This is a genomic window from Rhizobium leguminosarum bv. trifolii WSM2297 (assembly GCF_000271845.1).
Window position 1 is genome coordinate 2,442,684 of sequence record NZ_JH719395.1, and the last position, 323,424, is coordinate 2,766,107.

The 323,424-nt window shown below is 60.3% G+C and carries 288 protein-coding genes, 1 tRNA gene and 8 pseudogenes (1 of these 297 cut by a window edge); 147 read left to right on the forward strand and 150 right to left on the reverse strand.

The window, feature by feature from the left end:
• Positions 1–1,001, forward strand: the 3' end of a protein-coding gene (locus RLEG4DRAFT_RS27210; protein WP_003581634.1) for a DNA cytosine methyltransferase. 1,003 nt of this gene lie to the left of the window's left edge; the window shows 1,001 of its 2,004 coding nt (coding positions 1,004–2,004); its start codon lies beyond the left edge, outside the window; its stop codon occupies positions 999–1,001.
• Positions 1,002–1,059: 58 nt separating this feature from the next.
• Here RLEG4DRAFT_RS27210 and RLEG4DRAFT_RS27215 read toward each other — a convergent pair whose 3' ends face one another.
• Positions 1,060–1,731 (reverse strand): hypothetical protein, encoded by a 672-nt coding sequence (locus RLEG4DRAFT_RS27215; RefSeq protein ID WP_125869664.1) that lies wholly within the window; start codon positions 1,729–1,731, stop codon positions 1,060–1,062.
• Between the two features lie 866 nt (positions 1,732–2,597).
• Between RLEG4DRAFT_RS27215 and RLEG4DRAFT_RS27225 the strand changes: the two genes are divergently transcribed.
• The 6 genes from RLEG4DRAFT_RS27225 (at position 2,598) to RLEG4DRAFT_RS27255 (ending at position 9,685) form a co-directional block, all read left to right on the forward strand.
• A complete protein-coding gene (locus tag RLEG4DRAFT_RS27225; protein ID WP_003581638.1) occupies positions 2,598–2,864 on the forward strand; it encodes a hypothetical protein in 267 nt (88 codons plus the stop codon).
• Between the two features lie 70 nt (positions 2,865–2,934).
• The gene (locus RLEG4DRAFT_RS27230; RefSeq protein ID WP_037094261.1) at positions 2,935–3,378 is read left to right on the forward strand and encodes a hypothetical protein; all 444 of its coding nucleotides are present in this window, start codon (positions 2,935–2,937) and stop codon (positions 3,376–3,378) included.
• Between the two features lie 471 nt (positions 3,379–3,849).
• Positions 3,850–4,677, forward strand: a complete 828-nt coding sequence (locus RLEG4DRAFT_RS27240) for a TnsA endonuclease N-terminal domain-containing protein (protein WP_003581639.1) — start codon at positions 3,850–3,852, stop codon at positions 4,675–4,677.
• 36 nt (positions 4,678–4,713) lie between these two features.
• The gene (locus tag RLEG4DRAFT_RS27245; protein WP_003581641.1) at positions 4,714–6,849 is read left to right on the forward strand and encodes a DDE-type integrase/transposase/recombinase; all 2,136 of its coding nucleotides are present in this window, start codon (positions 4,714–4,716) and stop codon (positions 6,847–6,849) included.
• A 2-nt stretch (positions 6,850–6,851) separates the two neighbouring features.
• Complete coding sequence (locus RLEG4DRAFT_RS27250) at positions 6,852–7,820, forward strand: ATP-binding protein (RefSeq protein WP_003581642.1); 969 nt, start codon at positions 6,852–6,854, stop codon at positions 7,818–7,820.
• Positions 7,820–9,685, forward strand: coding sequence for a TniQ family protein (locus tag RLEG4DRAFT_RS27255; protein ID WP_003581644.1), 1,866 nt, complete (start codon positions 7,820–7,822; stop codon positions 9,683–9,685). The genes RLEG4DRAFT_RS27250 and RLEG4DRAFT_RS27255 overlap by 1 nt, the downstream gene beginning before the upstream one ends.
• A 293-nt stretch (positions 9,686–9,978) precedes the next feature.
• Here RLEG4DRAFT_RS27255 and RLEG4DRAFT_RS64515 read toward each other — a convergent pair.
• A pseudogene (locus RLEG4DRAFT_RS64515) lies at positions 9,979–10,122 on the reverse strand (IS481 family transposase); the annotation flags it as partial.
• 236 nt (positions 10,123–10,358) lie between these two features.
• On the opposite strand from RLEG4DRAFT_RS64515, the gene RLEG4DRAFT_RS27265 reads away from it, so the two are divergent.
• Positions 10,359–10,853: a DUF488 domain-containing protein gene (locus RLEG4DRAFT_RS27265; protein ID WP_003581646.1), complete on the forward strand. Its 495-nt coding sequence runs from the start codon at positions 10,359–10,361 to the stop codon at positions 10,851–10,853.
• A gap of 1 nt (position 10,854) precedes the next feature.
• Here RLEG4DRAFT_RS27265 and RLEG4DRAFT_RS27270 read toward each other — a convergent pair whose 3' ends face one another.
• The gene (locus tag RLEG4DRAFT_RS27270) at positions 10,855–11,664 is read right to left on the reverse strand and encodes a hypothetical protein (RefSeq protein WP_003581647.1); all 810 of its coding nucleotides are present in this window, start codon (positions 11,662–11,664) and stop codon (positions 10,855–10,857) included.
• 728 nt (positions 11,665–12,392) lie between these two features.
• Here RLEG4DRAFT_RS27270 and leuS point away from each other — a divergent pair.
• The 4 genes from leuS to RLEG4DRAFT_RS27290 all read left to right on the forward strand — a co-directional run bounded on the left by leuS (position 12,393) and on the right by RLEG4DRAFT_RS27290 (position 19,263).
• On the forward strand, positions 12,393–14,918 hold the full coding sequence (gene leuS / locus RLEG4DRAFT_RS27275) for a leucine--tRNA ligase (RefSeq protein ID WP_003581650.1): 2,526 nt from the start codon (positions 12,393–12,395) through the stop codon (positions 14,916–14,918).
• 247 nt (positions 14,919–15,165) lie between these two features.
• A complete protein-coding gene (locus RLEG4DRAFT_RS27280) occupies positions 15,166–15,492 on the forward strand; it encodes a hypothetical protein (protein ID WP_003581651.1) in 327 nt (108 codons plus the stop codon).
• Between the two features lie 368 nt (positions 15,493–15,860).
• On the forward strand, positions 15,861–17,714 hold the full coding sequence (locus RLEG4DRAFT_RS27285) for an adenylate/guanylate cyclase domain-containing protein (RefSeq protein WP_003581653.1): 1,854 nt from the start codon (positions 15,861–15,863) through the stop codon (positions 17,712–17,714).
• Positions 17,715–17,895: 181 nt separating this feature from the next.
• A complete protein-coding gene (locus tag RLEG4DRAFT_RS27290) occupies positions 17,896–19,263 on the forward strand; it encodes a DUF882 domain-containing protein (RefSeq protein WP_003581654.1) in 1,368 nt (455 codons plus the stop codon).
• A 243-nt stretch (positions 19,264–19,506) separates the two neighbouring features.
• Here the strand turns inward: RLEG4DRAFT_RS27290 and RLEG4DRAFT_RS27295 are convergent, their stop codons facing one another.
• Positions 19,507–20,445, reverse strand: coding sequence for a sialate O-acetylesterase (locus tag RLEG4DRAFT_RS27295; RefSeq protein ID WP_003581655.1), 939 nt, complete (start codon positions 20,443–20,445; stop codon positions 19,507–19,509).
• A gap of 262 nt (positions 20,446–20,707) precedes the next feature.
• On the opposite strand from RLEG4DRAFT_RS27295, the pseudogene RLEG4DRAFT_RS27300 reads away from it, so the two are divergent.
• Positions 20,708–21,037, forward strand: a pseudogene (locus RLEG4DRAFT_RS27300) (SOS response-associated peptidase); the annotation flags it as partial.
• Positions 21,038–21,617: 580 nt separating this feature from the next.
• Here the strand turns inward: RLEG4DRAFT_RS27300 and RLEG4DRAFT_RS27305 are convergent.
• Positions 21,618–21,986, reverse strand: a pseudogene (locus RLEG4DRAFT_RS27305) (sialate O-acetylesterase); the annotation flags it as partial.
• A 714-nt stretch (positions 21,987–22,700) separates the two neighbouring features.
• On the opposite strand from RLEG4DRAFT_RS27305, the gene RLEG4DRAFT_RS27310 reads away from it, so the two are divergent.
• Positions 22,701–24,983 (forward strand): PBP1A family penicillin-binding protein, encoded by a 2,283-nt coding sequence (locus RLEG4DRAFT_RS27310; protein ID WP_037094269.1) that lies wholly within the window; start codon positions 22,701–22,703, stop codon positions 24,981–24,983.
• Between the two features lie 77 nt (positions 24,984–25,060).
• On the opposite strand, the gene RLEG4DRAFT_RS27315 is transcribed toward RLEG4DRAFT_RS27310, so the two are convergent.
• The 6 genes from RLEG4DRAFT_RS27315 to RLEG4DRAFT_RS27340 are packed head-to-tail and all read right to left on the reverse strand — an operon-like array spanning position 25,061 to position 30,590.
• Positions 25,061–25,753 (reverse strand): amino acid ABC transporter permease, encoded by a 693-nt coding sequence (locus RLEG4DRAFT_RS27315; protein WP_003581658.1) that lies wholly within the window; start codon positions 25,751–25,753, stop codon positions 25,061–25,063.
• Positions 25,754–25,772: 19 nt separating this feature from the next.
• On the reverse strand, positions 25,773–26,480 hold the full coding sequence (locus RLEG4DRAFT_RS27320) for an amino acid ABC transporter permease (RefSeq protein ID WP_003581659.1): 708 nt from the start codon (positions 26,478–26,480) through the stop codon (positions 25,773–25,775).
• Positions 26,481–26,536: 56 nt separating this feature from the next.
• On the reverse strand, positions 26,537–27,364 hold the full coding sequence (locus RLEG4DRAFT_RS27325; RefSeq protein ID WP_003581660.1) for a transporter substrate-binding domain-containing protein: 828 nt from the start codon (positions 27,362–27,364) through the stop codon (positions 26,537–26,539).
• A gap of 16 nt (positions 27,365–27,380) precedes the next feature.
• A complete protein-coding gene (locus RLEG4DRAFT_RS27330; protein ID WP_003581661.1) occupies positions 27,381–28,121 on the reverse strand; it encodes an amino acid ABC transporter ATP-binding protein in 741 nt (246 codons plus the stop codon).
• A gap of 7 nt (positions 28,122–28,128) precedes the next feature.
• A complete protein-coding gene (locus RLEG4DRAFT_RS27335) occupies positions 28,129–29,604 on the reverse strand; it encodes an NAD(P)-binding domain-containing protein (protein WP_003581662.1) in 1,476 nt (491 codons plus the stop codon).
• Entirely contained in the window at positions 29,601–30,590 is a 990-nt protein-coding gene (locus RLEG4DRAFT_RS27340; RefSeq protein WP_037094868.1) for a LysR family transcriptional regulator, read from the reverse strand. Before RLEG4DRAFT_RS27340 ends, RLEG4DRAFT_RS27335 begins: the two co-directional genes overlap by 4 nt.
• A 166-nt stretch (positions 30,591–30,756) precedes the next feature.
• Between RLEG4DRAFT_RS27340 and RLEG4DRAFT_RS27345 the strand changes: the two genes are divergently transcribed.
• On the forward strand, positions 30,757–31,239 hold the full coding sequence (locus tag RLEG4DRAFT_RS27345; RefSeq protein ID WP_003581664.1) for a CMD domain-containing protein: 483 nt from the start codon (positions 30,757–30,759) through the stop codon (positions 31,237–31,239).
• Positions 31,236–31,811: a peroxidase-related enzyme gene (locus RLEG4DRAFT_RS27350; RefSeq protein WP_003581665.1), complete on the forward strand. Its 576-nt coding sequence runs from the start codon at positions 31,236–31,238 to the stop codon at positions 31,809–31,811. Before RLEG4DRAFT_RS27345 ends, RLEG4DRAFT_RS27350 begins: the two co-directional genes overlap by 4 nt.
• A gap of 166 nt (positions 31,812–31,977) precedes the next feature.
• Here RLEG4DRAFT_RS27350 and RLEG4DRAFT_RS27355 read toward each other — a convergent pair whose 3' ends face one another.
• Positions 31,978–32,460, reverse strand: coding sequence for an Lrp/AsnC family transcriptional regulator (locus RLEG4DRAFT_RS27355; protein ID WP_003581666.1), 483 nt, complete (start codon positions 32,458–32,460; stop codon positions 31,978–31,980).
• A gap of 96 nt (positions 32,461–32,556) precedes the next feature.
• Here RLEG4DRAFT_RS27355 and RLEG4DRAFT_RS27360 point away from each other — a divergent pair, with 96 nt between their 5' ends.
• The 4 genes from RLEG4DRAFT_RS27360 (at position 32,557) to RLEG4DRAFT_RS27375 (ending at position 37,093) form a co-directional block, all read left to right on the forward strand.
• Positions 32,557–34,056: an aminotransferase class V-fold PLP-dependent enzyme gene (locus RLEG4DRAFT_RS27360; RefSeq protein WP_003581667.1), complete on the forward strand. Its 1,500-nt coding sequence runs from the start codon at positions 32,557–32,559 to the stop codon at positions 34,054–34,056.
• Positions 34,049–34,927 carry an MBL fold metallo-hydrolase gene (locus RLEG4DRAFT_RS27365; RefSeq protein ID WP_003581668.1) on the forward strand — a complete coding sequence of 293 codons (879 nt, stop codon included), beginning with the start codon at positions 34,049–34,051 and terminating at the stop codon, positions 34,925–34,927. Before RLEG4DRAFT_RS27360 ends, RLEG4DRAFT_RS27365 begins: the two co-directional genes overlap by 8 nt.
• 65 nt (positions 34,928–34,992) lie before the next feature.
• Complete coding sequence (locus RLEG4DRAFT_RS27370) at positions 34,993–35,772, forward strand: sulfite exporter TauE/SafE family protein (RefSeq protein WP_003581670.1); 780 nt, start codon at positions 34,993–34,995, stop codon at positions 35,770–35,772.
• A 124-nt stretch (positions 35,773–35,896) separates the two neighbouring features.
• Entirely contained in the window at positions 35,897–37,093 is a 1,197-nt protein-coding gene (locus tag RLEG4DRAFT_RS27375) for an MFS transporter (RefSeq protein ID WP_003581672.1), read from the forward strand.
• A 273-nt stretch (positions 37,094–37,366) separates the two neighbouring features.
• Here RLEG4DRAFT_RS27375 and RLEG4DRAFT_RS27380 read toward each other — a convergent pair whose 3' ends face one another.
• Together RLEG4DRAFT_RS27380 and RLEG4DRAFT_RS27385 are read right to left on the reverse strand one after the other, a co-directional pair.
• Positions 37,367–38,365: an ABC transporter permease gene (locus tag RLEG4DRAFT_RS27380; RefSeq protein ID WP_003581674.1), complete on the reverse strand. Its 999-nt coding sequence runs from the start codon at positions 38,363–38,365 to the stop codon at positions 37,367–37,369.
• Positions 38,366–38,433: 68 nt separating this feature from the next.
• A complete protein-coding gene (locus RLEG4DRAFT_RS27385; protein ID WP_003581676.1) occupies positions 38,434–39,354 on the reverse strand; it encodes an ATP-binding cassette domain-containing protein in 921 nt (306 codons plus the stop codon).
• A gap of 79 nt (positions 39,355–39,433) precedes the next feature.
• Here RLEG4DRAFT_RS27385 and RLEG4DRAFT_RS27390 point away from each other — a divergent pair, with 79 nt between their 5' ends.
• Both RLEG4DRAFT_RS27390 and RLEG4DRAFT_RS27395 read left to right on the forward strand, forming a co-directional pair.
• Positions 39,434–40,414 carry an NAD-dependent epimerase/dehydratase family protein gene (locus tag RLEG4DRAFT_RS27390; RefSeq protein WP_003581679.1) on the forward strand — a complete coding sequence of 327 codons (981 nt, stop codon included), beginning with the start codon at positions 39,434–39,436 and terminating at the stop codon, positions 40,412–40,414.
• Between the two features lie 48 nt (positions 40,415–40,462).
• Positions 40,463–41,452, forward strand: coding sequence for a substrate-binding domain-containing protein (locus tag RLEG4DRAFT_RS27395; protein WP_003581682.1), 990 nt, complete (start codon positions 40,463–40,465; stop codon positions 41,450–41,452).
• Between the two features lie 62 nt (positions 41,453–41,514).
• Here RLEG4DRAFT_RS27395 and RLEG4DRAFT_RS27400 read toward each other — a convergent pair whose 3' ends face one another.
• On the reverse strand, positions 41,515–42,390 hold the full coding sequence (locus RLEG4DRAFT_RS27400) for a LysR family transcriptional regulator (protein ID WP_003581683.1): 876 nt from the start codon (positions 42,388–42,390) through the stop codon (positions 41,515–41,517).
• Between the two features lie 131 nt (positions 42,391–42,521).
• Here RLEG4DRAFT_RS27400 and ampC point away from each other — a divergent pair, with 131 nt between their 5' ends.
• Both ampC and RLEG4DRAFT_RS27410 read left to right on the forward strand, forming a co-directional pair.
• Positions 42,522–43,676 (forward strand): class C beta-lactamase, encoded by a 1,155-nt coding sequence (gene ampC / locus RLEG4DRAFT_RS27405; protein WP_003581684.1) that lies wholly within the window; start codon positions 42,522–42,524, stop codon positions 43,674–43,676.
• Positions 43,677–44,012: 336 nt separating this feature from the next.
• Complete coding sequence (locus tag RLEG4DRAFT_RS27410) at positions 44,013–44,969, forward strand: NAD-dependent epimerase/dehydratase family protein (RefSeq protein ID WP_003581685.1); 957 nt, start codon at positions 44,013–44,015, stop codon at positions 44,967–44,969.
• A gap of 124 nt (positions 44,970–45,093) precedes the next feature.
• Here RLEG4DRAFT_RS27410 and RLEG4DRAFT_RS27415 read toward each other — a convergent pair whose 3' ends face one another.
• From RLEG4DRAFT_RS27415 to RLEG4DRAFT_RS27430, 4 genes are read right to left on the reverse strand one after another with little or no spacing between them, the layout of a single operon-like run.
• A complete protein-coding gene (locus RLEG4DRAFT_RS27415) occupies positions 45,094–46,461 on the reverse strand; it encodes a glycosyltransferase (RefSeq protein WP_003581686.1) in 1,368 nt (455 codons plus the stop codon).
• A complete protein-coding gene (locus RLEG4DRAFT_RS27420; RefSeq protein WP_003581687.1) occupies positions 46,454–47,638 on the reverse strand; it encodes a glycosyltransferase family 2 protein in 1,185 nt (394 codons plus the stop codon). The genes RLEG4DRAFT_RS27415 and RLEG4DRAFT_RS27420 overlap by 8 nt, the downstream gene beginning before the upstream one ends.
• Complete coding sequence (locus tag RLEG4DRAFT_RS27425) at positions 47,638–48,939, reverse strand: ABC transporter ATP-binding protein (protein WP_003581688.1); 1,302 nt, start codon at positions 48,937–48,939, stop codon at positions 47,638–47,640. The genes RLEG4DRAFT_RS27420 and RLEG4DRAFT_RS27425 overlap by 1 nt, the downstream gene beginning before the upstream one ends.
• Positions 48,936–49,784 carry an ABC transporter permease gene (locus tag RLEG4DRAFT_RS27430; protein ID WP_003581689.1) on the reverse strand — a complete coding sequence of 283 codons (849 nt, stop codon included), beginning with the start codon at positions 49,782–49,784 and terminating at the stop codon, positions 48,936–48,938. Before RLEG4DRAFT_RS27430 ends, RLEG4DRAFT_RS27425 begins: the two co-directional genes overlap by 4 nt.
• 116 nt (positions 49,785–49,900) lie before the next feature.
• Here RLEG4DRAFT_RS27430 and RLEG4DRAFT_RS27435 point away from each other — a divergent pair, with 116 nt between their 5' ends.
• Positions 49,901–52,951 carry a trifunctional glycosyltransferase/class I SAM-dependent methyltransferase/polysaccharide deacetylase gene (locus RLEG4DRAFT_RS27435; RefSeq protein ID WP_003581690.1) on the forward strand — a complete coding sequence of 1,017 codons (3,051 nt, stop codon included), beginning with the start codon at positions 49,901–49,903 and terminating at the stop codon, positions 52,949–52,951.
• On the opposite strand, the gene RLEG4DRAFT_RS27440 is transcribed toward RLEG4DRAFT_RS27435, so the two are convergent.
• Entirely contained in the window at positions 52,940–53,989 is a 1,050-nt protein-coding gene (locus RLEG4DRAFT_RS27440) for a glycosyltransferase family 2 protein (RefSeq protein ID WP_003581691.1), read from the reverse strand. The two genes, RLEG4DRAFT_RS27435 and RLEG4DRAFT_RS27440, sit on opposite strands and share 12 nt — an antisense overlap.
• Before the next feature lie 1,612 nt (positions 53,990–55,601).
• Here RLEG4DRAFT_RS27440 and RLEG4DRAFT_RS27445 point away from each other — a divergent pair.
• Positions 55,602–55,808, forward strand: coding sequence for a hypothetical protein (locus RLEG4DRAFT_RS27445; RefSeq protein ID WP_003565801.1), 207 nt, complete (start codon positions 55,602–55,604; stop codon positions 55,806–55,808).
• Between the two features lie 402 nt (positions 55,809–56,210).
• On the opposite strand, the gene RLEG4DRAFT_RS27450 is transcribed toward RLEG4DRAFT_RS27445, so the two are convergent.
• The 4 genes from RLEG4DRAFT_RS27450 to RLEG4DRAFT_RS27465 form a co-directional block, all read right to left on the reverse strand.
• On the reverse strand, positions 56,211–56,459 hold the full coding sequence (locus tag RLEG4DRAFT_RS27450) for a hypothetical protein (RefSeq protein WP_003581692.1): 249 nt from the start codon (positions 56,457–56,459) through the stop codon (positions 56,211–56,213).
• A 102-nt stretch (positions 56,460–56,561) separates the two neighbouring features.
• Complete coding sequence (locus RLEG4DRAFT_RS27455; RefSeq protein ID WP_003581693.1) at positions 56,562–57,269, reverse strand: TfuA-like protein; 708 nt, start codon at positions 57,267–57,269, stop codon at positions 56,562–56,564.
• Positions 57,266–58,456 carry a YcaO-like family protein gene (locus RLEG4DRAFT_RS27460; protein ID WP_037094870.1) on the reverse strand — a complete coding sequence of 397 codons (1,191 nt, stop codon included), beginning with the start codon at positions 58,454–58,456 and terminating at the stop codon, positions 57,266–57,268. The genes RLEG4DRAFT_RS27455 and RLEG4DRAFT_RS27460 overlap by 4 nt, the downstream gene beginning before the upstream one ends.
• Before the next feature lie 214 nt (positions 58,457–58,670).
• Entirely contained in the window at positions 58,671–59,096 is a 426-nt protein-coding gene (locus RLEG4DRAFT_RS27465) for a helix-turn-helix domain-containing protein (protein WP_003581695.1), read from the reverse strand.
• 654 nt (positions 59,097–59,750) lie between these two features.
• Between RLEG4DRAFT_RS27465 and RLEG4DRAFT_RS27470 the strand changes: the two genes are divergently transcribed.
• Positions 59,751–60,638 (forward strand): DUF6030 family protein, encoded by an 888-nt coding sequence (locus tag RLEG4DRAFT_RS27470; RefSeq protein ID WP_003581696.1) that lies wholly within the window; start codon positions 59,751–59,753, stop codon positions 60,636–60,638.
• Between the two features lie 45 nt (positions 60,639–60,683).
• Here the strand turns inward: RLEG4DRAFT_RS27470 and RLEG4DRAFT_RS27475 are convergent, their stop codons facing one another.
• Complete coding sequence (locus RLEG4DRAFT_RS27475) at positions 60,684–60,992, reverse strand: hypothetical protein (RefSeq protein ID WP_245277992.1); 309 nt, start codon at positions 60,990–60,992, stop codon at positions 60,684–60,686.
• A gap of 271 nt (positions 60,993–61,263) precedes the next feature.
• Here RLEG4DRAFT_RS27475 and RLEG4DRAFT_RS27480 point away from each other — a divergent pair, with 271 nt between their 5' ends.
• The 12 genes from RLEG4DRAFT_RS27480 to RLEG4DRAFT_RS27535 all read left to right on the forward strand — a co-directional run bounded on the left by RLEG4DRAFT_RS27480 (position 61,264) and on the right by RLEG4DRAFT_RS27535 (position 72,538).
• A complete protein-coding gene (locus RLEG4DRAFT_RS27480; RefSeq protein WP_003581699.1) occupies positions 61,264–62,337 on the forward strand; it encodes an endo-1,4-beta-xylanase in 1,074 nt (357 codons plus the stop codon).
• Positions 62,338–62,368: 31 nt separating this feature from the next.
• Positions 62,369–63,520, forward strand: coding sequence for a glycosyltransferase (locus tag RLEG4DRAFT_RS27485; RefSeq protein ID WP_003581701.1), 1,152 nt, complete (start codon positions 62,369–62,371; stop codon positions 63,518–63,520).
• Positions 63,520–64,026, forward strand: coding sequence for an acyltransferase (locus tag RLEG4DRAFT_RS27490; protein WP_003581703.1), 507 nt, complete (start codon positions 63,520–63,522; stop codon positions 64,024–64,026). Before RLEG4DRAFT_RS27485 ends, RLEG4DRAFT_RS27490 begins: the two co-directional genes overlap by 1 nt.
• On the forward strand, positions 64,023–64,925 hold the full coding sequence (gene pssM, locus RLEG4DRAFT_RS27495; protein WP_003581704.1) for an exopolysaccharide glucosyl ketal-pyruvate-transferase: 903 nt from the start codon (positions 64,023–64,025) through the stop codon (positions 64,923–64,925). The genes RLEG4DRAFT_RS27490 and pssM overlap by 4 nt, the downstream gene beginning before the upstream one ends.
• Before the next feature lie 151 nt (positions 64,926–65,076).
• Positions 65,077–66,579, forward strand: coding sequence for a lipopolysaccharide biosynthesis protein (locus RLEG4DRAFT_RS27500; RefSeq protein WP_003581708.1), 1,503 nt, complete (start codon positions 65,077–65,079; stop codon positions 66,577–66,579).
• Positions 66,580–66,610: 31 nt separating this feature from the next.
• Entirely contained in the window at positions 66,611–67,642 is a 1,032-nt protein-coding gene (locus RLEG4DRAFT_RS27505; protein ID WP_003581710.1) for a polysaccharide pyruvyl transferase family protein, read from the forward strand.
• Between the two features lie 12 nt (positions 67,643–67,654).
• Positions 67,655–68,476, forward strand: a complete 822-nt coding sequence (locus RLEG4DRAFT_RS27510; protein WP_003581711.1) for a hypothetical protein — start codon at positions 67,655–67,657, stop codon at positions 68,474–68,476.
• Between the two features lie 84 nt (positions 68,477–68,560).
• Positions 68,561–69,505: a glycosyltransferase gene (locus RLEG4DRAFT_RS27515; protein WP_003581713.1), complete on the forward strand. Its 945-nt coding sequence runs from the start codon at positions 68,561–68,563 to the stop codon at positions 69,503–69,505.
• A 24-nt stretch (positions 69,506–69,529) separates the two neighbouring features.
• On the forward strand, positions 69,530–70,414 hold the full coding sequence (locus RLEG4DRAFT_RS27520) for a glycosyltransferase family 2 protein (protein ID WP_003581716.1): 885 nt from the start codon (positions 69,530–69,532) through the stop codon (positions 70,412–70,414).
• On the forward strand, positions 70,411–71,394 hold the full coding sequence (locus RLEG4DRAFT_RS27525; RefSeq protein ID WP_003581718.1) for a glycosyltransferase family A protein: 984 nt from the start codon (positions 70,411–70,413) through the stop codon (positions 71,392–71,394). The genes RLEG4DRAFT_RS27520 and RLEG4DRAFT_RS27525 overlap by 4 nt, the downstream gene beginning before the upstream one ends.
• A 212-nt stretch (positions 71,395–71,606) precedes the next feature.
• Positions 71,607–72,065, forward strand: a complete 459-nt coding sequence (locus RLEG4DRAFT_RS27530) for a glucuronosyltransferase (RefSeq protein WP_003581720.1) — start codon at positions 71,607–71,609, stop codon at positions 72,063–72,065.
• Positions 72,062–72,538: a glycosyltransferase gene (locus RLEG4DRAFT_RS27535; RefSeq protein WP_003581722.1), complete on the forward strand. Its 477-nt coding sequence runs from the start codon at positions 72,062–72,064 to the stop codon at positions 72,536–72,538. The genes RLEG4DRAFT_RS27530 and RLEG4DRAFT_RS27535 overlap by 4 nt, the downstream gene beginning before the upstream one ends.
• Positions 72,539–72,570: 32 nt before the next feature.
• Here the strand turns inward: RLEG4DRAFT_RS27535 and RLEG4DRAFT_RS27540 are convergent, their stop codons facing one another.
• The 4 genes from RLEG4DRAFT_RS27540 to RLEG4DRAFT_RS27555 all read right to left on the reverse strand — a co-directional run bounded on the left by RLEG4DRAFT_RS27540 (position 72,571) and on the right by RLEG4DRAFT_RS27555 (position 78,620).
• Positions 72,571–73,266 (reverse strand): SGNH/GDSL hydrolase family protein, encoded by a 696-nt coding sequence (locus RLEG4DRAFT_RS27540; RefSeq protein ID WP_003581724.1) that lies wholly within the window; start codon positions 73,264–73,266, stop codon positions 72,571–72,573.
• Between the two features lie 152 nt (positions 73,267–73,418).
• A complete protein-coding gene (locus tag RLEG4DRAFT_RS27545; protein WP_003581725.1) occupies positions 73,419–74,726 on the reverse strand; it encodes an HlyD family type I secretion periplasmic adaptor subunit in 1,308 nt (435 codons plus the stop codon).
• 15 nt (positions 74,727–74,741) lie between these two features.
• Positions 74,742–76,505 (reverse strand): type I secretion system permease/ATPase, encoded by a 1,764-nt coding sequence (locus RLEG4DRAFT_RS27550; protein WP_003581726.1) that lies wholly within the window; start codon positions 76,503–76,505, stop codon positions 74,742–74,744.
• Between the two features lie 489 nt (positions 76,506–76,994).
• Positions 76,995–78,620, reverse strand: coding sequence for a right-handed parallel beta-helix repeat-containing protein (locus RLEG4DRAFT_RS27555; RefSeq protein ID WP_003581727.1), 1,626 nt, complete (start codon positions 78,618–78,620; stop codon positions 76,995–76,997).
• Positions 78,621–79,308: 688 nt separating this feature from the next.
• On the opposite strand from RLEG4DRAFT_RS27555, the gene RLEG4DRAFT_RS27560 reads away from it, so the two are divergent.
• On the forward strand, positions 79,309–80,019 hold the full coding sequence (locus RLEG4DRAFT_RS27560; RefSeq protein WP_003581728.1) for an Ig-like domain-containing protein: 711 nt from the start codon (positions 79,309–79,311) through the stop codon (positions 80,017–80,019).
• A gap of 116 nt (positions 80,020–80,135) precedes the next feature.
• Here RLEG4DRAFT_RS27560 and RLEG4DRAFT_RS27565 read toward each other — a convergent pair whose 3' ends face one another.
• From RLEG4DRAFT_RS27565 to RLEG4DRAFT_RS27585, 5 genes are all read right to left on the reverse strand, one after another.
• A complete protein-coding gene (locus RLEG4DRAFT_RS27565) occupies positions 80,136–80,840 on the reverse strand; it encodes a hypothetical protein (protein WP_003581729.1) in 705 nt (234 codons plus the stop codon).
• A complete protein-coding gene (locus RLEG4DRAFT_RS27570) occupies positions 80,840–83,116 on the reverse strand; it encodes a polysaccharide biosynthesis tyrosine autokinase (RefSeq protein WP_003581730.1) in 2,277 nt (758 codons plus the stop codon). The genes RLEG4DRAFT_RS27565 and RLEG4DRAFT_RS27570 overlap by 1 nt, the downstream gene beginning before the upstream one ends.
• Positions 83,117–83,163: 47 nt before the next feature.
• The gene (locus RLEG4DRAFT_RS27575; protein ID WP_037094274.1) at positions 83,164–83,811 is read right to left on the reverse strand and encodes a hypothetical protein; all 648 of its coding nucleotides are present in this window, start codon (positions 83,809–83,811) and stop codon (positions 83,164–83,166) included.
• An 83-nt stretch (positions 83,812–83,894) separates the two neighbouring features.
• On the reverse strand, positions 83,895–85,106 hold the full coding sequence (locus RLEG4DRAFT_RS27580; RefSeq protein ID WP_037094275.1) for an SLBB domain-containing protein: 1,212 nt from the start codon (positions 85,104–85,106) through the stop codon (positions 83,895–83,897).
• 287 nt (positions 85,107–85,393) lie between these two features.
• The gene (locus RLEG4DRAFT_RS27585; RefSeq protein WP_003581734.1) at positions 85,394–86,818 is read right to left on the reverse strand and encodes an O-antigen ligase family protein; all 1,425 of its coding nucleotides are present in this window, start codon (positions 86,816–86,818) and stop codon (positions 85,394–85,396) included.
• Between the two features lie 309 nt (positions 86,819–87,127).
• Between RLEG4DRAFT_RS27585 and RLEG4DRAFT_RS27590 the strand changes: the two genes are divergently transcribed.
• The gene (locus tag RLEG4DRAFT_RS27590; protein ID WP_003581736.1) at positions 87,128–87,727 is read left to right on the forward strand and encodes a transglutaminase-like cysteine peptidase; all 600 of its coding nucleotides are present in this window, start codon (positions 87,128–87,130) and stop codon (positions 87,725–87,727) included.
• Positions 87,728–87,994: 267 nt separating this feature from the next.
• Positions 87,995–89,323 carry a UDP-glucose dehydrogenase family protein gene (locus tag RLEG4DRAFT_RS27595; protein ID WP_003581738.1) on the forward strand — a complete coding sequence of 443 codons (1,329 nt, stop codon included), beginning with the start codon at positions 87,995–87,997 and terminating at the stop codon, positions 89,321–89,323.
• Positions 89,324–89,441: 118 nt separating this feature from the next.
• On the opposite strand, the gene RLEG4DRAFT_RS27600 is transcribed toward RLEG4DRAFT_RS27595, so the two are convergent.
• Complete coding sequence (locus tag RLEG4DRAFT_RS27600; RefSeq protein ID WP_003581739.1) at positions 89,442–90,236, reverse strand: metallophosphoesterase; 795 nt, start codon at positions 90,234–90,236, stop codon at positions 89,442–89,444.
• 663 nt (positions 90,237–90,899) lie between these two features.
• On the opposite strand from RLEG4DRAFT_RS27600, the gene RLEG4DRAFT_RS27605 reads away from it, so the two are divergent.
• Positions 90,900–91,103, forward strand: coding sequence for a KTSC domain-containing protein (locus tag RLEG4DRAFT_RS27605; RefSeq protein WP_007630795.1), 204 nt, complete (start codon positions 90,900–90,902; stop codon positions 91,101–91,103).
• 81 nt (positions 91,104–91,184) lie between these two features.
• On the opposite strand, the gene RLEG4DRAFT_RS27610 is transcribed toward RLEG4DRAFT_RS27605, so the two are convergent.
• The 3 genes from RLEG4DRAFT_RS27610 to ung all read right to left on the reverse strand — a co-directional run bounded on the left by RLEG4DRAFT_RS27610 (position 91,185) and on the right by ung (position 93,570).
• A complete protein-coding gene (locus RLEG4DRAFT_RS27610; protein WP_003581741.1) occupies positions 91,185–91,790 on the reverse strand; it encodes an alpha/beta hydrolase in 606 nt (201 codons plus the stop codon).
• 9 nt (positions 91,791–91,799) lie between these two features.
• Positions 91,800–92,732 carry a VOC family protein gene (locus tag RLEG4DRAFT_RS27615; RefSeq protein ID WP_003581743.1) on the reverse strand — a complete coding sequence of 311 codons (933 nt, stop codon included), beginning with the start codon at positions 92,730–92,732 and terminating at the stop codon, positions 91,800–91,802.
• Between the two features lie 136 nt (positions 92,733–92,868).
• Positions 92,869–93,570, reverse strand: a complete 702-nt coding sequence (ung, locus tag RLEG4DRAFT_RS27620; RefSeq protein WP_003581746.1) for a uracil-DNA glycosylase — start codon at positions 93,568–93,570, stop codon at positions 92,869–92,871.
• 233 nt (positions 93,571–93,803) lie between these two features.
• Here ung and RLEG4DRAFT_RS27625 point away from each other — a divergent pair, with 233 nt between their 5' ends.
• The 3 genes from RLEG4DRAFT_RS27625 (at position 93,804) to RLEG4DRAFT_RS27635 (ending at position 97,133) form a co-directional block, all read left to right on the forward strand.
• Positions 93,804–95,228 (forward strand): phosphomannomutase, encoded by a 1,425-nt coding sequence (locus tag RLEG4DRAFT_RS27625; RefSeq protein WP_003581748.1) that lies wholly within the window; start codon positions 93,804–93,806, stop codon positions 95,226–95,228.
• A 37-nt stretch (positions 95,229–95,265) separates the two neighbouring features.
• Positions 95,266–96,693 carry a mannose-1-phosphate guanylyltransferase/mannose-6-phosphate isomerase gene (locus tag RLEG4DRAFT_RS27630; protein ID WP_003581751.1) on the forward strand — a complete coding sequence of 476 codons (1,428 nt, stop codon included), beginning with the start codon at positions 95,266–95,268 and terminating at the stop codon, positions 96,691–96,693.
• 134 nt (positions 96,694–96,827) lie between these two features.
• Positions 96,828–97,133, forward strand: a complete 306-nt coding sequence (locus RLEG4DRAFT_RS27635) for a hypothetical protein (protein ID WP_003581753.1) — start codon at positions 96,828–96,830, stop codon at positions 97,131–97,133.
• A gap of 14 nt (positions 97,134–97,147) precedes the next feature.
• Here RLEG4DRAFT_RS27635 and RLEG4DRAFT_RS27640 read toward each other — a convergent pair whose 3' ends face one another.
• Positions 97,148–98,104 carry an endonuclease/exonuclease/phosphatase family protein gene (locus RLEG4DRAFT_RS27640; RefSeq protein WP_003581754.1) on the reverse strand — a complete coding sequence of 319 codons (957 nt, stop codon included), beginning with the start codon at positions 98,102–98,104 and terminating at the stop codon, positions 97,148–97,150.
• Positions 98,105–98,375: 271 nt separating this feature from the next.
• Here RLEG4DRAFT_RS27640 and RLEG4DRAFT_RS27645 point away from each other — a divergent pair, with 271 nt between their 5' ends.
• Entirely contained in the window at positions 98,376–99,392 is a 1,017-nt protein-coding gene (locus RLEG4DRAFT_RS27645) for an NAD-dependent epimerase/dehydratase family protein (RefSeq protein WP_003581755.1), read from the forward strand.
• 30 nt (positions 99,393–99,422) lie between these two features.
• Here RLEG4DRAFT_RS27645 and RLEG4DRAFT_RS27650 read toward each other — a convergent pair whose 3' ends face one another.
• Positions 99,423–99,809, reverse strand: coding sequence for a hypothetical protein (locus RLEG4DRAFT_RS27650; protein WP_037094276.1), 387 nt, complete (start codon positions 99,807–99,809; stop codon positions 99,423–99,425).
• 191 nt (positions 99,810–100,000) lie between these two features.
• Positions 100,001–100,153: a hypothetical protein gene (locus RLEG4DRAFT_RS41030; protein ID WP_003581757.1), complete on the reverse strand. Its 153-nt coding sequence runs from the start codon at positions 100,151–100,153 to the stop codon at positions 100,001–100,003.
• Between the two features lie 393 nt (positions 100,154–100,546).
• Here RLEG4DRAFT_RS41030 and RLEG4DRAFT_RS27655 point away from each other — a divergent pair, with 393 nt between their 5' ends.
• The 6 genes from RLEG4DRAFT_RS27655 to RLEG4DRAFT_RS27680 all read left to right on the forward strand — a co-directional run bounded on the left by RLEG4DRAFT_RS27655 (position 100,547) and on the right by RLEG4DRAFT_RS27680 (position 106,778).
• On the forward strand, positions 100,547–101,254 hold the full coding sequence (locus RLEG4DRAFT_RS27655) for a CerR family C-terminal domain-containing protein (protein WP_003581758.1): 708 nt from the start codon (positions 100,547–100,549) through the stop codon (positions 101,252–101,254).
• Positions 101,251–102,264, forward strand: a complete 1,014-nt coding sequence (gene hlyD / locus RLEG4DRAFT_RS27660; RefSeq protein WP_003581759.1) for a secretion protein HlyD — start codon at positions 101,251–101,253, stop codon at positions 102,262–102,264. The genes RLEG4DRAFT_RS27655 and hlyD overlap by 4 nt, the downstream gene beginning before the upstream one ends.
• Complete coding sequence (locus RLEG4DRAFT_RS27665) at positions 102,261–104,018, forward strand: ATP-binding cassette domain-containing protein (protein ID WP_003581761.1); 1,758 nt, start codon at positions 102,261–102,263, stop codon at positions 104,016–104,018. Before hlyD ends, RLEG4DRAFT_RS27665 begins: the two co-directional genes overlap by 4 nt.
• Entirely contained in the window at positions 104,015–105,142 is a 1,128-nt protein-coding gene (locus tag RLEG4DRAFT_RS27670; RefSeq protein WP_003581763.1) for an ABC transporter permease, read from the forward strand. The genes RLEG4DRAFT_RS27665 and RLEG4DRAFT_RS27670 overlap by 4 nt, the downstream gene beginning before the upstream one ends.
• Before the next feature lies 1 nt (position 105,143).
• Positions 105,144–106,253 carry an ABC transporter permease gene (locus RLEG4DRAFT_RS27675; RefSeq protein ID WP_003581765.1) on the forward strand — a complete coding sequence of 370 codons (1,110 nt, stop codon included), beginning with the start codon at positions 105,144–105,146 and terminating at the stop codon, positions 106,251–106,253.
• A 129-nt stretch (positions 106,254–106,382) separates the two neighbouring features.
• The gene (locus RLEG4DRAFT_RS27680; RefSeq protein ID WP_003581767.1) at positions 106,383–106,778 is read left to right on the forward strand and encodes a DUF1236 domain-containing protein; all 396 of its coding nucleotides are present in this window, start codon (positions 106,383–106,385) and stop codon (positions 106,776–106,778) included.
• Here the strand turns inward: RLEG4DRAFT_RS27680 and RLEG4DRAFT_RS27685 are convergent, their stop codons facing one another.
• The 7 genes from RLEG4DRAFT_RS27685 to RLEG4DRAFT_RS27715 all read right to left on the reverse strand — a co-directional run bounded on the left by RLEG4DRAFT_RS27685 (position 106,779) and on the right by RLEG4DRAFT_RS27715 (position 112,184).
• Positions 106,779–106,991 carry a hypothetical protein gene (locus tag RLEG4DRAFT_RS27685; RefSeq protein ID WP_003581769.1) on the reverse strand — a complete coding sequence of 71 codons (213 nt, stop codon included), beginning with the start codon at positions 106,989–106,991 and terminating at the stop codon, positions 106,779–106,781.
• Between the two features lie 96 nt (positions 106,992–107,087).
• Positions 107,088–108,623, reverse strand: coding sequence for a winged helix-turn-helix domain-containing tetratricopeptide repeat protein (locus RLEG4DRAFT_RS27690; protein WP_003581770.1), 1,536 nt, complete (start codon positions 108,621–108,623; stop codon positions 107,088–107,090).
• Between the two features lie 127 nt (positions 108,624–108,750).
• A complete protein-coding gene (locus RLEG4DRAFT_RS27695; protein ID WP_003581771.1) occupies positions 108,751–109,188 on the reverse strand; it encodes an EamA family transporter in 438 nt (145 codons plus the stop codon).
• Between the two features lie 40 nt (positions 109,189–109,228).
• On the reverse strand, positions 109,229–110,272 hold the full coding sequence (locus tag RLEG4DRAFT_RS27700) for a Gfo/Idh/MocA family protein (RefSeq protein WP_003581773.1): 1,044 nt from the start codon (positions 110,270–110,272) through the stop codon (positions 109,229–109,231).
• A gap of 9 nt (positions 110,273–110,281) precedes the next feature.
• Entirely contained in the window at positions 110,282–111,067 is a 786-nt protein-coding gene (locus RLEG4DRAFT_RS27705) for a ThuA domain-containing protein (RefSeq protein ID WP_003581776.1), read from the reverse strand.
• A 194-nt stretch (positions 111,068–111,261) separates the two neighbouring features.
• Complete coding sequence (locus RLEG4DRAFT_RS27710) at positions 111,262–111,603, reverse strand: SMR family transporter (RefSeq protein WP_003581778.1); 342 nt, start codon at positions 111,601–111,603, stop codon at positions 111,262–111,264.
• A 17-nt stretch (positions 111,604–111,620) separates the two neighbouring features.
• Entirely contained in the window at positions 111,621–112,184 is a 564-nt protein-coding gene (locus RLEG4DRAFT_RS27715) for a TetR/AcrR family transcriptional regulator (RefSeq protein WP_003581779.1), read from the reverse strand.
• 178 nt (positions 112,185–112,362) lie between these two features.
• Here RLEG4DRAFT_RS27715 and RLEG4DRAFT_RS27720 point away from each other — a divergent pair, with 178 nt between their 5' ends.
• Together RLEG4DRAFT_RS27720 and RLEG4DRAFT_RS27725 are read left to right on the forward strand one after the other, a co-directional pair.
• A complete protein-coding gene (locus RLEG4DRAFT_RS27720; protein WP_003581780.1) occupies positions 112,363–112,752 on the forward strand; it encodes a group II truncated hemoglobin in 390 nt (129 codons plus the stop codon).
• A 2-nt stretch (positions 112,753–112,754) separates the two neighbouring features.
• Positions 112,755–113,126, forward strand: a complete 372-nt coding sequence (locus RLEG4DRAFT_RS27725; RefSeq protein ID WP_003581781.1) for a DUF423 domain-containing protein — start codon at positions 112,755–112,757, stop codon at positions 113,124–113,126.
• Between the two features lie 330 nt (positions 113,127–113,456).
• Here RLEG4DRAFT_RS27725 and RLEG4DRAFT_RS27730 read toward each other — a convergent pair whose 3' ends face one another.
• The 5 genes and pseudogenes from RLEG4DRAFT_RS27730 to RLEG4DRAFT_RS27750 all read right to left on the reverse strand — a co-directional run bounded on the left by RLEG4DRAFT_RS27730 (position 113,457) and on the right by RLEG4DRAFT_RS27750 (position 116,378).
• Complete coding sequence (locus RLEG4DRAFT_RS27730) at positions 113,457–113,771, reverse strand: antibiotic biosynthesis monooxygenase family protein (RefSeq protein WP_037094874.1); 315 nt, start codon at positions 113,769–113,771, stop codon at positions 113,457–113,459.
• Positions 113,772–113,789: 18 nt separating this feature from the next.
• Positions 113,790–114,050, reverse strand: a pseudogene (locus tag RLEG4DRAFT_RS27735) (hypothetical protein); the annotation flags it as partial.
• Positions 114,047–114,454: a DUF2325 domain-containing protein gene (locus RLEG4DRAFT_RS27740; RefSeq protein WP_003581783.1), complete on the reverse strand. Its 408-nt coding sequence runs from the start codon at positions 114,452–114,454 to the stop codon at positions 114,047–114,049. The gene RLEG4DRAFT_RS27740 and the pseudogene RLEG4DRAFT_RS27735, both read right to left, overlap by 4 nt.
• Before the next feature lie 109 nt (positions 114,455–114,563).
• Complete coding sequence (locus RLEG4DRAFT_RS27745; RefSeq protein WP_003581784.1) at positions 114,564–115,898, reverse strand: TonB C-terminal domain-containing protein; 1,335 nt, start codon at positions 115,896–115,898, stop codon at positions 114,564–114,566.
• A gap of 57 nt (positions 115,899–115,955) precedes the next feature.
• Positions 115,956–116,378, reverse strand: a complete 423-nt coding sequence (locus RLEG4DRAFT_RS27750) for a hypothetical protein (RefSeq protein WP_003581785.1) — start codon at positions 116,376–116,378, stop codon at positions 115,956–115,958.
• 177 nt (positions 116,379–116,555) lie between these two features.
• Between RLEG4DRAFT_RS27750 and hemP the strand changes: the two genes are divergently transcribed.
• The 7 genes from hemP to RLEG4DRAFT_RS27785 all read left to right on the forward strand — a co-directional run bounded on the left by hemP (position 116,556) and on the right by RLEG4DRAFT_RS27785 (position 121,571).
• A complete protein-coding gene (hemP, locus tag RLEG4DRAFT_RS27755) occupies positions 116,556–116,738 on the forward strand; it encodes a hemin uptake protein HemP (protein WP_037094281.1) in 183 nt (60 codons plus the stop codon).
• Between the two features lie 8 nt (positions 116,739–116,746).
• Positions 116,747–117,796, forward strand: a complete 1,050-nt coding sequence (locus RLEG4DRAFT_RS27760) for a hemin-degrading factor (protein ID WP_003581788.1) — start codon at positions 116,747–116,749, stop codon at positions 117,794–117,796.
• 11 nt (positions 117,797–117,807) lie between these two features.
• Positions 117,808–118,737: a heme/hemin ABC transporter substrate-binding protein gene (locus RLEG4DRAFT_RS27765; RefSeq protein WP_003581790.1), complete on the forward strand. Its 930-nt coding sequence runs from the start codon at positions 117,808–117,810 to the stop codon at positions 118,735–118,737.
• Between the two features lie 2 nt (positions 118,738–118,739).
• Positions 118,740–119,852 (forward strand): FecCD family ABC transporter permease, encoded by a 1,113-nt coding sequence (locus tag RLEG4DRAFT_RS27770; RefSeq protein WP_037094285.1) that lies wholly within the window; start codon positions 118,740–118,742, stop codon positions 119,850–119,852.
• A gap of 23 nt (positions 119,853–119,875) precedes the next feature.
• Positions 119,876–120,670 carry a heme ABC transporter ATP-binding protein gene (locus RLEG4DRAFT_RS27775; RefSeq protein ID WP_003581792.1) on the forward strand — a complete coding sequence of 265 codons (795 nt, stop codon included), beginning with the start codon at positions 119,876–119,878 and terminating at the stop codon, positions 120,668–120,670.
• Positions 120,671–120,818: 148 nt separating this feature from the next.
• Positions 120,819–121,163, forward strand: a complete 345-nt coding sequence (locus RLEG4DRAFT_RS27780; protein ID WP_003581793.1) for a DUF883 family protein — start codon at positions 120,819–120,821, stop codon at positions 121,161–121,163.
• Between the two features lie 9 nt (positions 121,164–121,172).
• Positions 121,173–121,571, forward strand: a complete 399-nt coding sequence (locus RLEG4DRAFT_RS27785; protein WP_003581794.1) for a hypothetical protein — start codon at positions 121,173–121,175, stop codon at positions 121,569–121,571.
• A gap of 211 nt (positions 121,572–121,782) precedes the next feature.
• Here the strand turns inward: RLEG4DRAFT_RS27785 and RLEG4DRAFT_RS27790 are convergent, their stop codons facing one another.
• Both RLEG4DRAFT_RS27790 and RLEG4DRAFT_RS27795 read right to left on the reverse strand, forming a co-directional pair.
• Complete coding sequence (locus RLEG4DRAFT_RS27790) at positions 121,783–122,340, reverse strand: RNA polymerase sigma factor (RefSeq protein WP_003565924.1); 558 nt, start codon at positions 122,338–122,340, stop codon at positions 121,783–121,785.
• 10 nt (positions 122,341–122,350) lie between these two features.
• The gene (locus RLEG4DRAFT_RS27795; RefSeq protein ID WP_037094880.1) at positions 122,351–122,557 is read right to left on the reverse strand and encodes a NepR family anti-sigma factor; all 207 of its coding nucleotides are present in this window, start codon (positions 122,555–122,557) and stop codon (positions 122,351–122,353) included.
• A gap of 254 nt (positions 122,558–122,811) precedes the next feature.
• Here RLEG4DRAFT_RS27795 and RLEG4DRAFT_RS27800 point away from each other — a divergent pair, with 254 nt between their 5' ends.
• From RLEG4DRAFT_RS27800 to preA, 4 genes are all read left to right on the forward strand, one after another.
• Positions 122,812–123,606, forward strand: coding sequence for a response regulator (locus tag RLEG4DRAFT_RS27800; RefSeq protein WP_003581798.1), 795 nt, complete (start codon positions 122,812–122,814; stop codon positions 123,604–123,606).
• Positions 123,607–123,798: 192 nt separating this feature from the next.
• Positions 123,799–124,794, forward strand: coding sequence for a sensor histidine kinase (locus tag RLEG4DRAFT_RS27805; protein ID WP_171898274.1), 996 nt, complete (start codon positions 123,799–123,801; stop codon positions 124,792–124,794).
• Positions 124,795–125,204: 410 nt separating this feature from the next.
• Entirely contained in the window at positions 125,205–126,566 is a 1,362-nt protein-coding gene (locus RLEG4DRAFT_RS27810) for an NAD(P)-dependent oxidoreductase (protein ID WP_003581801.1), read from the forward strand.
• 15 nt (positions 126,567–126,581) lie between these two features.
• Entirely contained in the window at positions 126,582–127,895 is a 1,314-nt protein-coding gene (gene preA, locus RLEG4DRAFT_RS27815; protein ID WP_003581803.1) for an NAD-dependent dihydropyrimidine dehydrogenase subunit PreA, read from the forward strand.
• Between the two features lie 390 nt (positions 127,896–128,285).
• On the opposite strand, the gene ftrA is transcribed toward preA, so the two are convergent.
• Positions 128,286–129,284 carry a transcriptional regulator FtrA gene (gene ftrA, locus RLEG4DRAFT_RS27820; RefSeq protein ID WP_003581805.1) on the reverse strand — a complete coding sequence of 333 codons (999 nt, stop codon included), beginning with the start codon at positions 129,282–129,284 and terminating at the stop codon, positions 128,286–128,288.
• Positions 129,285–129,355: 71 nt separating this feature from the next.
• Between ftrA and RLEG4DRAFT_RS27825 the strand changes: the two genes are divergently transcribed.
• Positions 129,356–129,766, forward strand: a complete 411-nt coding sequence (locus RLEG4DRAFT_RS27825) for a rhodanese-like domain-containing protein (RefSeq protein ID WP_003581806.1) — start codon at positions 129,356–129,358, stop codon at positions 129,764–129,766.
• Between the two features lie 35 nt (positions 129,767–129,801).
• Here RLEG4DRAFT_RS27825 and RLEG4DRAFT_RS27830 read toward each other — a convergent pair.
• A pseudogene (locus tag RLEG4DRAFT_RS27830) lies at positions 129,802–130,823 on the reverse strand (zinc-dependent alcohol dehydrogenase family protein).
• Between the two features lie 104 nt (positions 130,824–130,927).
• Here RLEG4DRAFT_RS27830 and RLEG4DRAFT_RS27835 point away from each other — a divergent pair.
• From RLEG4DRAFT_RS27835 to RLEG4DRAFT_RS27845, 3 genes and pseudogenes are all read left to right on the forward strand, one after another.
• A pseudogene (locus tag RLEG4DRAFT_RS27835) lies at positions 130,928–131,827 on the forward strand (LysR family transcriptional regulator).
• Positions 131,828–132,058: 231 nt separating this feature from the next.
• Positions 132,059–132,595, forward strand: a complete 537-nt coding sequence (locus RLEG4DRAFT_RS27840) for a biliverdin-producing heme oxygenase (RefSeq protein ID WP_003581812.1) — start codon at positions 132,059–132,061, stop codon at positions 132,593–132,595.
• A complete protein-coding gene (locus RLEG4DRAFT_RS27845; RefSeq protein ID WP_003581813.1) occupies positions 132,592–135,159 on the forward strand; it encodes an HWE histidine kinase domain-containing protein in 2,568 nt (855 codons plus the stop codon). Before RLEG4DRAFT_RS27840 ends, RLEG4DRAFT_RS27845 begins: the two co-directional genes overlap by 4 nt.
• Positions 135,160–135,270: 111 nt before the next feature.
• Here RLEG4DRAFT_RS27845 and RLEG4DRAFT_RS27850 read toward each other — a convergent pair whose 3' ends face one another.
• Positions 135,271–135,948 (reverse strand): TetR family transcriptional regulator C-terminal domain-containing protein, encoded by a 678-nt coding sequence (locus RLEG4DRAFT_RS27850; protein ID WP_003581814.1) that lies wholly within the window; start codon positions 135,946–135,948, stop codon positions 135,271–135,273.
• A 275-nt stretch (positions 135,949–136,223) separates the two neighbouring features.
• Here RLEG4DRAFT_RS27850 and RLEG4DRAFT_RS27855 point away from each other — a divergent pair, with 275 nt between their 5' ends.
• Genes RLEG4DRAFT_RS27855 through hydA form a run of 3 tightly spaced genes read left to right on the forward strand, consistent with a single transcriptional unit; the run spans position 136,224 to position 139,206 of the window.
• Complete coding sequence (locus RLEG4DRAFT_RS27855) at positions 136,224–137,477, forward strand: Zn-dependent hydrolase (RefSeq protein WP_003581815.1); 1,254 nt, start codon at positions 136,224–136,226, stop codon at positions 137,475–137,477.
• Positions 137,474–137,755: a hypothetical protein gene (locus RLEG4DRAFT_RS27860; RefSeq protein WP_003581816.1), complete on the forward strand. Its 282-nt coding sequence runs from the start codon at positions 137,474–137,476 to the stop codon at positions 137,753–137,755. Before RLEG4DRAFT_RS27855 ends, RLEG4DRAFT_RS27860 begins: the two co-directional genes overlap by 4 nt.
• On the forward strand, positions 137,752–139,206 hold the full coding sequence (gene hydA, locus RLEG4DRAFT_RS27865; protein ID WP_003581817.1) for a dihydropyrimidinase: 1,455 nt from the start codon (positions 137,752–137,754) through the stop codon (positions 139,204–139,206). The genes RLEG4DRAFT_RS27860 and hydA overlap by 4 nt, the downstream gene beginning before the upstream one ends.
• Positions 139,207–139,264: 58 nt before the next feature.
• Here the strand turns inward: hydA and RLEG4DRAFT_RS27870 are convergent, their stop codons facing one another.
• Positions 139,265–139,678, reverse strand: coding sequence for a cupin domain-containing protein (locus RLEG4DRAFT_RS27870; protein WP_003581819.1), 414 nt, complete (start codon positions 139,676–139,678; stop codon positions 139,265–139,267).
• 94 nt (positions 139,679–139,772) lie between these two features.
• On the opposite strand from RLEG4DRAFT_RS27870, the gene RLEG4DRAFT_RS27875 reads away from it, so the two are divergent.
• The 8 genes from RLEG4DRAFT_RS27875 to RLEG4DRAFT_RS27910 all read left to right on the forward strand — a co-directional run bounded on the left by RLEG4DRAFT_RS27875 (position 139,773) and on the right by RLEG4DRAFT_RS27910 (position 149,963).
• Positions 139,773–140,555 (forward strand): ABC transporter ATP-binding protein, encoded by a 783-nt coding sequence (locus RLEG4DRAFT_RS27875; RefSeq protein ID WP_003581821.1) that lies wholly within the window; start codon positions 139,773–139,775, stop codon positions 140,553–140,555.
• 172 nt (positions 140,556–140,727) lie between these two features.
• Positions 140,728–141,108 (forward strand): endonuclease domain-containing protein, encoded by a 381-nt coding sequence (locus tag RLEG4DRAFT_RS27880; RefSeq protein WP_003581822.1) that lies wholly within the window; start codon positions 140,728–140,730, stop codon positions 141,106–141,108.
• The gene (locus tag RLEG4DRAFT_RS27885) at positions 141,105–142,034 is read left to right on the forward strand and encodes an ABC transporter permease (RefSeq protein WP_003581823.1); all 930 of its coding nucleotides are present in this window, start codon (positions 141,105–141,107) and stop codon (positions 142,032–142,034) included. Before RLEG4DRAFT_RS27880 ends, RLEG4DRAFT_RS27885 begins: the two co-directional genes overlap by 4 nt.
• Positions 142,031–143,158 (forward strand): ABC transporter permease, encoded by a 1,128-nt coding sequence (locus tag RLEG4DRAFT_RS27890; protein WP_003581824.1) that lies wholly within the window; start codon positions 142,031–142,033, stop codon positions 143,156–143,158. Before RLEG4DRAFT_RS27885 ends, RLEG4DRAFT_RS27890 begins: the two co-directional genes overlap by 4 nt.
• Before the next feature lie 58 nt (positions 143,159–143,216).
• On the forward strand, positions 143,217–144,188 hold the full coding sequence (locus tag RLEG4DRAFT_RS27895) for an ABC transporter substrate-binding protein (protein WP_003581825.1): 972 nt from the start codon (positions 143,217–143,219) through the stop codon (positions 144,186–144,188).
• 398 nt (positions 144,189–144,586) lie between these two features.
• Entirely contained in the window at positions 144,587–145,777 is a 1,191-nt protein-coding gene (locus RLEG4DRAFT_RS27900) for an efflux RND transporter periplasmic adaptor subunit (protein WP_003581826.1), read from the forward strand.
• 12 nt (positions 145,778–145,789) lie between these two features.
• Complete coding sequence (locus tag RLEG4DRAFT_RS27905) at positions 145,790–149,116, forward strand: efflux RND transporter permease subunit (protein ID WP_003581827.1); 3,327 nt, start codon at positions 145,790–145,792, stop codon at positions 149,114–149,116.
• 145 nt (positions 149,117–149,261) lie between these two features.
• On the forward strand, positions 149,262–149,963 hold the full coding sequence (locus RLEG4DRAFT_RS27910; RefSeq protein WP_003581829.1) for a Crp/Fnr family transcriptional regulator: 702 nt from the start codon (positions 149,262–149,264) through the stop codon (positions 149,961–149,963).
• Between the two features lie 20 nt (positions 149,964–149,983).
• Here the strand turns inward: RLEG4DRAFT_RS27910 and ureG are convergent, their stop codons facing one another.
• The 19 genes from ureG to RLEG4DRAFT_RS28005 form a co-directional block, all read right to left on the reverse strand.
• Positions 149,984–150,595, reverse strand: a complete 612-nt coding sequence (gene ureG, locus RLEG4DRAFT_RS27915; protein ID WP_003581830.1) for an urease accessory protein UreG — start codon at positions 150,593–150,595, stop codon at positions 149,984–149,986.
• A gap of 85 nt (positions 150,596–150,680) precedes the next feature.
• Positions 150,681–151,352 (reverse strand): urease accessory protein UreF, encoded by a 672-nt coding sequence (locus tag RLEG4DRAFT_RS27920; RefSeq protein WP_003581832.1) that lies wholly within the window; start codon positions 151,350–151,352, stop codon positions 150,681–150,683.
• A gap of 5 nt (positions 151,353–151,357) precedes the next feature.
• Positions 151,358–151,954 (reverse strand): urease accessory protein UreE, encoded by a 597-nt coding sequence (locus tag RLEG4DRAFT_RS27925; protein ID WP_003581833.1) that lies wholly within the window; start codon positions 151,952–151,954, stop codon positions 151,358–151,360.
• A gap of 87 nt (positions 151,955–152,041) precedes the next feature.
• Positions 152,042–152,890 carry a GGDEF domain-containing protein gene (locus tag RLEG4DRAFT_RS27930; protein ID WP_003581834.1) on the reverse strand — a complete coding sequence of 283 codons (849 nt, stop codon included), beginning with the start codon at positions 152,888–152,890 and terminating at the stop codon, positions 152,042–152,044.
• A 330-nt stretch (positions 152,891–153,220) separates the two neighbouring features.
• Positions 153,221–153,892, reverse strand: a complete 672-nt coding sequence (locus RLEG4DRAFT_RS27935; RefSeq protein ID WP_003581835.1) for a TIGR02117 family protein — start codon at positions 153,890–153,892, stop codon at positions 153,221–153,223.
• A 33-nt stretch (positions 153,893–153,925) separates the two neighbouring features.
• Positions 153,926–155,638 carry an urease subunit alpha gene (gene ureC, locus RLEG4DRAFT_RS27940; protein ID WP_003561946.1) on the reverse strand — a complete coding sequence of 571 codons (1,713 nt, stop codon included), beginning with the start codon at positions 155,636–155,638 and terminating at the stop codon, positions 153,926–153,928.
• A gap of 3 nt (positions 155,639–155,641) precedes the next feature.
• Complete coding sequence (locus RLEG4DRAFT_RS27945; protein ID WP_171898275.1) at positions 155,642–156,265, reverse strand: Urease operon accessory protein; 624 nt, start codon at positions 156,263–156,265, stop codon at positions 155,642–155,644.
• Positions 156,266–156,281: 16 nt separating this feature from the next.
• Positions 156,282–156,689: a lysozyme inhibitor LprI family protein gene (locus RLEG4DRAFT_RS27950; protein ID WP_003581840.1), complete on the reverse strand. Its 408-nt coding sequence runs from the start codon at positions 156,687–156,689 to the stop codon at positions 156,282–156,284.
• 12 nt (positions 156,690–156,701) lie between these two features.
• Complete coding sequence (locus tag RLEG4DRAFT_RS27955) at positions 156,702–157,007, reverse strand: urease subunit beta (RefSeq protein WP_003542314.1); 306 nt, start codon at positions 157,005–157,007, stop codon at positions 156,702–156,704.
• A 10-nt stretch (positions 157,008–157,017) separates the two neighbouring features.
• Positions 157,018–157,269 (reverse strand): DUF1272 domain-containing protein, encoded by a 252-nt coding sequence (locus RLEG4DRAFT_RS27960; protein ID WP_003581842.1) that lies wholly within the window; start codon positions 157,267–157,269, stop codon positions 157,018–157,020.
• Between the two features lie 10 nt (positions 157,270–157,279).
• Complete coding sequence (locus RLEG4DRAFT_RS27965; RefSeq protein WP_003561955.1) at positions 157,280–157,582, reverse strand: urease subunit gamma; 303 nt, start codon at positions 157,580–157,582, stop codon at positions 157,280–157,282.
• 20 nt (positions 157,583–157,602) lie between these two features.
• On the reverse strand, positions 157,603–158,424 hold the full coding sequence (locus tag RLEG4DRAFT_RS27970; protein WP_003581843.1) for an urease accessory protein UreD: 822 nt from the start codon (positions 158,422–158,424) through the stop codon (positions 157,603–157,605).
• A gap of 151 nt (positions 158,425–158,575) precedes the next feature.
• Positions 158,576–159,271: an urea ABC transporter ATP-binding subunit UrtE gene (urtE, locus tag RLEG4DRAFT_RS27975; RefSeq protein ID WP_003581844.1), complete on the reverse strand. Its 696-nt coding sequence runs from the start codon at positions 159,269–159,271 to the stop codon at positions 158,576–158,578.
• An 18-nt stretch (positions 159,272–159,289) separates the two neighbouring features.
• Positions 159,290–159,808 (reverse strand): hypothetical protein, encoded by a 519-nt coding sequence (locus tag RLEG4DRAFT_RS27980; protein ID WP_003581845.1) that lies wholly within the window; start codon positions 159,806–159,808, stop codon positions 159,290–159,292.
• Positions 159,809–159,884: 76 nt separating this feature from the next.
• Positions 159,885–160,640, reverse strand: a complete 756-nt coding sequence (gene urtD, locus RLEG4DRAFT_RS27985; RefSeq protein WP_003581846.1) for an urea ABC transporter ATP-binding protein UrtD — start codon at positions 160,638–160,640, stop codon at positions 159,885–159,887.
• 5 nt (positions 160,641–160,645) lie between these two features.
• Complete coding sequence (urtC, locus tag RLEG4DRAFT_RS27990; RefSeq protein ID WP_003581847.1) at positions 160,646–161,809, reverse strand: urea ABC transporter permease subunit UrtC; 1,164 nt, start codon at positions 161,807–161,809, stop codon at positions 160,646–160,648.
• On the reverse strand, positions 161,806–163,443 hold the full coding sequence (gene urtB, locus RLEG4DRAFT_RS27995) for an urea ABC transporter permease subunit UrtB (protein ID WP_003581849.1): 1,638 nt from the start codon (positions 163,441–163,443) through the stop codon (positions 161,806–161,808). The genes urtC and urtB overlap by 4 nt, the downstream gene beginning before the upstream one ends.
• Positions 163,444–163,557: 114 nt before the next feature.
• Positions 163,558–164,850, reverse strand: coding sequence for an urea ABC transporter substrate-binding protein (urtA, locus tag RLEG4DRAFT_RS28000; protein ID WP_003581851.1), 1,293 nt, complete (start codon positions 164,848–164,850; stop codon positions 163,558–163,560).
• A gap of 188 nt (positions 164,851–165,038) precedes the next feature.
• Positions 165,039–166,940: an acid phosphatase gene (locus tag RLEG4DRAFT_RS28005; protein WP_003581852.1), complete on the reverse strand. Its 1,902-nt coding sequence runs from the start codon at positions 166,938–166,940 to the stop codon at positions 165,039–165,041.
• Between the two features lie 178 nt (positions 166,941–167,118).
• Here RLEG4DRAFT_RS28005 and RLEG4DRAFT_RS28010 point away from each other — a divergent pair, with 178 nt between their 5' ends.
• Entirely contained in the window at positions 167,119–170,505 is a 3,387-nt protein-coding gene (locus tag RLEG4DRAFT_RS28010; protein ID WP_003581854.1) for a hybrid sensor histidine kinase/response regulator, read from the forward strand.
• Complete coding sequence (locus tag RLEG4DRAFT_RS28015) at positions 170,498–171,415, forward strand: response regulator transcription factor (protein ID WP_003581855.1); 918 nt, start codon at positions 170,498–170,500, stop codon at positions 171,413–171,415. Before RLEG4DRAFT_RS28010 ends, RLEG4DRAFT_RS28015 begins: the two co-directional genes overlap by 8 nt.
• A gap of 183 nt (positions 171,416–171,598) precedes the next feature.
• Here RLEG4DRAFT_RS28015 and RLEG4DRAFT_RS28020 read toward each other — a convergent pair whose 3' ends face one another.
• The 6 genes from RLEG4DRAFT_RS28020 to RLEG4DRAFT_RS28045 all read right to left on the reverse strand — a co-directional run bounded on the left by RLEG4DRAFT_RS28020 (position 171,599) and on the right by RLEG4DRAFT_RS28045 (position 177,130).
• Positions 171,599–172,720, reverse strand: coding sequence for a branched-chain amino acid ABC transporter substrate-binding protein (locus RLEG4DRAFT_RS28020; protein WP_003581857.1), 1,122 nt, complete (start codon positions 172,718–172,720; stop codon positions 171,599–171,601).
• 120 nt (positions 172,721–172,840) lie between these two features.
• A complete protein-coding gene (locus RLEG4DRAFT_RS28025) occupies positions 172,841–173,194 on the reverse strand; it encodes a DUF6867 family protein (RefSeq protein WP_003581859.1) in 354 nt (117 codons plus the stop codon).
• A gap of 19 nt (positions 173,195–173,213) precedes the next feature.
• On the reverse strand, positions 173,214–173,957 hold the full coding sequence (locus tag RLEG4DRAFT_RS28030) for an ABC transporter ATP-binding protein (RefSeq protein ID WP_003581861.1): 744 nt from the start codon (positions 173,955–173,957) through the stop codon (positions 173,214–173,216).
• Positions 173,957–174,832: an ABC transporter ATP-binding protein gene (locus RLEG4DRAFT_RS28035; protein WP_003581862.1), complete on the reverse strand. Its 876-nt coding sequence runs from the start codon at positions 174,830–174,832 to the stop codon at positions 173,957–173,959. The genes RLEG4DRAFT_RS28030 and RLEG4DRAFT_RS28035 overlap by 1 nt, the downstream gene beginning before the upstream one ends.
• Complete coding sequence (gene livM / locus RLEG4DRAFT_RS28040; RefSeq protein ID WP_003581864.1) at positions 174,832–176,223, reverse strand: high-affinity branched-chain amino acid ABC transporter permease LivM; 1,392 nt, start codon at positions 176,221–176,223, stop codon at positions 174,832–174,834. Before livM ends, RLEG4DRAFT_RS28035 begins: the two co-directional genes overlap by 1 nt.
• 4 nt (positions 176,224–176,227) lie before the next feature.
• Positions 176,228–177,130, reverse strand: coding sequence for a branched-chain amino acid ABC transporter permease (locus RLEG4DRAFT_RS28045; protein ID WP_003566013.1), 903 nt, complete (start codon positions 177,128–177,130; stop codon positions 176,228–176,230).
• A 537-nt stretch (positions 177,131–177,667) separates the two neighbouring features.
• Here RLEG4DRAFT_RS28045 and cysQ point away from each other — a divergent pair.
• The 3 genes from cysQ (at position 177,668) to RLEG4DRAFT_RS28060 (ending at position 181,067) form a co-directional block, all read left to right on the forward strand.
• Positions 177,668–178,465 carry a 3'(2'),5'-bisphosphate nucleotidase CysQ gene (gene cysQ, locus RLEG4DRAFT_RS28050; protein ID WP_003581866.1) on the forward strand — a complete coding sequence of 266 codons (798 nt, stop codon included), beginning with the start codon at positions 177,668–177,670 and terminating at the stop codon, positions 178,463–178,465.
• A gap of 541 nt (positions 178,466–179,006) precedes the next feature.
• Positions 179,007–179,732 carry a sugar transferase gene (locus RLEG4DRAFT_RS28055; RefSeq protein WP_003581868.1) on the forward strand — a complete coding sequence of 242 codons (726 nt, stop codon included), beginning with the start codon at positions 179,007–179,009 and terminating at the stop codon, positions 179,730–179,732.
• 1,059 nt (positions 179,733–180,791) lie between these two features.
• Positions 180,792–181,067 carry a DUF1153 domain-containing protein gene (locus RLEG4DRAFT_RS28060; RefSeq protein WP_007533628.1) on the forward strand — a complete coding sequence of 92 codons (276 nt, stop codon included), beginning with the start codon at positions 180,792–180,794 and terminating at the stop codon, positions 181,065–181,067.
• A gap of 20 nt (positions 181,068–181,087) precedes the next feature.
• Here the strand turns inward: RLEG4DRAFT_RS28060 and RLEG4DRAFT_RS28065 are convergent, their stop codons facing one another.
• Positions 181,088–181,633, reverse strand: a complete 546-nt coding sequence (locus RLEG4DRAFT_RS28065) for a paraquat-inducible protein A (protein ID WP_171898242.1) — start codon at positions 181,631–181,633, stop codon at positions 181,088–181,090.
• 62 nt (positions 181,634–181,695) lie between these two features.
• Between RLEG4DRAFT_RS28065 and RLEG4DRAFT_RS28070 the strand changes: the two genes are divergently transcribed.
• A complete protein-coding gene (locus tag RLEG4DRAFT_RS28070; protein ID WP_003581870.1) occupies positions 181,696–181,974 on the forward strand; it encodes a GNAT family N-acetyltransferase in 279 nt (92 codons plus the stop codon).
• Between the two features lie 138 nt (positions 181,975–182,112).
• Here the strand turns inward: RLEG4DRAFT_RS28070 and RLEG4DRAFT_RS28075 are convergent, their stop codons facing one another.
• Positions 182,113–182,463, reverse strand: a complete 351-nt coding sequence (locus RLEG4DRAFT_RS28075) for a hypothetical protein (RefSeq protein WP_003566024.1) — start codon at positions 182,461–182,463, stop codon at positions 182,113–182,115.
• A gap of 436 nt (positions 182,464–182,899) precedes the next feature.
• On the opposite strand from RLEG4DRAFT_RS28075, the gene ctrA reads away from it, so the two are divergent.
• Positions 182,900–183,601 carry a response regulator transcription factor CtrA gene (gene ctrA, locus RLEG4DRAFT_RS28080; RefSeq protein ID WP_003542362.1) on the forward strand — a complete coding sequence of 234 codons (702 nt, stop codon included), beginning with the start codon at positions 182,900–182,902 and terminating at the stop codon, positions 183,599–183,601.
• 209 nt (positions 183,602–183,810) lie between these two features.
• Here the strand turns inward: ctrA and RLEG4DRAFT_RS28085 are convergent, their stop codons facing one another.
• The gene (locus RLEG4DRAFT_RS28085; protein WP_003566026.1) at positions 183,811–184,173 is read right to left on the reverse strand and encodes a response regulator; all 363 of its coding nucleotides are present in this window, start codon (positions 184,171–184,173) and stop codon (positions 183,811–183,813) included.
• 121 nt (positions 184,174–184,294) lie between these two features.
• The gene (gene chpT, locus RLEG4DRAFT_RS28090; RefSeq protein ID WP_003581873.1) at positions 184,295–184,942 is read right to left on the reverse strand and encodes a histidine phosphotransferase ChpT; all 648 of its coding nucleotides are present in this window, start codon (positions 184,940–184,942) and stop codon (positions 184,295–184,297) included.
• Positions 184,943–185,137: 195 nt separating this feature from the next.
• On the opposite strand from chpT, the gene RLEG4DRAFT_RS28095 reads away from it, so the two are divergent.
• Positions 185,138–185,725 carry a DUF1134 domain-containing protein gene (locus RLEG4DRAFT_RS28095; RefSeq protein ID WP_003581874.1) on the forward strand — a complete coding sequence of 196 codons (588 nt, stop codon included), beginning with the start codon at positions 185,138–185,140 and terminating at the stop codon, positions 185,723–185,725.
• A gap of 117 nt (positions 185,726–185,842) precedes the next feature.
• Positions 185,843–187,003: a hypothetical protein gene (locus RLEG4DRAFT_RS28100; protein ID WP_003581875.1), complete on the forward strand. Its 1,161-nt coding sequence runs from the start codon at positions 185,843–185,845 to the stop codon at positions 187,001–187,003.
• A 98-nt stretch (positions 187,004–187,101) separates the two neighbouring features.
• Here the strand turns inward: RLEG4DRAFT_RS28100 and RLEG4DRAFT_RS28105 are convergent, their stop codons facing one another.
• On the reverse strand, positions 187,102–187,926 hold the full coding sequence (locus RLEG4DRAFT_RS28105) for a TrmH family RNA methyltransferase (protein ID WP_003581876.1): 825 nt from the start codon (positions 187,924–187,926) through the stop codon (positions 187,102–187,104).
• 7 nt (positions 187,927–187,933) lie between these two features.
• A complete protein-coding gene (locus RLEG4DRAFT_RS28110) occupies positions 187,934–188,320 on the reverse strand; it encodes a hypothetical protein (RefSeq protein WP_003581877.1) in 387 nt (128 codons plus the stop codon).
• A 42-nt stretch (positions 188,321–188,362) separates the two neighbouring features.
• Here RLEG4DRAFT_RS28110 and RLEG4DRAFT_RS28115 point away from each other — a divergent pair, with 42 nt between their 5' ends.
• Together RLEG4DRAFT_RS28115 and rpoH are read left to right on the forward strand one after the other, a co-directional pair.
• On the forward strand, positions 188,363–189,388 hold the full coding sequence (locus RLEG4DRAFT_RS28115; RefSeq protein ID WP_003581878.1) for an RluA family pseudouridine synthase: 1,026 nt from the start codon (positions 188,363–188,365) through the stop codon (positions 189,386–189,388).
• 182 nt (positions 189,389–189,570) lie between these two features.
• The gene (gene rpoH, locus RLEG4DRAFT_RS28120) at positions 189,571–190,479 is read left to right on the forward strand and encodes an RNA polymerase sigma factor RpoH (RefSeq protein WP_003566040.1); all 909 of its coding nucleotides are present in this window, start codon (positions 189,571–189,573) and stop codon (positions 190,477–190,479) included.
• Between the two features lie 288 nt (positions 190,480–190,767).
• Here the strand turns inward: rpoH and RLEG4DRAFT_RS28125 are convergent, their stop codons facing one another.
• Both RLEG4DRAFT_RS28125 and RLEG4DRAFT_RS28130 read right to left on the reverse strand, forming a co-directional pair.
• Positions 190,768–193,293, reverse strand: coding sequence for a hypothetical protein (locus RLEG4DRAFT_RS28125; protein WP_003581879.1), 2,526 nt, complete (start codon positions 193,291–193,293; stop codon positions 190,768–190,770).
• A 60-nt stretch (positions 193,294–193,353) separates the two neighbouring features.
• Positions 193,354–194,652 (reverse strand): adenylosuccinate synthase, encoded by a 1,299-nt coding sequence (locus tag RLEG4DRAFT_RS28130; RefSeq protein WP_003581880.1) that lies wholly within the window; start codon positions 194,650–194,652, stop codon positions 193,354–193,356.
• 191 nt (positions 194,653–194,843) lie between these two features.
• Between RLEG4DRAFT_RS28130 and RLEG4DRAFT_RS28135 the strand changes: the two genes are divergently transcribed.
• The gene (locus RLEG4DRAFT_RS28135) at positions 194,844–195,761 is read left to right on the forward strand and encodes a DMT family transporter (protein ID WP_003581881.1); all 918 of its coding nucleotides are present in this window, start codon (positions 194,844–194,846) and stop codon (positions 195,759–195,761) included.
• 23 nt (positions 195,762–195,784) lie between these two features.
• Here RLEG4DRAFT_RS28135 and RLEG4DRAFT_RS28140 read toward each other — a convergent pair whose 3' ends face one another.
• The 7 genes from RLEG4DRAFT_RS28140 to RLEG4DRAFT_RS28170 all read right to left on the reverse strand — a co-directional run bounded on the left by RLEG4DRAFT_RS28140 (position 195,785) and on the right by RLEG4DRAFT_RS28170 (position 207,052).
• Positions 195,785–196,633, reverse strand: coding sequence for a GNAT family N-acetyltransferase (locus RLEG4DRAFT_RS28140; protein ID WP_003581882.1), 849 nt, complete (start codon positions 196,631–196,633; stop codon positions 195,785–195,787).
• Positions 196,634–196,899: 266 nt separating this feature from the next.
• The gene (locus RLEG4DRAFT_RS28145) at positions 196,900–198,723 is read right to left on the reverse strand and encodes a putative bifunctional diguanylate cyclase/phosphodiesterase (protein WP_003581883.1); all 1,824 of its coding nucleotides are present in this window, start codon (positions 198,721–198,723) and stop codon (positions 196,900–196,902) included.
• Between the two features lie 129 nt (positions 198,724–198,852).
• Entirely contained in the window at positions 198,853–200,637 is a 1,785-nt protein-coding gene (locus tag RLEG4DRAFT_RS28150) for an IlvD/Edd family dehydratase (protein ID WP_003581884.1), read from the reverse strand.
• Positions 200,634–201,545: an NAD(P)-dependent oxidoreductase gene (locus tag RLEG4DRAFT_RS28155; protein ID WP_003581885.1), complete on the reverse strand. Its 912-nt coding sequence runs from the start codon at positions 201,543–201,545 to the stop codon at positions 200,634–200,636. Before RLEG4DRAFT_RS28155 ends, RLEG4DRAFT_RS28150 begins: the two co-directional genes overlap by 4 nt.
• Before the next feature lie 144 nt (positions 201,546–201,689).
• Positions 201,690–204,890 (reverse strand): efflux RND transporter permease subunit, encoded by a 3,201-nt coding sequence (locus RLEG4DRAFT_RS28160; RefSeq protein ID WP_003581887.1) that lies wholly within the window; start codon positions 204,888–204,890, stop codon positions 201,690–201,692.
• 117 nt (positions 204,891–205,007) lie between these two features.
• Positions 205,008–206,192, reverse strand: a complete 1,185-nt coding sequence (locus tag RLEG4DRAFT_RS28165; RefSeq protein WP_003581888.1) for an efflux RND transporter periplasmic adaptor subunit — start codon at positions 206,190–206,192, stop codon at positions 205,008–205,010.
• Positions 206,193–206,239: 47 nt separating this feature from the next.
• Positions 206,240–207,052 carry an alpha/beta hydrolase gene (locus RLEG4DRAFT_RS28170; RefSeq protein ID WP_003581889.1) on the reverse strand — a complete coding sequence of 271 codons (813 nt, stop codon included), beginning with the start codon at positions 207,050–207,052 and terminating at the stop codon, positions 206,240–206,242.
• Positions 207,053–207,216: 164 nt separating this feature from the next.
• Between RLEG4DRAFT_RS28170 and RLEG4DRAFT_RS28175 the strand changes: the two genes are divergently transcribed.
• Complete coding sequence (locus RLEG4DRAFT_RS28175; protein WP_003581890.1) at positions 207,217–208,128, forward strand: LysR family transcriptional regulator; 912 nt, start codon at positions 207,217–207,219, stop codon at positions 208,126–208,128.
• Positions 208,129–208,358: 230 nt separating this feature from the next.
• On the opposite strand, the gene RLEG4DRAFT_RS28180 is transcribed toward RLEG4DRAFT_RS28175, so the two are convergent.
• Positions 208,359–209,102, reverse strand: coding sequence for an SDR family oxidoreductase (locus RLEG4DRAFT_RS28180; RefSeq protein WP_003581891.1), 744 nt, complete (start codon positions 209,100–209,102; stop codon positions 208,359–208,361).
• Between the two features lie 106 nt (positions 209,103–209,208).
• Here RLEG4DRAFT_RS28180 and RLEG4DRAFT_RS28185 point away from each other — a divergent pair, with 106 nt between their 5' ends.
• The 3 genes from RLEG4DRAFT_RS28185 to RLEG4DRAFT_RS28195 are packed head-to-tail and all read left to right on the forward strand — an operon-like array spanning position 209,209 to position 211,124.
• Complete coding sequence (locus tag RLEG4DRAFT_RS28185; protein ID WP_003581892.1) at positions 209,209–210,117, forward strand: LysR family transcriptional regulator; 909 nt, start codon at positions 209,209–209,211, stop codon at positions 210,115–210,117.
• Positions 210,118–210,140: 23 nt separating this feature from the next.
• Positions 210,141–210,455 carry a hypothetical protein gene (locus tag RLEG4DRAFT_RS28190; RefSeq protein ID WP_003566069.1) on the forward strand — a complete coding sequence of 105 codons (315 nt, stop codon included), beginning with the start codon at positions 210,141–210,143 and terminating at the stop codon, positions 210,453–210,455.
• Positions 210,456–210,506: 51 nt separating this feature from the next.
• Positions 210,507–211,124 (forward strand): DNA-3-methyladenine glycosylase, encoded by a 618-nt coding sequence (locus RLEG4DRAFT_RS28195; protein WP_085061948.1) that lies wholly within the window; start codon positions 210,507–210,509, stop codon positions 211,122–211,124.
• 60 nt (positions 211,125–211,184) lie between these two features.
• On the opposite strand, the gene RLEG4DRAFT_RS28200 is transcribed toward RLEG4DRAFT_RS28195, so the two are convergent.
• The 3 genes from RLEG4DRAFT_RS28200 to RLEG4DRAFT_RS28210 are packed head-to-tail and all read right to left on the reverse strand — an operon-like array spanning position 211,185 to position 214,399.
• Positions 211,185–212,726 (reverse strand): DHA2 family efflux MFS transporter permease subunit, encoded by a 1,542-nt coding sequence (locus tag RLEG4DRAFT_RS28200; RefSeq protein WP_003581894.1) that lies wholly within the window; start codon positions 212,724–212,726, stop codon positions 211,185–211,187.
• Positions 212,719–213,942, reverse strand: a complete 1,224-nt coding sequence (locus RLEG4DRAFT_RS28205; RefSeq protein WP_003581895.1) for an HlyD family secretion protein — start codon at positions 213,940–213,942, stop codon at positions 212,719–212,721. The genes RLEG4DRAFT_RS28200 and RLEG4DRAFT_RS28205 overlap by 8 nt, the downstream gene beginning before the upstream one ends.
• Positions 213,935–214,399 (reverse strand): MarR family winged helix-turn-helix transcriptional regulator, encoded by a 465-nt coding sequence (locus tag RLEG4DRAFT_RS28210; RefSeq protein ID WP_003581897.1) that lies wholly within the window; start codon positions 214,397–214,399, stop codon positions 213,935–213,937. The genes RLEG4DRAFT_RS28205 and RLEG4DRAFT_RS28210 overlap by 8 nt, the downstream gene beginning before the upstream one ends.
• A gap of 243 nt (positions 214,400–214,642) precedes the next feature.
• Between RLEG4DRAFT_RS28210 and RLEG4DRAFT_RS28215 the strand changes: the two genes are divergently transcribed.
• The 3 genes from RLEG4DRAFT_RS28215 to RLEG4DRAFT_RS28225 all read left to right on the forward strand — a co-directional run bounded on the left by RLEG4DRAFT_RS28215 (position 214,643) and on the right by RLEG4DRAFT_RS28225 (position 220,807).
• A complete protein-coding gene (locus tag RLEG4DRAFT_RS28215) occupies positions 214,643–216,187 on the forward strand; it encodes a cation:proton antiporter (RefSeq protein ID WP_003581899.1) in 1,545 nt (514 codons plus the stop codon).
• Between the two features lie 259 nt (positions 216,188–216,446).
• The gene (locus RLEG4DRAFT_RS28220; protein ID WP_003581902.1) at positions 216,447–217,625 is read left to right on the forward strand and encodes an efflux RND transporter periplasmic adaptor subunit; all 1,179 of its coding nucleotides are present in this window, start codon (positions 216,447–216,449) and stop codon (positions 217,623–217,625) included.
• A complete protein-coding gene (locus RLEG4DRAFT_RS28225; protein WP_003581903.1) occupies positions 217,622–220,807 on the forward strand; it encodes an efflux RND transporter permease subunit in 3,186 nt (1,061 codons plus the stop codon). Before RLEG4DRAFT_RS28220 ends, RLEG4DRAFT_RS28225 begins: the two co-directional genes overlap by 4 nt.
• Before the next feature lie 33 nt (positions 220,808–220,840).
• Here the strand turns inward: RLEG4DRAFT_RS28225 and RLEG4DRAFT_RS28230 are convergent, their stop codons facing one another.
• Entirely contained in the window at positions 220,841–221,617 is a 777-nt protein-coding gene (locus tag RLEG4DRAFT_RS28230) for a metallophosphoesterase (protein WP_171898243.1), read from the reverse strand.
• Between the two features lie 262 nt (positions 221,618–221,879).
• Here RLEG4DRAFT_RS28230 and RLEG4DRAFT_RS28235 point away from each other — a divergent pair, with 262 nt between their 5' ends.
• Positions 221,880–223,007 carry a monooxygenase gene (locus RLEG4DRAFT_RS28235; RefSeq protein WP_003581906.1) on the forward strand — a complete coding sequence of 376 codons (1,128 nt, stop codon included), beginning with the start codon at positions 221,880–221,882 and terminating at the stop codon, positions 223,005–223,007.
• Between the two features lies 1 nt (position 223,008).
• On the opposite strand, the gene RLEG4DRAFT_RS28240 is transcribed toward RLEG4DRAFT_RS28235, so the two are convergent.
• Both RLEG4DRAFT_RS28240 and RLEG4DRAFT_RS28245 read right to left on the reverse strand, forming a co-directional pair.
• Positions 223,009–223,473 (reverse strand): RrF2 family transcriptional regulator, encoded by a 465-nt coding sequence (locus tag RLEG4DRAFT_RS28240; protein ID WP_037094884.1) that lies wholly within the window; start codon positions 223,471–223,473, stop codon positions 223,009–223,011.
• A gap of 136 nt (positions 223,474–223,609) precedes the next feature.
• A complete protein-coding gene (locus RLEG4DRAFT_RS28245) occupies positions 223,610–224,398 on the reverse strand; it encodes an SDR family NAD(P)-dependent oxidoreductase (protein ID WP_003581909.1) in 789 nt (262 codons plus the stop codon).
• Positions 224,399–224,541: 143 nt separating this feature from the next.
• Between RLEG4DRAFT_RS28245 and RLEG4DRAFT_RS28250 the strand changes: the two genes are divergently transcribed.
• Positions 224,542–225,312: a TIM barrel protein gene (locus tag RLEG4DRAFT_RS28250; protein ID WP_003581910.1), complete on the forward strand. Its 771-nt coding sequence runs from the start codon at positions 224,542–224,544 to the stop codon at positions 225,310–225,312.
• On the opposite strand, the gene RLEG4DRAFT_RS28255 is transcribed toward RLEG4DRAFT_RS28250, so the two are convergent.
• The gene (locus RLEG4DRAFT_RS28255) at positions 225,309–225,845 is read right to left on the reverse strand and encodes a hypothetical protein (RefSeq protein WP_003581911.1); all 537 of its coding nucleotides are present in this window, start codon (positions 225,843–225,845) and stop codon (positions 225,309–225,311) included. The two genes, RLEG4DRAFT_RS28250 and RLEG4DRAFT_RS28255, sit on opposite strands and share 4 nt — an antisense overlap.
• A 116-nt stretch (positions 225,846–225,961) precedes the next feature.
• Between RLEG4DRAFT_RS28255 and RLEG4DRAFT_RS28260 the strand changes: the two genes are divergently transcribed.
• Complete coding sequence (locus tag RLEG4DRAFT_RS28260) at positions 225,962–226,435, forward strand: cupin domain-containing protein (RefSeq protein WP_003581913.1); 474 nt, start codon at positions 225,962–225,964, stop codon at positions 226,433–226,435.
• 17 nt (positions 226,436–226,452) lie between these two features.
• Here the strand turns inward: RLEG4DRAFT_RS28260 and RLEG4DRAFT_RS28265 are convergent, their stop codons facing one another.
• From RLEG4DRAFT_RS28265 to RLEG4DRAFT_RS28285, 5 genes are all read right to left on the reverse strand, one after another.
• Positions 226,453–227,562: a sn-glycerol-3-phosphate import ATP-binding protein UgpC gene (locus RLEG4DRAFT_RS28265; RefSeq protein WP_003581914.1), complete on the reverse strand. Its 1,110-nt coding sequence runs from the start codon at positions 227,560–227,562 to the stop codon at positions 226,453–226,455.
• A 12-nt stretch (positions 227,563–227,574) separates the two neighbouring features.
• Positions 227,575–228,489: an ABC transporter permease subunit gene (locus tag RLEG4DRAFT_RS28270; RefSeq protein WP_003581915.1), complete on the reverse strand. Its 915-nt coding sequence runs from the start codon at positions 228,487–228,489 to the stop codon at positions 227,575–227,577.
• A gap of 10 nt (positions 228,490–228,499) precedes the next feature.
• Positions 228,500–229,384, reverse strand: a complete 885-nt coding sequence (locus RLEG4DRAFT_RS28275; RefSeq protein ID WP_003581916.1) for a carbohydrate ABC transporter permease — start codon at positions 229,382–229,384, stop codon at positions 228,500–228,502.
• A 127-nt stretch (positions 229,385–229,511) separates the two neighbouring features.
• Positions 229,512–230,867, reverse strand: a complete 1,356-nt coding sequence (locus RLEG4DRAFT_RS28280) for an extracellular solute-binding protein (protein WP_003581917.1) — start codon at positions 230,865–230,867, stop codon at positions 229,512–229,514.
• 363 nt (positions 230,868–231,230) lie between these two features.
• A complete protein-coding gene (locus RLEG4DRAFT_RS28285) occupies positions 231,231–232,436 on the reverse strand; it encodes an ROK family transcriptional regulator (RefSeq protein WP_003581918.1) in 1,206 nt (401 codons plus the stop codon).
• 223 nt (positions 232,437–232,659) lie between these two features.
• On the opposite strand from RLEG4DRAFT_RS28285, the gene RLEG4DRAFT_RS28290 reads away from it, so the two are divergent.
• From RLEG4DRAFT_RS28290 to RLEG4DRAFT_RS28315, 6 genes are all read left to right on the forward strand, one after another.
• Positions 232,660–233,898: an extracellular solute-binding protein gene (locus tag RLEG4DRAFT_RS28290; RefSeq protein WP_003581919.1), complete on the forward strand. Its 1,239-nt coding sequence runs from the start codon at positions 232,660–232,662 to the stop codon at positions 233,896–233,898.
• A gap of 71 nt (positions 233,899–233,969) precedes the next feature.
• Positions 233,970–234,854, forward strand: coding sequence for a carbohydrate ABC transporter permease (locus RLEG4DRAFT_RS28295; RefSeq protein WP_003581920.1), 885 nt, complete (start codon positions 233,970–233,972; stop codon positions 234,852–234,854).
• Complete coding sequence (locus RLEG4DRAFT_RS28300; RefSeq protein WP_003581922.1) at positions 234,854–235,699, forward strand: carbohydrate ABC transporter permease; 846 nt, start codon at positions 234,854–234,856, stop codon at positions 235,697–235,699. Before RLEG4DRAFT_RS28295 ends, RLEG4DRAFT_RS28300 begins: the two co-directional genes overlap by 1 nt.
• Positions 235,696–236,718: an SIS domain-containing protein gene (locus RLEG4DRAFT_RS28305; RefSeq protein ID WP_003581924.1), complete on the forward strand. Its 1,023-nt coding sequence runs from the start codon at positions 235,696–235,698 to the stop codon at positions 236,716–236,718. The genes RLEG4DRAFT_RS28300 and RLEG4DRAFT_RS28305 overlap by 4 nt, the downstream gene beginning before the upstream one ends.
• Positions 236,719–237,648 (forward strand): PfkB family carbohydrate kinase, encoded by a 930-nt coding sequence (locus RLEG4DRAFT_RS28310; protein ID WP_003581925.1) that lies wholly within the window; start codon positions 236,719–236,721, stop codon positions 237,646–237,648. It abuts the gene before it with no gap.
• The gene (locus tag RLEG4DRAFT_RS28315) at positions 237,645–238,718 is read left to right on the forward strand and encodes an ABC transporter ATP-binding protein (protein WP_003581926.1); all 1,074 of its coding nucleotides are present in this window, start codon (positions 237,645–237,647) and stop codon (positions 238,716–238,718) included. The genes RLEG4DRAFT_RS28310 and RLEG4DRAFT_RS28315 overlap by 4 nt, the downstream gene beginning before the upstream one ends.
• 34 nt (positions 238,719–238,752) lie before the next feature.
• Here the strand turns inward: RLEG4DRAFT_RS28315 and RLEG4DRAFT_RS28320 are convergent, their stop codons facing one another.
• From RLEG4DRAFT_RS28320 to RLEG4DRAFT_RS28340, 5 genes are all read right to left on the reverse strand, one after another.
• Positions 238,753–239,580 (reverse strand): glycoside hydrolase family 16 protein, encoded by an 828-nt coding sequence (locus RLEG4DRAFT_RS28320; RefSeq protein ID WP_003581927.1) that lies wholly within the window; start codon positions 239,578–239,580, stop codon positions 238,753–238,755.
• A 50-nt stretch (positions 239,581–239,630) separates the two neighbouring features.
• Positions 239,631–241,112 carry a lipopolysaccharide biosynthesis protein gene (locus tag RLEG4DRAFT_RS28325; RefSeq protein WP_003581928.1) on the reverse strand — a complete coding sequence of 494 codons (1,482 nt, stop codon included), beginning with the start codon at positions 241,110–241,112 and terminating at the stop codon, positions 239,631–239,633.
• 80 nt (positions 241,113–241,192) lie between these two features.
• Positions 241,193–242,437, reverse strand: coding sequence for a glycosyltransferase family 4 protein (locus tag RLEG4DRAFT_RS28330; protein WP_003581929.1), 1,245 nt, complete (start codon positions 242,435–242,437; stop codon positions 241,193–241,195).
• A complete protein-coding gene (locus RLEG4DRAFT_RS28335) occupies positions 242,434–243,780 on the reverse strand; it encodes a glycosyltransferase family 4 protein (RefSeq protein WP_003581930.1) in 1,347 nt (448 codons plus the stop codon). The genes RLEG4DRAFT_RS28330 and RLEG4DRAFT_RS28335 overlap by 4 nt, the downstream gene beginning before the upstream one ends.
• A complete protein-coding gene (locus RLEG4DRAFT_RS28340) occupies positions 243,780–244,517 on the reverse strand; it encodes a Crp/Fnr family transcriptional regulator (RefSeq protein ID WP_003581931.1) in 738 nt (245 codons plus the stop codon). The genes RLEG4DRAFT_RS28335 and RLEG4DRAFT_RS28340 overlap by 1 nt, the downstream gene beginning before the upstream one ends.
• Positions 244,518–244,973: 456 nt before the next feature.
• On the opposite strand from RLEG4DRAFT_RS28340, the gene RLEG4DRAFT_RS28345 reads away from it, so the two are divergent.
• The 5 genes from RLEG4DRAFT_RS28345 (at position 244,974) to RLEG4DRAFT_RS28365 (ending at position 251,481) form a co-directional block, all read left to right on the forward strand.
• Positions 244,974–245,675 (forward strand): sugar transferase, encoded by a 702-nt coding sequence (locus tag RLEG4DRAFT_RS28345; RefSeq protein WP_003581933.1) that lies wholly within the window; start codon positions 244,974–244,976, stop codon positions 245,673–245,675.
• 118 nt (positions 245,676–245,793) lie between these two features.
• Positions 245,794–247,560: a GumC family protein gene (locus tag RLEG4DRAFT_RS28350; RefSeq protein ID WP_003581935.1), complete on the forward strand. Its 1,767-nt coding sequence runs from the start codon at positions 245,794–245,796 to the stop codon at positions 247,558–247,560.
• Positions 247,557–248,519, forward strand: a complete 963-nt coding sequence (locus RLEG4DRAFT_RS28355; protein ID WP_003581938.1) for a glycosyltransferase family 2 protein — start codon at positions 247,557–247,559, stop codon at positions 248,517–248,519. Before RLEG4DRAFT_RS28350 ends, RLEG4DRAFT_RS28355 begins: the two co-directional genes overlap by 4 nt.
• Before the next feature lie 4 nt (positions 248,520–248,523).
• On the forward strand, positions 248,524–249,903 hold the full coding sequence (locus RLEG4DRAFT_RS28360; RefSeq protein WP_003581940.1) for a polysaccharide biosynthesis/export family protein: 1,380 nt from the start codon (positions 248,524–248,526) through the stop codon (positions 249,901–249,903).
• Between the two features lie 108 nt (positions 249,904–250,011).
• Positions 250,012–251,481 carry a hypothetical protein gene (locus RLEG4DRAFT_RS28365; RefSeq protein ID WP_003581941.1) on the forward strand — a complete coding sequence of 490 codons (1,470 nt, stop codon included), beginning with the start codon at positions 250,012–250,014 and terminating at the stop codon, positions 251,479–251,481.
• Positions 251,482–251,669: 188 nt separating this feature from the next.
• Here the strand turns inward: RLEG4DRAFT_RS28365 and RLEG4DRAFT_RS28370 are convergent, their stop codons facing one another.
• A complete protein-coding gene (locus tag RLEG4DRAFT_RS28370) occupies positions 251,670–251,966 on the reverse strand; it encodes a hypothetical protein (RefSeq protein WP_003581943.1) in 297 nt (98 codons plus the stop codon).
• A 308-nt stretch (positions 251,967–252,274) separates the two neighbouring features.
• Here RLEG4DRAFT_RS28370 and RLEG4DRAFT_RS28380 point away from each other — a divergent pair, with 308 nt between their 5' ends.
• On the forward strand, positions 252,275–253,186 hold the full coding sequence (locus tag RLEG4DRAFT_RS28380; RefSeq protein ID WP_003581945.1) for a glycosyltransferase family 8 protein: 912 nt from the start codon (positions 252,275–252,277) through the stop codon (positions 253,184–253,186).
• Positions 253,187–253,317: 131 nt separating this feature from the next.
• Positions 253,318–254,340 carry a glycosyltransferase family 2 protein gene (locus tag RLEG4DRAFT_RS28385; RefSeq protein ID WP_003581947.1) on the forward strand — a complete coding sequence of 341 codons (1,023 nt, stop codon included), beginning with the start codon at positions 253,318–253,320 and terminating at the stop codon, positions 254,338–254,340.
• Positions 254,341–254,443: 103 nt separating this feature from the next.
• Here RLEG4DRAFT_RS28385 and RLEG4DRAFT_RS28390 read toward each other — a convergent pair whose 3' ends face one another.
• Entirely contained in the window at positions 254,444–255,196 is a 753-nt protein-coding gene (locus RLEG4DRAFT_RS28390) for a Crp/Fnr family transcriptional regulator (protein WP_003581948.1), read from the reverse strand.
• 451 nt (positions 255,197–255,647) lie between these two features.
• Between RLEG4DRAFT_RS28390 and RLEG4DRAFT_RS28395 the strand changes: the two are divergent.
• Positions 255,648–256,302 (forward strand): annotated as a pseudogene (locus RLEG4DRAFT_RS28395) (sugar transferase).
• Positions 256,303–256,426: 124 nt separating this feature from the next.
• Here the strand turns inward: RLEG4DRAFT_RS28395 and RLEG4DRAFT_RS28400 are convergent.
• Positions 256,427–256,726 (reverse strand): hypothetical protein, encoded by a 300-nt coding sequence (locus RLEG4DRAFT_RS28400; protein ID WP_003581950.1) that lies wholly within the window; start codon positions 256,724–256,726, stop codon positions 256,427–256,429.
• Positions 256,727–257,295: 569 nt separating this feature from the next.
• Positions 257,296–258,405 carry an acyltransferase family protein gene (locus tag RLEG4DRAFT_RS28405; RefSeq protein ID WP_003581951.1) on the reverse strand — a complete coding sequence of 370 codons (1,110 nt, stop codon included), beginning with the start codon at positions 258,403–258,405 and terminating at the stop codon, positions 257,296–257,298.
• A gap of 252 nt (positions 258,406–258,657) precedes the next feature.
• On the opposite strand from RLEG4DRAFT_RS28405, the gene RLEG4DRAFT_RS28410 reads away from it, so the two are divergent.
• Both RLEG4DRAFT_RS28410 and RLEG4DRAFT_RS28415 read left to right on the forward strand, forming a co-directional pair.
• Positions 258,658–260,976: a membrane-bound PQQ-dependent dehydrogenase, glucose/quinate/shikimate family gene (locus RLEG4DRAFT_RS28410; protein WP_003581952.1), complete on the forward strand. Its 2,319-nt coding sequence runs from the start codon at positions 258,658–258,660 to the stop codon at positions 260,974–260,976.
• Positions 260,977–261,033: 57 nt separating this feature from the next.
• Complete coding sequence (locus RLEG4DRAFT_RS28415; RefSeq protein ID WP_003581953.1) at positions 261,034–262,830, forward strand: adenylate/guanylate cyclase domain-containing protein; 1,797 nt, start codon at positions 261,034–261,036, stop codon at positions 262,828–262,830.
• A gap of 212 nt (positions 262,831–263,042) precedes the next feature.
• Here the strand turns inward: RLEG4DRAFT_RS28415 and RLEG4DRAFT_RS28420 are convergent, their stop codons facing one another.
• The gene (locus RLEG4DRAFT_RS28420) at positions 263,043–264,065 is read right to left on the reverse strand and encodes a DUF808 domain-containing protein (RefSeq protein ID WP_003581954.1); all 1,023 of its coding nucleotides are present in this window, start codon (positions 264,063–264,065) and stop codon (positions 263,043–263,045) included.
• Positions 264,066–264,449: 384 nt separating this feature from the next.
• On the reverse strand, positions 264,450–264,725 hold the full coding sequence (locus RLEG4DRAFT_RS28425) for a hypothetical protein (RefSeq protein ID WP_003581957.1): 276 nt from the start codon (positions 264,723–264,725) through the stop codon (positions 264,450–264,452).
• Positions 264,726–265,150: 425 nt separating this feature from the next.
• On the opposite strand from RLEG4DRAFT_RS28425, the gene RLEG4DRAFT_RS28430 reads away from it, so the two are divergent.
• Positions 265,151–266,365, forward strand: coding sequence for an alpha/beta hydrolase (locus RLEG4DRAFT_RS28430; protein ID WP_003581958.1), 1,215 nt, complete (start codon positions 265,151–265,153; stop codon positions 266,363–266,365).
• 192 nt (positions 266,366–266,557) lie between these two features.
• Positions 266,558–266,977, forward strand: coding sequence for a potassium channel family protein (locus RLEG4DRAFT_RS28435; RefSeq protein WP_003581959.1), 420 nt, complete (start codon positions 266,558–266,560; stop codon positions 266,975–266,977).
• Between the two features lie 12 nt (positions 266,978–266,989).
• On the opposite strand, the gene cax is transcribed toward RLEG4DRAFT_RS28435, so the two are convergent.
• The 7 genes from cax to RLEG4DRAFT_RS28475 all read right to left on the reverse strand — a co-directional run bounded on the left by cax (position 266,990) and on the right by RLEG4DRAFT_RS28475 (position 278,094).
• Positions 266,990–268,135: a calcium/proton exchanger gene (gene cax / locus RLEG4DRAFT_RS28440; RefSeq protein ID WP_003581960.1), complete on the reverse strand. Its 1,146-nt coding sequence runs from the start codon at positions 268,133–268,135 to the stop codon at positions 266,990–266,992.
• A 138-nt stretch (positions 268,136–268,273) separates the two neighbouring features.
• On the reverse strand, positions 268,274–268,906 hold the full coding sequence (locus tag RLEG4DRAFT_RS28445; RefSeq protein ID WP_003581961.1) for a response regulator transcription factor: 633 nt from the start codon (positions 268,904–268,906) through the stop codon (positions 268,274–268,276).
• Between the two features lie 124 nt (positions 268,907–269,030).
• Complete coding sequence (locus RLEG4DRAFT_RS28450; RefSeq protein WP_003581962.1) at positions 269,031–269,981, reverse strand: hypothetical protein; 951 nt, start codon at positions 269,979–269,981, stop codon at positions 269,031–269,033.
• Positions 269,982–270,061: 80 nt separating this feature from the next.
• Positions 270,062–270,988, reverse strand: coding sequence for an amino acid ABC transporter substrate-binding protein (locus tag RLEG4DRAFT_RS28455; RefSeq protein WP_003581963.1), 927 nt, complete (start codon positions 270,986–270,988; stop codon positions 270,062–270,064).
• An 18-nt stretch (positions 270,989–271,006) separates the two neighbouring features.
• Positions 271,007–274,747 (reverse strand): putrescine-ornithine antiporter, encoded by a 3,741-nt coding sequence (gene potE / locus RLEG4DRAFT_RS64520; RefSeq protein WP_003581964.1) that lies wholly within the window; start codon positions 274,745–274,747, stop codon positions 271,007–271,009.
• Positions 274,744–277,005 (reverse strand): Orn/Lys/Arg decarboxylase N-terminal domain-containing protein, encoded by a 2,262-nt coding sequence (locus tag RLEG4DRAFT_RS28470; protein ID WP_003581965.1) that lies wholly within the window; start codon positions 277,003–277,005, stop codon positions 274,744–274,746. Before RLEG4DRAFT_RS28470 ends, potE begins: the two co-directional genes overlap by 4 nt.
• Before the next feature lie 162 nt (positions 277,006–277,167).
• Positions 277,168–278,094, reverse strand: a complete 927-nt coding sequence (locus RLEG4DRAFT_RS28475) for a cation diffusion facilitator family transporter (protein WP_037094890.1) — start codon at positions 278,092–278,094, stop codon at positions 277,168–277,170.
• Positions 278,095–278,293: 199 nt separating this feature from the next.
• Between RLEG4DRAFT_RS28475 and RLEG4DRAFT_RS28480 the strand changes: the two genes are divergently transcribed.
• Positions 278,294–279,652 carry an amino acid permease gene (locus RLEG4DRAFT_RS28480; RefSeq protein ID WP_003581968.1) on the forward strand — a complete coding sequence of 453 codons (1,359 nt, stop codon included), beginning with the start codon at positions 278,294–278,296 and terminating at the stop codon, positions 279,650–279,652.
• A 16-nt stretch (positions 279,653–279,668) separates the two neighbouring features.
• Here RLEG4DRAFT_RS28480 and arcC read toward each other — a convergent pair whose 3' ends face one another.
• The 12 genes from arcC to RLEG4DRAFT_RS28540 all read right to left on the reverse strand — a co-directional run bounded on the left by arcC (position 279,669) and on the right by RLEG4DRAFT_RS28540 (position 290,847).
• The gene (arcC, locus tag RLEG4DRAFT_RS28485; RefSeq protein WP_003581970.1) at positions 279,669–280,607 is read right to left on the reverse strand and encodes a carbamate kinase; all 939 of its coding nucleotides are present in this window, start codon (positions 280,605–280,607) and stop codon (positions 279,669–279,671) included.
• A 1-nt stretch (position 280,608) separates the two neighbouring features.
• Positions 280,609–281,613 carry an ornithine carbamoyltransferase gene (locus RLEG4DRAFT_RS28490; protein ID WP_003581972.1) on the reverse strand — a complete coding sequence of 335 codons (1,005 nt, stop codon included), beginning with the start codon at positions 281,611–281,613 and terminating at the stop codon, positions 280,609–280,611.
• 39 nt (positions 281,614–281,652) lie between these two features.
• Entirely contained in the window at positions 281,653–282,882 is a 1,230-nt protein-coding gene (gene arcA, locus RLEG4DRAFT_RS28495) for an arginine deiminase (RefSeq protein WP_003581974.1), read from the reverse strand.
• Between the two features lie 164 nt (positions 282,883–283,046).
• Positions 283,047–283,268, reverse strand: a complete 222-nt coding sequence (locus RLEG4DRAFT_RS28500) for a hypothetical protein (protein WP_003581975.1) — start codon at positions 283,266–283,268, stop codon at positions 283,047–283,049.
• Between the two features lie 212 nt (positions 283,269–283,480).
• The gene (locus RLEG4DRAFT_RS28505) at positions 283,481–284,266 is read right to left on the reverse strand and encodes an HpcH/HpaI aldolase family protein (protein ID WP_003581976.1); all 786 of its coding nucleotides are present in this window, start codon (positions 284,264–284,266) and stop codon (positions 283,481–283,483) included.
• Positions 284,263–285,678: an FAD-binding oxidoreductase gene (locus tag RLEG4DRAFT_RS28510; protein WP_003581977.1), complete on the reverse strand. Its 1,416-nt coding sequence runs from the start codon at positions 285,676–285,678 to the stop codon at positions 284,263–284,265. Before RLEG4DRAFT_RS28510 ends, RLEG4DRAFT_RS28505 begins: the two co-directional genes overlap by 4 nt.
• A 69-nt stretch (positions 285,679–285,747) precedes the next feature.
• Complete coding sequence (gene dctP, locus RLEG4DRAFT_RS28515) at positions 285,748–286,761, reverse strand: TRAP transporter substrate-binding protein DctP (protein ID WP_003581978.1); 1,014 nt, start codon at positions 286,759–286,761, stop codon at positions 285,748–285,750.
• Positions 286,762–286,801: 40 nt separating this feature from the next.
• A complete protein-coding gene (locus RLEG4DRAFT_RS28520) occupies positions 286,802–288,079 on the reverse strand; it encodes a TRAP transporter large permease (RefSeq protein ID WP_003581979.1) in 1,278 nt (425 codons plus the stop codon).
• Positions 288,076–288,579 carry a TRAP transporter small permease gene (locus RLEG4DRAFT_RS28525; protein WP_003581980.1) on the reverse strand — a complete coding sequence of 168 codons (504 nt, stop codon included), beginning with the start codon at positions 288,577–288,579 and terminating at the stop codon, positions 288,076–288,078. The genes RLEG4DRAFT_RS28520 and RLEG4DRAFT_RS28525 overlap by 4 nt, the downstream gene beginning before the upstream one ends.
• A complete protein-coding gene (locus tag RLEG4DRAFT_RS28530; protein ID WP_003581982.1) occupies positions 288,576–289,298 on the reverse strand; it encodes an SDR family NAD(P)-dependent oxidoreductase in 723 nt (240 codons plus the stop codon). The genes RLEG4DRAFT_RS28525 and RLEG4DRAFT_RS28530 overlap by 4 nt, the downstream gene beginning before the upstream one ends.
• On the reverse strand, positions 289,295–290,164 hold the full coding sequence (locus RLEG4DRAFT_RS28535; RefSeq protein WP_003581983.1) for an isocitrate lyase/PEP mutase family protein: 870 nt from the start codon (positions 290,162–290,164) through the stop codon (positions 289,295–289,297). Before RLEG4DRAFT_RS28535 ends, RLEG4DRAFT_RS28530 begins: the two co-directional genes overlap by 4 nt.
• Positions 290,161–290,847 (reverse strand): GntR family transcriptional regulator, encoded by a 687-nt coding sequence (locus RLEG4DRAFT_RS28540; protein ID WP_003581985.1) that lies wholly within the window; start codon positions 290,845–290,847, stop codon positions 290,161–290,163. The genes RLEG4DRAFT_RS28535 and RLEG4DRAFT_RS28540 overlap by 4 nt, the downstream gene beginning before the upstream one ends.
• Positions 290,848–291,129: 282 nt before the next feature.
• On the opposite strand from RLEG4DRAFT_RS28540, the gene RLEG4DRAFT_RS28545 reads away from it, so the two are divergent.
• Entirely contained in the window at positions 291,130–291,720 is a 591-nt protein-coding gene (locus RLEG4DRAFT_RS28545; RefSeq protein ID WP_245278024.1) for a helix-turn-helix domain-containing protein, read from the forward strand.
• A 31-nt stretch (positions 291,721–291,751) separates the two neighbouring features.
• Here RLEG4DRAFT_RS28545 and RLEG4DRAFT_RS47305 read toward each other — a convergent pair.
• Positions 291,752–291,939: pseudogene (locus RLEG4DRAFT_RS47305) on the reverse strand (hypothetical protein); the annotation flags it as partial.
• 231 nt (positions 291,940–292,170) lie between these two features.
• Between RLEG4DRAFT_RS47305 and RLEG4DRAFT_RS28555 the strand changes: the two are divergent.
• Together RLEG4DRAFT_RS28555 and RLEG4DRAFT_RS28560 are read left to right on the forward strand one after the other, a co-directional pair.
• Positions 292,171–292,635: a hypothetical protein gene (locus RLEG4DRAFT_RS28555; protein WP_003581988.1), complete on the forward strand. Its 465-nt coding sequence runs from the start codon at positions 292,171–292,173 to the stop codon at positions 292,633–292,635.
• 6 nt (positions 292,636–292,641) lie between these two features.
• Positions 292,642–293,145, forward strand: coding sequence for a CYTH domain-containing protein (locus RLEG4DRAFT_RS28560; protein ID WP_003581989.1), 504 nt, complete (start codon positions 292,642–292,644; stop codon positions 293,143–293,145).
• A gap of 215 nt (positions 293,146–293,360) precedes the next feature.
• On the opposite strand, the gene RLEG4DRAFT_RS28565 is transcribed toward RLEG4DRAFT_RS28560, so the two are convergent.
• The 3 genes from RLEG4DRAFT_RS28565 to RLEG4DRAFT_RS28575 are packed head-to-tail and all read right to left on the reverse strand — an operon-like array spanning position 293,361 to position 296,091.
• Entirely contained in the window at positions 293,361–294,296 is a 936-nt protein-coding gene (locus tag RLEG4DRAFT_RS28565) for a DUF2950 family protein (protein ID WP_037094311.1), read from the reverse strand.
• 44 nt (positions 294,297–294,340) lie between these two features.
• Positions 294,341–295,741, reverse strand: coding sequence for a DUF3300 domain-containing protein (locus RLEG4DRAFT_RS28570; protein ID WP_037094314.1), 1,401 nt, complete (start codon positions 295,739–295,741; stop codon positions 294,341–294,343).
• A gap of 44 nt (positions 295,742–295,785) precedes the next feature.
• Positions 295,786–296,091, reverse strand: a complete 306-nt coding sequence (locus RLEG4DRAFT_RS28575) for a hypothetical protein (protein ID WP_245277994.1) — start codon at positions 296,089–296,091, stop codon at positions 295,786–295,788.
• A 122-nt stretch (positions 296,092–296,213) separates the two neighbouring features.
• On the opposite strand from RLEG4DRAFT_RS28575, the gene RLEG4DRAFT_RS28580 reads away from it, so the two are divergent.
• The 22 genes from RLEG4DRAFT_RS28580 (at position 296,214) to nuoG (ending at position 320,591) form a co-directional block, all read left to right on the forward strand.
• On the forward strand, positions 296,214–298,037 hold the full coding sequence (locus RLEG4DRAFT_RS28580) for a hypothetical protein (protein WP_003581993.1): 1,824 nt from the start codon (positions 296,214–296,216) through the stop codon (positions 298,035–298,037).
• 144 nt (positions 298,038–298,181) lie between these two features.
• Positions 298,182–298,523 (forward strand): DUF3302 domain-containing protein, encoded by a 342-nt coding sequence (locus tag RLEG4DRAFT_RS28585; RefSeq protein WP_003581995.1) that lies wholly within the window; start codon positions 298,182–298,184, stop codon positions 298,521–298,523.
• Positions 298,523–299,680: an HlyD family secretion protein gene (locus RLEG4DRAFT_RS28590; RefSeq protein ID WP_003581997.1), complete on the forward strand. Its 1,158-nt coding sequence runs from the start codon at positions 298,523–298,525 to the stop codon at positions 299,678–299,680. The genes RLEG4DRAFT_RS28585 and RLEG4DRAFT_RS28590 overlap by 1 nt, the downstream gene beginning before the upstream one ends.
• A 90-nt stretch (positions 299,681–299,770) precedes the next feature.
• Positions 299,771–301,483, forward strand: a complete 1,713-nt coding sequence (locus tag RLEG4DRAFT_RS28595; protein WP_432416830.1) for a SulP family inorganic anion transporter — start codon at positions 299,771–299,773, stop codon at positions 301,481–301,483.
• Between the two features lie 12 nt (positions 301,484–301,495).
• Positions 301,496–302,359, forward strand: coding sequence for a polyphosphate kinase 2 (gene ppk2 / locus RLEG4DRAFT_RS28600; protein ID WP_003581999.1), 864 nt, complete (start codon positions 301,496–301,498; stop codon positions 302,357–302,359).
• Between the two features lie 49 nt (positions 302,360–302,408).
• Positions 302,409–303,563, forward strand: a complete 1,155-nt coding sequence (locus RLEG4DRAFT_RS28605) for an AI-2E family transporter (RefSeq protein WP_003582001.1) — start codon at positions 302,409–302,411, stop codon at positions 303,561–303,563.
• 29 nt (positions 303,564–303,592) lie between these two features.
• Entirely contained in the window at positions 303,593–303,715 is a 123-nt protein-coding gene (locus RLEG4DRAFT_RS53005; protein WP_003582003.1) for a hypothetical protein, read from the forward strand.
• 112 nt (positions 303,716–303,827) lie between these two features.
• Positions 303,828–305,750, forward strand: a complete 1,923-nt coding sequence (locus tag RLEG4DRAFT_RS28610; protein WP_037094316.1) for a mechanosensitive ion channel family protein — start codon at positions 303,828–303,830, stop codon at positions 305,748–305,750.
• 457 nt (positions 305,751–306,207) lie between these two features.
• Entirely contained in the window at positions 306,208–306,708 is a 501-nt protein-coding gene (locus RLEG4DRAFT_RS28615) for an NADH-quinone oxidoreductase subunit J (protein ID WP_003582007.1), read from the forward strand.
• A complete protein-coding gene (gene nuoK, locus RLEG4DRAFT_RS28620; protein ID WP_037094896.1) occupies positions 306,708–307,010 on the forward strand; it encodes an NADH-quinone oxidoreductase subunit NuoK in 303 nt (100 codons plus the stop codon). The genes RLEG4DRAFT_RS28615 and nuoK overlap by 1 nt, the downstream gene beginning before the upstream one ends.
• Positions 307,011–307,015: 5 nt before the next feature.
• Complete coding sequence (locus tag RLEG4DRAFT_RS28625; protein WP_003582010.1) at positions 307,016–308,479, forward strand: monovalent cation/H+ antiporter subunit D family protein; 1,464 nt, start codon at positions 307,016–307,018, stop codon at positions 308,477–308,479.
• On the forward strand, positions 308,476–308,730 hold the full coding sequence (locus RLEG4DRAFT_RS28630) for a hypothetical protein (RefSeq protein WP_003582012.1): 255 nt from the start codon (positions 308,476–308,478) through the stop codon (positions 308,728–308,730). Before RLEG4DRAFT_RS28625 ends, RLEG4DRAFT_RS28630 begins: the two co-directional genes overlap by 4 nt.
• Complete coding sequence (locus tag RLEG4DRAFT_RS28635) at positions 308,723–310,498, forward strand: Na(+)/H(+) antiporter subunit D (protein ID WP_003582014.1); 1,776 nt, start codon at positions 308,723–308,725, stop codon at positions 310,496–310,498. The genes RLEG4DRAFT_RS28630 and RLEG4DRAFT_RS28635 overlap by 8 nt, the downstream gene beginning before the upstream one ends.
• 8 nt (positions 310,499–310,506) lie before the next feature.
• On the forward strand, positions 310,507–311,982 hold the full coding sequence (locus tag RLEG4DRAFT_RS28640) for an NADH-quinone oxidoreductase subunit M (protein WP_003582016.1): 1,476 nt from the start codon (positions 310,507–310,509) through the stop codon (positions 311,980–311,982).
• Entirely contained in the window at positions 311,979–313,418 is a 1,440-nt protein-coding gene (locus RLEG4DRAFT_RS28645) for an NADH-quinone oxidoreductase subunit N (RefSeq protein ID WP_003582018.1), read from the forward strand. The genes RLEG4DRAFT_RS28640 and RLEG4DRAFT_RS28645 overlap by 4 nt, the downstream gene beginning before the upstream one ends.
• 129 nt (positions 313,419–313,547) lie before the next feature.
• Positions 313,548–313,913: an NADH-quinone oxidoreductase subunit A gene (locus tag RLEG4DRAFT_RS28650; RefSeq protein ID WP_037094319.1), complete on the forward strand. Its 366-nt coding sequence runs from the start codon at positions 313,548–313,550 to the stop codon at positions 313,911–313,913.
• Positions 313,901–314,404 (forward strand): NuoB/complex I 20 kDa subunit family protein, encoded by a 504-nt coding sequence (locus RLEG4DRAFT_RS28655; protein WP_003582024.1) that lies wholly within the window; start codon positions 313,901–313,903, stop codon positions 314,402–314,404. Before RLEG4DRAFT_RS28650 ends, RLEG4DRAFT_RS28655 begins: the two co-directional genes overlap by 13 nt.
• Positions 314,401–314,937 (forward strand): NADH-quinone oxidoreductase subunit C, encoded by a 537-nt coding sequence (locus RLEG4DRAFT_RS28660; protein ID WP_003582026.1) that lies wholly within the window; start codon positions 314,401–314,403, stop codon positions 314,935–314,937. The genes RLEG4DRAFT_RS28655 and RLEG4DRAFT_RS28660 overlap by 4 nt, the downstream gene beginning before the upstream one ends.
• A gap of 29 nt (positions 314,938–314,966) precedes the next feature.
• Complete coding sequence (gene nuoD, locus RLEG4DRAFT_RS28665) at positions 314,967–316,181, forward strand: NADH dehydrogenase (quinone) subunit D (RefSeq protein ID WP_003582028.1); 1,215 nt, start codon at positions 314,967–314,969, stop codon at positions 316,179–316,181.
• A 16-nt stretch (positions 316,182–316,197) separates the two neighbouring features.
• Positions 316,198–316,707 (forward strand): NADH-quinone oxidoreductase subunit NuoE, encoded by a 510-nt coding sequence (nuoE, locus tag RLEG4DRAFT_RS28670; RefSeq protein ID WP_003582029.1) that lies wholly within the window; start codon positions 316,198–316,200, stop codon positions 316,705–316,707.
• Between the two features lie 4 nt (positions 316,708–316,711).
• A complete protein-coding gene (gene nuoF / locus RLEG4DRAFT_RS28675; protein WP_003582031.1) occupies positions 316,712–317,977 on the forward strand; it encodes an NADH-quinone oxidoreductase subunit NuoF in 1,266 nt (421 codons plus the stop codon).
• Between the two features lie 34 nt (positions 317,978–318,011).
• Complete coding sequence (nuoG, locus tag RLEG4DRAFT_RS28680) at positions 318,012–320,591, forward strand: NADH-quinone oxidoreductase subunit NuoG (protein ID WP_003582032.1); 2,580 nt, start codon at positions 318,012–318,014, stop codon at positions 320,589–320,591.
• 72 nt (positions 320,592–320,663) lie between these two features.
• On the opposite strand, the gene RLEG4DRAFT_RS28685 is transcribed toward nuoG, so the two are convergent.
• The 4 genes from RLEG4DRAFT_RS28685 to RLEG4DRAFT_RS28700 form a co-directional block, all read right to left on the reverse strand.
• A complete protein-coding gene (locus tag RLEG4DRAFT_RS28685) occupies positions 320,664–321,104 on the reverse strand; it encodes a CBS domain-containing protein (protein ID WP_003582033.1) in 441 nt (146 codons plus the stop codon).
• A gap of 45 nt (positions 321,105–321,149) precedes the next feature.
• Positions 321,150–321,716: an NADH-quinone oxidoreductase subunit I gene (locus RLEG4DRAFT_RS28690; protein WP_003582034.1), complete on the reverse strand. Its 567-nt coding sequence runs from the start codon at positions 321,714–321,716 to the stop codon at positions 321,150–321,152.
• Between the two features lie 10 nt (positions 321,717–321,726).
• Positions 321,727–322,728 (reverse strand): NADH-quinone oxidoreductase subunit NuoH, encoded by a 1,002-nt coding sequence (gene nuoH / locus RLEG4DRAFT_RS28695; RefSeq protein ID WP_003582035.1) that lies wholly within the window; start codon positions 322,726–322,728, stop codon positions 321,727–321,729.
• Between the two features lie 580 nt (positions 322,729–323,308).
• Positions 323,309–323,385, reverse strand: a tRNA-Met gene (locus RLEG4DRAFT_RS28700).
• Positions 323,386–323,424: the final 39 nt, after the last annotated feature.

Genomic DNA, 323,424 nt, shown 5'->3' on the forward strand with positions numbered 1-323,424 from the left:
CGTCAAAGCAAAGGGATACCCGTGCGAAAAAAACCGATTCCGACAGCCGGAAGCACAGACGCCCGACGCTCGGCAATGCTCTAGCTTCGGTAGCTTTTCCTTTCACCAGCGTCACCAGGATCACTGTGGCCCGGAGCGAAAATCAGCTGAAATATGAGAAACAGACACTTTACTGGTTGGAGACTTACGGCAAGCAAACCAAAATACCTGACTTGTCGCGCGGCCTAAACACGTTCCGAAAATCCAAAGCCACTCGGCCGCTCGCGCCCGAGATTCGAGCAGACGGGACAAAAAAAAGAGGTCGGAAACCTAAGCAGCGACCGGAGAGTGCAAAGAATAGTCCATATCTTCCCCCGGTGTTGTGGGACACTTGGCAGGGCTATGGGTTCGACATAGAAACCCGCCTTCCGCGGGTTCCTGGCCTTGGTGCCGAGAATCGGACTTTGCTGCCTATCACACCGGAAATTTTGAAGGCTCTACAGGGATACCCGAAATCTTGGCGCCTCGTCGGCGAACTCGACGAGCAGATCAACAGCTTGTGTGAGACAACACCGCCCATTTTAGCAAAGGTAATCTCTCAGGCGATTCACACCGCCCTCATTGATGGGATGATCGATTTAGGGACGCCCCAAGCCGTAGCCATCGACGCCGATCCTCCAGAAACCCATTCAATCGAAATCACCGCCCCGTCGGGTGAACTGATCAAACGTTGGATATGCCACGTTCCACCCTTGCTGCCGGACTTAACCAAGGAAAACAATCCCGGGCTGAAGCTGGGAAGCGTTTGGAATTACGGCATACGAGCCATGCGCGGAGAGCTTCCGAAGTATTCTCGGTACGATGATGTCGGCCCGGAATACGATGATGAAGACGATCATCACGATGATGGCCGCGGCGACTGCGATTTTTCGGAAGATGACTTAGACGAGCAAGACGTCAAAGTGACGGAGCCGACTTTGCCTGGCAGAGATGCCGCTAGCCTGGTCCGGCGTCTCGTGTGACAACAGCATCCAGGTCAGCGATCGGGCTCGCGTCTCGAGCAGTGAAGGACCGAGACTGCTAGATGCCAAGGGTCCTAGTGAAACGGGGATCGATGACCTCTTTCGAAACGAATTCGGCGATGTGCAAGCTTTCACTTTCATCGAATATAAAAACCTCATTGCCGTCAAAATGAACGATGGCCTCCGCTTCTACAAAGGCGATCTTCCAAGTGTGGTCACGCGGGTCTTTGAAATTGAGGCTTTCAACACCGTTGTCCCGCCGACATTCAATGGCGACTTCGAAATCAACACTAAGGAGCCGTTCCAGCCTGTCGCATGCTCTCTTAAAATATCTGTTGTCGGTCTTATTTGGATGCGTCTCGCCCATCAGATGCCGTCCCGTTGAGACCAATGCCGATTTGATTTCATCCAGAGCGGCAACGCTGTCAGCGGCAAGTGCCTTGTCCGTCAAAAGACCAAGGTCTTCACTGTACTCCCACCGATTGTGACCGAACTCGTACCTGGCCCATCGACCTGTGAGCAGACTGCACCCCTCCCACCCATCAGCCGTCGCTCCTGAAACCGCGATCCAGACCGGGCAGAAGACGCTACGGTCGCGGTTTTGAAAGTAGATGAGCAAGTGGCCGTGGTGACTATCACGTCCTAGCCGCGCTTGGATCCCCAACTCATCAAGGATTGATTTCAGGTGTTTTCTGACTGCGCTTAGACGTGAGAGGTGGGGAAATTGCACTGGAACGCTCCGAAACGAGTGTGATGATCACGATCGTTTTCCCGTTCCATGCAAGCAACAACATGCCGCCCAGCTACCGCTTCGCGACACGCGTTAACCATGTTTTAACATTCGTTAAAGGTTTATTAAATTTCGATGGACTTGCGCCCTTGACCGTGCAAGCTTTCCGCGAGCTAAATTCGGACAGATGAACATGTCTTGCCTTCGAATAGAACATCATCGGTGAAGTCGCCTCCAGGCCACCAGCGCAAAGGTGGTCGAACTTCAGTTGGTCTAGCGTCGAGAGCTAGATCCACGATGACAGGTCACCCATGTTCAAGCTCGCACCTAACTTCGAAGACAGTTGTTTCCACGCCACGCCGGCATCGTGCCCGACGGGGCGCTTTCGTGTGCGTCGGATAATTCACCGTTGAGGGAGCGCGGCAAATCTATGCCGCCAAAAGTTCTTTCTGATGTTCCCTCTATGTTCTTCAAAAACTTGCGTTTTTGAAATTATCGAACCTCGTTTGGACCATTACCCGGCGCGACGGAATTTCTCAGACCGTCCATTGATGCGTTCGTGAACAACAGCGCAAACAGCGGAGACGTGACATGAGCAGCATCAAGGACACCTTCCAATACATGGTCGATTTGGATGGCCTGAACGGTACGATACCTCGCGGCAAACAACCATCCCGCCCAACACGACATAAGCGGGAGCCGCATTTTAGCTTCGCTGGCGAGTCGGACCACAAGCGTCCCCATCGCCGGGCACCGCTGAGTAAGTGGCGTTATCCCTCCTAATCCCTGCCTGGGGCATGGCCGCCAGGCCACGCCTTTTCGACAGTGTGTTCCGCAGATTGAAGAGCTTCGCCGTAGGAGGCACCGTGACCAATCAAGTCGATAATGCGAACATCACCGAGCAGCGCTCGATCACCGATACGGTGCTCAATTACGCTGACGTCCTGGCAATGGTTTTGAAGGAGTACGACCGGCTCAATCGTAAACGCCGCCCCTTTGCACGGCCTTCGCAAGACATTGCAGAGAGCGGCGCCCGGAAAGCCTTGATTGCCTGGACCCGGATGCCAACGACTGAAAAGATCGAATTTCGTGCAGCGGCTCACATAGGCCGGAAACTCAAGTCCACGAAGTAATCACCCCCCAGCCAAGGACATGCCGCGTCGATTATGGCGACCGGCGAAGCCATGCCCAAAGGAGGGCAACATGACTATCGCACTTAAAAAACTGGTATCAAAGCCGCCGTCTAACCGCGAACTGGATCGCTTGGCAGAGCAATTTCACTCATATCCAGTGGGTGTAGCTCAGCCCATCTCTATGCGCCTCGAAGCCTTTCATCCCGTCAGCGTGGGCATCATGAAAGGTTACGTGGTGCAGTACGTGTCAATGACCCGACCGACGATCACGGGCGTTTACCGTAGCTATCAAGCAGAGATTGCTCGGATCAACAATGAGCAATCACGACGCGCGAAGCCGCTGCCGACCTTGAGCATGTACATCTTCCGTAGTGCCATCGACAGCCTCGACCCGTTCGTCGTCATGGCCGGTCGCTTCGGGTTCGATGCTGCCATGAGGCACCTCAGGAATTTCGTCCCCCGATACCCGGTCGCAAACAGCACACCGGCTCGACCATTGGCCGTGGCCTTTTAACTCTCCGCACAGCCCGTACCCATCGCACACAAGGAGCGAACACATGACTCGACCTGCTGCACTCCAGGCATTGAAAAAGAGCATCGATGACCTGCTGCGTGAACTTGATCCCGAAAGCCGCAACATCTTTCTGCGGCACGCCTCACGCTACCTCCATGCAATTCGCCCGACCATCGCGAGCCTGTATCGACAATATGAGGGCGAAGTCGCTTGGCTCAACTCCAGGCGCGAACTGGATGGCACTGTGCTCCTGCAAACGTTGTCGCGAGTGACGTTCCGCAGCACGATCCGGTGCGTGGACCCAATCTTGGTTCACGCAGCCCGATACGGGCATGAGAGCGCTGCTGCCAGGTTCCGTCGATCTTCAACGCGGAAGTAGGTCGTAGTCCCACCCGCCCAATCACCGTTGCCTTCTCGGTGGCTGGGCGCCCCACCCCATCCTCAAATCATCCACCAACGACAGGGATTCACATGTCCATTCATTCTGCACGTCTAGTCTCCGCCCGAATGAAAATGCGAAAAGCTGGGCTCGGCTTCGTTCATAACCGCAAAGCCGGGATTGCCGGTATGCAGGACTCCAGTCTACGAGCCACCGGTTCGCTGATGGCGATTGCCGCATCGGCGCCCAAACAGGCGGAGGCCTCAGAGGATGAGACTTTCTACGAGCCTACGCACGGCCTCGCCCTCCGTAGCACGCTCCGCAAGAACGCCTCAGCATCGAACGGGTTTGAGTTCTTCAACGGTATCCGCGTTTATTTCGACAGCGCGATCGAGCACCGTTGTCTCCTACGCTTCATGACTCGGCACGACATCGCCGAGATTCACTCACAGGCGTTGCTCTTCCATTACCACGACGACGACGAAAAACTTCACAAACACACGATCGACTACCTGCTGATCTATAAGGACGGCTGGAAGGATGCCATTGTCGTTAAGCCGGAGCGTAAGCGCGATGAGATGGACGACCTCATCGAGCGCATGAAAGCCCATCCGAGCTCGGCTCAAGTCAACGGCTTCCAGTTTTTGAGCGAAACCTACGGCACTATTGAGGCCGCTGAAAATGCAGATTTCATTCTCTGGTCCCGAGACTTTCAGATTGATCATGAGGTCGCGGACCTCCTGGAGATCGTCCGCACGATCGACGGCTACGTCCGCTTTGGCGATCTTATGCGCTCCTGTCACGACATTGACGAGCGCCGGGTAGCTATTTGGCGGCTGATTGATCTCGGAGTGCTGTTCTCTCCGACCGGCGAACGGATCACCGAACTCACCTACCTCGCAAGGAACCCGGCGCAATAGCGCCGGGCAACGTCCATCAGTCTTCAAGGAGTACCAATGTATCAAGACCTTGTCGCACCAAAACCGTTGAAAAACCCGATCGCTGAGATCACTCGTGAAGATCGTTTCATTGTTGAGGAGGATCCGTACCTTGTGTCTGCGCAAATCCCCGGCGGCCTTAGCTTCCGGCATGCCGATGAGCCGTGGCGAGAGCCGCTGGAGCTGAGCAACGACCAGATCTGGAACTATATCAAGTCCGGCAAGGCCTGGATCGACGAAGGAGCGCAGAACGCAAACGTCCAAGCTCTGAATCTCAGGTTTGGCGGAAGGGAATTCGACAGCTTCACCCCCGATGACCAAAACCGCGCTAACATGCGCAAAGCGATCTTCGAGATCTACGAAGAGCAATGCCTCAAGCTCGGCCACATCAGCCGCTCCGGGGACAAGTTTCAGAAGTGGATCAACGATAATTGGCACCTTGTGTCCAAGCGAGTGCGGTGTGACGTCGTCATTGCCGAGTCAGGCAAGCTGACCCGTTCCACATTTAATCGTCGCTACCGTGAATATAAGGCCAGTGGCCGCAACATGCTCTCCCTGGTGCCGAAGCACACGGGTCCTGGAAGGAAGACTGCTCCCTGGACTCCGGAGGCGCATGACTTTGCGCTCCAGTGCGCACGCGGATTCATGAGCCGCCTGAAACCAACCAAAGCTTTGATTTTCGCAGAATACAAGGCTGCGCTAAACGCAGCGAACCGGGGCCGTCCCGAGGAAGATAAGCTCTACCAGATTTCGCGGACGAAGTTCGACGATATCATCGCGTCATTCCCCGCGTTCGACGTCATGGCAGCCCGCGAAGGCGAGGAATACGCTCTCAAGCATTTTTCACCCAACCTGCGAAGCTACAATGTCGTCCTTCCGGGCAAACGCGTCGAGATTGACGAGTGGAAAGGCGATCTCTTCACATTCTTCGCGAAAGCTGGCGCCCTAGAGGGAGTTACGCCTCAACAACGCGCCAAATTGCGGAAGATTCGGCTTTGGCTTGTTTTCGCAATTGACGTGGCAACTCGGTACGTGCTGGCCGTCAAGGTCGCCCAAGCCCCGAACGCCGAAGCTGCGCTTGGGATGATCCGCCTGATCATGACCGACAAGACGTCGATCTCCCAGGTCGCCGGCGCGGAAAACCTTTGGGTCGGTGTCTGTAAACCGAGAATGCTGGTGAGCGACCACGGCTCAGCCTTAACGTCAGACGAGGTCGTCACTGCGCTCAACTCTTTGAATATCGGCGTAACGCGTCCGCCAGCGGGGCAACCCAAAAAACGCCCGTTCATTGAGAGCCTGTTTCACACTATCGGACCATTTTTGACGCGCTTTTTTGACGGCCAGACGTTCCGAAACATCTGGGAAAAAGGCGATTACGATCCCAAGGCGCACGCTTCTCTCGCGGCCAGTGAGTTCGCGGAAATCGTCGTCCAGACCGTTAACGACTTCTACCACCTCCGCCGCCATGGCTCACTTGGCGGCCAGTGCCCGCAAGATGCTTGGGTGGATGCCGTTGAGACTTATAGAGTGAAACCAGCGCCGCGAGCAATCGACATGCTTCGAGCTTTTGGCAAAGTCTATACGGCCCCCATCACATCCTACGGCATCGTCAAGAACAACGTCCCCTACATGAACGAGCGGCTGGCCGAGGAAGCGCTCAATCGCCGCACGTTCGAATACAAATATGATGAAACTTACATCAATGACATTCTCGTCAAAACCCAGGATGGCGGCTGGTACAAAGTTCCGAACACTATCGACCTCGTTGAAGACCTCGCGCTGAGTGAATGGGACGAAGCCAATAAGGAACTCCTGGCGGAAAACGCCGCTCGGACCGACAAACATAGCTCGACCGTCCATAGCTTCCTCCTCCGTAACCGTGAAAACGGCAAGGCTGCCACGCTTCGCGCGGGCCTCGATCCTGCCGTTCCGTCGGCAGCCAAACTCGCGAAGATGCGGAAGAGGATCTACACGGGCGTGGCTTCCGGCCAGACAACTGGTTTGCCAGTCGACACCAAAGCCCCGGTACAGCTGCCTCCCGACGAACTCAGGCGCGGGACCGTTGGTCGCGTGCGCCCTGCCGAGCTTCAGCCTGCACCCACCCCGCGTACTCCCACAGTTTCCAATTTCTCGCGTTCTAAATGGGATGACTAAGAATGGCCGACATCATCAGCACTGACCGCTCCCGGTTGCGGGCTCTCAAGAACCAAGTCCGCCGAAAGCGGCACAAAAACGAACGCGACGATGATCTCGCCGAGGAGATCCAGGCCATGCTGGACAACGTGGAGGATTTTCTCGAATTCGGAACTTGCGACGAACGTCGCGGATTGTTCGTTACAGGTCCCGCCGGGACAGGAAAATCCTCGGCGCTGAGGCACATCTTGTCTTCGCACCCCGAGTTGCAGCCGTACCGCGACGAGTACGGCGCCCTCATCCGTCCATGCCTCAGCATCAAACTCCCCAAGGAAAGCAAGACGAACGTTGTCGTTGAGCAAGTCATCAAGGCGCTCGACTTGCCTGACGAAGGGTCCGAGAAGCTGCTGACGCCGATCATGCACGACATGCTGAAGGCACACAAAGTGCGACTGTTGCATTTTGACGAGGCACAACACACCGTACGCTCACAAACGTCCAGCGCGTTTGAAGCGGTGCAGGACCTCGTCAAGCAGTTGATCGACCGCGAGGATTGGCCAGTTCAAGTAATCCTGTCCGGGATGCCCCGCATCGAAAAAATGCGCGAGGACGAGCAGATTGGACGCCGTTCCTACGTGTTTCCGTTTCGTCGGCTCGATTTCGAAGCAGATAAGGCAATCTTCTCTGACCTCTTGATCGAGATCGCAGGCGATTGCGGTATCACAGTCCAGCCCAAGATGCTTGAAGTGGAATCCTTGGCCCGTCTCTGCAAGGCTACCCACGGCGCTTGGGGCATCCTCATCTGCGACATTCGCAAGGCCTGCTTCCGAGCGCTTTCCAAGGGGAAAAGCGAAGTCACAATCAATAATTTCGCTCAGGAGTATGAGCGAAATACGGGAGCCCTCCAGAAGGAAAACATCTTTACCGCTGGCAATTGGCAGGAGTTGAAGGTCAAAGAAACCCTCAAGGAGATGCGCGAGGAGGAAGAATAATGGTGCTCCCCGTCCCGGTAACACATGTGAATGGCATCGAAGATCCGGTCAGCTTTGCGTCTCGCCTTAGCGCCGCGAATGGCTATCGTTCACTGAAGTCCCTCCTCGCATCAGGTGGGACAAACGTTACCGATCTGGCGAAGGGAGACCCGGAGGCTCTCGCTAAACTCGCGAGATGGTCCGGAGCAGCGCCGGACCATCTCGCGGAGCTTGCAATTGTGTCTTCTAAAGACCACAACACTTGGCGGATCGGCGAAGCTGTCTTCAACAAAGACATGCGACGCGGCAATCGTTTCCGGTACTGCCCCACCTGCATCGTAGATGACGTCAGCCACGGCAAAGAGCACCCGGCGGCACGACCATACGTTCGGGCACAATGGCTGACGAAGGCGGTGGTTAACTGCAGTCAGCACCATCGACCACTCGTAGAGGTCGATTTTCCCAATCATCACGAACACGACTTCGCTCGCTATGTCGCTAATAACTTGCCTGCCATTGAGCACGTAGCAAAGGAGGATTTCGAAGCACAGTCCATTAGCGTCGATCTGTATGCGGAAAACCGCATCAAGGGCATCTATCGAGAGCAGTACCTCGACCGCTTCCCGGCGTATGTGGCGATTGACCTCCCTACATACCTTGGCCGATTACTCAAGCGAAACGATGCAACATGGGCTTTGGTACCAGCTGAACTGCGGGATGCCTCCCTTCGCGAGATCGGTTTTCATTTCGCGAGGCAGGGCGCTGAAGTGATCAGGCAACTTGTGACCACGTTCATCCGCGCCAAACGGCCGGATGGCGGTGAAAAGTTTCTGTTCGGACATCTGGGACGGTGGTTACGCAGTAACAGTTCGAAGCCAGAATACGCGGAACTCGTCGAGCTGTTTCAGGACGTCGCGGAGCGGAATCTCCCATTCGGGCCCGGCGACTTCTGCTTCGTTCCGGTTCGCAAACGATATCTTCACTCAATCAAAACAGCTAGTGCCCAATATGGATTGGTCGAAAAACGAGTCATCCGGCTTCTCCGCGATGCAGGGTGTATCGGCGACGAAAAGCTCCATTACAGCCGTATTCATTTCGATGCCGAAAAGGCGCACGGAATTCTCATGAACGCCGCTGAGACGCTCACCAGCAGACAGGTGCGCCTCGAGTTAGCGGTGACCGAAGAATTCATGGCAGACCTGTTGGAATCGGGTCTGCTTCCGACGGTTGAAGCACGGCCTGACATTCGCAAGTTTTCGAGAATCCGCCGAGAAGACCTCACGGAGTTCAAACGGAGCATCGTTGCGGCGAGTACGTGCTCCAATGCTGACGAAGGTATGGGCACGATCTTCGAAGTCAGCCAGAAATGCGGTTGTCGTGCACACGAGGTTCTCGCGATTGTCTTGAAGGGAGGCCTCTCAAAAGTCTCGGCGCCCAAGATCGATCATTTCAAAATCCATGGCGTTGTCGTCGATATCGACGAGGCAGTCAGGCTGGTCGTTGGAAATCGTGAGTCAGCGTTCCAGCGAGATCACGCCGGGTACGTCTCGGTGGAGGACGCTCGGGTGATCCTCCGCGTGAAGCCGCTCACGATAAAGTATCTCTTACAGCACGGGTTGCTCTCGCTGTCGAAAATCTCAAGCCCAGTTTCATCCCGTAGCAAGGAGTTCATTACCCTTGCGTCTCTTGAGGCCTTCCAAAGCGAGTACGTGACCCTCGGCGAACTCTCGACCCGGTACGCAACTCACGCTATTGCCGTTACGAACGCCTTGGAAAAAATCGGGGTAAAGCCATCGCCGGAGCGAGCAGGTGCCGTCACGCGATTCTACCGCCGGGTGGAGGTGGAGAATGTGATAATCAACGCCCCGAGCCGCAAACGATCGTAGGTGACGAGGTTGAGTTCTTATCTAAGGCCCGCTTTTCGCGGGCCTTTTTTGTGCGTAGGAGCGCCCCTTCGGCCGGTTTGCCCCGTCACTGTCGGCGCCTTTCCGCCCCGGGCGCACATCCGTCGATGTGTCAGCGCAAAGCTATCGCGGGCGGCGGCGCACACCTATCGCGGCGAAGGTTACTCACCTAGCTAAACGGCAAGAAACATTTCCCATACTATATTGTAATTGCTGGATTTTTTGACATGCGAATGGTTCGCAGGCGCAAACCTACGCGGGCTAATCATTTATTCCTAAGACATAAGTAACACTTTCGCGCCGAAAGGGTTCGGCAGCGGTTCGAGCCTGCATGTCTCGTCATCGAAGTATCCCAGATCGTAATCCATGAAGCTTGCGAGCCAGATATGGTCTTCGACCTGTTTGATTCCCACGGCCTGAGCGTCAAGCGACCATACGTCCGATGCCCACGGACGGCGATCGACTAACCTGCGTTCCAAAGCGATACACTGGGAGCCGAGGCGTCCCATGCAGGCCCAATCGGCATTGGATCACATGCGCTGGAAATTTGGTACTTACCTCTGGCAGCCTGACCGTCGATGTCGTATCGAGGCGCGCTGCCTACGCAAGCGTGGAGCCAGCGACGCCATTCAACATGGCGGAGAAGGAGCACCGCATGAAGACCGTCTATACGATAGGCTACGAAGGGACCGACATCGAACGGTTCGTGAAGACGCTCACCGCCGTCGGCGTCGAAGCAGTGGCAGACGTCCGGGCCGTTCCACTATCTCGCAAGAAGGGATTTTCGAAGAACTCTCTCCGCGAGCATCTCGAAAGTGCTGGGATCAAATACCTTGCCATGCAGGAACTCGGCGATCCGAAGGAAGGACGAGAAGCTGCGAAGTCGGGAGACTACGATCGCTTCAGAACGATCTATTCGGCGCATGTAGACCAGCCGGAATCCATCACCGCCATTGAAAAGCTTGCAGCCGCTTCCGAGAAACAGGCTGTCTGCCTGCTCTGCTTCGAACGCGATCCGAAGACCTGCCACCGATACATCGTCGGCGAGCGGATGGGAGCTTTCGGCTACGAGATGATGCATCTCTTCGGCGACGATCCGACCCGCTACCTGCGTCACCGGGATAAGCTGCCAAAGCATTTGTCGGCCTAGATCAGAAGAGTTCGCCCTGAAACTGGTGGGGCGGGTAGATCAGGCTGATGATGAGCCATTGGTCCTGGAACCTATGCTGGTTTCCCATCAGCAGCATCAGATCCTTCGAAGGCAATTCCTTCTCAAGCTTCTCTCGGAAGTAGCGTTCCCAGTCCGCGCCGTACAGTCGCTCGCAGGTCAAGTAAAGAGCCCCAACCTCCCAATCGACCAGCTTGTGCCTGAAGACCTTCGCAGTCACGCCCTCGCCGCACTGATATCGATAATAGAAATCATACGGCAGCTTCCGCAGGGTCCTGATCGACGGCTTGTCGTCCTGATCGAAAAGCCCTCCCTGCGTCTGACCGCCCAGGAGCTTTGCCAAGTCGTCCTCGGTCCACTCCGGATTGGAAACTCGCTCGATATCCAAGCCCAGGATGCGGGCAGGCTTGAGCAAGGCAAGTGAAAGGCGGCCTGCTTGGCGTGCAGCTTCTATATCGTCGAAATGGTCGAAAGGCTCGATGGCAGTCAGCAAGCGACGTCGCTCGCCCCAGTCACGGCCGGGTTGGACCACGGTGCCGCCTTCGATGGTGTCCGTCTTGATCGTGAAGCTTTCCGGACGATGATCCTTTTTGGCCTTCTCGACCTTGGCCTTGATCCACTGCCATTTCTTGAATTGCTGGTCTTCTGCGATCAGTCGGAAGGGGACGGGAAACAGGCGTACGAGGCTGCCGTTCTCTTGCATTCCGGCCACGCATGTCGTCTCCGCATACTTACCGCTCGGCGAAGGATAGGTTTTGCAGAGGATGAGAATGCGGACATCAATGATCGCCATTTGGCTTGCTCCCAGACAAGTCGCGACAGAGTCGCGGCTGTCCCGATTGCGCCTATGCAATGCTGCGGAGTCAACTCAGCGTTGCCGCCTGATGAAGACAACGCACAACCATTTTCTGGATATCCTGGATTTTTGGCCGTCTGTTGAGTGGCGCTGGCCGGCCACCAGTTTTCCTATTCCGGTTTCTTGTGTGGTGCCCTTGCGATTTTCGGAATACGTGGTTTCGGTGCGGCGCGTTTCGCAGGGACTTTGGGTGCCGCTGCAGCGGAAGCAGCGAAGACGCGGGCCTGGGGATGCCTAGCATCTCTGCCAGCACGCTCCAAGCGAATGCGAGCAAGTCCAGATTGACTTGAGCACGCTTGAGCATTTCCGCATGTACCTTCGGATACCATGGGCCTTCCAGCCTGCTTCCAGAAGCGGCGCTGAACGGCGAGACTTGGCCGATCTAATTTGCGCGGTTTCATCGGGATGGCGGGAACATTCGGATTGCGCCGCTGCAACTAACCGCGCCGCCTGCGTCTGGACAGGAATGCGGTTCCGTGTCATCAAAAAAGACATGAACCCCGCGCGCACCAACTCACAGCTCCTACTCGCCATCATTCCGATGGTGGGTTAGCACGCGCTCGCGTTTCTGAGATGCAGCAACCCGCCGAAGAGGCGGGTTTTTTGTTGCCATTCCTCTTCGGTCAGAAATCGGCTCCGTTCGAGAAGACAGAAGGGAATTCGCAATGCCATATGACCCCAAGACGATCGAGCCGCGATGGCAACGATACTGGGAGGAAAACCAGACGTTCCGGACCGAGGACGAGCAAAGCCGTCCGAAGTATTATGTCCTTGATATGTTTCCCTATCCGTCCGGCGACGGCCTGCATGTCGGTCATCCGGAAGGTTATACCGCGACCGACGTCGTGGCTCGCTACAAGCGCATGATGGGCTTCAATGTCCTGCATCCCATGGGGTGGGATGCCTACGGGCTGCCGGCCGAGCGATACGCCGTGCGCACAGGCGTCCATCCAGCGATCACCACGCGGAGCAATATCGCGAATTTCAGGAAGCAGGTCCGGCGTCTCGGCTTTTCCTACGATTGGAGTCGGGAGATTTCGACCACCGATCCCGAGTTCGTTCGATGGACGCAATGGATCTTCCTGCAAATGTATAAGGCTGGCTTGGCCTATCAGGCAGAAGTTGCCGTCAACTGGTGCCCGGCACAGGGTACGGTCCTCGCCAACGAGGAAGTGAAGGATGGCCGCTACGTGGAAACCGGAGACCCGGTGGAACGTCGCACGATGCGTCAGTGGATGTTGAAAATCACCGCCTATGCCGACCGCCTGCTCGCGGATCTAGACGAGCTGGACTGGCCGGAAGGCGTCAAGGCGATGCAGCGCAACTGGATTGGCAGATCAGAAGGCGCTGAAGTGACTTTCGATGTCGAGGGTCGGGAGAGTTCCCTGACAGTTTACACCACACGTCCGGAAACGATCTTCGGCGCTACGTTCATCGTCGTTTCCCCCGAGCACCCTGCCATCGATGCCATCGCTTCCCTCGGCCAACGCACAGAGATCGACGCCTACCGCGCCCGCGCGGCGGCAATGAGCGCAATAGAGAAGTCGCAAGCCCAATGGAAAAGCGGGGTATTCACCGGAGCCTATGCGATCAACCCGGCGAATGGTTCGCGGATTCCGATATGGGTCGCTGACTACGTCCTGATGACCTACGGCACCGGAGCAATCATGGCCGTTCCAGCGCATGACGACCGCGACCGCGATTTCGCGCAGGAGTTCGGGCTGCCGATCGTCGAAGTCGTGTCGGCATCTGGCTGCCCCTCCGGCGATGTGCCGCCCGCTGCGCGGCCAGGCGAAGGCTCGATGGTCAACTCCGGGTTCATGGATGGAATGGAGACGAAATCGGCGAGAACGGCAGCAATCTCATGGATGACCGAGCAAGGTTTTGGTGTGCGGCGCATCGAGTACAAGCTGCGCGATTGGCTGTTCTCGCGGCAGCGATACTGGGGAGAACCCTTTCCCATCCTGCATGCCGCCGACGGCAGCATCGTGCCGCTGCCAGAGGACGCCCTGCCCCTGCTGCCTCCCGAACTGGATGAGTACAGGCCAACGCCAGACGGGGAGCCGCCGCTGGCACGGGCGGGCGATTGGGTTCGAACGGTCGATCCGAAGTCCGGCATGGAAGCTCTGCGGGAAACCAACACGATGCCACAATGGGCGGGATCGTGCTGGTATTACCTGCGTTTTGCCGATCCGCGGAACGTGACCGCGCCGATCGATCCCGAGAAGGAGAAATACTGGCTGCCCGTCGACCTTTACGTGGGAGGAGCCGAGCATGCGGTGCTGCATCTGCTCTACGCGCGTTTTTGGCACAAGGTCCTGTTTGACATCGGCGTCGTGACGTCCAAAGAGCCGTTCCGCAAGCTGTTCAACCAGGGAATGATCCTGGCCTTCAGCTACAAGGATGCGGCTGGGAGGTACTATCGGCCCGAAGACGCAGCCGAGCGCGACGGCCGCTGGTTTGTCGGAGAAATCGAGGTCGAGCGCCAGGTCGAGAAGATGTCGAAGTCGAGGCTCAATGTCGTCAATCCTGACGAGGTGGTCGAACGGTATGGCGCCGACGCCATGCGTCTCTATGAACTCTTCATGGGACCGTTGGACGTTGCCAAGCCGTGGCAAATGTCCGGCGTGGCCGGGGTCAGCCGCTTCCTCCATCGCGTATGGCGGATCGCAGTTGGAGAGGATGGGATGTTGTCGAGCAAAATTATCGATGCGGAGCCGTCTCCGGAGATCGCACGCGTTCTTCACAAAACGATCAAGGCTGTCGGCAACGACATCGAGGCCCTGCGTTTCAACACAGCGATCTCCAAACTGATGGAGCTGTCAAACGCATTGACGGCTCTGGACATCAAGCCACGGTCAGCAGTCGAATCCTTCGTTCTGCTGCTGGCACCCTTCGCGCCTCACATTGCCGAGGAACTCTGGCGAATGCTGGGGCATCCGCAAAGTCTGTCGCATGAACCCTGGCCGACATACGACCCCACTCTCGCCGACAATGATATCCGCGAGTTTATCGTTCAGGTGAACGGCAAGCTCCAGGGAAGGATTCAGGCCGCTCCGACGATCAGCGATGGCGAACTCCTGGTGCTGGCTGCGAGGGAACCTGACGTTGAGGCGAAGCTGATGGGGAAGACCGTGCTGAAGGAAATTGTCGTCCCCGGGCGGCTCGTGAACTTCGTGATTGCCGACTAGCGAATGAACGATCAGGAGCCGTTGCCATTGGTGTCGGCTGCGGCTTCATCGCAATTGGCCCTGCGGGAGGGCTTCGCGCGGGGCCTGGAGCAACGGAATGACTGGTGCAATTAGCTGGCGAGCCCACCCCTGCGCTCGCGGAACGGCCGGCTCCAGCAGGTTTGAATCTCGAGATAAGCCTTTTGGATACATATTCGCCGTGGTCTGACGCCGTTACAATCGTCGCTTAGGAAGAAGGGAGCGAACGATGAAAGCGATCACGGTTTCTGGCCTCATTATCCTAGCCTTCGCATCTTGTGCATATGCCGCAACCATGACGGGGGAGCAGATGAAAAGCGAGTTGGTAGGCCACCCAATTCACTGGAAGTCAAAGACGCAATCGGGCATCACAACTTATAAACCAGACGGAACGATTGAAGCGACTGTCGACGGGGACAAGGCCACCTACAAGGGCACATGGAGCATCAAAGACAACAAGATGTGCGAGAAGTTCGGTAAGGAAAAATGTGCAACGATCAATTCGCTCGGAGGTAAGAAATACTCCAAGGGGGATGGAACGCTTACGGTGGAATAGCGCCTGTTGCGGAGCCGTCTCCAGAGATCGCGCGTTCTTCACAAAACGATCAAAGCTGCCGGCAACGACATGCAGGCCCTGCGTTTCAATACAGCGATCTATAATGGAGCTGTCAAAGGCGTTGACGGGTCTGGACATCGAGCCACGGTCAGCAATCGAATCCTTCGCGGCCGAGGCTCCATCGCAATTGGCTCCCGTCTAGCCAGGATGACGCAAGCGGGCCAGTCCAACATCTTGAAAACAAAGCGTGTGTGTTCAAAGGCGGCAGCGCCGGTCGAGTGCTCTGTTGGATGTTTATTAGCTTCCATGAAACATGCGCCTAAGTCATATATAATGTCTGCGGAGAATTCCTGTCGGGGGATCAAGACATGGAGCGCAGGTTATCTGCAATTCTGGCCGCCGACGTGGTCGGATACTCCGCCCTTATGGAACAAGACGAAGCGGGCACATTTGAACGTCTTCGAGCTCGCCGTACCGAGCTTTTTGAACCCGAGATTGCGCGGCATCATGGGCGGATCTTCAAGCTCATGGGCGACGGCCTGCTCGCGGAGTTCAGCAGCGTGGTCGACGCCGTCGAATGCGCGGTGTCTCTGCAACGCGGAATGACAGAGCGCAACGCCTCTGTAGCCGAGCAGGACAGGTTCAACATCCGCATCGGCATCAACATTGGCGAAGTGATTGTAGACGGGGACGATCGCTATGGCGAAGGCGTGAACATTGCGGCCAGACTGGAGCAACTCGCGCCACCGGGCGGGATCTGCGTTTCGGGCAAGGTGGCGAAGGAGGTCGAGAATAAGCTCGCGTTTACCTTCGACTCCGCTGGGCGGCAGAAGGTCAAGAACATCGAAGAACTTGTCGATGTCTACCAAGTGCGCATCGACGCCCTGCCACGCCGACGCATCCGGCACAAGCGCAGGATCGGCCGACGATGGTGGACCATTGGAGTCCCGGCAACCATCGTCGCCGTAGTGGCCGCATGGATGGCGTTACAGAACCTGCTAACCATGACCTCTCCTGCACGTTCCGGTACGATCCCGTCTGTCGCCGTACTGCCCTTCCAGGATCTAAGTGCCGACAAGAGCCTGGGGTATATGGGAGAAGGGATGGCCAACGACGTTATCGCCATCCTCTCGCGCTTTTCTGACATTGCAGTCGTCTCGCGAACCTCGTCGTTTGCATATCAGGACAAGCAAGGCGACATCCGTCAGATCGGCAAGGAGCTGGGCGTCGGCTATGTCGTCGAGGGCAGTGTGCGCAAGGAAGGCGATAGGGTGCGCATCGTTGCACAGCTCATCAACAGCAAAACGGGGGACAATGTCTGGGCGGACCGCTTCGACAAGGCCGGAACCGACCCATGGGCGCTTCAGGATGAGTTGACCGGCAAGATCGTGGGGGCGATGACTGGCGAATTCGGAGCCATTCGCAAAGCGGACTACAGTCAGGCCTGGGGTAAGGATAGCACTAACCTCGCTGAATACGACTACTACTTGCGCGCGGAAAGCCAATTGAACCTCTACACGAAGGAAGGTCTCGAGCGATCAGGCGAGATTTCACGCCAGGGTCTGCAGGCCTTCCCTGGCTCCCCTCTTTTGACCGTCGAGTTGGGCTGGTCTCACTGGTTGAACGCTGCGCTGCTCTACAGTTCTGACTCGCAGGAGGATCTTCAGGAAGCGGAGCGACTGGTCAATCAGGTCCTCGCGGACAAGAACCCGAGCCCGCAAGTGGCGAGATTGGCACACTGGCTCAACGCTTGGCTCCTCACTCTCAAGCGAGACCATGACGGGGCCGTTGTGGAAATGAACAAGGCCATCGCGGCGGCACCCTATAACGCGTTCACCCTTACCGACGCAGGAAGTATTTTCCTACAGGCCGGTCAACCCGAAAAGGCGCTGGAGCTGACCGACGCTGCAGCCGCCCGCGATCCAGGGCTATCTTGGTTTTTCAACTATGTGCGAGGTTTTATCTATATCGTGCTTGGCAAAAACGAAGATGCAGTCGAGGTGCTGAAGACCACGGAATTTGCCGACGCGCCATTGCAACTAGCCATCGCCTATATGCGGCTGGGACGCGAGGCAGACGCCCGAGCTGCCGTCGAGAAGATGCTCAAGTCGGCTCCGACCGCGACGATCCAGTCGTGGCGGCAGACCTGGAACTTCCGAGACCCTGCCATTCTCGATCAAGCCGCGGCAGACCTTGCGCGAGCCGGCCTTCCGCCGCAATAGCCTATCCACGGTGTTCAGCCTTGAGGGGGATGTCGCCCTCGCGCTGGATCTTGCATCCTCAGTTCGCCGAGCTCTGCACCCGCTTGTTAGGAATTTGTTGACCATAAGCTGGCTTTACTAATCCTGATGGATGCGGCGTTCCCGCCCGTCGTCGAGTGTTTTAGTGTAGGACGGATTGTTGGTGTTGAAGTATTCACTGCAAGGTTTGCCGGGCGGAGCCTTGGGCGGGATTGCCACACTCCTGTCGCGGGCGGAGCGCTTAGCAGCGCAGGCCGTTATGCCGGCTTTGTTTGCGCTCCCGGCACTTGTCGGTTCCGCATCCTTTGCCTCGGCGGAAGATCGGGCCCTGAAGCTGTTCTTTACCCATACGGGCGAGAGGGCGACGATTACCTACAAGCGGGATGGAAAGTTCGATCCCAAGGGCCTTGCCCAGATCAATCGGTTTCTGCGCGACTGGCGACGGAACGAGCCGACCCGGATGGATCCTCGGCTGCTCGACCTGGTCTGGGAGGTGTATAAGCGCAGCGGCGGCAAGGATTATATCCATATCGTCTCCGCCTATCGTTCGCCGGCGACCAACAACATGCTGCGCAGCCGCTCTCGCAGCACCGGTGTCGCCAAGAAGAGCCAGCATATGCTGGGCAAGGCGATGGATTTCTACGTTCCCGGCGTGAAGCTTGCGACACTGCGGGCAACCGCCATGCAGATGCAGGTCGGCGGTGTTGGATATTATCCGACCTCGGGATCGCCCTTCGTGCATCTCGACGTCGGCAATGTCAGGGCCTGGCCGCGCATGTCGCGGCAGGAACTCGCGCGAATATTCCCGAATGGGAAGACGATGCATCTTCCGGCCGATGGCCGGCCGCTGCCGGGATATAATCAGGCGGTTGCGAACTATAAGAAGCGCGTCAGCCCCACCTCGATAGAGATCGCCAGCACCGCTGGAGAAGACGAAGACGCAGGGGCGTCGAGCACGCCTGGCGGCGACACCACCGACGGCAAACTCGTGACGGCACTTCTGCCGACGCCGAAAAGCCGGGCCTTGAATGCGCTGGCACGACAGACCGACGCGGTCGAGCGAGATGACAAAGGCTCCGCTGCGGATGTTTCATCGCTCTCGATTCCGATACCGGCGATGCGGCCGCCAGCCCTTGCGCAAGACGCTGGCGCGGACGACAAACTGGTGACGGCATCGATCGGCCCGATTGCCGCACTTCCGGAGAAACCGACGCCTGGATTGCCGGCCCACGCCCGCTTCCATCCCCTCGTTGCTGCACGGGAGACCGCCAGGCAGGGCGCCGATATGATCGCCTCCCTGCCGATGACCGCTTCCTGGGAAGAAGCGAATTTCCTCGGATCGACGTCCGAAGCGGCGCTGATGAAATGGGCGCTGCATTCTCCCGGCGAGGCGGTTGGATTGAGCGCGCCTCGTCTATCCCCCCGCACGGTTCATCGGGAGGCGAAAATCGCGACGTCACGTGGGGATGTTCCGGTCGCCGCGGCAGGTCCGTTCGATGCCAGCCGGTTTGCGTCGCTCCCGGAGGGTTGACCTCGATCATCAAGGCTTGATCCGACGGCAATCGCGGCCAAGATCCGCAAGCCCGTCCTCTGCTACCTCTTCAGGCGTATCGCGTCTGGTGGCGGATGCGTTGACGCGCTGGACGACGTCATCTTCGCCACCGTCCACCCCGGCGGAGAGCGGGATGAAATCAATGACGAGTGATAAGGTGCCGAATACCGGACAACGGCCGGAGCCGAAGCATGCGAAGGTGCGAAACTGGTTCAGGCAAGACTATCGCGAGGCTTCCAGGCGGCTATCGCCGTGCAGAAGGTTCAGCCAGGCCCGCGACACTTTCTCCGCGCCTGTGCCGCCGATATGGCAATCGTCGTAGCGGTCATCGCCATCGAGCAACACGTCAGAATTTACGCCCTCTCGGATACCGTGGCCGCTTTTTGACAGGGCCAGCTGCGCCCGCACTATTGGATTGTCTGGAATATGCTCCTTGAAGCCGCCGTTGCTCGGTTCCAGACATTTCGATGCGGTCGAAATGTAAACGGGTGCCGCGACGCCGTGCTGGCGCAATGTGTCAACCATCGACATGAAACGTTGCTGATAGGCCTCCGCAGTGGTGCCCAGAACGAGGTCCGCCTCTCCTTGGACCCAGAGGACGCTCGTTATCCGATAGTTGGAATCCTGAAGCTGTTTCATGGTGTCGACCAGCACTGGATTGATGTCGCCGCCTGCCGCCCACCGCGCGACCTCGGATCCGGAATATGCGAGAGGTGCGAGGATGACGCTGTCATACTGTCCCGATGCAATCAAATTGTTCGCAAGGAGCGTCCAGTACTCCCCCTTGGTATCGGTCGATCCAAGAAGTGGCGACGCTGCGACGAAGCACCGTTTGTCGAAGGCGTTGACGACGCGAGCGCCATAATTCGACCGGTGTCGTTGTCCACCGTCGTTGGCCGCGTTCGATTGACCAAGAAGGAGCAAAACAGCCGTTCGATCAGTTTGCGTCGGGCAGGTCACAGAGGTTTTTGATTCATCCCCGATGAGGCGCTCCTTGTCGTCGAAAGTATATCGGCTTGGTGCTGCCGGCTTCTCTCCAACAACCGTTTTCCTCAGCGCGGAAAGTTGTGGCCAAGGAAAGGTATCATGTCTGGCGCTCATGCCGCCGAGGAAGTATATGGCGATTAGGGCGGTCCCGCAGACTGCTAGCGTTTTACGCATCTCGTTACCTTTTACTCATCACACGATGACATGGAGCCTATTGGACTAATCAATGGTGGTCCAGCCATACAATAGGGGTAACCCAAACATCACTCGGTATTGACGTGATTCATCGAAGACACTTTCGAAAAGGCGATGAGTGCCGATGGAGTTCCGCATGTGCCGCCGGATCTACATCGTTCAACCGTTTGACGAGATGGCAAGAAATTTCGCTTTCGCTGAGCGAGGTGATGTCGATGAATTGGGTGATCGCCTCCCTCGTCTCGCAGGCATTTGGGAAGTTTGGCACCACCCGGTCGGCCTCGATATCCGCAGCTTCGCTGTCGTCACCTGCCCTCCAAACGAGATGATGGCGACAATCCAAAATCGGATGCCGGTCATTCTTCGTCCCGAGGATTACGAGCATTGGCTGTCCCCAGATCCCGATCCACGCGACCTGATGACGCCGTTCAATGCCGAGGCGATGACGATGTGGCCGATTGCGCGGCGCGTAAAAACCGTCAGAAACCCTGGGCCGGGGGTCATTGATCAAATTGATCCAGCGCCGAACGGGTTCTGCAATCAGATTAGTAACTTAAGGCTAATTGAATAGCTTCAGAACCATGTCATTCTTCTGCATATCGCGTCCCCCGGTCGCGAAAACCCCTGATACGAAATGCCCCGCGAACTCCGCGGGGCATTTTGATTTTCTGATCACCACAGCAGGAAATTCCGGGGCTGCAACCGCGCCTATCGCGGCAAACAGGCGCGGCCGGTCGCTCGGCCGAAAGCGTACTGGAACCAGACGGATCCTCTATCGTTATTGCGTCGAGACCGCGCGAGAGAAGTTTGCGCTCTGCAAGCCTCTCGACTTGGTTTCGCCCCCCGCGCGGTCTCGCCCCTTCCCTCTTTCTCTCAATTGCCCCGCTTCGGCGAGGCTCTTTTGGTGACGGACCGACGCCTACGGATCGGTCTTGATAAAAAATCTGCCGGCTTGGGAACAACAGGGTTCGCCGTTCGTAAGTATGATGGGCCGTGCGGAGGTGCTAACACAGCCATGCACTTCGATACTCTGTGCGGCCCACTCCCGGCATGGGATGAAGATCGAATGCTTGAACGCACCGGGTCGAGGCCAAAGCGTGCGAAGGTGCGAAACCGGTTCAGGCAAGACTATCGCGACGTTTCCAGCCGGCGGTCGATCCAAGAAGTGGCGACGCTGCGACGAAGCACCGTTTGTCAAAGGCGTTGACGACGCGAGCGCCATAATTCGACCGGTGTCGTTGTCCTCCGTCGTTGGCCGCGTTCGATTGGCCAAGAAGGAGCAAGACCGCCGTTCGATCGGTTTGAGTGGGGCAGGTCACAGAGGTTTTTGATTCATCCCCGATCAGTCGTTCCTTGTCGTCGAAACTATATCGGCTGGGGGCCGCGGCCGTCTTTCCGCCAACCATATTCCTCAGCGCGGAAAGTTGCGGCCAAGGAAAGATCTCATGTCTCGCGCTCATGCCGCCGAGAAAGTACGTGGCAATCAAGGCGGCCCCACCGACTGCTAGCGTTTTACGCATGGCGTCACCTTTTAATCATCATCCGATGACTAATCGAGGCTGGTCCAGCCACGAAGGTTCCTTTACACCAGCCATTTCTGCTTGCCCGGGCGTGATCTTAAAGCGTTCCTCGCGAAGATCGACCCCGTCGCTACTCTCAACTATAGCCCGGACCAGCGATTGCAATTATCCGATTGGGTGAGAGATCGTGCCTGCTCGTAGTGCAGCGTGCATCAACATGAAGAAAGTCCCGTTGCTCGCGGGAAGGCGATCACAGACTGGGATCAGCACTGGTTATTCCTTTGCGCCGCCCTGATCATTTGGATCGACGGCCAAAAGCGCCACTCTTGCGCGCGACCGAAGTGACGCTCTCGATATGAAGGCCCCTAGTATTGGGCGCTTTCTCGCAGTTTTTACTTTGTCCACCTAGCCCTGAGGCCGACGGGCAGGTTTGGCGGAGTCCTGGCGGAACTTTTGCGTGCCTTCTCCGATTTAGGGAGTAGTTGTTCGGAGATGTCCGCCATGAATGTGAGCGACACAAGGGTCGGCATCCTGCACACATATTGGCTGCCACGCGCATTGGAATTCCCTTGAACGCAGCTGGGACTGGCCCTTCTATTGCTAGCGCCTGTCCGGCAGCTGCCTATATATTCAGAGCCCTTTGCGGTAGAACACTCAGCGTCGCCCCATGATAAAGCTGATGCTTGTTGGGAAGGAGCCTCTTAGCGGTAACCGATGCCTAATCCTCCCAAATCCTCCAGCGAAAGCGCCAGCAACCCGAGCCAGGCTGGCGATCAGACAGCAGATTCGGCAGCGCCAGTGGACGCGCCGGATTTGCCAGACTCCAACCGACCTGGCGACCGGCAACAGCCCGACGGATCTTTCGGCCAAAGTCGACAGGCTGCGCGAAAACTGTTCCATGCGTTGCGCCAGGATCTGAAGGCAAGTTCAACCTTGCGAAAGAGCAGGACGGTCGCTTCGAATCTGAGGGCGAAGCTGGGAGGATTGACCCGGCTGGTAAGGCCGTCAGCTCTGGCGGCACTGGTCAAAACCGGGCGCGGTCTTCGCGGCCTGCGCACAAAGAGGCGTAACGCCAGCCGAAGCGCTCCGTTTGTTCGCGGCTGGTGGAAATTCATGATGGGGCTGGTCTTTCTCGTCTGCCTCCTCGTCGCAAGCGTGCTGGTGTGGGCGCTGAAGGACGTGCCCTGGAGCGAGATCCGCGACGGAACGTTGAAGCCCGTCGTGGTGCTGGAAACGGCAGACGGCGCACCGTTGGTAAGGCAGGGACCCTATCAAGGCCCCTATGCTCAATACGACCAGTTTCCGCCCGATCTGATCGATGCCGTCCTTTCCATCGAGGATCGCCGCTTCATGGATCATTTCGGTATCGATCCCCGTGGGATCGGAAGGGCGCTGCTGCGCAACCTGAAAGCCGGCTCGGTGGTAGAAGGCGGCAGCACGATTACCCAGCAACTCATCAAGCTGCAATATCTCGACAGCGATCGAACGATAAAACGGAAAATACAGGAGGTTGTCATCGCTGTTTGGCTGGAGTGGAAGCTCGGCAAGCGGGAAATCCTGACACGCTATCTCAACAGCGTCTATCTCGGTGCGGGCGCTACCGGCATGCCTGCCGCCGCGCGGATCTATTTCAACAAGGATATCGGCGACCTCAACCTGCCGGAATCGGCGATGCTGGCGGGATTGCTGCGGGCGCCGAGCCAATGGAACCCGATCGACAATTTCGAAGGCGCCCGGCAGCGCACCATCGTCGTTCTCGACGCAATGGCTGCGAATGGCAAGATTCCCGCGCCAGCGGCGGTAGAGGCCAAGGCGAGCTTTGCCAAGCTGCATCCGACGACGCCGACGCCGCGCTCGGGAAGCTGGTTTGCCGACTGGATCTCGCCGCAGGCGAGCGAAATCGCCGGCTCCTCGCCGGGGTCAACGGCGGTGCGAACGACACTGGTGCCGCGGTTGCAGCAGATCGCCGAAAGCGTGGTGAAAAGAAGCCTGGACGGGGAAGGAAGGACAGTCGGAGCATCGCAAGCCGCGCTGGTGGCGATGACGCCGGACGGCGCGGTCGTCGCCATGGTTGGCGGGCGCGATTACAAGGCCAGCCAGTTCAACCGCGCCGTCACCGCGATGCGCCAGCCGGGTTCCACCTTCAAGCTGTTCGTCTATTACGCAGCCTTGAAGGCCGGGCTCACCTTGTCCGACCAGGTTCTGGACGCACCCATCGACATCGACGGCTGGTCGCCGGAGAATTCCGGCGGCAACTATCGCGGCTGGGTCACACTTGCAGAGGCGTTCGCGCGGTCGCTCAATGCCGCCTCGGTGTCGCTTGCCCAAGAGGTCGGCCTGGACAATGTGATTGCCGCAGCGCGTGAGCTCGGTATCGATGCGCCACTTGCCAATACCCCGTCGCTGGCGCTCGGCACATCCGAAGTCAATCTGCTTAACCTCACCAGCGCCTATGCGTCCGTCCAACTCGGCAGGGCGCCTGTCACACCCTGGGGCATCATCGATTTTCAGGCGGCAGGACAGCCGAAGACGTTTCGGGTGGGCCAACAAGCAAAGCCGAATGTCGATCTTTCACCCTACCAGTCCGATCTCCTCGGTCTGCTGCAGTTGGTGGTCGAGCGCGGCACCGGGCGTGGAGCTGACCCCGGCACCTTTGCGGCCGGCAAGACCGGCACCAGCCAGAACAATCGTGATGCCTGGTTCGTCGGCTTCACGGAAACGCTCGTCGTCGGCGTCTGGGTCGGCAATGACGATGACGCGCCGATGCAAGGGGTGACGGGCGGCGCCTTGCCGGCGCATATCTGGCGGGACTTCATGCGCGCGGCGATGGCCGAACCGACGATCAATGGCGTGCGATCGACTGAGGCCGTGACCGACGGCCAAAGCGCGCCGCTGTCGTGCAACATCACCGCCTGCGCGCGAAGCTACCGGTCCTTCCGGCCATCCGATTGCACCTATCAGCCATATTCCGGCGGCCGGCGGCTCTGCGAGAAATGATGCGGCGAAGATCGAGCGCCAGAGCAGGTTGGCTGGTCGCCGGGAATGTGCGTCGCAAGCCGGTTCGCGGGCCGGTCTTAGGTCCGCACGCGAAGCGCCCGCTCGGTCCTGTCGGCGATCTGGGTGACGGCGTAGGCGATCGCCATGTAGATCACGACGGCGACGAGGAAGGCCTCGAGGTAATAGAAGTTCAGCGCGGCTGTTAGCTGCGACTGCGCGAAGATATCGACCACTTCGATGGCGAAGCCGAGCGACAGCGCCTTCATGATCACCATGAACGAGTTCGCCAGATCCGGGATCGCCGCGACGATCACCTGCGGCAGCATGACCCGGCGGAAGAGCTGGCTCTTCTTGTAGCCGAGCGAATAGGCGGCGTCGGCCTGGCCGGTGTCGAAGGAATTCAGCGCACCCTTGACCACTTCGGCCTGGAAGGCAGCGACACAGGCGGTGAGCGCCACGATGAGCGTGACCCAGTTCGGGGTCGAATGACCGTTATAGTCGACGCCGACGAGCGAGGTCAGGAACTGCAGGGTCGATGGAAGCCCATAATAGGCGAGGAAGATGACGACCACCATCGGGACGCCCTTGAAGGCGACCTTGTAGGCGACGACAAGTTGGCGGAGGACAGGGATCCGCCGATATTCGACCATGGCGAACAGGCTGCCGATGATCGTCGAGAGGACGAAGATCGCAAGCGCCATCGCAAGGGTCAGCGGCACTGCACCAAGGATTTCCCGGAGATCGGGGAGTAGAACGTCGATATCGAACATGCTGCGTTCCTTCCTTCGCTCAGACGCTTGCCATCAGCGTTGCCCGAGCCGGCGCAGCGCTCGGAGCGAACTTCGCCGAACGGAGCTCGAAGAAGCGCACGATCAGCCATGCGACCAAGCATAGCACCGAATAGAGCACCGCCAGTACCAGGTAGGTTTCGAACTGATACTGGTTGTAGTCGCGCTCCATGACGAGGTGGGCGGTCGCCATCACGTCGGCGGCGCCGATATACATGACCAGGGCAACGTTATGGATAAGGTAGATGATCGCGTTTCCGTAACCCGGCAGCGCGATATGCACGGCCTGCGGGGCCAGGACGCGCAGGAGCTTCTGCCGGAAGGAATATCCGAGACTGTCGGCGGCGTCATGCTGGCCGCGCTCGACGGCGAGATAAGCCGGCCTTAAGACTTCGGAGAGATAGCCGCCGTGATAGAGGCTGAGACCGAGCATCGCTGCGGCCGTCGGCGACACGAAATCCTCGACGCCGAAAATATCCACGAACACCGGAAGCCCGTAGAAGGCGACGAATAACTGCAGCACGACCGGAACGCTCCGGGCGTAGGATACGTAGAGATCGGCCAGGTGGCTGATCACCGGTATCCTGCGCACCCGAAACGTCGTCGTTATCAGGGCCAGCACGAAGCCGGCGACCATGGCCGTGAAGGTGATCGCAAGCGTCAGCGGCAGGGCCGCGAGCAGCTCGGGAATCATGATGGATAGGTCCACGTTGGAACGCTCCTTCTTTCAGTCTTGGGCCTGATCGCCGGTATCGCAGCCCGGCGTCACTTCATGTACGTGGTGATGTCCTCGCCGAACCATTTCTGCGAGAGCTTGGCGAGCGTGCCATCGACCTTGAGCTCCTTCAGAGCCTTGTCGATACCGTCGGCAAGCGCCTTGTTCTCCTCGGAGCGGTGGATCAGCATGAAAGTCTCGTTGATCGCCACAGGCTCGCTCGCCTGGACGTTCAGCTTCTGCTGGTCGATGACGGTCTGCTCCCCGAGGTTCGACGGCAGGACGAGCGCGTCGTATTTGCCGTTCTCGACTTCCTTCAGCCGGTCCGGGTACGGAATGCCGGCGCTCGAAGCCGTCACCTCGATCTTATAGTCAGGGTTCTTTTCCTGCCACGCCGTGGCGAACTTGTAGATGCCGCCGCCTGCCGTCACCGGCACGATCTTCTTGCCGACGAGGTCCTTCATCTCCTTGATGCCGCTGTCCTTGCGGCTGTAGATCTTGATCAGGCTGGCGCCGATCGGTGCTTCCGGAATGATGAACTGCTTCTCGCGGGCTGGCGCGCGATAGTAGCCGCCGGTCGCAATGTCGTATTTGCCGGTCGCCAGGCCCGTCTCCTGGGCGATGTCGGCAGCGCCTTCCATCACGAACTTGTATTGCGGCAGCTTGGCGTTAATCGCCTTCAGCACGTCGGGCTCGTAGCCTTGCGGCTCGACGCCGATGGCGCCCCAGGAGAGCGGCTTCGATTCCGCCGCGGTGGCGATCTTGATCGTCCGGACGGCGTCCTCGGCAAAGGCTGCGCCCGCGGTTGCAAGAGCGATGGAAACGCCGGCAACGGCCAGGCCGAAACTGCGGAGGGAAAGTGAACTCGAAGAAGTCATTTCTGGAATCCTTTCTCTATTGGATTGCACGCTCGGAATTGAGGAACTGGGCAAGGCGTGGGTTGGAAGGCGTATCGAAGATCTCTGTCGGGCTGCCGTCGGCGACAACGACACCCCGGTCCATGAAGACGATGCGGTTCGAGATGTTCTTAGCAAACTGCATCTCGTGGGTGACGAGAAGCGAGGTGATGCCGGAGGACGTCACGTCCTTGATCACCTTGAGAACCTCGTTCACCAGCTCGGGATCGAGAGAGGAGGTCGGCTCGTCGAAGAGCATGACATCGGGCTTGACCGCCAGTGCTCGGGCGATGCCGGTTCGCTGGAGCTGGCCGCCGGAAAGCTGCGATGGGTAGTTGTCGAGTTTATCGGAAAGCCCGACCCGCTCGAGTTCCCGCAGCGCGATCTTGCGGGCTTCGTCCCTGGATTTGCCCTGCACGACGACCAGCGGATCCATGACGTTCTGGATGACCGTCATGTTCTTGAAGACGTTGAACTGCTGGAACACCATGGCGGTGCGCAGCCGGATCGCCTGCACCGCAGCCTTGTCCGGGCGGGCGAAGTCCATCCTGATATCGTCGAACGCGATCGTTCCGGATGCCGGCTTCACCAGATGGTTGATGCACTTGAGAAGCGTCGTCTTGCCGGTGCCGCTCGGACCGATGATCGACACCACGTCGCCACGCTTCACCGAGAGATCGACGCCGTTCAGGATCTGCGTGCTTCCGTAGGAGAGCTTTAGGTTGTTGATGTCGAGCATTTCAGTCTCAGGTCCTTTCGGAGGAGAGTTCGGGAAGCGTTTCGGTTTCGCCGTCCGCCCACTCGTCGCCGAGCAGTTCCGGGGTGTCGTAGGTCTGGAGATTTTCGAAGTGCGTCTCCCGGTCTTCGACAAACAGCGATCGGACGATGCCGCGGGCAAGGCGATCCGCGCCTTCACTGATCGCCGGGATGTCGCCCGTGAGCTTGCCGTGGCTGAGCGTCGCCGGGAAATTGAAGCAATGGATGCTTGCAAGCGTCGGGCATGAACCCGGCTCCCTTTCAAGAAACTCGAACGCTTCCCCCAGATCGGGCGATGCCTCGAGTTCTCCGTTCGCCATTCCGATGGGCGTCGGGAAGCGGTCGCGCCAGAGGCGGATGTGCGGTTCGAAGGCCGCGAGTTCCGGCTTGTTGCTCAGGTCGATCTTGAAGCCGGTCCCCAAGATCAGATAGTCGATGGAATAGCTGGCCTTCGACGTCGTCACGACGAGCTGGTCGCCGTCCTGCTGCAAACCGGTGATCGGGCTTTGGAGATGAAGATGGGCCTGTTCGAAGGCGCTGACGCGCAGCACGCTCGGACGCGGCGGCGGCGTCTGCTGGCCCATCGCATAGTCGAGGAAGCGCCACTTCCATTCGTCCGGCAGTCCGGCGAAGCCATGGACGACGCCCTGGCTGCCGATACCGGTGAACTTGTTGATCCGCGGCAATTCCGTGCGGCGGACGAACATGTCGAGGCGGGCGGCACCGGCCTCGAGCGCGGTCGCGGCATTGTCCATCGCCGACGCACCCGCACCAATCACCCCTACCCGCTTGCCGCGCAGGGCTGCGAAGTCGATCGCATCGGCGGTGTGCGCCCACAATTTGCGATCAATATGGGCGGCGATATCGGGCACGAAGGGACCGCCAAGGCCATCACGTCCAGTTGCCAACACCACGTGGCGGGCAATGATCGTCTCCTTGCGGCCATCCCCATTGCAGATAAGGTCGAGCATGCCGTCGTCGCGCGGCAGGATCGCAGCGACCGAGATGCCGTTGCGCACCGGCAGTTCGAGCACCTTCCGATACCAGACCAGGTAGTCCATCCACGTCTCGCGCGGCGCCCGGTCGAGCGCCACCCACGCCTCGCGGCCGAAGCGGGCTTCGTAGTAAGCACGGAAGGTGAGCGCCGGCAGTCCCATTGCGGGGCCGGTGAGTTGCTTGGGCGATCGAAGGGTACGCATCCGGGCAAAAGTGACCCACGGCCCCTCCTGCCCGGCGGGTGCCTTGTCGAGGACGACATGGTTGACGACGCCAAGGCGCTTCAGCATTCCGGAAGCGACGAGGCCTGCCATGCCGCCGCCGATGATGACGACGTCGATGACGGGCTGGCCATCAATTTCGCGGGCGGGAACCCACGCCTTGGCGGGCAGTTCCAGCCAGGAGAGATCCTGACGAAGACGCGCTTCGAGGGCGTCAAGATCGTCAGGATGTGCGGAGAGGTCGCTCATGCGGGCGCTCCTTCGGAGATCGCAGCCTGCCCGTAGACGGTGTCCGCCAAGGTTTCGATGCCATTGGCCTCCAGCAGGCGGCAGCCGGGCATCTTCAACGCTTCGAGCCGCGCGGCATCGATGACGGCGGCGACGGTCGGCGCGAGCGGCAACGCCGCCGCGGAGATCGCACCGAACAGGAACGGGATGGCTTGGTCGAGCACGCGCATGAGGATGCCATCGAGAGGCACGCCGCAGACGGTCGCCGGCTCGACGATGGCAATGCCAAGGCCTGCGCGCACCAGCGAGAGCGCGGTCAGCGAGGCGTTGACGTCGATGATGCGATCCGGCGCCACCCCTGCCCGTGCCAGCGCCTCGTCGACGCGATGACGAAGCCGATAGGGGTTCGCGAGCGTGATGATGCGACGCTCCGCGAGATCGGCCAGGCGAACGACGTCGTTCGCAGCGAGAGGATCGTCGGCGCCGATTGCGATCACGCACGGTGCTTCCGCGATCCAGTGGATGTCGAGACCGGGATGTTCGAGCGGCAGGCTGGATATGCCAAGATCGGCCGACCGGGCGAGAACCGCCTGCACGACGTTTTCGGCGGCGAGCGCCTGGACGTGGAGATGACGCGGGATCAGGTCGGGCGAGACGGCCGCCAAGGCCTGCGGCAGGACTCCTGCGGCAAGAGACGGCGTTGCCGCGATGGTCAAGGTCGCGGGCTCGTCGAGACCGATCGCTTCGGCCCGTTCGCGGATGTGGGTCAGGCTGGCGAGATGACGTTCGACCTCGGCATGGAAGCGCAGACCGCGCGACGTCGCCTGGATGCGCGGACCGCTTCTGTGAAGCAGCGCAAAGCCCAGATCGGCTTCCAGGTCCTGGATCTGCCGCGTCACCGCCGGCTGCGAACGGCCGAGCAGCCGGGCTGCGCCGGTGACGCTGCCAGCCGACATCACTGCCGCGAAGGCTTCGAGCTGCCGGATGTCGATCGGGTTTTTATTCATATTCAACATGAACCACCGCCATCCATGCTTTAGAAGCATGAGCTTTCCATAATTCGAGTGGACAATAGATAATTATTCCGCATGGATTGCAAGCCTTCATGCTAATTTGACATAATGAACTTCAGACCCATCTAATGCTCTCCCGTGAGATGCAAAGGAGCCTGCCTTGACGCTGATCGAAACTCTTGCCGCCGTCAGACCCGGCTCAGCCCTTGCCGAGGCCATGGAAAAGCGCGCGGAGATCCTGCGCCTCAGCGAAGCCGCCCACGACGCAGTCCTTCTTCCGCATGATCCCGGCGGACTGTCGCATGGCCTCAGGGCGGCGCTTGCCGCCCGTATGGCCCGTCATAACCACAACGAAGAACTGGCGAAGCACTACGACGAGCTGGTAAAACATGCCGCCGAGGCATCGACGGCGCCGCTCGCCACGCCGGGTACGAGCGTAACCGATCAGCGCATCGCAGAGATCGTTCGCCATGCCGATCGACTGACCGTCGCGCCGCGGGAAGCGACGCGTGACCACATCAAGGCTTTGCGCAGCGTCGGCGTGACCGACGCCGACATCGTCCGGCTTTCGGAACTGGCGGCCTTCGTGAACTATCAGGTGCGCGTCATCGCAGGACTGGCACTGATCGGAGCAAGACAATGAGCGAAGTCGTCCACAGCTTCACCACCCAGGTTCCGCGCTGGCAGCCTTACGTCATTCCAGTCGATCTTGAAACTGCGACCGCCGAGCAGCGGGAGGCAATGCAGGTCACGCCCTCCAACAAGGGCATCTCTCCTTACGTCCTGACGCTTGCGCACGACCCGGAATCCCTCGCTGTTCGCTCACCCCTGTTCAACCTCATCATGTACGGGAAGGACGGGCTTTCATCAGGAGAACGCGAACTGGGCGCCACTGCTGCTTCCATCGTCAATCGCTGCGTCTACTGCGCCGCCGTCCATGCCTCCCGGTTCATCAGCCATACCAAGCGGACTGACGTGATCGACGCCATTTTCGCCGAAGGGCTCGACGCCGAACTCGACGAGCACCTTCAAATCATCTTCGATTTCTCCGCACATCTGTCGACGACGCCACCGGAAGCAACGCAAGCTGACGCGCAGGCGCTGGCGGACGTCGGTCTTTCCGAGCTTGAAGCCCTGGACCTCGTGCTGTCGTCGGCCATCTTCGGCTGGGCGAACCGCCTGATGCATACGCTCGGCGAACCAGTCAAGGACTAGGTGCCTCGGGAGGCAGAAGACCCGCATCGCGTGGCGGTCTGGAGTTGAGCGGTCGCGCGCCGTGCGACGGGGCATTGTGGGCGGTGGCATTCGTGCCTAACCCCGGAATTGTGCGCTCAGGTTTGAATGCCACGCCGCTCGAGGCACCGCGGATGCGGAATCGGCGTCACCGCATGCGCATCAGGTCCACTGCGCGATTGCTTATGATTGCTTCCATGGAAAAATAGCCGGTCACTGTCGCAAGATCGAAGTTCGTAATCAGCCTCTGGTAGAAAGCGTCATAGCCCGACATTCCCTTGGTGATGACCTTGATCAAGTAGTCCCAGTCGCCGCCTATTCGGTAAAAATCGACGACTTCCGGCATCCGGTCGACGTGCTTGCGAAAATCTTCCGACCATTCCTTTGAATGATGACGCGTTCGGATCATGACGATTACAGTGAGATCAAAGCCGAGCACCTCGAAATCGATGGAGGCGCGCGATCCTTTGATGATACCGGTCGCATAAAGGCGCTGAAGCCGGCGCCAGCAAGCATTCTGGGACAGCCCGACCTGCTCGGCCAAGTCACGTTGAGAAAGCGAAGAATCTCGCTGCATGCATGTCAGAATCCTCAGATCGATTTCATCAATTTTCAAACTATTGTCGATCATGTGACCCAATTAGCGCCAATTTTTTCGAAACATTGGTGAAGTTTTCGACCGTGATGCAGATTAGAATCGTTGTCAAATCCTTCGTGGAGAATGACAATGCGGGAACAGGCTTTGCGCTATCCATCAAAAGAACTCTTCACCGCTCTCGGCAAGTTCAGGAGCGACCTCGATCAAGGTGATCCAATCGCCAGGTTGAGGGCGGGGCTGATCGGCTCAAAGGCGAAGGTCGACGGCCCATTCGGCCCCATGGACCTCGTCTATGCCGACTATGTGGCTTCGGGACGCGCGCTCAGACGCATCGAAGAATTTATCCTCGAAGAAGTCCTTCCCTACTATGCAAACAGCCACACAGAGGCGTCCTATTGCGGAGGGATGATGACCCGCCTTCGGCGGGAGGCACGGTCGGTCATCGGAGAACTCTGCGGAGCCGATCGACAGCATGCCGTCATCTTTGCCGGATCCGGCGCGACGGCGGGCCTCAACCGCCTGGTGAACCTGCTGGGCGTCACCGATGCGATCGCGGCCGGTAAAAACGTCCGCGTCGTCCTTGGGCCATATGAACACCACTCGAACATCCTGCCGTGGCGGGAGAGCGGAGCGGAGGTCATCGAAATTGCCGAGGGCAAGGACGGTGGTCCCGATCCAGTCATTTTGTACAAGGCCCTTGAGAACGCCCCTGCAGATTTGACGATTTGCTCGTTCTCTGCCGCATCGAACGTCACCGGCATCCTGACAGACGTCCCGGCGCTCACGAAGATTGCAAAGGCTGCAGGCGCCAAAGTCGTCTGGGACTATGCGGGGGCCGGACCATACGTGCCGATCGCGATGACGCCCGAGCACGGCGCCGAAATTGACGCGATCGTAGTGTCTCCTCACAAGTTCCTGGGCGGCCCAGGGGCCTCCGGCATGTTGGTCGTGCGGCAGGACGCGGTGGTGACGAGCAAGCCATCCTGGCCCGGTGGCGGCACGGTTAAGTTCGTTTCGCCGACGGGTCACGATTACAGCGACAGCCTGGAGTCTCGGGAGGAAGCGGGAACGCCCAACGTCATCGGCGACATCCGCGCGGCCCTCGCCTTCCTCGTCAAGGATGCGATCGGCGTTGATGAAATCAAGCGGCTAAATGACGAGTACACGCGGCGCGCCTTCGCCGCTTGGAAGAACATTGCGGAGATCGAACTGCTGGGCTCCACCTCGATCGCACGTTTGCCGATCTTTTCGTTTCGCGTGCGCGATGGCAAGGGCGGCTACATCCACCAGCAATTGGTCACCCGCATGCTCAGCGACCGGTTTGGCATTCAGGCCCGTGGCGGCTGCGCCTGCGCTGGTCCCTATGTGCACCGGCTGCTTTCGATCGACACCCGGACGTCGCAGCGCATGCGGCAGGCGATCTTGGATGGCAACGAAATTGAGAAACCCGGATTCACGCGGCTCAACCTGAGCGTCCTGGCGTCGGACGAAACGGTTTCCTTTATTCTGGATTCGGTCGCGCAACTCGCGCGGGATGCATCGGCGTATGTCGGGCAATACACCTTCGATCCGGCGCGGGCGATTTTCTCACCGGTCGCGTCCGGTCGACAGGAGGCGGTCTGTGCGTAGACCCGACGTCGCCGCCTTCTTCGACCCGCGTACCTTCTCGATCCAGTACGTGGTCAGCGATCCGCAAACCAGGGCCTGTGCGATCATCGATCCGGTTCTCGACTTCGATGAGAAGTCAGGATCGACAACGACCCACAACGCCGAGATGCTGTTGGACCACATTCGAGACCAGGACCTGCGCCTGCACTGGATCCTCGACACTCATCCGCATGCCGATCACTTTTCGGCCGCCGCCTATTTGAGGGAGCGGACCGGCGCGCCAACGGCCATCGGGAGCCGCGTCACGGATGTTCAGAAAATCTGGTCGAAGATCTACAACTGGCCTGATTTTTCCGTCGACGGCGGCCAGTGGGATCGGCTCTTCTTCGATGGAGACACCTTCTCTATTGGAAACATCGAGGTCGGCGTCATCTATTCGCCCGGCCACACCCTTGCTTCGATCAGTTACACGGCGGGCGACGCCGTGTTCGTTCATGACACCGTGTTCATGCCGGACAGCGGCACTGCCCGCGCGGATTTTCCCGGCGGTAGCGCCAGGAGTCTCTGGTCGAGCATTCAGAACATCCTGACGTTACCCGGCGATACGCGCGTCTTCGTGGGGCACGACTATCAGCCCGGCGGCCGGCGACCGCTCTGGGAAAGCACGGTGCAACGTCAGAGGGCGGAAAACATACATATCGCGCAATGTGCCTGCGCCGACGAGTTCGTCGCCCTTCGCGAGGCACGTGATCGGACGCTGCCGATGCCGAAGCTCATACTTCACGCGCTGCAGGTCAACATCAATGGCGGCCGGCTACCGGAACCTGAAGGGAACGGCCTTCGCTATCTCAAACTCCCGATAGGCGCCTTTCAAGGCTCCGTCTGGTCCTAACCCGATTGCCGTTCTCGGCGATACGGTACCTCGTCCCGCCGACTGCTCAAGCAGGATCCTGAAAAATGGCGCTCGATCTTTTTCAATATGGCATGGGGAGCCTGAGCGGCGCTTTGGTTGGCTTTACCCTCGCCCTTCTGGGCGGTGGCGGCTCCATCCTTGCAATCCCGCTTCTTGTTCATGCCGTAGGATTGACCGACGCCCATACCGCCATTGCCACCAGCGCCGTTGCCGTTGCGGCGAATGCGTTGATCAGTCTGGTCATGCACGCGCGCCGAGGAACGGTGATATGGCGGTATGCGGGACTTTACTGCGCGACCGGGGTCTTCGGGGCGCTGCTCGGCGCATCGATCGGAAAGATGCTCGATGGGAAGCATTTACTTTTGTATTTCTCGGGGCTGATGATCGCCATCGCGATCTTGATGCTGCGTCGAATAAGCGTCGCCAGCGAAAATACGTGCGTCTTCGAACGTCGGAACACCACGAAGGTTCTTGCGATCGGTGGTGGGAGCGGCGTCGTCTCGGGCTTTTTCGGAATAGGCGGTGGCTTCCTGATCGTCCCCGGCCTGGTGTTTTCGACCGGAATGCCGACGATCAATGCGGTGTCGACCTCTTTGGTCGCGATCGTGGCGTTCGGTTCGACGACGGCTGCCACCTATTCCATCTCAGGTCTGGTCGACTGGCCGCTGGCCGCTGTCTTCATCGCGGGAGGCGCGGTCGGCGCCGTCCTCGGCTGCAACCTTGTGCACCGCCTTAGGCCCTATCAATCTGCGCTCAACAGTGTTTTTGCGGGCGCCATCCTCATCTTCGGCATCGCCATGGCGTGGAGCATCCTCCTCGGCTAGCTCGCCGTTACCGCCCGATTTGCTTATGCGAATTGAATCTTCGAAGCCCGCCTATTAGATTTTCGCGAGATGATATTGTCGCCGTTCTCAGTCCTTTCGCCAATCTGATTGATGCAGGTATGGAATGCGCAGCATTCAGCCGATCACATGGCTTTTCGCAGCCCGTTCCTTGCGCGACTTCGGCGAAGGGTTCGTCGCCATCCTGTTGCCGGTCTATCTGCTGGCTCTCGGCTTTTCGCCGCTGCAGGTCGGCCTCATCGCCACCGCATCCCTGTTCGGCTCCGCGCTCCTGACGATCATCATCGGATTTCTTGGCGCACGTCATGATCTCCGCCACCTGCTTCTGGCGGCCGCGGGTCTGATGGTCGCCACTGGTATCGCTCTACCCATGATCAACGATTATGGGTTACTGCTGGTGGTCGCCTTTGCCGGTACGATCAATCCCTCGGCCGGCAGTGTGAGCATCTTCGTACCCCTCGAGCACGCGGTCCTCGCCCGCGAAGCGACCAGCGTCGATCGGACGGGAATGTTCGCCCGCTACAGTCTGGTCGGGGCGCTCGCAAGCGCCGGCGGCGGGCTCGCCGCGGCGTTGCCCGACGTGATGACGCGGTTGGGGATGGCGCAACTGACTTCGATCAAGCTGATGTTCACTGTCTATGCGCTGGTCGGCATTCTCGGCGGCCTCGTTTATGCCCGCTTACCGCCGCGTCCGGTGCGTCACGAAGCCGACAAACCGGCAGCACTCGGACCTTCACGCGCCATCGTCCTGAAGCTCGCCGCGCTCTTTAGTCTCGACGCCTTCGCTGGAGGTTTCGTGGTCCAGTCCCTGCTCGCCCTGTGGCTGTTCGAACGTTTCGATCTTTCGCTATCCGAAGCCGGAGTGTTTTTCTTCTGGACGGGTGTGCTGTCGGCGTTCTCGTTTCCCGTCGCCGCCTGGCTGTCGAAGCGGGTGGGGCTCATCAATACCATGGTGTTCACCCACATTCCGTCCAGCATTGCCCTTGGCCTCGCCGCTTTCGCGCCCACCTTGCCCCTGACGGTCACATTGCTGCTCATTCGCGCGGCGCTCTCGCAGATGGATGTGCCGACCCGCTCTTCCTATGTGATGGCTGTTGTCACCGAGGCGGAGCGTGCCGCAGCCGCAAGCTTCACGTCGGTGCCGCGAAGCCTGGCCGCGGCGGCCAGCCCGGCACTCGCAGGTGCTCTCTTCGCTGCATCCTATCGGGCTTGGCCGCTCCTCATCTGCGCCTCGCTGAAAATCACCTATGACCTGCTGCTGCTATGGCAGTTCCGGCACCTCAAACCGCCCGAGGAAAGTTAGTGGATCGCCTACAGATCCTCGCAACTACGCGGCAAACTCCATGGGGTCCGGTACGCCTTCGGCGAGCAAGGCGCCTGACAACGTATGGCACCGGCAGCGTAGGCCGCGGCGTCGCGATCTTTCGGATCCGCCCTCACGTGTCGACGTCGCAAAATCGCTGCACAGTGTTGCACGAGATGCGAGGCCAAGCGTTCATCGATCTATTCGGGCCGGCCCCTCTCCGACGGTCAGTTTCGCTGCGGCTATGCGGCGGCCTGATCGAGGCGTCTTCGCCTACTCGCTCTGCCGCAAATTCCGGATCCGATCGAACAGCACTGCCAGCACGATCGCCCCGCCGATAAACGTGCCCTGCCAGAACGCATTGATGCCGAGCAGGCCGAGGCTGTTGCGGATCACTTCGATCAGCGCCGCCCCGACCAGGGCGCCGAAGGCGGTGCCGACGCCGCCGGCGAGGTTGGCGCCGCCGATGACGGCGGCGGCGATGACCTGGAGCTCCATGCCGGCGCCTATATTGGTGGTGACGGCGCCGAGCCAGCCGGTCTGGACGATGCCGGCAATGCCGGCCGAGAGCGCCGAGATCATATAGACAGCGACCTTGATGCGGCGGACGGGAACACCGGTCAGGGTGGCGGCGTGTTCATTGCCGCCGATCGCGAAGATATAGCGGCCGAAGCGCGTCCAGCGCAGCACGAAGCCGGTGATTAGCGCCAGGATGACCATGTAGAGCACCGGATTGGCGATGCCGAAAAACCAGGCGCCGCCGCCAAGCGCCAAGAGCTTGTCATGGTCGGGGCCGAACTGGAAGACGACAGTGTTGTTCGAGGCGACCATCGCCAGGCTCCGCGCAATCGACAGCATGCCGAGCGTCACCACGAAGGGCGGAAAATTGAGATAGGCGATCAGCACGCCGTTGAAGGCGCCGATCACCAGCGCCGTGACGACCGCCGCCGTTATGCCGACCTCGATGGAGTAACCGGCATTCATGGTCACCGCCAGTACCATGCTGCAGAGGCAGAGCACCGATCCCACCGACAGGTCGATGCCGCCGGTGATGATGACAAGCGTCATGCCGAGCGCGATAATGGCGACGAAGGTGACGTTGCGGGTGATATTGTAGAGGTTCTTCGTCGTCGCAAAGGAATCGGTGGCGAACGACAGGAAGAGGCAGGCGAGAAGCACGGCGATCAGCACCCAGAATGTCTGGCCGCCGACAAACTCCGCAAGCCGGCTGCGCTGCTTCTGTGCAATCGTCTGGTCCAGTGTCACTGCCATTTCGACCTCTCACTCCAGATAGGGCATTCCCGTCAGCGGTTTTTCTCCCGCGGGAGAAGCGGCGCGGCTCAAACCTGTTCGATGGCGCCTGTTATAAGACCCGTCACTTCCTCAGGCGAACTCGCGGCAATCGCCTTGTCGGCGACTTTCCGGCCGCGGCGCATGACAATCACCCGGTCGGCGACGGTGAAAACATCGGGCATGCGGTGGCTGATTAGCACGACCGCGATGCCGCGGTCGCGCAGTTCGCGGATCAGATTGAGGACTTCGGCCACCTGGCGGACGGAGATCGCCGCGGTCGGCTCGTCCATCAGCACGATCTTTGCCTCAGACAGCATGGTGCGCCCGATCGCCACCGCCTGCCGCTGGCCGCCCGACATCTGTTTGACCAGGTCGCGCGGGCGGGTTTCCGATTTCAGCTCCTTGAAGATCTCTCCGGCGCGCCGGTACATCGTCTTGTAATCGAGGACGCGGAACGGGCCGATGCCGCGGTGGAGTTCCCGCCCGAGGAAGACGTTGGCGGCTGCCGTCAGATTGTTGCAAAGCGCCAGATCCTGATGGACGATCTCGATGCCGTGCTGGCGCGCCTCGACCGGGCGGTGCAGGACGATCTCCCGGCCCTCCAGACGCATCGTGCCCTCGCTCGGCCGGAAGTTGCCGGCGATCATCTTGACCAGCGTGCTTTTGCCGGCGCCGTTATCGCCCATCAGGCCGACGACCTGGCCGGCTTCGAGCGCGAAGGACACGTCGTTGACCGCCTGGATGGCGCCGAAATGTTTTGAGATATTGGTGAGTTCGAGAACCGCGACCAGCCGACTACCCTCCCCGGAACCTGCAGGCCTGCCTTCGCCGCCGGTTGCCGATAGCCGGTTGCCAGTCAGGCGCCTGCGATCTCGCTCGGCCGATCTCCTCCCGGAAAAGCGATTGGGTTCATTAATGCAAAAGCACCAGGAATCGTCAATCAATTGTCCGCTAAAACGGCCCCTCATCACAAAAATCTATTTTGTACGACAAATACAGATTGACGCCGGAAACGCGTGCATATTAGCTGTTGCTGGGGAGAGAGGTATGCTGATCCTTGTCACCGGCGCTACGGGCAAGGTCGGGCGGCGCTTCATTACTGGGCTGCTTGACGAGCCGCAATTTTCCAGAGCACGCATTCGCGCGCTTTGCCATAATCGTGTGCTCGACGAGACCGACCGCATCAATGTCGTGAAGGGCTCGATCGCCGACTGCCAGGTCGTCGCGGCGGCGATGGACGGTGTCACCCATGTCGTACATCTCGCCACCTGCAAGGAAATCCCTGCCGATGTGATGGATATCACGGTCAAGGGCCTGTTCTGGCTTCTCGAGGCGTTCCGCGCCAGCCCCACGGCAAAGCAGTTCATCCTGATTGGCGGCGATGCCGGCATCGGCCATTTCTTCTATCGGCATGACGGGCCGGTGACCGAGCAGACGCCGCATCGCGCCTATCCCGGCTGCTACGCGCTCTCCAAGGTGTTGGAAGAGGTGATGCTCGAACAGTTCACCATCCAATACGGCATCAACAGCTGCTGCCTGCGGGCGCCCTGGATCATGGAGAGGGACGATTTCAGGTTCACGCTGGCCTTCGGCAACGATGTCTTCGGCGGGCCGGACTGGAAAACGCTGGTACCGGCGGCCGATGCCGAACGTTACGCGCATGATGGCACGGTGCCGCTGCTGCGCGATGCCGACGGCCGGCCGCTGAAGCGCAATTTCGTGCATGTCGACGATCTCGTCGCGGCGATCCTCGCAGCAATCGACAATCCGCGCGCCAAGGGCGAGCTTTTCAACATCTCGATGGATCGGCCCGTCGATTATGGTGAGGTCGCAGCACACCTCGCCCGCACCCGCGGGCTCGGTTCGGTCGACATCGCAAGCCAGTTTCACTCAAACTGGATGGACAACAGCAAGGCCAGATATCTGCTGGACTGGAAGCCGGTCTACGATCTGGAGAAGCTGATCAATTCGGCTTGGGACTACCAGCGTTCGAAGGAGGAGCCTCGGGTCGTCTGGTATCCAGGTTGATGACGCGGCGGGTGCACAAGCGCCCGTCTTTTTCAATGGGAGGAAGCTATGAGGAAGGCATTATTGCTTACAGCTGCAGTCCTGGCGCTGACGGCCGGTCAGTCCCTGGCCGCCAAGAAGCAGCTGGTCATCGTCGTCAAAGGCCTCGACAACCCGTTCTTCGAGGCGATCAATCAGGGTTGCCAGAAGTGGAACAAGGAAAACGCATCCGCCGAATATGAATGCTTCTACACCGGCCCGGCATCGACCTCCGATGAAGCCGGCGAGGCGCAGATCGTCCAGGATATGCTGGGGAAGGCCGATACCGCGGCCATCGCCATCTCGCCGTCAAACGCCAAGCTGATCGCTCAGACGCTGAAGACGGCCAATCCGAGCGTTCCCGTCATGACGCTCGATGCCGACCTTGCGGCTGACGATGCGGCTCTGCGCAAGACCTATCTCGGCACCGACAATTACCTGATGGGCGCCAAGATCGGCGAATATATCAAAAAGGCCAAGCCGAATGGCGGCAAGATCTGCACCATCGAAGGCAATCCCGGCGCCGACAACATTCTACGCCGCGCCCAGGGCATGCGCGATACGCTGAGCGGCCAGAAGGGGCTTGCGGCCTTGAAGGGTGAAGGCGGCTGGACGGAGGTTGCCGGCTGCCCGGTCTTTACCAATGACGACGGCGCCAAGGGCGTGCAGGCGATGACCGACATTCTCGCCGCCAACACCGACCTCGATGCCTTCGGCATCATGGGCGGCTGGCCGCTGTTCGGCGCGCCGCAGCCCTATCGCGACCTGTTCAAACCGATGGCCGACAAGATCGCCAAGAACGAATTCGTCATCGGCGCCGCCGACACGATCGGCGACGAAGTGGCGATCGCCAAGGAGGGACTGGTCACCGCGCTGGTCGGCCAGCGGCCGTTCGAAATGGGGTATAAGGCGCCGACTGTGATGATGGACCTGATCGCCGGGAAGAAGGTCGAGGATCCGGTGTTTACCGGGCTGGATGAATGCACCAAGGATACTGTCGACACCTGCATTCAGAAGTGACCTTGGCATTCGATAAATGATGCGGCTCGGAGCGTCCACACGCGTGGGCGCTCCGATGATTATCAAGCACTCAGCTGCGCACCCAGCCAATCCGAAAATGCGCACATCGCCGCCGTGACCGGCCGTGATTGCAGGCGCGTCAGCCAATAGCTGCCGAGCGATATGGTGGTGGCGAAGGGCTGGACGATCGCGCCTGAAGCGAGATGCCTTGTGAACATCAATGGCGGTGCGAGCGCGACGCCGAGCCCCTGGAGGGCAGCCTCCATCATGCCGACAGAGGAATCGAAGACGATGCCGGCGTTTACCTGCGCTGCAGGCGGCACGCCTGCCGCCTGAAACCAGGTGCTCCATTCATCCGTCCGGTAACTGCGAAGCAGCACCGCCCCGGCAAGATCTTCAGGCGATTGCAGATGCTCCGCCAGCTTGGGAATGCAGAGAGGCGAGAGCGGCGCTTCGAACAGGCGTTGCGCCTCGGTGCCGTGCCATGAACCGCTGCCGAAGCGGATGGCGAAATCCAGCCCTTCGGCGGCCGGATCGACGCGGTTGTTGTTGGTGGAAATGCGGAGATCGATGAAGGGATGCCGGCGCTGGAAATCCGAAAGCCTCGGCAACAGCCAGCCGACGGCAAATGTCCCGACAACGCCGAGAAACAGCAATTCCCGCACCTGCCCGGCTTCGATCCTGTCCAGAGTCATCGCCATCTGGTCGAAGGAGGCCGTCACCGTCGGCAGCAGCGCTTCGCCTTCCGCGGTGATCTTCAAACCGCGGGGGAGACGCTGGAACAAGGCCACCCCCAATCGCGTCTCCAGGCCCTTGACTTGCTGGCTGACGGCCGCCTGGGTGACGCAGAGTTCGATCGCGGCGCGGGTGAAGCTCAGATGCCGTGCGGAGGCTTCGAAGGCGCGCAGGCCATTCAAGGGGAGGAATTGCCGAACCATTTTAGCCCTAGATTTTCTTGTGGCTGCTGCGAGATATCATCATTTGTGATTGTAAAATAGCGCCGTTAAACGTCGTCCGCATGCGCTTTTGCGCGTGTTTTGGCTACCTGTCGATTTGGAGGATGACGGCTATGAAAAGCGTCGGGATAAGAATTTTATCGGCCGCTCTGCTCTCGGCCTGTGCTTCCGCAAGCGGCTTTGCCTCTGACGAGGCCAAGTTGAAGGCGATCACGGATGCCGCGATCAAGCCGATCATCGAGAAATACGCCATCCCCGGCGTTGCCGTCGCCATCACCGCCGACGGCCAGAACCACGTCTTCAACTATGGCGTCGAATCCGAGGACACCGGCAGGCCGGTGGCGCCGACCACGCTCTTCGAACTCGGCTCGATCAGCAAGACCTTCACGGTGACGCTGGCATCCTACGCGGAAGCAAGCGGACAGCTCTCGCTGTCGGACAAGGTTGGCAAATTTCTGCCGGCGATGAAGGGAAAGCCGTTCGGCGATGTCGCCCTGATGAGTCTGGGCACCCACACGGCAGGCGGATTTCCGCTGCAGCTTCCCGATGAGGTCAAAACCGAAAAACAGCTGCTCGGCTATTTCGAAGCCTGGCAGCCCTCCTATGCGGCTGGGACGCAGAGAAGTTATGCCAATCCCAGCATCGGCGCGCTCGGCTATGTCGTGGCGAAAGCCATGCACGGGGATTTTGCGGCGTTGATGGAGGGTAAGCTGTTTGCCGCGCTCGGTATGAAAAGTACCTATATCGATGTGCCGAAAGCGCGGCTGGCGGACTATGCTCAAGGTTATAAGCGCAGCGGCGAGCCGGCCCGGATGACGCCGGCCATGCTTTCGGCCGAAGCCTATGGCGTCAAATCCACCGCAGGCGACATGATCCGTTTCGTCGGCGCCAATATGGGCCTGATCAAGCTGGACGAAAAACTGCAGCAGGCCATCACCAACACCCATATCGGATATTTCAAAGCAGGGGCGATGACGCAGGATCTGATCTGGGAGCAATATGCCTATCCCCCGAGCTTGAACGAGTTGTTGGAGGGTAATTCGCCCGCGATGCTGAAGACCATGCCGGTTTCGGAACTGCAGCCGGCAATGCAACCCGGTGACGATGTGTGGATCAACAAGACCGGCTCGACCAATGGCTTCGGCGCCTATGTAGCCTTCATCCCCAAACAGCGGCTCGGCATCGTCATCCTGGCCAATAAGAACTATCCCAACGAGGATCGCGTCGCCGCAGCCTATCAGATATTGACCGCGCTCTCAGCCGACTGAAGCGAACCTGGCTGGCCGGCGTGAGTGCATGCCGGCCCCGAAGTCCCCGCTAAGTGTATGGCATCATTTGGATTCTGCCTCGCACCTCCGAAAATCGAGTCAGACGTTAGTCCGATGCCGAGCCGGCGCCCTCATGATACACAAACCGGTGCGATCGACGGACGCCTTCCGGCGCCGGTGACCCGATGCCGAATCGGCGGGTACTACCTTAAGTAAAACATATGAATAATTAAGATTAATAAGGGAGTATTTCCTAGAGTATTTCTAATGAATTGCCACGCCTGAAAGGTGATGCTAATAAACACTCACATTCTCAACGTCACAAGGCACAATGCAATGAAAAGCGTATTGATTTCGGGCGGGGCTGGATTTATCGGCTCGCATTTGTGCGACCGGCTTTTACTTAGAACGGATGTCCAAAAGCTGGTTGTTGTTGACAATCTCTGGACCGGACTTTTCGCCAATATTGCCCACGTCAGGGATCCCCGCTTTCACTTCGTGAAGTCGGACGTCGAGACGCTGCAGAGTTCTGAAAAATTCGATGAGATCTATCATCTTGCGTCCCCGGCATCGCCGCCGTGGTATATGAAGGAGCCGCAGAGGACGATCTCCGCCAACCTTCTCGGCGCCTTCCGGCTGCTGGACCTCTTGAAAAAGGGCGGGCGTTTCTGTTTCACCTCGACCTCCGAAGTCTATGGCGACCCTTTGGTGTCGCCGCAGCCGGAATCCTACAAGGGCCAGGTGGACTGCACCGGGCCGCGCTCGTCCTACGACGAGAGCAAGCGCTGCACGGAATCGCTGCTGTTCGAATTGCAGCGCACCCGCGGGCTCGACGTCAGGGTCGTCCGCCCCTTCAACACTTACGGTCCCCGCACACGGCCAGACGACGGCCGCGCCGTCTCCAACTTCATTACCCAGGCGCTGGCGGGCCGGCCGATCACCGTGTTCGGCGACGGCATGCAGTCCCGCAGTTGGGGTTATATCGATGACATCGTCGATGGCTTCGCCCGATATTTCTGGATCGAGGAAACCGACTACAGGGGACCTCTGAATGTCGGCAACGATCGCGAAATCTCGGTTCTCGAAGTCGCGCAATATGTTTCCCGCCTCGTCGGCGGCGCGCCAATCGTCTTCGAGCCGTCACCGCCGCAGGACCCGACCAACAGAAGGCCGGACCTGACCAATGCGAACTACGTCATGCCCGATTGGTCGTGCAAGGTCTCCTACGAACAGGGCGTGGCCATGACGCTCGACTGGTTCAGGAAAAGCATGACGGCGGGCGCGGCGGAATAAACCATAACGGCCTGAAGTCGTCTAAGCATTGAGCTATACTTTCTCCTGCTCTCAAATGCCGGCGCGTCGGCATGGGCGCGGGCGGACGTCTGAACCTGGCGCTCGGCCGCAGCAGCGCCGGCCGCTACGATTGACTCGTATTGTCATAGAGTGCTGAACGCAATTTCGCCCGCATCCACTGGACGTGCTGTTCGATTGTGTGCGCGCGGAAACTGGGATCATTGAGGGTGTTCAATGTGAAGTCGGACAAAAGCGTGGGGACGTTGGTGGGCTGACCCTGCCATTCGGCAAGCGCCACAGGAAGATATCCGCATATTGCCTGGCGGCTCAGCCACGGACGGAAGTGCCGTGCGTCCCACGGTTCGGCGCCGATCTGGTGATGCATGTCGCCGACGCGGACCGTCCCATTCACGATACGAGCAGCGAGGGGTCGGCGTTCCGCCAGCATAGCTTCGGCTGCCTCAAGGCCTTGGTCCAGATTGATCTCGAGCACCTCGATTTCGCCAGCAGAGGCGGTCGGATCCGTCGGAAGCCGCCAGTCCTCACCCAACACTTCGGCGGCGCCGCGAAGATAATGATATCCATTGAGCTGTCGCTCTATCTTCTCGTAGAGCCTGCGAAGGCCAGCCTTTTCCAACATTTGGAGGACGCGGGGGCCAGTCTTGACGAGGGGTGCAAGGACAGAACCGGCGCGGGTAGCGATGGTCCTTTGCAGACGTTTCTTCCGCCCCTTTCTTCCGGCAAACCGATGGATCTCGAGCCGTCGCTGTATGTCGGGGTGCTTGAGAGCCATCAAGGCATCGGAGCGCCCCTCTTGATGCCTGCGCACCATCTTTCCGGCGAGTGTCGTCGTCTGATGTTCAAGGTGATAGCCCAATGCGTCAGCGGCAAAACGAATTGGAACTCCCTTTTTGATCAGACGTAGACCAAATTCGAAGTCTTCTCGTGCACGAGCGAATTGAGGATCGAGCCCGCCCATTGCGTGAAATAGTTCCGCATCCAGCGAAAGGTTTCCTGTCAGCACATCGGTAAAAGCGAACCGATGTCCAGGGCGGGACACGCGCTCGAAGTGCCTCGTCCACCAAGCGCGCGCGCTGAGGCGGAAGCGGTCCTTTGCAAGGTGCGGAAGTGGTGGGTAGGGGCCTATCACGACGCCCCCAGGGTGGCGCTGATGTTCAAAGACATGCGCCCCAACGAAGTTTTCCCCGGGCTCAATGTCGTCATCAAGGAAGATCAATAAACGGCCGCTCGCGACCTGCGACCCCGCATTGCGGGCGAGTGCCGGACCGACGCCCGGCAACGACAGGGTACGAAGCGGCACGCGGGTACGAAGCGACGCGAGCATTGTCAACGTGTCGTCCTCACACCCGTCCGCCACAACCAGGACTTCGAACGCTGGGGTCCCATCTCGCTGAGCGTCGAGCCTGTCCAGAACCGATCTCAGCATGGCGGCACGATTATGCGTTGGTATGATAACGCTGATGTCAACCACGCTTGTGCCCTGCCTTCAGTGCTCGCGCGCGCGCGCGCAAATAACGAACCGGGCCGCTCGCAGCCCCTCTGAACTGGGTTAAGGCGTCGTTGTAAGGCAGGCTGAATTGGTGTGTATGTCGAGGTTGAAACAATCGCCGAAGAAGCCTGATGTACGAACGAACCATGCGAGGGAGCGCCCGCGGGTTTCCCTCGAACACGAGGGCCTTCGTCAAGATGGCGAACGATGCAGCCTCGTAGCCATACATCTGCTGCTGCAGTTCCTTGCTTGAGCGACGATGGCGGTGCCAGTTCAGAGCCTCGGGGTCGTAGATGATCCGATACCCGGCTTCGAGTACACGCCGGAACATGTCTGTGTCGCCACCAGCCAGGCTTAGCGTTCCAGCGTCGAGGGCTTCGTCAAACCACCCTACCGCGTCAACGATCGTTCGGCGCAATGCCATATTGACACCGGCACCCGCATGCCATCCGGTGAATGGGTCCAGGTTGTGGGCGTCATAGACCTGACGCCTGAAACCACGACAAAAACCGCCAAAATGTTGAAAGGCGATCTGCGAGTCCGTTTCCAGCTCTACCGCCATGGTGAGGCCGGTTACGGCCAGCACTAGGGGGTCCTCGAAATTGCGAAGCAAGGTTTTAAGCCATAGCGGGTCGGGGACCGCATCGTCGTCGATGAAGGCGACGACCTCTGCTTCTGCGTTGCGAAGGGCAGTATTGCGCGCGACGTCAAGACCAGGACGCGGTTCGCGCAAATATCTCACAGTGTTGAAGCGGCCGACTAAATCTCGCGTGGCCTCGTTCGATGGCGCATTGTCGACGACCAGAATATCGGCCTTATCGGGCATAGCCAAAAGCCCGGTGAGGCAGCGCTCCAGATCTTCGGTACGATCGCGCGTGCAGATCACGACGGTAGCTTTCGGCAGCTGACTTGGAGTCGGCGACGGGTCAGGGAGGGCCAGCCGATGCCTCAACCAAGCCTCGAACACCGACGAACCGGCCGCAGACAGAATCCGGTCCTTAATTGGCGTCTTGCCGCCATCGGTATCGAAGGCGATCACAGCTTGGCCGCACGGACGACCGGCGACCCGGATCAGCACAAGTGCACCCTGATAGTCACCCGTCGGTTCCAAATCTGGCGGAAGGTCAAGAATGTCGATGTCTCGAACCGCAAGGCGCATCAGGAGTTCGGATCCAAGCTGTGCTGACCCAATGAGCCGTGGTCCGGCGCGGTCGCGGTGGGGAGCGACTGCACCTGCTGCCACTGTGTCGGGGGATTCAACATACCCTTTCTTGGGCCGGGGCCGGTCACGACGAGAGGATAGACTTCGGCATGATAATCGTAAACCTGCTGCCAGTCTGCCGAAAAAAGGCCCACCGTAACGCGATAGTCGCCCGGCGCCAGGTCGATGCGATTGAGTGTTGTTTCGATGCGCACCGTGTCCGAGTCTACGAGAGGGGCGAATTCGGCCAACTTGCTGTCGGTCTCGAAGCAGCACGTATCGTCCGCCGCGTAGACGCCGATGACGATAACGGGGTTGCGATCTCTGCTGGCACCAACATAGGTCAGTGAAATCGACAGCCGGTCGCCCGTAACGATGGTACTTGTCGGCGTGCTTTGCTCGTTCAGCAATGCTACGGCTGTGATCTGGAGTTCGCCATTGCCGAACCGGCTGACCTGCGGCACCAGTTCGACGGGCAGTTTTGTAACGGCGAACGGCTCGTGCTGAACGCTGGCGACCTTCGCATCGACAGCCGAGGTATAAAGTGGGAGCACTTCGTCGATTGGCCCGTAGCCCACGACGCGGCCGCCTCTCAGGAACAGCACGTGATCGCAGATTTCTCTTACCTGCGACACGTCGTGTGACACGAAGAATATGGTGGCGCCGTCGTTCAGTATCTCCTTCACTCTTGCAATGCACTTCTGCTGGAAGGCTTGGTCGCCTACGGCGAGGGCCTCATCGATAAGCAAGACGTCGGGGCGCACATGGACTGCCACGGCGAATGCCAAGCGCATGCGCATCCCGGTGCTATAACTGCGAACCGGGTTTTCAACGGCCGCCTCCAGCTCGGCGAAGGCTACAATCTCGTCAAACCGCTCGGCTACCTCGATCCGCCGCATTCCCGCGATAACACCCAGCAGGAAGATATTCTCGCGCCCCGTCAAATCGTCGGTCAAGCCCGCCCCGATGTCGAGCAAGGCGCCAATTCGACCCATCACCTTGATCTGCCCTTCATCGGGACGACCAACGCCACCGATCAGACGCAGCAAAGTGGACTTCCCCGCCCCGTTTAGCCCGACCACGCCGACAGCTTGCCCTGGCGTCACCGCGAAGCTGATGTGGCGCAGGCCCCAAAAGCTTTTCGACTGTACCGCGGACCGTCCGGACAAAAGGTAACCCTTCAAGGTGGTGGAGCGCGCACCCCCTTGCGCACGGTAGCGCTTTCCGACGTCGTGGACGGTGATGGCGCCTTGTCTCATAGGTCGTCCACCAGGCGTGCGCTGCCACGCTCGACCAGCCAAATGCCGGCAAATAGCATCGGCAAAGAAATCAGCGTAGTCTTCCAATAGATAGCAACGGGAGGCCACACGTGTTCGACGAAAATGGCGCGGTAGCCCTCGAGAATCCAGGCCATCGGGTTCCAGGTGTGTATTAAAGCCATCGGCTCACTTGCCTTAAGTGGGCTGTAGAACACGGGTGTCAGGTAGAAAGCCAGCATCAAAACCACGCCTACCAAATGTTGAGTATCCCGGAAGTGGACATGCGCAACCGCAACAAGATAGGACAGACCCATCGTGAACAGCGCCTGCGCAAGGAAGACGAGTGGAAGTGCCAGGACGCTTAAAGTCAGGCCCCCGGTCTCGAGAAACGAGATGATGAAGAGCAGTGGCAGAGCGAGCAGAAGATGCACTGCCTGTGTGATGACTGTGACAACAGGAAGTATCCCGATCGGAAAGCCCGGCCGGCGCACCAATTCGCTGCTGCCGGTTATGGAAGTCGTCGCTGCCGGTACCGCAGTGCTGAACCAACCCCAGGCCAACACGCCGGAAAAGACGAAAGTGGTGTAATGGGGAATATCCAGCGGAAGGACGTGACGAAAGATCAGCGAAAAAACCAGCAGCTGGCTCAATGGCCGCATCAAGGACCAGCCGAGGCCAATTGCGGACCGTTGATATCTCATCTTCAGATCGCGTGCCAGAAGTGCTAACAGCAAATCGTTCCATTGCAGACAGATGTGGATCAAAGGCTGCCACTGATCACGACGCCAGTATTGGTCCCGTCGCTTCGCGCGATCAAGCGCACCATCCTTGAGATGTTCAGGCATTTCGGCTCACTTTTACCACCAGTTAAATACACCTTGCCTCAAAGTAGTAAAGATCATCATACTCGCGAACTGACCCGGTAACTCTAGCGTGATCTTTGTCGTAGGAAGCAACAATTATGCCCATGGTCTCCATCATTACACCGGCGCATGGAGCGGAAACAACACTTTCCTCGACGTTGGAAAGCCTGGTAGCGCAAACTCATGCTGACTGGGAATGCTTCATCATTGATGATGGTTCAACCGATCGGACCGCTGAGATCGCGGACAGTTTCGCGGCTCGGGATACGCGCTTCCGTGTGCTGCGGCAGAAGCAGAGCGGCGTTTCAGCTGCTCGCAATGCGGGGCTGGCACAGGCGAAAGGCGACTGGGTCGTCTTTCTCGACTCAGACGACGCGCTGGCACCGTTCCATCTCGAAATCATGCTGAGTCACACACGAACTTTGCCGCAGGCCGACATTCTGCATTGCGGTTGGCGCCGCCTGAAAGATGGTGCTCCTTGGTGGAGGTCCCACCCCGCAGTGAAGATGGACAATCCGTTTGCCGAAACAGCACGATATTGCCCCTTCGCGATCCACGCCGCCTTGCTTCGCCGGTCCCGGCTTGCAGAAATCGGCGGCTTCGATCCAGAGATGGCAATGTGCGAGGACTGGGACCTGTGGCAGCGGCTCGCTCGAGCTGGCGCCGAGTTTGCGCCGGTCGAAGATCTGATGGCTGACGTTAGCGTAGCGCCCGGCTCGCTGTCGTCAAACAGGGTTAAGCATCTCGATTTTGGTTTTAAGGTGATCCGGCGCGGCCACCATTCCGATCCGCGCGTCGCCCGTCCGGTGCCGACGCTCGCACAGGGAATAACACAAGCCGCGTTGGGAACAGCTTGCTGGTATCTCGCGAGCTGGCTCGTCGGCGCCTCAATAGGTCAGGGCGATAGTCCTCGCGAACTGCTTGACCGAGTGGCAGAGCCTATCCCACCTGACGCCGATGCCTACGCGCTCAGCGCAATAATGGTGGACGGGATTGTGGTCGGCGCCTTCCCGGACGAGCCGATTTGGCCCGGACTCTGGTCGAAGATCCAGAGCAAGCTTCCCGAGCTAGAGGCTTGGTTTAATCGGCATGGTCCCCAAGAAGCTTTTGGTTCCCTGCTGGTTCGTTCACTGGAGCGAAAGGTCGCTGACCAGCTGCCGACCAACGTGCCCCTCACGATCGGAACAACAAGGATACAGCCAATTGATTTGGACCAACCTATCGTCGACCTGATCTTACCCGGCATTGAGCGGTTGCGCTGTTGCATCTGGCGAGGTCCGACGCTGCTAGGCCAACTGGAGTTTGTTGTCTTCGGAGCAATCGAAGCGGATGCTTTACGAAATCGACTTAGGAAGGAGTTGGGCCCGGAGTTCGACGATCTGCAGCACCCAACGGCGGTTTTGTCGGCAGAGGATGGCCTAGTCAATCTTCCTGATCAGGAAGACGGGCGCGCCGCCGCCGCCAGCATGGCAGCGCCAAGCCACCGCGGAGTAGCTCAACGAGTGCTGACACTCATGGAGAAAATACCATACTGGGCCGGAGCTAAGACAGGAACGGCTTGGTGGAGCAAGGAAGAGCCGGCACCAACACCTGTCGACTCGATATTGGGCATGGCGCATGCCGGGCGCGCCGAATTCGATCGAATCGTTGAAGAGGAAAGCCAGCGGGCGGCTGCAGCCTCAACGCAGATGTCAAAGGCGACGCCGTCGAAAAAAACCGGCCCGGTGGGCGATGAGGTGCCGAGGTACGATACGGAGGCGTACTGGGAGGAGCTGTTTTCCCAGGTCGATCCTTGGGACTACCGAAACAACTATGAGACTGTGAAATATCTTCAAACACTCTCGTTGTTGGACGATCGGCGCTTTTCAAACGGCCTTGAGCTGGCTTGTGCGGAAGGAACCTTTACACGGATGTTGGCCTCCCGCGTCGACAACCTGCTGGCGACCGACATTTCGGCGTCGGCAGTCGCGCGAGCGGCCTCGCTTCAGGACCATGATTCCGCGGTAGCCTATCGGCAGCTGGATCTTTTAAGCGACAAGCTGGGAGGCCCTTACGATCTCATCGTCTGCAGTGAAGTTCTGTACTATTTCGAGAACAGAGAAAAACTCCGGCAGATAGTCGATAAGATTGCGGGCAGTCTCCGCACTGGTGGTTGGTTCGTTACCGCCCACGCCAACCTCCTGATTGATATGCCGAATGAGACAGGCTTTGGGTGGCCGCATGAATTTGGTGCGATCGGCATAGGTGAGATGTTTGACCAGCATCCGGATTTAACTCTCTCGGTTGAAGCCAAGAGTCCGCTCTATAGAATCCAAAGGTTCGAGAAGGTGGAGCACGGGGGCTTCCTTGAGCCGACACGCGTGGAAGTAAACACGGCGCAGCCTTTGCCTCTTCAGGTCGCCAGCCAGGTACGCTGGAGAGGGGGGCAAGTTGTGGAAGCGGCCGCAGACTGGAACGATGTCCCGATCTTGATGTATCATCAGGTTTCGGACGACGGCGCGGAACAGCTTGCTCGATACCGCCAGTCTCCGGAGGCTTTCGAAAATCAACTGGCCTTCCTGCGCGACGCCGGATGGCGCGGGATGACTTTGGATCGGCTGCTTGCTTGTTTCGATGAAGGTGCCAAACCGCCGGAAAAGACATTAGTTCTGACCTTCGACGACGCTACGCGCGATTTCATGACGCATGCCCTCCCACTGCTACATCGATACGGCTTCCCATCCTCACTCTTTGTCCCAACCGGTAGGGTCGGCGGCTCTGCAGTGTGGGATTCGGCCTATGGATCGCCGGCTCCACTGCTAACTTGGGAGGAACTTGCGGCAGTCGCGAACAGCGACGTGACATTGGGCGCCCACGGTGTCCGGCACGTGCGTTTATCTGCCCTGGCACCGGAGAGCCTATTGCGAGAGCTTGCCGGCTCCAAAGCTATGCTTGAAAAATGTTTGGGTCGAGACGTGCTGGCGCTCGCATATCCGTACGGCGACTTCGACCCCGCTATCCGGGACATAGCCGAACAGTGTGGTTATCGGATCGGGTTAAGCTGCGTCGGTGGTACGGTCCGGGCGGATGCCGATACACTCGCATTGAAAAGACAGGAGGTTTTTCGCGGGATCACCCAGTCGGAGTTCGCAAATCTGCTATTTGGCTGAGACAAGAATGGGGGGTTCCACCGTCCAACCCGCATCGTACTTTGTGCCTAGAGCAAAGCGATGATTGGGATTTGGGGAGAAATAAGGTTCCTGCTTCAGCCATGATCGGGCTTTTCTTCTGAGGCTCCTCATTGCCTTTGATCTCGCGTCGACCGCAAGCATCTTGGCGGCAATTGGCTTGTCATGTCGCGACATGGTAGCCACAAGTCCGAAGAGCGCGCGGTATTGGCCTTGTTCAACCGCCCTCTGGGCGAGCCACCGGCCACAGCGTCGTAGGCCGGCCCGGATTACAATCCCCTTTTCCGGGTGTCTCTTTAGCATTTCATCCGCGACCAAAATCCAGGACCGAAGCATTCGCGTCAGATTGGCTGACATGTTGTCGGGGGTTTGGCGATAGCCGACAAGATGATCCGGCACCACTGCAAAATGCGAGAGTTCGGCGGCCAGGCAGTAGAAGAGATAATCTTCACATCCCTGCGCTTCGAGCTGTTGAAGTGAGGAGTCAAATCCTCCCGTCGCCTCGAGGACATTCCGCCTTACGAGTGGCGAGCTTCCATTTCCGATGAAGTTTTCGGCAAGCACCTCGTCGAGCACATCTCCCTTAACGGAAATCTCATTGCTCCGGTAAATGACGTAATTCTCGTGGTCGATCATCGCATACCAAGTGTAGACCAGCCCGACTTGTGGGCCGCCTTCCTCCAATGCTACCAATTGTCGCTCAATTTTATCAGGTGACCAAAGGTCATCGGCATCCAGGAATGCCACTAGGTCGGCAGAGGTAGAGCGCCAACCCGCATTTCGAGCAGCAGCGACGCCAGAATTGCTTTGCTTCAACACTCGCACGCGCGGATCAATTTTAACGATGTCTTGCGCAATAGCCAGCGTATCGTCCTTAGAACCGTCGTCCACTACGACGATCTCGAGCGCACGATGCGTTTGATTGCGAACGCTGCTGATTGTTTCAGCCAGAGTTAGTTCCGCGTTGTAGGCCGGGATTACAACAGCAACAGTTACGTCACTTCTTGCCGATTTCTTCAAGCTCTCAACTCCGAAGTCCACACGATCGCAAAGAAGTTACACCAAGATGGACGACTGAGTGTCAATAAATGAAGTACCGGTATTTGACAAAGATATTTCTAGCCAGCCGCTGTTCGTAGTCGATAGATTGCCGGTGCAAAAACGACGCGCGCCGCCAAAAAGACGGTTACCATCTACCTGTGAGCTGATCTGTATCCATCGGTGCACAGCTGTGATGGCCAGCTTTCTTGCCGTGCGCGCCCAACGATCGCTGCAGCGCCCCTCCTCGTCGAGCACAACTGCCCCGCCATCGATGATATCGACGCCGGCCAAAGCGCTCGGGCAGCCCGCTCGTGGATGCGGTGCGGCGATCTCGTTAGCAGGCGTGACGCCTGGCGGCCAAGCATTGTTAAATATCCAAAGTTAGAATCTCCAACCTCACTCAACTGCCGCCATGTTGCTATTGTGTTCCGAAATTTGAAATGCGCCCGAATACCAGTAAGTAAAAATAGATATTAATTCGGGGAAAACGCATTCACCCCAATAATAACATGTGACAATACAGGATTTGCCTGCAATCATACCTTTGCACTGTGCAAACTTTCCTACTGGAGGACCCGCCACCACCCCGGCGGGTTCTCAACTTGCTTGACGGCAAGTCGCCGCAGAAGCACGCCCGTATCGCTGGCTCAACATCAATCTTGTTTCGGACGGTGATATTTCATTGGTGCGATCGCCTTGATGAGAAACCTCCATCGTCGGCAATTGAAGATGGAAGCGCTGTCTATCCCTGCGAATATCTTCACCGACGCTTCAACTGAAAACTGGATTCTTTTCGAGCAGGAAGCGTATCCGGTCGGCAGACAACTGTCATTAAGTCGATATTATTATCATGTAGATATCAAATAGTATAATATCCATATACAATAACAGTACATCTCATAGTAATTATCAGACGGAGCTTAATCATCCTGCAATTGATATTTAAATACAACTTTTGTCTGAAATTCGAAATTTTACCTTCTGATAAATTTCGACTTGCTACATCCAATTTCGAACTCGATTCATTGGCAATTACATTTCCGGAGATATCTGCATTACCCTTCCCACGGGAGAAGAAAATTTCCGGAAAACTGTCCCCGGGTTCTCAATGACATGGAAAGCTTTGCGGTATCGCTGATGAGCTTGTCACGGCTGAAGGACCAACAGCTGGGGATGGCCGTCCCGAATGGGTGCCGATGCAGTTCGCCGTGGCGCGATGACGACATCGGAGAAGAATTGATCTATAATATACTGATAATCAACCGATTTTATAGTTAGTTGCGCCCTACCGGACCAGGTTCGGCGGCCATGGCCGGCCTGTCGTTCCAAACCTCGGCATAGGATCTGGCGTCGCCAACTGAAATCCGCGGCATCGGATGCGACCCGTCGCTGACGCGTTTCCCGATACGAGACAATCGGAGTTCGGGCAATACGAGGCCGTCCCGTTTCGTCCACCTCAAGGTCTTATGGTATGCCAAACCTGTGTCGAAATGGTCGCACCTCGCCGGCGAATTAACCCTTCATAAAGCATTTGCTTGCTCAACTTATAATTTGTGTCATGGTCACTGTAAGTAGTGAGGGAGCCGACCTGATGAGTGATATGGCATCGCATATTCCGGAATTTGGTTACGATGAGCGCGTGATGATCTGCCGGAAGCAGATCGAAAAGGCGGTCTATCAGTTCATTGCAAACACGAAGGTTGACGGATGCGATCCGGCGGAGGTCGCCATGGCCATCGCCGACATAGCCGACGATTACATTCTCCTGCTGGCTCAGAAGCGTAATCTGACCCACTGAGATCAGAGATCGGCCATCGATCGGCCGATCTGCCGGCAGACATGTGACACGCAAAGTCGCCGCCGCTTCCCTGCCAGGAGGCAACGTCAACGAGGTCGCTTATCGCGCGCTATCAAACGCTCAAGCCGAACAGCAAAGCCGGGCGGCAAGCGGACTTCTGACAACACCGGCGAGCCCACAGGCGTTTGTCTCGGCCCCTTATCTCCCCCGCAATCGAATGACAGGCCCCGGTTCGAGAGATGCTGCGTTTCTACACAGCGCACGCAAACCGCGAAAACCGATGTTGATTTTCGCGGTCATCAACATCGGCTTGAACGGTGAACGTTCAACGGCGCGTCAAGCGACGCGCCGTTGTTTTATGCATGTCGTCCCCACACGCTTTACACTACCCGACGCCATGCATTAGTGGCTTCTCACACTCACTTGTGGAACTGGCGAACGCAATTCTGCCAGTTCCCGGGTCAACCCCTCCCCCAATTCCTGCTTCACCGCCTCGAGCGCCAGATCGAGGCAATTCGTAGCGAACGGCAGTTTGACATCTTGGGCGACCTGCCGCGCGTAGGCGATCATCCGTGCCAGCGCAATGATTTCGTTCAGACCGTCTTCCGCCCCTTGGTCTGCATTTACCTTGGCAATCGATGTCACGCCCATGACCATTTCTCCAACGAATTGAAGGAATGATACGCGCGTAGACGAGATCGAGCCCGTGAAAAAAGCGTGACACAACCCTTGGTGAGGAATGCCGCCTTCGATTTACAATGCATGACGCGTACGGAACGCAGTTGCGTGCAGTTTCCAGGGCAGATCGACGTTCGAACGGGTGTCGCGGGCTTCCTGCACGGCTTTCAGCAATTCCAGGGCATCGATGCGTTTTTGATCGACGGAATTCAAAAGGAGTGCCGCCAGCAGTTGCGGACGATCCGCTTCAGCTAGACCGGCGCATTGCTCGACGATCACGCGCCACGTCCGCTTCTTGAAAAAGATCGCCCCTGCCGCATCTTCCAGCTCCTGGCGCAGCCCAGCTGCCAGCAGTCCGCCAACCTCCATCGCATCGAGCGTGGCGCTGACATTGACGAGCGGTATCGTCAGCGGCTTGCTGCCCAGCGCGCTCGGCGCATGCAGGAGTGCGACGGCGGCATCGTCGACCAGCCGGCCGGTGCGATAGTCTTCGAAAATGCGGCCGATCCCGATCATCCAGAACGGGTGACATTCCGCCGCCCGCAAGGCGCCCATGCTTGCTGCCCCAAAAACGGCGACGCCGAGCGACAAAGCGTGGAGAATTTCCTTGTGCCAGACGGGTGCTGCATATTCGAAGCCGCCGTCGATCAGGCCGATGACATTGGCGCCCTGCTCCACCTGAGCCTGGACATCGCCTTGCATGGCAGGCGGCAGGACGCGTATCGCCTCGCCGGCAAGCGACGCCGCATCGGGAAGACTGGGACCTGCGAAAAGGATCTTCAAAACCCCATCCCCTTGGCCAGGGCCCTTGCTCCAAATCGCCGGGCGCGCTCGCCCTCCGGATTTTCGAGCTCAGGGATAACGACCTTGACGACGCTGAAGGGAAGCGTGTCGTCGCTGAGCAGAACTCGGATCACCGAAGCGATCCCTCGGCTGCGCAGAGCATCAAGCACATGTTGAAGCAGCTGCGTCAGATCCTGTTGGCGATATCCTGTCGCCCCGTCACGGCGGATGGCGGCAGGCGGTGCGGCAACCGCATAGAAGGCCCGTCGCATCAGCGGCGGGAGGGATCTCGAAAACGTTGCGGAAGAAATATCATCCCTGGCGCCGCTGATATAGGTCAGCCGGGATTGTACGGCTTCCGTCACCGCCCGAATGGCCGCGCGCACGGGGGACGGATGTGCGCCGGTGCCGCCGGTCACTTCGACGAGGCGAATGTCCCTGTCGGCGTGAAGATGCCTGGAGCCCTGAATCAGCTCCGCAGGACCCAGCATGGCGGTGAAACAGGGGATTGCGATATCGCTGGTGATATCGAACAGCCTGAGCGCCAATCCCGATGCTTCGATCTTGTCGACCAGTCCGTTAAGGGCATCGTCCTCAAAACCGCGGGGATCGACGCAGGCGGCATAGCGATCGGCTTCCCCGCCCACCTGCCACAGCACGTGAGCGTCACGCTCGATACGTTCCAGCACGCCATGAAAGATGGCCTCCTCGGCACTGTTTCCCGAAGCCAGGCCATCCGACGACATCCAGTATCGCGCGTCACGCGTCCGGTCGAGCACCACCGTTTCGAAGGGAATGTGGATCTCGCCGCCCGTAAGGATATTGATGCCGGAAACCCAGTCGGTCTCGTCATCCGGCCCGAGATCGGGTTTATGGACGGCGGTCAGGCAGCTCAACCGGTCGACCTGGCAGCCCATCGCCTGCAGGCGGGATGAGGAACCATGGATGCGCTTGACGAAGGGTTCGCCGGCAACCGCCCGTTCGAGCGCCTCCATGACAGTGGATACCTTGGCGTCCAGATCGGTCAGGCCCTTTCCCTGAGAAATGACGATCGACCGCGAATTTGGGGCATAGGCGCACCAGACAGGGATTCCGATCTCGTCCAATCCGGTATGCCGCGCGACCCTGGTGATGCCGAACCTTTCCAAAAACGGTTCGACGCGGGAAAGAGTTTCCCCCGGCGATATGATCCTGTCGGAATAGCCGGCCCGGTGTGTCAAAATGCCGCCTCAACCGGCGACGTCACTCCACAAAAGCTGAGCCAATTGATAAGGGCTGAATTCATAGCGCACCGGCATAGATGGGGTCATCAAGCCCCTTGATCGGAGATCGGAGCGGATCGCCAGTCGCCTCGATCAACCGCAGGTCGCCGAATGTCTGCAGGTGAAGCACGATCAATTCTCAACCATTTACAACCGGGTCCTGAAACTCACCGTCGATATCAGACAGCCCCGCGACCGCCAGACTTCTGGCCAAGGCCACCAGTTTTTGCCTGATATTCGGATCCTCGATGGCGATGAAAGCCTTGTTGAGCGCCAGCCCCTCCTTCGAGGACAAAAACCTGTTCAATTCGCTGGTCTCGCCTTCGATTGGTCCGGAACCGCCGTTCTCGAAGAAAAAGCCGATGGGCACCCGAAGAATCTCGGATATGCGCTGAAGGCGGCTGGCGCCTATTCGGTTCGTCCCTTTTTCGTATTTCTGGATCTGCTGGAAGGTAATCCCCAGAAGTTCGGCCAGACCGTGCTGGGTCATCCCGAGCGTCTTTCGCCGGACCCTGACGCGGTTACCAACATAGACGTCGATCGAATTCGGGGATTTAGCCTTCATGTGAATAAGTCTCCCACTTTATCAGCATGCCCAGCCATATAATGGAGAGTTTAAGCAAAAATGCAACTAAAAGTAAATATTTCGTAAGGATTTTTTTCCGCCCTGCGGACAGTAACAAAACAACCTGCGGATTATTTCAGCGGATGCCCTTGGAACGGATGCGCATCGAACTACCGCGCGCACTGCTCTTTGAAATAAGGGCCGCTCCGTCACCTTCTTCCAGACACGCTTTTGAGCCAGGGCGATCACCGACTTGGCCATAACGGGATTCTTCCGACATATTCAAAACGGACCCTGTCGAAGCGACATCCAGCAGCAGCGTGCTCAGAGTGATTTCGACCAGAAATTGATCTGCCCATGATTCATATGCGGCATGAAGTGATTATCCCCCAAGTAACAAGAACAGAAAATATATAATCTGGAGTTTTACAATCAAGACAAAACCAGCGGCGACCTAGAGCGATGTCCGACAGTGACGAGCGGTTCCCGATTGAATGTTGATGCACCTCTGCCGAATCTATCGCGCCCATCCTGATGGTGAGACACAAAGGCGCCCAATTGCCGACACGGAGCCAAAGATATTTAACGGATAAATGTATACTGCTGGATTTAGACAGCTCGATCGAAACCCTTCTCGCACCGGAGAAGACAAGCTTGCCCGATAATTCGTCGCCCGCAAATGCGAAACAGCCATTGGGAAAACCGAAGATTCCCGTGGTCTTCTGGTTGCTGCTGACGATCTCCCTCTCGCTGATCATGGGAACGGTGCTTCTTTCCAACGATATGAAACACCTGAAGACGGTGAGCCATTATTTTGGCTTCGATCTCTTTCCCCCTGACGTCAGGCCGCCTCCCCCCAAAGCCCTTCCGCGCCCCACGCCGCCTGCGACCTTCGGGCTTCCCTTGCATCTCATCGAACCGCCCTTGGCACAGACCGCCTCGACTTTTCTACGCACATGGCGAATATCCGGGCCGGCAATGTGTGCGGCGCTGCGCGACGCCGGCATCGCAACCAGCGATTGGGCAGCGGCGAGCTTTAACGCCGATACGTTCGAATGCTTTTTCGAACATGGCGGCAAGCGAGAGAAGGACCAGCTTCCGAACTCCATCTTCGTCATCGTTCGCGGCGACGCCGCCGGCGCGATCAACAATATGCGGGTGAAAATCATCAATCCCGAGACGGATCAAAACGGCCAGCTCGATCCCGGCATTCTGCGAATCTTCGAAACCATGTTGCGCCAGCCGCAATGGCTCGATTTCCATGAGACGCTGACCGCAATCAAGAATCTGAAGGACATCAAGGAAGACGGCTTCGGAGCCAGTATCAACTTCACCCGTGAGGTGCTCAATCCCGGGCGCTATAATTTCACGCTGTCGCTGGATGCGACCTCGGGACCGCAGAAAAGAACAAGAAGCTATTTTTCCGACAGAACATGGCTTCCATCGCCGGAACCCACGGTCGAAACCGACGGGCGCCCGGCACCGGTATCCACACCTGCCGATGCCGAGGGACCGGCAAAGAATGCGGACCATCCGCAATAGAGAAATTCCTGCAAAAGTGCGTAGCGGTTTTGCGTGCGGCGGCTATCAGGCCATGTAACTTGCATCGTCGTGATGCCTCGCCAGAAGCCTGTAAAGTTCTTTCAGGCTGTCCGCACTCGGACGTTCGGTGCTGTCATCGCCCGCCAGGCGCCAGACACGCTCGACATTGAGGTCCTGCGTGACCTGGGCAAGATCATCGTTCAGAGAGCGAATGGCGAGTGCCGATCGACGCAACCGCAAGGATGCTCTGATCAGCGCTGCAAACAGGATGACGATGAAGCCGACGACGCCGAGGACAAGGGCTGTGAACTGCCGGACGTCGAGAAGAGATAGATCGTTTCGGACAGTCGCCATAAAAAAAACGGCATTTTGAAATGCCATATGAAAACAGCTCATCAGATAGCTAAACCAATCTTGCATCGCGAGCGCCCCTCCAGAGCGGTATCTATCTTGGAGGATAGCTGGAAAGTCTAGCAGATACTGACAATATCCCCTGGTTCGAAACTATATTTGAGGTTGCATTACTCTACTGAATTGAACGCAAACCCCGCGATGGATCGCTGCCGGCGACCCGGCCCTTTAAACGCCGCCGCGGACATGAAAAAAGCCAACAGTGAGAGATAGAATGAATAGAAGACGTTTCCTCGCCTCGATTCCGCTTGCCCTGTTGTATGCTAATGCTGGCGACGTCCTGGCACAGGTGCCTCCCGCCAGAGGGTTACGCGCCCTTGCCGACAGCAAGGCCTTCCGATTTGGATCGGCAATCGACCTGCAGAACATCAACGACCCAATCGCGTCCGGGATCTATACCGACAACGTCAATTCGATAACGCCGCGAAACGAGCTGAAATGGAATGCGACGGAAAAGCGACCGGGTGTTTTCAGCTTCAAGAGTGCAGACCTTATGGTTGCATTTGCACGCAAAAACAACATGAGGGTTTATGGCCATACGCTGATCTGGTATCGCGTCCCGGAATGGGTCTCGGACATCGACGATGCCAAGACGATTCAGGCGGCGATGAACCGTCATATTAAACAGGTTGTCACTCGCTATAAGAACTCGATCGACGCTTGGGATGTGGTGAACGAGCCGTTGGAATATGATGCGCCGGACATGCGGGACTGTGTTTTCCGTCGCCTTCTTGGCGACGACTATATTCGTATGAGCTTCGACATGGCGCACGAGGCCAATCCCGGGGCGACGCTGGTGCTCAATGAAACGCATTTGGAGAAAAAATCCGACGTGTTCGAACAGAAGCGCGCGCGCATCTTGAAGATCGTCGAGGATCTCGTCGCCAAGAAGACGCCGATCGGCGCTGTCGGCCTGCAGTCGCATTTCCGCCCCGGCCTCGACCGGATTGATCCGGAGGGAATGGGCCGTTTCTGCGCAGCGCTGAAGGATATGGGTGTCGGCGTTTTCATCACCGAACTCGATGCGTCCTGCCACTTCCTGAAGCGCGACAAAGGCTTCACGCCGGCGTCATACGCCGATATTTTCAGCGACGTGATCGCCGTGGCGGCCGAGCGTGGCGACTTGAAAGGCGTGACGGTATGGGGCATGTCGGAAAAATACGGCGAGCCCGACGAGAAGGGGGCCGGCCCCGACGCGGCGTGCACCAAGCGCGTTAATCTTTATGACGAAAGCAATACGCCGAGAAGTGCGGTTGATGGCATCCGACGAGCAATAGAGGCGATGTGATGCACAAGACAACGGAGACATCGACAGATTCATGAGAAAAGCCGTTATTTACGTGGAAAAATTTTTGCCTGCCAGCCAGGCATTTGTTCTCAACCAGGCGGTGGCATTTCGTTCTTTCGAAGCTGAAATTCTTGCCGGTTCGCGAATTTCTTCCGCCCACACCAAAAAATCCACTGTTCCGGTTCATGACATCCGTCGGTCTCCCGTTGCCCGGGCCGGTGAGCTGCTTTTGAAAATCCCGCAGATCGGTCTGCCCTTCCTCTTTCCGGCGATCGACAAAGCCGACCTCGTTCACGCCCATTTCGGCAAGAACGGTTATGTCATCGGTCCATTGGCGCGCGCTGCCGGCAAGCCGCTGGTCACGACGTTCCACGGCTTCGACGCCACCTATCGCGGCGATCCGAAAAAGCCGGGCGGCTTCAATCAGGTGCGCTTCTTCGCCAAGGGACGCAGTGAAATGGCCGGCTGGAACAGCTGGAATATTGCCGTTTCCGATTTCATCCGTGACCGGCTGCTGGCGCTCGGCTTTCGCGCCGACCGGGTCTTTCGCCATCATATCGGCATCGATCTCGATCTCTTCAAAATGGAGCCCCGTCCCCGAAAAAAGGGATTGGTGGTTTCAATTGCACGCTTCGTCGACTACAAGGGCCATCGATTCATGATCGACGCGCTGTCCCGCGTGGCGGCGACCGGCACGCCGGTCGAATTCGTCATGGTCGGCCAGGGTCCGTTGAAAGAGGAAATCGAAGCACTGGCGCGTCGTTCCTTGCCAAGCGTCACGATCCATGAAAATCTGTCGCAGACTGAGATAAGGGATCTGCTCGCCAGTGCTGAGCTTTATCTCCACGGCAGCGTGACCCTCGACAATGGTCACGCCGAAGCTTTCGGCCTCGCCAATCTCGAGGCGGAAGCCGTCGGTACTCCGGTCGTCGCATTTCGCTCGGGAGGCGTGGGCGAAGCGATCGAAGAGGGGAAAACTGGTTATCTCGTGGAGGAGCGGGATGTCGCAGGAATGGCGGAAGCGGTCGGAAGACTGCTCAACGACCAGGCTCTGTGGACAGCCTTCAGCGCGCGGGCACCGCTTCTGGTGGCCGAGCGCTTCGACTTACGTCGTCAGACGGGGATGCTCGAGGACTATTACAGTTCCGTGCTAGACGAATTTTCCAGCCGGGGTAGGGCTTGATGGTGCAGACAGGAAAAAAACCGAAGTGGGGACTGAACGTATTTCGGCCGCTGCGGAACGGAATTGTGACGGCCAAATGGCTTTATTATACAAAATTCTGGGGAATGGACATCGATCCGACGGCCAGCTTTTCCTTAAGCGTGCGGTTCGACAAAACCAACCCGAAGGGATTGCATATCGGGGCGGAAACCTATGTCGCCTTTGAGGCGGCGATCCTGACCCACGATCTCACGCGCGGGCTCTACCTTCACACGAGAATCGGCAAACGCTGCTTCATCGGCGCCCGCAGCATCATTCTGCCCGGCGTTGAAATCGGCGACGAATGCGTCATCGGCTCCGGCTCGGTGGTGACCAAGAGCGTTCCGCCGCGCTCGCTTGTGGCGGGCAATCCGGCAAAGGTCATCCGCAGCAACATCGAGATCATTTCACGTTACGGACGCATGGCACGCGAGGACGAGACGATCTCGCAGGTCGTCACGCATTTGCCGACTGGAGAAGCACGATGAAGATGTTTGCCTACCGCGGGAAACACGAGAATTTTGGCGACGAGCTGAACCATTGGCTTTGGGAGCGCCTGCTGCCCGGCTTCTTCGACGAGGACGAAGGGCAGCTCTTTCTCGGCATCGGTTCGATCCTCTACGACAATTTCGATCCGAATATGCAGAAGATCGTCTTCGGCTCAGGTTATGGCGGCTATACCAACCCGCCGAAGGTCGACGGCAACTGGACCTTCTATTTCGTGCGCGGAAAGAAGACCGCCGAAGTCCTCGGCATCGATCCGAGCTACGCCATCGGCGATTCGGGTATTCTGACGCGCAGCTGCTGGGATGCCAAAAGCATCGAGAAGCGCTATCCCGTCTCCTTCATGCCGCACTACGAAAGTGCCATGTACGGCAGTTGGGATAAGGTCTGCGATCTCGCCGGCATCCACTATATTGATCCTCGCTGGTCGGTGGAAAAGGTTCTGACCGAAATCAGCGCGTCGCATAAGGTCGTCTCCGAGGCGATGCATGGCTGCATCATATCAGATGCGTTGCGCGTTCCATGGCGGGCGATCCGCCCGATCGCGCCGGGCAATCGCGCCAAGTGGTATGATTGGGCGAGTGCGCTCGATCTCGAGATCGATTTCGACCCGATCGGCCCATCGAACCTCGTCGAAGCAGGCGCGTCGCTGGTGCGAAAAAACACATATCTGTTGAAGAACATCACGTTCCGTCATCGCCGCATCCGGCAGCTGACCGGCAACTATGTCTTCGGCTCGACGGTCAAGACGCTGCAGCGGGTGGCTGAAAAGCCGGGACAGCTCAGCTCCGACGAGTCGATCGCAAGAGCGCACGAGAAAATGCTGGCCCAGCTGGACCGGCTGAAGCAAGATTTTTCCAAGAAGGCGGTAAGCGCCCTCTAATGCAGCAAACCTGGTTCATGACGAGGCAAGAAGGCATGATGCTTTCCGATGCTACCAACACTCTCTGCTCCAAAAAGGGCAGGAAGCACTCTGGGTGGGCCCGGGGCTCGCTTGTATGGTCGATATCGCAGACCACAGGAGCCGTTCGCCCATGAGCAGTGTTACCGACCGACTGATTCAGGGCAGCATGTGGCTGAGCCTGTCCCGCGCCATCGTCAACGGGCTCTCGGCACTCAGCACCTTCGTGCTCGCCTGGTATCTCGTGCCGGCTGATTTCGGTCTCGTCGCCATTGCAACGACGATCCAGGTCATCCTGAGTTCGGTCACCGAACTCTCGCTCAATCAGGCGCTTATCCGCCATGAATCTCCAAGCGAAACGCACTTCAGCGCTGTCTGGACGTTGAGCGTGACGAGAAGCGCGATATTGGCGCTGCTGTTTGCCGCCGCGTCCTATCCGATCGCCGAGTTCTATAACGAGCCGCGGTTGACGAGCGTCATGCTTGCTCTGAGTTTCAGCCTGCTCCTGAGTGGTCTCGCCAATCCGCGCCGCGTCATGCTGCAGCGCGACCTGATCTTCTGGCAGGAATTCGTCCTGAATGTCTCGCAAAAGCTCGTCGGCTTCATCGTGACGGTGGCTATTGCTGCGATCTACCAGAGCTATTGGGCGCTCGTTATCGGCACGCTCGCCTATCAGGTGACCAACATCATCGTGTCCTACACCGTCTTGCCGTTCTGGCCGCGCATAACCTTCCGCCATGCCCGGGAACTGTTTTCCTTCTCGGTGTGGCTGACGGCCGGACAGATCGTCAACACGCTGAACTGGCGGATCGAGTATCTGCTGATCGGCAAGATGCTCGGCGCCACGCAGCTGGGTCATTATACCGTCGGCAATACGCTTTCGACGCTGCCGACGCGCGAGGCGACGGCGCCGTTGAACCAGACGATTTATCCGGGCTTTTCCAAGGTCCGCAACGACCCGGTCAGGCTCATCGCAGCCTATCAGCGCGCCCAGGCGCTTCTGGCTGCGGTGGCGCTTCCGGCAGGTATCGGCATGGCTGTTGTGGCTGATCCGATGATGCGGCTGGCCTTGGGAGAGAAGTGGGCTCCGGCGATCTTCATCGTCCAGGCACTCGCATCCGTCTTCGCCCTGCAGACGCTCGGTTCGCTCGTCCAGCCGCTGGGCATGGCGAAGGGCCATACCAAGATGCTGTTCATCCGCGACACGCAGATGCTGGTGGTTCGCATTCCCATCATCATCGCCGGCCTGATGATGGCGGGGCTTCCGGGCGTCGTCTATGCGCGCGTGTTGACGGGTCTTATTTCCACTGTCGTCAACATGCTTCTCGTCAAGCGGCTGATCAATCTGCCGTTCCTCCAGCAGCTCGCGGCAAATTTCCGCGCGCTTGCCAGCGTCGCCCTGATGGCCGCCGGCGTCTGGGGATTGTCTCATGTCCTGAACGCCCCCACCGACAAGCCGGCGCTGGCTCTGCACCTCGCCATCCTCGTCGTCACCGGCGGCATTCTCTATATCGGCTCCAGCTTTGTCCTTTGGCTCGCAATGAAGAAGCCAAATGGCCCGGAAACCGAAGTTCAGCGTATCGCCGTCAAGTTCCTGTCAAAAGCCAAGCGTATTGCCGTTCCCAAGTCGGCGTAAAGCTAAAACGAACATTAACAAGTGAGGCAGAATGACCAGCCTATCCAGATCTGAGCTGATCGCAAAACTCAATGGCATGATCCATGATTGCCTGAAGGACTATGTCTCGCGCGACGAGCCGCTCGCCATTCTCGACTTCCCCGACATCCGCAATTGTGGCGACTCGGCGATCTGGCTGGGCGAGATGGCCTATCTCCAGGATCGTTTCGGCAAGCGCCCGGACTATGTTTCCAGACTATACGACTTCTCCGCGGAAGAGCTAAAACGGCGAGTTCCCACAGGCCCGATCTTCATTCACGGCGGCGGCAACTTCGGCGATATTTGGGTTGCCCATCAGGATTTCCGCGAAGCGATCATGGAGCGTTTCCCCGATCGGCAGATCGTCCAGTTCCCGCAGTCGATCCACTACAGTTCGCCTGAGCGCATCGAGCAGTCCAAACGGGCAATCGGGCGCCACAAGAATTTCGTGCTACTCGTGCGCGACGAAGAATCGAAGGAATTTTCCGAGAAACATTTCGACTGCACGGTGCGGTTATGCCCCGATATGGCTTTCGCCATCGGCGCGCTTCCGGAAAGGGCGACGCAAATTCCCGTCCTCGCCATGCTGCGGGAGGATGCGGAACGGGTCGGCGGCACCGATCGCCATATCCCCTCCGACATTCCTGTGGAAGACTGGATCACGGAATCAAAACGGAAGGTGGATATCGCCAAGAAGCTGGGAGTAGCTTCGGCCTATCTCGCATTGAAGCCGAGCGAAGTTGCCCTGCGCAGGCTGGACGCGGCTGCGCACAACCGCTTCGAACGCGGCATCAGCCAGATCTCGCGCGCCCGCGCCATCGTCACCGATCGCCTGCACGTCCATATCTGCTCGGTGCTGCTTGGCCGTCCACATGCCGTGCTGGACAACAGCTACGGAAAGATCCGCCGCTTCATGAATGCGTTCTCCGGCGGCACGGATCTTTCGTACAAGGCAACCTCGCTCGAAGACGGGATCGAGTGGGCGCGTCACCAGGCGGCCAATCGGCGTATCGATAACAAAGAAGCTGTGAGCTTGCGGGCTTAAGGGGGTTATTCGATGCCACTTGTCACCTTCATTATCCCGGTCCGACATCAGGACAATGCCCGCGACTGGAGCAGGCTGAAGGCAAATCTCACCCAGACCGTGGCCTCCATTTCCAATCAGACCAATGGAGATTGGCGCGGGATCATCGTGGCGAACGAAGGCGCCGACCTGCCTGATCTGCCGGAGAAGTTTTCCGCCGTGCGCGTGAATTTTCCGCCGAACGACCTGCATGAACTCGGAAAGGGCAGCAAGGAAGACTTCCTTGACGCCTTCCGGGCAGACAAGGGCCGGCGCGTCTTGAGTGGTATGTTGACCGCCGCCGATAGTCGCTTTTTCATGATTGTCGACGACGATGACTTCGTCAGCTCTCGAATCGTGCAGCACGTATCCGAAAATCGGGACGCGAACGGCTGGACGATCGACCATGGTTATATCTGGGACGATGGCGGCAATTTCCTGTTCGGCCATGATGATTTCAGCCATCTCTGCGGCACTTCGCTGATCATTCGTGCCGATCTCTACGAACTCCCCGGCCGCTTCGAGGATGCTTCGCTCGACTGGATCAAGTCGATGCTGGGCAGCCATGTCCGCATTGCGACCATCCTGTCCCAACGTGGAGCGCCGCTGACGAAACTCCCCTTTCGCGGGGCGGTCTATCGGGTTGCCCATGGCGGATCACACAGTCAGGCACCGAGCCTGCTGCGGCAGTATTTCCTGAACCGCGGCGTGCTCACCAAACCGCGGCGGTGGTTGCGCAACCTTCGCAAGCTGAGGATACTCGGCGAAAATCACAGGCGCGAATTTTTCGGCAAAACACGGTCGAACCCCGCGTAAGGCGCCGATCCCGTTCAACCATCGCACAGGCAGACAAAATATGAGGCTTTTCGCCTTCGACTTCACCAAGAGGGTTAATCACTGATGTCGGATCTATTCGTCAGCGTGCTCTTTTCATCCTACAATGGCGCCAGCCGCCGGCTGCGCCATATGTTGGAATCCTTGGTGCGCCAGGACTTTCCCCATGACCGATGGGAACTGGTCGCTGTCGACAACAACAGCAATGACGACACGTTCGATCTTTTGACGTCGTATAGCGACAAGCTTCCGATCACCATCCTGCAACAGCGCAAGCCGGGAAAGTCAGGGGCGCTGAATTTGGCTCTGGATCGGGTCAAGGGAGATCTCGTCGTCTTTACTGACGACGATATCCGCGCGGAACCGAATTGGCTGAAAGCAATCGTCGATTGCGCCGTCGCCCACCCGGGCTATGGCGTCTTCGGCGGCAGAATCGTCCCCGATTGGGAGAAAGAACCGAAAGGCCTCTTTATCAACTGGATTCCGATGGGATCGACATTTGCGATCGTCGACGAAACGCAAAGCGGGCCGTGTGACCCGACAAAGGTCTGGGGCCCGAACACGATCATTCGGCGAGAGCTGCTTGGAACAAGTGTGCGCTACCGGGAAGATATCGGACCTCTTCCGGGAAAGATGTTTGCCATGGGTGAAGATGCGGAAATCATCATTCGTCTGGCGGCAAATGGCGCCAAATCCTATCGGTGCGCCGAAGCCGTGGTTCATCACTGGATCCCTGCATCAAGCGTCACCGAGGATTGGGTGCAGAAACGCGGCGAGCGGCTTGGTTATGGCATGCCCGCACTCTTTCCCGACGAAGTGCCTGGAGGGGTAAGGCTAAGCGGAGTTCCACTTCCGACCTGGATCGAAAGCGCGCAATGGGGATTGCGGGCAGCCATGCTCTATCTCTTGCCGCAGTCGAAGAAGCGTTTTTGGGCGATCTGGAAATATTACTATATGCGTGGGTATCGCGCCGGAATTCGCCGATACGCGCCTCAGACGCTGGTGCGGTGATCGATTGGCCCAGGAGGCGGTAATTTGAAACTTTCGGTGCTCATCAACAACTTCAACTACGGGCGCTTTTTGCGCCCATGCATCGACAGCGTTCTGTCGCAGGCCTACCCCGACTTTGAAGTGATCGTTGTCGACGATGGCTCGACGGATGATTCCAGAGAGATCCTTGCTTCCTATGGCGAGCAGATCCTCTGCGTGTTGAAGGAAAATGGCGGTCAGGCCTCGAGCTTCAATGCAGGTTTTGCGGCCGCAAGCGGCGATATCCTCTTTCTCCTTGACGCTGACGATGCGTTTCTGCCGGGCAAACTGGCGCGGATTGCCGAGCTCTACGATCGCAACGAGATCGACTGGTGCTTCGATCGCATAACCACCAATGAAGGTGACCAACCTCCTGCGGAACTGCAAGTGACGCTGTTCGACAAGCGGGATACGCTCCGCAAGGGAGGCTTTCCCTCGCTTCCGGTTCCAACATCGGGCCTGAGCTTTCGCCGCAGCCTGCTGTCCCAGATATTGCCGATGACCGTCGCGACAGACGTCGTCCTCAGCGACAATTATATCAAGTTTGCCGCAGCCTTTCTCGGCCGCGGCGCCATCGTCGAAACACCGCTGACCTTCCAGCGCATTCATGCGTCGAACCGCTATACTGGCACAAGCAGGGCAAAGACGCTGCGCCCGCGGATCATGATCGCGACAGGACTGGAACTGGCACGCCGATATGATGGGCTGCAGGCGCTCGGCAAGAGCCTGGTGGCCGGCGGCATTGCCGAGACGACATCGCTGCTGAAGCTCCGGAGCGAAGCGCGCAACACGGTCGCCGGCGGTCCGTTCGGCGATACTGCCGCAACCGAGGTGGCCCTGATGGCGGCGCGCAAGCGTTTGGGAAATATGCTGCGGAGAGGACAGTCATGACCCAGCAGGAAGCTCTCCCGCACGCATCCCTCGGCACTGATCAGGCCGGTGCTGCACCATTGAAGATTGCCGTCGGCGTGCTGACCTATCGGCGCCTGGACGGGATCGCCAAGTTGCTTGACGTCATGACGCGCCAGATCAGGCACCCCGCCCGCCCCTATCATCTCACCATGGTGATCGTGGACAATGATGCGGCCGGCAGCGCAAGGGCCACGGTGGAGGGCTTTGGCCAAACTGGCGCCTACGACCTTATCTACGTCGTCGAGCAAAACCAGGGCATCCCCTTTGCGCGCAACCGCGCACTGGATTCGGCACCTCCCGGCACCGACCTCTTCTGCTTTCTCGACGACGACGAATGGCCGGTCGACGGCTGGTTGGACGCTATGCTCGAGACTCGTGAGAACAAACGCGCCGACTGCGTCTACGGCCCCGTCCAGCCGGTCTATCCCGAAAATCCGCCGCAATATTTCATCAAGGCCCGGGTATTCGAGCGCAAGAAAAACATCGACGGCCAGCGTATCGGTTATGCAGCTTCGAACAACGTCATGTTCGACTATCCGCTGATCCGCTCATGGAATCTTCGTTTTGAAGAGAAGATGCGTTTCACCGGCGGCACGGACTATCTTTTCTTCAATCAGGCCATTCGCCGCGGCATGCAGATCTTCTGGGCTGACAAGGCGCTTGTCTATGACATCGTTCCTGCCAACCGGATGACCTGGAAATGGGTGTTGCAAAGGCAGTACAGACTCGGCAATACCTTCGCAGTCAGCGAGGTTCTGCATGGCAACCTCAAACGGCGGGTCTACCGCGCGGCGTATGGCGCCACGAGAGTTGTGCTTGGACTGGCGATGCTGCCGGCAATCCTGATCTCACCCTACTGGGGCATGCGCGCCCTCACCCATGTTCTGCGCGGCGCCGGCATGGTTAACGGGATTCTCGGACATGCGTACCAGGAATACAAACCCAATGCCGCTCTCTAATATTGTTTCAGGGGAGCTTGTTTCAGACGAGTTTTAACGCATCTTATGTTCCAAACCAAAACATCATCTTTGATTGGCCCGCATGAACTCCAAGGCTTCGACCAACCTTGCCGAAAATGGTACAGTTCAACGGAACGATCGGGACACAACCGCTGTTCGAACAGAACGGTTATTCGCTCTTATCATCGGTCAAATATAGGAGATGCCTGTCTATGACTGAGAAAAAATTAAAGGTTCTCGCTGCCTCGTCAGGCGGCGGCCATTGGGAACAGCTGATGGCCATGCGCGGCGCCTTCGAGGGCTGCGATATCGTTTTTGCAACGACCATCCCCGGCTTGCTTGCCAAATATGATATTCGGGACGGGCTGGTCCTTCCCGATTGCAGCCGCGACTCGATTACAATGTCGATCCGATGCTTTTTCAGCGCCTTCGCCATCGTTATCAAGCAAAGGCCCGACGTCATCATTTCCACAGGTGCTGCGCCCGGGCTTTTTTGCCTGCTTGCCGGCAAATTGACAGGCAAGCGGACGATCTGGATCGACAGCGTCGCCAATGTCGAGAAGCTGTCCCTATCGGGAAAATTGGCTGGCCGCATTGCGACGCTGTGGCTGACGCAATGGCAACATTTGTCGCGGCCTGATGGTCCTCATTATGCAGGAGCTGTGCTTTGATCCTTGTCACCGTCGGAACACAGCTGCCATTCGATCGCCTCGTCAAGGCCGTCGACACCTTCGCAAAGGATTTGACCAGGCCGGTTCTGGCGCAGATCGGTAAGGGCAGCTACACGCCACAGAATATGAAATGGATCAAGAATATCGAGCCTGCGGACTTCGATAGCGTCTTTCGCGATGCGACGGTCATCGTCTCTCATGCGGGGATTGGCACTGTTCTGACCGCGAAGCGTTTTGGAAAACCGATCATTCTCGTTCCCCGGCAGGCGTCCCTTGGCGAGCATCGAAACGATCACCAGCTCGCAACGGTAGGCCAGCTCGCGGGCCGGCCTGGCATCTATGTCGCGCATAGCGACGAGGATCTTAAAAACTATCTTCTCGACGATCTCGACAGCCCGTCTCGCGAGGACCCGTCTGCGGCTGGACGAGCTTCGCTGGTCAACTACCTTAAAGGTTATCTCGCGACAGTCTGAACCCAAGCCCTGTCGGTAAGGCGGGAGACCTTTCATTCTTTGCAATTGCCGCCGGCAATATGTTTGACAAGTTCCGGCACGATGATTTTGGATGCAATGTCAGGCAGGGGATGGGCGCCGTCAGGAATTGCCGCGGCCAGATCCTCCGGCGTCAGACGTTGCCAGTTCGGCCGGTGGTCGACAAACTCCAGACCCCGTTTCTCTGCCTCCGCCTGATGGGCCGAGATGTAGCTGCCGACAAAGGGGCGGATCAGGCCGCGTAGTCCGGAAAACGGATTCATCGCCATGACGATGATCCGCGCTTGCGGCAGGCGCTGCCGAAGCTGGTCGAGGATGTCGCCGATATCCTTTCGGCTTTGCGCAAGCGACACGAACCGCTGTAATGCTGCATCGTTCGCGTAAAGCTCGATCAGAACGATATCCGGCTGCTCGGCCACGACGCGATCAATCTGGGTTAGAGCCCATAGCGACGTCTCGCCACTCTTTGCAACACTCCCGATTTTCACCGGCCTCTGCAGGCAGGCCGCAAGCCCCGTCTCGAGAGCGGGCTGCCACCCTCCTCGGGCCGTCAAGGATGTTCCGAAAGCGACTATTTTCAACGGCAGGGAATTCCCGGCATAACCGCGTTGGGGGGCTGAGAGCATCACCAGACACACCAGAAGCAGAAGCCATCCATAGGCCGATCGTCTCTCAATTGGCACTGCTCGCCAAAGCCGCAAACTTATCATAGAGAAATCATATCTCGGCGGAACCGATAGGTCACGCTTCAGAAATCCGGCTGGAAGGGCAGCCATGCCCTTCTTGACCCAAGCTGCAGCAAGCTTGAGACAATTTCATGACGATGATCGCTCATGCCGGTTGTGACGCGGCTCAGCCGCCATCACTCCTCACGAAATACGTGCTGCATCTGATCGGTCAACGGCTTCGTTAGATAGGAGATAACGTTTCTGTCGGCGATCTTGATGAAGACTTCGGCCGGCATGCCGGGGTAGAGCTTGATCGACTTCAACTTGGCGATGCTCGCAGCCTCGGGCTTGACGCGAACGGGATAATAGCTGATGCCCGTCCGCTCATCCTTGACGATATCGGGCGCGATCGACGTGATCTCGCCGCGCACATCCGGCGTCGTGCGCTGGTCGAAGGCGCTGAAACGCACATCGACGGACTGGCCGACGTGCAGCTGGTCGATATCGCGAGTGGCGACTTTCGCCTGAACCGTAAGATCGTCATTTTCGGGAACGACGAGCATCAGCGTCTCACCCGGATTGATGACACCATTGACCGTATGAATGGAAAGCTCGTGAATGCGCCCACTGAGCGGCGAAGTTATATCGAGACGGCGAAGCTGATCAACCGCCGTTCCTCGGCGCTCTTCATTTTCGGCGATCTTCGCCTCAACATCGGTCAGTTCCTTGGCGATCTCCGAACGACGATCCTCGTCCAGCTGGATCGACTGGCGGTCGATCTCGATCGCCTTGCCTTCGGCCTCCGCCTTTGCGGCGATTTCCTGGCCGCTATTGCCCTGGAGCTCGGCGCGGGCGCGCTTCAGCGAATTCAGCCGTTGAAGCGTGACCAGCCCCTTCTTGTAGAGCGTATCGACGCCTTCGAGCTCCTCTTCGATCAGGCCGAGCGAATCATTGGTCGCGTCGATCTGAACGACCAGTCCCTTGATCTGCTCGCCCAGCTGATCCTTGCGCGACGCCAGCTGGCTTTTCATGCCGATCAGCGCCGATCTGCGGCTGTCGAACAACTTCGTCTCGCCGTCGAGCAGATCCCGCGCCGCGGTGCTGGATGTCAGATCGCTGATGTTTTCAGTAACATTAAATGACTCGGCGTCGATCCGTTCGGCTTTCAGCCGGGCCCGGCGCGCATAAAGCTGAGCGAGCGTGCTCTCGACGATCGAGAGCTGTGCTTTTGTCGTCGTGCCATCGAGCCGTATCAGGACTTGCCCAGCCGTCACATGGTCATTTTCGGAGACCAGTAGTTTCGACACAATGCCGCCAGTCAGGTGCTGGATCTTCTTGACATCGCCGTTGACGACGACCACGCCTTCGCCGATGACGGCGCTCGAAAGCTCCGTCGTTGCCGCCCAACCGCCAATGCCGCAAACGAGAGCGATCGACAATACGCCGACGATGGCGACATGACGATTGAGGGAGCGTTTCGATTCACTGATGACTTTGCTCACAATCTTCCTTCCGGCCTATTCGGCCGCATTGCCGTCAACGACGACTTTTAGCTGAGCCACGCGCTCGGCAATCGATGTACGCGGCGGTTCCGGCCGGCTGACCCGTGCCAGAACTTCCTCCTTCGGGCCGAAGGCGATCATCCGGCCGTCCTGCATCATCAGCACGAAGTCGCAGGCCGCCAGTACGCCGGACCGATGTGCGATGACGACGACGATGCCGCCGCGTGCGCGCACGCTCATGATCGCGGCACTCAGCGCCCGCTCGCCTTCTTCATCGAGATTGGAGTTCGGTTCGTCGAGCACGACGAGGAAGGGTTCGCCGTAAAGCGCTCTCGCAAGCGCGATACGCTGTCTCTGGCCGGCCGAAAGCGCGGCACCCCCGTCGCCGATTTCGGTTTCGTAACCGTTCGGCAGACGAAGAATGAGATCGTGAACCCGCGCCGCCCGCGCCGCGGCAACCACCGCCTCAGGCGACATCTCCTTGGCGAAACGGCAGATATTCTGCGCGACGGTTCCTGAAAACAGTTCCACATCCTGCGGCAGATAACCGATGTGCCGGCCGAGCGCGTCGCCATCCCACTGGTCGAGCGCCGCGCCATCGAGGCGAATGGATCCCCTGACGGTCGGCCAGATACCCATCATCGCCCGTGCCAATGACGACTTGCCAGAAGCGCTGTAGCCGATGACCCCAAGCGCACTCCCTGCCCTCAGCCCGAAGCTGATATCGGAAATGACCAGGCGCTGACCCGCCGGCGGTCCGCTTGCCAGCCCCTCGACCGTAACCTGCTTGGAAGGCGCCGCGAGCGCCAGCGGCGTCGGAATTTCCGGGATGGTTTTCAGAAGATTCGCAAGCCGTGCCCAGCTTTGCTGAGCGGAAACGAAACCGCGCCAATTTCCGATCGCGGCTTCCACCGGCGCCAGAGCGCGGGACGTCAGAATAGAGCCCGCGATGATGATGCCCGAGGAGGCCTGCCCTTGAATGACCAGGATCGCGCCGGTCGCAAGCGTTCCCGATTGCAGGGCAATGCGGAAAATCTTCGACAAGGTCGCATATCCGTTCCCGACATCTGATGCCTGCCGGTTGATGGCCCGGAATTCACTATTCTTGCGGTCCCAGATCTCGGCCATGGTACCCGCCATGCCCATTGCGTGAATGACCTCGGAATTGCGGATCGAGGTCTGCGCAAAGGCATTGCGCATGTTGGCGGCTTCGGATTGCCGTTTTGACACCGTCCGCGTTCCCTGGTTGGTCAGGAACGTCAGGATGGCGAGAACCAGCGATCCACCGATCGCGATATATCCGATCGCCGGATGAAACAGGAAACAGATCACGATGTAGAACGGAAGCCAGGGCAGATCGAACATCGCCGTCGGGCCCATGCCGGACAGGAAGGTTCTGATCTGGTCGAAGTCGCGCAACGGCTGAAGCCCGTCCCCGCCGATCTTGACCTTCAGCGGCGCCTTGATGAGCGCCCGGAACACACGTCCATTCACCATCTCGTCGAGCGCACCGGCAACGCGCACGAGCATTCTGCTCCTGAGAACTTCGAACGCGCCCTGAAAAGCGTAAAGGGTTAACGCAAGTATTGCGAGGGCTGCCAGCGTCGGTATGCTTTTGCTCGGGATGACGCGGTCATATACCTCAAGCATAAAAAATGAACTTGTAAGATAGAGGATATTGATGAGCGCGCTGGCTATGCCAATGAAGACAAGACCTCCCTTGCACTTTCGCAAGGCTTTGGATGGCTCGCTGACGTCAGCCGCTGAACTCTGAAACACCAAGTAATCCCTCTCTTACCACATCGCACGCAGGTATACGCCAGCGCGCATTGCAGTTACAGGCCACATCAAGCCCGATCAATGACATAGTCACATTTGGATCGTCGGCACCAGTGCCGCATCTCCGCTTGCAAGTTCACAACTAATATAAGAATCCCACCGAAAGATGACCGAAAATTGGAAATTTTTAGCGCGCGATTTCAGGGACCCCGACTTAACGCTACGATAAATATACCGGCCTAAGCAAGTGAAAATCCAAAAACCGCCCAATAACGGATCAAAGCACGGGTCGCATCGCGTGCATAGACACGATATTTACTAGGGCGTTAACTATACGTTCAATCTAGTTTGCTCTGCTTGTGACGGCGGAATATTGTCACCCTTTTGCCCGATTTCGACAACCGGCAGTATTCATCAGCGAGCATCGAAATCGAGAAACGTCAGCCGGACGAAGACGGCCGACCGACGCTATCTCGTCTTGGAGTGTTTTCACACCAACAGATGCGAGGCTTGGCTGGAATGGAATGCATCGACATTGATGTATACACCCAGCGAGTCCGTGTCGATGTGCGAAGCGCCGTCAGAAATTTTGTACTGGAAGGATTCGCTGACGTTCCCACTCAGGCCGGCGAGCTTCGCCACGTCCACGGTGTAGGTGTAATCGCCATCGCTCTCGATATGGATGACACCGTATTTCCCCGTGACCGTCAGCCCATGTTTATCCACGGCACTGTCGCCAAAGCGGCGGAGCAGCACGCTGCCATTGGCGGCGCTGTCGTTTTCGAGAAGGTTTCCATGATACGCGCTGCCTGTATCGGCGGAAATCTTCAGGTTGTCATGGACTGCGACAATCTTGGGCGCGGCGACTGTCGGCGTAGACGCTATCGGCGTTTCGGTCACCGGCACTTGAGTGCTTGGCTGCGGCGGCGGCGGTATTTCCGCAGGGTGCTCGACGACCGGCGCGACAGGCGTCTGCTCCTGGCTCGGTGACGTATCGCCACCCGTGCTGCCGGCGGCGGCGTCGATTTCGGCCTGCGCTTGCTCGAATGTCTTGTTGTCGCCAACAAAGAAGGTGTTTTGCGCGGCGATTGCGGCCGGCATCGTCAGCGTCGATACATCGCTGTCGATAATATTATCGTAAAAGGAGCCCGATGCAGGCCGGTCGACCTTCAGCGCCGAGGAAGACAGATCGTCGAAGACGTTGTCATGAACATCGATATTCTCGCGGATATAGACGGGATTGCCGGCAGCGCTGACTAGGACCCCATACACCCCCCCGTGGATATAATTCCCGCTGATGTCGTAGTTCTTGGCGTCGCCCTGATCGCCAAGGCCGATGCCATAAGACCAGCTGTAGCCGCCATATCCCGAAATGTCATTGTCGTGGATGGTTATATTGGTGCCCGCCTGAGCGCTCAACCCGAAGCCGCCGCCGACGAGCGTGTTGCCCTCGACCAGAGCATCGTGAGCTCGGACCAGCACCAGAACCCCTTTGGCGCTGTTGGTTTGCGTTTGCTCCAGATGATTGTCCTTGACGAGAATGTTGCTGCTGTCGTTGAGCTGAATGGCGTCTGCAGCACTTCCCTGGCTGTTGGTGACGGTGTTATTGATCAGGGTGACGCCGTTGACCTTTTCCATCCAGATGCCGTCGGAATGGACACCGGTGAGCGTGCTGTTCTGGATGGTGATGTTCTGGCTGCTTTGGAAGCTGACGGACCCGGGCTTTCCAGCAAGTCCCGTATTCGTTACCTCGACATTCCGTACGACCCAGTTCGACACGTTCCCTGCATATATCGCGTTCGCTCCAGTATCGGCGATCTTGATATTCTCGATAACGATATTCGAGGCCTTGGAACCATGGATGCCGTCATTGCTGCTGTGAATGACCGGCGCGTCGCCAAGACCGTAGCTGCCAATGGTGATCGGAGCTGTGACGCTTCCGGAGTATTTCAAATCGAATTGTTCATTGAACACGCTTCCGGCAGCAAGCAACACGCTGTCACCAGGGTTCAGCCTCAAGGATTCGACGGCGGACAATGTCGCAAAAGCCGAGTTCTCCGTGGTTCCGCCATTATGATCGGATCCTGTCGCTGAATTCACGTAGTAGACGGTCATGCTTTGATCTCCCCAAGGTAATGGAAATCTTCTAAGCGTGGACCTCTCTCCGGCAGCTAAAATGAAACACTAAAATTCTTTCTATCTGCCGATATTCTTCATAGTCGGACGCATTTTCTTGGTCGCCGACGTATTTTCTATGGCGTTAAAGTTGTGTCATACGACAGAAATGTATCTCTACTAGAACATCAATTTGATATCAGTTCATTTTTGTATCAGTCGAATTGCTGTGGTGATTCCACCACAGCGGCGAAGGTTTCTCCCTCTGCGTATCCGACCATGAAGAAGATAGTGATGAACCTAGTATGATGTGCGGTCGCGATGTCCGGGCAACGCGCCAAAATTACCGGAGGCGATTGGTAGCCCAATGTGATTATTTGACAATATGATCTTCATGGAGGTGAATATCTGTATTCCCATTGATGATATCCGAATAAAAACCCTTACCATTTGACGAAATCAACTTAATCGTCCGTACACCCGCGTATTCACTTATTATAATGCACCAATCTCCAAGTGCTTCATCCTCTTAACTCGATTGCATGTGTGCCATTATTGCACACATTACGCCATTAATGTTCAGTCGCCATTAATCTTAGCCTTGACTCCATGTATTAATATATCCTTAATCCCACATGTCGCTAAGGTTAAAATTGGCCAGCGAAGATCAATTCATGGAGAGACAACAATGGCTATTCACGCAACCGACGATACCGCCACATTTCTAGAAACCGACGTCATCTCGGGAAATCTGCTTTCTAACGATACATCCGATAACGGTCACTTGTTCCTGCGTGCCTTCGATCAGCAGAGCGTTGGCGCCAAGCAAGGCAACAGCCAGGTCACCGAAATCCAGGGCGACTACGGCACCTTCTTCGTCAAGCCGGACGGCAGCTACACCTATGTTCTAAGCGACGCTGCCAAGGTCAACTTCACCAATGGTGAGCTGCTTCAGGAGAAGGTCTCCTACAAGATCTCCGACGGTAGCGGTCATACCGACTTTGGCCTGTTCACTCTGAATATTCAGGGCGTAACCCAGGTCAAGCCGATCGCTGTCGACGACCACTACAGCTTCAACGAAGGCAGCGCCATCAGCGGCAACGCTCTGGACAACGACATTCCCGGCGACAATGGGCATCTATTCCTTCGTCAGTTCGCTGGCACGACCGTCAACGGCAACCCGAGCGCTACGACCGACGTCGCCGGCACCTATGGCACGTTCCATGTCAAGGCGGACGGTTCATTCACCTATGATCTGGCAGCAGATATCGCTTCCGGCGATCACGTCACGGAAACGATTCAATATTACAAGATCTCCGACGGCGAAGGTCACACGGATGTCGGCGTGCTGACGCTCAATATCACAGGCACGGATTTTGTTTCGGGCGCCAGCGTCTGACCGTTCACCAGGTAATCAATAAAAGACGCCCGCCGCTCAAGCGGCGGGCGCTGTTACCTATAAAGCCTTGGTTGACGCTCTGACTCTGCAGCTGTTCTGCGTAGAACTACCGACGATTACTTGCTGCAGCGCTGCCGGAATCGCGCTGTCGCTCCGTCCCCAAGCCCTGCCCAGGTTCGATCGAAGATAGGGCGGAGTTGTGGGCCGATCTCTTTAATGCTGGCGTTGACCCTGCAACGGTCGCCAAGTTTCAGCATCGTCACCAGATCGCTGTCGAGCGCAGTCTTTGCCGCTGAAAGCGTTGTGTTGGCAAGATCGTTCCAGAAGTAAAATCGGGTCAGAATCATCGCCTCGTCGTGGGGCGCAAGAGCGACGGACCGGGCCATCATTCCCCCAACAGAAAGCGGCTCTTCCGCAATGACAGATTGGACCGCGGCGAGACGAAGCCAAAAATTGCTGTTCGTCGGCATGCACGATAACGCATGTTGCAGGTGGTGTCGGGCGCTCGATGCCGCTGCAGCCCAGGCGTCGTATTTGACGTTGACGTTCTGCCGATCGAGGTGCGCCAGGACAAGGGTCACACCGGCGGCGACAATGTCGGACCGACAATAATGTCCATCGACAATGTCGATGGTCCGCGCCGCATATTTGGCTGCAATATCATCGCTGACGGTCTCGCCGCGCTCGATCCTTTCAGCGACGATCGAGATACTGGCGGTTCTTATCGAAGCGTACAACTCCCTGCCGGCCAACGCCGCAAAGGCGGCGGTGACGACAAGGAAAACAATCCGTGTGACCGAAATGACCGGACCGCGAAGCATCAGCTTTCAGTGTAGTATCGCGAGTAACGCTTATAATAATACTCACTGGAGCCGAATGTCCGGTAAAGCTTCATCTGCGACGGATCGACCTTGGTCAATATGGCGCCGACGCATTTCGCATAGAGTTCCGGCTCGGACAGCAGCGTCGACTGCACGACCTTGCGCGATGTCTTTCCCCACTCGATAACGAAAACCACCGCATCGAGCTTCGAGTTGATAGCGCGCGCATCCACGACCGGCGCCAAGGGCGGCAGGTCAACGATGATGTAATCGAAGCTTTGGCGCGCCATTTCAAGAAGTTGGTCCATCCCGCGTGATGCAAGCAGCTCCGACGAATGCGGGACGCGATACCTTGCAACCGTCGGCAAAAATGCAAGCTTTGTTTTGGGATCGAGAAGGATCAGATCCTTGAGCGGACGGCCATCGACGATCGCCTCGAGCAAGCCGGCCTCGGCATGACGGCCGATCGCCCGGGTCGCACCAGGATTGCGCATGTCGCCGTCGATCAGCAGGCAACGCGCTCCTTGCATTGCCAGAAGCTTGGCAAAGTTGATGGAGGTTGTCGACTTCCCCTCGCCAGGCAAGCTTGACACCACGCCGATGACCTTGCAGCGCTGATCAGCCGCACTGAGGTCGATCGCAATCTTGGCGCTTCGAAGCGTCTCGGCAAACGCCGAGAGCGGGTGCTCCTCGACATAGGTCGTGGTCTTGCTTCCCCTGGCGATGCTGCGCGGATTGCTGGGATCGACGAGCGTCGGATCATCGACATTATCGTCAACCAGCGGCATCACGCCAAGCGACTCGACATCCAGTACTTCCTTGACGTCGTCACCGGTGCGGAAGAACCGATCCCGGAATTCCCGGAAAGCGCCTATGCCGCTTCCGACCGCACATCCGAGGAACATCGCAAAAGCGACGACAAGGGCTCGCTTCGGAGCACTCGGCTTAGTCGGTGTCTCCGCCATCGTGATGATGCGCGCAGCGGTAATCGGGAAGCTCTGCTGCTGAATGGCTTCCTGGTAGCGCGTCAGGAAACTCTGATAGAGATTTTTGTAAGTATCGCGCGTGCGCTCGAGTTCGCGAACCTGCACCTGCGTTTCGCCAGCTGTCGCGGCAACGCCAGTCGCCTTTGTGACACTGTCACGCAGAGAATTTTCCCGTGACTGCGCGACCTGCAGCTCGCTTTGGTAGCTCTCGGCGATGCGGTTTAGCTCATCGAACATGAGTCTCTTATATTCTTCCATCTCCGCACGAAGGCGAACCGCCTGGACGTGATCGGGACCGAGCCGCGCCTCGATTTCCGTCTCAAGCTTGGAAGCCTCGAGATATTTCTTGCGCAGGTCGTTGGAAATGGAGCTGTCGAGCACATCGGTGACGATCGCATCGGTCTGCTTTGCGTCAATGATCGATTTGACGCGCGCATATTTTGCCTCGGCCTTTGCAGTCTCGGCCTGGGCATTGATCAATTGCGTGTTTATCTCAGTGAGCTGCTGCTCGCTGATCAGCGTACCGGATCCGGCCTCGACAAGCCCATGCTCGCTGCGGAATTTCTGAACCGCAAGGTCGGTGTCCAGCGCCTGCTGCCGAAGCTCTTCGATACGCTCCTGCAGCCATTCGCCGGCCCGGCGTGTCGCCTCGTATTTCGAATTGAGTTTGTCGACCAGATAGACGTCGGCAATGGCCGCGGCGATCTGACGCGCCATATCCGGTGATTGCGAGGTATAACTGACATCGAGAACGTAGGATTTTCCGACACGTTCGACATCGATATTGCCGGCCACAGTTTCCGCAGCCCACCGCCGTTTCATTTCCAGATCGGGCGCGACTGCCGCGTCGTCGGCAAACCATGATTTGAAATTGAACAGAGACTTCAGCGTTGCAACTGAAAACAACGAATTCCGCTGTGCGTTGAACACCGGATCGTCGACCAGTTTCAGTTTATCGACGACGGCATAGGCGATCGTGTCGGACTTCAACAGCTCGACCTGGCTCAGCACAGTTCCTTCGTCATCGTCCATCTGGCCGAAAGCCGCCAGCTGGTTGATCACCTGATTGTCGCTGCGGTCGATCAGCACGCTTGTGTCGGCGGTGTAGACAGGCACCGACGTCAGGACGTACACAACGCCGAGAATGGCGAAGGCGAACGCGCACGCCGCAACCATCCGCCACTGTCGGCGGGCAATCGCGATGAGCTTGTCGAAATCGATGAAGTCAGCTTCGTTTCCGGTATCGCGGGAGGGGTCGATACGCGGCGTAAGTTTATCTGGCGATAGCAATTTCGATCTCCAACAAATCAAGCGCTAAGATCTAAGGGCAATTCCAGCTATTGTATGACCGCGACGCTCGGACTCGTCGACTGCGTCGTGTCGGAGGACAATTGGCCTCGAGATACCCTCAGCTTACCGGCAGTCGTGGCGGCGCCTTCAAACGGCGTACCGTCGTCCGAGCCCGGCCCTGTTCGGCCAATCGACCCATTGTTGCCGATACCGGATGCGGCCGCTGCTGTACTTCCACCCGGGCCGAGCGCCGCGGTTCCCCCTTCGGCGAGGACCTTCGCAAAGGCGGCAAGCAGCGGCGCAAGGTTCGGATCGGCGCTCGCCGCCTCGGCGACAGCCCTTTCGATGGCCAGCTTGGATAGCGGATCTGTTACCTGACAGCTATTTGCGGCGCGCCCGAGGCCGGCACCGATAGCGGCCATCTGTGCGGCATCGGCTTTCTTGGCCTGCTCGATCACCGGCGCAAGCGCCTCACTGCTGCTCCCGACCAACGCGCGGACGCGCGATGACAAAACTAGCGGGTCGGACACATCGAGCAGAGAGGCGGGATTGGTCGTAAATCCACTGATGTCGATGGAAGTCAGACTTGAAAGCCTCACGCAAACTGCCGCAAAAGCGCTCGAACTCATGCCGGCAAACGCTGCCACCGCGATTCCGCTATATGCAAGCCTACGATACACACTCGACCTTGCCATAACTGCGCTTTCTTCTAAAAAAATCCGTGGCGTAGACCGCCGGCCCCGATTGTTTGCAACCGGTACCAGCCTGCCCATCTCAATCAATTGCCGAGATCCTGGACCGCGTTGCGGGTATCCCTCGCGTCGTCCGTTACTCCGGAAACAGTGGACGATACCGAGTTTACGATGTCAAGGAACTTGACCAATTCAACCGAGTCCGAATTGGAAATATAGATAATATCCTTGTCTTCCATCTTGAATTGCTGAACGGCAAACAAGGTTGCCGGATCGCGCATATTCGCGCGGACGATCACCGGAACCGTCTCACCCGCAAATCTCGTCGTGTCGACGTGCATCGCCTGAACCGTCTTCTTCGGGACCAGACGATAGAGCAAGACCTGAGCCGGATCGGCGCGGTCGTCGCGCAGACCGCCCGCCTTGGCGATTGCCTCTCCGAGGGTCAGATTAGACTCTTCGAAATCGAAGCGGCCGCTGACGCCTGCGGCGCCGAGCGTCAGATAGGTGCGGCGCTCATGATCGATCGAAATCGTATCGTCAGGCGCAACATAGATATTTTCCGCCGGGTTCTTCAACAGCGTATTATAGGCGACGGTCGCAGTCTTGCCGCGACGCTGCAGCGTTACATTCGTTTCGATATTGTTGGTCGTCAAACCGCCCGCAGCGGAAATGACATCGAGAACACGCTCACCAGCCGGGCTGATCTCGACACGCTGGGGATTGTTGACATCGCCGAGCACGGCGACCTGACTGGAGCGGCTGGTCGTTGTGGTGATGACCACCTGCGGCTCGATCGCGCGGCTCGCCAGGCGATCCTCGACATCCTGCTCCACAGTCTCTTTGAGGCGACCGGCAGCCGGAACACGACCCGCATATGGAATTGTAATCGTTCCGTTTCTATCGATGGTCTGGCTTGGCAAGGAGATGTAATTGCCAGGTCGACTGCCGGCATCGGACGGAATGAACAGACCGCCGGACTGCGCTTCGAAGATGGCGACTTCAACGACATCACCGAAACCGAGCGGAATTTCGGGCGGCCCGCCGCGACCACCGCCGAACCCCTTGAAGGACGTCGGCTGGGGAGAGGTAAAGTAGGGCAGAACGTTTTTGCTGAGATCAACCAGGGCGTAGTCGATGCCGACACGACGCTCCTTCGTTGTCACTTTCACTGTCGCATCTCGATCAACATCTTTGTGATCGGGACCGGATCTTGGCAACGATGTGCAGCTTGCCAATATAGTCGTTAGCGCTACAACAATGGCGACGCGTGTACTACCGATACGAGAACAACCCATAGAATAACCTGCGTTGACGCCCCTGAAGCTACTGCCCCGCAAACTGACAAAATACAAGACAATCCCCGATCAATAACACTGAAAGCCGATTAACATTCCCCTAACTGTGGCAGGCTGGCAACGCCGAGCCCTTGAGGAAGCGAAAAAACGACCCAGTCCAACTTTTCTGGCGCCGCAAGACCCGAAGGCTAGACCCGCTATAAAATTTCTTGCGTTTCAGAGTCAACAGTTCGCAACTGCACAATCACTATTTTTCAAAAACCTTCATAAACCATCCGTTTAAATTTTTAGCGGCTGAACGGCCGCCCATATGCCGTGTCCGCCTCTCCATTGCTGCGCCCAAGGCTTATGGCGACAACCGCACTGAGGAAGGCGGAATAAAACACCGCAAATCCCGGTATTTGCAGCGAAAAATCGACTGCTGCGTGAAGGGCGACCAGAACCGTTGCGGCCAGGCCAAGGAGAACATACTGCCTGTAACGCCGCCTTTGGGCGAGCCCCTGCCAGAACACTCTGGCAAGCACCGAGAAGACAAGGATTGCCGCGATCGGGAACAATACCCCGAGGCCCAGAAATCCTTCGAGATAGAAATTATGCGCTCGGTCGAAGACGCCGAAAATTCCGCAGGCCGGATCGCGGTAGGCGGAAAAGACCGTCCGGAAGGTTCCGAGGCCGGTCCCGGTTAACCAATGATCCGAAATGGCACGCCATATGCCCGGCAGGATGCAGAACCGATCATCATCCTCGAGCCGCCGCTCTTGCGCGCGCAAAATCGCCTGACCTGCAAACACCGTCAGCAATACGACGACGAAAACGATCGCCGAAAGCAGCTTCAGCATCGAACGCCATCCCGGCGCCGACTTCAGAAAACGCCGCGAGCCGTTCCAATTCATGACCAGCCACGGAAAATAAATGAGAGCGGCAACAGTGGTCGCGAATATGCCGGCGCGCGAGCGGCTCAGCATCAGTGCGGTGAAGCATGCACACAAGAGCAGGATGTAGATCCACGATCTCAGGAGAAGAGTGTTTCGGCCCGGCTCGCCAGGCGGATGGTTCGAATAGGAACGGGTGATATCTCTGACAAGGGTCAGCATCAGCAGCGTACCAAGCCCGAGGAAGGTCGCCGCGGTATTGCGGTTGACGAAAACCGCCGTCAGGCTGTCGAGGTAGGCGTGTTTCTCCACGACGATCAGGATGTTGGGAAACAGTGAAAACTGCAGCAGGCCAAAAACAGCAATGACGCCCGCAGAAAGCCCAAGGCCGGCAAGTACTTTCCTCGCGCGCCGATCAGTATCGCATAAGAGAAGCCCCGTCAGGAACGTGACGAAGGGCAGCGCCACCCAGAGGATCGACGCGAGCGTGTCGGCCGGCTCGACGGAGATCGCCGCGTAATTGACGCCCGCCAGGTCACGCGCGGCGTCCCAAGCGGGATTTGCCAGCCACCGCGAAGGCAGTTCGATCGTCTGAATAAACGTCCACCCCGTCAGAACGATCAGCAGAAACAACGCGATGCCGAAGACCGATCTGCTCTGCCTCGGCTCTCCGAATAGCAGTCCCGAAATAAAGGCGAGAGCAAACATTCCGATCGCCGCGAAGGCGAAGGGAAAGGGCGTGACGCTCCCGAACGGAATGAGTGTCAATATAACCAGACCGATAAAGGCGAAGAGCAGAGCCTCTCGCAAGATCGCCCGGTTGATGAGGTTGGAGAACATTTGAATTCGTTTACCAGAGTAGGCAGGAGCCAAAGATATTGCAACCGAGGCGATTAATTTACACGTACTAACATAAGTTGAACATCAAACACTTGCGTGCTAAAGTGTAACAGAATTCCACATCGTTTAAAATTGTCGCGAAAGGCTTAAGCCAATCGAGACAAGGCCCGGCTATGCTCCTTCCAAGCAGCAGAAACGGGACAGAAGTTCTGCGTCCAATACTTGGCAAATCAGCAGATCGCCATGCCATTGACAGAGAAAAAAGGCAAGCCTGATCTTAATCGGTGGCCGTGAACAGGGATTTAAGAGATGAAGAAGACATTCGTTACACTTCTAGCTCTGGCCTTTACAGCAGGGAATGCCTGCTCGGCATTTGCCGCCGGTCCCGCAGGTTTCGCACGCGGCCTGAATGGCAGTCCGGAGGTCAGCTATATCTCTGAAAAAGGCAAAATCATTCCGCCCTTCGCCCAGGTATTGTTCTGCGCCCAGAACCCGTCCGAATGCCGCGACAATAACGGTCTCTCGGTCGTCGCGCTTACCGATGAGCAGATGCTGCAGCTGAAAAACGTGAACAGCACGGTCAATCGGACGATGATCGGTCGCAACGACCCCCGCAACGAATTGAATGGCGACGTCTGGAAGGTGAACGTCCGCAGCGGCGACTGCGAAGATTTCGCACTCACCAAGCGCAGCCGGCTGATCGCGATGGGCTGGTCGTCGCGCGCTTTGCGAATTGCGACGGCATATACACCCTCTGGTGAGGGACATGCAGTCCTGGTGGTCAGAACCGACAAGGGCGACCTGGTGCTCGACAACAGGAAAAGCACCATTAAAAACTGGCGGGATACCGATCTGCGCTGGGACAAGATTCAATCGGGAACAGACCCCTATGTCTGGTACCGGCTGTAGAAGTTTAGGCGGCCAGAGACCAATCTCGGCCTTTCGGAATTGAAGTCGAGCCGGCTCTGACGAACGGCTCGACTTGTCACATTACCCACACAAACCTATGATTTTTGCTGTCGAGGGGGTGGCCGGCAACGAATTGTCGTGCCCCCAGTTCGATTTTCGATGTGGGTATCAAGCGATCTTCGATATTGTCTTTTCGCCCAGATTAAGTATGACGGACGCCATGCTGCGACGCAGCATGATGTCCTACTCTAATGATTTGAGGGAATTATGCGCATCACGATGATTGGATCAGGCTATGTCGGCCTCGTTTCAGGCGTTTGCTTTGCGGATTTCGGCCACGACGTCATCTGCGTAGACAAGGATCTGAGTAAGATCGAAGCCCTTCGCGAAGGCCGCATTCCGATCTACGAGCCGGGTCTGGAACAATTGGTCGCCGAAAATACCAGCACCGGCCGCCTGTCGTTTTCGACGGATGTCGGCGAAAGCGTCCGTAACGCCGACGTCGTGTTCATCGCGGTCGGCACGCCATCCCGGCGCGGCGACGGCCACGCCGACCTCTCCTATGTCTATGCGGCTGCGCGCGAGATTGCCACCTATGTGGAAGGCTTCACCGTTATCGTCACCAAGTCGACCGTACCGGTCGGCACCGGCGACGAAGTCGAGCGCATCATGCGCGAAACCAATCCTTCGGCGGATGTCGCCGTCGTTTCCAATCCGGAATTCCTGCGCGAAGGCGCGGCGATCGAAGATTTCAAGCGTCCCGACCGAATCGTCGTCGGGCTGAACGACGACCGGGCGCGCGAAACCATGACCGAGGTCTATCGTCCCCTTTACCTCAACCAGTCCCCCCTGGTCTTCACCACCCGCCGCACGTCGGAGCTGATCAAATATGCGGCCAATGCGTTCCTCGCGATGAAGATCACCTTCATCAATGAGATCGCCGATCTCTGCGAGCGGGTCGACGCAAACGTCCAGGACGTTTCGCGCGGCATCGGTCTCGATGGCCGTATCGGCGCCAAGTTCCTGCATGCCGGCCCGGGTTACGGCGGCTCGTGCTTCCCCAAGGATACGCTTGCTCTTGCCAAGACGGCGCAGGACTACGATGCGCCGGTCCGTTTGATCGAGACGACGATCTCGATCAACGACAACCGCAAGCGGGCGATGGGACGCAAGGTCATCTCGGCCGTCGGCGGGGACATTCGCGGCAAGAAGATTGCGATTCTCGGCCTGACCTTCAAACCGAACACCGACGACATGCGCGACAGCCCGGCGATTGCCGTTATCCAGACCCTGCAGGACGCCGGTGCCCAGGTGGTCGGCTACGATCCCGAGGGCATGGAGAACGCCCGCAAGGTGATCGAGAACATCGAATATGCGAGCGGTCCCTATGAAGCGGCTGCTGATGCGGATGCGCTTGTCATCGTCACCGAATGGAACCAGTTCCGCGCGCTCGATTTCAATCGCCTGAAGCAGTCGATGCGCGCCCCGGTCCTGGTCGACCTGCGCAATATCTACCGCAGCGACGAGGTCCGCAAACATGGCTTTGCCTATACCGGCATCGGCACCAATCTCTATCAGGATTCGACAAACGCCTGATAGGTTCTGGTGAACCGTTATCATTCTGACGCCGCGGAGCAAAAACCCGCGGCGTTTTTGGTTTTTGGCGCACCGCGGCGAAAAGCCTGAACGGTTTCGGGCGGCATCACGCCTTCATCTAATTAAGAAGCCCGACCCGCGTTCCTTTTATCGTCAGCACAGTCAGCCGGCCCGTCGCCGAGACCGCCGTGTCGATGCCGATCCGTTGCGGACCGAATGTCGGGGTTCGCGCCGGGGTATGCCCGTGGATCACGAGGACGGGAAGCTGCGGCCCATCATCCAGGAAGGGTTGGCGGATCCACATCAGGTCGCTGTCCTTCTGCTTCTTGAGATCGATGCCCGGTTTGATGCCGGCATGGACAAACACCACCCTGCCCATCCGCAGCATGATCGGCAGCGATTCCAGAAATTGGATATGCCGCTCGGGGATCATGTTGCGAATGACGCGGGTAATCATTTCGCTTCCAGCCGCCGACTGCAGCAGGTGCTCGATATCGATACCGTATGAGTGCAGTGTCTCCGTCCCGGCAAAGCCGAGCCATTCAAGAATGTGCGCCGGTTTGCGATAGAGCTTCACCAGCTCCGCATCGTGATTGCCGCACAGAGCGAAACGCTGAAATCCTGGCGGCGGGCTCTTGCTCAGGAACTCCAGCACCGCGCTCGAATCGGGGCCGCGATCGACATAATCGCCGAGCATGACGATCAGTTTCGGCCCCGGAATGCGCGCGGCATCCTCCTCGATGCGGCGATGCGCCTCGATGAGCTCTTTATAACATCCGTGAACATCGCTCATCGCATAGACGGCAGCGAATTCGCCTTCGGCAAAGGTCAGCCGAGCGCGTCCCTTACGGTTGCCGGCCAGTATCGGTATCTGTTGTCGCCACGGCCCGAGATAATTAAACATGTAACCCATTTATGAGGTCCGACAGCCCGCGAGGTTGTCGGCCATTTCCTGCCCATCCTTGCATGGGTATCAGGCTCAGTGTTCAAAAAGAAATGGGCGTGATCACGGCCTCATCGAAATTGTAACGGGAACCCGGCATGAAGGGCCCGCACGGGCGTCGATCTCTGCCGGAACGGTCTCCTCCCCACGGGACACTGCAGCCTCGCGTCGAATCACCTAATCCTCACATCGTCACTTGCAGCGAATCTTCCCACAAATCCGCTTTCCGAGGCACATCGTCCTGCTCCTTACGCAACGCACTCCGACAGCGAAATTACGATTGCGAGAAACGGCAATCTGTATTCGGCCGTTTTGGAAGGGCATCACGGTTAATATTGCGCTGTATTTTGGTAGATGAGGGTTAATTCAGCGTTAAGCCGTATTATTCGTCCCAGCGGCGGCTGTGTCAGTCGCCAGTTCTCCAGGAAACAGAATTTCCGGTAATCGGATTTCCACAGGGGACACATCCGAAAAAGCTGCAAAAATCAACTATAGAGAGAGCCTGTAGAAAAAAATGAACGTTTAAGCTTATCGTGCTTGACGCTACTGCGCCAGCACATGATGATGGCGCATTGCGAGCGTGAATGACATTTCTTTACCGGAAATCCCAGATCCAAAACTGCGGGGTGCAAAGTGGAAACTGCGGTTGATTCGAAACTTATCGAGGCGATCACCTACGACGAAGACAGCCGGCATCTACGGGTCTATCTGACAAACGGTCAGAGGCGGGAATATGAAGGCGTCCCAAAGGGCGTCGTCGTCGGATTGACGATGGCGGAATCCCCGGGAAATTTTTATATGACGGCAATCAGGGGCAAATATCCTCCCCGCCCCTGATGATCTATCATTCCAGCTAGGATGCGGGACCGGCATTCACCGGCCCCGCAAATCAGCACCACCGACCGGTGGCACACTCCATCAATTGCCACTGAAGAAATCGCGAACTGCATCGATCTCGAGCGGCGCAATCTCGTGGCCGCCGGGATGCCAGACCGTTTTGACGTCCGCGCCGCGATCTTTCAAATGCTGCGACAGCGCCTCGGTCACCGGGACGGGAGCGATCGGGTCCCGCTGCCCGGCCGTGACCAGCACCTTTCTCCCCGCAAGGCTTGCCCGGGCTTCGGGCTGAAACGGAATGAGCGGGTGCATCAGAACCGCCGCATCGAAGATGCCCTTCTCGATCAGCACATTGGCAAGAATGTTTGCGCCATTCGAAAAACCCAGACCGAGAATTTGGGAAGCCTGGTGCTCGTCAGCCAATGCCTTGACATAGGCGGCAATCTTCTCCGTTGCCCGTGAGAGGTCGGCCATGTCGTAGACCCCCTCCCCGGTGCGCCGGAAGAACCGCGCCGCGCCATATTCGGAAACGTCGCCGCGTGGCGACAGAACCGTCGCTTCGGGCAGCAGGCGCCGGCCGAAATCGAAGAACTGGTTCTCGTCGCCACCGGTGCCATGCAGCACCAGCAGAATGGGTTTATTAGGTGCACCGGCATGCAGCCGGTGCACATATCCAGCTTCGGTCATATCGACTCCTTACGCTTCGAGCGGCTGCAGGTGCTGCTCGAGCAGCGCGCGAAGATGGGCGTGCTGCTGCGGCAGCTTCAGGGCTTCGCCGAGATGGGCCGTATCCTCGTCGCGGTTAAAGCCTGGCTCATTGGTCGCGACCTCGAACAGCACGCCGCCCGGCGTGCGGAAATAGATCGCCCAGAAATAATCGCGGTCGATCACCGGCGTCACCTGATAGCCGGTGTCCATCAGCGCCTTGCGCACCTCAAGCTGCTTCTCGCGGTTCTCGACGGCGAAGGCGACGTGGTGGACCGAGCCGGCGCCGGGAAGCGCGCGAGCAATGTTCGGCATGGTCTCGAGATCGATAAGATGCGCGCCGTTGCCGTCAGGCTTGATCAGCCGCTTGACGCCGTCCTTTTCTTCCCCGACCTCATAGCCCATGAACTTCAGCAGTTCGGCGGTGGCGCCCTCGTCCCTGAGCCGCATGGCGACGGAGTGGAAGCCGCGAATGGCGTGGTCCTCGCTGATGCCGCCATGAGTCCAGGGCTGGCGGGCATCATCCTTGACCTCGACCAACGCGAAGCCGTCGCCATCCGGACCGGCGAAGTTCAGGCGTTTCTCGCCGAAGCTTTCCTCGGCCTTCAGGCCGCTGACATTGAGCGCAGCAAAGCGGTCGCTCCAGAAGCCGAGCGAACCTTGCGGAACGGAAAACACCGTGGTGCCGACCTCGCCGGTGCCGGGACGGCCCTGCGCCATCTTCGGGAACGGGAAATAGGTCATGACAGAGCCGGGCGCACCGGTCTCATCACCATAATAGAGGTGATAGACATCCGGCGCGTCGAAATTCACCGTCTTCTTGACGCGGCGCAGGCCAAGCGCATGGGTGAAGAATTGGTTGTTGGTTCGGGCATCCTGCGCCATCGACGTGACGTGGTGCAAACCCTTGATCTGATCGAGCATATGAAACCCCTTTCTTGCCCGCAACTCGCGGGCTTTCGATGGGGCTAAGATGCGCGCTGAAGCTCCCCGGGAACAGACCCTCAGATCAAAACGCATTGTCTTCTTTTAGTGAACGAACACCAACCAACGTTCACACCTAGGCGTCTTCGGGATTGGCCGGCAATTGCCAGTCGATCGGCGTGCGTCCGCGTGACTGCAGGAAATCATTCGCCTTCGAAAAATGCCCGCAGCCGAAAAATCCGTTATGGGCCGAGAGCGGCGATGGATGTGGTGCCCTGAGCACGAAATGCCGCGTCGTATCGACGAAAGCGGCCTTGCGCTGGGCATAGGAGCCCCAGAGCATGAAGACGACGGATTCGCACTCGTCGTTGACCTTGCGGATGACCGCGTCGGTGAACTTCTCCCACCCCTTGCCCTGATGGGCGGCCGCTTGGCCCTCCTCGACGGTCAGCACGCTGTTCAGCAGCAGCACGCCCTGTCTTGCCCAATGTTCGAGGAAACCGTGACGCGCCGGCGCTATGCCAAGATCCGTCTGCATTTCCTTATAGATATTGACGAGGGAGGGCGGAATGCGCACGCCCGGCCGCACGCTGAAACACAGCCCGTGGGCCTGCCCCAACCCGTGATAGGGGTCCTGACCGAGAATGACGACCTTGACGCTGGAGATCGGCGTCAGGTCGAGGGCACGGAAATATTCACCGCCTCGGGGGAAAATCCGCTTGCCGACCTGCTTCTGCGCGACAAGAAAGGATCTAAGCTGCTGCATATAGGGGCTTGAGAACTCACCCGCCAAGGCGGCTTTCCAGCTCTCTTCGAGACTGACTGATGTATCGCTCATCCAGCAAACCCTTCGCATATGACGAAACAACGGACACACGGTTCTAACAAAATCGATCTACGCTGCAATGCCTGTCGGCTCGGCAATGGGTCTACACCTTCGGAATCGGCCCGAGAAGATGACAAGAGGCTGTCCGCGGCACGGTCTTCCGTTTAACTATATGACGGCTTTGGTATTTACGCCGGCAGGCGGCCTGAGTAGAACCGTTAGATAAACCGGAGACATGTCTTCAAATGAAATTCGGCACGAGCGGCCTTCGCGGGCTTTCAGTGGATCTCAAGGGACGCGCCTCTGCGCTTTATGCAACGGCGTTCGGCAAATATCTGCTGCAGACCGGCAAAGCGCAGGTCGGCGATGCCATCCTGATCGGCCGCGATTTTCGCGATTCGAGCCCTGAAATCTCCGGAAATTGTGCCGGCGCACTCGCGGCGCTCGGCTTCCGGGTATTGGACTGCGGCAATGTCCCGACACCCGCCCTTGCCCTCTATGGCCTCGAGAGCAACGCGGCGTGCCTGATGGTTACGGGCTCGCATATTCCGGCAGACCGCAACGGCATCAAGTTCTATCGCCCCGACGGGGAGATCGACAAATCGGACGAGGCGGATATCACCGGACGGGCGGCCGAGATCGAACGAACCGGCGAGGCCGTTGCAGAGGCACCGGGTAAGACCGAAGATCATGAGGCGATCTGCCGGCAGCTCTTTTTCGAACGTAATGCCGGCCTGCTGCCGCAAGGCGCGCTATCCGGCCTGAAGATCGGCGTCTACCAGCACAGCACTGTCGCCCGCGACCTGCTGGTCGACGTTCTCGCCCATTACGGCGCCGAAATCTCCGCTCTCGGGCGTTCGGAGAGTTTCATTCCCGTCGACACCGAGGCCGTTTCCGACGAGACGGTCACGTTGCTGAAGCGCTGGGCGTCCGAGCACAAGTTCGACGCGATCGTCTCGACCGATGGCGACGGCGACCGCCCGCTGGTCGCAGACGAAACCGGCATGCCGCTGCGCGGCGACCTTCTCGGCCTTGTCGCAGCCAATTTTCTCGGCGCCGGCACGGTAGTGACACCGGTGACCTCCAATTCCGGCATCGAGGCCGCAGGCTCTTTCGCCGTCAGGCGCACCCGCGTCGGCTCGCCCTTCGTCATCGCGGACATGGACGAGGCCGTAGCCGCCGGCGCGGATCATGTGATGGGCTTTGAAGCCAATGGCGGGCTGCTGACCGCAACCCCTTTCGATATCAACGGCAGATCCGTTCGCGCCTTGCCGACGCGCGATTGTTTTCTTCCGATGCTCGCGATCCTGTCGCTCGCCGCTACTCGCAGGCAATCGCTTTCGGCGGTTGCCGCCTCCTATCATCTGCCCTTTGCCGCCGCCGATCGCCTGGAGAATTTTCCGTTGGAGACGAGTGCTGCGCTGATGGAGCATCTGCGCGCCTCCAATGAAAACCTTGTCGCTTTCCTGCAGCCGGTCGGCGAGGTGGCGGCGAAATCCGACATCGACGGCCTTCGCGTGACGCTGAAAGACGGCAGGATCATTCACTTCCGCCCTTCCGGCAATGCGCCCGAAATGCGCTGCTACGTTGAAGCCGGGAGCGAAACCGACGCCCTGGATCTGCTGAAGACAGGGCTCACCCGAATTACGGACTGGGCAGACGCCCGCTAAACATGCCACGAACAAGCTTTTTTCAAGGAACCCGCCTATGACGCAGAAAATCGTTCCCGTGATCATGGCCGGCGGCAAAGGCACGCGGCTCTGGCCGCTCTCCCGTGCCACCGCACCGAAACAGTTCATCCAGTTCGTCGGCAACAAGACGCTGTTTCAGGAGACGCTCGAACGCGTTTCCAACCCGGAGCTTTATGAAGCCCCGATCGTCGTCACCAATGAGGAATTCCGCTTCCTGGTCGCCGAGCAGGCCCGCGCGCTAGCCGTCCCACTCGCCGCCGTGCTGCTTGAGCCCGTCGCCCGCAACACCGCCGCCGCGGTGGCCGCCGCCGCCACCCTTGCCACCGAGCTCTTCGGCAAGAACGCCATCATCCAGATGCTTGCCTCGGATCACGAGATCCTCGCCGACAAGAGCTATTTCGATTGCATCCGCATCGCCCGCGACGCCGCGGCTGACGGCAAGCTCGTCACCTTCGGCATTAGCCCAACCGAGCCGGCAACCGGTTACGGCTATATCGAGATCGGCGATGCGCTCAAAAACGGCGCCCACAAGGTTAGCCGCTTCGTGGAGAAGCCGGCGTTGAAAGAGGCCGAGCGCATGCTCGCCGACGGCGGCTTCTACTGGAACTCCGGCATCTTCATGTTCCCGGTGGCGGAACTCATCGACGAACTGCAGGAATATGCCCCCGATGTGCTGAAAGCGGCGAGCAAGGCTGTTTCCAAGGCAAGCCGCGACCTCGACTTTACCCGCCTCGACGCCGACCATTTCGCCAAGAGCCCCGACATCTCAATCGACTACGCGATCATGGAAAAGACCTCCAAGGCTGCCGTCGTCCCCTCGCCGTTCAAATGGTCGGACATGGGAAGCTGGGATTCCGTCTGGAAATCGGGCGTGCGTGATGACAACGGCAATGTCGCCGCTGCCAACACCACCGTCGTCAATACGCGCAACTCATTGGTCATGACCCACGGCGTGCATCTTGCCGTCCAGGGCATGGAGGATGTGGCCGTCATCGCCAGCGAAGACGCCGTCTATGTCGGACCGCTCAAAGACAGCCAGAATGTCGGGCAATTGGTCAAGATGCTGGCCTCCTCTTCCGCCACGGCGAAATTCACCGAAACCCATCCGACATCCTATCGTCCCTGGGGCGGCTACACCTCGATCTTCAACGGCGATCGTTTTCAGGTGAAGCGTATCTTCGTTACGCCGGGCAAGAAGCTTTCGCTGCAAAAACACCACCATCGCTCCGAACACTGGGTCGTCGTCAAGGGAACGGCCGAGGTGACGGTCGGAGAGACCGTGCGGATGCTGCGCGAAAACGAGAGCGTCTATATTCCGCTCGGCGAAGTCCATCGCCTCGCCAATCCCGGTAAGATCCTCCTCGAACTGATCGAGGTACAGACGGGCTCCTATCTCGGCGAGGACGATATCATCCGCATTGTCGATGAGTTCGGAAGAACGTAACATCGTAGCCGAACTGCCGGCCAGGCCCAAACAATGCGCCGACTTTTCCGGCGCGACCGCCATCGCTGTTGAATTCGCTATTGGAAGTCTCGTAGAATGCACGTACCGAAAGACATGACTGGAGATATCCCCTGATGCGCATCCTGCCCGCCCTCGCCGGATTTCTTGCAATCATGGTCCCGGGAATGGCGTTTGCCGAAACCGGAAAGATGCGAACCGCAAGCGAGGCCGAAATCCGCGAGCACCTGCCGGGCACGTCGGAACTAAAAGAAAGCAGCAACGGTTACGAATATCGCCAGGGCAATGCCAATGGCTATAAAATAAGCAATGGCCAGGTGTGCGTCCGCTTTCCCAACAAGTCGACCGACTGCGTCAACGTGAAGACCGACGGCGAGAAATTTCAGATGATCGACAAGAAGGGCGGCAGGACGAAATTTTGACTTTGACCGGCAACTTATTTTGCCGGTGAATTTTCACCGTTCCCGTCAAGAACGAATTCGGCGATCAAACCGGAATGGTTCGAGCCAAGATTGTCATCGAGACGCCTCAGCGATGTCAGATGAAGCGGCGGGCGCGCAAATATGTGATCGATGGCGATCCCCCATGAGCCGGCCGCAATCGGCCATGTCGCCGGTTCGGGCGCGATCGTCTTCAGTCCCTGTTTACGCAGGAAAGCCTGGATGCTCGGGGCGATTGACGAAGAATTGAAATCACCTGCCAGCACCACAGGGCCGTCGATCGAACCAAGCGTTTTGGCGAGATCTTCCAATTCAGCCATCTGGAAATCGTCGAAGTATGGTTTGGTCAGATGCGCCGAAACCAGATTGATGGTTTCGCCGCCGAACTCGACGCTCGATATAACCAGCCTGTTTTTCCGCAGACTGCCCATGCTTGCGACCTGCCGGCTGACGAACGGGCGTTTGGACAGCACCAGCGTATCGCACGTATCCTTCCCGGTGTCGCAGCCGATATGATAGGGATAGGCCTTGAACAATTGCTGCAAATGGAAGGTCAGCGGCTTGGCTTCCAGCAAATTGACGACATCGGCGTTCGAAGCGATCACCATGTCGGTGATTGCAGTCGAGTTTGTCCAGTTGTCGATCGCGATGTTGAACGACATCAGACGAAAAAGCGGCGGCCTGTCCGTGCCTCTCTCCTCCCCCGAAAACTCGCGCAGCATGATGACGCCGTGAGCGAGGAGCAGAAGCGAGACAAACAGCAGGACGAAGCCGTAAATCTGTCGTCTGACAGCCAGAATGATCAGGCTGGCGGCAACAAAGACCACGCCGAAGTGCATCTGAAAGCTGTAGAGAAAGGACAGCAGCCAGAAGTTCGTGACATAGCGTAAGGACACGATCGCGATGGCAACGGTCAGAAACGCACAGAGAATCCAATAAATTATCTCTCTCATCGATCCCGACCTGCTTGCAGACGACCCGCCGGCCATAACATGCAGGCGACTATGCCGCAATGCAACATAATGACCGATGCCGCGGCCGGCCTTGGACGACATCGACGGGCCGCCGTCGTCCGGCAGGCGAATATGCCGGCCACTGCAGCAATGGCGGCCGCCGCCTTCTCTTTCAAAGATCTATCGACTCGGCCTCTTCTTATCTTGTAAGTGGGGTCACGCGATACGGAATCGGCTTTTGCCATCGGCAGCGAGCCGAGAGAAGGTGGGAATGCGCTACTTTATTACGGGCACAGCCGGCTTTATCGGTTTTCATCTGGCCAGGCGCCTGCTGCAGGAGGGGCACGAGGTCACAGGTTTCGACGGCCTCACTCCCTATTACAACGTCAAGCTCAAGGAGATGCGCCATGCCGCTCTCTCCCAGTTTCCGTCCTTCAAGCCCGTCATATCAATGCTCGAGGACCGCGAAGCGCTGGAGGCAGCTGTTGTCGCGGCCAAGCCGGATATCCTGATCCACCTCGCCGCCCAGGCCGGTGTGCGCTACAGCCTGGAAAATCCCGAGGCCTATCTTCGATCGAACGTCGAAGGCTCGTGGAACATCATGGAAATCGCCCGGCGCGTCGAAATCCGCCACCTGATGCTGGCCTCGACATCGTCGATCTACGGTGCCAATGCGACCGTGCCTTTCCATGAGACCGATCGCGCCGACGAGCCACTGACCATTTATGCCGCGACGAAGAAATCGATGGAACTGATGGCGCATAGCTACGCCCATCTTCACAAGATTCCGACCACGGCCTTTCGCTTCTTCACGGTTTACGGCCCATGGGGCCGGCCCGACATGGCATTGTTCAAATTCACCAAGAACATGCTCGAAGGCCAGCCGATCGAGATCTACGGCGAAGGCAATATGAGCCGTGACTTCACCTATATCGACGATCTCGTTGAGGGGATCGTCAGGCTGTCGGCAATCGCGCCTGGCGAGGATAACCGTCTCGACAACGTGGCGGTCGAAACGCTTTCGCGCCAAGCCCCCTTCCGCGTCGTCAATATTGGCGGCGGCCAGCCGGTTAGCCTGATGGATTTCGTCGAAACGGTGGAAAAGGCGCTCGGCCGTCCTGCCATCCGCAAGATGCTGGCGATGCAGAAGGGTGACGTGCCGCGCACCTTTGCGGCCCCCGATCTGCTCGTCGCGCTGACGGGTTACAAGCCGGATACGACTTTGGACGTCGGCGTCAGGGCCTTCGTCGATTGGTATCTCGACGTGCGCGGCGAACTCGACGCCTAACTTATCTGCCGAACTGTTTCAGTTAAGACGTCAGCGCAGAAGCGTCACCGCCTCTACGACGTCAATGGCAGTCGCAAACACATAGTCGACGACAACAGTCAGGCGCTGCGAATAGGCCTTGAGCTGATAGCTTTCACCTGCGACCGTGGCGGGGCTGCGCAGGACGAAAGGCACAGCTGGGCGCACGAAACCAGCGCGTGTCGTCAACGGGACCTCGGGCGAATGGCCGATGGCGGAGGTGTACATCAGGTCGCGGCCAAGGCTGGCGGGACCGATGGCGAGCGCCGGCCCGGTCGCGGCAGTGATGGTTAGAGTCAAAGCGATGGCGGCGAGAGTTTTGTGCATGTCGAAGTCCCCGTTTGCGGATCGGCGGGCTTTCGGTTCGCCCGTCTCCAAACGATCGACGCGTCTGTCCACGCTTCGGTCGCTTTCATGGGAACACTCTACACATCAGTATTTGCAGGGCTTTTAAGCGGATCAGTCAAATTTTACGAAATTTGTTTTTCTCGGAAAAGGTCTCGGAACCATGGTAAAAAATGCATTCGGCCCGCAGGCTGAGAGCGTACATCGGCGAAATACATGCCGACGAACTGACGCTGCATCGCGGTCTAGAGGACGCGATCCAGCTTCTTGTTGATATGCAGGTTCGGCATCAATCCCGCGCTCTGCGCGGCATGATAGGATTCCCGCGCCGCATCGAACGAGATCGACCACATGATGGCGCTGAGCAGCAGCGCGATAATATAAATCTGGATACGCATTGCATCCGCGATACGGAAAGAGCAAGGCAGTTTTGTGTCAAAAAATGACCGTGGAAATAGAAAAAACCGCAAAACATTTTGTTCCCCAGCGAATGGCACCAGACACATTAGTGTCGTCAAAATTAGCGATAGTGCATTGCTACCTGTTAGCAGCCGACCCCGAGGCTTGAAGAGGTCCGTCGCCACGGACCTCTTTGCTTTTTCTGGCCCACGGCAGGCAGCTGAACCAGTTGATACGATCGACGCGGAAGGCTGAGCGCAACATCAATCATCTCATCAATCTCGGCTTTAACGCCCTCTGATTGGCTAGCGATAGACCAGGCTTAACTCGGTTTGCCATTCAAAATATATCAATCGATTGACTTATTTTGTCAGCGGCGTTATAAAACTGTCATGACCCAACAACGCGACAACCAGGTTCCGCCAGCGTCAGCCCGCGCCGACATCGCGCGTCAGAAGATGCTGTCCGCTGCTCTCGACGTCTTCGGGCGCTACGGCTTCGACGGCGCCTCGACGCGCCAGCTGACCGAAGCCGCCGGCGTCAACCTGCAGGCCATCCCCTATTATTTCGGCAGCAAGGAAGGCCTTTATATCGCCACCGCCGAATATCTGATGGCCCGCATCGACACGCATGTCGGCGACATGAGGGCGCGCATCGGCGCGCATCTCCTGGCACTGGACGCCGCGAACAAGCCGCTTGCCGAAGCTGAAGCCCGTCGCTTCCTCACCGAAATTCTACAGACGATGGTGACGCTTTTCGTCGGCAAGGAATCCGAATCCTGGGCGCGCTTCCTGATCCGCGAGCAGATGGAGCCGACCGAAGCCTTCACACGGGTCTATCAGGGCATCATGCGGCCGATGATCGAGATGGGCCGGCGGCTGATCGGCGCCATCCTCGCTGAAGACCCCGCCTCCGAGCATGTACGCCTGCGCACCTTCACCCTTATCGGCAGCATTCTTGTGTTTCGCGTCACCCATGCGGCCGTCCTTGCCCAGATGGAATGGGACGCCGTCGGCCCAAAACAGGTGGAAATCTTGCGCGGCCTCGCCGCCGAACTGGTCGATGTGCTCGGCCCGTCAAAGAACGGAGGCGCAACATGAAACGCCTCCTGCCTGTCGCCCTCCTTCTCCTCGTCGCGGCAGGCGCCGCCGCCTGGTGGTACGGCCTGCCCGAAAAGCTCGGCTGGCTGCCCGAGGCCCACCGCGAATTCGTCCTTTACGGCAATGTCGATATTCGCCAGGTCTCGCTCGGTTTCCGCGTCAGCGGCCGCCTCTCCGAACTCCGAGTCGATGAGGGCGATGTGGTCAAGAGCGGAACGGTCCTGGCCAAGCTCGATGCCGCACCCTATGAATTTACCGTCCGCTCCGGAGAAGCCAATGTCGCGGCCCTTCGGGCAACGCTCGTCAAGCTGAAGGCCGGGCCGCGGCCGACCGAGATCGCCCAGGCGCGCGCCGCCTATGACGAGAGCCTCGCCGATCTGCAGAATGCCAACCTCGCTTACGATCGCGCCCGCCAGCTGCGCCCGCAGGGCACGATTTCCGAGGCAAGCCTCGACCAGGCGACCGCGGCAAAGGCGATGGCCGCCGCCCGCTCCGCCTCCGCCAACGAGGCGCTGAAGCTGCTGCAGGAGGGTTCGCGCGTCGAGGATATCGCCGCAGCCGACGCGCAGGTGAAGGCTGCCGAGGCGAGCCTTGCCTCGGCCCGCACGTCGCTAGAAGATACCGAGCTGCGCGCCCCGAATGACGGCGTCATGCTCTCGCGTGTGCGGGAAAATGGCGCGATCGTCTCGCCGGCCGATACCGTTTTCGTACTATCGCTGACCGAGCCGGTCTGGGTGCGCAGCTATGTCGCCGAACCCGATCTCGGCCGCATCCATCCCGGCATGAAGGTTTCCGTTGCCTCTGATACTGCGCCCGACAAGCCCTATGAGGGCACGGTCGGCTTCATCTCGCCGGTCGCCGAATTCACCCCGAAATCGGTGGAGACGCCGGAACTCAGGTCCGACCTCGTCTACCGCCTGAGGATCGTCATCGACAAGCCCGGCCCTGATCTGCGCCAGGGCATGCCGGTCACGGTGCGCCTTGCCTCGCCGACGGCAGAAGGACGATGACCGCCGCCGAGACCACCCCTCAGATCGATCCGGACGACAAGCCGCTCGTCCGGATCGACGGCGTCACCAAACGCTTCGGCGATGCACCCGCCGCCCTCGATGCCATCTCCGGCGTCATCGGCGGCGGCGCGATCACCGGCTTGGTCGGCCCAGACGGCGCCGGTAAGACGACGCTGATCCGTCTGATGACCGGCCTAATGCTGCCCGATGCGGGGACAGTGGAAGTTCTCGGCTTCGACACCAGGAAGAACGCCGCCGGCATCCAGGCAGCGATCGGCTACATGCCGCAGCGCTTCGGCCTCTATGAAGACCTCTCGGTGCAGGAAAATCTCGATCTTTATGCCGATCTGCGCGGCCTGGCGAAAAGCGAACGCGCCGGCGCCTTCGATGAACTGCTCACCTTCACCGATCTCAAGCGTTTCACCGGCAGGCTGGCCGGCAAACTCTCCGGCGGCATGAAGCAAAAGCTCGGCCTGGCCTGCGCGCTTTTGAAGAAGCCTCGCCTGCTGCTGCTCGACGAACCCGGGGTCGGCGTCGACCCGATCTCGCGCCGCGACCTCTGGAAGATGGTCGAGAACCTGACGAAAGAGGGCATCGGCGTGCTCTGGTCGACCGCCTATCTGGACGAGGCGGAAGCCTGCGACCATGTGCTGCTGCTCAATCAAGGAAAGCTGCTCTTCTCGGGAAAACCGCAGGAGATGACCGAGCGTGTCAATGACCGGGTCTTCAGACTATCCAATGCTACCGGCCGCCGCCGGCAGGTGCTTGCCGAACTCTTGCAGGCCGATGGCGTCATCGACGGCGTGATGCAGGGCGACGCGATCCGCCTGGTGGCGGCCAAGGACAAAAAGCCCGATATCGGCAAGGCCGGCGACGGCGCATCGCTAGCCCCGGCCCCGCCCCGCTTCGAGGATGCGTTTGTCGACATGCTGGGCGGCGGTCCCGGCAGCCGCTCCCGGCTTGCCGAGGCTCAGGAGCCGCTGAAGGCCGAGGGCGACCGGCCGGTGATCGAGGCCAAGGGCCTGACCAAGCGCTTCGGCGATTTTACTGCGGCGAACGACATCAGCTTCGATATTAGCCGCGGCGAAATCTTCGGCCTGCTCGGCCCGAATGGCGCCGGCAAATCCACCACCTTCAAGATGCTCTGCGGCCTGTTGAAGCCGACTGCAGGCGAAGGTCGCGTCGCCGGCTTCGACCTTCGCCGCGATGCCGCCGAAGCCCGCAACCAGCTCGGCTACATGGCGCAGAAATTCTCGCTCTACGGCGACCTCACCGTCATGCAGAATCTCGAATTCTTCGCCGGCGTCTATGGCCTCCGCGGGCAGCGCAAGCGCGAGCGGATCGAGCTGATGGTCAGCATTTTCGATTTCGGTCGCCACGCCCACGAACCCGCCAAGGATCTGCCGCTCGGCCTGAAGCAGCGCCTGGCGCTCGCCTGCGCCGTCATGCACGAACCGCGCGCCCTCTTCCTCGACGAACCGACCTCCGGCGTCGATCCGATCACCCGGCGCGAATTCTGGACGCATATCAATGCGCTGGTGGAAAAGGGCGTCACCGTGCTCGTCACCACCCACTTCATGGACGAGGCGGAATATTGCGACCGCATCTCGCTGATCTATCGTGGCCGCTCGATCGCGCTTGGCTCGCCGGATGAGTTGAAGGCCCAGGTCGCGACGAAAGAGCAGCCGGATCCGACGATGGAGGACGCCTTCATCGCCCTGGTGCAACAATCGGAAGCGGAGGATGCCGCATGAGCGCGTCTTCCGGCCGGATTCGGCGTCTTTCAGCCCTGGTGCGCAAAGAAAGTTTTCAGGCGATCCGTGACCCCAGCAGCATCCTCATCGCCTTCGTGCTGCCGCTGATCCTGCTCTTCCTCTTCGGCTACGGCGTCTCGCTTGATACTACCCGCACCCGCATCGGCCTGGTGACCGAGGAGATGACGCCGCTGACACAGGATCTGTCGGCCAGTTTCCAGGCCTCGCGTTATTTCGAGGTCGCCCTCGGCCGCGACCGGCGGCTGTTCGAGGAAGACCTCGTGCTCGGCAAGGTGCGCGGCATCGTCATCATCCCGGCCGATTTCACCACGGCTTACACAGCCGGCAACCATCCCGATATTCAGGTGATCGTCGACGGCTCCGACCCGAACACGGCGAATTTCGTGCAGAATTATGCGCAGGGCGCCGTCGCCAACTGGGAGCGGCAGCGGCAGGCGGACGTCGCCTCCCGTAGTCTCGCCATCTCGGTCGAGCAGCGCTTCTGGTTCAATCCGGAGCTCACCAGCCGCAATTTCCTGGTGCCAGGCTCGATCGCCATCGTCATGACGCTTGTGGGCACGCTGCTGACCTCACTGGTCGTCGCCCGCGAATGGGAGCGCGGGACGATGGAGGCAATGATGGCGACGCCGGTAACGGCGGTCGAACTGCTCGCCGGCAAGATCCTGCCCTATTTTCTGCTCGGCCTGGCGTCGATGACGCTTTGCGTGCTGCTGGCGGTCTTTCTCTTCGGCGTGCCGTTCCGCGGCTCCGTTGCAGCCCTTTATGCCTTATCGGCCGCCTTCCTGGTCCCGGCGCTCGGCCAGGGCCTGTTGATCTCGACGGCAACGAAGAACCAGTTCCTCGCCTCGCAGCTGGCGCTGATCTCGGCCTTCCTGCCGGCTTTCCTGCTCTCGGGTTTCCTGTTCGAGATCAATTCGATGCCAACCATCATCCAATGGATCACCTTCATCGTGCCGGCGCGCTACCTGATCCCCAGCCTGCAGACGGTGTTCCTCGCCGGCGACATCTGGCCGATGTTCGGGCAAGCGATAGCGGTGATGCTGACGATCGGCGCCATCATGTTCGTGCTCGCGGCCCGCAGCACCCGAAAGAGGATCGGCTGAGATGTGGACAAGACTCTACGCCCTCATCGTCAAGGAATTGCTCGCCGTGCTGCGCGATCCCAAGGGCCGCGCCATCCTGATCGGCCCGCCGATCGTCCAGCTTCTTGTCTTTTCCTATGCCGCGACGCTCGAAGTGCGCAATGTCGACGTGATGATCCTCAACCGCGACAGCGGTCATTGGAGCCAGGAACTGATCGAGCGCATCGATGGTTCGCCGACCTTCCGCCGGATCGAGATGGCGGGAAGCCAGGCGGACATCAGAAATGCGATCGATACCCAGACGGCGATTGCGGCGATAGAGATCGGCCCGGATTTCTCGCGCAGTATCGAGGCGGGAACGCCGGCTGATCTGCAGGTGGTGCTCGACGGCCGCCGCTCCAACGCCTCGCAGATCGTCGCCGGCTACCTCCAGCAGATCGGCGGCGCCCTTGCCGCCGAAACACCGGCAGGCAGAAGCGCCGGCGCCGGCATCGTCTCATCGGTGCCGCGCAACTGGTTCAACCCGAACCTCACCTACCAGTGGTTTATGGTGCCGAACCTGATCGCCAGCATCGCGCTGTTAATCGGCCTGATCGTCACGGCTTTGTCGATCGCCCGTGAGCGCGAGCTCGGCACCTTCGACCAGTTGATGGTCTCGCCGCTGCGTATGCACGAGATCCTGATCGGCAAGCTGATCCCGCCAATGATGATCGGCCTCTTCCACATCACCGTTTATATCCTCGCCGCCGTCTTCCTGTTCGAGGTGCCGCTGCGCGGCTCGCTGTTCCTGCTTTACGGCAGCGCGATCTTCTACCTCGGCTCGGTCGCCGGCCTCGGTCTCTTCATCTCAGCACTATCGATGACCCAGCAGCAGGCAATCCTCGGCGCCTTCCTGTTCATGGTCCCGGCCATGCTGCTCTCGGGCTTCGCGACGCCGATCGAGAACATGCCGGCATGGCTGCAGCCGGTGACCCTGATCAATCCGCTGCGTTATTTCCTGGTGATCGTCAAAGGCGTTTTCCTCAAGGATATCCCCTTGAGCGAGGTGGTGAACCAGACGATCCCGCTGGCGCTGATCGCCGCCGTCACTCTCAGCGCCGCCGCCTGGCTCTTCCGCCGGCGGCTGGAATAACACACCCAGAGAATGCTTCGGCCGCCTCACAGAATGTGAACCAGCCTTCCAAAGCGTGACTCTCTCTTGCCGGAACCTCGCTTAGGCGCGGTCGTTACCCAAATGCAACCCCAGCAAAGGAGAAGCAAAATGTACAAGATCCTACTTGTCTCCAGCGCCCTTGCGCTGTCGTCGCTTGCCACCAATGCTCTGGCTGACGGTGCCGTCACCGGTGCTGCCGGTGGCGCCATCACCGGCGCAATCGTCGGTGGCCCCGTAGGTGCTGCTGTTGGCGGCATAGCCGGCGGTGTTGCCGGCGCCGTCGTCGATCCGCCGCCGCGCGAGGTCGTCACCTATGTCCAGCAGCAGCCTGCTCCGACCGCATCCGTGGTGGTCGAGCAACCGATCGTCGTCGGCAAGCCCCTTCCGGCTGATGTCGTCGTGACGCCGGTGCCTGACAATCCGAAATATGCCTATACGGTCATCAACAATCGCCATGTGATCGTCGAGCCTAGCACCCACCGCGTGGTGCAAGTGATTGAATAATCAACCTGCCGAAGCCGCCTGTTGCGGCTCGGCTACCTCCGGCCCCGCTTCGGCGGGGCCTTTTTTCGCGCGTTTGCGCCAGCGGCCGGCCAGCGTGACCAGGACGGCAAGCGGTCGCGGCAGCCCAAAACCCTGCGGCGGCACCTCAATCGAGATGCGCTCGCCGTAAAGCTTGCCCTGGTTGAGCGATAGAATATGGATACTGGAAAGCATGAGCCGATCCTCCATCCGGTTCGATGGGATCAGCCTGGCCCAAGCGGCCGATTGGGTCCTTAAAGCCACGTTAAAAGCTGCAAAACTTCCAAAAGCCTATGCGCGCGCCCGCATCCCGGCGAGCGCCAGCCCTTCCAGAACCGGCGCGAAGCGCCGCGGATTCTTGGCCGCCTGACCGGCCAGGATGCTCTCCAGCGTCACATCGGGCGCGATCGCCTCCAGAGCCTGCAGGAACTGCCGCGCCTCCGTCATATGGCCGAGATGCGCGTGCGCCGCGATCAACATCCAGTAGGTCGGGTCGAAATGGGCATTAAGCGCCAGCGAGCGCGACGCAAATGAAATTGCCGCCTGGTAATTGCCGCGGATGACTTCGGCCATCGCGATGGCGGTCAGCGAAAAACGCGCATCCGGATCGCGCGGTCCGAGCCGCAGTGCACGGTGCAGGCGCTCCAGCGCGTGATCGATATCGCCGCAATGCAAGGCTGCGGTACCGGAACAGGCCGCAACGAAAAGATCATTGGGATTGGCGGCTGCGGCGGCTTCCAGCACGGCCATGCCACCTTCATAATCCTTGCCGGCCTGCACCAGCGCCATGCCGCAATGCGCCATCAGGCGAGGATCGCCGGCGCAATGCTGAAGACCGCGACGCGCAAGACTGACGCATTCCGCCGTATCATCCTCTCCGAGCCGCGGCCAGCCCATGGCGATGCGATGTTCGAGCGCCCAGGCGGCGTGCGCCAGGATTGTCGCGTTTTCCGGCTCAATGGCGAGCGCCTCACGCAACAGTGCATAGGCGACGGCATTGTTTTCGATCGACTCGTCGATAATCGCGGCAAGCGCGCGCAGATACAGATCGTAGACAGCCGGGCTGTTCGGCCGGTCGCGCCGCGACCGTTGGATTTCGGCGATTTCGATCGTCGGCTCGACGGTCGAGGCAACCCGCTCGGTAATATGGTCCTGGAAGGCGAACATGCTGCTGATGCCGTCTTCGAAATGATCGGCCCAGAGATTGGCGGCCGTCACGCCGTCGACCAGTTGCACATTGATGCGCACCTGCGCGCCATCCCGCCGGATGCTGCCTTCGAGCACATAACGCACCCCGAGTTCGGCGGCCACCTCGCGCACATCGATGCTGCGCCCCTTGTAGACGAAGGCCGAGCGGCGCGAGACGACGGAAAAGGACCGGAAGCGCGAAAGCGCGGTGATGATCTCCGTCACCACACCATCGGCGAAATAGTCCTGGTCGGCGTCGCCGCCGAGATTGACGAAGGGAAGAACCGCCACGGTCGGCGGCTGCGGCGCCACCGTCGCCATACCGGCATCCTCCTGGCGCGGCAGACGATAACCGACCCGGGGAACGGTGACGATCCAGTCCGTGCCATTGGGTCTTGCCCCGAGAAGCTTCCGGAGGGCGGCGATCTGGACCGTGAGGTTGCCTTCCTCCACCGCGAGTCCGGGCCAGGCCCGGTCTATCAGATCCGCCTTGGTGACGACGCGCCCATCGGCCTCCAACAGCAAGCCGAGCAGGGCGGCCGGCCGCGGTCCTGTCGCCACGGACTTGCCCTCCCGCCACAGGCTTGCTGTCACGGGATCAAAAAGGAACGGACCAAAGGAAAGCGCCGAGCTGCCCATGCGAAAGCATAACGCGAAAATATTGCAGACTGAAAGCGATCCGACGCGGTGCAAAGAAAAGCCGCCGTGGAAGCCAGGCCCTACGGAATTGCCGTCGCAGAAATTAGTCGCAACTTCCGACGCTGGTTCAGGCCCTGTAGGCGACGAGCACAGCGCCGCCCGCAATCAGAATGACGCCGAGCCAGTTCGGAAGCGTTAAGCGTTCGCCGAGAAACAGCACGGCAAAGACCGATACGAAGACGACGGATAGCTTGTCGATCGGCGCGACACGAGCGGCATCGCCGAGCTTCAGGGCCCGGAAATAGCAAATCCAGGATGCGCCGGTGGCAAGGCCCGAGAGGACCAGGAACAGCCAACTCCTGCTCGACACCGAGGACGGCTCCTGCCAGTTGCCTGAGATAGAAACCATCATTGCCGCCGCCAGAAGAATGACGATGGTGCGAATGAAGGTGGCGAAGTCGGAATTCACGTTCTCGACGCCGACTTTTGCGAAAATCGCCGTAAGCGCAGCAAAGCCGGCGGAAAGAAGCGCCCAAAGCGGCCAGCTTGTCAGAAGGCTCTTCATGCGGCGTTCCTTGCCCTATTACACATCATCCTAAGGCAGATCAGACCTTCAGCTCGCGCCGCTCACGCTCGGTCACCATGGCGAGGTCGAGCACCTTCTGCAGGTTGGCGGCGTGGCGGAAGTTCGGGTCGGGCTGAATGCCAGTTGCGACGGCCTCGGCAAAACGCTCATAATTGGTTGCCACCGGTTCAACCTCGATCTCAGTCCAGGTGGCCGTTTCGACACCCTCACCGAGGCAGCCGTGCAGCTCGGAACCGCCGGGACGATGGATCACCTCGAGGCTACCCCTCTCGCCATAAATGCGCAGCTTCAGCTCGTTCAGATGGCCCGTCGCCCAGCGGCTGGCATGGATGACGCCAAGCGCGCCATTGGCGAAATCAACCGACATGGTGAAACTGTCATTGGCATCGAGCAGATATTCGCCGATCTGGCCGCCCGGCGCCTTGTTGAAGGTCTTCAGCCGCGCAAAGACGTGGTCGATGTCGGTCGCCGCACCATAGGCGGCAAAATCGAGAATATGGATGCCGACGTCGCCGAGCACGCCATTCGAGCCGTGGCCGGTAGACAACCGCCACAGCCAAGTCGATTCCGTCCGCCAATCGCCCCAGGCGCGCGACACCAGCCAGCTCTGGAGATAGGAGGCTTCCACATGCCTGATCGTGCCGAGTTCGCCTGATAGCACCATCTCGCGAGCGCGCTGCAACGGCGCGACATTGCGATAGGTCAGATTCACCATGTTGATGACGCCGGCCTTTTCGGCCGCCTCCGTCATCTCCAGCGCCTTGGCATAGTTCTCCGCCAGCGGCTTTTCGCAGAACACATGTTTGCCCGCGGCAATCAACGCCATCGTCGTCGGGTGATGGATCCGGTCGGGCGTGACGTTCGTCGCCGCATCGAATTCACCCCAGGCGATCGCCTCCTCCAGTGAAAGAAACCGCTTCTCGATGTTGAACTTGTCGGCGAATGCCGAAAGCCGCTCGGGATCGGTGTCGACGGCGCCGACCACCGTCACGCCGTCGATGAGCGGGAAGCGGGCGAGCTGGTTTTTCGCCATCACCCCCGTGCCAAGAACGAGTAGTCGCATGGATGCTCCTCAGCGGTAACCGGCTTCGCCGGCTTGGTGCAGTCTCGGGCCGCGTTCGACGATCGGCTCCAGTGCCTTTTCTACCGGCACATTTGGTGCGTCGGTAATACTCGTCAACGATCCCTCAGGGTTATAAGCCCACTTCACGCCGTTGATCAGCACCTTCTGGACATTGGCGTCGTGATAGGTCGGATAGGTCTCGTGGCCGGGGCGGAAATAGAAAATGTTGCCGGCGCCGCGCCGCCAGGTCAGGCCCGAGCGGAACACTTCGCCGCCCTGGAACCAGGAGATGAACACCGTTTCCAGCGGCTCCGGCACCGAGAATTGCTCACCATACATTTCTTCGTTTTCAAGCTCGAAATGCTCACCGATGCCTACGGCGATCGGATGTCGCTGATTGATCGTCCACAGACGCTCGCGCTCGCCCGCCTCGCGCCATTTCAGCGCGCAGGGCGTCCCCATCAGCCGCTTGAAGATCTTGGAGAAATGACCGGAATGCAACACGAGCAGGCCCATGCCTTCCCAGACGCGCTTGGCGACACGCTCGACGACGACGTCGGAGACCGCGCCATGATCCTTGTGGCCCCACCAGGTCAGCACGTCGGTTTCGGCCAGGCGGGCTTCGCTGAGACCGTGTTCCGGCTCCTGCAGCGTCGCGGTCGTCGCCGAGATACTAGGATCAGTATTCAGCGCGTTGGCAATCGTCGCATGCATGCCTTCCGGATAGATGCCCCGGACGATTTCATTGGTATTCTCGTGGATATTCTCTCCCCAGACGACGGTGCGAATGGCCATGATGTGCTCCTGTAGAACCTGGAAGTATCGATAGGCGGGAAAGCAGAAAATTCAAAGCGCTTTGGAAAACGGCGCCGGCTGCGCCTCAGTCTCCTCCACGTCCAAGCAACACATAGTCCTTTGTCAGGAATTTGACAAAGGGGAAAATCTCTCAGATGAAGTGTGAAAGAGTCCTGGAAAATATTGCAGCAATATCAATGCGAAACGGATTTCGAGAACAGGTTGACGACGACCACGCCTGATATGATCAGTCCGAGCCCGACGACTGCCGGCAGGTCGAGCCGCTGCTTGAAGAATATCAGCCCTACCGAGGAAATCAGCACGATTCCCAAAGCGCTCCAAATCGCATAGGCGATGCCGACGGGAATGCTCTTCAGCGTCAGCGACAGGCAGTAGAAGGCGGCCGCATAACAGGCGACGACAAGCGCCGTCGGCCCGATGCGGGTAAATTGCTGCGACAGCTGCGGCGCGGTCGTACCGATGACCTCGAGCACGATGGCGGCAAACAACAGCCCGTAGACGGCAGCCTGGCTCATGGCGAAATTCCTTCGGATTATTTCCCGGTCAGTTCGATAAGGCGATCGATCAGATCCCGTCTCACGACGCCGTCGATATCATGGCTTTCCAACGTATCTGCGAACCACAGCCCGTCGGCGGCGAAACGCACGACCTGTGCGTCGAGGGAGGAGTCGGTGCCGATATATTCCTCCGCCCGCGCCTGCACCCATTGGCGCCAGCGAAGACGCAGCCGGGGTTCGGCAAGAAGCGCGATCGTCACCTGCGTCCAGCTCCTGGAATCGTCGGGACGATCCTTGAGACCGGATACCGCCCTGACATAAGCGCGGGTGAAGCGGCCCTGCGGCAGCGGATCGCCGCGCATCAGCTCCTCGATGTCAGCGTCGAACTTTTCAAGCAGGCTCTCGAACAGCGCATCAAGCAGCGCATTCTTGGTCGGGAAGTGATGCAGCAGCCCACCCTTGCTGACGCTGGAGGCGGTCGAGACCGCATCGAGCGTGACCGCGGCCATGCCTTCGCTGGCAGCAAGGCGCGCGGCGACATCCAGCAATTGCTGGCGCACGAGAGCGGGCTGTTTCTTGCGATGGTGAGCGTTGGACATGGCTTACAAAGATACCGTCCGGACGGTTTTGTCAAGAAGAATCGGCTGAACGCCCTGCGATCCCGACATTATGCGCGAGATGCCGCGGCAGGTTTATGACAGTTGCGATCATTTTCCATCAGGTGCATGAAGGATCGGGGAATGGCGTGAGCAATGGGATGGCATCGGGGATGGTTTCGTGACGGAAAAGGTCACCACACTCTATGAAGCGATCGGCGGCGATCCCGTCGTGCGGGCGCTGACGCACCGCTTCTACGCGCTGATGGATACGCTGCCGGAGGCAAGCAATGTGCGCGCCGTGCACCCGCCGAGCCTTGAGGGCAGCGAAGAGAAATTTTACGAATATATGAGCGGCTATCTCGGCGGCCCGCCGCTTTATACCGACAAACGCGGCCATCCGCGCCTGCGCAGCCGCCACTTCGTCGCCGAGATCGGCCCTGTCGAGCGCGACGAGTGGCTGCTCTGCTTCCGTCGCGCCCTTGATGAAACGATATCAAGCCAGGCGTTGCGCGATCTGATCTGGGCGCCGGTCGAACGGCTCGCCTATCACATGCAGAACAAGGAATAATCATGAGCTTGAACGCCCGTCTGGAACCGGTGCTCTATCTGTTTGCCGGCCTGTTTGGCGTAGCCGGCGTGGCGCTGGCCGCTCTTGCCGCCCATGGCGGCGGCGAGGCCAATCTTGCGGCATCCGCATCCGCCATGTGTCTCGCGCACGCCCCTGCCTTGCTGGCATTGGCTCTCGGCGCCACCAGGCTCAGAACCGCCTGGCTGGCCGGTTTCCTGATGATTGTCGGAACACTGCTCTTTGCGGGTGATCTCGTTTCACTGCGTTTTGCCGGTTCCGGCCTCTTCCCCTATGCCGCCCCGACCGGCGGCTGGGCGATGATGCTCGGCTGGCTGGCCGTTGCGGCAGGTGCGGTGTTTCGGATCAAGGTTTGAGAGAGCTTCAACTTACATGGCAAGCTCACGGCCAATTCTCGCCGGCTGACGGGTAGCTACGCTCCGATATATCTTGCGCCGGCTGAGGAGTGACGCAGGGCGTTGCGGCAGGTCTCTTCTCCCTAGCGGGGAGAAGGTGCCGGCAGGCGGTTGAGGGGGGGGAGCGGCAAAGCCGCGAATGCGCTGAGCGCAAGCGAAGTGCAATGAAGGGCGTGCCGTGTGGCCCCCTCATCCGACCCTTCGGGCCACCTTCTCCCCGCTGGGGAGAAGAGGGACCCTCACGCACGCTCAACACTGACAGAAGCACCGCGAAAACCGCGTCAACCGCGATTAAATGCCATCGACCACGTTAAAACCTTCGAAAACCGGCGGCCCCTTGTACATGGCCTTGCGGTCACCGGCATTGCGGTGCGCGGCGCGAAAGCTTTCGGACTTCGTCCAGTTCTGGAAATCCGCCTCGCTTTTCCACACCGTGTGCGAGGAATAGAGCGTATATCCCTCCTCTTCGTCGACCTTGCCGCGCAGCAGGCGGAATTCGACGAAACCGGGCACCTCAGCCAGGCTGGAATCGCGATTGCGCCAGACCGTCTCGAAATCGCCTTCGCTGCCGGTTGCAACCTTGAAGCGGTTCATTGCGATATACATGGCTTCTCCTACGCTTTCCTTCCCCGCCCTTACGTTCCGCGAGGGAAAGACGAGAATATTATCGCCGTTTGCCGCCGCCGGGCCAAGCGGTCTCGTTGCGGCTTCTCCGGGCATGCGCGCTTCCCAGGTCGGGAACAGCGTCACATTCTGGTAGATCTGCTGGCGTTCGGCATGCTGCTGGAAAACTTCGTAGAGCTCGGGCACGAGGCCCTCGCCGGTCTGCGCGGCGAGCTTGTGCAGACCGATCAGAGTAAAGCCGTCGGGACGCTGGTCGTTCATCGGGAAGTGTCTCGTTCGTTCATCGTGTGCAGCGCACGTTCCAGGCTGGACTTGCTGCCGTTGCGCAGCGGGATGAAGGCCTTGCTGAACTTCTTGCAGCCGGTCTTCACCCGCAGGCAGGCATCGTGGCTGATACAGTCGATCGGGCAGAACACGCAATCAACCGAGGGAAGCAACGTATCGATGCGGGAAACCGCCTCGCGCAGGCCGCCGTCATGGTGGATGAGCTCGGCGCCGAAATTGCTGGCGATCTGGCGAAGATGCGCCACCTGGCAGTCACGGCCGCCGACATAAAGGAAACTGCGGCCATCCAGTTTGGATCGCCCCGAGGATGCCTGGCTGGCCTCCTCACCCGCATTGTCGCGGACCTCCCGGTTCGATCCCTTCTTGCCCTTGCGAGCCATATACCACCCGTTCGCTCATTGATCGTCACGCGCTTCCTGCGTGTGCGGGTGGACCTTATTAAACTTGATTTTTATAGTAAAGTATAAAGTTGATTATTTTTATCATATTTTACCGAGCCGTGACTTGCACCGGAAAACTGTACGAGCGTGAGGATCCGGTCCAGTCATCCGGCATGGCGGGCAGATTGCAGGAAGCGATCCGCGACAAAACGGCACCATCGACCTCGGCCAAGCCCGAACCTCGCACAAGGCCCGACGCGGTGATATCTCCGTTGCGGTTGATCGTGATACGAACGTTCAAGGATGCAGAATCGCGACGATATCGCGATTCAATCCGGTCAATGCAGCGGAACAGTCGCGAGACGACCTTGCCTTTGTAATTGGCTTCGGATGCACCGCCCGATCCACTCCTTCCGCCCGACGTGCGTGAATTATTGTCGGAGTTGGCGTTTGCCTGCCCGTCCGCAGCACCCCTGCGTGACTCCTGTTTGGCATCGCCTTCTGAACCCTGCGCCTTCTTCGGGGGCTGTTTTCTTTCCACCAACTTCTTTTCCGCGAGCTTTTCCAGCTTCGGTTTCGGCTGCGGCGTAGCGATTTCAGTCGGCAGTTCCGGTTCAGGCGAAATCGCGGCTGCCTCGACAGGCTTGATATCTTCCGGCTCGGATTGCATCGCGGTTGCGACCGGTAATTCGGTGGATGTTATCGGCGTCGGGGATTGCTCCGGCACCACAGCCGACGTTGGCTGCGCAACTGAAGTTTCCGCAGGGGTTTCCGATACAAGCACATCCGGTTCCGCAGTCGTTACCGTCTCCGCTGACTGGCGCGTAACTTCCTGCATAGGCTGAACGGCCTCGACCGGCTCTGCATCGGTCGGCTGGACAGTTTCCGGTCGGACGGCCTCCGGCTGCATTTCCGCTGTTTCCACGGGTTTGACCGTGTCGGGTTCGACCGCTTCCGGAATAATTTCTTGCTGGATGGTCACCTCGGTCTCACCGGCAGCGCTTTGATCGGCGTCAGAACTTCCGAGCATGACGACGCTGATGGCTTCACCCGCCTCCATCAGCATTTCATCTGAAGGCTTGGGCATGACCAGGAGCAGTGTGACGGCTAGTGCAGTATGAAAGAAAAGCGAACCGACACACGTCAGTGCCACCCGCCACCGCACCGGCTTCTGCTCGTCTTTCTGCCTCTCCACCGCCGCATCCATCGGCGGCGCGGGAGCGGGGGCAGCCGGTTCGACTTCGGGATGGTCGGGAAAAGACGGTATCTGCGAAAATCGCGTGTAGTGGATCACCGCTTCGCCGGCTGGCTGCCGCTGCGCGTTGCGCAGTTCGGGAAGCTCGTGGCCAGGGTGCATGCCGGGCGTGTTGTCGTTCAGGCTGCCGTCGGTGTCCACCTCCCCGATGAGCACCTGTCTCGATCTGGACTTCGCTGAAATCGCCATTGGTTACGCCTCGGACAGCCTGAAACATGTCCGCCGGGGATCATCCCCGGCGTTATCTTAGCCCTCGAAGGGAACCGAAATCTGTGAACGGGTGACGAGACCCTTCATGCATTCGCCGGCAGCCGGTCCGTCGCAGACCGGCGTATCGTTGATGAGGATGCGCGTCACGCTCTCGCATTTGACATTCGGCATATCGAACTGGCGCACGCGCTTCTTGCCCTGCGGCAGATCGCGGAAGTCGAGCACGGTGATACGGTCGACGGCATTCTTGTCGTTGAAGAAGGCAAGCTCGAAGGAGATCTTGTTGATCGGCGCCTGAAGATTGTTCTCGGCAACGAAGGTCATCATGCAGCCCTTTTGCGATGGCGCCAGAGCATTGAGTTCGACATCCAGCTTGGCGCTTGCCGCATCCTGTGCCTGGCATACGCTTGAAACCGCCATCACTATGCCGGCCGCAACAGCCGCAAACCTAACCGTCATAACCTTCTCCGCTATGTCGCGAACCGCCGTCAGGCAGCCTCAAATCAGCAATCTCAAAAACTTGACTGCATTAGTATCCTATTGCGTCTTTAAAAAACTATGAGTAAGAAAGTCAAGTTAATTGTCACCACAAACGGGGACCTACCGATCCCCGGCTTCACGGAATTGCCAACCGAAATGATGGTTGAGAAGCCAGATATTTTTAAGCATGCGCCGGTGCTCAGCGAGCCGGCGGCGCAACACCGGATCGTCGACAGCGCGGACCTTTTCCGCGGCACCAACGAGATCATGATCAGACACGACGGCTTGGTCTATCGCCTGAAGATCACCCGTCAGGGCAAGCTCATTCTCAATAAGTAGGGTAAGACATGACCGAGCAGACACGACCGGCGCCAGCCGAAATCCGCGCGTTTCGCGCCGAAAATCCGAAGATGCGCGAGCGCGAGATCGCCGCGCAGCTGAAGATCTCAGAGGCGGCTCTCGTCGCCGCCGAAACCGGCATCAGCGTAACCCGCATCGATGGCAGCGCGGCGAAACTTCTCGAACGCGTGGCCGGCCTCGGCGAAGTCATGGCGCTGTCGCGCAACGAAAGTGCCGTGCACGAGAAGATCGGGGTCTTCGAAAACATCAAGACCGGCGTGCAGGCTGCGATCGTGCTCGGCGAGAATATCGAACTGCGCATCTTCCCGAGCCGCTGGGAACATGGCTTCGCCGTATCCAAGAAGGATGGCGACCAGCTGCGCCTCAGCCTGCAATATTTCGACAAGGCTGGCACCGCCGTCCACAAGGTGCATCTGCGCCCGACTTCGAATGTCGAGGCCTATCACGCAATCGTCGCCGAATTGAAGCTGGAAGACCAGTCGCAGGACTTCGTCGAGGTTAAGACCTCGGATGCCGTCGATGAAACCGCCGACGTCAGCCGCGATGAGCTGCGCCACAATTGGAGCAAACTCACCGATACCCACGAGTTCTTCGGCATGCTGAAGCGCCTGAAGATCGGCCGTCAGGCGGCCGTGCGCAGCGTCGGCGACGATTATGCCTGGAAGCTCGACAACACCGCGACCGCTGAGATGATGTACGCCTCGGTGAAGTCGGGCCTGCCGATCATGTGCTTCGTCGCCAATAACGGCATCGTCCAGATCCATTCCGGCCCGATCTTCAACGTGCAGTCGATGGGCCCGTGGATCAATATCATGGACCCGACCTTCCACCTGCATCTGCGCCAGGATCACATCGCCGAGACCTGGGCCGTGCGCAAGCCGACCAAGGACGGCCATGTCACCTCGCTCGAGGCTTACAATGCCGAAGGCGAGATGATCATCCAGTTCTTCGGCAAGCGGCAGGAAGGCTCCGACGAACGCGGCGAATGGCGCGAGATCATCGAAAATCTGCCCCGCGCAGCAAACGTGGCCGCATAAGGATCATAGCGATGACGATGCGTAACAATCTGCGCCGGATCCGCCCCTGGGAACTGGCCCTGCCGGTGGCCGTCATGGCGCTGCCGCTGATCCCCACAGCGCCGACGGTCAAAGGCTTCGCCTTCGTCCGCGCCGCCCACGCCGAGGAAAGGAAGCTCGACACGTCGCGCCTGGTTTCGGTCGGCGGTGATATCACCGAGATCGTCTATGCGCTCGGCGAGGAAAACCGGCTGATCGCCCGCGACACGACAAGTCTGTATCCTGAGGTGGCGCTGAAATTGCCCAATGTCGGTTACATGCGCGCGCTTTCGCCGGAAGGCATCCTTGCCATGAACCCGACAGCGATCATCGCGGTCGAAGGTTCCGGGCCGCCGGAGGCGCTGACCGTGCTGAAGAATGCCAGCGTGCCCTTCGAGACCGTGCCGAACGCCTTTACCCGCGACGGCATCGTCGCCAAGATCGACCGGGTCGGCGCGTTGCTCGGCGTGCCCGACAAGGCGAAGGCGCTTGAAGAAAAGGTCGCCGCCGATCTCGACGCGGCGATCGCCGATGCCGAAAAGCGCCCGGAGGCCGAGCGCAAGCGCGTTCTCTTCATCCTCAGCGCCCAGAACGGCCGGATCATGGCATCGGGCACCGGCACGGCGGCCGATGGCATCGTCAAGCTCGCCGGCGCCATCAACGCCGTCGGCGTATTCCCCGGCTACAAGCCGCTGACCGACGAGGCGATCATCGAAGCCAAACCCGATATCATCCTGATGATGAACCGCGGCGATGGCGCCGGCACCAAGAACGAGGACCTGCTGGCCCAGCCGGCGATCGCGCTGACGCCGGCCGGTGAGAACAAAGCGATCATCCGCATGGATGGCGTCTACCTGCTCGGCTTCGGCCCGCGTACCGCCGCTGCCGCGCGTGAACTCAACACGGCGATCTACGGGGGCTGATCATGGCCTTGCCGCAAGCCATGCCGGAGCGAAGGCGACTATTTCCGATGGCAGATATTCGCGCAAACCGGCAGGCGGGCGACAGGACGCGGCTGGCCTTGCTGGCGATCGGCCTGCTTATCGTGGGGTCGGTCTTCTCGATGCTGTTTTCGGTGACGACTGGCGCCTCCGATGCCTCGGTCCTCGACGTCATCCGCAACATGGCTGGCTCCGAGATGGCGCTCAGCACGCGTGACCGGATCATCATCTTCGATATCCGCCTTCCCAGGGCGATCCTCGGCTTCCTGATCGGCGCCTCGCTGGCGGTCTCCGGCACGGTGATGCAGGGCCTGTTCCGCAATCCGCTGGCCGATCCCGGCCTCGTCGGCGTCTCCTCCGGCGCAAGTTTTGGCGCGGTTGCCATGATCGTGCTCGGCGGCGGCCTCGCAGCTCCGCTGTCGGCGCTTTTCGGCATCTACGCTCTGCCCGCCGCCGCCTTTGGTGGCGGCCTCGTCACCACGCTGCTGCTCTACAGGATCGCCACCCGCCACGGCCAGACCTCGGTGGCGACGATGCTGCTTGCCGGCATCGCGCTCGGCGCGCTTGCGCTCGCTTTGACCGGGCTGTTGATCTACATGGCCAACGACCAGCAACTGCGCGATCTCACCTTCTGGAGCATGGGCTCGCTTGCCGGCGCCACATGGACGAAGATCGCCGCCGCCGGCCCGATCATTCTGTTGTCTTTCATCGCCCTGCCCTTCATGGCCCGCGCCCTCAATGCCATCACCCTCGGCGAAGCCGCCGCCTTTCATATGGGGGTGCCGGTACAGCGCCTGAAGAATGTCGCGATTATCGGCGTCGCCGCGGCGACCGGCGCTTCCGTCGCCGTCAGCGGCGGCATTGGCTTCGTCGGCATCGTCGTGCCGCATATCCTGCGCATGGCAATCGGCCCGGACCACCGTTTCCTGCTGCCGGCCGCGGCGCTGCTGGGCGGCTCGCTACTGATCTTCGCGGATGTTCTGGCCCGCACCCTGGTCGCCCCGGCCGAGCTGCCGATCGGCATCATCACCGCAGCGGTCGGCGGGCCGTTCTTCCTGTGGATCCTGCTCAAGCAGCGTTCGCGCCTTGCCCTTTGAGTGACATTGCGAGTGATGCTCAGATGATCGAAGTTTCCGGCCTCTCCGTGCGCCTTTCCGGCAAGGCCATCATCAACGACATCGCCTTTACGGCGAAAGCCGGAGAACTGACGGCGATCGCTGGGCCGAACGGCTCCGGCAAGACGACGACGATGAAGGCAATATCAGGCGAACTTGCCTATGACGGCTCGGTGCGCATCGGTGGCGACGAAGTGAAAGGGCTAAAACCCTGGCAGCTTGCCGCTATTCGTGGCGTGCTGCCGCAGGCAAGCACCATTGCCTTTCCATTCACCGTGCGCGAAATCGTCCGCATGGGCCTGACATCTGGCCTCAACCCCAATCCCGACAAGGCCGAGCAGACGGCAGCCGCAGCCCTTGCTTCCGTCGACCTGACCGGCTTCGAAGGCCGTTTCTATCAGGAGCTCTCCGGCGGCGAGCAGCAGCGCGTTCAGCTTGCCCGCGTGCTCTGCCAAATCGCCGAGCCTGTCGTCGACGGCAGGCCGTGCTGGCTGCTGCTCGACGAGCCGGTCTCGAGCCTCGACATCAGCCACCAGCTGACGATCATGACGCTTGCCCGCAATTTCTGCCAACGCGGCGGCGGCGTTATCGCCGTCATGCACGACCTCAACCTCACCGCACTCTTTGCCGACCGCATCGTGCTGATGAAATCCGGCCGGCTCGCCGCCGCCGGCAGCATCGGTGACGTGCTGACCGACGAAACGATGCTGTCGGTGTTCGGCTGCGCGCTCAGGATCAACCAGGTGCCGGCCGACGGCACGCCCTTCGTACTCGCCCACAGTGCTCTCTCCTTGAGCTAACCGCCGCCCGGCGGAACTTTTGATCGTCCGGCACGTTTTTCGGCAGTGATCTGGGTCAATGCCGGGCGAGATATTTCATGCAACGGACGGTGGTGACCACAGTGCGAATTAGGCGGGCTTGCGCGCGCCCCAGCCAATGGAGACAGCCATGAGCTATTCTATCTTCCAGTCCGGCCGCAGCCGCCGCAACGGCACCTTCCACAATCTGGAATCCGGCATCGAGGAGCAGATCGAGGCGTTGCGCGACGAACTCGCGGAACTGACGCGCATCGTCGGCAAGAGTTCACGTCACCAGGGCGAGAAAATCCGCAGCCAGGCCGGCGCCGGTTATGAGGAATTGCTCGGCCGCAGCGAGGATCTGCTACGCGAATTGCAGCGCGGCTACGAGTTCGGCACGACGGAAATGCGCGACACCGTGCGCAAACATCCGCTGGCAACCATCGGCGCCGCAGCCGTTTTCGGCCTCGCCATCGCCTTCCTCGCCCGCCGCTGAGGAAGCGCGATGCTCTCGATCCTCAGCCTCGTAACGGGCGCAAGCGTGCACCGAACCATTGCACGCGCCAAGCGCAATAGCATCTTCATCGCGCTCGCAGCGCTTTTTCTCCTTACAGCCTACGCGCTGGCTGTGACCGCCGGCGCCATCTGGCTCGCTCGCATCTACGGCGCGTTCGGCGCCGTTCTCTTCCTCGCCGCCTGCGCGCTGCTGATCGCCATCATCGCGCTGATGGTGATGGCGGTCATGAATGCCCGGGAAAAGCGTCGCGCCCGCGAGCGCCGCGTGGCGCTGGAATCCTTCGCAGCGGTCGGCCTCGGCCTGATCCGCTCTCAGCCGCTGCTGACCGCCGGCGTACTGGCGGCCATCGTCGCCGCCAATCTGGTGGGGTCGAAGCGGGAGGATTGACAAGGCCATAGGCCTCCTCATGCTTGCCACGGAATGAGGAACTATAGGTTCGGACTTGGGCGCACTGGGTTCCTGTGACGAGCACAGGAATCGGGGTGGAGAGGTAGTGACCTACGGCAATCTCCCATGGAGATGCTCGTTCCCTCAACTCCGAAAACGTAGAAAGCCGGCGCCCCAACAGGCCGCCGGCTTCCTCGCAATCATAAATTTCTCAGAACGCAAACGCCTTCGACGTCAGCGGCGCCGAGGTGGCGTCGGGGCCGAAATCGGCCTCGCCTGATATCTGCAGCAATTCCTGCAGCCGCTGGCGGGCGCGGTTGACGCGGCTTTTGATGGTGCCGACGGCGCAGCCGCAGATTTCGGCCGCCTCCTCGTAGGAAAAACCCGAGGCGCCGACGAGGATGATCGCTTCGCGCTGGTCCGGCGGCAGCTGGTCGAGCGCTTTCTTGAAGTCCTGCAGATCCAGCGCACCGTATTGCGAGGGGTGCATAGCCATCGACTCCGTGAACAGCCCGTCGCTGTCCTGGATTTCGCGGCCGCTCTTGCGCATCTGGCTATAGAGCTCATTGCGCAGGATCGTGAAGAGCCAGGCTTTCATATTTGTGCCCATCTCGAAATGATCCTGTTTGGCCCAGGCCTTCATTATGGTGTCCTGAACGAGATCATCGGCACGATCGTGCCGGCCGATCAGTGAAATTGCAAAGGCGCGGAGACTTGGGAGGGCCGCCAGCAGTTCCCGCTTGAAGCTGGGTTGCGCTTTATCTTCCATGCGCACGATCCTATTCGGCCATCTTGGCAGAAGCCATCAGTTCGGCATGGTCGAGCTTTTCGAGAAGATCGAGAAAACGATCGGGGATCGCCTCCTCCTGCGCGGAGGCATAGAGCGACCGCAGCCTGACGCCGATCTGATTGTTCGGGTCCAGGATATCGCTTGCCCGCAGCTCCAGCTTGCGCTGATCAGCCGCTTCTTTCTTGCGTGTCGTCATCAAATCGTCTTCTCGCCGGTTGTCTGTTGGGGCGTGCATAGGATTGATTGCGATTTCAACCATGGACAGCGACTCTTCGAGTGTCGGTGTCGCCGGCATTTTCTGATGCTTGGGTCAAAACGCTACGCCCTTTCTTCGTCGGCTGGGATAATGCGGCGCGACAAAAAAAGTTCCTGCCGTTTCGGAACTTTTTTATCAAGGTGACGTTTACCGATCATTGAAGCCAATGACCGGCCTGCATACGGGAGCCCTTAATGACACTTTCCACTCGAATCGCGCCGCACCTTCCCTATCTGCGCCGCTATTCCCGCGCCCTTACCGGCACTCAGACCTCGGGCGACGCTTATGTCGCCGCTGTTCTCGAAGCCATCATCGCCGATCTGACCATTTTCCCGGATACGGCGAATGACCGGGTGGCACTCTACAAACTGTTTACACAATTGTTTGGTTCCACCGCCGTCCAGATTCCGGAACCGACTTCGCCTTATGCATGGGAACAGCGCGCCACCCTGAACCTTTCGAAGGTTTCGCCGGGCGCCAGACAGGCCTTCCTGCTTGCCTCCGTAGAGAATTTCCGTGTCGCCGAGATCGGCGAAATCCTGGAACTCGACGAACAGGACGTCATGCGTCTGCTCGACATGGCCTCGCAGGAGATTTCCCGTCAGGTCGCAACCGATATCATGATCATCGAGGACGAACCGCTGATCGCCATGGATATCGAGCAAATGGTCGAAAGCCTCGGTCATCGCGTCACCGGCATTGCCCGCACCCATGCCGAGGCCGTGGCGCTCTACAACAAGACCAAGCCGAGCATGGTGCTGGCCGACATCCAGTTGGCTGACGGCAGCTCCGGCATCGACGCCGTCAACGACATTCTCAAGACGTCGAGCGTGCCGGTGATCTTCATTACCGCTTTCCCGGAAAGGCTTCTGACCGGCGAACGTCCGGAACCGACTTTCCTCGTTACCAAGCCGTTCAATCCAGACATGGTCAAGGCATTGATCAGCCAAGCTCTTTTCTTCAACGAATCGACCAGAGTGGCCGCCTGAGACTCAATTTTCCGGCCTTCGGAACCAAATCGCCAAAACAGGCGTTCCGGTGCTACCGGGACGCTCCGCTGGCTTTAACGGTTTTTGCAGCGCTTTGTTCTAGAGTTGACGGGCGGCGTCCGTAAGGATGCTTCCTTCAGCGACGTTCAAGATGTCACAAGGAAAGGCGGCCGAGTGAATACGACTGAACCATTGTCCGGCATGCCTTTTACCTTCGAGGGCAAAGCCGCAATGATGGAACGCGCGCTCGGCAGCGCCGGGATTTCAATCCTCTGCCAGGACGCCCGGCTGTCAATCTTCTATGCCGAAAATCTGCCGCCGCATTTCGCAGCGCTCTTCACGCCGGGCGACGGCGATGCCGTCCTGTTCGGCGACACGCATGGCCGGTATCTGACGGCGCTGAAACACAAAGTGCTGGAAACCGGAATCCCCAACAATGCCGAGGTCGAGATCGACGTCGACGGCGAAATGCGCACCTATGAGCTGAAGATCCAGCGCACCGGCAAACGCGGCACTCATGGACTTCTGTCGGTCATGGCAGAAGTCACCGAAAGCCGGCATCGTGAAAAAGTGCTGAAGTCGCTGTTGCGCGAACTTTCGCACCGCTCCAAGAATCTTCTCGCCATCATCCAGGGCATCGCCACGCAGACGGCGCGCAACACGCTCTCTCTCGACAGTTTCCTGCTCAAATTCCGCGGGCGGCTGCAATCGCTCTCCAACTCGCAGGATCTGATCACGGATTCGAGCTGGCGCGGCGCCTATCTCTTCGACCTTGCCGAAAAGCAATTCGCTCCCTACTGGCCGGAAACGGCCGGCTCCATGCCGATTTACGGCATCAACGCCCATCTGACGCCGAATGCCGCCGTGCATCTCGGGCTCGCCCTCCACGAACTCATCGTCAACTCCGCCTCCTATGGCGCGATCTCCGGTGGAGCCGCCTCGATCACCTTGAACTGCCGCGACGCCATGATCGGCGACAGGAAGGCGATCGAAGTCACCTGGGCAGAGTTGCTGCAGAACCAGACAGAAGTCCACGAATTCAGCGACAACAGCTTCGGCCGCACCGTGCTCGAGCGTGTCGTGCCCTCATCCGTCAACGGCAAGGCGGACCTGAACCTCGTTCCCGGCCGCATTGAATATCGTCTGACTATTCCGGAAACCGAATTCGAAATCTTCAAGCGGGTGTGAAAGCTGGAAACCAGACGGCCGAACGGAAAAACAGCCGGTGCGAGGGCGGCGCACCGGCTGTCTTCACTCACCGGGAGGGGACCGTGAGTACGTCCGGATAGTGGGTTGGGGGCGCGCATGTTGGGTCGATGCGATCACCATCCGGATATCGCAATAACGACGACATCAAACATTGGTTCCCCGCCAAACGAAAAAAATATCGACTTTTTTCAATTTTTTTTTGGATGCGCTTCTCCGGCCGCACGCCCGATCATTTCACCGGCAAACGCCTCTATCAATTACCCCGACAAAACAGTTACTTACATGAATACGCTCAGCGTAAGGCCATCAAAATTTTACCGTTTGATAAATTTTTAAACCTGAGTTACCTTTTTCCTCACAGGCCGTTTACCAATAATGAGGGAACTTCAATGGAACGACTGGAAACTGGGATTCATCCCGGCCGGCTTTCGTCCGCCGAGTATGAGGCTAATTTTTCCGATCTGCATCCGCGCCTCGACAATCACGAGGCGCTGGTCGCCGCCGACCGCTGTTATTTCTGCTACGATGCGCCGTGCATGACGGCCTGTCCCACCTCGATCGATATTCCGCTGTTCATCCGCCAGATTTCGACCGGCAATCCGATTGGCTCGGCCAAGACGATCTTCGACCAGAACATCCTTGGCGGCATGTGCGCCCGCGTCTGTCCCACCGAAGAGCTCTGCGAACAGGCCTGTGTGCGCAACACGGCAGAAGAGCGCCCAGTGGAGATCGGCCGCCTGCAGCGTTATGCGACCGATGCCGCCATGCAGGCCGGCAGGCAGTTCTACGCCAGGGCCGAAGCATCAGGAAAGACAATCGCCGTCGTCGGCGCAGGCCCGGCCGGTCTTGCCGCCGCCCATCGCCTGGCCGTGAAGGGCCATTCCGTCACCATTTATGATGCCAGGGAAAAATCCGGCGGCCTCAACGAATACGGCATCGCCACCTATAAGACGGTCGATGATTTCGCCCAGAAGGAAGTCGATTACATCATGTCGATTGGCGGCATCGAGGTTCGCCACGGCGCTCTTCTCGGCCGGGATTTTTCGCTTGCCGACCTGCAAGCGCAGTATGACGCCGTCTTTCTCGGCATCGGCCTTGCCGGCGTCAACGCGCTGCGCATCGACGGCGAGAACCTCGCCGGCGTCGACGACGCCGTCGATTTCATCGCGGCACTGCGCCAAGCCGAAGACAAGAGCAACATCGCTATCGGCCGCCGCGTCGTCGTCCTTGGCGGCGGCATGACGGCGATCGACGCTGCCGTCCAGGCCAAGCTGCTCGGCGCCGAGGAGGTGACGATCTGTTACCGCCGCGGCAAGGAGCACATGAACGCCTCGGAATATGAGCAGGATCTCGCAAGCTCCAAGGGCGTCATCATCCGCCATTGGCTGACGCCGAAATCGATCCTGTCGCAGGACGGCAAGGTTGCCGCAATCGAGGTGGAATACACCAAGATCCTCGAAGGCCGCCTCATCGGCACCGGCGAGACCGGTGTGATCGCCGCCGATCAGATCTTCAAGGCGATCGGCCAGAGCTTTGACGCTGCGGGCCTCGGTTCGCTACGCATGGAATCCGGCCGTATCGCCGTCGATGCCGACGGCCACACCTCGCTCGATGGCGTCTGGGCCGGCGGCGACTGCGTCTTCGGCGGCGACGATCTCACGGTTTCCGCCGTCGCTCATGGCCGCGACGCGGCTGAATCCATCCATCGCACCCTCACCGCAGCCGCCGCTCCGGCTGTCGCGGTTGCTTGAAGGGGAGAATGAACAATGGCTGATCTCCGCAATAATTTCGTCGGCATCAAATCCCCGAACCCGTTCTGGCTGGCGTCGGCGCCGCCGACCGACAAGGCCTATAACGTCGAGCGCGCCTTCAAGGCCGGCTGGGGCGGTGTGGTCTGGAAGACGCTCGGCGAGGAAGGCCCGCCCGTCGTCAACGTCAACGGCCCGCGTTACGGCGCGATCTTTGGCGCCGATCGACGCCTGCTGGGCCTCAACAATATCGAACTGATTACCGATCGCGACCTCTACACCAATCTTCGCGAAATGAAGCAGGTGAAGATGAACTGGCCGGACCGGGCGCTGATCGCCTCGATCATGGTGCCCTGCGAGGAGGAGGCCTGGAAGGCGATCCTTCCTCTTGTCGAAGAGACCGGCGCCGACGGCATCGAGCTCAACTTCGGCTGTCCGCACGGCATGTCGGAGCGCGGCATGGGCTCGGCTGTCGGCCAGGTGCCGGAATATATCGAAATGGTCGTGCGCTGGTGCAAGCAATACACCCGCATGCCCGTCATCACCAAGCTGACGCCGAATATCACCGATGTCCGCCGTCCCGCCCGCGCCGCCAAGGCCGGCGGCACCGATGCCGTCTCGCTGATCAACACGATCAATTCGATCGTCTCCGTCGATCTCGACAACTTCGCCCCCAACCCGACAGTCGGCGGCAAGGGCAGCCATGGCGGTTATTGTGGCCCAGCGGTCAAGCCGATCGCGCTCAACATGGTGGCCGAGATCGCCCGTGATCCCGAAACCTACGGCCTGCCGATCTCCGGCATCGGCGGCATCACCACCTGGCGGGACGCCGCGGAATTCCTCGTTCTCGGCGCCGGCAACGTCCAGGTCTGCACGGCGGCGATGACCTACGGCTTCAAGATCGTGCAGGAGATGATCACCGGCCTCTCCGATTGGATGGACGAGAAGGGCCATCGCAGCCTCGAAGACATCACCGGCCACGCCGTGCCCAATGTCACCGACTGGCAGTATCTGAACCTCAACTATATCGCCAAGGCGAAGATCGACCAGGACGCCTGCATCAAATGCGGCCGCTGCCATATCGCCTGCGAGGACACCTCGCACCAGGCGATTACGAACGTCGTCAACGGCCTGCGTCATTTCGAGGTCATTGAAGAGGAATGCGTCGGCTGCAATCTCTGCGTCAATGTCTGCCCGGTCGAGAACTGCATCACCCTGGAGCAGCTCCCCGCCGGCACCCTCGACAAGCGCACCGGCCGCGTCGTCGACCCGAACTACGCCAACTGGACGACGCACCCGAACAACCCGATGGCCCGTCAGGCGGCGGAGTAATCGGTTTGCAACGCCGCGGAGAAGATCGCTCCGCGGCGTTGCGCTGAGCCGGCAATGGATTTATGCCGACCATGCTGCACGATGGCAGCGTGTCACGAAGAGGAGGCAGCCATGGCTCGCAAACACCTCACCGACTTCAGCTTTTGAGGTCACGTCGAAACGACGTAAATCCTTCCCGTCGGAAGCCCGGGTCAAAACCGGTTCGCAATTCGTCCATGGCGACGTCGAACTGATCGAAAAACTCGGCCGCAACGATCCCTGCCCCTGCGGTTCCAGGAGGCGGTGTTCAAGAACTGCTGCCTGCAATCCGGCCGTTATGACGGCATCGAGCGGGATCACTATTTTTAGAGACCGCGACTGAAAGTGGCGGCGCCCTTCAAGAAAGGGCGCCTAACCGGCGAACGATTTTCGGTAGGCGCTTGGGCTGGTGCCGAACCGCCTGCGGAAATGATGGCGCATCGTCGCCAGCGTGCCAAAGCCGCTTGATATCGCGATGTCATCGAGCGACACCGCAAGCTCCTTCTCCAGGAGATCGCGGGCGTGGCGCAACCGCTCCTTCAGCAGCCATTCGCCGACGCTGAGACCCGTCGTCGCTTCGAAGCGGCGCTGGAAGGTGCGCATGCTCATGCCCGCTCGTTCGGCAAGCAGGCTGATCGGCTGCTCCCTAGAAAGGCTTTGGCGCATCCACTCGATCAGCGGACCGAGCCGAATACCCTCGCGCTCCTCGGGAACCGGCGCGCGGATGAATTGCGCCTGCCCGCCTTCGCGGTGTGGCGGCACGACGAGACGGCGTGCGACGCTGTTTGCCGCCTCCGAACCGAAATCGCCGCGGACCACATGCAGGCAGAGATCGATGCCGGCGGCACTGCCGGCCGCCGTCAGCAGGCTGCCTTCGTCGATGTAGAGCACGCCGGCATCGAACGTGATGTCGGGGTAGCGGGCGGCGATCGAGGCGACATAGCGCCAATGCGTCGTCGCCCTGCGGTTGGCGAGCAATCCCGATCCGGCGAGAACCGCAACGCCGGAGCAGAGCGACATGATGCGCGCGCCGCGCTGATGCGCCGCCCTGAGGGCGGCGGCGAGAGGCGCCGGCACCGGCGCGTCGATCGCCCGCCAGCCGGGCACGACGATCAGATCAGCCTCGTCGAGCACCTCCAGCCCCTTGTCGACCGCGACCGTCAATCCGCCGGCGGCGCGAAGCGGTCCCGGCTCGATGCCGCAGACCGAGAATCGATACCAGCCCTCGCCCATTTCCGGGCGCGGCAGGCCGAAGACCTCGTAGGCGATGCCGAATTCGAAGGTGCAGAGCCCATCATAGGCGAGGGCTGCGACTAGCGGTCCCTTTGTCTGATGCTGTGAGTTTGGCATGATCTTTACGCTGTCAGTCATGATGGCCAATTTCACAAAGCTCTAGCATCGGCGATACCAGACGGCAATTCCAACATGGAAAGGAAAGACAGATGCCAAGTCCCGCCGCCGAAATCCCCGCTGCCGCGTCCGAAATCGCCGCCACCCATTATGCTGCCAAGCTCGGCTTCGAAACCGATTGCTCGGATGTCCACGCCGCCTTTGCCGCCGGCAAGGTCGATTTCGTTCTCCTCGACGTGCGCTCGCCGGCGCTGTTTGCACGGTCCCACCTGCCCGGTGCAACCAACCTGCCGCATGGCAAGATGACGGCGCACCGCATGTCGCAATGGGCAGGCGATACGCTATTCGTCGTCTATTGCGCCGGTCCCCACTGCAACGGCGCCGACAAGGCCGCCTTCCGTCTCGCCAAGCTCGGCCTGAAGGCCAAGCTGATGATCGGCGGTATGACCGGCTGGGCCGACGAGGGCTTTGCTTTCGAAAGTGTCGCCATCGCCGCCGAATAGGAAAACGCTCCCCAATCTGCGGGGGAGCGCTTGTCTCAAAACTCGATGACGACCTTGCCGAACGGGCCGCGATAGAGATGATCAAGCGCCTGCGGCAGTTCCTCGAAGGCATAGCGCCTGTCGATGACAGGGTTCAGCCCGGTCTGGTCGACGGCGCGCACCAGATCCTCCAGCGCCCGGCGATGGCCGACCGAAATTCCCTGAACGACCGGCGCCTTGAGCAACAGAGGTGCCGCCGGCCCCGACACTTCGAAGCCCTCGAAGACGCCGATCACGGAAATGCGGCCGTTGACCGCAACGGCCTTCAGCGCCTGGCCGAGATGCGGCCCGCCGACGATTTCGAGTATGTGGTCGGCGCCGTAGTCGCCGGTCAGTTCATAGAGCTGCTCCACCCAGTCGCGCTCCTGCCGGTTGATCAGGTGGTCGGCGCCGAACGCCAATGTCCGCTCGAGTTTTTCGGCACTGCCTGAGGTGATGAACACCTCGGCGCCATGCGCCTTGGCGATCTGCAGACCGAAAAGCGCGACACCGCCGGTTCCCTGCACCAGCACCTTGTCGCCGGCCTTGAGCTTGCCGCATTCGACGAGCGCAAACCACGCGGTCAGGCCGGCGCAGGGCAGTGTGCTTGCTTCGGCCGCATCGAGTGTATCGGGTGCAAGCGTAGACCACTCCTCGGAAAGCACCGTGTGCTCGGACAGCACACCCGGATAGAAGCCGCCGCGCGTTTGATAATGCGGTGTGCGGGCAGTGCCCGGCCCGCGTCCTTCGATCCAATCCGGTGAAAAGGTGGAGATCACCCGATCGCCCGGCTTGAACGTGTGACGCCGGGCCCGACCGCCTCGACCACGCCCGCCATATCAGAGGCCGGCACGAAGGGAAATTGCAACGGCAGGCCCATGCCGCTCTCAAGCACCAGCCTGTCGCGAAAATTCAGCGAGACGGCCTCTGTCCGCACCCGCATCATCGTGCCTGATGCCTCGGGGATACGGCCTTCGCCGATCCTCAGATTGCTCTCCGGTCCGATCGCATCGGTCTGCCATTGTCTTGTCGTCTGCATCTATGTGCTCCTGCCTGTTTTGAGGAGCAGCAGATATATCGTTGAATATTTCTCTCCAGTTGCGATATTAATTCACCAAAATGGTGCCATCAGGGAAACAAATGATGGAACAGCTCAAGGGCATTTCGATCTTCGTCGAAACCGTCGAGGCCGGCGGTTTCTCTGCCGCCGCTGAACGGCTTCACCTCACCCGCTCGGCGGTCGGCAAGACGATCGCAAAGCTGGAACAGCGCCTCGGCGTCCGGCTCTTCAATCGCACGACCCGCAACCAGAGCCTGACCGACGAAGGCCGGTTCTTCTACGAGCGTTGTCTGAGGGCCGTCCAGGAAATCCGGATCGGCGAGGCGCAGCTCGAATCGGGCAGACGCGAGGTTCGCGGCCGGCTGCGCATCTCGATGCCGGCGCTGTTCGGCCGCCATTGCGCCGCGCCGATCCTGACCCGCCTGCTCGACCGTCATCCGGATCTCGAACTCGATCTCTCGTTCAGCGACCGTGTCGTCGATCTCCTCGAGGACGGCTTCGATCTTGCCATCCGCAACAGTCCGCTGAAGGACAACCCCGACCTGATGGCGCGGACGATCGCCCGCCAGTCGATGACGGTCTGCGCCTCGCCGGCCTATCTGGAAAAATATGGTGTGCCTCGGACACTTGACGATATCGCCCACCACCAGGGCATCGTCTATCGCAGGAGTGACCAGGACAAGGCCTGGTCCTTTCCGGCGACGGCCGGTCCCACCCGCGAAATTCTGCCGAAATCGCGGCTGCGGCTCGACGATCTCGCCTCGATCGCCGATGCGGCCGTCGAGGGCCGCGGGCTGGCCTGACTGACCTGCTGGCTGGTGCGGGAGAAGGTTTCGTCGGGCGAACTCGTGCGCGTCCTGACCGGCGTGCCGGCCAGCATCTTCGAAGCCCATGCCGTCTGGCCGAGATCGCCGGTGATGCTGCCGAAGGTCCGTCTTGCCATCGATACGCTGGCGGCAAATCTGCCCCAGCTGATGGATTGAGGGACGCATTCAGCCTGCCACACAGCGGACCTGCCTGCGGCATGCCGCGATGGCGCCATACCCGGCTGCGCGCCGGAAAGCCGGCTCAATGACGGATCGCGGCCAAGACGTCGGGAAGCCCCTGTTTTTCTGCGGGTTTCTCTGGAAATAAGCTGATGTCGCAATATATCGCTAGCTTCATCTACCTGCATGAGCAGCATCATGCGCCATACCACTTAGAATTCGGTTCGCATGTCACTTCGCAACATACTTCGCGCACAAACCGCAAATTGCCACGCCGAGGTCGATAGGCTTTTTGGCGCTTTCGACCTCGCCAATACCGAACAGTATAAGACATTCCTGCGCGCGCATGCCCGCGTCGTGCCGGCCGCCGAAAATGCACTCGAGGATGCCGGAATTATCTCCTTGCTGCCCGACTGGCCAGAACGGAAACGCAGCCACCTGCTGTTTGCCGATCTCAGCCATCTCGGCGATCGATTGCCCGCTCCCCTTCCGCCACCGAATTTGCGATGCGAGGCAGCGCTCTGGGGAACCCTGTACGTGCTCGAAGGCTCCAAGCTCGGCAGTACCCTGCTTGCAAAATCCGTACCCGATCACCTGCCCTGCAGCTATCTCACGCCACGGGGTCCAAAGGGCGCCATGCGGTTCTTCATGGATCGCCTCGACACAAGCGATGTCGCCGATCCCGCGGCCGCAGTCTCCGCAGCTCACAATATCTTCGATCTTTTCCTCCAGGCCGGGCAACTCGAACTGGAAGCCGTCCCATGAACGGCACGTTTGAACCCGTCGATCTGACCAATTGCGACCGCGAGCCGATTCATCAACTCGGCGCAGTTCAGCCCTTCGGCTTTCTGCTGGCGATATCCTCAGACTGGATTGTCACCCGCGCCTCGGCAAATCTGGCGGAGTTCCTCGGAATTGCCCAGCCCGACGCGCTCGGTCGCCCTGTTACCTCGCTGATCACGCCCGAGTCGCTTCACACAATTCGCAACAAGCTGACCACGCTGCGCGGTTTCGACGTCGAGCACATTTTCGGCGTTGCCTTGACGTCGGGTCAGGACAGGTTCGATCTTGCCGTCCACATGAATGAAGGTGGTGTCATCATCGAAGGCGAGCGTTGCCAAGAAGGCCGGCGTGACGCCTCCTCCCTTTCCATGCGCAGCATGATGTCCCGTCTCGACCACACGGAAACGATGGAGGCTTTCTTTCGCGACGGGGCAAGGCAGGCGCGCGCCCTAACCGGCTTCGATCGGGTGATGGTCTATCGCTTCGACGAGAGCGGTTCGGGCGAAGTGGTGGCGGAAGCCGCCCGAGCCGGCATCGGCTCGTTCCTCGGGCTGCACTATCCGGCATCCGACATTCCGGTGCAGGCGCGGGCGCTCTATCTGCGCAACCTGTTCCGCATCATCGCCGATGTTGACGCCGTCCCGGTCGCGATCCTCCCTGAACTAGACGAGAACGGTCAGCCGCTCGATCTCTCGATGTCGGTCCTACGCTCAGTCTCGCCGATCCACATCGAATATCTGAAAAATATGGGCGTCGGCGCTTCGCTATCCATATCGATCGTCGTGGACGGCAAGCTTTGGGGTCTGTTTGCCTGCCATCATTACGGTCCGCGCCTGCCCTCGGCCCAAAGCCGCTCCACCGCCGAACTCTTCGGCCAGATGTTTGCGTCTCGCCTTGAAAGCCGCGAACGGCGGTTGGCGCTCGATTATGAGACCAAGGCCCGCCGCATCGCCGACCGCCTTCTCACCTCCGTCGCCGACAATGCGAGCCTGCTCGACGATCCGGCTTGGCTGATCGAGGCGCTTGCCGACGCTATTCCTGCCGATGGCATCGGCGTCTGGATCAATGGCCGACTGGCGCTTGCCGGCATCGGGCCGAACGAGAGAAGCTTCGCAACCCTCGTCCGCCATCTCAACCGCAATGCGGCCGGCAGCATCTATGCCGTCGACAGGCTCGCCGAGGCCTATCCGGATCTCGATCTCGACGAAGCGGTAGCAGGCATGCTCGCTATCCCGATCTCGCGCTCGCCACGCGATTACGTCGTGCTTTTCCGCCAGGAACTGGTGCGCACTGTCCGCTGGGGCGGCGACCCGCTTAAGCCGGTGGAATACGGCCCCAATGGCCCGCGGCTGACGCCGCGCAAGAGTTTCGAGGCCTGGTCGGAACTGGTGCGCGGCCGCTCCCTGCCCTTCACCGAGGCCGAGCGCCGTGTCGCCGAAACGATCCGCGTCACGCTGATCGAAGTGGTGTTGCGTCTCACCGACGAGGCCAGCATGGCGCGGCAGGCCGCTAACGAGCGCCAGGAACTGCTGATCGCCGAACTGAACCACCGTGTCCGCAACATATTGAGCCTCATCACCGGCATCATTCGGCAATCGCAGACGACGTCGATCAGTGTTGGCGACTACATCCGCCAGATCGAGGGCCGCGTCCAGTCGCTTGCCCGCGCTCATGACCAGATCACCCGCGACCACTGGGCGCCGGCTTCGCTGCGGCAATTGCTACTGGCCGAGACCGCCGCCTATCTCGGGAAAAATGCGCAGCGCATCCAGATGCGCGGCGACGATGTGCTCCTGGAACCGCAGGCCTTCTCCACCGCAGCCCTTGTTTTCCATGAGCTGATGACCAATAGCGCCAAATATGGCAGCCTTTCTTCTACCGGCAGCGGCACGGTCGAACTTGGCTGGTCCCGCGATGACGAAGGCAATCTGCATATCGGCTGGCGCGAAAGGAATGGTCCGCCCGTCGTCGAGCCCACACGCCACGGCTTCGGTTCGACAATCATCCGGCGCTCCATCCCTTATGACCTCGGCGGCAAGGCAGAGGTCCACTACCTCAAGGAAGGGCTCGAGGCGGATTTCAATATTCCGGCGCGGCATGTCGTCGATCCGACGGCGGTACGGTCAAATCCGGCTCCGGTCGGAGCGGGCCAACGCAACACGGTTCCCGAAAATCATCGGCCCCTCCTGGGCCTGAAGGTGCTGCTGGTAGAAAACAACCTGATTATCGCCATGGATGGGGAGGACATCCTGCGCCGGCTGGGCGCCGACGTGGCAACGGCGCCCAGCGTCATCGAGGCGATGCAGATCCTGGCCGGCCAGTCCTTCGATCTGGCGCTGCTCGATGTCAATCTCGGCGATGAGACCAGTTTCGGGATCGCCGACCGGCTGGCGGCCGAGGGCGTGCCCTTCGTTTTTGCCACAGGTTATGGCGAAGGCATCGCCCAGGCAAACAGCCACTCGGACGCGCCCGTGCTGCAGAAGCCCTATACGATGGAAGGTGTGACGGACACCCCTGCCCGTCTGCCACTTCCGAAAAGGCACTAAAGCGCGTCGCGATCTTTCAGATTCGCTCCTCGCGCTTTAGGCCCTTGTTTTTACGCATGTCGTTATCGCAAAACCGCCGCACACTTTTGCGCGACATGCTCTAGCTAAACGTCAGCTATCGGAGCGATCCGGCCGCAGCCCGCCGATGAAGAGCTGTTCCAGAAACCGCGCCGCATCCTCGAAACGCCCCTCGCCGGCATGCTCCTGCCCGAGTACCGCACGCACCTGAACGTCGAAATCCGCATAATGCTGCGTCGTCGACCAGATCGAGAAGATCAGGTGATAGGGATCGCATTTGACGATCTTGCCCGATTTGGCCCAGGCGCGAATGACCTCCGCCTTCTCGTCGACCAGCTCTTTCAGCGGACCCTTCAGCTCGTCCTCGATATGCGGCGCGCCTTGCAGGACTTCATTGGCGAAGAGCCGGCTCTCGCGCGGAAAATCGCGCGCCATCTCCAGCTTGCGCCTGATGTAGCTGCGGATTTCCTCCTCCGGATTGCCCTCGGCGTCGAAGGCGCGCAGCGGCTCCAGCCAGGTGTAGAGCACCCGGTCGATCAGCGCCCGGTGCATGGCTTCCTTCGTGCGGAAATAATAGAGCAGGTTGGGTTTCGACATGCCGGCGACTTCGGCGATCTGGTCGATGGTCGAGCCGCGGAAGCCGCTTGCCGAAAACACGTCGAGCGCGGCCTCCAGAATCTGCTCTTCCTTCTCTTCCTGGATTCGCGTCCGCCTCAAGGTTTTCGCTGCTCTCGGTATGGTCACAGGCTGTCGTTTCCCCTTGAAATTCAACTTCTTCGCTCAAGTTTTGACCGGAGGCATGCCTCGCCGCTTTTCTTGAGCAACTGCCCGTATTTTTATCGGCAATTTTCGTGATTTTCGTCTTGAGCCCGGCGGTGGAAGTTGTAATGTTTACCAATCGGTCAAATTATCCGTCAGATGAAAAATAAAGGCAACTGGCGATTTTCCGGCGCTCGACAAAACCAATAAGGGGGCGCAGGAGAGACCACGGGAACAGGCGGGCATGCCCTTCGCATGACTGCCGCAAACAGGTGAGGGCTTGAAGAATGGTGGCAGCACCAGGCGAGAACATGCGCGTCAATGGCGACCGTCTCTGGGACAGTCTCATGGACATGGCGAAAATCGGCCCCGGCATTGCAGGCGGCAACAATCGCCAGACGCTGACGGATTCGGATGCCGAAGGCCGCGGCCTCTTCAGGACATGGTGCGACGAAGCGGGCCTCACCATGGGCGTCGACCGCATGGGCACGATGTTTGCCACCCGCCCCGGCACCGATCCCGATGCCCTGCCGGTCTATGTCGGTTCGCATCTCGACACCCAGCCGACCGGCGGCAAATATGACGGCGTGCTCGGCGTGCTTGCCGCTCTCGAAGTCGTGCGCACCATGAACGATCTCGGCATCAAGACCAAACACCCCATCGTCGTGACCAACTGGACGAATGAGGAAGGCGCGCGTTTTGCCCCTGCCATGCTGGCCTCAGGTGTCTTTGCCGGCGTGCACAGCCTGGATTTTGCCTATAATCGCAAGGATCCCGACGGTAATCTGTTCGGCGACGAGTTGAAGCGCATCGGCTGGGTCGGCGACGAAGAGGTCGGCGCCCGCAAGATGCACGCCTATTTCGAATATCACATCGAGCAAGGCCCGATCCTCGAGGCCGAGGAAAAGCAGATCGGCGTCGTCACCCACTGTCAGGGCCTGTGGTGGCTGGAATTCACGCTGACCGGCAGGGAAGCCCATACCGGCTCGACGCCGATGAACATGCGCGTCAATGCCGGCCTTGCCATGTCGCGCATACTGGAAATGGTTCAAGGTGTGGCGATGGGCGAGCAGCCGGGCGCCGTCGGCGGTGTCGGCCAGGTGTTCTTCTCGCCGAATTCCCGTAACGTCCTGCCGGGCAAGGTGGTCTTCACCGTCGACATCCGCTCGCCCGACAAGGCCAAGCTCGATCGCATGCGGGCAAAGATCGAGGCGGAAGCCCCTGGCATCTGCGACGCGTTGGGTGTCGGCTGTTCCATCGAGGCGATCGGCCATTTCGCGCCGGTCACCTTCGACGAAAAGCTCGTCACCTCGGTTCGCTCCGCTGCCGAACGGCTCGGCTACAGCCACATGAACCTTATCTCCGGCGCCGGCCACGACGCCTGCTGGGCCGCCAAGGTCGCGCCTGCAACGATGGTCATGTGTCCCTGCGTCGGCGGCCTCTCCCACAACGAGGCGGAAGAGATTTCCAAGGAATGGGCGACGGCAGGCGCCGACGTGCTGTTCCATGCGGTGGTGGAGACGGCGGAGATTGTTCCGTGAGCACCGATCCGGATGCAGATCTGGACAGCATGAGCCACGCCGAGCTGTTGTCGGCGGCGCGCGCCCTGCGCCATGCGATCCGCGGCCACCGGGATACGTCGGGTCACGAACTCTGTTGGCATCATCCCGATCTTTGGGCACTTCTGCCGGACACGCCGGCAGGCGGACAGATCGTGCCCGATTGGCCTCAATTCATGCGCGGCTGCATCCGCTACCGCCAGTCATTGGATAACCAGCTCGCGCAGGCACCGCGCAGCGACAGGGAGTTCGGAGAATGAGCACAGTCATCAAGAACGGCACTATCGTCACGGCCGACCTCACCTACGAGGCCGACGTCAAGATCGATGGCGGCAAGATCGTCGAGATCGGTCCGAACCTCTCCGGCGACGAGACCCTCGACGCCTCCGGCTGTTATGTCATGCCGGGCGGCATCGATCCGCATACCCACCTCGAAATGCCTTTCATGGGCACCTACTCCTCCGACGATTTCGAAAGCGGCACGCGCGCGGCCCTTTCCGGCGGCACGACGATGGTCGTCGATTTCGCTCTGCCCGCCCCCGGCCAGTCACTGCTCGAGGCGCTGACCATGTGGGACAACAAATCGACCCGCGCCAATTGCGACTATTCCTTCCACATGGCGGTCACCTGGTGGAGCGAGCAGGTCTTCAAGGAAATGGAGACCATCGTCCGCGACAAGGGCATCAACACCTTCAAGCATTTCATGGCCTACAAGGGCGCGCTGATGGTCGATGATGACGAGATGTTCGCCTCCTTCCAGCGCTGCGCCGAACTCGGTGCGCTGCCGCTGGTGCATGCCGAAAACGGCGACGTCGTTGCCTCGATGTCGGCAAAACTGCTCGCCGAGGGCAATAACGGCCCCGAGGCGCATGCCTATTCCCGTCCGGCCGAAGTCGAGGGCGAGGCCACCAACCGCGCCATCATGATCGCCGACATGGCCGGCTGCCCGGTCTATATCGTCCACACCTCCTGCGAACAGGCGCACGAGGCGATCCGCCGCGCCCGCGCCAAGGGCATGCGCGTTTACGGCGAGCCGCTGATCCAGCATCTGACGCTCGACGAAAGCGAATATTCCAATCCCGACTGGGATCATGCCGCCCGCCGCGTCATGTCGCCGCCTTTCCGCAACAAGCAGCATCAAGATAGTCTCTGGGCGGGACTTGCCTCCGGCTCGCTGCAGGTGGTCGCCACCGACCATTGCGCCTTCACCACGGCGCAGAAGCGTTTCGGCGTCGGTGATTTCACCAAGATCCCGAACGGCACCGGCGGCCTCGAAGACCGCATGCCGATGCTCTGGACGCACGGCGTCAACACCGGCCGGCTGACGATGAACGAATTCGTCGCCGTCACCTCGACCAATATCGCCAAGATCCTCAACATCTACCCGAAGAAGGGGGCGATCCTCGTCGGTGCCGATGCCGATATCGTCGTCTGGGATCCGAAGCGTTCCAAGACTATCTCGTCGAAGGCCCAGCAGTCGGCGATCGACTACAACGTCTTCGAAGGCAAGGAAGTGACCGGCCTGCCGCGCTACACGCTGACGCGCGGCGTCGTCGCAATCGAGGAAAGCACCATCAAGACACGCGAGGGCCACGGCGAATTCGTCCGGCGCGAACCGGTGACGGCCGTCAGCAAGGCGCTGTCCCAGTGGAAGGAGATCACCGCCCCGCGCAAGGTGACGCGCAGCGGCATTCCGGCGACCGGCGTGTGACGATGGTGCGTGACGATACGGCCATCAACCGGAGAACGGCACCTTCATGTCCATGACCTCATGCCGGCACCAGCGCGTCCAACTCCGGCAGAAGCACGACACTTTCCTGCTCGTTCGGATCGGTGCGCGCGATGATCGCGGTGCACGGCGTGCTGCTGAGGTTTGCCGGCAGATGCGGCACACCGGCCGGGATGTAGAAAAGTTCGCCGGCATGGACGACGACGTGCTGCTCGAGCCGGTCTCCGTACCAGGTGTGGGCCTCGCCGGAGAGCATGTAGATCGCCGTCTCGTGCGCCTCGTGCAAGTGCGCCTTGGCGCGCACGCCTGGCGGGATCGTCAGCAGATGCATGCAGATGCCCTTGGCGCCGACCGTCTCGGCCGCGATCCCTTGGAAATAGCTGAGCCCCTGCTTGCCGTCATAGGCATGGTTGGGCCTAACGATGTGGCAGGTGGGTTTTGATGTCGCGTCCATTCTCGTCCTCCATGAAATGTGCCGCCGGCAAGGCCTGCGGCGATGGTAACACGCAAACCGCGGCCCCGCGGCGAAAACAAGAACGGTCGCATTGATGCAAGCACCCTCCGTCGTATCCGCCAAGGATCTCTGTCTCACCTACCAGGCGAATGATGGCCCGGTGCGGGCTCTCAGCGATGTCAATCTCGATGTCCGCAAGGGCGATTTCGTCTCTTTCATCGGCCCGTCGGGCTGCGGCAAGACGACCTTTCTGCGCGTCATCGCCGATCTCGAAAAGAGCACCTCGGGCGAAATCTCGATCAACGGTATGACGCCGGAGCAGGCCCGCAAGGCCCGTGCCTACGGTTATGTCTTCCAGGCGCCGGCGCTCTATCCGTGGCGCACCATCGAAAACAATATCGCCCTGCCGCTGGAGATCATGGGCTATTCCAGCGCCGACCGGACGAGGCGCATCGCCGAAGCGCTCGATCTCGTCAGCCTTTCCGGCTTCGAGAAGAAGTTCCCCTGGCAGCTTTCCGGCGGCATGCAGCAGCGCGCCTCGATCGCCCGCGCACTCGCCTTCGACGCCGACCTGCTGCTGATGGACGAGCCCTTCGGTGCGCTTGATGAAATCGTCCGCGACCATCTGAACGAAGAGCTGCTGAAGCTCTGGGCCCGCACCAACAAGACGATCTGCTTCGTCACCCATTCCATCCCCGAGGCGGTCTATCTCTCGACCAAGATCGTGGTGATGTCGCCGCGCCCGGGCCGCGTGACCGACGTGATCGACTCGCCCCTACCGGCCGAACGCCCGCTCGACATCCGCGACACCCCGGAATTCCTGGAAATAGCCCATCGCGTCCGCGAGGGGCTGAGGGGGCATGGTCATGAGGTTTAGGCGCGTACCGTTTTGCAAAACCCCTCCCCAACCCCTCCCCACAAGGGGGAGGGACTTTAGCGCCGAGTCTGTGGAGGACCTCTGCGCTCATTCGCAGCGTCTGATAGAAAATTCGGCGAGCGCCACGGGCTTGCCCCTCCCCCTTGTGGGGAGGGGTTGGGGAGGGGTTTAGATGCCACATTCCAACATCACCCCCAAAACTCGCGACACGGCAAAACGCCTTCGTCGCGAACTGACAAAAGCCGAGGCCGCCATGTGGGATATGCTTCGCGATCTCAGGCCCTATGGCGCCAGATTCAGGCGAGAGACGCCGATCGGTCCCTATATTGCCGACTTCGCCTGGCTGTCAGCGCGGCTCATTGTTGAAGTCGACGGCGACAGTCATGAGACGGTCGGAGGCCGCGGTCACGATCTTGTCAGAGATGCATTCCTGCGCAATGAAGGCTTCAAGGTGCTTCGCTTCGACAACGCCCAGGTGCTGGACGGTCCCGACTATGTGTTTCTGACGATCGAGAAGCATGCCGCTCCATTTTTGAAGGAGCGCGTTGCATGAAACCCGATACCCTCAAAAACAAGATCGTCCCCGTCACCACCATCCTGCTTGCCCTCATCGCCATCTGGTATGTCGCCGCCGTGCTGATGAACGCGCCCTTCCAGCGTGACATGGACAGCCGCGCCGGCGCCGCGCCGACGACCTTCGAATTCATCGGCAAGACGCTGGCGCAACCGAAGCCGATTCTGCCGGCGCCGCATCAGGTGGCGCAGAACGTCTACGAGAACACCGTGCTGCGCAGCCTTACGAGCAATCGCAGCCTCGTCTATCACAGCTGGGTGACGCTCTCCTCCACCCTGCTCGGCTTCGGCTTCGGCATGCTGCTCGGCATCCTTCTTGCTGTGCTGATCGTCCACAACCGCGCCATGGACCGCTCGCTGATGCCCTGGCTGGTGGCGAGCCAGACCATACCGATCCTCGCCATCGCGCCGATGATCGTCATCATCTCCTACAATGTGCTGACCGGCGACAATGCGATTGCGCATCTGCTGAACCTCGATTCCGATGCTTCCCGGCTCGTCTCCAAGGCGCTGATCTCCACCTACCTCTCCTTCTTCCCCGTTGCCGTCGGCATGGTGAAGGGATTGCGTTCGCCTGAGATCATGCATCTCGACCTGATGCGCACCTACAATGCCAGCCCGACGCAGACTTTCTGGAAGCTGCGCGTTCCGGCCTCGATCCCCTTCCTCTTCACCTCGATGAAAGTCGCGATTGCCGCAAGCCTCGTCGGCGCCATCGTCGGCGAGTTGCCGACGGGCGCCGTTGCCGGCATCGGCTCGAAGCTGCTTGCCGGCTCCTATTACAGCCAGACCATCGATATCTGGGCAGCCCTTGTCGCCGGATCGCTGCTGGCGGGCATCCTGGTTGCGATCGTCGGCATTGCCGCGAAGATCGTCGACCGCGCCATGGGCGGGAGGCCGGCATGAGACATCTGACCTTTTCCTGGCAGGGCCTGACCGCCCTCCTCCTCTGCCTGGCGGCGCTGATCAGCCTGCCGCTGCTGGCCGAGGGTGCTGGGCGGCCGCTCACCGACGGCACGACGAGCCTCGTCTTCATCATCGTCATCGCCGCCGCCCTGCTGTCTTTCGCGCCGCAGCCGCCGGCCTACCGCGCCACCGTGCTGTTCATCGGCGCGCATGGCGCCGCCTGGATGCTGCTTTCCGCTCTCTCCGGCAATGAGGGCATGGCGACACGGGCTTTCTTCCTGCTGCTCCTTGCCTGCTGGCTGCTGGCCTGGCGATGCGTCACGGAGCTCTCGAAACTGCAGCCCGTGACCACCTTCGGCAAATCGACACTCCAGCTGCTGATCCCGGCAATCTTCGGCGCCTGGATCCTCATCCTCTGGGAAGCGGTCACGCGCGGCGCCGGCATCCCGTTCATCATTCTACCGCCGCCGAGCGCCATCGGCACCCGCATCATGGCCTCCCTGCCGATCCTCGGTGCTGATGTCAGGCAGACGATCTTCAAGGCGGTGCTGATCGGTTACATCGTCGGCTGCCTCAGCGGCTTTGCTGTCGCGGTGCTGGCCGACCGCGTCGTCTTCCTGCGCCGCGGGCTGCTGCCGATCGGCAACATGGTGTCGGCCTTGCCGATCATCGGTGTCGCCCCGGTCATGGTCATGTGGTTCGGCTTCGACTGGCCGTCGAAGGCGGCCGTCGTCATCATCATGACCTTCTTCCCGATGCTGGTGAACACCGTCGCTGGCCTTGCCGCCTCCGGCAGCATGGAGCGCGACCTGATGCGCACCTATGCCTCGAGCGACTGGCAGACGCTGCTCAAGCTCAAGCTTCCGGCAGCCATGCCGTTCATCTTCAACGCACTGAAGATCAACTCGACGCTGGCGCTGATTGGTGCCATCGTTGCCGAATTCTTCGGAACGCCGATCGTCGGCATGGGCTTCCGTATCTCCACCGAGATCGGCCGCATGAATGTCGACATGGTCTGGGCGGAAATCGCCGTCGCGGCGCTGGCCGGCTCGATTTTTTATGGCATCATCGCCCTGACCGAACGGGCGGTGACGTTCTGGCATCCGTCTATCCGTGGTGGCTAGGCGCGCACGGGATTCGAAAATGAGCCCGGGCATAACTTCAGAGGGTAAGGATAAGAAAATGAGAAAGTTGATGGTTGCAATGATGGCAAGCGCGATGTCGCTTGCAGCAGCCCATGCGATGGCCGCCAACAAGGTCGTGCTGCAACTGAAATGGGTCACGCAGGGCCAGTTCGGCGGTTATTACGTCGCCAAGGACAAGGGTTTCTACAAGGAAGAAGGCCTCGACGTCGACATCAAGCCGGGCGGCCCTGATATCGCCCCCGAGCAGGTGATCGCCGGCGGCGGCGCCGATGTCATCGTCGACTGGATGGGCGGCGCGCTGGTTGCCCGCGAAAAGGGCGTTCCGCTCGTCAACATCGCCCAGCCCTACCAGAAGTCGGGCCTGGAAATGATTTGCCGCAAGGATGGCCCGGTCAAGACCGAAGCCGACTTCAAGGGCCACACGCTCGGCGTCTGGTTCTTCGGCAACGAATATCCTTTCTTTGCCTGGATGAACAAGCTGGGGCTGTCTACCGAGGGCGGCGCGAACGGCGTCACCGTGCTGAAGCAGAGCTTCGACGTGCAGCCGCTCGTTCAGAAGCAGGCCGACTGCATCTCGGTGATGACCTATAATGAATACTGGCAGGCGATCGATGCCGGCTTCAAGCCGGAAGAACTGACGGTCTTCAACTACACCGAGATGGGCAATGACCTTCTCGAAGACGGCCTCTATGCGATGCAAGACAAGCTGAAGGATCCGGCCTTCAAGGAGAAGATGGTCAAGTTCGTCCGCGCTTCGATGAAGGGCTGGAAATATGCGACCGAAAACCCCGACGAAGCCGCCGAGATCGTCATGGACAATGGCGGCCAGGACGAGAACCACCAGAAGCGGATGATGGGCGAAGTCGCAAAGCTGGTCGGCGACGGTTCCGGCAAGCTGGACGAAGCGCTCTATGCCCGCACGGCAAAGGCGCTGCTCGACCAAAAGATCATCAGCAAGGAGCCCTCGGGCGCCTGGACGCACGAGATTACCGACGCCGCTTCCAAGTAATCGCGGTAAACATTGCAAAGCGAAACGCGCGGGTGGTCTCGCGCGTTTCGTCTTTTTCTTGACTGGATGAAAAAAACGCCTTGCAGCTGTCGCATTTGTCGGGCGTCAAGCGTCATAGGGGAAGACACAGGATCAATCATCGTCATGTTCACATAACCCTCTGGTGATTGATTCAGGTTCCGATGGTAATTATTGTCGGCTCATGGGGAATTGTTTTCTGCCGGGCTTGCATATCGAGCAAATCGATACCAATTAGAAGCCGATTTGCCGGCGAGGGACGAAGGCGGCAATGATGTGTGGATACCCCTGAGAATGCAGGAAAGGCAGTGGCCTGGTCGCGAGCTGAGTGGCAGACGCGCGAGTTCGGCTAAGCTTGTTACAAGATTGGACGAAAACGCATGGCACGCAAGCCGATTGGAATTCTAGGCGCCGCTACCCTTTTTGCAGCAGCTCTCGCCGCATCCACCGCATTTTCGCAGGAAAAGCCGGTTGAAAAGCCGCAACAGAATCTGCCGGCGATCGTCGTCACCAAGGCTGTGAATCGGACGCTCGTCGACCGTGTCATCGGCACGGGAACGATAAAGCCTGTCGAGGAAGTCTATATTCAGCCGCAGGTCGAGGGCCTTTCGATCCGCACGCTGAAGGCCGATGTCGGCGACAAGGTTCAGGCGGAAAGCACCCTTGCGACGCTCAACGATGACGCACTGGTGCTGGAGAAGAGCCAGATGATGGCGACGAAAGCCAAGGGCGAGGCAAGCCTCGCCCAGCTGCGCGCCCAACTCATCGAAGCGCAGGCCAATGCCGAACAGGCTAGGCAGCAGCAGGCCCGCTCCCAGGAAATGGGCAAGAAGGGCACGGTGTCCACCGCCCAGGTCGAACAGGCCGATGCCACCGCCGCCGCTGCTAACGCCCGCGTCGTTTCCGCCGAACAGGCGATCGAGGTCGCCGAAGCCGATCTCAAGGTCTTCGACAGCCAGATCGCCGATGCGGATCTGAAGCTGGCGCGTACCGATGTGAAGACCCCGGTCGCCGGCACGATCTCGGCAAAGAACGCCAAGGTCGGCGCCATTGCCGCCGGCAACGGCGATCCGCTCTTTACCCTGATCCGCGACGGAGACGTCGAGCTTGTCGCCGAGGTCGCCGAAAGCGATATCGTCAAGGTCATGGCTGGCCAGAAGGCGGCGATTTCGCTCTCCGGCAGCCGCGACAAACTTTCCGGCGCGGTACGCCTGGTGTCGCCGACCGTCGATCCCACCACTCGCCTCGGTCTCGTCCATATTTCCATCGACGATGACAGCAAGGCGCGTTCGGGCATGTATGGCAGCGCCGAGATCATCGTCCGCGAGACCGAGGGCGTATCGCTTCCTCTGACCGCCGTGCTCACCGGCAACGAAGGCTCGTCGGCCCGCAAGGTTGAGGGTGGCGTGGTGAAATTCGCCAAGGTCGAGACCGGCATCCAGGACGGTGCCTATGTCGAGATCGTCAATGGATTGAAGACCGGCGACGAGGTCGTGGCCAAGGCGGGCGCGTATGTCCGTGACGGCGACCACATCACTCCGGTGCGTGAACAGCCCCCGGCTTCCAACTAAAGAGACCATCCGATGAATTTTTCAGCCTGGTCCATTCGAAATCCCATCGCGCCGCTCCTGGCCTTCTGCCTGCTGGTGTTCATCGGCATGCAGTCTTTCAATAAGCTGCCGATCACGCGCTTCCCGAACATCGACGTGCCGCTCGTTTCGATCAGTGTGACGCAGAGCGGTGCTTCGCCGGCCGAACTCGAAATGCAGGTGACCAAGGAGATCGAAGACGCGATCGCCTCGATCACCGGCATCGACGAAATCCAGTCGACCGTGACCGATGGCAGCTCGCAGACCAACGTCATGTTCCGGATGGAAGTGCCGACCGAACAGGCTGTGCAGGATGTCAAGGATGCGATCGATCGCATCCGCAGCGATCTGCCGGCAACTGCCGAAGCACCGATCGTTACCAAGGTCGACGTCGAAGGCCAGGCGATCCAGACTTTCGCCGTTTCCTCGCCAGACATGTCGCTGGAAGAGCTCTCCTGGTTCGTCGACGACACCGTCAAGCGTGCATTGCAGGGCCAGGCCGGTATCGGCCGCGTCGACCGTTACGGCGGCGCAGAGCGTGAAGTGCGTATCGAACTCACCCCCGGCAAACTCGATGCCTACGGCATCACTGCCGCAAGCGTGAACCAGCAGCTGCGCGGCACCAACATCGACCTCGGCTCCGGCCGCGGCCAGGTAGCCGGCAGCGAACAGGCGATCCGTGTTCTGGGCGACGCCCGCAATGTCGCCGAACTCGCCGACACCACGATCGCGCTGCCGAACGGCCGCTTCGTCAAGCTGTCCGATCTCGGTGTCATCAAGGACACCTATGAGGAGCCGAAATCCTTCTCGCGCTTCGACGCCACGCCGGTTGTCACTTTCGGCGTCTTCCGCTCAAAGGGCGCCAGCGAAGTCAGCGTCGCCGAAACCGTGGCTCAGAGCCTCGACAAAGTCCGGACTGAAAACCCGAACGTGAAGATCGAACTGATCGACGATTCGGTTTATTTCACCTACGGCAACTACGAAGCCGCCATCCATACGCTGCTCGAAGGCGCGTTGCTCGCCGTCATCGTCGTCTTCCTGTTCCTGAGGAATTGGCGTGCGACGCTGATTTCGGCAATCGCCCTTCCGCTGTCCGCGATCCCGACCTTCTGGATCATGGACATGATGGGCTTCTCGCTGAACCTCGTCAGCTTCCTTGCCTTGACGCTCGCGACCGGCATCCTCGTCGACGATGCGATCGTCGAAATCGAAAACATCGCCCGTCACATCAAGATGGGCAAGACACCTTATCGGGCGGCGATCGAGGCGGCTGATGAAATCGGCCTTGCCGTCATCGCCACCACCTTCACCATTATCGCCGTCTTCGTGCCGGTATCTTTCATGCCGGGCATTCCCGGCCAGTACTTCATTCAGTTCGGCCTGACCGTCGCCTTCTCGGTCTTCTTCTCGCTGATGGTCGCGCGCCTCATCACCCCGATGATGGCCGCCTATCTCATGCGTGCAGAAGACGGCGTCGACGATCATCACGACAATGATAGCCTGCTGATGCGTGGATACACACGCCTCATCCGCGGCACCACCGGCCGCTGGTACACGCGTTATGCGACTCTGCTTGTCGCGTTCGGCTTCCTGGCCGGCTCCATCATGCTGCTGATGCAGGTTCCGGGCAGCTTCCTGCCGCCCGAAGACGCTTCGCGCATCGTGCTCTCCGTCGAACTGCCGCCCAATGCACGGCTTGACGATACCGAAAAGACGACGGATGCAATCTATGACAGGGTCAAGGATATCAACGGCGTCGAGAGCGTCTTCGTGCTCGGCGGCGCATCGCCGAAGGGCGATCTCGAATTGCGCCGTGCGACCATCACGCTGGCGCTCCACAAGCTCGACCAATCGCTGATCAAGAAGATGGTCAACGACGGGCTCGGCCGCATCCCGGTCATCGGTCCGATGCTGCCGAAGGTGGAAGTCCACGGCCGTGAACGTCCGCAATGGGATATCGAAAAGGAAGTCTTCGCCAAGCTGCGCGACATTCCCGACGTCCATATCCTGAAGCTCAACGACCGCGGCGAACGCGACCTCGCCTTCAACTTCCTCTCCAAGAACGAGAAGGACCTGAACGACGCCGTCGGCATTCTGGAATCCAAGCTCCGCGCCGATCCGTTGCTGGCAAATGTCAGCGCCGATGGCGCCCTGCCCCGTCCGGAGCTGCAGGTCTATCCGCGCAAGGACGAGGCCGCACGCCTCGGCATCACGCCGCAGCAGATCTCCGAAACGATCCGTGTCGCCACCATCGGCGATGTCGATGCTGCCCTTGCGAAGATCTCGCTCGACGACCGCCAGATCCCGATCCGGGTCCAGGCGGCGGTCGACATGCGCCGGGATCTTTCAGCCATCCGCGCACTGAAGATCCAGACCGCCAGCGGTGGCACCGTTCCGCTCGCAAGCGTCGCCAACATCGACTATTCGGAAGGCGTAAGTTCGATCAAGCGCAACAACCGTTACCGAGTCGTCTCGATCGGCTCCGACCTGCCGCAGGGCGTGGCGCTCGACACGGCTTCGGCCCGCTTCCGCGAGATCGTCAAGGAGGCCAACATTCCGGCCTCGGTGCACCTTGCCGAAAGCGGCGACACCAAGGTGCAGAGCGAGATGCAGCAGAGCTTCGTCAACGCCATGCTGATGGGCCTCTTGCTGGTGCTGACGGTTCTGATCCTGCTCTTCAAGGACGTGATCCAGCCTTTCACTATCCTGTTCTCGCTGCCGCTCGCCATCGGCGGTGTTGCCGCAGCTCTGATCATCACCAGCAATCCGCTGTCGATGCCTGTCATGATCGGCATCCTGATGCTGATGGGTGTCGTCACCAAGAACGCGATCCTGCTTGTCGACTTCGCGATCGAGATGCGTCATCAGGGCATGGCCCGTGTCGAAGCCATGGTCGAAGCCGGCCGCAAGCGCGCCCGGCCGATCATCATGACCTCGATCGCCATGTCGGCGGGTATGCTGCCATCGGCGCTCGGCGTCGGCGAAGGCGGCTCGTTCCGCGCGCCGATGGCGATCGCGGTGATCGGCGGCATCATCGTCTCGACGGTGCTCTCGCTCGTCGTTGTGCCCTCCTTCTTCCTGATCATGGACGATCTGTCCCGCCTGCTCGGCTGGATGTTCGGTCGCCTTGTCGGCCGGAAGGATCAGGAGGAGCTACCGCTGTCGCGCGAGGATCTCACCCGCGTCACCCGCGAGAACCGCAGCGATATCGACTCGCTGGAGGAGCGGCTGACCGCGATCGAAAAGCCGGAAGACAAACGCAAGAAGACCAACGGCAACGACACCAACGTGCTCCGCCTGCCGCCCTTCGCAGCGGAATAAGCACAGCCCAGGAAACAAAACGGGCCGGGAGCGATCCCGGCCCGTTTCGTTTTGCCGCCGCTTTTGCATTTGACCGAAATCAATTCCACCGCCGTATTCCTCGCCTATCCTGACCGACATGCACACGAAATCGGAAAGAAGGGCCATGTCAGAAGGCGGGCGGCTGGACAGGCCTCGGATAGTCACCGGCCGCGAAATGGCGATCCTCGCGAGAGCCGATATCATGGCCGGGCTCGACCACGAGGAGGTCGAAGCGCTGCGCGCCTGCGCCACCCTTCACTTCTGCGACCCGCACGACTTTCTCTTCCAAGAGGGCGAGAAGGCCGCCTATTTCTATTGCGTGCTCAGCGGTTACATCAGGCTCCATCGCAGCAACGGCAGCAACAGGCATGCCGATATCCGCATCTGCGAGCCCGGCGACAGCTTTTCCGAATGCCTGATCCACACCGAGGAGACCTACCGCTATGGCGCCCAGGCGATGGATCATAGCGTGCTGGCGCGTTTCCACATCGCCAAAGTCCGGCTGTTGCTGGAGGAGCGGCCAAGGATCGGCAAGGCGATCATGCGCAGCCTGTCGCTGCATTTGATCTCGACGATGGAATGCCTGGCAGGCGACCGCATGCAGACCGCGCCGCAGCGCGTAGCCCGTTATCTGCTGACCCACTCTGTCGAGAATGGTGACGGCGCCGCGCTGCGGCTGCCTTTCCCGAAGAGCCTGCTTGCCCGCAAACTCGGTCTCGCGCCGGAGGCGCTCTCGCGCGCCTTCTCGACGCTGAAGACCAAAGGCGTCACGGTGCGCGGCCGGGCGATCGTCATCAGCGACGTCGACATGCTGCGGCAGGTCTGACCGTCAGAATCGTCCCGGCTTCAGAGGCCACCCTGCTCCCTGAGGAAGCTGACGATCGAACTGACGCCGTCGCCGCGTTTCATGTCGGAGAAGACGAAGGGGCGCTGAGCACGCATGCGTGTGGCATCCCGATCCATCACCTCGAGATCGGCGCCGACATAGGGTGCCAGATCCTTCTTGTTGATGACGAGCAGGTCCGAGCGCGTGATGCCCGGCCCGCCCTTGCGCGGGATTTCCTCGCCCTGGCAGACGGAGATCACGTAGATGGTGATATCGGCAAGATCAGGCGAAAAAGTCGCCGCCAGATTGTCGCCGCCGGATTCGATGAAGACGACGTCGAGATCGGGGATCCGCTGGTTGAGGCCGGCGATCGCCTGAAGGTTGATGGTCGCGTCCTCACGGATGGCGGTATGCGGGCAGCCGCCGGTCTCGACGCCGACGATACGGTCAGAAGGCAGAGCCTGCATGCGCACCAGCGCCTCGGCATCCTCGGTCGTGTAGATGTCGTTGGTGACGACGGCGACGGAATAATCATCGCGCATCGCCTTGCAGAGTTTTTCCGTCAGCGCCGTCTTACCCGAGCCGACCGGCCCGCCGATGCCGACACGCAGAGGTCCGTTTCTTGATTTCATGTTATTTACTCCAATCGAAGCCTGATGATAGCGACGCAGCCGGCGCGCGCCACCGTCAAATGACGCAGTTGCCATCGATAATTTGTCACGATCGGAACAGCCGGGTCGCCTGCGTTTCATGGCGCAGGCTGGCAATATCGGCCTGCACCGTCGCCGAGCCCAGATCGTCGAGCGTCGAGGTCGCCGCCCGCCGGGCGACCTCTAGGAGGCGCTGTTCCAGGCCGGCAAGCACGGCAACACCGTCTTTCTGGCCGGCGACGCCGAGACGGATGCCTGACGACACCGCTTGCGAGGCATAAGCATGCAGAAAGGCGGCGAGCGCCTTTTCAGGCCCTATGCCGTGCGCACCGGTCACCGCTCCGACCGCAATGGGATAGGCAACCTTGTCAGGCAGCCTCTCGAACACGCCGTCCGGCCAGGCCCGCGCGGCCGCCAGGAAGGCCTCGCCGAGCAGCAGGGTTTCCTGGTGGCGCTCGCGCGATCCGGCAAGGGCCTCGGCAAGTGCGGCAACCTCGGCAACGCGCGCGGGCTCTGCTTGGCATCTGTGACTTTCAACCAGAAACACGGCATCGTTCCAGACCGAACCATGGCTGATCAGCGTGCCGATCCAGGCGGCAAGCGAGGCCGCATCCGTCACCAGCCCGTCGGCCACCGCCCGCTCCAGCCCACCCGAATAGGCAAAGCTGCCGATCGGAAAGGCCGGCGAGAGCCATGCCGTCAGGCGCAGCAATGCCTGCAACTCAGGGTCCCCAGTCATCGAGCTCAGTCGTGCTTGTGGTCGTGATGCCCGTGGTCATGGTCATGGTTGCATCCCGGCCCATGCACATGCTCGTGGCCGTGGTCATGTTTGTGTCCATGATCGTGATCATGATCATGGTCGTGCCCGTGGTCATGAGCCGCATGTCCGTGGTCGTGCGCATGCCCGCCAGGCGAATGATAGGCTCCGCGCGCCGGCTGGAAGGGCTCGTCAATATCGAGGACGGTGGCGCCGAGCCCCTGCAGCATGGTGCGGATGACGTGATCGCGCAGGATGACGATGCGGTCTTCCTCGATCTGCGCCGCGAGATGACGGTTGCCGAGATGCCAGGCAAGCTCGACCAGATGTGTGCGGTCGCGGCCGCGAATTTCGAAGAGCTTCTCATCGGCTGCGAGGATCTCGATCAATTCGCCGTCGTCGCGCACCAGCAGGTCGCCATTGGCGAAAAGCACCGGATCCTTGAGATCGAGCATGACCATCTCGCCATTTTCCAGATGCAGCAGCTTGCGGCGCAGGTGGCGCAGGTCATGCGGCAGCTTGACCTGGGCGGTCGGATGGGAGGAAGGGGTTTCGGCGGGGAGATAGGATGTGACGCGCTGCATGATGTGTCCGTTTTGCTGAGACGACGACCATGCAAAATAGCCCTTCCCGATGCAAGCACCAATAATCTTTCGCTGAAGGCCCGGTTTTTATATTCCGTAAGCCTGCATCACATTGTCGCTCTCAGATTCCCTGCTCTTGGCGTCGAGCCCGTGCCAGGCGTGATGCAGGCCTTCCCGCTCGTGTACGACGCGATTGCGCCCGAGCGCCTTGGCGAGATAGAGCGCCCGGTCTGCCGAAGCATAAACCGCCTGCTTGTTGCGCCCGGCAGCGAGATCGGCAACACCGCCGGAAACGGTGATACGGATATGGTGACCTTCGGCAATAATGGCACCGCTTGCGATCCGGGCCTGAACCCCTTCGATGCGCTCCATCCGCGCCTCCAGCGGCTCACCGGAGACAATGACGCCGAACTCCTCCCCACCCAGCCGTGCGACGACGGACATCTCATCGAAGGCGGATGTGAGCATGGCCGAGACCGCGGTGATGACGGCATCGCCGCAGGCATGCCCGAAGCGATCGTTGATCGCTTTGAAGCGGTCGACATCGAATATGACGAGCGAGGCATTGCCCTCGGTGGTCTCGAGCGCCTCGGTGAAGGCGCGCCGGTTCAACAGGCCAGAAAGTGTGTCCGTGCGGCTGAGCTTTTCGAACTCCGCCCGCGAAAGCGTCAATTCATGCAGAGCAAAACCGGCAGCCAGCGACAGCATGCCGGAAACCGTCCCGCCGACGAGCCAGGAAAAAATGGCGCCGAAGCCGATCGCATGCGCGAGTGTTACCGGCAGCAATCCGAAAAAGCCGAGCGGCGGGATCGTCAGCGCCATGATGACGCCGGAGAGAATGACTGCAAGAAAGCTCATCTTCAACGCAAAGAGATAGACATTCCTGCGATATTGAAAATTGCCGAAATCGGCCTGCAGCGACATCCAGTTTCTCATGAGAATCGACCTTCCTGCCCGGCGTTTCAACGCATTGATAGGAGCCCAATTGCTGCGGGTGTCTTAATCGACTCGTTAAAATTCGAACGGTTTCCGACGATTCGATTGACAGATTTTTTCTAGCAGGAGATGCAGCATCCCAATCCCTGAATCGGACAGCATGCTGAGACAATTAGGTCATTGATTTAAAACAGCTTTACCAGACTGCTCGGGAGGGGTGTTCCAGAATGGTCTAGCTGTAGAAAATGCCGGCTTTTCCACTGATTTTTACAACCGGATGGAGAGTGTCGTTCACAATTCAGTGCACGAGCGGGGCGGCCCACGGCTGGTTCAATTGTAGACACTCAGAGACAATCGCAATGATTGTGGGAACGGGTTCCATAAGCCGGTTCGAAGCCCCGCCGTGCGGAGCGCAGCGGCCGTCCAGGTGTTGCAGCCGAAGAGGGCGTTGAAATATCCCCTGGCCTCGAAGAACCGGTCGATCTCGCCGTAGCCGGCATCCGGGATCGGCAGCACCACGCCCGCGTCGCGAACGAAGCTGTCCGAGATAAATTTGCGCAGCCGCGCCAATTGATCGTCGCCAATATCGAATGCCGCAACAGAGGGCTGCGGCTCGGTGATATGGCCGGCCAGATCCACATGCATCACCGAGCGGTCGATCGTCAGCGCCCGCAGCACCGGCAGCGGCTTCAGCTCCCCCCACGTAGGGGTTTCCAAATAAAAAGAACGTCCGCCCCAGCCGACGATGAGCCATTCCGCATTCGGATGGCCGAGCGGAAAATCAGGGCCTTCGAGGAAGGAAAAGGCCGCCCGCGTTTCCTCGTCGAGCGGAATGGCAATATCGGTATGGATTGGTCCCGACAACAGCAGAATTCGATGCTTCGTTATTGCAGGCGACGCCTCGACCGGGGCAATCAGCGGCCGGGGAATGAAGGTTCCGCACGTCACCGAAAGCACAAGCAGAACGAGGACCCGCAAGAGCCAGCGGATACCTGTCCTCATTGGAGCCACCAGTGACGCATGGGACGAACCGGCCTAAAACAGGAAATAGCGCTGCGCCATCGGCAGCACCGTCGCCGGCTCGCAGGTCAGCAATTCGCCGTTCGCCCTGACTTCATAGGTCTCCGGGTCGACCTCGATCTCGGGCGTCAGGTCGTTGTGGATCATCGATGCCTTGGAGATGCCGCCGCGCGTATTCTTCACCGCCACCAGTTCCTTGGCGACGCCGAGCCGGCCCTTCAGCCCGGCATCGAGCGAAGCCTGGCTGACGAAAGTCACGGAGGAATTGGTGAGGCTCTTGCCGTAGGAGGCGAACATCGGCCGGTAGTGCACCGGCTGCGGCGTCGGGATCGAGGCGTTCGGATCGCCCATCGGCGCGGCGGCGATCGAGCCGCCGAGCAGCACCATGTCGGGCTTCACGCCGAAGAAGGCCGGATTCCACAAGACGAGGTCGGCGCGTTTGCCGACTTCGACCGAGCCGATCTCACGGCTGAGGCCATGGGCAATCGCCGGATTGATCGTATATTTGGCGATATAGCGGCGGACGCGGAAATTGTCATTGTCACCCTTTTCCTCCTTCAGCCGGCCGCGCTGGCGCTTCATCTTGTCGGCCGTCTGCCAGGTGCGGATCGCCACCTCGCCGACCCGGCCCATGGCCTGGCTGTCGGAGGATATGATCGAGAAGGCGCCGATATCGTGGAGGATGTCTTCGGCGGCAATCGTCTCTTTGCGGATCCGGCTTTCGGCAAAAGCGATATCCTCGGGGATCGACGGCGACAGGTGATGGCAGACCATCAGCATGTCGAGATGCTCGGCAATGGTATTCACCGTATAGGGCCGCGTCGGATTGGTCGACGACGGAATGACGTTCGGCTGGCCGCAGATCTTGATAATATCCGGCGCGTGCCCGCCGCCCGCCCCTTCCGTATGGAAGGCATGGATGGTGCGGCCCTTGATGGCGCCGATCGTATCCTCGACAAAGCCGCTTTCGTTCAGCGTATCGGTGTGGATCATCACCTGCACGTCATATTCGTCGGCGACCGACAGGCAGCAGTCGATGGCGCCCGGCGTCGTGCCCCAATCCTCGTGCAGCTTCAGCGAGGTGGCGCCGGCGAGCACCATCTCGGTCAGCGCCCCCGGCAGCGAGGCATTGCCCTTACCGGCAAAGGCGAGGTTCATCGGGAAGGCGTCGGCTGCCTCGATCATGCGCGCGAGATGCCAGGGACCGGGCGTGCAGGTGGTGGCAAGCGTGCCGTGCGCCGGTCCGGTGCCGCCGCCGAGCATGCAGGTCATGCCCGACATCAGCGCTTCCTCGATCTGCTGCGGCGCGATGAAGTGGATATGGCTGTCCATGCCGCCGGCTGTGACGATCTTGCCTTCAGCGGCAATCGCCTCCGTGCCCGGGCCGACGATGATATTGACGCCCGGCTGCATATCGGGATTGCCCGCTTTGCCGATGGCGACGATACGCCCATCCTTGAGCCCGATATCGGCCTTGTAGATGCCGGAGTGATCGACGATCACGGCATTGGTGATGACGGTATCGACCGCACCATCCGCCCGCGTCACCTGGCTCTGACCCATGCCATCACGGATCACCTTGCCGCCGCCGAATTTCACTTCCTCGCCATAGGTGGTGAAATCCTTCTCGATCTCGATGAAGAGCTCCGTATCGGCAAGGCGCACCTTGTCGCCGGTGGTCGGTCCGAACATGCCGGCATAGGCGGCGCGAGAGATCTTATAGGGCATCCATCAGGCTCCGTAGGAGGAAGAGACTAGCGTTTTTCCGCCGAGCCGCCTAAGGCGGCCGGCGGCAATATAGCTATCGACAAGCTGTCTTTCGGCTGCAAACGGGTGCCATTCCCAGCCGGCGTGACCGAAGCCGGCAAGCGTCACCTCGGCCTCGGGATAGTTGTTCAGCACCTCGGCAATGACGATCATGCCACTGCTCGGCACAACATAAGGGGCCGGCGCAAAGGCCGAAAGCGAGGCATCGACCGCCTCGTGGATCGACTTGTCGATGACGACATGCGTCTTGCCGGCATTAGCGCAGAAGGCACTGAACGCGTCCGTGTAGTCGTCGCAGAAATCGTCCAATTCCGGATGCGAGACGGCAAGCGGCGCCCCCATCGCGGCAAATTTTTCCGGATCGCGCACGCTCCAGATTTCACCAGCCGAGACGACGCCAGGATGGGTCCGCCAATCTTGCGAACCGAGCATCGCCTTTGCCGGCCGGCCGGTATTGCAAACCGCAACCGCATGCGTACGACTGCCGCCGGCGCCATAGGAGCGGCAATCGTTGAAGCGGATGACGAAATCGGCCGCATCGATGATGCCTGCCTCTGCCTCCGCGATTTCACCATTGCCGACGATCACGATCTTTCTGATCACCTTAGTTGCTCATCGTGTCTTCGAGCTCTTTCAGCTCTTTGGTGCGTTTGTCGGTGATGTTGGCGAGGCACCCGGCGACCAGCATCGGCTCCATCGTGCCGCCGCGGGCCTGGAAGCCGAAGGCGTCGCACTCGGCGTCGCGATAATCGATCCAGGCGCGTTGCGCCTTGACCAGCGCTTGCTCCGCGCCCTTCATGTCGCCATCCAGGTCCTTGTCGACCGCCGCAAGAGCCGCACGGGTCTTCTTGTATTGCGCATTCAAAGCCTTGTCGGCGGTATCGTGGCGCGCCGCCTCGCAAGAGGTCATATCCGCTTGCGTCTTGGGATTCTGGCAATCGATATCCTGAGCGCAGGCGCCACCTGCCGTCATCAGCATGGCCGCCCCGATGAGGGAGATGTTCAAACGCATGCATCTCTCCCGTTAAAGCTTGCCCATCACCAGCTGACGGAAGCCATAAACCTCGCGCTTGCCGGAAAGCGGGATCAGCGTCACTGAGCGCGTCTGTCCGGGCTCGAAGCGTACGGCCGTTCCAGCCGGAATATCGAGCCGCTTGCCATGCGCCGCTGCGCGGTCGAAGGAAAGCCCGGCATTGGTCTCGGCGAAATGATAGTGGCTGCCGACCTGCACCGGCCGGTCGCCGGTATTGGAAACTTCCAGCGTCACCGTCGGCGCGCCGGCATTCAGTTCGATGTCGCCGCTCGCGGCAATGATTTCGCCCGGAATCATCTTGTTCTCCTTAAGCCGCCTTGGGCGCGCAGCCCTCTGCCTTCAGCACACGTTTCGTCGATGCCGGATTTTTGGCGAGCATATCAGCCGGCCGGACGGGTCTCGCGACGAGATTGCCGCCGCAGTTCGGGCAGACACCCTTCAACACGCCGTCGACGCAATCGGCGCAGAAAGTGCATTCATAGGTACAGATCCGCGCCTCGGCGCTATCCGGCGGCAAATCCCGGTCGCAGCATTCGCAATTGGGCCTGAGCTCGAGCATTCCTGTCTCCTCACCGGATCGGTTCGTGCACGGTGACGAGCTTGGTTCCATCGGGGAACGTCGCCTCCACCTGCACGTCGTGGATCATCTCGGCAATGCCTTCCATCACCTGATCGCGGCCGATCACATGGGCGCCGGCCTCCATCAGCTCGGCAACCGGGCGGCCGTCGCGGGCGCCTTCGACGACGAAATCGCTGATGAGCGCGATCGCTTCGGGATAGTTCAGCTTGACGCCGCGCTCCAGCCGCCGCCGCGCCACCATCGCCGCCATGGATATCAGAAGCTTGTCTTTTTCTCTCGGAGTGAGGTTCATCATCTACCTGCTTATTGAACTCATAGATTCCAGACTTTCGGCACGGGCGCACCATTGCGCAAGGCGGAAATGACCGGGATCAGGCTTTTTCTGAGTGAGAAGCCGTCTGCTGCCGCAAGGCGAACGACGAGTTTGCCGTCCCAGGCGCTGGCACCGCCCATCGAACCTTCGACGAGCGGCCGCACTTTGCCGAGATAGGCTTCCGAAAGCGGCCCGGCATAAAGCAGCGTTGCAAAAGCCACCTGTCCGCCAAGCACCGCCTGCCGCGCCGCCAGCGCCGCCACTCCTTCGGAAAGCCTCAGTTCCTCCGCATGGATCAGTCGACCCGAGCGGCGGATGCGCCAACGGTCGCGGAAAAGCCCCGTCTCCACCGTCTCGCCCATCGCCTTGCGGCCGAGCAGCACCGCTTCGACCGCCAGAAAGTCGGCACCCTCGTCGAGATCGACATCGAGGCGGCGAAAAAGTGAAGCGCGGTCGAAGAGGATGGTTTCCTGCGGCAGCCAGTCGACGCGCGCTCCCGCTCCGACTTCAATGCGGGTCGTCACCTCGGCGGTCCCGGCCGACGCCTTGTAGATCTTCTCGCAAGCCTGGGTGGTGACGTCGATCTTCGTGCCGGCGCCGGCAACGACGCTCCAGTCCATCCGGTCGCCGCCGGTCAGCCCGCCTGCGGTGTTGATGATCACGGCTTCCATCGACGCATCGAAAGTATCGGGCAGGCGGATCTTCGCCGCACCCTCCTGATAGAGTTCACGGAGACGCGTGCGGCCATCGAGCAGCTTTGCCGCCAGATGCCCGCGCCCCTCCGCTCTTTGCGGTCTCGTGCTCGCCGCCGCAATCGTCATATGATGCCTTTCGGTCGTGCCACCGTTTCTCCATGCAATCGCACGGATAACGGAAGGCAAGCAATTCCCATGCCGTCCAGGGATGCTCGAAGCCGACGCGCGAGACTTGCGACGTGTGACACCCCTTGCTGAAAAATGCAGCATTTGCCGGTCAGACAGTCAGATGGCGGCGGGCCTCCGGCGTATCCAGGGTTTCGGCAAGGCCCTCATGCACGATCTCGCCACGATCCATGATGTAGACGTAGTCGGCAAGCTCGCGGCAGAAATCCAGATATTGTTCGACGAGCAGGATCGCCATGCCGGTGGAATCGCGCAGATACCGGATCGCCCGGCCGATATCCTTGATGATCGACGGCTGAATACCCTCGGTCGGCTCGTCGAGCACGAGAATCCTGGGGCGCGTCACCATGGCGCGCCCGATCGCCAGCTGCTGTTGCTGCCCGCCGGAAAGATCGCCGCCGCGGCGCGACAGCATCGACTTCAGCACCGGGAAGAGACTGAAGATGTCGTCGGGTATGTTGCGGTCTCGGCGGCCAAGCGGGGCAAAGCCGGTTTCGAGATTTTCCTTGACCGTCAGCAGCGGGAAAATTTCGCGCCCCTGCGGCACATAGCCGATGCCCTGCTTGGCGCGAGCAAAGGGCGGCAGGCCATTCAGCCTGGTATCGTTGAAGGTGACGGTGCCGGCCGACAGCGGATGCTGGCCGGTCACGGCACGCAGAAGCGAACTCTTGCCGACGCCATTGCGCCCCAGCACGCAGGTGATCTTGCCCATCTCGGCTTTGATCGAGATGCCGCGCAGCGCCTGGGCGGCGCCATAATGCAGATTTGCGTTTTCGACTGTCAGCATCCGTTCACCCATTCCCCATCAGTTCATCAGTGTGCGCCTCAGCGTCTGCAAGGCGTGCTCCTGTTCTTTCGTTCTTTCGCCGCCGGCCGTGGCCACGTCCTCGGCAATGCCGATCAGTTGTTGACGCTCTTGCATGTCGAGCGCCTTTAGCCAGAGATCCCGGAACCGGCGGATCGGGTCTTCGGGACTGGTGACGTTCTTGGACGCCCACTCGCCGAAAACCAGCACCTCTTCCATGTCACCCGGCCGGATGATGCCTTTCATGCGGCTGCGCACGACCTCCTTCGCAGCGTCGACATACATCGGCTTCTCCTTGGCAAGGCAGAAGAAGAAGGCCACCGCCGCAATCGCCGGATCGGCGATCGAGGCCAGCGGCGCTACTTCCGCCTGCTTGCGAAGCTTTCCGCGCCTCAAGGCGCCCCGCATGCGCTCGACGGAATCGATGATCTCGTTCCCCGCCTCACGCACCATTTTCAAACGCCAATACCAGATGACCGCGCCGCTGATCGCCGCGACCAGAATACCGAGAAAAGCCATGATGAAACCCCACAATAAACCCCGTCCGTTTTAGAACGTTTTCTTTTGTCAGGTTCAAGCCTATAAGTTGCATTGATCACCGTCCGAGATAGTTCTCGATCACCTTGGGATCGGAACTGACAAAGTCGATCGAACCTTCCGCCAGCACCGAGCCCTCCGCAAGGCATGTGACCTTGACTCCGAGGTCGCGGATGAAGCCCATGTCGTGCTCGACGACGACAACCGACCGGGTCCTGGCGATATCCTTGAGCAGGATCGCCGTTTCCGCCGTCTCCGCATCCGTCATGCCGGCCACCGGTTCGTCGACGAGCAGAAGTTTTGGCTCCTGCGCCAGGAGCATACCGATCTCCAGCCACTGCTTCTGCCCGTGCGAGAGGTTGGCGGCGAATTCGTCGCGGCGGTGCGTCAGCCGCACTGTATCGAGGATTTCCTCGATACGGGTCTTGTCCTCGCCCGAAAGCCGATAGAACAGCGTCGAAAACACGCCGCGGCGGCGGCTCAGCGCCAGCTCCAGATTGTCCCAGACCGTATGGCTTTCGAAGACCGTGGGCTTCTGGAATTTGCGGCCGATGCCGAGCTGGGCAATGTCGGCCTCGTCCTTCTTGGTGAGGTCAACCGTGCCGTTGAAGAACACCTCGCCCTCATCGGGCCTGGTCTTGCCGGTGATGATATCCATCATCGTCGTCTTGCCGGCGCCGTTCGGGCCGATGATGGCGCGAAGCTCGCCGGGCTCGATGACGATCGACAGCGAATTCAGCGCCTTGAAGCCGTCGAAGGAAACCGAGACGCCGTTGAGATAAAGCACGCTGGTGGGTTTGACGTCGGGAATCATCGTGTTCACTCCGCTGCCTGGATTTTCGGCTCGATATCGTCTCCCAGCACGGCCGGCGGGGCAGCCTTGGAGACGGCCTTCCGCTTGCCGAGATATTGGGCGACCGTGCCGACGACGCCCTTCGGCAGGAACAGCGTGACGGCGACGAAGAGGCCGCCAAGCGCAAACAGCCAGAACTCAGGGAAGAGGCCGGTGAAAACAGTCTTGCCGCCGTTGACGAGGATCGCACCGATGATCGGCCCGATCAGCGTCGCGCGCCCGCCGACCGCCGTCCAGATGACGACTTCGATTGAGTTGGCAGGGGCGAATTCGCCGGGATTGATGATGCCGACCTGCGGCACATAAAGCGCCCCGGCAATTCCCGCCATCATCGCCGAGACGACGAAGGTGAAAAGTTTGAAATGCTCAACGCGGTAACCGAGGAAGCGCGTGCGGCTTTCGGCATCACGTACACCGACCAGCACCTTGCCGAACTTCGAGCGCACGATCGCCGAGGCAAGCAGCAGCGACAGCGCCAGCAAGATCGCGGTTGCCGCAAAGAGGGCTGCACGCGTGCCGTCGGCCTGGACGTTGAAGCCGATAATGTCCTTGAAATCGGTAAGGCCGTTATTACCGCCAAAACCCATGTCGTTGCGGAAGAAGGCGAGCAGCAGCGCGTAGGTCATCGCCTGGGTAATGATCGAGAGATAGACACCGTTGACGCGTGAGCGGAAGGCGAACCAGCCGAAAACGAAGGCAAGCAGCCCGGGCACGACGAGAACCATCAGCGCCGCAAACCAGAAGTGGTTGAAGCCGTACCAGAACCAGGGCAGATCCTTCCAGTTCAGGAACACCATGAAGTCAGGCAGGATTGGGTCGCCATAGCTGCCGCGGGTGCCGATCTGGCGCATCAGATACATGCCCATCGCATAACCGCCGAGCGCGAAGAAGGCGCCGTGGCCGAGCGAGAGGATGCCGCAGAAGCCCCAGACGAGATCGAGCGCAAGCGCCAATAGCGCATAGGTCAGATATTTGCCAAACAGCGACATGATGTAAGTCGGGATATGCAGCGGGTTGGTCGGCCCCGTCATCAGGTTCAGAACCGGCACAAGAACGGCGACCAGAAGCAAGAGGGCGATTGCAATGACGATCTTGCGATCGAGAGACCGGAGAAGGAAGGCCGTAATCATGCTTCCACTGCCCTTCCTTTGAGTGCGAAGAGCCCGCGGGGGCGCTTCTGGATGAAGAGAATGATGAGGACGAGCACCAGGATCTTGCCAAGCACGGCGCCGGCGAAGGGCTCGAGGAACTTGTTGACGACACCGAGCGACAAAGCACCGACCAGCGTGCCCCAGAGATTGCCGACACCGCCGAACACCACGACCATGAAGCTGTCGATGATGTAGTTCTGACCGAGGTTCGGCGAGACGTTGTCAATCTGGCTGAGCGCCACGCCGGCAATGCCGGCAATGCCGGAACCGAGCGCGAAGGTGAAGGCATCGACCCAGCCGGTGCGGATACCCATCGAGGAGGCCATGCGCCGGTTCTGCGTGACGGCGCGCATCTGCAGACCGAAGGCGGAGCGTTTCAAAAGCATGAGCAGCGTCAGAAACACGACCATGGAGAAGACGATGATCCAGAGCCGGTTCCAGGTGATGGCGAGACCGCCGAGATCGAAGACGCCGGACATCCAGCTCGGATTGCGCACTTCGCGGTTGGTCGGGCCGAAATAGCTGCGGATTGCCTGCTGCAGGATCAGCGATACGCCCCAGGTGGCGAGCAGGGTTTCCAGCGGCCGGCCATAGAGATAGCGGATGACGGCGCGTTCGATGACCAGACCGACGAAACCGGTAAAGACGAAGGCGGCCGGCACCGCGAAGGCCAGCGAATAATCAGCGAGCGAGGGAAAGGCCGAGGTGATGTACTCCTGCACGACATATGTCGTATAGGCTCCGATCATCACCATTTCGCCATGCGCCATGTTGATGACGCCCATGACGCCGAAGGTGATGGCAAGGCCGATCGCCGCAAGCAGCAGCACCGAGCCGAGGGACAGGCCGTACCAGACGTTCTGGGCGACGTCCCACAGCGCCAGGCTGCGATTGATGGAACTGATATCGGCCTGGATCGCCGGCTTCAAATCCTCGGGCGCGGTTTCGAGTGTCGTCGTCAGAATGGTCAGCGCATCGCGATTGCCGCGAGCCGCGATCGTATCGATTGCAGCCTTCTTGTCTTCGACGCTCGCATCCGTCTTCAAGAGCAGCACGGCTCGCGCCGCTTCCATCGTATTCTTGATCTCCGCATCCTTTTCGGCCGCAAGTGCCGAATTCAGCAGCTCGAGATTGGCGGGATCGGCGTCTTTCAGCAGCCCCTGCGCCGCGGCGAGCCGCGCGGAACGGTCCGGGCTCATCAGCGTCAACTGGCTGTTGGCGGCGCTGATGACGCCGCGAAGCGCGTTGTTGATCTTGACCTTGGTCATCAGATCCGGATCGACATCGGCAGCCGCTTCGCCGGTGATCGGATCGGAATAGGTCGGTTCGTCATCGGTACCGCCCTGGAGGAGAACCGGACCGCCATCGGAGTTGACGTAGAGAAGGCCGCCGCTCAGCTGCTGCAGGATCTGGCTGACATGCGGGTCTTTGGAGGCGACCAGCGCCTTGATGGCCGCTTCGCGTTCCGGGAAATCGCCGACGCCGAGCGCATCGATAAGGACATGGATATCGTCCTCGGCCCGAACTTCGCCCGACAATGACAGACTTGAAATTGTTAGGCCAGAAAATGCCAGGCAGAGCGTGATCAGGAAAATCTTTATGGCGCGACACATCGGCTTTCTCGCCCTTGATATCGTTGGCCTTACGGCGCAATCGCTGGGACGGAGCTTCCGCCCGGGATCAAACCCGGACGGAAGTCACTCGGCATCGATAGTTCGAAGGGTCTATCAGGAACCCTTGCCGCCGCACTTGCCGGTTGCAACGTTGAAGTTGCCGCAAGACATGGGCTTGCGCCAATCGGAGATCAGATCCTTGGAGTCCGGCAGGTAATCCGACCATTCGTCGCCGACGACGGCGGGCGTCTGCTGGACGATTTCGAACTGGCCATTGGCCTGGATTTCACCGATCAGCACCGGCTTGGTGATGTGGTGGTTCGGCATGACAGTCGCATAACCGCCGGAGAGGTTCGGAACGCTGACGCCGATGATCGAGTCGAGAACCTTGTCGGTATCGGTCGTGCCGGCAGCCTGGACGGCCTTAACCCATGCGTTGAAGCCGATATAGGCAGCTTCCATCGGGTCGTTGGTTACACGCTTGTCGTTCTTGGTGTAGGCATGCCAGTCCTTGATGAACTTCTTGTTGGCCGGGCTTTCGACAGATTCGAAGTAGTTCCAGGCAGCGAGATGGCCAACGAGCGGCTTGGTATCGAGACCGGCAAGTTCTTCTTCGCCGACCGAGAAGGCGACGACGGGGATGTCGGTTGCCTTGATGCCCTTGTTGCCCAGTTCCTTGTAGAACGGAACGTTGGCATCTCCGTTGATCGTCGAGACGACGGCGGTCTTCTTGCCGGCCGAACCGAATTCCTTGATCTTGGAAACTTCGGTCTGCCAGTCGGAGAAGCCGAACGGCGTGTAGTTGGTCATGATGTCTTCTTTCGGAATACCCTTCGAAATCAGGTATGCCTCGAGAATCTTGTTGGTCGTGCGCGGATAGACATAGTCGGTACCTTCGAGCACGAAGCGCTTGACGCCTTCTTTTTCCATCAGATAGTCGACGGCCGGAATTGCCTGCTGGTTCGGAGCCGCCCCGGTGTAGAAGATGTTGCGCGAGGATTCTTCGCCTTCATACTGCACGGGATAGAAGAGCAGCGAATTCAGCTCTTCGAATACCGGCAGGACGGATTTGCGCGAGGACGAGGTCCAGCAGCCGAATACGGCGGCGACCTTGTCCTTTTCGATCAGCTCGCGTGCCTTTTCGGCAAACAGCGGCCAGTCGGAAGCCGGATCGACGACGACGGCCTCAAGCTTCTTGCCGAGAAGGCCGCCCTTCTTGTTCTGCTCGTCGATGAGCATCAGCATGGCGTCTTTCAGCGTGGTTTCTGAAATCGCCATCGTGCCGGAGAGCGAATGCAATACGCCGACTTTGATCGTGTCGTCGGCGGCCACCGCGCCCTGAAAGGCGGCCGATGCCGCCATGACGGCGCCGAGCGCAGCGCCGGTGATCGTGGATCTGAAATTCATCTGTTTGAGCCCCTCTTCTTGTTCCGCAACAGGCCGGAAACGGAATTTAACTGTTGCCGAGGGGACTATCGGGTGCTGCAACGCAAAAACACATACGCAAAATGACGTAGGCGCAGGGGCAAACGGACCGGGGGAAGGAAAGGGCATCTCCGCAGCTCAAGATGCCCCTCCTGGTTCGGAGACGGAAATTAGCCGTCGATCGTCAAAGTGACCGCCGTCGGACCGTAGGAGAGGCTGGCCTTGTGGCCGGAAACGGTGACCTTGCCGAAGGTGCCGGAAAGGGCGCCAGCCTTCAGGATCTCGATCTTCGTTCCGGGCGCCGGGGCATAGCCATCGGCAAGCGTCACTTCGAGATCGCCGGCCAACGCCGCCTCGCCTCCGACGGACAGCGTGCCTGCACCGTTCGCGCCGATTGTCAGCTTCGCCGCGGCCTTGGCGGACTGCTGATAATCGCCGCCCACGGTCAGAGGTTTGTTGGCCGCCACAACCAGCGAACCGCCATTGATCGTTAGCCCGCCGGTGCCGAAGGCGGAGGGCGAGCCGGCCACCAGCGCGCCCTCGTCCAGCGCGGTGCCGCCGGCATAGCTGTTGGCGCCGGAAAGCCCGAGAATGCCGCTGCCGCCCTTCACGAGCCTGCCCTTGCCGCCGATGTCGTTGCGCCAACTATCGATCGCATTGAAGCCGCCCTTTGCCGCATCCATCGTCACGGTCACATCCTGATCGAAGGCACCGTAGCCGTCGGCGGCGGCAAACAGGTTGAGACGGCCGTAACCCGCATCGTCAATGAGCGGATAGCCAGAGGCGATCTCTGTCGTCTTCAACACCTCGCGGCGCTGCGCGCCGTCGAGATAGGGCAGACGCGTTTCGAGAAGCGCTTCGGCGCCCTGCGGCACGCGAGCCGGCTGGTCGGTCGCATGGATCGTCGGCAGGCCGTAGCTCAGGCGCTGCAGTACGTAAGCGCGATTGGCGTCATGATCGGCAAAGCGGTCCGCCGCGATCGGCGCCGCATGCGCAGCGACTTCGAGCGCACTCGCATCGGCAACGGCGGATTTGGCGATGAGCCATGACTGCGCCTGGGCGTAAGCATTGCTCTTCAGCGCTGAGTTGTCGGCCTTGTTCAGATTATAGACCACCGTCGCGGTGCCGAGCATGCGGCCGCCCATTACGTCGAGAGGAGAATGCATGCCGGAAAGAATACGGTCTTCGCCCAGTTCGCTGGCGCGCGTGATCATTTCCTGAAAGCGCTGCGGCACGAGGTAGGCCATGGCAAGTGCATCCCGCCAGGCTTCCGCCGTATGACCGCTCGGGAAGCCACCATCCTCGACCGGCTTGCCGCTCTTGGCAGGCTCCAGGGTCGGAACAACCGACACATCCTGGCTCCAGCGGTACGGACGGCCATATTTAAAATAACGCTTGGCTGGCTCCGTCGAGCCGTCACCGCTTGCAGCGTTGATGAAGTCGATTGCAAGACCCATGTCCGGGTTTGCTTCGGTCTTGTTTTCCGTGTCCGGCTTGCTGCCGGCGCCGCGATTGTTGCCCTTGTCGTCATATTTGACCGTCGTCGCATCGGCCGCCACCTCGGTGATCGTGGTGGTCTGTTTGGAGCCGGCCTTCCAGGTAGGCGTCAACGGACCGAGGCCGTCGACGATGCTGGCATTCTTGCCGCGCCGATCGTCGAGATAGGCGGCCACGGCCTGATCGGCGGTCCGCGCCCGCGTCGCGTTGACGACATAGGCGATGTTTGCATCGTGGACGGCCTGGTTGACGATATGGCCGTCGGTTTTGCTGGAAGGAATGCCGTCCCAATCCGTCTTGGCGACCGCCGGGCAATTGTCCTTGGCCGGGGCTTCGACGCCCGCATCGACGAAGGGCGTTCGCGGAGTCCAGACTTCGAGGAAGCCGGAAAGAAGATGAACGGCGGCGTTGGTGTCCACCGTCGAGAAGCAGGCGTCACCGCGCTTATTGGTGTTTCCGGTCTCGACATAAGGCGCCTTCGCCACTGTCACCTGCTCGGCGCCGGCAAGCGAAGGCACGATCGAAACAAGGCAGACGAGGGCGGTGCTCAGGCGGAAAAGGCTTGAAACAGACATGGGTGATACCTGAAATGATTGAACGAACGGCGGGAGAGTTAGAGGGCTTGTGTGACAGACCGGCTTCAAAAATATGGCGGTTCCGTGAATCTGCCAGTGCTCCGCCCTTGCCTTTCTCGCCCATCCCGCCAAAACTGTTTCGAGACGATGAGGCCAACCGGAATGCCGGAAGGAAGACATGGCAGCGCGCCAACGCATCATTCCGGTGAGACGCGAATATAATCGCTGGGTCGCCAACCAGACGCTGGAAGATTATGCGTTGCGCTTCACCGCAAAGAGCGCCCGCCACTTCTCCTCCCAGCGCATCTCGCAGACGGCGATCGGCGCGATCTCCTTCCTGGCGCTTGAGGCGATCGGCGGCGCGATCACCCTCTCCTACGGCACCACCAACGCCTTCTATGCCATTATAGTCGCCTCGATCGCCATGCTGGCGATCGGCCTGCCGATCAGCCGCTACGCCATCCGCCACGGCGTCGACATCGACCTTCTGACGCGCGGCGCCGGCTTCGGCTATATAGGCTCGACCATCACCTCGCTGATCTATGCGAGCTTCACCTTCATGCTGTTTGCGATCGAGGCCTCGATCATGTCCGGGGCGCTCGAGCTCACCCTCGGCATCCCGCTGTGGATCGGCTACATTCTCAGCGCCGTCATGGTGATCCCGCTGGTGACGCATGGCGTGCGGCTGATCAGCAAGTTCCAGCTGTTGACCCAGCCCTTCTGGATCGTGCTGAATATCCTGCCCTTCATATTCATCGCCTGTTTGGACTGGGAAAAATTCGATCTCTGGCGCGCCTTTGCCGGCATCCGCCATGCTTCCGGCCCGCCCGGCACCATCGCCGATTTCGATCTGGTAGAGTTCGGCGCCGCCTCTGCCGTGATCCTGGCGCTGATGTCGCAGATCGGCGAACAGGCCGACTTCCTGCGTTTCCTGCCGCCGGAGCCGCGGCGCAAGTGGCGCCATCGCCTCGCTGTCTTCCTCGCGGGACCCGGCTGGGTCGTCATCGGCGCGCCGAAGCTGCTTGCTGGTTCCTTTCTCGTCGTGCTGACCTTCACCTCTGGCGTGCCGGTGGATCGCGCCGCCGATCCGGCGCAGATGTATCTGACCGCTTTCGGCTACATGGTCCCTTGGCACGATGCGGCGCTGCTGTTGATGGCTGCTTTCGTCGTCGTTTCGCAGCTGAAGATCAACGTGATGAATGCCTATGCCGGCTCGCTCGCCTGGTCGAACTTTTTCTCGCGACTGACCCACAGCCATCCCGGCCGCGTCATCTGGCTGGTCTTCAACGTCGCGATCGCCCTACTTTTGATGGAGCTCGGCATCTACCGGCTGCTGGAGGAGACGCTCGGCATCTTCTCGATCATCGCCATGGCCTGGCTCTGCACGATCTCCGCCGATCTCTTCATCAACAAGCCGCTGGGGCTCGCTCCGCCCGGCATCGAGTTCAAGCGCGCACATCTCTACGACATCAACCCGGTCGGTCTCGGGGCCATGACGCTGTCGGCGACCGTCTCGCTGATTGCTCATTTCGGCGCCTTCGGCGAGATCGCCGCCTCGCTCGCCCCTTATATCACCCTGGTCATCGCCCTGGTCGCCTCGCCTGTCATCGCCTGGGCGACAAAAGGCAAATTCTATCTCGCCCGCAAGCCGCGCCACAGCTGGAAGAACCTGACGGACATCACTTGCTCGGTCTGTGAACACCCGTTCGAGCCGGAGGATATGGCCTGGTGCCCGGCCTATGCTGCGCCGATCTGCTCGCTCTGCTGTTCGCTCGACAGCCGTTGCCACGACATGTGCAAGCCGGCCGCCAGCTTCAATGCGCAGGTCGGCACCGTCGCCAAGGTGCTGCTGCCTGACGCCATTCTGGGGAAGCTGACGACGCGCCTTGGCCGCTATGGCATCGCCGTCGTGCTGGCCTTGACCGCCATCGGCGCGATCCTGGCGATGATCGCCCATCAGGTCGCCGCCGCCTCGCCCGAGACAGCCGAGGTCGTCAACCGCACCATTCTCATCGTCTTCTTCGTCTTCTCGGTGATTTCAGGCGTTGTCTGCTGGTTCTATGTGCTCGCCCATGACAGCCGCGTCGTGGCCGAGGAGGAATCGTCGCGCCAGAACACCCTGCTGCTGAAAGAGATCGCCGCCCACAAGAAGACCGACACCGCCTTGCAGAACGCCAAGGAGACGGCCGAGGCAGCCAATCGCGCCAAGAGCCGCTATGTCGTCGGTCTCAGCCACGAACTGCGCACGCCACTCAACGCCGTGCTCGGTTATGCCCAGATCCTTGAGCGCGACGAGACCATCCCGCCGCCGCGCCAATCCTCGATCAAGGTCATCCGCCGCAGCGCCGAACACCTCTCGGGGCTGATCGACGGCCTGCTCGATATTTCCAAGATCGAGGCCGGCCGCCTGCAGGTCTATTCCAACGAGATCAACATCCAGGATTTCCTTGACCAGATCGTCGATATGTTCCGCCCGCAGGCGCAGGCGAAGGGGCTGGCCTTCATCCATCAGCGCTCGCCGGCCTTGCCGCAATTCGTCCGCACCGACGAAAAGCGGCTGCGCCAGATCCTCGTCAACCTACTCTCCAATGCCATCAAATTCACCGACGAAGGCAGCGTCACCTTCGACGTCGGCTATCGTAGCCAGGTCGCGACCTTCACCATTGCCGATACCGGCCGCGGCATCACGGAGAAAGACCTGCCCCGGATCTATGAACCTTTCCAGCGCGGCGAGGCGGAAAGCGTGAGGCCAATGCCGGGCCTCGGTCTTGGCCTGACCATCACCCGGCTTCTGACAAACACGCTCGGCGGCGAGATTTTGGTTTCGAGCGTCAAGGACGAGGGCTCGACCTTCCGCGTCCGTCTCATGCTGTCGGCCGTCATGCGCGCCGTGGCTGCCGCACCGCAGGAGAAACGCATCGTCGGTTACGATGACCCGCGCCGCACCATCGTTGTCGTCGACGATAACGAAGACCATCGCGAGATGATGCGCGAAATCCTGGCGCCGCTCGATTTCATCGTGCTGACGGCGGCAGGTGGCGCCGAATGCCTGACGCTGATCGAGGGAATTATACCGGACCTCTTCCTTGTCGATATCCTGATGCCCGGCATGAACGGCTGGCAACTCGTCTCGCGCCTACGCGAAGCCGGGCAGACGGCGCCGGTGCTGATGCTTTCGGCCAATATCGGTGATGCAGCGGTTCTCGGCGACAGTGACGACAGCCACAATGACGCGATCGGTAAGCCGGTCGACATCCGCCAGCTCCGCGACAAGCTCGCTTTGCATCTCGGCCTGAATTGGATCTATGCCGACGCAGTAGCAGCCGTTCCTGTCAAGACCGAAGCGCCGATGCTGAGCCCAGGTGCCGCCCATGTGCAGGAATTGCTGCGGCTCGGCGAGATCGGTTATATCAGAGGCATCGAAGCCAAGCTTTCCGACCTTGCCAAGGTGGAGGCAAATAAGCCATTCACCGAGAAACTCTATACCTATGTCGCCGCCTTCGATCTTGCCGGCTTCATGACCTTCCTGCACGACTTCGACGAAAAGGTGGAATCCATTGGCTGAGTCGGCCCTCCCCCGTGACATCGTTCTGCTCGTCGACGATTCGCCCGAAGCGCTCGGCTTCCTCACAGACGCGCTCGAACAATCCGGCTTTTCCGTGCTGATCGCGACATCGGGCACGGCGGCGCTTGGTATCGTCGAGCGCATCACACCTGATCTGATCCTGCTCGACGCCGTCATGCCCGCCATGGATGGCTTCGAAACCTGCCGCAGACTGAAGGCCAATGCCGCGGTGGCACAGGTGCCTGTCATCTTCATGACCGGCCTGACCGAGACCGAGCATGTCGTGCACGCGCTGGAATCCGGCGGCGTCGATTATCTCGCCAAGCCGATCAATATCGACGAATTGCGCGCCCGCATCCGCGTCCATCTGCGCAATGCCCGCTCGGCGCAAAGCGCCCGCGTCGCGCTCGACGCTGCCGGCCGCCATCTACTGGCGGTCAAGGGCGATGGCGCCATCCACTGGTCGACGCCGCAAGCAACGCGGCTGGTCAATGCCGCCATGGGCAGCGACGACGGCATGGAAATCGTCGTCCGCCATATCGCCGGCTGGATGCGCGAGCGCGCAGCCGCAGTGCGCGACGGCATCATTTCGATCGCTCATGCCGGCCAGGCGGCGCTGCGGCTCGCTTTTCTCGGCGCGATCGGCCCGGACGAATATCTCTTTCGCCTCACCGCCGCCAATCAGCGCAGCGACGACGAGATGCTGCGCCAGCGCTTCTCGCTTACCCAGCGCGAATCCGAAGTGTTGCTCTGGATCTCCAAGGGCAAGGCCAACCGCGACATCGGCGAAATACTGGGACTGTCGGCGCGCACCGTGAACAAGCACCTGGAACAGATCTACGTCAAGCTCGGCGTCGAGAACCGGGCGTCAGCCGCGGTAAAGGCGACGCATGTGCTGCACGAGATGTGATGGCGGTCGGCACGGTATCGCCGCCGCCACCGAAGTTGCCGGGGATCCTTCGCGACGGCCGGCAACGAATCCGTCGACAGCAGATAGTTGGCACCGCCACGGACGGAAATTGTACCTCCGCAAAACAAAGAAGCCCGGTCGAAACCGGGCTTCAATCTCATGTCCCAAAAAGGGAAGTCAAACTTACATGCCCTGCGGGACGTAGGTGTACTTGCCGTCCGCGCCCTTCTTCCATTCGTACATGATGTAGCCGGGGATCTTCGGGTCGCCCTTTTCGTCGAACGAAATGTCGCCGAGAACCGTCGGGAACGGACCCTTTTCCTTCATGGCCGTAGCAACGGCTTCAGGATCCACTGAACCGGCTGCCTTGGCGGCACCGACGATCGCCTGCATCGCAGCGTAAGAATAAAGCGTGTAGGCTTCCGGGTTGAAACCAGCTGCCTTGAACTTTTCGACGAGTTCCTTGTTGGCCGGGTTCAGCGTCGGATCGGGGCCGAAGGTGTTCAGGGTCCCGGCGACAGCGTCACCGGCGATCGAGGCCAGTTCGTTCGAAACGATACCATCGCCCGAAACCAGCGTTGCCTTCAGGCCCTGGTCGGCCGCCTGGCGGATGATCAGACCAGCTTCGGTATGCAGACCGCCCCAATAGATGATCGAGACGCCGGCTTCCTTCATCTTGGCGATGAGGGCCGAGAAGTCCTTGTCGCCGACGTTGATGCCTTCATACATGACTTCCGTCAGGCCGGCGGCATTCATCGCCTTCTTGGTTTCGTCAGCAAGACCCTGACCGTAAGGGGTCTTGTCGTGAACGACGGCGATCTTGGCGTCCTTGAAGTGATCGGCAAGATACTTGCCGGCGATGGCGCCCTGCTGGTCGTCACGGCCGCAGGTACGGAACGTGTTCCAGAGGCCCCGTTCCGTAAACTTCGGGTTCGTAGCGGCCGGGGTGATTTCGAGGATGCCGTTTTCGGCATAGACTTCAGAAGCCGGGATTGAAACGCCCGAGTTGAAGTGGCCGATGACGAACTTGACGCCATCTGCAACGAACTTGTTGGCAACCGAAATGCCCTGCTTCGGGTCGGAGACGTCGTCGCCGAGCTCGAGCTTGATCTGCTCGCCATTCATGCCGCCAGCAGCGTTGATGTCGGCGGCCGCCTGCTCGGCGCCCTTCTGGAGCTGAGCGCCGAACGCGGCGTTCGGGCCAGTCAGCGGACCAGCGACAGCGATGAGGACGTCGGCCCATGCGTTGCCGCTGAAGGCGACCATCGCCGTCAGAGCCACTGCCGACAGAAGAGACTTCTTCATATTGTTACTCCCAATTTTTGGGCGGGTTCCGGTCCAAGGCCCAGCGCACTACCCACCATTGACTGCGCCAGGAAAGCTGTTCCACTCTGAAGGCAATTCATGCCTAGTTTCAACGGACTGTCAATGTTTGTCCTTCCACGAAAACGCGGAAGTTTTTTCGTACAGCCAGTAATAGTTGTTGACCATCTGGTTTGTGCGGCGAAAGCGGAAGCCGGCGGTCGAGAAGACCAGCAGCGTCACGAAATCGATCCCGTAGTAGAGGCCACTGAGCATCGGCCCATTGAACAGGGCGTGGTGCAGGAACTGCATCGCCCAGGCAAGCAGGAAGGTGTAGGCGACGGCCAGCGGATAGTTGTTCCAGCCTTCAGCCACCGCCTTGCCGGCGCGCCAGGCCGTCCAGAAGCCGATCAGCACGACGATCGCGCGAATGACAACTCGAACACCGACATCGCTTTCGAAGAAAAGTCCCTGCATGTCAAACTCTCCCTTCGAGCTAGTGTCTTCCGCCTTCGAGATAGGCGGCGCGGACTTCAGGATTGGCAAGCAGTTCCTTGCCGGAGCCGCTCATCGTCACCTTGCCATTCACCATCACGTAAGCGCGGTGCGAAAGCCTCAGCGCAGCGAATGCGTTCTGCTCGACAAGGAACACGGTCAACCCTTCCTGTTCATTGAGCTTGCGGATCGCTTCGAAGATGCCCTTGACGATCAGCGGCGCAAGGCCGAGCGAGGGTTCGTCGAGCAACAGCAGCTTGGGCCGCGCCATCAGCGCGCGGCCGATCGACAGCATCTGCTGTTCGCCGCCCGAAAGCGTGCCGCCCCGCTGAGCGTGACGTTCTTTCAGACGCGGGAAGAGCGTGAAGATCTTCTCGACGTCTTCGGCAAAGTATTTGAGATTGTCGAGGCCGGCGCCCATCTGGAGATTTTCCAGAACCGTCATGCGCGGGAAGATGCGGCGTCCCTCAGGCGACTGCGCGATGCGCAGTCGAGCGATTTCATGGGTCGGCATGTGGGTGATGTCGCGGCCCTCGAAGGTTACCGAGCCGGTGCGGGCTTGCGGGCTGCCGCAGATCGTCATCATCAGCGTCGACTTGCCGGCGCCGTTGGCGCCGATCAGGCTGACGATCTCGCCCTTATTGACGTGGACATCGATGCCGGCCAGCGCACGAATATTGCCGTAATAGGTTTCGACGCCATTCACCTGAAGGAGCGGTTGACCCGTCATTACTTCATCGCCCATCAGTTTGCGCCTCCTTCGAGCTGCTCGACGGTTGCGATCACCTCTTCCACTTCTTCATCCTCGACACCGAGATAGGCCGCGATAACCTTCGGATCGTTCTTCACGTGATCCGGCGTGCCATCGGAAATCTTCTGGCCGTATTCGAGGACGACGACGTGGTCGGAAATTTCCATGACCACCGACATGTCATGCTCGATGAGCAGGATAGACGTTCCGGTTTCGGCACGGATGCTCTGCAGCAGCGCGTTGAGCGTTGCCGATTCCCGCGGGTTCAGACCAGCGGCCGGTTCGTCGAGGCAAAGCAGCTCAGGGCCGGTACACATGGCGCGGGCGATCTCGAGACGCCGCTGAGCGCCGTAGGGCAGATCGCCTGCCGGATCGTCGGCACGGTCGATCAGATCGGCCTTCTCGAGCCAATGACGCGCCAGCTCGATCGATGCGGCCGCCTCCCGCTTGTACGGACCGATGCCGATGAGGCCGAGGATCGTGTAACCCGACGCCTTCATCAGCTTGTTGTGCTGGGCGACCAGCAGGTTTTCGAGAACCGTCAGGCCGGAGAACAGCCGGATGTTCTGGAAGGTTCGCGCCACCTTGGCTTCTTTGGTGATGCGAAAGTCCGGCAGACGCTCCAGCAGATACTGCTTGCCGCTCTTTTGGTTGAGCGTGATCATCCCCATCGTCGGCTTGTAGAAGCCGGTGATGCAGTTGAAGACGGTGGTCTTGCCGGCGCCGTTCGGCCCGATCAGCGCGGTGATGTCGCCGCGCTTGGCTTCGAAAGAGAAGTCGTTGATGGCCATCAGGCCGCCGAACTTCATCGACAGGTGCTCGACCTTGAGCAGCGTATCGCTAGACATCGTGTTGGTAACGGGGCTCATCAACCGTGGCCCTCCTTGGTAAAGCTTCCGGATATTGCCTTGCTTTCTTTAAGAAAGGCGGTCGGCTGACGTGAGCCCACGAAACCGCGCGGCTTGAACAGCATGACGACGACCATGGCGAGGCCAAACAGCAGCATGCGGTAGAGTTCCGGCGTGAAATCGGGCCCGAACACCGCCTTCAGGAAGTCCATTTCGCGCAGCGCTTCGGTACCACCGACCATGACGATCGCAGCGATCGCGATGCCGGTCAGCGAGCCCATGCCGCCGAGAACGACGATGGCGAGAACGACCGCCGATTCCAGGAAGATGAAGGATTCCGGCGAGACAAAACCTTGGCGTGCGGCGAAGAACGAGCCTGCGAAGCCGCCGAACATCGCACCCGTTGCGAAGGCCGTGAGCTTGGTCGTCACCGTGTTGATCCCCAGCGAACGGCAGGCGATCTCGTCTTCGCGCAACGCTTCCCAGGCACGCCCGATCGGCATGCGGCGCAGCCGGATGGTGACATAGGCCGTCAGCATGCATAGCATCAGGATAAGATAGAAGAGGAAGATCTTGTAGTAGGCGGAAGACATCGGCAGGTGGAAGAGCTTGGCAAAGCCGCCGGCCGACGCATCGAAGGGAATGCCGAAGAGTGTGGCCTTCGGAATACTCGATATGCCGAAGGTCCCTTTAGTGACGTCGGTCCAGTTGATGAGGACAAGGCGGATGATTTCACCGAAGGCGAGCGTCACGATGGCGAGGTAGTCGCCGCGCAGGCGCAGCACCGGGAAGCCGAGAATGACGCCCCAGAGTGCAGCGAAGATGCCGGAAAGCGGCAGCAGCACCCAGAAGGACAGGCCGAAATAGCTCGACAGCAGCGCGTAGGAATAAGCGCCGACCGCGTAGAAGGCGACATAGCCGAGATCGAGCAGGCCGGCGAGGCCGACGACGATGTTCAGTCCCCAGGCGAGCATCACGTAGATCAGGATCTGGATGCCGAAATTGTCGACCCATTTCAGCGAGCCCTGAGCACCGACAAGCGCCACGACCACAACAGGATAGAGCACCAGCGCAAGCAACGCGATCTTCAGGAAATGCCGATGGAAGAAGCTCTTTTCCGTCGAGATGTCGAGATCGCCCTGGCGCGCCTTGCTGAGCTTGCGGCGGTCGATATTCGGCCTGATGAAAACAACCATCGCGAAGCGGCCGATCGCAGCGACCGCGACGAAGATCGCAAGCAGCCCCCAGCGCTGGACGATGATCAGCTCGTTGTTGATGTTCTGGTCGGTCTTCAGGCCGACATATAGAACGAACATGCCGAACGAAAGGACGGCGGCGAAAAGGGCTTCGGTAAGGCCTTTGCGGACAAGTCCGGCATCGGGCTTGCCTGCAGAATTTTCGATGTTTGCCATGACGTTATACCTTCTCGACTTCCGGCCGTCCGAGGATACCCGTCGGCTTGAAGATCAGCACGAAAGCGAGGATGGCGAAGGTCGCGACATCCTTGTACGCGATGGTGAAATAGGCCGACCACAGCGATTCGATCAGCCCGATCATCAACCCACCGAGAACAGCACCCGGCAATGAACCGATGCCGCCGAGGACGGCTGCGGTAAAGGCCTTCACACCCGGCGTGAAGCCGTCGGCGAACGAAGCAACGCCATAATACATCAGATACATCGTGCCGGCGACGGCAGCCAGCGCCGCACCCATGACGAAGGTGATCGAAATTGTCTGGTCGACATTGACGCCGAGCAGCGCCGCCATCTTACGGTCCTGCTCCGTCGCGCGCTGGGCGCGGCCAAGTGCGGTATGATTGACGATGTACCAGAAGATCGTCAGCAGCACCGCCGTGATCACGATGATGATGATCTGCTTGAGCGACACCGAGATGTTGCCGAACTGGTAGACCGTGCTCACCATCGGCGGGATCGGCTTGTTGCGCGGACCCTGCGTCACCTGGATGAAGTTGGACAGCACGATCGACATTCCGATCGCCGTGATCAGCGGCGCCAGGCGGAAGGAACCGCGTAGCGGACGATATGCGACGCGCTCGATCGTCCAATTCCACAAGCTCGTCATCAGCATCGCAACGACAAGCATCGCCAGCAGCAGAACTGCCACCGGAAGACCTGCGAAGATGGATGTGAGAACGAGAAAGACGATAAGAGCGGCGAAGCCACCGAGCATGAAGATATCGCCATGGGCGAAATTGATCATGCCGATAATGCCGTAAACCATCGTATAGCCAATAGCCACAAGGCCATAGATGGATCCGAGCGTCAGCCCATTGAAGAGCTGCTGGACGAAATACTCCATATGTCGTTTTCCCCTGGATGCGAACCGAATAGGCTGCATCTCTTTTTGGTTCTTTGGTTCCCCGTTTCAGAGAACCTCATAGGCCGAATGCATACCGGTTTCGTTGGAAATGTGAAGACAAAAAGGATTTACTCCGACAAATTCTTGTCCGAACAGGCCTAAGTGGCGCATTTTGAACCAAAATCCACAGAAAATCAGCAAAGAAAGGCCTGTTTTTAGTCAGAAACTGCCACTGCATTAACGATTCGCAGATATCGTCGGCGAATTCCCTCTCCCGCTTGTCGCGTAAGCTATTCCATAGAATTGGAAGATGGCGCAAATTCAGACCCCAAGCCCACGACTTTTGCGAATACCATTTCACGCCCGGATGCCCCTTCTTCGTCTGACAAGGCTGAAAACTTATGGTAGCATCGTGGAACTGCGTTAGGGGATGCAGAGCGCGATGGGAAACACCATATCGAGTATGTGGTGATTGGGATGGATTGCGGGTGAGCGACAGTGGGGTGCTCGGCCCGCGTGGCGAACGGCAGAAGGACAATGCTGAGGACATTTGAAAGGGCGGCGCTTGAAGCCGGCAAGGCCATTATCACGGTCCTGCGCGAAGGCTTCCCGGTCGCCATGAAAGCGGATGCAAGTCCGGTCACGGTCGCCGACGAGGAGGCCGAACGCATCATCCTCGCTCATCTCGCCAATGATTATCCCGAAATACCCGTCGTGGCGGAAGAATCGGTCGCCGCCGGAAACGTCCCCGACATCGCCGGCCGCGGCTTCTTCCTGGTCGATCCTCTCGACGGCACCCGCGAATTCGTCGACGGACGACAGGAATTCACCGTCAACATCGCTTATATCGAAAACGGCGTCCCGGTGGCCGGCATCGTCTACGCCCCGGCGCTCGGGCTTGCCTTCTCGGGTGAACGCGGCCACGCCGAAAGGCTCGTCGTCACTGGCGATTTCACGGTCGGCGCTCGCAGTGCAATTGCCGTGCGCGAACAGCCGGACGACAGGCTGGCGCTCGCCAGCCTTCGCCACAACAGTCCCGAGACCGGAAACTTCCTCGCCCACCACGCCATCTCCAGATGCACCAATATCGGCTCTTCGCTGAAATTCTGCCTGCTGGCCGAAGGCAAGGCCGACGTCTATCCGCGCTTCACTCGCACGATGGAATGGGACACGGCGGCAGGTGACGCGGTGCTGCGTGCCGCCGGCGGTTCGACGGTAACGCTCGACGGAGCGCCGCTGACCTACGGCAAAACGGGCGCTGCCGCCGATTTCGACTTCGCCAACCCCAACTTCATCTCCTGGGGCGGCACGAGACGGGTCCTCGAACCGGCATAGTCACCCGCCGGCAATCCCTAAACCAAGCAATCCACGCGACCGAGCCTCCGCAGACAGCCAGGGGGTGATTCGCCAACGACCGGCCGGATCGGGTGATTCTCAGTTTGAGTCCCGATTTTTCCGTTTTCCCGCGCCGGATCCCTGCCGATCTCGCCTTGATTTTGTCATATTGTGACACAGTTTGGGAACGATCGAGCGACCTCACTCGAAAAATTTCGCGCTGGAATTCGTTAAAAATACCGGCTGGCGACCGGTGGTCGCGTGCCGAAACAACACGTCGCACCACCCCCGGAAGCCCTCGCCAAAGGCCTAAAAACCTTGACGAAATTCCAATTATTAACGAAATATCATGAGGTTGCCTCAACTTAACGCAGATGCGAAAGATTTATTGCAATGCGATATTTCTCTGGACACCATTACACAATTGTCGCATTTTTCCGTTTTAGTAGGGTTACCAAGACCTGAGTGCAGCCCTGGTGACAGGGTAAACCATTGATCGCCTATTGCCGCCGCACCCCTCGAAGACAACAGAGTACGATCCTTGAGCATCACGGAACTGAACAACAGCATTTCGACTGAGTCTTTCCGGCCGAGCCGCCGCCAGCAGCCGAGCCTTAAGATCCAGACCCCTGTGATCCATAGCGATGCGCCGCAGGCGCCGTGGATGGATCTTGTCCTGAAGCGGGCGTTCGACATCGTTTCGTCGTTGAGCGCCCTCCTCGTCCTTGCCCCTTTCCTTCTGTTCGTCGCCTTGCTGATCAAGCTCGACAGCCCGGGACCGGTGCTCTTCAAGCAGACCCGCTGGGGTAAGAACTGCAAGGCCATCAAGGTCTACAAGTTCCGCTCGATGCGTACCGATCTCTGCGATGTCTCCGGCGTTGCTCAGACAGTGAAGAACGACCCGCGCATCACCCGCGTCGGCGCTATCCTGCGCCGCACGAACGTCGATGAGCTGCCGCAGTTGCTGAACGTGCTGATGGGCCACATGTCCGTCGTCGGTCCGCGCTGCCATGCGATCGGCATGCGCGCCGGTGGCATGCTCTACGAAGAGCTCGTCCCGGAATACCATCAGCGCCACGCCATGCGCCCCGGCATGACGGGTCTTGCCCAGATGCGCGGCCTGCGCGGCCCGACCGATCGTCCGGCCAAGGCGCGTGCCCGCATTGTCAGCGATCTCTATTACGTCACAAATTTCTCGATCGGGATGGACATCCGCATCATTGCCGGCACCGTCGTGTCGGAACTGACCCGCGGAAAAGGCTTCTAAGCTTCTGACAGGGCCGGCAGCTTGCGAGCAGCCGGCACCCGAGCGCTCTGAGGACCGCCGCCTACGGGTGACCGAATCGAGCTTGCGCATCGCGCTCTTCCAATAACCCGACGCCATATGCGACGAGAGATCGAGAATGATCGCAATCTCGTCGCTGCTTTGCCGGCCGCAGACCGGCGCAGGAGCCGATTTCGCACCGGCGCGCCATCGCCCGCGCCCGTGTGAGCATGGGACATCCGCGTGAGAAGGCGAAGATGTATTGTTTCAGGTCAGCGTCGTGCGGGCGCGAAGGCGAAAATATTCTTCAGCACATGCATCTGAAAAAAACAGGTAGAGGTGGCTTTTTTTGCCGCCGCCCGCCTCGCCGAAGGCGATCCCGATCGTCCGCTTCCTCGCGGTCACATCTGCCGCAAGAAAAAAATCGCCTGCCCGGTAAAAAAATCGAGAAGGCTTTCCGGACAGTCAGCTGGCTTTCGGTAAAAACCGTGCGGCAGCCTCTTGGGATAGCTGAGAGCAGATAAAGATCGAAGCCCGCAAACTTCGCCATCTTGCCTCGCTGCTCATTTCCGACCTTCGGCGACATCCCATCGCGGCCTGTCTGCGAGGGCGAAAAATCCAGCATCCTCAATGCAATCGCCGCGCGCATGCTCGCCTTTATTCATCTTCATACCACGTGCGGCCTGTTTCAGCCCTGACCTCGCCACCGTCACTAAGGGACTGCGTGCCGGAGCGTCGGCAACACAGCTTTTGCCCGCATCCTGAGCACACCAAGCATCAAAAGCGCGAACTGGTCTGATACACGGGGAAGAACAGCGACGATGTCTGGCGCTCATCCCTCTGCCCGGCGCTCCCAATCCCCGTGGGAAATCAGCCCTATTTATTCGGCATGGCCCCATAGCAGGTCGCTACACGTTGACGGGCCGGCAGATGGCCGTCCCGGTTCGCCAACCGGCCGGAGGCGGCTAAATTTGTTATCAAAGTCTTACGATGGGCTTAGGCAATTTTTAAATGTGGCAGGCTAGAGTGGCGTCCGTGGTCTTGCGTTGTGTAGAGAGTCCAATGACCGAAATGATACGTCCCCGAGTGAAATATGTCATCGGCCCCGATGGCAGCCCCCTGACGATCGCGGATCTTCCGCCGCCCAATACGCGGCGCTGGGTGATCCGGCGGAAGGCAGAGGTTGTCGCGGCTGTTCGCGGTGGCCTGTTGAGCTTGGAAGAGGCCTGCGAGCGTTACACGCTCACGGTCGAAGAGTTCCTCTCCTGGCAATCGTCGATCAACAGCCATGGGCTCGCCGGCCTGCGCACCACGCGCATCCAGCAATATCGCCACTGATCGCACGCCATCACCGATATTTATTTCGGGCCGGACGCATTTCCCATAAGGGAATGAAGAAGGCCCGAAATCATTGACGAGGCCGCGTAGCACCAAAGGCCCGGCTGCGTGAAGGCATCCGCCAACCCCGTTGTCTTCGCCGCCGCAATGACGATCGCGACCAGCAGCACGTCCATCATTGACCACTTGGACAGATGCGGCACGACGCGACGATAGAATAGGCTGCCGGCCCTGCCGCCGGCACCTGCCGCTTCCGCGGAGATCCCGATCATCTTCAAAAGCGGAAGCACGATCGAGACCAATGCGACGATCGCCGCCAGCAGCCGATCGCCGCCCTGCCAGAGCGAGACGACGATTTCGATGAGCGACGGGGTCTGATCGAAGAAATACAGCGTCTCGAACCGGACCAGCGGTAGGATGAGGCCGAGTGCCAGGAGGAATGGCGCGACCACGAGCAGAACGGGGCGGATCATCGAAAGTGCGCTCATGGGCCCGAACCTCGCGCCGACCCGACATTTTTCATGAACACTCCGTCTCCTCCGGCAATTGCCTCGCCGGCTTGGCATGATCGCGTCCCCATGTCACGGTCGCCGACGACAATATCCCCACCCGCTGCGAGGAAAGACACATGGACATTCGAAACGAGGAAGGCGCTTCCGGCGGCCGTTATGCGGCCGAGGTCGAAGGGCATGAGGCTGAGATGACCTATTCGCGCACATCGGCGAAACTCGTCATCGTCGATCATACCGCGGTTCCCGATGCGCTGCGCGGCAAGGGCGTCGGCCAGGCATTGGCGCTGCACGCGGTGGAGGCGGCCCGCGCCGGCGGCTGGAAGATCATCCCGCTCTGCCCCTTTTTCAAGGCGCAGGCGCAGCGCCATCCTGAATGGAAGGATGTCGTGAATTGATTGTGTCGCTTTAAGCGGTCTGCAGTTGCCGGCGCCAAAAAGCGAAACACCAAAAGCCATGTATGACGGACAGCGCGCCCGTCATACATGGCTTCTCAGTGGCTCCCAGGGCGCCGCAGCCGGCGCCCGCCGTTTCTTTTACGCCCTTGCGCGGGCGCTGGTGTCACGTTCTTCCAGCGCCGTCGCCCTTGCATATTCCGCCTGCATCTCCTCGAGCGCCATTTCCAGCGACTCTTCCTGCATCTTCAGTTCCTTGATCGAAACCTGCAGGTTGTCGGCCCGCTGACGCGCGGCCTTGGCGAAGGTCGGATACGCGAAGTGATTCGGATCTGAGATACCGGACTTCTTTTCCTCGACGACGATCTGGCTCTCCAGATCCTTCGTCATTCGTTCGAATTCGGACATCATCATCTGCAATTGCTGCAATTGACGTCGTTTTTCGTTCACCTGAAACTCTTTCAGGCGAACGAGACTCTCTCGCGACTTCATACGCATTACTCCCGTGATGCGAGACCCCGGCTCACCTTTGAAACCGCCCTGCGCGCCGCTTTGACACGGTTTGCTAAAAAAATTCCTGCGATATTAACAAATACCTACCGCTGGTAACCTTTCGTTTACGGGCATCGTTAATGATAGGCCCGATGATTTAAGGGTCGGTAAATGCCGCGGCATTAAGTTCGAACCTTTTCATAGGCGAGTCGGATGAATCACTTAGCGCTTTTTCCTAATGTTAAAGATTAAGAGCGCCATTTGAGATTCCTATTGGAAAACAGAGAAATGGAAAAAATATTTAATAAATTCGATACTCCTTGCCAGAGTGAATTAGAATTTGTTAACCATTTCGTGGCAGCTTCCAAATCACGTAGCGTGTTCGGTATCGTGTAGGGGGCCAGACCACCTTTCGGCGGCGGTAAAGGGGATAATTATGCGGGTACTTCTCATCGAGGATGATAGCGCGACGGCGCAGAGCATCGAGTTGATGCTGAAATCAGAAAGTTTTAATGTTTATACCACCGATCTCGGTGAAGAAGGCGTCGATCTGGGCAAGCTGTATGATTATGATATCATCCTTCTCGATCTGAACCTGCCCGATATGTCCGGATATGAAGTGCTTCGCACGCTCCGGCTGTCCAAGGTCAAGACACCGATCCTCATTCTGTCCGGCATGGCCGGTATCGAAGACAAGGTTCGCGGCCTCGGCTTCGGCGCCGACGATTACATGACCAAGCCCTTCCACAAGGACGAGCTCGTCGCCCGCATCCATGCCATCGTCCGCCGCTCCAAGGGCCACGCCCAGTCGGTCATCATGACCGGCGAACTGATCGTCAACCTCGATGCTAAGACTGTCGAAGTCGGTGGTCAGCGCGTTCACCTGACGGGCAAGGAATACCAGATGCTGGAGCTGCTTTCGCTCCGCAAGGGCACGACCCTCACCAAGGAAATGTTCCTGAACCACCTTTATGGCGGCATGGACGAGCCGGAACTCAAGATCATCGACGTCTTCATCTGCAAGCTCCGCAAGAAGCTCGCAAACGCTGCCGGCGGCGCCAACTACATCGAGACCGTCTGGGGTCGTGGCTACGTTCTGCGCGAGCCGGATGGTGCCGAATACGCCGAAACCGCCTGATTTTTCCGATCCCCCTTATCGGATAACGAAGATCCCGCCCTTCCGGCGGGATTTTTCGTTTCGGCTTGGCAATGAGAAGCCGCCTTGAGAAGGAGCGATCTGAGGCTGAAGCCGTCGAACCTTCTCCGTCTCGATCAAGGAAACGGAATGCCGGCGGCCGAATGTGCTGGCACTTTCGGCATGACGCTGCATGGGGAAGAGAACTGCCGTCAGGCAGCGATCGCGCGGTTTCCGAAGACCGCGGTCAGGATCTTGCGGTCGAACGGCTTCAGCAGGAAGTCGGTGGCGCCGGCCCGTTTGCCCGCCATCAACTTCTTCAGATCCGCCTCGACGACGCAGTAATAGATCTTGACCTCTTTGCCACCGTCCATAGCGCGGATGGCGGCGATGAGGTCGAGGGCGCCTTCCATGCCGGAATCGACGATAAGATATTCCGGCAGCTCCGTCTGGCAGCGCTGCAGCGCCTCGCCGGCGTTGGAGGCCTCGCTGACGAGAAAATCGAGTTCGGAGAGAATGCGCTTGCCAACCTTGCGGACGATATCCGAATTATCGGTGATCATGAACCTTTGCATGGGCGCTCCTTTGCCCCTCGCATTCGTCGCAGCGAGAGGCCTCTTACAACCCTGGAGGATAGGTCCATCAGGCTAACGAATCGTTACCGGACGGGCGCGAACACCCACCTACGCTCCGAAATTAGGCAGCGGCGGCCACTGCCGTGAACACCAGCTCTTCGGCGCTGGCGCTGTGATCGAGCGTCATTCCGCACTCCTGCGCCAGAAGCACGGTGTAATAGGGCTGGATCGAATGAGCGTCGATCGCTTCCTCGATCGTGCCGGTCGAGATCTCGACGAATTTCGGCGGCAGGCGCATCAGTTTGCCTTTGGACGTCAGCTTGAACCTGGCATCGAATTCGGGATTCTCAAGCGTTACCTCGAGCACGCCGCCGCGCGGAATTGCCGAATAGGCGACGAGAAACAGGTTGAGCAGCAGCTTGACGCGATTTTTGGCGACGATGGCGCGCGGCCCGTTCCAGATCACCTCGGTCTTCTTCTCGGCGATGGCGAAATCCTTGGCGGCACGCTCGGCTTCGCCGGTATCGATCGAAGCGCCGACGGAACCCGATGCGCCGAAGGCGAGCCGGGCGAATTTCAGTCGGACGGAAGCGTTGAGCGCGCTGGTGCGGATGAGGTCCATCGCATCGGCGTCGGCACCGCCCTCATCCAGAAGTTCCAACCCGTTATTGATCGCGCCCACCGGTGAGATGACGTCGTGGCAAACGCGGCTGCAAAGAAGCGCGGCCAGATCAGGGCCGGACAAGGTGAGATTGGGGTTCTTGGACATCATCGTCTCCTGAGGGGCGGCAAGTTCATCGCGCCCGCGAATATGCTTCATCAAAATTGCGCGAAGTTTGCGATCGTACTCGGTGCCATAATGACACCATATTTGGTAAACCGATTGTTAAGATCATCGGCGCAAAATGCACCAATCGCCGCGAGCGCTTGCCCGCTCCCAGCCAAACGACGAACGGATGACACCATGCGCACTCGATTTCCGCACCGATTCATCGGCTTCTGCAGGTTGCTTTCGGCCCTCGTTTTTTCCTCGCTGATGGTTGCCGGACCTGCCTCCGCCCAGGACAACGGCCAGTACACGATGCAGGAAATCGTCGATGCCGGCCACTCCTTCTTCGGCTCCGCCAGCGGCGGACTTGCCAAAGTCGTCGAGAGTGCCTTCCAGAAATATGGCCTGCCGAATGGCTACATTCTCGGCCAAGAAGGCGGCGGCGCCTTCATCGCCGGCCTGACCTACGGCGAAGGCCAACTGAACACCAAGAACGCCGGCGAACATAATCTTTACTGGCAGGGCCCCTCGCTCGGCCTCGATTACGGCGGCCAAGGCTCGCGCGTGATGATGCTGGTTTACGACCTGCCCTCCGTCAACGGCATCTATGCCCGCTTCGGCGGCGTCAGCGGCTCGGCTTACGTGATCGCCGGCTTCGGCATGACGCTGCTCAAGAACAATGACGTGCTGGTCGTGCCGATCCGCACCGGCGTCGGTGCCCGCCTGGGCGTCAATGTCGGTTATCTCAAGATCACCCAGGCGCCGACCTGGAACCCCTTCTGAGGCAGCAAAGCCGCTGGAAAGCGCCGCCGTCCGCATCGGCGGCCTTGCCCATATGCGTCATGCGTGCTTAATCATCGCGGCTGACCTCTTATCAACCTTCGAATCGATGGCCGCGCCGTGATCGAATACGCTCTCTTGTTCGGATTGGGCTTCCTGACCGCGGCCTTCCTCGTCTTTCTGGTCTCGCCCGCCGTTCACCGCCGTATCGTCTGGTATACCGAGAACCGGCTGAAGGCGACCATGCCGCTGAGCCCGCAGGAGGTTCGCGCCCAGAAGGATATGGTGCGCGCGCTCTATGCCGCCGAAAATGCCCGGACCGCCCAGGATCTGCTGCGTGAACGCGAAAAATCCCTGTCGCTCCAGCTTCGCCACGACGCGCTCGCCGTCGATGCAGGCAGGCTTGCCGTCGAGATCGGTGAATTGCGGGCTCAGATCGGCGAGATGCATGTCGAGGCCGCCGAGCAGCGCTCGCATTTGCGCAAGGATGAGAATTATATCAGCCAGCTGAAGACCAACCTACATATTGCCGAACAATCCGCGGCCAACAAGGAGAACGAACTGGCGGCGATGCGGACGCGGCTGAGCAAACTCGGTGAACAGACCGATGGACTGAGGATCGACCTTGCCGCACGGGAAACCGAGGCGGAGAGCCTTAAATTCCGCGCCAACGCACTGCGCGACGAACGAGATACGTTGCGCCAGGACGTCAACCTAGTGCAGAAGCGCGCCAGGGATGCCGAACAGCAACTGACGCAGCAGCAGCACCTGGTGATCCGCCTGGAGGACAAGGCTGCGCGCGACAGCGCTTCCGCCGCCGAAAAGGAGGCCCTGGTCGCTCGCCGCCAGCAGGAGATCGCCAAGTTGAAAGAGCAGCTGAAGGCCGCCAATGCCGAAATCCGCAAGGTCAACCGCGTGCTGCGCGACGCCGGCCTCGCCGGGATGGCCGCGGAACTGCCGGCGGACCTAACGGCTGAAGACACGACAATTTCCACGCGCGACACTGCCGTTATGACGGCTGAGATCGGCGAGGATGTCCGCACGCGCAGCGCCGCTCTTGCCGAGCGCCTGGAGAAGGCAAAGACCGTGACCGGACGCGATGGCGCAATCCGTGAGGAGATCGCCTCGATCGCCGCCAATATGGTAGCGCTGACCGCACTCAACGAGGGCCCCTCCTCGCCGATCCGCGCGCTTCTGCCGGATACGGCGGAAAAGATCCCGAGTGATCGCGTCAGCCTTGCCGATAGGGCAGCCACCATCATCGCCGATTCCCAGCGCTAAGGCATGTCGCCCGGTCGTGTGCAGCAGTTCGGGGATAACGACATGCATAAAACAACGAACTGATTCAAATTCGATGCGACGCGCTTTAAGATCGTGATCTAGATCCGACCCATCGCCGACGCCATGGAAAACAGCGCGATCCCCGTTGCCGTCGCGGCGTTGAGGCTGTCGAGTTGTTCGGACTGCGGAATGCGCGCGCTCTGGAAGCGCGCCAGCAGCGCCTCCGGCAGCCCCTCCCCCTCCGTGCCGACGACAAGCGCCATGCGCGCTGAAGCCGGAATGACGCGAATATCCGTCTTGCCGTGCGGCGAAAGCGTCCAGATGGCAAAGCCGCGTTCGGCGAGCGCAAGCAGCACATCCAGCGCCTTGCCGCCGCGCCGGTGTGGAACGCTCAGCACCGAACCGACCGAGACACGCAGCGCCTTGCGGTAGAGCGGATCACAGCAGGTTTCGTCGAGCAGCACCGCATCCGCCCGGAAGGCGGCCGCGTTGCGGAACATCGAACCGGCATTGTCATGATTGGAAATGCCGCAGCCGATGAGTACCAGCGCTCGCTCCGGCAGCGCCTCGAGAAGTGCCGCCTCTCCACGATCCTCCCGCCGGCCGAGTGCCAGAACGCCGCGATGCAGATGGAATCCGACGACGCCGTCAAGCACATCGGCCTCGGCGACATAGACCGGCACATCGGCCGGCAACCGCTCCAGTATCGGCAGGACGCCGTCGACACGGTTGCGCAGCAACAAGATCTTCTCGGCAAAAAAGCCGCGGTCTTGCGCATGCGCCTCGGCCAGCATGCGCAGCACGACGGTGCCCTCGGCGATGAAGCGGTTCTCCCGGCCCGTCAGGTCGCGCTCTTTTATATCGCGGAATTCAGCGATGCGCGGATCGTCGGCGCTATCGATGGCGATCGGGATGGCGGCCATGCCGGCCTCAATTGCCCGCGACGGTGACGTCGGCGACGGTGCGGCCAGTCCTGAGGTCGAACACCAGCGCCTTGCGCTTGCCATCGACCGTTTCGCCGTAAAACAGGATCTGCCCTGCCGAAAACGAAGTGGACTGCACCTTGAAGCCGAGCGGCAGGGAAACCGTCGCCGCAAGCGGCGCATCCGAAGGCACGCCGGCGGCGGAAACGGTCGCCGCCGTCTCCTTCGGTTCACTGCGCGTCGTCTTATAGACAACCGCGCCGAAGACCGCCATAAGGCTCACGAACATGATGGCGCCGGAAACGATCTGCAGGCGGACCATCTTGCGCCGGACACTTTCCATCGCCGGATCAAGGGGCTTCTCTTCCTGGTCGTCTGGCTCGATTGCTGTCATCTGTGCGTCCCGTTCTAAAAAATGCGTCGGAGAAGAAGCGTCTTGAGCGACCCCTTTAAACAAGCAGCCGGCAATAGAAAAGTCCTGACCGCCGATGAAACAGCCGAAGGCCGTCTCGACGCCTGGTTGACGGCGCAGGTCGGCGAGGAATTTTCGCGCAGCCGCATCAAGGCGCTGATCAAGGATGGCCAGGTTTTTCTGCGCGGCGAACCCGTCACCGATCCGCAGCGCAAGGTGCGCAACGGCGATAGTTTCGAGATCACCCTGCCCGAGCCGGAAGACCCGACGCCGCAGGGCGAGGATATCCCGCTCGATATCCTCCATGAGGACGAAGACGTCATCGTCATCTCCAAGCCTTCCGGTCTCGTCGTTCATCCCGGCGCCGGCAACTGGACGGGGACGCTGGTCAACGCCCTGATCTATCATTGCGGCGACACACTTTCCGGCATTGGCGGCGTGCGCCGCCCTGGCATCGTCCACCGTCTCGACAAGGATACGACAGGGGTCATGGTCGTTGCCAAGAACGACATTGCCCATCGCCACCTCTCGCTGCAATTTGCCGACCATGGCCGCACCATGCCGCTGGAGCGAGCCTATCAGGCGGTCGTCTGGGGCCGGCCCCGCTCGCTGACGGGCACGGTCGACGCGCCGCTCGGCCGCGATACCGGTGATCGCACGCGCCGCGCCGTCAAGCGCCCCGACAGCCATGACGCCGACGAGGCGATCACCCATTACCAGGTGATCGAGCGTTTCCAAGAGAAGCCGGACGCAACCGCGCTCGCCTCGCTGGTCGAGTGTCACCTCGAAACCGGCCGCACCCACCAGATCCGTGTCCACATGGCCCATATCGGCCATCCGCTGCTCGGCGACACGGTCTACGGCGCCGGCTTCAAGACCAAGGCCAACCGCCTTCCCGAAGACATCCGCAAGGTCGTCAACGGTTTCAACCGCCAGGCGTTGCACGCCTTCATGCTGCAGTTCGAACATCCCCGCACCGGCGAAATCATGCATTTCGAAGTGCCGCTGCCGGAGGATATGGTGGAACTGGTCGAGGCATTACGGGGATAGCGGGGTCGTCTCCAACCCCTCTCACAGCTGCGTGAGCGGCACCTTGAACCGCCGTTTCGCCACACTTATCTGTATATTGACTTAGTGCGGGCTCGCAGTCAGAGCCGCATGTCCCGGTTTGCCTTTTTTAACGCGAGGACGCGTTTCCAACGGGAGCCGGAATTCACTTAGGAGGGTGCACTATGGCCCGAAATACCTTGCCGTCCATTACCGCCGGCGAAGCCGGTCTCAATCGTTACCTCGACGAAATCCGCAAATTTCCGATGCTCGAGCCGCAGCAGGAATATATGCTTGCCAAGCGTTATGCCGAGCATGGTGATCGCGACGCCGCACATAAGCTGGTCACCAGCCATCTTCGCTTGGTCGCAAAGATCGCCATGGGTTATCGCGGCTACGGCCTGCCGATCGGCGAAGTCGTCTCCGAGGGCAATGTCGGCCTGATGCAAGCCGTCAAGAAGTTCGATGCCGAGCGCGGCTTCCGCCTTGCCACCTATGCGATGTGGTGGATCAAGGCCTCGATCCAGGAATATATCCTGCGTTCGTGGTCGCTCGTGAAGATGGGCACGACCGCCAACCAGAAGCGCCTGTTCTTCAACCTGCGCCGGCTGAAAGGCCGCATCCAGGCGATCGATGACGGCGACCTGAAGCCGGAGCACGTCTCCGAAATCGCCACCAAGCTGAAAGTCTCGGAGGAGGAGGTCATTTCGATGAACCGCCGTCTGTCCGGCGACGCCTCGCTGAACGCGCCGATCAAGGCGGCCGAAGGCGACAGCGGCCAATGGCAGGATTGGCTGGTGGACGACCATGACAGCCAGGAAGACGTGCTGATCGAACAGGACGAGCTCGACACGCGCCGGCGTATGCTGGCGAAAGCGATGAGCGTGCTGAACGAGCGCGAACGCCGTATCTTCGAAGCTCGGCGCCTCGCCGAGGATCCGGTGACCCTGGAAGACCTGTCGACAGAATTCGACATCAGCCGCGAACGCGTCCGCCAGATCGAGGTCCGCGCTTTCGAAAAGGTGCAGGACGCGGTCCGCAAGGAAGCCCAGGAACGCGCCAAGGCCGTGCGCGTCGTCGAAGCGACGGCCTGATAACGGGGCTGAGCTTATAATAGAAACGCCACCTCCTCACGCGGGAGGTGGCGTTTTTGTTTCTACAGGACGACGAAGGACAGGCACGCCGTGCGGCCCCCTCAGCCGACCCTTCGGGCCACCTTCTCCCCGCTGGGGAGAAGCGGGGGCTGGCTGCTTGCCATCATTCCAAAAAAGATGCCCTGAGGTAGGGCGAGACGCTTCCACGCGCGCCATTCTCCCCAGCGGGGAGAAGGTGCCGGCAGGCGGATGAGGGGGCCGGCGCGGCATGGCGCACCGAAAGCCCGCTCACTGGCTCGTCGACACATCTCCGAGCGCGGCCCACTCCTTGATGGCGGTATTGAAGGCATCCGTTCCCGTATTGCCCTTTTCCATCGTCAGTAGTGCGCGGCGGCCGTTGCGGTAGGTGACCGGGATATCGATCCAACTGCGGGTCGACATCAGATCGAGATTGGCCTTGCGCGCATCGGGATAGTCATTGAGCGCGATCATATGGAAATCGTCGGTGATCTTGGCCGGAACCGCGATCAGCGCGTCGCCGCGGTCCTGCTCGGTGCGCTTCATCGAGATGCGCTGGACACTGTCGATGCTGCCGCCTTCGAAATTCGGCGGCAGCGAGAAGACGATCTCGACGAGATGGCTTGCCGGCAGCGACGGATCGGAATTGCGTTTGAAGGTCACGAGAGCCGAGAGATTGCGCTCCGGCACGGTGACGTTGCCCTGTACCGTCGCCTCCTGCCGGCCGTCCTGGCCGGCCTCGTGCTGCACGCTCCAGACGACCGATCCCTCGATCGCCGTCGGCGAGCTCTGGCCGATGCGCTCCTCATAGAGGAACATCTTTTGCGACGAGCCGACGGGAGCGGTCTGCTGCGGCGATGCCGCCGGGCCGTTCGGCGTCGGCGTCTCGGCTGCGACATCGCCCTGCGCGGCCGCCGGCGGCGTGTCCGCTGCCGCGACATTCTGCTCGGCGACCGATTTTCCTTCGGCGGTCAGCGTTCCCGGCACCGTCGCCGGTCCGCTATCGACCTCGGTTCCATCGGTCAGTAGCCGCTGGGTGAATTTCGAATTGGCCACGGCGCCGTCATTGTTCATCGACGCCACCTGCGGGTTCGGCTGCACCGGTGCCGCTGGTGTATTCTGCGCTCCCGGTGTGGTCGGCTGGGCCGGCGCTGTCGCGCCCGGCTCGGCAGGCGTCGCGGAACCAGCCGGCGGCGTCGCCGCCTCGTTCCTGGTCGCTTGCGACGGTGCCGAACTGACGAGCCCGTCGACCATCGCCACCAGCGCCTCTCTGTTCATCCAGCCGGCATAGGCGCCGCCGCCGATCAGGATGAGCGCGAAGATCAGCGTGATCACCGTACCGATGCCGAAGCGGCGACGCTTCGGCTCCATCCGAAAACTCTTGCCCTGCAGCTTGGAAGCGACCATCTGATCGATATCCATCGCCGGATTGGCGTCATCGTCGTCAGCCGCGACCGAGCCGCGGCGGTCATAGCCGCGCAGCGCCTTTGCCTCGCGCCACTCCTCGCTCGGCGCGCCACCGGCAGCCGCCGGCTTGCCATTGTGCACTTCCGCGAAGATATCGACATCGTCGAAATGCGAGGCGACCGTCGCCTTCTTGTTGCTGCCGGCCTCGATCGGCGGCAGATCATCGAAGGCTGCGGTCTCCCAGGAGAAACTTTCCTTGGCCGTCGGCATGACGGCCGCCGGCGCCGCTTTTTCGAGGCTCGATATCACCTCCTCGAAGGCGCGCGCCGAGGTATCCGGGGTGATCGGCGCCGTCTGCGAATACTGCCGGAGTTCCTCTTCCGCCCACTCGGTCTCGGCATCCTTCGGCGCCGGAGCCGGCGTTTCGGCGGCGGGCTCGGCCCAGACGGGATCGAAATGGCCAGCCGCGTCGGCCTGCAGCGGCTCCTCGCGGCTGTGCTCGACGAATTCCTGCGGGCGATCGAAATCGGCGACCGGCTCTACCAGCCGGTTGGATGCATGCTCTATGCCACGTGTGATCGGCTCGAGCGGCGCGGCGGGCTCGTAAGCCTCTTCGACCTCCGGCTCCCCGCTTTCCACAACCGCCGGCTCGGCCGCGGCCTCTTCCGCAGGATGCTCGTCAGCATGATATTCGTCGGCTTCTTCGCTGCGATGGCCTGCAGTCGGCCAGCCGTCATGCTCGGTTGTCGCCTCATCGGCAGCAACGTCGCGTGTCTCGCTGGCATGCCATTCCTCGGCCGGAGCCTCCTCCTCATGCGAGGGATGCCAGTATGTCTCGACCGGAGCGGATGCCTCCGGCAAAGCCGAAGTCTCGGCTGAAACAGCTGTTTCCGGTGAAACAAGTGTCTCTTCGGAGGGCGGCTCCTCGGAAAGCGGCTCCTCAGCGGCGAGCCCTTCCTCGGCGTCCTCGGGCGCGGCGGCGGCTTCCACGTGGCCGGGCTCGCCGGCGGCCTCGGCCGCCTGCGGTTCCGCATCGGTTTCGTCGACCGGCTCCTCGACCGGCGGCTCTTCGACGGCCGTCTCCGGTGCAGGCGCCGGTTCGCCTTCGTCGTGAACCGTTTGTTCTTCCAGGGCTTCCCGCGCAGTGGCGACGGCAACCGGCTCATCGAGCGGCAGCGCCTCGGAGTGCTCGCCTTCCACTTCGCGGATGGCGGCCTCGAGCTTTTCGAGCTGGCGTTGCAGCATGGCTTCCGGCGGACGCGGCTTCATGTTCTCGAGCTGCCGCTGCACTGCGCCGCGGGCACGTTCGTAGACCTTCACCCGCATCTCTGGGGTATTTTCAGCCAGGCCGTCGACGGCCCGCCGAATAACTGCAATAAAATCCGCCATCAGTACTTTCTCAAGAAGTCCGGCACCCTACCGAACCATCCTCCACAGTGACCCGTGAGCTTAATCCTCAAACGGATCGGTCACAAGTATCGTGTCGTCCCGCTCCGGGCTGGTGGAAAGGAGCGCAACAGGCGCCCCGATCAGCTCTTCGACCTGGCGAACATATTTGATCGCCTGCGCCGGCAGGTCCGCCCAGCTGCGAGCGCCGACGGTCGATTCCTTCCAGCCCTCCAGCGTGATGTAGACCGGTTCGACCCTAGCTTGCGCTCCCTGGCTTGCCGGAAGATGATCAATCTGTTCGCCGTCGAGCATGTAACCGACGCAGATCTTCAATTCTTCGAGGCCATCGAGCACGTCGAGCTTGGTGAGGGCGATGCCGGTGATGCCGTTGGTGGCGATCGACTGGCGCACGAGGGCGGCGTCGAACCAACCGCAGCGCCGCTTGCGCCCCGTTACCACGCCGAACTCATGACCTTTTTCGCCGAGGAACTCACCGATCGCATCCTTCAGCTCTGTCGGGAACGGGCCTTCGCCAACACGTGTCGTATAGGCCTTGGTGATGCCGAGGATGTAGCCGAGCGAGCCCGGCCCCATGCCGGAACCGGCAGCCGCCTGACCGGCCACGGTGTTCGACGAGGTCACGAAAGGATAGGTGCCGTGGTCGATGTCGAGCAGGCTGCCCTGCGCACCTTCGAAGAGGATGCGCGAGCCCTTGCGGCGCTCCTTATCGAGGAACAGCCAGACGGTGTCACGGAACGGCAGCACCCGATCGGCGATCGAGGTCAATTCGTCCATGATCGTCTGGTGGCTGACTTCGGCGACGCCGAGGCCGCGGCGAAGCGCATTGTGATGCGTCAGAATACGGTCGACCTTGCCGGCAAGGCTGTCGAGATCGGCAAGATCCATCACCCGGATGGCGCGGCGGCCGACCTTGTCTTCATAGGCAGGGCCGATGCCGCGGCGTGTCGTGCCGATCTTGGTGCCGCTGTTCGACGCCGCATCCTCGCGCATCGCGTCGAGCTCGCGGTGCAGCGACAGAATGAGCGTCGCATTGTCGGCAATGCGCAGATTGTCCGGCGTCACCGTCACGCCCTGGGCCGCCAGCCGACCGATCTCAGCGATCAGCGCATGCGGATCGACGACGACGCCGTTGCCGATCACCGCCATTTTGCCCGGACGCACGACGCCGGACGGCAGCAGCGACAGCTTGTAGCTGGTGCCGTCGATGACGAGTGTATGGCCGGCATTATGTCCGCCCTGATAGCGCACAACGATATCCGCGCGCTCCGAAAGCCAGTCGACAATCTTGCCTTTGCCTTCGTCACCCCATTGCGAACCGACCACGACTACGTTCGTCATCCAACTCTTCCTGTTACCGGCGGAAAACCGCGCACCTGCTCAAACCCGCGCATCTATAAAGCTTTGTTTTTGGGAAAGCGACCCTGTTGTCACAGTAGATTGGGCTTTTTACGTGACAAATCAGCAGCCGGCAGGCTATTGCCCGTCACAAAACGCCGCTTGGCGATCGCGGAAAGACGGGAAGAACGCTCTTGCAAGCCACGGCCTATCTCTGCCTCGTTATCGCTACCCTCTGCTGGGGCGGCAACTCCGTCGCCGGCAAGCTCGCAGTCGGGCATATCAGCCCGATGATGCTGACCTTTCTGCGCTGGTTTATCGCCCTGGCGCTGATCGCCCTGATCTCGGTACCGCAGCTCAAGAGAGACTGGCCGGTGGTCCGGAAGAACCTGCCGCTGCTGTTCTTCTACGGCGTCATCGGCTACACGCTTTTCAACGCCATGCTTTATTCGGCCGTGCAATATACGACGGCGATCAATGTCGCCATCGAGCAGGCCGGCATTCCGATGCTGATCTTCCTGTTGAATTTCATGTTCTTCCGCACCGGCATCTCGCTGGCGCAATGTCTCGGCTTCGGCATGACGCTGATCGGCGTCGCACTGACCGCCGCTCACGGCGACCTGACGACGCTGCTGCAACTAAGCCTCAACCGCGGCGACGGGCTGATGTTGATCGCCATTGCCGCCTACTCGGTCTACACGATCTTCCTGCGCTGGAAGCCGCCGCTCGACTGGCGCACGCTGATGGCGTTCCCGGCACTCGGCGCCATGCTGACCTCGGTGCCGCTGCTTCTTTGGGAAGCCGGCCGGGGTGCCGCGCAATGGCCGGATCAGGCCGGCTGGCTCATCACGTTCTACACGGCGACCTTCCCGTCGCTGCTGGCGCAGATCCTCTATATCAAGGGTGTCGAGGCGATCGGCGCGAATCGGGCCGGGCTGTTCATCAATCTCGTGCCGGTGTTCGGAACTTTGCTCTCCGTCGCCCTGATCGGCGAGAGGCTGCAGTCTTTCCACATGATCGCGCTGGCCCTAACCTTGGGCGGCATCGCCATCGCCGAAAAAGGCCGGCCGAAAGCTTCGGCTCCTACCGTTCCGGCCTCACCTGTGGATTAGAGGCTTTCCTGATCAGGAAGGCTCTAACCAAGCTCCAGCGTCGTCACGCCGAAGACGTGCTTCAGCGGAATGGCCGGCGCCGGTCCGCGATACATGCGCGTCGTCTCGAACACCGGTTGAAGGCCGAGGCCCTCGGCAAGCGCCACCGCCTCATGATTCTCCGCGGGGATATCGATGAAAACAGCAGCCCCTTTCGCTTCGGGGATCAATTCGGTAAGCAGGGCTGCGGCGTTGTCGGCATCGTTGGCAAAGAGCGGCCCGATCTTGTAACCCTCGTAGCAGCGGCGGATCGTGCCGTAACCGCGGATCTTTCCGCTCTTGCGCACCACAGCCGAGCGACGGCCTTTGCGACCGGTGCACCAGGCGGCAAGGAAGGCATCCCGCGGCTGCGGAAAGACCGCCGAATCATAACGCTGCAGGCCTTCGAGACGCGAATCCATGACCGGGTGCGCGGCAAGCGCCGAGACCGGCAAGGTGGTGGCGACGCCGCCGTAGCGAATTGTGGAATAGGCGGGTTCGAAGCCGGCCTTGCGGTAGTTGTCCTGCTGTGCGGCGACGCCGTCGAGACCGATTGTGCGGTCCCCCGCGCTGGCAATACCCGTTTCCCAAATCGCCTTGCCGTAACCCTTGCCCCGGAAATCGGGATGGACGATGTAGAGGCCCAGGAAGGCGAAACTCTCGCCGTATTTGACGACCGAGATCGAACCGACCGGGACTTCACCGATGGCGCCGACGAAAAATCCCGACGGATCAGCCTCGATGAATGCAAGCGAATCGTCGAGGCCCGGGTTCCAGCCCTCCTGACGCGCCCATTCGAGCACGAGCTCGAGTTCGCCGGGCCGCATTGAACGAACGGCAAATTCCGAATTCATGCGACTTTCCCAGATTGAATGTCCCGCAAGTCCATCCCGGCAACGGCAAAGCAATTGTCAGGTCCCCAGTTCCCCGATTGCACCTGCGAATGATGGAGAGCCGCGCCCATGATCTTGACCACGCGTATAATCATTTTTCGATGCAATGCAGAAAGCTTCGTTTCCGCATTAGCATGAAACAATGCCGATGCAAGCTCAAGAAAATTACTTGCGCGCCAATTATCTTCCCGCAGCCGCGAAAGCGCGGCGGCGGCCCCACTGACGGATCACCGGGCCGTTCCGCCCATCGCGGTCTTCTGCTTTTCGATCCCGCCCACGGGTGAGAAAAGACGAGCCGTCTCGGCCGCCGGGGCGGGATAACCGAACGCGTAGCCCTGCAGGCCATCGCAGCCGAGTTCAGCCAGGACGACGGCATGCGCCTCGGTCTCGATGCCCTCGGCGATCACCTCGACATCGAGCGCCTTGGCGATTTCCACGATGGAACCCACCACGCGTCGCTGCTCGGCGGAATTGACGACTTCGGCGATGAGCTGCCGGTCGATCTTCAGCCGCTTCGGCCTGAGCTTGACGAGACCGATGAGCGAGGCATGGCCGGATCCGAAATCATCGATCTCGATGTCGATGCCCATCTGTTTGATATCGCCGATATGGTCGAGCAGTTTTTCGTCGCTGTCGTCGAGGAAAATCGTCTCGACCAATTCGAAAACGATCGCGCCGGGCGGAATGTCGAGTTTCCTCAGTTTGCCGAGCAACGTCGGATCGGCAAGGCGCGACGCCGAGATATTGACGGCGATGCGCGGAACCGCAAAGCCGCGCAACAGCCAGAACAGCCGGTCTTCGAGAACACCTTTGAGGATCGCCGCGTCGATTTCCGCCGCAAGCCCGTGCTCGTCGGCGATCTTCAGGAATATCCCCGGGGCGAGCACGCCCTTCTCCGGATGTTTCCAGCGCGCCAGGGCCTCGAAGCCGATGACTTCCCGCGTCCGGGCGTCGAGCTGCACCTGATAATAGGGAACGATCTCGCCGCGCTCCAGCCCGAGCTTCAGCCCTTCGGCGAGGCGACGCTTGGCGCGCAGATCCTCCTGCAGTTGCCGCGTGAAGAATTCGACGCGGTTGCGCCCGAGCTTCTTGGCCTGGTAGAGCGCGAGATCCGATTCGGCAAGCAGGTTACGCGCCCGCCGATCGCCGCTCCAGGAAACGCCGATAGAGGCGCCGGATTGCAGCATCTCCTGACCGAAGCGGATCTTCTTCCGCAGCCGGCGCTGAAGGTCGTCGGTAATCAGTTTCAGCTCAGTGAGATCGCTGAAATTGACCAGCACGATGACGAACTCGTCGCCGCCGACGCGGGCGACCATGCCATTTGCGGGAATGGCGGCGGTAATGCGAAGGGCTGCGGCCCTTAGAACCGCGTCGCCTGCGGCATGACCGTGACTGTCGTTGATCTGCTTGAACTGGTCGAGATCGAGATGCAGGACGCCGAGCGTCGTGATGCTTCTGTCCGCCGGCAGCTCTGTGAGCCGCTTGTCGAGGAGGCGCCGGTTCGGCAAGCCGGTGAGATAATCGTGATCGGCAACATGCTCGATACGCGCATTGCTTTCCTCGAGCGCCAGCGCCCGCGCCTCTGCCACCATTTTCTCCCGCGCCAGTTCCGCGTTGAGCAGGACGTCGGCGGTGACATCCCATTCGGCGCCGATGAAGGAAGGCAACCCCTCCGCATCCACGTAGAAATGTGCGCGCGAACGCAGATGGCGGATCTCGCCGCCGGGCAGCACGATCCGAAATTGCGAATTGTAGGCGCCCCTTGTCGCAATCGCCTCGTCGAAGTCGCGTTCGGCCTGCTCGCGATCGTCGGGATGGATGGCGTTCGACCAAAGCAATGCCGGCACCAGACGGCAGGTCTCGCCAGTCTCGTAAAGACGGTGCATCTGCGCATCCCACAAGATCCCGTCCTGCTCGATGCTGTGCTCCCAGACACCGATCTGGGATGCATCGAGAGCGAGTTCGAGCCGGCGCAGAAGATCCTGAAACTCTCGTTCGGATCGTGTGGTTTTGTTTTCTGGCAACGCGGTCTGAGCCTTGGAAACATGCATAACAGCAATATGGTCTCAGGCCGGCATTAATGAAGGCTTTTTCCAATAACCGAATTCGTGACTAGGTGAACTGTTGGTTACGGCCTTCTCCTTTTGGATCATGGCCCTGGCAGTCTCCTACAGCTTGGATCAGTGGTTGTGCCGCGGCGGTTTTTTGGCGATCTGGCGGAATTCCGCCGCGCCCTCCAGAACCGCACCGTCCGACAGTTGTGTCACCGAGCGGCGGTAGATCTGCTGCCACGGCGTCGCATCGGCCGGCACCGGCGGGATACCCTCGCCCTTGCGCCGATCGATCTCGGTCTCGTCGACCAGCATGTCGCAGCGCCCGTGGTTGAAATCGATGCGGATAATGTCGCCGGTGCGAAGCCAGGCGAGACCGCCGCCGGCAGCACTCTCAGGCGAAGCGTTGAGGATCGACGGGCTGTCCGCCGTGCCCGATTGGCGGCCATCGCCGATCGTCGGCAGGCTGCTGATGCCGCGCTTCAGTAGGTGATCCGGCGGCTGCATGTTGACGACCTCAGCCGAACCCGGCCAGCCGAGGGGCCCGGCGCCGCGGATGACCAGGATGGTATTCTCGTCGATGCCGAGTTCAGGATCGTTGATGCGCCGGTGATAGTCCTCCGACCCTTCAAAGACTACCGCCCTGCCCTCGAAGACGCCTTCGCGCCCCGGCTCCTGAAGGTAGCGCCGGCGGAAATCCTCCGAGACGACGCTCATCTTCATGATCGCGAAATCGAAGAGATTGCCCTTGAGAACAAGGAAGCCGGCTCGCTCCTTCAGCGGCGTCTGGAATGGCCGGATAACCTCGCGGTCGCGCGCTTCCTTGCCCTTCAGGTTCTCGGCCATCGTCCTGCCGGTCACGCTACGACAGTCGCCATCGAGCTTTCCGGCCTGCAGCAGTTCCCACATGATCGCCGGCGTGCCGCCGGCGCGATGAAAGCGCTCGCCGAGATAGGCGCCCGCCGGCTGGACATTGGCCAGCAGCGGGATATCGAAGCCGTGCACCTGCCAGTCGTCGGGATGGAGTTCGACGCCGGCATGTTTCGCCATCGCCGCCAGATGCGGCTGGGCGTTGGTCGAGCCGCCGATCGCCGAATTGGTACGGATGGCATTGAGGAAAGCCGCCCGCGTCAGAATATCCGACGGCTTCAGATCTTCAAAGACGATCTCGACGGCGCGCCGCCCGGTGCGATAGGCCATCTGGCCGCGCTCGCGGTAGGCAGCCGGAATGGCGCCGCAGCCGGTCAGCGACAGGCCGAGTGCCTCGGCAAGCGCGTTCATCGTCGAAGCCGTGCCCATCGTATTGCAGTGGCCGACGGAGGGAGCCGAATCGAGTGCCGCCTGCAGGAACTCTTCCCGATCGATCTCGCCTGCCGCATATTTCCGCCGCATCCGCCAGATGACCGTGCCGGAGCCCGCCAGTTCCCCCTCGTGCCAGCCGTCGAGCATCGGGCCGCCGGAGAGCACGATCGCCGGAATATCGACCGTCGAAGCAGCCATGATCGCCGAAGGCGTGGTCTTGTCGCAGCCGGTCGTCAGCACGACGCCGTCGAGCGGATAGCCATAGAGGATTTCGACGAGCCCGAGATAGGCGAGGTTGCGGTCGAGTGCCGCCGTCGGGCGTTTGCAGTTCTCGAAGATCGGATGTGTCGGAAATTCGATCGGAATGCCGCCGGCATCGCGAATGCCGTCGCGCACGCGCTTGGCAAGCTCGACATGCACCCTGTTGCAGGGCGTGAGATCGCTGCCGCTCTGGGCAATGCCGATGATCGGCTTGCCGGAACGCAGCTCTTCCGGCGTGATGCCGTAATTCATGAAACGCTCGAGATAGAGCGCCGCCATGTCGATATGGTCAGGATTGTCGAACCAATCCTGCGAACGCAGACGCCGCTTTGGAGAGTGGCTGTCGGTCACCTCTTGCCTCCCGGCCGGGCATTCTTCTCTTCGAGATGCAGGAGCAGGCCGCTGTGATCTCTTTCGCCATTGCCGTTTGCGACGAATTCGCTGAATTCGGCGTGCACCGCCGCAGTCAGCGGCAGCGTCAGCGACAGGCTGTTGGCCGTCTCCATGGCAGCGTTCAGATCCTTCAGCTGGTTGCTGGACGAACCGCCGGGTGTAAACTGCCGCTCGACCATGCGCTTGCCGTGGAGCTCAAGGATACGGCTCTCGGCAAAGCCACCGCGAATGGCGTCTCGGAAAGCTGCCGGCGAGCCGCCGCCTGCCGCAATCAGCATCATCGCTTCGGCGACGGCGCCGATCGTCACCGCGACGATCTGCTGGTTGGCAAGCTTGGCAAGCTGGCCCGCCCCGCTGGGGCCGACGCGGGTCACGCGCCCCATCGGCGCAAACACATCCGCAAGCTTCTCGATCACCTCCTGGTCACCGCCCGCCATGATCGCCAGCGTACCGGCATCGGCCCCGACGACACCGCCGGAAACCGGCGCATCGACATGTGCGATGCCGCATTCGGCAAGCCTGGCAGAATGGTCGCGGGCAAAATGCGGGGCGATCGAACTCATATCGATAACGGTGGCGCCCGCCGCCATCGCAGCCGCCGCTCCGCGGTCGAACAGCACGTCCTTCACCGCCTCGGCATTGGTCAGCATGGTGATGACGACGTCGGCGCCCGAAACGGCATCGACCGGCGTTTCCGCAAGGACCGCGCCGTCTCCCGTCAGAGCCTCGGCCTTGCTCAGATCGCGATTCCAGACGGTGACAGCAAAGCCCGCGCCAAGCAGCCGGCGCGCCATCGGCGCCCCCATCAGTCCGGTGCCGAGAAAGGCGATCCGCCTGCCGTCATGACCTCTGCTCGAAGCTGTCATTCAGTCCTCCCAACTGTTGTTCGTCTTTGATAACCCCCTCACCCATCGTTGCAACCGTTTTGATGACGCATCGGCCCGAAAACGATACGGGCGAGAACCGAAGTTCCCGCCCGATTTACTCGACAAAGGAAGGTTGAATTCCGTTTATTCCGCCGCGAGCCGGATGACCTCCGCCTCTTCTTCCTTGTGTTCGTCCGGCTTGTGCTGGACGAGCGGACGGTTGCCCGTCAGCCGCCGCAGCAGCACGTAGAAGACAGGCGTCATGAAGATGCCGAAGAAGGTCACGCCGATCATGCCCGAGAAGACCGCGACACCCATGGCCGCGCGCATCTCGGCGCCGGCGCCGGTGGAGACGACGAGCGGCACGACACCCATGATGAAGGCGAGCGAGGTCATCAGGATCGGGCGAAGACGAAGGCGGCTGGCCTCGACCGCGGCCTGCCGCGGCGTCCTGCCCTCGAACTCCAGTTCGCGGGCGAATTCCACGATCAGGATCGCGTTCTTCGCCGATAGACCGACCAGCACCACAAGACCGATCTGGGTGAAGATATTGTTGTCTCCACCGGTGAGCCAGACGCCCGTCAGCGCGGCCAGCACACCCATCGGCACGATCATGATGATCGCAAGCGGCAGGGTCAGGCTTTCATACTGGGCGGCCAGCACCAGGAAGACGAGCAGCAGGGCTAGAGGGAACACGACGATGCTCGAATTGCCGGCAAGGATCTGCTGATAGGTCAGATCCGTCCATTCGAAGTCGATGCCTGCAGGCAGGGTCTCGTGAAGGATCTTCTCGATTGCCGCCTGCGCCTGGCCGGACGAGAAGCCCGGTGCCGGACCACCGTTGATATCGGCAGCGAGGAAGCCGTTATAGCGGTTCGCACGCTCCGGGCCGGTGCTCGGCTCCACCTTCAGCAGGGCCGACAGCGGGATCATCTCACCCGATGCCGAACGGACCTTCAACTGGCCGATATCTTCCGGCTGGGCGCGGAATTTCGCATCGGCCTGCACCCGGACGCTGTAGGTGCGGCCGAAAGCGTTGAAATCGTTCACATAGAGCGAACCGAGATAGATCTGCAGCGTCTGGAAGACGTCGGTGACCGAAACCCCAAGCTGCTCGGCCTTGGCGCGATCGAGATCGGCATAGAGCTGCGGCACGTTGATCTGGAAGCTGGAGAACAGCCCGGCGAGCTCAGGCGTCTGATAGGCCTTGGCAAGAACCGCCTTGGTCGCCTCGTCGAGCGCCTGGTTGCCGAGGCCGGCCCGATCCTCGATCTGTAGCTTGAAGCCGCCCGTCGTGCCGAGACCATTGACCGGCGGCGGCGGGAACATGGCGATGAAGGCATCCTGGATGACACCGAATTTCTGGTTCAGCGCCATCGCGATGGCGCCGCCTGCGAGATCCGGCGTCTTTCGCTCCTCGAAGTCCTTCAGCGTCACGAAGACGATGCCGGCATTGGACGAGTTGGTGAAGCCGTTGATCGACAGGCCCGGGAAGGCGATCGCATTGGCAACGCCCGGCTGCGCCAGCGCGATGTCGGTCATCCGCTTGATGACATCTTCCGTGCGGTCGAGGCTTGCGGCATCCGGCAACTGGGCGAAGCCGATCAGATACTGCTTGTCCTGAGACGGCACGAAGCCGCCGGGGACCGTCGTGAACAGGCTGTAGGTCGCACCGACCAGCGCCAGATAGATCACCATGACGATGCTCTTGCGCGACAGCAAGCCGCCCACGCCCTTGCCGTAGGCATTCGAGCCCGCGCCGAAGACACGGTTGAAGCCACGGAAGAACCAGCCGAAGATGGCATCCATGAACCGCGTCAGCCAGTCCTTCGGCTCATGATGGCCTTTCAGCAGAAGGGCCGCCAGCGCCGGCGACAGCGTCAGCGAGTTGAAGGCCGAAATGACGGTCGAGATCGCGATCGTCAGCGCGAACTGGCGATAGAACTGGCCGGACAGGCCGGAGATGAAGGCGAGCGGCACGAAAACCGCGACGAGCACCAGCGCGATCGCGACGATCGGACCGGAGACTTCCCTCATCGCCTTGTAGGTCGCAGCCCGCGGCGACAGCCCCTGTTCGATATTGCGCTCGACGTTTTCAACCACCACGATCGCATCGTCGACGACGATACCGATTGCGAGCACCAGCCCGAACAGACTGAGCGCGTTGATCGAGAAGCCGAAGACATACATGACCGCGAAGGTGCCGATGATCGAGACCGGAACCGCAATCAGCGGGATGATCGAGGCGCGCCATGTCTGCAGGAACAGGATGACGACCAGGACGACGAGCGCGATGGCTTCGAGCAGCGTGTCGATGACCTTCTCGATCGAGGCGCGCACGAATTTCGTCGTATCATAGACGATCTCGTATTTGACGCCCTGAGGCATGCCTAGCTGCAGCTGATCCATGGTGGCGCGCACATTGTCGGCGATTTCGATGGCGTTCGAACCGGGCGCCTGAAGCACGGCCACAGCGACGGCCGGCTTGCCGTCGAGCAGCGAACGCAGCGTATAGTCGGCAGCGCCGAGCTCGATGCGGGCAACATCGCGAAGGCGGGTGATCTCACCACTGGCGCCCGTCTTGACGATGATGGCGCCGAACTCCTCGGGCGTGCGCAGGCGACCCTGGGCGTTGACGTTGAGCTGCAGATCGACACCCGGCTGGCTCGGCGATGCGCCGATGATGCCGGCGGCGGCCTGGACGTTCTGGGAGCTGATCGCGTTGCTGATGTCGCTGGCGGCGAGATTATGCTCGGCCGCCTTCTGCGGGTCGATCCAGACGCGCATCGAATAATCGCCGGCGCCGAAGACCTGCACCTGACCGACGCCTGCAATGCGGGCGAGCCGGTCCTTGATATTCAGAGTCGCGTAGTTGCGAAGATAGGTGATGTCGTGATTATCGCCGTCGGAGACGAGGTTGACGACCATGATGAAGTTGGGCGAACTCTTGACCGTCGTGATGCCGAGCGAACGAACTTCCGCCGGCAGACGCGGCTCGGCCTGGCTGACGCGGTTCTGCACGAGCTGCTGCGCCTTGTCGGGGTCAGTGCCGAGCTGGAAGGTGACGGTCACGTTGAGGACGCCGTCCGACGTCGCCTGGCTGGACATGTAGAGCATGCCCTCGACGCCGTTGATCTGCTCTTCGAGCGGTGTGGCCACCGTTTCGGCGATGACCGACGGGTTGGCGCCGGGATAGGTGGCGCGCACGACGATCGACGGCGGCACGACCTCCGGATATTCGGAAATCGGCAGCGCGCGCAGGCCGATCAGGCCGGCAACCACGATGAGGACCGAAAGAACGCCGGCAAAGACCGGGCGGTCGACAAAGAATCTGGAGATGTTCATATCAAAGCCCTCTCCGGGGTGAACATGGATGCAACGTCCCTCTCCGGCGGTTTGGGAGCCGCCGGCGGGTCATATCATTTCGGGTATTGGCCTTCCCCCGCGGGGGAAGGCGAAGCCTTATTGAGCGGTCGCGACCTTCTCTTCCATCTGAGGCACGACGATTGCGCCTGGACGGATGCGCTGCAGACCGTTGACGACGATCTTTTCGCCGGCGTTCAGGCCGCTTTCGACCACCCGCTGACCGTCGGCCAGTGTGCCGAGCTGAACCTGCCGGTAGGCGACCTTGTTCTCGCTGTCGACGACGAAGACGAACTTCTTGTCCTGGTCGGTGCCGACGGCACGATCGTTGATGACGATCTTGTTCTCGGCCTTCGGCTGGCCCATGCGCACCCGCACGAACTGGCCGGGGATGAGACGCCCGCCCGGATTATCGAAGACGGCGCGCACACCGATCGTGCCGCTCGAGGCATCGACCTCGTTGTCGATCAGCTGCAGCTTGCCTTTGATCGGCGTGCCGTTGTCGGCGAGCGTGCCGACCTCGACCGGGATCTGCTCGACCGGCGGCAGAGCGCTGTCTGTCTGCGGGAGTTGGGCAAGCGCGCGTGTCACCATCTCTTCGCTGGCGTTGAAGCTCGCATAGATCGGATCGACCGAAACCAGCGTCGTCAGCGCCGGCGAGGTCGAGCCGGCCGCAACGAGGTTACCCGCGGTCACCTCGATTTTGCCGATGCGGCCGGACACCGGAGCCCGCACTGCAGTGTAATCGAGATCGAGCTGAGCCGACTGCAATGCGGCCTGCGCCGAACGCAGTCCCGCCTGCGCCTCGGCCAGCGTGCTCTGCCGCTGATCGAGATCACTCTGGGAGATGGTGCGGTTGTCGGAAAGCCGGCGGCCGCGATCGAGTTCGGTCTGCGCCAGGCTGACCTTGGCTTCGGCCGAAGCGACCTGGCCCTGCGCCTGCGCCACGCTCGCCTGATAGGGAGCCGGGTCGATGGTGAAGAGCAGGTCGCCCTGCTTCACCAGCGCCCCTTCGCGGAAGGCCACCGCCAGGATGGCACCGGCAACGCGGGAACGCACCTGCACCCGGTCGACCGCTTCGAGACGGCCGGAGAAACTTTCCCAGGCGGTCACGTCACGCGCCGCAACGACAGCAACCGTCACCGGCACAGCGGGAGCCTGCGCAGGGGCGGAAGCCGCCGTGGCGGTCGTGCTCATCGGCAATTCGAAAAACAATGCGGAAACGGACGCAACAATGCCTAAGCCGGCGCCCACCAGGGCCCAGCGCTTACTTCTGGACGTCATCAGTGCTCTCCTTGCGGCCCCCAGGCCGCCGAAATATCAGATCTTCTTCAATGCAATTGCGGTTGGACGCTTACGTCTCGAAGGAAGCTTCCGAAATGGCGGCTGACGTTTTCCTGCCAGTCGGGCGTTCCGTCGGATTTCCCACCATAAATCGAGGGCCAGCCTGTCCCGGCGGGAAAGACATGCTGGCGCACACCGACACCGGCCTTTTTGAGGCGGGCACCGTAACCAATCGTTTCGTCGTGCAGAGGATCGTCCTCCGCGGTGAAGATCAGCGCCGGCGCGACGCCTGAGATACGCGAACAGAGGCAAGGCGCCGCATAGGGGTGGCAGCCGCCGCCGCTCAGATAATGGCTCCAGCCTTCCGTCCAGCGCCGGCGCATGCCGATGGCATCAGCCTTGCGGATCGACGACGTGCCCATGAACGGATCAAGCAGCGGCGAAATCAGCACTTGGCCGTCGAGCGCATCCGGCATCTGGTCGCGCGCCTTCAGCGCCACGCCGGCGGCAACATTGCCGCCTGCTTCTTCGCCGGCGACGAAGAGCAGCGACTTGCGGTCGCCAAGACCGGCACGTTTATTGGCGAGATAGCTGAATACCGAGAAGGCGACTTCCAGCGCCTGCGGAAAGAGATTGCCGGACAGGCTGCTGTAATCGGCGGCGACGACGATGGCGCCTGATTTGGCGAGACTCATGGCCACTGGCCGGTCGACGTTCTTATCGCTGTCGAGAAACGCGCCGCCATGCAGGTAAAGCACGATGGGTGGACCCTTGCCGTAATCGGCGCCCTGGTAGATGCGTGCGGAAACGGGGCCGATGGCCACCTTATCCAGCATCATATCTTTCCATTCCACCGTCATGCTTCCGGTCTCTTTTGCCTCAGCCACAAGCAGACAACGCCTGCCGCTTGCATTTTGTACAAAAAAGATATTGTTATTCCAATCAAGGAATAAGAAGCTATATCGCGATAACACTGTTCCAGATCTCGAACAATGCTGCAACGCAAACTGCGGATTTCAAACCGATGGATCAGCTCTCGGCAATGCGCGTCTTCATTCGCGTGGTGGAGACGGGCAATTTCACCCGCGCCGCCGACATGCTCGCCATGCCCAAGGCGACAGTAACCAATCTCATCCAGGGGCTCGAAGCGCATCTGCGCACCAAGCTTCTGAACCGTACCACGCGCCGGGTGATGGTAACCACCGACGGCGCGCTTTATTACGAACGCGCCGCCCAGATTATTTCAGAGCTGGAGGAACTCGACGGCAGCCTCTCCAATTCGCAGAGCCTGCCGAGCGGGCGGCTGCGCGTCGAGATGGCCGGCGCTTTCGCCGATTGGATCGTCGTTCCGGCACTCTGCGATTTTTATCAGCGTTATCCCGATATCCGCATCGACCTTGGTGTCGGCGACCGGACGGTCGATTATCTTGCGGAAAATGTCGACTGCGCGCTGCGGGCCGGCACGCCGGCCGACCAGTCGCTGATCGCGCGCCGTGTTTCCGAAGTTGAGATGATCACCTGTGCTTCACCGAGCTATATCCAGAAATTCGGCATGCCCGAGCGGCCGGAGGATCTTGAGGCCGATCATTACTCCGTCAACTATTTCCGCGCCCAGAACAACCGAACGCTGCCCTTCGAATTTCGTCGGAACAACGAGGCGATCGAGACCAGTCCGCGTTACATCGCCTCGGTCAACGATAGCCGTACCTATCTGATGGCGGCACTGACCGGTCTTGGCATCGCGCAGGTGCCGATCTTCATGGCGCGTGAGCCGATGGCAAAGGGTGAACTTGTCCGCGTGCTCCCGGACTGGCGCCGCGATCCGCTGCCGCTCTACGTCGTCTACCCCCCGAACCGCCACCTCAGCAACAAGGTCCGCGTCTTTGTCGACTGGCTGGTGAAGCTTCTGGTGGAAGCGAGACTGAACGACTTCTGAGCGCCAAAAAATGCGGCCCGGAAGGCAGGGAAACCTTCAACGGACCGCAATGTGCAACTTTGAACATCAAAGCCTGTCGCACCGCGAAGGGCGCGGCAGGCTCTGGAGGTTCGGAAAGAACGGCAGGGAATTCCACTCTTTCGCGATAAAATAGATATACGTACTCCCCGCAGGATTGTAAGCAGAAATCCCGCAAGCCCGTTCACATAATTGCGATCACGGCGCCTCCGTCAGATCACGCCGCCATTGGCACGCAGCGTCTGACCATTGATCCAGCCGCCGTCAGGGCCGGCGAGGAAGGCCACCGCAGCGGCGATGTCCTCGGGCTTGCCGAGGCGCTCCAGCGGATTCATCTTCGCCGTGCGGGAGACGAGTTCCTCCGACTTGCCATCGAGGAAAAGATCGGTGGCGACGGGACCGGGCGCGATGGCGTTGACGGTGATGTCGCGGCCGCGCATCTCCTTGGCCATGATCGCCGTCAACGTTTCCACCGCAGCCTTGGTGGCGGCATAGACTCCGTAGGTTTCGAGCTTCAGCCCGACGACTGACGTGGAGAAATTGATGATCCGGCCGCCGTCGCGCAAGCGCTTGGCGGCCTCGCGCAGCGTATTGAAGGTGCCCTTGAGGTTGACGCTGATCTGGCGGTCGAAATTGGCATCATCGGCCTCGGCGAGCGAGGAGAGCTTCATGATGCCGGCATTGTTGACGAGCACATCGATACCGCCAAAGGCGGTTTCCGCGGCATCGAACATGCGGCGGACGGCTTGCGGATCACTGACATCGGCTTTCTCAGTCAGCGCCTTGCCGCCAGCCTGCTCGATCTCCCGAGCGAGTTCCTCGGCCGGCGCCGCGTTGCCGGAATAATTGATGACGATGGTAAAACCGTCCCTGGCGAGACGCTGGGCGACGGCCGCGCCGATGCCGCGGGAAGCGCCGGTCACCAGCGCTACCTTGCCGTTTTGTTTGGAAGTCATTGTCCTTCTCCTTCATTGCGTTTCGATGAGGAGAAGATATGTCTTTTCCTTCCACGGATAATCAGCCATTCTTCGCCATCACTATCCGGGAATAGCGAACAAACAGATGGACAGATTCGATGCCATGCGGGTGTTTTGCCGTGTCGTGGAACGCTGCAGCTTCACGCTTGCCGCCGAAGACACCAGCCTGCCGCGCTCGACCGTCACCGATGCTGTGAAGCAACTCGAGGCTCGCCTCGGCGTGCGCCTGCTCCAGCGCACCACACGCCATGTCAGCCCGACGCTCGACGGCGAAGCCTACTACCAGCGCTGCCTGTCGATCCTTGGAGATATCGAAGATGCTGAAGGCGCCTTTGCCGGGGCCAAGCCAAAGGGGATGCTGCGGGTCGATGTGCATGGCACCCTTGCCCGCCATTTCGTGCTGCCGAGCCTGCCATCCTTCCTGGAGACTTATCCCGATATCGAATTCCACATGAGCGAAGGCGACCGGCTGGTCGACCTGGTGCGCGAAGGCATCGATTGCGTGCTGCGCGTCGGCACGCCCGGGGATAGCGACATGATCATCAGGCGCGTTGCCATGCTCGACGAGATCACCCTCGCCTCGCCCGCCTATATCGATGCCCATGGCCTGCCGCAGCATCCGGACCGGCTTACCGGCCACCGCATGGTCGGCTTCCGCTCCACCGGCACTGGCAGCCCGCTGCCGCTTGAATTCATCGTCGACGGCGTGGTTCGCGAGATCACCATTCCCGCCACCGTCACCGTCAACGCCGCCGAAACTTATATTTCGGCGGCGAGGATGGGCCTCGGCATGATCCAGATCCCGCGGTATCACGCCGAAAAAGATCTTGCCGAGGGAACGCTGATCCATGTGCTTGAGGATTTTCCGCTGACCCCGACGCCGGTTTCCCTGCTCTATCCGCGCAACCGCCAGCTTTCGCCGCGCGTGCGCGTCTTCATCGACTGGCTGGTGCAGGTCTTCGCTCGACAAAAGGCGGAAAACGCGCTTTGCTAATATGAGCGTTTGGGGGAACGGCCATGGCACTCAACGATATCACCGTCTACCAGACGGAAGATGGCTTCGTCGTCGAATTCGGCGGCGAAGGCGTAGACAGCATTGCCGTGACGCTGCGAAGCACGCCGGAACTGACCCCGGAAAACGCCGTCTCGCGGGCCAAGGCCCTGCTTGCGGCGGCAATCGAACCCGCCCATGGCGACGGCGCGCGCGGCAAGGACCCCGCTTTGCTCGAAGAAGAGCTGGAGGAGGGTCTGGAAGACTCCTTCCCGGCCAGCGATCCGGTCTCGGTCACATCATCCTCGATCCCGATGCGCGATCCGAATGCCGGCCGTTGATGCCCCGGCGCAAAGCGAGCGACGGTTTTGGGATGACGGCCGCCGCACCGAATGTTATCTGCCTCGGGCATGACCGACGGTGGAATGACTTCAGGCGCGATCGGCGCGGGCGCGCTTGCCGGCGAAGACCTCAGGGCGTTTTTCGAGCGCGACGCGATCGCTGTTGCCCGTAATCTGCTCGGCTGCCATCTCACAGTCAACGGTGCCGGCGGCCGGATCACCGAGACGGAAGCCTATTTCCCCGATGACGAGGCCTCGCACAGCTTCCGCGGGCCGACCAAGCGCAACGGCGCCATGTACGGGCGGCCCGGCAATGTCTACATCTACCGCATTTACGGCATGTACTGGTGCCTGAACTTTGTCTGCCATCCGGGCTCGGCGGTGCTGATCCGGGCGCTGGAGCCGGAAACGGAAATCCCTTTGATGATGGAGCGGCGCGGCACCGATATGCTGACGGCGCTCTGTAGCGGCCCCGGCAAACTCTGCCAGGCGCTCGGCGTCGATATCGACATCAACGACCGGCTGCTCGACCGCCCGCCTTACGCGCTCACGCCCTCCGCGCCTGTGCCTGTCGTCTCGGGAAAACGCATCGGCATCACGAAAAATGCCGAAGCACCTTGGCGCTTCGGCATTCAGGGGTCGCGTTATCATAGCAAGCCGTTTCGCTAAAGCAATTCCAGCAAAAGTGCGAAGCGGTTTGGCGTCCGGAATTGCGGGAACGCTTAAATTTCATTCCATGACGGCGCTGTGGTCGACGGCAGGCGCCGCCTTCGGCTTGCGCAGCAGCAGCACCAGCGGAATGACGGCGAGCGACATCAGCATCAAGAGCTTGAAATCGTCCATATAGGCGATGATCGTCGATTGCAGCGTGATGATCTCGTTGAGCGAGGCGCGTCCGGCCGCCGTCAGCGGGCTCAGCCCCTGCGCCGCTACCGCGTTGAAGGCATGATTGAACGGCGTCACATAGGAGGCGATCGACTCATGATTGCTCTGCGTATTCTCGACGATCAGCGCCGAGACGATCGAAATGCCGACCGCCGAACCGATGTTGCGCGACAGATTGTAGAGGCCGGTGCCGTCGCCGCGCATATGGGCGGGCAGCGTGGCGAAAGCGATCGTCGTCAGCGGCACAAAGAGAAAGCCGAGACCGGCGCCCTGGATGAAGCCGACTGAGATGATCGTCCACTGCGAAACATCGGGCGTCCAACCGGTCATGTCGTACATCGCCCAAGCGGTCAGGCCGAGGCCGAGCACCAGCAGCAATCGCGTATCGACCTTGCCGATCAGCCGTCCGACAATAAACATGCAGAGCATGGTGCCGAGCCCGCGCGGCCCCATGACGATGCCGGCGGTGATGACGGGATAACCCATCAGCGTCTGCAGATAGGGGGTCATCAGCGCCAGCGAGGCGAGGTAGGTGACGCCGACCACGAAGATGAAGATCATGCTGACCGAGAAATTCTGGTCGAGAAACAGCTTCGGATTGACGAAGGATTTCTCTGCCGTCAGCGTGTGCACCAGAAGCAGATAGAAGGCCGCGGCGCAGATAATCGCTTCGAGCATGATCTCGCCGGAGGAAAACCAGTCGAGCTGCTCACCGCGGTCGAGGAAGAGCTGCAGCGCGGCGATGAACAGGCTCATCATCCCAAAGCCGAACCAGTCGAGTTTGGCGAGCGCATCCCTCTTCGTTTCCGAAACGAAGACGACGATACCGGCGAAAGCAAGCGCGCCGATCGGCACGTTGATATAAAACACCCAGCGCCAGCTGATATTGTCGGTCAGCCAGCCGCCGATGACAGGTCCAAGGACCGGCCCGACCATCACCGAGACGCCGAAAAGCGCCATGGCCGAACCGCGCTCCTCGACGCTATAGATATCGAGAAGAATGCCCTGGGAAAGCGGCACCAGCGACGCGCCGAACAGGCCCTGCAACAGGCGGAAGGCGACGATCTGGTTCAGCGATTGCGCCAGGCCGCAGAGCACCGAGGCGACCACGAAGCCGGCGATGGCGACGAGCAGTACGCGCTTGCGGCCGAACTTGGCGGCAAGGAAGCCCGACGGCGGCGTCATGATCGCCGCCGCGACGATATAGGAGGTGAGCACCCAGTTGATCTGGTCGGCGGACGCGGACACGCTGCCCTGGATATAGGGCAGCGCCACGTTGGCAATCGTCGTGTCCAGCGCCTGCATGATGACGGCGAGAATGACGCAAGCCGTGATCGCCCCGCGATTGGCAACCGGGGTCGCGGGGGATGCGGAAGCGTTACTCATGGTCCTTGCCCTGAGGCCGGCCCAGAAGCTTGTTGACGAAATCGGGCAGTCCGCGGGCATGGCCGGTTTCGACGTCGACCACCGTGCTCATGCCGACGCGGAGCGGCGGCTTGCCAGCGGTATCCTCGATGCTGACGCGCATCGGAATGCGCTGCACGACCTTCACCCAGTTGCCCGTGGTGTTTTGCGCCGGCAGCAGCGAGAAGCTGGAGCCTGAGGCCGGACTGATGCTCTCGATCTTGCCCTTCCACATCACGCCCGGATAGGTGTCGACATAGATCTCAGCCGTCTGGCCGGGCTTGACATAGGTGAGTTCGGTTTCCTTCGGGCTGGCCGCGATCCAGAGATGATCGGTGGCGACAAGCGAGAAGGCCTGCTGCGACGCCTGCAGGTAGGAGCCGACCTGCAGCGCATTGACATTGGTGACGATGCCGTCGAACGGCGCCTTGACGACGCTGTGGTCGAGTTCGCGTTGGGCGTTGTCGACATTCGACTTGGCTTGCAGGTAGAGCGGGTTCTCTTCGATCGGTTGATCGGCGCTGCCGCCGAGCTGGGCAAGCGTCGTTGCGGCTTCCGCCTTGGCAACGGTGACCTTCTGTTGAGCCGCCTCGAGATTGTGCTTGGCCTCGTCATAGGCCGATTGCGTCGCGCTGCCGTTGTTGACGAGGTTCTGCTGCCGGTCGAACTGATCCTGGTAATAAGGTAGATCGGCTTGCGCCTGCGTGATCTCGGCGAGCGACTGCTGATAGCTGGCCTTGAGGCTCATGATTTGGTTGCGCTGTACGCCGAGCTGCGCCTTGGCGCCATCGAGCGCGATCTTGCAGGAATCAGCCCTGAGGCTGAAGAGCACCTGCCCCGCCTTGACGGCCTCGTTCTCATGCACGTCGATCTTCTCGACGATGCCCGAGACATCGGTGGTGAGCCCGACCATATCGGCCTGGATATAGGCGTTGTCGGTCGACATCACCTGGCCGCCATTGACGTAATAATAGCCGCCGACGACCAGCGCCAACGGCAGCAGGGCAAACAGGATCGGCCGCGTGAGACTGCGCCGGCGGCGGACCTTGTTGCCGCCAGGCGCAGCCACGGCGGTAGCCGGCGCTGAATTGGATGAAGGCGCTTCGGCTACCGTTTCCTGCTGTTTGGCTTGGTTTTCTCCGACAGGTGTCTTGGTATTGGCGTCGGCAACGACGCGGAGGGGGGATTGATCAGCCATCGTTCAACTCATTCTCGTCGACCGGGCTCCGGCATGCCTGAACCAGGTTCGTCTTCATTACCGATAGGATGTGAAAAAGCTGCTCGCGCTGCTCGGCCGTAATGCTTTGCAACGCTTCCGCGCGGGTGGTGTCGCCTAGCTCCCGCATTTCGGCGAGGAGCGGATGCGCCTCGTCGCGCATGTAAAGCAGCCAGATGCGTCGGTCGGTCGGATGCTGGCGGCGCTCGATCAACCCGCGTTCGGCGAGCTTGTCGAGGATGCGCACCAGCGTGATCGGTTCGACTTCGAGGATTTCAGCAAGACCGCCCTGATGGATGCCCTCGTTATTCGAGAGGTAAGCCAGCGTCTGCCACTGCGACCGAGTGAGCCCAAGGCATTTCGCGCGCTGCTCGAACCGCTTGCGCAGCAGCCGTGCGACGTCGTGGAGAAGGAAACCGAGGGTCGGAGTAGCGTTCATGAAAACCTGTGACCGTTATTTATAAGCATACTTATAATATCGGTAGATATATTGAGCATGCCGAAGGCGCAAGGGCATGGTCGCAGGAATTCGCAGGCGCAGCCAAAATGCCGCAGCTGCGGCCAGGAGGCTCGCAATCGTCCTCTCTTGCCGGTGCAGGACTTCCGTCCAGTGGCCGCAGCCCGGCCTCGGCCCTAGTTTCGGGCAGAGGTCGCCTCCGCCGGAGGTGCGCAGGAGGGCTCGATGGCGTTCTTCGAAAGCATGCTGACGCTGCTCTTGGTGGCGATTGTCTTCCTGCAATTCTCCAGGAAATTCCGCATCCCCTATCCGACAATGCTGGCGATCGCCGGCATCATCGTCGCCGCCGTGCCCTGGGCGCCCGAGGTCGCGATCGATCCCCAGCTGGCACTGGCGCTGCTGATCGCGCCGGTGCTTTTCGACGCCGCCTATGATCTGCCGCCGCGGACATTGCGACGTAACTGGCTGCCGCTCTTCTCGCTTGCTGCTATCGCCGTGATCCTGACGGCCGCAGCCGTCGCCGCCGTCTGCGTGACCATGGCCGGCCTGCCGCTTGCCGCAGCCGTGGCCGTTGGCGCCATCGTCGCGCCGCCGGATGCTGCGGCGGCAACCGCCATGCTCGACCGCTTCGACCTGCCGCGCCAGACCTATGTGATCCTCAAGGGCGAAAGCCTGCTCAACGATGCCGTGGCGCTGCTGATCTTCAGCGCCGCAGTAGCGGCCGCCGCAAGCCCCGCCTTCTTTGCCAGTGTCCTGGCGCAGCTGGCGCTCGCCGTGCCGGGCGGCATCATCCTCGGTTATCTCCTCGGCCGTCTCTACATGGTCGTCGGGTTGAAGCTCGCCGGCACGCTCGGCGGTACCCTGCTCGAATTCGTGGCCACCTTCGGCACGTGGATCATCGCCGAGCGGCTGCACCTTTCAGCCATTCTGGCGATCGTGGTCTATGCCATGGTGATCGCCCGCTACATGCCCGAGCGGCAGACGGCCCGCCACCGCATTCATTCCTATTCGGTCTGGGAAGCCGCAGTCTTCCTGCTCAACGTGCTCGCCTTCCTGCTGATGGGCCTGCAGGTCCGGCAGATCGTCCTCGACCTCGATCCCGGCCGGCTGAGTTTCGCCATCACCTTGGCCGCCGCGGTCTTCATCACCGTCATCGTCACCCGCCTGGCCTGGGTGCTGTTCTATAACCGCGTCGTCACCTTCCTCGCCAAGCGCGGCTATACCAAACAGGCCGTTCCCACCTTCGCGACCAGCCTGCTTGCCGGCTGGTGCGGCATGCGCGGCCTCGTCACGCTGGCGACTGCGCTCGCTCTGCCGATCGACTTCCCCGATCGCGACATTATCCTGCTCAGTGCACTTGCCGTCGTTCTCGGCACGCTCATCGTCCAGGGCCTGACGCTCGGACCGCTGATCCACTTGCTGAAATTCGAGCCGGATACCTCGCTCGACCGCGACCTCACCAGAGCCCGGGTCGCGTTGATCGATGCGGCACTTGCCAAACTTGCCGACGGCGAGGACAAATCCACCCGCATCCTGCGCGACGTCTACACCTCCGAGCGTGAGATCGCCGCCGACGGCAAACACCCGCGCGAAGTCAGCAGGCTCGACAAGCAGCGCCGCAGCGTCATCGCCGCCAAACGCCGCAAACTGGCAGCAATGCGCCGTGCCGACGAAATCGACGACGATGTCTTCCATATGCTGGAACAGGAACTCGATTGGGCCGAACTCGCCGTCCTGCCGCCCGGCCGCGACGAGATCGTCGAGAGCTGACCTCATTCATGAAGTTTTGATGGATTTCGGAACCGCAGCCAATTGGCATTTGCTATTTTTCGCCGCTGCCGTTTATATCCACTTTCATAGCGTTACCATTTTTCCGATGTGCATTGCGTGCCGGCCTTCCTCTTCGAGGATTGGACGCCGGGAGAAAGCACGAGGGCCGAGGCCTTCGTTCAAAGCAAAGACCTGAATGGCATCACCTTATCTTGGGTTCGGCAGCGGCCGATCGGCCGTCGAGATTGGAGGGACCGGTATGACTTACGTGCTTCGACAGATGTTGGTGCTTGGCTCTATCGCCACGTTCATGCCTCTGGCCGCAATGGCGCAAGGTGCACCGGCTGCCCCTCCTCCGGTCACCGTCGCCAAACCTGTGGTGCGCGATGTCGTCGACAATGACGAGTTCATCGGCCGTTTCGAGCCGGTCGACGAAGTCTCCGTCCGCTCGCGCGTCGGCGGCTACCTGCAGGAAATCCATTTCGAAGACGGCGCCCTGGTGAAGCAGGGCGACCTGCTCTTCGTCATCGACCAGCGGCCGTTCATAACCGCGCTCAATCAGGCAAAGGCGACGCTCGAAGCCTCGCAATCCGCCCTGGTTTTTGCCGATGCGCAGTATAAGCGCGCCCAGTCGCTCGCATCGAGCGGCAGCCAGTCGGCGCAGACTCTGGACGATCGCCGCCGCGAATTCGAGTCGGCCGAGGCCAATGTCCGCGGCGCCCAGGCTGCCGCCGATCGTGCTTCCCTCGACATGGAATATACCGAGATCACGGCCCCACTCAGCGGCCGCATCGACCGCCGGCTGATCTCGGCCGGCAACCTCGTGCAAACCGATCAGACGGTGCTCACCACCATCGTTTCGCTCGATCCGATCGATTTCTATTTTGACGTCGATGAACGCCGCCTGCTGAATTTCGCCGATACGGCGCGCAAGCAGGGCCAGGTTCTGCAGCAGGGCGGCGGCGGCGTCGATGTGTCCGTCACGATCTCGGACTCCACCGCCAAGCCCTTCAAGGGAAAACTCGATTTCGCCGAGAACCGGATCGACAATGAGAGCGGCACCATCCGCATCCGTGCCCGCTTTCCCAATCCTGATTTCGTCCTTCAACCCGGCCTCTTCGGCCGGATACAGGTTGCAGCCTCCAACACATATAAGGCCATTCTCGTGCCCGACGAGGCGATCGGCTCGGACCAGAACGAACGCGTCGTTTATGTCGTCGACGCCGATGGCAAGGTTTCGACCAAGCCCGTGAGGCCCGGACCGCGGCTCTACGGCTATCGTGTGATACGCGAGGGCCTTGACGGTACCGAGACGATCATTGTCAACGGCGTGATACGCGCACGGCCCGGCTCGAAGATCACGCCGCAGATGAGCGAACTGCCGCAGGAGCGGCAGGACACCCCGCCTGAGACCGCAGGCGCGGAGAGCGGACAATGAGATTTGCTCATTTCTTCGTGGATAGGCCGATCTTTGCGGCCGTCATCTCGATCCTCTTTCTCGTCGTCGGCAGTATCGCCTATACGCAATTGCCGGTCTCGCAGTATCCGGAGATCGCGCCGCCGACCATTGTCGTGCGCACCTCTTATCCCGGTGCCGATCCGCAAACGATCGCGGATACCGTATCGACCCCGCTCGAACAGCAGATCAACGGCGTCGAAGACATGCTTTACATGTCGTCCTATTCCAGCGCTGACGGCGCCATGTCGCTGACGATCACCTTCAAACTCGGCACCGATCTCGACAAGGTCCAGGTGCTTGTCCAAAACCGCGTTTCGATCGCCCTGCCCCGCCTTCCCGAGGAGGTCCAGCGGCTCGGCGTGACCACCGACAAGAGTTCGCCTGATCTGATGATGGTGGTGCATCTGCTGTCGCCATCGCACCGTTATGACCAGCTTTACGTCTCAAACTACGCGCGCAACCGCATCCGCGATGTTCTGGTTCGCCTCGACGGCGTCGGCGACGTGCAGATCTTTGGCGAACGCCAGTATTCGATGCGAATCTGGCTGGATCCGGAAAAGCTCTCCGCCTACGGCATGACCTCCGATGACGTCGTCTCCGCCTTGAGAGACCAAAACGTCCAAGTATCAGGCGGCAAGATCGGCGCGCCGCCGGTGACCGGCAAGAACGCGTTCGAATATACGGTGCGAACGGACGGACGCTTCTCTGATGCACGCGAGTTCCGATATGTCATCGTAAAATCGACGACATCGGGTCGGCTTGTGCAATTGCAGGACGTCGCCCGCATCGAACTCGGCGCACAGGACTACGTCACCAACAGTTATCTGAATAACGACCCCGCAGTGGCTCTCGGCATTTTCGCCCGGCCGGGAAGCAATGCTCTTGACACGGCGCATCAGGTCCAGACGCTGATGAAGGACATTTCCCAGAATTTCCCGGAGGGACTGGAATATCGCATCGTCTACGACACCACCGAATTCATCTCGGATTCGATCTCGGAGGTCTATAGAACCATCGCCGAGGCGGCCATCCTGGTGGCGATCGTCGTTCTCGTCTTCCTGCAATCCTGGCGAACTGCGATCATCCCGATCGTTGCCATACCGGTATCGCTGATCGGCACCTTCGCCGTGCTCTTGGCATTCGGCTTCTCGCTCAACATGCTCACCCTGTTCGGCCTGGTGCTGGCGATCGGTATCGTCGTCGACGATGCGATCGTGGTGGTGGAAAACGTCGAGCGCAATCTGGCGCGCGGCATGACGCCGAAGCAAGCTTCCCACGTCACGATGGACGAAGTCGGAACCGCCGTCGTCGCCATCTCGCTGGTGCTGATCGCCGTGTTCGTGCCGACGGCCTTCATCCCCGGCATATCGGGCCAGTTCTACAGGCAGTTCGCGGTGACGATCTCCGTCACCACAGCGATTTCAGCATTGAATTCCCTGACGCTGTCACCCGCCCTTGCAGGCATATTGCTGAAAACCCATGACCACGAAACCAGGCGCAAGAATATCGCCTCACGCCTGGGAAGCGGTCTTGCAAACGGCTTCAATCGCGGGTTCGATCGCCTAAGCTCCGGCTATTCATGGATCGTCCGGCATCTCGTCAGCAGTTGGGTCGGGCTGACCTGCTCGATGGTTGCCTTCGCCTGCCTGCTCGGAGCAACCTGGTTCGTGAGCACCAGGGTTCCCGCGGGTTTCATCCCGACCATGGACCAAGGTTACGCGATCATTGTCATCCAGCTTCCGGACGGCGCCTCGCTTGCCCGTACCGATGCCGTCGTCAAGCAGGTGGGTGATATCGCCCGCACCGTGCCGGGTGTCGGCAATGCCGTGCAATTCGCCGGCTTCAGCGGGGCGACATTCACCAATGCCTCGAATTCCGGCGTCGTTTTCGTGCCGTTCAAATCTTTTGCCGAACGTGAAGAAGGTGGCGAGAATGCCAACAAGATCATCGGCGAGCTTTACGGCAAGCTGCAAAGCATCCAGGAAGCCTTCATCATTGCCATCCCGCCGCCCTCCGTGCGTGGCGTCGGCAATTCCGGCGGCTTCAAGATGCAGATTTCCGATCTTGAAAACGCCGACATGACGCGGGTGCTCGGCCTTGCCCGCCAGATGATGGGTGCGGCAGCCACGACCGAAGGGCTGACCGGCGTCTTTACGACGTTCTCGGATGCAAGCCCGCAATACTTCCTAGAGATCGACCGTGACAAGGCACGCTTCCTGAATGTGCCGATCCCCAATATCTTCAACGCGCTTTCGATCAATCTCGGTGTCGCCTATGTGAACGATTTCAATGCGTTCGGCCGCGTCTACCAGGTTCGGGCCCAGGCCGACCGGCAATACCGCATGGACCGGGACGACATCCTCGCCCTGAAGGTTCGGTCGGCGACGGGCGCACTGGTGCCGCTTGGAACCCTGATGGACATCCAGGATTCCAGCGGGCCGGCGCTTGTCCAACGCTACAACATGTATGTCTCGGTACCGCTCCAGGGCAATCCGACGCCGGGCACATCGACGGGTGACGCCATCAAGAAGATGGAAGCGCTGGCGGCGAAGATCCTGCCGCAAGGGACAACCTTCGAATGGACGGAACTCGCCTATCAGGAGACCCACACCGGCAACACCGCCGTCTACATCTTCGCCCTGTCCGTCATCTTCGTCTTCCTGGCACTGGCGGCACAATATGAAAGCTGGGTTTTGCCCTTGGCGATCATTCTCATCGTGCCGCTCGCTGTGCTCGCGGCGCTGATCGGGGTTTCGTTGAGAGGAATGGACAACAACGTCCTGACGCAGATCGGCCTGATCGTCCTGATCGGCCTTGCGGCCAAGAACGCCATTCTAATCGTCGAGTTCGCCAGGCAGGCCGAAGACGAGGGCAAGTCGGCGGTGGACGCGGCGATCGAGGCCAGCCACCTTCGGCTGCGCCCGATCCTGATGACGGCATTCGCCTTCATCTTCGGTGTTCTGCCGCTCGCCATCGCCACCGGCCCCGGCGCCGAAATGCGCCAGTCGCTCGGCACCGCCGTCTTTTCGGGCATGCTGGGCGTGACGATCTTCGGCCTGTTCCTGACGCCGGTCTTCTACGTCGTGCTGCGCGGCTGGCGCCGCAGCCGACCGGCGGAGAAACCGGTGGAGGCCGTCCCGGTTGAGAGCGAGACGGTCTGATGCGCTTCGACAGTCGGCCAAGGAGGCGGGACGTCAGGTGGAAAACAGATGCACCTCACCCTGCCACAGGCGGGCGACGGTCAGCTTGCCGCTGCGATAGGCGCGCGTATCGAGATTGAGCCGTCTCGACCGTATGTCGGGCGCGTCGTTCGGCGTATGACCGTGAACGACGAGTTTCGGCAACGGCACCCGGCTTTCGAGGAACCGCTGGCGGATCATGACGAGATCCTCGTCCGTCTGCTCGCCGAGCGGCAGTTTCGGATTGATGCCGGCATGCACGAAAATCACGCTTTGAGTCTCCAGCATGACAGGCATCGCCCGCATGAAATCGATATGCGTGTGCGGCAGCGACTGGCGGATGAAGGCATCGAGCTTTGCGCCGGAGGGAAAGACCAGCGGCAGATGCTCCGGATCGAGCCCATAGGATTTAAGCGATTCTGCCGAACCCATCCGCATCCACTCGTCATAGGATATCCAGCCATCGATATAGTCGAGCATGGCGATTTCATGATTGCCGGCAAGGCAGATGCGGTCGAAATCCTCAGGCGGCGGCGCCATGAGATGAGCGATGACCTGGGCCGATGCCGGTCCACGGTCGATATAGTCGCCAAGCGTCACGATCAGCTTACGCCCCGGCAGCCGCGCGGCATCGCGCAGGATCGCCTCCTCGGCTTTCGCAAGCAGATCGTACCGCCCGTGAATGTCGCCGATCGCATAGGTCGGGATCGCGGCAATATCCAGCGTCAGACGTGGTCTCGACTGGCGTGCCATTTTCGAAGCCTCGCCGTTGCGAGCAAGAGTATCGCCCATCATGTTTCTCGATCAAGGAAGCCCCACTTGCCGGTAAGTAGAGTGGAGCACAAGGCAATCAAGCAGGTAGGAAAATTCAAAGCCTTGGCGTTTTGTAGAAAAACCGGCCTTATCATTTTAGGGCCGATCCATCACTCCTGTGTCCCTGGCGTCGGCCCGACAATTGGAGCGATTTTGGGAAAGTACGACGCGCCGAGTCAACATGTTGCAGCATTCTTTGCGCCCCTCAAGAGACGCAGAGCGCTGTAGGAAAGAGTGACCGATGGGAACGGTATCGCAGTTTCAGGAGAGAAAGAGGCCTCCCGCGCATCGCATCGAAAGTGAAGAGGAGGCGATATCCACGGCCCGCGGCCTTGCCGCCGCATTCCGGCATCAGGCGAGCGAACGCGACATCAACCGCGTGCTGCCCTTTGCCGAACTCGACGCGCTGTCGGTATCGGGACTGACGGCAATCACTGTCCCGCCCGACCATGAAGGGCTCGACGTGTCGAACGCCCCGCTCGCCGAAATCGTCGCAATCATTGCCGAGGGCGATGCCTCGATCGGCCAAGCGCTGGAAACCCATTTTTGCGTGCTGGAAACGCTGCGCACCCAGGCGGCTGAGGATGTGCAGGCATCGCTGTTTGCCCGCGTGTTGCTCGGTGACCGCTTTGCAGGCGCCGCCTTGATGGAAGGAGCCGAGCTTACGGCCGAAGGCCCGGGTTATCGCCTGAGCGGGCGCACTGGGCAGGCGTCCGGTATTTTGTTCGCCGACTGGATCGCCGCTGTCGCCACCGCTCCACCCAGCCGTCCAGTGACCCTCTACCTTGCAGGAGACGACGACGGCCTACAGGTGGTCGACGATTGGGACGGCTTCGGCCAGCGCACCAATGGATCGGCGACGGCAATCGTCGGCACGCTTCACGTCAATGCCGATGCGATTGCGCCTGCTCCCTTTTCCGACGTTTCCACCGGCATCTCGCTCGGCCTATTGCTGAAGGCAAGCGTCAGCCTGGGTATCGCTCGGGCCGCATGGAGCGACCTGATGGCGGCAATTGGCGATCGCCGCACAACCGTTCTTCCCCGCATCGGCGAGCGCGCCATCCGCATCGAAGCGACCGCGGCAGCTCTGGAAAGGGCTGGCCGTAAACTCGACATTGCCCAGGTCAATCCCGTAGAGGCCGCGATGGCGGACGCGCATTTTTCCGCCTCGGCGGCCGCGATCCTTGCGGGGGAAACGGCACTCGACACCGCAAACGCGCTGTTCGAACTGGCAGGGGAAATATCGGCCGGCATCGGACTCAATCTCGACCGGCATTGGCGCAATGCCCGCATCCACGCTTTATCGCTCCCACGGGATAGGCTGATGCGTGCGGCAGGCGAATATAGGTCGAAGCCCGGCGACGCCTGATTCAGCTGGCAGCTGAGATCGGCAATTCTTCCTTAGGGCCGTCGATGCGGCCGCTGGCGGCAACGAATTGCTCGAGGCTCATATTGTCGAGGATGTCGGCGATCGCGTCACGAACATCGGTCATCGAGCGCCGCACCTGACAGGTTTCCGGATCGGCGCAGTCGTCGCAGGCCTCGTAGGCCGTGCGGCTGGCACAGCGGATCGGCGCCAGCGGCCCATCGAGCGTGCGGATGACATGGCCGATGCGGATTTCGGAGGCCGGCCGCGACAGGGAATAGCCGCCGCCCGGCCCCTTCTTCGAGCGAAGGATGCCGACATTGCGCAGTTCGAGCAGGATCGTATCGAGAAACTTCTTCGGGATATTGTTGCGGGCCGCGATGTCATTGATGAAAGCGGTCTCGCCCGGCGCCAGCCGCGCCAGATCCACCAGCGCCTTCAGCCCATATTTTCCCTTTTTCGTCAGCATTGTCGTTGCCCTGTAGAAAACGCAGTATTTATCCTGCCAATAGCAGGCAAATAGCGTCAAAAGCGTGAACATACAACAAAATAGCTATTATTTATAGCTTATATCGGTAACGTCCACGGGCCGCGCTCAGTCTCGCTCAGATCGTCTTCAGCATACCGCCATCGACAAAATAGGTCGAGCCGATGCAATAGCTCGCCCGCTCCGAACTCAGGAAGACGAAGACGTTTGCCAGCTCCTCCGGCGTGCCGAAGCGTTTGGAGGCTGCGTGCTCATTGGCGACGCTCTGCAGGTAGCCCTCCCAGTTGCCACCGGTTTCGGCCGTCAACTGCTTGGCGGTCTTGATCCAGTCGGGGGTGAGGATCAGGCCGGCATTGACGCAGTTGACGCGGATATTGTCCTTGATGAGTTCGGTCGAGAGCGTCTTCGAAAACATCATCAGCGCCGACTTGCTGACATTGTAGATCGGCTCGTACCAGAGCGGCTGCACGGCGCAGATCGAGGCGTTGTGCAGGATCACGCCGCCGCCGCGTTCCTTCATCTGCGGCGCGATGCCGCGCGCCAGCCGAACGGCGGCCATCACATGCAGGTCCCAATAGCTCTGCCACTTCTCGTCGGGCGCCTCCATCACCGTCTCATTCGAGCCGGTGCCGGCATTGTTGATGAGGATATCGGCACCGCCTTTTTCGGCCGCAGCCGCGATGATCGCCTCGGTTCCGGGAACCGTCGCCACATCGGCGACAATAGCGGCGGCGCTGACGCCGTATTTCTCGGCGATGCGGGCGGCTTCCGCCTCGAGCCGTTCGCCGCCGCGGGCCGCCAGCACGAGATTGGAGCCCTCAGCCGCCAGCCCCTCGGCGATCGCCAATCCAATGCCGACAGACGCGCCTGTTATGACCGCGGTCTTCCCCTTCAGTCCCAGATCCATATTTTCCTCCGCACCAGCGGCCGGCGATTCCGGCCTGATGTGGCGAGTGTTCCGCCAATGAAACCGAGCGTCAAGCACCCCGACGCCTCTTGCGGCGGGCGCCGATCTGTCGCAGCCTGCATCCAAAGATGCGAGGAGTTTTCATGCGACGTTATTCAGCCTGCATCGAGTGGCTGTTTGCCGAAAAAGGCGACAGTTTTCCCGATCGCATCCGCCGCGCCCATGCCGGCGGCCTGACCGCGATCGAATTCTGGCGCTGGACCGATAAGGATCTCGACGCGATCGAGGCGGCGCTGAAGGAAACCGGCCTTGCCGTCACCAGCCTCGTCGCCGAACCGATGATCGCGCTGACGGACGCCGGCAACCGGCAGGCATGGCTGAAAGGCCTTGCCGAATCCGTCGCAGCCGCCAAGCGTCTCGGCGCGCCGGTGCTGATTGCCCAGGCCGGCGACGATCTTCCGGGCGTACCCCGCCAAGAGCAGCGCCGGGCGCTCACCGAAACGCTGAAATCAGGCGCCGATATCCTTGCAGGCAGCGGTGTGCGCCTCGGCGTCGAACCGCTCAACATCCGTATCGACCATGTCGGCTATTTCCTCGACTCGACCCGCGAAGGCCTCGACATCGTCGACGACGTCGCCCGCCCCGAGATCGGCATCGTCTACGACATCTACCATTCCGCCGTGATGGACGAGCGCACCGAAGAGGTGCTGGACGGCCGCCTCGACCGTGTTTTCCATGTCCACGTCGCCGATCATCCCGGCCGCAACGAACCGGGCTCCCGCGGCATCGACCTTGCCCACCGACTCGGCTGGATCTTCGCCAATGGTTATGACGGCGCCGTCGGCCTGGAATACCGGCCGATCCGAGCCGGTGCCGACGCCGTCAGGGCCGCGATCGCCTCGCTGGACGGTTAGGTCGGGTTTGCGCCTTCCGCAAAGGCTTCAAGCTCGGGGTCGAAATCAACCTCGACGACATTGTTGAAGACGGCGGTAGCCAGCATGATACCGGCAAAGGCGACGAGATCGACCAGCACCTTGGTTTCGTAGCGCTCTTTCAGCTTCACCCAGAGTTCGGTGGGAACGGCATTGGAATCGACGACGATCGCCTTGCCGAAGGCGGCAAGCAGCGCTTCCGCTCGGGAAAGCTCCAGCGCATCGGGATTGAAACCCTTGCTGATCAGCGCCCGGCGAAAGAAGGTGATGGCGATCTTCGATTTCGCCGCCTTCGAAATCGCATGCGAGAAGATCCAGATCTCCCGGTCGTTGAGGACAGGATCGAGTTCGGCCCGCAGCGTGAACCATTCGGCATAGATGCGATGGGCGGCCGGCGAATGCAGCAGCGTCCGCTTCATGTTGGTCATCCGTCCACGCAGCCTGACTTCCTCGTCATGCGCCGCCCGAACCTCTTGCGAAGCCGTGTCGTAGTCGATCTGCGGGAGGTGGCTCATCGTGTGCAATCCAACTTCGTCCAGTTTTCCGGCTTGCGCCTCGCGTGACCGGCAAATCCGCTTGGCGGTCTCGCTGCCTCCGCCTAGATTGACCTTATCGAAGGTGGAGGCAAGGCATGAGCGACGATCACGAGCATCACCACATCGACTGGCGGGAACATGGCGTCAAGGTCATTCCCGGCAATTCGCTTGACCCGAACACCGCGCAGACGCCGGGCATGAACCGCGCGACCGCGATCAACAATGCCCGCGCCGGCGCCGAAAAGATCTGGGCCGGCACCGTGACGATCCATGCCAACGCCAAGACCGGCGCTCATCACCACGGCGATCTCGAAAGCATCATCTATGTGGTCAAGGGCAAGGCCCGCATGCGCTGGGGCGAGCACCTGGAATATACCGCCGAAGCCGGCCCCGGCGACTTCATCTACGTCCCGCCCTATGTGCCGCATCAGGAGATCAATGCCAGCCGCGACGAGACGCTGGAATGCGTGCTCGTCCGCTCAGGCCAGGAACCTGTTGTCGTCAATCTCGATATCGAGCCGGTCGAAAAGCCGGAAGACGTGCCTTGGATCGATCCGATCCATCGCTGACCGGTATCGCACGCCCGTCAGGCGTGGACCGCATCCGCACCGCTCATGGCCGGGTTTTCGATGATCCGGCCGGTATCGGCGGCATAAAGATGGATCGCATTGTGATCGATCGCGATACCGATCGGATCGCCCGACTTGACGGTCACGGCCTCGGTCAGCGCCACGGCAAAGGGCAGCCCGTCGAAATCGGCGTGAACGACGCGGCTCGCACCGAGTTCCTCGATAAAGTCGGCCGTCGCCACCAGAGCGCCGGGCGCATCCGGCGCCACCAGCCGAGCCGCCTCGGCGCGCATGCCGAGCACGACACGTTTGCCTTTCAGCGGCGCGGCGCGCTCGCGCGGCAGTGCGATCTTGCGGCTCTGATCGTAGACGAAGACGCCCTCGTCGTTGATCGTGCCTTCGAGCAGGTTCATCGCCGGCGTGCCGACGAAGCCGGCGACGAAACGCGAGACCGGATGATGATAGACCTCTTCCGGGGTGCCGACCTGCTCCACCCTGCCACCGTTCATCACCACCAGCCGGTCGGCCAGTGTCATCGCCTCGGTCTGGTCATGCGTGACGAAGATCGAGGTGGCGCCCAGGCGGCGGTGCAGACGGCGGATTTCGGCGCGCATGGCGATGCGCAGCTTGGCATCGAGGTTGGACAGCGGCTCATCGAAGAGGAACACTTTCGGTTCGCGGATCATTGCACGCCCCATGGCGACGCGTTGGCGCTGGCCGCCGGAAAGCGCGGCCGGCCGGCGGTCCAGGAAGGGTTCGAGGCTGAGTGCCTTGGCAACCTCGGCAACGCGCCGGCTACGCTCGGCCTTCGAGACGCCGGCCACCTTCAGGGCATAACCGATATTCTCGGCGACGCTCATATGCGGATAGAGCGCATAGTTTTGAAACACCATGGCGCAGCCGCGTTCGCGCGGCTCCAGCTGGTTGACGGCGCGCCCGTCAATGGCGATTTCGCCGCCGCTGATTTCCTCAAGCCCCGCGATCATCCGCAGCAGCGTGGACTTGCCGCAGCCGGATGGACCGAGGATGACGATGAATTCGCCGGACTGAATCTCCAGGTCGACGCCGTGAACGACGGGATTCTTGCCGTAGCTCTTCTTCACATCACGGATTGAGATCGGTGCCACAGGACTATTCCTTCACTTCTCGGTGGAGATAAGGCCGCGCACGAACCAGCGCTGCATCAGAATGACGAGCACCAGCGGCGGCGACATGATGATAAGTGTGCCGGCCATGGCGACGTTCCAGTCGGGCAGGCCGAATTCGGACGGGATCAAGGTCTTGAGCTGCGTCACCGCAATGCCGAAATTCGGATCGGTGGTGATCAGCAGCGGCCAGAGATACTGGTTCCAGGCCCAGACGAACATGATGGTGAACAATGCGATCATGTTTGGCCGCGACAGCGGCAGCAGGATGTCCCAGAAAAACCGGACCGGACCCGATCCGTCCATTTTCGAGGCCTCGGCAAGCTCGTCCGGAACGGTCAGATAGAACTGACGGTAAAGGAAGGTGCCGGTCGCGGTCGCGACGAGCGGCGCCACGAGGCCGGTATAGGAATTCAACAGACCCCATTCGAGCTTGATCTGGATACCGGACACCCAGGCAACCAGCGCGGTAATTCCGGTGATATCGAGGATCGTTTGGAACGGCTGCAGCGCATTGGCCGCAATCGAATAGGTCGGCACGATGCGGACTTCCAGCGGCAGCATCAGCGTGATGAAGATGATCCAGAAGATCAGATGCCGGCCGCGGAAGCGGAAGTAGACGATCGAGAAGGCCGCCATGGCGGAAAGGATGACCTTGCCGGCGCCGACCGCAGTGGCGAAGATGATGCTATGGATCAGCTTGTTGCCGAGATCGGCGCGGACCCAAGCGGTCTGCGCATTTTCCCAGAAGTGCGAACTCGGGGTCAGCGGCAGGGGCACGCGATTGACCGTCTCCAGATCGAGCGTCGATGCGATGATGACGATAGCGAAAGGCAAAAGCGCGATCACCATGCCGAGCGCCAGAAGCGTATAGCAGATGAAATTGAATATCGGCGTGCGTTCGATCATATCTGCGACCTCACTTGTAATGCACGCGCCGCTCGATGAAGCGGAACTGGAAGATGGTGAGCAGGACGACGAGCGCCATGAGAATGATCGACTGGGCGGCGGCGCCGGAATAATCGAGCCCCCTGAAGCCATCGAAATAGATCTTGTAGACCATGAGTTCCGTCGCCCGTGCCGGCCCGCCCTGGGTCATGACGTCGACGATGCCGAAAGAATCCTGGAAGCTTTCGGTGATGTTGATGACGAGCAGGAAAAACAATGTCGGCGTCAGCAGCGGCAGCTGGAGATCCCACATGCGCCGCAGCGGCCCTGAGCCGTCCATGGCCGCGGCCTCGATCAGCGAACGCGGAATGCCTTGCAGCGCCGAAAGGAAGAAAATGAAATTATAGCCGATATATTTCCAGGAAAAGGCAATGATGACGGCAATCATCGCGTCCTTGCCGTCGAGCGCCGGGTTCCACAGGCCGGGCCAGACGTGGTTGATGACCGAGAGAAGGCCGGCCTCCGGCGCCAGGATGAAGCGGAAGGCGAGACCGAGAGCGGGAGCGGCGATCGCGTAGGGCCAGATGAAGACCGACCGGTAGATTTTGTGACCGTGCAGTTCACGATCCGTCAAAAGCGCCAGGATGAGCGCCATCCCCATGGCAATGGCGGTCGAGCTGAAGCCGAAGATCATGCTGCGGGTGATCGACTCCCAATAGATCGGATCGCTGAGCAGCTGCTTGAAATTGTCGAAACCGACCCAGGCGTTGCCGCCGCCCCATGGCTGCTCGAGCGTGAACGCCCAATAAAGCGCCTGCGCGCTCGGCCAATAGAAGAAGACGAAGATCAGCAGCAGCATCGGAAATGCGAAGAGCAGTCCGATCGTCGTCGAGGAGAAAGTGACGCGCTTTTCCATGAGTGGTCGTTTTCGCCATGCTTTGTTGTAGGCGCGGGCGACAGTTCGCATCCGCGACTGATTGAGAGAGCTTACAAAGACACACCCGGCGCGCGCAAGGCGGCCGGGTGCGGCTCATATCAGCCGATCAGGGGAGCTGAACGTTCTTGTAGGTCTGCTGGAAGCGACGCAGCAGCTGGTTGCCGCGTTCGGCAGCGCCGTCGAGCGAAGCCTGGACGTCGGCATTGTTGACGAAGATTGCCTGCAGGCCGTTGGCGATTTCGGTGCGGACCTGCAGCAGGCCGCCGAGGCGGATGCCGTGCGGAGCCGTGTCGTCGGCAGGCGATGCGGTCAGGCTCTGAATGGCGAGCTCACGGCCGGCGTAAGGAGCCTTGTCGTAGAAGCCCTGCTTCTTCAGATATTCGAAGCCGGAGTTACGAACCGGGATATAGCCGGTCACGGTCGACCACGTGAGAGCTTCTTCCGGCTTGGCAATGAAGTTGAAGAAGGCAGCGGCAGCCTTGTATTCGGCGTCGGAGTGACCCTTCAGAACCCAGAGCGAAGCGCCGCCGACATAAGAGCTGTGGCGGGTTGCATTGCCATAGGTCGGGAGCATGGCAACGGCCCAGTTCATGCCCTGCTTGGCGGTGCGGCCGATATTGCCGTGGTCGCCGACCGAGGTCAGGATGACCTGGCAATCGCCGGCGGCGAAGGCTTCGACGAAGGTCTGGCCGACGGCCTTGTTCTTGATGAAGGCAAGCTTGTTGTCGTACCAGGACTTGAGGTCCTTGATGTAGCTGACGAGCAGCGGGTTCTTGTTGTAGGTCAGCTCGGCGTCGAGGCCTTCAAAACCGTTCTTCTTGGTCGCAATCGCTTCGCCGTTAACGGCTTCGAACTGCTCGACGTACTGCCAGACTTCGTTGTTGGAGATGTCGAAGGCGAGCGGGCAAGCATAACCTGCATCCTTCAGCGCCTTGAAATCTTCGCCGGCTTCCTGCCAGGTGGCCGGAGCATGGTCCTTGCCGATCTTGGCGAAGGCGTCCTTGTTCCAGTAGAGCAGAGCGGTCGAGGAGTTGAAGGGGAAGGAATACATCTCGCCCTTCGACGTCGCATAATAGTTTGCGATGCCGGAGAAGTAATCTTTCCAGTCGACGGTATAGCCCATGTCGGTCATCAGCTGGTTGGCCGGGTAGTAGGCGCCGGAAAGCATGATGTCGAGCGTGCCGGCGTCGGAGACCTGAGCGATGGTCGGCTGCTTGCCGGCGCGGAAGGCTGCAATAGTGTTCTGCAGGGAAGCGTCGTAGCTGCCCTGGCTGGTGCAGACGACTTCATAATCGGCCTGCGACTGGTTGAAGCGATCGCACTGTTCCTGGACACGCTTTGCAATGTCACCGGAATTGCCAAACCAGAAGTCAATCTTGGTCTTATCGGCGGCGGCAGCGGGACCGGCAAGAAACGCTGTAGCGAGAAGGGCGCCAACGGCGCCGAGAAGCTTGGCTTGCATGAGAACCTCGAACATAAAAGGGACGCGCACTTTCAGCGCACGCCCTATTAGCTGGTTCAAATTGCCGCGGCCAATGAATATTACATGACATGAAACGATCGAAACCGTGCCGTCACAAAACCTTCATTCGGATGTTATTTGCCACAGCCGAGGCTATATTTAGAGAAGCCTCGCCAGCCTCCCCAGCGCACTGCCGAACATTTATATTTATATTCGAATATTTATAAATTTCAAGGGTTTTCAATATTTGCCTATATTGCGGGACGGCATCCTTATTCGGAGATACCGCCGCATGAAAACTTGCAAAACCGGCTCCCTCTACGCCGTTGCACTGCTGTGCAACGCCCGGTTTTAGCCCCTGAATCAGAGGGAATCCTTCAAAATTGCAGCGAAATGTGGATCGAATGCACGGCTGATCGGCCCGGCGGCAGCCCCGAGCGCCACCGACCAGGGATCGGCCATGCCGGGCTGCAGGCGCGGCAGCATGCGGCCAGGTCGTTCGGCGATCGAGGGCAGCAGCGGACCGATGGCCGCAATCAACCTTTCCACTAGCGCTTCCGGGGCACTGCCGCACAGGATCACCGTCTGCGGATCGAAGACGGTTTCGATCAGATGGATGCTCCAGCGCAGGTCGACTGCTGCCGCTTCGATCCAGGTCTCGATGCTTTGGTCGCCCTTGAAGACAAGATCGTTGATGCGTGCATGCAGGTCGGGATCGGCAGGATCGGCCGAGAGATGCTGATAGAGTGAGGCGAGTGAAGCGCGATGTTCGAGCGGCGTCGTTTTGCCGTCGGCAAACAGCAGTGCCATGCCGATCTCGCCGGCATTGCCGTTGGCGCCGCGGTAGAGTTCGCCATTCAGAATCAGGCCGGCGCCGATGCCGTAGCCGACGAAGAGGCAGACGGCATGGTCGAGGCCGTGGGCAGCCCCCACCATACGCTCGGCGGTCGCCGCTGCCGCCGCATCATTCTGCAGCCCGACATCGAGCCCGGTCCCGGTGGCCAGCGTTTCCAGCAGCGGAAACTTCTGCCAGGCCTCCATCATCCAGGGATCGTCGCCGCTGCCGTCCAGCCCAAAGGGACCTGGCATCGCGGCGCCGAGGCCGACCAGCCGTTTTTCCGACTGTTGCACCATCCCGGCAAGTTTTGACCGCACGCCGGCGACGAGATCGAGGATGACCTTCGCCCCTTCTGACGGCCCTCCGGGTGGCAGACCGGCCTCATCGCGCACGAGAACGCTGCCGATCAGATCGACCGCGACCGCCCGCGTCACATGCCGGTCGATCTGCAAGCCGATCGCGAAGGCGCCTTCGGGCACAAGCCGGTAGGGCGTCGAGGGCTGCCCCCTGCCCTTTCGCACCGGCTCCTGCGAACGGACGAGACCGTCGCGCTCGAGTTCCTCGATGATATTGGACACCGTCTGTTTGGTCAGCCATGTCGCCCGCGCCAGATCGGCGCGTGAAAGCTCACCGTTGATCCTCAAGGCATCGATCATCACGCGCCGGTTATGGGCGCTGGTGCCTTCGTGGTTGGTACCGCTCTTGGCCCGGATTGGCCTGACGTCATTCATGTGCAATTGCCTCTTGACTCCAATAGACTGTTGAAGAAGTATTAAGTCAAGACAATTGACTTAATAGGGGACCGAAGAGTTCCAGGGAACGCAGGAGCCCAGACAAGGGCTCCGACGACGCTCCGAGACGACAACCGGCACCTTCCCATGCGTGCCGTCTCGAACACCGATGGCGGGAGGCCCGCCATCGGCAATGCGTAAATGTCAAAAACTGGAGGCTGCAATGCTGAAATCCTTTACCAAGACGCTTCTGGGTGCGGCCTTGATCGGCGCATCCCTTGCGCCGCACGCTTTCGCCGAAACGACGCTGAACGCGCTTTTCATGGCGCAGGCCGCCTATAGCGAGGCCGATGTGCGCGCCATGACCGATGCCTTCGCCAAAGCGAACCCCGACATCAAGGTCAATCTCGAATTCGTTCCCTATGAAGGCCTGCACGACAAGACTGTGCTGGCGCAGGGTTCCGGCGGCGGTTACGACGTCGTGCTCTTCGACGTCATCTGGCCGGCCGAATACGCCACCAACAAGGTGCTGGTCGACGTCTCCTCGCGCGTTACCGACGAGATGAAGAAAGGCGTGCTGCCGGGCGCCTGGACCACCGTGCAGTATGACGGCAAATATTACGGCATGCCGTGGATCCTCGACACCAAATACCTGTTCTACAACAAGGAAATCCTCGAAAAGGCCGGCATCAAGACGCCGCCGAAAACCTGGGACGAGCTGACCGAGCAGGCAAAGATGATCAAGGACAAGGGCCTGCTCGCCACGCCGATCGCCTGGAGCTGGTCGCAGGCGGAAGCCGCGATCTGCGATTACACCACGCTGGTCAGCGCCTATGGCGGCGACTTCCTGAAGGACGGCAAGCCGGCCTTCCAGACCGGCGGCGGCCTCGATGCGCTGAAATACATGGTTTCCAGCTATTCGTCCGGCCTGACCAATCCGAACTCCAAGGAATTCCTGGAAGAGGATGTCCGCAAGGTCTTCGAAAACGGCGACGCCGCCTTCGCGCTGAACTGGACCTATATGTACAACATGGCCAACGACGCGAAGGACAGCAAGGTGGCAGGCAAGGTCGGCGTCGTTCCGGCGCCGGGCATTGCCGGCAAGAGCCAGGCGTCCGCCGTCAACGGTTCGATGGGCCTCGGCATCACCTCGGCCAGCCAGCATCCCGACGAGGCCTGGAAATACATCACCTTCATGACCTCTCAGGCGACACAGAATGCCTATGCCAAGCTCAGCCTGCCGATCTGGGCCTCATCCTACGAGGATCCCGCCGTTACCAAGGGCCAGGAAGAGCTGATCTCCGCCGCCAAGGTCGGCCTTGCAGCCATGTATCCGCGCCCGACGACACCGAAATATCAGGAGCTTTCGACCGCCCTGCAGCAGGCGATCCAGGAATCGCTGCTCGGCCAGTCCTCTCCCGAGGACGCGCTGAAGTCGGCAGCCGACAATAGCGGCCTCTGATCGACCCCAGAAACCCGGGCGGCGCCCGCCGTCGCCCGGCCTCCAGAATCTATGAATGAAAGGTCGCCTTGATGTCGGGCACTTGGCTGACAACCCGCGCGTGGCTTTTGATGCTGCCGCTTCTCGTGGTCATGATCTCGGTGATCGGCTGGCCTCTGATCGATACCGTCGGCCTTTCCTTCACCGATGCCAAGCTCGTCGGCACGGAAGGCAGCTTCGTCGGCATCGACAATTACGCCAAGATGCTCTCCGGCTCGAATTTCCAACGCACGCTGATCACCACCGCGTGGTTCGCGATCGTCTCGGTTGCCGCCGAAATGGTGATCGGCGTGCTTGCCGCCCTGCTGCTGAACCAGCAATTCCGTGGCCGCACCACACTTCGCGCCCTGATGATCCTGCCCTGGGCACTGCCGACGGTCGTCAACGCCACGCTCTGGCGGCTGATCTACAATCCGGAATACGGCGCGCTGAACGCCGCGCTGACGCAGCTCGGTCTGCTCGATGCCTACCGCTCCTGGCTCGGCGAACCGGGCACGGCGCTGGCAGCCCTCATCGTCGCCGACTGCTGGAAGAATTTTCCCTTGGTGGCGCTGATTGCGCTCGCCGCCCTCCAGGCCGTGCCGCGCGACATCACCGCCGCCTCGCTCGTCGACGGCGCCGGCGCTTTCGCCCGCTTCCGCTTCGTCATCCTGCCCTATCTCGCCGGCCCGCTGATGGTGGCGCTGGTGCTGCGCACGATAGAAGCCTTCAAGGTGTTCGATATCATCTGGGTGATGACCCGCGGCGGCCCGGCCAACAGCACACGCACGCTGTCGATCCTCGTCTATCAGGAAGCCTTCTCCTTCCAGCGGGCGGGCTCGGGCGCGTCACTGGCCTTGATCGTTACGCTGCTGGTGACGCTGCTTGCCGCCGGCTACGCCGCGCTGGTGCGCAAGACCGCGGGGAGTGCGGCCTGATGGAACGCCAGAGCCGGCTCTTTTCCGTTTTCATCCATCTTTGCGCGCTGCTGCTTGCCGCCATCATCCTGGCGCCGATCGTCTGGCTGTTCATCATGAGCATCTCACCGGCCGCCGACCTTGCGGCAAAGCCGTTGCGCTGGTGGCCGCAGACGGCGGATTTCTCGCGATACCAGATCCTGCTGTCGACGCTCGAAAACAGCGCCGGCGCCGCCTTTACTTCGTCGCTGCGCAACAGCATCGAGGTGGCGGGCATGGCGACGATCGCCGCCATCGCGCTTGCCATTCCGGCCGGCTGGGCGGTGTCGCGCACGCCCTCGGTGGGCTGGTCACTGTCGATGGTGATCGCCACATACATGCTGCCGCCGGTGGCGCTGGCCGTGCCGCTCTATATGGGCCTCTCCCATCTCGGCATGCTGAACAACGTCTTCGGCCTTGCCCTGGTCTATTTGACGATCCTAGCCCCCTTCACCACCTGGCTGATGAAGTCGGGCTTCGATTCCATCCCGCGCGAGATCGAATCCGCCGCGATGATCGACGGCGCCGGCCTGTTCCAGACGCTGAGGATCATCACATTGCCGCTCGCAGCTCCCGTGGTCGCAACGTCGAGCCTGTTTGCCTTCCTGCTTGCCTGGGATGAATTCTTCTATGCGCTGCTCTTCACCTCGGACCAGCGCGCCAAGACGTTGACCGTCGCCATTGCCGATCTCGCCGGCGGCCGCGTTTCCGATTACGGACTGATCGCCACGGCAGGCGTGCTCGCCGCCCTGCCCCCGGTGCTGATCGGTCTCGTCATGCAACGCGCCCTGATCTCGGGGCTGACCAGCGGCGGCGTCAAGGGATGAACATGACAGAAGAAAAAAGCCGGCCGGCCGGAATTGCCGCGATCGATCGCGAAATGGCGCGCCAGCATGCCGATTCGCTCACCTCCTATGAAGCTGCCCAGCCCATGGCGGCCAAGGCCGCCTCCTCGCTTGAGAAAACCGGCCGGCTGCTCTTGCTCGGCATGGGCGGCTCGCATGCCGTCAACCGCGCTGTCGAGCCGCTCTACCGAACCCTCGGCATCGATGCGGTCGCCCTGCCGCTGTCCGAGCAGCTCGGTCAGCCACTGCCGACCGCCGACCGGACGATCTTCGTCACCTCGCAATCCGGCGAAAGCGCTGAAGTCCTGCGCTGGTTCGAAGAGACCGGCGGCACCGAGGAGACCTTCGGCCTGACCCTCGAAGCCAGCTCTTTCCTGGCAAGAACCGCCCCGTCGCTGGTCGGCAGCGGCGGCACCGAGCTTGCCTTCGCCGCCACCCGCAGCCTGACGGTTACCTTTGCCCTGCATCTGGCAATCCTCGCCGCACTCGGCGAAAATCCCGATGCAGCCCTTGCCGTGCTCAAGGCGCCCGAAGACCATGACATCACCGCCGCCCTCGCAGCACTCGAAAACGTCGCGACCATTGTCACCTCGGGACGCCGGCTGCAGGGCGTTGCCGAGGCGCTTGCGCTCGGATTGACCGAACTCTCGCGTCGCCCCTGCTTTTCGCTGGAAGGCGGCCAGCTGCGTCATGGGCCGATGGAGATGCTGGGGCCGGATATCGGCGTCGTGCTATTCCGCGGGCTCGACGAGACCGCCGGCCTGGTGACGGCGATGGCAGTTTCCGCCATCGAGACCGGCGCCCGCGTCATCCTGTTCGACGCATCCGGGCAAGCGCCGGTCGCCGGCGCGGTGACGATCGGCTTTGCCCCTGCAACGGGCCTTGCCGCGATCTTCGCCATGCTGCCGGTCGCTCAGCGGCTGATGATCGCCTTTGCCGAGACCCGCGTGGAAAACGCCGGAACGCCGGTCCGATCCACCAAGATTACCCGGAGTGAATGAATGCGGCCGCTTGCAGTCATCGGCAACGTCAATGTCGACCTCATCCTTGGACCGGCCGCCCCCTGGCCTAAGGCTGGCACGGAAATCATCGTCGATCATGACGAGCTCAGGGTCGGCGGCTCCGCCGGCAACAGCGCGCTCACCTGGCAGGCGCTCGGCATCGAATTCGAGATCGCCGCTAATATCGGTAGCGATCAGTTCGGCCGCTGGCTCGCCGAAGCCTTCGGCCACCGTTCACAGAAATGGCCGGTCCGTCCCGAGAAAACGACACTCTCCGTCGGCATTACCCATCCGGACGGCGAACGCACCTTCTTCACGACGACGGGCCACCTCCCGCGCTTCGGTTTGAAGGACGTCTTCGCCGTCATCGACGGCGAAAGGCTGCGCGGCGGTTGCGCCTTGCTCTGCGGCGCCTTCCTCACCGACGATCTCACAAGCGAATATAGCGCCTTCTTCGATTGGGCCGGCAGCCACGATATCACCGTCGCGCTCGACACCGGCTGGCCGCTCAACGGCTGGACGGAAGAGAATTGTGCGAAGACGCGCGCCTGGCTGTCCCGCAGCGGCATCGCGCTGCTGAACGAGGTCGAGACGACGACGCTTGCCGGCCTTGCCGATCCGATCGAGGCTGCTCGCGAGATCAGGTCGCACATGCCGGAGGGCGCGATCGTCGTCGTCAAACGCGGCCCGGACGGCGCCATCGCGATCGGTCCGGACGGCCTGTTGGTTTCGGTGGAGGCACCGCTCGTCGAGGTCGTCGATACGATCGGGGCCGGCGACGTCTTCAACGCCGCTTTCCTCGCCGCGCTCGCAAAGGATGAACCGCTGGTTTCCTGCCTGAAGGCGGGAACCGAGGTCGCCTCGCGCGCCATCTCCACCCTGCCCCGCAACTATGGTGATCCGTCATCTTTTGAGGAGCCCCTGTCATGAGCGCGCTCGACATCCAGAACATCCGCAAGACCTATGGCGACGTCGAGACGCTGAAAGGTATCGACATATCGCTGGAAAGCGGCGAATTCCTCGTGCTGCTCGGCTCGTCGGGCTGTGGCAAGTCCACGCTCTTGAACATCATCGCCGGCCTTGCCGAGGCAACGAGCGGCGATGTCAGGATCGGCAGGCGCTCGGTACTCGGCGTGCATCCGAAAGACCGTGACATCGCCATGGTCTTTCAATCCTATGCGCTCTACCCCAATCTGACGGTGCACCGGAACATTGGTTTCGGCCTGGAAATGCGTAAAGTTCCGGCGGCCGAGCGTGACAAGGCTGTGCGCGACGCCGCGAAACTGCTGCAGATCGAAAGCCTGCTCGACCGCAAGCCGAGCCAGCTTTCCGGCGGCCAGCGCCAGCGTGTAGCGATCGGCCGTGCGCTGGTGCGCAAGCCAGAGGTCTTCCTCTTCGACGAGCCGCTCTCCAATCTCGACGCCAAGCTGCGCATGGAGATGCGCACCGAGATCAAGCGGCTGCATCAGATGCTGAAGACCACGGTTGTCTATGTCACCCATGATCAGATCGAGGCGATGACCCTGGCAAGCCGTATCGCCGTCATGTGCGACGGCCGCATCGAGCAGCTGGGCACGCCGGAGGAGATCTACAATCATCCGGCAACGCTCTATGTCGCCACCTTCGTCGGCGCGCCGCCGATGAACCTGTTGCAGGCAACGGTACGTGACGGCCGCCTGGCGCTTTCAGGCTCCGAAACCAGCCTGCCCCTGCCCGCCCGTTTCCACGACGCCGCCGGCAATGGCCGTGACCTTGTCCTCGGCATCCGTCCCGAGGCGCTTCGCTCCGACGGCCCCGGCCCGTCGATCGAAGCAACCGCGGAGGTCGCCGAACTGACCGGCCCGGAACTCGTCGTCACCGCTCTTGCCGGAGACCAGCGGCTAATGGCCTGCCTGCCGCCGCGCACGCCGATCCGCGACAATGAAAAACTGACCCTCTTCTTCGACGAGGAAGCAATGCATCTCTTCGACCCGAAGACAGGCCTCAGCTGCCTGCGCTAGAGATAACAGCAATCTGGTCGATCGCACTGATCGTTCAATTCGCGGCGTCGACGGGTTTCCGCTTGTAAACGTGAATGTAGTCGACGAGCAAAATGGAAGGGTTCGGCGTTTCATCGATCGGCCAACCCGAGCCGAGCGCCAGATTCACGAGCGGATAAAATGGCATGTGAAACTCCTTCGGCGTGTCGAAGCTCCAGAGGTACTGACGGTCGAAGTAGAAGCTCGTCTTGTCAGCTTGGATATCGACGCCGTAGGTATGATAGTCGCTGTTCAAAATTCCGTCCTGGACCTTATTCCAATAGCCGCCGGTAGTATTCTGGCCGCCTTGGCTCTGGCGCCAGATATGAAAACCCATGCTGAATTCGTATGGCGCGCGTCCATAATATTCCAACACATCGATTTCGGCAGTGTACTTCGACCGGTCGAGCCCGATGAGCCAGAAGGCCGGCCAGACCCCCTTGCCGGGCGGCAGCTTCATCCTTGCTTCGAAATAGCCGAACTGCTGCGAGAAACCTTCACCCTTAGGGTTCACCGACGACAGCAGGCCCGAGCGCCATGTGCCATCGGCCCCCTTGCGCGCTTCGATCTTCAAAATACCCTGATCGGTGGTAAACGGAAAGCCGGGGGCCGGATCGGTGAAACGGGCATCACCGAAATCGCCGTTCCACGGCGTATGGGCGATCCAGCGGGAGCTTTTCTCTCCCCAGGCCGAAACGTCGAGACTGTCGAAACTCTCCTCGAACGTCAGCTGGTATGCATTGATATTCAGCGGTTCCTGGGCGACACTGGGCCGGCCGGGCAGCGCCCCCAGACCGAGAACGACGAGCAAACCCAAAGCCTTAGAAGATATCCCGTAACGCATTCCGCTTCTCCAAAAACGCCAGACCAAGTCGTTGGACTCACTTGTCTCAATCATGAGGTGAGAACCCTGTTTCGTCGCGGCATGAGCCGTTGAACAACGATAGTCTCGATGCCATCGGGCCTTCCCAGAATCTGCCACAGCAGCAGCGCGAAGGCCCAGAAGATACCTGCTGCCGTCCCACCGCAAATCGCCAGCCGGACGATCAGATCGAGACCGGCAGGCATGGCAACGAGCATCGGCTGCACCCAGAGCAGGAAAGCAATCATCGGCAAGCTCGCGACCAGCGACCGGCAAAAGGAATTCAATTGCGCTGCAAAGGTCGCGCCGATCAGCCGCCGCGTGATGACGAGCGATGCGGCATAGGCGACAAGCACCGCCACAATACGCGCGCCCAATGCGCCCGCCACCTGAAAATAGGCAATGCCCAGAATGGTGACCGGGGCCCTGACGGCGAACTCGACGAACATCCGGAGAGCGACATAACGGGTATTGTTCATGACCATGGCCAATGGCGGCATCATGTTCGTCGGAAGACCGAGCAGGCTGACAAGGCACAGCCATTGCAGGATCGGCGCGGACGATGCCCATTTCTCACCGACGAGGATGCGCACGGTCGGCTCGGCGAGAAAGGCAAGCGCGATGAGCACGGGTGCCGCGACGAAGGTGATCGCATTCGTCGCTTTGAGATAGGCGGCGACCAGCTTGCCGCGGTCTTCGACAGTGGAGAATGCCGCCATCAGCGGACGCAGCAACGGTCCGACGAAGGTTTGGTACGGAATAGCGGCGATATTGTCTGCAACGCTGAAGGCACCGAACGTCGACAAGCCGGTAAAACGCGGCAGCAGCAGCCGGTCCAGCTGCCAATTGATCGAATTCAGCACCTGCGACACGGTATTCCAGCTGATCATATCCTGAAAATGCTTCCATTCGGACAGGCTGAACGTCGGTCGCATCGGCGCAAAGACATAGGAGGTGATCATCGCCGCAGTCGGGCCGGCGATCGCTCCGATCGCCAGCCCCCAATAGCTGCCTGTTGCCACAGCTACACCCACCCCGAACAGTAATGTCGATCCCTTGGTGATGAGATCGAGCACGAACTCGCGTTTGAAATCGAACCGCTGCATGAAAAGAACCATGCGCGGACTGATCATGCTGCGCATGGCAGGCGCGATCGAGAGAACGGCGACGAGGGCGAAAAGCCGGGAATCGTCGTAAATCAGCGCCATTGGCCAGGAGATGATCATCATCAGCAGGCTGATGGCCAGGCCTCTCAGCAGGCTGAGGGTGAAAGCCGTAGCGAACATCTCGTCCGAAGGCGACGATTGACGCATCAGCGCCTGCGTCAACGGCAGGTCCAGGATCGCCTCGACGATAACAAGGACCGACGTGGCGATGGCGACCAGGCCGAAATCCGCAGGGCTCAAAAGCCTTGCCAGAACAAGCAGGCTGACGAAATCGAGCATCCGCGCCAGGAATTTTCCACTGATGGTCCAGATGCTCGCCGTCGCCGTCCTCTCAGATATGCTTGACATGATCTATTTATCTATTCCTCGTCGAGGGTTTGATACGGCTTCGGTCACGGCGGCAAGGCAGGTAGCGGCGGTCCTTCCCGTCAAGCGGACCGTCGTCTGAAGGCGTCGGCGGATCGGTCGTCATGGCTGGACAGCTGTTGCTCGATGAGGCTGGACAGACGATCGCGGAATACGGCGGAGGAGAATTTTAGCGAATGCGCGCGGATTGCCTGCGGATCGATATCGTCCTCGACATCTTCGAATGCCGCCATCGTTTCCAGAAGGGCTTCCGTCGTCTGCTCGGCGAAGCGAAAGCCGACCTGCGGCGCAGATACGGTTTCCCTGGCGCCGCCGGCATCGAAGGCCAGGACCGGCCGCCCTGATGCCATGGCTTCCACCGGCAGGATGCCGAAATCCTCCGTGCCCGGAAACAACAGGGCGCGGCATCTCGACAGGTGGTCGCGCAGCACGTTGAAGGGCTGATGGCCGAGAAACTCAACCGTCGGTCCGGCGATCGACTTCAGATAGGGTAATTGTTCGCCCTCGCCGATCACCACCAGCTTCCGGCCGGCCTCGGTGCAGGCGCGCACGGCGATATCCGGCCGCTTGTAGGTGGTCAGTTGTCCCGCATAAAGGTAGAATTCGCCTTTGCCCTTGCCCACGGCAAAATCGTCAGTCGCAACCGGCGGATGGATGACGACGGAGTCCCGGTCGTAGAAGCGGCGGATGCGGCTTGCGACATAATCGGAGTTGGCGACGAACAGATCGACGCGCGAGGCCGTCGTCACGTCCCAGGCGCGCAGCATCGGTGCGGTAATCGACATCAAGGCACGCCCCACAAAGGGAAGGCCATGGCGATAGACATGGAACTGATCCCAGATGTAGCGCATCGGCGAATGGCAGTAGCAGACATGAAGAGCGTCGGCGCGGGTGATGATGCCTTTGGCAGGACCGGATTCGCTTGACAGAACAAGGTCATAATCCTGCAGATCGAACTGCTCGAGCGCGAAGGGCATTAGCGGCAGCATCTTGGTGTAGTGCCGCTGCGCGCCGGGGATCTTCTGCAGGAAGGACGTGCGGATGTTGCGCGTTTTCAGAAAATCGCTGATGCGATCCCGGTTGCAGACGAGGGTGAAGATGTCGGCCTGCGGAAACATGCGGCACAGCTCTTCCACAACCTTCTCGCCGCCGCGCATCGAAACCAGCCAGTAGTGCACGATGGCGACGCGAAGTTGCCGGGTCTCGTTTGAACCTCCGGCCTCGGTGACGCGTCTTTTCGCCATGACCGGCGCATCGGTAAGAAATGCCCTTGCGTCGGGAAGAGAGGTCGTTGCTTTTAGGGTCAACTGAATACTCCTTGTATCGCCACACCGTCTGTCGGGTCGGAAACGGCACTTGTCGAAATCAGGCTGTGGTATTCGGCAAGAAGCGCATCGCGCCATTCCTCGTGTGTCGAGGCGAGATCTGGCGACAGCTGGAAGGCCCGCTCACTCATGGCGCGGACCTCTTGCGCCGGCATTTGGCTGAATCGCGTCAAGACATCGGCAAACGCGCTTTCATCGGCCGTATCGCAGGCAAGCGCCATGCCGGCTCTTTCCATTTCCTCGGCGAGAAAGGCGCTGCGCGACATGATGACCGGCAGACCGCTCCTGGCCGCTTCGATAGCGACGAGACCGAACGGCTCGGGATAGCGCGAAGGCATCAACAGTGCACGCGCCTTGCGGATGGTCGGGCCGATCTCCGCATGCGACTGCCAGCCGACGGCCCTGACGTGATCTCCCGACGCTCTGACCTGCGGCATCAGCGGCCCGTCCCCGATCACGCAGAGCCTGACGCCGGCTCGGCGCGTGGCGGCAATGGCGTCCTCAACGCCTTTCTCCTCGTCCAGCCGTCCGATGAACACGAACTCGTCGTTGGCCTCCGCCTCGATGCGTTCGATGGAGAGTGGCGCGACGGGATTGCGGATCGTCGTTAGCCGTTCGGGCTGATAGCCGGTGCCGACGAGAAAACTCGCCATCTTCTCGTGCAGAAGGATGATCCGGCCGAAATCGGTCTGCCCCTTCAAGAGCCGCAGGATATTCGAGCCGCGGGCGACCCGCCACAATTTGTGCGAATAGCTTCTCTTGTCGCAAGCTGTCGCAATGCAGCCTCCGCCAAGCGGGCGTCGCAGGCAGATCTCCTGCGCCTGATAGTCGAAGAAGGCGCCGTTGGGGCAGGCCGTGAAGAAATCATGGGCGTGAACCACGCATCGTCCGGCGACCGGCGCCAGCGCCTTGAAAATCGCGGGAGACAGGATCTGGTGCCAGCCATGCACATGGTAGACGGTGCTGGCGGTATCCATTTCGGTAATCCAGTTCGCCACCATGCGCACGGCGGCGCCGTTGTGAATGCCGGTGACGAATGCCTTCGCACGCTCGGCACTGAGCAGGTCGCGGCTGTTCAGCCCGACCATCGAGACGCCGAGTGCGGCAAGCTCCGTATTGGCGGCGTCATCCCCGCTAATATAAGTCACAGGGATGTCGAGCCCGCGGAAAAGCTTGGCAGACAATACCGCCAAACCTGTCGCGCCGCCTCTGGCCACCGAATAATCGTCGATGACGACCACGCGATCGATCTTCGTTGTGCGGGGGCCGGGAAGGCGGCTGATGCTTGCGATGGATCGGATGCCCTCGGAAAGCGACGGGCGCATTACTTCACCGAAACCGCGCCGTTGGCATAGGCCTCCAGCGCCTTGCGGTTGAGAATGCGGATCCTGCCCTGCCCCCCGTCGATAATCTTGCCTTCCCGCAGGCGCCGAAGGCATTGATTGACCTTTTCGCGCGACGCCGGCAGCGTCGCAGCCAGGTCATTTTGCGAGATGATCAGTTCGTCCCCGCTGTTTGTCGCGTCTGTTCCATAAACACCCGAAAGCCGCAGCAGCGTGCTAGCCAGCCTCGATTGCAGGCTCGACGCCGCATTCGCAATGATCCGGAGTTCAAGCTCCGAAATACGCGCCAGCGCTCTGGAGAAAACCTTTTCCCGAAAGCAGGGGTCGCTGGCATACATGTCGCGCAGCAGGCGACCCTCGAAGAAATGCAGCTCGCAATTGGAAGCGGCTCGGTATTCGAGGCTCAGCGTCTGCCTGCGCAGAACCTCGAGCTCGCCGATCAGGCCTGATTTCGGAATGATCTCGACAATGAATTCCCTGCCGTCGGGCAGCATCGTGCTGGCGCTGACCAACCCAGAATGCACGCGGGCGAACATATCGATCAGGACGCCAGCCCCGGCAATGACCTCGCCGCGCCGGAAACGCCGGACGCTCGACCGGCACGAAAGGAATTCATCGTCGAGCACTATGCGGCTGCCGAGATGAATGCCGCCGCCAGCCGGTATCGCCGCTCTGCCGATGCCGGCCTTACGATCTGATGCGTGTGTCGCTCCATCCATGCGCATAACTCCAGTACTCGAATGATCATAGAAAATGCTGCACTGCATCATTTATATTACCTTAATGGGCAAGTCAAATAACATCACCGAGAATTAGCGTAATAATAAGGTATATATTTAGTTTAAAAGAAAAAATTCCATCGCATATCGAAATAAAATTCGATGTAATCGTAGACCTATCGCGTGATTACAGAGTCGCCATTGCTACAACGTCTTATAAACTATTCGAAATGATGATATGAAAAATATAAATGAATCTCCGTGAGTTAAGTACCTGTGGGTAGGTTAGATCCAGATTTAGAATGAAAATAAATCGAACAAGTTACAGTCGAAATTATCTTCTGCCGTTTAGTAGCATAAAGAAATAATTAAGGATTATGACCTTGGTAACAGACAACCAGGGTGCGGCGCAGCAAAGTTTAAACGGTTCTTAATCGGAAAGCTTTGGAGACCCCGATGGCATGGGAAGCACATAGTTTCGAGTCATGGTCGCGTGTCGGACGGTCTGCTGAAGACGGCGGCCTCCATGCGACCCGACCTCGTGCAGCAGGCAGATCGGCCAAGCGGGCGCTCGATCTTCTGATGGCGATTGCCGCCCTGATCCTGCTTTCCCCGCTTCTGCTGCTCGTCGCGATGATCGTGAAGCTCTCCGACCGCGGCCCGGTCTTCTATTCCCATACGCGCATTGGCTTCGGCGGAGCGCCGTTCGGATGCCTCAAGTTTCGCACGATGAAGACTGATGCGAGCGCTCAGCTTGCCGAATTGCTGCAAAACAGTCCCGCTGCGCGAAGCGAATGGGAAGCGACCCGCAAGCTGAAGGATGATCCGAGGATCACGGCCGCCGGCGAGATCCTGAGGCGATCGAGCATCGACGAGCTTCCCCAATTGTTCAATGTCGTACGTGGCGAGATGAGCCTGGTCGGCCCCCGGCCGATCACCGCCGAGGAGTTGCCGCGCTATGGCGAGCATATATGGGCCTACATGGCAGTCCGTCCTGGACTGACCGGTCATTGGCAGACCAGCGGGCGCAACGATGTCAGCTACGAGCACCGGGTTTCCCTCGACGTTCACTACCTCAATAACTGGTCGCTCGGCCGGGACTTCATCATCATCGCCAAGACCATTCCCGCTCTGTTTTCACAGCGTGGCTCGTACTGAGCATTAAAGGGAGAGCTGCCGATCATGGCCGGAGTCGGAAGATACGCCGCTCCACCGTCCCCTCCAAACTGCCAGTCCCTCCTAACTCTGTAATCTCGCCATTTTGGATCAGGACGACATGACCTCAAGCACGATCTTCAGCGGTGTTTCCCCCCTATCCCTGCCTGCCGCCGCAGCCACTGGCGGGAACTCACCGCTGACCCTGCGGGACATGCTCTTTTTTCTCAGAATGCGCTGGCCATGGATCGTGGCCACGACCTTTGCCTTTCTTGCAATGGCCGGCAGCTATCTTCTCACCGCCGCGCCGACTTACGTTGCCAGCACGCAACTTGTGATCTTCCCCCAGGTGAACAGCTCCGAAGCTCAAAGAGCCTTCGCGGAAGACGCATTCATAGAAGGGCAGCTGGAGATTGCCAGATCAAGCGATGTCATCGGCGGCACGGTAAGAGCGCTCGATCTTGATAGCGATCCCGACTTTGTCGATTGGAAACCTTCGCTGCTCGACAAGACAAAGGACTGGCTTCTGGGAACTTCTGCTCAAGTGGATATGAGGCAGGAAGCCGCAGGCATGGAAACGGCGGAAACGCCGCCCAGACCACGGACGGAGGAGGAGCGGCTCCACGACCTTGCAATCGCCACGCTGCAGAGCCTGATGGACATACGCCGGATCGGCAGTTCGACGATCATCGAGATATCAGCTGCAGCGTCGACCCCTCAAAAGGCCGTCGCCATCGCCGATACGCTCGCCACGCAATATATCCAGAAGAATATCGCAATGAAGGCCGATGCTTCCCGCCAATACAGCGACTGGCTGGAAAAATTCCTGAGCGAGCAGCAGCGCGGGCTGGCCGATGCCTCCAGCGCCTTGAACACATTCAACAGCAATCCGCGCGACCAGTTCAAGCTTGCGGAGCTGCAGAGCGCGACGGATGCCCGCCGCACCCTTTATGAAAGCACGCTGACCCAGCTTACCGAAGCCAAGCAGCGCATAACCTATCCCGTGTCCGACGCCACGATCGTCTCGCGGGCCACGCTGCCTCTTTCGAAGGCGAGGCCGCGCAGCACGCTCATCATCGCCTTTGCCGGGGCGGTCGGCCTCGGCGTCGGCTTGGCGCTCGCCATGATAAGGCACGCCAGCGACCGCCGGATCGTCCGTCCTCAGCAGATCGCGGATGCCGGCGGAGTGTCCATCGTCACCTTGCTGGCAAGATCCAAGCAAAACCGGAGTGGGCATCCTGCCCGCTTCATCGCCGCCGGCACGGGCGACAGCGATATGGCCGCCTATCCTGTTATACCCGGCATGGCGGAATTGAGCGCAACCGTCGTCGGTCTTCGACGCAAACGCCGCGTCGTCATTGGAATCGTCGCGGTCGATCCCGGTAGCGGGGCATCGACCATTGCAAGCGACCTGGCGGTGCTGTCGTCGACTTCGGGGGCGCAAACGCTGCTGATCGATGCGGCTGCGCAGAAATCCTCACTCAGCAAATCGATCGCGCCCGATAGTTCCAAAGGTCTCGTCGATGTGCTCGACAACGGCGAACTGATCAAGACGGCGGCGTTACCCCTCACCCCAACCCTGAAATTCCTTCCGCTCGGGAAGGTGGAAGCAGTGACGCCGGCCGTTCGTCTAAGCTCACGCCGTACGCAGCTGAGCTTTGCCGACCTGAAAAAGGAATTCGACGCCATATTCGTCGATATTTCCGCATTCTCGACTTCCCCCGATGCCAATGCGATCGGTCCGGAGCTGGATGGCGTCCTCGTGGTCACCTCGCATGGGCGCACCTCGATCGACGATGCCGTGCGCGTCATCGACACCATGCGCAATGTCGGCGCCGAGATCCTCGGCGTCATCATCAACCATGCACCGAAGAGAATAGAGTCATGATCTCACCTTCGGCCGGAGCAACAAGACAGGACCGTCCACTGCGAATTGCCTTGGGGATCGCCTCGGCGGGGCGCCCTTCGATACTGCGGGAGACGATCGATTATCTCACCGGCCTGCCGGATCAAGCCGAACGGCTCATCGTCTGCGTACCCGTCATCGAGGACGCTGCCGGGCTCGCCGACCGCTGCGATGTGGAAGTCATCGTCGGCAGCCGCGGCCTGACCGCCCAGCGCAACAGGATCATCCAGGCCGCATCAGTTGATACGGACGTTCTGATCTTCCTCGATGACGACTTCATTCCCGCCGCGACTTTCCTGTCGCGCATGGCGGCCGTCTTTGCAGCAAAGCCGGACGTGGCGATCGCCACCGGCGAGGTGCTGGCCGACGGTGTCCTCGACGGAGGCCTCAGCATGACCAAGGCCCTGGAGGTTCTCCATACGGCAGGCGAAGGCGCCGAGCATGTGGCGGATGTCTACAATGCCTATGGATGCAATATGGCGGTTCGCCTTGCGCCCGTTGTCGAGCATGCCCTGACCTTCGACGAGCAGCTGCCGCTTTACGGCTGGCTCGAGGATGTCGATTTCAGTAGGTCCATCGCCCGCCACGGCCGGTCGGTCTACGTCGAAGGCGCCCGCGGCGTGCACCTCGGCGTCAGATCCGGCCGCCAGCCCGGCCGAAGGCTCGGCTATTCACAGGTCGCCAATCCTGCCTACCTGATCCGCAAGGGCACGATGTCGAAAGGCCGTGCAATCGCGCAGATCGGCCGCAACATCCTGGCAAATATGTCGGGCGCGCTGTTGAAAGACAGCCTGATCGATCGGTGGGGACGTTTGAACGGCAATTTGCTGGCGCTATCCGATCTTCTTGTCGGTCGTGCCGATCCGTCCCGCATTCTCGAATTCGGCACTCCGTCGCCGCGTGAGATGCCTTCACCGTCGATCGCAACGAAACGGAGATAGACCAATGAAGACTACATCCTTGTTCGATCGCCTCATCTCCGCGGTACTCGCCTTGCTGGCATTCTGCTGCCTGACCGGCTGGAGCGTCGCCCATGCGCAAACATTCACTCTCGTGCCGGAAGACAAGGTCAGACTACGCGTCGTCGAATGGCGCTCGTCGGATTCCCGCTATGCCAGCTGGGAGGCTCTCGACGGCATCTATACCATTGATGATACCGGCAATCTGTCGATCCCGATCGCTGGCCACCTGCAGGCGAATGGAAAGACGACCGAGCAGCTAGCCGATGCCATTGCCAGCGCGCTGGCCGAAAAATCCGCACTTCCGGGCAAGCCCTATATCGCCCTGGAGATTGCCGAGCATGCACCGATTTTCGTGACCGGAACCGTGCAGACCCCCGGCCGCTATCCTTTTGAACCCAACATGACGGTGATGAAGGCCGTCAGCATCGCCGGCGGCTTCCTGCGGGAACGTGAAGACAACACCTATTTCGAGCGCGACCGGATCCAAGCTGCCGGCGCCTATCGGACGGCCGTTCTCAACCGGCGCGATCTGTTGATGCGGCAGGCGCGGCTGCGTGCCGAAATCGCCGGCGAGCAGAGTTTCGAAATCCCCGTCGAACTCTTGGGAACACCCGACGTCGACAAGCTGAAGGCCCAGGAATTAAACCTGATGCGGCTGCGGCGCGTCGATATCGACAGCCAGATCGAAGCGGCGAACGACCTGACCCGTCTTTACGGCCAGCAGGCCGAGTCGCTCACGGCCAAGATCAGTTCGCAAAAACGGCAGATCGACCTTGCCCAGAAGGAACTGGACAATGTCAACAGCCTGGTCAGCAAAGGCCTGGTCAGCAACTCCCGCCAGGTCTCGGTCGACCGCTGGGTTGCGGATGCGCAAGGCACATTGATCGATCTCGAGGTCGCCCTGACCACGGCTCGCCAGGGCCTCAGCGAAGCCGACCGTTCCAAGATCAACATCGTCAACAGGCAGAACAGCGAGAACCAGGACCTGCTCAACCAGGTCAATCTCGCGATCGGCAGGGCGGCGATCGATATCCAGGTGGCCCAGCTCCTCGGCGAGCAGGCCGGCTACGACGCTCAACTCGCCCAGATCAGTACGGACGCGCCGGGTCTCGGCCGCGCGCAGAAGAACTACAGGATCGTGCGCCGCAACGACGACGGAACCTCCCGCAGCATCGCGGCGGACGAGCAAACCGCATTGCTGCCGCACGATCTCGTCGAGGTCGGTTTGGACACGAACCTTCAGGCACCATCTTCGTCGCCGCAGGCCGCACCGCAAAAACAGAGCTCGACGGTCCCGTCCTCCGATGTGGCCGCAGACAATCGCTCCGCTGCCGGTCGGATTTCCCAGACCGGATCGAATTAGGAGACGGTTGTGATCATCGACGCCCTGCACATCCCGCCGAAAGGTGGAGGCCGCTTTTCGACAAAAGCGATGCCTCGGCCGCTCGCCCTCCTGCTCGGGATCTGAAGCATGTCGATAGAGCCGATCGGTTTCATGGTTCTGCTGCTTGGCGTGCTCAGCATGTTGAACGGCGCGCGCCTTGCCATCACCGCCCTTTGCCTTTCGACGCTGCTCGGAGCCGCGGCGGCTCTGCAGTTGCCGGCGCTCGGCGGCAGCAGCATCCAGCCGAGCCATCTTCTGGTGCTCTTTCTCGTCATGACGGCCCTGCTGCGCCCGGTTCAGATGCAGGCGACGCTCGCCAGCATCGCCTATCCGGGGCCTGGCTTCTGGTTTGCCTGCTACATCCTGTTCTCCGTGGTGTCGTCCTTCTTCCTGCCCCGTATCTTTGCCGGCGCGACCCTGGTTTACTCCTCCGCCAGAGACCCCTCGGGCATGATGTCGACGGTAGCGGCTCCACTGGCTCCGGGTTCGTCCAATATCAGCCAGTCCGTCTATCTGCTCGGCGACCTCGCCTGCTTCGCCGTCGTCGCCGGACTTGCCCGGCTCGGATATGGCCGTTTCATCGCGCAACAGCTGATCGTCGCGTCGATAGTGTGTTTTGCCTTCGCGCTGATCGACCTCGCAACGTTTCAGATCGGCCAGGCGCAGCTGCTCGATATCATCAGAAATGCGAATTATACGATGCATACGGCCGAGACCATCCACGGCTTCAAGCGCATCGTCGGCCCCTTTCCCGAAGCAAGCGCTTACGGCGCCGTCGCATTGGCTTATTTCGCCTTTACGCTCATGCTTTGGCTGGAGCGCGTCCAAAGCCGTATGGCTGGGTTGGCAACTCTTCTGATCGGCCCGACCATCGTGCTCTGCACCTCGACAACCGCCTATGTCGCGGGCGTCTTCGTTGTCTGCATGTTCGTGCTGTTTTGCCTGAAACGACTGATCGGCGGTCCCGCCACGACCGCGCATGTGACCTTCCTTGCTATCACCCTATTCTTCATCCCCTGCGCCATCACCGCGCTCAGCCTTGTTCCCGATGCATGGAATTCCATCGCCGGCCTCCTGACCACCACCGTATCGGACAAGCTGCAATCGCAGTCCGGCGAAGAGCGCACCGCCTGGAACACCCTGGCATTGATCGCATTCGTTGATACCGCCACTTTCGGCGCCGGACTGGGCACGGTTCGGGCTTCCAGTTTCATCGCCGCGTTGCTGTCCAATGTCGGATTGACCGGCACCGTCCTGTTCGCCGTCTTCGTGTACAGCCTCGTGAGGGCAGTCGGGCGGTATAAATCCGGCGACCGGGAGACCCACGCGATCGGAACCGCCGCCGTGATGGCATCCATCGCACAGATCGGCTCCGCAGCAATTTCAGGCAGCGGCACGGATCTCGGCTTGCTGTTCAGCACCTCGGCGGGGCTGGCCGCGGGCTGCCTGGCCGGAGCTTATGTGCCGCGGCATCGGGCGGCCGCATCGCCCGCGAAGCGGCGCCCCTTGGAGGCATCGGCATCTCCTGTGAGAGCGCCGATGTTTTCAACGCAATGACGCCCGCTCGAGACTTTCGTCATGGCGCCGAATGGAGGCCTGGTGCCGCCGGGCACGGGCAAACGAGGGTTGGCGGCCGCTCGACCGTGACGCATCCTCCAGGGATTGCCGGTGAAATCAAGGTGCCGGTCGAAAACGATCCCATACCGCGACCCGGGGAAGGATATGCTGCAGCTTCCGTTTCAATGTCAGCTCTGCTGACGCTCGCTGGCAGCAGAGACACCGTCTGCAGAATTGCTCTCCCGCCGCCTGGCATTGCGCCGCAGGAGGCCCGACAGGAATACGCCGGTCAGATAGCCGATCTCCATCAGCGCGAGGATAGCGATACCGGATCCGATCGCCACAGCCGCGGAGGACCCGTCGACGAAAACCACCCCGCCGAAGCCGATTGCCACAATGAATGCAAAGATTGCGAAGGCCCAGGCGCGGATGCAAGCACCGGCAGCTATCGAAATCACGGCGGCGATGAGCGTGGTGATCAGCATCCAAATCCCTCTTCTCGCTGCAACCCGACATGCACCGCGGCAACCATCCTCGTGCCGGGGAAGAAGATATCGAAACGCCGCCTTGTCGCATGCAGGGCATTCTTCATGGTGAATATCTCAACAATGAAACACACGAAAACCGCCGGCAGCCGCATGCCGATCAGCCAAAGACCGAGACTGCGTCCCCGCAATATATACCGGACTGGGCTTCCATATGACAGGCCCTTCGGCTCAATCAACAACTGTTCCCTCGACTTGGTAGGCGACTGCGATTCATTCCTGTCGCCGACGATCGGAAAGGTCAGGCCATGAACAATCAGTGCGTCGTCTACGTCACGGATGTCGAATATTCGTTTCCGACTATTCTCTCGGCGCTTCAGGCTCGCAAATTCGCAAGCCCGGCGACCGATGTCTGTGTCCTCATGTCGGAACGTCTCGATAATTTCGAAGAGCTGAAGGCCCTGCTCGCAATGAGCCGGGTCGACTTGATCGATGCCACCGAAGCGCTGCAGGACTCGCTCGGCAAGCTCGACGGATCGCATTTCCAGGGACGTATCAGCGTCAGCACCATGGCCAAGCTGGTTCTTTGCGAGATCCTGCCTGCCAACTATACCCAGATCATCTACCTCGATGGGGATACACAGATCGTCAGCGATCTCGGCAGGCTCGAAAATGCCGTTGTGCCCGAGGGCAGGTTTTTCGCGGCACGCGATTACACGGCAATCCATGAGTTCCTCGACACCGGAAAAAACAGCCACTATTTCAACGCGGGGGTTTTAAAATTCCATCGCAACGGCTGGATCGGACAGGAGGCGCTTGAGCTTTTTGCTAGAAATCCCGAGGCCTGCGAGGGCAAACATGATCAGGGCGCATTAAATTATGTCTGCGGTTCATCCCTCATCCTCGTATCGAACCGCTGGAACTTTCCCAAACAGTTCCTTCATCTGGTCAACATGTCGTCCTTATCGATCGTCCATTATATGGCGCATCCGAAGCCGTGGCATGGCACCTTCTTTCCCTGGACCGACAGGGAAAGCCAAGTCTATGCCGCCCTGCGCAAAGCACATCCGATTTACAACTCGCTGTATCGCGGAATTAGCCTCGATCGTAAGGTCCTGTATAAGTACCGGTCGATGCGGGCGCGCATCAAACACGCAATCGAAACGGACGGACCCAGTCCGCGGGTTCAGAGCCTGCTGGTTGGTGATTACGCTGTGTGATGCATTGTGATCCGCCTGAGGGATGAATATCCGCGTGACTGATCTCGGCATCGCGGTCGACCCTTGGATTGCAGGCGGAAGCGCAACCATTCATCTATTCATTCGAGGATGTCTAATGTTCAGGACAGAATATGAGTTATAGGGCCTCCGCCGCCAGTATCTCGCATTACACAAAAGCCCGCCTGCGCCGCTCGCTCAAGGCTCGGCAGCTTCGCTACGACCTGCTGCGCAACGGGCTCAAGCAGGCGCGCCACGTCGTCATCTGCGTCATCCGCGACGAGGGGCACCGGCTGGCATTCTTCCTGCAGTATTATCGCGATCTCGGCTTCGAGCACTTCATCTGCATCGACAACGGCTCGACCGATGGCACGGCCGAGTTGCTGGCGAGCTTCGACGACGTCTCCCTGCTTTCTGCCCACGGATCCTACAAGGCGGCGAGATTTGGAAACGACTGGATCAATGAAGTCATCAACAAGCACTGCCGGGAAAAATGGGTTCTCTATGTCGACGCCGACGAGTTCCTGGTCTATCCGCATTGCGACACCCGGCCGATCGATCAATTGACCGCCTATATCGACTCCACCGGCGGCCATTCGCTGCGCTCGGTGATGATCGACATGTACAGCCCACATCCCGTTCTGGAAAACATATGCGAACCCGGCCGCAATCCGCTCGAGGTCTGCAATCTCTTCGACCGATCCGGCTATGTCGCGCATTTCGACGAACGCAACTGGACGATATGGATCAAGGGCGGCGTTCGCGGGCGGGTCTATTTCCACGGCCGGCTCTGGGACGGTCCGGCGCTCAACAAGATACCTCTCGTCTACGTGGCGGGTGAGCGTCTTTTTCTCAAATCATCGCACCAGGTCTGGCCGCTCTCGCTGAATTTGGGCGACATGCGCGGAGCGCTCGGCGTATCCGGCGCCCTTCTGCATTTCAAATTCCTCTCGACCTTCGTGCACAAGGTTGCCGATGCAGCGCACCGGTCCCAACATACGGAGGAATATGCCGTATATTCGGCGAGCAAGGCTAAGGATGACTTCGTCTACGACGATACGGGCACCTACAGAGGCTGGAAGGATCTCTCCGATCAGGGGCTCATTCAGGGTGAAGGCTGGAAATACTGGAGGAATGCTTCGGAGAGCGAAGTGTAGTATATCTCATCAGGAAGCGTGTTACCGGAAAACACAAAACCCACCCGCGGCGGGTTTTGTTGAGGCTTTCGCTGCCGCATTTTTTCGTCGAGGCGCCCGCCCCTCAATCGGCGGACGCTACACCCTCGGCATAAGCTTCCAGCGCCTTCCGATTGAGAATGCGGATTTTGCCCTGCGTGCCGTCGACCACTTTGCTTTCGCGCAAGCGCCGCAGGCACTGGTTGACCTTTTCGCGCGACGCCGGCAGCGTCGCCGCCAGGTCATGTTGGGAGATGATCAGCTCATCGCCGCTATGTTGTCCATCCACTTTATACAAGATGGAAAGGCGCAGCAGCGTCCGGGCCAATCTCTGCCTTAGGCTCGATCCGGCGTTGGCAATGATCCGCAGTTCGAGTTCGGACACACGCGCCAGCGCCTTCGACAGGATCTTCACCTGAAATTGCGGATCGTTCGCACACAAGTCCCGCAGCAAACGACCATCGAAGTAATGCAGTTCGCAGTCCGATGAGGCCCGATATTCCAGGCTGAGGGACTGCTTGCGCAGCACCTCCAATTCGCCGATCAAGCCGCCTTTTGGAATGATTTCCACGATGAACTCTCGTCCGTCTGCAAGCGGCGTGCTTGCGCTCACCATTCCGCGCTGGACGCGGGAGAACATGTCGATGGCCTCACCGGCACCGGCAATCACCTCACCGCGGCGAAACTTTCGGACACTCGAACGGGAAAACGGGAACTCATGATCCAAATCCCCCGGGCCGCCGTAAACAATAGCTGCAGGACCGCAAGTAACCGCGTCGCCTTTTAGCGCCGCGTTTCCTCTAGTTCTGTCGCCCCTGATGTTAGTCGCCCCATCCATAGGCGTAACTCCACACAGACTAATTAATTTATTGTCGTCAGACGCATTCGTAATTGGTTAAATTATAAAGTCAAATAATAATAAAACAAAAATACTATGCTGAAACAATACATATTTATGACGAATCCTCACATTTATATATCATAAAATTCGTATTGAATTCTGCTGGATTCATCCCGAGTGCGGACCGCACGATGACTTTATACAATTTATGACAAATATACGCCGAGAAAAAATCTCTCGAGACAAAAGAGAAACATTGTTACTGTAAATATATATTGATAACAATTTAGTTAAGTAAAAATTTACGCAGAATAATTACAGTTATTCACAAACATTTCTTCGAATAATAAATAATTTATTCACAACTGTGACCTCGGTCACAGACATCACACTTGCATTAAAACAAGCTTTGACTGTGATTTCTGGGATTCGCCCTACGGAGACGCGGATGGCGGGAAAAAATCATGGCATCAACCCCCGAGCCTTGGCGGGATGTCGCCGGGGCGCGACAGGAGAGACGTCAATTGAATTCGTCACAATCCCATACGATCAGCAGAATTCTGAAGCGCCAATTGGACATCATCATTGCGGCAAGTGTTTTATTCCTTTTATCGCCGTTCCTTCTTTCGGTAGCCGTCATCATCACGCTAGGTGATGGGGGGCCGATTTTCAATTCCCATCGTCGGATCGGTTACAAGGGCAAGGAGTTTGGCTGCCTCCAATTCCGGACGACAAGAGCCGACGCAACGGCGATCGCGCATGTCACCGTCGTCGGCGATATCGTCAGACGATCGAGCCTCGACGAACTTCCGCAATTGATCAACGTATTGCTCGGCCAAATGAGCCTCGTCGGTCCCCGCGCCATCACCAAAGAAGAACTGCCGCGTTACGGTGAACATGCCTATGCCTATATGGCTGTCCGTCCGGGGTTGACCGGTTATTGGCGAACCGGCGGGGGCGGCGACCTCCGCTACCAAAACAGAGTTTCGGTCGACGTCGAGTATTTGTGCAAATGGACACTCGCCTTGGATTTCGTGATCATGGCAAAAACACTCTCGGCCCTGCTTTCCCGGCAGGCCTTGCTGCCCAGGCAAGACTCCTAGAGCATTTCGGCTTGCGCCCTACTGGACGCGAGTCCCGCTTCATACGTTTGCTGGTATTGATCCTAACGTTCTGACCAAAGCATACTGAGATATACCCGCCAGGCAGCATCCTGCGGCTATGGCTCTATCCGTGGGGACGCTTGCTGGCCACAGGCGAGCGCTCAGCGATGGCGTTCTTTTTCCGGCGTTTTTGAATGTGCCCCCACGACGAGAAGGCAAAAAGGCCCGCCAGATAGCATATTTCCATCAATACAAGCACTTTGAGGCCAGAAGCAAGCGCTTCCGTCAAGGAGGAGCCCTTCAGCACAATCACGGCGCCCAAGGCTGTGACCAGCAGAAATGCAAAGAAAGCAAAGGCCCAGGCACGAATGGTCGCTCCGGCGGCGATGGAGACGGCAATCACGATGAGCGTGCTCTTCAGCATTATTCTGCTCCTCTCTTCGCACCTCCTTCAAGCCGCCGCCAGCCCTCAATGACGTGACGAAACCCAAAGTCGAAACGAAGTCCGATAAAAGTATTTTATCCATTACCGTTAAAATATCGCTAATACCTCGCCAGCAAGTCGACGGAACCACAGGGGCAGAATATTCGACTATTCATCCGACGCCGACACTCCAACACCAAAAGCCAAGCAATTCGCGGCGTTCACGACCGGAAAGATTGAGATACGGGAGGCTTATACAGCAGCCGGGGAAATGGCTGCGTCGTTCTCTGATTGAACCGACCATCCGCTCGTCATTCCTGAAAAAGTGAGTGAGAGCATAGGTTTACGGAACTCATATACGCTCGCCGCATACGGGTCGCGTTGGTCAGGAGGCACCGCTGCCGAGATGTCGGTGATGATCTCGCAGCAATCCTGCTCCACATCTGGCCTTTCGGAAGGAGCTCGGCAGTTCATCTGCAGCGGCCATGCCATAATGAAACAGGGCTCGCCGCCATGGCGAACCCTGCTGATAATAGGCGATGGAGTTGTCAGTCTCGAGATCGACAGGCCTATTTCGAGACTGCGGCGGCCAATTGCCGTTTAAAGCCGCGTTGGAGGCTGAGGTTTTCAAGCCAGGTCACTTGTTTCCTCAATTTCAGCGCGGGCTTTTCGATAAATTTCCACGAGAAAGCGGCAAAGCAGGTAGCAACGATGCTGCAGACAATGCCATTCAACCACCAATTATGCGCCCAGGGCCCGAGCGCTACAAACGCCTGTTGAATGGGATAGCCGTAGAGGAAGACGCCGTAGGAATAGTCGGCCCCATTGAGAATGCCAAGTTTGCGGGGCGAGGTCAGGCCGAGAAAGACCGTGACATAACCCATTGCCGGAATGGCAATGAAATCCCCAAAGGACGTGAACCAGTAGGCCCAAAATATGACGGCCACCGAAGCAAGGAAAATTCTCACATTCCAGAGAATCCTGTCCTTGTAGAGATAGAAGGTCACTCCCACGAGAAACGCACAGATGAGCAGATTGCCCGATGCGGTCGTGGGCATCGTGGCCCACTCACTCTCATGTTTCCAATACCTTGCGATACCGAAGCTGATGATCAAAACCGGCGTTGCGATAAGGGCGATCACCCTCCGCCTGACCACGCCGAGTAGAAACAGGGCGGCGATCGCGGCATAGCACTCAAGCTCGAAGGGCACTGTCCAGAGCTGCCCGTTGACCATCGCGGCGTCGGGATTATCCAGGAATACACCGGGGAGATTGAAGTGGATGTGGCCTGTGACATTCAGCAGATAGGTAAAGAACTGCGGATCGGTGAAATAGTCACGCAGGTCATACTCTGTATAGATCGCTCCGAGTATAAAGGCAGCCAGCAATACCTCCACCGCAAGAGCAGGGTAAATCCGGATAAATCGGTTACCGAGAAAGGAGATCAATGTCTTCGACCGTTCAAGACTGCCAGCCACCAGGAATCCGCTCAAGACGAAGAACATCGGCAGCACTGATTTGATAACAGGTCGGAAGGGTGACTCCCAGAGAAACAGGTCATCGCCGTATGTAACGCGGGCCGTATGTATCCAAAGCACTGAAAAGGCTAACAGTAATCGCATATAATCGAATCCTGTCGGTCGCCCCTTCGCGAGATCAAGCTTTTCGCCGAGAAACATCTGTGGCCCTTTCAGAAGTATTGACTCGATTTGGGTTGGCAAGCTGTCGCCGCAGAGCGGGCGGCGGCATCTTTGCCGGGTCGGGGCCGCGTGTCAGTGACCAGAGGTACATCAGGAAAAAATTGAACGAGAGCGCCCCTCTCCCAAAGACCAGGCGACTGACCGTCAGCCCAATGGCCCGCGCTTCGGCAGGCGCCATGCGGCGGTCGGAGTTGGACCAGGCGATCGGGCGGTGGATTGGATGAGGAAACTATGAAATTTCTGGCCACCCTGTTTTTGATTGTTCTCGCTTTTATCGGATTGGGCCTGATGGGAGGCGGCGCCTTGCTGCTCAGCCTCGGCGGCTCGCCCTATTACGCGATCGCCGGGCTTGCCTATCTGGCTGCCGCGCTTCTGTTGTGGCGCCGGCAGACGTCGGGCGCTCTCATCGTCCTGCTTGTCGCCGTTTTCACCCTTCCCTGGGCACTATGGGAGTCGGGTTTCAATTTCTGGGCGCTCTTTGCGCGATTGATGTCCCCCATGGCGCTGGCGGGCTTTGCGCTTCTCTTTGCGCCGTCGCTTTCGCCAACCGCCAATCGCAAACTCTTCTATGGCGGCACCTTGCTTGCCGCCATCCTTTTCGCTGTCGGTTTCAGCCTGGCTTTCACGCCGCATGGGTTGATCCGCCCTTCCGCCGAGATCCCCGCCTACGTGACCGCCAAGGGCGACAACACGGCCTCCGACTGGGCGTCCTATGGCCGCAGCACGGCCGGAGATCGCTACTCCCCATTCGATCAGATCAACCGCGGCAATGTTGGCAAGCTCGATCTTGCCTGGACCTCTCGCACCGGCAAAAGCGATGGCGCCGATCAAAACACGCCTCTGCAGATCGGCGATACGGTCTATTCCTGCACGCCGACGGACGTGATCGCAGCGCTTGACGCAGATACGGGCAAACCGCGCTGGACCTTCGATCCCAAGGCGGCGGCGCCGTACTGGCAGCGCTGCCGCGGCCTCGGTTACTATAAGATGCCACAGGGGGCCCAATCCATCGACGGACTTTGCAATGAGCGTCTGGTGCAGACGACGATCGATGCCCGCCTCCTGGAGATCGACAGCAAGACCGGCGCACCCTGCAAGGAATTCGGAGACAATGGCACCGTGCAGCTTTCCCAGGGCATGGGTGAAGTCAAGTCAGGTTACTATTTCCAGACATCGGCGCCGCTGATTGCCCGCAATCTGATCGTCATCGGAGGCTGGGTCATAGACAATCAGGAGGTTGGCGAACCCTCGGGCGTCATCCGCGCCTTCAATGTCGTTACCGGAGAGCTCGAATGGGCATGGGATCTCGGCAATCCCGAGATCACCAAACTCCCGCCGGAGGGCCAGACCTATACGCGGGCCACCCCCAACATGTGGACGACGGCGGCATTCGACGACAAGCTCGGCCTCATCTATGCACCGCTCGGCAATACCACCCCGGATTATTACGGCGTCAATCGCCCTGATTTCGCCGATCAATACAATGCCACGTTGGTGGCGCTCGATGTCACGACGGGACGGGAGAAATGGAAGTTCCAGACCGTGCATCACGATATCTGGGACTATGACCTGCCGGCCCAGCCTGTTCTGATCGACCTGCCCGACGGCAATGGCTCCACCGTACCGGCCCTTCTGCAGACCACCAAACGCGGGCAGCTTTTCCTGCTCAATCGTCAGACTGGCATACCGCTTGCCGAGGTTCAGGAGAAGCCGGTGCCGCAGCAAGGCGGCGCCCCGGAGGAGAAACTGTCTCCGACACAGCCCTATTCCGTCGGCATGCCGACCATCGGTGCGGACCGGGTGACGGAGCAGACGGCCTGGGGTCTGACGATGTTCGATCAGCTGGCCTGCCGCATCGCCTTTCGAAAGATGCGCTACGACGGCGATTTCACCCCGATCGGCCCGCAATATGCGATCCAGCAACCGGGCAACCTTGGGGGCCTCAATTGGGGGAGCGTGTCGGTCGACCTGCCCAACAACCGTGTCTTTATGAACGATATCCGCGTGCCCAGCCTCTTCGCGCTCATTCCGCGCCAGGACTACATCGATTTTGCCCTGACCACGACCGCACACGGCCCCTCTGCTCCGCAGCGTGGCACGCCCTACGGCATGGCCACCGAAATGTGGACCTCGAGGCTCCGCGTTCCCTGCACGCAGCCGCCTTTCGGTACCGTCACGGCAGTGGATCTGAACACCCGCAAGATTGCATGGCAGGTCCCGGCCGGGACCGCCGAACAGCTCGGGCCGTTCAAGATCAAAACCAATCTGCCGATGCCGATGGGCCTGCCGAGTTACGCCGGCACCTCGGCAACCGCCGGCGGCGTCGTCTTCTTTGCTGGCTTCCAGGACTATTACATCCGCGCTTACGACGCTGAGAACGGTGATGAACTCTGGAAATATCCCCTGCCGGTCGGCTCGAGCGCCACGCCCATGACCTACGTCTCGCCGAAAACCGGCAAGCAATATGTCGTGATCTCGGTTGGCGGAGCGCCATATTCCAGGGACGACGGCGATTACGTGTTCGCCTTTTCTCTGAAAGACGAAGATTAGCGCCGCTGCCGGTCACTCTGTGCTATTTTGGTCCGATGAGGAACTGAGGCTACGAGCGTGACGCGAAAACTGGCGGCGATCCTGGTCGCCGATGTGGTCGGCTACAGCCGCCTCGCCGGTGCGGACGAGGATCGCATTCTGGCGCGGCTGAGAACATTGCGCAGCGATCTGGTCGATCCGACCATCGCCGTACACAATGGCCGCGTCGTCAAGCGCACCGGAGATGGAAGCCTCATCGAGTTTCGCAGCGTCGTCGACGCCGTGCGCTGCGCGATCGAGGTGCAGACGGCCATGGTCGAACGCAATATCGGCGTGCCTCCCGAGCACCGCATCGAGTTCCGGGTCGGGATCCATCTGGGCGACGTGGTCGAGGAGAACGACGGCGACTTGATGGGCGACGGCGTCAACATCGCGTCACGGTTGGAGGGAGTTGCGCAGCCCGGCGCCATCTGCCTCTCCGAAGACGCCTACCGCCAGGTAAGAGCGCGGCTTGAATGTGCCGTGACCGATCTCGGCAAAGTCCCTCTCAAGAATATCGCGGAGCCGATGCGGGTCTATCTGCTTCAGGTCGGAACCGGCTCGCAGCCGGCGCCGGCACGGCAACCGGGAGAGCAGCCCGCGGCGAAACTGCCTTCGGCTGCAGTCGCTGCCGACAAACCCTCCATCGCCGTACTGGCTTTCAACAACATGAGCGGCGACGCCGAACAGGAATATTTCTCCGACGGAATCAGCGAGGACATCATCACCGACCTCTCGAAGCTGTCCGAGTTGCACGTGATCGCCCGCAACTCATCCTTCGTCTACAAGAATGTGACAGCCTCCGTGCCCGAGATGGCCAAGGCGCTCGGTGTCCGCTATGTCCTCGAAGGCAGCGTGCGCAAGGCCGGCAACCGCGTGCGTGTCACGGCGCAATTGATCGACGCGAGCAATGGCGGACACATCTGGGCCAGCCGGTTCGATCGCGACCTTACCGACATCTTTGCCGTTCAGGATGAACTGACCCAGGAGATCGTCACAGCGCTCAAGCTGAACCTCACGCATGGCGACCAGGATCGCTTAGCCCAGGGGCGCGCAGTCGATGTCCGCGCATATGAGCTTCTATTGCGTGGCCGCGAACAGGCCTCGGCCCATACCCGGACGGGAAATTGTGCCGCCCGTAGCCTGGCGGCGGATGCGATCGCCATCGATCCCGGCTATGCGGCGGCCCAGGCACTGATTTCCTTCACCCATGTGCTCGACTACATCAACGCTTGGAGCACCGATCCCGAAGCTTCGCTGCGGATCGGACTGGATCTGGCGCAGCAAGCTGTGGAAATGGCCGAGCAACAGCCCAACGGCCATTTCGCCCTAGGCATGGCCTGCATGTGGAACCGCGAACTGGACCGGGCGCGGGCGGAAGTGCTGCGCGGCCTCGCGCTCTCGCCGAATTCCGCCGCACTCCTGATGCTGATGGCCCATATCCAGATATTCTCCGGCGATCCCGCAACTGCGCTAGAAACACTCGACGCATCGATGCGGCTTGATCCGCATTATCCCGAGGTGCTGTTCCAATTTCTAGCCGACGCGCATTTTTCTCTCGGTGACTACGAGCAAGCAATCATCGCGATCGAGCAGCGGCTTCAGCAAAACTCACAGTCGGAAACGGCCTATGCCCTGCTCGCATCATGTTACGGCCATCTCGGCCGGAAAGAGGAGGGCCGACAGGCGTGGGAGAAGGCACTCCAGATCAATCCCAATTTCTCCGTCGAGCGGCGCCGCCGCGTCCTTCCATTCCGCAACCCCGAGGATTTTGACCGCCGCGTTGAGGGACTACGCAAGGCGGGAGTGATGGTCCCGGATGTCCGTCATTGCTAGCAGAAATTGCGCTCGAACCGATTGTCGCGGGCTGTTCATGTCGCCAGCGGGTGCCTGGGCGAAAAATTTCTCAGATCACGCCTCCCGACAGGAGGATATGGCCGGCGAGCATGATTTCAGCCGCGCGAAGGCTGATGTCATTCTGTGAATGGGCTGACACCATGCACCATCGAGCCGATAGATTATCGCAGCCCGTCGATAGGCCGCAGCATTCATTTTTTCCCGTCCGCCAGCGCCTCTTTCCGCCGGCGACGCGGCAGCAGTGATTTTAGGTACCGCCACATCGGCGAGATAACGTAGCTTGCAACCGGAATTGTGATCAGGCCGGCGACAATACCGACGATGCCGGCTCCTGCCGCCTCGACGGTCCAGCGCAGCACCGACGCCGCAACGGGAATGGCATGGACGGCCACCTCCCCGGCATCGTGGATCAGATGCGCAAGGCCGGCCACTCCATAGGCTTCGAGGCCGTGAACGATGATGCCGCCGCCGACCCAGATCATAGCAGCCGTTCCGACAATACCGAGCGCTTTCAGAAAATAAGGCATGCCAGTGACAAGCCCTCGTCCGATCACGCGCAAGAAGGGACCCATCGGAGGCGCCGTCTGCGCACGCGCCATCATCAGACCCAGATCATCGGCCTTCACGATCAGCGCCACGCCACCATAGACCAAGGCCGTTATGCCCAACCCAACGACGGCAAGGATGAAAGCCTGCGTGAATATGCTGTCTGACGGGACTGCTGCGAGCGTAATCGCCATGATTTCCGCCGACAGGATGAAATCTGTCTTGATCGCGCCGGCGACCTTCTGGTCTTCGAGCGATTGCGCATCCAGGCTTGTTGCCTCGAGTGCCGATTCATGAGCGTGGGCGGCATGCGGCAGCACCAGTCCGTAGACTTTTTCCACGCCCTCGTAGCAGAGAAAAAGTCCGCCGATCATAAGAAGCGGTGTGATCGCCTGTGGTGCGACGAGGCTGAGGATAAGCGCCGCGGGAAGCAGGATCAGAAGCTTGTTCTTCAGCGAACCCACCGCGATCTTGCCGATAATCGGCACTTCGCGTGCTGCCGAAAATCCGGTGACGTAGCGGGGTGTGACTGCCGCATCATCGATGACGACGCCTGCCGCTTTCGCGCCGGCCTTGGCTGCCTGGCCGGCAATATCGTCAAGCGAGGCCGCAGCCACCTTGGCCAAGGCGGCGATATCATCAAGAAGGGCGATCAAGCCAACGCTCATTCGAGGCTCCGTTGAGAAGATAGACTCTGACACAGCAAAAAGCGGAAAACTCGACATCGAAGCGACACGTGGCATCCTCTCCGGGAAGATGCCACGCAGGAATCGTGACAGCAATGGCCGTTTATTCGACTGGCATCGGGCTCCGCCCATTCTGATCGGACAACGAGAGCACCGATGCCCGACTATCGCCTTGAAAACAAGCGCCCCTGCGTCGACGACGGACACGGGCATTTGGCCGGCGACAAGAAGCAAGCTGCTGATCTTTAGAAGGTTTAAGGGCTGATCACCGAGTCTAGCAGCTATTCAACTTAGCCGACGCCGCTCCAGACATGCTCCGACCGCGAGCGGTTCACTGCAATGACTGAACCTTGCCTTTTCCAGAAATTACGGTGTCGTCAAGGAACTCCCCTTTTGATGCTGTGCACATAGAGCTACCACTTCAGCTTCAATATCGCGGCAGAGCTGTTCATATTCCGCGATCAGTTTGCTGTTGGCTTCAGCGTTGAAGCTGAAGCGGTCGAGCGCGGTGGTGGCAAGCTCATAAGACTCGAAAAGCTCGTCGATCGCATCGTTCGGAAGGAGTTGCAACTGGTCGCGCAAAGCCGGTAGCTTGAGCATAAGTTTCTTCCGCCCCCGCTCTTTGCTGCGGATGGAATGCATGCCGTCCTCACCTTATGCCGTTTCAACACATATCGGATACGTAATGGGATCTGCCGCAGATCGTTCCATACCGGCGCATTTTCTGGGCTTGGATGCGGTATTGATCGCAGTGGAAGGGCTTTGGAAAAATGGTGTCAATCTCCGCTGGAAAGCGTTCGCGACCCTCCTATAATCGTGGCTGCAACGGCCTCGCCGGGACCAATCAAACGGTTTGCAGAACCCTCGGTCAGCCGGTCCCCATTTCGATCTGGCCAGCAGCTGCCGGCATAGAGGATACGCGATACTACAGGCCTTTGGCGTTTGTCGATGCTAGCTTGGCAAAGGCGCCGGCGGTCAGGCAGGCCTCTCACGCCAGGATGCAGGTTAGAAACGGGGTATCGACCCGCGTGAAACTACTCGAAATATTTTCTCCAGAAGCTCGTTGCATGGGCAAGCGCAGCCTCTTGCTGGTTCTGCTCATGCTGACGGGCTGTGGCCATCAAACCGGTGTGATGACACCACTCGCCGGCGCGGCGTCGACACCTTCTACCGCAAAGGTCGACATGCTGGTCGCCACGACCCGCCAACCGTCAGGTGACCCTGCGACGCTTTTTAACGGGGAGCGAAGTCCGAAGCCGCACCTAACCGAAGTGTCCATTTCCATACCGAGCAATCGCAAGCCGGGAACGGTTCAGTGGCCCGACCGCCTGCCGCCCGATCCGGCAACGGACTTCGCAGTGACCCGGGTGCAGCAGGTCTCGACAGTCGCTGAGGGCCGGGCGTGGTTCAGGCAGCATCCGAAAGGCGGCCACGCGCTGGTATTCATTCATGGATTCAACAACACCTATGAAGATTCCGTCTTCCGCCTGGCCCAGATCGTCCACGACAGCGGAATGCAGGCAACGCCGGTGCTGTTTACCTGGCCGTCGCGAGCCGAGGTCGTCGCCTACCAATATGACAAGGAAAGCACGAACTATTCACGCACAGCTCTGGAGCAGGCCTTGCGCACCTTGGCGGGCGACCCGAACGTCACGGACATAACCATCCTTGCCCATTCGATGGGAACATGGCTGGCCATGGAATCCCTGCGCCAGATGGGAATCCGCGACGGCCACGTGAACGGCAAGATTCACAATGTCATCCTCGCCTCGCCCGATATCGACATCGAGGTCTTCGCCAAGCAGTATGTCGAGCTCGGTGCGCCACGGCCGAAATTCACGATCTTCGTCTCACAGGACGACAAGGCGCTAGCCGTCTCGCAGTTCATCAGCGGGCGCGTCTCCCGCCTCGGGGCAATCGACCCGACGCAGGAACCCTATCGTTCAAAGCTGGAGAAGGCGGGCATCACAGCGATCGATCTAACAAAGGTCAAGACGAAGGATGGCCTCAACCACGGCAAGTTCGCCGAAAGCCCGGAGATCGTGCAATTGATCGGCCAGCGTCTCATGACCGGGCAGCCGCTGACGGATTCAAAGGTGACCCTCGGCCAGGGGATTACAGCAGTGGTCGGGGGCACGGTGTCAACCATCGGTACTGTTGCAGCCTCCGCGGTAGCCGCGCCAGCCGTCATAGTCGAGCAACCGTTGAAACGGAACCAGCGACCAAGTGCAGCCGCTGACCGGCTTGACGACAACCTGAAGCCGCAGCCACTCACTCAATAGTGCAGCGGCAGCTTCGCGGGAGCTGGGATTCTCGCAAACGTCTTTTTCGGAAATCACCGTATTTTACGGTAACCTACGTCCTGACGATTTGGCTTATGGAGCAGGTTCTCTGACGCTACGGTGCCAGAGCCTCGCGAGGGCGAAAGCTCCATCCTCGGCAAGTACGTCTGCTAAACGGAGGAGCTAACGCCGTTGTTTCACTTCCTATTCGGCAGCAGCCTCATCGCGGCCACCGTTGCCATTCAAGCGGCATGCATGTCCGCTGGTCTCAACGTCTTTCGTCGCCTGGAAGAGACCAGTCCTGCATTTCTGTCGAAACGGCCGACCACGATCACAGTAATATGGGTTATCTATCTGATGATGCCGATCATGATCGATGTCTGTCTTTGGGCCGTATTTTACTCGGTCATAGAGGCTCTGCCGAGCTTCGAGGACGCCATGTATTTTTCGACCGTTACATTCACAACAGTGGGTTACGGCGACATTGTCTTGGCAAAGGAATGGCGCCAGGTCGCCACTTTCGAAGCGGTCAACGGCTGGATCATATTCGGGTGGGCGACCGCGCTGATGATGGCGGTCATTCAGCGCCTGTACTTCCGTTCGGGCACGTAATGGATAAAGCCATTAGGACGGCGCAGCCGGCGGCAGAAGAAACAGCGTGAGCCCGAAAATCGCATAGACGGCCAATGCCATCACGCCCATATACCAGACACCGCGGCCGCCATTCGATAGGAAGGTCGCCGCCATGGTGGCGATCAGCATCATGGTGACCGCGCCCGGCCAGAATTGCAGAGACATCGGTTCAGGTCCGAGGAAATAGCTGACGATGACGAGGATCGGCGCGACGAAGAGCGCGATCTGTGCAGCACTTCCCAATGCGATGCCGACACTGAGATCGAGGCGGTTGGCGCGCGCTGCCGAAAATGCGGTCGTCATTTCCGCCGCTCCTCCGACCAGCGCAACGACGATGAAGCCGACGAAAGCAGGCGTCATGCCGAGGCTGTCGGCCGCTCCCTGAACTGAGCCAACGAAGATTTCACTGATCAGTGCGACGAAAAGCGTGACGACGACAAGGATGACGACGCTGACGGTGATCGGCCAGGAACTGTGGTCCTCCTCGGCATGGCTTGCGCTTGCAAACAATTCGCGGTGCGTTTTCAGGGAAAAGAACATCCCCATCGCATAGACGGCGATCAGCAGCACAGCCAGACCGAGGCTCAGTTTCTGCGAAACGACGGATGTTTGATCCACATCGCTGATGATCGATGGCACCATGATGGCGACAGTCGCCAGGAACAGCAGGCAGGCTTGGAAGCGCGCATTGACCCTGTTGAACTCCTGCACATGATGCTTCAGTCCTCCGAAGAGAAATGCACCGCCCAGCATGAACAGGGTATTGGTGACGATGGCGCCGGCAAGTGATGCCTTGACCAGCAGATACTGACCGGCCTGCAAGGCAGCCAGCGAGATCACCAGTTCGGTCAGGTTTCCGAGTGTGGCATTGAGCAAGCCTCCGACCGCATCTCCCGTCCGCGCAGAGACCGCCTCGGTTGCCCGACTTAAGAGCATTGCCAGAGGCACGATCGCACAGACCGACATGGCAAAAAGAAGCGTATGCGCTTGCGGAGATGTGTGCTCCAGCAGAATGACGAGCGGAACGAAGACGATAAGCACCAGCAGCGGTGCCTGCCGGACCTCGGTCACTGCAGCCCTGGTTATCGCAGAGATGCGAGATGGTGCGATCGCGTCTCTCTGCTCAAGATTACGCATGGCAATCTCCGTCTCTCCTGCCCTTGGACAAGCCTACCGACAACACCGCCTTCGCGCATTGATCCCAGTCAAATGCTTGGCCTCGTGCAGGAACGAAGAACCTCTGGGGGTTCGCATCGCAAGGCAGCTCCTTCGATTTCAGCCGGCGGATCGCAGCCAGGCATTGCCTGCGGGCCTGAGTGGGATCACCATCTTCATCAGTTGAGGGAGATTGCGGGCCTTCATCTTCGCCATGACATTTGCGCGATGAACTTCGACGGTGCGGGCGCTGATGCCGAGTTCAAAAGCAATCTGCTTGTTTTGAAGCCCGTCGACGATCCCGGTCAGCACCTGCTGCTCGCGCTGGGTCAATTGGTGAATACGCGCCAGCACGACATCGTCACGCTGTTCCTCCGATATCTCCGAATGCGCGATCGCTTCCTTGATCGCGGCGATGAGGACATCTTCCTTGAAAGGTTTTTCAATGAAGTCGACGGCGCCCGCCTTCATTGCCTGAACCGCCAGTGCAATATCGCCGTTACCGCTGATAACGATAGCCGGTATGCCGTTGTGGTGCGCCTTCAGACATTCCAGCAGTTCCAGGCCATCAAACCCTTGCATCCTGAGTTCCGTAAGCAGGCAGCATTTTCCTTCCGAAAGAGGCTGATCCAGAAACGCCGTCGCAGACGTATGCGCTCGCACCGCAAAGCCGGCGCAGACAAGCAGGAAGGTCAGAGACTTTCTAACCTCCTCCTCATCGTCGACGATGTGTACGGTGATGTCGTTTTGCATGAACCACCTCGCCCGTAGCGCATTCGACCAGGGGCGGCCTGAACAAATGCCCCAGCCAAACACTAGCACCGTCAGGCTGCAAGCGCCTGTAGCATCACGTAAGCTCTCGCGATGGGGGTTGACGCTACTGCCGGCTGGATATCGCATCAGCGATCTGCCGGGCGATTTCTTCTTGGACGTCGAGAATACTTCGGTCCTGAAAGGTTCTGTCATAAGCGCCTGTCCAGGTTACCGTTCCGTCGGAGCGATTAACCAGCCGGATTTGTACATGCAGCCTGGAACCGTCAGTTCCCAAGCTTCCCTGCAGGGAAAACTGCGGTTGGGTGGACGCAGTGATTTGCGTTTGCGGACCCGCCGACTTGACGATGACGGACCTGATCTTCGTCAACTGCGCGATGACCTCATCCGTCAGCCCCTTGGCGATGTCTGCATCGCCATTCTCGCGACCTGTGCCGACGAGAGGTTCCACGATGATCTCAGCCTTTAATTCATCTCCCCTAGACGAAACCGTTGCGACGGCGGGGGTGGAGGAGCCGAAAAGCCCTTCGAGCGGTCGTACCAGAGAGAGGATCGCGATAAGACCAAGGACAAGTGGTACGCCGATCGGCAGGAGGAGATCCCGATAGGCAAATGACTGTTTCTGTTGTGCCGCCGGCGCCGAGTGCAGCCGGTGGTCCTTTGGCTGAGAATGGTGTTCTGATGAAATGGCCGACCGACTTACGATGAAGCTCGGTACGTATCGACCCTTGGGAATGGTGATCTGGATGGGATCGTCTCGCCCGACCACCAGATAGTAGCGCTCCAAGGCCCGGCGAATGCGTCCCGCCTCGATGCGAACGACCGGGTCGTTTTGCGCATCGAAGGACGCATCCCGGCCGAAGACTGCCTGGGCAATAGCGTAAGCTTTCAGGTTCGTCTCCCGTCCCGCCAGGGTTTCATCGACAATATATGCCAGAAACCGCCGGCTCCGGTCCGGAGCCTGAAATTCCACGCTCGATAGGATACGATCAAGCTGCGCACGGACCCTTGCGGGTTCCGCTATCGGATCATTGCCTTGCCCGCCTTGCGAGCCCATCGCGCCCTCCCGTGAACACGCCGTTTGACCTCACCGGTGCTCGACGCCGACGCTTATGGTTTGGTAGCCTGTGCCTCTGATTATTCCGGCAATGCAGTCTGGCGGAAGAAAGTCTCGATCGGCTCGTCCGGCGGGCCAAACCAGGTGGTGAAGAACGCCCGGAATTCCGGCGCGGCATAGGTCAGGCTCAGCGCGCGATCGACGCTGAGCCTGAAATCCTCATCGCCCCTGGTCATTTCGAGCCCCAGAGGCTGGAAGGTAAAATGGCGCTTCAGAACGATCAGATTGCCGGAATCATCACTGCGTGCCGCAGCGTCCATCAGCAGTGACATGTCGCCGAACAGCACCGCCGAACTCCCGTCACGAACGCGGTCGACACCCTGCTGGTAGTTATTGACCGGCACCGTCGTTGCGGCGAGCTGGAAGGTCTCGATCCTGTCGGAGAGCCACCGTTCGCTGCTGGTCCCGGCAATCGCCGAAAATGTCTTGTGTTCAAGGATCGTGCGCGCCGGAGAGCCGCGCCAGATCGGCCGGCTCGACGGCTGCCCGTATTCCAGGACCTCGCGCAACGCCAGCGGCGCACTTGCTCTCAGCAGCGCGCCCGTGCCGCTCGGAAAGATCGGCAGCGAGAACGAAACCTCCTGCCTGCGGCTGATCGTTACCGGCTCGGCCGCACAAACGAGATCGACCACGCCGTCCTGTATGGCCCGCGGCCGGGCATCGTTGCCGAGCGGAACCCATTCTATGTTCAATTGCGAGAGTTTCAGCTCCGCCCTGACGCTGTCGGCAATCTTGTTGCAGAGCGCGACTGCATAGCCATCGGGCGCACCCTGGTCCGACTTGAACGAAAACGGTCTTGCATCGGGATCATAACCGAGCTTCAGCGAACTGCTGCCACGGATACGATCCAGCGTCTGTGCGACAGCCGGGGTAAAGGTGGCAGTTGCCAGTGCACCGATGAAGATGGAGGTGGCAATCGCTGTCCACCGCCCTTTGCTGATTGGCATGGTTCGTCCTCCCTTACCCTATTCTGCCGGCACGTGGTTCGCGCCGCTCGTAAAGCGCGGCGCAATCAGGCCGTAGATGATGAAACCGATGCCCGTGACCAGCATGCCGCCGAGCACGGCGTCCTTCCCGGAGGCGTAGATGGCGAACACGCTGTAGAGCATGCCGACAAGGGCGATGGCGGCATTGAGCCGGTATTTCGCCTGGGGCACGCGCGCCGCCTTCATGATGACGAAGAGCGAGGACAGCGCGATAATGTATGGCAGCACATTGGTGACGACGGCGAGGTTGACGAGAGCCGAAAACTGTTCGCTGAGCGTCGGCGATATCGTCATCAGCGCCAGGCCTGTCTGCACGACGCCGAGGATGATCATTCCCTGGACCGGCGCCCCCATCTCGTTCACCCGTGAAAACACGGTCGGGAACATCCGCTCTTCCGCAGCCGTCCGGGCGGTTTGCGCAATCGTGAACTGCCATCCGAGAAGCGAGCCCAGGCAGGCAAGCACGGCAAGTGCCATGATGATCGAACCGATCGTCGGGTTGAACATCGTGGCATAGGCGAGCGCGAACGGACCGGTCGACGCGGCGAGATCGGCATTCGGCACGATGCCCTGAATGACTGTCGTCGACAGGATGTAGATGACGGCCGCCCCGAGCGTGCCAAACATGCAGGCAAGCGGCACATCACGTTTCGGGTTCTCGACGGCATCGGAATTTTGCGCCGCCGACTCCATACCAAGGAAGGCCCAGAGCGTCAGGGAAATGCTCGACCCCATCCCCTGGCCGAGCGAAAGCCCCTTCGGGGTCCAGGCGGCAGCAAAGGTGCTGGAACTGAACCAAAGCCATCCGATGATCGATAGCAGTCCGACCGGCAGGATAACGCCCCATACCGTGACCGAGCCGATGCGCCCGGTGATGCGCGGACCGCCGAAATTGGCGGCGGTCGTCAGCCAGAGAAGAATGATCAAAGCCACGCAGGTCATGATCGGGGTGGAGGTCAGCGCCGGGAAAAACCCGGCGAGATAGCCGACGGCGGAGATGCCTATCGCAACATTGCCGATGGCGAGCGACAGAAAATACAGGAAGAACACCATGAAATAGCCGTCCTTCCCGTAGGCATCCTCGGCATAGGCGGACATGCCGCCGGGCCGCTGATTGAACAGGCCGGCCTGTGCGAACCCATAGGCGATCGCCATCGAGCCGACGGCGGTCACGATCCAGGAGAGCAGCGAGATCGCCCCGACCTGCGCCATGTTGGCGGGAAGCATGATGATGCCCGATCCCATCATGTTGACGGCGACGATGAAGGTGAGCTGCACCAGGTTCATCTTCTTCTTGGCCGTGGTTTCGGTCGCGAGATGCATTGTGTTGTCGGTCATGATGAGATCCTCCGTCCCCCACTCGCGCACGACATACGTATAGAACTTGATCCGCCCATCGATCCGTTCCTGGAACACGCCCTGCACTTCGTAATTGAAGCCGGGGAAACGATTGAAGGATTCCTCAAAGGCCAGGAAATAGTCGCGCATCGGCCGTGCTCGCTCGTCCCAGCGCTCTCCCGGCACGATCACGCCGATGCCCGGCGGATAGATCAGCGCCAGTGTCGCCGAGATGCGGCCGGCGGCCTGGGCGAGCGGCACATAGTCGACATTGTTGGCGACCAGCGCTTCATAGGCCTGTTTCGGTGCGATCGCCGGCTCCGGAAAGCTCTCGGAGCGGAAGCAGAGCCGCTGCAAGTCCTTGACGCCGGCCTGACGATAGAAGGAATGCATCTCCTTGCAGACCTGGCGAACCGTATAGCCCGCATAGCGTTCGCGATTGGCCGCAAACACGGTCGGCAGTACCTCCGGCAATGGCGCGTCCCGATCCCAGAGGTTCTTGAACTTCACCAGCTTGGCGACCAGCGTATTCAGCTTGCTTTCGTCCTCTGCCGGCGTCAGCAGGAAGAGCAGGCTGTTTAGGTCGCACTTCTCGGGCACGACCCGCTGCTCGCGAAGATAGTTGGCGACCACCGTCGCCGGAATGCCGAACTCGCGATATTCGCCGGTCTCGCGGTCGATGCCAGGCGTGAGCAACGTCAGCTTGTTGGGGTCGACCATCGTATAGCCGGGCGCGTAACCGGCATAACCATGCCACTTCGCCTCCGTGTCGAAGCGCCAGCACTGCTGCTCGCGCTTCAGCACATCGGTCGGCACATCCTCCCATCGTATCTCGGCGAGGTCGCTCGTATGCGTCGAACCGGAGACGGTGATCTTGTCGGGTACGAAGGGATCGAAGAACCATTGCTCTTCGGGGCTCGCGGCCTTGCACTCATAGTGCTGCACGAAGCCGCGTAACTTCTTGCGCACCTCGATGCCAAGTCCGATACAGCGATCCCAGAGCATCTCGCCGGCCTTGCCTTCATGGACCTTGGCGTTGACGTCGAGCGAGGCAAACAGCGGATAGAATGGCGATGTCGACACATGCATCAGCAGGGACTCATTGAAGCGCTTGTGCTCGATGAACCGGCGCTGGCCCTTGATATGTTCGTCCCGCTTGTGGATCTGCGAGGCTTGCGAAAAGCCTGCACCCTGCTTGTGCACCGATTGCGTCGAGAACAGCCCCGGCATGTCGGGCCGCAGGTCGTCGAGGCGCATCGGGCTGTGGCCCTCGAACAGCGGATGAAACGCATTGTATCCGATCCAGGCCTCGTCCCAGAGCACGTAGTCGCAGAGATGGCCGATCTTCTCCATCACCTTGCGCACGTTGTAGATGGTGCCGTCATAGGTGGCGAGCTGAATGCAGGCGAGACGGAAGGGTCTTTCGCCATCGGCGCGGCTCTTGTCGGCAACGAGCGGATGCGACGCGATCTGGCGTCGCAGCCAGGTCTCGTCCCACGCCTCCCAATCGACGGCGCCGATCATGCCGAAGGCGTTGCGCGCCGTCGGTAGAAAGATCGGGATGGCGCCGGCCTGCACCAGAGCGCCCTGATGAAGAGACTTGTGATTGTTGCGGTCGAAGAGCACGAGATCGCCCGCCCGCAATACGGCGTTGGTGACGACCTTGTTGGAGGTGCTCGTTCCATTCAGGATGAAGTAGGTGCGATCGGCGCCGAAGATGCGCGCCGCCTGCTTCTGCGCTTCCGCCGCCGGCCCCTCGTGAATCAGCAGATCGCCAAGATCGACGTCGGCATTGCAGAGGTCGTTGCGAAAAACGCTTTCGCCGAAATATTTGAAGAAGAGCTGGCCGGCCGGCGACTTCCGATAAAACTGCCCGCCCTGGTGGCCGGGGCAATCGAAGGCGATGTTGGCCTCGCCGTCATAAGCCATCATGCCGCCGAAGAACGGCGGCAATAGCGACTTGCCGTAGTTGACCAGGCTCGAGATGATCTGTTTGGCGTAGAAGGCTGGTGTCTGCTGACCGAGATAGACGAAACCGTCGACTTCGCCGGCCATTTCGACGACATTCATGTCCGCGATGGTGAGGCTATCGGCCATCGCCCAGATGGGAGTGCGAAAACCGCCATCGCGGACGGAGCGAAGGAAGGTGCGCGCACTCTGCAGCCGCCCGCCTTCCACAGAGCCAATGTAAGCGCCGACTGACGCATCCTCGGACACGTCGGCGGAATAATCGTCGCGCAGCTCGACATCATAATTATCGGCGGATATCTGCGCCAGCAGCGCCAGCGCCTGCTGATCGTTGCGATCGACGACCGCCACGATCTTCAAGAGCTTGTGGAAAGGGATGGCAACGGTCGGAGACTTCACATCGCGAGGGATCATTCTGGCTTCTCCTGCGTGATGCAATCGACAAGATACCGCCGCCGGCCATCACCGGCGGCAAACCGCAGCCCGTGGATGTCGGTCTCGAAACCCGGGAATTTGCGGTCAAAATCGCGGGCATAGAGGAGGTAATCCTGGATCGACTTGGTCGATTGCGTGATCCGCTCGCCCGGCATGATCAAAGGAATGCCCGGCGGATAGGGAACGATCATGACCGCAAGCACGCGGCCCATCAGGCCGTCGATCTCGACGCTTTCGATCTGCCCCTTGACCAGCCGATCATATGCGTCCGCCGGTCTGAGTGCCATCTCGGGCAGGACCGTATACATCTCGCGCTGCGCCTTCGGCACATCATCCCTACGATAGACTGCATGGATCTGCTCGCAGAGATCCTTCAAACCCAGGCCGCCATAGGCTTCAGGATGCGCCGCGGCGAGGGCCGGCAGCGCGCGCGTCAGCGGTGCATTCGTGTCGTAGAGGTCCTTGAAATTGATGAGTTCGGTGACGAGCGTGCTCCACTTGCCGCGGGTAATCCCCATCGAAAAGAGAACGAGGAAGGAATAGAGGCCGGTCTTCTCGATTTCGATGCGGCGCGAGGACAGGAACTTCGTGACGACGGCGGCGGGAATGCCGTGTTCCTGCATGACGCCGCTTGCCGACAGTCCTGGCGAAAGGATGGTGACCTTGATCGGATCGACCATCACGTGATTTTCGGCCAGGCCCGCAAAACCGTGCCAGGCATCGTTCGGCTTCAGGACCCAGTCGGCGTGGGTGTCGCTCGGCGTCTGTTCGGCAACCGTCGGTTCCCAGACGTCGAACCACCAGCCTGCTGCCGTCTGCTCTCGAACGGAGTTCATGGCGCGGCGGAAGCTGATTGCCTCGTCGATCGTTTCCTGAACGAGTGCCCGCCCGGCCGGCTGTTCCATCATCGCGGCCGCGACATCGCAGGATGCGATGATGCCGTATTGCGGCGAGGTCGACGTGTGCATCATGAAGGCTTCGTTGAACCGGGTAATGTCGAGACGCTTGTTCTCGGCATGCTGGATGTGGATCATCGATGCCTGCGAAAGCGCCGCCAGCAATTTGTGGGTCGAATGGGTGGCGAAGGTTATGGCGTTTTGCGACCGCGCCGGCTGTGCCGAGGAAATGGCGTGAAAGCCGTCGTAGAACTCATGAAAATTGGCGTAGGCATACCAGGCCTCGTCGAAATGCAGCACCTCGACCGCGTTGCCGAGCGACGCCTTGATCGCATCGATATTGTAGCAGAGCCCATCATAGGTGGAGTTGGTGATGACCATCAGCCGCACCTTGCCGCTTGTTTGGCCGGCAAACGGGCTGGCGGCAATCTTTCCGGCGATCGCTTCAGGCGTGAACTGGTCTTTCGAAATCGGCCCGATGATGCCGAGGCCGTTTCGCGACGGCGTCAGGTAGATCGGCGTCGCTCCGGTCATGATCAGCGAGTGCAGGATCGACTTGTGGCAATTGCGGTCGCAAAGCACCAGATCGCCACGCCCGACCATGCCGTGCCAGACGATCTTGTTTGCGGTGGATGTGCCGCCGACGACGAACAGCGTTTCGTCAGTACCGAAGATGCGCGCGGCATTGCGCTCGCCCTCGGCGATCGGTCCGACATGATCGAGCAGCGAACCGACGCTGCCGACGGATACCGAGATATCCGACCTCAGCGTATTCTCGCCGAAGAAGCTATAGAACAGTTGCCCGACCGGGCTTTTCCGGAAGGCGACGCCACCGCCATGGCCGGGCGTATGCCAGGAATAGGCACCCTCCAGGGTATAATTCATCAATGCCTTGAACATCGGCGGCGGCAGCCGGTCGAGGTAATTGCGCGCCGCCTGCACGATGGCGCGCGCCATGAACTCAGCCGAATCCTCGAAAAGCCGCAGGAATGCATTGGCGTGACGCAACACGCCGGCTGGAACATCTTCGGCGGTCGTGTCGTCACCAAAGAGGAAAATCGGCAGCCGGTCGTTCTTCCGGCGCTTTGCGCTTAGCACCTCTTCCAGCACTTGCCAGCGCGAGGCCTTGTCTTCCGTACCGTCGACGGAAACCAGCCAGCAGGCTTCCGTGTTGAAGATATGCACGAGACGGCGCGCATCCTCATAGGAGAGACCGGAAACGATGCGGAAGCCCTCATTCTCGATCGCCGCCGCCAGATCGCGCATGCCGCGCCCGGCGGCACTCTTGCCGTCAAAATCCTCGTCGATGACGGCGACCGGAAATGCCTTATGGAATTCCATGCGACCCTCCAGAACCCGGTGTACAGAGGCGCCGCCGCGCCGCGCAGCCGCACTCGTCTCAGGCTGGAGAACCGTACACGCCGGGCCCACAATCGTCGTTGATCGCAATCAAGATGGGAGCAGAAGCTTGGCGAAGGCGAAGGGACAAGGCTCCGGAAGCCTCTATTCTGCCCATTCCATATCCGCCGTGAAGGCGATCGTCAGCCAGCGATTGGCGCTCTCGTCCCCGATGGCAGCGCCGATTTCGTCGCGAAGAGCATCCCACTCCTCGATGGTCTTCGCAGGCAAACCCTCGGGCACAATGAAATAGAGTTCGATCTGCATCGCCCTGCCGACGCGGGCGACATAGGCGCGGTGGGAGAGGAACCCGAGACGATGAACCACCGCCGCGGCAACGTCGTCGACATGCTCCTGAAGATCGACCGGCGCAATCAGCAGGATCTCGGTCAGGGCCTTCCAGACCGTGCCGATCGGAAGCGGGATCATCACCAGGCAGACCAATCCCAGAACCGCCGGATCCACATAGTTGGCGACCCAGGCAAAGGGCGTCGGCTGCACGGCAAGGCCGATGAGAAACGCGACCAGCAAAGCAAGCGCAATACCGCCCGACATGATCCAGGCCTTGATGTCGAGGGAAATGAAATCCGATTTCAGGCCGCGGTTCAGCCGGATGCCGACGACGGCCATGACAGCACAAACGAGCACCGTCATGGCCGAATATGCGATCGCGACGCCGAAATGGAGCTCGTGGCCGCCGCTGAGAATGCTGATGATCGCGTTGATCAGCGCATAGACCGAAACCGTCATCAGCAGGCAGCCGTTCAGCATCAGCACGATCGGCTCCAGATGCCAGAAACCCATGGTGGAGCGATTGCGAATCCTGCCTGACACCGCGTCGCTCTGCGCCGATTTCACGATCAGGCTCGAAACCCACAGCGCAAGCCCGGTCATCGCTGCATCGGCCAGTGAATAGACGCCATCGAAGGCGATGGAAAACGAGCCCGAAAGAATGCCGAAGACGATGCCGAGCGCGGCGATCACGACGGTTGCCACAATCGAGATGCGCAAAAACCCCTGCTCGTTCCACATCGGCACCTCCCTGCGGCCAACCCGCCCGCCGGTCCATTCTAGCGCCTCCGTGCCGATCGTGAAGGGATCGAAGGCGATCATCGACTACGCATTGAACCGGATTGCGGCTGTCGATCTTTAGCGTGAAGATCACCCTCGGACATCGCCGCCCGGGGAACCATCGGCACCAAGCAACCGGCGGCCTATCGGAGGGGATCTCATGACAACGTCGCCGAATGGCAAGAGTCTGGGACTGGCCGCCTGCACCGCCATCGTCGTCGGCAACATGGTCGGCTCCGGCTTTTATCTTTCGCCGGCCGCCGTTGCGCCCTATGGCAACCTTGCAATCATCGTCTGGATCATCATGGGAGCCGGCGCAATCTGCCTTGGCCTCACCTTCGCACGGCTGGCCAGTCTCGTGCCGGCCGTCGGCGGTCCCTACGCCTATACGCGGCTGGCTTATGGCGATTTCGCCGGCTTCCTGATTGCCTGGGGCTATTGGATATCCATCTGGACGTCGCTTCCCGTCATCGCCATCGCTTTCGCCGGCGTGATGGTCGATCTCTTTCCTGCGCTCGGCAACCGATTCACCGCGACATGCCTGACGCTTGGGGTGATCTGGGCGATCGTGCTCGTCAATCTGCGCGGTGTCCACGCAGCCGGACTGTTCGCGCAGGTCACCACCTACGCCAAGCTTATTCCGTTCGGTGCCGTTGCCATTATCGGTCTCCTCTACATCGACACGTCGCATTTCTCCGAATTCAACCCCAGCGGCCAGCCTCTTCTGGGATCGATCGCAGCGCTGGCGCCCTTGACCATGTTTGCCTATCTCGGGCTCGAATCCGCGACCGTTCCCGCAGGCGATGTTCAGGACGCGGAGCGAACCATCCCCCGTTCGACCGTTCTCGGAATCTCGATCGCCGCGGCTCTTTATGTGCTCGGCACGATCGTCGTGATGGGCCTTGTGCCTCGCCAGGAACTCGTCCATTCGGTCGCGCCGTTCTCACAGGCCGCGGGTATCATGTGGGGACGCGGCGGAGAGCTGGCGATTTCGCTCGCCGTCATTCTCTCATCCATCGGCGCCCTGAACGGCTGGACGCTGCTGATGGGCCAGGTTCCGATGGCTGCCGCCCGGGACGGTTTGTTCCCTCCGCTCTTTGCACGGCTCTCGCCCCGCGGCGTGCCGGCCATCGGCATGGTCGTCTCGGCCGCGCTTGCGACCCTCCTGGTCTTAGTCCAGGCCCTCGGTTCCGAGGGCTTTGCCGCCGTCTATCGCCTGATGGTCGGGTTGAGCACCATGACGGCGGTCGTCCCCTATGCTTTCTGCTCGCTTGCCAGAACCCTGGTGGCCGCCCGCTTGAGCAATGGGCGAGGTTTCCCCCGCGTCACCGCGATCGAACTCATCGCCTTCGTTTTCGCGATGTTCACCCTCTATGGTTCGGGCGCTGAGCCGGTGCTTTACGGTCTCGTCCTGCTCATGCTCGGGATCCCAGTCTATGTCTGGCAAAGACGCAACGCGGCGGCGCCGGTCGACAGCGAAGAGATGGCAGCAGCTGCCACGCGCCCGGCCGTCTCTTGATGCAATGTCGCCACGTTCATGCGTGCCAGGTCAGGTCGGAGAAACCGCTGCTGATGATCGTCCCGCACTCGCCGCGGACCATCGCCGCAATATCCGCCAGGGCTCCGATTGCAGAGGTCTTTCCGGCCCCCTCGGCGAAATGGCATGCGGCATCGACCTTCGGCCCCATCGAACCGGCCGGGAAGGAGAATTGTTTCATATCTTCGGGACGGGCCTTGTGAATGGATTTTTGAGACGGCTTGCCCCAGTCCGTGCAGACGGCACGGGCGTCGGTTGCCATGATCAGAAGATCGGCATCGAGTTCACGCGCCAGAAGCTCCGAGCACAGATCCTTGTCGATCACGGCTTCGACGCCGATCAACTTTCGGTCGCTGCCTTTTTCGTACATCGTCGGAATGCCGCCGCCGCCGGCACAGATGACGATGGTTCGCTGTTCCAGCAGCCATCGTACCGGGCGGATCTCGAAGATGCGCTTCGGCAGCGGCGATGCGACCACGCGCCGCCACTTCTCGCCGTCCTGCTTGAACACCCAGCCCTTTTCTGCGTCAAGACGATCGGCGTCGGCCTTGTCGTAAACCGGGCCGACGAATTTTGTCGGGTTCTGGAAGCCGGGATCGGCGCCGTCGACCTCGACCATGGTCAGAAGCGTTGCCAGCGGCTGCTCGAAAGGCAGAAGATTGCCGAGCTCCTGTTCGAGCATATAGCCGATCATCCCTTCGGTTTCCGCGCCGAGCACATCGAGCGGATAGGCCTCGTCGGGCTTGTAAGCCGCACCTTGAAGCGCCAGCAGCCCGACCTGCGGTCCATTGCCATGAGTTATGATCAGCTGGTGGTTGGCGGCCAGCGGCGCGATCGCTTCCGCCGCGACCCGCGCGTTTTGCCTCTGGACATCCGCGGTCATGGCTTCTCCGCGCCGGAGAAGAGCATTGCCGCCAAGCGCGATAACGACACGCATCCTAGTCTCCCAAGGTCGCGACAAGCAGCGCTTTGATCGTGTGCAAGCGGTTTTCGGCCTGCTCGAAAGCGACATTGGCCTCGGACTCGAAGACGTCATCCGTCACTTCGAGGCCGTTGCTCATGCCGTAGTCTTCGGCGATCTGCTTGCCGAGTACCGTCTCGCTGTCGTGGAACGCCGGCAGGCAGTGCATGAACTTGGCCTGGGGATTACCCGTCGCCTTCATCAAGGCTTTGTTGACCTGATAGGGCGTCAGCAGCTTGATGCGTTCGCGCCACACATCCTTGGGTTCGCCCATCGAGACCCAGACATCCGTATGGACGAAGTCGACGCCGCGGACAGCCTCCTCGGGATCTGCCGTGACCAGCAGCCGCGCGCCGGACCTTTGCTGCAGCTCCTTAGCAATCTGCATATATTCCTCCGACGGCCAGAGCGATTTGGGGCCGCAGATCCGCACGTCCATTCCGACAAGGCAGCCGACGATCAGCAGCGAATGTCCCATGTTCGAGCGCGTGTCGCCGACATAGGCATATTTGATATCGGCAATCGGCTTGTCGCTGTGCTCGCGCATGGTCATCACGTCGGCCAGCATCTGGGTCGGATGGTATTCGTCGGTCAGGCCGTTATAGACCGGAACGCCCGCATAGCGGGCGAGCGTTTCGACGCCCCGCTGCGCGGATCCGCGATATTCGATTGCATCGTACATGCGCCCGAGGACGCGGGCCGTATCCTTGAAGGATTCCTTGTGCCCGATCTGCGAGCCCGACGGATCGAGATAGGTCACGTTGGCGCCCTGATCCGAGCAGGCGACTTCGAAGGCGCACCTGGTCCGCGTCGAGGTCTTTTCGAAGATCAGGCAGATCTCCTTGCCCTTGAGATGCTGCTGCTCGGTTCGGGCATACTTGGCCCGCTTCAGGTCGCGGGCGAGGTCCAGGAGATATCGGAATTCGCGCGGGGTATAATCCTGCACGGTCAGAAGCGAACGATTGCGCAGATTGAAGCTCATTGTCTTGCTCCGTTGGGTCTGTTGCGTGTGTGCGAGACGTCAATATGCGGGGTCGCGCCATATGGGGCATGTCATGCAGTGCCCGCCGCCGCGGCCGCGGCCGAGTTCGGAGCCCCGAATGGTAATGACTTCGATGCCCGCCTTGCGAAGCAGCGTGTTGGTATAGGTGTTGCGGTCGTAGGCGACGACGACGCCGGGCTCGAGCGCGACGACGTTATTGCCGTCATCCCATTGCTCGCGCTCGGCCTGATAGGAGTTGCCGCCGGTCTCGACGGTGCGCAATCGAGCCAATCCGAGCGCCTCGCTGACGACGTCGAGCATCGGTCGATTTTCGGGATGGACCTCGAATGTGCCGTCGTCATCTATAGGGTGCATGCTGTAGCAGCGGATCTGGTCAACCACCTCGGCAAACAGTGTAGCAACGTCGCGATCGCAGAAGCTGAAAACAGTATCGAGGTGCATTGCCGCGCGGCTCTTCGGCATCAGGCAGCCGATCACCCTCGTTGCCGCTTTGCTCCTGAACAGCGCCTGCGCCACCTGGCCGACGGCCTGATAGGTCGTGCGCTCGCCCATGCCGATCAGCACCGTGCCGTTGCCGATCGGCATGACGTCGCCGCCCTCCATCGAGGCATTGGCAAATTGCTGATCTGAGTCGCCCCACCAGATCTGGAAATCGCCATCCTTGAACGACGGGTGAAACTTGTAGATCGCACGCTGGAGCAGGGTCTCGGCGCGTCTTGCCGGCCAGAACATCGGATTGCATGTCACGCCGTTATAGATCCAGCAGGACGGGTCGCGTTGGAACAGCGTGTTGGGAACCGGCGGTATGACGAATTCGGATTCCTCCAAGGCGCTGAGCATCAATGACTTGGCCTTGACCTCGGGAAGATCGGCGATCGAAATGCCCCCGATCATGTATGCCGCGAGCTGCATGGGGGGCATCTCGTCAAGCCAGGGCCGCATGGCTTCGGCGATCTGCGAGCCGAGCACATTCGGAGTGATCCGGCGATCCAGCACGAAATCGCGTGCCTGCTTGTCGGCAAGCGTCTGGCCGAGCAGATCATGAAGCTCGAGAACCTCGACGCCCCTCTCCTGCATCTTCAGGACAAAATCGAAATGATCCTTCTGTGCCTCGTGGACCCACAGCACATCATCGAAGAGGAGGCTATGGCAATTTCCGGGTGTGAGACGCTGATGAGCCAAGGATGGCTTGCAGACCATCACGGTCCTCAGCTTTCCGACCTCCGAGTGAACACCGAAACCGCGCATGAGGTTCTCCCTGGCTTCGTGTCTGGACCGTTGGGCGTGTCTCATCGACCAACGGCGTGCCCCGCGGGCGCCAACCGATCTGTGCTAGGTTAAGTTGACGGGTCTGGTGATGTCATTGATCGCGAGCAATGTTCGACGCATCAAACGGCTTGCATCTGTTTATCTCAGTGACGGGTGCCGCGCCGCCGGTCAGTGGCATAGACCTCCTCGACCAGCCACCCCCGCCAATGGGTCGGGTGTACATCCAATTCGTCGCCGGTTCGTGCGTCGACCCAGGCGCCGGACATTCTCTGACAGGGAAAGACAAGCGCGTGGACACCTTCGTCGTCGATCACGGCGAGTTCGATATCCTGCGCAAACGGTGCATCAATGATTGGTCGCCACATTCTGGGCACCTTACCGCAATGCTGGGGGCTCGACCGCTACCTGGACGTGCACGACGGCCGGGCCGGATTGATGATCCTAGCCTATCGGCCTGCAAAGTTCCTTGATCCGGATCACTTCCCGCGAATGGAATTTCGACCAGCAACCGACGACCGCCGGATCATTGACGCTAGACGATCGAGGGTGACGACCGGATCGACTTCTTACCCACCGCTCAGTACCCGCCGGCCTTCGCAACGGCGGTTTGGTCGCGCTCGGCTGCGGCTGCGCGAGCGCCGGCGATCAGCAGCGAAATGTCGTTCGGCCCAATCATGAAGCGATAGCCAAGCGCGCGCAGGTCAGCCCAGTCTCGGCCGGCGCCGAGGATCGTCGCGAGCGGTTTGCCCGCGGCAGCCGCGGTGGCTTCAATCCGGCGAAGCAGGTCCTGCGGCGCGGGCTCCATCATCCGTTCCAGGTGGTCGATGGATCCCGCAAGGTCGTTCGGCCCGATGAAAATCAGGTCAACCCCATCCACGGCAGCAATTTGAGGAAGGTTTTCGACCGCCTCGATATGCTCGCATTGCAACATCAAAAGCAGTTCGTCCTTTGCTTCGTCGCGGGCGTAGCCGGGGCGCGCGCCCCAATCCGACGCCCGCACGATCGGTGCTGCATAACCGCGGCGGCCGGCTCCCGGATAGCGGCATGACTGGATGATGCCGCGGGCCTGTTCGGCGGTATTGACCATCGGCACGATCAGCGATCGGAAACCGCGGTCGAGCACCCGCTTCAGCGTCGTGTCCGAACCGTCGGGAACGCGCAGAACCACATCGGCTCCGGCAGATTCGGCAGCGCGCGCCACCGCCACCCAATCGTCCAGATCGCCGACCCCATGTTCGCCGTCTATGACCAGCGTGCTCCAGCCATGGTGGACCATGATCTCGGCAATGTCGGGATTGCTCAGTTCGATCCATGCGGCCGCGACCTGTTCGCCAGCCGCAATCCTCTGCTTGAGACGGTTCATTTGCTTTCCTCCAAATCGAAAACCTTGCCGGGATTGAGAATGCCTTGGGGATCCAACGCCGCTTTGATCTGCCGCATCAAAGCCAGTTCTTCCGGCGTGCGGGTGTAGTTCAGATAGGGCTTCTTCAACAGGCCGATCCCATGTTCGGCCGAAATTGTGCCGCCGAAATCGCGCACGGTCTCATAGACGCTGGCGGAAATTTCGGCCATCGGCTGTTTCTCCGCCCCGCGCGACAGAGCAACGAGATGCAGGTTTCCGTCGCCGATATGGCCGTAATAGACCGACAGCACGTTCGGGATGCCCTCTGCCAGTCGCTGACGGCAGGCTGTTACGAAGTCGTCCATCTTCGCCACCGGCAGACCGATATCGAAGGCGCAGTGAGGACCGAGCCGGGTGCCGAATTCCGAGCAGGCATCGCGCGTTGCCCAGAATGCCGCCACATCGCCCATGCTTTGCGATATCGCGGCATCGGCAATCAGTCCCGCCTCGAACCGTGCTTCGATCCACGATTGGAATCGGGGACCGTCGATATCCTCGGCAAGACCTTGTGACTCGATCAGGACGTAGAAGCCGTGCGGAGCCGCCAACGGCGAGCGGACGCCGATCGTCACCGTCGCCTCGTGCCAGTAATCGGGCCACATGACCTCGAATGCCGACAGCATTGGCCCCAGCCCGCGCCTGGCCGCGCCCAGCAAGGCGACCACTTCGGCATAACTGTTCAGTCCGCAAAGCGCCGCATTCACACAGCCGGGCTTCGGCTGCATCCGAAGCACTGCGCGGGTGATGATCCCCAATGTTCCCTCGGAACCGATGAACAGCTGCTTCAGATCGTAACCTGCATTGTTCTTGATCATCTTGTTCAGGCCGGTGACGAGGCTGCCGTCGGCAAGCACATATTCCAACCCGAGCACCATCTCGCGCGCCATGCCATAGCGGATGACTCGATTGCCGCCGGCATTGGTGCCGAGGTTGCCGCCGATCTGGCACGACCCGCGCGCGCCGAGATCCAGTGGGATGAAAAAGCCGGCATCGTCGGCGGCGCGCTGGATCACTTCCAGCGGCGTGCCCGCCCGCACCGTCATCGTCGAAGCGGCAGGATCGATCTCTTCGATCCCCGAATAGCGTTCGAGCGAAATCATCACCGCGCCGTCGATGGGATGCGCGCCGCCCGCCAGCCCCGTAAGACCGCCCTGCGGGACAACCGCGATACCATGGGCCGCACAGATGCGCATCGCTTCGGCAATATCCTGAGGGTTATCCGGCCTGACAACCGCCAGCGGCGGCTCGGAAGGCAGATAGCTGGTGTCCTGGCGATTGCGCGCCGGAATGTCGGGGCCAACAAGAAGGGCTACAGATGGAAGCGCCTGGGCAAGCGTTGCAAGGCAGGCGGACGGGTCTGGGTGCAGGGGCATCGAGGGTCCTGTAATGAAGAGATACGCCGGCGCGGCCCGGAAAATCGGCCGCGCCGGCCGATCAAACAATCACTTGCCACGCAGCTTTTTCAGTTCCGCGGACAGCAGGTCGAAGTTTTCCTGCCCGACGGTCTGCATCGCCGATTGGTAGACGGGAGCCACCAGCTCAGGGAGCTTGCCCATTTCGTCCGGGCTGAGTTCCGACACCTCCATGCCTTCCTCCTTCAATTTGGTCACCGCCTCGTTCACGGCCGCGCGCGACCGCTCGATCTGCTTGACCCGTCCATCGGCCGCACAGGTCTTCAGCAAGTCCTGCTCCTCAGGGTTCAACCCTTCCCAAACCGTCTTCGAGATCAGCACCGGCGTCGGCGAATATGCGTGGCGGGTCAGCGTCAGATATTTCTGCACCTCGTAGAAGCGGCTGGCCTGAATCAAGGGAAGAGGGTTTTCCTGGCCGTCGACGGCGCCGGTTTCCAGCGCGGTGAACACTTCCCCGAAAGCCATGGGCACCGGGTTCGCACCCAGACGCCGGAACGTGTCGAGAAAGATCGGGTTCTGCATCACCCGGAAATTCAGTCCTTTGAAATCCTCGATCGTAGTGATCGGGTGTTTGGCATTGGTGGCGTTACGGAAGCCATTCTCCCAGATCGACAGCAGGATCAGATCATGCGCTGGCATCTTCGCCGCGACATGGTCGAAATAGGGGCCTGTCATCACCGCGTCGACCTCAGCATCCGATGTGAAGAGGAATGGCAGCTCGAAGGCGCTCATCGCCGGCTCGATCCCGCCAATGGCGGCAGCACCGGTCACGACCATCTCGATGGAACCCGAGCGGACGGATTGCGTCGCCTCGGCATCGTCGCCCAGCTCGCCATTATAGAAGCCGCGCAGTTTCATCTTACCGTCGGTCTTCGCCTCCAGGCAGGCAGACATTCCCTTCACGCCGGCGGAAACCGGATGATCCTCGGCTGCACCGTTTGAAATCTTGAAAGTATGCCGGCCGATCTCGGCGCTGGCGGGGGCTGCCAGCGAAGCGGCAATCAGCGCGGTGCTGACGAGGGCAGTCAGGTTGATGCGTTTCATTTTTGGTCTCCTCCTGTGAAACATCGAAACGGACTGGAAATCACTTCAGCCACTCCATCGGCCAAAGAACGAGCTGCGGGAACAGGACGAGCAGGAACAGCACGGCCGTCTGCGCGATCATGAACGGCATCGCGCCGATCGTCGCCCGATGCATCGGCACGCCCGACACGCCCGATGCCACCGACAGGGCAATTCCGACCGGCGGGGTCACAAGCCCGATGGCGCAATTGATGACGAACAGGACGCCGAAATAGACGGGGTCGATGCCCGCCTCCTTGACAACGGGCAGCAGCACCGGCGCCAGGATCAGAATGGTTGGTCCCATGTCCAGGGCGGTTCCGACCGCGATGACCAGCAGCATGATCACGACCAGCAGGATCGTCGGGTAGTCGATGAGCGGCTCGACCACGCCCAACACGATGCCGGAGAGATCGGCAATCGAGATGAACCAGGACGTGGCCAGCGCCGCGGCGGCCAGCAACATGACGACGGCGGTCGTGGTTGCCGCGTTGCGGAAGACCTCGAACAGCTGCGATGGTTGCAGTTCGCGATAAACGAACAAGCCGACGAACAAGGCATAGACCACAGCGACCACGGCTGCTTCTGTGGGCGTGACCACACCGAACCGAATGCCTCCCAGGATGATCGCGGGCAGGCCAAGCGCCCAGATGGCGCTCCGCGTGGCGACGGCCCTTTGCCGCCACGTGGCGCGGGGCAGTGGCGCGACATTGTCGACGCGCGAAACGATCAGCCAGGCGAGCAGCGATCCGACTCCCATCATGATGCCGGGAACAATGCCGGCCATGAACAATTGCGAGATCGACAGGTTGGTGGCGACACCGAAGATGATATAGGCGATGGACGGCGGAATGATCGGCGCGATAATGCCCCCCGAAGCCATCAGGCCGACCGACCGTGCCTCGTCATGGCCTGCGCCTCGCATCATCGGCAGCAGCATCGTCACCAGGGCGGCGGTATCGGCAGCCGCCGACCCCGACAACGACGCAAGTATGATGGCCGCAAAAATCGCAACGACCCCTAGCCCTCCGCGCACATGGCCAACCAGGGAAACCGCGAACGCTACGATTCGCTTCGACATGCCGCCGGCATTCATCAGTTCTCCCGCCAGCAGAAAGAACGGGATGGCCAGGAGAGAAAAGCTGTTCGCCCCGACGATCGTGCGCTGCGATATGATCTGCGGGTCAAACATGTCGAGCGTGATACCCATGGCAACCGCACAGAGGATCAAGGCGAAGGCGATCGGAACGCCGACCGCCATCGCGGCGCAGAGGACGACGAGGAAGATGACCAGGCTCATTCGTGGATCTCCCCGATCGCCTTGGGAGCTTCGGTCATGCGGCCGGTCGCATAGCCGATCGCACGCCAGGCGGCCATCGCGCCGATGGCCAGGCTCGCGGGAATTGCGACGCCGAACAGCCAGCTCATCGGCATACCGGTCACGGGCGCGGCGTTGGTGGCATTGACATGCCACTGCATCAAGGTGCCCACCAGCAACAGCACGCAACAGCCGAGGATCAGCACATTGGCAATCGTCAGCAGAATGCGGCGGGTGCCGGGGCCGACCATCGTCACCACCATGTCGAAATCCATATGCAGATTGCGACGCATGGCCGAGATCGAGCCGAGGAAAATCAGCCAGACGAAGCAGAAACGCGACATCTCCTCCGAAACGTCGATACCTGATCCGAATCCATAGCGGAGAACGACGTTTAGGAAGACCATTGCGGTCATCGCCGCGAGTAGAAGCACTAGCGCCACATCGATGGCGCGGAAAACAAACCGCTCAATCCTTTTCATTTACGCCCTCCTCCGACGCGAATGGTTTCGCCGGTCACATAACCGGCGCCAAACAACAGCCATTCGGCAGCTTCAGCCACCTCGTCAGGCACTCCGATCCTCTGCAGCGGGACGCCGGACGCCTGCGCGGCCAATGCGGCACGGTCGGCGAAGACGTCTTTCTGGATGTCAGTGTCGATAATCCCGGGCGCCAGGGCATTGACCCTAACGCCGGGCGCGAGGTCCCGCGCCATCGCTGATGTCAGCGCCAAAATCGCGCCCTTGGTCGCGCCATAGACTGCATGGCCCGGCGCACCGCCGTTAAACCCGGCAATGGATGCCACGTTGACGATCGCCGCTTGCGTATGCGCCGCCCGCGCCCGCAGGAAGGCGGCCGTCACCAACAGGGTGCCCTTGACGTTGACCGAAAGTGCCCGATCGATTTCGACGGCGTCCATCGCATCGAGCGCCATGTTCCGGCCGAGGACACCCGCATTGTTTACCAGATGCGTGGGCGGCAAGGTGGCTAGCGCCGCTTCGGCCATGTTGACTGCCTCGCCATCGGCAATGTCGACTGTGAAACTCCGCGCCATGTCGCCGAATTTGGCCGCCGCGGCCGCCAATGGCTTTTCCTCCTGGTCCCACAGCCAGACGACGGCGCCCCGCGTTACCATCCGGCGGGCTATGGCAAGGCCGATGCCCGCAGCGCCGCCGGTGATCAGGACGACAGGGCGGCTCATGTTTCGAACTCGTGCGCAAAGGCCTGATGGCCGGCGAGATCGACCAGGCCCGAGAAACGTGCGTAGTCGAAGCCGTCGGGATTTGTCCGCAACCCGCCCGTTTCGCGCAGATGCGCGAGCGCCGCCGCCTGCGCCGATAGGCCGGCCAACAAGGTGGTCAGCGCATAGAGACAGAGGGTGAATCCCATCCGCGAGATTTCATCGAGCCCAAGCCGTGCCGCATCCGTGCCATCGACGATGCTGACGACCTTCGGCCCGGCCAGGCCCTCTGCCACTTTTTCGACCTGTTCCACCGTTTGGATGCCGTCGATGAAGACCAGATCGACGCCCGTATCGGCATAGCGGCGTGCGCGTTCCAGGGCTGCATTCATTCCATCGACGCCGAGGGCATCGGTGCGTCCGATGACCAGCATCCCGTGACCGCTGGCGTCCCGGGCCGCGACGGCCGCACGCAACCGCGCCTCGGCCTCGCGCGGCGTCACCAGCCGCGCACCGGAAAGCTGGCCGCAGCGCTTCGGCATCTGCTGATCTTCGACGTGGAATGCCGCGATGCCGGCACGGGCGTAGTCCTCGACCACACGACGCAGATTGAGGGGACCGCCATAGCCGGTATCGGCATCGGCTATGACCGGCACGCCTGCCACTGCCGCCATAGACCGTGCCTGATCGGCCATTTCGGTCTGCGACAGCAGGCCGAGATCGGGCGTACCGAGACGGCTCGCGGTCGCACCGAGACCCGTCATATAGACGGCCTCGAAACCGCATTGCGCGATCAGGCGCGCGGTCAACACGTCAGGGGCGCCGGGAACCGCAACCACCCCGCCCTGCGCGATACGGTCTCTCAGGGACTTCGCGTAGTCTTTCATCGGGACCGCTTCCCGCTCTGCGAGAGGATGGCGTCCGGCAACCGTCCGCGCCAGTCCACATGGATCTTCAGCGAGGCGGTGAACGCGTCGTGATCGCCTTTGAGAAGTTGGTCGGCCATAAGTTTGTGCTGATCGAAGCTCGAACGACGCCGATCGTCGAACGGCGCGGTCAGCAATGTGCGCAGCGTGGCTATGCGCGCATCGGCCAATTGGTGGGCATCACGGATCAGATCGTTGCCGCAGAGATCGAAGAATGTGTTGTGATAGGCCGTATCCGCATGGCCGAAAGCGCGCAGATTACCTCTGTCCAAGGCATCGGCCATCCTACCAATCACCTCCTCCATCCTCCGCGCCAATGCGTCCGGCGCCCGTTTGAACGACATCAGCGCCGCCTCGCGCTCCAGCACGAAGCGGTAGTCGCACAGCATGATCACGGCCTCTTCGGACGGGCTGAAGACAAAGCTGCCGCGCTTGGGGAGCACCTCAACGAGTCCGGTGAATTGCAATGCGTTGAGCGCATCGCGAATGGGCGAGCGGCTGACGCCGAACGCCTCCACGAGCCGTTCTTCCGAAATGTTTTCACCAAGGGAAAATTCGCCGTCGATGATCGCAACACGCAGGCGGTCGGCCACCATGGCGGTCAGAGACTTTGGTTGCTCCAGGCGAAGCGACTCGGCACCCATTTTTACCTCCCTATCTTACATGTAAGATGTAACATGTAAGTGAGAGAGGCTGTCAAGTGCCACGCGCCGGGAATTGGTTCAGGTGATTTTGTGCTGGGTGATGCATGCCGGCGCCCGGGAAACGGGACCCCATCCGACAGCACGTATTATTACGTAGTGATCGTCCCCAATTTTCAGTGCCGGCCTTCCTTGTAAGAGTTCAGGTTCACGGGGGGATTGGCAATGATAACCACGAGCCAGGCTGCCAAACGCTATATACCTGAACCGAACGGCGCGAACGCCATGGAGACGGGACGTTTGCCGCCAAGCACTGTCCTGCGCGTCTCCCCAGGCCAGGGCATCTACCGCGAGGGCGAGCGGGCGTCATTGATCTATCAGGTTCAGTCCGGCGCCGTGCGGGTCTATCGGATCATGCGCAATGGCCACCGCCACATTCTTTCATTCTATGGAACGGGAGAATGGTTCGGCCTGCAGGATGGAGAGATCCATGATGATTTCGCCGAGGCGATCTGCGACTCTCAAATTCGATCCGTTCCGAGAGCCGGCGCGCCGATGCCGCCGATAAATTTACTGGATATAGCTCTGTCCAGCCTGTCGATCGCGAATTCGCGACAGCTTGTCGTCGCCCGCCAGGGCGCTCTCGAGCGTGTGGCGGCTTTTGTTCAGGAAATGTCGGCTCGAAATGGTGGCGCCAATGAGTTTGAACTCATGATGTCGCGCACCGATGTCGCCGACTATCTCGGCTTGACGGTGGAATCGGTGGCACGTTCGTTCACCAAGCTTCGAACCCGCCGCATTGTGCAATTATTCGGGCGCGGCCAACGATACATCCATATCGTTGATCGCAACAGGCTTGCCGCGCTCAGCACATAGGCGAAGCACGGCACAAGCGGTGCACCCACGCTCATTCGACGTAGAAGGTCAAATTGCCGTTGCGGGCTCGCGTTACCCATTCAATATCGTTTGGCGTGAGCTTTTTCGTCTTCAGTTTGCCGACAAGCCATTTATCTGACCGAGCGGCCGCGCGAATGGCCTCGACGTCCTTTTCGCTGCCTTGCGGGGATGACGGCCTGTCTCCGAAAAGTCGGCAATGGGCGCAATCAGGCATTGAGCCTAGTCAATGGGTGTGGCCTCGGCCGGAGAGGATGCCGGCATCAGCCTTGATGGTCGTGCCATTGAGGTATCACCCCGAACCGCGACTTGGCCGCTCCCTCGAGAAGGCGCCAGCAGCAAGCCATTCGGGCATCATGTATGATACCGTATCTTACTGCCATCCGAACCCATGACATTTTATCTCTATTGTAAATCATGGAGGGCAAAGCGATGACCGGACCTGCTGCTTCTACCCCGTCAATGACCAGTGCAGAAGAGCTGCGCAAACGCGCGCTCGAACTGCAACTTCTCGAGATGGAACGCCAAGAGAAGATACAGGCGCGCGAAGCCAAAAAACACGCTGAATTCGTTGAAGACTTCTTCCGCAAGCACATTGGCGATGCCGAACGCACGGTGATCAAACGCCTCGTGTCGAAGGCGGCTGCGGATGGCAAGTTCGAGGCGATGATCTACAGTTTCCCGTCGAGCTTTTGCTCCGATAGCGGCCGGGCAATCAACAACTTTTTGCCCGGGTGGCAGAACACCTTGCAAGGAAAGGCCAAGGAACTCTACGACCTGTTCGAAGAGATCGGCAGACCGCAGGGCTATGGCCTGAAGGCATTGGTCATCAATTTCCCCGGTGGCATGCCAGGCGATATCGGTCTTTTCCTCACCTGGGAAAAACCGGTGGAGTGACCGGGCATGAAGACTGTCGAGATCGAGCGCAAGTTTCTCGTGCGCAGCGACGCTTGGCGCGCCAGCGCGACGAGCGCGCATGTATTTCGACAAGGTTATCTTGCGCGAGGCGCTGCCAGCAGTCTCCGTATTCGCCTGATCGATGATCTGACGGCACAGCTGGCGGTGAAGTTCGGCAAACGCGGCCTTACGCGCGAGGAATTCGAGTACGACATTCCCCTCGTTGAAGCCAAGGAATTGATGCTTCATGTGCGTGGCAAGGTGCTTGAAAAGACAAGGTATGAGGTTGTCCATCAGGGCGATGTCTGGGAGATCGATGTCTTCGGCGGCGCCTATCAGGGCCTGACCATTGCCGAGATCGAAATGTCGAGTGAGACAGATCGTCCGTCCCTCCCCTCCTGGCTCGGTCGCGAAGTGACTGGAGACAAACGTTATTCCAACCGGGCGCTGGCATTCCATCGCCCGGCAATGTCGCCACCTTATGGCATTTCGGAATATGCCCGCGTCTAAAGCGCGGCGTTATCTTTAAAGGTCGCTTGCCCCGCGCTTAAAGCCCCGCAAGAACGGTGATTCAAGCGGCGCGACTTAGAGCAATTCCGAGGAAAAGTGCGAAGCGGTTTTCCGTCCGGGATTGCGTAAAAAAAGTTAGAGCGGTTCAGCGCGTCCGTGAAAAGCTGAACCGCTCTAGTTCCTCGGAACTGCTGCGCACTACCGGGAGGCATGCATCAGTCTTCAACCAGGCTCCATTCGGCACCGGGGTTGAACTCCTTGATCGCAGACGCCAGCCCCTCGGTCTGATCACCCAGATCGCGCTGGTAGATGACACCCATATTGTTGATCATGAAAGTCTGCACGCCGGTTACCCTGTAGGTTACCGGCCAGGCGATGAGGCCAAAACCGCCCGTCATGTTGCCGTTGACGATATAGCTCTGCTTGCCACCGACGACATTGGAACCTTGCGCCGTCAGGATGCGATAGCGGTAGCCGTAATAGCCTTCTGCCCGCTTCGCATTGCCGAAGGCTGCGGTCTCGACAAGGCCGCCGGCGGGGCTCTCCTCTTCGAATGCTCCCGGCTCCCAGTACAGACCGTCCCGCGCGCCCGCTGTGCTGACGAGCTTCTGTGCGAACTCGTAAACGCCGTCGCCATCGCGATCTTCTCGCGCATACTCATACTGGGCAATAAAGTAGTCGGTCATCGTCTGGATGGTCGCAAGTTCGTTCCTGCCGACCCTGCGGTTGATGATTTCCTGAATGCCGATTTGCGTGTCGAAAGCCCATTTTCCGTCGCCGTTGCGGCTCAGCGGGAAAGGCAAAGGCCACAGTTGATCGCCGATCGCGACGACCTTGCGATCGCCAAGGTCTTGAAGAATGACCTGCTTGCCGGCGCCCTCACGTATCAAACCATAGGCGATCGTGGCCTCATTGCTCGCCTTCAGCTTAGCGGCGCTAAGACCCAACAGATTCGCCAAGCCGTCAATTTCGCCGGACGCCAACACCTGCTTGAATTGGTCGACTGCGAGTGAGGGACTGTCAAAGGCGGGTGGGGTTCCAGCCACGAATTCCTCGAGGTTGCTCTGCTCCTGCGCCAGGGAAAGCTGCGGCACCATCAAGGAAGCTGCCGCACCCAGCATGAATGAAATCACTCTCGATTGTCGTGTCATCGGTTCACCCCATGGTTTGGCCTTCACGAAAACATTTGCCTAAGTCAGCGGCGGCCGCCGCCGCCACGCCCGCCGCCGCCACGCCCGCCGCCGCGCCCGCCTCCACCATGTGAAACGGGCGGGCGAGACCGGTGCTGCGTTGCCCGAGGTGCGCCGCGCTGGCCACCACCCATGCTCTGGCCACCGCGCTGGGAGTTCACGACCTCGCGGCGACCTGATTGAACATTCCCGAGGGCGCTCTGCTGGCGGCTCCGATTATCGGCTTTGGCGGCCATCTTGGGCTTGCCGGATTTCGGTCCCGCTTTCGGAGAAGCCTTGGCCTGGCGGTTGCCTGCATTTGCAGGGCGCGTATCGGCGCGGGGCGCGTTCGCGCGTTTGGCCGCATCTCCCACCGACGTTTTCGGATTTGACTTCAGCCCTTGCGCGGTATTCTTTCGGACATCTGCGGCTCGGGCCCCGGCATCGCCCCTCGACTGGTTTCGCTCCCTCTGAAGGTTGCCCGCCTGGTTCTTGAGCTGGTTGCGGCTGTCCGTCTGGAGGTTGGACCGGATCGCCGACCGGTCAAGCTTGTTCAACTGATCCTTGCCGATGCTCAGCTTGCTACGATCGACATTCTTCCAGTCGACATCGTTCAAGTTCATTTTTCCATTGAAATTGCGGTTGTTGAGGCAATTGTTGCAATCGATGTCGACATCACCGTTCCAGCGTCCGCCCCACACGCCCCAGTCGTCCCAATTGACGATCGCCGCCCAGGCGACCCCGGTCACGGCAGCAGCGAAGAAGCCGGCCCCGGGATAGTAATAGTTGTCGTAGGAATCCGGATAATAGGAGACTGGCGCGTAGTCGTAGTTCGGCTCGTACAGCATTTCCGGCGGATATTGCGGGATGTAGATCTTCTCCGGATTTGTGGGCTGGATGATGACATTGTCGCCCTCGTTGACAATGGTGACTTTGTCATCCGTCTTGATGATGTTCTTCGCGATAGCTTCGTCGCGGAGCTGCTGTATCGCGATCAGGACGTCCTTCTGCTGATTGGTCAGCGCGTCTCCGAGCGCCTGCGTCCACTCGAGATCGTCGCTCATCATCTTGACGACCTCCGGGTAGTTCAGCAGCGAAATCACACTTCCATCCCATTCGCTTTTCGGCTGGAGGCTGGCGTTCTTTTTCTTGGTTTCCAGGAAGCGAGCTGCCTCGACGATCTGCAGGGGAAACAGCGAAGCCGCCGAGATCGCTGCCACGAGATCGTCCGGGTAAAGCGCGATACGCGCCACGAGAACCTCGAGTTCGTCGTCGGAGAGCCCGGCCGCTTCCGCGTCCGGCGCCGGCACGGGTTCGGCCTTGGTGGCCGGCACGGGTGTCTGCGCGTAAGTTAACGGCACGGGCGGCAGGGAAGAGATTGCTATGGCTGAAAAGCCGGCCAGCAGCCTGAAATATCTCGCTTTCATCACACCTTCATCTCCTGGATTGCAAGTGGTTGCGATAACGCTGGCTATGGCATCGGATCGGTGGAACGCCTCAGTGCCACGACCTTTGACCGAAGAATTGCATCCCCTATTTCCTCGACAAGGCCCTCGACCAGGCTGCCGTATTCCTGTCGTCGTACCTCCCGAATACTGCTGGGAAGCAAGTCTACTTTGGTGAGCGCCTCAATGGCTGCAGCGAGGTCCTGGCACATGCTGTGGAAATTTTCGTCCACCTCGAGAAGCCGTTGTGCGAGCGGAAGATGCTCGGGCAGGTGGAGCTCAAGCAGCGCAAGGATGGCCAATTTTTCTGGATTGCCTGCCCCCATATCCATCCCGCTCGTTGTTTTCGTACAAAGCAGATGAATTAATATATTGCATCTCACTTATTTAGAGATGTAACATACAAGAAGCTACGGTCGTGGGTAGAGCGGCTGGCTTCATCGGGGGGCGGACGATGCAAAGCGTGCGAGCAAGCGGGTCGCCAAGTGTGGCAATCCCCACAACATCGGAAACACGAGAACAGCTTGATCGCATCAGATCCAGCCAGGAATTTCACGCCCCTGACCGTGGGCGTAGATTTCTTGATTATATTGTCGAAGAAGCGCTCGCTGAACGGGGGGCCTATCTGAAGGCCTATACGATCGCCCTGGAGGTATTCGGCCGAGACGCCTCATTCGACGCCCAGAACGATCCTGTCGTGAGGATTGAGGCCGGCCGTATACGCCGGGCCTTGGAACGATATTATCTGGTCGCGGGGCAATTCGACAAGGTCATCATTACCATCCCGAAGGGTGGGTATGTGCCGTGCTTCAGACACAGTGACGCCTGCCCTGCGACAAACCTCGGTCCACCGTCAGAAACGAGCGATAGTCCCGACCCTGTCGTGCAAACCGTCAGACCTTCTAAACCTGCAGATCACTCCCTCTTGGACGAGAGCACCGTTCAATCCGCTCCGCCGTCCTGGATCTTCTATGTGACGGCGGTTTCCTTGGGTCTGATCACGTTGTTTATCGCCTTCGGCATTCCTTTTCTTTTCAGCCCTCGCACGCCGTCGCCTACCAACCCCACTGATAGGCCAGATTTTCCCCAGGTCCTTGTGGAGCCATTCGAGGACATTTCAGAAGCCGGCGCATCGGCAGGTATCGCCCGAGGACTGACGGACGAGGTGATCGGCCACCTGGCAAAGTTTAGGGAGATTGTTGTAATTTCGAATATGCCTGCGGCATTGGGCGGACAGCCGCTGCCGAAAGGACCGCGGGAACCGCGTTTTGCTTTGCAAGGTCGAGTGCGCGTCGAGGACAGCAGGTTGCGGCTGACCGCACGGTTTGTAAACCGTCATGATGGATCCGTAATCTGGGCCAACAGCTACGACAAGGACCTTCGGATACAGGACGTCTTGCAGGTTGAAGCCGACCTGGCCCAAGAGGTGGCGATCGTTCTCGCCCCGCCATATGGGATCATCTCCCAGAGCGATACCGCAACGATCCCATCGTCCACCTCCGATCAGCGGGATGACTACGCCTGCACGCAGTCTTATTACAGCTACCGGGTCGACCTCAACCCAAAGGGCCAGGCCGCGGTCCGGGCCTGTCTTCAACGAGCAACGGAGCGCAACCCGGGAAATTCCACTTATTGGGCCTTGCTGTCGATGACCTACCTCGATGAACTCCGCTTTCAATTCAGCCTTGATAGAGTGCCTGCCCTTTCCACTTTGAAATCTGCGGTGGAAACCGCGCGCCGTGCGACCGACCTCGATCCGCAGAATGCCCGCGCGCTGCAGGCGCTGATGCTTGCCAACTTCTTTAACGGCGATGTCGAGGCCGCGTTGAAAGTGGGAGCTGCTGCCTATGAGCTAAACCCCACCGATACGGAGGTGGCCGGCGAATATGGCTTCCGTCTGGCGCTTTCCGGCAAATGGGATACCGGCTGTGAGTTGATGTCGAGAGCCATTAACAAAAATCCCGGCCCGAAAGGATATTACGAAGTGGGTCTGGCCATGTGCGCCTACATGCGGGAGGACTACCAGGCAGCCGAACTATGGGTCAGGATGGCGGATCTGCGATACAATCCCATACATCACCTCGTCCTGCTTGCGATCCTTGGCGCGGAGGGCCGGCTCGATGAAGCCCGTGAAGAGCGTGATTGGCTCAAGGCGAACGCACCGGCGTTGCTGGCCAACATCCGCAACGAGATCAGCATCCGCCTGCCTCGTCTTGAGGATCAGCAACGGATCCTCGCGGGGCTGAATGCGGCAGGCGTCGCAGTCGCTTCACAATAGTCGGCCGAACCCGGGCGCCGCCCTTCTCCCATAGATGTTACGTGATGCTACACGCGCTCGGCTGTTAACGGCGTTACTATCTGCCATCACTTGAGGCCGAACCGTTCGGCCATATCAAGCCGAAAGCGGAAGGGGGGGGAAGCCGTGTTTCTCGACTATTTTGCACTCGGGGTGCTGGTTTTCACGGTCGTAACGCTTTTCTACGCCGTGATCGCTATCCATGACATTCCTCACATCATTGCGAAGAAACGCAATCACCCGCATCAGGACGCCATTCATATCGCCGGCTGGGTGAGTCTGTTCACCCTCCACGTTATATGGCCGTTTCTGTTCATCTGGGCCTCCCTTTATCGAGAGGACCGCGGTTGGGGAATCAAGCCCGACGGCAAGCTGGCGGAGGAAGTGGAGGCAAACGCCGAAATCGCCCGCCTTCAGGCTCGGATCGCCGAACTGGAAGCCCAACCTCTGGAGAAGGAGAAAGCCTGATGGACCTGCTCCTGATCCTCACCTATGCCGCAATCTGCTGGACGATCTTCAAAGTCTTCCGAATCCCGGTAAACCAATGGACGCTTTCAACAGCGGTCCTGGGCGGCATGTTCCTGATTTCCGCGCTGCTCCTCATCATGAGTTACAATCACCCCTATTCAGGCGACGGACGCATCTACTTTACCTCTGCGCCGGTCATTCCTGTTGTCGGCGGACAAGTAGTGGAGGTTCCGGTCCAACCCGACACGCCGTTGAAGAAGGGCGACGTCCTCTTTCGCATCGACCCGCGCCCCTATCAGTTCGTCGTCGATCAGAAGAAGGCCGCTTTGGCGGAAGCCAAGCAGGCTGTCCTTCAATTGAAATCTGCGCTCGATGCCGCGAACTCCGCCGTGAGCGGTGCCGAGGCATCCCGCGACCGCTCCCTGCAAAGCTTTGAGAAATTCCAGCAATCGAACGAGAACGCCAGATCGAGCGGCAAAGGCGCTGTCTTTTCCGAACTCGAAGTCGAGAACCGGCGAGGCATCTACCTGACCTCCGAAGCCGCGGTCGAGACCGCACGGGCGCAGGCCATGCAAGCCAAGCTCGCTTATGACTCGGAGATCAACGGCATCAATCCGACGGTCGCACGCTTGCAGGCCGAATTGGGCAATGCGGAATACGACCTCGACCAGACGACCGTTCGAGCCCCGAGCAGTGGCTATGTCGCACAGGTCTTCCTGCGTCCGGGAATGATGGCTAACCCGCTGCCCTTGCGGCCGGTCATGGTCTTCATCAACAGCGAAGACCGGACATTGGCTGCTGCCTTCATCCAGAATTCGCTACAGCGAGTCCGGGTTGGCGATGAGGCCGAAGTCTCGTTCAAGGCCGTGCCCGGCAAGATATTCAAGGCCCGGATCCAGGGCATCATCGATGTGATGGCGCAGGGCCAGCTTCAGCCGACAGGCGCCCTGATCGATCCGCAGTCGCCCGAGCGCGCCTCCCCGGGTCAAACGCTGGCACGCATCGAGATCCTCGAAGATACCAGCAAATACCAGCTGCCGGGCGGCGTCGTTGCTGATGTCGCCGTCTACACCGAGCATTGGCATCACGTCGCCGTTCTCCGCAAGGTTCTTCTCAGGATGAGTAGCTGGATGAACTTCGTTTTCCTCGAGCATTGAGACGGATGGGCTGAAGCCCGGCTGGAATTTCGGGAGACGTCGAAGCACATCCAGGGGAGTAATACGGTGATCGGAAGTTTCGGCATACCGATGCTAAAGGGGCTGGAGGGCTTCAATCGGAACTGGCTTCGAAGCGACATCCCTGCCGGGCTGTCGATTGCCGCAGTCGGGCTGCCGAGCGCCATCGCCTATCCCGCGATCGCCGGCCTGCCTCCCGAAACGGGAATTTATGCAAGCATCGTCGCGCCGATCGCCTACGCTATTTTCGGGCCATCGCGCCTGCTGGTCGTCGGGCCGGATGCCGCAACCATGACCGTTCTCGCCGCCGCAATGGCCGCAATCATCGCAGCCGAGCCGGCCGCCGCAGGCGTGGACCGGATCGCGATCGCATCCGCCCTGGCGCTCGGCGTCGGGGTGTTCTGCCTCGCTGCCAGGTTTCTAAGACTGGGAGTCGTGGCCAACTTTCTCTCCCGTCCCATTCTCGTCGGATTCTTTGCCGGCGTGTCTCTGTCGATCCTCGTCGGCCAGATCAATCGTTTCACCGGGGTCAAGATTGAGTCCGAGGGGCTCGTTCCGCCCATCGTCGAAATATTGCGCAAGAGCGCTTCGATCCACTGGCCGTCACTGATTTTCGGCCTGTCGATGTTCGCTTTATTGTGGGTGGTAAAGGCCGCGCGTCTCAAGGTCCCCGGCCCTGTTCTTGTCGTTGTCGTCTCGGTGATCCTGTCTGCCGTCTTCGACTTCCAGGGCCGCGGCATAGCCGTCGTCGGCGACATTCCCCGCGGCTTGCCGATGTTTTCGCTGCCTGCGCTTTACGAGATGCCGCTCGACAAGATCGTGCTTGGCTCCGCCGCCGTTTTCCTCGTCAGCTTCGGTGCGGGGATTGTTGCCGCCCGCAGTTTCGGCACACGCGCCGGACAGGAGGTGGACGCGAACCAGGAACTGATCGGTCTCGGGGCGGCAAATTTCGCTCCTGGTCTTTTCGGTTCGTTTCCAATCAGCGTCTCGGATTCGAGAACGGCAATCAATATGTCGGCAGGCGGCGTCTCGCAGGCGGCCGGACTTGTCTCAGCGGCCACGCTGATCGCTGCCCTCGTCTTTCTGAACAGCGCCTTACGGATATTGCCGCTGCCGGCACTTGCCGCCATCCTGGCAATGGCGGCCATCGGCCTGATCGACATCGGCGAACTGAAAAAAGTCTGGCGCATCAGCCGGATGGAATTCGTCTTCGCATTGATCACCATGTGGGGCGCAATCAGCTTCGGTGTTCTCAACGGCGTCATTGTCGCGATTGCCGCAACCCTCGTCTATCTCCTGCGCAAGACCATGTATCCGCGCGACAGTCTTCTCGGCAGGATCGAAGGGCGGGAGGGCTTCTTTGATCTCGCCCGCTTTCCCCAGGCGCGCCCGCAAGAAGGTGTCGCGATATGCGTAATCCAGGGCAACATCCTGTTCTTCAACGCCGACTACGTGCGCACACGGCTCCAGATCATCGCTAAGGAGCTTGCGCGGGGGACGAGAGCCCTGTTGCTGGATGCGAGCGCCATCTCCCATGTCGACAGTACCGGCGCCGCGGCGCTCGATGCCGTCGCCCAAACGCTCTCGAAACAGAACATCACCTTCGCGATAGCCGATCTCAACGAGGAAAGCCGGCAACTGCTCGACCGCGCCGGCGTGATCACCGCTATCGGCTCAGCCAACATCTTCAACGACAAGGACGAGGCGGTGGCAGCCCTTGGATCGGCACGCGATGCAATTTTGGACAAGCCGGAAGAAACGAACGGACCCGTCCTCGGGCCCTGAACGGAGGGAGTTATGAACAAGGGTTACGACGCAAATCTCGAAGAGGCAGTGGCCGAGGCGAAACGGAACGATAAGGACAAGAGCAAAGGCAAGAAAAAGAAGAGGTCTTGGGACTACGAGAAAGAGATCCTTCGCCTTCAGGTGGAGCTTGCTCATCTGCAGGCCTGGGTGAAGAAATCGGGCGCCCGGATCGTCATCGTCTTCGAAGGCCGTGATGCCGCCGGCAAGGGCGGAATGATCAAGCGCATCACCGAGAAGGTCAGCCCCCGGGTCTTTCGTGTCATCGCGCTGCCCGCCCCGACCGATCGCGAAAAGTCGCAGATCTACATGCAGCGCTATATCGCTTACATGCCGGCCGCAGGTGAAGTCGTGATCTTCGACCGCAGCTGGTACAACAGGCCGGGCGTAGACCGGGTGATGGGCTTCTGCAGCGAAAAGAAGGCCGAGCGTTTTCTCGAGCTGGCGCCTCGCTTCGAGGCGGCAATTGTCGAGAGCGGTATTATTCTGCTCAAATACTTCCTGACCGTCAGCGAGGACGAGCAGGAGCGGCGCTTCAAGCGCCGGATCGATGATCCGCTTCGGCAGTGGAAACTTAGCCCGATGGACGTCGAATCCTATCAGCGCTGGTGGGATTATACGCGGGCCTACGACGCGATGCTGCGGATGACCGATAGCAACCATGCGCCATGGTGGATCGTTCCGTCGGATGACAAAAAACAAGCCCGCATAAACTGCATCTCCCACATCCTCCAGTCGATACCCTATGAGCGCGTCAAGTTCGAGGCGCCGGATCTCGGCAAGCGGCAGAAGCGCCCGGGCGGATATGTCGAAGATCAGAGCGTTCGGCATGTCGTTCCTGATGTGACCGCGCGGTGAGTGGCGGACCGATCGGCCGATCGACGGCAAACCAGACGGGCTGACCGTTATGAATCTGGAGCAGACACGGGGCGAGGCGTTGAAGCCCGCAGACATCATGCAGACCTCGATCGAGACGCGGGTCAGCGATCTCGTGCGGCTGGGGATCATCGCACTTTTCGCCTACTGGTCCTTCCGTCTGGTCGCTCCGTTCGCGCTGATCGTCATCTGGTCTGCGATCCTGGCTATCGCGTTGTTTCCTTTGCATGAGATGCTTGCGCGCGCCCTTGGAAACCGTCCGGCCATTTCGGCAACGATCATCGTCGTCGCCTGTCTGGTCCTCGTCATCGCACCTTTATCGCTTGTCGCCGTCAATTTCGCTGATGCGGCACAAGACCTCATCGCAAGATTGAGGACGGACAGCTTTGCCTTGCCTTCGGCGCCTCAGAGCATTCGCGAGTGGCCTGTCGTCGGCGAACGGCTCTATGCCGCCTGGAACCAGATCGCCACCAACCTCGCCGCATCGATCACGAAATTCCAGGCGCCTCTGCGCGAGATCGCCGGCGTCGTCGTCACCAAACTCGCCTCGATCGGCGCCGGCCTGTTGAGCTTCATCGTCTCCGTTGTTCTGTCCGGCTTCCTGATGGCAACAGGTCAACGACTAAGCTCGATCGTGGCAGCTCTTGCCAACAGAGTTGCGGGCGACAGGGGCGTTGGCTTCGCCAAGCTTGCGGCCACAACCGTGCGCAACGTCTCGCGCGGCGTGATTGGCGTCGCCTTCCTGCAAACGCTTTTATGCGGGCTCTGCTTCGTCATCTTCGATCTGCCGGCAAGAGGGGCATTGACCTTTGCCGTTTTCATCCTCTGCATCATGCAGATCGGCCCCGGCCTGGTCCTGGTTCCCGCAATCATCTGGGCTTGGTTTTCCTGGCCGGTTTCGACATCCCTGGCATTTACGCTCATCGCGACGCCCATCACGCTGCTGGACAACGTGCTCAAGCCCCTCCTCATGGCGCGTGGCTTGACGACACCAATGCCAGTGATCCTCATTGGCGTCATTGGGGGCACGCTGTCATACGGCCTGCTTGGGCTCTTCCTCGGCCCAATCGTCCTCAGCGTATTTTATGAATTGCTGCGAAGCTGGGCTTGGCCCTCGCCAACGGACGACAGGCTGACAGGCGGTGTCGAAGGGGGCGATGTGGTCGATCGGGGCGATGTCTGCTGACCTTTCCGCAGCTCGAGTGAGGAGAAAACATGTCGAAAGCTTCGACCCACTGGAGCGACAAAGCGCTCATCATTGTACTGCGGACGCTGTTAATCCTGGCCGTGCTTGGGGCGCTTGCCGTCCTGATCAAATTCGTTTGGGCATTCCTGTGATCACCTCAACCGCCTTCTGCGAAGCGCCCGCCCGCCCCAGCAGTCCCGGCACGCTGCTATGGCAGATCTTCCCAAGAGCCAGCGTCCAATACCCAATCCGAAAGACCACAGAATGAGATGGATCGCGGCAGTGGTGCTTTTTCTTGTCCTCGCAGCCACGACGCAAGCGCAGACCCCTGCCGTGCCGGCGCAGCAGAAGATCGATGATCTTGTCCGACTGCTCCAGGATCCAGAGGTGCAATCGCTGCTCGAAGCTCGAAAATCTGAACCAGCGCCGAAGCCGCCGGAGGAAACGTTGTTTGCGTGGGAAGCTGCGATGCGGGCACGCTTCGACGCGACGCTGGCGGCCCTCCCTCGCATACCCGCGGAGATAGGGGCAGCCGCGGCCCGAACGAGACATGACGCGCTCTCTGCAGGATACGCGCCCGTCTTCGTGATCCTGCTGTGCCTGCTCGCCGCCGGCGTGATCGCCGAGCGGCTTTATCTCCGGGCAAGAGCCGGGGCCGTGTCGTTGGCGGCCCAGCTTCTATCCTTGGCTGTCTTCACCTTCTCGATGGGGCTGATCTTCTTCGCACTGCGGTGGCCGCCACTGACGGAGGCAACCCTGATGGTCGCGCTCGCCGGCATCATCGCCTTTCGGGCAGCGTCCATCGCTATCGACTTCGCCGTGGCCCGCCCGCACATCCGACGACGAATAAGGCTTTTCGTCGGCGTGCTTTTCGTCGCAATCGCAGCGGCCATGCTCGGAAAACCGATCGGCGTCGATCCTGCAGTGTCACAGGCCGTCTCCTGGTGTTTCTCGCTCGTCCTCGTGATCCTCGCAATCGAGGGCGTCGTGTCAGTGGTGGCCATGAGCCTTAAGGCGAGACTGGCCATAGTCCTCGCCGTTCTGATCCTCTGGGTGGTGTGGTCGGTCGGCCTCACCGGACTTTTCCTGATCGGCGTCTACGTGCTCCTTCTGCCTCCGCTGCTGAAAGTCGTCGGGAACGCCGCCGGGGCGGCCAGCTCGGCCGAGCCGGGAAGCGTCCGACAGGTCCTCCTCATCCGCGGAAGCCGGGCGGTCGTCGTTCTGCTTGCGCTGGCGTCGCTTGCAATGGTGTTGAAAACCAGCACGACGACGATTATCGCGGGCAATGCGGCCGCACAGGCGATCGCATATGGTCTGCTGAAGAGCGTGGTCGTCGTCCTGCTCGCCGACCTCGTCTGGCATCTGTCGAAAGCGTGGATCGATCGGACACTGGCGCCGGCGGCCGAGGGTATTGCGCCCTCCCCGGCCGAGTCCGCGCGGCGCGCGCGCCTGCGCACCCTGCTTCCGATCTTCCGAAACATGCTCGCGGTACTGGTCGCAGTGATGGCGGTGTTGATCGTGCTTGCGCAGCTCGGCGTCGAAATCGGGCCGCTGATTGCCGGAGCCGGGATCTTTGGTGTGGCGCTGGGTTTCGGATCACAGACCTTGGTCAAGGACGTGATCAGCGGCGTCTTCTACATGCTCGACGACGCCTTCAGGGTCGGCGAATACATACAGAGCGGCAGCTACAAGGGCACGGTCGAAGGGTTCAGTCTCCGCTCCGTCCGCCTCAGACATCACCGGGGTCCTGTCTTCACCGTTCCCTTCGGCGTGCTCGGCGCCGTCGAGAACATGAGTCGGGATTGGGTGATCGACAAGTTCAGGATATCGGTCGGCTTCGACACTGACCTCAACAAGGCCCGCAAGATCGCCAAGGCGATCGGCGTCGAACTGCAGGCGGATGCAGAAGTCGGCCCGATGTTCATAGAACCGCTTAAGATGAAGGGTGTCGAGGAATTCGGCGACTACGGCATCGTGCTGAGTTTCGCGATGACGACGGTCCCCGGCCAGCAGACCTACATCCGCCGCAAGGCCTATTTGATGATCCGCGAGGCATTCCAGGCCAACGGCATCTCATTCGCAACGCCGAGTGTGCAGATCGGCGGCGATGACAAAACCGGAGCAGCGGCCGCAATGATTGCAACACGCGACCGCCAGGAAAAGAGCGCCACCGGGACGGAGGGGTGAATCCCGCCGGCCCGGTCATCAAGCCTTGCGACTCCCGATCCGACCATTACGATTTTTTGCGCCGAGAAACGCCAAAAGCCCCTTGCGGGGCTTTTGGGGATAATGAGGGAAAGTTGGGTTGCGGGGGCCTGAAGCCACAGAGACTTGTAACTTCGGCGGAACAGCCAGTGTTATTTGGAAGAAATTTCTCACTACGCCGTAACAAAACGTCGGTAGCGACCGGCTCAAGCCATTTGCCTATGGAACAATAAAATCGGTACGGCCCTATCGAAAGCGCGCGCTTCGCAAGCGACCTTCGCCACATCCGGACCGACCCGCACCTACTCCGCCGATGACAATAATCTTGTGAAAAATTCAATATTAGGGCACAATTTATGAACGCAACGGAAGTTGCGGCGCAGTCTCAAATCCGGACGTCTCGCGCCGAGTGACAGTTCGCGTCGGAAGGTCGGCGTCGATGGATCAGGGGTTCTTTCTTCTGTTCGCTACGGTATCCGTGATCACGGCCCTGACGGTGGTCCTGGCGCGCAATCCGGTTCATAGCGCATTGGCGCTGATGGCGTGTTTCCTGCAGGTCTCGGCAATCTTCGTCTTGCTCGATGCACCGTTGCTCGCGGTCATCCAGATCTTCGTCTATGTCGGCGCGATCATGGTGCTGTTCCTGTTCGTGATCATGATGATCGATGTGCGCGAAGCGGTGTTGCAGCGGTTCTTGCCGGGCGGCAACCTCCCGGCTCTGGTACTGCTCGTCCTGCTCGGGGTCGAGATGCTCGTGCTGGTGCTCTGGAGCAACCGCTTTGCCCTCATGGAGCCCGTCGCCATGGGCGGCGGCGATGACGTCAGGCAGCTTAGCACAACCCTTTTCGCCGACTATCTCCTGCCGTTTGAAACCGCCTCCGTAATCCTGCTGGCCGCCCTGGTCGGCGCCATCATGCTGGCGCGGAAGGAGCAGGGATGATGGTTCCGCTCTGGTGGTATATTGTGCTCGGAGTGTTCCTGTTCGTGATCGGAGCGGCGGGCGTGCTGCTCAGGCGCAATATTCTAGTCGTGCTGATGTCGCTGGAGCTGCTGCTCAACTCGGTCAACATCAATTTCATCGCTTTCGGGCGTTACCACGCCGATTTCCGCGGGCAGATCTTCGCGATCTTCGTCATCGCAATCACCGCGGCGGAGGTTGCCGTCGCCCTCGGTATTCTGGTCGCCCTCGTGAGGAACAAATCCACCCTCAAGGTCGACGAGGTGACGGTGATGAAAGGATAGCGGCTTTGGACCCGGTTGTATCGATCCGGCCGTTGCTTGCCATCACCGTCGCCGGTCTGGCGGCCCTTGCAGTTCTCCTTTTGAACAACCGCGAGAAACTTCGCGATCTGGTCTCGCCGTTGGCCGCGATCGCTATGTTCGCGATTGTCGTGTCGATGGCGCCCACGGTGCTGGCGGGTGGGACGGTCGAATTGCGCCTGTTCGAGATTCTGCCGGGGATCGACTTTGCTTTCCGGGTCGATGCGCTCGGCATGGTATTTGCCACCGTCTCGTCGCTGCTGTGGATCTTGGCGGCGATCTATTCCATCGGCTACATGCGGCATTTGAACGAGCATGCACAGACCCGGTTCTTCGCCTGCTTCGCCAGCAGTCTTGCGGCCGCCGCCGGGGGCGCCTTCGCCGCCAATCTGTTCACGCTGGTGATCTTCTACGAAGTGCTCAGCCTCGTTACCTATCCGCTCGTCTACCACCACGAGGACGAAGAGGGATGGAGGGGCAGCCGCAAGTACCTCGTCTATCTGATGGGTGCCTCGAAAAGCGCGCTGCTCGCCGCACTGGCGCTGACCTACCATATGGCGGGGTCGCTCGACTTTGTCGCGGGGGGGCTGCTGGCCGGGAGCGATGCCCCGGCGGTGCTGCTAACGGTCGTTTATTTCTGCTATCTTTTCGGCTTCGCCAAGGCCGCTGTGATGCCGATGCACGCCTGGTTGCCCGCCGCGATGGTCGCGCCGACACCGGTCAGCGCGCTTTTGCATGCAGTGGCAGTGGTCAAGATGGGCGTGTTCTGCGTGCTGCGGGTGGTGTTCCATGTCTTCGGCACGGGGCTGGTGGGCGGGCTGGGCCTCGGCATCGCCACAGCCTATCTGGCTTCGTTCACGATCCTGATGGCGTCGGTTTACGCCCTGACGCGGGACGACCTGAAGGCCAGGCTTGCCTATTCGACCGTCAGCCAGCTCTCCTACATCGTGCTAGGCGCGGTTCTGTTGTCGCCGGTCGCGATGGTCGGCGGGATCATCCACATCGCGGCGCACGCATTTTCCAAGATCACACTCTTTTTCTGCGCCGGTTCGATCTATTGCGCGTCCGGCAAGCGTAACATCAGCGACATGGCCGGTATCGGCCGCAGGCTGCCCTGGACGATGGGGGCATTCTTCGTGGCTTCGCTCAGCATGATCGGGATACCGCCGACCGCCGGCTTCGTCAGCAAGTGGTATCTGGCGGAGGGTGCCGTGGCGGCGGGGGAGACCACGTTCCTGGTCGTGCTCCTGGTAAGCTCGATCCTGAACGCCGCCTATTTCCTGCCGGTCAGCTATGCCGCCTTCTTCCAGCCGGAAAGGCAGGAGAGCCGGACGACGGTCCGTGAAATTCCGTTGGTCACGATTCCGCTGGTCGCGACCGCGGTCCTGTCGGTGCTAATGGGCATTTTCCCGGGCTATTTTCTCACCCTGGCAGACGGAGTGATCCGATGATCAAGCGTGTCGTCGACTTCTTTGGTGACGCGCAATATGCGGGGCCGCGCCGCCGACTGTTCTACCTTGTGCTCGTCCTGATCGTCGTCGCCGACTTTCTGGTCTCCCGCGAACACGCCGAATATCTGTGGGATAGGCTGCCGGGCTGGTCCGCCGTCTACGGCTTCGTCTCCTGCGTCCTGCTTATCTTCGTTTCCAAGTTTCTCGGCCATCGGGTCGGGCTCATGCGGCGCGAGGACTATTATGACTGACTTCATCCATCCGGCTCTGCTCTTTATTCTTGGTGCTCTGCCGATCCCGTTACTCAGCGGGTCGGTCCGCAAGGCCTATCTGCTTCTGATCCCTGCGCTGGCGATCCTTGCCGTGCTTGCGATGGAGCCGGGCAGCTATGGCGAAGCGCGGTTCATCGGGCAGGATATCCTGATTGCGAAGGTGGACAAACTCAGCATCGTCTTCGCCACCGTTTTCACCATCATGGCGCTGATCGGCATGGTCTACGCGCTGCACCTGACGGATGCCGGCCAGCACGTGGCCGCATTCGTCTATGTCGGCAGCGCGCTTGGCGTGGTGTTTGCCGGTGACTACCTGACCCTCTACCTGTTCTGGGAGGGCATGGCATTCGCTTCCGCCTATCTGGTCTTCGCACAGCGTGGTGGGCCGGCGATCCGGGCCGGCTTCCGCTACCTCATGGTCCATATCGCCGGCGGCGTCGTCCTGCTCGGCGGCATCATTTCCCACGGACTCGCCACCGGTTCACTGCTTTTCGGCCCGATCGCGGCGGCCATCACCAACGGGGGAATGGGCGTCGGCGACTACCTGATCCTCGCCGGTTTCATCCTCAACGCGGCCGTGCCGCCGCTCAATGCCTGGCTGACCGATGCCTATCCGGAGGCGACCGTCACCGGGGCGGTGTTCATGAGCGCGTTTACCACCAAGACCGCAGTCTATGTGTTGGCGCGGGCGTTTCCGGGGACCGAGCTCCTGGTCTGGCTCGGTGCCATCATGGCGCTCTACGGCGTCATCTACGCGGTGCTGGAGAACGATTGCCGGCGGCTTCTCGCCTATCACATCGTCAGCCAGGTGGGCTATATGATCGCGGGTATCGGCATCGGGACCGAGATGGCGGTGAACGGAGCCGCCAGCCACGCCTTCGCGCATATCCTCTACAAGGCGCTGCTGTTCATGGGTGCCGGGGCAGTCATCTACGTCACCGGCCGACGCAAGCTCACCGAGCTCGGAGGGCTTTACAAGACCATGCCGCTGACCGTGGCGCTTTACATGGTCGGTGCCTTTGCGATCTCAGCCTTCCCGTTCTTTTCGGGTTTCGTCACCAAATCGATGGTGATAGCGGCTGCAGGAGCGGATCACCGCGCGCTGGTGGTGCTGGCGCTGACGATGGCATCGTCCGGGACGTTCCTGCACACTGGCCTCAAGCTTCCCTATTACATGTTTTTCGGCGTGGACCGGAAACTGGAGGCGCGGGAGCCGCCGCGCAACATGCTGATCGCCATGGGCATGGCGGCGGTGCTCTGCATTGCGATCGGGGTGTTCCCCCAGCCGCTTTATGCGCTTCTGCCCTATCCGGTGGATTTCGAACCCTATACGGGTTCGCATGTCATGGAGAGCCTCGGGCTACTTATGTTCACCGCCCTGGGGTTCGTGCTGTTCCTCTGGGCGCTCGATCCCGAGAACACGATCAGCCTCGACACCGACTGGTTTTATCGCAAGGGTGCGCGGGCCTTCATGTGGCTCGCCGAAAGGCCGCTGGCGCGCTATGAGCAGGCGGTGAGCAATGTCTCCGAGACCGCGGCGCTGCCCTTGCTGCACGGCGCGGCGCGGGCAGGACTCCGACTCGATCTTGTCGGCGTGGATGCCGTCGTGAATGGCATTGCCCACTCGATCCTCCACAGCGGCGGGCGGCTCAGGCGGCTCCAGACGGGTGTCGTGACCCATTACGTGCTGGCGATGGTCGTCGGTCTGATCGCAGCCACCGTCGTCTTCGTCGTGGCGTGGCGGTAGGGCGTGCCATGGGCTTCCCGCTCCTCAGCTTCATCATATTCACACCCGTCGCCGGGGCCGCGGTTCTGATGTTCCTGCGCGGTGACGATGCAGCGCGGTGGACTGCGCTCTCTTTCACCGTCCTCGACCTTGCTCTCTGCATCGCCATGCTGGTCGGCTTCGACACCACGACCCATGCCATGCAGTTCAGCGAGACGCGCCCGTGGGTGCCCGTGCTCGGGATCAATTATGCGCTTGGCATCGACGGAATCAGCGCGCTCTTCGTGTTCCTGACCGCACTGTTGGGGTCGATCTGCGTGCTCGCCTCCTGGGTCGCGATCGACCGCAAGGTGAAGGAATTCATGATCTGCCTGCTCTCCATGCAGGCGCTGATGCTCGGGGTCTTCTGTGCACTCGATCTGTTCCTCTTCTACGTCTTTTGGGAGGCGATGCTGATCCCGATGTACCTCATCATCGGCGTCTGGGGCGGCGAGGGTCGGGTCTATGCGGCGATCAAGTTTTTCCTCTACACGCTGGCGGGCAGCCTCCTGTTCCTGATCGGTGTCATCGTGCTCTATTTCTACGGTGGCAGGACCTTCGATATCCTCGCATTGACAGAGCAGGACTTGCCGTTCCGGATACAGTCCTGGCTGTTCTTCGCCTTCCTGATCGCTTTTGCGGTCAAGGTGCCGATGGTGCCGCTCCATACCTGGCTGCCGGACGCCCATGTGCAGGCGCCGACGGCGGGCAGCATTATCCTCGCCGGCGTGCTCCTGAAGATGGGCGCCTACGGATTCCTGCGGTTCTCGCTGCCGATGCTGCCGGAGGCATCGATGTATTATTCGACGCTGATGCTGGCGCTTTCGGCGCTTGCGATCGTCTATGGCGGGTTGCTCGCGCTGGCGCAGGACGATCTGAAGAAACTGGTGGCCTATTCCAGCATCAGCCATATGGGCTTCGTGACACTGGGGATTTTTGCGCTGAACCTCCGCGGGCTCGAGGGCGGTATCCTGCAGATGTTCAATCACGGCGTGACGACAGGCGCCCTATTCCTGCTCGTCGGGCTGATTTACGAGCGGACCCACACCCGCAGCATCGCCGACTATGGCGGGTTGATGAAGGCGGCGCCGGTTTACACCACGTTTCTGGCACTGTTTACCCTGTCGTCGATGGCGCTGCCGGGGACGAATTCGTTCGTCGGCGAGTTGCTGGTGCTGTCAGGCGGGTTTGCGGCCAACTTGGTCGCCGGCTCGGCCGCGGTTTTGGGCGCATTGCTGGGGGCTGCCTATCTGCTTGGCATGTACGGAAAAGTCGCGCTCGGCTCGGCCAGCGTCGGTGGCGGGTTGGCGATACGCGACGTGAACGCCCGTGAGATGGCTGCGATCCTGCCGCTGGCCGTCTTCGTACTCTGGGTTGGGCTCTATCCAAAACCCTTTCTCAACATCATCGACGCCTCGGTGAAGCATCTGCTGACGCACGTGCAAAGTAGGGGGAGCGGCCCATGACCGCCGCCACGCTTTTCCAGTCGGCCCTAGCGAGCCTGCCCGAGATCGCGGTGATCACCGGCGCCTGCATCCTGCTGATCCTGGGACAGTTTGTACGGAAGGGACAGGAACATTTCCTTGTCTGGGCGTCGGTCACGGTCGTGTTGATTGCCGCCTTGGCGACACTCATGCTGGCGAGCGAGGTGCGGCCGGCCTACACCGGCATGTTCATCACCGATCGCTTCGCGGTCTTCTTCAAGTTCGTTTTCTACTTAGCCACCGTTCTAACATTCCTCCTTTCGCGAAAATATGCCGATATCGAAGGGATCGGGAACAGCGAATACTATGTCCTGCTGCTCTTCGCGCTTTCGGGCATGATGATCATGGCCTCGGCGACCGATCTCTTGTCGATCTATGTGGGCCTCGAACTGATGGTGATTTGCACCTACGTGCTGACCGGTTTCCTGCGGCACGAGCGGCGGTCGAACGAAGCCGCGCTGAAATACGTAATCCTTGGCGCGGTCTCGACCGGGATTTTCCTTTACGGCGTATCGCTGATCTACGGGCTCACCGGCACAACGCAATTGGACGGGATGGCTACAGCCGTGACCGGCGATCCGCTCGATCCCGGATTGCTGCTGGCGGTGGTCTTCATCGTCGCGGGGCTGGTCTTCAAGGTCGGCGCGGTTCCCTTCCATATGTGGCTGCCGGACGTCTATGAAGGCGCGCCGACGACGATCACCGCCTTCATGTCGGTGGGCCCTAAGGCGGCGGGGTTCGCTGTGATCCTGCGGGTATTCCTCAACCCTCTGGTCGCAGCCTCGGACGTCTGGATCATCGTCGCCGTCATTGCGGTGGTCACGATGGCGCTCGGCAGTTTCGTGGCACTGGTCCAGGATAATTTCAAGCGTCTCCTGGCCTATTCCAGCATCGCCCACGCCGGCTTCGCCATTTTCGGCGTGGCCGCCGGCGGTGCCGATGGGATCGCCAGCGTGATGCTCTATCTGCTGATCTACGCCTTCATGAATCTCGGCATTTTCGGCACCGTCATCATGATGCGGAACGGCGATTTCTCGGGCGAGGTCATCGAAGACTATGCGGGTTTCGCCAAGTCACATCCAGGGCTGGCACTTCTGATGCTGCTCTATCTCTTCTCGCTGGCCGGCATTCCGCCGACCGCCGGGTTCTTCGCCAAGTTTTACGTGCTCGTCGCCCTCGTCGAGCGCGGTTTCGTCATGCTGGCGGTAATCGCAGTGCTGCTCAGCGCCGTCGCCGCCTATTTCTACATCCGCATCGTCATGGTGATCTACATGCGCGAGCCAAAGGGGGCGTTCACCCCGGCGCTGACACCCCTTGTGGGCGCAACACTTGCCGTCACCGCCGCCGGCACCATCGGCATCGGCCTATTTCCGTCGTGGTTTCTGAAGCTTGCTCAAGATTCGGTCTTTGGCGGGTGAGCGATTGGATTTGCAATGATCGCACCGACGGAATAGACTTGAAGCTAGAGGAAGGATTGCCCAAGTCGCGCCGCGGCGTGACCGATTTACCGGTTCGGAAAGAGGTCGGTGGGCAACCGGTGCAGTGATATGACTGCAATGGAATTCTTGCCGGTTCTTTTCATGGTCGCCGGAGTCGTTCTGGTGGTAGGGGTGACGTTGTTCGTTTCCTCGCTGCTGCGCCCATCCAATCCCTATCCCGCCAAGAACATGCCCTATGAATGCGGCATGGACGCAGCGGGCGAGGCGGCGGCGGGCCGCTTCAGGGTGCCGTTCTTTATCCTCGCGATCCTGCTGGTCGTTTTCGATGTCGAAGCGATGTTCCTCTTTCCCTGGGCCGTCGTCCTGAAAGAGATCGGGCTGGTCGGCTATATCGAGATGTTCATCTTCATATTGCTGCTTCTCGTGGGCTTCGCCTACGCTTGGCTGAAAGGAGCGCTGGAATGGGAGGCGTAAACAACGCGATCCGCGACAGCGTGCTGTTCACCACGGCCGACAGCATCATCAGTTGGAGCCGGAGATCGGCGCTGTGGCCGGAGACTTTTGGCATTGCCTGCTGCGCCATCGAGATGATCTCGGCCGGTTGCGCCCGCTACGATCTCGACCGGTTCGGCGTGGTCTTCCGCCCTTCGCCGAGACAATCCGACGTCATGATCATCGCTGGCACCGTGACCCGGAAATTCGCGCCCGTCGTGCGGCGGCTCTATGACCAGATGCCGGAACCGCGCTGGGTGATCGCCATGGGCACCTGCGCTATTTCGGGCGGGGTCTACAACACCTATGCCGTGGTGCAGGGATCCGAAACCTTCGTGCCCGTCGATGTGCATGTGCCTGGCTGTCCGCCCCGGCCCGAGGCGCTGATGCACGGTTTCCTGCTGCTTCAAGAAAAGATCAAGAGGTCCCGGGCGCTCGCCGGTACACCTCTGGATCGGGTTATAGCGTCATGAGTGCGGGGCCCTCCCTCAATCGCGCTCCGATCATGGAGCGCTTCGGAGAAACAATCGAGGACCTCGGCACAGCGCACGGTATCGACGCCTTTGCCGTTCCGCCCGAGAGGATCGTCGAGTTCTGCCGGTTCCTGAAAGAGCATCCGGCGCTGCAATTCAATTTCCTCTCGGACATTTGCGGGGTCGATCATTTTCCCGAAACGCCGCGGTTTGAGGCGGTCTACCATCTTTATTCGCTGCCCAATAGGTGGCGGGTCCGCATCAAGTGCCAGCTCGGCGATCCTCCTGAAGTGCCTTCGGTCACGGGAGTCTGGCGCACCGCCAACTGGCATGAGCGTGAGGCCTGGGACATGTATGGCATCCGGTTCGAGGGACATCCCGATCTGCGCCGGATCTACATGTGGGAAGGCTTCGAAGGCTTCCCCCAGCGCAAGGATTTCCCCCTCAGGGGCTATAAGGACAAGTTGAACCCATTCGGTGCCGAGGGTCCGCCGCCAACGCAGCCCGACCTTGCCACCAGGGACATTCCGTAAGGGAGGCCGTTCTACGCCGGAACGTTGAGATGACTGAAGTCACCGAGCTCAGCAGGCCTCAGGGTGAAGCACTCAATACCAGGGAAGTGCTTCTCAACCTCGGTCCGCAGCACCCCAGCACCCATGGGGTTCTTCGGCTCGTCCTCGAACTGGACGGCGAGTTCGTCGAGCGCGTCGATCCACACATCGGCTACCTCCATCGCGGCACCGAAAAACTGGCGGAGAGCTTCACCTACACCCAGATTTTTCCGCTCACCGACCGGCTCGACTATCTCTGTCCGCCCTCGAACAACCTCGCCTTCGCGCTGGCGGTGGAGAAACTCCTCGGCATAGAAGCACCGATCCGCGCGCAATATATCCGCGTGATGATGGCCGAACTGGCGCGCATCTCCGGCCATGTCCTGATCACCGGCGCGCTGCCGATGGACCTCGGCGCCATGACGGCCTTGCTTTACGCCATGCGGGAGCGCGAAATGATCATGGACCTCCTGGAAATGATCAGCGGTGCGCGCATGCACACGTCCTTCTGCAGGGTTGGCGGAGTGCGCGAGGATCTGCCTGACGGTTTCCTTCCCAAGATCAGGGAGTTCTGCGACATCTTCCCGAACCGGATCCGCGACTATGAGCGGTTGCTCGAAAACAACCGGGTGTTCCTGAAGCGCACGCAGGGGATCGGCGTGATCGCCGCCGAGGACGCCATCGATCTTGGCCTGAGCGGTCCGAACCTGCGCGCTTCGGGCGTCGACTGGGACATCCGTCGCGACGAGCCCTATGAGATCTACGACCGGATCGCGTTCAACGTCATTACCCGCGATGAGGGCGATTGCTATGCACGCTGGCGATGCCGCGTGGATGAGATGCGCGAAAGCATAGGGATCATCGAGCAATGCCTCGACCAGATGCCAGAGGGGCCGTTCCAGATCGACATGCCAACAATCGCGTTCCCGGTGGACAAGGACAAGGTGCATTGCTCGATGGAAGCACTGATCCAGCATTTCGACCTGTCGGCCTATGGCTTCAAGGTGCCGAAGGGCGAGGTCTATTCGGCGATCGAGGCACCAAAGGGCGAGCTTGGCTTCTATATCATCAGCGACGGGTCGCCAAAACCGTTCCGCATGAAGGTGCGGGCACCCTCGTTCGTCAACCTTCAGGGGCTGTTCGGGGTGACCAACGCCCGCTATCTGGCCGACATGATCGCCGTGCTTGGCAGTCTCGATCCAGTGATGGCGGAGGTGGACAAGTAGCAGGGATTTGAATGCAATGACCATGCGCGAAAGGATAAAAGAGGCAGCGGCGCGGTATCCAGACCAGCGCTCTGCGATCATGCCCGCGCTTCTGATCGCGCAGAGGGAGCATGGCCATCTGCCTCGTCAGGTGCTCCAAGAGGTCGCCGACATTCTCGGAGTCGAACGGATCTGGGTCTACGAGCTGGCGACCTTTTATACCCTCTACCATACCGAGCCGGTGGGCATGTTCCACCTGCAGCTCTGTGACAATGTTTCCTGCATGCTATGCGGAGCCGAGGACCTGCTGAAGCATCTGGAAACGACGCTGGCGATCAGCAAGGGCGACACCACGCCGGACGGGCTGTTCACGCTTTCCTCCGTCGAGTGCCTCGGTGCCTGCGAGATGGCTCCGGTGATGCAGGTCGGCGACGATTATCATGGCGCCCTTGATGTCGCGCGGATCGATGCACTTTTGGACAACCTGCGGGCTACGACGGAACGGGGCGCGAGCATCGAGCCCTCTGCGCGACCGCGGGGAGAGTAGCGCCATGTTCGAGCCGGTTCTCCTCAAGAATGTCGCCGTGCCGGACAGTCACCTGCTCTCGACCTACGAGGCTGGCGGCGGCTACCAGGCACTGGCGAAGGCGCTGCGCGAATACACGCCTGGCGAGGTTATCGACCTCGTCAAACAGTCGAACCTGCGCGGTCGCGGCGGTGCCGGATTCCCGACGGGCATGAAATGGAGTTTCGTGCCGAAGCAGGTCGACAAGCCGAAATATCTTTGCTGCAACGCCGATGAGGGCGAGCCAGGCACCTTCAAGGACCGGATCATCATGGAGCGCGATCCGCATCAACTCATCGAAGGGCTGGCGGTAAGCGCCTATGCGATTGGGGCCAAAACCGCCTATGTCTACATTCGCGGAGAATATGTGACGGCGATCCGTCGCCTGGAGCAGGCGATCGCCGAGGCACACGAAAAGGGTTATCTGGGAACGGGCATTCTCGGCTCGAATTTCGATTTCGCCGTCCACATCCACTGCGGCGCCGGCGCCTATATCTGCGGCGAGGAGACTGCGATGCTCGAGTCGCTCGAGGGCAAGCGGGCGCAGCCGCGATTGAAGCCGCCGTTTCCGGCCGTGGCCGGGCTCTACGCCAGCCCGACTGTGATCAACAATGTCGAGACGCTGGCCTGTGTGCCGCATATCGTGGCGCGGGGCGCGGACTGGTTCCGCGGCATCGGCCCGGACAAGAGCCCCGGCCCGAAGCTCTACTGCCTCAGCGGGCAGGTGCGCAAACCCGGCCTCTACGAGTTGCCGATGGGTATACCACTGCGCGAGCTGGTCGAGGAACATGCCGGCGGGGCCTTACCGGGACGCAAGATCAAGGCGGTGATCCCGGGCGGCGTCTCAGCGCCGGTCATCCCTGAGCACGGGCTGGACGTGATGATGGATTTTGACTCGCTGGCTGCCGCCGGCTCGATGCTCGGTTCGGCTGGCGTTATCGTGATCGACGATAGCACCTGCATGGTCAAGGTCGCCACCAGGATCATCGAGTTCTTCCACCATGAGTCCTGCGGCAAGTGCACGCCCTGCCGGGAAGGATTGAACTGGGTCGTGAAGGTCCTGCGCCGGGTTGAAGGCGGGGATGGCGCACCCGGCGATCTGGAGCAGCTGGAGATGCTCTGCAAGGGCATTTTCGGCAATACGTTTTGTGCCTTGGGTGACGGTGCAGCGATGGGATTGCGGGCAGCACTCGCGCATTTCCGAGATGAATTCGTCGCGCATGTCGAGGAGCGGAGGTGCCCGTTTCACTGAAGTGAGTGTGCTGGATCTGGGTTGTGAGGAGACCATGCTTAAAGTCACGATCGATGGACAAACGCTGGAAGTTGAGGCTGGCTCGACGGTGTTGCAGTCCGCCCTGCGTTTGGGCATCGATATCCCGACCTTCTGCTATATGAAGCGCCTGCCGGCGCTGGCCTCCTGCCGCATGTGTCTGGTGGAGATCGAGGGCTTGCGCCGGCTGCAGCCGTCCTGCGCTACTGCGGTCACCGATGGCATGGTCGTGCGGACGAATACGCCTCTGATCGAGGAAACGCGCTCTTCCATGCTCGACATGCTGCTCGCCAACCACCCCCTCGACTGCCCGATCTGCGACAAGGGCGGCGAATGCGAACTTCAGGACATGGTAATGGCCTACGGGCCCCGCGAAAGCCAATTCCGCGATGACAAACGTGTGTTCCACTCCGAGGACATTCGTCTGAGCCCGGTCATCATCATGAACGTCAACCGCTGCATCCAGTGCCAGCGCTGTGTCCGGATGTGTGAGGAGGTCGTCGGCGCGGTGGCGCTGGGCACCGTCGAAAAAGGCATGGATACTGCCGTCACCGGCTTCGAGGGCAGTCTGGCGAGTTGCGACCAGTGCGGCAATTGCGTCGAGGTCTGCCCGGTCGGCGCGCTGATGAGCTTCCCCTACCGCTACAAGGCGCGCCCCTGGGATCTGGTAGAGACCGATACGGTCTGCCCGCATTGTGGCACCGGTTGCCAGCTGACGGTGGGCACGCGCAAGGGCGAGTTCATGCGGGTGCGCTCGAAGTGGGACGAAGGTGTCAACCACGAAACTCTCTGCGTGCGAGGACGCTTCGGCCTCGATTTCGTTACAAGCCGGGACCGGATCAAGCAGCCGATGATCCGTCGGGATGGCGCCCTGGTTCCGGTTTCCTGGGACGAAGCCGGGGACTATCTGCGCCGGCGACTCTTGGCCGTCGAGAGCAAGGATGCCGGCGGGCTGGCCTCGCCTCGCCTGCCCAACGAGGTGCTTTATCAGTTCCAGAAGCTGCTGCGAACAGTATTCCGGACCAACAACATTGATTGTTCGTCACGCTGGGCCGCGCCCTTCGATACGCTCGGCCCGCTATTGGGAGCTTTCTACAGCCGCACACCGCTCGACGACGTAATCGGCAACAACTGCGTGCTCGTCGTCGGCGGCAATGTGACCGAGGAGAATCCCGTCACCGAATACCTGCTGCGAGACGCCGCGCGGCGGCGGCAGGCCGGATTGCTGATGCTGTCGGCGCGGCCATCGCGTCTAGACGCCGATGCCAGGGTGGTGGTTCGCGTGCCGCCGGGCGGAGAAGAGGCGAGCCTTGCGGCGGTGGTAACCGCGCTCATGGCGGCAGCCGGTCAGACCTTGCCGGGCGACGCATTTGCGGACTTCGGTGCGATGATCGGCAGACCAGCAGCGGGCACCGGCAGCGACGGGCCGGATCGTCTGGCCACCGCGCTCAAGGAATGCCGTAGCGTCACCGTGCTTGTCAGCGTCGATCTCCTGAGATCACCCGAAGCGCGCGCGACGCTACAGCAGCTCAGCAACCTGCTGCACGTTTTGCGCCTGCTCGGCAAGGGCCCGGCTATGCAGTTTCTGTTCGATCGTGCCAACCAGATGGGCGCCTGGGACATGGGGGTCCTGCCGGCGGCTCTGCCGGGGTTGCGGGCGGTCGCCGATGACGCGGCGCGCGCAGTTCTTGCACGAAACTGGGGCGCCGAAATCCCGTCTGAACCCGGAGCGGATCTCGACGCCATGCTGGAGCTCTGCGTCGGCGGGCGGATGGGCGCGCTCTACATCGTCGGAACCGACCCCCTGGTCGCCTATCCCGACCGGGACTTTGTGACGCGGGCGCTTGGCGCCGCCGATCTCCTGATCGTGCAGGACGCGTTCCTCACGGATACGGCGGGTATGGCCGAGGTCGTCTTGCCCGCGGCGGGCTACGGCGAGGAATCCGGAACGTTCACCAACAACGAGGGCCGGATCCAGAATGTTCGCAAATTCCGTGAGCCCGTTTTCGAGGCGCGAGGCAATCTGGCGATTGTCGACTTCGTCGCCGCGCTACGAAACCAGGCGCTGCGGCCTTCGACACAAGGCGAAATTTTCGACGAAATTACCCGGGTGGTTCCGGCCTATCAGGGGTTGACGCAGGATGGGCTTGGCGCCGACGGCGCATTCACCAAGGCGGTGCCGACATTCTCGGCTGACGTGTTCCTTGCGCCGCCGCCCGTTCCAAGAGCAGCCGACCGGCTCATGCTGATCACCGGCGACTGCCTGTTCCACAACGGATATCTCTCCGAACGGTCGGACATCCTGAACACGGTCGCCAACGATCCCTATGTCGCGATGAGCGCTCAGGATACGGCGGAGCTTGGCCTTTCGGATGGCGATCAGGTAATCGTGCGTTCCGGCCACGGCGAACTGACGGTGCAGCTCAAGGTCGACAGGCGGTTTCCCAAGGGCCTCGTCTTCGTTCCGGAAAACTACAGAGCCTTGCGTCTCAACAGCCTGCTGCGGCGGGGCGAATATCCATGCGCGGTGGAAGTCCAGAAGGCGCATGCCACTCTTGAGGTCAACCGCCCAAGCCGGATCTGGCGTGGGGTCTGAAGAGTTGGGGTCGGGGCACAAGGCTCCGCGGCAAGCTGCCCGCCCCAGCGTCTTTACATCGAGCTGGCGACGTCAGTGATACCTGGTCCCGCAGATGTAATCCTGCAGATCCTGCTCGGTACGCTGCGCTTCGTCGAGCCTGTGCTTAACCACATCTCCGATGCTGACCACGCCGACAACGTTGCCTCCATCCGTGACCAACACATGGCGCGTACGCCGTTGGGTCATGATCCCCATCGCGACGGGCAGCAAATCTTGTGTCGAACACGTCGCCACATTGCGGTTCATGATGTCCGCGACCCGCATCGCCGCCGCCTCGGCCCCGTATTCCGCCACCGCATTGCAGCAATCCCGCTCCGACAGGCTACCGAGGTATTTGTTGTTCGATCGGCTCACGACGACGAAGCCGATATTGTTGTCTCGAAACAACCTCAGTACCTCCACCATCGTCTGATCGGGAGCGACCGCGATGACACCGACACCCTTGTTCTTCATGATTTCACCGACAAACATCTGAGCCTCCTCTTCGAGCGCTTCGGTTTGATGGATGGCGCGCGTTCATGTTCGCCGAATATTCCGCCACCAGTTGTAGCCCTGCGTCTCTTTCGTCTCGACAAGTACGTCCTTCTTCGTATTCAGGCGCGCGGCAACCACGCCGCCGCCGGTTGCCGCCTTGCCCGGCTTGCCGAGCAGATCGTCGCGCCCGATCACCAGGTCAGCGGAGGAAAAACTCGAAAATTCGTATTGTTGCCCAAGTGCGATTGCATCCGCCGGGCAGGCGTCCTCGCACAACCCGCAGAACAGGCAGCGAGCTGTGTCGATTTCAAATTTCGCCGGGTGTCGGTTGCCCTTCTCGTCCTCATACGGGACGACTTCAATGCACTCACAGGGACAGATCCGCGCGCAGAGTTCGCAAGCCACGCACTTGATCTCGCCCTCTTCATCACGCGTCAGGAAGTGATGCCCGCGATAGCGCGAGTAGGGCAGCCATTTTTCCTTGTCCGGATACTGCATGGTTACGGTTCTGGAGAACAGGTAACCGAAGGTCAGAGCCAACGCATTCGCCAGATCGGCGAAGAACGCCCAGCCGATCCATGTTCCAACTCTGTTCTGCGCGCGCGACATCGCCGCCTCGCTACGGAGCCGCTATGGCCCCTAAAAGTACACCGGTTATAATTATGTTCGCCATCGCCAGAGGAAGCAAGACTTTCCATCCGATCGCCATCAATTGGTCGTAGCGGTAGCGGGGGAAAGTGAAGCGGAACCAGATAAACACATAGACGAAGAATGCGACCTTGAGCACAAACCAGAGGAGTGGTGGCAAGGGGATTAGGACACCGTTCCAGCCGCCGAAAAACAGGATCACTACCAGGACCGACACCAGCAACACGATGGCATATTCGCTGACCATGAAAAACGCAAAGCGGATACCGCTGTATTCGGTATGGAACCCGGCCCCTAGATCGCCTTCCGCTTCCGCCAGGTCGAAGGGAATGCGCTGCGCTTCGGCCAATCCGGCGACGAAGAACACGAAGAACCCGACCGGTTGGTAGACGATGTTCCAGACATCGGCCTGCGCCCGCACGATCTCGAGAAGGCTCATGGATTGCGCCAGCATGACCACGCCGATGACCGCGAACCCCATCGGGATTTCGTAGCTGATCATCTGCGCGCAGGTTCTGAGGCTGCCCAAGACAGCGTATTTGCTGTTGGAGGCCCAGCCGCCGAAGATGACGCCATAAACCTCGATCCCTATCACCGAGAAAACGAAAAGGATGGCCACATTCATGTTGGAGACGTAGAGCGTGAACTCGTGGCCGATGACCGAGACAGTGTCGCCGAAGGGGATCGCGACGAACACCACAAAGGGCGGGGCGAGCGCCAGGATTGGCGCCAGTTTGAACAGGAACCGGTCGGCGTCGGCCGGGATGTGATCCTCTTTGGTCAGGAGCTTGATTCCGTCCGCCACAGGCTGCAAAAGCCCGTGCCATCCCACGCGCATCGGCCCCATCCGCTGCTGCATATGCCCGGCGATCTTGCGTTCCAGCCAGGTTAGCGGCAAGGGTAGCAACAGCAGGATCGCAATCAGGAACGCGACCTTCAAGACGATCAGGCCAAGGGCGACGATAAGTTCCATGATCCCGGCTACTTATTCATCGGGTTGAAGCGCGCGACCGGACTTTTGGCTCCGGCTATACAATGAACACTGCGCACACTTTTCAGACTACATGGTACAACGGCGACGCACCTCATACAATGCCGTCGCAGTTATGTCGTCGCTGGCTATGATGTGTCCGGGCTCAAGACGTTTTGAGACGGGTGGTTCGCTGCGCAAGATGAAAGCTTCGCTTTTTCGCCAGTTGCACTGCGCCATCTTGCGTATCAAAAACCGCCGAGGCTCTCATCGCTGCCGGATGAAAGTTCCGTGGCAGGCCAGACTGAAGGCAGTTGAAGAACTCTCAGTGCTTGTCTGTTTGCCGACGCCCAAATACACAAAAGCCCGCACGAGGCGGGCTTTTGTGTATTTGGTTGCGGGGGCAGGATTTGCCCCGTTCGGGTCTTAAAACAGTCCACTGGACTGTTTTATCGGGCTTTGCCCGACCGACCGCTCACCCTTCAGGTTATGGTCCGCAGGACGACGAGCTACCATCGCCAGCGAAGATGAAGTCTTCGCGCCAGCGATAATGGGTCTTGCTGTTCCGGGAGATAAAGGAATTTGGTTGCGGGGGCAGGATTTGAACCTGCGGCCTTCAGGTTATGAGCCTGACGAGCTACCGGGCTGCTCCACCCCGCGATATTATTTTACAGCAGAAAGGGCCGCTTGCGCGACCCT

Bases quoted from the DNA above. Each gene is read 5' to 3' on its own strand.
- nuoF (WP_003582031.1), top strand. From the start codon at position 316,712: ATGTTCGAGCCGGTTCTCCTCAAGAATGTCGCCGTGCCGGACAGTCAC.
- RLEG4DRAFT_RS27510 (WP_003581711.1), top strand. From the start codon at position 67,655: ATGCCACTTGTCACCTTCATTATCCCGGTCCGACATCAGGACAATGCC.
- RLEG4DRAFT_RS28370 (WP_003581943.1), bottom strand. From the start codon at position 251,966: ATGCTGATCACCACGCTCATCGCCGCCGTGATTTCGATAGCTGCCGGT.
- RLEG4DRAFT_RS28390 (WP_003581948.1), bottom strand. From the start codon at position 255,196: ATGGATGGGGCGACTAACATCAGGGGCGACAGAACTAGAGGAAACGCG.
- RLEG4DRAFT_RS27350 (WP_003581665.1), top strand. From the start codon at position 31,236: ATGAGCGAAGTCGTCCACAGCTTCACCACCCAGGTTCCGCGCTGGCAG.
- RLEG4DRAFT_RS27935 (WP_003581835.1), bottom strand. From the start codon at position 153,892: ATGAGGACAGGTATCCGCTGGCTCTTGCGGGTCCTCGTTCTGCTTGTG.
- RLEG4DRAFT_RS28690 (WP_003582034.1), bottom strand. From the start codon at position 321,716: ATGTCGCGCGCGCAGAACAGAGTTGGAACATGGATCGGCTGGGCGTTC.
- RLEG4DRAFT_RS28490 (WP_003581972.1), bottom strand. From the start codon at position 281,613: ATGAGCTTCAATCTGCGCAATCGTTCGCTTCTGACCGTGCAGGATTAT.
- RLEG4DRAFT_RS28425 (WP_003581957.1), bottom strand. From the start codon at position 264,725: ATGCATTCCATCCGCAGCAAAGAGCGGGGGCGGAAGAAACTTATGCTC.
- RLEG4DRAFT_RS28045 (WP_003566013.1), bottom strand. From the start codon at position 177,130: ATGGAGTATTTCGTCCAGCAGCTCTTCAATGGGCTGACGCTCGGATCC.
- RLEG4DRAFT_RS28590 (WP_003581997.1), top strand. From the start codon at position 298,523: ATGGACCTGCTCCTGATCCTCACCTATGCCGCAATCTGCTGGACGATC.
- RLEG4DRAFT_RS27655 (WP_003581758.1), top strand. From the start codon at position 100,547: ATGACCCAACAACGCGACAACCAGGTTCCGCCAGCGTCAGCCCGCGCC.
- RLEG4DRAFT_RS28170 (WP_003581889.1), bottom strand. From the start codon at position 207,052: ATGACGGTGGAATGGAAAGATATGATGCTGGATAAGGTGGCCATCGGC.
- RLEG4DRAFT_RS27555 (WP_003581727.1), bottom strand. From the start codon at position 78,620: ATGACCGTCTACTACGTGAATTCAGCGACAGGATCCGATCATAATGGC.
- RLEG4DRAFT_RS27685 (WP_003581769.1), bottom strand. From the start codon at position 106,991: ATGCTTTCCAGTATCCATATTCTATCGCTCAACCAGGGCAAGCTTTAC.
- RLEG4DRAFT_RS27890 (WP_003581824.1), top strand. From the start codon at position 142,031: ATGAGACATCTGACCTTTTCCTGGCAGGGCCTGACCGCCCTCCTCCTC.
- RLEG4DRAFT_RS27280 (WP_003581651.1), top strand. From the start codon at position 15,166: ATGAAAGCGATCACGGTTTCTGGCCTCATTATCCTAGCCTTCGCATCT.
- RLEG4DRAFT_RS27760 (WP_003581788.1), top strand. From the start codon at position 116,747: ATGACCGAGCAGACACGACCGGCGCCAGCCGAAATCCGCGCGTTTCGC.
- RLEG4DRAFT_RS27780 (WP_003581793.1), top strand. From the start codon at position 120,819: ATGAGCTATTCTATCTTCCAGTCCGGCCGCAGCCGCCGCAACGGCACC.
- ung (WP_003581746.1), bottom strand. From the start codon at position 93,570: ATGAGCGATACATCAGTCAGTCTCGAAGAGAGCTGGAAAGCCGCCTTG.
- nuoK (WP_037094896.1), top strand. From the start codon at position 306,708: ATGGTTCCGCTCTGGTGGTATATTGTGCTCGGAGTGTTCCTGTTCGTG.
- RLEG4DRAFT_RS27670 (WP_003581763.1), top strand. From the start codon at position 104,015: ATGAGCGCGTCTTCCGGCCGGATTCGGCGTCTTTCAGCCCTGGTGCGC.
- RLEG4DRAFT_RS27640 (WP_003581754.1), bottom strand. From the start codon at position 98,104: ATGAGAGAGATAATTTATTGGATTCTCTGTGCGTTTCTGACCGTTGCC.
- RLEG4DRAFT_RS28215 (WP_003581899.1), top strand. From the start codon at position 214,643: ATGGCGTTCTTCGAAAGCATGCTGACGCTGCTCTTGGTGGCGATTGTC.
- RLEG4DRAFT_RS28285 (WP_003581918.1), bottom strand. From the start codon at position 232,436: ATGAATGACGTCAGGCCAATCCGGGCCAAGAGCGGTACCAACCACGAA.
- RLEG4DRAFT_RS28350 (WP_003581935.1), top strand. From the start codon at position 245,794: ATGACCTCAAGCACGATCTTCAGCGGTGTTTCCCCCCTATCCCTGCCT.
- RLEG4DRAFT_RS27825 (WP_003581806.1), top strand. From the start codon at position 129,356: ATGCCAAGTCCCGCCGCCGAAATCCCCGCTGCCGCGTCCGAAATCGCC.
- RLEG4DRAFT_RS28575 (WP_245277994.1), bottom strand. From the start codon at position 296,091: ATGGATATGGGGGCAGGCAATCCAGAAAAATTGGCCATCCTTGCGCTG.
- leuS (WP_003581650.1), top strand. From the start codon at position 12,393: ATGCCATATGACCCCAAGACGATCGAGCCGCGATGGCAACGATACTGG.
- RLEG4DRAFT_RS27250 (WP_003581642.1), top strand. From the start codon at position 6,852: ATGGCCGACATCATCAGCACTGACCGCTCCCGGTTGCGGGCTCTCAAG.
- RLEG4DRAFT_RS27960 (WP_003581842.1), bottom strand. From the start codon at position 157,269: ATGCTCGAGCTCAGGCCCAATTGCGAATGCTGCGACCGGGATTTGCCG.
- RLEG4DRAFT_RS28255 (WP_003581911.1), bottom strand. From the start codon at position 225,845: ATGAGCCACCTCCCGCAGATCGACTACGACACGGCTTCGCAAGAGGTT.
- ampC (WP_003581684.1), top strand. From the start codon at position 42,522: ATGAAAAGCGTCGGGATAAGAATTTTATCGGCCGCTCTGCTCTCGGCC.
- RLEG4DRAFT_RS27560 (WP_003581728.1), top strand. From the start codon at position 79,309: ATGGCTATTCACGCAACCGACGATACCGCCACATTTCTAGAAACCGAC.
- RLEG4DRAFT_RS28185 (WP_003581892.1), top strand. From the start codon at position 209,209: ATGGACAGATTCGATGCCATGCGGGTGTTTTGCCGTGTCGTGGAACGC.
- RLEG4DRAFT_RS28065 (WP_171898242.1), bottom strand. From the start codon at position 181,633: ATGCCAAGCCGGCGAGGCAATTGCCGGAGGAGACGGAGTGTTCATGAA.
- cax (WP_003581960.1), bottom strand. From the start codon at position 268,135: ATGCGTAATCTTGAGCAGAGAGACGCGATCGCACCATCTCGCATCTCT.
- RLEG4DRAFT_RS27880 (WP_003581822.1), top strand. From the start codon at position 140,728: ATGCCACATTCCAACATCACCCCCAAAACTCGCGACACGGCAAAACGC.
- RLEG4DRAFT_RS28510 (WP_003581977.1), bottom strand. From the start codon at position 285,678: ATGCCCCTGCACCCAGACCCGTCCGCCTGCCTTGCAACGCTTGCCCAG.
- RLEG4DRAFT_RS27910 (WP_003581829.1), top strand. From the start codon at position 149,262: ATGTCAGAAGGCGGGCGGCTGGACAGGCCTCGGATAGTCACCGGCCGC.
- ftrA (WP_003581805.1), bottom strand. From the start codon at position 129,284: ATGACTGACAGCGTAAAGATCATGCCAAACTCACAGCATCAGACAAAG.
- RLEG4DRAFT_RS27315 (WP_003581658.1), bottom strand. From the start codon at position 25,753: ATGTTCGATATCGACGTTCTACTCCCCGATCTCCGGGAAATCCTTGGT.
- RLEG4DRAFT_RS28480 (WP_003581968.1), top strand. From the start codon at position 278,294: ATGACAACGTCGCCGAATGGCAAGAGTCTGGGACTGGCCGCCTGCACC.
- RLEG4DRAFT_RS27925 (WP_003581833.1), bottom strand. From the start codon at position 151,954: ATGCAGCGCGTCACATCCTATCTCCCCGCCGAAACCCCTTCCTCCCAT.
- RLEG4DRAFT_RS28525 (WP_003581980.1), bottom strand. From the start codon at position 288,579: ATGAAAAGGATTGAGCGGTTTGTTTTCCGCGCCATCGATGTGGCGCTA.
- RLEG4DRAFT_RS28290 (WP_003581919.1), top strand. From the start codon at position 232,660: ATGCTGAAATCCTTTACCAAGACGCTTCTGGGTGCGGCCTTGATCGGC.
- livM (WP_003581864.1), bottom strand. From the start codon at position 176,223: ATGGCAAACATCGAAAATTCTGCAGGCAAGCCCGATGCCGGACTTGTC.
- RLEG4DRAFT_RS28325 (WP_003581928.1), bottom strand. From the start codon at position 241,112: ATGTCAAGCATATCTGAGAGGACGGCGACGGCGAGCATCTGGACCATC.
- RLEG4DRAFT_RS28360 (WP_003581940.1), top strand. From the start codon at position 248,524: ATGAAGACTACATCCTTGTTCGATCGCCTCATCTCCGCGGTACTCGCC.
- RLEG4DRAFT_RS28035 (WP_003581862.1), bottom strand. From the start codon at position 174,832: ATGAGCCCCGTTACCAACACGATGTCTAGCGATACGCTGCTCAAGGTC.
- RLEG4DRAFT_RS27285 (WP_003581653.1), top strand. From the start codon at position 15,861: ATGGAGCGCAGGTTATCTGCAATTCTGGCCGCCGACGTGGTCGGATAC.
- RLEG4DRAFT_RS28505 (WP_003581976.1), bottom strand. From the start codon at position 284,266: ATGAACCGTCTCAAGCAGAGGATTGCGGCTGGCGAACAGGTCGCGGCC.
- RLEG4DRAFT_RS27490 (WP_003581703.1), top strand. From the start codon at position 63,520: ATGGTGCAGACAGGAAAAAAACCGAAGTGGGGACTGAACGTATTTCGG.
- ppk2 (WP_003581999.1), top strand. From the start codon at position 301,496: ATGAACAAGGGTTACGACGCAAATCTCGAAGAGGCAGTGGCCGAGGCG.
- RLEG4DRAFT_RS27255 (WP_003581644.1), top strand. From the start codon at position 7,820: ATGGTGCTCCCCGTCCCGGTAACACATGTGAATGGCATCGAAGATCCG.
- RLEG4DRAFT_RS27790 (WP_003565924.1), bottom strand. From the start codon at position 122,340: ATGGAAGATAAAGCGCAACCCAGCTTCAAGCGGGAACTGCTGGCGGCC.
- RLEG4DRAFT_RS27980 (WP_003581845.1), bottom strand. From the start codon at position 159,808: ATGGCTTTTCTCGGTATTCTGGTCGCGGCGATCAGCGGCGCGGTCATC.
- RLEG4DRAFT_RS27710 (WP_003581778.1), bottom strand. From the start codon at position 111,603: ATGAGCCAGGCTGCCGTCTACGGGCTGTTGTTTGCCGCCATCGTGCTC.
- RLEG4DRAFT_RS28470 (WP_003581965.1), bottom strand. From the start codon at position 277,005: ATGGAATTCCATAAGGCATTTCCGGTCGCCGTCATCGACGAGGATTTT.
- RLEG4DRAFT_RS28305 (WP_003581924.1), top strand. From the start codon at position 235,696: ATGAACATGACAGAAGAAAAAAGCCGGCCGGCCGGAATTGCCGCGATC.
- RLEG4DRAFT_RS27725 (WP_003581781.1), top strand. From the start codon at position 112,755: ATGAGCTTGAACGCCCGTCTGGAACCGGTGCTCTATCTGTTTGCCGGC.
- RLEG4DRAFT_RS28190 (WP_003566069.1), top strand. From the start codon at position 210,141: ATGGCACTCAACGATATCACCGTCTACCAGACGGAAGATGGCTTCGTC.
- hydA (WP_003581817.1), top strand. From the start codon at position 137,752: ATGAGCACAGTCATCAAGAACGGCACTATCGTCACGGCCGACCTCACC.
- RLEG4DRAFT_RS27395 (WP_003581682.1), top strand. From the start codon at position 40,463: ATGAGGAAGGCATTATTGCTTACAGCTGCAGTCCTGGCGCTGACGGCC.
- RLEG4DRAFT_RS28445 (WP_003581961.1), bottom strand. From the start codon at position 268,906: ATGCAAAACGACATCACCGTACACATCGTCGACGATGAGGAGGAGGTT.
- urtD (WP_003581846.1), bottom strand. From the start codon at position 160,640: ATGATTCCCGACGTCAAACCCACCAGCGTGCTTTATCTCAACGGCGTC.
- RLEG4DRAFT_RS27375 (WP_003581672.1), top strand. From the start codon at position 35,897: ATGCGCAGCATTCAGCCGATCACATGGCTTTTCGCAGCCCGTTCCTTG.
- urtB (WP_003581849.1), bottom strand. From the start codon at position 163,443: ATGTGTCGCGCCATAAAGATTTTCCTGATCACGCTCTGCCTGGCATTT.
- arcA (WP_003581974.1), bottom strand. From the start codon at position 282,882: ATGCGCGGTTTCGGTGTTCACTCGGAGGTCGGAAAGCTGAGGACCGTG.
- RLEG4DRAFT_RS28535 (WP_003581983.1), bottom strand. From the start codon at position 290,164: ATGAAAGACTACGCGAAGTCCCTGAGAGACCGTATCGCGCAGGGCGGG.
- RLEG4DRAFT_RS28580 (WP_003581993.1), top strand. From the start codon at position 296,214: ATGCAAAGCGTGCGAGCAAGCGGGTCGCCAAGTGTGGCAATCCCCACA.
- RLEG4DRAFT_RS27585 (WP_003581734.1), bottom strand. From the start codon at position 86,818: ATGTTCTCCAACCTCATCAACCGGGCGATCTTGCGAGAGGCTCTGCTC.
- cysQ (WP_003581866.1), top strand. From the start codon at position 177,668: ATGCTGAGGACATTTGAAAGGGCGGCGCTTGAAGCCGGCAAGGCCATT.
- RLEG4DRAFT_RS27370 (WP_003581670.1), top strand. From the start codon at position 34,993: ATGGCGCTCGATCTTTTTCAATATGGCATGGGGAGCCTGAGCGGCGCT.
- RLEG4DRAFT_RS28685 (WP_003582033.1), bottom strand. From the start codon at position 321,104: ATGTTTGTCGGTGAAATCATGAAGAACAAGGGTGTCGGTGTCATCGCG.
- RLEG4DRAFT_RS27265 (WP_003581646.1), top strand. From the start codon at position 10,359: ATGAAGACCGTCTATACGATAGGCTACGAAGGGACCGACATCGAACGG.
- RLEG4DRAFT_RS28145 (WP_003581883.1), bottom strand. From the start codon at position 198,723: ATGCATGTTTCCAAGGCTCAGACCGCGTTGCCAGAAAACAAAACCACA.
- RLEG4DRAFT_RS27540 (WP_003581724.1), bottom strand. From the start codon at position 73,266: ATGATAAGTTTGCGGCTTTGGCGAGCAGTGCCAATTGAGAGACGATCG.
- RLEG4DRAFT_RS27785 (WP_003581794.1), top strand. From the start codon at position 121,173: ATGCTCTCGATCCTCAGCCTCGTAACGGGCGCAAGCGTGCACCGAACC.
- RLEG4DRAFT_RS27955 (WP_003542314.1), bottom strand. From the start codon at position 157,007: ATGATTCCGGGCGAAATCATTGCCGCGAGCGGCGACATCGAACTGAAT.
- RLEG4DRAFT_RS28385 (WP_003581947.1), top strand. From the start codon at position 253,318: ATGAGTTATAGGGCCTCCGCCGCCAGTATCTCGCATTACACAAAAGCC.
- ureC (WP_003561946.1), bottom strand. From the start codon at position 155,638: ATGCCCTATAAGATCTCTCGCGCCGCCTATGCCGGCATGTTCGGACCG.
- RLEG4DRAFT_RS27875 (WP_003581821.1), top strand. From the start codon at position 139,773: ATGCAAGCACCCTCCGTCGTATCCGCCAAGGATCTCTGTCTCACCTAC.
- RLEG4DRAFT_RS28125 (WP_003581879.1), bottom strand. From the start codon at position 193,293: ATGGCGGATTTTATTGCAGTTATTCGGCGGGCCGTCGACGGCCTGGCT.
- RLEG4DRAFT_RS27330 (WP_003581661.1), bottom strand. From the start codon at position 28,121: ATGCTCGACATCAACAACCTAAAGCTCTCCTACGGAAGCACGCAGATC.
- RLEG4DRAFT_RS27970 (WP_003581843.1), bottom strand. From the start codon at position 158,424: ATGACGATTGCGGCGGCGAGCACGAGACCGCAAAGAGCGGAGGGGCGC.
- RLEG4DRAFT_RS28420 (WP_003581954.1), bottom strand. From the start codon at position 264,065: ATGAGCGTTGGCTTGATCGCCCTTCTTGATGATATCGCCGCCTTGGCC.
- hlyD (WP_003581759.1), top strand. From the start codon at position 101,251: ATGAAACGCCTCCTGCCTGTCGCCCTCCTTCTCCTCGTCGCGGCAGGC.
- RLEG4DRAFT_RS27700 (WP_003581773.1), bottom strand. From the start codon at position 110,272: ATGCGACTACTCGTTCTTGGCACGGGGGTGATGGCGAAAAACCAGCTC.
- RLEG4DRAFT_RS28650 (WP_037094319.1), top strand. From the start codon at position 313,548: ATGACTGCAATGGAATTCTTGCCGGTTCTTTTCATGGTCGCCGGAGTC.
- RLEG4DRAFT_RS28280 (WP_003581917.1), bottom strand. From the start codon at position 230,867: ATGCAAGCCAAGCTTCTCGGCGCCGTTGGCGCCCTTCTCGCTACAGCG.
- RLEG4DRAFT_RS27230 (WP_037094261.1), top strand. From the start codon at position 2,935: ATGACTATCGCACTTAAAAAACTGGTATCAAAGCCGCCGTCTAACCGC.
- RLEG4DRAFT_RS27765 (WP_003581790.1), top strand. From the start codon at position 117,808: ATGACGATGCGTAACAATCTGCGCCGGATCCGCCCCTGGGAACTGGCC.
- RLEG4DRAFT_RS28205 (WP_003581895.1), bottom strand. From the start codon at position 213,942: ATGGCTGATCAATCCCCCCTCCGCGTCGTTGCCGACGCCAATACCAAG.
- RLEG4DRAFT_RS27730 (WP_037094874.1), bottom strand. From the start codon at position 113,771: ATGTATATCGCAATGAACCGCTTCAAGGTTGCAACCGGCAGCGAAGGC.
- RLEG4DRAFT_RS27930 (WP_003581834.1), bottom strand. From the start codon at position 152,890: ATGAGAAACTGGATGTCGCTGCAGGCCGATTTCGGCAATTTTCAATAT.
- RLEG4DRAFT_RS28635 (WP_003582014.1), top strand. From the start codon at position 308,723: ATGACTGACTTCATCCATCCGGCTCTGCTCTTTATTCTTGGTGCTCTG.
- RLEG4DRAFT_RS28250 (WP_003581910.1), top strand. From the start codon at position 224,542: ATGCGACGTTATTCAGCCTGCATCGAGTGGCTGTTTGCCGAAAAAGGC.
- RLEG4DRAFT_RS27530 (WP_003581720.1), top strand. From the start codon at position 71,607: ATGACTGAGAAAAAATTAAAGGTTCTCGCTGCCTCGTCAGGCGGCGGC.
- arcC (WP_003581970.1), bottom strand. From the start codon at position 280,607: ATGCGTGTCGTTATCGCGCTTGGCGGCAATGCTCTTCTCCGGCGCGGA.
- RLEG4DRAFT_RS27615 (WP_003581743.1), bottom strand. From the start codon at position 92,732: ATGCTCGATCAGATCAAGGGTTTGCACCACGTCACGTCGATGGCGCAG.
- RLEG4DRAFT_RS27325 (WP_003581660.1), bottom strand. From the start codon at position 27,364: ATGACTTCTTCGAGTTCACTTTCCCTCCGCAGTTTCGGCCTGGCCGTT.
- RLEG4DRAFT_RS28475 (WP_037094890.1), bottom strand. From the start codon at position 278,094: ATGTGGAACGAGCAGGGGTTTTTGCGCATCTCGATTGTGGCAACCGTC.
- RLEG4DRAFT_RS28105 (WP_003581876.1), bottom strand. From the start codon at position 187,926: ATGGCCGCCATCCCGATCGCCATCGATAGCGCCGACGATCCGCGCATC.
- RLEG4DRAFT_RS27480 (WP_003581699.1), top strand. From the start codon at position 61,264: ATGAATAGAAGACGTTTCCTCGCCTCGATTCCGCTTGCCCTGTTGTAT.
- RLEG4DRAFT_RS27525 (WP_003581718.1), top strand. From the start codon at position 70,411: ATGACCCAGCAGGAAGCTCTCCCGCACGCATCCCTCGGCACTGATCAG.
- RLEG4DRAFT_RS27775 (WP_003581792.1), top strand. From the start codon at position 119,876: ATGATCGAAGTTTCCGGCCTCTCCGTGCGCCTTTCCGGCAAGGCCATC.
- RLEG4DRAFT_RS28655 (WP_003582024.1), top strand. From the start codon at position 313,901: ATGGGAGGCGTAAACAACGCGATCCGCGACAGCGTGCTGTTCACCACG.
- RLEG4DRAFT_RS28345 (WP_003581933.1), top strand. From the start codon at position 244,974: ATGGCATGGGAAGCACATAGTTTCGAGTCATGGTCGCGTGTCGGACGG.
- RLEG4DRAFT_RS28020 (WP_003581857.1), bottom strand. From the start codon at position 172,720: ATGAAGAAGTCTCTTCTGTCGGCAGTGGCTCTGACGGCGATGGTCGCC.
- ctrA (WP_003542362.1), top strand. From the start codon at position 182,900: ATGCGGGTACTTCTCATCGAGGATGATAGCGCGACGGCGCAGAGCATC.
- RLEG4DRAFT_RS27900 (WP_003581826.1), top strand. From the start codon at position 144,587: ATGGCACGCAAGCCGATTGGAATTCTAGGCGCCGCTACCCTTTTTGCA.
- RLEG4DRAFT_RS27335 (WP_003581662.1), bottom strand. From the start codon at position 29,604: ATGAGCGACCTCTCCGCACATCCTGACGATCTTGACGCCCTCGAAGCG.
- RLEG4DRAFT_RS28140 (WP_003581882.1), bottom strand. From the start codon at position 196,633: ATGAATTCGGAATTTGCCGTTCGTTCAATGCGGCCCGGCGAACTCGAG.
- RLEG4DRAFT_RS28630 (WP_003582012.1), top strand. From the start codon at position 308,476: ATGATCAAGCGTGTCGTCGACTTCTTTGGTGACGCGCAATATGCGGGG.
- RLEG4DRAFT_RS27610 (WP_003581741.1), bottom strand. From the start codon at position 91,790: ATGACCGAAGCTGGATATGTGCACCGGCTGCATGCCGGTGCACCTAAT.
- RLEG4DRAFT_RS28615 (WP_003582007.1), top strand. From the start codon at position 306,208: ATGGATCAGGGGTTCTTTCTTCTGTTCGCTACGGTATCCGTGATCACG.
- chpT (WP_003581873.1), bottom strand. From the start codon at position 184,942: ATGTCCAAGAACCCCAATCTCACCTTGTCCGGCCCTGATCTGGCCGCG.
- RLEG4DRAFT_RS27390 (WP_003581679.1), top strand. From the start codon at position 39,434: ATGCTGATCCTTGTCACCGGCGCTACGGGCAAGGTCGGGCGGCGCTTC.
- RLEG4DRAFT_RS27965 (WP_003561955.1), bottom strand. From the start codon at position 157,582: ATGAACCTCACTCCGAGAGAAAAAGACAAGCTTCTGATATCCATGGCG.
- RLEG4DRAFT_RS27625 (WP_003581748.1), top strand. From the start codon at position 93,804: ATGAAATTCGGCACGAGCGGCCTTCGCGGGCTTTCAGTGGATCTCAAG.
- RLEG4DRAFT_RS27505 (WP_003581710.1), top strand. From the start codon at position 66,611: ATGACCAGCCTATCCAGATCTGAGCTGATCGCAAAACTCAATGGCATG.
- RLEG4DRAFT_RS28310 (WP_003581925.1), top strand. From the start codon at position 236,719: ATGCGGCCGCTTGCAGTCATCGGCAACGTCAATGTCGACCTCATCCTT.
- RLEG4DRAFT_RS27885 (WP_003581823.1), top strand. From the start codon at position 141,105: ATGAAACCCGATACCCTCAAAAACAAGATCGTCCCCGTCACCACCATC.
- RLEG4DRAFT_RS27430 (WP_003581689.1), bottom strand. From the start codon at position 49,784: ATGCCTGAACATCTCAAGGATGGTGCGCTTGATCGCGCGAAGCGACGG.
- RLEG4DRAFT_RS28455 (WP_003581963.1), bottom strand. From the start codon at position 270,988: ATGCCAATCAGCAAAGGGCGGTGGACAGCGATTGCCACCTCCATCTTC.
- RLEG4DRAFT_RS28240 (WP_037094884.1), bottom strand. From the start codon at position 223,473: ATGCTGACGAAAAAGGGAAAATATGGGCTGAAGGCGCTGGTGGATCTG.
- RLEG4DRAFT_RS28130 (WP_003581880.1), bottom strand. From the start codon at position 194,652: ATGACGAACGTAGTCGTGGTCGGTTCGCAATGGGGTGACGAAGGCAAA.
- RLEG4DRAFT_RS27795 (WP_037094880.1), bottom strand. From the start codon at position 122,557: ATGACGACACGCAAGAAAGAAGCGGCTGATCAGCGCAAGCTGGAGCTG.
- pssM (WP_003581704.1), top strand. From the start codon at position 64,023: ATGAAGATGTTTGCCTACCGCGGGAAACACGAGAATTTTGGCGACGAG.
- RLEG4DRAFT_RS27905 (WP_003581827.1), top strand. From the start codon at position 145,790: ATGAATTTTTCAGCCTGGTCCATTCGAAATCCCATCGCGCCGCTCCTG.
- RLEG4DRAFT_RS28245 (WP_003581909.1), bottom strand. From the start codon at position 224,398: ATGGATCTGGGACTGAAGGGGAAGACCGCGGTCATAACAGGCGCGTCT.
- RLEG4DRAFT_RS28165 (WP_003581888.1), bottom strand. From the start codon at position 206,192: ATGACGTCCAGAAGTAAGCGCTGGGCCCTGGTGGGCGCCGGCTTAGGC.
- RLEG4DRAFT_RS27715 (WP_003581779.1), bottom strand. From the start codon at position 112,184: ATGTCCAACGCTCACCATCGCAAGAAACAGCCCGCTCTCGTGCGCCAG.
- dctP (WP_003581978.1), bottom strand. From the start codon at position 286,761: ATGAAACGCATCAACCTGACTGCCCTCGTCAGCACCGCGCTGATTGCC.
- RLEG4DRAFT_RS28180 (WP_003581891.1), bottom strand. From the start codon at position 209,102: ATGACTTCCAAACAAAACGGCAAGGTAGCGCTGGTGACCGGCGCTTCC.
- RLEG4DRAFT_RS28365 (WP_003581941.1), top strand. From the start codon at position 250,012: ATGTCGATAGAGCCGATCGGTTTCATGGTTCTGCTGCTTGGCGTGCTC.
- RLEG4DRAFT_RS27595 (WP_003581738.1), top strand. From the start codon at position 87,995: ATGCGCATCACGATGATTGGATCAGGCTATGTCGGCCTCGTTTCAGGC.
- RLEG4DRAFT_RS28070 (WP_003581870.1), top strand. From the start codon at position 181,696: ATGGACATTCGAAACGAGGAAGGCGCTTCCGGCGGCCGTTATGCGGCC.
- RLEG4DRAFT_RS28320 (WP_003581927.1), bottom strand. From the start codon at position 239,580: ATGCGTTACGGGATATCTTCTAAGGCTTTGGGTTTGCTCGTCGTTCTC.
- RLEG4DRAFT_RS28225 (WP_003581903.1), top strand. From the start codon at position 217,622: ATGAGATTTGCTCATTTCTTCGTGGATAGGCCGATCTTTGCGGCCGTC.
- RLEG4DRAFT_RS28565 (WP_037094311.1), bottom strand. From the start codon at position 294,296: ATGACACGACAATCGAGAGTGATTTCATTCATGCTGGGTGCGGCAGCT.
- RLEG4DRAFT_RS27340 (WP_037094868.1), bottom strand. From the start codon at position 30,590: ATGAATAAAAACCCGATCGACATCCGGCAGCTCGAAGCCTTCGCGGCA.
- RLEG4DRAFT_RS28295 (WP_003581920.1), top strand. From the start codon at position 233,970: ATGTCGGGCACTTGGCTGACAACCCGCGCGTGGCTTTTGATGCTGCCG.
- RLEG4DRAFT_RS28235 (WP_003581906.1), top strand. From the start codon at position 221,880: ATGGGAACGGTATCGCAGTTTCAGGAGAGAAAGAGGCCTCCCGCGCAT.
- RLEG4DRAFT_RS28275 (WP_003581916.1), bottom strand. From the start codon at position 229,384: ATGGAAAAGCGCGTCACTTTCTCCTCGACGACGATCGGACTGCTCTTC.
- RLEG4DRAFT_RS27385 (WP_003581676.1), bottom strand. From the start codon at position 39,354: ATGAGGGGCCGTTTTAGCGGACAATTGATTGACGATTCCTGGTGCTTT.
- RLEG4DRAFT_RS27500 (WP_003581708.1), top strand. From the start codon at position 65,077: ATGAGCAGTGTTACCGACCGACTGATTCAGGGCAGCATGTGGCTGAGC.
- RLEG4DRAFT_RS28520 (WP_003581979.1), bottom strand. From the start codon at position 288,079: ATGAGCCTGGTCATCTTCCTCGTCGTCCTCTGCGCCGCGATGGCGGTC.
- RLEG4DRAFT_RS28260 (WP_003581913.1), top strand. From the start codon at position 225,962: ATGAGCGACGATCACGAGCATCACCACATCGACTGGCGGGAACATGGC.
- RLEG4DRAFT_RS28660 (WP_003582026.1), top strand. From the start codon at position 314,401: ATGAGTGCGGGGCCCTCCCTCAATCGCGCTCCGATCATGGAGCGCTTC.
- RLEG4DRAFT_RS27690 (WP_003581770.1), bottom strand. From the start codon at position 108,623: ATGGGCAGCTCGGCGCTTTCCTTTGGTCCGTTCCTTTTTGATCCCGTG.
- RLEG4DRAFT_RS28220 (WP_003581902.1), top strand. From the start codon at position 216,447: ATGACTTACGTGCTTCGACAGATGTTGGTGCTTGGCTCTATCGCCACG.
- urtE (WP_003581844.1), bottom strand. From the start codon at position 159,271: ATGCTGACAGTCGAAAACGCAAATCTGCATTATGGCGCCGCCCAGGCG.
- RLEG4DRAFT_RS28335 (WP_003581930.1), bottom strand. From the start codon at position 243,780: ATGCGCCCGTCGCTTTCCGAGGGCATCCGATCCATCGCAAGCATCAGC.
- RLEG4DRAFT_RS28030 (WP_003581861.1), bottom strand. From the start codon at position 173,957: ATGGGCGATGAAGTAATGACGGGTCAACCGCTCCTTCAGGTGAATGGC.
- RLEG4DRAFT_RS28605 (WP_003582001.1), top strand. From the start codon at position 302,409: ATGAATCTGGAGCAGACACGGGGCGAGGCGTTGAAGCCCGCAGACATC.
- RLEG4DRAFT_RS27590 (WP_003581736.1), top strand. From the start codon at position 87,128: ATGAAGAAGACATTCGTTACACTTCTAGCTCTGGCCTTTACAGCAGGG.
- RLEG4DRAFT_RS27845 (WP_003581813.1), top strand. From the start codon at position 132,592: ATGAACGGCACGTTTGAACCCGTCGATCTGACCAATTGCGACCGCGAG.
- RLEG4DRAFT_RS28095 (WP_003581874.1), top strand. From the start codon at position 185,138: ATGCGCACTCGATTTCCGCACCGATTCATCGGCTTCTGCAGGTTGCTT.
- RLEG4DRAFT_RS28200 (WP_003581894.1), bottom strand. From the start codon at position 212,726: ATGAGTAACGCTTCCGCATCCCCCGCGACCCCGGTTGCCAATCGCGGG.
- RLEG4DRAFT_RS28540 (WP_003581985.1), bottom strand. From the start codon at position 290,847: ATGGGTGCCGAGTCGCTTCGCCTGGAGCAACCAAAGTCTCTGACCGCC.
- RLEG4DRAFT_RS27740 (WP_003581783.1), bottom strand. From the start codon at position 114,454: ATGGCTCGCAAGGGCAAGAAGGGATCGAACCGGGAGGTCCGCGACAAT.
- RLEG4DRAFT_RS28400 (WP_003581950.1), bottom strand. From the start codon at position 256,726: ATGCTGAAGAGCACGCTCATCGTGATTGCCGTCTCCATCGCCGCCGGA.
- RLEG4DRAFT_RS53005 (WP_003582003.1), top strand. From the start codon at position 303,593: ATGTCGAAAGCTTCGACCCACTGGAGCGACAAAGCGCTCATCATTGTA.
- RLEG4DRAFT_RS27920 (WP_003581832.1), bottom strand. From the start codon at position 151,352: ATGACTGGGGACCCTGAGTTGCAGGCATTGCTGCGCCTGACGGCATGG.
- RLEG4DRAFT_RS27245 (WP_003581641.1), top strand. From the start codon at position 4,714: ATGTATCAAGACCTTGTCGCACCAAAACCGTTGAAAAACCCGATCGCT.
- RLEG4DRAFT_RS28230 (WP_171898243.1), bottom strand. From the start codon at position 221,617: ATGGGCGATACTCTTGCTCGCAACGGCGAGGCTTCGAAAATGGCACGC.
- RLEG4DRAFT_RS27380 (WP_003581674.1), bottom strand. From the start codon at position 38,365: ATGGCAGTGACACTGGACCAGACGATTGCACAGAAGCAGCGCAGCCGG.
- nuoE (WP_003582029.1), top strand. From the start codon at position 316,198: ATGACCATGCGCGAAAGGATAAAAGAGGCAGCGGCGCGGTATCCAGAC.
- RLEG4DRAFT_RS27635 (WP_003581753.1), top strand. From the start codon at position 96,828: ATGCGCATCCTGCCCGCCCTCGCCGGATTTCTTGCAATCATGGTCCCG.
- nuoG (WP_003582032.1), top strand. From the start codon at position 318,012: ATGCTTAAAGTCACGATCGATGGACAAACGCTGGAAGTTGAGGCTGGC.
- RLEG4DRAFT_RS27695 (WP_003581771.1), bottom strand. From the start codon at position 109,188: ATGAAGAGCCTTCTGACAAGCTGGCCGCTTTGGGCGCTTCTTTCCGCC.
- RLEG4DRAFT_RS27580 (WP_037094275.1), bottom strand. From the start codon at position 85,106: ATGGGTTGTTCTCGTATCGGTAGTACACGCGTCGCCATTGTTGTAGCG.
- RLEG4DRAFT_RS28570 (WP_037094314.1), bottom strand. From the start codon at position 295,741: ATGAAAGCGAGATATTTCAGGCTGCTGGCCGGCTTTTCAGCCATAGCA.
- RLEG4DRAFT_RS28560 (WP_003581989.1), top strand. From the start codon at position 292,642: ATGAAGACTGTCGAGATCGAGCGCAAGTTTCTCGTGCGCAGCGACGCT.
- RLEG4DRAFT_RS27400 (WP_003581683.1), bottom strand. From the start codon at position 42,390: ATGGTTCGGCAATTCCTCCCCTTGAATGGCCTGCGCGCCTTCGAAGCC.
- RLEG4DRAFT_RS28610 (WP_037094316.1), top strand. From the start codon at position 303,828: ATGAGATGGATCGCGGCAGTGGTGCTTTTTCTTGTCCTCGCAGCCACG.
- RLEG4DRAFT_RS27515 (WP_003581713.1), top strand. From the start codon at position 68,561: ATGTCGGATCTATTCGTCAGCGTGCTCTTTTCATCCTACAATGGCGCC.
- RLEG4DRAFT_RS27465 (WP_003581695.1), bottom strand. From the start codon at position 59,096: ATGAAGGCTAAATCCCCGAATTCGATCGACGTCTATGTTGGTAACCGC.
- RLEG4DRAFT_RS27410 (WP_003581685.1), top strand. From the start codon at position 44,013: ATGAAAAGCGTATTGATTTCGGGCGGGGCTGGATTTATCGGCTCGCAT.
- RLEG4DRAFT_RS27810 (WP_003581801.1), top strand. From the start codon at position 125,205: ATGGAACGACTGGAAACTGGGATTCATCCCGGCCGGCTTTCGTCCGCC.
- urtC (WP_003581847.1), bottom strand. From the start codon at position 161,809: ATGATTACGGCCTTCCTTCTCCGGTCTCTCGATCGCAAGATCGTCATT.
- RLEG4DRAFT_RS27745 (WP_003581784.1), bottom strand. From the start codon at position 115,898: ATGGCGATTTCAGCGAAGTCCAGATCGAGACAGGTGCTCATCGGGGAG.
- RLEG4DRAFT_RS28545 (WP_245278024.1), top strand. From the start codon at position 291,130: ATGGAGACGGGACGTTTGCCGCCAAGCACTGTCCTGCGCGTCTCCCCA.
- RLEG4DRAFT_RS28085 (WP_003566026.1), bottom strand. From the start codon at position 184,173: ATGCAAAGGTTCATGATCACCGATAATTCGGATATCGTCCGCAAGGTT.
- RLEG4DRAFT_RS27770 (WP_037094285.1), top strand. From the start codon at position 118,740: ATGGCCTTGCCGCAAGCCATGCCGGAGCGAAGGCGACTATTTCCGATG.
- RLEG4DRAFT_RS28555 (WP_003581988.1), top strand. From the start codon at position 292,171: ATGACCGGACCTGCTGCTTCTACCCCGTCAATGACCAGTGCAGAAGAG.
- RLEG4DRAFT_RS27445 (WP_003565801.1), top strand. From the start codon at position 55,602: ATGAGTGATATGGCATCGCATATTCCGGAATTTGGTTACGATGAGCGC.
- rpoH (WP_003566040.1), top strand. From the start codon at position 189,571: ATGGCCCGAAATACCTTGCCGTCCATTACCGCCGGCGAAGCCGGTCTC.
- RLEG4DRAFT_RS28380 (WP_003581945.1), top strand. From the start codon at position 252,275: ATGAACAATCAGTGCGTCGTCTACGTCACGGATGTCGAATATTCGTTT.
- RLEG4DRAFT_RS28340 (WP_003581931.1), bottom strand. From the start codon at position 244,517: ATGGATGGAGCGACACACGCATCAGATCGTAAGGCCGGCATCGGCAGA.
- RLEG4DRAFT_RS27705 (WP_003581776.1), bottom strand. From the start codon at position 111,067: ATGGCCATTCGCACCGTCGTCTGGGGAGAGAATATCCACGAGAATACC.
- RLEG4DRAFT_RS28405 (WP_003581951.1), bottom strand. From the start codon at position 258,405: ATGTTTCTCGGCGAAAAGCTTGATCTCGCGAAGGGGCGACCGACAGGA.
- RLEG4DRAFT_RS27435 (WP_003581690.1), top strand. From the start codon at position 49,901: ATGCCCATGGTCTCCATCATTACACCGGCGCATGGAGCGGAAACAACA.
- RLEG4DRAFT_RS27485 (WP_003581701.1), top strand. From the start codon at position 62,369: ATGAGAAAAGCCGTTATTTACGTGGAAAAATTTTTGCCTGCCAGCCAG.
- RLEG4DRAFT_RS28450 (WP_003581962.1), bottom strand. From the start codon at position 269,981: ATGGGCTCGCAAGGCGGGCAAGGCAATGATCCGATAGCGGAACCCGCA.
- RLEG4DRAFT_RS27475 (WP_245277992.1), bottom strand. From the start codon at position 60,992: ATGGCGACTGTCCGAAACGATCTATCTCTTCTCGACGTCCGGCAGTTC.
- RLEG4DRAFT_RS27450 (WP_003581692.1), bottom strand. From the start codon at position 56,459: ATGGGCGTGACATCGATTGCCAAGGTAAATGCAGACCAAGGGGCGGAA.
- RLEG4DRAFT_RS27600 (WP_003581739.1), bottom strand. From the start codon at position 90,236: ATGGGTTACATGTTTAATTATCTCGGGCCGTGGCGACAACAGATACCG.
- nuoH (WP_003582035.1), bottom strand. From the start codon at position 322,728: ATGGAACTTATCGTCGCCCTTGGCCTGATCGTCTTGAAGGTCGCGTTC.
- RLEG4DRAFT_RS28210 (WP_003581897.1), bottom strand. From the start codon at position 214,399: ATGAACGCTACTCCGACCCTCGGTTTCCTTCTCCACGACGTCGCACGG.
- RLEG4DRAFT_RS28530 (WP_003581982.1), bottom strand. From the start codon at position 289,298: ATGAGCCGCCCTGTCGTCCTGATCACCGGCGGCGCTGCGGGCATCGGC.
- RLEG4DRAFT_RS27645 (WP_003581755.1), top strand. From the start codon at position 98,376: ATGCGCTACTTTATTACGGGCACAGCCGGCTTTATCGGTTTTCATCTG.
- RLEG4DRAFT_RS27855 (WP_003581815.1), top strand. From the start codon at position 136,224: ATGGTGGCAGCACCAGGCGAGAACATGCGCGTCAATGGCGACCGTCTC.
- RLEG4DRAFT_RS27675 (WP_003581765.1), top strand. From the start codon at position 105,144: ATGTGGACAAGACTCTACGCCCTCATCGTCAAGGAATTGCTCGCCGTG.
- RLEG4DRAFT_RS27895 (WP_003581825.1), top strand. From the start codon at position 143,217: ATGAGAAAGTTGATGGTTGCAATGATGGCAAGCGCGATGTCGCTTGCA.
- RLEG4DRAFT_RS27310 (WP_037094269.1), top strand. From the start codon at position 22,701: ATGCCTAATCCTCCCAAATCCTCCAGCGAAAGCGCCAGCAACCCGAGC.
- RLEG4DRAFT_RS28110 (WP_003581877.1), bottom strand. From the start codon at position 188,320: ATGACAGCAATCGAGCCAGACGACCAGGAAGAGAAGCCCCTTGATCCG.
- RLEG4DRAFT_RS27630 (WP_003581751.1), top strand. From the start codon at position 95,266: ATGACGCAGAAAATCGTTCCCGTGATCATGGCCGGCGGCAAAGGCACG.
- RLEG4DRAFT_RS28500 (WP_003581975.1), bottom strand. From the start codon at position 283,268: ATGTGGCGACCAATCATTGATGCACCGTTTGCGCAGGATATCGAACTC.
- RLEG4DRAFT_RS27420 (WP_003581687.1), bottom strand. From the start codon at position 47,638: ATGCGCCTTGCGGTTCGAGACATCGACATTCTTGACCTTCCGCCAGAT.
- RLEG4DRAFT_RS28010 (WP_003581854.1), top strand. From the start codon at position 167,119: ATGGCAGCGCGCCAACGCATCATTCCGGTGAGACGCGAATATAATCGC.
- RLEG4DRAFT_RS28645 (WP_003582018.1), top strand. From the start codon at position 311,979: ATGACCGCCGCCACGCTTTTCCAGTCGGCCCTAGCGAGCCTGCCCGAG.
- RLEG4DRAFT_RS41030 (WP_003581757.1), bottom strand. From the start codon at position 100,153: ATGCGTATCCAGATTTATATTATCGCGCTGCTGCTCAGCGCCATCATG.
- RLEG4DRAFT_RS27870 (WP_003581819.1), bottom strand. From the start codon at position 139,678: ATGGACGCGACATCAAAACCCACCTGCCACATCGTTAGGCCCAACCAT.
- RLEG4DRAFT_RS28060 (WP_007533628.1), top strand. From the start codon at position 180,792: ATGACCGAAATGATACGTCCCCGAGTGAAATATGTCATCGGCCCCGAT.
- RLEG4DRAFT_RS28300 (WP_003581922.1), top strand. From the start codon at position 234,854: ATGGAACGCCAGAGCCGGCTCTTTTCCGTTTTCATCCATCTTTGCGCG.
- urtA (WP_003581851.1), bottom strand. From the start codon at position 164,850: ATGAATTTCAGATCCACGATCACCGGCGCTGCGCTCGGCGCCGTCATG.
- RLEG4DRAFT_RS27575 (WP_037094274.1), bottom strand. From the start codon at position 83,811: ATGGCAAGGTCGAGTGTGTATCGTAGGCTTGCATATAGCGGAATCGCG.
- RLEG4DRAFT_RS27565 (WP_003581729.1), bottom strand. From the start codon at position 80,840: ATGCTTCGCGGTCCGGTCATTTCGGTCACACGGATTGTTTTCCTTGTC.
- RLEG4DRAFT_RS27665 (WP_003581761.1), top strand. From the start codon at position 102,261: ATGACCGCCGCCGAGACCACCCCTCAGATCGATCCGGACGACAAGCCG.
- RLEG4DRAFT_RS28355 (WP_003581938.1), top strand. From the start codon at position 247,557: ATGATCTCACCTTCGGCCGGAGCAACAAGACAGGACCGTCCACTGCGA.
- RLEG4DRAFT_RS28005 (WP_003581852.1), bottom strand. From the start codon at position 166,940: ATGTCTGTTTCAAGCCTTTTCCGCCTGAGCACCGCCCTCGTCTGCCTT.
- RLEG4DRAFT_RS27360 (WP_003581667.1), top strand. From the start codon at position 32,557: ATGCGGGAACAGGCTTTGCGCTATCCATCAAAAGAACTCTTCACCGCT.
- RLEG4DRAFT_RS28595 (WP_432416830.1), top strand. From the start codon at position 299,771: ATGCTAAAGGGGCTGGAGGGCTTCAATCGGAACTGGCTTCGAAGCGAC.
- RLEG4DRAFT_RS27840 (WP_003581812.1), top strand. From the start codon at position 132,059: ATGTCACTTCGCAACATACTTCGCGCACAAACCGCAAATTGCCACGCC.
- potE (WP_003581964.1), bottom strand. From the start codon at position 274,747: ATGATCCCTCGCGATGTGAAGTCTCCGACCGTTGCCATCCCTTTCCAC.
- RLEG4DRAFT_RS27800 (WP_003581798.1), top strand. From the start codon at position 122,812: ATGACACTTTCCACTCGAATCGCGCCGCACCTTCCCTATCTGCGCCGC.
- RLEG4DRAFT_RS28410 (WP_003581952.1), top strand. From the start codon at position 258,658: ATGAAATTTCTGGCCACCCTGTTTTTGATTGTTCTCGCTTTTATCGGA.
- RLEG4DRAFT_RS27750 (WP_003581785.1), bottom strand. From the start codon at position 116,378: ATGACGGTTAGGTTTGCGGCTGTTGCGGCCGGCATAGTGATGGCGGTT.
- RLEG4DRAFT_RS27425 (WP_003581688.1), bottom strand. From the start codon at position 48,939: ATGAGACAAGGCGCCATCACCGTCCACGACGTCGGAAAGCGCTACCGT.
- RLEG4DRAFT_RS27950 (WP_003581840.1), bottom strand. From the start codon at position 156,689: ATGCGTTTGAACATCTCCCTCATCGGGGCGGCCATGCTGATGACGGCA.
- RLEG4DRAFT_RS28195 (WP_085061948.1), top strand. From the start codon at position 210,507: ATGTTATCTGCCTCGGGCATGACCGACGGTGGAATGACTTCAGGCGCG.
- RLEG4DRAFT_RS28075 (WP_003566024.1), bottom strand. From the start codon at position 182,463: ATGAAGTCGCGAGAGAGTCTCGTTCGCCTGAAAGAGTTTCAGGTGAAC.
- RLEG4DRAFT_RS28175 (WP_003581890.1), top strand. From the start codon at position 207,217: ATGGATCAGCTCTCGGCAATGCGCGTCTTCATTCGCGTGGTGGAGACG.
- nuoD (WP_003582028.1), top strand. From the start codon at position 314,967: ATGACTGAAGTCACCGAGCTCAGCAGGCCTCAGGGTGAAGCACTCAAT.
- RLEG4DRAFT_RS28430 (WP_003581958.1), top strand. From the start codon at position 265,151: ATGGGCAAGCGCAGCCTCTTGCTGGTTCTGCTCATGCTGACGGGCTGT.
- preA (WP_003581803.1), top strand. From the start codon at position 126,582: ATGGCTGATCTCCGCAATAATTTCGTCGGCATCAAATCCCCGAACCCG.
- RLEG4DRAFT_RS27270 (WP_003581647.1), bottom strand. From the start codon at position 11,664: ATGGCGATCATTGATGTCCGCATTCTCATCCTCTGCAAAACCTATCCT.
- hemP (WP_037094281.1), top strand. From the start codon at position 116,556: ATGATGGTTGAGAAGCCAGATATTTTTAAGCATGCGCCGGTGCTCAGC.
- ureG (WP_003581830.1), bottom strand. From the start codon at position 150,595: ATGAAATCAAGAAACGGACCTCTGCGTGTCGGCATCGGCGGGCCGGTC.
- RLEG4DRAFT_RS27240 (WP_003581639.1), top strand. From the start codon at position 3,850: ATGTCCATTCATTCTGCACGTCTAGTCTCCGCCCGAATGAAAATGCGA.
- RLEG4DRAFT_RS27680 (WP_003581767.1), top strand. From the start codon at position 106,383: ATGTACAAGATCCTACTTGTCTCCAGCGCCCTTGCGCTGTCGTCGCTT.
- RLEG4DRAFT_RS28160 (WP_003581887.1), bottom strand. From the start codon at position 204,890: ATGAACATCTCCAGATTCTTTGTCGACCGCCCGGTCTTTGCCGGCGTT.
- RLEG4DRAFT_RS28155 (WP_003581885.1), bottom strand. From the start codon at position 201,545: ATGACAGCTTCGAGCAGAGGTCATGACGGCAGGCGGATCGCCTTTCTC.
- RLEG4DRAFT_RS28315 (WP_003581926.1), top strand. From the start codon at position 237,645: ATGAGCGCGCTCGACATCCAGAACATCCGCAAGACCTATGGCGACGTC.
- RLEG4DRAFT_RS28640 (WP_003582016.1), top strand. From the start codon at position 310,507: ATGGGCTTCCCGCTCCTCAGCTTCATCATATTCACACCCGTCGCCGGG.
- RLEG4DRAFT_RS28025 (WP_003581859.1), bottom strand. From the start codon at position 173,194: ATGCAGGGACTTTTCTTCGAAAGCGATGTCGGTGTTCGAGTTGTCATT.
- RLEG4DRAFT_RS27295 (WP_003581655.1), bottom strand. From the start codon at position 20,445: ATGCGTAAAACGCTAGCAGTCTGCGGGACCGCCCTAATCGCCATATAC.
- RLEG4DRAFT_RS27355 (WP_003581666.1), bottom strand. From the start codon at position 32,460: ATGATCGACAATAGTTTGAAAATTGATGAAATCGATCTGAGGATTCTG.
- RLEG4DRAFT_RS28270 (WP_003581915.1), bottom strand. From the start codon at position 228,489: ATGATCGAACGCACGCCGATATTCAATTTCATCTGCTATACGCTTCTG.